General features: G+C 70.1%; 354 protein-coding genes and 18 pseudogenes (2 of these 372 cut by a window edge). 168 read left to right on the forward strand and 204 right to left on the reverse strand.

What is annotated here, in order from left to right; all coding sequences use genetic code 11:
* Positions 1–1182: the 3' portion of a transposase gene (locus OG972_RS07950; protein ID WP_266979556.1), read on the forward strand. It extends 477 nt beyond the left edge of the window; the window shows 1182 of its 1659 coding nt (coding positions 478–1659); the start codon falls outside the window, past its left edge; its stop codon occupies positions 1180–1182.
* Here the strand turns inward: OG972_RS07950 and OG972_RS07955 are convergent.
* The 3 genes from OG972_RS07955 to OG972_RS07965 form a co-directional block, all read right to left on the reverse strand.
* Positions 1169–1294 carry an SDR family oxidoreductase gene (locus OG972_RS07955; RefSeq protein WP_266979558.1) on the reverse strand — a complete coding sequence of 42 codons (126 nt, stop codon included), beginning with the start codon at positions 1292–1294 and terminating at the stop codon, positions 1169–1171. The two genes, OG972_RS07950 and OG972_RS07955, sit on opposite strands and share 14 nt — an antisense overlap.
* A 572-nt stretch (positions 1295–1866) precedes the next feature.
* Entirely contained in the window at positions 1867–2058 is a 192-nt protein-coding gene (locus OG972_RS07960; RefSeq protein ID WP_266979560.1) for a hypothetical protein, read from the reverse strand.
* 423 nt (positions 2059–2481) lie between these two features.
* Entirely contained in the window at positions 2482–3474 is a 993-nt protein-coding gene (locus tag OG972_RS07965; RefSeq protein WP_266979562.1) for an aldo/keto reductase, read from the reverse strand.
* Between the two features lie 124 nt (positions 3475–3598).
* Between OG972_RS07965 and OG972_RS07970 the strand changes: the two genes are divergently transcribed.
* Positions 3599–4504, forward strand: coding sequence for a LysR family transcriptional regulator (locus OG972_RS07970; RefSeq protein WP_266979563.1), 906 nt, complete (start codon positions 3599–3601; stop codon positions 4502–4504).
* Between the two features lie 6 nt (positions 4505–4510).
* Here the strand turns inward: OG972_RS07970 and OG972_RS07975 are convergent, their stop codons facing one another.
* Positions 4511–5554 (reverse strand): chitinase, encoded by a 1044-nt coding sequence (locus OG972_RS07975; RefSeq protein ID WP_266979564.1) that lies wholly within the window; start codon positions 5552–5554, stop codon positions 4511–4513.
* A 311-nt stretch (positions 5555–5865) separates the two neighbouring features.
* Between OG972_RS07975 and OG972_RS07980 the strand changes: the two genes are divergently transcribed.
* The 3 genes from OG972_RS07980 to OG972_RS07990 all read left to right on the forward strand — a co-directional run bounded on the left by OG972_RS07980 (position 5866) and on the right by OG972_RS07990 (position 9814).
* The gene (locus tag OG972_RS07980; protein ID WP_266979566.1) at positions 5866–6306 is read left to right on the forward strand and encodes a hypothetical protein; all 441 of its coding nucleotides are present in this window, start codon (positions 5866–5868) and stop codon (positions 6304–6306) included.
* Between the two features lie 209 nt (positions 6307–6515).
* Positions 6516–8654, forward strand: a complete 2139-nt coding sequence (locus OG972_RS07985; RefSeq protein ID WP_266990336.1) for a bifunctional polysaccharide deacetylase/glycosyltransferase family 2 protein — start codon at positions 6516–6518, stop codon at positions 8652–8654.
* Positions 8654–9814 carry an acyltransferase gene (locus OG972_RS07990; RefSeq protein ID WP_266979567.1) on the forward strand — a complete coding sequence of 387 codons (1161 nt, stop codon included), beginning with the start codon at positions 8654–8656 and terminating at the stop codon, positions 9812–9814. Before OG972_RS07985 ends, OG972_RS07990 begins: the two co-directional genes overlap by 1 nt.
* Before the next feature lie 38 nt (positions 9815–9852).
* On the opposite strand, the gene OG972_RS07995 is transcribed toward OG972_RS07990, so the two are convergent.
* The 5 genes from OG972_RS07995 to OG972_RS08015 form a co-directional block, all read right to left on the reverse strand.
* Positions 9853–10575 carry a class I SAM-dependent methyltransferase gene (locus OG972_RS07995; protein ID WP_266979569.1) on the reverse strand — a complete coding sequence of 241 codons (723 nt, stop codon included), beginning with the start codon at positions 10573–10575 and terminating at the stop codon, positions 9853–9855.
* 112 nt (positions 10576–10687) lie between these two features.
* Entirely contained in the window at positions 10688–13138 is a 2451-nt protein-coding gene (locus OG972_RS08000) for a SpoIIE family protein phosphatase (protein WP_266979571.1), read from the reverse strand.
* A 162-nt stretch (positions 13139–13300) separates the two neighbouring features.
* On the reverse strand, positions 13301–15769 hold the full coding sequence (locus OG972_RS08005; protein WP_266979573.1) for an MFS transporter: 2469 nt from the start codon (positions 15767–15769) through the stop codon (positions 13301–13303).
* Between the two features lie 187 nt (positions 15770–15956).
* On the reverse strand, positions 15957–16400 hold the full coding sequence (locus OG972_RS08010) for an SRPBCC family protein (protein ID WP_266979575.1): 444 nt from the start codon (positions 16398–16400) through the stop codon (positions 15957–15959).
* A gap of 336 nt (positions 16401–16736) precedes the next feature.
* On the reverse strand, positions 16737–16868 hold the full coding sequence (locus OG972_RS08015; RefSeq protein WP_266979577.1) for a hypothetical protein: 132 nt from the start codon (positions 16866–16868) through the stop codon (positions 16737–16739).
* Positions 16869–18224: 1356 nt separating this feature from the next.
* Between OG972_RS08015 and OG972_RS08020 the strand changes: the two are divergent.
* Positions 18225–18786: pseudogene (locus OG972_RS08020) on the forward strand (radical SAM protein); the annotation flags it as partial.
* Here the strand turns inward: OG972_RS08020 and OG972_RS08025 are convergent.
* Positions 18770–20437 carry a transposase gene (locus OG972_RS08025; RefSeq protein WP_266979579.1) on the reverse strand — a complete coding sequence of 556 codons (1668 nt, stop codon included), beginning with the start codon at positions 20435–20437 and terminating at the stop codon, positions 18770–18772. The pseudogene OG972_RS08020 and the gene OG972_RS08025 sit on opposite strands and share 17 nt — an antisense overlap.
* A 316-nt stretch (positions 20438–20753) precedes the next feature.
* Between OG972_RS08025 and OG972_RS08030 the strand changes: the two genes are divergently transcribed.
* Both OG972_RS08030 and OG972_RS08035 read left to right on the forward strand, forming a co-directional pair.
* The gene (locus tag OG972_RS08030; RefSeq protein ID WP_266979581.1) at positions 20754–22352 is read left to right on the forward strand and encodes an alpha/beta hydrolase; all 1599 of its coding nucleotides are present in this window, start codon (positions 20754–20756) and stop codon (positions 22350–22352) included.
* Between the two features lie 67 nt (positions 22353–22419).
* Positions 22420–22983 (forward strand): annotated as a pseudogene (locus tag OG972_RS08035) (N-acetyltransferase family protein).
* Here the strand turns inward: OG972_RS08035 and OG972_RS08040 are convergent.
* Entirely contained in the window at positions 22961–23533 is a 573-nt protein-coding gene (locus OG972_RS08040) for an adenylosuccinate lyase (RefSeq protein WP_266979583.1), read from the reverse strand. The pseudogene OG972_RS08035 and the gene OG972_RS08040 overlap by 23 nt on opposite strands.
* A gap of 358 nt (positions 23534–23891) precedes the next feature.
* Here OG972_RS08040 and OG972_RS08045 point away from each other — a divergent pair, with 358 nt between their 5' ends.
* The 10 genes from OG972_RS08045 (at position 23892) to pssA (ending at position 35784) form a co-directional block, all read left to right on the forward strand.
* Positions 23892–25673: a 3-hydroxyacyl-CoA dehydrogenase family protein gene (locus OG972_RS08045; protein WP_266979585.1), complete on the forward strand. Its 1782-nt coding sequence runs from the start codon at positions 23892–23894 to the stop codon at positions 25671–25673.
* Between the two features lie 202 nt (positions 25674–25875).
* Complete coding sequence (locus tag OG972_RS08050) at positions 25876–26691, forward strand: TetR family transcriptional regulator (RefSeq protein ID WP_266979587.1); 816 nt, start codon at positions 25876–25878, stop codon at positions 26689–26691.
* 127 nt (positions 26692–26818) lie between these two features.
* Complete coding sequence (locus OG972_RS08055; RefSeq protein WP_266979589.1) at positions 26819–27616, forward strand: GNAT family N-acetyltransferase; 798 nt, start codon at positions 26819–26821, stop codon at positions 27614–27616.
* Between the two features lie 392 nt (positions 27617–28008).
* Positions 28009–29346 (forward strand): crotonyl-CoA carboxylase/reductase, encoded by a 1338-nt coding sequence (ccrA, locus tag OG972_RS08060; RefSeq protein WP_266979592.1) that lies wholly within the window; start codon positions 28009–28011, stop codon positions 29344–29346.
* A 1-nt stretch (position 29347) separates the two neighbouring features.
* Positions 29348–31360, forward strand: a complete 2013-nt coding sequence (locus tag OG972_RS08065) for a protein meaA (RefSeq protein WP_266979594.1) — start codon at positions 29348–29350, stop codon at positions 31358–31360.
* Entirely contained in the window at positions 31357–32376 is a 1020-nt protein-coding gene (locus OG972_RS08070; RefSeq protein ID WP_229846017.1) for a CoA ester lyase, read from the forward strand. Before OG972_RS08065 ends, OG972_RS08070 begins: the two co-directional genes overlap by 4 nt.
* A 2-nt stretch (positions 32377–32378) precedes the next feature.
* Entirely contained in the window at positions 32379–32906 is a 528-nt protein-coding gene (locus tag OG972_RS08075; protein ID WP_030916550.1) for a MaoC family dehydratase, read from the forward strand.
* Between the two features lie 2 nt (positions 32907–32908).
* The gene (locus tag OG972_RS08080) at positions 32909–34114 is read left to right on the forward strand and encodes an acyl-CoA dehydrogenase family protein (RefSeq protein ID WP_266979601.1); all 1206 of its coding nucleotides are present in this window, start codon (positions 32909–32911) and stop codon (positions 34112–34114) included.
* 181 nt (positions 34115–34295) lie between these two features.
* Positions 34296–34943 (forward strand): phosphatidylserine decarboxylase, encoded by a 648-nt coding sequence (locus OG972_RS08085; protein WP_266979603.1) that lies wholly within the window; start codon positions 34296–34298, stop codon positions 34941–34943.
* A 22-nt stretch (positions 34944–34965) separates the two neighbouring features.
* Positions 34966–35784, forward strand: coding sequence for a CDP-diacylglycerol--serine O-phosphatidyltransferase (pssA, locus tag OG972_RS08090; protein ID WP_266990338.1), 819 nt, complete (start codon positions 34966–34968; stop codon positions 35782–35784).
* Between the two features lie 91 nt (positions 35785–35875).
* Here the strand turns inward: pssA and OG972_RS08095 are convergent, their stop codons facing one another.
* The 3 genes and pseudogenes from OG972_RS08095 to OG972_RS08105 form a co-directional block, all read right to left on the reverse strand.
* The gene (locus tag OG972_RS08095) at positions 35876–38341 is read right to left on the reverse strand and encodes a SpoIIE family protein phosphatase (RefSeq protein ID WP_266990340.1); all 2466 of its coding nucleotides are present in this window, start codon (positions 38339–38341) and stop codon (positions 35876–35878) included.
* Between the two features lie 156 nt (positions 38342–38497).
* Positions 38498–38899: pseudogene (locus tag OG972_RS08100) on the reverse strand (ABC transporter substrate-binding protein); the annotation flags it as partial.
* A gap of 222 nt (positions 38900–39121) precedes the next feature.
* On the reverse strand, positions 39122–40237 hold the full coding sequence (locus OG972_RS08105; protein ID WP_266990342.1) for a glycerate kinase: 1116 nt from the start codon (positions 40235–40237) through the stop codon (positions 39122–39124).
* Positions 40238–40388: 151 nt separating this feature from the next.
* On the opposite strand from OG972_RS08105, the gene OG972_RS08110 reads away from it, so the two are divergent.
* From OG972_RS08110 to OG972_RS08125, 4 genes are all read left to right on the forward strand, one after another.
* Positions 40389–40883 (forward strand): NUDIX hydrolase, encoded by a 495-nt coding sequence (locus OG972_RS08110; RefSeq protein ID WP_266979605.1) that lies wholly within the window; start codon positions 40389–40391, stop codon positions 40881–40883.
* 430 nt (positions 40884–41313) lie between these two features.
* Positions 41314–42558: a serine hydrolase gene (locus OG972_RS08115; RefSeq protein ID WP_266979607.1), complete on the forward strand. Its 1245-nt coding sequence runs from the start codon at positions 41314–41316 to the stop codon at positions 42556–42558.
* A 300-nt stretch (positions 42559–42858) separates the two neighbouring features.
* Positions 42859–43602, forward strand: coding sequence for a Sir2 family NAD-dependent protein deacetylase (locus OG972_RS08120; protein WP_266979609.1), 744 nt, complete (start codon positions 42859–42861; stop codon positions 43600–43602).
* A gap of 662 nt (positions 43603–44264) precedes the next feature.
* The gene (locus tag OG972_RS08125) at positions 44265–45368 is read left to right on the forward strand and encodes a serine hydrolase (RefSeq protein WP_266979611.1); all 1104 of its coding nucleotides are present in this window, start codon (positions 44265–44267) and stop codon (positions 45366–45368) included.
* A gap of 103 nt (positions 45369–45471) precedes the next feature.
* Here OG972_RS08125 and OG972_RS08130 read toward each other — a convergent pair.
* Positions 45472–45706: pseudogene (locus OG972_RS08130) on the reverse strand (transposase); the annotation flags it as partial.
* Between the two features lie 58 nt (positions 45707–45764).
* Positions 45765–46175: a (2Fe-2S) ferredoxin domain-containing protein gene (locus OG972_RS08135; RefSeq protein WP_266979613.1), complete on the reverse strand. Its 411-nt coding sequence runs from the start codon at positions 46173–46175 to the stop codon at positions 45765–45767.
* 482 nt (positions 46176–46657) lie between these two features.
* Here OG972_RS08135 and OG972_RS08140 point away from each other — a divergent pair, with 482 nt between their 5' ends.
* Complete coding sequence (locus OG972_RS08140) at positions 46658–47242, forward strand: TMEM165/GDT1 family protein (RefSeq protein ID WP_266979615.1); 585 nt, start codon at positions 46658–46660, stop codon at positions 47240–47242.
* 173 nt (positions 47243–47415) lie between these two features.
* On the opposite strand, the gene sigJ (OG972_RS08145) is transcribed toward OG972_RS08140, so the two are convergent.
* Positions 47416–48354, reverse strand: a complete 939-nt coding sequence (gene sigJ / locus OG972_RS08145) for an RNA polymerase sigma factor SigJ (protein WP_266979617.1) — start codon at positions 48352–48354, stop codon at positions 47416–47418.
* Between the two features lie 151 nt (positions 48355–48505).
* On the opposite strand from sigJ (OG972_RS08145), the gene OG972_RS08150 reads away from it, so the two are divergent.
* Positions 48506–49606 carry an LUD domain-containing protein gene (locus tag OG972_RS08150; protein ID WP_266979618.1) on the forward strand — a complete coding sequence of 367 codons (1101 nt, stop codon included), beginning with the start codon at positions 48506–48508 and terminating at the stop codon, positions 49604–49606.
* 12 nt (positions 49607–49618) lie between these two features.
* Here the strand turns inward: OG972_RS08150 and OG972_RS08155 are convergent, their stop codons facing one another.
* Genes OG972_RS08155 through OG972_RS08165 form a run of 3 tightly spaced genes read right to left on the reverse strand, consistent with a single transcriptional unit; the run spans position 49619 to position 52209 of the window.
* Complete coding sequence (locus OG972_RS08155) at positions 49619–50137, reverse strand: methylated-DNA--[protein]-cysteine S-methyltransferase (protein WP_266979620.1); 519 nt, start codon at positions 50135–50137, stop codon at positions 49619–49621.
* A gap of 12 nt (positions 50138–50149) precedes the next feature.
* The gene (locus tag OG972_RS08160; protein WP_266979622.1) at positions 50150–51622 is read right to left on the reverse strand and encodes an AlkA N-terminal domain-containing protein; all 1473 of its coding nucleotides are present in this window, start codon (positions 51620–51622) and stop codon (positions 50150–50152) included.
* Positions 51623–51672: 50 nt separating this feature from the next.
* Complete coding sequence (locus OG972_RS08165) at positions 51673–52209, reverse strand: O-acetyl-ADP-ribose deacetylase (RefSeq protein WP_266979624.1); 537 nt, start codon at positions 52207–52209, stop codon at positions 51673–51675.
* A 337-nt stretch (positions 52210–52546) separates the two neighbouring features.
* Here OG972_RS08165 and OG972_RS08170 point away from each other — a divergent pair, with 337 nt between their 5' ends.
* On the forward strand, positions 52547–53518 hold the full coding sequence (locus OG972_RS08170; protein WP_266979626.1) for a helix-turn-helix domain-containing protein: 972 nt from the start codon (positions 52547–52549) through the stop codon (positions 53516–53518).
* 171 nt (positions 53519–53689) lie between these two features.
* On the forward strand, positions 53690–57541 hold the full coding sequence (locus tag OG972_RS08175) for a S8 family serine peptidase (RefSeq protein WP_266979627.1): 3852 nt from the start codon (positions 53690–53692) through the stop codon (positions 57539–57541).
* Between the two features lie 347 nt (positions 57542–57888).
* Here OG972_RS08175 and OG972_RS08180 read toward each other — a convergent pair whose 3' ends face one another.
* Positions 57889–59304 carry an NAD(P)/FAD-dependent oxidoreductase gene (locus tag OG972_RS08180; protein ID WP_266979628.1) on the reverse strand — a complete coding sequence of 472 codons (1416 nt, stop codon included), beginning with the start codon at positions 59302–59304 and terminating at the stop codon, positions 57889–57891.
* 86 nt (positions 59305–59390) lie between these two features.
* Between OG972_RS08180 and OG972_RS08185 the strand changes: the two genes are divergently transcribed.
* From OG972_RS08185 to OG972_RS08195, 3 genes are all read left to right on the forward strand, one after another.
* Entirely contained in the window at positions 59391–60215 is an 825-nt protein-coding gene (locus OG972_RS08185; RefSeq protein WP_266979630.1) for a nucleotidyltransferase family protein, read from the forward strand.
* A gap of 43 nt (positions 60216–60258) precedes the next feature.
* Positions 60259–60678: a VOC family protein gene (locus tag OG972_RS08190; RefSeq protein WP_266979632.1), complete on the forward strand. Its 420-nt coding sequence runs from the start codon at positions 60259–60261 to the stop codon at positions 60676–60678.
* Positions 60679–60795: 117 nt separating this feature from the next.
* Entirely contained in the window at positions 60796–61326 is a 531-nt protein-coding gene (locus tag OG972_RS08195; RefSeq protein WP_266979633.1) for an SDR family NAD(P)-dependent oxidoreductase, read from the forward strand.
* A gap of 18 nt (positions 61327–61344) precedes the next feature.
* Here the strand turns inward: OG972_RS08195 and OG972_RS08200 are convergent, their stop codons facing one another.
* The 13 genes from OG972_RS08200 to OG972_RS08260 form a co-directional block, all read right to left on the reverse strand.
* Positions 61345–62172: an inositol monophosphatase family protein gene (locus OG972_RS08200; RefSeq protein WP_266979635.1), complete on the reverse strand. Its 828-nt coding sequence runs from the start codon at positions 62170–62172 to the stop codon at positions 61345–61347.
* Between the two features lie 63 nt (positions 62173–62235).
* Positions 62236–64077 (reverse strand): gamma-glutamyltransferase family protein, encoded by a 1842-nt coding sequence (locus tag OG972_RS08205; protein ID WP_266979637.1) that lies wholly within the window; start codon positions 64075–64077, stop codon positions 62236–62238.
* Positions 64078–64290: 213 nt separating this feature from the next.
* A complete protein-coding gene (locus tag OG972_RS08210) occupies positions 64291–66117 on the reverse strand; it encodes a protein kinase (RefSeq protein WP_266979639.1) in 1827 nt (608 codons plus the stop codon).
* Positions 66118–66429: 312 nt separating this feature from the next.
* Entirely contained in the window at positions 66430–66756 is a 327-nt protein-coding gene (locus OG972_RS08215; RefSeq protein ID WP_266979641.1) for a hypothetical protein, read from the reverse strand.
* A gap of 56 nt (positions 66757–66812) precedes the next feature.
* Positions 66813–67013 (reverse strand): MbtH family NRPS accessory protein, encoded by a 201-nt coding sequence (locus OG972_RS08220; RefSeq protein WP_266979643.1) that lies wholly within the window; start codon positions 67011–67013, stop codon positions 66813–66815.
* 50 nt (positions 67014–67063) lie between these two features.
* A complete protein-coding gene (gene leuD / locus OG972_RS08225; protein ID WP_323135856.1) occupies positions 67064–67678 on the reverse strand; it encodes a 3-isopropylmalate dehydratase small subunit in 615 nt (204 codons plus the stop codon).
* Between the two features lie 25 nt (positions 67679–67703).
* A complete protein-coding gene (leuC, locus tag OG972_RS08230; protein WP_266979647.1) occupies positions 67704–69107 on the reverse strand; it encodes a 3-isopropylmalate dehydratase large subunit in 1404 nt (467 codons plus the stop codon).
* A gap of 50 nt (positions 69108–69157) precedes the next feature.
* Positions 69158–70537 carry a hypothetical protein gene (locus tag OG972_RS08235; protein WP_266979649.1) on the reverse strand — a complete coding sequence of 460 codons (1380 nt, stop codon included), beginning with the start codon at positions 70535–70537 and terminating at the stop codon, positions 69158–69160.
* 52 nt (positions 70538–70589) lie between these two features.
* A complete protein-coding gene (locus tag OG972_RS08240; protein ID WP_266979651.1) occupies positions 70590–72035 on the reverse strand; it encodes a pyridoxal phosphate-dependent aminotransferase in 1446 nt (481 codons plus the stop codon).
* Between the two features lie 59 nt (positions 72036–72094).
* Entirely contained in the window at positions 72095–73216 is a 1122-nt protein-coding gene (gene leuB, locus OG972_RS08245) for a 3-isopropylmalate dehydrogenase (RefSeq protein WP_266979653.1), read from the reverse strand.
* Positions 73217–73274: 58 nt separating this feature from the next.
* Positions 73275–74546: an enterochelin esterase gene (fes, locus tag OG972_RS08250; RefSeq protein ID WP_266979655.1), complete on the reverse strand. Its 1272-nt coding sequence runs from the start codon at positions 74544–74546 to the stop codon at positions 73275–73277.
* Positions 74547–74609: 63 nt separating this feature from the next.
* The gene (locus tag OG972_RS08255) at positions 74610–84293 is read right to left on the reverse strand and encodes a non-ribosomal peptide synthetase (RefSeq protein ID WP_266979657.1); all 9684 of its coding nucleotides are present in this window, start codon (positions 84291–84293) and stop codon (positions 74610–74612) included.
* Entirely contained in the window at positions 84286–95043 is a 10758-nt protein-coding gene (locus tag OG972_RS08260) for a non-ribosomal peptide synthetase (RefSeq protein WP_266979659.1), read from the reverse strand. The genes OG972_RS08255 and OG972_RS08260 overlap by 8 nt, the downstream gene beginning before the upstream one ends.
* A gap of 748 nt (positions 95044–95791) precedes the next feature.
* Between OG972_RS08260 and OG972_RS08265 the strand changes: the two genes are divergently transcribed.
* Positions 95792–96976, forward strand: coding sequence for a M23 family metallopeptidase (locus OG972_RS08265; RefSeq protein ID WP_266979661.1), 1185 nt, complete (start codon positions 95792–95794; stop codon positions 96974–96976).
* Between the two features lie 357 nt (positions 96977–97333).
* On the opposite strand, the gene OG972_RS08270 is transcribed toward OG972_RS08265, so the two are convergent.
* From OG972_RS08270 to OG972_RS08300, 7 genes are all read right to left on the reverse strand, one after another.
* A complete protein-coding gene (locus OG972_RS08270; RefSeq protein ID WP_266979663.1) occupies positions 97334–98071 on the reverse strand; it encodes an ABC transporter permease in 738 nt (245 codons plus the stop codon).
* Positions 98052–99029, reverse strand: coding sequence for an ABC transporter ATP-binding protein (locus OG972_RS08275; RefSeq protein WP_266990344.1), 978 nt, complete (start codon positions 99027–99029; stop codon positions 98052–98054). Before OG972_RS08275 ends, OG972_RS08270 begins: the two co-directional genes overlap by 20 nt.
* A 105-nt stretch (positions 99030–99134) precedes the next feature.
* On the reverse strand, positions 99135–100250 hold the full coding sequence (locus OG972_RS08280) for a S8 family peptidase (protein WP_266979665.1): 1116 nt from the start codon (positions 100248–100250) through the stop codon (positions 99135–99137).
* A 576-nt stretch (positions 100251–100826) separates the two neighbouring features.
* The gene (locus tag OG972_RS08285) at positions 100827–101858 is read right to left on the reverse strand and encodes a HAMP domain-containing sensor histidine kinase (protein WP_266979667.1); all 1032 of its coding nucleotides are present in this window, start codon (positions 101856–101858) and stop codon (positions 100827–100829) included.
* 3 nt (positions 101859–101861) lie between these two features.
* Positions 101862–102554 carry a response regulator transcription factor gene (locus OG972_RS08290; protein WP_266979669.1) on the reverse strand — a complete coding sequence of 231 codons (693 nt, stop codon included), beginning with the start codon at positions 102552–102554 and terminating at the stop codon, positions 101862–101864.
* Between the two features lie 132 nt (positions 102555–102686).
* A complete protein-coding gene (locus OG972_RS08295; protein ID WP_266979671.1) occupies positions 102687–103514 on the reverse strand; it encodes a PAS domain-containing protein in 828 nt (275 codons plus the stop codon).
* 516 nt (positions 103515–104030) lie between these two features.
* The gene (locus OG972_RS08300) at positions 104031–106718 is read right to left on the reverse strand and encodes a LuxR C-terminal-related transcriptional regulator (protein WP_266979673.1); all 2688 of its coding nucleotides are present in this window, start codon (positions 106716–106718) and stop codon (positions 104031–104033) included.
* Positions 106719–107066: 348 nt separating this feature from the next.
* On the opposite strand from OG972_RS08300, the gene OG972_RS08305 reads away from it, so the two are divergent.
* Positions 107067–109391 (forward strand): LuxR C-terminal-related transcriptional regulator, encoded by a 2325-nt coding sequence (locus OG972_RS08305; RefSeq protein ID WP_266979675.1) that lies wholly within the window; start codon positions 107067–107069, stop codon positions 109389–109391.
* An 83-nt stretch (positions 109392–109474) separates the two neighbouring features.
* A complete protein-coding gene (locus tag OG972_RS08310) occupies positions 109475–112003 on the forward strand; it encodes a LuxR C-terminal-related transcriptional regulator (RefSeq protein ID WP_266979677.1) in 2529 nt (842 codons plus the stop codon).
* A 51-nt stretch (positions 112004–112054) separates the two neighbouring features.
* Here OG972_RS08310 and OG972_RS08315 read toward each other — a convergent pair whose 3' ends face one another.
* The 6 genes from OG972_RS08315 to OG972_RS08340 form a co-directional block, all read right to left on the reverse strand.
* A complete protein-coding gene (locus OG972_RS08315) occupies positions 112055–112765 on the reverse strand; it encodes a response regulator transcription factor (protein WP_266979679.1) in 711 nt (236 codons plus the stop codon).
* 832 nt (positions 112766–113597) lie between these two features.
* Positions 113598–116627 carry a glycoside hydrolase family 38 C-terminal domain-containing protein gene (locus OG972_RS08320; protein WP_266979681.1) on the reverse strand — a complete coding sequence of 1010 codons (3030 nt, stop codon included), beginning with the start codon at positions 116625–116627 and terminating at the stop codon, positions 113598–113600.
* Between the two features lie 70 nt (positions 116628–116697).
* Positions 116698–117951 carry a glycosyl hydrolase gene (locus OG972_RS08325; RefSeq protein WP_266979683.1) on the reverse strand — a complete coding sequence of 418 codons (1254 nt, stop codon included), beginning with the start codon at positions 117949–117951 and terminating at the stop codon, positions 116698–116700.
* Between the two features lie 46 nt (positions 117952–117997).
* Positions 117998–118858, reverse strand: a complete 861-nt coding sequence (locus OG972_RS08330; RefSeq protein WP_266979685.1) for a carbohydrate ABC transporter permease — start codon at positions 118856–118858, stop codon at positions 117998–118000.
* Positions 118855–119724 carry a carbohydrate ABC transporter permease gene (locus OG972_RS08335; protein ID WP_266990346.1) on the reverse strand — a complete coding sequence of 290 codons (870 nt, stop codon included), beginning with the start codon at positions 119722–119724 and terminating at the stop codon, positions 118855–118857. The genes OG972_RS08330 and OG972_RS08335 overlap by 4 nt, the downstream gene beginning before the upstream one ends.
* A gap of 121 nt (positions 119725–119845) precedes the next feature.
* Complete coding sequence (locus OG972_RS08340; RefSeq protein ID WP_266979687.1) at positions 119846–121141, reverse strand: sugar ABC transporter substrate-binding protein; 1296 nt, start codon at positions 121139–121141, stop codon at positions 119846–119848.
* Positions 121142–121554: 413 nt separating this feature from the next.
* Between OG972_RS08340 and OG972_RS08345 the strand changes: the two genes are divergently transcribed.
* Both OG972_RS08345 and OG972_RS08350 read left to right on the forward strand, forming a co-directional pair.
* Complete coding sequence (locus OG972_RS08345; protein ID WP_266979689.1) at positions 121555–122574, forward strand: LacI family DNA-binding transcriptional regulator; 1020 nt, start codon at positions 121555–121557, stop codon at positions 122572–122574.
* A gap of 74 nt (positions 122575–122648) precedes the next feature.
* The gene (locus OG972_RS08350; RefSeq protein ID WP_266979691.1) at positions 122649–122861 is read left to right on the forward strand and encodes a DUF4287 domain-containing protein; all 213 of its coding nucleotides are present in this window, start codon (positions 122649–122651) and stop codon (positions 122859–122861) included.
* Between the two features lie 120 nt (positions 122862–122981).
* Here OG972_RS08350 and OG972_RS08355 read toward each other — a convergent pair whose 3' ends face one another.
* Entirely contained in the window at positions 122982–124214 is a 1233-nt protein-coding gene (locus OG972_RS08355; RefSeq protein WP_266979693.1) for a DUF2254 family protein, read from the reverse strand.
* Positions 124215–124556: 342 nt separating this feature from the next.
* Here OG972_RS08355 and OG972_RS08360 point away from each other — a divergent pair, with 342 nt between their 5' ends.
* The 3 genes and pseudogenes from OG972_RS08360 to OG972_RS08370 form a co-directional block, all read left to right on the forward strand.
* On the forward strand, positions 124557–125516 hold the full coding sequence (locus tag OG972_RS08360) for a polyphosphate kinase 2 family protein (protein WP_266979695.1): 960 nt from the start codon (positions 124557–124559) through the stop codon (positions 125514–125516).
* A 215-nt stretch (positions 125517–125731) separates the two neighbouring features.
* Positions 125732–128458, forward strand: a complete 2727-nt coding sequence (locus OG972_RS08365) for an HAD-IC family P-type ATPase (protein ID WP_266990348.1) — start codon at positions 125732–125734, stop codon at positions 128456–128458.
* 21 nt (positions 128459–128479) lie between these two features.
* Positions 128480–128566 (forward strand): annotated as a pseudogene (locus OG972_RS08370) (FABP family protein); the annotation flags it as partial.
* Positions 128567–128852: 286 nt separating this feature from the next.
* On the opposite strand, the gene OG972_RS08375 reads toward OG972_RS08370, so the two are convergent.
* Complete coding sequence (locus OG972_RS08375) at positions 128853–129338, reverse strand: hypothetical protein (RefSeq protein WP_266979697.1); 486 nt, start codon at positions 129336–129338, stop codon at positions 128853–128855.
* A gap of 1276 nt (positions 129339–130614) precedes the next feature.
* Between OG972_RS08375 and OG972_RS08380 the strand changes: the two are divergent.
* Both OG972_RS08380 and OG972_RS08385 read left to right on the forward strand, forming a co-directional pair.
* Positions 130615–137474: pseudogene (locus OG972_RS08380) on the forward strand (DNRLRE domain-containing protein); the annotation flags it as partial.
* Positions 137475–138331: 857 nt separating this feature from the next.
* Positions 138332–138826, forward strand: coding sequence for a hypothetical protein (locus OG972_RS08385; RefSeq protein WP_266979699.1), 495 nt, complete (start codon positions 138332–138334; stop codon positions 138824–138826).
* A 220-nt stretch (positions 138827–139046) separates the two neighbouring features.
* On the opposite strand, the pseudogene OG972_RS08390 reads toward OG972_RS08385, so the two are convergent.
* Positions 139047–139775, reverse strand: a pseudogene (locus tag OG972_RS08390) (transposase); the annotation flags it as partial.
* A gap of 235 nt (positions 139776–140010) precedes the next feature.
* On the opposite strand from OG972_RS08390, the gene OG972_RS08395 reads away from it, so the two are divergent.
* The 12 genes and pseudogenes from OG972_RS08395 (at position 140011) to OG972_RS08450 (ending at position 152552) form a co-directional block, all read left to right on the forward strand.
* Positions 140011–142830 carry a sialidase family protein gene (locus OG972_RS08395; RefSeq protein WP_266979701.1) on the forward strand — a complete coding sequence of 940 codons (2820 nt, stop codon included), beginning with the start codon at positions 140011–140013 and terminating at the stop codon, positions 142828–142830.
* Between the two features lie 119 nt (positions 142831–142949).
* Positions 142950–144221, forward strand: coding sequence for a sugar ABC transporter substrate-binding protein (locus OG972_RS08400; protein ID WP_266979703.1), 1272 nt, complete (start codon positions 142950–142952; stop codon positions 144219–144221).
* A 14-nt stretch (positions 144222–144235) separates the two neighbouring features.
* Positions 144236–144661, forward strand: a complete 426-nt coding sequence (locus OG972_RS08405; RefSeq protein ID WP_266979705.1) for a hypothetical protein — start codon at positions 144236–144238, stop codon at positions 144659–144661.
* 89 nt (positions 144662–144750) lie between these two features.
* Positions 144751–145512, forward strand: a complete 762-nt coding sequence (locus tag OG972_RS08410) for a carbohydrate ABC transporter permease (RefSeq protein ID WP_266979707.1) — start codon at positions 144751–144753, stop codon at positions 145510–145512.
* Positions 145513–145514: 2 nt separating this feature from the next.
* The gene (locus tag OG972_RS08415; RefSeq protein ID WP_266979709.1) at positions 145515–146537 is read left to right on the forward strand and encodes an ABC transporter ATP-binding protein; all 1023 of its coding nucleotides are present in this window, start codon (positions 145515–145517) and stop codon (positions 146535–146537) included.
* A 125-nt stretch (positions 146538–146662) separates the two neighbouring features.
* Positions 146663–147469 (forward strand): carbohydrate ABC transporter permease, encoded by an 807-nt coding sequence (locus OG972_RS08420; protein ID WP_266979711.1) that lies wholly within the window; start codon positions 146663–146665, stop codon positions 147467–147469.
* Between the two features lie 359 nt (positions 147470–147828).
* On the forward strand, positions 147829–148017 hold the full coding sequence (locus OG972_RS08425) for a hypothetical protein (RefSeq protein WP_323135857.1): 189 nt from the start codon (positions 147829–147831) through the stop codon (positions 148015–148017).
* A 73-nt stretch (positions 148018–148090) separates the two neighbouring features.
* Positions 148091–148564 (forward strand): helix-turn-helix transcriptional regulator, encoded by a 474-nt coding sequence (locus OG972_RS08430; RefSeq protein ID WP_266979713.1) that lies wholly within the window; start codon positions 148091–148093, stop codon positions 148562–148564.
* Between the two features lie 9 nt (positions 148565–148573).
* Positions 148574–148819 (forward strand): annotated as a pseudogene (locus OG972_RS08435) (TrmO family methyltransferase); the annotation flags it as partial.
* A gap of 456 nt (positions 148820–149275) precedes the next feature.
* The gene (locus OG972_RS08440) at positions 149276–150340 is read left to right on the forward strand and encodes a biotin/lipoate A/B protein ligase family protein (protein WP_266979715.1); all 1065 of its coding nucleotides are present in this window, start codon (positions 149276–149278) and stop codon (positions 150338–150340) included.
* A 95-nt stretch (positions 150341–150435) separates the two neighbouring features.
* Positions 150436–150957 (forward strand): annotated as a pseudogene (locus OG972_RS08445) (biotin/lipoate A/B protein ligase family protein); the annotation flags it as partial.
* Positions 150958–151100: 143 nt separating this feature from the next.
* Positions 151101–152552 carry an aldehyde dehydrogenase gene (locus OG972_RS08450; protein WP_266979717.1) on the forward strand — a complete coding sequence of 484 codons (1452 nt, stop codon included), beginning with the start codon at positions 151101–151103 and terminating at the stop codon, positions 152550–152552.
* Between the two features lie 33 nt (positions 152553–152585).
* On the opposite strand, the gene OG972_RS08455 is transcribed toward OG972_RS08450, so the two are convergent.
* The 4 genes from OG972_RS08455 to phnA all read right to left on the reverse strand — a co-directional run bounded on the left by OG972_RS08455 (position 152586) and on the right by phnA (position 159109).
* Positions 152586–154709, reverse strand: coding sequence for a transposase (locus OG972_RS08455; RefSeq protein WP_266979719.1), 2124 nt, complete (start codon positions 154707–154709; stop codon positions 152586–152588).
* Positions 154710–155111: 402 nt separating this feature from the next.
* On the reverse strand, positions 155112–156245 hold the full coding sequence (locus tag OG972_RS08460; protein WP_266979721.1) for a TIGR03364 family FAD-dependent oxidoreductase: 1134 nt from the start codon (positions 156243–156245) through the stop codon (positions 155112–155114).
* Positions 156246–156348: 103 nt separating this feature from the next.
* Complete coding sequence (locus tag OG972_RS08465) at positions 156349–157704, reverse strand: MFS transporter (protein WP_266979723.1); 1356 nt, start codon at positions 157702–157704, stop codon at positions 156349–156351.
* A 148-nt stretch (positions 157705–157852) separates the two neighbouring features.
* Complete coding sequence (gene phnA / locus OG972_RS08470) at positions 157853–159109, reverse strand: phosphonoacetate hydrolase (protein WP_266979725.1); 1257 nt, start codon at positions 159107–159109, stop codon at positions 157853–157855.
* Between the two features lie 197 nt (positions 159110–159306).
* Here phnA and OG972_RS08475 point away from each other — a divergent pair, with 197 nt between their 5' ends.
* Entirely contained in the window at positions 159307–160221 is a 915-nt protein-coding gene (locus OG972_RS08475; protein ID WP_266979727.1) for a LysR family transcriptional regulator, read from the forward strand.
* Between the two features lie 24 nt (positions 160222–160245).
* On the opposite strand, the gene OG972_RS08480 is transcribed toward OG972_RS08475, so the two are convergent.
* Both OG972_RS08480 and OG972_RS08485 read right to left on the reverse strand, forming a co-directional pair.
* Positions 160246–160929 (reverse strand): response regulator transcription factor, encoded by a 684-nt coding sequence (locus OG972_RS08480; protein WP_266979729.1) that lies wholly within the window; start codon positions 160927–160929, stop codon positions 160246–160248.
* Positions 160926–162065: a sensor histidine kinase gene (locus OG972_RS08485; RefSeq protein WP_266979731.1), complete on the reverse strand. Its 1140-nt coding sequence runs from the start codon at positions 162063–162065 to the stop codon at positions 160926–160928. Before OG972_RS08485 ends, OG972_RS08480 begins: the two co-directional genes overlap by 4 nt.
* Positions 162066–162233: 168 nt before the next feature.
* Between OG972_RS08485 and OG972_RS08490 the strand changes: the two genes are divergently transcribed.
* Both OG972_RS08490 and OG972_RS08495 read left to right on the forward strand, forming a co-directional pair.
* Positions 162234–163217: a carboxymuconolactone decarboxylase family protein gene (locus OG972_RS08490; RefSeq protein ID WP_266979733.1), complete on the forward strand. Its 984-nt coding sequence runs from the start codon at positions 162234–162236 to the stop codon at positions 163215–163217.
* The gene (locus tag OG972_RS08495) at positions 163214–164023 is read left to right on the forward strand and encodes a class I SAM-dependent methyltransferase (RefSeq protein WP_266979735.1); all 810 of its coding nucleotides are present in this window, start codon (positions 163214–163216) and stop codon (positions 164021–164023) included. Before OG972_RS08490 ends, OG972_RS08495 begins: the two co-directional genes overlap by 4 nt.
* An 11-nt stretch (positions 164024–164034) precedes the next feature.
* Here the strand turns inward: OG972_RS08495 and OG972_RS08500 are convergent, their stop codons facing one another.
* Positions 164035–165471 carry an amidase gene (locus tag OG972_RS08500; RefSeq protein ID WP_266979737.1) on the reverse strand — a complete coding sequence of 479 codons (1437 nt, stop codon included), beginning with the start codon at positions 165469–165471 and terminating at the stop codon, positions 164035–164037.
* A 182-nt stretch (positions 165472–165653) separates the two neighbouring features.
* Between OG972_RS08500 and OG972_RS08505 the strand changes: the two genes are divergently transcribed.
* Complete coding sequence (locus tag OG972_RS08505; RefSeq protein WP_266979739.1) at positions 165654–166205, forward strand: hypothetical protein; 552 nt, start codon at positions 165654–165656, stop codon at positions 166203–166205.
* Positions 166206–166289: 84 nt separating this feature from the next.
* Entirely contained in the window at positions 166290–166460 is a 171-nt protein-coding gene (locus OG972_RS08510) for a hypothetical protein (protein ID WP_266979741.1), read from the forward strand.
* A 325-nt stretch (positions 166461–166785) separates the two neighbouring features.
* Here OG972_RS08510 and OG972_RS08515 read toward each other — a convergent pair whose 3' ends face one another.
* From OG972_RS08515 to OG972_RS08535, 5 genes are all read right to left on the reverse strand, one after another.
* Positions 166786–168384 (reverse strand): NCS1 family nucleobase:cation symporter-1, encoded by a 1599-nt coding sequence (locus tag OG972_RS08515; RefSeq protein ID WP_266979743.1) that lies wholly within the window; start codon positions 168382–168384, stop codon positions 166786–166788.
* A gap of 147 nt (positions 168385–168531) precedes the next feature.
* Positions 168532–169812: an ISL3 family transposase gene (locus OG972_RS08520; RefSeq protein WP_266990350.1), complete on the reverse strand. Its 1281-nt coding sequence runs from the start codon at positions 169810–169812 to the stop codon at positions 168532–168534.
* 75 nt (positions 169813–169887) lie between these two features.
* Positions 169888–170484, reverse strand: a complete 597-nt coding sequence (locus OG972_RS08525; protein ID WP_266979745.1) for a transposase — start codon at positions 170482–170484, stop codon at positions 169888–169890.
* A 339-nt stretch (positions 170485–170823) separates the two neighbouring features.
* On the reverse strand, positions 170824–171309 hold the full coding sequence (locus tag OG972_RS08530) for a hypothetical protein (protein ID WP_266979747.1): 486 nt from the start codon (positions 171307–171309) through the stop codon (positions 170824–170826).
* A gap of 128 nt (positions 171310–171437) precedes the next feature.
* Positions 171438–179150: a DNRLRE domain-containing protein gene (locus OG972_RS08535; RefSeq protein WP_266990352.1), complete on the reverse strand. Its 7713-nt coding sequence runs from the start codon at positions 179148–179150 to the stop codon at positions 171438–171440.
* 1386 nt (positions 179151–180536) lie between these two features.
* Between OG972_RS08535 and OG972_RS08540 the strand changes: the two genes are divergently transcribed.
* The 3 genes from OG972_RS08540 to OG972_RS08550 all read left to right on the forward strand — a co-directional run bounded on the left by OG972_RS08540 (position 180537) and on the right by OG972_RS08550 (position 185380).
* Positions 180537–182021: an FG-GAP-like repeat-containing protein gene (locus tag OG972_RS08540; protein WP_266979749.1), complete on the forward strand. Its 1485-nt coding sequence runs from the start codon at positions 180537–180539 to the stop codon at positions 182019–182021.
* 24 nt (positions 182022–182045) lie between these two features.
* Positions 182046–182261 carry a hypothetical protein gene (locus OG972_RS08545; protein ID WP_266979751.1) on the forward strand — a complete coding sequence of 72 codons (216 nt, stop codon included), beginning with the start codon at positions 182046–182048 and terminating at the stop codon, positions 182259–182261.
* A gap of 590 nt (positions 182262–182851) precedes the next feature.
* Positions 182852–185380, forward strand: coding sequence for an FG-GAP-like repeat-containing protein (locus tag OG972_RS08550; protein ID WP_266979753.1), 2529 nt, complete (start codon positions 182852–182854; stop codon positions 185378–185380).
* Positions 185381–185684: 304 nt separating this feature from the next.
* Here OG972_RS08550 and OG972_RS08555 read toward each other — a convergent pair whose 3' ends face one another.
* The 4 genes and pseudogenes from OG972_RS08555 to hydA form a co-directional block, all read right to left on the reverse strand.
* A complete protein-coding gene (locus OG972_RS08555; RefSeq protein WP_266979755.1) occupies positions 185685–187232 on the reverse strand; it encodes an NCS1 family nucleobase:cation symporter-1 in 1548 nt (515 codons plus the stop codon).
* Positions 187233–187521: 289 nt separating this feature from the next.
* Positions 187522–187707: pseudogene (locus OG972_RS08560) on the reverse strand (nitrate reductase); the annotation flags it as partial.
* An 80-nt stretch (positions 187708–187787) separates the two neighbouring features.
* Complete coding sequence (locus OG972_RS08565; RefSeq protein ID WP_266979757.1) at positions 187788–188789, reverse strand: TIGR03842 family LLM class F420-dependent oxidoreductase; 1002 nt, start codon at positions 188787–188789, stop codon at positions 187788–187790.
* An 11-nt stretch (positions 188790–188800) separates the two neighbouring features.
* Entirely contained in the window at positions 188801–190201 is a 1401-nt protein-coding gene (gene hydA, locus OG972_RS08570; RefSeq protein ID WP_266979759.1) for a dihydropyrimidinase, read from the reverse strand.
* Positions 190202–190881: 680 nt separating this feature from the next.
* On the opposite strand from hydA, the gene OG972_RS08575 reads away from it, so the two are divergent.
* From OG972_RS08575 to OG972_RS08600, 6 genes are all read left to right on the forward strand, one after another.
* Positions 190882–191961 (forward strand): mechanosensitive ion channel family protein, encoded by a 1080-nt coding sequence (locus OG972_RS08575; protein WP_266979761.1) that lies wholly within the window; start codon positions 190882–190884, stop codon positions 191959–191961.
* 631 nt (positions 191962–192592) lie between these two features.
* Complete coding sequence (locus OG972_RS08580) at positions 192593–194479, forward strand: alkaline phosphatase family protein (RefSeq protein WP_266979763.1); 1887 nt, start codon at positions 192593–192595, stop codon at positions 194477–194479.
* 271 nt (positions 194480–194750) lie between these two features.
* Positions 194751–196121 (forward strand): MFS transporter, encoded by a 1371-nt coding sequence (locus OG972_RS08585; RefSeq protein ID WP_266979765.1) that lies wholly within the window; start codon positions 194751–194753, stop codon positions 196119–196121.
* A 112-nt stretch (positions 196122–196233) separates the two neighbouring features.
* The gene (locus OG972_RS08590) at positions 196234–197541 is read left to right on the forward strand and encodes a hydantoinase/oxoprolinase family protein (protein ID WP_266979767.1); all 1308 of its coding nucleotides are present in this window, start codon (positions 196234–196236) and stop codon (positions 197539–197541) included.
* Positions 197538–198656 carry a DUF917 domain-containing protein gene (locus OG972_RS08595; RefSeq protein ID WP_266979769.1) on the forward strand — a complete coding sequence of 373 codons (1119 nt, stop codon included), beginning with the start codon at positions 197538–197540 and terminating at the stop codon, positions 198654–198656. Before OG972_RS08590 ends, OG972_RS08595 begins: the two co-directional genes overlap by 4 nt.
* Positions 198653–200206 carry a helix-turn-helix domain-containing protein gene (locus OG972_RS08600; RefSeq protein ID WP_266979771.1) on the forward strand — a complete coding sequence of 518 codons (1554 nt, stop codon included), beginning with the start codon at positions 198653–198655 and terminating at the stop codon, positions 200204–200206. The genes OG972_RS08595 and OG972_RS08600 overlap by 4 nt, the downstream gene beginning before the upstream one ends.
* Before the next feature lie 225 nt (positions 200207–200431).
* Here the strand turns inward: OG972_RS08600 and OG972_RS08605 are convergent, their stop codons facing one another.
* From OG972_RS08605 to OG972_RS08625, 5 genes are all read right to left on the reverse strand, one after another.
* Positions 200432–202132, reverse strand: coding sequence for a hydantoinase B/oxoprolinase family protein (locus tag OG972_RS08605; protein ID WP_266979773.1), 1701 nt, complete (start codon positions 202130–202132; stop codon positions 200432–200434).
* A complete protein-coding gene (locus OG972_RS08610; protein WP_266979775.1) occupies positions 202129–204171 on the reverse strand; it encodes a hydantoinase/oxoprolinase family protein in 2043 nt (680 codons plus the stop codon). Before OG972_RS08610 ends, OG972_RS08605 begins: the two co-directional genes overlap by 4 nt.
* Before the next feature lie 119 nt (positions 204172–204290).
* Positions 204291–204755 (reverse strand): nuclear transport factor 2 family protein, encoded by a 465-nt coding sequence (locus tag OG972_RS08615; protein ID WP_266979777.1) that lies wholly within the window; start codon positions 204753–204755, stop codon positions 204291–204293.
* Between the two features lie 181 nt (positions 204756–204936).
* A complete protein-coding gene (locus tag OG972_RS08620) occupies positions 204937–206220 on the reverse strand; it encodes an aspartate aminotransferase family protein (protein ID WP_266979779.1) in 1284 nt (427 codons plus the stop codon).
* Positions 206217–207059, reverse strand: coding sequence for a nitrilase-related carbon-nitrogen hydrolase (locus tag OG972_RS08625; protein ID WP_266979781.1), 843 nt, complete (start codon positions 207057–207059; stop codon positions 206217–206219). Before OG972_RS08625 ends, OG972_RS08620 begins: the two co-directional genes overlap by 4 nt.
* A gap of 231 nt (positions 207060–207290) precedes the next feature.
* On the opposite strand from OG972_RS08625, the gene OG972_RS08630 reads away from it, so the two are divergent.
* A complete protein-coding gene (locus OG972_RS08630; protein WP_266979783.1) occupies positions 207291–207437 on the forward strand; it encodes a hypothetical protein in 147 nt (48 codons plus the stop codon).
* Between the two features lie 20 nt (positions 207438–207457).
* Here the strand turns inward: OG972_RS08630 and OG972_RS08635 are convergent, their stop codons facing one another.
* From OG972_RS08635 to OG972_RS08645, 3 genes are all read right to left on the reverse strand, one after another.
* Positions 207458–208840, reverse strand: coding sequence for a hypothetical protein (locus OG972_RS08635; RefSeq protein ID WP_266979785.1), 1383 nt, complete (start codon positions 208838–208840; stop codon positions 207458–207460).
* A 142-nt stretch (positions 208841–208982) separates the two neighbouring features.
* Complete coding sequence (locus tag OG972_RS08640; protein WP_266979787.1) at positions 208983–209372, reverse strand: PPOX class F420-dependent oxidoreductase; 390 nt, start codon at positions 209370–209372, stop codon at positions 208983–208985.
* A gap of 246 nt (positions 209373–209618) precedes the next feature.
* On the reverse strand, positions 209619–209891 hold the full coding sequence (locus OG972_RS08645) for a helix-turn-helix domain-containing protein (protein WP_266979789.1): 273 nt from the start codon (positions 209889–209891) through the stop codon (positions 209619–209621).
* Positions 209892–209966: 75 nt separating this feature from the next.
* On the opposite strand from OG972_RS08645, the gene map reads away from it, so the two are divergent.
* On the forward strand, positions 209967–210734 hold the full coding sequence (gene map, locus OG972_RS08650) for a type I methionyl aminopeptidase (protein ID WP_266979791.1): 768 nt from the start codon (positions 209967–209969) through the stop codon (positions 210732–210734).
* A gap of 103 nt (positions 210735–210837) precedes the next feature.
* On the opposite strand, the gene ggt is transcribed toward map, so the two are convergent.
* On the reverse strand, positions 210838–212640 hold the full coding sequence (gene ggt / locus OG972_RS08655; protein WP_266979792.1) for a gamma-glutamyltransferase: 1803 nt from the start codon (positions 212638–212640) through the stop codon (positions 210838–210840).
* 104 nt (positions 212641–212744) lie between these two features.
* Here ggt and OG972_RS08660 point away from each other — a divergent pair, with 104 nt between their 5' ends.
* Positions 212745–213488 (forward strand): hypothetical protein, encoded by a 744-nt coding sequence (locus OG972_RS08660; protein WP_266979793.1) that lies wholly within the window; start codon positions 212745–212747, stop codon positions 213486–213488.
* A 227-nt stretch (positions 213489–213715) separates the two neighbouring features.
* Here OG972_RS08660 and OG972_RS08665 read toward each other — a convergent pair whose 3' ends face one another.
* The 5 genes from OG972_RS08665 to OG972_RS08685 all read right to left on the reverse strand — a co-directional run bounded on the left by OG972_RS08665 (position 213716) and on the right by OG972_RS08685 (position 219313).
* The gene (locus tag OG972_RS08665; RefSeq protein WP_266979794.1) at positions 213716–214243 is read right to left on the reverse strand and encodes a hypothetical protein; all 528 of its coding nucleotides are present in this window, start codon (positions 214241–214243) and stop codon (positions 213716–213718) included.
* A complete protein-coding gene (locus OG972_RS08670; protein WP_266979796.1) occupies positions 214240–215676 on the reverse strand; it encodes an ATP-binding protein in 1437 nt (478 codons plus the stop codon). Before OG972_RS08670 ends, OG972_RS08665 begins: the two co-directional genes overlap by 4 nt.
* Entirely contained in the window at positions 215673–216356 is a 684-nt protein-coding gene (locus OG972_RS08675; protein WP_266979798.1) for a response regulator transcription factor, read from the reverse strand. Before OG972_RS08675 ends, OG972_RS08670 begins: the two co-directional genes overlap by 4 nt.
* A 99-nt stretch (positions 216357–216455) precedes the next feature.
* A complete protein-coding gene (gene murJ, locus OG972_RS08680) occupies positions 216456–218144 on the reverse strand; it encodes a murein biosynthesis integral membrane protein MurJ (RefSeq protein WP_266979800.1) in 1689 nt (562 codons plus the stop codon).
* Positions 218141–219313, reverse strand: a complete 1173-nt coding sequence (locus tag OG972_RS08685) for a peptidoglycan bridge formation glycyltransferase FemA/FemB family protein (protein ID WP_266979802.1) — start codon at positions 219311–219313, stop codon at positions 218141–218143. Before OG972_RS08685 ends, murJ begins: the two co-directional genes overlap by 4 nt.
* A gap of 227 nt (positions 219314–219540) precedes the next feature.
* Between OG972_RS08685 and OG972_RS08690 the strand changes: the two genes are divergently transcribed.
* Both OG972_RS08690 and OG972_RS08695 read left to right on the forward strand, forming a co-directional pair.
* Positions 219541–220767, forward strand: a complete 1227-nt coding sequence (locus tag OG972_RS08690) for an Ig-like domain-containing protein (RefSeq protein ID WP_266979804.1) — start codon at positions 219541–219543, stop codon at positions 220765–220767.
* 140 nt (positions 220768–220907) lie between these two features.
* Positions 220908–222503: a CocE/NonD family hydrolase gene (locus OG972_RS08695; protein ID WP_266979806.1), complete on the forward strand. Its 1596-nt coding sequence runs from the start codon at positions 220908–220910 to the stop codon at positions 222501–222503.
* Positions 222504–222562: 59 nt separating this feature from the next.
* Here the strand turns inward: OG972_RS08695 and OG972_RS08700 are convergent, their stop codons facing one another.
* The 6 genes from OG972_RS08700 to OG972_RS08725 all read right to left on the reverse strand — a co-directional run bounded on the left by OG972_RS08700 (position 222563) and on the right by OG972_RS08725 (position 226746).
* The gene (locus OG972_RS08700) at positions 222563–223429 is read right to left on the reverse strand and encodes an amino acid ABC transporter permease (RefSeq protein ID WP_266979808.1); all 867 of its coding nucleotides are present in this window, start codon (positions 223427–223429) and stop codon (positions 222563–222565) included.
* A complete protein-coding gene (locus tag OG972_RS08705; protein ID WP_266979810.1) occupies positions 223426–224070 on the reverse strand; it encodes an amino acid ABC transporter permease in 645 nt (214 codons plus the stop codon). Before OG972_RS08705 ends, OG972_RS08700 begins: the two co-directional genes overlap by 4 nt.
* Before the next feature lie 17 nt (positions 224071–224087).
* Positions 224088–224999, reverse strand: a complete 912-nt coding sequence (locus OG972_RS08710; protein WP_266979812.1) for a glutamate ABC transporter substrate-binding protein — start codon at positions 224997–224999, stop codon at positions 224088–224090.
* Positions 225000–225013: 14 nt separating this feature from the next.
* Positions 225014–225757: an amino acid ABC transporter ATP-binding protein gene (locus tag OG972_RS08715; protein ID WP_266979813.1), complete on the reverse strand. Its 744-nt coding sequence runs from the start codon at positions 225755–225757 to the stop codon at positions 225014–225016.
* Positions 225758–225880: 123 nt separating this feature from the next.
* A complete protein-coding gene (locus tag OG972_RS08720) occupies positions 225881–226321 on the reverse strand; it encodes a DUF6278 family protein (RefSeq protein ID WP_266979814.1) in 441 nt (146 codons plus the stop codon).
* A gap of 131 nt (positions 226322–226452) precedes the next feature.
* Positions 226453–226746: a hypothetical protein gene (locus OG972_RS08725; protein WP_266979815.1), complete on the reverse strand. Its 294-nt coding sequence runs from the start codon at positions 226744–226746 to the stop codon at positions 226453–226455.
* Between the two features lie 370 nt (positions 226747–227116).
* On the opposite strand from OG972_RS08725, the gene OG972_RS08730 reads away from it, so the two are divergent.
* Positions 227117–228349 carry a Cmx/CmrA family chloramphenicol efflux MFS transporter gene (locus OG972_RS08730; protein ID WP_266979816.1) on the forward strand — a complete coding sequence of 411 codons (1233 nt, stop codon included), beginning with the start codon at positions 227117–227119 and terminating at the stop codon, positions 228347–228349.
* 62 nt (positions 228350–228411) lie between these two features.
* Positions 228412–228684 carry a mycoredoxin gene (locus OG972_RS08735; RefSeq protein ID WP_266979818.1) on the forward strand — a complete coding sequence of 91 codons (273 nt, stop codon included), beginning with the start codon at positions 228412–228414 and terminating at the stop codon, positions 228682–228684.
* Positions 228685–228745: 61 nt separating this feature from the next.
* Here OG972_RS08735 and OG972_RS08740 read toward each other — a convergent pair whose 3' ends face one another.
* The 10 genes from OG972_RS08740 to OG972_RS08785 form a co-directional block, all read right to left on the reverse strand.
* A complete protein-coding gene (locus OG972_RS08740; RefSeq protein WP_266979820.1) occupies positions 228746–229525 on the reverse strand; it encodes an exodeoxyribonuclease III in 780 nt (259 codons plus the stop codon).
* 48 nt (positions 229526–229573) lie between these two features.
* Positions 229574–230230: an MBL fold metallo-hydrolase gene (locus OG972_RS08745; RefSeq protein WP_266979822.1), complete on the reverse strand. Its 657-nt coding sequence runs from the start codon at positions 230228–230230 to the stop codon at positions 229574–229576.
* Positions 230231–230243: 13 nt separating this feature from the next.
* Positions 230244–231506, reverse strand: a complete 1263-nt coding sequence (locus OG972_RS08750; protein WP_266990354.1) for an alpha/beta fold hydrolase — start codon at positions 231504–231506, stop codon at positions 230244–230246.
* Between the two features lie 396 nt (positions 231507–231902).
* A complete protein-coding gene (locus OG972_RS08755) occupies positions 231903–232499 on the reverse strand; it encodes a hypothetical protein (RefSeq protein ID WP_266979824.1) in 597 nt (198 codons plus the stop codon).
* A 13-nt stretch (positions 232500–232512) separates the two neighbouring features.
* The gene (locus tag OG972_RS08760; RefSeq protein ID WP_266979826.1) at positions 232513–233676 is read right to left on the reverse strand and encodes an ROK family glucokinase; all 1164 of its coding nucleotides are present in this window, start codon (positions 233674–233676) and stop codon (positions 232513–232515) included.
* Between the two features lie 137 nt (positions 233677–233813).
* Positions 233814–234638 (reverse strand): ATP-binding cassette domain-containing protein, encoded by an 825-nt coding sequence (locus OG972_RS08765; protein WP_266979828.1) that lies wholly within the window; start codon positions 234636–234638, stop codon positions 233814–233816.
* Positions 234635–235687, reverse strand: coding sequence for an ABC transporter permease (locus OG972_RS08770; protein ID WP_266979830.1), 1053 nt, complete (start codon positions 235685–235687; stop codon positions 234635–234637). The genes OG972_RS08765 and OG972_RS08770 overlap by 4 nt, the downstream gene beginning before the upstream one ends.
* On the reverse strand, positions 235684–236667 hold the full coding sequence (locus OG972_RS08775) for a sugar ABC transporter substrate-binding protein (RefSeq protein WP_266979832.1): 984 nt from the start codon (positions 236665–236667) through the stop codon (positions 235684–235686). The genes OG972_RS08770 and OG972_RS08775 overlap by 4 nt, the downstream gene beginning before the upstream one ends.
* Positions 236668–236861: 194 nt before the next feature.
* Positions 236862–237875: a sugar ABC transporter substrate-binding protein gene (locus OG972_RS08780; protein ID WP_266979834.1), complete on the reverse strand. Its 1014-nt coding sequence runs from the start codon at positions 237873–237875 to the stop codon at positions 236862–236864.
* A 92-nt stretch (positions 237876–237967) separates the two neighbouring features.
* Positions 237968–238726 (reverse strand): GntR family transcriptional regulator, encoded by a 759-nt coding sequence (locus tag OG972_RS08785; RefSeq protein WP_266979836.1) that lies wholly within the window; start codon positions 238724–238726, stop codon positions 237968–237970.
* 152 nt (positions 238727–238878) lie between these two features.
* On the opposite strand from OG972_RS08785, the gene OG972_RS08790 reads away from it, so the two are divergent.
* Positions 238879–239886, forward strand: a complete 1008-nt coding sequence (locus OG972_RS08790) for a Gfo/Idh/MocA family oxidoreductase (protein ID WP_266979837.1) — start codon at positions 238879–238881, stop codon at positions 239884–239886.
* Positions 239887–239896: 10 nt separating this feature from the next.
* On the opposite strand, the gene OG972_RS08795 is transcribed toward OG972_RS08790, so the two are convergent.
* From OG972_RS08795 to OG972_RS08815, 5 genes are read right to left on the reverse strand one after another with little or no spacing between them, the layout of a single operon-like run.
* Entirely contained in the window at positions 239897–241117 is a 1221-nt protein-coding gene (locus OG972_RS08795; RefSeq protein ID WP_266979839.1) for a cytochrome P450, read from the reverse strand.
* 11 nt (positions 241118–241128) lie between these two features.
* Complete coding sequence (locus OG972_RS08800) at positions 241129–241548, reverse strand: PaaI family thioesterase (RefSeq protein ID WP_266979841.1); 420 nt, start codon at positions 241546–241548, stop codon at positions 241129–241131.
* Between the two features lie 16 nt (positions 241549–241564).
* On the reverse strand, positions 241565–242743 hold the full coding sequence (locus OG972_RS08805) for a cytochrome P450 (protein ID WP_266979843.1): 1179 nt from the start codon (positions 242741–242743) through the stop codon (positions 241565–241567).
* Between the two features lie 51 nt (positions 242744–242794).
* Entirely contained in the window at positions 242795–243529 is a 735-nt protein-coding gene (locus tag OG972_RS08810) for a response regulator transcription factor (RefSeq protein WP_266979844.1), read from the reverse strand.
* Positions 243526–244746 (reverse strand): sensor histidine kinase, encoded by a 1221-nt coding sequence (locus OG972_RS08815; RefSeq protein ID WP_266979846.1) that lies wholly within the window; start codon positions 244744–244746, stop codon positions 243526–243528. Before OG972_RS08815 ends, OG972_RS08810 begins: the two co-directional genes overlap by 4 nt.
* A 146-nt stretch (positions 244747–244892) precedes the next feature.
* On the opposite strand from OG972_RS08815, the gene OG972_RS08820 reads away from it, so the two are divergent.
* Positions 244893–245096 carry a hypothetical protein gene (locus OG972_RS08820; protein WP_266979848.1) on the forward strand — a complete coding sequence of 68 codons (204 nt, stop codon included), beginning with the start codon at positions 244893–244895 and terminating at the stop codon, positions 245094–245096.
* Positions 245097–245260: 164 nt separating this feature from the next.
* Here the strand turns inward: OG972_RS08820 and OG972_RS08825 are convergent, their stop codons facing one another.
* On the reverse strand, positions 245261–246178 hold the full coding sequence (locus OG972_RS08825; protein WP_266979850.1) for a DMT family transporter: 918 nt from the start codon (positions 246176–246178) through the stop codon (positions 245261–245263).
* Positions 246179–246524: 346 nt separating this feature from the next.
* Positions 246525–247142: a dihydrofolate reductase family protein gene (locus OG972_RS08830; RefSeq protein WP_266979852.1), complete on the reverse strand. Its 618-nt coding sequence runs from the start codon at positions 247140–247142 to the stop codon at positions 246525–246527.
* Between the two features lie 240 nt (positions 247143–247382).
* Between OG972_RS08830 and OG972_RS08835 the strand changes: the two genes are divergently transcribed.
* Both OG972_RS08835 and OG972_RS08840 read left to right on the forward strand, forming a co-directional pair.
* Positions 247383–248123 carry a 3-oxoacyl-ACP reductase family protein gene (locus OG972_RS08835; protein ID WP_266979853.1) on the forward strand — a complete coding sequence of 247 codons (741 nt, stop codon included), beginning with the start codon at positions 247383–247385 and terminating at the stop codon, positions 248121–248123.
* 88 nt (positions 248124–248211) lie between these two features.
* Positions 248212–249042, forward strand: a complete 831-nt coding sequence (locus tag OG972_RS08840; protein ID WP_266979855.1) for an aldo/keto reductase — start codon at positions 248212–248214, stop codon at positions 249040–249042.
* Between the two features lie 18 nt (positions 249043–249060).
* On the opposite strand, the gene OG972_RS08845 is transcribed toward OG972_RS08840, so the two are convergent.
* From OG972_RS08845 to allB, 3 genes are all read right to left on the reverse strand, one after another.
* A complete protein-coding gene (locus OG972_RS08845; RefSeq protein WP_266979857.1) occupies positions 249061–249390 on the reverse strand; it encodes a putative quinol monooxygenase in 330 nt (109 codons plus the stop codon).
* A 152-nt stretch (positions 249391–249542) separates the two neighbouring features.
* A complete protein-coding gene (gene alc / locus OG972_RS08850; protein WP_266979858.1) occupies positions 249543–250658 on the reverse strand; it encodes an allantoicase in 1116 nt (371 codons plus the stop codon).
* 2 nt (positions 250659–250660) lie between these two features.
* Positions 250661–252004, reverse strand: coding sequence for an allantoinase AllB (gene allB / locus OG972_RS08855; protein ID WP_266979860.1), 1344 nt, complete (start codon positions 252002–252004; stop codon positions 250661–250663).
* A gap of 362 nt (positions 252005–252366) precedes the next feature.
* On the opposite strand from allB, the gene OG972_RS08860 reads away from it, so the two are divergent.
* A complete protein-coding gene (locus tag OG972_RS08860) occupies positions 252367–253167 on the forward strand; it encodes an IclR family transcriptional regulator (protein WP_266979862.1) in 801 nt (266 codons plus the stop codon).
* Between the two features lie 61 nt (positions 253168–253228).
* Here OG972_RS08860 and OG972_RS08865 read toward each other — a convergent pair whose 3' ends face one another.
* Positions 253229–253909, reverse strand: a complete 681-nt coding sequence (locus OG972_RS08865; protein WP_266979864.1) for an ABC transporter ATP-binding protein — start codon at positions 253907–253909, stop codon at positions 253229–253231.
* Positions 253906–255003, reverse strand: coding sequence for an ABC transporter permease (locus OG972_RS08870; RefSeq protein WP_266979866.1), 1098 nt, complete (start codon positions 255001–255003; stop codon positions 253906–253908). The genes OG972_RS08865 and OG972_RS08870 overlap by 4 nt, the downstream gene beginning before the upstream one ends.
* Positions 255004–255114: 111 nt before the next feature.
* On the opposite strand from OG972_RS08870, the gene OG972_RS08875 reads away from it, so the two are divergent.
* Both OG972_RS08875 and OG972_RS08880 read left to right on the forward strand, forming a co-directional pair.
* The gene (locus OG972_RS08875; protein ID WP_266979868.1) at positions 255115–256323 is read left to right on the forward strand and encodes a sensor histidine kinase; all 1209 of its coding nucleotides are present in this window, start codon (positions 255115–255117) and stop codon (positions 256321–256323) included.
* Complete coding sequence (locus OG972_RS08880; RefSeq protein ID WP_266979870.1) at positions 256320–256955, forward strand: response regulator transcription factor; 636 nt, start codon at positions 256320–256322, stop codon at positions 256953–256955. Before OG972_RS08875 ends, OG972_RS08880 begins: the two co-directional genes overlap by 4 nt.
* Before the next feature lie 24 nt (positions 256956–256979).
* On the opposite strand, the gene OG972_RS08885 is transcribed toward OG972_RS08880, so the two are convergent.
* The gene (locus OG972_RS08885) at positions 256980–257282 is read right to left on the reverse strand and encodes a DUF5955 family protein (protein WP_266979872.1); all 303 of its coding nucleotides are present in this window, start codon (positions 257280–257282) and stop codon (positions 256980–256982) included.
* A gap of 215 nt (positions 257283–257497) precedes the next feature.
* Between OG972_RS08885 and OG972_RS08890 the strand changes: the two genes are divergently transcribed.
* From OG972_RS08890 to OG972_RS08920, 7 genes and pseudogenes are all read left to right on the forward strand, one after another.
* Positions 257498–258100 carry an NTP transferase domain-containing protein gene (locus OG972_RS08890; protein ID WP_266979874.1) on the forward strand — a complete coding sequence of 201 codons (603 nt, stop codon included), beginning with the start codon at positions 257498–257500 and terminating at the stop codon, positions 258098–258100.
* Positions 258101–258345: 245 nt separating this feature from the next.
* Positions 258346–259965, forward strand: a complete 1620-nt coding sequence (aceB, locus tag OG972_RS08895) for a malate synthase A (RefSeq protein ID WP_266979876.1) — start codon at positions 258346–258348, stop codon at positions 259963–259965.
* Positions 259966–260281: 316 nt separating this feature from the next.
* Positions 260282–260521, forward strand: a pseudogene (locus OG972_RS08900) (TetR family transcriptional regulator); the annotation flags it as partial.
* A 173-nt stretch (positions 260522–260694) separates the two neighbouring features.
* Positions 260695–261933 (forward strand): FAD-dependent monooxygenase, encoded by a 1239-nt coding sequence (locus OG972_RS08905; RefSeq protein WP_266979878.1) that lies wholly within the window; start codon positions 260695–260697, stop codon positions 261931–261933.
* 222 nt (positions 261934–262155) lie between these two features.
* A pseudogene (locus tag OG972_RS08910) lies at positions 262156–262347 on the forward strand (IS200/IS605 family accessory protein TnpB-related protein); the annotation flags it as partial.
* Between the two features lie 473 nt (positions 262348–262820).
* Positions 262821–265937: a DNRLRE domain-containing protein gene (locus tag OG972_RS08915; protein WP_266979880.1), complete on the forward strand. Its 3117-nt coding sequence runs from the start codon at positions 262821–262823 to the stop codon at positions 265935–265937.
* Entirely contained in the window at positions 265934–266380 is a 447-nt protein-coding gene (locus OG972_RS08920) for a hypothetical protein (protein WP_266979882.1), read from the forward strand. The genes OG972_RS08915 and OG972_RS08920 overlap by 4 nt, the downstream gene beginning before the upstream one ends.
* A 541-nt stretch (positions 266381–266921) precedes the next feature.
* On the opposite strand, the gene OG972_RS08925 is transcribed toward OG972_RS08920, so the two are convergent.
* On the reverse strand, positions 266922–267908 hold the full coding sequence (locus OG972_RS08925; protein ID WP_266979884.1) for a fibronectin type III domain-containing protein: 987 nt from the start codon (positions 267906–267908) through the stop codon (positions 266922–266924).
* Positions 267909–268076: 168 nt separating this feature from the next.
* Here OG972_RS08925 and OG972_RS08930 point away from each other — a divergent pair.
* A pseudogene (locus OG972_RS08930) lies at positions 268077–268659 on the forward strand (TIGR03086 family metal-binding protein).
* A gap of 142 nt (positions 268660–268801) precedes the next feature.
* Here the strand turns inward: OG972_RS08930 and OG972_RS08935 are convergent.
* Complete coding sequence (locus tag OG972_RS08935; RefSeq protein WP_266979886.1) at positions 268802–270937, reverse strand: hypothetical protein; 2136 nt, start codon at positions 270935–270937, stop codon at positions 268802–268804.
* A 37-nt stretch (positions 270938–270974) separates the two neighbouring features.
* On the reverse strand, positions 270975–271658 hold the full coding sequence (locus OG972_RS08940; protein ID WP_266979888.1) for an alpha/beta fold hydrolase: 684 nt from the start codon (positions 271656–271658) through the stop codon (positions 270975–270977).
* A 135-nt stretch (positions 271659–271793) separates the two neighbouring features.
* Here OG972_RS08940 and OG972_RS08945 point away from each other — a divergent pair, with 135 nt between their 5' ends.
* Together OG972_RS08945 and OG972_RS08950 are read left to right on the forward strand one after the other, a co-directional pair.
* Positions 271794–272570 carry a chitosanase gene (locus OG972_RS08945; RefSeq protein ID WP_266990356.1) on the forward strand — a complete coding sequence of 259 codons (777 nt, stop codon included), beginning with the start codon at positions 271794–271796 and terminating at the stop codon, positions 272568–272570.
* A 362-nt stretch (positions 272571–272932) separates the two neighbouring features.
* Complete coding sequence (locus OG972_RS08950; RefSeq protein WP_266979889.1) at positions 272933–273832, forward strand: chitosanase; 900 nt, start codon at positions 272933–272935, stop codon at positions 273830–273832.
* A gap of 81 nt (positions 273833–273913) precedes the next feature.
* On the opposite strand, the gene OG972_RS08955 is transcribed toward OG972_RS08950, so the two are convergent.
* The 9 genes from OG972_RS08955 to OG972_RS08995 all read right to left on the reverse strand — a co-directional run bounded on the left by OG972_RS08955 (position 273914) and on the right by OG972_RS08995 (position 282386).
* Positions 273914–275356: a nucleobase:cation symporter-2 family protein gene (locus tag OG972_RS08955; protein ID WP_266979890.1), complete on the reverse strand. Its 1443-nt coding sequence runs from the start codon at positions 275354–275356 to the stop codon at positions 273914–273916.
* Positions 275357–275588: 232 nt separating this feature from the next.
* Positions 275589–276977, reverse strand: a complete 1389-nt coding sequence (locus OG972_RS08960; protein WP_266979892.1) for an 8-oxoguanine deaminase — start codon at positions 276975–276977, stop codon at positions 275589–275591.
* 45 nt (positions 276978–277022) lie between these two features.
* The gene (locus OG972_RS08965; RefSeq protein ID WP_266979894.1) at positions 277023–278417 is read right to left on the reverse strand and encodes a nucleobase:cation symporter-2 family protein; all 1395 of its coding nucleotides are present in this window, start codon (positions 278415–278417) and stop codon (positions 277023–277025) included.
* 64 nt (positions 278418–278481) lie between these two features.
* Positions 278482–279414 (reverse strand): factor-independent urate hydroxylase, encoded by a 933-nt coding sequence (gene pucL / locus OG972_RS08970; RefSeq protein WP_266979895.1) that lies wholly within the window; start codon positions 279412–279414, stop codon positions 278482–278484.
* 5 nt (positions 279415–279419) lie between these two features.
* Positions 279420–279809, reverse strand: a complete 390-nt coding sequence (uraH, locus tag OG972_RS08975) for a hydroxyisourate hydrolase (protein ID WP_266979896.1) — start codon at positions 279807–279809, stop codon at positions 279420–279422.
* Between the two features lie 5 nt (positions 279810–279814).
* Positions 279815–280324: a 2-oxo-4-hydroxy-4-carboxy-5-ureidoimidazoline decarboxylase gene (uraD, locus tag OG972_RS08980; RefSeq protein WP_266979897.1), complete on the reverse strand. Its 510-nt coding sequence runs from the start codon at positions 280322–280324 to the stop codon at positions 279815–279817.
* Positions 280325–280488: 164 nt separating this feature from the next.
* Positions 280489–280866 carry a helix-turn-helix domain-containing protein gene (locus tag OG972_RS08985; protein WP_266979898.1) on the reverse strand — a complete coding sequence of 126 codons (378 nt, stop codon included), beginning with the start codon at positions 280864–280866 and terminating at the stop codon, positions 280489–280491.
* Positions 280863–281114 carry a hypothetical protein gene (locus OG972_RS08990; RefSeq protein ID WP_037692010.1) on the reverse strand — a complete coding sequence of 84 codons (252 nt, stop codon included), beginning with the start codon at positions 281112–281114 and terminating at the stop codon, positions 280863–280865. Before OG972_RS08990 ends, OG972_RS08985 begins: the two co-directional genes overlap by 4 nt.
* Before the next feature lie 84 nt (positions 281115–281198).
* Positions 281199–282386, reverse strand: coding sequence for a lactonase family protein (locus OG972_RS08995; RefSeq protein WP_266979899.1), 1188 nt, complete (start codon positions 282384–282386; stop codon positions 281199–281201).
* Between the two features lie 255 nt (positions 282387–282641).
* On the opposite strand from OG972_RS08995, the gene OG972_RS09000 reads away from it, so the two are divergent.
* The 3 genes from OG972_RS09000 (at position 282642) to OG972_RS09010 (ending at position 286105) form a co-directional block, all read left to right on the forward strand.
* On the forward strand, positions 282642–283502 hold the full coding sequence (locus OG972_RS09000; protein ID WP_266979900.1) for a TIM barrel protein: 861 nt from the start codon (positions 282642–282644) through the stop codon (positions 283500–283502).
* A 49-nt stretch (positions 283503–283551) separates the two neighbouring features.
* Entirely contained in the window at positions 283552–284451 is a 900-nt protein-coding gene (locus tag OG972_RS09005; protein ID WP_266979901.1) for a 2-hydroxy-3-oxopropionate reductase, read from the forward strand.
* A 196-nt stretch (positions 284452–284647) separates the two neighbouring features.
* Positions 284648–286105 (forward strand): catalase, encoded by a 1458-nt coding sequence (locus OG972_RS09010; protein ID WP_266979902.1) that lies wholly within the window; start codon positions 284648–284650, stop codon positions 286103–286105.
* Between the two features lie 439 nt (positions 286106–286544).
* Here the strand turns inward: OG972_RS09010 and OG972_RS09015 are convergent, their stop codons facing one another.
* The 5 genes from OG972_RS09015 to gcl all read right to left on the reverse strand — a co-directional run bounded on the left by OG972_RS09015 (position 286545) and on the right by gcl (position 292882).
* A complete protein-coding gene (locus tag OG972_RS09015) occupies positions 286545–287216 on the reverse strand; it encodes a response regulator transcription factor (RefSeq protein WP_266979903.1) in 672 nt (223 codons plus the stop codon).
* A complete protein-coding gene (locus tag OG972_RS09020; protein WP_266979905.1) occupies positions 287213–288532 on the reverse strand; it encodes a sensor histidine kinase in 1320 nt (439 codons plus the stop codon). The genes OG972_RS09015 and OG972_RS09020 overlap by 4 nt, the downstream gene beginning before the upstream one ends.
* Positions 288533–288707: 175 nt before the next feature.
* Positions 288708–289874: an acyltransferase gene (locus OG972_RS09025; protein WP_266979907.1), complete on the reverse strand. Its 1167-nt coding sequence runs from the start codon at positions 289872–289874 to the stop codon at positions 288708–288710.
* Entirely contained in the window at positions 289867–290868 is a 1002-nt protein-coding gene (locus OG972_RS09030) for an alpha/beta hydrolase (protein ID WP_266979909.1), read from the reverse strand. The genes OG972_RS09025 and OG972_RS09030 overlap by 8 nt, the downstream gene beginning before the upstream one ends.
* 229 nt (positions 290869–291097) lie before the next feature.
* Positions 291098–292882, reverse strand: a complete 1785-nt coding sequence (gcl, locus tag OG972_RS09035; protein WP_266979911.1) for a glyoxylate carboligase — start codon at positions 292880–292882, stop codon at positions 291098–291100.
* A gap of 315 nt (positions 292883–293197) precedes the next feature.
* Here gcl and OG972_RS09040 point away from each other — a divergent pair, with 315 nt between their 5' ends.
* Positions 293198–293911: a hypothetical protein gene (locus tag OG972_RS09040; protein ID WP_266990358.1), complete on the forward strand. Its 714-nt coding sequence runs from the start codon at positions 293198–293200 to the stop codon at positions 293909–293911.
* Positions 293912–294070: 159 nt separating this feature from the next.
* On the opposite strand, the gene OG972_RS09045 is transcribed toward OG972_RS09040, so the two are convergent.
* Both OG972_RS09045 and OG972_RS09050 read right to left on the reverse strand, forming a co-directional pair.
* Positions 294071–295186 carry a PP2C family protein-serine/threonine phosphatase gene (locus tag OG972_RS09045; RefSeq protein ID WP_266979913.1) on the reverse strand — a complete coding sequence of 372 codons (1116 nt, stop codon included), beginning with the start codon at positions 295184–295186 and terminating at the stop codon, positions 294071–294073.
* A 359-nt stretch (positions 295187–295545) separates the two neighbouring features.
* Positions 295546–296049: an RICIN domain-containing protein gene (locus OG972_RS09050; RefSeq protein ID WP_266979915.1), complete on the reverse strand. Its 504-nt coding sequence runs from the start codon at positions 296047–296049 to the stop codon at positions 295546–295548.
* A gap of 403 nt (positions 296050–296452) precedes the next feature.
* Here OG972_RS09050 and OG972_RS09055 point away from each other — a divergent pair, with 403 nt between their 5' ends.
* Both OG972_RS09055 and OG972_RS09060 read left to right on the forward strand, forming a co-directional pair.
* On the forward strand, positions 296453–296959 hold the full coding sequence (locus tag OG972_RS09055) for a GNAT family N-acetyltransferase (protein ID WP_266979917.1): 507 nt from the start codon (positions 296453–296455) through the stop codon (positions 296957–296959).
* A 125-nt stretch (positions 296960–297084) separates the two neighbouring features.
* Positions 297085–297306: a hypothetical protein gene (locus tag OG972_RS09060; protein WP_266979919.1), complete on the forward strand. Its 222-nt coding sequence runs from the start codon at positions 297085–297087 to the stop codon at positions 297304–297306.
* A gap of 33 nt (positions 297307–297339) precedes the next feature.
* Here the strand turns inward: OG972_RS09060 and OG972_RS09065 are convergent, their stop codons facing one another.
* Positions 297340–298953, reverse strand: a complete 1614-nt coding sequence (locus OG972_RS09065) for an AMP-binding protein (RefSeq protein ID WP_266979921.1) — start codon at positions 298951–298953, stop codon at positions 297340–297342.
* Positions 298950–300626, reverse strand: coding sequence for an AMP-binding protein (locus tag OG972_RS09070; RefSeq protein ID WP_266979922.1), 1677 nt, complete (start codon positions 300624–300626; stop codon positions 298950–298952). Before OG972_RS09070 ends, OG972_RS09065 begins: the two co-directional genes overlap by 4 nt.
* 110 nt (positions 300627–300736) lie before the next feature.
* Here OG972_RS09070 and OG972_RS09075 point away from each other — a divergent pair, with 110 nt between their 5' ends.
* A complete protein-coding gene (locus OG972_RS09075) occupies positions 300737–301579 on the forward strand; it encodes a helix-turn-helix transcriptional regulator (protein WP_266979924.1) in 843 nt (280 codons plus the stop codon).
* Between the two features lie 84 nt (positions 301580–301663).
* Entirely contained in the window at positions 301664–302317 is a 654-nt protein-coding gene (locus OG972_RS09080; RefSeq protein ID WP_266979926.1) for a LysE family translocator, read from the forward strand.
* A 23-nt stretch (positions 302318–302340) separates the two neighbouring features.
* Here the strand turns inward: OG972_RS09080 and OG972_RS09085 are convergent, their stop codons facing one another.
* Positions 302341–303507 (reverse strand): winged helix DNA-binding domain-containing protein, encoded by a 1167-nt coding sequence (locus OG972_RS09085; RefSeq protein ID WP_266979928.1) that lies wholly within the window; start codon positions 303505–303507, stop codon positions 302341–302343.
* Between the two features lie 129 nt (positions 303508–303636).
* Between OG972_RS09085 and OG972_RS09090 the strand changes: the two genes are divergently transcribed.
* Positions 303637–304515 (forward strand): DMT family transporter, encoded by an 879-nt coding sequence (locus OG972_RS09090; protein WP_266979930.1) that lies wholly within the window; start codon positions 303637–303639, stop codon positions 304513–304515.
* Positions 304516–304882: 367 nt separating this feature from the next.
* Here the strand turns inward: OG972_RS09090 and OG972_RS09095 are convergent, their stop codons facing one another.
* Positions 304883–305776, reverse strand: coding sequence for a DUF2510 domain-containing protein (locus tag OG972_RS09095; RefSeq protein ID WP_266979932.1), 894 nt, complete (start codon positions 305774–305776; stop codon positions 304883–304885).
* A 233-nt stretch (positions 305777–306009) separates the two neighbouring features.
* On the opposite strand from OG972_RS09095, the gene OG972_RS09100 reads away from it, so the two are divergent.
* Positions 306010–306852 carry an alpha/beta fold hydrolase gene (locus OG972_RS09100; protein ID WP_266979934.1) on the forward strand — a complete coding sequence of 281 codons (843 nt, stop codon included), beginning with the start codon at positions 306010–306012 and terminating at the stop codon, positions 306850–306852.
* 137 nt (positions 306853–306989) lie between these two features.
* The gene (locus OG972_RS09105; protein WP_266979936.1) at positions 306990–307358 is read left to right on the forward strand and encodes a nuclear transport factor 2 family protein; all 369 of its coding nucleotides are present in this window, start codon (positions 306990–306992) and stop codon (positions 307356–307358) included.
* A gap of 6 nt (positions 307359–307364) precedes the next feature.
* Here OG972_RS09105 and OG972_RS09110 read toward each other — a convergent pair whose 3' ends face one another.
* Positions 307365–307538 (reverse strand): hypothetical protein, encoded by a 174-nt coding sequence (locus tag OG972_RS09110; protein ID WP_266979938.1) that lies wholly within the window; start codon positions 307536–307538, stop codon positions 307365–307367.
* Between the two features lie 29 nt (positions 307539–307567).
* On the opposite strand from OG972_RS09110, the gene OG972_RS09115 reads away from it, so the two are divergent.
* Positions 307568–308215 (forward strand): TetR/AcrR family transcriptional regulator, encoded by a 648-nt coding sequence (locus OG972_RS09115; protein ID WP_266979940.1) that lies wholly within the window; start codon positions 307568–307570, stop codon positions 308213–308215.
* 27 nt (positions 308216–308242) lie between these two features.
* Here OG972_RS09115 and OG972_RS09120 read toward each other — a convergent pair whose 3' ends face one another.
* Both OG972_RS09120 and OG972_RS09125 read right to left on the reverse strand, forming a co-directional pair.
* A complete protein-coding gene (locus OG972_RS09120) occupies positions 308243–309259 on the reverse strand; it encodes a hypothetical protein (RefSeq protein WP_266979942.1) in 1017 nt (338 codons plus the stop codon).
* Between the two features lie 68 nt (positions 309260–309327).
* Complete coding sequence (locus OG972_RS09125) at positions 309328–310143, reverse strand: metalloregulator ArsR/SmtB family transcription factor (RefSeq protein ID WP_266979944.1); 816 nt, start codon at positions 310141–310143, stop codon at positions 309328–309330.
* 64 nt (positions 310144–310207) lie between these two features.
* Here OG972_RS09125 and OG972_RS09130 point away from each other — a divergent pair, with 64 nt between their 5' ends.
* The 7 genes and pseudogenes from OG972_RS09130 to OG972_RS09160 all read left to right on the forward strand — a co-directional run bounded on the left by OG972_RS09130 (position 310208) and on the right by OG972_RS09160 (position 318174).
* Positions 310208–310444: a hypothetical protein gene (locus OG972_RS09130; RefSeq protein WP_266979946.1), complete on the forward strand. Its 237-nt coding sequence runs from the start codon at positions 310208–310210 to the stop codon at positions 310442–310444.
* A 69-nt stretch (positions 310445–310513) separates the two neighbouring features.
* On the forward strand, positions 310514–312919 hold the full coding sequence (locus OG972_RS09135; RefSeq protein WP_266979948.1) for an endonuclease/exonuclease/phosphatase family protein: 2406 nt from the start codon (positions 310514–310516) through the stop codon (positions 312917–312919).
* Positions 312920–313001: 82 nt separating this feature from the next.
* A pseudogene (locus tag OG972_RS09140) lies at positions 313002–314141 on the forward strand (beta-L-arabinofuranosidase domain-containing protein).
* Positions 314142–314439: 298 nt separating this feature from the next.
* Positions 314440–315171, forward strand: coding sequence for a nitroreductase family protein (locus OG972_RS09145; protein ID WP_266979950.1), 732 nt, complete (start codon positions 314440–314442; stop codon positions 315169–315171).
* Between the two features lie 107 nt (positions 315172–315278).
* A complete protein-coding gene (locus OG972_RS09150; RefSeq protein ID WP_266979952.1) occupies positions 315279–315980 on the forward strand; it encodes an IclR family transcriptional regulator in 702 nt (233 codons plus the stop codon).
* A gap of 66 nt (positions 315981–316046) precedes the next feature.
* Positions 316047–316397 carry a hypothetical protein gene (locus OG972_RS09155; RefSeq protein WP_266979954.1) on the forward strand — a complete coding sequence of 117 codons (351 nt, stop codon included), beginning with the start codon at positions 316047–316049 and terminating at the stop codon, positions 316395–316397.
* Positions 316398–316611: 214 nt separating this feature from the next.
* Positions 316612–318174 (forward strand): peptidoglycan-binding protein, encoded by a 1563-nt coding sequence (locus tag OG972_RS09160; RefSeq protein WP_266979956.1) that lies wholly within the window; start codon positions 316612–316614, stop codon positions 318172–318174.
* 285 nt (positions 318175–318459) lie between these two features.
* Here the strand turns inward: OG972_RS09160 and OG972_RS09165 are convergent, their stop codons facing one another.
* On the reverse strand, positions 318460–319029 hold the full coding sequence (locus OG972_RS09165; protein WP_266979958.1) for an SMI1/KNR4 family protein: 570 nt from the start codon (positions 319027–319029) through the stop codon (positions 318460–318462).
* Between the two features lie 88 nt (positions 319030–319117).
* Here OG972_RS09165 and OG972_RS09170 point away from each other — a divergent pair, with 88 nt between their 5' ends.
* A complete protein-coding gene (locus tag OG972_RS09170) occupies positions 319118–320146 on the forward strand; it encodes a hypothetical protein (protein ID WP_266990360.1) in 1029 nt (342 codons plus the stop codon).
* Here the strand turns inward: OG972_RS09170 and OG972_RS09175 are convergent.
* Positions 320138–320626, reverse strand: a complete 489-nt coding sequence (locus OG972_RS09175) for a MarR family winged helix-turn-helix transcriptional regulator (protein WP_266990362.1) — start codon at positions 320624–320626, stop codon at positions 320138–320140. The genes OG972_RS09170 and OG972_RS09175 overlap by 9 nt on opposite strands.
* A 144-nt stretch (positions 320627–320770) precedes the next feature.
* On the opposite strand from OG972_RS09175, the gene OG972_RS09180 reads away from it, so the two are divergent.
* From OG972_RS09180 to OG972_RS09195, 4 genes are all read left to right on the forward strand, one after another.
* Positions 320771–321649: a haloalkane dehalogenase gene (locus OG972_RS09180; RefSeq protein ID WP_266979960.1), complete on the forward strand. Its 879-nt coding sequence runs from the start codon at positions 320771–320773 to the stop codon at positions 321647–321649.
* 162 nt (positions 321650–321811) lie between these two features.
* Entirely contained in the window at positions 321812–323077 is a 1266-nt protein-coding gene (locus OG972_RS09185) for an IS701 family transposase (RefSeq protein WP_266979962.1), read from the forward strand.
* Between the two features lie 217 nt (positions 323078–323294).
* Positions 323295–324629: an MFS transporter gene (locus OG972_RS09190; protein ID WP_266979964.1), complete on the forward strand. Its 1335-nt coding sequence runs from the start codon at positions 323295–323297 to the stop codon at positions 324627–324629.
* Between the two features lie 49 nt (positions 324630–324678).
* Positions 324679–324936 carry an acetyl-CoA synthetase gene (locus tag OG972_RS09195; RefSeq protein WP_266979966.1) on the forward strand — a complete coding sequence of 86 codons (258 nt, stop codon included), beginning with the start codon at positions 324679–324681 and terminating at the stop codon, positions 324934–324936.
* A gap of 51 nt (positions 324937–324987) precedes the next feature.
* Here the strand turns inward: OG972_RS09195 and OG972_RS09200 are convergent, their stop codons facing one another.
* Both OG972_RS09200 and OG972_RS09205 read right to left on the reverse strand, forming a co-directional pair.
* Positions 324988–327639, reverse strand: coding sequence for a glycosyl hydrolase (locus tag OG972_RS09200; protein WP_266979968.1), 2652 nt, complete (start codon positions 327637–327639; stop codon positions 324988–324990).
* A gap of 584 nt (positions 327640–328223) precedes the next feature.
* A pseudogene (locus OG972_RS09205) lies at positions 328224–328706 on the reverse strand (S8 family serine peptidase); the annotation flags it as partial.
* Here OG972_RS09205 and OG972_RS09210 point away from each other — a divergent pair.
* Positions 328614–329087 (forward strand): hypothetical protein, encoded by a 474-nt coding sequence (locus OG972_RS09210; RefSeq protein ID WP_266991043.1) that lies wholly within the window; start codon positions 328614–328616, stop codon positions 329085–329087. The pseudogene OG972_RS09205 and the gene OG972_RS09210 sit on opposite strands and share 93 nt — an antisense overlap.
* Before the next feature lie 199 nt (positions 329088–329286).
* Here the strand turns inward: OG972_RS09210 and OG972_RS09215 are convergent, their stop codons facing one another.
* From OG972_RS09215 to OG972_RS09245, 7 genes are all read right to left on the reverse strand, one after another.
* Positions 329287–329901: a hypothetical protein gene (locus OG972_RS09215; RefSeq protein ID WP_266979970.1), complete on the reverse strand. Its 615-nt coding sequence runs from the start codon at positions 329899–329901 to the stop codon at positions 329287–329289.
* A gap of 1 nt (position 329902) precedes the next feature.
* Positions 329903–330436, reverse strand: a complete 534-nt coding sequence (locus OG972_RS09220; RefSeq protein WP_266979972.1) for an RNA polymerase sigma factor — start codon at positions 330434–330436, stop codon at positions 329903–329905.
* A gap of 79 nt (positions 330437–330515) precedes the next feature.
* The gene (locus tag OG972_RS09225) at positions 330516–331667 is read right to left on the reverse strand and encodes an XdhC/CoxI family protein (protein ID WP_266979974.1); all 1152 of its coding nucleotides are present in this window, start codon (positions 331665–331667) and stop codon (positions 330516–330518) included.
* A gap of 37 nt (positions 331668–331704) precedes the next feature.
* The gene (locus OG972_RS09230; RefSeq protein ID WP_266979976.1) at positions 331705–333171 is read right to left on the reverse strand and encodes an NCS2 family permease; all 1467 of its coding nucleotides are present in this window, start codon (positions 333169–333171) and stop codon (positions 331705–331707) included.
* A gap of 297 nt (positions 333172–333468) precedes the next feature.
* Complete coding sequence (pucD, locus tag OG972_RS09235; RefSeq protein WP_266979977.1) at positions 333469–335853, reverse strand: xanthine dehydrogenase subunit D; 2385 nt, start codon at positions 335851–335853, stop codon at positions 333469–333471.
* A gap of 2 nt (positions 335854–335855) precedes the next feature.
* Entirely contained in the window at positions 335856–336449 is a 594-nt protein-coding gene (locus tag OG972_RS09240) for a (2Fe-2S)-binding protein (protein WP_266979978.1), read from the reverse strand.
* A 2-nt stretch (positions 336450–336451) separates the two neighbouring features.
* A complete protein-coding gene (locus OG972_RS09245) occupies positions 336452–337342 on the reverse strand; it encodes a xanthine dehydrogenase family protein subunit M (protein WP_266979980.1) in 891 nt (296 codons plus the stop codon).
* A 260-nt stretch (positions 337343–337602) separates the two neighbouring features.
* Here OG972_RS09245 and OG972_RS09250 point away from each other — a divergent pair, with 260 nt between their 5' ends.
* Complete coding sequence (locus OG972_RS09250) at positions 337603–339357, forward strand: PucR family transcriptional regulator (RefSeq protein ID WP_266979982.1); 1755 nt, start codon at positions 337603–337605, stop codon at positions 339355–339357.
* Between the two features lie 202 nt (positions 339358–339559).
* On the forward strand, positions 339560–340345 hold the full coding sequence (locus OG972_RS09255; RefSeq protein ID WP_266979984.1) for a hypothetical protein: 786 nt from the start codon (positions 339560–339562) through the stop codon (positions 340343–340345).
* 65 nt (positions 340346–340410) lie between these two features.
* Here the strand turns inward: OG972_RS09255 and OG972_RS09260 are convergent, their stop codons facing one another.
* On the reverse strand, positions 340411–340824 hold the full coding sequence (locus OG972_RS09260; protein ID WP_266979986.1) for a hypothetical protein: 414 nt from the start codon (positions 340822–340824) through the stop codon (positions 340411–340413).
* Positions 340825–340930: 106 nt separating this feature from the next.
* Positions 340931–341737 carry a GntR family transcriptional regulator gene (locus OG972_RS09265; protein WP_266979988.1) on the reverse strand — a complete coding sequence of 269 codons (807 nt, stop codon included), beginning with the start codon at positions 341735–341737 and terminating at the stop codon, positions 340931–340933.
* 145 nt (positions 341738–341882) lie between these two features.
* On the opposite strand from OG972_RS09265, the gene OG972_RS09270 reads away from it, so the two are divergent.
* Both OG972_RS09270 and OG972_RS09275 read left to right on the forward strand, forming a co-directional pair.
* Positions 341883–342731, forward strand: a complete 849-nt coding sequence (locus tag OG972_RS09270; RefSeq protein WP_266979990.1) for a (2Fe-2S)-binding protein — start codon at positions 341883–341885, stop codon at positions 342729–342731.
* Between the two features lie 191 nt (positions 342732–342922).
* Positions 342923–344002 carry a DUF2637 domain-containing protein gene (locus OG972_RS09275; RefSeq protein ID WP_266979992.1) on the forward strand — a complete coding sequence of 360 codons (1080 nt, stop codon included), beginning with the start codon at positions 342923–342925 and terminating at the stop codon, positions 344000–344002.
* Between the two features lie 70 nt (positions 344003–344072).
* Here the strand turns inward: OG972_RS09275 and OG972_RS09280 are convergent, their stop codons facing one another.
* Complete coding sequence (locus OG972_RS09280; protein ID WP_266979994.1) at positions 344073–344474, reverse strand: ATP-binding protein; 402 nt, start codon at positions 344472–344474, stop codon at positions 344073–344075.
* Between the two features lie 236 nt (positions 344475–344710).
* Between OG972_RS09280 and OG972_RS09285 the strand changes: the two genes are divergently transcribed.
* The 4 genes from OG972_RS09285 (at position 344711) to OG972_RS09300 (ending at position 349148) form a co-directional block, all read left to right on the forward strand.
* Positions 344711–345103 carry a ribonuclease gene (locus tag OG972_RS09285; RefSeq protein WP_266979996.1) on the forward strand — a complete coding sequence of 131 codons (393 nt, stop codon included), beginning with the start codon at positions 344711–344713 and terminating at the stop codon, positions 345101–345103.
* Between the two features lie 111 nt (positions 345104–345214).
* Positions 345215–345604: a barstar family protein gene (locus OG972_RS09290; protein WP_266979998.1), complete on the forward strand. Its 390-nt coding sequence runs from the start codon at positions 345215–345217 to the stop codon at positions 345602–345604.
* Positions 345605–345739: 135 nt separating this feature from the next.
* A complete protein-coding gene (locus OG972_RS09295; RefSeq protein WP_266980000.1) occupies positions 345740–345895 on the forward strand; it encodes a hypothetical protein in 156 nt (51 codons plus the stop codon).
* 139 nt (positions 345896–346034) lie between these two features.
* Positions 346035–349148, forward strand: coding sequence for a glycoside hydrolase family 38 C-terminal domain-containing protein (locus OG972_RS09300; RefSeq protein ID WP_266980002.1), 3114 nt, complete (start codon positions 346035–346037; stop codon positions 349146–349148).
* A gap of 104 nt (positions 349149–349252) precedes the next feature.
* Here OG972_RS09300 and OG972_RS09305 read toward each other — a convergent pair whose 3' ends face one another.
* The 3 genes from OG972_RS09305 to OG972_RS09315 form a co-directional block, all read right to left on the reverse strand.
* On the reverse strand, positions 349253–350995 hold the full coding sequence (locus tag OG972_RS09305; RefSeq protein ID WP_266980004.1) for a pyruvate dehydrogenase: 1743 nt from the start codon (positions 350993–350995) through the stop codon (positions 349253–349255).
* A 51-nt stretch (positions 350996–351046) separates the two neighbouring features.
* A complete protein-coding gene (locus tag OG972_RS09310; RefSeq protein ID WP_266980006.1) occupies positions 351047–352588 on the reverse strand; it encodes a protein phosphatase 2C domain-containing protein in 1542 nt (513 codons plus the stop codon).
* 120 nt (positions 352589–352708) lie between these two features.
* Positions 352709–356485 carry a S8 family serine peptidase gene (locus OG972_RS09315; RefSeq protein WP_266980008.1) on the reverse strand — a complete coding sequence of 1259 codons (3777 nt, stop codon included), beginning with the start codon at positions 356483–356485 and terminating at the stop codon, positions 352709–352711.
* A gap of 212 nt (positions 356486–356697) precedes the next feature.
* On the opposite strand from OG972_RS09315, the gene OG972_RS09320 reads away from it, so the two are divergent.
* The 3 genes from OG972_RS09320 (at position 356698) to OG972_RS09330 (ending at position 360850) form a co-directional block, all read left to right on the forward strand.
* Complete coding sequence (locus tag OG972_RS09320) at positions 356698–357687, forward strand: LuxR family transcriptional regulator (RefSeq protein ID WP_266980010.1); 990 nt, start codon at positions 356698–356700, stop codon at positions 357685–357687.
* Positions 357688–357806: 119 nt separating this feature from the next.
* Positions 357807–358289, forward strand: coding sequence for a DUF456 domain-containing protein (locus tag OG972_RS09325; RefSeq protein WP_266980012.1), 483 nt, complete (start codon positions 357807–357809; stop codon positions 358287–358289).
* A gap of 194 nt (positions 358290–358483) precedes the next feature.
* Complete coding sequence (locus tag OG972_RS09330) at positions 358484–360850, forward strand: glycoside hydrolase family 95-like protein (protein WP_266980014.1); 2367 nt, start codon at positions 358484–358486, stop codon at positions 360848–360850.
* Positions 360851–360924: 74 nt separating this feature from the next.
* Here the strand turns inward: OG972_RS09330 and OG972_RS09335 are convergent, their stop codons facing one another.
* The 5 genes from OG972_RS09335 to rsgA all read right to left on the reverse strand — a co-directional run bounded on the left by OG972_RS09335 (position 360925) and on the right by rsgA (position 367265).
* A complete protein-coding gene (locus OG972_RS09335; protein ID WP_266980016.1) occupies positions 360925–363222 on the reverse strand; it encodes an FtsX-like permease family protein in 2298 nt (765 codons plus the stop codon).
* Positions 363219–363917, reverse strand: a complete 699-nt coding sequence (locus OG972_RS09340; RefSeq protein ID WP_266980018.1) for an ABC transporter ATP-binding protein — start codon at positions 363915–363917, stop codon at positions 363219–363221. The genes OG972_RS09335 and OG972_RS09340 overlap by 4 nt, the downstream gene beginning before the upstream one ends.
* The gene (locus OG972_RS09345) at positions 363914–364438 is read right to left on the reverse strand and encodes a PadR family transcriptional regulator (protein WP_266980020.1); all 525 of its coding nucleotides are present in this window, start codon (positions 364436–364438) and stop codon (positions 363914–363916) included. The genes OG972_RS09340 and OG972_RS09345 overlap by 4 nt, the downstream gene beginning before the upstream one ends.
* A 201-nt stretch (positions 364439–364639) precedes the next feature.
* Positions 364640–366022 carry a DNA-3-methyladenine glycosylase 2 family protein gene (locus OG972_RS09350; protein WP_266980022.1) on the reverse strand — a complete coding sequence of 461 codons (1383 nt, stop codon included), beginning with the start codon at positions 366020–366022 and terminating at the stop codon, positions 364640–364642.
* Positions 366023–366092: 70 nt separating this feature from the next.
* Positions 366093–367265, reverse strand: a complete 1173-nt coding sequence (gene rsgA, locus OG972_RS09355; protein ID WP_266980024.1) for a ribosome small subunit-dependent GTPase A — start codon at positions 367263–367265, stop codon at positions 366093–366095.
* A gap of 388 nt (positions 367266–367653) precedes the next feature.
* Between rsgA and OG972_RS09360 the strand changes: the two genes are divergently transcribed.
* On the forward strand, positions 367654–368154 hold the full coding sequence (locus OG972_RS09360) for a DUF5949 family protein (protein WP_266980026.1): 501 nt from the start codon (positions 367654–367656) through the stop codon (positions 368152–368154).
* Positions 368155–368287: 133 nt separating this feature from the next.
* Here the strand turns inward: OG972_RS09360 and OG972_RS09365 are convergent, their stop codons facing one another.
* From OG972_RS09365 to OG972_RS09390, 6 genes are all read right to left on the reverse strand, one after another.
* Positions 368288–368698 carry a rodlin gene (locus OG972_RS09365; protein ID WP_323135858.1) on the reverse strand — a complete coding sequence of 137 codons (411 nt, stop codon included), beginning with the start codon at positions 368696–368698 and terminating at the stop codon, positions 368288–368290.
* A 119-nt stretch (positions 368699–368817) separates the two neighbouring features.
* Positions 368818–369018 carry a hypothetical protein gene (locus OG972_RS09370; RefSeq protein WP_266980030.1) on the reverse strand — a complete coding sequence of 67 codons (201 nt, stop codon included), beginning with the start codon at positions 369016–369018 and terminating at the stop codon, positions 368818–368820.
* Positions 369019–369294: 276 nt separating this feature from the next.
* Positions 369295–369705 (reverse strand): rodlin, encoded by a 411-nt coding sequence (locus OG972_RS09375; protein ID WP_266980032.1) that lies wholly within the window; start codon positions 369703–369705, stop codon positions 369295–369297.
* A gap of 191 nt (positions 369706–369896) precedes the next feature.
* A complete protein-coding gene (locus OG972_RS09380; RefSeq protein WP_266980034.1) occupies positions 369897–370187 on the reverse strand; it encodes a hypothetical protein in 291 nt (96 codons plus the stop codon).
* 438 nt (positions 370188–370625) lie between these two features.
* Positions 370626–370859: a chaplin gene (locus OG972_RS09385; protein ID WP_323135859.1), complete on the reverse strand. Its 234-nt coding sequence runs from the start codon at positions 370857–370859 to the stop codon at positions 370626–370628.
* Positions 370860–371156: 297 nt separating this feature from the next.
* Positions 371157–371567, reverse strand: a complete 411-nt coding sequence (locus OG972_RS09390) for a rodlin (protein ID WP_266980035.1) — start codon at positions 371565–371567, stop codon at positions 371157–371159.
* Positions 371568–372023: 456 nt separating this feature from the next.
* Here OG972_RS09390 and OG972_RS49225 point away from each other — a divergent pair, with 456 nt between their 5' ends.
* On the forward strand, positions 372024–372854 hold the full coding sequence (locus OG972_RS49225) for a chaplin (RefSeq protein WP_323135860.1): 831 nt from the start codon (positions 372024–372026) through the stop codon (positions 372852–372854).
* Positions 372855–372933: 79 nt separating this feature from the next.
* On the opposite strand, the gene OG972_RS09405 is transcribed toward OG972_RS49225, so the two are convergent.
* The 5 genes from OG972_RS09405 to OG972_RS09425 all read right to left on the reverse strand — a co-directional run bounded on the left by OG972_RS09405 (position 372934) and on the right by OG972_RS09425 (position 379582).
* Positions 372934–373869 carry a dihydrodipicolinate synthase family protein gene (locus OG972_RS09405; protein ID WP_266980036.1) on the reverse strand — a complete coding sequence of 312 codons (936 nt, stop codon included), beginning with the start codon at positions 373867–373869 and terminating at the stop codon, positions 372934–372936.
* Positions 373866–374873: an ABC transporter ATP-binding protein gene (locus tag OG972_RS09410; RefSeq protein WP_266980038.1), complete on the reverse strand. Its 1008-nt coding sequence runs from the start codon at positions 374871–374873 to the stop codon at positions 373866–373868. Before OG972_RS09410 ends, OG972_RS09405 begins: the two co-directional genes overlap by 4 nt.
* Positions 374870–376837: a dipeptide/oligopeptide/nickel ABC transporter permease/ATP-binding protein gene (locus OG972_RS09415; protein ID WP_266980040.1), complete on the reverse strand. Its 1968-nt coding sequence runs from the start codon at positions 376835–376837 to the stop codon at positions 374870–374872. Before OG972_RS09415 ends, OG972_RS09410 begins: the two co-directional genes overlap by 4 nt.
* Before the next feature lies 1 nt (position 376838).
* A complete protein-coding gene (locus OG972_RS09420; RefSeq protein ID WP_266980042.1) occupies positions 376839–377789 on the reverse strand; it encodes an ABC transporter permease in 951 nt (316 codons plus the stop codon).
* A 197-nt stretch (positions 377790–377986) separates the two neighbouring features.
* Positions 377987–379582: an ABC transporter substrate-binding protein gene (locus OG972_RS09425; protein WP_266980044.1), complete on the reverse strand. Its 1596-nt coding sequence runs from the start codon at positions 379580–379582 to the stop codon at positions 377987–377989.
* A 163-nt stretch (positions 379583–379745) separates the two neighbouring features.
* Here OG972_RS09425 and OG972_RS09430 point away from each other — a divergent pair, with 163 nt between their 5' ends.
* Both OG972_RS09430 and OG972_RS09435 read left to right on the forward strand, forming a co-directional pair.
* Positions 379746–380480: a FadR/GntR family transcriptional regulator gene (locus tag OG972_RS09430; protein ID WP_266980045.1), complete on the forward strand. Its 735-nt coding sequence runs from the start codon at positions 379746–379748 to the stop codon at positions 380478–380480.
* A 298-nt stretch (positions 380481–380778) separates the two neighbouring features.
* A complete protein-coding gene (locus tag OG972_RS09435; RefSeq protein WP_266980046.1) occupies positions 380779–382227 on the forward strand; it encodes an exo-alpha-sialidase in 1449 nt (482 codons plus the stop codon).
* A gap of 58 nt (positions 382228–382285) precedes the next feature.
* Here the strand turns inward: OG972_RS09435 and OG972_RS09440 are convergent, their stop codons facing one another.
* Both OG972_RS09440 and OG972_RS09445 read right to left on the reverse strand, forming a co-directional pair.
* Positions 382286–382978, reverse strand: a complete 693-nt coding sequence (locus tag OG972_RS09440; RefSeq protein ID WP_266980047.1) for an ABC transporter ATP-binding protein — start codon at positions 382976–382978, stop codon at positions 382286–382288.
* On the reverse strand, positions 382975–384096 hold the full coding sequence (locus OG972_RS09445) for an ABC transporter permease (RefSeq protein ID WP_266980048.1): 1122 nt from the start codon (positions 384094–384096) through the stop codon (positions 382975–382977). The genes OG972_RS09440 and OG972_RS09445 overlap by 4 nt, the downstream gene beginning before the upstream one ends.
* Before the next feature lie 115 nt (positions 384097–384211).
* Here OG972_RS09445 and OG972_RS09450 point away from each other — a divergent pair, with 115 nt between their 5' ends.
* Positions 384212–384802, forward strand: a complete 591-nt coding sequence (locus tag OG972_RS09450) for a TetR/AcrR family transcriptional regulator (RefSeq protein ID WP_266980050.1) — start codon at positions 384212–384214, stop codon at positions 384800–384802.
* 185 nt (positions 384803–384987) lie between these two features.
* Here OG972_RS09450 and OG972_RS09455 read toward each other — a convergent pair whose 3' ends face one another.
* Positions 384988–385671 (reverse strand): FadR/GntR family transcriptional regulator, encoded by a 684-nt coding sequence (locus tag OG972_RS09455; RefSeq protein ID WP_266980051.1) that lies wholly within the window; start codon positions 385669–385671, stop codon positions 384988–384990.
* 150 nt (positions 385672–385821) lie between these two features.
* Here OG972_RS09455 and OG972_RS09460 point away from each other — a divergent pair, with 150 nt between their 5' ends.
* The 4 genes from OG972_RS09460 to OG972_RS09475 all read left to right on the forward strand — a co-directional run bounded on the left by OG972_RS09460 (position 385822) and on the right by OG972_RS09475 (position 389929).
* On the forward strand, positions 385822–386781 hold the full coding sequence (locus OG972_RS09460; protein ID WP_266980053.1) for a dihydrodipicolinate synthase family protein: 960 nt from the start codon (positions 385822–385824) through the stop codon (positions 386779–386781).
* Positions 386778–387743: an ROK family protein gene (locus OG972_RS09465; protein WP_266980055.1), complete on the forward strand. Its 966-nt coding sequence runs from the start codon at positions 386778–386780 to the stop codon at positions 387741–387743. Before OG972_RS09460 ends, OG972_RS09465 begins: the two co-directional genes overlap by 4 nt.
* Positions 387740–388420: an N-acetylmannosamine-6-phosphate 2-epimerase gene (locus OG972_RS09470; protein WP_266980057.1), complete on the forward strand. Its 681-nt coding sequence runs from the start codon at positions 387740–387742 to the stop codon at positions 388418–388420. Before OG972_RS09465 ends, OG972_RS09470 begins: the two co-directional genes overlap by 4 nt.
* Positions 388421–388483: 63 nt before the next feature.
* Entirely contained in the window at positions 388484–389929 is a 1446-nt protein-coding gene (locus tag OG972_RS09475; protein ID WP_266980059.1) for a sialate:H+ symport family MFS transporter, read from the forward strand.
* Between the two features lie 83 nt (positions 389930–390012).
* Here OG972_RS09475 and OG972_RS09480 read toward each other — a convergent pair whose 3' ends face one another.
* The 4 genes from OG972_RS09480 to OG972_RS09495 form a co-directional block, all read right to left on the reverse strand.
* Entirely contained in the window at positions 390013–390471 is a 459-nt protein-coding gene (locus OG972_RS09480; RefSeq protein WP_266980061.1) for a MaoC family dehydratase, read from the reverse strand.
* 38 nt (positions 390472–390509) lie between these two features.
* Positions 390510–391853 carry an MFS transporter gene (locus OG972_RS09485; RefSeq protein WP_266980062.1) on the reverse strand — a complete coding sequence of 448 codons (1344 nt, stop codon included), beginning with the start codon at positions 391851–391853 and terminating at the stop codon, positions 390510–390512.
* A 214-nt stretch (positions 391854–392067) separates the two neighbouring features.
* Positions 392068–393297, reverse strand: coding sequence for an acetyl-CoA C-acetyltransferase (locus tag OG972_RS09490; RefSeq protein ID WP_266980064.1), 1230 nt, complete (start codon positions 393295–393297; stop codon positions 392068–392070).
* Positions 393298–393399: 102 nt separating this feature from the next.
* Entirely contained in the window at positions 393400–394311 is a 912-nt protein-coding gene (locus OG972_RS09495) for a LysR family transcriptional regulator (RefSeq protein WP_266980066.1), read from the reverse strand.
* A 167-nt stretch (positions 394312–394478) separates the two neighbouring features.
* Between OG972_RS09495 and OG972_RS09500 the strand changes: the two genes are divergently transcribed.
* The 4 genes and pseudogenes from OG972_RS09500 to OG972_RS09515 form a co-directional block, all read left to right on the forward strand.
* Positions 394479–395396 (forward strand): CoA transferase subunit A, encoded by a 918-nt coding sequence (locus OG972_RS09500; RefSeq protein WP_266990366.1) that lies wholly within the window; start codon positions 394479–394481, stop codon positions 395394–395396.
* Positions 395397–395428: 32 nt separating this feature from the next.
* The gene (locus OG972_RS09505; RefSeq protein ID WP_266980068.1) at positions 395429–396205 is read left to right on the forward strand and encodes a CoA-transferase subunit beta; all 777 of its coding nucleotides are present in this window, start codon (positions 395429–395431) and stop codon (positions 396203–396205) included.
* A gap of 62 nt (positions 396206–396267) precedes the next feature.
* Positions 396268–397815, forward strand: a complete 1548-nt coding sequence (locus tag OG972_RS09510; protein WP_266980069.1) for a 3-hydroxyacyl-CoA dehydrogenase — start codon at positions 396268–396270, stop codon at positions 397813–397815.
* Positions 397816–397852: 37 nt separating this feature from the next.
* Positions 397853–398041 (forward strand): annotated as a pseudogene (locus OG972_RS09515) (transposase); the annotation flags it as partial.
* 97 nt (positions 398042–398138) lie between these two features.
* Here the strand turns inward: OG972_RS09515 and OG972_RS09520 are convergent.
* Both OG972_RS09520 and OG972_RS09525 read right to left on the reverse strand, forming a co-directional pair.
* A complete protein-coding gene (locus tag OG972_RS09520) occupies positions 398139–398675 on the reverse strand; it encodes a hypothetical protein (RefSeq protein ID WP_266980071.1) in 537 nt (178 codons plus the stop codon).
* Positions 398676–398737: 62 nt separating this feature from the next.
* Positions 398738–399391, reverse strand: a complete 654-nt coding sequence (locus tag OG972_RS09525; RefSeq protein ID WP_266980073.1) for a YdeI family protein — start codon at positions 399389–399391, stop codon at positions 398738–398740.
* A 357-nt stretch (positions 399392–399748) separates the two neighbouring features.
* Between OG972_RS09525 and sigJ (OG972_RS09530) the strand changes: the two genes are divergently transcribed.
* Both sigJ (OG972_RS09530) and OG972_RS09535 read left to right on the forward strand, forming a co-directional pair.
* Positions 399749–400687 (forward strand): RNA polymerase sigma factor SigJ, encoded by a 939-nt coding sequence (gene sigJ, locus OG972_RS09530; protein WP_266990368.1) that lies wholly within the window; start codon positions 399749–399751, stop codon positions 400685–400687.
* Between the two features lie 16 nt (positions 400688–400703).
* On the forward strand, positions 400704–402815 hold the full coding sequence (locus OG972_RS09535; RefSeq protein WP_266990370.1) for an MMPL family transporter: 2112 nt from the start codon (positions 400704–400706) through the stop codon (positions 402813–402815).
* Between the two features lie 142 nt (positions 402816–402957).
* Here OG972_RS09535 and OG972_RS09540 read toward each other — a convergent pair.
* The 3 genes and pseudogenes from OG972_RS09540 to OG972_RS09550 all read right to left on the reverse strand — a co-directional run.
* A pseudogene (locus OG972_RS09540) lies at positions 402958–403361 on the reverse strand (phosphotransferase); the annotation flags it as partial.
* A 69-nt stretch (positions 403362–403430) separates the two neighbouring features.
* Entirely contained in the window at positions 403431–404024 is a 594-nt protein-coding gene (locus tag OG972_RS09545; protein ID WP_266980075.1) for a hypothetical protein, read from the reverse strand.
* Positions 404021–404203: a hypothetical protein gene (locus OG972_RS09550; RefSeq protein WP_266991045.1), complete on the reverse strand. Its 183-nt coding sequence runs from the start codon at positions 404201–404203 to the stop codon at positions 404021–404023. Before OG972_RS09550 ends, OG972_RS09545 begins: the two co-directional genes overlap by 4 nt.
* A 117-nt stretch (positions 404204–404320) precedes the next feature.
* On the opposite strand from OG972_RS09550, the gene OG972_RS09555 reads away from it, so the two are divergent.
* Positions 404321–404767 (forward strand): VOC family protein, encoded by a 447-nt coding sequence (locus OG972_RS09555; RefSeq protein WP_266990372.1) that lies wholly within the window; start codon positions 404321–404323, stop codon positions 404765–404767.
* On the opposite strand, the gene OG972_RS09560 is transcribed toward OG972_RS09555, so the two are convergent.
* Together OG972_RS09560 and OG972_RS09565 are read right to left on the reverse strand one after the other, a co-directional pair.
* On the reverse strand, positions 404704–405447 hold the full coding sequence (locus tag OG972_RS09560) for a helix-turn-helix domain-containing protein (protein ID WP_266980077.1): 744 nt from the start codon (positions 405445–405447) through the stop codon (positions 404704–404706). The genes OG972_RS09555 and OG972_RS09560 overlap by 64 nt on opposite strands.
* A 26-nt stretch (positions 405448–405473) precedes the next feature.
* A complete protein-coding gene (locus OG972_RS09565) occupies positions 405474–406649 on the reverse strand; it encodes a YihY/virulence factor BrkB family protein (protein WP_266980079.1) in 1176 nt (391 codons plus the stop codon).
* A 17-nt stretch (positions 406650–406666) separates the two neighbouring features.
* Here OG972_RS09565 and OG972_RS09570 point away from each other — a divergent pair, with 17 nt between their 5' ends.
* From OG972_RS09570 to OG972_RS09630, 14 genes and pseudogenes are all read left to right on the forward strand, one after another.
* Entirely contained in the window at positions 406667–408304 is a 1638-nt protein-coding gene (locus OG972_RS09570) for an acyl-CoA dehydrogenase family protein (protein ID WP_266980081.1), read from the forward strand.
* 291 nt (positions 408305–408595) lie between these two features.
* Positions 408596–409836, forward strand: a pseudogene (locus tag OG972_RS09575) (GAF domain-containing protein).
* A gap of 78 nt (positions 409837–409914) precedes the next feature.
* Complete coding sequence (locus OG972_RS09580) at positions 409915–410505, forward strand: GNAT family N-acetyltransferase (RefSeq protein ID WP_266980083.1); 591 nt, start codon at positions 409915–409917, stop codon at positions 410503–410505.
* Between the two features lie 320 nt (positions 410506–410825).
* Positions 410826–410909, forward strand: a complete 84-nt coding sequence (locus OG972_RS49230) for a putative leader peptide (RefSeq protein ID WP_309486338.1) — start codon at positions 410826–410828, stop codon at positions 410907–410909.
* A 115-nt stretch (positions 410910–411024) separates the two neighbouring features.
* Positions 411025–412722, forward strand: coding sequence for a nitrite/sulfite reductase (locus OG972_RS09585; protein WP_266980085.1), 1698 nt, complete (start codon positions 411025–411027; stop codon positions 412720–412722).
* Entirely contained in the window at positions 412719–412898 is a 180-nt protein-coding gene (locus tag OG972_RS09590; RefSeq protein WP_266980087.1) for a hypothetical protein, read from the forward strand. Before OG972_RS09585 ends, OG972_RS09590 begins: the two co-directional genes overlap by 4 nt.
* Entirely contained in the window at positions 412895–413611 is a 717-nt protein-coding gene (locus OG972_RS09595) for a phosphoadenylyl-sulfate reductase (protein WP_266980089.1), read from the forward strand. Before OG972_RS09590 ends, OG972_RS09595 begins: the two co-directional genes overlap by 4 nt.
* Positions 413611–414180, forward strand: a complete 570-nt coding sequence (gene cysC, locus OG972_RS09600; protein ID WP_078878713.1) for an adenylyl-sulfate kinase — start codon at positions 413611–413613, stop codon at positions 414178–414180. Before OG972_RS09595 ends, cysC begins: the two co-directional genes overlap by 1 nt.
* The gene (gene cysD, locus OG972_RS09605) at positions 414177–415112 is read left to right on the forward strand and encodes a sulfate adenylyltransferase subunit CysD (protein WP_266980093.1); all 936 of its coding nucleotides are present in this window, start codon (positions 414177–414179) and stop codon (positions 415110–415112) included. The genes cysC and cysD overlap by 4 nt, the downstream gene beginning before the upstream one ends.
* A 1-nt stretch (position 415113) precedes the next feature.
* Complete coding sequence (locus OG972_RS09610; protein ID WP_266980095.1) at positions 415114–416454, forward strand: sulfate adenylyltransferase subunit 1; 1341 nt, start codon at positions 415114–415116, stop codon at positions 416452–416454.
* 245 nt (positions 416455–416699) lie between these two features.
* Positions 416700–417815 carry an ABC transporter substrate-binding protein gene (locus OG972_RS09615; RefSeq protein ID WP_266980097.1) on the forward strand — a complete coding sequence of 372 codons (1116 nt, stop codon included), beginning with the start codon at positions 416700–416702 and terminating at the stop codon, positions 417813–417815.
* A gap of 40 nt (positions 417816–417855) precedes the next feature.
* Complete coding sequence (locus tag OG972_RS09620) at positions 417856–418647, forward strand: ABC transporter ATP-binding protein (protein WP_266980099.1); 792 nt, start codon at positions 417856–417858, stop codon at positions 418645–418647.
* Entirely contained in the window at positions 418634–419542 is a 909-nt protein-coding gene (locus OG972_RS09625; protein ID WP_266980101.1) for an ABC transporter permease, read from the forward strand. Before OG972_RS09620 ends, OG972_RS09625 begins: the two co-directional genes overlap by 14 nt.
* Positions 419543–419550: 8 nt before the next feature.
* Positions 419551–420315 (forward strand): sirohydrochlorin chelatase, encoded by a 765-nt coding sequence (locus OG972_RS09630; RefSeq protein WP_266980102.1) that lies wholly within the window; start codon positions 419551–419553, stop codon positions 420313–420315.
* Positions 420316–420435: 120 nt separating this feature from the next.
* Here the strand turns inward: OG972_RS09630 and OG972_RS09635 are convergent, their stop codons facing one another.
* From OG972_RS09635 to OG972_RS09645, 3 genes are all read right to left on the reverse strand, one after another.
* A complete protein-coding gene (locus OG972_RS09635; RefSeq protein ID WP_266980104.1) occupies positions 420436–421068 on the reverse strand; it encodes a DsbA family protein in 633 nt (210 codons plus the stop codon).
* Between the two features lie 68 nt (positions 421069–421136).
* Positions 421137–421721 carry a TIGR03086 family metal-binding protein gene (locus OG972_RS09640; RefSeq protein ID WP_266980106.1) on the reverse strand — a complete coding sequence of 195 codons (585 nt, stop codon included), beginning with the start codon at positions 421719–421721 and terminating at the stop codon, positions 421137–421139.
* Between the two features lie 78 nt (positions 421722–421799).
* Complete coding sequence (locus OG972_RS09645) at positions 421800–422801, reverse strand: ketopantoate reductase family protein (RefSeq protein ID WP_266980108.1); 1002 nt, start codon at positions 422799–422801, stop codon at positions 421800–421802.
* A gap of 255 nt (positions 422802–423056) precedes the next feature.
* Here OG972_RS09645 and OG972_RS09650 point away from each other — a divergent pair, with 255 nt between their 5' ends.
* Positions 423057–423926 carry an aldo/keto reductase gene (locus OG972_RS09650; protein ID WP_266980110.1) on the forward strand — a complete coding sequence of 290 codons (870 nt, stop codon included), beginning with the start codon at positions 423057–423059 and terminating at the stop codon, positions 423924–423926.
* Between the two features lie 14 nt (positions 423927–423940).
* Positions 423941–424768: an ABC transporter ATP-binding protein gene (locus tag OG972_RS09655; RefSeq protein ID WP_266980112.1), complete on the forward strand. Its 828-nt coding sequence runs from the start codon at positions 423941–423943 to the stop codon at positions 424766–424768.
* A gap of 26 nt (positions 424769–424794) precedes the next feature.
* Here OG972_RS09655 and OG972_RS09660 read toward each other — a convergent pair whose 3' ends face one another.
* Together OG972_RS09660 and OG972_RS09665 are read right to left on the reverse strand one after the other, a co-directional pair.
* The gene (locus OG972_RS09660; protein WP_266980114.1) at positions 424795–425178 is read right to left on the reverse strand and encodes a nuclear transport factor 2 family protein; all 384 of its coding nucleotides are present in this window, start codon (positions 425176–425178) and stop codon (positions 424795–424797) included.
* Positions 425179–425305: 127 nt separating this feature from the next.
* Positions 425306–426508 (reverse strand): S8 family peptidase, encoded by a 1203-nt coding sequence (locus OG972_RS09665; protein WP_266980116.1) that lies wholly within the window; start codon positions 426506–426508, stop codon positions 425306–425308.
* A gap of 670 nt (positions 426509–427178) precedes the next feature.
* Here OG972_RS09665 and OG972_RS09670 point away from each other — a divergent pair.
* A complete protein-coding gene (locus OG972_RS09670; RefSeq protein WP_266980118.1) occupies positions 427179–429566 on the forward strand; it encodes an MMPL family transporter in 2388 nt (795 codons plus the stop codon).
* A gap of 7 nt (positions 429567–429573) precedes the next feature.
* Here the strand turns inward: OG972_RS09670 and mgt are convergent, their stop codons facing one another.
* Genes mgt through OG972_RS09690 form a run of 4 tightly spaced genes read right to left on the reverse strand, consistent with a single transcriptional unit; the run spans position 429574 to position 433921 of the window.
* Entirely contained in the window at positions 429574–430764 is a 1191-nt protein-coding gene (gene mgt / locus OG972_RS09675) for a macrolide-inactivating glycosyltransferase (RefSeq protein ID WP_266980120.1), read from the reverse strand.
* Between the two features lie 54 nt (positions 430765–430818).
* Positions 430819–432126: an ABC transporter substrate-binding protein gene (locus tag OG972_RS09680; protein WP_266980122.1), complete on the reverse strand. Its 1308-nt coding sequence runs from the start codon at positions 432124–432126 to the stop codon at positions 430819–430821.
* Positions 432126–432965: a carbohydrate ABC transporter permease gene (locus OG972_RS09685; RefSeq protein WP_266980124.1), complete on the reverse strand. Its 840-nt coding sequence runs from the start codon at positions 432963–432965 to the stop codon at positions 432126–432128. The genes OG972_RS09680 and OG972_RS09685 overlap by 1 nt, the downstream gene beginning before the upstream one ends.
* The gene (locus OG972_RS09690) at positions 432962–433921 is read right to left on the reverse strand and encodes a carbohydrate ABC transporter permease (protein ID WP_266980125.1); all 960 of its coding nucleotides are present in this window, start codon (positions 433919–433921) and stop codon (positions 432962–432964) included. The genes OG972_RS09685 and OG972_RS09690 overlap by 4 nt, the downstream gene beginning before the upstream one ends.
* A gap of 126 nt (positions 433922–434047) precedes the next feature.
* Here OG972_RS09690 and OG972_RS09695 point away from each other — a divergent pair, with 126 nt between their 5' ends.
* Positions 434048–434914 (forward strand): phosphotransferase enzyme family protein, encoded by an 867-nt coding sequence (locus tag OG972_RS09695; RefSeq protein ID WP_266980126.1) that lies wholly within the window; start codon positions 434048–434050, stop codon positions 434912–434914.
* Positions 434915–435119: 205 nt separating this feature from the next.
* Here OG972_RS09695 and OG972_RS09700 read toward each other — a convergent pair whose 3' ends face one another.
* Both OG972_RS09700 and OG972_RS09705 read right to left on the reverse strand, forming a co-directional pair.
* Positions 435120–435848: a 3'-5' exonuclease gene (locus tag OG972_RS09700; protein ID WP_266980127.1), complete on the reverse strand. Its 729-nt coding sequence runs from the start codon at positions 435846–435848 to the stop codon at positions 435120–435122.
* Positions 435849–435953: 105 nt separating this feature from the next.
* A complete protein-coding gene (locus OG972_RS09705) occupies positions 435954–437186 on the reverse strand; it encodes an SAV2148 family HEPN domain-containing protein (RefSeq protein ID WP_266980128.1) in 1233 nt (410 codons plus the stop codon).
* A 380-nt stretch (positions 437187–437566) separates the two neighbouring features.
* On the opposite strand from OG972_RS09705, the gene glgX reads away from it, so the two are divergent.
* Both glgX and treY read left to right on the forward strand, forming a co-directional pair.
* Positions 437567–439720, forward strand: a complete 2154-nt coding sequence (gene glgX, locus OG972_RS09710) for a glycogen debranching protein GlgX (protein WP_266980129.1) — start codon at positions 437567–437569, stop codon at positions 439718–439720.
* A 97-nt stretch (positions 439721–439817) separates the two neighbouring features.
* Positions 439818–442193 (forward strand): malto-oligosyltrehalose synthase, encoded by a 2376-nt coding sequence (treY, locus tag OG972_RS09715; RefSeq protein ID WP_266980130.1) that lies wholly within the window; start codon positions 439818–439820, stop codon positions 442191–442193.
* Between the two features lie 43 nt (positions 442194–442236).
* Here treY and OG972_RS09720 read toward each other — a convergent pair whose 3' ends face one another.
* Positions 442237–443286, reverse strand: a complete 1050-nt coding sequence (locus tag OG972_RS09720; RefSeq protein WP_266980131.1) for a cytochrome P450 — start codon at positions 443284–443286, stop codon at positions 442237–442239.
* Positions 443287–443441: 155 nt separating this feature from the next.
* On the reverse strand, positions 443442–444035 hold the full coding sequence (locus OG972_RS09725; RefSeq protein WP_266980132.1) for a DUF1707 and FHA domain-containing protein: 594 nt from the start codon (positions 444033–444035) through the stop codon (positions 443442–443444).
* Between the two features lie 203 nt (positions 444036–444238).
* On the opposite strand from OG972_RS09725, the gene OG972_RS09730 reads away from it, so the two are divergent.
* Positions 444239–445171: a GNAT family N-acetyltransferase gene (locus tag OG972_RS09730; RefSeq protein ID WP_266990374.1), complete on the forward strand. Its 933-nt coding sequence runs from the start codon at positions 444239–444241 to the stop codon at positions 445169–445171.
* 214 nt (positions 445172–445385) lie between these two features.
* Positions 445386–446297: a GNAT family N-acetyltransferase gene (locus OG972_RS09735; protein ID WP_266980134.1), complete on the forward strand. Its 912-nt coding sequence runs from the start codon at positions 445386–445388 to the stop codon at positions 446295–446297.
* Here the strand turns inward: OG972_RS09735 and OG972_RS09740 are convergent.
* Positions 446269–447399: an alpha-L-fucosidase gene (locus tag OG972_RS09740; protein ID WP_266980135.1), complete on the reverse strand. Its 1131-nt coding sequence runs from the start codon at positions 447397–447399 to the stop codon at positions 446269–446271. The two genes, OG972_RS09735 and OG972_RS09740, sit on opposite strands and share 29 nt — an antisense overlap.
* A 53-nt stretch (positions 447400–447452) precedes the next feature.
* Complete coding sequence (locus OG972_RS09745) at positions 447453–449081, reverse strand: transposase (protein ID WP_266980137.1); 1629 nt, start codon at positions 449079–449081, stop codon at positions 447453–447455.
* Positions 449082–449452: 371 nt separating this feature from the next.
* On the opposite strand from OG972_RS09745, the gene treZ reads away from it, so the two are divergent.
* On the forward strand, positions 449453–451213 hold the full coding sequence (gene treZ, locus OG972_RS09750) for a malto-oligosyltrehalose trehalohydrolase (RefSeq protein WP_266980138.1): 1761 nt from the start codon (positions 449453–449455) through the stop codon (positions 451211–451213).
* Positions 451214–451304: 91 nt separating this feature from the next.
* On the opposite strand, the gene OG972_RS09755 is transcribed toward treZ, so the two are convergent.
* Complete coding sequence (locus OG972_RS09755; protein ID WP_266980140.1) at positions 451305–452432, reverse strand: aminopeptidase P family protein; 1128 nt, start codon at positions 452430–452432, stop codon at positions 451305–451307.
* Between the two features lie 72 nt (positions 452433–452504).
* Positions 452505–453140, reverse strand: coding sequence for a nucleoside/nucleotide kinase family protein (locus OG972_RS09760; RefSeq protein WP_266980142.1), 636 nt, complete (start codon positions 453138–453140; stop codon positions 452505–452507).
* 90 nt (positions 453141–453230) lie between these two features.
* Here OG972_RS09760 and OG972_RS09765 point away from each other — a divergent pair, with 90 nt between their 5' ends.
* On the forward strand, positions 453231–453620 hold the full coding sequence (locus OG972_RS09765) for a VOC family protein (RefSeq protein WP_266980144.1): 390 nt from the start codon (positions 453231–453233) through the stop codon (positions 453618–453620).
* A 276-nt stretch (positions 453621–453896) separates the two neighbouring features.
* On the opposite strand, the gene OG972_RS09770 is transcribed toward OG972_RS09765, so the two are convergent.
* The 3 genes from OG972_RS09770 to OG972_RS09780 form a co-directional block, all read right to left on the reverse strand.
* Positions 453897–454472, reverse strand: a complete 576-nt coding sequence (locus OG972_RS09770) for a hypothetical protein (RefSeq protein ID WP_266980146.1) — start codon at positions 454470–454472, stop codon at positions 453897–453899.
* Complete coding sequence (locus OG972_RS09775; RefSeq protein ID WP_266980148.1) at positions 454469–455554, reverse strand: hypothetical protein; 1086 nt, start codon at positions 455552–455554, stop codon at positions 454469–454471. The genes OG972_RS09770 and OG972_RS09775 overlap by 4 nt, the downstream gene beginning before the upstream one ends.
* Positions 455555–455718: 164 nt before the next feature.
* Positions 455719–456465: an ABC transporter ATP-binding protein gene (locus OG972_RS09780; protein WP_266980150.1), complete on the reverse strand. Its 747-nt coding sequence runs from the start codon at positions 456463–456465 to the stop codon at positions 455719–455721.
* Positions 456466–457215: 750 nt separating this feature from the next.
* Between OG972_RS09780 and OG972_RS09785 the strand changes: the two genes are divergently transcribed.
* On the forward strand, positions 457216–457554 hold the full coding sequence (locus OG972_RS09785; RefSeq protein ID WP_266980152.1) for a hypothetical protein: 339 nt from the start codon (positions 457216–457218) through the stop codon (positions 457552–457554).
* Between the two features lie 39 nt (positions 457555–457593).
* Here the strand turns inward: OG972_RS09785 and OG972_RS09790 are convergent, their stop codons facing one another.
* Positions 457594–458253: a response regulator transcription factor gene (locus tag OG972_RS09790; protein WP_266980154.1), complete on the reverse strand. Its 660-nt coding sequence runs from the start codon at positions 458251–458253 to the stop codon at positions 457594–457596.
* Complete coding sequence (locus OG972_RS09795; protein ID WP_266980156.1) at positions 458241–459470, reverse strand: sensor histidine kinase; 1230 nt, start codon at positions 459468–459470, stop codon at positions 458241–458243. The genes OG972_RS09790 and OG972_RS09795 overlap by 13 nt, the downstream gene beginning before the upstream one ends.
* Positions 459471–459661: 191 nt before the next feature.
* Here OG972_RS09795 and OG972_RS09800 point away from each other — a divergent pair, with 191 nt between their 5' ends.
* Positions 459662–460354 (forward strand): ABC transporter ATP-binding protein, encoded by a 693-nt coding sequence (locus OG972_RS09800; protein WP_266990376.1) that lies wholly within the window; start codon positions 459662–459664, stop codon positions 460352–460354.
* Positions 460351–461373 carry the 5' end (the start) of an ABC transporter permease gene (locus tag OG972_RS09805; RefSeq protein WP_266980158.1) on the forward strand. The gene runs 1566 nt beyond the window's last position, so 1023 of the gene's 2589 nt are visible here — the first part of the coding sequence; its start codon is at positions 460351–460353; its stop codon lies off the right edge, out of view. The genes OG972_RS09800 and OG972_RS09805 overlap by 4 nt, the downstream gene beginning before the upstream one ends.

Consider the following 461373-nt stretch of genomic DNA (forward strand, 5'->3'; position numbering starts at 1 on the left):
GACCGGGAGGCCGGGCGGGTCCGGGTCGTGCGGGGCGGTAGGCGTCTCCTCAACACCCGCCACCACCTCACCGAGGCCCAGCTCACCGAAGACCAATGGCGGCACCGGTGGGAGGCGGGACGCTGGTTCATCGCTGCTGATGGTGAGTCGGGGAAGCGGTTCGGGAACGAGACGATCCGTGTCACCGACACTGGTGAGGTCAGCATCAGGCTGCCTGCCCCGCTCGCGCACCTGGCCAACGCCCGGCACGGCCGGTACACCCTCAGTGCCCGTATCGCGTTCGCGCACCGGGGCGCGGAGTGGGCCGACCGCATCGAAGCGAACCGGTCCGTCGCCTACCGCATCCACCTCGACGTGGACCGTGGCCGCTGGTACCTCACCGCATCCTGGCAACGCCCCGCCGTGAAGACCATCCCGTTGGAGACTGCCCGCGCCCGGGGCATGGTCGGCGTCGACACCAACGCCGACCACTTCGCCGCCTACCGGCTCGACCGGCACGGCAACCCCGTCGGCGACCCGCGGCGTTTCCCCTATGACCTGTCCGGTTCGGCCGGTCACCGCGACGCCCAGATCCGCCACGCCCTGACCCGGTTGATCAACTGGGCGGTGCGTATCGGTGTCGCCGCGATCGGCATCGAAGACCTCGACTTCACCACCGAGAAGACCCGGGAAAAACACGGCCGCCGCAAAAGGTTCCGGCAGCTCATCTCCGGCATCCCGACCGGCAGGCTCAAGGCCCGGCTCGTGTCCATGGCCGCCGAACACGGCCTGAGCATCGTCGCGGTCGACCCCGCCTACACCAGCCTGTGGGGTGGTCAGCACTGGCAGAAACCGCTGGCCACCCCCCACCGAAAGATGTCCCGTCACGATGCCGCGGGCATCGCGATCGGTCGACGCGCCCTTGGACATCCGATCCGGCGTCGGACGGCACCGCCCCCACACGACCGGAGTGATCGTGCGGGGCATCGGACCGTTCAGGCCGGACCAGGTCACCGGGGGCGTGAGGGAACCCGCCCACCCACAACGGACTGGCCCCCTGGAGGGCCAGCGCCGAGTGGGAAGCGAAAGCGGGAACCCAGTGCATCCAACACCGTTCGGGATGCGCCCAGTACGCAACAGTGGGTCCGAGACTCACTTTACGCACACTGGTTAGGAACGGTCCCTCGGGTCACACCGTGGTGATGAGCCCGCCGTCGATGACGAAGTCGGATCCGGTGACGTTGCCCGTACTCTCGCTCGCCAACAGCACGACCAGGTCCGCGACTTCGTCCGGGCGGGTGAACCGGCCCGTCACCGGCTGGGCCGCGGCCCTGGGCGACGTCCTCCGGTGCGGCGCCCGACGAGGCTGCGACCGTGGCCGCCACGCCGACCCTGCCCAGCCAGAGATCGGTTTTCGACCGGCCCGGGGCTGACCGTGTTGACCCGTACCATTCCTGGGCAGTGGGCAGGAGCGAGTCCTGTCGTGCCAGGACGCCCCGAACATTCTTGGGCGCACTGGTCCTCCGCTTTCGCGTCCTGAGCGGCGACGCATATCCCGTATGCGGTCCGTCCCAGGCGGGCGGAATCCCTACGACCTGGCCATGTGGGTGTGGCCGGAGGCGACGGGGGAAGCCCCGAACCATCTCTCCGGTGACACGGGGGCCCCGACCGCTGACACCACACCCGGCGTCCCAGATCGCACCGAGAACGTTACCCACACCTCACCGTACATACCCACAGATCGTCACACCGATCACCCCCTCGTGATCATGTTCGCCAAAACGATGTGCCTGCCCAGCAGTTGTGAACCCCTTGGGGACCGACCTCCTTGGAAAGGGCCTTGCAGAAGTTGGTCAGGGCCGCCTTGTCCGCGCCGTATTCGATGATCTACGGATCTGGCAGCGAGGCGTTGACCGAACCGACGGTCACAGTCGGCTTGGCGCCGTCGGCGGTGTCGGCGACCGCGGGCCCGGCGGCTGCGGCGACGGCGCGCGCCGTCGCGGTGAGCGCCGCGATCGCGGGACCGCGGCGCGGACGTATCCGCCGTGAATGCGGGGCAGGAACCCGGGAGACACTCACGCGGGTTCTCTCCTCGGGGGAGGGGAAACGACGCACTCAGCGTTTCCGGGCCCGGCCGGTAGCGCGCGGCCCAGGGTGCAGTGGTGTGACATCGGTCGGCCGTCCGGGTGAAGACGGCTCACGACCGCATGCCGACCGGCGGATCGGGTCACCTGTCACGGCCTCGTCCCACGGCTCCGTTCCACGGGGAAGGGGCCGGCCGCTCGACAAAGTCCCCGTCGTCCCCCACCGTGTGCTCCTGCACCGCCGCACCGCGCGGCACCGCCCGCACGGACAGGGGAGGCACGGCCGAGTGGTTCCCACGCTGCTCCCCCGCGGTTCCGTCGATGCGCTCGCGAGGGAAGGCCGCCGGCAGTCGGTCTCCGCCGCCGGTGCCCGTCGCACGGGGCACCGACGGCGGAGGCCGGGTCCGGACGAGGGACCTCAGGAGGTCTTCAACAGCTCCTCGATCCTGGCGAGTTCCTCGTCGCCGAACTCCAGGTTGCGTACCGCCTCGACGCTGTTCTCCAGCTGAGCGACGCTGCTCGCCCCGACCACGGCGGAGGTCACACGCCCGCCCCGCAGCACCCAGGCCAGCGCCATCTGCGCCAGGGTCTGCCCGCGCTCGGAGGCGACCAGGTCGAGCGCGCGCAGTCGGGCCACCAACTCGGGGGTCACCGACTCGGGCGTCAGGAAGGGACTGCTGCCCGCCGCACGGGAGCCCGCCGGGATCCCCTTCAGATAGCGGTCGGAGAGAATGCCCTGCTCCAGCGGCGAATACGCGATGGAACCGACGCCCAGGTCGTCCAGCGTCGTGAGCAGTCCGTCCTCGACCCAGCGGTCCAGCATCGAGTAGCGCGGCTGGTGGATCAGCAGGGGGGTGCCGAGCTCCTTGAGGATGCGGGCCGCCTCCCGGGTCTGCTCCGGCGAGTAGTTGGAGAGACCGACGTAGAGCGCCTTGCCCTGGCGTACCGCCGAGTCCAGCGCCCCCATCGTCTCTTCGAGCGGGGTGTCCGGGTCGGGCCGGTGGGAGTAGAAGATGTCGACGTAGTCGAGTCCGAGCCGGGTGAGGCTCTGGTCGAGCGACCCGAGCAGGTACTTGCGTGAGCCCCACTCCCCGTACGGCCCGTCCCACATCAGGTAGCCCGCCTTGGTGGAGACGACGATCTCGTCCCGGAGCCGGGCGAAGTCCGTCCTCAGGGCGCGTCCCATGGCGGTCTCGGCGGCGCCGGGAGGCGGGCCGTAGTTGTTGGCCAGGTCGAAGTGTGTGATGCCGAGGTCGAACGCCCTGCGCAGGATCTGTCCCTGGGTCTCCGCGGTCCGGTCGCTCCCGAAGTTGTGCCAGAGGCCGAGCGAGAGAGCGGGGAGCCGCAGACCGCTGCGTCCGGTGCGCCGGTACGGCATGGCCTGGTAGCGGTCGGGCGACGGCATGTACATGCAGGGCTCCACGGGGAGGGGAAGGCGGGTACGCGGGGAAACGCGCGGTCCTCAGGCTCCCCGACAATGATCCAGCAGTCCAACAGGAGATTCAGGTTGGATTCATCGCCTAGATTTCTCAATCATGGAATTGCGCCAGCTCGAACATTTCATCGCCGTCGCCGAGGAACAGCACTTCACTCGTGCCGCCGAGCGCGTCGCCGTGTCGCAGTCCGGGCTGTCCGCCTCCATCCGCTCCCTGGAACAGGAGTTGAAGACGCCGCTGTTCAGCCGGACCACACGCACCGTGCGGCTGACCGAGGCGGGTCGCGCCCTGCTGGTCGAGGCGGAGCGCACGCTGGCGGGCGCACGGGCGGCGCGGGACGCCGTCGATGCGGTACGCGGACTGCTGCGCGGCACCCTGACGGTCGGGGTCGAACAGTGCGTGGCCGGTGTCCGGGTGCCGCAGCTGCTCGCGGCCTTCCACCGGACCCACCCGCAGATGGAGATCCGGCTCCGGCAGGAGGGCACGACGAGTCTGGTGAACGGGGTGGCGGGCGGCCGGCTCGATGTCGCGTTCGCGGCGGCCGTCAGTGCCGCGGAGTGGCGGGGCGAGCTGATCCCGCTGGCCCGGGAGCGCATGGTCGTCCTGTGCGCTCCCGGTCACCGGTTCGCGCAGGCGGCGGACGGCGTCGCGTGGGACGAGCTGACGGGTGAGTCCTTCATCGACTTCCATCCGGACTGGGGCCCCCGCCGCGCCGCGGACGAGGCGTTCACCACGGCGCGGGTGCGCCGCACGGTGGGGCTGGAGGTGACCGACGTACACACCCTGCTGGAGCTGGTGCACGAAGGGCTGGGGATCGCGGTGGTACCGCACCACTTCTCGCGTAAGCCGGAAGCCCTGGGGCTGGTCGCGGTGGAGCTGGACGGTCCTGAGCAGCCGTACTACGAGAGTGTCGTGGTGCTTCCGGCCGCCGGGGCGATGAGCCCGGGCGCCCAGGCGCTGATGACCTTGGTGCGCGGTGACGTACCGGGTGACGCCGGGCGCTGACGGCGGTCATCCCCCCAGCGCGCTCGCGAACGCTCCCGGCTTCTGCTGGACTCCGCTGCAGGTGTCGCTCGCCGTCGACGTGTCCTTGTCGGTGCACTCCTGGTCGCGGAAGGTGGCCCACATGGAGAGCGCGCCGACGCCGGTCCGCCGGGCGAAAGCGCGCAGGGATGCAGCGTCGGCGAGGGTGAACGTCTCCCCTGCCACGTCGTTGACACCGAGCATCACCGTGATGTGCAGCGACTGCCAGGCCTCGGCGTCCGACAGCCCGAGTACATCGGTGAGCTGGTCATGGGTTGCTTCGGCGGCCTGTCGCGCGTAGTCGCTCATGTCACCGTCGTGGGACGTGCTGTAGTTCATGGCCATGATGTTCACCGCGGAGATGTCGACCTTCTGCTCGGCGGCGTCGCTCAGGAGGCCCGTACCGGTGGACTCCAGGCCGTCCGGCATCACAGGCAGGGTGTACGTGACATCGAGGTGCCGCCGCTTCTGCAGGAGGCGGAGCGCCTTGTCGCGGAGGGTGATCGACGCCCGATCGGTGAGTGCGTCGCCCTCGATGTCGAAGTCGGCCTTGGTGGCACCGACGGCGTCGAGCACCTTGGCGTAGGCGTCGGCCAGCTCCTCCGCGCTGTCACACGCGAGCGCCAACTCGGTCCCCGCGGCCCCGCCGAACGAGACCCGGACGTCCGCGCCGGTCGACGTCAGCCGGGCGACGCGTGAGGTCACCGACGCACTGGTGGCCTCGGCGGTGCCGCCCCAGAGCGGGGTGCAGGTGTCGTCGCCGGCGACGACGAAGGCGAGGTTGTACGTGTCGGGGGAGCCGACGGAGTCGGTATCGGCCGCGGTCGTGGCGCTGACGTACGGGGTGTAGGCGGTGGTGACAGCGGAGGCCGCGGGGCCGCCGGGGCGGGGGGACGAGGTACCGCCCTGGTTCGCCGCCGCCCCCGTCGTACAGGCCGAGCAGGCGAGCCCGAGCGCGACGAGTCCGGCGACGGCGGCGGTCGCCCGCTTCGCACGGCGCGCCGCGCCGCCCGGAAAGCGCTTCGGTGACATGCGCATAAAGGTTGCACCTGGTCTCGTGAGAATTGTCCCGCCACAGCAACAATGAAAAGCGGGAACACCGTAAACCTCTCACACGTCGCCAGGCGCCCGAACGCGGCGCATATCACCCCGCACGCACAGCAGCATGTCCGGAAACGGCTCATCCACCCAGCGCCGCACGGGTCATGACGTCGCGTCGGCGCGACGGAAGGTGCCGGGCGAGCGGCGGTGTTCTCAGTTCGCTCACAGACTTCCCGCGTTGTCACAGCATTCGGCAAGGAACGCCTCAGACTTCGCACATCGCAGTTCGTCAACATGCGCTCATGCATGTCGATACCGCCATCGAGAAAGATCCGCCCCGCAGCGGCCGCCGTAAACACGCCGGTACACCGACGTCCCGGGACGCGGCCGGGACCGGGACCGAAGCCCACGGAGGCCCCGTCTTCGTGGACAGCTCCGGGCGCCGCGCCCGCCTGTTCCGGCGCGCCGGTATCGCACTGGGCGTCGCCTGTGTCGGTTACGTGGCCGTGCTGGGCCTCGCCTTCATGGGCGGCATCTCCATGTCGCCCTCGGAGCTGATCCCGTTCGGCGGCGCACCCTCCGCCCAGGGCGGTCCCGGCGGAAACACGCCTCCGGGAGGTGCGGGCGCACCACCGAGCGGTCCGCCGGCCGGCGGACGCCCCACGGCTTCACCGTCCGTGTCGGCTTCCGTCACCGTCCCGGCCTCCGCCGCGTCCGTGTCGGTCACCACCGGAACCGGCTGATGGAGACGGACCGGGCACACGGCCCGACCTCCGACCGGCGGCCTGACCAGCAGCCGGACCGCGGAAGTCTCCCCACCGCGGCGCCTTCCCCCGTACCGCCGAAGCGACGGCATGCCACGCCGAACCGGATCGAACGTGTCCGCCGCCAGGCCGTCCCCAAGCCGCGCGTGGTCATCGCTCTTCTGCTCCTGCTCGGCCTCGTCTCCGTGATGCTGCTCGACGGCTATCTGCGGGCGGAGGTCGGAAGCGACCAGCGTGTCCGCTCCGACGCGAGCGCGAGCAAGGTGCCGGACAGCGTCCTCGACGGCGGGCCCTTCCTCAGCTTCGAGGGCGGCACGGCGCGGACCCGGTCCGTGCCGGACAAGACGATCGTGCTCACCTTCGACGACGGCCCGGACCCCGAGTGGACCCAGAAGGTGCTCGACATCCTGGACGACAACGAGGTGCCCGGCACGTTCTTCCTGGTCGGCTCGATGATCTCGCGGTATCCGGACGTGGTGCGCCGGATGGTCGACGACGGCAACGAGGTGGGCGTCCACACCTTCACCCATGTCGATCTGTCGTACCAGAGCGCGGCCCGCGTCAAGCGGGAGATCGCGCAGACACAGCTCGCTCTGGCGGGCGCCGCGGGCATCACGACGACCCTCTTCCGCGCCCCGTACTCGTCGACGAACGACGCGATCGACAACTACAGCTGGCCCGTCTACAAGAAACTCGGCGCTATGGGCTACACCAGCGTCTTCATCGACACGGACAGCGAGGACTGGCAGCAGCCGGGCGTATCCAAGATCATCAAGTGGGCCACCCCGAAGAGCGGGAGGGGCGCTTCGGTGCTCTTTCACGACGCGGGCGGCAATCGCGAGCAGACCCTCGAAGCGCTGCCGCAGTACATCAAGAAGATGAAGGCGAAGGGCTACACCTTCACCACGGTCAGCGGCGCCCAGCAACAGGTACAGGGGCAACAGGCACAAGGGCAGCAGGGCGCACAGGCCGGCGCGCCGGCCCCGGGGATCAGTACGGCCGGCTCACCGCAGAGCAACCCCGAGCAGGCCGCGCACCGCACAGCCGACACGTCCACCCTCTGGGAGGGCCGCGCCCTGCTCGGCGCGGTCGCCGTCGCGGAGTGGACCGTGCCCGGTCTTGCCGTGGTGCTGGCGGTCGTGGGCGTCGCCGTGCTGGGCAGGTTCGCGATGATGCTCCTCCTCGCCCGGCGCCACTACCGGCAGCGCAACAGACGCCGGTTCGTCTGGGGCCCCGGAATCACCGAACCGGTCAGTGTGATCGTGCCCGCGTACAACGAGAAGGAGTGCATCGCCAACACCCTGGGCTCCCTTGCCGCCAGCACCCATCCCATCGAGATCGTGGTCGTCGACGACGGCTCGACCGACGGCACGGCGGAGATCGCCGAGTCCCTGGGGCTGCCGAACGTGCGGGTGATCCGCCAGGCGAACGCGGGCAAGTCCGCGGCGCTCAACAACGGTGTGCGGCATGCGCGTCACGACATCGTGGTCATGATGGACGGCGACACCGTCTTCGAACCCGACACCGTTCAGCGGCTCGTGCAACCCTTCGGTGACCCGGAGGTCGGTGCGGTCGCGGGCAATGCCAAGGTCGGCAACCGCAACACCGTGATCGGCGCCTGGCAGCACATCGAGTACGTGATGGGCTTCAACCTCGACCGCCGGATGTACGACCTGCTGCGCTGCATGCCGACCATCCCGGGCGCGATCGGGGCGTTCCGCCGCGAAGCCGTGTTGGGGGTCGGCGGGATGAGCGAGGACACGCTCGCCGAGGACACCGACATCACCATCGCCCTGCACCGCGCGGGATGGCGGGTCGTCTACGCGGAACACGCGCGCGCCTGGACCGAGGCGCCCGCATCGCTGGGGCAGCTGTGGCGGCAGCGCTACCGCTGGAGTTACGGCACGATGCAGGCGCTCTGGAAGCACCGGAAGTCGATGACGGACCGGGGGCCGTCGGGCCGGTTCGGCCGGGTCGGCATGCCGCTGGTCGTCCTGTTCCAGATCGTCACCCCCGTCTTCGCGCCGCTCATCGACGTGTTCACGGTCTACGCGATGATCTTTGTGGACTTCAAGGGGTCCCTGCTCGCCTGGCTGGCGGTGCTCCTCGTCCAACTGGCCTGTGCGGCCTACGCCTTCCGTCTCGACCGCGAGCGGTTCCGGTATCTCCTCATGCTGCCTCTGCAACAGGTTGCCTACCGGCAGCTGATGTATCTGGTGCTGATCCACTCGTGTGTGACCGCGGCGACGGGCGGCCGGCTGCGCTGGCAGAAGCTGAAGCGCACCGGTGAGGTGGGCACACCGGCCTCCGGCACGGGGGCGCGCTGATGGCGGGCGCACACCGCAAGGGCGCACTGCGGACCGGGATCCCGATGCAACGGCCGGCCGAGCACTCGGGGGAGGATACGGAACCCGGGCCCCCGGCCGGGGAAACCGCCCCGTCCTCTCCCGCACCGCTCCCCGGCCCCAGCGCGGGCCGCGACCGATGGTTCGACGCACTGCGGGCCTTCGCACTGGTCCGTGTCATCACGTACCACACCTTCGAGTGGCCCTGGCTGGGGCTTGTCTTCCCTTCCATGGGCGTGATGTTCGCACTCGCCGGCTCGCTCATGGCGCGTTCGCTGGAGCGGCCCGCGGCGCACGTCCTCCGCGGGCGGCTGCGCAGACTGCTGATCCCGCTCTGGGCGTTCGCGCTGGTTCTCGGTACGGCGATGCTGCTGCACGGCTGGCTGCCCGGCCCGGATGTCCTGTACTGGGTGCTGCCGGTCGGCGATCCGCCGGGCAACGCGTGGGGCGAGCAGGCCTGGGCGGTGCTCTGGTACCTGCGGACGTATCTGTGGTTCGTGCTGATGTCGCCGGTGCTGCTGCGCATCTTCCGGTCCGCCCCGCTGCCCGTGCTCGCGCTGTCGCTCGTGCCCGTCGTGGTCCTGGAGACCGTGGGCGGCGTGCCGGACGGGCGGCTGGGCAGTGCGCTCAGCGATCTGTCGGTCTTCCTGTTCTGCTGGCTGCTCGGCTTCGCCCACCGAGACGGCGTCCTCGACCGGATGCGCCCCGCCGCCGTCGTCCCCGTGGCCTCGGCCCTGCTGGCGGCAGGCGCCTGGTGGGCCTTCCACCACCGGGTCGACGGTTCCTACGATCTCGACGACATCCCGCTCGCCCAGGCGCTGTGGTCCGCCGGGTTCGTCCTGCTGCTGCTCCGCTTCCGTCCCGACTTCGCCGGGCTCGCCCGCCATCGGGTGGCCGACAGGGTCGTGAAGGTCTTCAACGCCCGTGCCGTGACGATCTATCTGTGGCACGAGGTCGCCCTGATGACGAGCGTGCCGCTGATCGATCTGATGTGGAACGTGCCTGCTTTCGAACGGGATCTGCCGTTGGACAGCATGTGGTTCCAGTTCGGGGTCGCCTGGGTGCTGATCGCGGCGGCCGTGGCCCTCTTCGGCTGGGTCGAGGACATCGCGGCCAAACGGGGGCCGCGCCTGCTGCCTTGACGCGGCCCCCGCCGCACCGTGCGTGACCGCCGCCGGCCCTACCGGTCGGCGGCGAGGACGAACCAGCGGGCGGGCAGGTCGATGCGGGTGCCGTCCGGCAGGTGCTCGGTCTGGGCGAGCGCCGTGTCGCCGGTCGCGAGCGTCGTCAGCCCCGCCGCCCGCAACAGCTCCGGCACCTCCTCCTCCGTGGCTCCGGCCGGCCGGAGCCCGTGCTCGAAGACCCGTCGCAGTTTCTCGGGCGGACCGCCCGGCCCCTGGGCCGCCTGCTGCAGCACCGTCTTGGACGCCGGGGTCAGCTCGGCGACGAAGGCCCGCCCCCGCGCCCCCAGGAGCGTCGCGACGGCTGCCGCGACGGCGGGACGCGCCTCCGGCTCGCTCTGGTGGATCACCGCCCGCATATAGACATTGGTGTCGCCGATCCGTTCCCGCAGGGCCTGTACCGCTTTCCCGTCGACCAGGTTGAGCTGCTCGAACTCGGCGATGCCCACGGAGTCCGCGCGGCGTGCGTGCCCGATCGCCGCCTGCGCGAGGTCCACGCCGATGGCGCGGGTGAACCGGGTGGCGAGGTAGCGGGTCTGGGTGCCGTTGCCGCACCCGAGGTCGACGACGGGCAGCGAGGTGTCGGCGTAAGGGAGCAGCAGCTCACTGTGGGGTACCGAGTTGAGGGACGGGTCGGAGTCCCAGATCGCCTCGCCGGGTGCGTCGGAGGTCGACGACCAGTAGCCTTCCCACGCTTCGCGGTAGCCCTGTGACACGTCCATACGTACTCCCAAGTCCGGTGCACCCACAGCCATTCGCTGGGCAACGGCCTACCGTCCCGGCAGCGTCCGGGGCAAGAGAGCGGGCATCATCCGCCGTTCGGCGCACCTACTTTCACCTGGTGTTCGACCGGGGGCGGGGAAATCGGACAAGCGGCTGCTCGAACCACACGGTCTTGCCATGTGCCGTGGTGCTCGTGCCCCACTCCCGGGCGAGGTTACTCACCACCAGCAGGCCGCGTCCCGACTCGTCGTGGGCGGAGGCGCTGAGGAGGGTGGCGGGAGCCGGTTCGTCGTCGCTGACCTCACAGAGCAGGGCGCCGGTCCGGACCAGACGCAGCCCGATGTGGCGGATGCGCCCGTGGTTCACGGCGTTGGTGACCAGCTCGCTGACCATCAGCACCGCCGACTCCACCGCGTCCGGCAGATCCCAGTCGAGGAGCTTGCCGCGCACCAGGCTCCGGGCTCGTGCCACTTCCCGAGTGTCCAGGGCGAGTTGCCATTCGGCGACGTCGTCGTCCGGGATGCCGTTCAGCCGGGCCATCAGCAGCGCCACGTCGTCCTTGCGGCCGTCCTTCGGGTTCAGGGCGCGGATGATCGTGTCGCAGGCGTCGTCCATCGAGGCGGCGGGGTGTGCGGCGGAGGCGCAGAGCGTGGCGAGTCCGGCGCCGATGTCCTGGCCGCGCACCTCGACCAGCCCGTCGGTGCAGAGCACCAGGCGGTCGCCGGGCCGTACCGGTATGGTCGCGGTCTCGAAGGCGACACCGCCGACACCGATCGGCGCCCCCGTCGGCAGGTCGAGGAGCTCGGCCCGGCCGTCCTCGGCGCGCACCAGCACGGGCGGGATGTGCCCGGCATTGGCGATCTGGAGCTCGGAGCGGATCGGGTCGTAGACGGCGTAGAGGCAGGTTGCGAGATATTGCTCGCCGAGGCGCTGCGCCAGGTCGTCGAGATTGCGCAGCAGCTGGGCGGGTGGCATCTCCATGGTCGCCATCGTCAGCACGGCGGTGCGCAACTGGCCCATCATCGCAGCCGAGTTGAGACCGTGTCCCATGACGTCCCCGACGACCAGCGCGGTCCGGGAGCCGGGCAGCTTCACCGAGTCGAACCAGTCGCCGCCGATCCTGCCGAGCCGGGTGCCGGGCAGGTAGCGGGTGGCGATGTCGCAGCCGGCCATGCGGGGCTCGACCTGGGGCAGCATGCTGTCCTGGAGGGTGTCGGCCACATTCTCCTGGTACGTGTACATGCGGGCGTTGTCGAGGACGAGCCCGGCACGGGCGGCGAGTTCGGCGCCGGTGGTGCGGTCCATGTCGTCGAAGGGCTCACGGCCGGGGCGGCGCATCAGGACCATGAAGCCGAGCACCACGTCGCGCGCCTTGAGCGGGACGATCAGCAGGGATCGGTGGGTGATCAGCGGCCGCAGGTCGCGCTTCTCGAACTCGCCCGAGATCCGGTTGCTCAACTCCTCGCTGACGTACGGGATGAGGACGGGTTCGCCGGTGACCATGCACTGGAAGAACGGCGTGTGCTGCGGGAAGGCGATGGACTCACCGACCGGGACGGTGTCGTCCCAGCGGCCGGGTTCGTCGTTGTGCTCGACCCATACCCGGTGCCAGACGGTCGCGACGTCGGGCGGCCCGTCCGGGAAGCCCTCACCGGCGAGGACCGCGGCGCGCAGATGTGTACCCGCGAAGTCGGTGAAGCGGGGGACGGCGGCGCTGGTGACCTCGCGGATGGTGCGTTCCAGATCGAGGGAGGTGCCGATGCGCCCGCTCACCTCGTTGAGGAACTCCAGCCGTTCGCGGACGGCGGCGTACTCCAGGTCGAGTTCGGGGCGGGGCACGGCGCGCGGTGCCGGAGCCCCGTCGGCTGCGGTCTCCGGGTCATCGGGCCGGCTGCGCGAACTGCGGCGCGGTACGCCCCAGTCGGGGGTGACCGGGACCCGCGCATGGTGGCTGAACTCCAGGATCGGGTAGCCGAGTTCGAGTACCTGGGAGACGATCCGGGTCGCTTCGTGGACGCCCATGTTCGGCAGGATCTCGGGGAGGCGGCCGGCCAGGTCCCGGTAGCCGGGGAAGTCGGTGTGGCGCGCGAAGCCGGGGGCGATCGTCTCGCTGTCCGGGTCGCCGCCCTCGTCACCGCTGTGCAGGGGCACGGCGTCCGCGGCGAGGACGAGGAGCCGCTCCGCACCGGGGCCGACCAGCGGGTAGGCCCACCACAGGATGTCGATCCGGCCGCGCTCCGGTTGGTCGACCCTGGCCCGCCCCGCTGCCGGGTAGGCGACGGTGCCGCTCAGCGAACCGTCGAGCTCCGGGCCGAAGTCACCGTACGTATCGCCGGACCGCCCGGGCTCCGACTCCTGCGGTAACGCCCCGGAGACCGGGAGGAGTTCACCGGCCGGGCAGCCGATGGCGTCCTCCCTGGCCACGCCGAAGAGCCGTCGGGCCCCGGTCGACCAGTGCGACACGAGGCCGTCCATGTCGACGACCACCACGGCGAGCGGAACCCGCCCCGCGACTGCTTCACGCGGTTGTGGTGCCCTGTGCGGCGGCACATCCAGGTCCATGGGTGGAAGGCTCCTTCCCCACCGCAAGGTTCTGCAGTATGTGACTCCACGGTACGTCCCCGCGTCCGGCGTCCGCCGGTCATCGGCGGAATCGCCCCCGGAGGCGGTGCGCCCGCGCACAACCACGCACCACCACGCACCACGCTGCGCCGGGACGCGGCGTCAGTCCTCGTGACCGAGTTGCAGGTCACGCTCGGTGCGCCCGCCGCCCGCGACCTGGAGGACAGTGGCCACCGGCGGGTACCCCGCCGCGATGACGGTGTACTCGCCGGTCGACAGGTCCACGAAACGGAACGCCCCGTCGGGCCCGGTCGTCAGGGTGTCGACGACATTGCCCGCCGCGTCGAGGAGCGTGACCCGGGCGTCCTCGACGGGCCGTCCGCCGCTCGCCCGTACGACGCCGCGCAGCACCGCACCCCCGGCCAGCTCGATGTCCTGCCGGGTCTCCCTGGCCGCTTGCACGCTGACCGGCAGCGCGGCGGGCCGGAAAGCGGGGGCGCTGGCGGCAAGGGTGTACTCTCCGGCCACCAACTCCGAGATCACATAGCCGCCTTCACGGCCGCTACGGGTGGACGCGACCACCTCGCCACGCACATCGGTGAGCGTGACGGCGGCATCCCGCACCGGGATCCCGTCGGCCGTGACGACAGTCCCGGCCAGCCGGCCCGCACCGCCGAGCACCACGTCGAGCTCGACGGGCCGCTCCCCGACGGTGACGCTGACGGCCTGCGGCTGGTGTCCTCCGGCCGCCGCGATGAGGACGTACGAACCGGAGCCGGGCACGCTCAGCGCGTACCGCCCGTCGTCGCCGCTCGCGCCGCGGCCGACCTGCTTCCCCTGGATGTCGATCAGGGTGAGGGCGGCGCGTGGGACCTTCGTACCGTCGGGGTGCTGGACGCAGCCGCACACCGGGACGCCCGACAGGTAGACGGGCGGTGGAGGGGCGTGGGTGGCGCGGGCGGCGGGGATGGGGGCGGCGGACTCGGCGGCTGCGGATTCGGGGCTGTGGTGGGACACCAGCGGTTTCTCCTTGAGGAAGAAGGCGATGACGAGGCCGAGTGCGAGCACCGGCACGAGGTAGAGGAAGATCCGCGGCATCGCGTCTGCGTACGCCTGGATGTAGCTGTCGCGAAGGGCCGGCTCCATGGCGTGGACCAGCTGCGGGGTGATCGACTCGGGGTCGGGGAGGTCGGCGCCGGACGGGAGGCGGACCGCGAGGGCGTCGGCGAGACGGCCCGCGAAGAGCGTCCCGAAGACGGCGGCGCCGACGCTGCCGCCGATCTGCCGGAAGTAGTTGTTCGCACTGGTGGCGGCGCCGAGGTCGGCGGGTGGTACGGAGTTCTGCACGGCAAGGACGAGCACCGGCATGATCAGGCCGATCCCGATGCCGAGGACGGCCTGCGCGATGCTGTATTCGACGCGTGGGGTGCCGGTTTCGAGACGGGAGAGAAGCCACATGCCGACGACCGAGATCGCACCGCCGAGGATCGGGTAGACGCGGTAGCGGCCGGTACGGGAGATCAGCTGGCCAGAGACGACGGACGCGCCGACGATGCCGCCCATCATCGGGAGCATCAGCAGCCCGGATTCGGTGGCGGTGGCGCCGTCGACCATCTGCAGGAACGTCGGCAGATAGCTGGCGGCGCCGAACAGGGCGACGCCGACGACCGCGCCGACGAGCGCGGTCACGTTGAAGATCGAGTCGCGGAACAGCCTCAGCGGGATCACGGGTTCGGGCGCGCGGCGCTCGACGACCAGGAAGAGGAGAGCCGTTCCGACGGCCCCGACGGCCAGCCCGAGGATGGTGCGCGAGCCCCAGGCGTACTCCGTACCGCCCCAACTGGTCAGCAGCACCACGCAGGTGGAGGCGGCGGCCAGCAGCAGCGCGCCGAGTACATCGAGCCGGGGCCGGACGGCGGGTTTGGGGAGTTTCAGTACGACGGTGATGACGGCCAGCGTGACCAGTCCGAACGGGACGTTGATGTAGAAGCACCAGCGCCAGGACGCGTGGTCGGTGAAGAAGCCGCCGAGCAGCGGTCCGGCAACGGACGCGAGACCGAAGGCGGCGCCGATCAGCCCCATGAAACGGCCGCGCTCGCGGGGCGGTACGACGTCCGCGATGATCGCCTGGACCCCGATCATGAGCCCGCCGCCGCCGATGCCCTGGACGGCGCGGAAGGCGATCAGCTCGTCCATGGTCCGGGACCAGCCGGCCAGCGCGGAGCCGACGACGAAGACGACGATGGCGAACTGGAAGACGCTCTTGCGGCCGAAGAGATCGCCGAGCTTGCCGTAGATCGGCAGCCCGATGGTGGAGGCGAGGAGATAGGCGGTGACGGCCCAGGACATCTTCTCCAGGCCGTGCAGCTCACCGACGATCTTCGGCAGGGCGGTGGCGACGATCATCTGGTCGAGCGCCGCGAGCAGCAGGGTGAGCATCAGTCCGAGGAAGACCAGCCGGATCCGGCGGGGGCTGATCTCCGCGGCGTCGGGACCCGGTGGGGACGAGGCTGGAGTCACCGCACCGGGCAGGGCGGCGGTCTGCACACCGTGCGGATCCGCGGTCGCCGCCTCGGCCTCGCCCTCCGCACCGTCCGGCTCGTCCTTCACCAGAGTGATTCCACCCGCCACGTGCCGCTCCCCTCGTCGCATCTGCGCCGCCCATTTCTCGCATTGCGCGACAAGGGAGGGCAAACGCGACGGGGGGCGCCGACGGCGCACTCGGGGGGCTTATCCCCCGGTGGGAGCCACTACGGCGCACAACCGACCGGCCGGGAAAACCACCCGAACCGGTGAGGCCGGTCAGCGCTGCACGAGGCTACTTCTCGACCTCGGTCGCAAGGTTCTGCAGCAGCTCGTCGTAGATGCGTCCAAGCCCCTTGGGCGCAAAGGTCTTCTCGAAGAATCCACCGATGCCGCCCGCGCCGTTCCAGACGGTCGAGACGACGGCCTTGGACCGGCCCTCGCCGGCCGGGGTGACGGTCCACGTGGTGACCATCGACGAGTTGCGGTCCTTCTCGATGAGCTGCCCGTCGGTCGGCTCGGTCACGTCGAGCAGGCAGTCGCGGACCCGCTTGCTGGTGGCCTGGAGCTTCCAGTGGACGAGGGTGCCCTCACCGTCACCGCCCTCGCGGACCTCGTACTCACTGAAGTGGCCGGGCAGGACCTTGCCCCGGACCTCCTGGTAGTCAGCCAGCGCGTCGAACACCGTCTCCGCGTCCGCCGCGATGATCCGCTCTGTCGTGGCCTCGACCTGCGCCATGGCTGTTCCTCCAGCACTCGGTTGTTCGGGGGTGTGCTGAGCCAATCACCTCCGGCACGCCGCTCAAAATCCGGGCCGGGACGAACGGGAGAAAACGATCAAGGGAACAAGTGTTCTATTCTCTCTCCAGTGCTACCGAGGAGGCGTCCATGCGCTGGGACAATCTGGTCGAAAACACCCGAGAGGCCGGAACGGGCACGCTCTTCGCCGCGGACGCGGTGACCACGCGCACCTTCGACACAGCCCCGACCCCGGGTATGACAGAGGTCGCGGCGCATGGCGGGGCGACGGCGACTGACCGGCGAGTATCGACAGGTGCCCGCGCACCGTCCGGGGTCAGTAGCGGTACGTGAAGGGGCACCTGCTACAGCGCATCAGGCCGTCTCGCACCACGATCGCGATTCCCGCCGCACCGCTGTGTGCCTGCGCCTTCATGACGTCCTTCTCCATCACGAGAATCCTCTTCACTACGAAATCCTCAAGGCCGCCACCGGAGCACTACTGGGCGCCCAGCACTACACCGTTTTTCCCATTTCTTCCATTATGTCCCCACCTCCCATTGCGCCCGCCTTCCCCATCGATCCCATCTCTCCCGTTCCACCCGTCCGTCCCGTTTTTGCCCGGCGGGCCGACGGGGCCGGGCGGACCGGGGGGACCGGAGCGACCTGGCGGACCGGACGGGCCGACCTCGACGCGGTGCGCCTGAAGGTCGACGTTCCGTGCCCGCATGTCGTCGATCTGCATTTGATGGGCGACAAGCGCGCCCGACTGCGCGACCAGCGCGGTGATCAGCGCGGCGCCAAGCACGAGGGGACGCCACTTACGCAGTATTTCGTTTACGCTTCTCACGTTACCCCTCACGCTACGTGACGGTAAGCGTAAATGGCGAGGAGCCAGACAAGGCGGACCTCCTCGTCGCGCGTCTATCCCAGAGCGAACCCGAAGGCCGCGAGCTTGTCGATCACCGCACGGAAGCGCTGAAGTCCGTCATCGAGGCAGGGACTAAGAGGAGCTCGCGGACTCGTTCCCGACGCGCGGCACACACGCCCGTCCGCGGGGTACCGGTGCTGGTTCCGCGGTTCGTCGTGTATTGCCGGCCGCAACCGCGAGGGCCCCGTCCTTGACGTCCCCATTGTGGCCCTGGGGCTCAACTGTGGCCCTGGGGGGCGGTTGGCGCTGGGTTGGCAACAGCATTTTGCCCGTCCTTGCCGTCCTTGCCGTCCTTGCCGTCCCTCCCAGGCCTCCCGTCCGCTCCAGGCCTTCCGTCCGTGCCGTTCTTCCCATCCGTCCCGTTCTTTCCTGCCGGGCCGGCGGGGCCGGGCGGACCAGATGGGCCTGGCGGGCCGGAGGGGCCGACCACGACGCGTTGCGCCTGGAGGTCGACGTGCCGTGCCCGCAGATTGTCGATCTGCATGTCCTGGGCGACAAGCGCAGCCGACTGCGCGACCAGCGTAGTGATCAGCACCGCACGGAGCACAAGGGGGCGCCGAGGTCTACGCAGCATTTCGTTTACGCTTCTCACATCATCCCTCACGCTGTGTGGCGGTGAAAGTGTAAATGCCCAGGCGTCGGAGAAGGTGGACCTCTTCGCGTGCCTGTTCCGGGACGACCCCGAAGGCCCCGAGTTGGTGGATCACCGCACGGAGGCGCTGGAGCTTCGGCTTGGAAGAAGAGGACGAGACCCTTGTGGGCCGTCCGTCTCGCCTTCCGTCTCATTCAGCCCCGTTCACGGCCGTTCAGGCGAGACCTCTAGCCGCCCCTCCAACAGTGGCCGCACGACACCGCCTCATCAACCGTGCCCCAGGTCCTTCAACTGGTCACAGCACCGTCGGGCTGCTGACGCTGATTCGCCCTTTGGCTCGTCAAACTCATGTAGGCGTGTCCCCCGCGCGCCCGCTGGTGGCGCACGGTGGAGCCCGGCACCCCGTCCCCCGAGCGCCGGCTGGACGTCGTGCGCACCCTGAGCGGGAACGGCATCGACTGCGGCGTGCTGATGGCACCCGTCATCCCGTTCCTCGGTGACCGGCCGGACCAGCTGCGGGCCACGGTCCGCGCGATCGCCGACGCCGGGGCGAGCTCGGTGACCCCGCTCGTCCTCCATCTGCGGCCCGGCGCCCGGGAGTGGTTCATGCAGTGGGTCGCGCAGCACCATCCCCAGCTGGTGCGGCGGTACCAGCAAATGTACGCGGACGGGGCGTACGCGCCCACCTGGTACCAGCGCACGATCACACGCCGGGTCCACGAGCTGGCGGCCGAGTTCGGCATCGGACCGGCGCGCCGCGGCGAGGCACGCCGGATCTCCGTCCAGCAGGAACGGCTCGACCGGCAGTCACCTCCGGGCGGTCCCGGGTCCACCCAGCTGACCGTTCCTAACCAGTGCGCATGAGTGAGTCCTGGACCCACTGTTGCGTACTGGGCGCATCCCGAACGGTGTTGGATGCGCTGGGTTCCCGCGTTCGCGTCCCGCTCGGCGACGGTCCTCCAGGGGGCCGGTCCGTGGTGGGTGGGCGGGTTCCCTCACACCCCCGGTGACCTGGTTCGGCCTGGGCGGTCCGATGCCCCGCACGATCACTCCGGTCGTGTGGGGGCGGTGCCGTCCTTCCCCAAGCTCTCAACTGCGTTCGAGCAGGGGATACCCCATCCCGGATCGGGTGTCCGAGGGCGCGTCGTCCGATCGCGATACCGGCGGCATCGTGACGGGACATCTTTCGGTGGGGGGTGGTCAGCGGTTTCTGCCAGTGCTGGGCACCCCACTGGGAGGTGTAGGCCGGGTCGACCGCGACGATCGCGAGGCCCCGTTCGGCCGCCATCGACACCAGCCGGGCCTTGAGCTTGCCGGTCGGGATGCCGGAGATGAGCCGCCGGAACCTTTTGCGGCGGCCGTGTTTCTCCCGGGTCTTCTCAGGCGCGAAGTCGAGGTCTTCGATGCCGATCGCGGCGACACCGACACGCACCGCCCAGTTGATCAGCCGGGTCAGCGCGTGGCGGAGCTGCGCGTCACGGTGACCGGCCGAACCGGACAGGTCGTAGGGGAAACGGTGCGGCTCATCGACCGGGTTGCCGTGCCGGTCGAGCCGGTAGGCGGCGAAGTGGTCGGCGTTGGTATCGACACCGATCATGCCCCGGGCGCGGGCAGTCTCCAACGGGATGGTCTTCACGGCGGGGCGTTGCCAGGATGCGGTCAGGTACCAGCGACCACGGCCCACGTCGAGGTGGATGCGGTAGGCGACGGCCCGATTCGCTTCGATGCGGTCGGCCCACTCCGCGCCCCGGTGCGCGAACGCCACGGTGGCGGTGAGGACGTACCGGCCGTGCCGGGCGTTGGCCAGGTGCGCGAGCGGGGCAGGCAGTTTGATGCTGACCTCGCCGTCCGGGGTGACGCGGATCGTTTCGTTCCCGAACCGTTTGCCCGACTCGCCGTCGGCGGCGATGAACCAGCGTTCCGCCTTCCAGCGTTGCCGCCACTGGTCCTCGGTGAGTTGGGCCTGGGTGAGGTGGTAGCGGGTGTTCAGGAGACGTTTACCGCCCCGTACCACCCGCACCCGTCCGGCCTGCCAGTCGGCGACGGCAGCAACGTGCCGCGCCTCCAGTGCCGCGAGGCGGCGGGACTTGCGGAACCACTCGCCCTTCGACCGGTAACCGCCCGCCGCCCGCTTCGTTCCGGGCGTCCCGATCGGGAGGGACAGGCGGTGCCGCAGCGTCTTGATCCCGGCCGCCAGGTTCTGGATGTGCGCTGCCTGGCAACGGCGTGCGAGCGCCCACTGATCGTGCGTGGCCTTGGTGATCGCACCCGCGATCCGCGACGACGACCGTGCCGTCAGCTCCCGCTTACGCGCCGCCCATGTCTGAGCGCTGTGATCGTGGCCGTCCGCACAGCGTTCCTTGAGATCACGCGAGCTCAGACGGCCTTGGTGCTCACCGACCGCACGCAGCACCATCTCGTCCTGGGAGGTGAGGCGCTTGAGCCGGTCCCGGATCGCCACCCCGCAGGGCCCGGGCACCACGAAGGGCACGGCCAACTTCCGCAGACCACCCACCACATCACCCCCTCCCTCAAGGCCGAACACCTGCCACCCAGCCCAACGAGCAACAGCCACCAAGGTCACCCATTCGGCCCCAGAACCCCCGTTCCCACCCACCGCGAATACACCGCCACGACTCACTCCCGCACGCCACCACTCCCTTCGGCTCAGTAAACCGACAGCAGCTCGCAACCCTTCTCTGAGCATCCGTCACCACCCCGGCAAACGGGTCAACTCTCACCCGATCATGTCCTTCCGTGTCCGAATGTGGGGAGCATGCGGCGGGGGCTGTGCCACACGCAGCCGCATTCCCTCCACCACGGGAGGCCATATGACGAATCGTTCAGGAATTCTGATCGCCGTCGGCGCGACGGTCGCCGGTCTGGTGACCGCCGTGCCGTCCCCGGCGGCCGCCACCGGCGTCGCACCGCATGCCGCGCCACTCCGCTGGACCGGCTGCGGCACCAAGGTGTATCCGAATCTGCAGTGCTCAAAGGTCAGTACGCCGCTCAATCATGACGACCCGTCGGGCCGACGGATCACTCTCGCCCTGTCCCGGATCCCGCACACCGCGAAGACTTCGCAGGGCCCGCTGATCGTCAACCCCGGGGGTCCCGGCGGCAGCGGACTGGCCATGGCCGGGTTCGTGGCCTCCTCGCTCCCGAAGGACGTCGCCGCGCAGTACGACGTGATCGGGTTCGACCCGCGCGGGGTCGGGCAGAGCTCCCCGGCGCTGGACTGCGTACCCAAGTACTTCAAGCCGCTGCGGCCCGACTCGGTGCCGCAGACCCTCGCCGACGAGCGCACCCGCCGCGACCGGGCGCGCAACTTCGCGGAGGAGTGCGGCAGGAAGTACCCCGATCTGCTGCCGTACATGGACACGGTCAGCGCCGCCAAGGACCTCGATGTGATCCGGCAGGCCACCGGCGCCCCGAAGATCAACTACTTCGGGTACTCGTACGGGACGTACCTGGGCGCGGTGTACGCGAAGCTGTTCCCGCAGCGGGTGCGGCGGCTGGTGCTCGACTCGAACGTCGACCCGGACGGGGTCTGGTACGAGGACAACATCGGTCAGAACTACGCGTTCGACGCCCGCCAGAAGGCGTTCGCCGCGTGGGTGGCGAAGCACGACGAGACGTACCGGCTCGGCAACGACCCGGCGCGGGTCGAGGCGGCCTGGTACCGGATGCGCGACGCGTTGCGGAAACAGCCCGCGGGCAAGAAGGTCGGTCCGAGCGAGCTGGAGGACACCTTCCTGCCGGGCGGCTACTACAACGGGTACTGGCCCTTCCTGGCCGACGCGTTCGCCGCGTACGTGAACCACAAGGACCAGGACGCGCTCGTCGCCGCGTACGACCGGCTCGGTGCCGTCGACGCGAAGGGCGACAACGGCTACTCCGTCTACCTGGCCGTGCAGTGCCGCGACTCCCGGTGGCCGCTGAGCTGGAACACCTGGCGCAACGACAGCTGGAAGGTGCACGCCAAAGCACCCTTCTACGCCTGGAGCAACACCTGGTACAACGCACCGTGCGCCTCCTGGCCGGTGGAGCCGCTGAATCCGGTGGGGGTCTCGAACCACGCGCTCCCGCCGGTGCTGCTCTTCCAGGCCACGGAGGACGCGGCCACACCGTACGCGGGCGGGGTCACCCTGCACCGGCGGCTCCGCGGCTCCAGCCTGGTCGTCGAGCAGGGCGGCGGCAACCACGGTGTCACGCTGAGCGGCAACGCATGCCTGGACAAGTACCTGACGGACTATCTCGCCAAGGGCACCGTCCCGCGCGGCCACGGCAGCCTCGCGGACGCGGATGCGGTCTGCCCGACGTCGCCCGACCCGAAGCCGCTGACCGCCGAGGCGGCGAAGGTGAAGTCGGCGAAGCGCGCGGACAGCAGCGGCAGCACCTTGCACGGGCTGCTCGGCTTCCACGGCTGACAGGAGGTCACTGCGCGCCCCGTGACCCGATCGCACGCCCTCGGGGGCGTACGCCACCATGGTCCGCATGACGACACGGCCGACCTCCGCGTACGCCCCCGACCCGTCCGTCCGGTCCATGACCGTCGACGACTGCGAGGCCGTCGCCACGGTCCGGGTGCGCGGCTGGCAGGCCGCGTACGCCGGGTTGATCCCGCAGGCATATCTGAACGCGATGAACATCGCCGAGGACGCGCAGCGACGGCGCGGTTTCTTCGCCGAGCGCAACACGGTCGTCAATGTGGTGGCCGAGCGGCCGGGCCGGGGTGTGATCGGCTGGGCCTGTTACGGCCCGTACCGCGCGGACGGCAGCCGGCTCGCCCGCGCCGAGCTGTAGGCCATCTACGTGCTGCCCGAGCACCTCGGGACCGGGGTGGGCCGCGCCCTGATGACGGAGATCCTGGCTCGCTCCACCGCGGACGGGTTCCCCGATCTGGCGCTCTGGGTCCTCAAGGAGAACGCGCCGGCCCGCCGCTTCTACGAGCGTGCGGGCTTCGCGCCGGACGGCGTCGAGGAACCTTTCCGGGTCGGCGGCGTTCTCGTGCCCGAGATGCGTTACGTACGCCCCCTCAGCCCGTCGGCAGCCGGCTGATCGCCTCCTCGGCGGCGCCGCCGAGCCTCGGGTGCGGCAGCGCCGCCTCCAGGACCGGGCGGGCCTGCGCGTCGCCGAGCTGCCCCAGACCCTCCACACAGGCCAGCGCGACCCGCCAGTGCGGCTCGTCCGGCGCCAGCAGCCGCTCCAGGGTGCTGATCAGCGCCGGGACGGACTCGGGGGCCCGCAGGGCGGTGAGCAGGCGGACCGGGTGCAGGGCGTACGCGGTGCGCAGGGTGTTCGTCGCGAGCGCGGCGGCGGCACGCGGGGTGCGGGGGTCGCCCAGGCGCACCAGGGCGTGGGCCGCGGAGACGCAGCGCTCCGGGTCGCGGTGGTTGAGCAGCAGAACCAGTGCTTCGAAGGCCCGTCGGTCCCCGCCGCAGCCGAGCCGGAACGCGGCGATCTCACGCGCCCAGAGCGGGCGCTCCCGTTCGACGAGGACCCGGGCCAGTTCCTCGTCGTCGTCGGTGGCGAGCAGCCTGCGGTAGGCCGCCGACTCCCCCGCCTCGTCCGCCAGCCGGTCGGTCAGCGACCGGAACTCCTCGTCCATGACCCTGAGGGTATCGGCGGCCACGGTGAGTGTGAGCCGGCGCACAGCGACTCGGGGCTGGCGCGCTCGTTACTCGCCGGTTAATCTCATGTGAGCGGGACACACTCCCCGCCGACTCCAGTGGCCTGGTGACGCAGCCACTCGGAGTGCTTGTCGGTTCGGCAGCTTTGTGAGACGCGACTCCGGGACAGAGTCGGTCACCCCCTTTCCCGTCCGGGCGTGCCTCCCGCACCTCCGGCCAGGAACACCTCGACACGCAATTCCCGCACGCCATGCGCTGGTTGGACCCTTTCGGTCCCAGCTGATCCGTGCGCGCCGTGCGCCCACTCAGTCGTCACTCATTCTCTGGAGTCCCGTGATGGACACCCCTCTCTCCACCATCGCCGTCGTCGGTCTCGGCACCATGGGCATCGGCATCGCCGAGGTCCTGGCCCGGGCCGGCCGCGAGGTCATCGGTATCGACGTCAGCGACGCGGCCGCCCGTCAGGCCGTCGCCGCCCTGGAGGCCTCCACCGCCCGCGCCGTGAAGAAGGAGCGGATCACCGAGGGGGAGCGCCTGGACGTGCTCGCCCGGTTCCGTACCTTCTCCGACCTGCAGGCCGTGGCGGACGCGCAGCTCGTCATCGAGGTCGTTCCCGAGTCGTACGAGATCAAGCAGCAGCTCTTCCGTGAGCTCGACGCGATCGTCTCCCCCACCACGATCCTGGCGACCGGCACGAACGCCCTGTCGGTGACCCGGCTCGCGGCCGAGTCGCAGCACCCCGAGCGCGTGCTGGGCCTGCACTTCTTCAACCCGGCGCCCGCGATGAAGCTGGTCGAGGTGGTCTCCTCGGTGCTGACCGCGCCGCCGGCCGTCGAGGCGGTCACGGAGCTCGCCCGCGAGCTCGGCAAGGAACCGGTTGCGGTGGGCGACCGGCCGGGCTTCGTCGCCGACGGGCTCCTCTTCGGCTACCTCAACCAGGCCGCCGCGATGTACGAGGCGAACTACGCCTCCCGTGAGGACATCGACGCTGCCATGAAGCTGGGCTGCGGCCTGCCGATGGGCCCCCTCGCGCTGCTCGACCTGATCGGCGTCGACACCGCCCGTACCGTCCTGGAGGCGATGTACTCCGCGTCGCACGACCGGCTGCACGCCCCCGCTCCGATCCTCAAGCAGCTCAGCGAGGCCGGTCTGACCGGTCGCAAGGCGGGCCGTGGCTTCTACACGTACGTGGCGCCGGGCAGCCAGACCGTGGTGCCGGACGCGCAGACGCCGCTGGAGAGCGCCGGAGCGGAGGCCGGGCGCACGGTCCGGTCGGTGGGCGTCGCGGGCTCCGGGGCGATGGCCTCGGGCATGGCGGAGGTCTTTGCAAAGGGCGGTTACGACGTGGTGCTCGCCGCGCGCAGCCAGGAGAAGGCGGACACCGCGAAGGGGAGGATCGCCAAGTCGCTGGAGCGTTCGGTCACCAAGGGGCGGCTGACGGCGCAGGCGCGGGACGAGACCCTGGGCCGGATCACCGCTGCCGGTTCGCTGGACTCGTTCGCCGATGTCGACCTCGCGGTCGAGGCGGTCGCCGAGGACCTCACGGTCAAGCAGCAGCTGTTCGGCACGCTGGACAAGATCTGCAAGCCGGGCGCGGTGCTCGCCACCACCACGTCGTCGCTGCCGGTCGTGGCGTGCGCGCGGGCGACCTCGCGTCCGCAGGACGTCATCGGGATGCACTTCTTCAACCCGGCGCCCGCGATGAAGCTCGTCGAGGTCGTCCGTACGGTGCTGACGGCGGACGACGTCCACGCAACCGTCCGTGAGGTGTGCGGGAAGATCCGCAAGCACCCGGTGGACTGCGGGGACCGTGCCGGGTTCATCGTGAACGCGCTGCTGTTCCCGTACCTCAACAACGCGATCAAGATGGTCGAGGAGCACTACGCGACCCTCGACGACATCGACGCCGCGATGAAGCTGGGCGGCGGCTACCCGATGGGCCCGTTCGAGCTCCTGGACGTCGTGGGGCTCGATGTCTCGCTCGCCATCGAGAAGGTGCTGCACGGCGAGTTCCGCGACCCGGGCCTGGCCCCGGCGCCGCTGCTGGAACACCTGGTGGCCGCCGGCTGCCTCGGCCGCAAGACGGGGCGCGGCTTCCGCGAATATGCCCGGCGCTGAGGACCGGCAGGTGTCCGAACGGCGGACCGGTGCTCCGGCCGGGCGTGAGCGCCCGGCCGGGGCACCACCGGCGGCTCCCGGGCCGGGAGCCGGATGGGGAGGGCTGCTCGATCCGCCCGCGCAGCCTGCGACGCGGGACGTACGGCCGGGCGGTCCGCCCCCGCAGGCGCGCTCTCCTGCGCTGATGCAGTACGTTCACACCATGTCCCAGTCCGCCAGGTCCCCCCGTGTCTCCGCCGCGCCCGACGCCCCGGAGAGTGCCGCAGGAACGCGCGCCGCCGCCCAGCGCCTCAAAATGCGACGCGAACTGGCCGCTGCGGCGATGGAGCTCTTCGCCACGAAGGGGTACGAGGCCACCACGGTCGACGAGATCGCGGGCGCCGCGGGAGTCGCCCGGCGGACCTTTTTCCGGCACTTCCGCTCCAAGGAAGAGGCGATCTTCCCCGACCACGACGACACCCTCGTCCGGGCCGAGGCCGTCCTCAATGCCGCCCCTGCGCACGAGCACCCGCTCGACACCGTCTGCCGCGGCATCAAAGAAGTCATGAAGATGTACGCGGCCAAGCCCGCCGTCTCGGTGGCCCGCTACAAGCTGACCCGTGAGGTCCCCACGCTGCGGGAGGCCGAGATCGCCTCGGTGGCCCGTTACGAGCGGCTGTTCACGCGCTATCTGCTGGGCCACTTCGACGAGCGCGACCACCATGTCGGCAACGACGACCCGCTGCTGGCGGAGGTCGCGGCGTCGGCCGTCGTCACCGCGCACAACCATGTGCTGCGTCGCTGGCTGAGGGCGGGCGGCCAGGGCGATGTGGAGGCCCAGCTCGACCACGCCTTCGCGATCGTCCGGGACACGTTCGGGACGGGCATCGGGGCCGGGCGCATCGCCGGGACCGAACCGACGCCGGCGCCCGCCGCTTCGGTGAGCACCGAGGGCGAGGTGCTCGTCGCGGTGGCGCGGACGGACGCACCGCTCGACGAAGTGATGCGCACGATCCAGCAGGCGCTCAAGGACCGCTGAGCGGGGGCCTGTTGGCCGGCCGCTCCACCGTCGCCGGACGAGCTCGCAGCCGAGCCCGTCCGGCGTTCGCGCGTCCGGGCGGAGAAACCCGGTTGCCGCGCCCGTACCGCCGTGTTCCGGTGGGCGGATGACTCACGACCGCGACATCCTGCTGACTCTCTTCGACCGCGAGTTGCGCGAGCACGCCCGCCCCGACGGACCCGGCGTCCGCGTCGAGCGCACCGCCGATGTCGTACGGCAGGCCGGGGCGGCCGACGACTGGAACGGTGTCGTCTGGTCGTCCCCCGGTCTGGACGCCGTACGGGCGGATGCGGCGATCGCCGAGCAGGTGGAGCACTTCACCGCGCTCGGCCACGAAGCGTTCGAATGGAAGCTGTACGCGCACGACCGGCCGGCCGACCTGGGGCAGCGGCTGGTGCGCGCCGGCTTCGTCGCACAGCCGCCGGAAACCCTCCTGGTCGCCCCCGTCGCGGACCTCCCGACGGCCGTGGAGCTCCCCGAGGGGGTCACGCTGCGCACGGTGACGGATGCGGCCGGTGTGGAGCTGATGGCCGCGGCCCACGAGCGGGCGTTCGGCTCCGACGGGTCGCGGCTGCGGCACCAGGTGCTGGCGCGGCTGGCCGCGGCCCCCGACAGCTTCGTCGGGGTGCTGGCCATCGTGGGCGACGAGCCGGTGAGCTCGGCCCGGATGGAGCTGTACCCGGGCACCGGCTTTGCGGGGCTCTGGGGCGGCGGGACCGTGGAGCCGTGGCGCGGGAGGGGCATCTACCGGGCGCTGGTCGCGTACCGTGCCCGCATCGCCGCCGAGCGTGGCTTCCGGTATCTGCAGGTCGACGCGACCGACCTGAGCAGACCGATCCTCCAGCGGCTCGGTTTCCGTGTCCTGACCACCACCACGCCGTATGTGTACCGGCGCCCGGCCTGACCGGACTCAGCGGGACAGAGCGGCGCGAAACAGCCCCGTCGTTGCTCATGCGTGCCCAGCGGATGACAACTGAGAGAAATTGTTGGCACCGAGTGCCTTGCCAGGTGTCACGGAGTGCCATACGTTGAAGTTGTCCGGGCGGCCGGCGTGCAGAGATCTCACGCACGCCGGCTGTCCCCGCAAGCCATGTGCCTGCGCGCCCGGGCGCCTGCGTCACAGGCAAACCCTTCTGCTCCACCAGAGCAAGCCGAAGCTTTACCAGCCGAACCGACGGCAGCACCTCCACACCGCACCGCACCCCCCGTTGGCAGGGACCCTCAAGCGTCCCTCGACGCATTCCCCAAGCTCTCGGCTCCGCTCGAGCAGGGGAGACCCCATCCCGGAGGCACACCGTGAAGGAAATCCTGGACGCGATCCAATCGCAGGACAGCACCGCCGCAGATTTCGCGGCCCTGTCCATCCCTGAGTCGTACCGCGCGGTGACCGTGCACAAGGACGAGACGGAGATGTTCGCCGGGCTCGCCACGCGCGACAAGGACCCCCGCAAGTCGCTGCACCTCGACGAGGTGCCGGTTCCGGAGCTCGGGCCCGGGGAGGCGCTGGTCGCCGTCATGGCCAGCTCGGTGAACTACAACTCCGTCTGGACCTCGATCTTCGAGCCGCTCTCCACCTTCGGGTTCCTGGAGCGCTACGGAAAGCTCAGCGAACTCACCAAGCGCCACGACCTGCCGTACCACGTCATCGGCTCCGACCTGGCGGGCGTCGTCCTGCGCACCGGCCCCGGCGTCAACGCCTGGCACCCGGGCGACGAGGTCGTCGCGCACTGCCTCTCGGTCGAACTGGAGTCCTCGGACGGCCACAACGACACGATGCTCGACCCCGAGCAGCGGATCTGGGGCTTCGAGACCAACTTCGGCGGCCTCGCCGAGATCGCGCTCGTCAAGTCCAACCAGCTGATGCCGAAGCCGCAGCACCTCAGCTGGGAGGAGGCCGCGGCTCCGGGCCTGGTCAACTCCACCGCCTACCGCCAGCTCGTCTCGCGCAACGGCGCCGGCATGAAGCAGGGCGACAACGTGCTGATCTGGGGCGCCAGCGGCGGACTCGGTTCATACGCCACGCAGTTCGCGCTGGCCGGTGGCGCCAACCCGATCTGTGTCGTCTCCAGCGAGCAGAAGGCCGACATCTGCCGGAAGATGGGCGCAGAGGCGATCATCGACCGCAACGCCGAGGGCTACAGGTTCTGGAAGGACGAGCACAACCAGGACCCTCGCGAGTGGAAGCGGTTCGGCAAGCGCATCCGTGAGCTGACCGGCGGCGAGGACGTCGACATCGTCTTCGAGCACCCGGGCCGCGAGACGTTCGGCGCCTCGGTGTACGTGACCCGCAAGGGCGGCACGATCGTCACCTGCGCCTCGACCTCGGGCTACAACCACGAGTACGACAACCGCTACCTGTGGATGTCGCTGAAGAAGATCGTGGGCTCGCACTTCGCCAACTACCGCGAGGCGTGGGAGGCCAACCGGCTGGTCGCCAAGGGCAAGATCCACCCGACGCTGTCGAAGGTCTACTCCCTGGAGGAGACCGGCCAGGCCGCGTACGACGTGCACCGCAACCTGCACCAGGGCAAGGTCGGCGTCCTCGCGCTGGCCCCGCGCGAGGGTCTGGGTGTGCGCAACGAGGAGCTGCGCGAGCAGCACATCGACGCCATCAACCGCTTCAGGAATGTCTGACATGACGGGCCGCCGGAAGGACCGCCCGTGGCTCATGCGGACGTACGCCGGTCACTCGACCGCCGAGGCGTCCAACGCGCTCTACCGGCGCAACCTCGCCAAGGGCCAGACGGGTCTGTCGGTCGCCTTCGACCTGCCGACCCAGACGGGTTACGACCCCGACCACATCCTCGCCCGCGGCGAGGTCGGCCGGGTCGGCGTGCCCGTCTCGCACCTCGGTGACATGCGGCGGCTGTTCCAGGACATCCCACTGGAACAGATGAACACCTCGATGACGATCAACGCCACCGCGATGTGGCTGCTGGCGCTCTATCAGGTGGTCGCCGAGGAGCAGGGCGCCGACGCCACGAAGCTCCAGGGCACCACGCAGAACGACATCGTCAAGGAGTACCTCTCGCGCGGGACGCATGTCTTCCCGCCCGGTCCCTCGCTGCGGCTGACCACCGACATGATCACGTACACGGTCAACCGCATCCCGAAGTGGAACCCGATCAACATCTGCAGCTACCACTTGCAGGAGGCGGGGGCCACTCCGGTCCAGGAGATCGCGTACGCCATGTCGACGGCGATCGCCGTGCTCGACGCGGTCCGTGACTCCGGGCAGGTGCCCGAGGAGAAGTTCGGCGATGTCGTCGCCCGCATCTCCTTCTTCGTGAACGCCGGCGTCCGCTTCATCGAGGAGATGTGCAAGATGCGCGCCTTCGGCCGCATCTGGGACCAGGTCACCCGCGAGCGGTACGGCATCACCGACGCCAAGCAGCGCCGCTTCCGCTACGGCGTCCAGGTCAACTCCCTCGGACTGACCGAGGCGCAGCCGGAGAACAACGTCCAGCGCATCGTCCTGGAGATGCTGGCCGTGACCCTCTCCAAGGACGCCCGCGCCCGGGCCGTGCAGTTGCCCGCGTGGAACGAGGCGCTGGGTCTCCCCCGGCCCTGGGACCAGCAGTGGTCGCTGCGCATCCAGCAGGTACTCGCGCACGAGAGCGATCTGCTGGAGTACGAGGACATCTTCGCCGGATCGCATGTGATCGAGGCCAAGGTCGACTCCCTGGTCACCGAGTCCCTCGCGGAGATCGACCGGATCCAGCAGATGGGCGGCGCGATGGCGGCCGTCGAGTCCGGCTATCTGAAGTCGGAGCTGGTCTCCTCGCACGCGCAGCGGCGGGCCCGGATCGAGGGCGGCGAGGAGAAGATCGTCGGCGTCAACATCTACGAGACGACCGAGCCGAACCCGCTCACGGCGGACCTCGACGGCGCGATCATGACGGTCGACCCCGCCAATGAGGCAAGGGTGGTCTCGGCGCTTCACGAGTGGCGCGACAACCGTGACGAGGCGCGCGCCTCCGAGGCTCTCGCGGCGCTGAAGAAGGCCGCGGCCGGCACCGAGAACATGATGGAAGCGACCGTGGAGTGCGCCCGCGCGGGTGTCACCACCGGCGAGTGGTCCTGGGCGCTGCGCGACGTGTTCGGCGAGTTCCGTGCCCCGACGGGCGTCTCGTCCGCCCCGGTCGCCGTCACCGCGGAGGCCGGCACGCCGCTCGCTCTCGTACGGGAGAAGGTCGCGCGCACCGCCGAGGACCTCGGCGCCGGACGGCTGCGGCTGCTGGTCGGCAAGCCGGGCCTGGACGGGCACTCCAACGGCGCCGAGCAGATCGCCGTACGGGCCCGTGACGCCGGGTTCGAGGTCGTCTACCAGGGGATCAGGCTGACCCCCGAACAGATCGTCTCGGCGGCGCTCGCCGAGGACGTGCACTGCGTCGGTCTGTCGATCCTGTCCGGCTCGCACGCCGCGCTCGTGCCGGACGTACTGAACCGGCTGCGCGAGGCCGGCGCGAACGACATCCCGGTGATCGCGGGCGGGATCATTCCGCCCGCCGACGCCGCCGTGCTGATCGAGGCGGGCGTCGCCGCCGTTTTCACCCCGAAGGACTTCGGCATCACGGAGATCATCGGCCGTATCGTCGACGAGATCCGGAAAGCGAACAAGCTCGACCCTCTGGAGGTCCCCGCATGACCCAGCCTGCCCACCCGTCTCCCGCCACCACACTTCCGGGGAGCGGCTCCGCCGCGCACCTCCCGAACCGTCTGCGCCCGCGTCGCTCCTGCCTGGCTGTGCCGGGCTCGAACCCGCGCTTCCTGGAGAAGGCCCAGGGTCTCCCGGCCGACCAGGTCTTCCTGGACCTCGAGGACGCCTGCGCCCCGCTTGCCAAGGAGGGCGCCCGGCACCACATCGTCGACGCGCTGAACAACGGCGACTGGACGGGCAAGACCCGGGTCGTCCGCGTGAATGACTGGACGACGCACTGGACGTACCGCGACGTGATCACGGTCGTCGAGGGCGCCGGCCAGAACCTCGACTGCATCATGCTGCCGAAGGTGCAGGACGCCCAGCAGGTCGTCGCGCTCGACCTCCTGCTGACCCAGATCGAGAAGACGATGGGCTTCGAGGTCGGGAAGATCGGCATCGAGGCGCAGATCGAGAACGCCAAGGGCCTGGTGAACATCGACGACATCGCCGCCGCCTCGCCGCGCCTGGAGACGCTGATCTTCGGCCCGGCCGACTTCATGGCGTCGATCAACATGAAGACCCTGGTCGTCGGTCAGCAGCCGCCCGGCTACGGCGCGGACGCGTACCACTACATCCTGATGCGCATTCTGATGGCGGCCCGTACGCACGACCTCCAGGCGATCGACGGCCCCTTCCTGCAGATCCGTGACGTGGACGCGTACCGCGAGGTCGCAGGCCGTGCGGCGGCGCTGGGCTTCGACGGCAAGTGGGTGCTGCACCCCGGTCAGGTCGACGCGGCCAACGAGGTGTTCTCGCCCTCGCAGGAGGACTACGACCACGCCGAGCTGATCCTCGACGCATACGAGTGGTGCACCTCGGAAGAGGGCGGCAAGAAGGGTTCGGCGATGCTCGGCGACGAGATGATCGACGAGGCCAGCCGGAAGATGGCGCTCGTCATCGCGGGCAAGGGCCGCGCGGCCGGTATGCAGCGCACCTCCAAGTTCGAAGCGCCGGAGGCCTGATCATGCAGTTCGGACGTACCTATGAGGAGTTCGAGGTCGGTGCGGTGTACAAGCACTGGCCCGGAAAGACGGTCACCGAGTATGACGACCACCTTTTCTGCCTGCTGACCATGAATCATCACCCGCTGCACATGGACAGCAACTACGCGGAGAAGACGACCGATTTCGGCAAGAACGTTGTAGTGGGCAACTACATCTACTCGTTGCTGCTCGGCATGTCCGTGCCGGACGTCTCCGGAAAGGCGATCGCCAACCTGGAGGTCGAGTCGCTGAAGCATGTCGCGCCGACCTTCCACGGCGACACGATCTACGGCGAGACGACTGTCCTCGACAAGACTCCGTCAAAGTCCAAGAGTGACCGCGGAATCGTCTATGTGGAGACCAAGGGGTACAAGCAGGACGGGACGCTCGTCTGCGTGTTCCGGCGCAAGGTGATGGTCCCCACCGAGACGTACATCAAGGAGCGCGGCGGCGAGCAGCCCGGCCGCCCGGAGCTGAACCAGCCTTCGCAGAAGAACGTGGAGAAGTAGCCATGACGCGACTCGCCCAGACCGCCGGTCTGAACGACATCCAGCAGGAAATCCTCTCCACGGTCCGGGATTTCGTCGACAAGGAGATCATTCCTGTCGCGACCCAGCTGGAGCACCGCGACGAGTACCCGACGGAGATCGTCGAGGGGCTCAAGGAACTGGGCCTGTTCGGGCTGATGATTCCCGAGGAGTACGGGGGTCTGGGTGAGTCGCTTCTCACATACGCGCTCTGCGTGGAGGAAATCGCCCGCGGCTGGATGAGCGTGTCGGGAATCATCAACACGCACTTCATCGTGGCGTACATGCTCAAGCAGCACGGCACCCAGGAGCAGAAGGACACGTTCCTGCCCCGCATGGCGCTGGGCGAGGTCCGGGGCGCGTTCTCGATGTCCGAGCCGGCACTGGGCTCCGACGTCTCCGCGATCACCTCCAAGGGCGTCAGGGACGGCGACGAGTACGTCCTGAACGGCCAGAAGATGTGGCTGACGAACGGCGGCACGTCCTCGCTCGTCGCCGTACTGTGCCGGAGTGACGAAGGCCACCCCGAGGGCACGGCCCCGCACAAGTCGATGACGACCTTCCTGGTGGAGAAGGAGCCGGGCTTCGGCGAGGTCCAGCCGGGGCTCACCATCCCCGGAAAGATCGACAAGATGGGTTACAAGGGCGTCGACACGACCGAACTCATCATGGACGGACTGCGCATTCCGGCCAATCGTGTACTCGGTGGCACCACCGGCCGCGGGTTTTACCAAATGATGGACGGCGTCGAAGTCGGCCGGGTAAATGTGGCTGCGCGTGGTTGCGGTGTCGCGCAGCGTGCATTCGAACTGGGTGTCTCCTACGCTCAGCAGCGCCACACCTTCGGAAAGCCGATCGCCCAGCACCAGGCCATCCAGTTCAAGCTGGCCGAAATGGCCACCAAGGTCGAAGCCGCCCATGCAATGATGGTCAATGCGGCACGCAAAAAGGACTCCGGGGAGCGAAATGACCTGGAGGCAGGGATGGCGAAGTACCTCGCCTCCGAGTACTGCAAGGAAGTCGTCGAGGACGCCTTCCGCATCCACGGCGGCTACGGCTTCTCCAAGGAGTACGAGATCGAGCGCCTCTACCGGGAGGCCCCGATGCTGCTGATCGGTGAAGGTACCGCCGAAATCCAGAAAATGATCATTGGGCGCCGACTCCTCGAGGAGTACCGGTTCCAGGGCTGATTGTCCCCTTCAAGGTGATTTGGCCGCGAAGAAGATCACACCCTGTCATCCTCAGCCGGTGCCTTCCAGCCGTCCGACTCGGCTGCTGGCTTGCCCAGTTGCGGCTCGCAACCGATAGCATCGCCGGAAAAGCCGCCGTCCCCCGTTGCCAGCGCGGCCTCATCCGCTACGAAGGTCATCCATGCCCGACAGCCAAACCTCTGCATCACGCGGCGGAGTCCGCCTTGCGCGCGGAGCTTCGCCGTGGCTCCTCCCGACCGTCGCCACCGCGGCGCTCAGCCTCACCCGGGCCCGCAAGTCCGGACGCTGGGCCGCCGTGGCCGTGCCCACCACCGCCCTCGCGGCGGGCATGCTGTGGTTCTTCCGCGACCCCGAGCGCGAGATCACCCAGGGCCGAGTCATCTCTCCTGCCGACGGCGTGGTGCAGAGCATCATGCCGTGGAAGGACGGACGCACCCGCGTCGCGATCTTCATGAGCCCGCTGAATGTCCACGTCAACCGCGCGCCCCTGGCCGGCACGGTGACATCGGTCGAGCACATCCCCGGTGGGTTCGTCCCGGCATTCAACAAGGAGAGCGAGAACAACGAGCGCGTTGTCTGGCACTTCGACACCGAGCTCGGCGACATCGAGATGGTGCAGATCGCGGGCGCGGTTGCCCGTCGCATCGTCCCGTACCTCCCGCAGGGCACAAAGGTGGAGCAGGGCGAGCGCATCGGCCTGATCCGCTTCGGCTCCCGGGTCGACATCTACCTTCCGGAAGGTATCGATGTCGCGGTCGAGGTCGGCCAGGCCACCACCGCGGGGGTGACTCGAATTGACCGTGATTGATCCCGACACACAGGCCGGCTGGGTGCCGGAGAGCGAGTGTGAGGACGACACCGAGGACATGCCGCTCTCTCTGCGGCTGTCGATAGCGGACACCCTTACTCTCGGTAACGCCACGTGCGGTTTCATGGCGGTGTACTTCACCACCACGGGAATCCTCATCCCGCACCTCACGGGCAGCGATGAGAGCGGCATGGCCCGGCACTCCGCGGCCACCGCCGTGATCCTGATGCTCCTCGCCGCGGTCTTCGACCTCTTCGACGGGCTGGTGGCGCGCAAGCTCCGCTCCTCGCCGATGGGCGCGGAGCTGGACAACCTCTCGGACCTGATCAGCTTCGGCCTGGCCCCGGCGTACTTCGTGCTGGTGTACGGCATGGTCGCGGACGACGCATACCAGCGGGTGTCGGCGCTCGCGGCGATCGTCGTCCTGCTGGCCGTGGTGCTGAGACTGGCCAGATTCTCGTGCGTGACCATGAAGGACGGCATGTTCCAGGGCATGCCGAGCCCCTTCGGAGCGCTCACGGTCGTCTCGATCGTGCTCCTGGAGCTGCCCTTCGTACCGACGCTGCTCGCGATCATCGGGGTGGCGTGGCTGATGGTCAGCCGGGTCGAGTACCCGAAGCCGCGGGGAGTCCTCGCGGTGGCGATGCTCAGCTGGATCGTGGCCGCGATGGGTCTGCTCGCCGCATGGGCGTTCGACGCCCCCGGCGGTCACCTGCTCCTGCAGACCGGCTGCGCGCTGCAGGTGGTCCTGGGAGCGGTCATCCCGCTCTTCGCGACGGCGCGGCGGGTGAACACCTTCCGCGACAACCGGCGCGAGGCCCGGGCGGCTCAGCTGCCCTAGGGCCGCGCGGCGAAGCCGCACAGAACGTACGACGAGGGCCCGGGTGCTTCCCCAGCACCCGGGCCCTCTCGCATGTCCGGCCGGGCAGCCGCTACGCGCGCTGCGCGCGGACCCAGCGGGCGGCGAGCAGGACGGCGATGTCGTCGGGGCGGTCGGGCTCCCGTCTCGCCTCCCTGATCACCAGGTCCGCCATGCCGGCGAGGGACGGCGCATCGGCTGCCTCGATGATGCCGCGCAGCCGCTCGACTCCGTCGTCGATGTCGGCCCCCGCCTGCTCGACCAGTCCGTCGGTGTAGAGCGCCAGGATCGCGCCCGGGAGCAGCCGCAGGCTGCTGACGGGATAGGTGGCGTCGGGGGTGACGCCGAGCACCACCCCGCCAGGGAGTTCCAGGACCTCGGTCGTGCCGTCGGGGTGGCGGAGCAGGGGCTGCGGGTGCCCGGCCCGGACGAACTGCGTCCGACCGGTGGCGGGGTCGAGGACGATGTAGCAGCAGCTGGCGATCTGGCCCGGGTCGAGGTCGATGAGCAGCCGGTTGGTGCCGCTCATCACTTCCTGCGGGTCGTGCCCGCTGAGCGCGAAGGCGCGTACGGCGCTGCGGAGTTGGCCCATCGTCGCCGCAGCGGCGACGCCGTGCCCCTGGACGTCCCCGATGACCAGGGCCAGCCCCCGGTCGGTCTCGATGACGTCGTACCAGTCGCCGCCGATGTCCATGCCCTGGGTGCCGGGGAGGTACCGCCCCGCGGTGTCGACCTGGTCGAGTACGGGCAGGCGGTGCGGCAGCAGGGCGTTCTGCAGGCCGCGGGCCACGGCGGACTCGGTGTCGTACCGCTGGGCTCGTTTGAGGGCCTGGGCGATGAGTCCGGCGAGCGCGGTGAGAACCGTGCGTTCCTCGGGGCTGAAGCCGCGCGGCTGGTCGAAGCCGAGGATGCAGGAGCCGACGGGCCGCCCGGAGGCGATGAGCGGCAGGAAGGCGCGGGCGCCGACGTTCGCGTCCAGGGGTATGCCGGGGTAGGCGGAGGCCAGGCGCTGCATGGATTCGAAGAAGATGGGGCGGCCGGAGGTGAGCGTCTCGACGCCGGGCAGATGGGCGTCGAGCGCGACGCCGTCGAAGCGGTTCAGGAAGCCGTGCGGGAAGCCGGTCTCCCAGGCCAGGTAGAGGTGGCGCTCGTGCAGCAGGTAGATCGCCAGCTGCCTGCCGCCGAACGCGGGGAGCAGCTCCTGGGTGACCACTGCGGACACCTGGCGGGCGGTGACGGCCTCCGTCAGCGCGATCGCGAGGGCGACGGGACGGTACACCTCGGCCGAGCCCTCCAGCGGGGAACCCAGGACCTCGCCCGGTCCGGCGGCGTCCGGCGGGAAGGAGGGCTCTTCCGTGGCGGTGAGTGCGGCGGTCACGCCGTCGTGGCCCGGGTACAGGGACACCGCCAGCCAGTCCCGCTCGGTGCGGCGCGCGAGGAAGTGCACGGGTTCGTGGGACAGCAGTGTGGCCCGGAAGTGGTCCTCGTAGGCGGGATGCCCGAACCACGGCAGTGCCTCCCACAGGAGGCTTCCGACCAGCTCGACCCGCTGCCGGCCGAGCAGCTCCTCCGCCAGCTGGTTGACGTAGGTGATCCGTCCGAGCCGGTCGAGCGAGAAGATGCCGCGCGGGAGCCGGTCGGCGGCCTCGGCGATGACCGGTCCGACCCCGAGGTCCACCAGGAATCCGGTCAGCGTCCCGGCCGTGCTGCTGCGCGGTGGCTGGGCCCAGCGGCTGGAGAGTTCCAGGAGGTTGGTCCGGCCGTCGGGGCCGCGCAGCCGCATCCTGCGTACGAGCGGTCCGCCCGCGATCGCCGCCTGGCGGGCGAGGGTCCACAGTCCGTACACGTCCTCCGGTGCCAGCAGTGCCATCAGGGCGTCGATGGTGCCCGGGAACCGCGTGGGCTCGGTGCCGAGGATCCCGCACAGCTCCGCGTCGGCGTCGACGGCACCGGTTTCGAGGTTCCAGTGGAAGTGCCCGATCCGTACCGGTGGCATGGTGACGGAGGGTAGCTGCACGGAGACCGGCTCGCCGTCCCATACGACCTTGGTGCCCCCGGCCGCCAGTCCGGCGAGCTCCGCGCCGAGCCGCTGGGCGACGTCGCGGAGCGCGCGCCGGTCGGCGTGCGAGACGGGTTTGCCGGGGGTGGCCGGGCGCAGCACCACGAGGACGCCGAACTTCTCCCGGCCGCCGAAGACGGGCACGTACAGCGAACCGAACGGGAACGGCATGCCCGCCATCAGCTGCGGGAACCGGCGCATGCCCTCCTCGACGTCGGCGAGGTGGACGGGCTTCCCCGAGCGGTACACCTCGGCCACGGGGAAGGGCCGGTTCACATGCATGCGCCACCAGGGGCGGAACAGCTGGGTCGGAAGCCCCGCGAGCACGGAGAGGCGCAGCAGCTCGGGGTAACGGGAGCACAGATATATGCCGCCGGCATACCCACCGGCGGACTCAATCGCGCTCACTGCGGCCTGCGCGAGCACCAGGGACAATTCGTCCGGCACCCCGCCGCCGCTCGCCCTCCCCGGCGCCGCCACCTTCTCGGGCGGAGGGTACGGGGGCAGGCCGTACGAGGTCACACAGCCAGGATGCGCCCCGGCCGGCCTGCGGCGCACCTCGGTGCCCCGGGCGGGAAGGATGCGCAAGGCGGGGGCCGCCGGACGGGTGGGGCACCGGTCCGGCGGCCGCCGCAGCTACTTCTTCGGCGTGTACGAGTTGGCTGCCGCTGCCGCCTCGGCGGGGCGGACCACCTTCGGGCCGCCGGGCGTCCCGGCGTCCGGCTTCATGATCACGCTCTCCCGGGTGGACGGCGCCGTCGGGTCCGAGAAGTTGTGCGACATCCCGAAGTCCTTCCCGAACGCCGTGATGGTCAGCAGGGTCTTGTCGACGCCCTCACGGGTGAGGTCCTTCGCCGCGCAGGCCTTCGTCAGCGCCTCGCCGTAGAGGGACGCGGCGGTGTATCCGGCGATGACGCCGTTGTCGAGGCCGTCCTTCGGGTATTGCGCCGCGTACTCCTTCGGGTATTGCGCCGCGTACTCCTTGGCGAGCTTCGCCGGGCCCGCACCCGGGTCGCCGATCGGGCGGGGTGAGGCCGCCGCGAGCGGGGTCTCCCCGAGACTCGGATCATGGCAGACCGCGCCTACTGACGCCGCCCGGTCCCGAACGGTGCAGCCCTCCGAGGCATCGGAGAGGGGCGGGGAGAGCGGTGAGGGCGGGGACGGATCCGGAACGGGCCCGCCTCGGGCGCCCCACCCCGCCCGCGGCGGCCTCACCCCGCCCGATCTGCTCGACTCACCTCAGCTGGGCACGGGCTCTGCTCACGACAGGAAGTCGCGCGCGATCCCCTCCGCCACCCGTTCCAGCAGTGGTCCCGCCTGCGCCATGCACACGGCAGGGTCCGGCTCCAGGTCCGTGAGCGCGTACGCGCGCCGGATACCCGCATGTCCCAGAGCCTCCGGGGGCAGCGCAAGGCGGCCGCAGACCGCCACCACCTCCAGGCCCACCGCGCGGGCCGCCGCCGCGACGCCCACCGGAGCCTTGCCGTGCAGGGTCTGCTCGTCGAGGGAGCCCTCCCCCGTGATCACCAGCGTGGCGCGGGCCAGCGCCGGGGCGAAGCCGAGGACGTCGAGCATGACCTCGATGCCGGGGCGGAACCGGGCTCCGAGAGCGACGAGCGCCCCGTACCCGATGCCGCCTGCCGCACCCGCCCCGGGCAGTTTCGCGTGGTCCGGGCCCAGGACGGACGCGTAGTGGGTGAGTGCCGCGTCGAGGGTCGCGATGTCGTCCTCGGTCGCGCCCTTCTGCCGCCCATAAACCTCTGGGGCGCCCTTGGGGCCGGTCAGCGGGTTGTCCACGTCGCTGGCGAGGATCAGGTCCACGTCGGCCAGCCGCGGGTCGAGGCCGGTCAGATCCGCCTCGGCCAGCGCCGCAAGGCCACCGCCCCCGGGGCCGACGGGCTTGCCGTCCGCATCGAGGAAGCGGGCGCCGAGTGCGGCGAGCATGCCCGCGCCGCCGTCCGTCGTGGCACTGCCGCCGACCCCGAACACAATGGTCCGGGCCCCCGCGTCCAGCGCCGCGGCCAGCAGCTCGCCGGAGCCGTACGTCGTGGCCGTCAGGGGGGCGAACACCCCCGCCGGAAGGTGCTGGAGGCCGGAGGCCTCGGCCATCTCCACCACCGCGGTGGTGCCCCGCAGGGCGTACGCCGCGGTCACGGTCTCCCCGCGCGGCCCGGTCACCCGCGCCTCGCGTCGCTCGAATCCGGCGGCCACCGCCGCCGCCACCGTGCCGTCGCCGCCGTCCGCCACAGGCAGGGTCTCGACCTGCACCTGGGGTACGACGCGCCGCAGCCCGGCCGTCACCCGCTCCGCGACCTGTACCGCCGTGAGCGAGCCCTTGAACTTGTCCGCCGCGACGAGCACGCGGGCGGTCTCCATCACTGCTCCGTCCGTCACCTTGCATCCCTTGCTTTCGAACAGGCAGTCGCGCCGCCCCGACCCTATCCGGAGCACCGGCCCTCTGCCCATGGGTGTCCGGGCCCTGGACCTGCGGAACGGCGGACGCGCCGGCCCCTATTACGCTGCGCACGTGACCACCACTGACTACGCCACGTACATCGCAGGGCTGCCCAAGGTGCTGGCCGCCGCGGCAACTGTCTTCCGGGACGGTGCAGGACGAGTGCTGCTCGTCGAGCCGAACTACCGGGACGGCTGGGCCCTGCCGGGTGGCACGATCGAGTCCGACGAGGGCGAAACCCCGCGGCAGGCCGCGCGCCGTGAGACGGTCGAGGAGATCGGGCTCGATCTGGAGCCGGGACGGCTGCTCGCGATCGACTGGGCGCGCAGCCCCGAGCGGCCGCCGATCGCCGCCTACCTGTACGACGGCGGGGTCCTGGACGAGGCGCACTTGACGGCGATCCGGCTGCAGGAGGAGGAGCTCCTCTCCTGGAAGCTGGTGGAACGCGGCGCACTCGACCGGTATCTGCCCGCTTCCCTCGGACACCGGGTCCGGGCGGCGCTGGAGGTGCTCGACTCCGGGGCGGGCGCCGTGGAGCTGGAGGACGGCAGGCCCGTCGCCGCCTGATGGGAGCTACGGAACCGGGGAATGCTCGGTTCCGTAGCCGCCAGCAGGTGAGCACTGACGCCGCTTGACACCAAACGACATGGGGTGTCCGACCTCCTGACTCACGGTCAGTCATCCCTAGCAGCAGCATGTGCCTCTGCATCCCGTCACGCGAGTTCCGCGTCGAGACCGACGGTGACCTCGGTCATGGGCGAACCCTGGACGAAACTGCTAAAATTGGGTGATTCCGCCCACATGATGGGGTTGTTGGGGCCTGCCGCAACACGCCTTGCAGCGGTACTGGGCCGCAGAACACAACGGCTGGGATGAGTACATGAGAACCTCCCGAGCGGTTGACGACACTCCGAAGGGCACGCGCCTGAGAGGAGTTCGCCCCAGAACCTCGCGCCCCGCACGCCGCACGGCTTTGCTGGCACCCTGCGTAGCCGTCTTGATCGCGGGGGGCACCCTTCCCCCCGGCTCGACCGCCACGACGCCCGCGGACCCGTCGACCACTCCCGCCGCGACGGCGACCGCCCCTTCCCCCGTTCCGTCAGCCCTGAAGCCGATCGATCCGGCCGCTTTCCAGGCTGCCGTGGGCCGCGCGGCGAAAACGCTCATGGTGCCCGGCGCGGTGGTTCTGCTCCGCACCCCGCAGGGGACCTTCCAGGCGGTCGTCGGCACGACGGAGCTGGGCACGGCCAAACCTCCGGATACGGGCGACCACTTCCGGATCGCCTCCAACACCAAGACCATGACGGCAGCGCTGATCACGCTCCTCGCCCAGGACGGCAAGCTCCGGTTGAGCGATCCGGTGTCCGCCTACGTCGCGGGGGTGCCCAACGGCGGGAACATCACCATCGCCGAGCTGCTGAAGATGCGCAGCGGGCTCTACAACTACACCAGTGCAGCCGAATTCGCGGCAGCTCTGGACGCCGACCCGGGGAAGGCCTGGACCCCGCAGGAAGTCCTGGCCATCGCATTCCGCCACCCGCCGAACTTCGCGCCCGGCGCGTCCTACGAGTACAGCAACACCAACTACGCCCTGCTGGGCCTGGTCGCCGAAAAGGCCGGCGGCCGCCCCCTGGCCCAGCAGTTGCGGGACCGGCTGTTCGTCCCGCTCGGAATGAAGGGGACGTCACTGCCGGACGCCCACGACCGGTCCCTCCCCGAGCCCTACACACACGGCTACATGTACGGCGGATCGGCCTACGCGCTGACCGACAAGCCCTACCCCGCCGAGATGCGCAAGGCGGCACGAACGGGAAAGCTCCAGCCGATCGACTACACCCACCAGAACCCCTCCTACGCCACCGCCGCCGGAGGAGTCATCTCCACCGCGGAGGACCTGTCCACATGGATCCGGTCACTGGTGACGGGCAAGGTCCTGAACGTCGCATCCCAACAGCGGTGGCTCCACAGCCCGCAGGCCGAGGACCCGGCCGCGCCCGACGGCCAGAAGTACGGCTACGGCATCTCCTACCAGCGCTTCGGCCCGAACGCCGCGATGTACTACCACGGCGGTGAACTCCCGGGCTTCAACTCCTTCTTGGGCCACGACCCGGACAACGACGTCACGCTCGTGATCTGGACGAACCTGGCCCTGTCGCCCGACGGCCGGACCACGGCCAACGCCCTGCTGCCCACCGTCCTCAACCAGGTCTACACCGGGCTCGCCCTCCCCACCGCCCACTAGGGCTTTGTTACGTCTCCGGGCAGGCCGTGGGCCCGGTGGTTTCCTGCCGGCATGAAGGCGGAGGAACTTGTCGCGCGTCGTGGGCGGTTGGAGGGATGACGTCGTCGGCCTGGCCGGTGGACACGGTCCGTCCCGGCCCGCCGGGCGGTGACCTTCGTGCGTCCTCGGGTGTGGGTGGTGGACGACACCAGGTTTCCCGGGGACGGATCCTCCTCGCCCGGGGCGGCGAGGAAGTACTTCAACCTGACACCGGCCGATATCACCTCGCGGACGGCGGACGCCGCTGCGTACGCTCGCCGTATGACTCTCGTCGCGATCCTCAGCGGCGCCGGGATCTCCACGGATTCCGGCATCCCCGACTACCGCGGGCCGAACGGGCTCTGGCGGAAGGACCCGGAGGCCGAGAAGCTCGTCACGTACGACTTCTACATGGCCGATCCGGAGGTCCGCCGCCGCTCCTGGCAGATGCGCCGCACCAGCGCGACCTGGCGCGCCGAGCCGAACGCCGCCCACCGTGCCGTGGCGGACCTGGAGCGGTCCGGGGTCCCCGTGCGGGTGATCACTCAGAACGTCGACGGGCTGCACCAGCTGGCCGGCCTCTCCGCCCGCAAGGTCCTCGAACTGCACGGCACCGCACGTCAGGTGGTCTGCACCCGCTGCCACATCCGCTCACCGATGGCGGCGGCGCTGACCCGCGTGGAGGCGGGTGAGGCGGACCCGGCGTGCACGGTCTGCGGCGGCATCCTGAAGTCGGCGACCGTCATGTTCGGTGAGCGGCTCGATCCGGTGGTGCTGGGCGAGGCGGTATCGATCGCAAAGGCGTGCGAGGTGTTCATCGCGGTCGGAACGACGCTGCAGGTGCAGCCCGCCGCGTCGCTGGCCGGGATCGCGGCGGAGCACGGGGCGCGGCTGATCGTGGTGAACGCCGAGCCGACGCCGTACGACGAACTGGCGCAGGAAACGATCCGCGAGCCCATCGGGACCGCGCTGCCGTCGCTGCTCGCGCGGCTGTCCGCCGAGGCGGGCACGGGGACCGACAGCTGAGCTGCCACCGACGGCCCGATCCGGCGCGAGCGCGACCCGGAGGACCGCCGCCGTCTGCGCGTCGCGCTCACCGAAGCTGTGCGCACAGGGTCTCGCCCTGAGACCGCTCGTTCACGTCGCACACGACGCTCGGGGCATGGTGTGCGGGACGCGTGCGCGGCTGGTCGATGGCGCCCTGTTCCGCGCCGCCACCCTGCGGCGCGCCTCGGCCGACCCCGTGGAGCGGGACGAACCGCCGGGCGCGCAGCGTCCGTTCGGCCTGCGCCGCCTCACCCTCGTCACGGTCTTGCGATGGGCCAAACGCCGCCGCGGCAGCGCCGGCTGTTGGCCCTCCGGCTTTGACACGTCGGTCCGGTGTCAGTCAGCGCCGCAGGCTCCGCCGGGTGGGTCGCCTTGGCGGTGATCTGCTCTCCTGAAGCCGCCACCTCAGCCTGGGCATTCATCCTCGCCCCCCGTTCCCCATCGGCCGGGCGTACCGGGGGGTTAGCCCCACCTGGAGCCGGGCGGGTAGCAGGATCGCCCCGGGTGGTCGCGGCCGGAAATGCTGGGCCCGGAACATACCGCTGGTTTCCCAACGATTCCATAGGAGTTGGCTCGTGCGTGAGCAGGCATGGCAGAAGTTTCGTCCTTCCAGGCGGCAGCGGGGCAGTAGGAGCAGAGCCGTGCCGGCCGCAACCGCGGTGGCCGTCGGCGTCATGACGATGGGTGTCCTGGCGCCGCCCGCCGCGTCCGCCACCGCCAGGCCGGACACCGTCCAGCAGGGCCTGAACGCGCTGGTGCACACCGACGGCTTGCCCGCCGCGCTGGCGGGCGTCAAGGACCGTGAGGGGCGCACCCGTACGTACACCGCAGGGGTCGGCGACCTGGCCACCGGCGCGAAGGTGCCCAAGGACGGTCAGGTGCGGATCGGCAGCACCACCAAGACGTTCACCGCGGTGGTCGTGCTGCAACTGGTCGGTGAAGGGAAGATCGGCCTCGACGACACGGTCGACACCTATCTGCCGGGCCTCGTCCGCGGGGAGGGGATCGATGGACGCCACATCACCGTCCGTCAGCTCCTCCAGCACACCAGCGGACTTCCCGACTACGAGAGCCTCATCGGCGACGACATCCTTCAGCACCGGTACTTCGACCCCCACGACCTTCTGGATATCGCTTTCCAGCACAAGGCCGACTTCGCCCCCGGGACGAATTGGGGGTACAGCAACACGAACTACGTGGTGGCCGGCCTGATCATCCAGAAGGTCACCGGCCGGCCCCTCGCCGAGGAGGTGGACCAGCGCGTCGTCAAACGCATCGGGCTGCGCCACACCTACTTCCCCACCCCCGGGGACATGACCATCCGAGAAACCCACCCCCAGGGCTATCACAGGGATTCAGCAGGCGCGCCTCTGCGCGACGTCACGGAGATAGACCCCTCCGCGGGCTGGGCGGCAGGCCAGATGATCTCCACCAACTCCGACCTCAACCGGTTCTTCACCGCGCTCCTGGCCGGCCGCCTCCTCCCGGCGGCCCAGCTCGCCCAGATGCGCACCACCGTACCCATCGGCGACACCGGCGCCGGCTACGGACTGGGGCTCATGAGCAGGCCGCTGTCGTGCGGCGGTGTCTACTGGGGCCACGGCGGCGACATCCTGGGATACGAGACCCGGGGCGGAGTCACCGACGACGGCCGCGCCGCCAACGTCGCAGTGACCAGCATCCCGACCGACGGGGCAGCCACGAAGCATCTCGAGAGTGTCGTGGACACGGCCCTGTGCCGCTGAGCCGCCCCTCCTGAGGCGTGTCCGATGGTTCATGTGGCTGGGCTGGGCATGGCGTCGTTCCGGCCGTTGCCCAGGAGTTCTTCTGCCCATGATCTGGGAGACGCCTGCGGGCGCCGGCCGCGTTCTGATGTGCCCGGCACACCGTCTGCGCACGCCATGCTCCAGTCCAGGCGGACTTCCGCGTCGACATCAGCTTGCACCGCCCGCAGCAACCGCTCCCAGGTGCCGTCTGCCGACCACCGGCGGTGCCGGGAGTGGGCCGTCTGCCACTTCCCGAACCTTCGCGGCAGATCCCTCCGCGGGATGCCGGCCCGCAGGCGAAAGAGAGTCCCGTTGAGCCCCACCACCAACGGAACGACGCGCATGGAGAGTGTTCACGGACCCATCGGACAGCCCCTACGGCTGATCCAGTTCCTGCGCGATGCGGCGCGAGGGCCGGAACGTGTAGAGGTCGAGAATGTCGGGGGCGTCCGCGAGGCCGGGGCCGCCCTCCCCGACCCAGGTGACGATGTCGGCGACGGCGTCCGGGTCGTTGACCAGGCCGAGCCAGACCGGGCGGCCGCCCGCCCTCCTGCCCTCGGCCGACGGCTGCACGACGATCACATTGGCCTGCTCGCACGCGTCCAGACATTCGACGGCGCGTACTGCGGCGATCTCACCGAGTGACCGGCGCAGCGTGGCGAGCTGTTCGGCATGGTCCACGTCCGGGATCTTCGGCGTACCGCAGCAGCAGCCGCGGCAGACGCTCACGGTGGGGCGGGGCGCGCCCCGGGCGGGCGTGGCGGCCTTGCGCGTGCGGCGGCTCATGCGGGAACGCTCCAGGTGATGGCGCGGATGATCACCGTGGGACTCTATCCAGTGCCCCTCCCGGCACGCTTTGCCCCGTCGCACCGCCCAGCACGCCCGCTCGCCGCGTTGACCGACGCCGCCTTGGGATCGCACGCACCGGACGACGCTCCTTATGGGGAAAGCATTGCCGGTAACGACCCTGAGAGGGTCCATAATCGAACACCTGTGCCCCTCTTGCGTCGGCCGAGTGAACCGGTGAGGTAAGGTGGGTGACTGCGAAGGGGAGTAGCCCCGCAAACCGGTCGTCGACACACTGGAGCCCCCGGGTTCCCGGTGGCCGGGCCCGTAGAGCATTACGGGCGGGCGAGACCTTCGGTCAGGTATGACGCGCCCGCACCCTGTGGGCGCTGCAGTCATGCCGGGCCGAGTGGTCCTCCGAAAAGCCCGAGTGGCGCTTCGTGGAAAGGCCCGGGCCCGGCTCTCACAGAAAGCCACCCGGAATGCATCTCGACCCCCTGGCGATCGTCACCGCCTTCGGGCTGATCTTCCTCGCGGAGCTCCCCGACAAGACCATGTTCGCCTCGCTGGCCATGGGCACGCGCATGCGGCCGCTCTACGTCTGGTTCGGCACCTCATCCGCATTCCTCGTGCATGTCGCGATCGCCGTCGGCGCCGGCGGTCTGATCGGGCTGCTGCCCGACTGGATCGTCAAGCTCGTCTCGGCGGCCCTCTTCGCGTTCGGCGCGTTCATGCTGCTGCGCGCCGGGGGTGACGACGGCGACGAGGAGAGCGAAACCAGGACCGTGACCGGCTTCTGGCCGGTCTACTCGACCGCGTTCATGGCGGTGTTCATCAGCGAATGGGGTGACCTCACCCAGATCACCACGGCCAACCTGGCCGCCAGCAACGGCACCTGGTCCACGGCCATCGGATCCGCGGCCGCTCTGATGTCCGTCTCGGCGCTGGCGCTGATCGCCGGGCGCTTCATCGCCAAGCGGGTGCCGCTCAAGACGGTGCAGCGCATCGGTGGGCTGTGCATGCTGGGGCTGGCGATCTGGTCGGTCGTCGAGATCTTCACGGCCTGAGCCGGTTCCGTAACGCAGCCACCACGAAGCCCGACGGCCGCCTCGTGCGTCCGCCGGGCTTCGCCGTGTCCGGTCACGGCACCAGGTGTATTGCCCTGGCGTGTTCGAGATGTGGGCTCGGTGCGGGTTGGTGCTGGTCACGATCCGATCGCTGCTGTGTGTCGGATCGCTCCTCAGCTGCTCCGCCAGGGACGGAGCTTCTCGGGGTTTCGCACCGCCCAGATATGCCTGATCCGGTCGCCCGCGATCTCGAACGCGAACACGGTCGCGATGTTGCCGTCCTGCTGCGCTACCAAGCCGGGCAGGCCGTTGACCGTGCACTCCAGGAATGTCGTGCGGTCGCCCGACACACGGGCGATCTCGGCGTAGGCACGTGCGATCTGCTCACCGCCCACGATCGGGTGCAGGTGGGTGACGGCCAGCCCTCCGCCGTCAGCGGTCGCGGTGGCGTCGGGGTCGAGCAGGCTGATCAGGGCGTCGATGTCCTTGGCCTCCCACGCCGTTCTGAACTGCCTGACGATGCCGGCCTGCCCGGCACTCGGGCCCGCCGGGGCCTGCGCAGTGCGGATGCGACGGCGGGCGGACGAGGCCAGTTGGCGGCACGCCGCCGGAGTGCGGCCGACGATCTCGGCGACCTCGCCGAAGGGGTAGCGGAAGACGTCGTGCAGGACGAACGCGACGCGCTCGGCCGGGGTCATCGAATCGAGGACGACCAGGAAGGCCATCGTCACTGACTCGTCGAGGGTGACCCGATCGGCCGGGTCGATCCCGCCGACGCCGGAGCGCCCGGTGATCCACTCCGTGGGCTCGGGCAGCGGTTCCGGGATCCAGTCACCCACGTACGTCTCCCGCCTGGCCCGCGCCGAGCCGAGCAGGTTCAGGCAGATGCGGCTGGCGACCGTCACCAGCCAGGCGCCGGGCGACTCGATGGCCTGCTGCTCCCGTGCGGACATGGCGTACCAGCGGGCGTAGGTCTCCTGCACGACGTCCTCGGCGTCGGCAAGGGATCCGAGGAGTCGATAGCCGAGGTTGATCAGCCGGCGCCGCTCGCTCGTGATCGCGCTGAGGCCCGGATCGCTCTGATCGTCGCCGGGCTCGGCTCTGGTGGTCATGGTCTGGCCGTCTCCCCCGCTCGCTTCTGTGCCTCTACCCGGTACGACAAGACAGCACACCGGACTGTGAGGCCGAGGCGCCGCCTCACATTCCGAAGGGCTGCGTTGTCGTACCGGTGAGGACGACAACAAGACGGAGAGGTGACTGACGGTGAACGACTTCCAGGCCATCGCGGACCGCGTCGAGATCGAGGCACTGCGCGGCGAGTTCACCGACGCGGCGATGATGCGCGACCGACCCCGCCTGGCGTCGCTGTTCACACCGAACGGTGCCCTGCGCATGCCCAACATCCCCGCCGAGCAGGTCGGCCAAGAGGAGATCCGTGCCGGGGGCGAGCGGCTGCAGAGCCAGTGGGACTTCTTCGTACAGACCACACACCCCGGCACGATCCTGCTCGACGGCGACACCGCGACCGGCCGCGCCTACATCCAAGAACTCGCGCGCGCCCTCGACGGACGCCAGGGTCTGAACTACGCCGTCTACCACGACCGCTACCAGCGCACCGCGGATGGCTGGAAGTTCGCCGAGCGGGTGTACGAGGTCAGGTACCTCGACACCTCCCCGCTGGCGGGCACGGCGCCCCACGCGGCGCAGGGCTCAGGGACCAACCCGGCAGACGCCACGGCCACCCCGGCTCCGGCCGCATCCTTCGCCGACCCGGCATCGGTCGAACGACTGGAGCGGGTAGCCGCCGCGCTGCGTACCAACGGCTTCGCCGCCGAGATCCTCGACGACGCCGCTGCCGCGCGCGCCCGCATCAAGGACCTGGTCCCCGAGGGCGCCAGCGTGCTCACCGGAGCCAGCGAGACCCTCCGACTGTCCGGCATCGACGAGGACATCAACACCGGCGGCCGGTACGACGCCATCAGGCCGCGCGTCCTGGCCATCGACCGTGCCACCGGCGCCGACGAGATCCGAAGGCTGGTCGCCAGCCCCGAATTCGTCGTCAACAGTGTCGCCGCGGTCACCGAGACCGGCTCGCTCGTTCTTGCCTCGGGCAGCGGCAGCCAACTCCCTGCCAACGCGGGCGGCGCCGCCCACGCGCTCTGGATCGTCGGCGCGCAGAAGGTGGTGCCTGACCTGCGCACAGCGCTGCGTCGCGTCGAGGAGCACGCCCTCCCGCTGGAGAACGCCCGCGCCCAGGCGGTGTACGGGATGCCCAGCGCCGTCAACCGCCTGCTCATCCTCAACGCGGAACCCCGCCCAGGGCGCGGCACCGTGCTGCTTCTCCGAGAGGCCATCGGATACTGACCCAAACACGCCCTAGAAGAGCGCCGGCGTGTCGCCCTCCGCGCCGTTCTCGAAGGCCAGCAGCCGCTGCTTGCGGTCGAGTCCGCCGCCGTAGCCGGTGAGGCCGCCCGACGCTCCGATGACCCGGTGGCAGGGGACGATGATCCCGACCGGGTTCTTGCCATTGGCGAGGCCCACAGCTCGTGAGGCACCCGGCTTGCCCAGGTTTTCGGCGAGTTCCCCGTACGAGCGCGTCTCGCCGTACGGGATCGCCTGGAGCTGTTCCCAGACGCTGCGCTGGAACGGGGTGCCGTCCAGGTGCAGGGGCAGGTCGAACTCCCGCAGCTCGCCCGCGAAGTAGGCGTCCAGCTGGCGGATCGTCTCCGTGAAGGGGCGCGGGTCAAGGTCGCCGAAGGTTTCCTCCGGCGGGCGGTGCCGCTGCCCGGTCATGTAGAGGCCCGAGAGGACTCCGTCGGTGGCGACGAGGGTCAATGGCCCGTACGGGCTGTCGACGACCGTGTGCTGCCGGGTCGGGGTGCGTGTCGCATTCATGAGTGAACTACCTTATGCGGGAAGGTGGTTGATGGGGTGGTCGTCGACGGTCCACAGGTACTGGACCGCGTACGCCCGCCAGGGACGCCAGGCCGCCGCGCGTGCGGTGAGCGCCGCGGGGGTCGACGGGAGGCCGAGTTGCTCCGCCGCCCGCCGGATGCCGAGGTCGGTGGGGAGGAAGGCGTCCGGGTCGCCGAGCGCCCGCATCGCGATGACCTCGACGGTCCAGGGGCCGAAGCCGGGCAGTGTGATCAGTTCGGCCCTGGTCCTCTCCCAGTCGGTGTCGGTGCCGAGTTGCAGCGAGCCGTCGGTGAGCGCGCCGACGAGGGTCGTGAGGGTGGTGCGACGGCTGCGCGGCAGCGCGAGCTGCTCGGGGTCGAGCCCGGCGAGCGCTTCCGGGGTCGGGAAGAGGTGGGTGAGACCGCCCTCGGGGTCGTCGACGGGGACGCCGTGGGCGGTGACCAGGCGGGCCGCGTGGGTGCGGGCGGCGGCGGTCGAGACCTGCTGGCCGAGCACCGCCCGTACGGCGAACTCCGCCCCGTCGACGGTACGCGGCACCCGCCGCCCCGGCGCCTTGTCGACCAGCGGGGCGAGCAGCGGATCGGCCCGCAGCTGGTCGTCGACGGCCACCGGGTCGGCGTCCAGGTCGAGCAGCCAGCGGCAGCGGCTGATGGCGAGGGTGAGATCGCGAGGGTCGGTGAGCGAGAGCCGGCACGCGATGTGGTCGGGGCGCGGGGTGAGGGCGACGATGCCGTGCCCGTACGGGAGGGTGAGCGTCCGGCGGTAGGCGCCGTCGCGCCACTCCTCGACGCCGGGGACCGCGGTCGCGGCGAGATGACCGAAGAGGTTGGAGGGATTGAGCGGGGCCCGGTAGGGCAGCCGAAGCGTTATCACTCCCGGCGTCGCCGGCGGTTTCGCGGACCGCGCGGCCCGGGTGCGCAGCTCGCTCGGCGCGAGCGCGAAGACCTCACGGACGGTGTCGTTGAAGGTACGGATGGACGAGAACCCGGCCGCGAACGCCACGTCGGCCATGGGGAGTTCGGTCGTCTCGATGAGCAGCCGGGCGGTCTGGGCGCGCTGGGCGCGGGCCAGGGCGAGCGGACCGGCACCCAGCTCGGCGAGCAGCTGCCGCTCGATCTGCCGGGCGGAGTAGCCGAGCCGCGCGGCCAGCCCCGGCACACCCTCGCGGTCGACGACCCCGTCCCCGATGAGCCGCATCGCACGGGCGACGGAGTCGGCGCGGGCGTTCCACTCCGGGGAGCCGGGGCTGGTGTCCGGCCGGCACCGCTTGCACGCCCGGAAACCGGCCTGCTGGCAGGCGGCGGCACTGGGGTAGAAGGTCATGTTCTCGACCTTGGGCGGCACGACGGGGCAGCTCGGACGGCAGTAGATCCGGGTGGTCAGGACCGCCGTGAAGAACCAGCCGTCGAAGCGGGCGTCCTTGGACTGGACGGCCCGTACGCAGCGCTCGGTGTCGGTGTACATGGCTCAAGCATGAGCCACCCGGCGCACGCCCGGCTGGCGGAAATCCGACATCAGCCTTGCGCTGCCAGGGCCTCTTCGAACTCCGCGTACGCATGTGCGTCGAACAGCACGAAACGCACCTCCTCCACCGGAGCCCCAGCCTCGGCCAGGACCGTTCGAACGGCGATCCGCGCGCCGTCGTCCAGGGGCCAGCCGTAGATACCGGTCGAGATGGCGGGGAAGGCGACGGTCCGCGCACCCAGCTCGGCGGCCACCCGCAGTGATTCCCGGTAGCAGGAGGCCAGCAGCGCGGAGCGGTCCTCGGTGCTGCTCCACACCGGCCCGACCGTATGGATCACCCACTGGGCGTCGAGCTTCCCGGCTGTGGTCGCTACCGCCTGACCGGTCCGCAGCCCTTTTCCGTACTGCGAGGCGCGCAGTTCGCGGCAGGCGGCGAGGATCTCCGGGCCGCCGCGCCGATGGATCGCGCCGTCGACTCCGCCGCCGCCGAGCAGTGAGGAGTTCGCGGCATTGACGATGGCGTCGACGGACTGCTGGGTGATGTCACCGCGGACCAGGGTGACGGTGACGGCCGAGGGTGTGCGCATGTCGGCCATCATGCCGCGACCGGGCGGCCCGGTGGTCTCAAACCGCCCGGAGCCGTCGCGAGACGTGAACGCGCCGCACGCGATGTCGCCGAACGGGGAGCGGATGAGGGCGCCCGGTGAAGCGTCTCCCCGCGGCAACTGCCGGCCGGACCGCGCATATCCGCGTGGCGGATATTTGCCGTGGCCAGTCTCCGCCACGACATGACGGCATCTGTTGGATCTTCGGCGGATAGTCTCTCGGCCGCACACCACTCTTCCGCGCGGGGCAACCGGGACTGCCGACTGCACGCTGGAGAGAGTTGCTTGTCCGTGCAATGCCTATGGGTTGTGGGGTGGGATGCTCGAAGCGATCGGGATCGGAGCTGCCGAGGAGAGTCTGTACGTGGCACTCCTCACCGGGCCCGCCGTCGGTGCGGCCGAGCTGGCGGACCGCACCGGATTGCCCTTGCCGGAGGTGACCGCGGGTCTTGCCGCACTGGAGTCCAGAGGCCTGATGACACTCCACCCCGGCCGACGCCGCGCCCTGCGCGCCGCGCCGCCGGACATCACGCTGAACCTGCTGGTCCTTCAGCACATCGACCACCTGCGCAAAGTACAGCTCGCCGTCGCCCAGCTCGCCCGCGGCCACCAGGGCGACGACCTCTCTGGCGGCGCCACCGAGACGATCGAGGTCATCGAGGGCACAGCCGCCATCGCCGAGCGGTTCGCCCAGATCCAGCGAACAGCGTGCGAAACGATCCGCGCCTTGACCTCCGGTCCCGCCGTTGCCGTCCCGGCCGCCGCGAATCGCGGTCAACGCGACGCCATGCGCGCTGGTGTGCGGTACCAGGTCATCTACGAACGAGCCTCCCTGGACCTGGATAGCCGGGAGGCACCGCTGCTGCTCGACGAATGGGCCGCACTGGGCGAGGAGATGCGGGTGGCGGTCGATGTGCCGCTCAAGATAGTCATCGCCGACGACCGGCTGGCTCTCGTCGTACCGCGAGAACACCCGCGCGGCGAACCGATTGCCCTGGTCACGCGCATCCCTGCCCTGCTCGAGGCCCTCGGCTGGATCTTCCGCAGGATCTGGGAGTCCGCCGTACCGGTGCGTGCCGTGCCGACGACAGCATCCGACGGCCCTCTGTCGGCCGACGACCGGCGCCTGCTCTCGCTGCTGCTTGCCGGATACACCGATCAGACGATCGCCTCTCAGCTGGGCGTGAGCAAACGCACCGTCCACCGACGGGTTCAGCGGCTGCTTGCCCTCGCGGGAGTGCAGACCCGGCTTCAACTCGGCTGGCAAGCAGCTCGCCGCGACTGGCTCTGACGCCGCCGACCAAGCCAAAAGCCTCCCCCGACCATGCGAGGGGCGACCAGCCCGTCGTACGGCTGTCAAATTAGTGACAAGTCATCAAACCGCCAGTTCTCCACACTGATCAGCGCTCTTCACCGATGACATGGTGTCGATGTTCGAATGCCCCCGAGCAGAAGGACGCTGATGTTCCGTCATCATGTCGACAACACCTCGCGCAGATCCCGGCTGATCACCGCGGCGACAGCCGCCGCCCTGTTCACCAGCGGCTGCCTGTCCCTGACGTCCATACCGGCCAAGGCCGATACTGCCCCCGCCCGCCCCGGCGCCGCGCCACTGTTCTCCACCGGAGCCGCCTCCGGTCCGGGCTCCTCCACCGTCACTCTCGTGACCGGCGACCGAGTCGCCTTCATCGGACGCGGGACGAAGGTCCAGGTGACCGGCGTCACCCCGGCACCGGACCGGGAGCGCATCGGATTCACCCGCTACCACATGAACGGGCACGAGTATGTGATGCCCACCGACGCCGAGGAACTGGTGAACCGCGGCACGGTGGACGAGGCCCTGTTCGATGTCACCGGACTGGTGGCGCTCGGCGGTGACGACAAGCACAGCAGCACCGTCCCGGTCCTCGCCGCCGGGCCCGGCGGCGGCCGCGACGGCATGGGCGGCACCGCCTTGCGTTCCGCGCCCGCCGGCACCAAGGTCACCCGCTCGCTCCCGCGGCTCGGAATCACCGCGCTGAGCGTCGACAAGGACAGGGCCGCGACCGCCTGGAACCGGCTCACGGGCAGCGGCACCGGGAAGGCCCGTACCGCACGCGCCGCCGCCCGGCGGCTGTGGCTCAACGGCAAGGTGAAGACGACCCTCGACGTCAGCGTCCCGCAGATCGGCGCACCCGAGGCGTGGAAGTCCGGCCTCACCGGAAAGGGCGTCAAGGTCGCGGTGCTCGACACCGGCTACGACACCGGGCACCCCGACCTGGCCGGCCGGGTCACCGGCTCGAAGAACTTCACCTCCGCGACGAGCATCCAGGACCGCAACGGCCACGGCACTCACGTGTCCTCGACCATCGCCGGCTCCGGCGCGGCCTCCGGCGGGCGGTTGAAGGGCGTCGCCCCGGACGTCTCCTTGATCGAGGGCAAGGTCCTGGACGACAACGGCAGCGGCTACACCGACTGGATCCTGGCCGGCATGGACTGGGCCGTGGCCCAGGGCGCCGACGTCGTCAGCATGAGCCTCGGCAGCAACGCGAAGACCGACGGCACCGATGTTCTGTCGGCCGCCGTGAACAGGCTCTCGGCGGAATCCGACAGCCTGTTCGTGGTCGCCGCCGGTAACTCCGGCGCCGCCTACACGGTCGGCGCCCCCGGCGCCGCCGACTCGGCCCTGACCGTCGGCTCGGTCACCAAGCAGGACGCCGTGTCCTCGTTCTCCTCTCGCGGTCCCCGCTTCGGCGACGACGCGATCAAACCCGAGATAGCCGCCCCCGGCACCGGCATCGTCGCCGCCCGGGCTGCCGGCACGCTCGCCGCGGAGTCCGTGAACAGCTCGTACGCCAAGCTGTCCGGCACCTCGATGGCTACACCGCACGTCGCGGGTGCCGCTGCCATCGTCAAGCAGGCACACCCCGAGTGGACCGGTGAACAGCTCAAGGCGGCTCTCGTAGCAGCGTCCGACGGGGTCGAGCAGGCGGGCGTCTTCGACGTCGGCGCCGGCCGCGTCGACATCCCTGCCACGCTGAACGGCCGAGTCTCGGCGGAGCCCGCCGTGCTGCAGACCGTCAAGGCCGCCCAGCCGGTCGCGAGCAGCAGTCCGACGGTGCGCCGGGTCACTTATACCAACCGCTCGGACCACGCCATTCAGCTGAACGTCCGGGAAGAGGCCACGGGCCCCGACGGCAGCACCGCACCTGCCGCGCTCGCTGTCCTCGACAAGAACCACCTGGACATCCCGGCACACGGCAGCGGCACCGTGAACCTGACCCTGGCCCCGGCCGCCGCGGTGAAGAGCGGCGCCTACAGCGGCATCGTCTCCGCCTCCGGCAGTGGGCAGAGCATACGAACCCCGTTCGCGCTCACGGTCGCGCACACCACCCATAACCTCACCCTGACAGGCGCCGACAACCGCCCGGGCGTGGACAAGAGCACGACCAGCGCACTGGTCCAGAACACGTCGACCGGTGATTCCGTACGAATCTCCCTCGCCCCCGGGAAGACGAAGCAGCTCGCCCTGCCGGCGGGTGACTACCGCGTCTTCGGCCTCGTCTGGGAGCAGCGTCTCAGCGGCACCACCGAGGTCGCCACCGCGGCCGTGCACTACGCCTACCAGGTGTCCTTGGACAGCGACCGCACGGTGGCCGTCGACATCGCGGACGCGAAGCCGGTGGCACTCGGCGTCGACCGCGACGACGCCGTCTCCACCACCTATGCCGGCACCGGACTGGTCTCCACGGTCGGCGGTTCATCGGGCAGCGCCACCACCGGCCTGATCGCCCCGCTGAACGCCAATGCCCACTCGGTCTACGCGGTCGCCAGCACCGGTCCCGAGATGCCCGGCTTCAGCTTCTTCGGCGCCGGCAGCTTCCAGCAGCCCTGGGTCACCGCCCGGGACACCTCCACCAGCAAACCGATCGATGTACAGATCAACCCCTACTACTTCGCCGGCTGGTTCGGCGACGTCTCCGGCGCCGTGGTCGACGTCGCCAACGGGGCCGACATCAGCGGCCAGGACCTGAAGGGCAAGGTCGTACTCTTCGAGCCCGGCTTCATCGACCCCACCGCCGTGCGCACCGCCCGCTACAACGCCATCAAGGCCGCCGGCGCCGCGGTGATCGTCGTCAGCGGGTACATCAGCGGCTCCCAGCCCACCGACCCGATCCTGTCCATCGACGTGGCCAACACCAAGCGGCTGCGCGCGCTGCTCGCAGCCGGGCCGCTGGCGCTACGGTTGACGGGCACCACGGGCAGCGCGTACCACTACCTGACCTTCCACCAGGTCGACGGCCGGGTCCCGGCCGGTGCCCGGTGGACGGACCGGACCAGCGACCTCGCCAAGGTCCGCACCACTGCCTGGGCGCCGGGGTACCCGAACGACATCAAGGGACTGTACGGCTGGATCGAGCACAACGGCCTGGTCTGGCTGCAGCAGCACACCGCGACGCGCTCGCCGATCGCCACCGATCTCTATCTGACCCCGGACGTGCCATGGTCCACGGCGACGTTCCACATCCTGGACGCCGAGGGCGCCACGGTGGGCGCGCAGTACACCGAGCCCACCGAGTACCAGGTCGGAAAGAGCTACTCCAACGAGTGGTTGAAGGCACCGTTCAACCCCTCACTGTCGGTGCGCGACTCGAAGGGCGAGCCGCAGGTGGCACGTACCGGTGACGACCTGTCGATCGAACTGCCGATGTTCTCCGACGCCGCCGGCCACCGCTCCGACAACATGTCGGGCATGGACAGCGGCAGCACAGTGCTGACCCGGGACGACGGCACCCCTGTCGCGGACAACAACGTGCCCGGCAAGGGCGAGTTCAGGCTCTCACCGGACGACAAATGGTACCGCTTGAAGATTGCCGCGCACCGGGACGGCGGCCCGGAGCTGGGAAGTCACTGGCCGATGTCCGACTCGGTGACCGACGAGTGGCGCTTCCGCTCCGGGCACACGGACACCGACCGGCCGAAGGCCGCCTCGCTGCTGGACCTCCGCTACGATCTGCCGCTCGACGGACTGGAGGAAATCGAGATCGGTAAGCCGGCCACATTCCATGTGTCCGTCGCCAGGCAGACCGGTTCGACCGGCGCACCGGTGACGAAGGTCGGCATGGACTACTCGGTGGATGGCGGTACGACCTGGACCGCGGCATCGGTCCGGGCCGACGGCGACCGCTGGGCGGTGGAGATCCCGGCCCTCGCCCAGGGCCGCGTCGCGCTCCGTACCCATGCGGTGGCCGCCGACGGCAGCGAGGTGACGGAGACCGTCCGCAAGGCGTTCGAGGTCGGCTGCGTCGAGTACTGGTGCGGACACGTCGGCTGACGATCCCGCTCCTGACCGCGGCCCGCCGCCCGAACCCGGGCGGCGGGCCGCCCAGCTCTCCCGCCCTCCGTCCCGGGCCCGCTCTTGCGGTGGGGCACGGCCCCGGCCCCGGCTCCGGGGAGACCGTCATGGCCATTGCCTCGGCCGGTGCTCCGCCGGTTCACCGAAGCCGACGGGGACGGGGTGGGCCCCAACCCCCAGCCTCCGCCGGCACTCGGGGCGCTGCACGGAGGCCCAACGACGACCAAGGGGCGCGAAGCCTCACGCACACCGGTTTCGGGTGCCCGCAGCCCAGAACCCGTACCCGTCGGCACGTTGATTGCCCGGGGCTGCCCCGTCCCGCCGTCTCACTCGGCGCGCAGCCTCCGCCAGACCGCCTTCGCCGCGTGGTGACCGGACATGCCGTGCACCCCGGGCCCGGGAGGCGTGGCCGACGAGCACAGGAACACCGCCGGGTGCGCCGTCGCGTACGGCACGCGGGCGAGCTTGGGCCGGATCACCGTCTGCAGACCGGCGAACGCGCCGCACGCGATGTCACCGCCGACGTAATTGGCGTTGCGCGCGGCGAGTTGCGGCGGGCCCGCGACGGCGCGGGCGAGCACCAGATCTCGGAAGCCGGGGGCGAACCGCTCCAGCTGCCTCTCGATGACCTCCGTGGCATCGCCCTCCCAGCCCGCCGGGACATGTCCGTACACCCAGAAGACATGGCGGCCCTCGGGTGCGCGGGACGGGTCGACCAGGCTGGGCTGTGCGGTGATCAGAAACGGCACGCTCGGGTCGCGGCCCGCCACGGCTGCCCGCATCGCGCTGTCGATCTCGCCCGCCGTGGGCCCGATATGGACCGTACCGGCCCGCTGGGCCTCCTTCGCGGTCCAGGGGACGGGGCCCGACAGCGCATAGTCGATCTTGAAGCAGGATGCGCCGTACCGGTAGCCGCGGTAGGCCTGGCCCAGCCCGGCGATCCGCGCGAGGGCGGTCGGCGAGGTGTCGAAGACATAGGCACGGGCGGGCGGGAGCTCGTCGAGGCGTTTGACCTCCATACCGGTACGGATCGTGCCGCCCAGTTCACGCACGTACGAGGCGAGGGCGTCGGAGATGGCCTGTGAGCCGCCGCGCGGCACCGGCCAGCCGTTCTCGTGGGCCGCGACGGCGAAGAGCAGCGCGATACCGCCGGTCGCAAGGCCGCTGGTGGGGGCTATGGCGTGGGCGGCGAGTCCGGCGAACAGGCCGCGCGCCTTCGCGCCCCGGAACCTGCGGGCGAGAAGCGTGGCGGGCTGGATCGCGTCCAGCCCGAACCGGACCCAGCGGTACGGGTCGCGCGGCAGGCCGATCCACGGGGTACGCAGGAAGTCCTCCGCGAGCGTGTCCCAGTGGCCGAGGTACGGGGCGAGCAGCCTGCGGTATGCCCCCGCGTCCTGCGGTCCGAGCGACATGGCGCTCTCCCCCACGGAACCGGTGAGCACGGCGGCCGAGCCGTCCGGGAAGGGGTGAGCGAGCGACAGCTCGGGCTGGAGCCACTCCAGGCCGTGCCGGGCGAGCGGCATCCCGGCGAACGCGGGCGAGCCGATGCCGAGCGGGTGAACGGCGGAACACGGGTCGTGACGGAAGCCGGGGAGTGTGAGCTCCTCGGTACGGGCACCGCCCCCGACCGCCTCCTGCGCCTCGAACACCTCAACGGAGAAGCCCCGGCGGGCCAGTTCGGCTGCGGCGGTCAGTCCGTTGGGGCCCGCCCCCACGACGACGGCATCGAGCATCGATGGCACCTTCGGACTCCTTCGTCAGCCGATGGCAAGAAACTCCAGGATATTCCGCTGCGCCGACAGCCGGACCGCGGGTACCGTCCGGGCCGATGAATACGGAATCGGCAGCAGAACGAGTGCGCGCATCGATGGTCGCCGACATGGCGGCCCGGCTGGCCGCGGTGCCCGGCGTCCGGGCCGTCGCCCTCGGCGGCAGCCGTGCCCGCTCCACGCATCGCCCGGACTCCGACTGGGATCTCGGCGTCTACTACCGCGGGACACTCGACCTGGTCGCCCTCACCTCACTCGCCTCTCAGGCGCAGGGCTCCCGGGTGGAGGTGGCCGGCCCGGGCGGCTGGGGTCCCTGGGTCAACGGCGGCGCCTGGCTACGGGTGGACGGCACGGCGGTGGACTGGATCCTGCGCGATCTGGACCGGGTCGAGAGCGTCTGGTCCGACTGCCGCGAGGGCCGCTTCGAGGTGGGCGTCCAGCCCGGCCATCCGCTGGGATTCTGGTCGCCCTGCTATCCCGGCGAGGTCGCCCTGGGGCGCGTACTGGCCGATCCCTACGACGAATTGACGGAACTTCAGCAGCAGACGCGCGACTATCCGGAGCCCCTGCGCAGGGCGCTCTGCGACGCCGCGTGGGAGGCGGACTTCACCGTCGCGGCGGCACGCAAGTCGGCGTCCTCCGGGGACACGCTCCATGTCGCGCTCTGCCTGTCGCGGGCGTTCGGCATTCTGGCGCAGACTCTCCACGCCCACCACCGCACCTGGTGCCTGAACGAGAAGGGGGCACTGGCTGCGGCCGCGCTGCTGCCGGAGACTCCGGCGGACTTCAGCGAGCGGGTCGATGGGGCGCTGCGCGGCCTGGACACGGCCGCGGTGGAGACGGCGGCGTCCGTGGTGCGCGACGTGCGGGCGGTGGTCGGGTGAAAAGGGTCTCCGCAGAGCACCGGGCCCGGTCTAGGATCCCGGCATGATCGCCGAACTTCAGTGCGTGGTACTCGACTGTCCCGATCCCGTACGCCTGGCCGAGTTCTACCGGTCGGTCCTCGGCGGCCGGGTCAACGAGCCGGACCGGCGGTGGGGGCTCGACGAGAACTGGGCGACGCTGCACACCGACGCCGGTCTCGTCCTGGCGTTCCAGCGGGTGGCGGACCACCGGCCGCCGCAGTGGCCGGACCCGGCGCGGCCCCAGCAGTTCCATCTGGACTTCGGTGTGCCGGATCTGGACACGGCGCAGACGGAGGTCGTCGCGGCGGGCGCGACCGTGCTCGACGACGGGAGCACGAGCGGGACCGGGGCGGCGGACGCGGAGCGGGCGGAGCGGCCGTGGCGGATCTATGCCGATCCGGCCGGGCACCCGTTCTGCCTGGTGCTGCACCGGGTGGCGTAGCCGCTGCCTCTCAGAGCCTGTCGGGTGACCTCTGATCGGGCGGCCACGCCCTGGCACGCACGCTTCCCGCGTTGCCGAAATATCCTAGTAGCTCCGCTACGAGGACATCCCGCCGCCTTGGAATCGCACGCACCAGACCGCGTCCGCTATCCGATCGAAGGTCACCCGACAGGCTCTCAGGCGCTCGGTCACCATCTCGTCCTCGATCTCGCCGTCCGGGGAGCCGCCGCCACCCTGTTGCTGCATGGGCGGGACGGCGGGCGGCTGGACGACGTCGCCGCCGAAGTACGGTCGGCGGCGCCGGGCACGGAGGTACGGACCCAGCTCGCCGATCTTGCCGACCTCGACCAGGTCCGGGCCATGGCCGCCCGGATCCTCGACACCGAGCCCCGGCTCGACGTCCTGGTCAACAACGCGGCAGTCGGCGGCGGGGCCACCCCGGACCGGCGTGAGGTGAGCCGGCAGGGGTACGAGCTGCGGTTCGCGGTGAACCATGTGGCGCCGTATCTGCTGATCACCGATCCTGCTCTGGCCACCGTCACCGGGCGGTACTTCGACCGGTTCACGGACACCAGGGCCCATGAGCAGGCGTACGACCTGGCGGCCCGGGCCCGGCTCGCCGCGGTGACCCGGACGCTCATCGCCTGACCTGGGCCGTCGGGAAGGTCAGCCCCCGGCGCGCAGCGCCGCCAGGATCCGTTCGGCCGTCGCCTTGTCGCGGGCGGCGGTGAACGGCAGGTCGTTGCCCCCGGCGATACGGAACGGGGCACCCGAGAGCGTGGCCTGGGCGCCGCCCGCCTCGGTGACCAGGAGCAGGCCCGCCGCGTGGTCCCAGGCGTACTCCCAGTTGAAGGCGACCGCGTCCTGGTCGCCGCGGGCGACGGCCAGGTATTCGAGGCCCGCGGAGCCGCACGGACGGACGTGGATGCCTTCGACGAACAGGCCGAGCAGCGCCCGCTTCTGGGCGTCGGTGGTGTAGTCGGGGTGCGACATCGCGACTTCGAGTGCGGCACCGGGCACGGGCGATCCGGAGCGTATCGGCACACCGTTGAGCACGGCTCCCCGGCCGCGTATCGCGATCGCCATCTCGTTCAGTGCCGCGGCGTACGTCCAGGAGGCGAGGAGCTCGCCGCGGTGGGCGAGGGCGACGAGGGTGCAGAAGCCGGGCTCGCCGCGGACGAACTGGCGGGTCCCGTCGACCGGATCGACGATCCAGACCGGTGCGTCGCCGTCCAGGGCGTCGTACACCTTCGGATCGGCATGGACCGCCTCCTCGCCGACGACCACCGAACCGGGAAGCAGCCGCGTCAGGGACGCGGTGAGGTGTTCCTCGGCAAGGCGGTCGGCGGTGGTGACGAGGTCGTGCGGGCCGCTCTTCTCGACGATCTCGTGTGCGGCGAGCTGCCGGTAGCGCGGCATGATCTCGGCGGCGGCCGCTGCGCGGACCGCCTCCTCGACCTCGGTCAGGTCCCCGGCAAGGAAGTCATCGATCATGGCTCCAGCTAAGCACGGCCCATCGGGAACCCGACGACCTGGTCATGAAGCGGAGGTGGCCGGTCAGCGACCCACGGCGTACCCCTGCATGCCGCGGGGGTTCGCGGCGGCGGAGAGCACCCCGGTCTCCGGATCGCGGGCGACGGCGCACATCCGCCCTTCCGACCACGGGTCGCCCACGGTGACGTCATGGCCGCGGCGGCGGAGCTCCTCGACGACATCCGGGTCCATGCGCTCCTCGACGGTGACGCTGCCGGGCCGCATGCCGCGCGGGAAGAACGAGCCGGGGAAGCTGTCGTTGTGCCAGTTAGGGGCGTCGATGGCGCCCTGCAGGTCGAGTCCGCCGCGTACCTCGGCGCGCAGGGCGACGGCGAGGAAGAAGTGCACCTGCCACTGGTCCTGCTGGTCGCCGCCGGGCGTGCCGAACGCCATCACCGGGACGCCGTTGCGCAGGGCGAGGGACGGGGTGAGCGTGGTGCGGGGGCGGCGGCCGGGGGTGAGGGAGTTCGGCAGGCCCTCGTCGAGCCACGCCATCTGGAGACGGGTGCCGAGCGGGAAGCCGAGCTCCGGCACGACCGGGTTGGACTGCAGCCAGCCGCCGCTGGGGGTGGCGGAGACCATGTTGCCCCAGCGGTCGACGACGTCGATGTGGCAGGTGTCGCCCCGGGTCGCGCCGTCCGCTGCGACGCTTGGCTCACCGGCAGCGGCGCCGCCCTTGGCGACGGTCGGCTCGCCGACGCCCGCAGCCGGGATGCCCAAGGCGTCGAAGCCCGCCTCGCCCGCGGCGACGGCGTGCGCGTGGCCGCTGAGGACAGGGGTGCGGCCCCCGGGGCTGCCGGGGCGCAGCTCGTGCGATGCCTCGTCGGTGATGAGCGCGCGCCGCTCGGCGTTGTACGGCTCCGAGAGCAGGATGTCGAGGGGCACCTCGGCGGCGTCGCCGTACCAGGCCTCGCGGTCGGCCATGGCGAGCTTGCAGCCCTCGATGAGCAGGTGCACATACTCCGCGGAGCCGTACTGCGGAAGCTCGGCGGGAAGCAGGGCGAGCTGCTGCAGCAAGGCGGGACCCTGGCTCCAGCCGCCGGCCTTGGCGAGCGTCCAGCCGTTCCAGTCGTACGTGGCGGGCGTCTCGTACGACGCGGACCAGCCGGCCAGGTCGGCGGCGGCGAGGGTGCCGGTGTGGCGGGCGCCGCTCGTGTCCATGGTGGGCCGGGCGGCCTGGCGGACCAAGGCCTCGGCTATGAAGCCCTCGCTCCAGATCTTCCGGGCGGTGTCGATCTGGGCGGCGCGGTCGTCGCCGCCGGTCTCCTCGGCCTCGGCGATCAGTCGGCGCCAGGTCGCGGCGAGTGCGGGGATGCGGAACAGCTCCCCCGGCTTCGGGGACTTGCCGCCGGGGAGGTAGACGTCGGCGGACGACTGCCACTCGGTCTCGAAGAGCTCGCGGACGGTCTCGACGGTCTGGCCGATCCGCTCGACGGGTGCGTGGCCGTCCTCCGCATATCCGATCGCGTACCGCAGCACCTCGGCGACCGACTTGGTGCCGTGGTCGCGCAGCAGCAGCATCCAGGCGTCGAACGCGCCGGGGACCGTCGCGGCAAGCGGTCCGGTGCCGGGGACGAGGTCGAGACCGAGGGAGCGGTAGTGGGCGACGGTGGCGCCCGCCGGGGCCGGGCCCTGACCGCAGAGAACCTGCACCTCGCCGTCCTTGGGCGCCAGGATCATCGGCACTTCACCGGCCGGGCCGTTGAGGTGCGGTTCGACGACGTGCAGGACGAATCCGGCGGCGACGGCGGCGTCATAGGCGTTGCCGCCGTCCTCCAGGACGGCCATCGCGGACTGCGAGGCGAGCCAGTGGGTGGAGGACACCATGCCGAAGGTGCCCTGGAGGGTAGGACGGGTCGTGAACATACGGCCTCTCACCTCGCTGTTTCCGGACCTCGGCCAGTCCAGTTGGCGCTCAGGATCGGTCCTGGGGAGAATCTGGGGAGTCCGGGCCGGAACCCTCCTTCGTGCACTCCCCCGGCAGGCTATCAATCGCCCTGCGCCCCTTCTTCCCCGCTTCTGGCATGAAAATGATCACTGGAGAGCCGGGTGATCGGACTCCCATTTTGCGAGCTCCACTTAGTAGGGCACCGTGTCACACAAGGTCTCCGCCCAGGCAGAGGCGCCGTACTTGTTGGCCGCGCGCACCGTGACGCAGATCTCGTCACCGGAGTACGGACCCTTGATCGTGTAGCTGGTGCTGCCGGTTGAGTAGGTGGCGTCGACGTTCTTCTTGGTGAAGTTGCTGCCCGTGTTGGTGTAGTGGATGTCGTACCTGGTCGCTCGGGAGATCGCCGACCAGCTCACCTTGATCGGCATGTCGCACGCGCCGACACAGGAGTTGGTGTACACGGCCTTGTAGCTCGTCATGGCGGGCGGTCGGGAGCCGGAGGACGAGCCGCCGGAGCCGGACGAGCCGCCGCCGTCCGAGCCCGAAGTGCCAGACGACCCCGTAGAGCCGGACCCGCCGCTGGTTGCGGTGCCGCCGCTGCCAGAGCCGCTGGTGCCATCGGATGAACTGACGCCGCTCTCCTGGGTGTTCGGCTCACCCGGCTTCTTCTCGCCGCCCTGCCCCTTCTCGCCGTCCTCACCCTTGCCGTCACCCCCGTCCTTCCTGTTTCCTCCCTTGGAAGGTGAACTGCTGGGCGCGCTCGGCGAGTTGCTACCACCGGGAGTGGCACTCGCGCTGCTGCCCGGTGGCTGGGCGTGTGCTCCGTCCCCGCCGCCGCCCTCGAAGGGCTGGAGCAGGACGACCGTGCCGCCGCCGACCGTGATGACGGCAACGACGGGCAGAACGATGAGCCTGTGGCGCCGGCGGGGCCGCCGTTCGTGCTCCCGCCGTCCCGTCGTGGTGTCGTTGTCCGCCGGGACGACTTCGGGAGGCCCGTTCTTCGGCCGCAGCCCGACGGTCGCCAGGTCCACGGGCTCCTCCCGCAGCGGCGCCGCCTCGGCGTCGAGCAGCCGCGCGGACTGCTGCGCGAGGTGCGCGACGACGCCGGCAGGCAGCCAGGCACCACGCGCGGCGCGGGGACGCGGCCGCTCGGGATCCTCCAACAGCTCGTCGACGTCCGGCCGTTGGTCGATGCCCTTCGTCAGGCACCGGGCGATGAGCGCCCGCAGCGCGGCGTCCTCGACACGCGTCAGGTCGGGCTCGCCCTCCACGATCTGGAACATCACCGCGTGCTGATTGCTTGCCCCCTGCCCGAACGGCAGCTGCCCCGTCGCCGCATACGTCAGCACGCACCCGAGGGTGAACACGTCGCTCTTGACCCCCGCGCGCTGCCCGCGCACCTGCTCCGGCGACATGAACCCGGGTGAGCCGATGGCCATCCCCGTACTGGTCAACAAGGACTCGACGGACGTCTCGAGCGCCCGCGCGATCCCGAAGTCGATGACCTTCGTGCCGTCCACGGTGAGCATCACGTTGGACGGCTTCAGGTCGCGGTGCACGATCCCGGCGCCGTGAATATCCTTGAGCGCCTTCAGTAACCCGTCGGCGAGGAAGTGCAGGGACGAGGCCGACAACGGCCCGTACAGCCGGACGACTTGCTCGAGCGAGAGCCCGGGAACGTACCCCGTGGCGACCCACGGCGGTTCGTCGCCCGGACCCGCGTCGAGCACCGGCGCCGTGTACCGCTCACCGACCCTCCGCGCCGCCTCGATCTCCCGCCGGAACCGCGCCCTGAACTGCTCGTCGGACACGTGCTCTTCGTGCACGACCTTCACGGCTACGGTCCGCCCGCTGTCCGACCGCGCGAGGAATACCCGCCCCATGCCACCGGCACCAAGCCGCCCGAGCAGCAGATACGGCCCGATGCGCGCGGGATCGCTCACCGCGAGCGGCTTAATGCCCCCGTCGACGCTGTCGTCCCGCGCGTCGCGTCCGTCCCCGTTCGTACCGCTCATGATGGTGTGACTCTCCCGCTCTTCCCGCCTGGTCAACGGCGTAACTCGGTGAGAATAGACGCTGTTGATCTACCTGGTGAAGTTGAGGGACGCGTTGTACGAGCGGGGCGGTTCCTACGAGTTGGTGCGTGATAACGGGTGAGGTGTTGACGCTGGTGGGTGGCATGATCCGTATGTAGCGGTCATGGTCAATCGGGCGGTTCTCGCGCATTGTCTGTTCAGGCGGCGGGCCCTCGGTGCGGCGGGCGAGCATGTCGTGCGCTCGACCGCCGTGCGAGGACCCGCTTCACCCAGGCCACGGGCCGCCGGGAATCACGGCACGAGCGCCACCAGGTGTCCGCTGCCGCTGAGCGACGTCAGGTCGATGTCGGCCAGGCAGCGGACCTGTACGTAGTTGAGCGTCAGTGTCCCTTCCACGTGCACACTGCCGGTGCCCTTCGCGAAGTCGGCGCCGCCGAGGTCGGTGGCCGCCTCGTCGACGCGCACCCCGAGGTCCGTGGTCCCGCCGGAATCGGGGAACTTGACGAAGACGTACCCCATCTCGGTGAGGCGCCGCTGAAACTCCTCCAGGGAGGCCGACGGGCCGCCGACGACGACTTTCTGCCCCTCCTTGGAGAGACGCTCGACGAGTTCGTCCATGAATGACTCCTCCATGACTGCTACGGGCTTTTTGACGAGCGCGGTGATCCAGCCGGCTAGCCGGCCGTCTCCTCCATCTGCCGACGCAGACTCCTGGGGCGCATGTCGACCCAGACTTCCTTCACGTAGGCAAGGCACTCCTCCTTCGAGCCGACCTTTTCCGTCTCCCTCCATCCGGAGGGAACGTCGAGGTACGTCGGCCACAGGGAGTACTGGTCCTCGTCGTTGATGAGCACCTTCATGCGGGTTTCTTCCATTGCTCTTCCGTCTCTGCTGTCGGGAACGGTTCGCCGCACGGCGGCGCGGTCTAGGCGAAGAGCCAGGGCGCCTCCTGCCGGCGGCGCAACTCGTAGGCGAGAATCTCGTCCTTGTGGGAGAGGGACCATCCGATGTTGTCGAGGCCCTCCATCATCGAGTTCTTCTTGAAGGGGTCGATCTCGAAGCGGAAGACCTGGCCGTCGGCGGTCGTCACGGTCTGGGCCGGGAGGTCGACGTGCAGGGTCGGCGATGTGGCGCTCGCCAGGGCAGTGCAGATCGCATCGACCTCCGACGGTTCCAGGGCGACCGGGAGGATGCTGCTGTTGAAGCAGTTGTTGTGGAAGATGTCCGCGAAGCTCGGGGCGATGATGCAGCGGAATCCGTACTCCCGCAGCGACCAGGGCGCGTGCTCGCGGGAGGAGCCGCAGCCGAAGTTCTCGCCCGCGATCAGGATGCCGGCGTCCTCGTGACCGGGCTGGTTGAGGGCGAACTCCGGGTCGGGCGTGCGGCCGTCCTCGAGGTAACGCCAGTTTGCGAACAGGTGGTCGGCGAAGCCGGTACGACGGATCGACTTGAGGAAGCGGGCGGGGACGATGTCGTCCGTGTTGACGTTGGACCGCATGAGCGGCACCGCGGTGCCCTCATACGTGATGAATTTCTCCACGGAGATCCTTTCTCTGCGTGTCTGTCTAGAGGTCACGGACATCGGCGAAGCGGCCGGTGATTGCGGCGGCAGCCGCCGTCACCGGGCTGACCAGGTGGGTGCGGCCGCCGCGGCCCTGGCGTCCCTCGAAGTTGCGGTTGCTGGTCGAGGCGCAGCGCTCTCCGGCGGAGAGACGGTCCCCGTTCATGGCGATGCACATGCTGCATCCGGCCTCCCGCCACTCGAAGCCCGCCTCGCGGAAGACCTCCGCCAGCCCCTCGTCCTCGGCTTGGCGGCGCACGCTCATCGAGCCGGGGACGACGATGGCGCGCGTGCCGGCCGCGACCCGCCGGCCGACGACGTACTGGGCCGCCAGGCGGAGGTCCTCCAGCCGCGAGTTGGTGCACGAGCCGATGAAGACGGTGTCGACCGCGATGTCCTGGACGCGCTGACCGGGTTCCAGGCCCATGTACTCCAGGGCGCGTTCCATTCCCGCCCGGGTCACGGGGTCGCTCTCGGCGGCCGGGTCGGGCACGGTTCCGGTGACATCGACGACCATGCCGGGGTCCGTCCCCCATGTGACCTGCGGGACCAGGTCGCCGACGTCCAGGTGGTGTTCCGCATCGAAGCGGGCGCCCGGGTCGCCGGCGAGCTGCTTCCACTGCTCCGCAGCACGCTCGAAAAGTTCCCCGGAGGGTGCGAAGCGGCGCCCGCGGACGTACTCGACGGTGACGTCGTCGGGTGCGACCATGCCGGCCCGCGCGCCCGCTTCGATCGCCATGTTGCAGAGCGTCATACGGCCCTCGACCGTCAGGGACCGGACCGCGGATCCGCTGAACTCGATGACGTGGTTGGTGCCGGCGTCCGTGCCGAGTCGGCGGATCACGAACAGGGCGATGTCCTTGGCTGTCACGCCGGGCGCCGGCGTCCCGTCGATGCTGATGTTCATCGTGCGGGGCTTCTGCTGCAGCAGGCACTGGGTGGCCAGGACGTGCTCCACCTCGCTGGTGCCGATGCCCACCGCGAAGATACCGAGGGCGCCGTGCGTGGAGGTGTGGGAGTCCCCGCACACCACCGTCATGCCGGGCAGCGAGAGGCCCAGCTCCGGGCCGACGACGTGCACGATCCCCTGGTCGGCGTCGTTCATGCCGAGGAGCCGGACGCCGAACTCGCGGGCGTTGTCCTCCATCGTCTCGATGCACATGACGCTCTGGCTGTCGACCACGTCGATCAGGCGGCGGCCCGGCATGGTGGGGACGTTGTGGTCGATCACCGCGACCACGCTGTCCGGGCGGTGCACCGGAAGGTCGCGCTCCCGCAGCCCGGCGAATGCCTGCGGTGAAGTCGCCTCGTGCGTGAGATGCCGGTCGATGTACACCATCGGTATCTCTCCGGGCTCGTCACGCACCACGTGCGCGTCCCAGATCTTCTCGAACATCGTCTGTGGCATCGTGCGGTTCTCTCCTCAGGGGTGCATGTCGTCTCGGGAAGAAGGGACGCTCAGGCTCCGTGCGGCGCGTGCATGTCCGCGAAGCCCTCTTCGAGCTCCTCGGGGGTCAGTTCGCGGCCCAGCTCGTTGGCGCGGGCCAACAGGCCCTCGACCATCTCCGGGGAGAGCTCCCCGGGATCGCGCCCGCTCAGCATGCAGGCGAGCTTCACCGAGCTGGCGCCGCTCCACGGGCTGACGGCCACGGAGGGGACCCCGCCGACGGCGGCCGGGTCGACCGCGGAGTACACGGTGCGGGACATCTCCCGCAGCGCGCCCTCCAGCTCCGCGTTCCCCGCCTCCCTGGCTCGGTCGGCCAGGTGGTGGGCCTTGAGGATCGCGGCCGTGTGGATGCCGGAGGAGGTGTGGCTGTAGCGCTTCCCGAGCACTCCGTGCTCCGGCGGGGCGACGCCGACCATCTCCTGGTAGAACGTGATCAGCCGGAGCAACTGCGACATGTCCCACGAGACGGGCAGGCCGGCCTCCTCCTCGATGGCGGCGAAATTCAGCACGACCTCCTCGAGCGAGGCGTTGCCGGAGCGCTCGCCGACACCGCGCGACACCACATGGATGCGACTGGCGCCTGCCGCGACCGCCGCCATCGCGTTGCCCAGGGCGTTCCCGGTGTCGCGGTGGCCGTGCCAGTCCACCTGCATCTCGGGTACGCCCAGGGCGTCGAGCTGTTCGCGGACGAAGCGCACCAGCCGGTAGGTGCCGAGCGGGCGGATCACGCCGATGGTGTCGGCCATGGCGACGATGTACGCGCCGCTCTCGACCTGGACGCGGGTGATGGCGCGCAGGTCCTCGGGGGAGGTCTGCGTGGTGTGCTCGGTGCCCGCGACGACGGGGATGCCCATCTCCACGGTCTTCTTGATGAAGGTCTCCAGCCCGTTCAGGATGAACCCCAGGTCCCAGCCCTGGACGAGACGGCGGGAGGGGGCGCTGCCCATGAAGACGACGGACTCGAGGCGCGGGTGGATCTCCCTGCACTCGACGGTCCACCGCAGGGACTCTTCCGTGCACATGGAGAGCACGGAGGGCACGATGGAGGGCAGTTCGTCCCGCATGCGCGCGAGCAGTTGCTTCATCGTCGCGCTGAGCCTGTTGGACTCTCCCGGGTAGATGCCGACCGTGGCGTACGTGATGCCGAAGTCGCCGAGCAGATGCAGGTACCGCATCATGTCGTCAACCGTCGGGTAGCCGGGTATGCCCTGAAGGCCGTCGCGCAGACACTCCGAGAAGATCTGCGTTCTGGCGACCTGAGCGGCGAGCGGCTCGCCGGGGATGCGCGTGGGGAGGGTCGAGAGCGGGCTCTCGTCGCTGTTCCAGTTGAAGTTGACCGGGACGTCGAGGCTGTTGATGTGAGTCTTCGCGGATCTCGTTTCCTTGTGCATGGTCTCTCGCTTTCCTTCTCGGGGATTCGACTGCCTCGCCGGCGCGTTGCCGTCAATCCGGCACGACCGGAAGAATGCCGACGGAGAAACGGATGTAGTCGTCTGAATAACCGAAGGTGGAGCCGGGGATTCCGGCGATCCCGGTCTTCTCCAGGACGGAGAAGGAATCCTCACCGGCCCTGAGCCGGCTCCAGTTGTAGATGGTGGCGTCGTCGTCGACAAAGACACGTTCGAAAACACGGTGTTCTTCGTCGAACCGCTGCAACTGGGCGCGCAGCCGGGTGCGTCGCAGCCGGTAGAGGCCGCGGATCATTTCGATGATCTGTGGATTCTGGCGGAAGAGCGCGTGATAGGCCATGAAGCGGAGCTGCCATTCTCCTGGCAGACAGCTCACGCTGTTCATCCAGCTCGACCGCATCGCGACGGAGAATTTCGGATCGCCGAAAACGGCCCAGCCGAACCTGTCCCCGGTGAGGGTGTACGTCTTGGAGAAGCTGTTCACGTAGATCATCTGGTCGGCCACGTCGGCCGCCGAGGCGAGGCTGAGCATGCGGGCCTCGTCGTCTACGGGCCGGCCGGTGCCGATGTAAGCCAGGTCGGCGAGAACGTGGACGCGGCGCCCTCGCTGCGCGAAGCTCCGTACAACCGCCATGACGGCCGAGAGCTCATCGGGCGTGTACGCGAAGGTCGTCGGGTTGTTCGTCACCGTCAGGTAGACGACCTCGACGTCCGGGTTGTCGTCGAGGTGCCGTGCGAGGAGCTCTTCGGTCAGCTTGAACCCGTCCTCGGCCCGGGTGTGCACCCGGTGCAGCCGGAACCCGTAGGCCACGGCCTGCAGTTCGGGCATGTTGAACCCGGGAGCCGCGAAGAGGACCGCTCCGGGCGTCCGGGAGCGGAGACGGGCGAAGTGGGCGAGGCCGCGGAGGATCTTGTCGATGCAGTCCGTCGCGCCCAAGCCGAGAGCCACGTTCTCCGCGGAGACCGTCACCCCCCATGGACGCATGTCCTCCGCCAGCAGGCCGCGCAGCACCGGGTTGCCCACGCCCTGGATGTCGTAGATCCGGGGGTCGTAGCCGGAGGCGAGGAGTTGCCGCTCCGCGTCCATCATCTGTTCCCTCAGCCACGCGTAGCCCTTGCCCGAGGCGGTGTAGCCGTTGATGTCCTCCCCGGGCAGCGCGATGCCGAGTTCGTCCCCCAGCATCCGGTAGTCACCGGGGCCCCCCTCCTCCCCCTCGCACTCGGTGATGCGGCGGACGTTGACATCACCGATCGTCCGGTTGACGATCTCCAGCCGGGTGGCGACCGGGTCGAACCTCCGCTCCGCGCACTCCCGTTCCAGGTCGTCGACGAGGCGGGCCATGACCCGGATGGGCGGTTCCGCGGTGTTCGCCTGGCGGGCCCGGTGGCGCCGCACCATCTCGGCGCGGGCCCGGCGGACGAGCAGGCGCTGCTCCGCGAGGCCTTCGGAGACCTCCGGGGAGGAACTCTGTGACGTCATGCGCGGACGACCTCCAGTTGTCGTTGCGTCCCACAAGGGCATGAGGAATGGGCGGGAGTTCAGGACTGCCGGAGCCGGTCCACGATGCGCCGCCCCATCTCCCGGGTCCCGACGACCGCGCGCACCCCTTCGCCGATGTCCTCCGTCCGGCACCCCTCGCGGATCACGTACTCGACCGCCTCCTCGACAGCCGCGGCCTCCCGTTCCAGGCCGAGGGAGTGACGCAGGAGGAGGGCGGCGGAGAGGATCGCGCCGACGGGATTGGCCCGATCCTGGCCGGCAAGGTCCGGGGCCGAGCCATGGACGGGTTCGTAGAGGCCGAACATGCCGGACTCGGTGCGCCGGGCGCCGAGGCTGGCCGATGGCAGCATCCCGATGGAGCCCGTCAGCATGGACGCCTCGTCGGTGAGAATGTCGCCGAACAGGTTCTCGGTGACGATGACATCGAAGTCCGCGGGCGTCCTGATCAGCCGCATGGCGCAGGCGTCGACCAGCATGTGCTCGAAGGTCACCGTGGGATGGTCGGCCGCCACCCGCTCGACGACCTCCCGCCACAGGACCGAGGAACTGAGCACATTCGCCTTGTCGACCGAGGTGACCTTCCGCTCGCGGCCGGCGGCGATCCCGAACGCGGCTCGCACCACGCGTTCGATCTCTTCCTCGGTGTACAGAAGGGTGTCGACGGCCTCGGTTCCCCGGGCCGTACGGCGGATCTCGCTGGGCTTGCCGGGCACCGACTCCAGGCGCCCGTAGTAGAGGCCGGCCGACAGTTCCCGTACGAAGAGCATGTCCGTGCCCTTCAGGTGTTCGGGTTTCAGCGAGGACGCGGCGTAGAGGGACTCGAAGGGGCGCACCGGCCGAAGGTTGGCGAAGAACCCGAACTCCTTGCGGAGGCGGAAAAGCGCCTGCTCGGGCCGGGGGCCGCCGCTACGGGCCTGCCCGGCCGGGAGGCTGCCGACCGCTCCGAACAGAAGGGCGTCACTGTGGGCGCAGGTCTCGAAGGTGTCGTCCGAGATGGCCGTCCCCTCGGCCTCGATGGCGTCGAGGCCGACGCGGCGCTCGTGGACCGTGAAGGTGTGGCGGTACTTCTCCTCCACGGCGCCCAGCACCGCCAGGGCCTGGGCGGTGACCTCCGGCCCGACGCCGTCCCCCGGAAGCACCGTGATCGTGGCATTGCTCATCGGACTCACCTTTCTCGAGCGGTTGCGTTTCTCGTGCGCTGGGCGGAATTCCGCGGTCTCACCGTCCTGGGGCGGGTGAGTCCTTCGGCCGGGGGTGGAACGACAGCAGGCGTTCGACGATGGTGCCGCGCCAGCAGATCATGTCGTGACCGCCCATGTATTCGCTGTAGTCCACCGTGTAGCCCTTCTCCACGAGGACGTCGTACATGTTCTGATGGGTAGTCATCGGGTCGTAGTCGACAATGGCCCGCTCCAGGCTCCCGATGTCCATGGAGAATCGAATGGGAAGTCGGGGGCTATTCTCGAACTGCCGTGTGAGCCACTCCTCCTCCCGGCCGGGCACGTCTTTCCCCGGCCACCAGAACGACCCCGACTGGGAGATCACGTTGCCGAATCTCCCGGGCGTCCTGAATGCCGCGTACGTCGCCGCCAGGCCGCCGAAGCAGGAGCCGCCGACAACGGTGCGCGCCGGGTCGGAGGTGATGTGGTAATTCCGGTGGACCCACGGCATGAGCTCCCGGTTCAGGAATTCGCTGAACGGCTCGTGGCAGGGCAGTTCGCGGGCGCGGACGTCCTGGTCCTCGTTGGTGTGCATGACCAGGACGTACGGGGGGATGCCGCCGGCGTACAGCAGGTTGTCCAGCACGGTCGTGATGGCGGCGAAGTTGTAGTACGACCATCCGTCGAAGAGGACGAAGACGTTGTAGGCGTCACCGTCGGTGGTGTAACCGGGCGGCACGTGGACGGTGACGTGCTGCCGGGTCTCCAGGATCTCGCTGTCCATGGTGTGCATGCGGCTGGTGCCCTTGGGCACCCCGCGGCGCGGGATGTTCCACGGCTGTTTCGGGGCCCCGGGAAGTTCGAGCACCGACACCTTGAACTCGTTCGGATTGCCCATGAGCGTGTAGTCACGGGGGTTCAGGGGATCGGGCCGGTACTCCGGGAGACGCTGCAGCACCTTCGCGTAGGAGGTGAACGGCACCATCGCGTCGTTGACCGAGAACAGGTAGGTGGTCCGCAGCCGGGAGGGCAGGAAGTAGGAGCGGTACCAGAGGTCGGTGCCCGGCAGATGGTCCATCCGGAACTCACTGAAGTCACCGCTCGGCGCGCTGCAGAAGAGCACCACGACGTTCTCGGTGTCTCCGGGGTCGCGCCACAGAAAGGTGACCAGGGTCCGGGAGTCGTCGGGCCCGACCTGTTCCATCAGCGGGGTGCCGGACTCCTCGACCTCCTTCCAGAACACGTCGAGGGCCTGCCGGTCGCCCGCGTCGAGGGCCGCCGCCACTCGGGCGATCCGGGGACTGATCAGGGTGGTCTCCGCAGCGAACACTGTCTTTTCTCCTTCGCGGGCGTGCGGGACGGGGGGACAGCGACGAGGGTTGCGCCGGAGCTGTCAGAGCAGGTCGAACAGCTCCGCCGCGTCCAGTTCGCCGTCGTCGCCCTCCTCGACGCTCTGGTCGATGACCTGTGCGAGTGCCGCGACGGTCCGGTTCTTGAAGACCGTGGTGAGCATGAGCGGAATGCCCCACTTCTCCTGGACCTCGGTCGCCATGGAGGCCACGAGGAGCGAGTGGCCGCCGAGGGCGAAGAAGTCGTCGTGGATTCCCACGCGGTCCAGTTCCAGGAGGCGGGCCCAGAGCTGCGCCAGGGCCTCTTCGGTCCCGGTCCGGGGATCGACGTGGCTCTCGCCCGCCCGCGCCTGCTGCACGACGTCCGACAGCGCCGGCAGCGCCTTCCGGTCGACCTTGCCGTTGGCGGTGAGCGGGAACTCGTCCAGCTGCACGAAGTAGGCGGGCACCATGTACTCGGGGAGCCGTTCGAGGAGATGCGCCCTCAGCTCGTCCTGAGGCGCCTCCCGGCCGTCCTTCACCGTGAGGAAGGCGGTCAGCCGCTTGTCGGCGGACGTCACCTCGTGCACCACGACCAGGCAGGACCGGACGGCCGGGTGGTCTGCCAGGACGGCCTCGATCTCCTCGATCTCGATGCGGTAGCCGCGGATTTTGATCTGGTGGTCCTTGCGCCCCGCGTACTCGATGACGCCGTCCGGCCGGTACCGGGCCAGGTCGCCGGTCGCGTAGAGGCGTCCGGGACCGAAGGGATCGGCGACGAACCGTTCGGCGGTCAGGTCGGGACGCCCCAGATAGCCGCGCGCCAGCTGGACGCCACCGATGTGAAGCTCCCCGATGACACCGTCCGGCGCCGGCTCCATCGCGTCGTTCAGGATGTACAGCCGTGTGTTGGCCACCGGACGGCCGATCGGGACGGTGGTCGCCCCCGCGGTGTTCCGGCACTCCCAGAAGCTGACGTCGACCGACGCCTCGGTGGGCCCGTAGAGGTTGTGCAGCCGGGTGTCCGGCAGGGCCCGGTGGAACTGCTCCTGAACCTCGGGGGGCAGGGCCTCCCCGCTGCACATCACGTGGCGTACGCCCCGGCACTGCCAGGGCACGGTCTGCTGCTGCAGGAATGCCTGCAGCATCGAGGGCACGAAGTGGAGGACGCCGATCCCCTGCTGCTCGACCAGCTCGCTCAGGTAGGCGGGGTCGCGGTGCCCCTCGGGGCGGGCGAGGTGCAGGTGCGCGCCGGTGATCAGAGGCCAGAAGAACTCCCAGACCGACACGTCGAAGCTGTACGGGGTCTTCTGCAGGACGCGGTCGTGCTCCCGCAGGCCGTAGGCGTCCTGCATCCAGAGCAGACGGTTGCAGATGCCACGGTGCGACAGCATCGCGCCCTTGGGCCGGCCCGTTGAGCCGGAGGTGTAGATCACGTAGGCCAGGTTGTCCGGGCTCACGGCGACGTCCAGGGGATCGGGGCTCGCCTCCAGCCAGGACGTGTCGCTCCCGCCGAGTTCGACCGGCCGGACTCCTCGCTCGGCCAGGAAGCCCACGCGGTCCGCGGTCCCGGGCTCCACCAGCGCCAGTTGCACCCCGGCGTCCTCGGCCATGTAGGCCAGCCGTTCGGCCGGGTGGTCCGGGTCCAGCGGCACATAGGCGCCGCCGGCCTTCAGGACGGCGAGCAGACCGGTCACCAGGTCGAGGGAGCGGTGCATGCAGACGCCGACGCGCGACTCCGGACCCACGCCGAGGTCGCGCAGCGTCCGCGCCAGCCGGTTGGCACGCCGGTCAAGCGCGGCATAACTCACCTGCTGGTCCTCGTAGGACAGCGCGATGCGGTCGGGCGACTGGCGGACCTGCTCCGCGAAGAGCTCGTGGAGGCACACGGGCCGCAGGGCGTCATCGTCCCGCGTGGCGTTCCGTGCCTCCACGATGCGCGCCCGCGCCGTCTCCGGAAGCAGCGGGAGGCGCCGGACGGGCGTCCGCGGTCGGGTCAGAGCCGCTTCGAGGAGGATCCGCAGGTGCTCGCCCATGCCGGCCACGGTGTCGCGTTCGAAGAGGCTGGTGCTGTACTCGAAGGTGTACTGCAGCTCGCCGTCGCGCTGCTGGATGCTGAGGCCCAGGTCGAACTTGGCGACGCCGATGCCGTCCTCCGTCACGTCGTGGATCCAGGCGGGCTGCTCCTGCGTCCCGGGCAGCTCCTCGAAGAGCTTGTCCAGGCCGGTGAACATCACCTGGAACACGGGGCTGTAGCTGAGGCTGCGCTCGGGCTTCAGCTCCTCGACGATGCGGTCGAACGGCACCTCCTGACGGCTCTGCGCCTCCAGGAGCTTCCAGCGGACCTGCGCCAGCACGTCCGAGAAGTCCGGGTCGCCCTCGAGGTCGACGCAGAGCGCCACCGTGTTGACGAGGAACCCGATGAGCGGCTCGGTCTCGACGCGGCCGCGGTTGGCGACCGGGATGCCGATCACCACATTGTCCTGTCCGCTGTAGCGCGAGAGCAGGACGGCGAAGGCGCTCAGCAGCACCACGAAATGCGTCGTCCGGTTCGTGCCGCTCACGCTCGCGAGCTGCTCGACGAGCTCCGGCGGCAGGGAGCGGGTGAGGTTGGCGCCCCGGAAGTCCTGCACCGCCGGCCGGGGGTGGTCGGTCGGCAGCGACATCAGCGCGGGCGCGTCGGCCAGCTGCTCCTTCCAGTACCGCAGGTGCGGCCGCAGCCGTTCCTCCTCGAGCCACTGCTGCTGCCACACCGCGTAGTCGGCGTACTGGAGGGCCGGCGGGGCCGGCATCGGCGGGCCGTCCGGCCCCAGAGCGTCGTAGATCCGCAGCAGCTCCTCGTTGAGGATGCCGACCGAGTAGCCGTCGAAGATCGCGTGGTGGGCGCTGAAGGCCAGGAGCGCCTCGTCGTCGGACAGGCGGACGAGCAGGGTGCGGAACAGGGGTCCATCGGCCAGGTCGAAGGTCTGCGTCCACAGGTCGCGGGTGACGGCCTTCACCGACTCGGGGCGCCGCTCAGGCGGCTGTGCGGACACATCGGCCTCGGTGAGGACCACGGTCCCGGTCTCCGCGATGTCCTGCCACACGCGCCCCTGCCCCTCCCGGAACGTGGTCCGCAGGATCTCGTGGCGGGTGATCAGCTCCTCGAGTGCGCGCCGGAGTCTGGCCGGGTCCACCGCGACGGGGCGGTGGAGCAGCCAGCCCACGGTGTACAGGGAGCTGTCCGGGTGCAGGCGATCCATGTACCAGAGCCGCTGCTGGTCGAAGGTCGCGGAGATGGGCTCGTCGCGCGGCACCGGCACCAGGGGGACGGCGGCGTACGGTTCCCGCGCCTCCAGCAGGGTGTCCAGTTCGGCCGCGACCCGGAAGAGGGCCGGCTGCTCGAACAGGACCCGGACCGGGAGGTCGACGCCGAAGGTCCGGCGGACGCGGGCGGCCACCTTCACGGCGAGCAGTGAGTGTCCGCCCAGATCGAAGAAGTCGTCGAAGGCGCCCACGGGGCGGTGTCCCAGCACCTCCTCCCAGATCTCGGCCAACTTCGCCTCGGTACGGGTCCGCGGGAGCGCGCTCGCCGGGAGCGTGGCCGCCGGGCCGTCCTCGGGCAGCGGGAGGGCCCGGCGGTTCAGCTTGCCGTTGCTGTTGAGAGGGAGCTCGTCGAGGAACACGAAGGCGGACGGCACCATGTAGGCGGGCAACTGCTCCCTCAGGTGGGCCCGCAGCGTCTCCTGCGCCTCGGCGGCGTGCCGGAAGTCCTCGTCGAGCACCGCGTAGCCGACCAGGCGCCTGCCCGGACCGTCCGGCTGGGCGAGCACGGCGCAGTGGTGCACCAGCGGGTGCTGCTCGAGCACCGTCTCGATCTCTCCCAGCTCGATCCGGAAGCCCCGGATCTTCACCTGGTTGTCGATGCGCTCGACGAACTCGATGCTGCCGTCGGGCAGGTATCTGACGAGGTCCCCGCTCCTGTAGAGGCGGCCGCCCGGTTCCGCGCCGAACGGGTCCGCGACGAAGTACTCGGCGGTGAGATCGGGGCGGTTCATGTAGCCGCGGGTCACGCCGACGCCGCCGATGCAGAGTTCGCCGGGCACCCCGGCCGGGACGGGCTGCATGTACGGGTCGAGCACGTAGAGCCGCACGTTGGTGATCGGCCGGCCCATGTGGACGACGTCCAGGTGCTCGTCGGTCCGGCCCCCGGTGGCAAAGACGGTGGTCTCGGTCGGCCCGTAGACGTTGAAGAAGGTACGTCCGGGCGCCCACGTCCGGATGAGGTCCGCCGAGTACGCTTCGCCACCGACGACCAGGGTGCGCAGGTGGGGCAGCGCGTCGTCGGTCGGCAGGGTGGCGAGCGCGCCCGGTGTGAAGTTCAGGCTCTCGATGGCCCGCTCGGCCAGGACCTTCTGGAGGTCGGTGCCGATCATCCGTACACCCGCGGCGGGGATGTGGAGCGTGCCGCCGGTCACCAACGGCAGGAGGATCTCCCAGACGGAGAAGTCGAAGCTGGTGGAGGCGACCTGCAGGACGTTCTGGCGCCTGTCGAAGCACGGGTGGCGGCGGATCCACGGCACGATGTGCTGGACGCACCGGTGGGCGACCATCACGCCCTTCGGCCGTCCGGTCGACCCCGAGGTGTAGATGATGTATGCGAGGTTCTCCGGAGTCACCGTGGTCGCGGGCGCCGTCGCCGGCCCGGAGGCGACAGCGGACCAGCCGGTGTCCAGGCAGAGGGTCTCCAGTCCTTCACCCGGCAGCCTGGACAGCAGGGACGACTGGGTGAGCATCAGGCGCAGGCGCGCGTCCTCGACGACGTACTCCATGCGGTCGAGCGGGTACCTGGGGTCGATGGGGACGTAGGCCCCGCCTGCCTTGAGGATGCCCAGCAGGCCGATGATGCCTTCCAGGGAGCGCTCGAGACACAGTCCGACCAGGACGTCGGGCCCCACCCCGCGGTCCCGCAGCCAGTGGGCCAGCTGGTTGGCGCGGCGGTCGAGCTCGGCGTAGGTGAGCTGCCCGTCCTCGTGGACCACGGCGACCGAGTCCGGGGTGACCCGCACCTGCGCCTCGACCAGTTCGTGCAGGAGCACGGGCTCGACGGCCGTGGTGGTCGCGGTGCTCCACTCGCCGAGCGCCCGGGCGCGCTCCGCGTCGGTGAGCAGTGTCACCTGGGCGAGGCTCTGCTGCGGCTCTGTCACCAGCGCGTGGCAGATCTGCCGCAGGTGCCCGATCATCGCCTCGACGGTCCGCCCGTCGAACCGGCGCGTGTCGTGGAGGATGCTGACGCCTATCCGCTCGCCCACGGTGATCGCGGTGTTGATCGGGTAGTGGGTCTGCTCCTGCGAGCCGAGTGCCTCGAAGCGCAGGGCGTCGTCACGGCTCTCGCCCTCCGGGTAGTTCTCGAAGACGAAGAGGCTCTCGAAGAGGGGGACGCCGACGGGGAGCCCGCTCCACCGCTGGACCTCGCTCAGCGGGCTGTACTCGTACTGCCGCATCCGCAGGTTCTGTTCCTGCAGGTCCTGGAGCCAGCCGAGCACGGTGCTCTGCTCGGGCAGCCTCACGCGCAGGGGGAGCGTGTTGATGAAGAGTCCGGACATGCGCTCGACGCCCTCCACGTCGGCCGGACGCCCGGAGACCACCGTTCCGAAGACGACGTCGTCCGTGCGGGCGTAGCGGCCGAGCAGGAGCGCCCAGCAACCCTGCAGAACGGTGTTGAGGGTGAGACGGCACCGCTGTGCGAAGTCCTGCAACGCCGTGGTCTCCTCCTCGTCGAGGAAGCCGTCGGCCCAGGCGTACGGAGCCGGCTCCCCCGGTCCGCTGTCCGGCGCGTCCAGCGGCTTCCCCGTCTTCGGGGAGGTGGCCTCCTCGACGCCGTGCAGGGTTTCGCGCCAGTACTCCTCGGCCTCGCGCAGGTCCTGCCGCTGGAGCCAGGACACGTAGTCCCGGTAGGGGCGCGCGGGGGTCGGGTCCAGTCGGCCGCCCCGGCTGAGGGCGCCGTACCACTCGGCGGCCTCCTTGAGGATCAGACTCATGCTCCAGCCGTCGAGGATGGCGTGGTGGGCGCTCCAGACCAGCTCGTACCGCTGGTCGGCCGTGCGGACGAGGAACATCCGCCACTGCGGGGCGTCCTGCGGGTCGAAGCCCTGGACGCGGTCCTCCCGCAGATGGCTCTCCAGGCGGTCCTGCTGACCTGTGGGGCTCTCGGACCGCCAGTCCCGGATTTCGAGGGGGACCGGGAGGTCGGCCCAGACCAACTGGAGGGCTTCGTTCTCCGCCGTGGTCCGGAAGCCGGTCCGCAGGATCGGATGCCGCCGCATGACCTCGGCCCAGCTCTGCCGGAAGACCTCCACATCCAGTTCCTGATCGATGCGCAGCACGTTCTGCACGTGGTAGAAGCCCTCGCCGCTCGCGTACTGGCTCTGGAACCACATGCCCTGCTGGGTGGGTGTCTGCGGGTAGCAGTCGTCGAGCGGACGCGCGGACCGGCTGTTCTGCCAGGCGGGCAGCGCGGGCAGTTCGCCGGCGAGGTCGTCGATCTGCTGCTGCGTCAGGCCGCTCAGCGGAAAGTCGGAGGGGCTGTAGCCCACCGTGCCGGGCCGGGCCGCCTCGCCGACGAGCTCCCTCAGGGCATCCAGCGTGCTCTCGGCGACCCGCCGGATCGTCTCCTCCTCGTGAGCCGCCCCACTGTAGGTCCACTCCATACGGAGCTCGCCGTCCTGCACACTGCTCACGATGTCGATGAGATGAACGCGGTCGTTGGCGGGATCCACGTCGGGGCCGGCCAGGCCCGTGAAGGCGGCGAAGTTCCCGGCGAAACTCCCGTCGAACTGGCCGAGGTAGTTGAAGCTGATCTGCGCGGGTGCGGTCCCGGTCAGAGCGGTCGCGACCGGCCCATGAGCAAGGAGACCGTAACCGATCCCCTGCCGAGGACGGACACGCAAAAGCTCCTTGATCCGCTTGAGCCCCTCTCCCAGACCCCCGGCCGAAGGAACCGGCAACCGCAACGGAGAAATCGTGGTGAACCAACCCGTCGTCCGGGACACATCAAGATCATCGAAGAGATCCTCACGACCATGCCCCTCGACATCCACCCGCACATGACCATCACCGGTCCACGCACCGACCGCAGCAGCCACACCCGTCAACAACACATCATTGACCCGCGAGTTGAACACCGCAGGCACATCACGCAACAGCGCCCGCGTCTCCCCCGCACCCAACACCGCCCGCAAAACCCGACTGCCACCGACCGTGTTCCCCCCGGCCCCCCGACCGTCCAACGGCAACTCACCGACCGCCCCCGCCTGCTCACTCCAGTACGAAACCTCCCCCACGGTCGACGCACTCAGCGCCTCCTGACGCAGACGGCCCGCCCACTGCTGCCACGAACTCGACTTCGCCGGCAAAACCGGCTCCCGCCCCTGCCGCACCAGCTCGACCAGAACCTGCAGATCCTCCAGAAGAATCCGCCACGACACCACATCGACCACCAGATGGTGCGCCACCAACAGCAACCGGTCCGCCCGCCCCGGCAACCCCGTGAACAACACAGCACGGAACAACGGCCCATCCGACAGACTCAAACCCGCCTGCACCCGCCCCGCAATCCCCCGCAGCCGCTCCTCCCACTCACCCGACGGACACGACGACAGATCGTGCACCTGCCACGGCACCGTCTCCGGCACCCCGGCAACCTCAGCCCGCCACCCGCCCCCCTCCCGCCAAAAACGAGTCCGCAGACCGTCATGCTGCTCCAGCAGACACCCCACCACCCGCTCCCACTGCCCCGACGAAAGACCCGGATCCACCTCCGTCAACACCGACTGATTCACATACTGCGGAGCCACGAAATCCTGCTCGAAAAACCACCGCTGAACAGGCGTCAGCTCCACAGCCCCCGACACCAGACCCTGCTCCGCCCGCACCAGCGCAGCATCCTGCCGCTCCACAACCAAAGCCAGCTCAGCAATCGTCTGAAACTCGAAAAGCTGCTTCACCGTGAAGAACAACCCGCACTGCTTCGCCCGGAAAATCACCTGCAGACTCAGAATCGAGTCCCCACCCAGCGAAAAGAAATCATCGTGCACCCCCACCGGCCGGCCCGTGCCCAGCACCGACTCCCAGATCCCCGCCAGCCGCTCCTCCACCTCCGACCGCGGCGCCACGAACTCCCGCCCGTCCACCGCATGATCCATCCACGGCAACGCAGCCAACGCCCCACGGTCCACCTTGCCGTTCGGACTCAACGGCAGAACCTCCAACGGAACGAACACCCCAGGCACCATGTGACCCGGCAACCGCTCACCCAGAAACGCCCGCAACTCCCCCGAAACCACCGGCCCATCCGAGACGACATACGCCACCAACCGCCTCGACCCCGCCTGACCCTGCACCAACACCGCCGCACCACGCACCAACGGATGCCCCACCAGCGCGACCTCGATCTCACCCAACTCAATACGAAAACCACGAACCTTCACCTGATCATCGACCCGCCCCAGGAACTCGACGTTCCCGTCGGGCAGGAAGCGCGCGCGGTCGCCGGTCCTGTAGAGCCGGCTGCCCGCCTCCTCGTCGAATGGGTTCGCGATGAACGCCTCGGCGGTCAGCTCGGGACGCCCCAGATAGCCGCGCGCCAGACCCGCCCCACCGATGTACAGCTCACCGGCGGCACCCACCGGCTGGAGCTGGAGACGGGAGTCGAGAACGTACAGCCGCGCCCCGTCGATGGGACGGCCGATGTGGACGCGTTCCAGTTCGGGCCCGAAGCGGGCCACGCTCACCGCGATGGTGGCCTCCGAAGGACCGTAACCGTTGAAGAACGACCGGCCGGGAGACCAGGTGCGGACGAGGTCGAGAGGACACGCCTCACCGCCGACGGAGACACAGCGCAGGAAGGGCAGTGATTCCTCCGGAAGCGTGGCGAGCGCCGCCGGTGTCAGGTTGATGTTCTCGACGGCCTGCTCGAGGAGAAGATCGGTGAGATCGGAACCGACCATCTTCAGCCCGGCGGGCGGCAGCACCAGGGTGCCGCCCGACAGCAATGCCGCCGTAAATTCCCACACTGAGATGTCGAAGCTCAGCGATGTTCCCTGCAGTACTCGCTGCGGTGTGTCCAGGCCATAGTTCTCGCGCTGCCACCGGGCGATGCCGCGGATGCCGCGATGGGTGACCTGCACACCCTTCGGCCGGCCCGTGGAACCGGAGGTGTAGATCACGTACGCCAGGTCGTCGCAGGTTCCGTCCGTCTCCAGGGGTGTGTCGGGCCACCGGTCGAGCTCCGGCCAGACGTCCTCGACACTCAGAACCAGGGCATCGGACTCGGGCAGCACCCCGGCCGTCGACCGCTCGGCCAGCACCACCCGCAGCCCCGCGTCCTCGACCATGTACGCCAGACGCTCCCGCGGATACGCCGGATCCAGCGGCACATACGCCCCGCCCGCCTTCAGCACCGCCAGCAGACCGACCACCATCTCCACCGAACGCGGCACACACAGACCGACCAGGCTCTCCCGCCCGACACCACGATCCCGCAGCAGACGCGCAAGCCGGTTCGACCACCGGTCCAGACACGCATAACTGAGCTGGTAGTCACCGAAGGCCACAGCGATCCGGTCGGGACACCGGCGGACCTGAGCCGAGAACAGCTCGTGGAAGGGCGCCGGACGCGCTGACTGCTGCTTGATCTGCTGAAGCCTCAGACGCAGCATCGCCTGCTGCTCCGCAGTCAGGTTCTCCAGCCGAGGAAGAAGTTCACTCATGATCGTCACTCGTCTCGGTAGCCGGTGAAGCACTCGGAGTCCGGGCCTGGAAATCGCTCGGCGACATACCCTGAACCTCGGCGACGAGTTCCTCAAGGAGTTCGCGCTCTTCCGCGTTCCTGATCCCCGCCGCGTAGGCCGACAGGTCGAAGTCGGCGTCGGCCGCCGTCTGCTCGGTCGTGGAGTTGCCCTGGCGGAGGATCTGCTGCCGCTCCTCCTTCGTGAGGACGGTGATCCCGCTCAGCCTCACCTCCGGCTCCCGGGCGATCTGGGAGCAGACGCTGCGGAGATGGCCGAGCATCCGCTCGATCGCGTCCCGCTCGAAGCGCCCGGTGTCGTACTGCACGGTGATCCGGAGCCGGTCCTCCGGAACGGTCGCCACCAGGCCGATGGCGTAGTCGATCCGTTCCTCGGAGCGGGTGAGGTCGATGCGCAGGGCTGCGGAGTCTCCCTTCGCCACCGGGTAGTTCTCGAAGACGAAGAGGCTCTCGAAGAGGGGGGCGCCGGCGGGGAGCCCACTCCACCGCTGGACCTTCCCCAGCGGGCTGTGCTCGTACTGCCGCATCCGCAGGTTCTGGTCCTGCAGGTCCTGGAGCCAGGCGAGCGCGGTGCTGTGCCCGGGCAGCCCCACCCGGACGGGGAGCGTGTTGATGAAGAGGCCGACGGTGCGTTCGACACCCTCCACGTCGGCCGGGCGCCCGGAGACCACCGTTCCGAAGACGACGTCGTCGGCGCCGGTGTAACGGCCGAGCAGGAGCGCCCAGCAACCCTGGAGGACGGTGTTGAGGGTCAGCCGGTTGGTCTTGGCCAGCGCGTGCAGCCGGCGGGTGTCCTCGGCGTCGAAGAGCACGTCGAGTTCCTCCTGGCCGCTCGCGCCGGACGGCGTCGCCCCCGTGGCCGCATACCGCTCGATGCTCAGTGGGGTGGCCTCCTCGACGCCGTGCAGGGTTTCGCGCCAGTACTCCTCGGCCTCGCGCAGGTCCTGCCGCTGGAGCCAGGACACGTAGTCCCGGTAGGGGCGCGCGGGGGTCGGGTCCAGTCGGCCGCCCCGGCTGAGGGCGCCGTACCACTGGGCCACGTCGTTCAGGATCAGGCCGAGGCTCCAGCCGTCGAGGATGGCGTGGTGGGCGCTCCAGACCAGCTCGTACCGCTGGTCGGCCGTGCGGACGAGGAACATCCGCCACTGCGGGGCGTCCTGCGGGTCGAAGCCCTGGGCGCGGTCCTCCCGCAGGTGCCTCTCCAGGCGGTCCTGCTGACCTGTGGGGCTCTCGGACCGCCAGTCCCGGATTTCGAGGGGGACCGGGAGGTCGGCCCAGACCAACTGGAGGGCTTCGTTCTCCGTCGTCGTCCGGAAGCCCGTCCGCAGGATCGGATGCCGTCGCATGACCTCGGCCCAGCTCTGCCGGAAGACCTCCACATCCAGTTCCTGATCGATCCGATGGATCATCTGGACGTGGTAGACGCCTTCGCCCCGGGCGTACTGGCTCTGGAACCACAGTCCCTGCTGGACGGGTGTCTGCGGGTAGCAGTCCTCGAGTGGACGGGACAGGCCACTCCCCCGCCACTCGGGCAGCGCGTGCAGTTCGCCGACGAGGTCGTCGATCTGCTGCTGCGTCAGGCCGCTCAGCGGAAAATCGGAGGGACTGTAGCCCACCGTGCCCGGCCGGGCCGCCTCGCCGGCGAGCGACCGCAGGGCGTCCAGCGTGTGCTCGGCAACCCGCCGGATCGTCTCCTCCTCATGAGCCGCCCCGCTGTAGGTCCACTCCATACGGAGCTCGCCGTCCTGGACACTGCTCACGATGTCGATCAGGTACGGGCGCCGGTTGGCGGGGTCCCAGTCGGGACCGACCAGGCCGGAGGACGTGGCGAAGCCGCTTGCGAAACTCCCGTCGAACTGGCCGAGGTAGTTGAAGCTGATCTGCGCGGGCGCGGTCCCGGTCAGACCGGTCGCAACCGGCCCATGAGCAAGGAGACCGTAACCGATCCCCTGCCGAGGACGGACACGCAAAAGCTCCTTGATCCGCTTGAGCCCCTCTCCCAGACCCCCGGCCGAAGGAACCGGCAACCGCAACGGAGAAATCGTGGTGAACCAACCCGTCGTCCGGGACACATCAAGATCATCGAAGAGATCCTCACGACCATGCCCCTCGACATCCACCCGCACATGACCATCACCGGTCCACGCACCGACCGCAGCAGCCACACCCGTCAACAACACATCATTGACCCGCGAGTTGAACACCGCAGGCACATCACGCAACAGCGCCCGCGTCTCCCCCGCACCCAACACCGCCCGCAAAACCCGACTGCCACCGACCGTGTTCCCCCCGGCCCCCCGACCGTCCAACGGCAACTCACCGACCGCCCCCGCCTGCTCACTCCAGTACGAAACCTCCCCCACGGTCGACGCACTCAGCGCCTCCTGACGCAGACGGCCCGCCCACTGCTGCCACGAACTCGACTTCGCCGGCAAAACCGGCTCCCGCCCCTGCCGCACCAGCTCGACCAGAACCTGCAGATCCTCCAGAAGAATCCGCCACGACACCACATCGACCACCAGATGGTGCGCCACCAACAGCAACCGGTCCGCCCGCCCCGGCAACCCCGTGAACAACACAGCACGGAACAACGGCCCATCCGACAGACTCAAACCCGCCTGCACCCGCCCCGCAATCCCCCGCAGCCGCTCCTCCCACTCACCCGACGGACACGACGACAGATCGTGCACCTGCCACGGCACCGTCTCCGGCACCCCGGCAACCTCAGCCCGCCACCCGCCCCCCTCCCGCCAAAAACGAGTCCGCAGACCGTCATGCTGCTCCAGCAGACACCCCACCACCCGCTCCCACTGCCCCGACGAAAGACCCGGATCCACCTCCGTCAACACCGACTGATTCACATACTGCGGAGCCACGAAATCCTGCTCGAAAAACCACCGCTGAACAGGCGTCAGCTCCACAGCCCCCGACACCAGACCCTGCTCCGCCCGCACCAGCGCAGCATCCTGCCGCTCCACAACCAAAGCCAGCTCAGCAATCGTCTGAAACTCGAAAAGCTGCTTCACCGTGAAGAACAACCCGCACTGCTTCGCCCGGAAAATCACCTGCAGACTCAGAATCGAGTCCCCACCCAGCGAAAAGAAATCATCGTGCACCCCCACCGGCCGGCCCGTGCCCAGCACCGACTCCCAAATACCCGCCAGCCGCTCCTCCACCTCCGACCGCGGCGCCACAAAATCCCGCCCGTCCACCGCATGATCCATCCACGGCAACGCAGCCAACGCCCCACGGTCCACCTTGCCGTTCGGACTCAACGGCAGAACCTCCAACGGAACGAACACCCCAGGCACCATGTGCCCCGGCAACCGCTCACCCAGAAACGCCCGCAACTCCCCCGAAACCACCGGCCCATCCGAGACGACATACGCCACCAACCGCCTCGACCCCGCCTGACCCTGCACCAACACCGCCGCACCACGCACCAACGGATGCCCCACCAGCGCGACCTCGATCTCACCCAACTCAATACGAAAACCACGAACCTTCACCTGATCATCGACCCGGCCGAGTACCTGGATGTCGCCATCGCGGAGACGGCGCACCAGGTCACCGGTCCGGTAGAGCCGGCTGCCCGAGCCGAACGGATCGGCGACGAACGCCTCGGCGGTCAGCTCCGGCCGCCCCAGATAGCCACGCGCCAAACCCACTCCACCGATGCACAGCTCACCGGCGACGCCCACCGGGACCGGCTGCAGGGAGTTGTCCAGCACGAACACCCGAGTGTTGTCGAACGGCCGGCCGATCGGCAGCTCGGCAGGCACCTGGTCGTGCGGCTCCATCCGGAAGCAGGTGGCGAAGGTCGTCGTCTCCGTGGGCCCGTAGACGTCCACCACCACCAGCTCGGGACAGGCTGCGCGCACCCGCCGCACCGCATCCGCCGCGACCGGTTCGCCGCCGGTCCACACCTCGCGCAGACCGGCCAGGCAGCCGGGGTCGTCCTGAGCGAACAGATGGAACAGCGCCGTCGTCATGAACACCGCGGTGATCTGGTGGGCCGCCACCAGCTCACGCAGCGACTCCGAGGTCACGGCCGCCCCCTGCGGCGCGGCAACCGCCCGGCCGCCGGAGAGCAGCGGGGTCCACAGCTCGTAGGTCGACGCGTCGAACGCCTGCGGTGAGTGCATGAGCACGCACTCGTGCCCCCGTACGAACCGGCTGTCCAGCGCCAGCGCCGTCACATCGGCATGGGTCACGGCCACGCCCTTCGGGCGGCCGGTCGAACCGGAGGTGTACATCACGTACGCCAGGTCGTCGCCGGTCACGCCCGATTCCAGGGGTGTGTCGGGCCACCGGTCGAGCTCCGGCCAGACGTCCTCGACACTCAGAACCAGGGCGTCGGACTCGGGCAGCACCCCGGCCGTCGACCGCTCGGCCAGCACCACCCGCAGCCCCGCGTCCTCAGCCATGTACGCCAGACGCTCCTGCGGATACGCCGGATCCAGCGGCACATACGCCCCGCCCGCCTTCAGCACCGCCAGCAGACCGACCACCATCTCCACCGAACGCGGCACACACAGACCGACCAGGCTCTCCCGCCCGACACCACGATCCCGCAGCAGACGCGCAAGCCGGTTCGACCACCGGTCCAGGTCGGCGTAGTACAGCTCCGTGTCACCGAACGTGACGGCAATCCGGTCGGGATACCGGCGCGCCTGCTCCTCGAACAGCGTCTGCAGCGAAGTCGGCCGGAGAGCACGCTCGTTGAGGGGCCCGGTCCCCTGCTCGACGATCTGCCCGAGCTCCACCTCATCGACCATCGGGAGGCGCCGCACCCGCTGCCCGGGGTCGGCCAGCGCGGCCCGCAAGAGCACCTCGAAGTGGTCGGCCATGCGCGCGACCGTCCGTTCCCGGAACAGGTCGGTGCTGTACTCGAATCCGACGTGCATACCCTCGGGATCGGCCTGGATCATCAGGGTGAGGTCGAAGCGGGCGACGCCGACGCTCATTCCCTCGGCCATCAGGTCGTGCATCCACGGTTTCGGCTGCACCGAGGCCGAGTCGTGGTCCAGGAACGGCAGGCTCTCGTCGGCGAACATCACCTGGAAGACCGGGTTGTACGCGAGGCTGCGCGCAGGCCGGAGTGCCTCGACGAGCCGCTCGAACGGCACCTCCTGATGGGCCTGGGCGTCGAAGAGCTGCCTGCGGACCTGGAGCAGGACGTTCTCGAAGCTCGGGTCGTCGCGCAGGTCCACCCGGACGGCGGCCGTGTTGACCAGGAACCCGATCATGGACTCCAGCTCGACGCGGTTCCGGTCCGCGATCGGCACGCCGATGACGACGTCGTCCTGACCGCTGTACCGGGCCAGCAGGAGCGCGTAGGCGCTGAGCATGGTGATGTAGTTCGTCACCTGGTGCTCACGGCTCACCTCGACGACCTGCTGCGTCAGCTCGGGTGACAGCTGCCGGCGCAGGAAGTCGCCCGTGAAGCTCTGCGCGTCAGGACGCGGGAAGTCGGTCGGCAGGGTGAGCAGTTCCGGAGCGCCGGAGAGCTGCTCCTTCCAGTAGTCGAGCTGGAAGGAGAGCCTGTCCTCCTCCTCCAGCCGGCTCTGCTGCCACACGGCGTAGTCGGCGTACTGCACCTGAGGAGCGGGCAGCGGGGAGGGCTCGCCCTCGGCGAGGGCCCGGCAGATCTGGAGGAACTCCTGGCCGAAGAGACCGATCGAATAGCCGTCGAACACGGTGTGATGGGCGCTGAACGCGAGGACCTGCTCCGCCTCCGGCAGCCTGACGAGCCGGGCCCGCAGCAAGGGGCCTTCGACGAGGTCGAAGGGCTGGTCCCACCACCGGTGGATCTCGTCCCGCGCCCGCTGCTCGGCCTGCTCGCCGGGAAGCCCTGAGAGATCGGCCTCCTCCAGCTCGACCTGCCCCTTGTCCGCGACGATCTGCCAGACCTGGCCGTCCTTCTCCGTGAGGGTGGTGCGCAGGGTCTCGTGACGGCGGATCATCTCGTCCAGGGCGTCCCGGAGCACCGGTGTCCCGAGGGAAGCCGGAAGGGGGACGAGCCAGTTGACGGTGTAGGAGGTGGTTCCGGGGCTCAGCCGGTCGATGAACCAGAGCCGCTGCTGGTCGGATCCGGCCGGCAGCGGGCCGCCTCGGGGGGCGGGGACGAGGGGACGCGGCGGCGAGGGCTGCCGCTCCTCCTGCCGGCGCCGCAACTCGCGCGCGACCTCGGCGATCGTCGGCAGGTCGAAGAAGAGGCGGACCGGCACCTCCAGCGAGAACACCTGCCGGATCCGGGCCACCAGTTGCACGGCGAGCAGTGAGTGCCCGCCCAGCTCGAAGAAGTCGTCGAGGACGCCGATCGGCGAGCGGGACAGGGTCTGCTCCCAGATCGGGACGAGCAGGGCCTCGGTGGTGTTCCGGGCGGGCACGGAGCTCGGCCCGGCGGCAGGAGCCGGCGGGAGCAGCAGCGCATGACGGTCGAGCTTGCCGCTGGGGGTGACGGGCAGGGCGTCGAGGGCGACGAGGCCGGACGGCACCATGTAGCCGGGGAGTCGCTCGGCCAGGTGGGCGTGGAGCCGGGGCATCACCAGGTGCTCGATCTCCGCCTTGAGCGGCTGGTTGGCGTAGTCCGACCAGCCGCTCGTTCCCCGCCCGGGCTCGGACGGGACGACGAACTCCTCCTCGTCCGGGGCCTGTTCCACTCCGACGCGGGTCAACAGCACGGAGTAGTCGCCGTCCGCGCCGTGCCGGCTCCAGTCGACGGCGGCCCGGTAGCCGGCCTGCTCGGCGAGTTCCCTGACGTCCTCCGGGTCGATGCCTCGCAGCGGCCGGTCCTGTCCGCGCCACGCCTCGGCGGTCTCGGGTCCGGTTCCGCTCTTCAGCCAGCGGAGCGTCCGTGCCGCTTCCTCGACGCGGGCGTTCGGGACGTCGCGCAGCCGGAGCCGGTCGGGCCGGTCGCCCGCCAGCATCTCGCGCAGCTTCGCGGGGGTGAGACGTTCAGCCGTCCAGTCCAGTTCGGGGACGGCGGCCGGCGCCGTCCGGCCGGCCCGGTCGCGGGCGGAGCCCACATGGAGCACTGCCTGGTAGCGGAACATCGACATCTCGTTGAGGCTGCGGCCACCCTTGGGCCGGATCTCGACGCGGGAGACGCGGCCGGTGGCGGCGGCCCAGTCGCGGAAGAACGCCGGGTCGAGGGTCAGTTCCTCCTCCAGCTGCACACGGCGCTGGACGCGCTGCCAGAGCTGCTGACGGGTCAGGGACTCGGGTGCGTGGTGCAGCTCGACGTCGGCGTGGAATGCCTCGAGCAGCGGCAGGCTCCGGACGTCTCCGACGATGATCCGGCCACCGTCGACAACCCGGGACAGCGCTTGGTCAAGGACGCGGAGCAGGTAGTGGACGTCGGGGAAGTACTGGACGACCGAGTTGACGACGACCGTGTCGACCGGTTCGAGCTCCAGGTCGTCGAGGGCGTCGGCCTCCCGCCGGTGCAGGACAACGGTCTCCCGGAGCTCCGGCCGGGAGCCGAGACGCCCGCGCACGGCGTCCAGGGCGGACGAGGAGAAGTCGGTTCCGTAGTAGCGGCGGCATCCTGCGGCGAGCGGGAAGAGCAGCAGTCCGGTCCCGCAGCCGATCTCCAGGATCGTGCAGGGACCGTAGCCGTGGATCAGCGCGACCGTGTCGTCCTGCCAGGCCAGCATCTCCTCCCGGGGGATGGGGCCGCCGGTGTAGCTGCTGTTCCAGCCCGAGAAGTCGTGTCCGTCCTCCGACTCCCTCGCCGCGTCCGGGTCGAACGCGTCGTACACCTCGCGCCAGCGGTCGATGCGCCGGCCCACCAGCGAGTCCTCGTCGTCCTGGACGGCGGAACGGGCGCGCTGCGGATGGAGGACGACGTACGACACCAGGGAACGGTCGCCGGACGCGTCCTCCCGGACGACGGTCGCCGCGTCCTGGACGACGGGGTGCTCGCCCAGCGTGCTGTCGATCTCTCCGAGTTCGATGCGGTAGCCCCGGATCTTGACCTGGGAGTCGGTGCGTCCGAGGAACTCCAGGTTCCCATCCTCCCGCCACCGTGCCATGTCACCGGTCTGGTAGATGCGTTCTCCGGGCGTGGCGCCGAAAGGCGACGGAATGTATTTGCCGGCCGTCAGCTGCGGCTCGTCCGCATAACCGGAGCTGAGGCAGATGCCGCCGATGTAGAGGTCGCCCGGCACGTCCACCGGACAGGGACGCAGGCTCTCGTCCAGGACGTAATAGCGTGCGTTCTGGATGGGCTTTCCGTACGGAATGCTCGACCAGGCGGGGTCCACCACGTCGACAGGGAAGAAGTTCGACCAGACGGTCGCCTCGGTCGCCCCGCCGAGGCCGACGACCCTGACCTCCGGGAAGGCCGCCTTCATCAGGTCCGGCGAGTGGACAGGTATCCAGTCCCCGCTCATGAAGATCAGGCGCAGGGACCGGGAGACGATCTCGTTCGCGCCCTCGCCGTCGGTGGGCAGGAAGGGCGCGAGCTGCATCAGGGCGGCGGGCGCCGAGTCCCAGAAGGTGATGGGCTCGTCGGCGAGGTGGCCCAGCAGGTTCGCCGGCTCCTGGATGTCCTCACCCGTGGCCACCCGGATCGACCCGCCGGCGGCGAGCACACCGAAGACGTCGTAGACGGACAGGTCGAAGGTGAGTGAGGTGATGAAGAGGATGCGGTCGTCCGGGCCCACGGAGAAGGTGGTGTTGACCCACTCGATCAGGTTCACCGCCGGGAAGTGCGCGACCGCGACGCCCTTGGGCGTTCCGGTGGAGCCGGAGGTGAAGATGACGTAGGCGATGTCCCGCGCAGTGCCCTGCGGCGGAAGGTTCTCGCGGGGCAGGTCCGTGAGTCCGGCCGAGGGGTGAACGGTGTACGGGCAGTGGGCGGGCACGGGCAGTTCGTCGTCCGCCGGGTCCATGCACACGATGTGCGCGAGGTCCGGCAACGGGTCGGCGGACATGACGCGCGGCACCAGGGCGCGCTGGGTCAGGACGCAGGTGACCTTCAGCGAGTCGATGATCCAGTGCCACCGCTTGACGGGAGCGTTGACGTCGAGGGGGACGTACGTGGCGCCGGCCTTGAGGATCCCCAGCAGGGCGGGAATCATCTCCGCGGAGCGCTCCATCAGGATCACGACCTGGTCGCCGCGTCCGATCCCGAGTCCTCTCAGCCGGTGCGCCACCTGGTTGGCCCGCTCGTTGACCTCGCGATAGGTCCAGCGCTCGTCCCGGAAGAACAGGGCCAGGGCCTCGGGGGCCTCCTCGGTCCGCCTCTCGAACAGCTGGTGAATGCATACGTCCTGCGCGTACGGCGTGTCCGTGTCGTTCCACTCATGGACGAGCCGGGAGTGCTCGGCCGGGGTGAGGAGGGCCAGCTCCCCGAGGCGGGCGTGCGGCTTGCGCACCAGCTCAGCGAGGATCTGCCGGAGGTGTCCCGACGTGCGCTCGACGGTCCGCGGCGCGAAGCGCCCGGTGTCGTAGTGGACGGTGAGCGTGAGGCGCTCCCCGAGGGTCGCCACGACGCTCAGCGGGTAGGCCGCGTGGCTCTCCTCCCGGACCACCCGGAAGGAGCCGGTCCCGGTTCCTGTCTCCTGGTCCTCGACCATCAGGACGCTGTCGAAGAGCGATTCGCCCGGGCCGACCCCGCTCCACTGCTGGACCAGCCGCAGGGGGCTGTACTCGTGCTCCAGGATGTCCGCGTACTTCCGCTGCAGGCCCTGCATCCATTCCGCCCAGCCTGCCGGGGCCGGAACCTCGACCCGCAGGGGAAGCGTGTTGATGAGCAGCCCGACCATGTCCTCGACACCCGGCAGGTCGGCGGACCGGCCGGGGGTGGTGACGCCCATGACCACCTCGTCGGCGCCCCGGTAACGGCTCAGGAGGAAGGCCCAGGCGCCCCGTACGATCGTGGGGAGCGTCAGGTCCCACTGCGTTCCGGCGGCGCGCAGGGCGGCCGTCTCCCGTTCGTCCAGGACCAGCGACACCTGTTCGTACACGGCGGGCGGCGCCTCCGCAGCGGCGTCCTCGCCTGCGGGGGGCCTGAGTTGGAAGGGAAGCGGGCTGACGGGCGACACCGACCGCAGCTCGTCACGCCAGAAAGCCTCGGACCGACCGGCGTCCTGACGTCCCCACCACTCCACGTACTCCTGGAACGGCACCACCGGCGGTTCGTCCAGGGGCTGCCGGGAGGTCAGCGCCTCGTGCACCTGCTCCACTTCGCGGAGAATCCTCGTCTGGCTCCGCGAGTCCATCAGGAGGTAGTGGAGGCTCCACAGGACCCGGTACCGCGCGTCCGCCAGGTGGGCGACGTGGAGCCGCCACAACGGGGCCTCGTCCAGTGAGAAGCCCTGCTCGCGGTCCTGCCGAAGCCGCGCCGTCAACCGGTCGGACTGCTGCTCCTCGTCCAGGGAACGCCAGTCCTCGTGGACAAGGGGAACGTCCACGCTCTCACGGACCGTCTGCACCGGTTCGCCACCCGGACGATCACGGAAGCCGGTTCTCAGCGCCGCGTGCCGCTCCGTGACCCGCGCCCAGCTCAGGCGGAACGCGTCGACGTCGAGATCCTGAGCGACCTCGAACTCGACCTGCGTGTGGTACAGGCCGGTCCCTTCCCCGTGGCGGGCCTGGAAGAGAATGCCCTGCTGCGTGGGTGACAACGGGTAGGAAATCTCGGCCCGCCGGTCTCCGGAGAGGGCAGAGAAATGTTCGGCTGGGTCGCGAAAAGTACTCAAGGCCGCAATCCTCTGAAGTCATGAGCGATGATGCGCACTTTCGCTCCGGCCGAGCGGGAATACGGTCGCCATGGACCGCCCCGAAGCCGTGCGGGCGCGCTGGATCGGTCGATCTTTACGGGCCCGAAAGAGGGCCCGTGAATATCTCGTCAGTGACGTGCAGAAGAACCAGGGAATTCCGGTGCCGATCGGTGGGTGAAAGGCGCCCCGGCGGCGGCGCCGACCACGGGGCCGACCGTGCGAGTGCCTGGGATCCTCGGTCCCCCCGGGGCAGCTTCGGCGACAAAACGCAGGTCACACGTGCCGGACGAGGTCAGGACGCCGGGACGGCCCACAGGGCGTGTGTGCACGGTTCCGAGTCTGGCCCGTCTTCCCATTTTCAAGTCCCCCGAACGCGAACAGTGCGTGTACGACTCACAACGAATGGGATCTCGCATGTGCGGCCCCTAGGTGGGGCTGCGCTCATTCGAACCTTCAACATCGATCGGTATGCTCATGCAGCCCACAGCGCCTGTCAACCGACCGGATGCGCGCCGCCGCCTCGTGATCGATACCGCATTCTTGGTCCGGCCGGCGATTCACGGAGCTGCTTGTCGCAGGTCAGTGGGGATACCGGCCCCGAAATACTCCCGGGGCCGTCACCCTTTGATCCGGCGGACGGTCGGGGACGGCGGACGCAGGACTAGGAAATCGACCATTCTTTGGCACAGTAGGAAGCAGACACGCGCCCGGCGGCTAGGTTCGACACATGTCACGGACCGGCACTGCTCTTCTCCTCCTGAACGCCGCCTTGATCCTCTTGGCTCTGACGGCCGTCCACCGGTACCTGTTCCGGCGCCTCGTCAAAGACGTCTCCCACGAGGGCTCCCCGTGGCGGCGTGCCGGCACGGGGCTGGTGTGGCTGCTCTCGGCGACCACAGCGGTCCTGCTGTTCGCCGGGCCCGCCGAGCCGCCGTTCGAGATCGCACGGGTCCTCACCCCCGCGGGTGAGGTCTGGCTACCGCTGCTGATGTACCTCACCCTCGCGCTGCTCCTGGGCGAACTCGTCCGCCTCCTGCTCCGCCGGGGCTTTGCCCGGCGGGCCGGCACACCGTCACCGGACGGACCCGACGCCCCTGGCGGGAAGGACCCCTCCCGGCGGCTCTTTTTCGCGCGCAGCGTCGCGATCGGCGCCGCCGCCTTCGCCACGGCAGGCGTCGCCGCCGGGGCGGGCGGAGACTCGGGCGCACAACGTCCGGGGGCGCGGGGTGTCGAGCTCTCACTGCCCTTCACCGGGCTGTGGCGTGCCAGGAACAGCCCGGCACGGCGGATTCCGAGTCATGGGACCGAGCTGTTCGGCAGCAGTCACGCCATTGACTTCATCGGCGTGGACGACCGCCACCGCACGGCCGGCCACCGCAGCTGGCGGACCTTCTTCGCCACCGAACCGCCCGAGCTCTTCCACAGTTTCGGCCGGCCGGTCCTGGCTCCCGCCGCCGGCACCGTGATCGCGGCCCACGACGGCGAACCCGACCACGAGGCACGCCGGTCGCAGCTCGCCCTGGTGCCGTACATGCTGGGCCAGGCCGCACGGGTACGCCGAGGGGCGAACGCCATCGCAGGGAACCATCTGATCATTTCGCTGTCGGAGCACGGCCCCTACGTCGCCCTGGTGCACCTCAAGTCCGGCTCCGTCCAGGTGTCCGCCGGACAGCGGGTGGTGGTCGGCCAGCACCTCGCGAACTGCGGCAACTCCGGCAACTCGACCCAGCCCCATGTGCACATGCAGGTCATGGACAGCTCCGACCTCTCGGTCGCCCGAGGCATGCCGATGCTGTTCCGGCGCTTCCGTGAATGGCCCGGCGGCCCAGGTGGGGATTCCCGGGTCAGGGAGTTGGCTGTGCCGGACGAAGAGGCGGTCGTGGAAGCGCTTCCCGCCCCGGCCCGGGACTGATCGGTCCCGCTCGTCCGTCGGTCGGCCGGCCCCGGTTGCCAGGCGCGGCGCGCGGCGCGCCGGGAGGGAAACGCCGGTCGCAGTGGATCTTCTGCGGCTGCCGGACCGGGCCGACAGCCGGGTGCCCTCCCTGTTCGCCGGTGGTGTCGAAGGCCACCATGAAGATCCTGTGGGTCATGACGTGACCGGGGTGCGGGTGGCCGCCGTTCTGGCGGTCATCCCGCGCGGGCTGAACGCGCGCGGATGTCCGCCCGAGGGGAGTGTCGCCCTGGAGCCCGGGGCTGAGGACGGATCCGCCGGGCGACGCTCCTGGCTCACGTGGGCCCGGCCAGGTGCGTCGCTGTCCGCGGTCGCGGCTCAGGGCCGCCGGGCGGTCATCCGGTAGGTGATGAGGAACCCGATGAGGGACCACACCGCCAGGACGGCGAAGGGGAGCGCTGCGACGCCCTCCGGTGGCCTGTTGAGTGTGTCCCGGACCGCCTCGGCCATGTACTGGAACGGGAGCACCCTGTGCACGGACTCGAACCAGTCGGGCAGCCGGGACGCCGGGAAGGTGATCGGCGAGAACATCAGCGCCACGAACACGACCAGCTGGGACATCATGCGGGCGGCCGCGGGCGCCAGTCCGTATCCGATCCCGTAGCCCAGACCGATGGCGGTGAACGCGGTCAGGAGGACGGCGGGAAGGACCAGCGGGCTGATGTGGAGGGTGAGGTCGAACCGCAGACCGGCGACCACAAGGGCGGCGACCATGCCGGGCAGCGCGGTGAGCAGGGCAACCGTGGCGTCCGACGCGATGAGGGCACTTCGGGGAACGGGCAGCGACCGGTTGAAGTCGAAGATGCCCTCCTGCTTCGAGGAGGCGACTTCCTGCGGGCCGATCACCATGCCGACGGTGATGAGTCCCAGCACCGGGGCCCCCGTCGCAAGGTAGAGGGCCGTGGCGTCGTCCATCTCGGGCACGAGATAGGCGAATCCGACGATGATGCCGACCGCCAGGAAGGTCTGGATGATGAGATTGAGGGGGAGCGTCGCCCGGCTGCGCAGCGCGGTCCATCCCAGCAGCAGTCCGTAACTACGCAGCCAGTGACTCACCGTGCTCTCCCTTCTCCGCGTCAGGTGCGGTCTCGCCGCCGGCAAGTTGCAGATACACGTCCTCCAGGCCGACCGGCACCAGGGCGAACTCGTCGACGACCCCCGCTGCGCGGAGTTGCTGGCCCCAGGCAAGCGCCGCCGACGCCGCTTGGGAGTCGAGGGGAATCGCCAGCCGCCGGACGGCGCGCAGCGGCGGGCCGGCGGCGGGGATGTGGCCGGGGAGAGGCGGGATGCCGTCGGCGCTCGGCGCCGTCAGTTCCAGTCTGAACTCACCGACCGTCCGGGAGCGGAGCTGTGCGGCCGTGCCCTCCGCCAGCACCTTGCCGGAACCCATCACGACGATCCGGTCCACGCTCCGCTCCGCCTCGGCCACGTTGTGGGTGACGAGGAGAACGGCGCAGCCCCGGTCGGCCAGTTCACGGATCTGCTCCCACAGCAGCCTTCGGCGGACCGGGTCCACGTCGTTGGTGGGTTCGTCGAGCATCACGACACGTCCGGGCGACGACGCGGCCATGCCGAACGCCGTCAGCCTCCGGACGCCTCCGGAGAGCCGTTCCCCTGTCGTGTCAGCCCATGCTCCAAGGTCCAGCGCACCGATCAGCTCGTCGGTCCGCGCACGGCTGTCGTGCTTGTTCATCCCGCGGATGCGAGCCATGGTCCTGATGGCCTGCCGAGGCGTCACGCCGGCCAGCGGCGCGTGGGCCTGAGGCATCACCGCAACCATCCGGCGGACTCTGGCGGGCTCCGCGACCGGGTCGCACCCGTCGACCCGAATGGTGCCGGACGTCGGTACCGCGAGCCCGGCCACCTGGTTGATCAGGGTGGTCTTGCCGGCTCCGTTGTGCCCGAGGAGGCCGACGACCTCCCCTGCCTCGACCTGCAGGCTGACGCCGTCGTTGGCGCGTGTACCGCCCCGGTAGCACTTCACGAGGTCTTCGATGATCAACAAATCTTCCACCATTTGAATCGAGACGAGATGCGGGCTTCCCGGATCGCCGGCGGCGTCCTCCCCGGTCGACACGCGCCGGATCGGCAGAGGAGGAGGCCACCCGTGACACCGGTGTCAATACGCCAGCTGCAGGAGCTTGTTGGGCGTGGAGCCGGTCGGCACTCCGGTGAGCGCCCCCACCACTGCCGCACGGTCCAGGGCCCTACCCACCGCGGCCGGGGTGGCCTTGGGGTGTCCGCCGAGATACAGCGCGGCCGCACCGGACGCATGCGCCGCGGAGACCGAGGTACCGGAGTCAGTGGACGTCCCCCCGCCGGGCCAGGTGGAGGTGATGTCCACGCCCGGGGCATAAAGGTCCAGCCCCTCACCGTAGTTGCTGAACGAGGCGACCCGGTCGGCGCAGTCCGAGGATCCCACGGTGATGGCCTGGGCCACCCGTGCCGGGGAGGAGTTGGCGACGTCGTCGAAGCTGGCGCCCGCCGACATCGCGTACGTGACACCGGCGGCTATCGAGTTGCGCACCGCTTCGTCGAGCACCTCGCTGGCGGGAGCGCCGATGACGAAATTGGCCACCGAGGGTCCCTTGGCGTGCTCGGTGACCCAGTCGATGCCGGCCACCACCCCGGCGAGGGTGCCGCCACCCTGGGCGTCGAGCACCTTCACCGAGATCAGCGTGGCCTTCTTGGCCACTCCGTGTTCGGTGCCACCGATGATTCCGGCCATATGGGTGCCGTTGCCGTGCTCGTCGCTGCCGTCTCCGCCGAAGGCGTCGAAACCGGGCCGGGCGCGCGGGCGGAGATCGGGATGGCTGTAGTCGATGCCGGTGTCGATCACGTAGACATCCACGCCGTTCGCCGCACGCGGCGGGTAGGCGTAGGAACCGTCGAGCGGAAGCGAGCGCTGGTCGATCCGGTCGAGCCCGCAGGACGACGGGGCCGACTGCGTCAACCTCGGCCGGGCAAGCCGCCCCACCAGGGTGTTCTGCTCCACCCGTTTCACCGCCGGGTCGGCCGCCAGTCGCCCGGCCTGCGCTGCGCTCCCCTCGACCAGCACCCCGTGCAGCGCGCTGTCGTATCTCTCCCGCACCCGCAGGCCGTATTCCGCGACGACGTCCTGGTGCGCCCCCTCTTCGAACAGCACCAGATAACTGCCGTTCACGGCATTTTCACTTCCGGCATTCACGACGGTGCCCGCGTCCTTGGCGTATCCCGGGGCGACCACGGTTCCCATGCACAGAAAAACACCCGCAGCGACAACGGTGACGCACTTTGCGCGGCGACCGGGCGACCAGGCTGATGTCACTTCTTCTCCTCGCACTGAACGTCTCTTTCCGTTTGCACGACAGCGCCCACGCTGCCCCGGTGAAGGCAGGCGGAACAAGCCCCCGTGACCCGACGCCGGTGAGCGGCTGCCCTCACGGTCCCAGTGATGTCGGCCATTCGGCTGCTCATCGCTCAAGCGCTATAAGAATTCCCAGTTTTTCGGGAGCGGCGTGACGACGGGACAGCCCTGAGGGCTGTCCCGTAATCCCTGGTGGATCAGCGCGCGGCGTCAGATGCGGTGCATCGCAAGGCGGAGGAGCGTCCTCATACTGGGTGTATTCGGGTGTTCCGACAACGCAGCGAGGTGCCGTAGCTGTCGTCGTGCGCCCGCCAGGGATGACGGGACAGCCCTAGGTGAATCCCTGGTTGTCGCGCGGCGCGTGCGGCGGCTAGCCTGGCAAGCACCTCGTCGGCCCCGCAAACTCAGGCAAAACCTCGACACCCGACCGGTGTTCCGGGTGCGTGAAGCAACGGACGGTCGGTTTCAGTCCGGTCGGCGCCGACCGGGCGTGCCGGACGAGGAGCGCACGGTGGGCCCAGTGCCGGCCCGGGGCAGACGGAGCCCCACGCTCAATCCGTGGGGTTCGGCCGGGGCGAACGTCAACTGTCCTCCGATGACCGCCGCCATCTCGCAGGCGATGCTCAAACCCAGTCCGGTGCCCGGCACTTCCCGAGTCGCGGCGCCCCGCCAGAACCGTTCGCCGATGCGGTCGAAGTCGTCCGGATCGACGCCGGGACCCTCGTCGACGACTTCGACGGTCGTCATGGGCCCGTCGTCCCGGAGACGTACCGTGATCCGCCCTCCCTCCGGACTGAACTTGATGGCGTTGTCCAGCAAGGTGTCCAGGATCGAGCCCGCGAGGGTCACGTCGACGCAGAGGACCGCCGACGACGCGGCCGCGACCACGAGCCGGAGCGAACGGGTTTCGGCCTGCGGCCGCCATGCCACGACCCGGTCGGTGACCAGGTCCATTGCGGCCATCGGGCCCGTCCGTACCGGGAGCGTGGTCCGGGAGGAGGCCAGCTCCAGAAGCCGGCCCAGTATGACGTCCAGCCGGTTCATCTCCTCGCGGATCAGGTCCGCCTCCTCGCGCCCCTTTCCCTCCACGCTCAGGGAGAGCATCTCCATGCGAAGGCTCAACACGGTCAGCGGGTTGCGCAGTTGGTGGGAGACGTCCACCACGATCGCGGCCTGTTTCTCCATACAGGTGCGCACTGAGTCGGCCATGTCGTTGAACGCGTCGGCCAGCCGCCGCACTTCCACCGGGGCCCGGGGGTGCACCGACACCCTGCCGGACAGGTCGCCGTCGCCGATCCTGCGGGCCGCCCGCACCAGCTCGCGCAGCTGACGCCGCTGCCGGGTCCACCGGAGCCCCACCAGGAGGGCCACGAGCAGGGAGCCCAGGACGACCGGTCCCGAACCGCAATCGGCCTCGGGGGACGTCTCGACGGCGGACGACCGGGCCGAGTACAACAGGACACAGCAGACGAACGCTTTCATCTGACGGATCGCCATCGCTTACGCGGCTCCGGGAATCGACAGCCGATGCCCCCCTCCTTCGACGACCTCCAGCAGATACGGCACGCCGAGCCGTTCACGCAGCGACGAGATGTGATGCTGCAGCGAGGCCTCCAGCCTCGCCCGCTGGGTCCGCTGGATCTCGTCGACGAGCCGGTCGGCGGACAGCGTCTCGCCGGGCTGCCGGGCCAGCGCGACGAGAATCCCGAACTCCTCCTCCGGCATGTCGGTCGGGGCGCCGTCGACCAGCACGACCCCCTCCCGCACATCGATACGCACGGGCCCGGCCAGGAGCAGATCCCCGGGCGGATCGTCGGCGGCCGTACCCACGGACGGACGGTGACGGCGCATCACAGCACGTAAACGGGCCAGTACTTCCGCCAGGTTGTAGGGCTTGACGAGGTAGTCGTCCGCGCCGAGGTCGAGTCCTCGCACGCACGAGGCGTGGTCCCCACGGGCGGTCGTCACCAGGATCGGAATGGAGCTCGCCGCCCGCATCCTGCTGCACAGAGTGAAGCCGTCGCAGTCCGGAAGACCCAGGTCGAGCAGGACTGCATCGGGACGTGCCCGCTCCAGCAGTTCCATCGCCGCCTTGCCGGTGGTCGCGCACACCGCACCCACGCCTTGTTGGGCCAACGCCGCCCGGAGGGCTGCCGACACCCGCTCGTTGTCCTCGACCACCAGTAGTTCCACTTTGCCCCCGTAGCGCTCAGAGCCCTCACGCCGGCGGGGCGGTTCGCTCGGGCATCCACCCACCCCGTCGGCGTCACAGTGGTGACTCTCCACACATCGAGCTTCAGCCTAACGAGCGTTGTGGATCAACGTCTACGGCCGCCGGGCCTCCATGCGGGTCTCGCCACCCGCCCGGTCCGCTCCCTGGGGGTCGGAGCGGATGGAGTCGGGGCGAAGCCTGGGCGGCCAGCAGCCCATGCTGAACATGCCCATCGAGTACGCCTTGGCCGCCAGCGCCGTACGATTGGGCACGTCGAACTGTCGCAGGAGGGCGCCGACGTGGTACTCGATGCCCTGCCGGCTGAGGAACAGTTTGGCCGCGAGGCGCACGGTCGGATCCCCCGCCGCCACGCCTTCCAGGACCTTCGCGCTGAGGGGAGTCAGCTTCCCCTGCGGCCCCACGCGCGCATGGTGATCGCCGGCCGTCTCCCTCGGCGTGAACTGCACCATGATCGCCTTCACCCGTCCCGAGTCGTCCTCCACCGGGAAGGCGGTGAGTTCGCCGGAGACCGCGGTGTGGTCGAAGCAGGTGTCGATGGCGAGATCACCGAGGCACGCATTGCGTCCCTGGACCAGTCGGCCGAACTGGCGCAGCACGTACTGCCGCACGCTCGGGTGCAGGAATTCAGCGAATTCACGCCCGCGCATCTCCTCGGGGCGCATTCCGCACCGGGCGCTGAAGGCGCTGTTGACCGACCGCACCCGGAGGGTCGAATCCAGGACCGCGAGACCGATGCCGGAGCGCTCGAACAGCGAAAGGAACACATCGCGGTATTGCTCGCCCGGAATCTCGGCGTTCAACAAGGAGGGATCGATGTCGCGCAATTCTTCGACGGGGCCCAGCAAGTCATTCTGCATAAGAGATGTCCCCTCGATCCCTTGCCGAAGCTCGCTCTTCGTATCACTCTCCGCCTCGGCCATGTACGACAAACCGTCCTCGCATTCCTGATTCCCTGTATTCCGGCCGACGCCGAGCAGACTAATGAGGCCGAACCACGGCGTGCAATGGGGACACTGGCACGCCGCCCAACACTGTGGTCGTCGCCGCACAGTTCGGAGCGACCGCGGCTTCTCACACCGGCCGGTACGGACGGGACAGCCGTACACCACGCGTCGGAGTGCGGGTTCACCGCAGTTCACCGGGACGGCCGGGACGAGTCCGGAACGTGCTGTCTTCGCACCTGAGGGCCCCGGGGGGCGACTCCGGATACCAGGGGGTAGCCCGCTTGGTGCACCGATCGGCCACCGAAGCGGGGGCGTCCCGTCCGGACCCGGCGGAGTGGTGGCCGGGCGGGATGCGCGGTGCGGCACGGATGCGGCGAGCGGCTCCAGAACCGGCGAGCGGGGGCCGCCCGTCCTGCCCTGCACGGCCGGCCCCGGGGCGCGGGCCCCCGCCCGCCCAGCCCGTGGGGGAACGCCGGGTGATTCGATGGACGGTCAGAGTCGCTCGGAAAGCATCCCCGAGGACAAGGCGGCTCTTCCCGCCATCCGCCGCACCACCGGAAGCAGCCTGGTCCGCCCCTCCACGCCCAGTCGCTGGTAGAGCCTGGTCAGGGTTTTCTCCACGGCACGCCGAGTGACGCCGAGCGCCGCCGCGACCTCCTGATTGGTGTGTCCGAGAGCTACGAGGGCGGCGACCCGGCGCTCGGTGTCGCTGAGTGCGCCGCCGCCGGGCGGCAGAGCACGGTTCGGATCACCGCGGAGGGTCCCGGCCCAGCACCGCAGGGCCGACTCGCCCGCCGCGTCGACGAACCGGTCGGCCTCGGCGAGGAGCTCGGCGGAGCCGGGCCGCCCGGCGGCGCGCAACCGGTTCCCGTACGCCGTCAACGCCCTGCCCAGCTCCAGCGTGTTGGAGCCTTCCCTGAGCACGGAGACCGACTCGGCAAGCAGGGACAGGGCATACCGGCCGCCCACGACGGTGCCCCACATGCGCAGGATCCGGCCGAGGTCGTACGGGGAGCCGGAGGCCCGAGCCGCCTCACAGGCGCGGGCGAGGAGCCGGAGCGCGTCCTGCGGCCGGTCGACGCGGAGCAACGGGGACACGCACCACAGGTCCACCGGGAACAGCGTCCGGTTGCACCAGCCCGCCGCCTCTGCTTGGTGCGCCGCCTCAAGCAGGTCGGAGAGCAGGGCGGGCAGTTCGGGTTCCGGGGCCGACTGGGCGCGCATCGCCCGACGGGCCAGGCCGGTCAGCGGTATGACGGCCTCCTGGCGTTCGCGCAGCAGGGACCGCAGCCGGTCGGCCAGCCGCGGGTCGCGCGTCTCGAGCGCCACGGACGTCAGGCCGACGACGGCCGACCAGTCGTCGTCCTCCAGCGGGCCCGGGGCCGCCGCGCAGGCGTCCGACGCGTCCGCCCAGGCGTCCGCGAGCCGGCCGGCGTGCAGGGCGGCCAGTGCCCGCCAGCCCAGCAGCCGGGTCTGCAGCCGCCCGTCGCCGCGGCCTCGTGCCGCCTCGAGTGCCATGTCCAGCCAGCCGCGTACGGGTTCGTCCGCCCCGGACGCCGTGCCGGAGGCGATCATCAGGGCCGGCGCGGCATGGACGGAGGCGGCGGAGGCCGGCTCGTGGTCGAGCATCCAGCGCACCAGGGCAGCCGCCTCGGCTGCGGGCAGCCGTCCGCCGAGGATTCCCGCGTAGACCAGGACCGACACGAGTTCGCGCTGCGCGGCGGTACCGGGCCCGGGCCCCGGGGTCAGGGTGCGCAGCCGCTCGACCGCGGCAGCCGGGGCGCCCGGGGCGCCGAGCCGGTGCAGTCGCGTACGGGCCTCCAGCCGCAGCCCGAGGTCCGCCGCTTCCGGGCCCGCCACGGCCGGCTCTCCGGCGGATTCCAGTACCTGGGCCGTCTGCGGGGCGGTGAGGAACAGTGTGAGCGGCACGTTCGCCACGACCGCGGCGCGCTCTCGGTCCGAGGACAGCAACTGGTTCGCCTGGACGGCGTGGCGGAGCATGGCAGGGACGCCGGTGTCCTGCTCCGCCTCGGACAGGGCCGCCAGGAACGCGCCGCGCTCCGGGCTGTCGGGCGGGAACTCCCGCAGGGCACGGCGAAGGCAGTGGATCGCGAGGGCCGCGTCCCCGCGACGCAGCAGGTCGTCAGCGGCCTCGCGCAGCACTCGGGCCGTCCCGGTCCACTCGCCGGGACCGACCTCCAGGAGGTGGGGGACGATCCGATCGGGCGGAGAACCCGCCTCGTAGAGCAACTCGGCAGCGCGGCTGTGCATCTCGCCGCGGTCGGCGAGGGTCAGGCGGTCCTCGGCGATCTCTCGTACGCAGTCCCATAGAACGGGCGGCGTCCAGCGCTCCACGTTCCAGCCGAGGCGGAGCAGGGCGCGCGCGGCCGCGGCTTCCTCGGCCGGGCCCAGGTCCGAGAGTCGGGCGAGGACACGCGGCTCGGCAGGGCCGCCCAGGATCGCGGCGCAGCAGGCCAGCCGCTGGACGGGCTCCGGCTGGCTGCTCAGGACTGCGGCCACGCGCAGCCTCAGATCCCAGGGCGCCGGCCGGGTGCGGGCGATGTCGAGGAGCTGCTCGAAGGCGACTTCGTGCACAGCCTCCACACGGTCGAGCAGCGAGACGACGAGTGCCGGGTTCCCACCCGTCGCGCGCGTCCAGGCCGCGAGTTGCGCGCCGGTGAGCACGCCGAGTTCTGCGAGCAGGGCGTGTACTTCCTCCGGACCGAGCGGGGCCGTCCTGATCACTGGATCCGCGGCCGCCAGCAAGCCCTGCACTCGCGGCAGTTCGGCGCACGGCTCGCCCTCGCGCACCGTCACCACGGTGAGCAGCGGGACGGGACACGGGTCGGCGAACCATCGTGTGAGCCGGGCCAGCGATGTCTTGTCGAGCCACTGCAGGTCGTCGACGAGATACGCCGGGAAGTCGGCGCCGGATGCGGGTCCGGCCTGAGGGAAAGGCCCTACCGGGACGCAAGGGGACTCCTGTCCCGGACGGCCGCCGCAAGCCCGCCGGACGGTGAATCCCTCCTCCGTCGCGAGGTCCGCGACGGCGTCCAGGAAGGCCGAACGGCCCGTGCCGGGCGGGCCGGTGACCGCCACGAGCACGGCGGCCCCGCCCCGCACTCGGCTCATCGCCGCCCGGATCGAGGCGAACCCGTGCGTCCGGCCGACGAGTGGCACAGGTATCTCCGTTCACCGAGGCGACTGAACGACGCCGTCATTGCCGAGATCCTTCACCGAGGCATCTTCAGCGGGCGGTTGGGCCCGGCAAACCCTCGGCGCGGTCTTCACGATCTCGACACAAGGCCATCTTCACACGACACAGAATTGTCATATGGTAAGCACGTGAGGAGCCGATTGGATCACCCGCGTCCCCCCGCCCCACCTCCGGCTTTTCCACCCACGTCCTTACCTGCCGGCACCGCCTTCGACCGGTCCCCGCCCACGCACCGCCCGTCCTGCCGGATCCCCGTCGGCCGCTCCGGCGCCCGCTGCGTGGTGATGTTCGGGTCCGTCGACAGCCGGCCCGTGGACGCGATCGTGCGTCACATCGGCGACGTATGCGGGCGGGAGCCGAGCGTGCGACGCGTCGACTGCCGCCTCGACGAGGCCGGCGCCGAGCACGCCGTACTGCGGCGGCTGCTCGGCCTGCGCGGCAGTGAGCCGTTACCCCCGCACAGGACACGGCACTCGGCCCTGAAGCTGGTCGAGAAGTCGACGGCCCAGGCTCCGCTGGTGCTCGCCGTCGGCGACGCCCAGTGGTGCGACGAGGGCACGCTCCGTTGGATCGACCGGCTGATGCGCGGCCCGGCCCAGGAGCCGCTGACCGTTCTGCTGAGTCTGGCGCCCGGCGTCCCGGCGCCCGCAGCGCCGGCGTTCCACGAACTGATGACGCGCGACGGCTGCTCGGTCACCGATGGATCAGACCTCTGGCCGGCCGGTGTCGCCCCGCCGTCCAGGGACGCGGAGGGCCTCGGCCGGCGCGAGTCCCGGCTGCTCCGGGTCGCCCGGGCGGCTGTGCTGCTGCGCAGCACCGACCCCCACCTCGTCGGCCCCCTCGCCGGACTTCCCCTCCAGGTGACCGGACGGCTCCTGGAAGCGGCCCGGGATCTCGGGCTGCTCCCGAGGCGGATGCCCGCGCGGTGCGTGCCACCACAGTTCGACGCACTGATGGCCGCACTGCCCGACGCAGAGGGCGAGCAACTGCGCGCTCAGGCCGCCGAGATACTCAACGACGCCGCACGGCCGGCCGGACAGGTGGCCGAGCTGCTGCTGGGGCTCCGCGCGCTGGACCGCCCCTGGATGAGAGCCCTGCTCAAGGAGGCGGCCGCCACTGCGCGCCGCGACCGCCCGGCGACCGCCGCGACCTATCTGCACAAACTCCACGAGTCCGCCCCCGACGACCTCGCCGTCCGCGCGGAGCTGGCCGCCGTGCTGACCGATGTCGACCCTGCGGCCGCCCTGGAGCATCTCGACGGCGTGCTGTCCCGCACCGACGACCCGCCGACCCGGGCGCTCGCCGCCGGGCAGCACCGGCTCACCGCGCTCATGACGCATCGCACGCCCGACACGCCCGAAGGGCTCGGCGAGCTGCTGCGCGAGCTGCGGGAGTGCGCGTCGCCCCTCTCCTGCGGCGGTCCGACGGACGACCTGGCGCTCGCCACCCGCGCTCTGCGCACCGCGCTGACCGGCGCCGACCCGGCCGCCGCGGTCGCCGACGCCCATGAGGTCCTGCGAACCGACCGGCCGCGCGCCGCGTGGGCGAGAGTCGCCGCCGCCCAGGTCCTCGCGCTGGCCGGCGACACCACGACCGCGCTCGGCCACCTGGACCGGACCGTCGCGGACAGCCGGCGCCGCGAGGAGGCATGGGCCCAGTGCCACGCCGGGTCGGTCCGGGCGCTGCTGCTGCTGGAGTCGGGCCGGGCGGACGACGCGGTCGAAGCCGCGCTGGCCGCCAGCAGCCTCGCCGAAGAGCAGCAGCGGACAGGGCGCACCAGCCTGGCGCCCATCAGCCTCGCCCTGACGCTGGTGGCCCGCGGCGATCTCGACCGGTCCGAGTCGGTCCTGCGTCGGCTCGACGGCCACGACTTCGACGGCTCCGTCCGGGAACACCACCTCCACCTGACGGCCAGGGCCCTCGTCGAACGCGGCCGGGGCCGGACCGAGCAGGCCCTGCGGCTGATGGAGCAGTGCGGGGCGGGTCTCACCGCCGCCGGCATCAAGAACCCCCTGTTCACGACCTGGTGGCTGCACAGCACGGAACTGCTCATGGCCCTGGGACGGACGGGCGACGCGGCGGAACGGGCCGAACTCGGTCGGCACCTCGCCGAACGGTGGCCGACGCCCCGCAGCACAGGGCTGAGTCTGCTGGCCCGGGGCATGGTGGCCACGGGCGCCGACCGGGTGGAACTGCTCGCCGAGAGCGTACGGGTGCTGCAGGACAGCTCCGACCACCATTCCCGCGCGCTCGCGGAGATGCGTCTCGGCACGACGCTGTTGCGGCTCGGTGACGAAAAGGCCGCGCGCGGGCGGCTGCACGCGGCCAGGGCGACGGCCGTGCGGTGCGGCCTGACCGCCGTGGCCGGTCAGGCACGGGTCGCGCTCGCGGCGGCGGGTGGCCGGCCCGCGTCGGTGGCACTCAGCAAGGCCGAGCGGCCCGTCGCGGAGATGGCCGCGGCCGGTGCGACCAACCGGGCCATCGCCGACACCCTCTGCCTGACCGTGCGCACCATCGAGTACCACCTGACCAGCGTGTACCGAAAGCTCGGCGTCACCGGTCGCGCCGGCCTCGCGCACGGGCTCGCGTCGCCGGGTGCGCACGGATCGGCACGTCTGCCGGGCGAAGAACGTTGAGCCCGCCGCCCCCTCCCTGCCCGGCCGACGCGTCCGGGAGGCTCCTTGAGCGGTCGGCCCACCTGGCGCTGCTCGAGCGAGCCGTGCGCCATGTCGCGGAGGGCGGCGCGGCGACCGTCGTCGTGCACGGACGGCCGGGCACCGGGCGCACCGCCGTGCTCGCCGAGGCGGCTTCGCTCGCCCGGGGGGCCGGACTGCACGTCGTCACCCCACACGCCCGGCGTGCCGGCCCGCGACGGCTCCGCGACATCGCGTCGCACCTGTCGGCGCAGACGGCGTACGGCCCGGCCGGCACACCGCTGGCGGTCCTCGTCGACGACGCCGAGGACGTGATCCGTCAGGAGCACGACGTCGGCTGCGCGGGACGACGGCCCCTGCTGCGGGTGACGGCCGGCACGGACTCGGCGGTCCTCGGTGCGGACGGCCCGCCCGCATACGAGCTGGTCCTGCGCCCGCTGAGCGCCGACGCCGTGCGGGTGCTGCTCGTCGAAGCGTACGGCGAAGAGGCCGCCGGTCCGCTCGTGCCGGCCGCGACGGCCGCGACGGGCGGCAGTCCGGCGGTCCTGTGCGCCGCTCTCCGGTGGTGGCCGGCGCCGGCGCCCGGTCCGGACGAATTCGCCGCGCTCGCCGACCAGATGGGCAGGCGTCACGTGCGCCACACTCTGGCCCGTGTGTCTGGGCGGACGGTCGCGCTGGTCGAGGCGAGCGCGGTGGCGGACGGCGACCTCCCCTTCGACCGGGTCTGCGAACTGGCAGGGATCCTTCCGCCGTGGCGCGAGCGGGCCCGTGCGGAGCTGGCCGGCACCGGGCTGCTCGACCAGGTCGGTCACCCGCGGCTGTACGAACCGCTGGTGGCCGACCGGGTGCTGGGCCTCATGGACGACGGCCGGCGCCGCGATCTGTATGAGCGCGCCGTGCGGCTCGGGCGCGGGGACGGGATACCCGAGCCGGTCCTCGGCCGGCTCGTGGCGCATTCCCGCACGGCCGAGCCGTGGGTGCCGGCTGCCCTGTACGCGGCGGGCGTGCACGCCCGGCGGTCCGGGCACGAAGCCGACGCGGTCGCCTTCCTCGAACAAGCGCTGGACCGCGGGGCGTCGGGTGAGCTGCGCGCGAAGGTGCTGCTGGCGCTGTCGACGGCGCGACTGTCCCTGCGGCCCGAGGCGGCCGACCGCGGCTTCCGGCGTGTGCTGACGGAGACGTCCGGCCCGGACGGCGCCGCAGTCCGGCTGCTCGCCGCCGACCTGCTGCTCCTGCGCGGCGGCGGAAGCAGCGTGGCAGCGGCCCTCGACTCGGCCGCGGCACGGAGAACGACATCCGCATCGGAGCGGCGAACCCTGCTCGGCCTGCGGGAACTTGCTCTGGAGAGGGGCCCGGCCGAAGCGTCGGCTGTCCCTGACCACGGGGACGGGGCATCGCGGCCCGCGCTCGACGCGGCCGAGGCCGCGGCCGCCGCCTGGCGGCACTGTCTCGCGGGACGGGAGATCGGCAGGGCCCGGCGGCTCGCCATCACCGCGCTGGAGCGGGCAGAGGCCGGGCTGTTCGCTCCCAGGCTGGTCGCGGCGAGGGTGCTCGCCGTCACCGAGGACGTGGCGCTCGCCCAGGTCGAGCTGCGGCGGATCGAGGCCGAGGCCCGGCGGCACGCGGTGGGCCCCGCGATCGGGCAGGCTCTGCTGGGCCTGGCCGAACTCGCCCTGCGGACCGACGATCCGGACGAGGCCGGGGCCCGGCTGGCCGAGGCGCTGGCAGAAGTGCCCCACACACACTGGCATCCCCGGAGTCTGCCGCGGCTGGCAGCGACGGAGGCACTCGTGGCCCTGGGCGACGGACGGCCGGACCTCGCCGAGTCCGCGCTGGTGGGAGCCCTGCCGGACCGGCACGAACACGGCGTCGGCGAGAGCCAGTTGCTGTTCGCCGGGGGCCTCCTCGGTCTGCACACCGGTCGCGCCGCCGAGGCGGCGTCACACCTGCGCGAGTGCGGCCGCATCCTGCTGGCCATCGGCTGCCCGAACCCGGCCGTCGTGCCGTGGCGTTCACATCTCGCCATGGCGCTGGCGTCCGTGGACCCGTCGGCCGCGGCGCGCCTGGCGGCCCAGAGCCTGGCGGAGGCCCGGGCCTGGAGCGCGCCGGGCACGGTCGGTTCGGTCCACCTCTGGACCGGTCTCACCCTCACCGGCCTGCCGGCACTCGCCCATCTGCAATCCGCGGTGCGGGTGCTCGCCGGTTCGCCGGCCCGGAGACGGTATGTGCGCGCGACGGCGGAGACGTCCGCCGCCCTGCTCGACGACGGTCGACCTGCGGAGGGACGGCGTCTGCTGGACGAGGCCGTCGCGGCGGGGCGTGCCGACGGGGAGCGGCCGGTCCCCCGTGTCCAGGAGGTCGTCGCCATGTTCGCCTCGCTGCCCAGGCTGAGCCGGGCTCAGCTGAGCCCGGCTCAGCTGCGGGTCGCGCTGCTCGCCGCCGAAGGGTGGTCGAACAAGGCGATCGCCGAGAAGCTGTCGGTCAGCCTGCGCACGGTCGAGCTCCATCTGACGAGCAGCTACCGGACGCTGGGCATCGCCGGCCGGACCGATCTGACCGAGATGCTGGGACACGCGGGGTCCGGACGGCGCTGACTCGACCTTCAACCTGCGCGGCGGGGCCCCGCATGCGTGGCGTCCCGCCCATCACGTGCGCAGTGACTCACCCGTCCCCACCAGCCCCTCGCGCAGGGCGACCGCGACGGCCTGGGTGCGGTTGGGACAGTTCAGCTTGGACAGTACGACCGCCACGCTGCGCTTGGCGACGTGCTCGGACACCCCCAGCGCCTGTCCGATCTGCTTGTTGCTCAACCCGTCGACGAGCAGTTCCAGCACCTGTCTCTCGCGCTCGGTGAGCAGCCCGATCGACGGCTCCGTGCGCGGCCGCGCCTCTTGGCCGCTGAACCGCGACGACGGCACCCACGTGGCCGGCTCAAGCAGCAGCCGCTCGCCGTCGGCGAGCCTGCGCAGGGCGTCGTCCAGCCCCTCGGTGGTGAGGGCGTCCTGGTCCAGCACGCCGTCGCAGGGCAGGGCCTGGCCGGACGCGACTCGCTGTACTTCGGCGCCGGGCAGGATCAGCACCACACGGATCCCGTTCCTGCGGACCACCGCGGCCAGTTCGGCCGCCCAGGCGTCCTCACCGGTCCCGAAGGCGTTCACGCACCACACCACGAGCACGTCGCAGGAGAGGACCAGCGTCTGGATGGCGTCCACCGGGGCCGCCGCTGTGAACTCCTCGGGTTCGTAGACGGAGTACTGGCCCACGTGGGCGGCCTCCGCCAGCATGGCGGCGAGCCCTCCACGAGCCACCTCTCCCCGTGCCACGACCGCGACCTTGACCGACCCCGACGTGTTCATGTGCCGCTCCCGTCCACCCAACCGACTGCCCGGTGTCTTTCGGCCAACCGGAATCCGTTCTTCGCACACAGTGGCGATTATTGCTCGGCGGAGCACGCTGCCCATCAGGCTGTTCTGTTGCAATAGTCCGACAGTCGCCTCACCTTCGCAATGCGCGTAGAGCTTCCTGATCAATACGGTCACGAGCACGTGACAAGACGTCAGCGACCAAACACACCTTCGGTGTACACGTGGGGCGTATTAAATCCCGTGGCGCGCACCGGAGTTGCTTCCGCCCGCCCTGCCGTGGACCGATGTAGGTCCTGGATGCTGATGGGGTTCGTTCCGGCCGAAACCGATGCCTCAGTGATGCCGGTGCTCTCGCAGGCCGACGTGGTGCTGGGGACCGTCCACAGGAACCATGGAGTGTTGCTGTGAGCACGTGCGTCAGCATTCCTGATTCACCCTGGTCCTCCCGCAACGGCATACCGACGGGGAGGGAGCGGGAGCGTGAACGTACTGCACGACCGTCCCTCGTTCGCGCCCGAACACCCGCTGCGGGACCTGACTCGCGCCCGCACGACCGCCGCCCGGGAACGCTCCCGGATCGTCCGGCGCCTGGAGAACCTGCTGGAGCACACCGGGATCAGACGTCTCCGCGGTCGCCTCCGACAGCTGTCCCGGCCACCACGAGTCCCCCGACCGCACCAAGAACACCCGGAGAGCCCGACCGCACCGGGAAGGGCGGACGGGGCCGGCCGGCCTGCGGCGCACTCACGCGAAAGCTCATGGCTTTCCGCCGCAGTCCGGCCATTCCCTCAGCGGTTGTGCGACGACGCGTCAGCCGCACGCGTCAGCTGCGCCCGAACCGCAGCGTGATCAGCTCGAACGGGCGCAGCGTCAGCTGTACACCGTCGCCCGCCCGCTCCGGTACCGTCGCCCCGGCCAGCGGGCGCTCCAGCAGGTCGGTCACTGCGAGGTCACCGAGCTCGAATCCCGCACCGAGCCGGACCCTGGCGCGGCCACCCGTCGACTCGTAGAGCCGGACGACCACATCGCCGCTCGCGTCGTCGGCCAGCTTCACCGCGCTGACGACGACCGCGTCGTTGTCGACGGTCACCAGGGGCGCCACCGCGCGGTCGCCGGCCACCCGGCGCTCCGGCAGGTTGATCCGGAAGCCCTCGCGGACCGCGTCGCCGATCGTCGCGCCGGGCACGAGCGCGTGGCGGAAGCGGTGCACGCCCTGGTCGGTCTCGGGGTCGGGGAAACGCGGGGCACGCAGCAGGGACACCCGGACGGTGGTGGTCGTCCCGGCGGTCGAGGCGCGGACGGTACGGGTCACGTCGTGGCCGTACGTCGAGTCGTTGACGAGCGCGACGCCCCAGCCCGGCTCCTCCAGGTGGACGAAGCGGTGGTTGCATGCCTCGAACTTGGCTGCCTCCCAGCTGGTGTTGGTGTGGGTGGCCCGGTAGAAGTGGCCGAACTGCGTCTCGGAGGCGTACCGCTCGGCATGGATGTCCAGCGGGAACGCGGCCTTGAGGAACTTCTCCGTCTCGTGCCAGTCGACCTCGGTGTCGATGTCGAGCCGCTTGACGCCCGGGGCCAGTGTCAAAAGCTGGGTGACCTTCGAGTCGCCGAAGCTGCGGACGATGCGTACGCCGACCGATCCGTCCTCCTCGACCGGGGTGAGGTCGTCCAGGTCCGTCAGGTCGGTGACGGTGTTGCGGTAGAACGCGTCGACGTCCCACGCGTCCCACATGTTCGGGAAGTCGGGGTGGATCTGCAGCAGGTTGGCCGCCCGGCCGGGCGCCACGGTCTCGCGCTCGGCGCCGATGTCGTACGCGGACACCACCAGGCCGCGACCGTCGATCTCGACCTGCAGCAGGCCGTTGTCGAGTACGTAACCGCCGGCTTCGCGCGGTGCGAGCCGTCCGCCGCTGCCTGCGGTGACGGTTGCGGCGCCACCGGCCGGGATGCCGCCGCGCAGGTGCGGTGCGGAGTTGAAGAGGAGCGTCCCTCCCGCCGCGGTGTCGCCGGCCAGGGCCCGCTGCGCCGCGTCCACGATGGCGTTCAGTTCCTCGGCGACGGCCGCGTAGGTCTTCTCGGCCTCGCGGTGGACCCAGGCGATCGAGGAGCCGGGCAGGATGTCGTGGAACTGGTGCAGCAGCACTGTCTTCCAGATCCGGTCCAACTCCTCGTACGGATAAGGGAAACCGGTCCTCACGGCGGCGGTGGCGGCCCACATCTCGGCCTCGCGCAGCAGGTGCTCGCTGCGCCGGTTGCCCTGCTTGGTCTTCGCCTGACTGGTGAGGGTGGCGCGGTGCAGCTCCAGGTAGAGTTCACCGACCCACACGGGCGCGTTCGGGTACTCCGCCTCCGCCTTGGTGAAGAAGTCGGTGGGGGTCTCCCACGTCACGGTCGCCGAACCTTCGAGGCTGCGCATCCTGGCCGCCTTGGCGATCATCTCGCGGGTGGTGCCGCCGCCGCCGTCCCCCCAGCCGGACGGCGCGAGGGAGTGCTGGGCGACGCCCTTGTCCTTGAAGTTCTTCGCCGCGTGGGCGATCTCGCTGCCCTTCATCGAGCAGTTGTAGGTGTCGACGGGCGGGAAGTGGGTGAAGATCCGGGTGCCGTCGATGCCCTCCCATTGGAAGGTGTGGTGGGGGAACTTGTTGGTCTGGCTCCACGAGATCTTCTGCGTGAGGAGCCACTTGGAGCCCGCCGCTTTGATGATCTGCGGCAGGCCCGCCGCGAATCCGAACGTGTCGGGCAGCCACGCCTCGTCGTTCTCGATGCCGAACTCGTCGAGGAAGAACCGCTTACCGTGCACGAACTGACGGGCCATCGCCTCGGAGCCCGGCATGTTCGTGTCGGATTCGACCCACATGCCGCCGGACGGCACGAATCGCCCGTCCGCCACAGCCTTCTTGACCTTGGCGTAGACCTCGGGGCGGTGTTCCTTGATCCAGGCGAACTGCTGGGCCTGCGACATCGCGAAGACGAAGTCGGGCTCGTCCTCCAGGAGAGCGGTCATGTTGGACGTCGTACGGGCGACCTTGCGGACCGTCTCGCGCAGCGGCCACAGCCAGGCGGAGTCGATGTGAGCGTGGCCGACGGCGCTGATGCGGTGCGCGGACGGCTCGGCGGGGGTCGCGAGGACGTCGACGAGCTCGGCGCGGGCGGCGGCCGCGGTGCCGTTCACGTCCTGCAGATCGACCGCGTCGAGGGCGCGGCCGATCGCCCGCAGAAGGTCCCAGCGGCGGGCGCCGTCGACGGGAAGTTCCTGCATCAGCTCGCCCAGCACCTCCAGGTCCTGGACGAGGTTCCACACGTTCTCGTCGAAGACGGCGAGATCCATCCGGGCGAGGGTGTACTGCGGTTCGCTGCCCGCGGTCTCCTTGTCGCCGAGCCGCGTCGGCAGGAAGGGGTGGTAGTCGAGGATGACCGGGTTGGAGGCGGCCTCGATGTGCAGCAGCACCTCCTCGCCACCTGCGACAGGGGCTCCGACGCGTACCCACTGATTGCGCGGGTTGAGGCCCTTCACCGGGGTGCCGTCGGGGCGGTAGACAAGGCCCTCGCACTGGAAGCCGGGCATGTTCTCGTCGAAGCCGAGGTCGAGGAGCGCCTCGACCGTGCGGCCCGCCCACGCCTGTGGAACGGTCCCGGAGACCCGGAACCAGCTGGTGCCCCAGGGTGCGCCCCACCGGTCGCCGACCGCGATCGGCACGGTCGGGCCGGCGAGGCCCTCGGCAACCGGTACGGGCTCGCCCGGCACGGTCAGGACCGCGACGTCCAGTGGTACGGACTCCGGGTATACGGCCGGCCGGATGCGCTCGTCGAGGACGCGCTTGAGGCGGGCTTCGACCAGGCTGCGGTCGTCATGCATGAGGGTGGCTCCGTCGTGAGGTGGGGGCGGGTGGGGCGGATGCCGGGTGCGCGGGGTGCACCGGGCGGGGTCAGCGGACCTGGTCCGGGGTGAGGACGTCGGTGATGCCGCGCGCGGCCAGGTGCTCCGTGTTCCCGGCCTGGCTCGCGAGGACGGCCGTGGGCCGGACCCCGTCCGCGGTCAGCCGGGCGAACGCCTCGAAGAACGCGCCACCGGGGGCGCACGTCGAACGACGGGGTGCGGTCTCGTCGTCGCCGGTGTCGACCACGAGGGCCGTGGTGCGGGGAGTCGGCCGGGCGGCTACCCCCCGCTGCTCCTCGACCATCCGGGCGATGGCTTCCCCCGCCGGTTTCACCTGCCGGTCGTTGGTCAACAGGCCCAACCCGTATTCGAGTTCGGGGAAGTCGGCCAGAGAGCGGGACACGTCGTGGGAGCACCACCAGGTGACACCCCACACGTCCTCGCAGTCCAGCGCGTTCGCAACGGTCGCCTCGGTGAACGCGGCTGCGTGCTCCGCGGGGATGAGCGGGGAGGGGGCGCCGACCTCCTGCAGCCAGACCGGCCGGTGCGGGTCGACGGCCCACGCCTTGGACAGTTCGATCAGGTAAGCGGCGTGGTGCTCGGTGGCGGTACCGGTGCGGCCGTGCCGTTGGGCGGTGCCGTTGAAGACCCAGGAGTGCACGGCGGTGACGGCGCCGATCCGGGCGGCGTGGGCGGGGGTGAACGCGTGGTCGTCCTGGTACCAGGCGGCGTCGTACTCGGCATGCAGATGCAGCTTGCCGGGCGCCCCCTCCTCGCAGGCGTCGAGCAGGGTGCGCAGCCAGCTTCCCGCCTGAGCCGGGGTGATGGGGTCGGGGTCGGGGTGCGGAGGGCCTGAGAACTGGTTGATCTCGTTGCCCAGCGTCATCCCGATGAAATTGGGGCGGTCGGCGAGGGCGGCGGCGAGCGTGCGCAGGTACGCGGCCTGGCCCGCCACCACGTCCGGATCGGTGAAGATGTTCCGTCGGTGCCAGGTCTGCGTCCACGCGGGCAGGAAGTCGAAGCTCGACAGGTGGCCCTGCAGTCCGTCCACGTTGACGTCGAGGCCGCGCTCGGCTGCGGCGTCGACGAGCTGGACGAGCTGTTCGACGGCGCGTGGCCGGATCAGGGTGCGGTTGGGCTGGAAGAGCGGCCAGAGCGGGAAGACTCGGACGTGGTCGAGGCCGAGTACGGCGATCGAGTCCAGGTCGGCGCGGACCGCGTCGAGGTCGAAGTCCAGCCAGTGGTGGAACCAGCCCTGGCTGGGCGTGTAGTTGACGCCGAAGCGCAGCGGGGAGTGAGGCATACGGTACGGGTGTCCTGGTTCTTTGGTGCGGGGTGGCGGCTCGGGGTCAGCCCTTGACGGCGCCTTCGCCGACGCCTCGGAAGAAGAAGCGCTGCAGGCAGGCGAAGAGCACGATGAGCGGGAGCACGGCAATGATCGTGCCCGCGGCGACGAGCCGTTCGTCGTTGGCGAAGGTTCCGTGCAGATAGTTCAGTCCGATGGTCAGGGTGAAGTTCCCCGGGTCGCTGAGCACGATCAACGGCCACAGGAAGTCGTCCCACGCCCCCATGAAGGCGAAGATCGCGACGACCGCGAGGGTGCCTCTGACCGAGGGCAGGGCGATCCAGAGGAACCTCTGCCAGACATTGGCGCCGTCGACGAACGCCGCCTCCTCCACTTCGTGCGGGAGGTTGAGGAAGGCGTTGCGCATCAGCAGGACGTTCATCGCGGCGACGGAGCCCGGCAGCAGCACACCGATCAGGGTGTTGTTCAGACCGAGCTCACGCATGGTGGTGAACTGGGCGATGATGATGCCCTCGACGGGCACGAGCATGGCGAGGACAAACGCCAGCGTCGCGGCCCTCCGCCCCCGGTACCGCATCCTGGCCAGCGCGTAGCCGGCCAGGGCGGAACCGACACAGTTGGTCACCACATTGGCGGTGGCCACCTTGAGGGAGTTCAGCGCGTAGTCCCAGACCGGGATGGTGTCGGCGACCCGTGCATAGTTGTCCAGCGTCGGATGGCCGGGCAGGAAGCTCGGCGGCGAGCTGAAGATGTCCTCGCCGGGCCCCTTGAGCGAGGTCGAGAGCTGCCAGAGGAACGGTCCGACGGTCAGTGCGAGTACGGCGAGCAGCAGGACGTAGCGGAGCAGGAGCCGCCAGGCCGGGATGCGGCGTCCCTCGGCGTCGGTGATGGTCAGGATGCTCACGCGTCCTCCTTGCGGTCGGCGCGGAGCACCAGGAGCATCAGGGCGACCGTCACGACGAAGATGACGACGGAGATGGCCGAGGCATAGCCGACCCGCCCGGTCAGTCCGGTGCCCACGCGCTGGACGAGCATCACCAGGGTGGTGTCCTCGCCGGCCGGGCCGCCGGAGGGTCCGGCCATCAGATAGACCTCGGAGAACACCTTGAAGGCGGCGACCGAGGCCAGTGCCCCGACGAGGACCATGGTGGAGCGGACGGCGGGGACGGTCACGGTGAAGAAGCGGCGTACGGCTCCGGCACCGTCCACGGACGCCGCTTCGTGGAGTTCCCGGGGGACATTGGCCAGCGCGGCCAGATAGATGATCATGTAGTAGCCGAGGCCTTTCCAGACCGTGACCGTCATCGCGCTGAACAGCAACAACCACTGGTCGCTGAGGAAGCCGACCTTGCCGATCCCCACGGCCTCCAGCACCGCGTTGATCAGCCCCCGGTCGTCCAGCATCCACACCCAGATCAGACCGACGACGACGATGGAGGCGACGACGGGGGTGTAGAACGCGGAGCGGAAGAAGGCTATGCCGGGGATGTGCCGCTGGACGAGCATCGCCAGCAGCAGCGGCAGGATGACGAGGGCCGGGACGACGCCGAGGACGTACAGCGTGCTGTTCCGCAGCCCGGTCCAGAACATGTCGTCATGGATCAGCTCCCGGAAGTTCGCCAGGCCGACGAACTTCCCGGGCATCAGCGTCCGGCGGTCGGTGAATGCGTTGACCAGCGTGCTGAAGAACGGGAACAGACTGAAGGTACCGACGACGAGCAGTCCGGGAGCCGCGAACAGCCAGGGACTGAAGGGCAGATGACGACTGATCCGGTGGCCGGACCTGCCGGGGCCGGAGCGTGTGCGCCGGGCCGCCGGAACCGCTGCGACGGTGTCCCTGCGCGGCGGGGAATCGGTGGGCGATGGCACGACGGGGGTCTTCACGAGGGACTCAGCTCTGCTGCAGGAGCCGGTCACAGGCCTTGACAGCGTTGTCAAGAGCTTCCTTGGGGCTCTGCTTCCCCTGCAGGGCCTTCGCGATCTGATTCCGCAGCTCGGTCTTCATCTGGTCACTGAAGAGGACGGGCGTGTAATTGACCGCCGTCTTCAGGGACTTGGCGGCGGCTACCCGGACGCGCGTCACGTCGGTGCCGTCCTCCTCGGTGAAGTACGGGTCGTCGAGGGATCCTGCGGTGCTCGGGAAGATGGCGACCTGCTTCGCGAACTCCATCTGGCGGGTCGCGTCGGTCACATAGTGCGCGAAGGCCACGGCCGCGGGCTTCTGCTTCGTCTGCGCGTTCACCATCACGCCCATGACGTACATGTTGGCCTTGCCGGTGCTGCTGATCTGGTCGGTGATCCCGATGTTCTTGTAGAGACTCGGCGCCTGCTTCTTGAAGTTCTCCAGATCCAGCGCGCTACCGGGATTCATCGCCACGGAGCCGGTGAGGAACTTGTGGCCGGACGACTCAGGGGTCGCGGTCAGGGCCTGCGGGTCGAGCGCCTTGGCGTCGTACAACTCCTTGTAGCGCGTGAGCAGTTCGATGCCCTTGGCGTCATTGAAGGCGAAGCCCGTACCGTCCTCGTTCGTCAGCTGTCCGCCGTACCGGCCGAAGTCCTCGATGGTGGGTACGTTCGCCAGCGTGGCGACCTTGCCCTTGCTCTGCCCGGCCAGTTTCAGACCGGAGTCGAAGAGTTCGTCGTATGTGGTCGGCGGCTTCTCCGGGTCGAGTCCGGCCTCCTTGAAGAGGGTCTTGTTGTAGAACAGCGGGCCGGTGTTGAGGTACCAGGGGAAGGCGTACGTCCCTTCCATGCCCGGTATCCGGTGGCTCTGCCAGGCGCCGGGGAGGTACTCCTTGCGGTACTTCGACGCCGCCTTGTCGAGGTCCAGCGCGATCCCCGCCTTGGCCAGCGGTGCGACCAGGTCGGGCGAGACATTGACGACGTCCGGCAGGGTGCCGCCGGCCGCGTCGGCGCTGATCTTGTCCGCGTAGCCCTCGGCGGGCCGGTCGACCCACTTGACCTCGGCGCCCGGGTACTTCTTCTCGAAGTCCGCGATCAGCCCGGTGAAGTACGGCTTGAAGTTGGCCTGAAGGTTCCAGGTCTGGAAGGTGATCCTGCCCTGTACCTTGCCCTCGACTTTGCCGGACCCGCCGGACGAGTCCCCGGTTCCACCTCCACAGGCGCTCAGCGGGAGGACGGCGGCGACAACGGCGGCAGCGGCGACTGCTCTGCGGGAAATGCGCACGGTGAACGGCTCCTTTGCTCGGACCAGGCGTGCGGACGGGACGCGCCGGGTCCGTGGTGGACTCACCGGCTGCGTACGCCCAGCAGACCTTCCAATGCACGCGGCGCAAAGTCAATACATTCGATTGAAGTTACGCCAACTTTCGCCATCCATGCAGGTCAGAGCGGTGTTTACAGGTATTGACGATGTTTGACTAATGCGCTTTAGGGCCATGGAACTCAAGCGCTTTAGTCGCTGGTGGACTTCGTTCGACCAGTGCCGTCGGAAGGCTTAGGATGCCCCGGGGAGGAGCGAGCACCGCGCCCCTCGAGGAGCATGCGGAACGCAGGGAGAGGGCAGACCGGGTGACACCGAAGGGGCCGCCGGGCGGGGAGACTCCACCGACCCGGCGCACACCTGCGCGACGGCCGACCATGAAGGACATCGCCCAGCGCGCCGGAGTGTCCGAGAGCGCCGTGTCCTTCGCCCTCAACGACCGCCCCGGCGTCTCGGAAATCACCCGGGACCGCATCCGGCGCGTCGCCGAACAGCTGGGCTGGCGGCCGAGCACTGCCGCCCGCGCACTGTCGGGCGAGGGATCGGCCACCGTGGGCCTCGTCGTGGCTCGCCCCGCGGCGAGTCTGGGTGTGGACTCGTTCTTCCTGCAGCTGATCTCGGGCATTCAGGAGGTGCTGGCCGAGCGCCAACTCGGCCTGCTCTTCCAGGTGGTGGAGGACGTAACCGCCGAGTGCGCCGTTTACCGGCGGTGGTGGGCGGAGCACCGGGTCGACGGGGTGCTGGTCGTCGATCCGCGGACGGACGACCCGCGTGCCGAACTGCTGGACGAGCTCGGGCTGCCCGGAGTCGTCATCGGGGCGCTCCCCGGCAGCGACACCGGTCCGCACCCGGGCCTCTCCCAGGTGCGCGCGGACGATGCGGCTGCCATGGCGGCGATCGTGGGCCGGCTGCACGAGCTGGGGCACCGGCGCATCGTGCACATCGCGGGCCTGCCCACGCTCGCCCACACCGACCGGCGCATCCGCTCCCTGCGCATCGAGGCGGACCGGCGTGGGCTGGCCGAGGCCCATTCGGTGACCACGGACTACTCCGATACGGAGGGGGCGGCTGTCACCCGCCGGGTGCTGGAACAGTCCGTCCCGCCGACCGCGATCATCTACGACAACGATGTGATGGCCGCGGCAGGGATCGCCGTCATCGCGGGGCTCGGCATCTCGGTCCCCCGCGACGTGTCGGTCGTGTCGTGGGAGGACTCCGCGCTGTGCAGGCTGACGGCCCCGTGGCTGACCGCGCTGTCCCGGGACACGGTCGCGTTCGGGCGCATCGCCGCACGGGAGCTGACCGCGCTGCTGGACGGCGGCGCGGCCCGCACCGTACAGGTACCGCTGCCCGGGCTGATCGAACGCGGAAGTACGGCCCCGGCGCACGGCGGTTGACGGAACCACACCCCGTCCGGCAGCACTCTTCCCGGCATCCGGCAACGGCCGGTGCGCCGTGGCAGACTGCGGTCATGACTGAAGCCGTGAAGGGCCCCGCCAGCTACTTCCCGTCGATCGAGAAGACGTACGGCCGGCCGATCCCGGAGTGGAAGGACCTCATTCGGTCCTCGCCCCTGACCAAGCACATGGAGCTGGTCTCCTGGCTCAAGGCCGAGCACGGCCTCGGCCACGGCCACGCCAACGCCCTCGTCGCGCACACCCTCGCGGAGGACAAGGGCAAGTAGCGGCGCCGTGATCGCCGGGTCGCCTCCGTGATCACGGCTGGCGGCCACGAGCCGCCGCGCCACAGGTGCGGTGATTTCGTTCTCGCGTGCACACTCGGCTGCGGGCGCGCCCACAGCACCTCAACTGAAGGGCGGGTGCTTGTCGGTGAACTCCCGCTCGATCCACGCCAGCCGCTCCTCGATGGACCGACGGCACGGCTCCGGTGCTGTGTTCCGCAGCCTGCTCAGCAGCGCCCGAATGCGGGACAGCACCATCGGCGAGTTGGAGGCCGCGCAGAGCATGTCGTCGATCCCGACACGGATGAACTCGTCCCAGGACGGCAGGCACAGCACCACACGCACAGAGCCATCGCCCCCGGCGATCGACCGGGCGCCAAGGTCCGCCGAGGTGAGGTAGCGCAGCAGGTCTTCCGTGGCATCGAGAACCTGCACAGCGGTCGCCGGGTCGTTGATCGCCGAGGAGAGCGCACGCAACCCGATGTCGGACAGCAGCCGGAAGGCAAGCATCGGATCCTGGTGGAACGTGCGCTCGACCCCCGCGACCACCGACCGCAGCACCTGGTCGCCGGGGACCCGCCGGCCGCGCACCTCCGCCACGACGTCGCCTGCGTAAAGCGTGGCCCCGACCGGCACCCTCAGCACGATGACCGCATCGGCCGACGCAGCCACCCGCACCAGCCTCCGCAGGTCCACCTGCCCGACAACGACGGCACCGCGCGGCCACACGACACTCGACGTCACCTCGGGCAGGCGTCGGGGCCCGTCCCCCTCCTCTGCCGCCCGGGGTCCAGTGCCCGCAGGCGGATAGAAGGTGCGCAGCACCTTGCGTCCCCGGTCGCGTACATCGGTGAGGACGTGGGCGAGCTGGATGGACCGAAGGGCACCGAGCTGCAGCCGCCGAACCAGCACCAGAGCCGCGGCCGACAGGACCAGGGTCGCGGTGGGAACGGTCACCGACACAGTCGGCTCGGAACCGATGGCCAGAATCGCGGTGACCGCGAAGACCAGCAGCCCGACCACGAAGGCGAAGACGCGCCACACCGCCGGGTCGGACCGGAACAGGGCCAGCCGATGACTGAAGTTCCCGGCCGCCCACTGCACCACCAGGAACAGCAGCGAGAAGATCAGCGTGGCGACGCTCAGCACCCCCAGACCGACGACCTTCAGCACGTCCACCGCCCGGTCGGAGGCCACCTGGTAGCCGCCGTCGATCCTCGGCAGGGCCATCCCCAGCACGAGCCCCGCCGCCGCGGCCACCGCTTGGGCGCTCCCGGCACGCAACGCGCGCCGTGGACGTACGACACGCTCGGCCGACTGATCCGAACCGAACGATGCCGGAGGGGGGACGTCCACGGTGATCTCCGATCGAGGGCATGGTCGCAAGGAAATGACACGCTCGGACCACGGACGGCGCCTGGCAAGACACCATGCCGCCATGCGGCCGAACGGACCTGCCACGCCCGTCTTCGGCACTGCCACCGGCTCAGGGATCGGGACGCTCCTCCGGTGGAACGTGCGCCGGTTCAGGCGAACGGCTGCGGTGCGGTTGCTCCGACCTCCCGGACGGCGGAGCCTGGTCGATACCGCCCTCGCAGAGCCGGCTCGGCTGCTGCTGGGGAAGGAGCCGATGGTCGCGGGCCGCGATCGCGGCGGCCGGCAGCGCCGGCCGTGACCGGAGAGAGGGGCTGGCCGGCGATGGCGGACACGTGGGCCGAGCGCATCGCGACGTTCATCGAGCCGCTGCGCGTGAAGCCGGGGTCGACGGTGGATCTGGCCAAGGACTTCGATCCCCGCTACAAAGGGCACCTGAAGAAGCGGCAGGGCGTCGAACTGCTCCGTACCGGCGTGTCGCTGCTGGCCGAGTACCAGATGCGGCTGGCCGCCCAGGACACGTACGGGGTGCTGCTCTGCCTCCAGGCGCTCGACGCCGGAGGCAAGGACGGGACGATCCGCCACGTCATGAGCGGGGTGAACCCGCAGGGCGTGAAGGTCAGCAGCTTCAAGGTTCCCTCGGCCCAGGAACTCGACCATGACTACCTGTGGCGCTACGCCCGCCGGCTGCCCGCGCGCGGAGACATCGCGATCTTCAACCGCTCGCACTACGAGGAGGTCCTCGTCGTACGGGTGCACCCCGAGGTTCTCGACCGGCAGAGGCTGCCGCAGTGTGTCCGGGGGACGGAGATCTGGGACCGCCGCTACCGGGAGATCAACGACTGGGAGCGCTACCTCACCGACAACGGGTTCAAGGTGGTGAAAATCTTCCTGAACCTCTCCAAGGAGGAGCAGCGCACCCGCTTCCTCAAGCGGATCGACCTGCCCGAGAAGAACTGGAAGTTCTCCGCGGCCGACGTCCGGGAGCGCCGCCGGTGGGACGACTACCAGCTCGCGTTCTCCGAGATGCTGTCGGCCACGAGTACGAAGTGGGCGCCCTGGTACGTCGTACCGGCGGACCGGAAGTGGTTCGCGCGCATCTGCGCGGCCTCGGTGCTCGCCCACACACTGATGGACATCGATCCCCAGTACCCCACGATCGGGGACGAGGCCCGAAAGGACCTGCTCAGCGCCCGGCGGGAGTTGGAGAAGGAGGCCCCCCGGGGAGCCCAGGCCGACCCGTACGCAAGCCGGCGCCGGGCGAAGAGAGCGAAGGGCACCTAGGGCACTGTCCTGTCGGCCCTCGTGGATCGGCCCGGGGCGTCCGGTGCGGTGCATCGCACGGCGGAGGATCGTCCTCGTACGGGACGTACGTGGGCGGCTCCGACAGCACGGCGAGGTGCCGTGCCAGGCGTTCCGGGCCACGAAGACCGCCGGGACAGGGCCTGGGACGGACCGGCGGGCCGGGAGCAGACCGGTCAAGGATCGGAGGCATGACGATGACGGTGCAGCAACACCCTGCGGGGCAGCGTCCGCCGCCCCCGGCAGACTGGTACGCACGTTCTCCGCAGGACGTCGCATCGGCGCTCGGTGTGGACCCGGCCGTCGGGCTCTCCGCGGTGCGGGTGGCGGAGCTGCTGGCCGCGAACGGCCCGAACGCGCTGCCCGAGGAGCAACCGCGCCCGGCCTGGCGGCGATTCCTGGACGAGTACCGCAGCTACATGCAGATCATTCTCGTGGCCGCCGCGCTGGTCTCGTTCCTGATCAAGCAGTGGAGCACCGCGATCCTGCTCGTCCTGCTCACGCTGCTGAACGCGGTTGTCGGCCTGCGCCAGCAGGGCAAGGCCGAGAGCGCGATGAACGCGCTGAAGTCGATGATGAAGGCGACGGCCAGAGTGCGCCGCGACGGCACCGAGTCCGAGATCCCGGCCGAACAGCTCGTCGCGGGCGACATCGTGCTCATCGCCGCCGGTGACCAGGTGCCCGCCGACGGACGCATCATCGAGGCCAACGCCCTGCAGATCGACGAGTCGGCGCTCACCGGCGAGAGCGTCCCCGCCGCCAAGGACGCCGGCACCCTGCCGCACGGGGGGAGCCGGCCGGGGCCCGGCGACCAGACCAACATGGCCTTCATGAACACCCCGGTCACGCACGGCAGCGCTGTTCTGGTCATCACCGGAACGGGCGAGGACACCGAGCTCGGCAAGATCTCCGGAATGCTGTCGGCCACTGCCAAAGAGGAGTCGCCGCTCACCAAGGAACTCAACGCCCTGACGCTGTGGATCGCGACGGCGGCCGGTCTGACCATGGTCGTGATGTTCGCCCTGGGCCGCGCTCGCGGCCAGGCATGGGACACGCTGTTCGTCAGCGCCGTCTCCCTGGCCATCGCGGCCATCCCCGAGGCGCTGCCCACGGTGACCCAGGTGATCCTCTCCGTCGGCAGCCTCAACCTGGCGAAGCGCAACGCCATCGTGAAGGAGCTGCCCTCGGTCGAGACCCTCGGCTTCACCTCGGCGATCAACTCCGACAAGACCGGCACCCTGACGATGAACCAGATGACTGCCGTCGAGGTGGTGAGCCCCACCGACCGGTACACCGTCTCGGGCATCGGCTACGGACTCGAGGGGAAGATCCACCACGCCGCGGGCTCCTCGGCGGGCATCGAGGACGCGATCCTCCCGTACGTCGTCGCCAGCGACGCGAACCTGGTGGACGGCACGGTCGTGGGCGACCCCACCGAGGGAGCACTGCTCGTCCTCGGCCACAAGGCCGGGCTGGACATCGAAGCGACCCGGGAGCGGCTGCCCCGGCTCGCGACTCTCCCGTTCGACCCGGACTACAAGCTGATGGCCACCTTTCACAGGGCCGTCGATGCCTCGGGGCGGTCCGTCGTGCGGTGCTTCGTCAAAGGTGCGGCGCCGGCCGTCATGTCCCGGGCCGGCACCGCGCTGGCGGCGGGCGCTGCCGTCCCGTGGGACGCGGAGCTGAGCCGGCGCGCCCGCGAGCAGACCGAGCGGATGGGCAGCGAGGGACGACGTGTCATGGCCGCGGCCACCCGTGACCTGGACCCGGCGGACTTCGATCCGGACGGCGATCTCCTCGCCCTCGTCACCGATCTCCGGATGACCAGCCTCGTCGGCATGATCGATCCGCCCCGCGACGAGTCCCGTGCCGCCGTGGCCAGCGCCCAGGCCGCCCACATCCGGGTCCGCATGGTCACCGGGGACGACGTCACCACCGGCGCCGCCATCGCCGGACAGCTCGGGATCCCCGGAGAGGCCATCCTGGGCGCGGACTTCGCCGCCCTGCCGGAACACGAGCAACTCGCCCGCATCGACGACATCGGCGTCGTCGGCCGTGTCGCGCCGGAGCACAAGGTCCTGCTCGCAGACACCCTCAAGAAGAAGGGCGACGTCGTGGCGATGACCGGTGACGGTGTCAACGACGCGCCCGCCATCAAGGCCGCCGACATCGGCATCGCCATGGGCACGGGCACGGACGTGGCCAAGAACGCCGGCCGGATGATCCTCTCCGACGACAACTTCGCCACGATCGTCTACGCCGTGGAGGAGGGCAGAAAGCTCTACGACAACCTCACCAAGTACATCCGCTTCGTCCTCCTGCTGCTGGTCACCTTCGTACTGACCTTCCTCGGCGCCGCCCTCTTCAACATCGCCGCCGGTGAACCGTTCACCCCGCCCCAGGTCCTCTGGGTCCACTTCATCGTCAACGCCCCCTTCGGCTTCGCCCTCGGCTTCGACCAGGTGAGCCCCGGGCTCATGCGGCGCACGCCGCGCCCGCGCGGGGAATCGGTGCTGACCAAGGCCGTGCTGGTCACCATCGGCCTTGGCGGGCTGGCCATCACCGTCCTCCTGCTCGCCCTCATCAAAGTGGGCGAGAGCCACTTCGACAGCGCCCGGATCGGCAACTCGATGGCGTTCACCGCCTTCGCCCTCTGCCTGATCGTCGCCGCGTTCGAATGCCGCAGCGAAACCGGCTCGGTGTTCACGACCGCGACCTTCGACAGCAAGCAGATGAACTGGGCCGCATTCTCCGAGTTCGTCCTCGCGGTGCTGGTCACCCAGATGGACGGCTTCCGCCGCATCCTCGGCACCACCGAGATCGACCTCCGGCAGTTCGGCTGGGCACTGCTGGCCGCCCTCGTGCTCCTGCTCCTGTGGGAACTGGGCAAGCTCCTGGCGCGCAGAGCACGGGCCGCCGCCTAGGGCCGTGAGGGGCACTACGCCGGCCGTGCGACCGACAACACGGTCGACGTCTCCACCCACGAAGTGGCCCTCACCCCCACCGCCAAGGAGGTCAGTGCCACCCGCCGTTACGCCCTGATGACCCAGCGGCGGCTGCCCAAGCGTTCGCCGGACTCGATGCTCGACCGGATCCAGGACTCGACGCCGCAATTCCGGCGGAGCTCGGGGCACGACGGCCTCCGGTTACTGCCGGACGGTCCGTTTTCTCCAGCAATCCGGCTCCACAGGAACCGGTGAACACCACCACGTTCGACGTCAGCGATCACACACGGGCCTCCATCCGGAGGCTGGGCCGGGCAGAGGGAAGGCTTCGCCGAGTGAGGCACGGTCGCGCGACCTCTGCGCCGCATGGATCTCAGCCGACGCTGTTCTCGGTGACGGTGGGGGCGGGGAGTTCGCCGGTGCAGGTGGCGCGACCGTAGGTACCTGAGGCGGTAGCACTCTGGACGTGCCTGCCGCGGACGGCGAGGGCGCAGAGGGCCTGGCCTCCCTTGCCGTCGAGGGTGATGTTGACGCTGGGGGCCTTGCCGAGCGGAACCCGGACAGACTTCTTCCAGGGGAGCTTGGCGGTCTTCTCGACGGTTGCGTCGCCGGACTCGCTGCGGGCGAGGTAGGAGATCTCGACGGTGCCGGTGCCGGTGACCTCGTAGGTGACTTCGGCGGTGGGGACGGCGCGCGGCTTCGGCTCGTCCTCGGTGTTGAAGACGCCGTACAGGACGAGCCCGATGCAGGCGGCGACGACCGCGGCGGCGGCGACGAAGCCGCGGCGGTCCGTGCCCTTCGGGGTCGCCTGGTGCGACTCCGGGGGTACCGGGCTTTCGGTCGGTTGCGGCGTATCCATCGTTTCGGGCGTAGCCATGGAGCTCCGGCTTTCGTTCGGCATGCGTTCCCGTCAGCGAACGCACTCGGTGCAGAACTGTGGGTTATACACGAGATGATGCGGCCCGGTCGAGCGAGGAGAAATATCGGGCAAATAGCCAACGAGTCGCGTCAATTACCCGAAATATGAGCCGACTTGACGGGCCATGTAAATCCTGGATAAATATCGCGCCGCCAAGATCGAACTCTCGGTTCGTTTGCGGCATTCCTGCGCGCACATCGCGTCACAGAGAGCGAAAGGCGCACCTGTGAAAGTCCCCCGCAGGAGACATCTCTCCTATCTCATCGTCTCGGCAGTAGCGGGAACCCTGCTACCGCAGGTGGCGTATGCAGCCCCCGCCTCATCGTCCGACGACGACGGCAAGGGTGTCGTCGACACCGTCAAGGGCTGGTTCGACGACAGCGAAGACGACAGTAAGCCGCCCACTGGCGGGAAGCTGGCGATACCGAGTCGGCAGAAGCTTCCGAAGGGCAAGAATCTGCCGAAGGCGACCCGGGTCAAGGAGTTGACGGGCAAGCGCACTTCGCAGGCCCGCTTCTGGCAGATGTCGGACGGCCGGGTGGAGGCCGAGCTGTCGGCCGTGCCGGTCGACTACAAGTCCGGCACGTCCTGGAAGCCGATCGACACCGGACTGAAGCCCACGAAGGTCAAGGGCTTCGAATTCGCCAACACCAGCAACACGGGCCGGAGTTGGTTCGGCTCCGACGCCGGGAAGCTGCTGCGCTTCAAGTCCCCCGACGGCCGTTCGGTCACGATGGGCCTCGAGGGCGCGAAGGGCGACCTGAAGCCGCAGGCCAAGGGCGAGACCGTCACCTACAAGGACGCGGTTTCCGGGGCCGACCTGGAGTACAAGGTCGGCCGTGGTCAGGTGAAGGAGAACATCGTCCTGGACCGGGCCCCGGCGGGCCCGGTCTCGTACACCTTCACGCTCGATACCGACGGGCTGACCCCGAAGGCCCGCAAGGACGGCTCGGTCGCCCTGTACGGTGAGCTGCCGAACACTCCGGTCATGGTGATCCCGGCGCCGTACATGACGGATGCCAAGAAGGATCCGCTCTCGCCTACCGGCGGCACGTACTCCACTCGCGTCACCCAGAAGCTGACCCGGGTCGGTAAGCAGTGGAAGCTGACGGTCACCCCGGACGCCAAGTGGCTTGCTGCCAAGGACCGTCAGTACCCGGTGGTGATCGATCCGACGATCACCATCGCGCCGGACGCGGCGGCCTCGCAGGACGCCATGGTCCTGTCCGACCAGCCCGCTGTGAACTTCAACAACACCTGGAAGCTGGCCGCGGGCAAGACCGACACGGGCATCGCCCGGTCGCTGGTCAAGTTCCCGCTGACCGAGATCCCCTCAGGCACGAAGATCGACTATGCGCGCCTGAAACATGTACTTCGACCAGTCGCACACCACCAATGCCAACGATGTCACCATCGAGGCGCACCGGGCGACCGGTGCCTGGGACGAGACGACGGCGACGTGGAACAACACCAGCGCGCTGGTCGGCGAGCTGTCCGGCACCACTGTGCAGATCGACGACGGTGACACCGGCACGGCCGCGGTGGGCGAGTGGCCCAAGGGCACCACGACCGGTGGCGCCGCGACCAACGACGACTTCGTGTTCAACAAGAACACCGCGACCGGTGAGACGTACACCTGGCAGCCCCAGGTGGCGGAGACAGCCTCGTACCGCGTGGAGGCGCACTACCCGGCGGCTTCGGACGCGGCCACGGCGGCCCCGTACACCGTCACCCACCGGGACGGTACCAACAACTACACGCTCAACCAGACCGGCACGGGCGGCACCTGGAAGGCGCTGGACACCGCCCAGCTGTACTTCGCCAAGGGCAACACCGGCAAGATCGTCCTCGGTGACACCGGTTCCTCGACGACGCGGACGCTCGCCGACTCGATCCGTCTGGTCAACCCCAGCCAGATCGTGAAGAACACCGGTGAGTACAACCAGTGGCACGACTTCCCGGTCACCGACACGGTCCAGAAGTGGGTGTCGGGCACCGCTACCAACTTCGGCTTCGTGCTGCAGGCCAAGGACGACACGCTGGCCGCGACGCCGACCGGCGGTCCGCGCTACGAGGCCGGTGACGGCGCGTACGGCGGTGAGACCTCGACCATCCCGAAGCTCACGGTGACGTACGGCAAGGTGGGCACCTCGCTCAACTCGCCGACCGTGGTGCACTCCACCGGTCCCGAGCTGTCCTGGTCGAAGTACACCAACACCACCGGTGACCCGAACCTGGACCCGGTCGAGTACCAGCTGCACCGCTCCACGCAGCAGGTCTTCACCCCGTCGGCGGCGACCCTGATCGCACCGATCGACAAGGCCGCGACCACGTACACGGACACCACCGCGGTGCCGACCCCCGACTCCAGCTCGGCGGAGATCGGCAAGTCGTACTACTACCAGCTCGCAGTGAAGACGAAGGACGGCCAGCTCCTCGGCTCGCCGACCCGCGTGGTCGGCATCCCCAAGGCCGGCCGCACCATGAAGATCATCCAGGGCAGCCAGGGCGGCGTCACCGACACCACCCTCTCCTCGCAGCAGCCGACCACGAACCAGGACACCATCCAGTCCTTCGCCGTCGGCCAGAAGTGGCTGAGTGTCGGCAACAACTCGACGACCTACGGCAAGACCCGCGCCGTCCTCAAGTTCCCCGCCACATCCATCCCCTCCACCGCCACGGTGTTGGAGAACAAGATGTACATGTGGGGCGCCGAAACGACCACCGGTACCGACGGTGCGATCTACGAACTCCACGGTCTGACCAAGGACTTCGACGAGACCACCGCCACCTGGAACAACCTCAACGCCACCACCGCGTGGACGACCGCGGGCGGCGACATGTCCGCCACCGTCTCGGACACCGTCGGCACGGTCAGCGAGGTCGGCCGGCACTGGTGGGACGCGACCAGCCTGATGCAGTCGTGGGTGAAGACCCCGACGGCGAACAAGGGCGTCGCGGTCAAGCTGAAGGACGAGACGACCACCGGCCCCCAGGAGCGCACCCTGTTCCTGAACGCCGAGACGGCCGACCCGCAGCTGCGCCCGTACATGCAGGTCATCTACGTCGACTCGACGACCGAGGACACCTACTACGCGCCGCAGACCCCGGCACGGATGACACCGAACTCCACGTACACGGTGGACTTCACGGTCACCAACACCACGGCCGCGGCGTGGGCGGCGGGTGAGCGTGAGCTCTCCTACACCTGGAAGCTGCCCGACGGCACGGACACGACGACCGGCGGCAACCAGCTCAAGACCGCGATTCCGGCGCTGCTTCCGGGCAAGTCGGCCACGATTCAGGCGAAGGTCCGGACGCCGATCAACTCGGACAACGGGTCCAAGCGCACGGACTACGTGCTCGGCTGGGACGTCAGGAAGATTGCGGACGGCTCCTGGCTGTCAGCGGGTAGCGGCGGCATCCCGGCACTGAAGCAGAACGTGGCGGTCGAGGACCCGACCTCCAACGACCTGGGCCTGGAGAAGTTCTACTCCTACAACGGCAAGAACACCGGCGCCGGCTCGACACTGATGAACAACCTGTCCTCGGGCAACATCGTCTGGTCCTATGACGCGTTCTCCAACCCGGGCCGGGGCCTGAGCACCTTCGCGCGCTTCGCGTACAACTCGCTCGACACCTCGGACACAGTGCTGGGTGCGGGCTGGTCGGGTCAGGCCGCGGGCCCGATCCGGATGGGTGCGCCGCTGGACTTCCACCCCAACCCCAACCCGACCGAGATCAAGCTCCCGGACGGCGACGGCACCACGCACATCTTCACCAAGCAGGGCGACGGCAGCTGGAAGGCCCCGGCAGGCGTGCACTTCAAGCTGGCCCCGAAGGCCGGTCTTGACTGCACCCCGCTCAAGGACCCGATCCCGGATGCCTGGACCATGACCCGTCCGGAGGGCACTCGCTTCCTGTTCGGTTGCGACGGCTATCTGACCTCGACGATCGACAAGAACGGCAACACGCAGTCGTTCACGTACGAAGAGCGCAAGTCCAACAACAAGCCGACCAAGTTCCTCAAGTACGTTACCGACCCGGCAGGCCGGGAGACGCTGACCGTCGACTACTTCGACAAGAGTGAGAACAACAACCCGAAGATCATCGACCATGTGCAGTCGATGACCGACATCTCGGGTCGCACGCTCACGTTCGAGTACTCGGACAAGGGTCTGCTGACCAAGCTGACCGACGGCGCGGGCTCCTCCCAGCCGAAGGTCTTCGTCTTCGAGTACGACGCCACACAGGGCAACAAGAACGTCAAGCTGGTCAAGGTCACCGACCCGCGCGGCAACGCCACGACCATGGCGTACAACGAGCCCAAGGCCGGCGACGACCCGAAGTACCACTGGTGGACCAAGACGATCAACGACCGTCTGAACGGCGCGACCGGCTTCACCTACGCCGCCGACGCCACCAACAGCAAGTTCACCGACGCCAAGGTCACCGACGCGGAGGCGCACACCACCACCTATGTGGCGGACGACTTCGGCCGGCCGGTCCAGACGACCAACGCCAAGTCCCAGACCACCAAGATGAGCTGGGACGCGGACAACAACGTCACCTATCTCGCAGAGGCCAACGGCGCCAAGACCGCGTACTGCTACGACCAGAAGACCGGCTACCCGCTGTGGCAGCGCGACGCGGAGCGCAACAAGGCCGGGGTTCCGCCCCAGTCGGACTGCGCGCCGGGCACCTACCCGGCCGACAGCCAGAAGTTCGAGTACCAGACCCGGCTCGACGGCTACTCGGCCGACCTGTTCACCAAGACCTCCCCGGAGGGCCGCAAGTGGCAGTTCGGCTATGACAGCCACGGCAACCTGAAGTCGGTCACCGACCCCAAGGGTGTCGCCACCACCGGCACGGCGGGTGACTACACCACCTCGTACGAGTACGACGCCTACGGTCAGCAGACCAAGGCGACCGACGCCAACGGCAACCCGACGACCAACAGCAGCTTCGGTCCGACCGGCTACCCGGCGACGATCACGGATGCGCTGGGCAAGTCCTCAGCCTTCGTCTACGACGAGCGCGGCCAGGTCACCCAGGTGACCGACGCTCTGGGGAAGAAGACCACGCAGACGTACGACACCTTCGGCCGTCCGCTGGTCAGCACCGTGCCGAAGGACCAGGCCGCGGGTGTTCTGATCACCACGCCGGCTCCGGTCTATGACGCCAACGACAACGTCACCATGTCGACGGCGCCCAACGGCGCGACCTCCACGGCGGTGTACGACCCCGCCGACCAGGTCAAGGAGGCCACGGCCCCGAAGGACAGCTCCACGTCGAGTGAGCGGAAGACGACCTACGGGTACGACAAGACCGGTCATCTCCTCACCACGACGGAGCCCAACGGCTCGCTGACCACGTCGGTCGCGACCGACTATGTGACCACCAACAACTACGACGAGATCTACCAGCTCGCGTCGGTGGTCAACGCCGACGGCGACAAGATCTCGTACACGTACGACAACGTCGGCAACCTGATCAAGGTGGTGGACCCGAAGAAGACCGCCACCGCGGACCCCGACGACTACACCACCAAGACCGACTTCGACCTGAACCACCGGGCCACCGTGTCCACGGACGCGGCGGGTAAGACGAGCAAGCGTTCCTATGACAAGGACTCACTGGTTCTCTCCTCGACGGACGCGGAGAACAACACCACGCTCATCACCTATGACGAGCGGGGCAAGCAGACCGAGGTCAAGGTCCCTTACTCGGGCACCACGACGCGGTCGACGAAATTCGAGTACGACCAGGTCGGCAACACCACCAAGGTGATCAGCCCGCGCGGTGCCGGCACGGCAGCCACGGACGACTTCGTCTCGGAGACCACGTATGACGTGCTGAACCGTCCGAAACGCCAGATCCAGCCGTACGACCCGGCGGACTCCCGCTACAACAAGAAGGTCTGGACGGAGACGTACTACGACGAGGTGGGACGGGTCTCCAAGTCCTCCCTGCCGCCGTCGGAGGGCCAGACGGTCCGCAACGACACCGACTACACCTACTTCGACAACGGCTGGGCCAAGTCGGCCACGGACCCGTGGGACATCAGGACCACGTACGACTACAACGACCTGGGCAGGCAGACCGCCCGCACGCTGACGTCGGCCGGGGGGGGCGTCGGACCGCACCATGAGCTGGTCGTACTACCCGGACGGCAAGCTGAAGTCGAAGTCGGACGACGGCGTTCCGGTCGGTAGGTCGGTGGTCCTGGTGGACAACTCCGACACCCAGAACACATCCTCGACCGGCACCTGGTCGGCGGGCGACGTTACCGGGCAGCAGGGCTACGACCACCGCACGCATGCGGCCGGTACGGGCACCGACGCCTTCGCGTGGACGCTGAACGTCCCCAAGGACGGCACGTACACCGCGTATGTGAAGTACCCGAAGGTGATCGGCGCCGCCACGACGGCCAAGTACACCCTCACGCACGGGACGACGACCGAGCCTTCGGTGACGAAGGACCAGAACGCCGCCACCGGCACCTGGGTGTCGCTCGGCTCCTACAGCCTCAAGCAGGGCGAGGACGCCAAGCTGAAGCTGGACCAGAACAGCGGCGGTGTGGCGGTCGCGGACGGCGTCAAGCTGGTCCGGGACACCACCGGCGAGACGGACAACGAGAAGAAGTCCTTCGCCTACGCCTACGACGCCAACGGCAACCTGACCTCGATCGACGACACCTCATCCGGCGCGAAGATCGACGCGTACACGATCGCCTACACGGGCCTCAACCAGGTCCAGAAGGTCACCGAGGCACTGGCCGGCCAGGAGAAGAAGGCCACGTCGTACGCGTACGACGCCAATGGCCAGGCGGACACCGTCACGCACCCCGACCAATATTCCAAGTACACCTACGACCTGCGTGAACTGGTCGAGACGGTGTCGGTCGGCAAGTCGGCCACGGACACCTCGCCGAAGGTCACCTCCTACACGTACACCGACCGCGGTCAGAAGCTGAAGGAGACCAAGGCCAACAGCAACACCGTCGACTACGCCTACTACCTCAACGGCCTGCCGAAGACCGAGACCGAGAAGAAGTCGAACGGGACTCTGGTCAGCGACCACACCTACGCCTTCGACGCCAACGGCAACAAGGCGCAGGACGTCGCGAAGAAGATGAACGCCGACGACCACTCGGCGTACCTCACCACGACCACCGACTACAGCTACGACCCGGCCGACCGGCTGGCGAAGTCGGTGAAGACGGGTACCGGAGCAGGCACCGAGACGTACGTCCACGACGACAACGCGAACGTCGTCTCGCAGACGGTCAACGGCACGACGAGCTCATACACCTACGACCGCAACCGGCTGCTCTCCTCGGTCACATCGGGCACGACGTTCTCGTACAACTACGACCCGTTCGGCCGTCAGGAGTCCGTCTCCGGCGGCGGCAAGGTCATCGAGCGGAGTGTGTACGACGGCTTCGACCATGTCGTCGACGCTCAGAAGATGGACGACACGGGCGCGTTGAAGTCCACGAAGTACACGTTCGACCCGCTGGACCGCACCGCATCGAAGACCGCGGACGGCAAGACCACCGACTTCACCTACCTCGGCCTGTCGGGCGAGGTCCTGAACGAAGAGGTCGCGGGCAAGCTCACCACGTCCTACCAGTACAGCCCGTGGGGCGAGCGCCTGTCGCAGGTCAAGCACAACACGGACGGTACGACGGAGGACGGCTACTACGGCTACAACGGCCATTCCGACGTCGAGACCCTGACCACGAAGGACGGAGACACCAAGGCTACGTACGGCTACACCGCCTACGGATCCGACGACAAGGACCAGTTCACCGGCATCGACAAGCCGGATGCGGCCGACCCCACGAAGGAGGCGTACAACGCCTATCGCTTCAACGCGAAGCGCTGGGACGCAGCCTCGGGCACGTACGACATGGGATTCCGCGACTACAACCCGGGTCTCAACCGCTTCACCACCCGGGACATGTACAACGGCGCTCTGTCGGACATGGAGCTCGGTTCCGATCCGTACACCAGCAACAGGTATGCGTTCAGCGGTGGCAACCCCACCAGCTTCATCGAGCTGGACGGGCACGCGCCGTGCGTCGACGGAATCAAGGACGTCTGTGGCATGCCGGCAGGTAGCTCCTGCTTCCTATGCCTCACCAACCCGAACCCGGGCAAGACGGCGCCGCGTGCGCGAAAGCCCGTCGTGGCGAACAAGGATCTCGACGGAGCGCTGAATCAGCTCTACGCGAGGGACTTCGTCAAGGACGGCGACCTCATGGGTGATGGAAAGACCACCACGGCGCTGCTGGACGAATACAACTCGGGCAAGCCGGTGGGTGAATTCCACATCAAGAAGGCATCCAATGCCATGGCCAGCCTGGCGAAGATCCTGGAGAACGACCGGAGGGGTCGGGCCGGGGACAAGAAGCTGAAGAATGCGATTCTGTCCGAAGCGGACCTGGAAATCGCTCAGCGTGAGTCAAAGGAACTCTGGAGTGCTCTCAATTCCAACGATGTGACCGGGGCAGTTACCCGACACGTCCAAGGAAATGCAGAGATCCTCAAGGAGATCAACACCAACAGGGAGTCGATTCTCGGCACGAAGGCCCTGGAAGATCTCACCGGTCAGAAGTTCGCCGATCTTCATCCGCTGGCAAAGCAGGCGCCGGTGGGAGACGCCCCGAGGTTGCGCGGTGGCTTCAAGGCGTTCGGTGTGGTCGGGAGTGCTGAGTGTGGCGCAGGCACCCAGCTACATCGAGCAATACGGTGTGGTCGACGGCCTGACCGAGATGTTCGTGGATTCCATCGATCCATTCGGTTTCCACCACGCGTTCGATCCGCCGCCGCCTGTCACGGCCTAGTCGCATAGCGAAAATTGGGCGGGAGCCTGTCCGGTGCAGCCGGGCGGACTCCCGCCCTTCGACACGTTAATGACCGACTGTGGTGAATGCTATTATCTGCCACGACTTCCCCTTCTCGACAGGTGGTTACATGCAGGCCATCCGGCTGGACTCCGTCGTTTCTGCTTATGTGCAGCAGGTTCCGCGATCCCGTGATGTGCTCGACGAAATCAGAACGAGCGACCCCGAACTCGTTGACGAATGGGAAGCGGGACGAATTCCCGACTTGCTGGAGTTTCTACTGACGGCCTTCAGCAGGCCGATCCTCCTGCCTCTGTTGCGGAGCGGAGAGCCCTCTTTTGGTGATATCGATGCCTGCTTCGGCTACATTGAGGGGCTGTCATCGAACGAAAGCAATCATTTTCGGGAGTCGATGCTCTTCGGTGTCTTCGAACAATTCCTGGAGGGGCGGGATATTGTATTGCGCGCCTATCGATACAGTCTTCCGGTGACTCGATCCAGGATCGTAGGAATGCTCAGCGCGTACCCTGAAACGTACAATGAAATTCGCCCCGACCTGGAGGCGCTCGACGGATGAGGCATGTCGGCTTCACGGTCGGGAGTTCCAGGCCCCCTGGAGCGTCATGCCGCTTTCCGGCACCGACCATTGTCGTCACATCGGACCCGCTCGTCTGGCTTCAGGCATCTCGTGCCGGGCAGCGTTCAAGCGTGGATCCGGAAGAGTGGCACACTCCACGCACGAGGGATTCCAAGTCCCCCAGTAGCGGTGGGGCAGTGCCTCGCTTCACTGCCCATTAGGCGGCGTTGACGTTGAAGTCGCGGGAGGGGAAGCGGCCGAAGCCGGTGTTCTTCCCGCAGCGGATGTGGTCTTCGACGGTGGCGTGTTCGCGGTGGCGGACCTCCAGGAACTGCGCGGAGCCGCTGCCGGGGTAAGGGAGTTGCCCGGCCGCAGCCGGCCGGACACGGCCTCGCCGGTGTTCGCGAGGAAACACAGCAGCGGGTGGAAGCCGAAGCCGCCCTTATAGGTGGGCGCGGCCTGTTCCTTCTCCGAGGACCAGGCCGGGAAGTTCGCGTCCGCCGGCCCGAACAGCGGGTATGCCCTCGCCGGTCTCGGCGGCCTGCAGCCAGGCGACTTCCCGGGCCGTGGCGCGGGCCGCTCGCAGCGAAGCGAGTACAGCCTGGTCGGTGTCGGCGAGCAACCGCCAGGCCGTGGGCGTGGAGGCGACCGGGCCGAACACCTCGCCCTGGTCCCGCAATACGGCCAGATCCGTAATGGCCGCGTCGCCGTCGGCAAGCATTACCGCCAGGTCGGTGGCGATCCAGCCCGGATCGTCTCCGGTCCCGCGCGGCCGAAGCGGCCTGAGAGCGGCGGAGTACGTGGCGGTCAGCCCGGTGGCATCAGCGAGACCGGCCAGCAACCGTGCCCCGGGATGCCCGACCACCCCCGAACCATCGGCACTGACATGGACCTTGGGACGCAAACCGATAGCCTGTACGTAGAAAGTGCCCTCCGCCTGGACCGACAGAATCCCTCAGCAAGGTTCATCGTCCCAGGTCAGGAAGGGCACTTTCGCGTTTCCGCCACACCAGCCGCCGTACCCAACCGAAACGGCGTTGCGCGTACGCGCCACGCGCTCGGTCGGGCGAAAACTGGGTCAGGTAACCCATTGTCTGATCAACACGTCTCTGCAATCCTCGCCCGGTCGGCGATGGCTGACCTGCCGGGACGCCGGTCGACAGCGAACGCAGAGGGGAATTCACGTGACGCGCAGACGTCGCCAGTTGCTCGCCGCACTCGTGGCCGGGATGCTCGCTATCTTGGCCTGTGTAGTGGCAACTTATCCGTCAGGAACCGCAGCACAGGTCGCGCTGGGCCAGGATCTGGACAAGCTGCACCGAGCCGACCCTGGTGACCCGCTCGAGGAAGGCTCGGAATCCGGCGAGGAAGGCGAGGAAGGCGAGGAAGACCCGGGATCCGCCGCGCAAGCCGCATTCCGCCAGCGCGCCTACCCCGGTGACACCATCACCGTGGCGCAGTTGAACGGCGCGCGCGCCGCCTACCGCTCGGCCAAGGGCCGCCCGTTCCCGACGGGCAAGGGACAGAAGGGCACCTGGGTCACGGTGGGGCCCAAGGAGGCGGTCTACCCGTACGCCCCGTACCGCGACTCATCCAGCTATCTGCCCAACGAGTACGTCGCGGGTGGCCGTACCACCGCAGTAGCGATCAGCCCCACCTGCGTACCGGGTCGCTGCAAGATGTGGATCACGGCCGCCGGTGGTGGCGTCTGGCGGACCGACAACGCGCTCGCCGACGAGCTGCACTGGCGGTACCTCGGCGGGCCGCTGGGCATCAACGCCGCCGGTACGGTGACCATCGACCGCAACGACGCCACCGGCAACACGGTCTACGTCGGCACTGGCGAGGCCAACGGCTGCTCCTCCGGTTGCGTGGCCGGCGTGGGCATCTACAAGTCCACCGACGGTGGCGAAACCTGGACCGGGCCACTGGGCCAGGCGGAACTCGGTGGCAAGGGCATCGGCCAGATTGCGGTCAAGCGGGGTGACCCCCGGACGATTTACGTCGGCACCACCACCGCGATCCGCGGTATGTCGAGCACCTGCTGCTCCGGGATCAGCCGTCCGGTGCCCGACGCGGCCAAGTGGGGCCTCTACAAGTCCACCGATGGTGGAGCCACCTGGACCTTCGTCCACAACGGGTCGGCCGACGCCGCGGACTGCACCGGCAGCCAAGCCGAGTACGCCAACCAGACCGCCTGCTCGCCGGGGGGTGTCCAGGGCGTCGAACTGGACCCCAGCGACCCGGAGATCGTGTACGCGGCCTCGTGGGCGCGGGGCATCTGGCGGTCGCCGGACGGCGGCACCACCTGGAAGCAGATCAAGCCGTCGCTCAATGCGGCGAACGCCTATACCCGGCCCGCCTTCGACGTGACCCGGCTGCCGAACGGCAAGACCCGGATGTACGTCTACGAGGGCAACATGAGCCAGCCGGCCTCCCGGCTGTTCCGCACTGATGACGCGGCCACCGACACCCCGGCCTTCACCGATCTGACCAGCTCCGACGTCACCAACCCCGGGTTCGCCTGGCTCGGCCTCTGCGGTCAGCTGTGCTGGTACGACATCTTCGTCCACACCCCGGAGGGGCACCCGGACATGGTCTACGTCGGCGGTTCCTACGCCTACGGCGACAGGATCGCCAACAAGCGGGGATTGGTGCTCTCCACCGACGCCGGGGTGAGCGGCACCGACATGACGTTCGACGGCACCGACCAGCTGCATCCGAACGGCCTGCACCCGGACCAGCAGGCCCTGGCGACGAACCCCAACAACCCGTTCCAGTTCTTCGAGGCCAGCGACGGCGGCATGATGCGGTCCAGCGGCACGTTCGTCGACCGCTCGGCGTGGTGCGACGACCCTCGCCGGAACCTGGACGAGAAATCGAAATCCCGCTGCAGGCAGATGCTCTCCCGCATCCCGGCCGAGCTGCGCAGCATCAACAAGGGTCTGTCCACATTGCAGTTCATCAGCCTGTCGGTCAGCCCGCACAACAGCAACGTGCTACAGGGCGGGACGCAGGACAACGGCACCTGGCAGACCGACGGCAGCCCGAACCTGTGGCGGAACACCGCGATCGGCGACGGCGGCCAGTCGGGCTTCGACGTCGGCCGGCCGGAGTTCCGCTTCCACACCTTCAACAGCGCGTCTGTGGAGGTGAACTTCAACAACGGGAACAACTCCGACTGGATCTGGACCGGCGACCCGATCAACGGGAAGGGCTGGAGCGAGTTCTACCCGCCGGTCATCAGCGACCCGAAGGTCAGCGGCACGATGTTCGCCGGCGCGGGACGTTCGGTCTACCGGACCAAGACGTTCGGGCTCGGTGACCGGACGCTCGAGGAGGCCAATCGGCTCTGCAACTCCAGGACCCGCGACCGCACCGTGGTATGCGGCGACTGGGTCGAACTCGGGTCCGAACCGCTCAACTCCACTTCCTGGGGCGACCGGTCCGGGCGCGGGGTGGTGGCCGTCGAGCGCACCACCGTCGACACCGCCACCGCCTGGGCGGCGACGGCCACCGGCCGTCTGTTCATCTCCCACAACGTCGACGCGGAGTCGGCGACCTCGGTCTCCTGGACCCGGATCGACGACGACGCGGTGACCCCGAACCGGTTCATCAGCAGCATCCACGTCGACCCCGCTGACGGAAACCACGCCTGGATCTCCTACAGCGGCTTCGACTCGGTCACGCCGACCACCCCTGGGCACGTGTTCGAGGTCCGGTTCGACCCGGCGACCGGCAAGGCCAGCTGGACGGACCGCTCGTACGACTTCGGTGACCTGCCGGCCAATGACCTGGTGCGCGACGACGCCAACGGTGACCTCTACGCGGCAACCGACTTCGGCGTGCTGCGGCTCGCGGCCGGGACCACGACGTGGACCAAGAGTGCCCCCGGGATACCCAACGTCGAGGTGGCGGGCCTGACCGTCGTGCCGGGCAAGCGGATCCTCTACGCCGCGACCCACGGGCTCGGAGCCTGGAGGCTCAATCTCGGCTCCGAATGACACCGAGGAAATACCACGCGAGGGGCCGCACCCGCGGCCCCTCGCCCTGCCCCATCACCTCCTAGAGGTGGCAAGGCTTAGCTGATGTGCAGCTGCGTACAGAGAAAAAAGTGAGAAAGATGATCAAGCGTCGAATGGCCCTCGCGGCAGGTGTCGCTGCCCTTCTGGTCGGCTGCGGAACCACTTCCACGCCCGCCACCGGCGGCGACACGACCATCCGTGTCCAGGTCTCGGGCGAGCCGGAGGAGACTGCCGGATACAGCGCGATAGCGAAATCCTACGAGCTGAGCCATCCCGGGACGAAGGTGCAACTCGTGCCCGTCGCGAATAAGTCCGATCACCTCACCCGCCTGTCGACGGCGTTCGCCGGCGGCGAGCCGCCGGATGTCTTCCTGATCAACTACCGGGAGTACGCCCAGTTCGCGGCCCGCGGCGCCATCGAACCGATCGGCCCCCGCCTGGCCGGCGTCGGCGTGGACACAGCGGACTACTACCAGCAGCCGATCAGCGCGTTCACGTACGACGGGCAGGTGCAGTGCATGCCCCAGAACCTCTCATCCCTGGTCGTCTACTACAACCGCACGCTGTTCGCCGAGGCGGGTGTGCAAGCCCCGAAGCCGGGGTGGACCTTCGAGCAGTTCAAGGAAGCGGCCACCCGCCTCACCGGCGACGGCGTCCACGGCCTGGGAATGGATCCCTCCATCGTTCGCCTTGCTCCGTTCGTCTGGAGCAACGGCGGCGACATCGTCGACGACCCCCAGCACCCGACGCGACTCACGCTCAACACGCCTGCTGCTCGGCAGGCCCTGGAGTCGCTGGTGCAGCTTGTGCGGAACGATGGTGCAGGACCGGACAGAACCGAGCTCGCGGGTCAGGACCTGCAGGCCCGGTTCGCCTCCGGCAAGCTCGCGATGTTCCTCGATTCCCGTAAGGAAACCCCGGCCCTGCGCGAAGTACAGGGTCTCGACTGGGACGTTGCCGCCCTGCCGGTGACCCGCAAGCCGGCCGGCGTCCTGCACTCGGACGCCTACTGCATCGCCCGCAAGTCGAAGCACCACAGTGAAGCCGCCCGCTTCATCGCCTTCGCCACCGGGAAGGACGGCCAGCGGATCACCTCGCTGAGCGGACGTGTGGTGCCGTCCCTGCGCGAGGTCGCCAACTCGTCGGCCTTCCTCGCCCCTGTCAAGAAGCCGGCCAACTCCCAGGCGTTCCTCGACGTCCTTCCGTATCTCAAGAGCCTCCCGGTCCTGGCGACCTGGCCGGAGATCGAGGACATAGCCGACGAGGAACTGGCCCGCGCCTTCCACGACGGCGCACCCCTGGATGACGTGATCAAGCGGATCGACGAGCGCACCCGGCCGTTGTTCACCTCCGGTGACGGCACCCGGTGAGAAGGCTTCGGGCAGTGCTGATCACCGCAGGGGCCTGCGTAGCCCTGCTGACGGCCTGCACCGCTACCACGGCAAACACCGAATCCGGGCCCGGCTCGGCAGAAGACGCTGCCATCTGCCCGGTTCCCAGCCCGGCAGCCAATATCTCGGACCTACCGTCCGGGTTCAAGGTCGGCGACCTCGGCGTGGTCACCACCGTCCGCAAGCAGCACGACTTCACCTCTATGGTGATCTCCACCCGGGAATCGATCCGGGAGGCCTTCGGACACGTGCACAAGCTGGCGGACCAGGCCGGCTTCACCGTCCTCAGCTCGCAGAATGACGGTATCGACGCGGAGATCTTCGTCAAAACGCCCCACGGCCAAGGGTTCGTCGGCATGAGCGAGGGGTCGTGCGGCCAGGTCATCGCGATCGTGGAACTACCGGAGCCCCCGAAATGACAGTGCATCAGGAGGCGCGTGTACGACGACGAGCCCGACTTCGTGGCAGCACGGCAGGACGGGCCCTGGCAGCCTGCATGGTCGGGGTCGTGTTCTCCTTCCCGCTGGCCATCATGGCCGTCGGCTCGCTGCGCAAGCCCGGACTGCCGCCTCCTGGCGGGCTCGAACTCCTGCCGGACGTGCTCTGGTCGGGGAACTACGAGACCGCTGCCGGGCTGATCCCGCTCGGCCAACAGCTGCTGAACTCGGTCCTTGTCGTGTCAACCGCGGTACCGGTCACCGTACTTGTCGCCTCCTGGGCCGGGTTCGCGATCGCCATGGCGCGCCCCGCCGTACGACGCCTGCTGATCGGCATCGCGCTGGTGGTGCTCAGCATGCCCGCGTCCGCCATGTGGGTGCCGCGCAAGGTGATGCTGGAGCAGCTGGGGCTGACCGACCACGCCCTCGTCGTCGCGCTGCCCGCGGTCATGGGAACCACACCGTTCTACGTGCTGCTCTTCGCATTCGCCTACCACCGCATCCCACGGTCCCTGTATGAGGTCGCGGCAGTCGAACAGGCATCGGTGTTCCGTATCTGGAGGTCGGTCGCATTCCCACTCGCCCGGCCGACCATGTTCGCCGTGGCGGCGCTCGCCTTCGCCGCCTACTGGGGGAACTTCATCGACCCGCTCATCCTGCTCACCACGGAGGACGACTGGCCGCTCGCACTCGGCCTGCGCGCCCTCTCCGCACTCGAGCCGACACTGCATCCGCTCTACATGGCAGCAGCCGTCATGGCCACCGCCCCCGCCGCGCTCGCCTTCCTCGCCGCACAACGAGCGCTCGCCCCCCGCCGCGACTTGGAGACATGACCATGGGCATCGCAATCCACGGTGCGCACAAGGCCTACCGTTCACGCCGTAAGCAGCCCATCGCCGCCCTGACCGAGGTCGATCTGCACGTGGCCAGGGGCGAGCTCATGGTGGTCGTAGGACCGTCAGGTTCCGGAAAGAGCACTCTGCTCAGAGCAACCGCCGGACTCGAGGCACTCGACGCCGGCCGAATCGAGATCGGCGGACGCGACGTCACGACGGCCGCACCGGGCGATCGAGACATTTCACTGGTCTTCCAGGACTACGCACTCTTCCCCCACCTCACCGTCGCCGAGAACATCGCCTTCGGCCAGCGCGCCCGAGGCGTGCCCAAGACCCAGATCACCACCGACGTCGCCCAGGCCGCAACCATGCTCGGCCTCACCGCAGCTCTGGCCCGGTACCCCCGCGAACTGTCAGGCGGAGAACGCCAACGCGTAGCACTCGCCCGGGCCATGATCCGCCGACCCAAGGCCTTCCTCCTCGACGAACCTCTCGCCAGCCTCGACCCCGACCTGCGACTGCGCACGCGCGCCGAAATCCGCGAACTCCAGCGCCGCCTGGGAGTGTCGATGCTTTACGTCACCCATGACCAGACCGAGGCACTTGCTCTGGGCGACCGTATCGCCGTCGTCCGAGCAGGCCGCATCGAGCAGGTGGGCACACCTGACGAGCTCTACTCGCGCCCAAGCACGGCATTCATCGCACGCTTCATCGGAACTCTGCCGATGAACCTGCTGCCACCCGAAGCGCTGGGCCGCGAGAACGGTCCGGTGACCGGCATCCGACCTGAGCGCACACACCTGGCACATGCGGGACACGGGCATCTGACGGGACGCATCGCCGCCGTGGAGCCAAGCGGCGAAGAGACGGTCCTTCACGTCGTGTGCCCCGACACCACGCGCATTCTGGTCAGGGTGCCGTCCTCGGACGGTGTGCCCCGGCCCGGAAGCGAGACCGGCATCACCTGGAGCAACGCCGACGAACACCACTTCGCTTCGGCCGAAGGACCGCGCACCGCATGAACGAACAACACTGCCAACCCACTCGGCCCACCCCTCACCGCAGATGGGACAGGGCGCGCACACCCTCACTCAGACATCGGCCGACAGCACTGGCCCTACCATGGCTCGCCGCCACAGCCCTTCTGGTGGGCATCCCACTCATCGGCTCGGCATGGCTCGCCTTCACCGACTACTACGGCTTCGGCGCCCCCTCATTCACCGGCCTCGACAACTGGCACCGACTCGCCACCGACGAAACCTTCTGGCACTCTCTCGCCAACTCGGCCAAGATCGCAGCCATAGCCATACCCCTGCGAACCGCACTCGCCATCGGCTGCGCGCTCCTACTCCACCGCCGCAGCAGCATGAACAGCGCCGCCCGCACCGCAGTATTCCTGCCGTCCATCATTCCTGACGCCGCATGGGCTCTCCTGTGGCTCTGGCTGCTCAACCCTCTCTACGGGCCGCTACCTCTCACCCTCGAAGCATTCGGCCTCCCCTCACCCGGCTGGTTCACCGACCCCGCTGCCGCACAAGGCGGACTCGCGCTCGTCGCCTCCCTCCAGATGGGCGAGGGTTTCCTCGTCGCCCTCGCAGCCCGCCGCCTCCTGCCAGGCTCCCTGCACGAAGCCGCCGCCATGGAAGGCGCGGGACGCATCTTCACCTTCAGACGCATCACGCTGCCGCTGATGGCACCGATCCTTACATTGCTCGCACTGCGGGACGTCGTCCTCCTCCTGCACACCACGTTCATCCCGGCCCTGCTGATCACAGCCGGCGAACCGCACTCCGCGACACTGGTGGCACCGCTCTACGTCTACCGCCGCGCATTCCTGTACGGCGAGCTCGGGTATGCCAGCACCCTCTCGATCACGCTGCTGATCACCGCTGCCGCCGTCGCGGCCGCTCAGCTGATCGTTCTTCACCGTACGCGCCTTCTCGAGCTGCTCTGACAGTGAGGATGTGACGTGGGTCTGTACGGTCAACGGCTCTGTCCCGTAATCGGCTCTGTCGCACATCCGGTGGTAACGGAGTGTGAGTATCCGCCGCCGCCAGTTGCAGGGCATGCGATCGACGCCCTGACCTCGATGTTTCACGAGCAGACGGCGCTGCCGTGGGGACTGCCGTCTCGGCACGCCTGCTCACATCGGCGGGCACCGTGCCCGTCGGCCGACTCCACACAGCGATCGCTGCAACGTGCGGACCTGCGACTCCTTGATCGGTGGGTCCATCCACCGCCATCATCACCGTCCGTCACCACCGGATGTGCGACAGAGCCGTTAACTTTACAGACCCTGCCTTCGGCCACGGCGTGCACCTCTGCATCGGCGCGCCCCTTGCCCACCTCGAAGCCCGCATCGCGCTTCCCGCTCTGTTCGAGCGATTCCCCGACCTCGCACTTGCCGACCCCGCCGGTGCCCTCCAGCCCGTCGAGTCCTTCATCGCCAACGGTCTGCGGCATCTGCCCGTCCATCTTCAGAAGGACCCGTCAGGCGCCTGATCCGCCCCGTACCGACCTGCCTCGCACGTGAACAACGAAGGGATGGCTGATTCCGGTGCCCGCACAACCCCGCATGACACCGTTGCCCCTCACCCGAGCTCAAGGCCGAGTCCTCTCCAAGATCGCCGAAGGGAGCAACACGGACGAGACCGCCGACGAACTGGCGATCGCGCCCGGCACGGTCAGCGTGCAGCTGATCAGCATCAGTCGGAAACTCGGAGTGAGCGGACGCGCCGCCCTCGTACACGCCGCCTACCTCACCGAGCAGCTTTCCCGGCCGGAGCGTGAAGCCTTCGACGGCGAGTTCACCGACACGGAAATCCAAACGTGGCGGCTCGTCGCATCCGGAGCGTCAGCACAGCTCGTAGCTGACGTCTGCCGGATCTCCCGGGATACCGCCCGCGACCGGATCAGAATCTTGCGGCGCCGCGTAGACGCGGCCAACGACCCCCACTTGGTCACTCTGGGATGGCGCTACGGGGTAGTTGACGATTCGCTCGTCGACATGGCCTCTGGAGTGCTCATCGCCGTGCCTGTGCGTGGATGAGAATTCCCCCGCAATCACCGCAGGCCAAACCGGCTCGCGATCAGTTACCCGCGTCTGCTCGACGTGGACGGCAGGGACCTCCTGGTCACCGACCTCGATGCCGTAGACGGCACTCCCGTGATCGACCTGGCGCCCTACTTCGAGCAGATGGGGCCGCGCGGTCCTGTTCGTCAGCCAGCCTGGCCCGGCGAAATGCTCGATCCGTGCTACTGGGCGGACACGAGCGAGCGTCCAGCGGGCGGCGAAGAACTCTAACGTCGGGCCAGAGTTCTGGTCTTCAGCTGAGCTCTAACAATGCCGCACCGCCAGCACAAGCACCTTGAGGCCAGGGCTGCTCCTGGCCTCTCCGCCCAGGGACTTTTCAGGGACTTTCAGCACTGTCCGAGGGATTCCTGAGGGACTTTTCGCCGCCTAACGCGGCAAGCCCCTGAAAGCTCAGAAAGGGCCTCCGACGCAGGTCAGAGGCCCTTTCGAAGGAAAAGCCGCAGGTGGCGGCAGACGAGTCGGGCTGTACGCCGGGTTCTGTTCCCCCACAAGGAGACAGCCGGGACAACAGGTCGGCATCCCTTCCACCCCTCCAGTGCCCTTGGGGCTGCGTATCCGCTCGCTACGGGCGAGCATTAAAGTGCAATCCGAAACATGTGCGCATCTGTCCGAATGTCAAAGCAACAGGCTCAGGACACACGCCGCGCACTGGAAGGGAACGAAGCCGTGCATGGCTCGTACAAGGTGCCCGGCGGCAAGCTGGTCGTCGTAGATCTGGATGTCGAGGAAGGTGTCCTGCGCAACGTGCGAGTCGCCGGGGACTTCTTCCTGGAGCCGGACGAAGCGATCTTCTCGATCAACACAGCCCTTGAGGGTGCACTCTCATCGACGGACGCTGCAGGGCTGGCCGCCCGGATCACGGCGGCGCTGCCGGAGTCGACCGTGATGCTCGGGCTGACCGCGGAGGGCGTCGGCATCGCCGTCCGGCGTGCTCTGGCCCACGCGACCGAGTGGAGCGACTACGACTGGCAGCTGGTGCACGTGGAGCCGCAGGCACCGGCCCTGCACATGGCGTTGGACGAGGTGATCACCGCCGAGGTGGCCGCTGGGCGACGAGCCCCGACTCTACGGGTATGGGAGTGGGCCTCGCCTTCTGTGGTGATCGGCAGCTTCCAGTCCCTGCGGAACGAGGTGGACCCCGAAGGGGCCGCGAAGCACGGGATGACCGTGGTTCGCCGTGTTTCTGGTGGTGGGGCCATGTTCGTAGAGCCGATGAGTACGATCACGTACTCCCTGTCCGTGCCGGAGTCCCTGGTCTCGGGCCTCTCCTTCGCAGACAGCTACGCCTACCTCGACGACTGGGTGCTGGGCGCACTCGGCGACATGGGGATCAAGGCCTGGTACCAGCCCCTGAACGACATCGCCACCGAGGCCGGCAAGATTGCCGGTGCCGCCCAGAAGCGCATGGTCGGCCCTGATGGCGGCCCTGGAGCCGTCCTCCATCACGTGACGATGTCCTACGACATCGACGCCGACAAGATGCTCGAGGTGCTCCGCATCGACAAGGAGAAGATGTCCGATAAGGGGACCAAGAGCGCCAAGAAGCGCGTCGACCCGCTCCGCCGGCAGACGGGCCTCGCGCGGGAGCAGGTCATCGAGAACATGATCGCCTCCTTCCGCAACCGCTACGGGCTGACCACCGGCGAAGTCACGGCGGAAGAGATGGCCCGCGCGGAGGAACTGGTGCGGACGAAGTTCGCCACCGAAGAGTGGACCGCGCGCGTGCCGTAAACGCCGCGCCCTGCCGGGTGCCGCGTGGCACCCAGCAGGGCGAGTAGGCCCTTGCCCATGATCACGCCGGCTCGTAGTGTCTTCCCCGTCCGACCTTCGTGGAACCGGGCAACACCATCACGTACTCGCTCTCCGTCCCCGAGTCTCTGGTCTCCGGCCTCTCCTTCGCCGACAGTTACGCCTATCTGGACGACTGGGTGCTCGAGGCGCTCGGCGACATGGGCATCAAGGCCTGGTACCAGCCGCTCAACGACATCGCCACGGACGCCGGGAAGATCGCGGGCGCGGCGCAGAAGCGAGTGGTCGGCGGAGAGGGCGCCGTGCTGCACCACGTGACCATGTCGTACGACATCGACGCCGACAAGATGCTCGACGTGCTCCGGATCGGCAAGGAGAAACTCTCCGACAAGGGCACCAGGAGCGCCAAGAAGCGCGTCGACCCGCTGCGGCGGCAGACCGGTCTGACGCGCGAAGCCGTCATCGAGCGGATGATCGACTCCTTCCGGACCCGGCACGGTCTCACCCGGGGGAACGTGACGGACGAGGAGATGGCGAGGGCCGAGGAGCTCGTGGCGACGAAGTTCGGGACCGAGGAGTGGACCGCACGCGTGCCGTAGGGCTCCGCCCCGCCGCTCCGGACCCCCCGATAGGTCGCGGCTATCGGGGGCATTCGCCAATCGTGCATTGTGACAGCCCTTCTCCTGCGCCAGCCTGACCTGGTCCGGCACTGCTGCCGGTGGGTCCAAATGAAGGGGAGGGCATGTCACAGCACCTTCGGCTCAACTTCATCGACGGACAGTGGGTCCCCGCGGAGTCGGGGCAGGTCCGGGAGAACGTCAATCCTGCCGATTTCGCCGATGTGATCGGTGAGTTCACCGAATCCGGCGGTGTCGACGTCGACCAGGCGGTCGACGCGGCCGCCGCCGCACTTCCGTCCTGGCGCGGCCGTGGCCCGATCGAACGGGCCGCGTATCTGACCGCGGCCGGCCGCATCCTCGGCGAGCGGGCCGCGGAGGTCGCCGCCGTGATCACCCGCGAACAGGGCAAGCTGCTGAGCGAGGCGCGCGGCGAAGTGAACCGGGCGCGGGCCGTGCTGGAATTCACCGCCGGTCAGGCGCGACTGCTCGGTGGGGTGACTGCCCCCGCGGAGGAGGAGCGCACCTTTGCGTACACCTTCAGGAAGCCCATCGGGGTCGTGGGGCTGGTGTCGCCGTGGAACTTCCCCCTCGCGATCCCGATGTGGAAGGTGGCACCCGCGCTGCTGTCCGGCTGCACGGCGGTGCTCAAGCCGTCCCCGCTCACCCCGCTGACCTCGGCGCTCCTGGTGGATATATTCCAGCAGGCGGGGCTCCCCGGCGGGGTGCTGAATCTGGTCCAGGGCGATGTGGCGGCGGGCGAGGCACTGGTCGCCAACCCTGCTGTCGCGGGCATCAGTTTCACCGGATCGCTGCCGGTCGGCACCGCCATCCACGCCGGTGGTGCGCATCGGCTGCTCCGCACCCAGCTCGAACTCGGCGGCAAGAACGCGCTGATCGTGTGCGACGACGCCGATCTCGCCAAGGCCGTGGACGCCGTGGTGCACGGAGCCTTCGGTCAGGCGGGGCAGCGCTGCTCGGCGACGAGCCGGGTGGTGGTCGACGTACAGGTACGGGAGGAGTTCCTCGACCGGCTCGTCGGGCAGGTCGCGGGGCTGCGGGTGGGGCCCGGGGACGATCCCGCTTCCCGGATCTGCCCGGTGGTCAACACCGCACGCACGGAAGCGGCGTTGGCAGCCGTCGCCGGCGCGCAGCGCGACGGTGGCAAGGTGCTGTGCGGAGGCGGGCGGGAGCGGCGTGACGACCTGCCCGAGGGCTGCTACGTACAGCCGACCGTCATCCGTGATGTGCCGTGGGACAGCGAGCTGGCCCAGGAGGAGGTGTTCGGACCAGTGCTGGCCGTCGTCGACGCTGACGGGTTCGACGAGGCCATGACGATAGCCAACTCAGTGAAGTACGGGATGTCGGGGACCATCTTCACCGCGTCCCAGTCGCGGGCGTTCGAGGCGATCGACCGGTTCGAGGCGGGGATGCTCCATGTGAACCGTCCCGGTGTCGGGGCCTACGCCCATCTGCCGCATGTCGGTTCGAAGGCCTCCCAGTACGGGCCGCCGGAGTGCTCCCCCGAAGTGTGGGACTTCTACACCGAGTGGCACTCGGCCTGCATCGCCTACTGAGCGTCTCTAGAACTCTGTGTGTGCCTGTGGTTTTCAGGCTTTTCGGGCGCGGCGTGGCCGTGTGCGGTCACCGTTGTGGGGTCCGAACCTCGGGGTGAGGGGGTGGACTTGGGTGGCGTGCAGGTGGTGGAAGCCGGTCCGCTCGGCGGCGCGGGTGCGTCGTCGACAGGTTCTGCGTGAGAGCCGCGTGCGTCCGGGTGGAGGAAGGTCTTCCTCCGGCCGTACATGGGCGGGTACTCCATGACCTGGCACCGGCCCGGTGGGGGTGGGTGTCGTGGTGTCATGCCCCGCCGGACGCTGGACCATCCCGGTGGGGGTGGTGGCGGGGACCGTACGCGCGTCGGGCATACGGCGGGAAGTCTTCGGGCCCGGGGCCTGCTCTGCGGCGGCGCGCGGGGCGCCTCGGTGCCGGGGACCGGTGGGCCTGCTGGGGGTGGGGCGCCCCTTGCCCGGGGTGATGTTGGTTCCGTCCGGCCGGGGCGGGGCCTGCTCCGCTTGGCGTTGGCGGCGCATGCGGCGGGTGGTCTTCTTCGGGCGCCGCACCAGGGTCACGGTGCCGTCCACGGTGGTGCGGATGGTCCGGGTGTGGGTGGCACGCTCGGTGGTGGTGTGGGTTTGGGCGAGCAGGCCGCGGGAGACGATCCGGCGGGCGGCGGCATGGTCGCGGTCCATGGACAGCCCGCACCCGGCGCAGTGTGCCCATTTCCAGGCTCGCTCACCGAGCCGGTCGGGGGCCGGGCGGTGGGTGAGGTTACCGAGGCAGCCGGGGCACAGTTTGGAGGTGCCCCGGGCCGGGACGATGACCACTACGATGCCCGCCTTCGCGGCCAGGTGCCGCATCGCCTGGGCCACCGTGCCGCGCACCTGCCCCGACAGGCGGGCATTGCCACGTCGGTGGCCTCGGGCTTCGAGGGTGGCGAGGTCTTCGAGGTAGATGACGCTCGCGCCGAGCGCTGCCGCCTGGTCGACGGCCCAGCGGGCCGCCGACCGGGCCAGTGCGTCGTTCAGGTGCCGGATCCGGGCACACACCCGCCCGTGCTCGACCTCCAGCACCCGGGCCCGATCGAGGTGTTCGCCCCAGCGAAGGTGCGGGGAGCCGAGGCCGTCCGCGAGGGCCCGGTGGTGATCGCGCTTGGCGGCGAGGTGCTCGCGGACGCCGCGCAGCCGGTGCAGGGTGGCGCTGATGGTGGTGGCGTCGAAGATCAGGGGCCGCCCGTCGGTGAGAACCCGCCGGGTCTGTCCTTTGCCGGTCAGGCGGCCGAGCGTGCCGGTGAGCAGGGTGCCCACACCCCAGTCGAAGCCGAGTGCCACGGTATGCCCGCTCGCTTTGGTGGCCGGGGCGGGCCGGGAGTGCGGCAGGCCCACCGCGATCCTTCCGGCCCGGGTGGGGCGCAGGGTGGGGGTGTGCAGCACCGAGTCCACCCCGACGGTGCCGGGCAGGCGGATGTCGATCACGTGCCAGGCCCCGTCACGGCCCGAGGCGGGAGCCGCACACAGCGGAAGCTTGAGACGCAAACGGGCGGTGGTCTCGTCCACCCTGGCCAGGGTGACCTGCTGGCGGTCCATCGCGGCAAGGAGCACCAACTCGCCGACCTGCGGCGGTCCCTCCAGCACGCACAATCCGGCGGGCCGGTACCCGTGCTCGGCCACGTACGCACGGATCTGGCGGGTGCGGTTGCGGATTTCGGCACCGCTCACGCCGGCGGGCAGCAGCTTCCGCAGCGCCGCCCACTCCGCCTCGGTGCGCCGCCTCGGATCGGTGGGCCAGGTGGCCAGGATCGCGGTCACGATGGTGCGACGGTGCAGGGCCAGGCGCAGAGTCCGGGCCGCGTACTCCTCGGCACCCCGCCGCACCCGGTCCGACACATACACCCCGGCCGGGGGCCGCATCTCCTGCGGCCAGTTCAGGCGGCGTATCGCCATCCATCCCTTGGACGGCAGGTCTTCGCCCCGCTCGTCGACCCCGGCGGCCAGCACGTCCAGGGAGTCCTCGTCCCACCGGGAAGCCACCAGAGCACCGGTCAGCTCCTGGCTCAACCGGGCCCAAAACCCCACCCGTTCGAACAGCAAGCCCTGCCCGACCCGCTCACCGCTGCTCTCCAGGACACCACGGAAGGCGGTACAGGTGGCCGTCGCCATCAACTTGGCCACACCCATCCCCCCTTCCTTTTCCGCACGATCCCGGTCAGTCCCCCGAAGCGGCCACCCCCGGCGCTTTGATCGGACTAACGAACGACCCTCACACAAGGACACGGCCTTACCGTGTCCCGTCGATCCGCCCGAGCCCTCCGCACCCCGGGGCACCGCAATGCACGGGGAAACCAAGATCGTCGACGTCCCACGACGCAGAGAAGGAGGAACCCCCCTCGCAACAACAGCGGAAACCGTTACCAGGAAGGAGGAAACGGGTGGGAGAGTCCGAGGAACCGTCCCAATAACGCGAAGCAGCATCAACCAGCCTGCTTAAGCCAAACCCCCAACAGTTGAAGACCCTCCGCACGGCCCGGAACATGCCGATGCCCCTCATCTGCCCGGCAGATGAGGGGCATCGACGTGACGTCACGTGCTGATGATGTCCTCCGCCAGTCCGAACGAGAGCGTCATCCCCGCCCCGCCGACCCCGTTGACCACGGTGACGCCCGGTTCCGGCTCGACGACCAGTTCGGTCCGGCCGTCCCGCAGCGACGGGTAGTAGCCCACCCAGCGCTCGGTGATCCGCGGGTCGGGCAGCGCGGCGAACGTATCGAGGTAGTCGAGGACCGCCTGGTTGATCGCCTCGTCCTCGAACGGGTCGAGCGTCTTGGCGTACGCGTGGCTGTCACCGATCGTCAGACGGCCGTCGGCCGTCTGGGAGAGCAGCACATGAATGCCGTTCTCCCGGTGGAAGGGAAGTTCGAGTCCCATCCGCTCGGCGAGCCGGGCCTTGGACGTACAGTCGTCGAACGCCGCGTAGTGCAGCAGGGTCAGCCCGCCGCAGAGCATCGGGCCGAGGTCCCAGCCGTCCGGCTGGGGGCCCGTCCGCATCATCTGGAGCTTGCAGCGCACCAGGCCGCTCTCGGCGAAGACGTCGGGGTACAGGGTCTCGAAGTCGTTGCCGCTGCAGACGTAGGCCCGGTCGACCGACCAGTCGCCGTCGGTCGTCTCCACGGTCGGCAGATTGATGCCCCGGACCGTCGCCCCGAATCTGATGTCGACGCCGTACTCGGCGACCAGATACGAGGCGAGTGCCGGGATGGCCCGGCGCGGGTCGACGTTGAGCTCGGTCGGGCTCCACATCGCGGCGAGGAGCCCGTCGGCGCGGGTCGTGCCGGAGCGCTCCAGCGTCTCCCGCGGCGTGATCATCCTGACGCCCCGTTCCCGGGCGGGCGGCGTGGTCGCGAGAAACTCTTCGAGCACGTCCACCTCGTCGGGGTGGTGGGCCAGGTGCAGTGATCCGGTCTCGGCGGCCCACAGGCCGGTCTTCGCGGCGGTCTCCAGCCAGATCTCACGGCTGCGCAGTGCCCGCTCGTACGTCGCGCCGCGCTGCTGGCCGATGGACCAGATCATGCCGAAGTTCCGGATGGAGGCGCCCACGGCGTAGTCGTCGCGCTCGAACAGGACGACTCGGTCGCCGCGGCGGGCGGCGGCCAGCGCGTGGGCGAGGCCGACGATTCCGCCGCCGACGACAGCGGTGTCGGCTCGGTTCACAGTCATGGTGATCCCCTTCTCAAGGCGTACGGAATGAGGGTGCGCGGTCCGGTGGCGTACGGGGTTCGGCGGCGGCATGCCGGCCGACGGCGTACGGCCCGTGGCGTGCTCACGCGGTGCGCGGAAGCCGGTTCCAGTGGGGCAGCATCAGCAGCCCGGCGAGCAGCGCGGCCCCGGCGAAGCCGGTGAACAGGACGCCGCCGGAGAGGAATCCCGGCAGCAGCCCGCCGAGGATCGCACCGATCGAACCGCAGCCGTTGACCAGTCCGGCGGCCGTCCCCGCGCCCTTGGCACTGCCGAAGTCGACCGCTGCGACGCACGAGATCATGGCGTCGGCCGCATAAACGGAGAGACCGATCACCGCAAGCACCGCGATCATCACCTCGGCGCTGCCGGCGGCGGTGAGCGGCATGAACAGAGCGAGCGCGGCGGTCAGTACACCGAGCGCGATGACGCAGGCGGGTGCCCGTCGGGACTGGAAGAGCCGGTCGGAGACCCAGCCGACGAGAATCGGGGCGAGGATGCCCGCGGCCCCGAAGGCGACGGGGATGAGGGTGGCGCCGACCTTGTCGATCTCGGGCAGCCGACGGCTGACGATCACCGGTCCCCAGAGCAGGATGGCGTACCGCGCGGGCTTGAGCAGGAAGTACGAGAGTCCCAGTGTGAGCACCATGCGGTCGCGCAGCGTCTCCCGGTAGAGGGCGAGACCGGTGAGGGAGGGCTCGATCGGGATGGATTCGGGCGTGGTGCCGGATTCGGGGTCCGTCTCCTCGGTGGGCTCGACCAGACCGACGTCCTGCGGCGCGTTGCGCTGGAAGAGCACGAAGAGCAGCAGCACCGCGGCGAGTGTGGCCGCGCCGGCCAGGAACGCCGCGTGCCAGCTGTCGAAGACCGAGTACGCGACCCAGCCGAGGAACGGCGGTGCGGCCAGGCCCCCGAACGCGTAGTTGGTGGACCACAGCCCCAGGATCCGGCCGCGTTCGGCCACGGTGAAGAAGTTGCCCATGTTCTTGCAGAGCGGCGCCCACCCGGCCGACTGCGACAGTCCCTGCAGGACCATCGCACCGCCGAACACCAGGAGTGCGCTGCTCACGCCCATGATGCAGGCGGCGGCGACGGCCCCGATCATGCCGCCGATGACGACGACGCGGGGGCCGAACCGGTCGGCCCACATGCCCCACAGGAACTGCCCGGCCGCGTAGGCCGCGAGGTAGACGGCGTCGATGACGCCCAGCGCACGCTCGGTGAGCACGGTGTTGACGGCGGGATCGTCGAGGATGCCCAGTTTCGCGACGGAGAATGCCTGCCGTACGAAGTAGAAGCCTGCGTAGGCGATCCAGGTGATCGCGAAGATCTGCCTACGCCAGCGGGCGGCGCGTGCGCTCTGCAGGAGCGGTGACATCCGGTCCAGTGCGTCGCGGGTGGTGACGGGTGCTCCTTGGTTCTGTGGTACGAGGTCGGCCATGGCGGGGTCCTGTCCTCGATGTGCGTGGTTGGGGAGATGAGCGGTTCGGTGGGGGCGGTCCGCAGGCATGACAAAGGCAGGGCGCGGCCCCGGCGCGTGCCTCGGCAGCGCGCCGGGGCCGGGTCCTTGGGGTGGTGCGGCGGCACGGTCAGGAGGTGAGCGGCCGTCCGGCGGCCAGGGCGTTGCCGACCCAGTAGGCGTCGAAGTTGCGCAGCCGGTGTCCGTCGGGGAGCGGGCCGGTCGGCGCGTTCACGAGGAACGGCACGCGTTGTTCGGTGAGACCGCCGTGCGAGCGCAGCGGCTCCTTGAAGCCGGAGATGTCGTGTCGGGCGGGCGTGGTGCCGAGCGCCGTGTTGCGGGTGGCGATGACGACGAGGTCGCCGATGCGGTCGCCGGGGAGTTCGAAGCGCTCGCAGGCCTCCTCGCGGGTGAGGACGGTGTCCACGCCCTCCAGGGCGGCGAGTTCGGCGAGCAGACCGGCCCGGTCCGTGCCGTCCGGCAGGTGCACGGTGGCGTACGAACCGAGCGCCCCGTGGTGGACGGTGTACGGGTCGGTGATGGGCAGGATGACGCGGGCGGCTCCGGCGCCGAGCCGGCTGTCGAGCAGGTCCTGGAGGAAGACGACCTGGGCCGTGCCGTCGGCGTCGCTCTTGGCGTTCATGCCGTGATCGGCGGTGATGACGAGGACCGCTCCGAGTGCGTCGATCTGCTCGAAGTAGCTGTCGAGCATGGCGTAGAAGTCGTTGGCGACGGGTGATCCCGGCGCATGCTTGTGCTGGATGTAGTCCGTCAGGGAGAGATACATCAGGTCGGGGCGGTCCTTGGCCAGGATGTCGGTGCCCGCGGCCATGACGAGCTCGCTGAGTTCGGCGCTGTAGACCGAGGGCAGTTCCATGCCGACGCGTTCGAGGACCTTGCTGATCCCGTGGGACTCGTCGGTCACCTGGTCGGCCTTCTCGGCGGAGAAGCAGATGCCGTCGGTGAGGTCGCGGCCGAGCAGCCGGCGCAGCTTGTCCTTGGCGGTGATGACCGCGACCTTGGCACCTGCCTGCGAGAACGCGGCGAACAGGGTCGGCACCCGGAGCAGCTCCGGGGCATTCATCATGATCTCGGTGCCGGACGTGGTGTCGTAGAAGTAGTTGCCGCAGATGCCGTGCACAGCGGGCGGCGCACCCGTGGCGATGGAGATGTTGTTGGGATTGGTGAAGGACGGCATGGTGCAGTCGGCCCGCAGATCGCTGCCCCGTTCCAGCATCCGTTCGAGGAAGGGCATCCTGCCGTCCGCGATCGCCCGCTCGTGGTAGGCGTCCTCACTGCCGTCGATGCAGACCACGACGACGGGCCGCCGGGGCCAGGCGTAGCCGCGCCCGTTGACCTCGAACTGCTCGGCAACAGATTCCTTCATGTACGGATCCACCCCTGAGGTCGAAGTACCGAGGCGGTGGTTGCCGCCTCACAGCTCATGGGTAGCACCCGGCGCGGGGCGGGCAGAACCACCGGGATTGCTATAGCCGTCATAGCCGCATCCGCCCTGCCGCACCCTCTCCCCACCAGGCCGGATCGGGGCTAGGCTCCGCGCCGACGATCAACTTAGGGAGGCGTGTGGAACTCAACCTCCACCGGTTGTGGATCTTTATGCAGGTGGTCGAGCACCAGGGATTCTCGGCGGCCGCGCACAAGCTGTACATGAGCCAGCCGTCGGTCTCCAATCAGGTGCGCCGGTTCGAACAGTCCTTGCGCGTCACGCTGATCGACCGGTCGGGGGCCAGGATCAGGCCGACGGCCGAGGGCGAGGTGCTCGCCGAGTACGGCCGGCGGGTCTTCCTCCTCGCCGACGAGGCGGTCGCCGCCGTGCAGCAGGTGAGCGGGCTGACGTCCGGGCGGCTGCTGGTGGGCGGCACGACGACGGTCGGCACGTACCTGCTGCCGCCGCTGCTCGCCCGGTACCAGGAGCGGCATCCGGGCATCGAGTGCGACATTTTCGTCGGCAACAACGAGGCTGTGCTGGAGCGGTTGTTGTCGGGTGCCATCGGGATCGCGGTGGTGGCGGGCGCGCCGACGGCCGCGCAGCTGGTGCCGGAGACCGTTCTCGACGAGCGGCTGGTGCTGATCGCCGCGCCCGGCCATCCGCTGGCGGACGCGGGCGAGGTCCGGCCGCAGGACCTCTCGGAGTCGCGGTTCCTGCTGCGGGAGCCCGGATCCCAGACCCGGGAGCTGCAGGAACAGGTCCTGGCGGAGTGGGAGTTGACGGAGGTTCCGCACGGAGACATCTGGGGTCCCGAGGCCGTCAAGCAGTGCGTGGCAGCGGGGCTCGGGGTGTCCCTGATCTCGGAACACGCCGTGGTGGACGATGTGAGCGCCGGATCGCTCGCCGTCCTTCCGGTGACTCCGCAGCCCCGGTCCCGCCCCATCAGTCTGGTGCGACGGCGCGACCGGGTGCTGTCCCCGGCGGAGCGTGCGTTCATGGGACTGTTCCGTGAGATCGGCCGCTGGCCGCAGGAGCTTCCGGGCCGATGATTCCGTCGTGGCCCCGACAGGCTCTCAGGGAAGCGGGTCCCGCGGCACGACGAGACCCGACTCGTAGGCGAAGACGACGAGTTGGGCCCGGTCCCGGGCGCCCAGCTTCGTCATCGCCCGGCTGACATGGGTCTTTGCGGTGAACGGGCTGATCACCATGTGCGCGGCGATCTCCTCGTTGGTCAGCCCACGTGCGGCCAGCGCGCTCACCTCGCGCTCGCGGCGGGTCAGTGTCTCGAAGCCGGGGGCCGTGGCCCGGTCGGGCGGCCGGGAGACGAACTCGCCGATCAGGCGGCGGGTGATGGCGGGCGACAGCAGCGCGTCGCCGCGGGCCGCGACGCGGATGGCCTGGAGGAGTTCGGCGGGCTCGGTGTCCTTGAGAAGGAACCCGGCGGCCCCGGCGCGCAGCGCGTCGAAGACGTACTCGTCGAGCCCGTAGTTGGTGAGGATGACGACGTGGACACCGGCCAGCAGCGGGTCGGCGGCGATCTCGCGGGTGGCCTCGATGCCGCCCATCACGGGCATCTGTACATCGACGAGGGCGACGTCCGGGGTGTGGTGGCGGGCGAGTTCGACTCCCTGACGGCCGTCGGCTGCCTCGCCGATCACTTCGATGCCGTCCTCGGCGTCCAGCAGGGCGCGGAATCCGGCGCGCATCAGGGCCTGGTCGTCGACGATCAGCACCCGGATCGTGTCCTGGTGGTTCATACAGCGGTTCCCGTTGTCCGCAGGGGCAGTTCGGCGCGTACGGAGAAGCCGCCGGCCGGGCGTGGTGCGGCGGCGAGGGTGCCACCGAGGGCCCTGACACGCTCGCCCATGCCGGTGAGGCCGGTGCCCGCGGTGACGGAATCGCCGGGGGCGCAGGGACCCTGATCGTCGACGCTCACGGTCAACACGTGCTCTCCGTAGACGATTTCGACGGTCGTCCGGGCGCGGTCGGCGTGCCGGGCCACATTGGTGAGTGATTCCTGCACGATGCGGTAGGCGGCCCGGTCGACGTCCGACGGCAGGGTGCGTTCGACGCCGGTGACGGTGACGGACAGTGCGATGCCCGCGGTACGGGCCCGCTCGGCCAGCTCGTCGATACGGTCCAGCCCCGTGCCCGGCTCCACCACATCGGTGCGCAGTACCTCCAGGGTCGCGCGCAGCTCCCGCATCGCTTCGCCGCTCGCCTCCTGGATCGCGAGCAGCGCGGGCTCCACCTCACTGCCGCGTTTGCGGGCCAGGTGAACGGCAACTCCCGCCTGAAGCTTGACGATCGAGATGGAGTGGGTCAGCGAGTCGTGCAACTCCCGGGCGATCCGCAGCCGCTCCTCCCCGGCGCGGCGCAGCGCCGTCTCGTCGCGGCTGCGTTCGGCGTCGAGCGCCCGCTGCTCGGTCTGGCGGAGATACGCCTGCCAGTTCTTGTCGATGAGTCCGGTGACGCCGGCGCAGAGGAACCAGCCGAGCAGCAGCACGGTCCGCTCGACGGTGTCCTGCGCGCTGGGTGCGGCGACGATCAGAACCATGAAGTACCCGGCGAGGAAGAGGGCGCCCGCGGCGATGCCCCACACGCGGTGTCCGCTGCGCGCCGCCGCATGCACGGCGGCCAGCACGGGGAACGCCGCCCAGGTTCCGGGGTGCTCGTGCACGACGTACCCCAGCATGGAGACGGTGGTGACGGCGAGCACGGCGCGCGGCGCCTGCCGGTGCCCGGCGAGAGCCAGGCTACCGACTGCGACAAGCAGCAGGTCGAGGGTGTCCGGCCCCGAGGCGGCGTAGGCCGCGGCGAGAACCGCCGCGCCGATCGCGACGGCGAGTGCGGTGTCCAGCAGGTGAGTCCGCCGGTCGATGTCCGCCTGCATGAGCCGCACCCTAACTCCCGTACAACGGCGTGGTCATCATCCCGCGGGACGGACTCCGCACTACTCCCGGGGCAGTAGTCACGGCCACCATCGGTCGGCCGGGACCATCCTCAACTGCCTTCGGCCGTACGACGACCGGGCACCGTCCGACGGGTGAGCATCGTCGCCATGACCGGACCCTTTCGCTACACCTCACCCGAACCGCCTGAAGCGGCGACCGGAGTGGTCGCCGATGTCTACGCACAGCTGGCCACCGACTTCGGTATCGACCGCGCCACGACCTTTGTCGTCCTGTCCGCCGCGCCGCCGCTGCTGGCCAGCACCTGGGCCGTCATGCGGGAGTCCCTGCTGGCCGGGCAGGCGTCGCGCACCGGAAAGGAGGTGGTGGCGGCCGGGGTGTCGCTCGCCAACCGGTGCCCGTTCTGCGTCACCGCGCACACCGTGCTCCTGCATGCCACCGGCGACCACGCCCTGGCCGAGAGGATCGCCCGCGGCGAACAGCCCGAGGACTCCCGAAACCGTCAACTGCTGGCGTGGGACAAGGACATGAGCACGCCGCAGCCGTTCCCGTCCGGGGAGGCACCGGAGTACATCGGGACGGCGCTCGCCTTCCACTTCATCAACCGGATCGTGTCGTCCCTGCTGACCGAGGAGATGCTGCCCGGGGGCGCCGAGAAGTATCGCCTGGTACGGAGCGTGGCGGGCCGCTCGCTGGCCCGTACGGTCCGCCGCGAACTGGTTCCCGGCGAGAGTCTGGCCCTGCTGGAGACCGAGGGGGCGGCGCCCGTGTGGGCGGCGGACACGCCGATCGGCACCGCGTTCGGCGCGCTGCGCGCGGCGGCGCACCTGGGTGCGGGGCTGCTCAGCGACGAGGACGCGGCGTTGGTCCGGGCGTCGGTGGCGGCCTGGGACGGCGTCGCACCGCTTCCCCTGCACGGCGAGGAACTGCCGGCCCGGGCGGAGCGGCCGGGCGCACGGCTCGCGCTGCTCGCGGCGCGTGCCCCGTACCGGATCACGGACGAGGACGTGGCGGCCTGGCTGGCGCCGCCGTTCACCGATCACTGCCTGGTTCATCTGATCGCGTTCGGCGCGATCTGCGCCGTCGAGCGCATCGAGGCCACCCTGACCGCAAGGACCGAGGAGCACGCATGACTGTCACCGACGCGTGGAACGGACCGATCGGCCTGCACTGGGCCGACCATCCCGATCGCTACAACACCATGCTGGCCCGCTTCGACGAGCCGCTGTTCGACGCCGCGGCGATCGGCGCGGAGGACCGGGTCGTCGACATCGGCTGCGGCAGCGGGCCCTCGACCCGGATCGCCGCCCGGCGCGCCCCGCGGGGCCGGGTCACCGGCGTCGACGTCTCCGTGCCGCTCATCGAACGCGCCAGGGCTCTCACCGACCCCCAGGAATTCCCCTCCGTCTCCTACGAGTTGGGGGACGCACAGGTCCACCCGTTCGAGCCGGGAGGCTATGACGTGGCGATCAGCCGGGGCGGCGTGATGTTCTTCGCCGACCACATCGCGGCGTTCACCAATATCGCGCGCGCCCTGCGCCCCGGCGGCCGGCTGGCGTTCATCTGCCCGCAGCCCCCGCTGCCGGACAGCGAGGAGCGCGAGGCGCTCGGGCTGCTGGCTTCCCTGCTGGGACAGGAGCAGCCGGTGGAGAACGCGGTGGCGGTGGCCATGGCCTCGCTCTCGGACCCGGAGCGCGTCCGGAAGGTGCTGGGCGCGGCGGGCTTCGAGGAGATCGGCATCGCCCCCGTGACGACCACGACCTGCTGGGGGCGCGACGCTGCGGACGCGGTGGACTTCTTCGTCTCGCGTACGCCGGGTCTCACCGTCTCCGACGCCACCCGGGCCTCGATGACGGACAGCCTGCTGCCGTACGAGACGGCGGAGGGCGTACTGCTTCGGGCGGGGGTGTGGGTGGTCGGCGCCCGCCGCCCGCTCTGACCGGCGGTGCGTCAGGAGCCCGCGGGGGCAGGCGGCCGGTGCTCGTACCAGCGCTGATCGGCCTCCAGCTGGGCGGCGAGGGAGATCAGCAGCTCCTCGCTGCGGGAGGGTCCGAGCAGCTGGGCGCCGACGGGGAGCCCGTCGCGGGTGAACCCGGCCGGGACATTGATGCCGGGCCAGCCCAGCACGTTCCACGGCCAGGCGTACGGACACGCCTCGGTGATCGCCACATCGGTGCGCCAGGCGCTCAGGCCGTCGAATGTGCCGATCCGGGGTGGGGGCGCGGCGGTCGTCGGGGTGAGCAGTACGTCGAACCGGGCTCCCACCCGGGGCGTGTGGAAGAGCGCACCGATCCTGTGCTGCTGGCGCACCTCCCGGGCCCGGGCCGCCCGCACCACCCTGCCCCCGAGCCGGGTGCCGGTGCGCAGGGCGCTGCGGGTGCGCGGGTCGAGGAGGGCGGGTTCGGGGTGGAGCGCGGCAAGTTCGGCGATTCCGGCCGTGGCACGGGGGACGAAGCCCAGACCGATCAGCCCGTAACGGGGCCTGGCCTCCTCGACCTGATGGCCGAGCCGGGCGAGCGCCTCGGCGAGTGCGGTGACGGCCCGTCGTACGTCGGGGTGGGGGGCGGTACCGGTGAGGGTGAGCGGGGGCCGCCAGGCGAGGGCGATCCGCAGCCGGCCGGGGTCGCGGCCCGCGGCGGCGGAGGCCGCGACGGGCGGGGGCCGGTGCAGGTCGTCGGGGTGTGGCCCGGCGACCGCGTCGAGCAGCAGGGCGGCATCGGCGACGGTGCGGGCCAGCGGTCCGTTGACGGTGAGGCCCTGGAAGGCGTCGTGGTGCGGGTGGACGGAGATCCGGCCGCGCTGCGGTTTGATGCCGACGAGATGGGTCCAGGCAGCGGGGATACGGATGGACCCGGCGCCGTCCGAGCCGAGCGCGGCGGGTACCAGCCCGGCGGCCACGGCCGCGGCCGAACCGCCGGACGAGCCGCCGGGAGTGTGGCCGGTGTTCCAGGGGTTGCGGGTGGCACCGAAGGCGGGTCCTTCGGTGAAGGGCCACTGCCCGAGCTCGCAGGAGTTGGTCTTCCCGACGATCACGGCCCCCGCGGCGCGCAGTCGGCGGACGACCTCGCTGTCGGCGGTGGCCGCGGGCAGGTCGCCACGGCAGCCGAAGTAGGTGGGCATCCCGGCGACATCGGTGTCGTCCTTGACGGCGACCGGCACCCCGAGCAGGGGCAGCCGCTCCCCCGCGGCGAGGCGCCGGTCGGCTTCGGCGGCCTCGGCGAGCGCTTCGGTGGCACGAAGGTGCCGGAAGGCGTTGAGAGCGCTCTGGCTCGCTTCGATGCGTTCGAGGGCGGCGGACACCTGCTGGGTCGAGGTGGTCCGGCCGTCGGCCAGCTCGCGTGCGCTGTCCGCCAGTCCGGTCGACTCCGTGAACTCTGCTGAGGACATGGGCTGTACGCCTCCCGGATTTCGGCGCGTGCCCGCGCCTTCCGAATCTGTCCGCCCAAGCGAACTTACTGGAGGGTAACGAGTAGCGGCCGGTCCACTCAACCGTTCGGCGTGGAGTGTCAGTACCCCTTGCTGGTTTCTCCGGCAGGAGTGGACAGAACCGAACGGCTGGGGTGGGGCCTGTGGAAGCGGAGTTCGCGGGAGAGTTCGAGACGCACCTGACGGTGCGCCTCGGCACCGCGGCAGGCGCCATGGACGCGAGTGCACGCCTGGAACACCGGGCGGCACGGATGGGGCTGAAGCTCACCCGCATCGTCCTGGACCGCGGCGCCATGCCCGACCAGCCCATGCTGACCGAGACAGGGCGCGGCACCCTCACCGAGCGGCAGGCCGCCGCCCTGCTCCGTTCGGCCGAACTGCGGGCGGCGGGCTTCCCCGTCATACGGGTGAAAATCGAGGCCTCCCCCTGGAACGCGGACATACCGCAGACGGCGAACGAGGCTGCCGCGCCGTCCCCCGCCTGTCACGTCGAACACCACGTCAAGCTGCTGCTGCCCGGGAGCCGGAGGTGGCCACGGCGCGGGCCGTGGCCGAGCGGCACAGCGCGCACCTCGCGCGCAATGCCCGCCGTGCGGCGCGGCGTGGGCGCCACGAGCAGTTCGTCACCCAGCGCTGCCGCACGGTCGGCCGGCCGGAGGCCCGCGCCCGGCTGGACGCGCTCCTCGGTGCGCTGACCGCCGCCGGGCTGGAGGTGGCCGAGGTCGAGGAGGAGTTCGTGGTGCACGACGACCCGGCTGTCGCCCCGGCTGCTGCGCACGGTGCTCGGGCCGCACGCGTCCGGCTTCGGCCCTGACACAGTGCGGGACTGGCGGGTGGACTGGTCGGCGTTCCACGCCGCCCACCGGTGGGTGGACGGCGACGCGGGCGGGCTGCGGGAGCGGCTGGCGAAGGCGCTCGCAGCCCTGTTGGAACGGACAACCGCGCGGTGACGGACCTGGTCGGCCGAGGACGGTCGACACCACCACCGTGCTGACTCACGTCTGCTCCGGCGGGCTGCCCGAAGGGCTGTCCCGTAATCCCTGGTGGATCAGCGCGCGGCGTCAGATGAGGTGCATCGCAAGGCGGAGGGGCGTCACCCTGTGTACGGGGGTGGGCGGCCGTTCCGACCCGGGCGTACGCCCACATGGTCGGGCGCCGGCACCGGACCGGGCCCGGCAGCTCCTTCCGTGGGAGGCGACGTGACCGGTCATCGCTCCGGCACGCGGACGTCGGCCCGGGCGACGGTGATCGTGCTCGGTCTCACGAGCGGCGACGTCATCGGCGGCGGGGCGGGCGGACGACACCGGCGACACGCTGCCCGCCGAGCAGACCGCCGCCCCCTCGCGCGACGCGCTGCTGAGCGTGCACACGCGACCGTGGGCTACTTGGCATCCGACCAGCCGGTGCCCACGGCCACGCCACCGCCGGCCGAGACGCTCGGCAGCAGCGCGCTGCTGAGCCGTTCCCAGCAGTCGCTGTGACCCCGGACCGGCCACTGAGCAGCACGTACAGCAGCAGCGAGGAGGCCAGGCCGACCGCCCAGCCGTAGTCCGCGAGCGGTTTCAGGAACGGGATCAGGCCGTCGGCCGGGAACGGGCCCTTGTCGGGGGCTGAATGGGAACCACCGATGGCCAGGACGCCGCCGACCGTGAAGGCACCGACGGCACGCCAGTTCCAGCCGTCCGTGTACCAGTAGCGGCCGCCGGGGCGATAGAGGTCGGCGAGGTCGAGCACGGTGCGTCGGACGATCCAGTAGTCGGCGATCAGGATGCCGGCCACCGTACCGAGCAGACCGCCGACCAGACCGAGCCAGGTGAAGATGTACAGCTCCGGGGTCTCGGTGAGCTTCCACGGCATGATCAGCACACCGACGACACCCGTGACCATCGCGCCCGTACGGAAGTTGATGAGCTTGGGTGCGAGATTGGCCAGGTCGTACGCGGGTGACACCACATTCGCCGCGATGTTCACGGAGATCGTCGCGATCAGCACGGTCACCAGGGCGTAGAGCAGTCCGAAGACGTTGTCGGTCCTGGCGACGAGCTCGACCGGATCCCAGATCGCCTCTCCATAGACGGCCTGCGAGCCGGAGGTGACCAGGACCGAGAGGAGCGCGAAGAGCGTCATCGTGGTCGGCAGGCCCAGCGTCTGGCCCCAGATCTGGGCGCGCTGGCCGGCGCCGAAGCGGGTGAAGTCGGGGATGTTCAGGGAGAGCGTGGCCCAGAAAGCGATCATGCCCATCAGGGACGGGAAGAAGACCGGCCAGAAGTCCGCGCCCCAGCCGAGCTTCGAGGGCTGGTCGAGCAGCGGGCCGAAGCCGCCGGCCTTGACGGCGACCCAGACCAGCAGCACCAGGGCGCCGACGATGACGAACGGCGCCGCCCAGTTCTCGAACCGCCGCAGAGTGTCCATCCCCCGGTAGAGGATGGCGAGTTCGACCGCCCAGAAGAGGGCGAAGCAGAGCCAGAGCGTCCAGGGTTGCCCGCCGATCTCGGAGGCGTTCGCCCAGCCACCGAAGATCTTCCCGAGCAGGGTGAAGATGCCGACGCCGCCGATCCAGGTCTGGATGCCGAACCAGGCGCAGGCGACCGCGGCCCGGATCAGCGCGGGCAGGTTGGCGCCGCGCAGACCGAAGGAGGCGCGGGCCAGCACGGGAAACGGGATGCCGTACTTGGGTCCGGCGTGGCCGGTCAGCAGCATCGGGCCGAGCACGATCAGGTTGGCCAGTGCGATGGTGAAGACGGCCTGCTTCCAGTCCATGCCGAGGGCGACGAGACCGGAGGCGAGCAGCCACGACGGGAGGTTGTGGGCCATCCCGACCCACGGCGCACAGAACACATTCACCCGGTCCCACGGCGGGAAGTCGGCTGGCATAGCCCGCCACTTGATGCCGTTGTCCCAATACCGTTGCTTGAGCTACTGAAGTATCGCGGGCGTAAGGGTGATGACCTTCTCCGGAACCCGTCGTGTCCCTCGCCTGACCTGGTCTTTCTGGCTCTCCTGTCGCTTCCGTGGGTAGGTTCATGCAGCTTGACGCCCTGGTAGGTGGGGTCGGTGGCCGCCGAGGCTGAGCATGGCCAGTGCGATGAGCGCTGCGGGGTCCTTGAAGCCGAAGGCCATGCGGGTGATCAGGCGGATCTTGGTGTTGATGCTCTCCACGATCCCGTTGCTCATGGAGTGCTCGGCTGCCGCCGTGATGGCGTCCCAGTGCTTGACGATGGCCCGTTGCAGCTTGACGAAGGGCTCCAGTCGGGAGCGGCGGGCCCAAGACACCCAGTCGAGGAGGGCCTCGGGGGTGTCGGGGCCGGACTTCAACGCCAGGCGAAGGCCCTCCTTGAACAGGTATGCGCGGTGCAGGACGGGGTGGGCTTTCGCGATGAACTCCAGTTGCGCGCGCTGGTGTTCGGTAAGGTCCTCAGGGCGTTTCCACAGGGCCCAGCGGGCCTTCTTCAGTGACTTCGAGCCCGGGGTGGCGCGGCCCTTGCCGCCGCGCTCGGCGTTCCAGACCTCGCGGCGCACGGTGTCCAGGGCGTCGGTGGCCCACTGCACGACGTGGAACGGGTCCATCACCCGCACCGCCTGCGGGCAGCGCTCGGCGACTACCTTCGCGATCCAGTCGGCGGCATCCGCGGACACGTGGGTGATCTTCGCGGAGCGTTCAGGTCCGAGCAGGTCGAAGAATGACCGCAGTGTCTCCTTGTCCCGGCCGGCCGCCGCCCACACGAGCCGGCCGCTGTCGTGGTCGACCACCACGGTCAGGTACTTGTGGTGCCGCTTGTAGGAGATCTCGTCGATACCGACCCGGGTAAGGCCCGCGAGCAGGTCCACGCGCTGTTCGACGTCCGACCACACGCGGGCGCAGATGCCGCCGACCGTGCGCCAGCCGATCCTCAGCAGTTGGACCACCGTGGTCTTCGAGCAGTGCGTGGCCAGCCAGGCCACGGTGTCGTCGAAGGCCAGGGTGTGCCCGGCACCGTGGCGGGCCCAGGGCACGTGGGCGACGACCACACCGTGCTCGGGACAGGACACCCGCGGCGCGTCGGCCTCGATGAACGCCCGGACCACCCCCAGGTCCAGGGCACGCCAGCGCCGGCGGCCCTCGCCGTTGTCGAACCGGGCGCACCGGCGACCGCAGACCCCGCACCGCTGCCGCCGCCTCTTCGCCGGGCGGGCATGGGCCACGATCACCACATCCCAGGGGCCCGCCTCCGCGCCGTTGCCCTCCTCGGCCTCGACCGACGCGACCACCGTGTGTTCGACTCCGAGCAGCCGAGTCCATATGCTTGCGATCGCACGCCGTATCCAGGTTCTTCCGTTTCGTACTGTCGCAAGTCGAAACGTAGCCGGGCTACGGCGTGTTCTGCGTATCAGCCCTGGTCAGCGACCCACGGAAGCGACAGGAGAGCCGTCTTTCTTGCGCACGATGTACCGCGAGACCGGATGGCGGGTGTAGCGGTCCGCCTCGCGTAGCCGTCGCAGACCGTTGTCGAGCTTGCGTACGACTTTCGTGGCCATCCGTTTCATGAACTGCCGCAGACGGCGGGTCGACCGGCCTACCTGGAGAACAACACTGCGTCGTGTGTGTTTAAGGACCTTGACGAACGAGATCCGGTCGGGGTCCAGACCTTCGCCGTCTACCAGCCGCATGATGATCCGGTTCAGACAGTGATGGAGGGTCAGGTGAGCCCAGATCTCCTGCCGCACCAGTTCCGGCGACACCGACCGCAGCACCTCGGTCCTTCCCCGCTGAAAGGTCTTCAGCTGTCGGTAGGCGGATTCGATCTCCCAGCGCTCGTGATACAGGGCTGCCAGCTCCTCGGAGGGCCAGGCCTCGGGGTCGAGCAGGTCGGTCAGCAGCCTGGCTGTCTCGCCGCCGTCGACCTGGTAGTCGATCACCCTCACTGTCACTCCGCCCGGATGGGAGCGTCGCTGCCCGGCGAGATTCATCCGGGTCAGATAGGTCCCGTCGGGCAAGACCTCCGTGGGCTTCGCGGCGACGAAGGTGCGGGCCCTGAACCACGCGGTCGACGATTCGCAGGCTGACCGCGGAGAAGTCGAGGGGGAGCAGTGCCTTCACGGTCGTGCGGGATGCAAACGCGGAGGCATACCTGCTCATGTCGGCGGCCCGCAGCGTGCGGCTGACTCGGTCCATCGGTCCCACCCCTCGCGTATGGACCGATGCGGTTCCCCCGGCCCCCTGGCTCCTCGGGAGGACCGTGGGTCCTCCACGTCCTCCCAAGAACCCAGCGGAACCGGGCACCGGATCATCACGGGTCCGCGCTGTGATCAGCGCCATATCTCCGGGCAGGCCTGCTATCGACCGAAGTCGGGGTCGACAGAAGTGCGCTTGTAGCGACATGAAAAGGAATAGGGATCCCCCCCGTCCGCCTCGACACTCCCATTCATCTGCAGCTTCCCCTGCTCCAAGGTGAACGGCAGAAGCTGATGGTCGTTCTGATGGTCGAAACGAAGCACCAGGTAGGGCGGCAGGCCAGGATCTTTGTTGACCGCATGCCATTTTCCGTCGGCCGAACGGCGCGTCACCTTCGCGTCCGGCACGGGGCCGTCCCACGCGACCGGGACACCCTTGGCAGAAAAGGTGTAGTCGTCACGCAGTCGAATGACGGGCGAGCCGCATTCCGACGCCCCGCCCCCGTCCCACCGACCGACCAATTGGGAATGCTGTACGGCCTTCGGAAAGACAGGGGCGGGCCGGCCTGGCCCGCAAGCGGTCGAGGCGATTACCGTCAAAGCGGCAGTCGCAAGGCCCGCACCGATGCGAAATACGTCGAGCTTCACGCCATCTACTTCCAGTCGTTCCGGGCGGCGGGGCTGCCCCTCAGGGATCCCTGGGGAGCAGCCCCGCCGTTTTTCAAGGCGCGTCCCGACCGGTCAACCGGCGGGAACGAGCGCGCGTCGGCCTGCCGTCAGAAGAGGCTGCCCAGGAAACTCGTCACGGTGTCCAGGAAGCTACTCGATTCCTCCGACGACGAGGACGAGGACTGCGACGGAGCCTTGGGATCGTTGAGGTCGACCGTCTCCGTCCACGTGATGTCCTGCGACTTCGTACTGAAACGCCCCGACTCGTAATACGAATTGAGGGGCTTGGCGATGTTCTCTTTCCACCAGTCGCTGTACCCGCCGAGCTCCGGGGCAATATGCGTTCCAGAGTTCATGGTGCTGTCGTTGTCCACATGGAACTGAATGGTCGCCGTCCCTGCCTCCTTGTCGACGGACTTGACCGTGTAGTCCATGTTGTAGGAACCGAGGAAGGCCGCGGACATGTTCGACGTGAAGTCCATGAAGACGGTCTTGGAGTTCAGCGAGTGCTTCAGACCGTTATTCTCCATCACCTTCGTTTCCTTGTTGTACGTCTGGGCCACGTTCGCACCCAGATTGTAGTTGCCGTTGCTGATGTTGTCGGCCGCGATCTCCCGCACGCGCTGGACGTGGTAGTGGTCCATGAGCGTCTGCGTGAAGGCGTCGTTTCCGCCGAAGTCTCGCTTCTTGGGGCCGGAGCCTGAGACCCATTCGAATCCCAGATCCACTCCGTTGGGATTACCGGGAGTTCCGAAGCATCCGGGGCACTTGTCCCGCAGGATCGGCTCCGCGGCCATCACGGGGCTCGCAAGCGCGTCCGCGGCAGTCGTGACGGTGCCGACCCAAGCAGAGGCGAAGTTGTCGTCCCAGGGGCAGAAGGAGCCACCTGTGCACCAGTTGTGACCGTCGATCTCGACGCCGCTGATCGGGTTGCCACCGGTGAAAGCGTAGCGGTTCCCGGTGAAGGGATCCGATCCCAGCCCCATGTCGGCCAGGGCGCCGTTGTACATGTCCCGGCTGGTGAAGCGGTTCAGGCCGGGGCTGTAGTCACGGAAGCCCATGTCGTAGGTGCCGCTGGAGGCGTCCCAGCGCTTGGCGTTGAAGCGGTAGGGGTTGTAGGCCTCCTTGTCGGGCTGGGCGGTGTCGGGCTTGTCGATGCCGGTGAACTCGGCTTCGTTGTTGGTGCCGTAGGCGGTGTAGCCGTAGGTGGACTTGGTGTCACCGCTGGTGTCAGTGAGGGTTTCGACGTCGGTGTGGCCGTTGTAGCCGTAGACGCCGAGCTCCTCGGAGCCGTCGGTGTTGCGCTTCAGCTGCGTCAGGCGTTCGCCCCACGGGCTGTACTGGTAGGACTTGGTGACCTCGCCGGCAACGGCCTCGTTGAGAACCTCGCTGGAGGTACCGAGGTAGTTGAAGTCGGTGGTCTTGCCGGCCTCCGTCTTGGACGCCGTGCGGTCCAGGGGGTCGAAGACGTAGGTGCTGGTCTTCGTCGTGACCCCGTCGGTCTGCAGCTTGGCGTTCTTGACCACGTGGTCGAAGCCGTCGTAGTCCCGGTCCTCGACCACCTTGCCGCCCGCGACGACCGTGTCCAGTCGGCCGAACGGATCGTAGTTGTAGCTGTTGCTCGCGGCGCCGATGCTCGAGCTGAGGAGCCGGTTGCGGTCGTAGGTGTAGTTGGTCGTGACGTTCTTGATCGTCTGGGTGACGACGTTGGCGTTGTTGTCGTGGACGTAGGTCTCGGTGCCCGCGCCGGTTCCTGTCTTCACGGACTGGGCGAGCCGGTTGACCGGGTCGTAGGTGTAGTCCGTGGTGGAGTTCAGGTACGCGCCGTGGTTGTCGGCGTTCATCTTGGACGCGACGTCCTGCGCCTGGTTGCCGTTGGCGTCATAGGCGTAGGTGTGCGAGGAGACCAGGGTGCCGTTGGGCTTGTTCTCGGTCTGGGTCTTCAGCGCTGCGTTCAGGTAGTAGGTGTAGTCGACCGTGTTGCCGTTGGCCTTGGTCTCCTTCAGCCGCAGGCCGCGGTCGGTGTAGGTGTAGTCGGTGGTCTTCGGCGAGGCGTCCGAGGCGGACTTGCCGACCTTCACCGTCTTGACCAGCTCACGCAGGTCGTAGATGTACTGCGCGTACTGGTCGGGGTGGCTCGTTGTCTCCTTCTGGCCGTTGGCGTCGTAGGTGAACGATGTGGCCTTCTTCTCGGTGCCGGACAGGGACTCGCTGACCTTCTGGACCTGGTTGAGGCCGGTGTAGGTCATCGAGTACGTGTCGATCTTGGCACCCGAGGAGGTGTCCCCGATCGTGGTGGTGTTGCCGTTGAGGTCGTACGAGTAGGTGAAGTTCTTCTTCTCGTTGTCCGTCTCGGTGGCAGTGCGGACGATCTTCACCGCGTCGGCGACGACCTTGCCGGAGGCGTCGGTCGCCAGGGTGATCTTGGACGTGTTCCCTTGCTTGAAGGTGAACGAGCCCAGGGAGACCCAGGTGCCGCCGCCGGTGGTCTGGTTAACCGTCTTGGCAGTGGTGCCGGCGTCGTGGGTGACGGTGTACTTCGCCGCCGTGGAGGCACCCGAGGTCGTCGGGTACTTCGCGTAGGCGGTGTAGCTGCCGTCCTGCGGGACGTTCAGGGTCCAGGTGAACGTGTCCGTCGACGTCCCCGTCGCGTGGGTACGGTGGTCGTAGCCCTGCTGGCCGGTGGCCGAAGCCGTGGCCCAGGTGCCGGTCGCCGAGGTGGCCTGGGTGTCGGAGTTGTCGGCCACCACCACGTGGGCGCCGACCGGCACGCCGTCATCGGAGCGGGCCTGGAGGCTGCCGTCGGGGTAGTACGCCCAGCCCTGGGTCCGCGAGCTCGAGCCGCCGGCGGAGGTGAGGGTGCGCGAGACCTGCTGGCCGGTCTGGTTGTAGCCGTAGGAGGTGACGATGTCCCACGGGTCGGTGGACGTCTTGGTCCAACCGTTGTCGAAGTAGGTGTAGTCGGTGTCGTTGCGGACCGTCTGACCTGCCGACGGCGGCGCGGAGACCCGCGAGGGGCGGCCGACCGCGTCGTAGGTCGTCTGGGTGTAGACGTTGGGGTCGTTGTAGCGCGCGTCCGCCGGGTCGTAGGGCTGGAACCGCTTGACCGGGCGGTTGAGCTTGTCGTACTCGGTGCGGTTGGTGAAGTCGTCCACGGCCGCGGTGGCGGTGCCGCGCGGGCTGATCACCTTGGTGGTGTTACCCATCTGGTCGTACTCGTACTTCGTGATGCGAAGGGTGCTGCCCGAGTAGGGGACCCGCTGCTCGATCGTCTTGCCGCGCTGGTCGTAGACGACCTCGCTGGTGTTGCCCTCCTTGTCGGTGCTCCTGACCAGCAGCGAGTCCTTGTCGTACTCGCTCGTGGTGAACTTGCCCGCCGCGTCGGTGACCTTGGTCACGCGGTGGTTGAGGTCGAAGGAGCTCTTGCTGGTGTAGTCGGTGGTGTCGGCGGTGGCGCTCTTCTTCGGGTCGATGACCGTGACCGCGTTGCCGACGTTGTCGTACTCGTAGGAGACCTTGTCGCCCTGGGCGTTCACCACCGCCATGAGCTGGTAGATCTCGTTGTAGGTGTTGCTGGTGACGTAGTCGTCCGGGACGGAGGTCGTCGCCACACCCTTGGGCTCGGTCGTGGTCTTGACGTTGCCGACCTTGTCGTAGGTGTAGCGCGTCGTGCGACCGCTCAGGTTGTTGTCCGGGCCGGTCGACGAGGTCACCTGGTCCGCCGGGTCATAGACCGCGGTGGACACCACGCCGTCCGCGGCGGTGCTGCTGGTGACGTTGTCGTTGGCGTCGTACACCGGGGCCGGAGTGGTGATGAACACCCCCTGCGCCTGGTCCTTGGGCAGCTTGTTGACCAGCGGACGCTTGAAGGCGTCGTAGGTCTGGGTGGTGGTGGTGCCCAGCACGTCGGTCACCGAGGTGACCTGACCGCGCTCGTCGTAGACGAACGAGGTGGCGTGGCTCTCCGCGTCGGTGATCGTCTTGGGGTAGCCCATGACGTCGAAGTCGGAGTTGACGGTGGCGTTGCCATTGGCGTCGGTGGCCTTGGTCAACTGCCCGTAGGCGTCGTAGTCGTACGTGGTGGTGTAGTCGTCGGGCACCGAGGTGGTGGCGACGCCCAGGGGATCGGTCACCGTCTTGAGGTTGCCGAAGGCGTCATTGCCGAACTGCCACTTGCGGCCCTCGGGGGAGGTCTTGGTGGCCAGATCGGCCGAGAAGCCGTCCAGACGGGTCTGGTACGTGTAGACCGTCCCCGCGGTGCCGTTCTTGTTGGCCTCCGCGTCCTTCATCGTCAGCGGGTAGCCGGTCTTCTGGTCGTACGTCCAGGTGGTCTGGGCGCCGTTCGCCTCCTTCTGGAGGATGACGTTGTTGTCCGCGTCCCAGGACATGTCCATGGTCTCGGACTTGGCGTTGGTGGACTTCACCTGGCGGGAGAAGTCGTCCAGGACGTAGTCCGTGGCGTGCGACTCCGCGTCGGTGACCTTGGTGTCGGTGAAGTTCGTGTTCGTCGTGTTCGCCTTGTAGGCGAACGTTGTGGTGTTGTTCAGCCGGTCCGTGATGGTCTTGGTCCACCAGTGGTACTTCGGGTCGTCGCCGGTCTGCGGGGCGTAGTAGTCCAGCTTGGTGGCGTTGCCCCGGGGGTCGGTGGCCGTCACCATCTTGACGTTCTTGTTGCCCTGCGTGGCGTCGTAGACGAACTTGAACACCTTCGGCTGCGAAGAGCCCACGCCGTCGGTGAACTGGCCGAGCAGACCCTTGTCGGTGTACCAGAAGTTGATCTTACGGCCGGAGGCGTCGGTGCCGGAGACGTCGGTGACCGACTTGATGTGGTCGTAGATCTTGGAGTTGGTCAGGTTCGAGCCCGTGGCGATGGTGCCGGTGTCCGAGACGTACTCGTAGGAGGCGTCGCCCTTCTTGAAGTAGTCCACCGTCAGCGTCTGCCGCGACGCGGGGTCGGTGATGTACGTCAGGAACTTGGTCGGCTTGTTGTTGGACTTGCGCTCCTCGTAGGTGAACAGCATGGTGTTGCCGTTCTTGTCCACCGTGGAGGTCAGGTAGCCGTCACAGCCGAACAGGAAGCGGGTGCCGTCCGGCCGGGTCATCGTCCAGGCGTCCGGGATCGGGTCCTTGGTCGGCTTGCAGTCCAGACCTGCCTTGGCGGCCAGCTTGTAGTGCACACCCGCCGGCGCCTTCCACGAGCTCGTGGCCGAGTCCCAGCGGAACACGTGGGTGGTGCCGTCGCCATCGGGCAGGCGCACCTCGGTGGGGTTGGGGTTGGGGTGGAAGTCCAGCGGTGCCCCGAGCCGGATCGGCCCTGCCGCCTGCATGGACCAGCCCGCACCGGAGACCGTGTCGGAGGTGTCCAGGCTGTTGTAGGCCAGCCGGAAGAACGTGTTCAGACCCCGACCCGGGTTGTTGAACGCGTTGTACGACCACACCACGTTGCCGGAGGCGAGGTTGTTCATCAAGCTCGCACCGGCGCCGGTGTTCTTGCCGGTGTAGCCGTAGAACTTCTCCAGGCCCAGGGTGTTGGAGGTGGGATCCTCCACCGCTACGTTCTGAGCGAGGCCCGCGATGGCGGGGGTGCCGGCGGACTGCCACTGGCCGGTGGACCTGTTGCGAATGTCCCAAGTCAGGACGTAGTCGGAGCGCTTGTTCCCGTCAGCGGAGTTGATCGGGGTCTTGACCTGCGCCTGCAGGGTGCGCGACTGGCCGGGCAGCAGTGTGGCTGACAACGCGGTGGCGACCTGGTTGCCGCCGGTGGTGGCGTCCGTGCCGTCGGGCAGCGACCAGCGGTAGGACAGCTCGTGGCTGGTCGGGGTCCAGGTCGTGGCCGTGGTGTTGGTGACCGTCACTTCCACCGTGTAGGTGGAGTTGGGGGTCATACGGGCCGGGGTCTGCTGGGCGGAGTACGTCGACGGCGTGGTCGAGTCGACATAGGTGACCTGGAGCTGCGGGCGCAGCTGGGTCTCGAGTGCCTCGGAGGACAGGAAGGTGGTGCGTTCCTGTGGGCCGGTCGCACTCTCGTCGGCCAGTCGGATCGCCACACCCTTGTTGCCGGTCGGCGTCTTGATCCAGTTCTGGGTCAGCGAGGTCGCGTCCCACCGGTACCGCTTGGGGTCGTTGGTCGCGTTGGAGACCGTCGAGGCCTCGGCCGCTCCCATGTCACCGCCGGCGGTGGTCCAGTTCCCGGCGGCGCTCGCCTTGGTCCAGGTGGCCGTTTCGTCGAAGTCCCGGGTCAGCGGGTGCATCCGGTAGGTGGCACCGTTGCCGTTGGGGTTGGTGGTGGTGCCCCACAGGTCCAGGTTGGAGGAGATGACGGTGGCGCTGGCAGGGATGTTGGTGCTGACCGGGAACTTCAGCAGTGCCCGGGTCTTGCCGAGGGTGGGGTGGTTGTTTCCGACGCTCATCCACTTCTGCGCGACCGCTGTGTCGGTGATGGTGTCGTGCGCTGTCGTGGACTCGGTCGAGGACAGCGTGGTGTCCGCGATCCCGGACTGGGTCTGGATGATCTCCGTTGTGCGGCCGGCCAGCGGCAGACGGACCAGCTGGACCGGCGAGCCGAGCAGCGAGCCGTCCTTGGTTTTCACCGCGATCTGGTAGTAGTACGCGCGCCCCAGGCCGCCGCCGTTGGCGTCCGGCTGAGTGACGGGGGCGGAGGTGTCGGTGTAGCTCGTGCTGCCCGACGCGATGGGAGCGACCAGGGTGGAGGCGTCCGGGGTGAAGCCCTGGAAGACGCTGCGGTGGATCTGGTACTCGACGATGTCGTCACCAGTGTCGACGGGGTCGCCGTTGTTGTAGGCGCTCCACGACAGTTCGGCACCGGTGTCGTGCAGAACGGTCGGGGCCTTGAGGCTGGTCCCGACCTTGCCGAAGGTGACCGTCAGCTTCGGGTACGTGGCGGTCTCGCCGCCGAAGCTGTACTCGCTGGCCTCGTACAAAGGGCCGCCCTGACCCAAGGTGGCCTCGTCGGAGGCCTGCAGCACGAAGCCGTAGTTCGTGGCGGTGCCGGAAACCCACTTCTGCACGGTGTCGGTCACCGGGAAGTTGTGCCACTGGTTGTACTCGCCGGCGTCCTTGACGATGGAGCCGGGATTGACCAGGCGGACCGCGTCGGCGACCGTGCGATGGTTGGCATCTCCGGTGTCCTTGAGGACGACCTTGCCGGCGGTGCCCTTGGCGAAGTTCAGCTGGGAGGAGCCCAGCTGCTTCCATACCGGGCTCGAGCCCGCGCTCTGGTCGACGGTGTAGTTCGCCGTCGCCGGGGTGCCGTTGTTGTCGTAGGTCACTGTGTACGGGGCCGCCGTCGTGGCATCCGACAGCGGGGCGAAGTGCGCCTCGACCTTGTACGTCCCGGCCTCGCTGACCTTCGGCTGCCAGGTGTAGGACTCGCCGGTCAGGCTGTTTTTGTTGTAGGCGTAGTCGTTGCCGACGTTGACACTGCCGATGGTGCCCACGCGGGGCCATTCACCGACCGCCGCGGTGCCCGCATCGCCGTCGTCGACCTGGACCGTGGTGCCGGACAGCTCGCCGGACAGGGAACTGGTTTTGTTCCAGGTCGCGGTGGTCTGCTCCCACGGACCGGTTGCCCTATGGGCCTCGACCGTCACGTCCTTGTCACCGGTGGTGTGGGTCTGGTCGAAGTACAGGCCGAGCCGCGCACTGTCGATCTTCGCGCCGGCGGGAATGCCGTCCAGAGGGAACTGCACCAGCGAACGGCGTTTGCCCGTACTGGTGGTGCCCACCCCGAGCTGCCAGTTGCCGGTCTTGGAGGTGCCCACGCCGTTGTAGTTCTTGTCCGGCACGGAGGAGTCGACCATGACACCCTGCGAAAGGCAGCCGACGTAGTTCGAGTCATCGCACGGCGGCGGCGCGTAGGTGATGGTCGGGTCGATCATCACCGGATACGAACGCGCCTTGGAGGCCAGCCATGTGGCGTCCGGGGTGACGGTGAGCTTGTAGTCCTTGCCGTCCCGGGTGAGCTTCTGCGTCACCTTGGTGGAGGCGGCGTGCCCGTAGGGGGAGGACTTGTCCTTCTTGGCGTCCGTCATGAAGGCGGCCGGGATGACCATCACCGGCTGCTTCACGCCGTCCTTGTACAGGGCGATGGTGCCGTTCTTGAGCGCCTTCGGGGTGAGCCCGTCGGTCTTGAGCGTGAAGACGAACTTCACTGCCTTGTCCGGCTTTTCGGCCAGGACGATGTTCTCCTTGACCGCACCGTTCTTGACCTCGTAGACGAGATCGGCGCCGGATACGACGTCCCTGTAGGTGACGGTGTTGCCCTTGACGCTGGGCTTGAGCGAGTCCTTGGATCCGCTCAGCCCCAGAGACACGGCGTGGGCGGAGTCGGCCTCGAACCGCAGCAGCTTGTCCGGACTGTGCCCGAAGTAGGAGCGGCCCAGGTTGTCGGTGTTGGCGAAGTCGAAGCCCTGGCGCGAAGTGGCCTTGAGCTGGGTGTCGATCGGCTTCCACTGCTTGCCGTCCCTGAACGACTCCGGAACGCCCGACAGCTCGGCCTCGACACGGCCGTCGGAGAGCTGCCAATAACGGGCAGACGCCGTCCGCTTGGACTTGAGTTCCTTGACCCGCTTGGCCTTGGGCCGGACCTTCCCCTTCGGCAGCTTCTGCCGGCTTGGTATCTCCAGCTTGCCGCCGGTCGGCGGCTTTGCCTCATCGTCGGAATCGTCGTCGCTGAACCAGCCCTTTATGGTGTCGACGACACCCCTGTCATCGTCACCGCCCGAGGCCGGTGCGGCATAGGCGAGTTGCGGCAGCGCAGTACTGGCCACTGCCGAAACGATCAGACAGGAGATTAGTCTCCTGTAGCGGACTTTCACGTCCCAGGTCCCTTCCGTTGCGGCGCCCGCGCGAAATGTGTGCGGACAGCACAAATGGGCCGACGGCATGCCAGACCGTCGACCGGACCGCCCGATCGGCTGTGAATTCACTGTGTGGCGGAGGAGTTGTAATCCCCTGGATACACCCACGTCAACTGTTCGAATAATTGGGGCAGATTATGTGAATGCAGTAGTCATGGGACGAGGCGGTCGGCTGAATTGGCAGGGTCTGTCCAGGCGTTCGCCCGGGTGACTATGCATGGGATATAACCGCCGGGCTCGTGTGCGGGCCGTCCCGCAGCATCCCGGCCGCCCCCCACCGCCACGGCATCCTTCGCTGCGACTGTGCGTCTCTTCAAGGAGATTGTTATGGCGCTTGTCCCCGCCCGTCTGCGTTCGCGTATCGCCATCGCAGTGGCCGCCGCCGCTGGTGCGGCCCTGCTCGCCGTGCCCCAGGCCGCCTACGCCGTAGTCGCGCCGGTGACGGCCGACTTCAACAAGGACGGCAAGGCCGACCTCGCCGTCGGCATCCCGCAGGCCGCCGACACCACCATCACCGGCGCCGGCGCCGTGTCGATCGCCCCCGGCTCCGCCACCGGGTCCAACGGCGCCACCAAGATCACCCTCACGCAGAACAGCCTCGCCGGCGGGATCGACCTGCCCGGCAGCTCCGAGACCGACGACCAGTTCGGCGCGACCACCGCCTGGGGCGACATCAACGGTGACGGTTACGCCGACCTCGCCGTCGCCGCCCCCGGCGAGGACGACACCTCCGGACACACCGACGCCGGCGGCATCACCCTGCTGTACGGATCGGCCACCGGCCTCACCGCAGACACCACCATGTACTTCGCCCCCGCCTCCGCCCGCGTCGGCGGCGACCGCTGCGGCGAAGCCATGACCATCGGCGACTTCAACGCCGATGGCAAGGCCGACGTGCTGGCCTTCTGCCCCGGCAGCTACGCCATGTGGGTCATCGACGGTGCCACCCGCACCGTCAAGGACACCGCGCCGCAACAGGTAACCGAGGGCGCGTCCGCCCTGTCGCTGACCTCGGCCGCCGACGCCGACGCAGCCTCGGGGGACATCGACAAGGACGGCTACCCGGACGCCGTGGTGACCTTCACCCAGTGGGACGGCACCAGCCCCCTGTACATCCTGCCCGGCTCTGCCACCGGACTGCATACCGACACCGCCACCAGCCTGGAGGGCGCGGGAGGCGCCGACGTCGCCGTCGGCGACCTCAACAAGGACACCTTCCCCGACGTCGTCGTCGGCCAGCCGGCGGCCGTCACCGGAGGCCGCGTCACCGCCTACTACGGATCCGCCACCGGCCTGTCCGACACCTCGAAGACGACCCTGGACCAGGACTCCTCCGGCGTGCCAGGCGCCAGCGAGTCCGGCGACGACATGGGCGCATCCGTCGCCGTGGGCGACGTCAACAAGGACGGCTATGCGGACGTGCTCACCGGCGCCCCTGGCGAAGACCTCACCTTCAACGCCGCCAACCAGGCCGACGCGGGCACCACTCTGCTCCTGAAGGGATCCGCCACCGGCCTCACCGGAACCGGCTCCGTCTCCCTCAACTCCGGCACCATCGACGCCACCGGCGACATGGCCGGCGCCCCCGAGCCCGGCGACCGCCTCGGCACCGCCGTCGCCCTGCTGGACGCCACGAATGACGGCTACGCCGACATGGCAGCGGGAGCCAGCGGCGAGAACAGCGGCGACGGCATGGTCCTGATGGCCAACTCCAGCGCCACCGGCATCCTCGCCTCCTCCAGTGCGGGCCCCGGCATCGGCACCTTCAACGTTCCCGCCGGCGCCCACATCGGTGACGTCCTGGCCCCCTGACCACACCTGCAGGAGTCCACTTCCATGACCATGTTCAAAACCACTGCCGATACGGCGCCACCAGCCTCCGGCGCCGAACCGTCAAAGCCGACGGAAGTCTCGCCCGAGGACAGCAGCGAGCCCGCCACGACAGGCGCCCCCGCCCCGCGCGATATCTCCCGTCTGATGCGAGTCGGCGTCCCTACGGTGCTCGGCATCGCCGGCGTCGCACTCCTTGCCGTTGGGATCGCCATCACCTAGGGCGGGAACGGCAAGACACGGCCGTCCTACTCCGTACCCATCGCCCACCACGCCACCGGGACCGGCACCGCCGACATCACCTACCACGCCGGCCTCACGACAGGGTCCAGCAAGACGGCCGCCTTCGGTCATGAAGCCACGGCCCGACTGCCTTGGCGCGCAGCCGCACGCGTCACGCCCGCCAACGGCCCTGCCACAGTGACCGTGCAGCTCGGTGCCAAGGGTGGCCACGCCTCCTGCCGCGTCGACCTGCGTGGCAAAAAGGTCCAGTTGGCCACGGCCTCGGGCCCGTACGGACGCGCCACCTGTACCGCTGAAATCCCGCCCAAGTAACGCTGAGACCTTCGTGCCGGGAGGCAATCGTCACCTTCATGGCGACGGTTGCCTCCCGGCATGTGGCGTTAAAGTCCCGCATTCAGTCACGGATTCCTCTGATGCCCACCGTGAGCGGCGCCAGCAGGGTGTGACGCATGTGGTGCCAGGTGCGCTGGAGTGGAGGGCAGACCATGTACATCGAGATACCAGGGCAGGAATCTGTGACGAACAACAGGAATACAGGGTTGGGCAGACGCAGGCTGCCGCAGCGAAGAATGCGCAGGATCGTCCTCCCCTCCCTCGCCACGGCGCTGATCGGTTCCGGGGCGCTTGCCGCCCTGGCCATCGGCACCACTTCCTCGCCCGAGGACTCGCAGCGCAAGGTTCGTCCCGCCGCCGTCCGCACCCTGGCCCTGGAGGGTTCGTCCGCGACGGCGCGCGAGCGGCAGCAGACCACCACCGAGGATTTCTCGATGGTGGCCGTGAGCTGGCCCTCGGCCAAGGCGCGGCTCAGCGGCGAGGTGGAGATCCGCACGCGTGCCGCCGGCAGCAGCACCTGGAGTGGCTGGCGTGGGCTCGAGATCGCCGACACGCCGCCCGACTTGGGGCGTGACGGCTCGGGCAAGGGCATGCGCGGCAGTACCGAGCCGCTGTGGGTGGGCCCGTCGGACGGCATCGAGGCCCGGGTGAGCGGCAAACGGTCCCTGCCCGCGTCGATGCGTCTGGACCTGGTCGACCCCGGGACGGGCGGGTCCCCCACCGCGGGCAGCGAGCTCGCCGCGTTCACCGCCGAGAGCGCGAGCCCGTCGCCGTCGCCGACCTCGGTGGCCGGGCCGCGTTGCCTGGACGGCCTGTCGACTGCGCCCGCGACCCCGGCCACCGGGCCTGTCCCCAAGCCTGCGATCATCTCCCGCGCCGCCTGGGGCGCGGATGAGTCGATCGTGCAGTGCCCGACCGTCTACAGCCCGACGGTCAAGGCCGTCGTGGTCCATCACGAGGCGGGCAGTAACAGCTACAGCTGTGCGCAGTCCGCAGCCATGGTCCGGTCCATCCAGGCCTTCCACGTCAAGACCCAGGGCTGGGGCGACATCGGGTACAACTTCGTCGTCGACAAGTGCGGGCAGATCTTCGAGGGCAGCAAGGGCGGTGTCGACAAGCCGGTCAAGGCCCGGCACACCCTCGGCTTCAACCCGGACACGGTCGGCGTCTCTCTGCTGGGCAACATGGAGACCGCGAAGCCCACTCCGGCCGCGCTCGCCGCGATCTCCCGTATCGCCGGGTGGAAGCTCGGCCTGTACGGCGCGGACCCGCTGTCGAAGACGACGCTGACCGCCGAATTCGACAACGGCCGCTACACCGCGGGCCAGCAGCTCGAGACCGACCGCGTCACCAGCCACCAGGACCTCATGGCGACCGCCTGCCCCGGTGCCAACCTGCACGACCGGCTCGCCGACCTGCGAGCACTGACCACCTCACCCACCGCCTCCGCCGCCCGCCCCACCGCGGACCTGGGCCGCGACGGCGTCAGCGACCTCGTCGCCGGCATGCCGAAGAACGCGAGCGGCAGCCTCACCGTCGTCCCCGGCTCACTGACGGGACCCTCTGCAGCCGCCAGGAAGACGCTGACCCAGGCCAGTTCGGGCGTCCCGGGCACGGCGGAGAGCGGCGACTCGTTCGGCGCCGCCACGGCAGTAGGCGACATCAACGGGGACGGCTACGCGGACCTCGCCATCGGATCACCCGGCGAGGACGACACCTCCGGCAACGCCGACCGCGGCGCCGTCACCGTCCTCTACGGCCCCGGCCTCACCTCAGGCCTCTCATACACCACGGTCGGCACCGCCGCGGCGGGCGCCAGGCTCGGTTCCGCCGTCACCGTCGGCGACTTCAACGCCGACGGCAAGGCCGACGTCTTCTCCGCGGGCACCGGCAGCGGCGGCAGCTGGAACACCCACCTGACCGGCACCACCACGCAGTACGGCACCCTGACCACGGCCACCACCCAACTCGCCTACGAGGACGCCGCACCCGGCGACTTCAACCGAGACGGCTACGCGGACGTCGCCCTCACCTACCGTGACGCCACCGGCATCGGCCGCCTCGTCTGGTTCAAGGGCGGCAGAGGCGGCCTCACCAAGGCCGGGCTCCTGTCCGTCAAGGGCGGCCGCTCCCTCGCCGCCGGCGACATCAACGGCGACGGCGTCGACGACATCGCCGTCGGCCAGCCCTACACCTCCGAGTCCGGCGCGCACGCGGGCGGCCAGGTCACCGCCCTCTACGGCACCGCCGGCACGGGCCTGACCTCCACCGGCGTGTCGGTCGTCCACCAGGACACCTCCGGCGTGCCGGGCGCGGCCGAGTCCGGCGACGCCATGGGCACCGCCGTCTCGGTCGGCGACTACAACGCCGACGGTTACGCGGACGTCCTGACCGGCGCCCCGAACGAGGACATCACCCGCAACTCGGTGAACCAGTCCGACGCCGGCACATCGATCCTCCTCAAGGGCAGCCCCACCGGACTCACCGGAACCGGCGCCCAGGCCATCTCGCAGGACACCAGTGGCGTCCCCGGCTCAACCGAGAAAGGCGACAACCTGGGCTCGTCCGTCTCCCTCACGGATCTTTCCGGCTACGGCCGCGCCGACCTGACGATCGGCGCAGCGGGCGAAGACCTGGGCAACGGCACGCTCCTGGCCGTCCCGAGCAACAGCACGGGCCTGGGCCTGTCCACGTCCACCTCCTACGGATCGACCCAGCTCGGCACACCGGCCGGGGCGCACCTGGGGACCACCCTGACCCCATGAGCCCCACCCGTGGTGCTTCCGCGTGGCACGGCAACAACCGCGCCTCCGCGTAGACATCGTGGGCACGGCGGTGGGCGGTCCGGTCTCCAACCGGACCCCCCACCCCAGCACCGCGAGCAGTGATCGCTACGTTGAGGTGGGTCTCAGCCAGCATTTCTGTTTCCCGGAGTCGTAAGTTCGCTGGCCCGCCGATTGTCAGCGCAGGCCGGGCCCCGTCGGGCCAAACTGCCCGCTCTAGCCGTGCGGCAGCAGCGCCGACGGCTGCGCCAGGCCCGTGGCGAGCTGGTTGGGGTCGGCTGGGCTCTCAGCGCCTGGTGCGTTCCCCAAGGTTGAGGAGGGTGTAGAGGAGGAGGGAGGAGGCGAGGCCGACGGCCCAGCCGTAGTCGGCGAGGGGTTTGAGGAAGGGGATGAGGCCGTCGGTGGGGAAGGGGCCCTGTGCGGTGCCGTTGGCGTCGACAGTGGAGTAGGAGCCGCCGATGGCGAGGACACCGCCGACGAGGAGGGCAAGGACGGCGCGCAGGTTCCAGCCACCCGTGTACCAGTAGCGGCCGACAGGGCTGTACAGCTCATCGAGGGCGAGTTCGGTGCGGCGGACGATCCAGTAGTCGGCGATCAGGATGCCCGCGACGGTGCCGAGCAGGCCGCCGACGACGCCCAGCCAGGTGAAGATGTAGACGTGCGGGTTGGCGATCAGTTTCCACGGCATGATGGCGATCCCGACCACGCCCGTGATCAGCGCGCCGGTACGGAAGTTGATGAAGCGCGGGACCAGGTTGGCAAGGTCGTAGGCCGGGCTGACGACGTTGGCCGCGATGTTCACCGACAGGGTGGCGACCAAAACCACGAGCAGGGCGAAGAGGGTGCCCGCGACGCTGTCCATCTTCGCAGCGAGCGCGATCGGGTCCCAGATCGGGGCGCCGTAGACTGCCTGCGAGCCCGAGGTGACCAGCACCGACAGCAGCGCGAACAGCGTCATGGTGGTGGGCAGACCCAGGGCCTGACCACGCATCTGGGCGCGCTGGCTGCCGCCGAAACGGGTGAAGTCCGAAATGTTGAGCGACAGCGTGGACCAGAACCCGATCATGCCCATCAGAGCCGGGAAGAACACCTTCCAGAAACCGCTCCCCCACCCCAGCGCCGACGGCTGCGACAGCAGCGGACCGAACCCACCCGCCTTCACCGCGATCCACACCAGCAACGCCAGCGCACCCACGATCACGAACGGCGCGGCCCAGTTCTCGAACCGCCGCAGGGTCTCCATGCCCCGCGCGATCAACGCGATCTCCAGCGCCCAGAACAGACCGAACGACAGCCACAGTGTCCACGGCTGACCGGCGACCTGACCAGCGCTCTGCCAACCGCTGCCGAAGAGCTTCCCGGCCAGCAGGAAGATCCCCTCGCCGCCGATCCAGGTCTGGATACCGAACCAGGCACACGCCACCGCCGCCCGAATCAGCGCCGGCAGATTCGCACCCCGCATCCCGAACGACGCCCGCGCGAACACCGGGAACGGAATCCCGTACTTCGTCCCCACATGCCCCGTGAGCAGCATCGGCACCAGCACGATGAGGTTGGCCAGCGCGATGGTGAGGACCGCCTGCTTCCAGTCCATGCCGAGCGCGACCAGACCCGAGGCCAGGGTCCAGGACGGGATGTTATGAGCCATTCCCACCCAAAGACTCAAATAGTTGTAAACACCCCAGGTGCGTCTCTCGACGGGCACCGGCGCCAGGTCGTCGTTGGCGAACCGGGCGTCGTCCAGGACGACCCCCTCGGCGAGGGCGACGCGACCATCGGGATAGGTCTGCTGGATCGTGGACGTGTCGGGTATTGACGGTGCTCTGGAGGACATGAAGCCACCTCGGTTCGCGGAGTCTCGTGCGGGGGGAACGTGACCTCCCCGAGAGCTCGGCACTGGGCCCTCGGGGTCATACGACGGCGCGGGACGACAGTCAGCCCCTGGTGCTGCTCGCGGAAAAGGGGCCGAGGCCGCAGGCACCGGTTCAGCCAGATGCAACAGCAGCAGCCCACGGCGACAGGCCGAACCCGGACGAACCGGACCCTGCACCTCCCGCCTGACGAGCACTCCCACGAACCCGCAGGTCAGCGCTACGCGCCGATGTTCGTGTTTTCTCTTGCGCGATACAGAGGGCGGCGAAGTTGTACGTGGTCCAGTTGCGCCGCTCCAGGGGAACAGGCAGCAGGTCCTCATTGATGAAGCGGTTGTCGGCGGGGACAGCTCCGGGGGCGAGTTCCACCCGGTCCGGCGGCGCGGATATGCGGTCCTGCGGTGGGATCGGTGGAGTGGGTGGGACGGTCGATGTCATGGCGGCTGGACCCTTCGCTCGGGAGCGGTGCCGTGCGGGCTGGGGAGAGGGGCGCGTACAGCCGGGGGGGGAGGCGCGGGTCAGGCGGACAGGGCGGGGATGATCTCGGAGCCGTACGCGTCGATCGTCGCTTCGCGCGCATCGTGCATGTTGTAGACGGCGAACTGGTCGACGCCCAGGTCGCGCAGCGCCCGGAGTTTCTCGATGTGTGCCTCGGCGGGGCCGAGGAGACAGAACCGGTCGACGATCTCGTCGGGGACGAAGGCGGTGTCCGGATTTCCGGCGCGCCCGTGGTGGCTGTAGTCGTATCCGGCACGCCCGGCGATGTACTCGGTCAGTGCCTCGGGTACGAGGCCGGAGTGTTCGCCGTACCGGGACACCAGGTCGGCGACGTGGTTGCCGACCATGCCGCCGAACCAGCGGCACTGCTCGCGGGCGTGGTCGAGGTCGTCGCCCACGTAGGCGGGGGCGGCGACGCAGATGGTCACGGAGTCCGGGTCGCGGCCCGCCTCCGCCGCCGCGTCCCGTACGGCCTTGATCATCCACTCGGTGAGGAACGGGTCGGCGAGCTGCAGGATGAATCCGTCGGCCTTCTGTCCGGCGAGGGCGAGCGCCTTCGGACCGTACGCGGCCATCCAGACAGGCAGTCTGCCGTCCTTGACCCACGGGATCTGGACCGGCTGCCCGTCGACGGTCGCCTCCCGGCCCTCGGCGAGATCGCGGATGACGCCGATGGCCTCGCCGAGGCGGGCCAGGGTGTTGGGCTTGCGTCCGGCGACGCGCATCGCGGAGTCGCCGCGGCCGATGCCGCAGACGGTGCGGTTGCCGTACATGTCGTTGAGGGTGGCGAAGGTGGAGGCGGTGACCTCCCAGGTGCGGGTGCCCGGGTTGGTGACCATGGGGCCGACGATAAGGCGTTCGGTGTGTTCGAGGATCCGGCTGTAGATGACGAACGGTTCCTGCCAGAGCACCGCCGAGTCGAAGGTCCAGCCGTAGCGGAAACCGTTGCGTTCGGCGCGCCGCATCAGGCCCACGACGGCCGAGGCGGGCGGGTCGGTCTGGAGGACGAGTCCGAAGTCCATGGCAGGTGCTCCTAGTCCAGGTACTGACTGGTGGCGCGCGGGGTGTACATGCCGTGGCCGGCGCGCCCGGTGAACTTCCGCCGGTCGATGACGACTTCGCCGCGCGAGAGGACGGTCTCGACCTGTCCGGTGATCCGCTTTCCCTCGTACGCCGAGTAGTCGACGTTCATGTGGTGCGTCTCGGCGGAGAGGATCTGCTCGGCGTGCGGGTCGTAGATGACGACATCGGCGTCGGCGCCCGGGGCGATGGTGCCCTTCTTCGGGTAGAGGCCGAACATCCGGGCCGGGGAGGCGCAGGCGATCTCGATCCAGCGGCGGCGGGAGATGTGGCCGTCCACGACCGCCTGATGGAGGAGGTCCATCCGGTGCTCCACGCCGGGCATGCCGTTCGGGATCTTCGAGAAGTCGCCGCGGCCCATCTCCTTCTGGCCGGAGAAGCAGAACGGGCAGTGGTCGGTGGAGACGACCTGGAGCTCGTTGTTCCGCAGGCCGCGCCAGAGCGCCTCCTGGTGTTCCTTGGGCCGCAGCGGGGTGGAGCAGACGTACTTCGCGCCCTCGAAGTCCGGCTCGGCGAGGTTGTCGGTGGAGAGGAAGAGGTACTGCGGACAGGTCTCGCCGAAGACCGGAAGTCCCTTGTGACGGGCGGCTGCCAGCTCGGCGACGGCCTCGTCGGCGGAGACATGCACGACGTACAGCGGGGATCCGGCGACACGGGCGAGCTGGATGGCACGGTGGGTGGCTTCGGCCTCCAGCGCCACCTTGCGGACGTCGCCGTGGTAGCGCGGGTCGGTGCGGCCCGCGGCCAGCGCCTGTTCGACGAGGACGTCGATCGCGATGCCGTTCTCGGCGTGCATCATGATCAGCCCGCCGTTCCCTGCGGCCCGTTGCATGGCGCGCAGGATCTGGCCGTCGTCGCTGTAGAAGACACCGGGGTACGCCATGAACAGCTTGAAGGAGGTGACGCCCTCCGAGACGAGGAGGTCCATCTCCTTTAGCGAGGACTCGTTCACATCGGAGAGGATCATGTGGAAGGCGTAGTCGATGGCGCAGTTGCCGTCGGCCTTCGCGTACCAGGCGTCGAGTCCTTCGCGGACCGCGCGCCCCACGGTCTGGATGGCGAAGTCGACGATCGTGGTGGTGCCGCCCCAGGCGGCCGCCCGGGTGCCGGTCTCGAAGGTGTCGGCGGCGTAGGTGCCTCCGAACGGCATCTCCATGTGCGTGTGCGCGTCGACACCGCCCGGGATGACGTACTTGCCGGAGGCGTCGATGGTCCGGTCGGCGGTCCAGCTCGTGGCCGCGTCGGTGCCGTGCGCGGCGAGCGCGGCGATGCGGCCGCCCTCGATGAGTACGTCGGCGTGGATTTCGTCGGACGCGGTGACGACGAGGCCGCCGTGGATGACGGTGCGGCTCATGTACCCCTCCTCACTGTGGCGGAATGGGTCTACGCACGTAGATAGGGTGCGTGGTGAAGAACGTAGAAGTGGGTTACCCACTGTGGCAATACCGCTGCGGCTAACCGCTGAAGACGTTTCGGTTTCCGGGCATGGCGTACACCGTCGGCCCAAAGCCGACGCCACGTCTCGTCGTATACCGCCGGGCGGACTTGCCACAGCTCTCCAGGTGGCCGTTCGGCCGCTCTGTGGACGGTCGGGCGACGCCGGAAGACCGGTCTCGACAGCTCCGGCCGGAACCGACCGGCACCAGAACACGGGCGCCCCCTCGGGAACCGCACCCTCCGCAGCCCTTGACCTGTCCATCGACGAGGTGACGCCAGGAAACGAAGCCCAGGGAGAGCCATGAAACCCTTGAACGTCACGAACCGCGGGAAGGTCCCCGCACTCTCGCATTCCGAGCTGACATCAGTACTTCCGCCCTGCGTGAGCCGACGCAGGGTCAGCCGCGGCGCCTTCGAACGCGTACGGCAGGATGGGCGATCGCGTCGGACCCCAGTCCGCACGTCCGTGTCTCCCGACGCGAACCGCACACCCGAGAAACAAACAGGTAAAACCGTGACGAAGCATCCCGTCCGGCGCCCGGAAGCGGCGGCGGTTCCCCCCATCAGTCGTGTTCCCCGGACAGCGGGGGCGCAGCGGTGAACCGGGCTCTCACTCTGCACGACTTGATCGTCGCCGGTATAGCGGTGGCTGCCGGCGTCGCGGCGGGCCTCCTGCTGCGCGTGACTCTGCGATGGCTGGGAGAACGAGCCAGCAGGACGCGTTGGAGCGGTGACGACGTCATCGTCGACGCCTTGCGGACGCTGGTCCCCTGGGCGGCGATAGCCGCCGGCGCGGCGGCGGCAGCCACGGCGCTTCCGCTGACCGCCAGGGTCGGGCACCACGTCACCATGACGCTGACCGCTTTGCTCATCCTGGCCGCGACGCTCACGGCGGCCAGAGTGATCACCGGTCTGGTGCGGTCCGTGGCGCAGTCCAGGTCGGGGGTGGCCGGATCGGCCACGATCTTCGTCAACATCACGCGCGTCGTGGTGCTGGCGATGGGCTTCCTCGTCATGCTCGAGACGCTGGGCGTCTCCATCGCACCTCTGCTCACCGCGCTGGGTGTGGGCGGTCTGGCGGTCGCTCTGGCGTTGCAGGACACGCTGGCCAATCTGTTCGCGGGCGTGCACATCCTCGCTTCGAAGACGGTGCAGCCGGGCGACTACATCCGGCTCAGCAGCGGCGAGGAGGGCTATGTCGTCGACATCAACTGGCGGAACACCGTGGTGCGTCAGTTGTCGAACAACCTCGTGATCATCCCGAACGCACGGCTCGCCGGCACCAACATGACCAACTTCAGCCGGCCGGAACAGCAACTTTCGATCACGGTCCAAGTGGGTGTCGGCTATGACAGCGACCTCGAACACGTCGAGCGCGTCACGACCGAAATCGTCGAGAACGTGATGACCGACATCACCGGCGCCGTCCCCGACCATGAACCGGCCGTCCGGTTCCACACGTTCGGGGACTCCAGGATCAACTTCACGGTCATTCTGGGGGTCGGCGAGTTCAGCGACCAGTACCGGATCAAGCACGAGTTCATCAAGCGCCTGCACGAGCGATTCCGGGCCGAGGGCATCACGGTCCCCGCTCCGACGCGCACCGTGACAGTGCAGCCGGGAGCGACGCCGGTCGCGATCCCCCACCAGCGCGAGGCCACGGAGTCGTTGTCGTAGCCGTGGTCGCATCGCAGTCATGCGGCTGATCACGACTGCCTGGTCACACCGCTCCCACCGTCGGCCTGCGGGTCGTGGATGACGACATCGGCGTCGGCACCTGGCCGATGTCGTCATCGTGGCGCGTGCCCCCAAGCGGGCGACGAACGGCCCGGCGACTGTCCGGGACCGGTCCGGTCGCGCCGACGGGCCGTCACGCCGACGACTTTCGGGCGAGCTTCGCGCAGTACGGTCACGCCGCCGGACAGTCCTTCGCGGTGTGCGGCCACGCGTGGCAGATTCGCCCGGAAGTCCGCCGGGCGGGCGGCGGTACGGACCGTTCGGCTCCGCGTTGCACAACTCCGGCCGTTCGTGAACACCGCGCCGCACCCCTGCCTGCGCAACCTCCGGCCAACACCGCCTGAAACCTGATGAGTTCGCGTCGGATCACTCGGCGCGACACCGTCGCCCCGCGGACGATAACAACCGAGTCAAAAATAACGTAACGGTTACGGGTCTGGTCCAAATGTTGGGTACGGTTCACGCGCTCGTCCCGTTTCGGGCGTGAGGCGATCACCGCGGACGACGAGTCTGTGGCGCGTCACCGAACACCCGTTGTCCGGTTTCCCCGCTTTCGATCCCGGAGGATCACGTGCCCATATCGCGCTCCGCGCGTACCGTGCTGGCCGCCGCCACCACCGTCGCCGCAGCCCTTCCGCTGTCCGTCGCCCCGGTCGCCCACGCCGACGAGTCCCGGGCCGCCGCAGCCCAATACGCCGGTCTGCCGTCCGGCAGCAAGCAGGCGAAGACCCTCGTCATCGGCATCGACGGCGCCACGTTCGACGCCTTCGCCCGCGCCGACGTACCGCACCTCAAGCAGCTGATGTCCGAGGGGCTGACCGCGCGCAGCAACCTGTACGCGAACCCGATGGCCCCGACCGTCTCCGGCGCCGGCTGGTCGTCCATCGCCACCGGTGTCTGGCCCGACAAGCACAACGTGAAGGACAACAACTTCATCGACCCGAACTACGGCCAGTACCCGGACTACGCGACCCGGTTGGAGGCCGCCGACCCGACCACGTCCACCCTGGTCGTCGGCACCTGGAGCCCGGTCCCCCAGATCATCTTCGGCTCGACAACGGATCTGCGGATCGCCGGCGGCAACGACGAGGGCACCACCTCGAAGGCCGCGGACTATCTCGCCCATGGCAATCCCGACTCCACCTTCGTCCACCTCGACGAGGTCGACGGCGCCGGGCACGCCTCCGGCAGCGCGAGCGACGCCTACCTCAAGGCGCTCAACACCGTGGACGGACAGGTCGGACGGCTGCTCGACGCCGTCGCCTCCCGGCCGACGTATGCCAAGGAGAACTGGCTCGTCGTCATCACCGCCGACCACGGCCACACCCCGACCGGTGGCCACGGCGGCAACACCCCGCTGGAGCGCGGCACCTTCGTGATCGCCCGCGGCCGGGGCATCGAGCCCGGTTCGGTACGCGACGACGTCAAGATCACCGACATCGCGCCGACCGTTCTGCACCACGAGGGCGTCGCCATCGACCCCTCCTGGAACCTCGACGGCACCGCGCTCTCCGCCCTGAAGCCGGACGCCTTCGACACGCTGCGCGACACGCTCCGCACCCCCGTCGACGAGACGAAGCTCCCCGCCGGCACCAAGGGGTGGACGAACACGGCCCCCGACGGCTGGACCATCGACAACTCGAAGATGCCGGCCGGTGGCGTCACCGAGTGGCGCGGCTGGTCCTTCGCCACCGACGAGTTCTGGACCAACGCCGAGCGCGGCCAGGGCCGCGAGACGAACGTCCGCGCCCGCAATGTGTTCGCGGTCGCCGACTCCGACGAGTGGGACGACAAGGCGCACGACGCCGGACAGTTCGACTCCACGCTCGTCAGCCCCGCCTTCCCGTTGAACGGTGCGGCCACGGCGAACGTCTCGTACGCCACGAACTACCTCGTCGACGGCCCGCAGACCGGTGACGTGTACGTCTCGTACGACGGTGGCGCACCGCAGCTCGTGAAGTCGTACCGGGCGAACACCAATACGGTCGAGCGCCTGCAGCTGAACGTTCCGGCGGGCGCACAATCGGCGAAGCTGAGCTTCCGCTACACCGGTACGAACAGTGCCTTCTGGACCGTCGACCAGGTTGCGTTCGGCCAGCCCAACCCGCCGTCGCAGCTCGCCGTCGCCTCCCTGAAGGCCGACACCGAGCTGCTCGGCCGGCCGGGCTCCGACGCCGCGTGGAAGGTCACCGCGGACGGCGCGGTCAAGACCGCGCAGGGCGCTCCGGTGCGGGGCGCGAAGGTCGTCGCCGAACTGCGGTACGGCAACCAGGTGCAGAAGCTGACCGGCACGACGAAGATGGACGGCTCCGTCCGCTTCGGGGCGACCGTGCGGCAGGGCAACGCCGAGGCCACCCTCACCGTCACCGACGTGCGCTACCAGCACCTCGCGTACTACGGCGAACTCGACGCGGTCCGCAGCCTGGCCCTCACCCGCCCCACCGGCCACCGGGGCTGACCGATCGGCCGGGCCCCGGAGACACCCACCGGGGCCCGGCCCCATCGCGCACACGCCGGACAACGGCCCCGGCCGCGCCGCTCCCGCGCCGGGTTACCGTGGCAGTTCCCGCCGGTGCGGCCCTCCACAGGCCGCCGGGGCACACAGCACAGCGGCCCCCCACGCCACTGTGCGCTGCGCACAGGTTCCCGCCCCCGGGCCTGTCTACTGTGCCGCCATCCCCACCCGCTGAGGGGTGAGTCGGTCAGTACGAAAGCCTGGAGGACAGCCGGTGAGCGCGACAACTGCACGTTCCGGTGCAACCGGAGAACCCCTGGAGACGGGTCCGGACAAGGCCGGGGCCGCCGGGCTCCGCCCCATCGGCGCCTACTTCGAGGCCATGCCGTTCGGCCGCGCCCATCTCCTGGCGGCGCTGGCCCTCTTCATGGCCTTCGTCATCGAGTCGTGGGAGCAGCTCGCCCTCGTCTACGTCTCCGGTGATCTCGGGGACGCGTTCTCCATCGACGCGGGCCGGATCGGCTGGGTGCTCTCCGCCGTCGCTCTCGGCATGATCCCGGGTGCGCTGGTCTGGGGCCCGGTGTCGGACCGGATCGGCCGGCGCGCGGTATGTCTGTGGAGCCTGTCCGCGTACGGAGCCATCGCCCTGGCCGGCGCCTTCTCGCCGAACTTCACGGTGCTGCTGGTCACCCGGGTGCTGTCGGGGCTGGCGCTCGCCGGCATCTACACGGTCACCTTCCCGTACTTCCTGGAGCTGCTGCCGTCCAGGACGCGTGGCCGGGCCGCGGTCTATCTGTCGATCGGCTGGCCGATCGGTGTGCTGGCCGCGGTCGGGGTGACGCAGCTGCTGGCCGGCCTGGGCTGGCATGTGGTGGCCATCGCCTCGGCCCTTGCCGGGCTCTGGGTGTTCGCGATCCGCGCCTGGGTGCCGGAGTCCCCGTACTGGCTGGCCGGGCAGAACCGGCACGACGACGCGGCTGCCGTGCTGCGCAGGCTGGGTGCCGATGTCCCCGCCGGCACCCGCTTCGAGGTCGTCGCCCCCGAGCGGGCCGGGCGTCCGGTGGAGCTGCTGCGCGGCAGGCTGCTGCGGATCACGCTGCAGATGCTCGTCGTGAACTTCACCTTCAACTGGGGATACTGGGGTCTGCAGACCTGGCTGCCGACGCTGCTCCAGGACAAGGGCCTGAGCATGTCGGCGAGCCTGGGCTTCGTCGCCCTCAGCGCCCTGTTCATGATCCCCGGCTATGTGTCCGCGTCCCTGCTGACGGGGCGCTTCGGCCGCAAGAAGGTCTTTCTGCCGTACGTCGCACTCGCCGCAGTCAGTGGAATCTTCTTCGCCTACTCCGGCTCGATGACCGAGCTGTACATCGCGAACTTCGCGCTCTCCTTCTTCAGCCTCGGCGCCTGGGGCGTATGGAACACCTGGAACGGTGAGTTCTTCCCGACCGCTCTGCGCGGTACCGGGTACTCCTGGGCCACCGCGGCCCAGCTGGTCGCGACTTCCCTCGCCCCCTCGGTGGTCGGCTTCCTCCTGGCGCAGGCGACCGGCTTCTCGACGACGATCCTGTTCATCACCTCCTTCCTGGTGGTGGCGCTGCTCTTCGCCGCTCCGCTGCCGGAGACCGAGGGCCAGGACCTGGAGTAGCGGCCCGGTCGTGACGGCCGCGACGAATTCCGCCCGCTCGGCCGTCTCCCCCACCGGCCGGCGGCCTGTTCCCACGGCGCGCGCCCCAGGGCCTGATGGCAGGATGATGCAGGTGAGACTCGGTGTGGACGTGGGGCGTACGACGACGGTGGCCGTTCTCGTCGGCCCCGACGCCACGACATCGGCACACGCCGTGGTCGACTCGTCGGCCTCCCTCGACCGTTCGCTGCGCGATGTCCTGGACGCGCTGGGCCCCCTCATGAACGTCCCGTACGAGCGCGTCGAGGTCGTCTGTCTCACGACCGACCTCGACCGCACGCCCTACGACCCGTCGCCCGTCGCCGTGCTGCGCATCTCACCTCCCAGCCATCCCGCGCTCGGCCCGTCCCCGCATCCGGGCGGGCTGACCCGCGTCGTCACGGGCGGGTCCTCGCTCACCGGCCGGACACTGGCGCCGCTGGACCGGGCCGGGGTCGCGGCGTTCGCCCGGGACGCGGCGGCTGCCTCGATCACCTCGTTCGCACTCTGCGCGGCGGGTTCGCCCGCCCGCCCGGAACCGGAGCTGGCCGCGGCCTCCGTGATCGCCCGCCACCTGCCCGGTGCGCACATCACCCTCTCGCACGAGATCGGCTCCCCCGGTCTGCGCGAGCGCGAGAACGCCGCCGCCGCCAACGCCGCGCTCGGCCGCTGGGCCGAGCACCTCACCACCACCGCCGAACGAGCACTGCGCGCCCGTGGCATCACCGCCCCGCTGTTCTTCGCCCGGGACGACGCCGGTCTTGTCTCCGCCGAGTACGTACGCCGCTACCCGGTGATCGCCACGGTCTCCGCCACGGCCTGCGCGCTGCGCGGCGCCGCACTGCGGGCGGGCGCCGAGCGGGCGGTCGTGGTGGACGCCGCCGGTTCCGCGGTCCGCTGCTCAGCCGTCACGGACGGCGAACTGGAGGCCGGGGACGCCGGCCCGGGGCCCGGCGGGCTCTGGATGGATGTGGGCAGGCCGCGCCTGAACACCCTGCCGTTCGGCGGCGAGGATCTGCCCACCGACGCACGGCCCCGGGTCGACGCGCTGGTGGCCGGAGTGCTGGAGCGCGCGCCGGGCAGCAGGGTGCTGTACGCCGGCGGCGCGGCCCCGCACTTCGGTGGTGACCGTGAGGCGATCTCGGCGGCGGCGTACGGCGCGGCGCGCGCGGACACCCGAGTGGAGCTGGAGCAGGTGGTGGTCGCGCCGGGCCGGGCGGAACTGGACCGGCTCATCGGACTGGCCCGCGACCAGGCGCTGGCCCGGGTCGTGTCGGCGGGTGCGGCGCCGGGCGGGGCCCGGGTGGCACGGGCGGTCCACACGCCCGTCTCGTATCTGCCGGGCGGGGTCCACCGCATCAGGGTCCGGGCCGTGGGCCCACCCGCAGGAGCCACGTCATGAGCGGGGCCCCGCTCCGGGTGGACGCAGCCGTGCTGGAACAGCTGGCGACCGGGTCGCTGGTGCTGGCGGCAGGCGCGGCGGAGTCGGCATTCCGGGTGGCGCTGGACTGGGCACGGGCATCGGTGGCCGCGCACGGGCCGGTGCGGCTGCTGGCCCCCGACGAGCTGCACGGCCTGCGTCTGTGTGTGACGGTCACGCTGGTCGGCTCATCGGCGGCGCTCGCCGAGCAGTTGCCGACGGGTGCGGAGACGGTACGGGCGGTGCGTGCCCTGGAACGGCTGCTGGGCGCCCGGGCGGACGCGGTCGTCGCGCTGAACACGGCTGGGGAGAACGCCCTGCTGTCGGTGGCCGCCGCGGCCGACTGCGGGCTTCCGCTGGTCGACGGCGACGGCTGCGGACGAGTGCTTCCGCTGCTGGAGCAGTCGACGTTCACTCTGGCCGGGGTGGCCGCGGCGCCGCTCGCGCTGGCGACCCCGTCGGGCGATGTGGTCGTGGTGGAGTCCGCCGGCGGGCGGGTGGAGGATCTGGTGCGGCCGCTGGTTCCGGCGGCGGGCGGCTGGGCGGTGGCCGTCTGCTATGCCATGCCGGGCGCAGTCCTGGCGGGTTCCGTGGTGCCGGGCACGGTCAGCAGGGCGATCCGCGCGGGCACGGCGACGCCCCGCGATCTGTTCGCGCCCTGGTCGCTGCGGCGGCTGTGCCGGGGCCGGATCACGGCGGTGGAGCACCCGGCGGACGAGCACGGCTACGGGGCGCCGGAACCGTACGAGCGGGTCGGCGGCCCGGACACCCACCCGTGGCCCGCACTGCCGTCGCGCCCGACGAGTGTGCTGGTCGCCGAGACGGAGGGCCTCGGCCGTCACTTCCGTCTGGAGGCGCACAACGAGGTGCTGCTGGCGCTGGCGGACGGGGCGCCCGTCGCCGCCGCGCCCGACCAGATCCTGATCCTGTCGGCCTCCGCCGACCGGCGCGTGCTGGATGTGGAACGGGCGGTGCCGGGCGTGGAGGTCGAAGTGGTGGTCATCCCCGCCGCGCCGGCCTGGCACACGCCCGAGGGTCGACGGCTGGCCCGGGCCGGCGCGGTCGGTCCGCAGGACACACAGGAGGACTCGTGGTGACCAGGCCGACCGGCCGCCCGGTCCGCGAGGGCGCGCTCACCGTCGCCGAACTCGTCCAGCAGGGGCGGCTCGCCGGGGTCCGGATGTCCGGGGCCAGCGGCCGGGGCACCGAGGTGCGGTCGGTGCGCATCGTGGACCGTACGGCGGCCCTCGACACCCTCGAACCGCACACGGCGGTCGTGCTGACCGGCAGGGTGGCTGCCGCGGGCTGGACCGTGGAGATGGCGCTGCGCAAGGCGTGGGAGCATGCCGCGGCCTGTGTCGTGGTCACCGAGTCGGCGGGGCGGCCGGGTTCGGTGGGGGCGCTCGCCGACCGGCTCGGGGTACCCCTGCTGGTGATCGACGAGGACCCGCTGGACGCTGCGGTCCGTATCGCATCGGCGGTCGCCCGCCCGGACGCCGGACGGACCGCCCTGGTGGCCCAGGCGGCCCGGGCGCTCGCCGACGCCGGACTGCACGCCGGACGAGTGCTCTCCGCGTTGCACGCGGTACTGCCGTCCACGGCGGTGGCGCTGACCGGGACGGCCGATGAGGTGCTGGCGGGCCGACGGGCCGCGCTCTCGGTGGAGGGCGGGGCGCTCACGGTCCGGGTGGAGGTCCCGGACGGCGACGGCGGCTCGCTGGGCACCCTGGTCGCCCGGTCGGGCTCGCGGGTCGCGGGGTGGGAGGAGACGGTGCGGGACGTGCTCGGGCTCGCGGTCGCGCCGCTCACCGCGTGGTGCGCGCTGCGCCGTCTGGACGACGAACGGACCGGCCACCGCGCGGAGTTGTTGCTTCGCCGACTGCTGAAGGCTGATGCCCGAGCCTTGGGCGACGACGGGCCCGGGGCGGGCCCGGGTGAGGAGGAGCGTGCCGAGGCGGCGGCGCTGGGCTGGCCCGCCCGTGGCCCGCTCGTCGCGTACGCGCTGCGCCCGGTCGCGGGCCGGGAGGGCCCCGACCCCGGCCCTGCGCTGCGCGCGGTGTGGGCGACGGTCGGGCCGGGAGGGCCGCTGGTCGCATACGAGGGTTGCTGGGTGGCCTGGCAGTCGGTGCCCCCGGCGGAAGGAGCGGACCCGCTCGACGACGCGACCCGGCACCTGACCGACGCCCTCGCGGCCCTGGCCGCCTATGTGCCGGTCGCGGGCGGGGTGGCGGGAACGGCGGACTCGCTGCTGTCCCTCGGTCCGGTCCTCGCCGATGCGTGCGCGGCGGCCGGTGTCGCAGCCGCGGGTGATCCGGGGAGCGTGGTGCGCGGAGACCGGATGGGCGCGGCCCAACTCCTGTCTGCCGTACCGACGGAGTTGCTGCGCGGACCGGCGGAAGTGGTGCTCGCCCCGCTCCTCGCGGCGGACCGGGACGGAACCTTGCTGCGTACGCTGGCGGTCGTCCTCGACGCGGGCGCCGCGCCGACGGCGGCGGCCGAGGTGCTCGGGGTGCACCGCAACACGGTGGCGGCCCGGCTGGAGCGTATTCGCTCACTGGGTTTCGATCCTGACGATGCGTCACAACGGCTGGCGCTTCATCTGGCCTGCCGGGTGCTGCTGTCCGGGGACGGTGACGGTGAACGCTGAGCGGCTCACCGTCGCTGTGTCCGCGGGAGATACCGGCTGCGGCGCGGAATGTCCCGCGGCGGCCGCTCCCGGTCCTCGGCCCGCTCGCCGTCGATCGCACGCCGAGTCTCCGCGTCCGCGAGCACTGCCGCGGATACCGGAGGCCGGGTGAGCAGGGCGGCGCGGCGCAGATGGGCCGGCGGGGGCCCCGGTGCGACCGGCCCCGGCGCGGGGCCGGTCCGCTGGTCAGGCTCCGTAGACGGCCGCCACATGCGCCGCGGTCAGCAGGCCCTGCCGCACGTCCTCGGCCACCGCCTCGGCGGCCCGTTCCCCCGCCGGGCCGAACCCGCCACCGCCCCCGCTCTCGCAGCGCAGCACATCGCCCTCGCGCACGGTCAGCGCATTGATCTTCAGCAGTGAACGCTCGCTGTCACGCCCCGGGTTGAGTGTCACCCGCGGGGCCGCACCCGCCGTGCCGCCGAAGACGCCCCAGGCCGGGGTGACCGAGCGTTCCCACCACAGGGAGAGTTGCTGGTCGGCGGCGAACCGGTACTGGCGCACCACGCCGTTGCCTCCGCGCGTGCGGCCCGCACCGGCGGAGTCGGGGCGTATCGCGTACTCCTCGACGCGCACCGGGAAGAGGGTCTCCAGCACCTCGACCGGCATGTCGCGCAGCGACCCGTTGACGTTGTTGATCAGGCAGGACTCGCCGTCGGACGTCTCCCAGGCGCCCCAGCCGCCGACCGTCGCCTCCTGGGAGACGAAGAGCTTTCCGCTGCGCGGGTCGGTGCCGGTGAACTGGACGATCATCGAGTCGCCGTAGCTTGCCGCGGCGGCGCGGTCCGGGACGGCCGGGGCGAGTGCCTCGACGACCAGGTCGATGACGAGACCGAGGTGCGAGTAGTAGTACTGGCAGGCGGCCGGTTCGACGGCGGCGAGCATGGTGCCGGGCCGGGTGAGAACGTCGAGCGGCTTGAACGAGCCGCCGTTCAGCGGGACTTCACCGCTCACGAGCAGCTTGTAGCCGACCCGGCAGGCTGCGACGGTCTGCGCGGCACCGCAGTTGACGGGTCCGGTGGCCTGGTCGGCGCAGTCGGTGACGTCCATCGTCATGCGGTCGCCGTCGATGGTGACACGGACGGTGACATGCAGGGGTGTGCCGAGGTCGATGCCGTCGTTGTCGAGATGCCCCGTGGCCTCGTACACACCGTCGGGGATCGCGGAGATCTCCTGGCGCTCCAGTCGCTCGGTCTGGGCGAAGATCGCGTCACGGGCGGCGAGCACGGTCTCCAGGCCCCACCGTCCCACGATCTCCGCGAGCCGTCGTGCACCGGTGCGCGCGCAGGCCACCTGGGCACGCATGTCGCCGAGGGTGGGGTACGGGAAGCGGACCTGACGCGAGATCAGATCATGGACCAGTTCGCAGGGTTCGCCGTTCTCGTAGATCTTCAACGGGCCCATGCGCAGGCCCTCCTGATGGATCGTCGTGGAGTCCATGGAGCCGCCGGGGTCCTTGGATCCCATGTCGATCCAGTGCGCGCGGGAGGCGGCGAAGCCGACGAGTTCGGCGTCGACGAAGATCGGGGCGTACACGGTGACGTCGTTGAGGTGCGTGCCGCCGATGTACGAGTCGTTGAGCACCCAGACGTCGCCGGGCCGCCAGATTCCGGCGCCGTACATCTGCTCCGTGGCCCGGGTGCACTCCTCCAGGTTGCCCAGGAAAATCGGCAGGCCGGAGGACTGGCCGAGGACATGGTGGTCGCGGTCCAGGAGCGCGACGGCGCAGTCCTTGGCCTCGTAGATCGTCGGGGTGTAGGAGGAGCGGATCAGCGTGGTGTTCATGTCCTCCGCGGCCTGGAGCAGCGCGCAGCGGATGATCTCCGTGGTGACGGGATCGACCGCGACCGGGGTGATCGGGTCGACGGCGACCTGGGCCGTACTGGTCATGCGACGCCTCCGAGCTTGATGACGAGGAATCCGTTGTCGTCCACGGTGACCGTGGCGTCCGGCGGGACGACGGTGGTGGAGGTGGCCTCGACGATGACGGCGGGGCCGGGGATGTGCTGCCCGGGGGCGAGGTGCTCGCGGCGCAGCACCGGGGTGTCGTGCGCGGCGCCGCCGAAGACGACCGGCTTGACGATGGCCTCGGGGGCTTCGCCGGCTGCTGCCGCGTACGGGACGGCGGCGAGTTCGGGGAGTCCGCCGAGCGCGGTGGTACGCAAAGCGACGAACTCGACGGGCGCCTCGGGAGTCGCATGGCCGTAACGGCGTTCGTGAAGCCGGGCGAAGCGTTCGGCGACCGAGGTGAGGAAGCCTCCGGCGGCCGGCTCGGCGGGGCCGGAGAGCGGCACGGTCAGGGTGTAGTCCTGGCCTTCGTACCGCATGTCGACGGCATGCTCGATACGGTGCCGGGCCGCCGGTACGCCCTGCTCGGCGAGGGCTTCGAAGCCTTCGGCCTGCAGTCCGGCAAGGGCGTCCGCCATGGCCGCGCCGTCGAGGTCGGCGCCCGGGGTGAAGAACTGGAGCGTGAGGTCACGGCGGACCTCGGTTCCGAGCATGCCCCATGCGGAGAACGCGCCGGGAAAACGCGGGACGACGACCTCCTCGATGCCGAGTTCGCGGGCGATCTCCACCGCGTGCATGGGTCCGGCGCCGCCGAAGGCGAGAAGCACGAACTCGCGGGGTTCCAGGCCGTGCTCGACGGTGAGGGTACGGATCGCCTGGGCCATCTTGGCGTTGGCGACGTCGCAGATGCCGCCGGCCAGCTCGATGGGATCGAGACCGAGCGTGTCGGCGAGTTCCGCGACGGCGCGGTGGGCCGCTGCGGTGTCCAGGGTCATGTGCCCGCCGGCGAACCAGTCGGGGTCGACGCGGCCGAGGACGGTGTTGGCATCGGTGACGGTGGCCTGGGTGCCGCCGCGCCCGTAACAGGCGGGGCCGGGTACCGCGCCCGCCGATTCGGGGCCGACGCGCAGTCCGCCCGCCTCGGCGTAGGCGAGGGAGCCACCGCCTGCACCGATGGTGTGCAGGTCGACGAGCGGCATGAGGACGGGGAAGCCGTCGGCTGCGCCCTCGTTGGAGACATTGGGCCGCCCGCCGAGGACGAGCGACACATCGAACGAGGTGCCGCCCATGTCGACGCAGATCGCGTTCGGCCGCGCCAGCAGGGCGGACGCCGCGACCCCGCCCATGGTGCCGCCGACCGGTCCGGACAGCAGGGTCTGGAGGGGGTGGCGGCGGGCGAACGAGGCGTTGACGACGCCGCCGGAGGACAGCATGACCTGGACGGGAACGGTCAGCCCGTGTGCGGCGAAGCGGTCCTCGATCCGGCCGAGGTAGCGGCGCACGACCGGACCCGTGTACGCCTCCAGTACGGCGGACGAGGTGCGTTCGTACTCCCGCCATTCGCGCGCCACCTGGTGGGAGAGCACGATCATCACGTCGTCGCCGAGCTCTTCGGCGAGGATCTCGCCGGCCCGCACCTCATGAGCGGGGTTGACGTAGGAGAAGAGCAGCGCGACGGCGACGGCATCGACGCCCTCGTCGCGGGCGCGGCGGGCCGCGGCCCGCACGGCGTCCTCGTCGAGCGGCACCAGCTCGGTGCCGCGCGAGTCGAACCGGCCGCCCGCCTCGGCGGTGGCGTACCGGTCCACGAGCGGCACGGGCTTGCGGTAGTGCAGGTCGAACATCCGGTCCCGGTTGCCGCGAGCGATCTGGTAGACGTCGCGCAGCCCCGCCGAGGCGAGCAGCAGGACGCGGGCGCCTTTCCGCTCCAGCAGGGCGTTGAGGCCCTGGGTGGTGCCGTGGACGAAGAAGGAGATGTCGGCGGGGTCGTCGACCGCCCGGCCCAGCGAGGAGAAGACGCCCTCGGCGAGGTCTCCCGGCGTGGTGGGGGTCTTCGCCGCGTCGAAGGTGCCGCGCGTCTCGTCGTACGCGACGACATCGGTGAATGTGCCGCCGATGTCCATGGCCACCCGGTAAGTCATGCCGCCTCCCGGCTTTCTCAAGGGAATGGCGTGACGTTATCGACGGGGTGCGGCGGGCGGCTGTGCGCTGCGCACGGCACACGAAGCCCGCCTGTGCGCAGCGCCGGGTTCCTGCCGAATCAGCCGGCCGGTCCCGGCTGTCGCACGTCCTCGTGAAGGTGGACGATCCGCCAGCTTTCCCCGGCCCTGTGCAGGATCACGGTGTTCCGGATGAGTTCGGGGCGGTTCGGGCCACCGTCCGCGGCGGGTTCGAAGTCGACGCGCAGCCAGAAGCGCAGGACGGCGATGTCTCCGAAGACGTCGACGGTGCGGTCGTACGCGGTGAGGCCGGTCTCCACCGGTCCCGCACCGGCTGCCGGGCGGGCGTCACGGATCCGGTCGAGGTCGGGCTTGCCGAGCAGGAGCGGGTCGGCGGCGGAGTCCCAGACGGTCGCCTCGGGGTCGAGTGCCCGGTCGATCCTCGTCCGGTCGCCGGCCTCGTACGCCTCGTACATTCCGGTGAGGACGGCCCAGACGGCGTCGGCGTCGGTCGCCGATGCGCCGGGCCTGGCGGTGGACGGGAGAGGGCGGGTGTTCTCGGGCATGGCGGTGCTCCTGAGCGGACACGGGGGCGGTGGCGGCACGTGGGCGTGATGGCGACACGAGGGTGTCATGGCGACGCCGCGGTGCGGGTGGCGGCCACGCTACACAGCCGCGCACCGGCCGCCACCCACACCCCGTCGTTCATTCGCCGCTTCTCATCGGCCGCTTCTCATGCGCCACCGCTCACTCCACCGATCGAAGAGCCTCCGCCAGGATCTCCGCGCCCTCCTCCGCCTCGGCGATGGACAGCGACAGCGGCGGGGCGATCCGGAGCACGCTGGTGTTGTGCCCGCCCCCCTTGCCGATGAGCAGCCCGCCCTCGCGTGCCGCTTCGAGCACAGCGGTTGCCGCCTCCGGGTTGGCCTCGTCGGTGCCGGGCTTCACCAGCTCGATGCCGATCATCAGACCCCGGCCGCGCACCTCCCGCACGCACTCCGAGCCCGCGACGATCGCCCGCAGCCGCTCGATGAGCAGTCCGCCGACGCGTCGCGCATTGCGCTGGAGGTCGTGCTCCAGGAGGTACGAGAGGTTGGCGAGGCCTGCCGCCATGGTGACCGGCGAGCCGCCGAACGTCGAAATGGAGTTGGCGTCCAGGCAGTTCATGACGTCGGCGCGGGCCACGACGCCGCCGATCGACATGCCGTTGCCGATGCCCTTGGCGAAGGTGAGGATGTCCGGCGGGCCGTTCCGGTCGTGCGCCTGCCAGCCCCAGAAGTGTTCGCCGGTACGGCCCCAGCCGGTCTGCACCTCGTCGGAGATCCACAGGATGCCGTGCCGGCTCAGCACTTCGCGGAACGCCGCGAACAGACCGTCGGGCGGGGAGGTGAACCCGCCGACACCCTGGATGGGTTCGGCGATCAGCGCGGCGGCGTCACGGGTGTGCCCGAGGAGGTCCTCCAGGTCGGCCACGCACGCCTTGATGAACTGTGCGTCGCTGAGTTCCGCGTACGGGCCCCGGGTCCGGACCCCGCCGTGGATGTACAGCGTCTGCAGCGGGGACAGACTCGTCGGCGACCAGGCCTTGTTGCCGGTGATGGCGACGGCCGAGAACGACCTGCCGTGGTAGCTGTTGCGCATCGCGAGGATCTGGTTGGACCTGCGGTACGTGGTGGCGAGCAGCAGCGCCGTGTCGTTGGCCTCGGTGCCCGAGGTGGTGAAGAAGACCCGGGCGTCGGGGATGCCGGAGAGCGTGGCGATGCGCTCGGCGAGTTCGACCATCGGCCGGTTGAGGTACAGCGTCGAGGTGTGGATGATCCGCCCGGCCTGCTCGGTGACCGCCTTCGTCACTTCGGGCAGCGCGTGAGCGGTCATCGTGGTGAGGATGCCGCCGAAGAAGTCGAGGTAGCGCTTGCCGTCCGCGTCCCAGACATAGCGGCCCTCACCGTGAGTGATCTCCAGCGGGTGCCGGTAGTAGAGCGCGAGCCATTCGGGGCTGACGGCGAGGTGGCGGTGGTGGAGACTGCTCACGGCTCCACCAGTCCCTCGTACGCGTCGGGGCGGCGGTCCCGGTAGAACGCCCACTGCTGGCGCACTTCCTCGATGAGGCCGAAGTCGAGGTCGCGGACGAGGAGTTCCTCCTCCTTGTCGCTGGCCACCTCTCCGACGAACTGGCCGCGCGGGTCGACGAAGTAACTGGTGCCGTAGAAGTCGTTGTCGCCGTACTCCTCCTGGCCGACGCGGTTGATCGCGGCGACGAAGTACTCGTTGGCCACGGCGGAAGCGGGCTGTTCCAGCTGCCAGAGGTAGCTGGAGAGGCCGCGCGAGGTCGCGGACGGGTTGTACACCAACTGGGCTCCGTTGAGTCCGAGTTGGCGCCAGCCCTCGGGGAAGTGACGGTCGTAGCAGATATAGACGCCGACCTTGCCGACGGCGGTGTCGAAGACGGGCCAGCCGGCGTTCCCGGGCTTGAAGTAGTACTTCTCCCAGAACCCCTTGACCTGAGGGATGTGGTGCTTGCGGTACTTGCCGAGGTACGAGCCGTCGGCGTCGATCACCGCGGCGGTGTTGAAGTAGAAGCCGGACTGCTCGATCTCGAAGACCGGCACGACGATCACCATGCCGGTCTCGCGGGCGAGCTCCTGCATCCGCCGGACGGTCGGCCCGTCCGGGACGGCCTCGGCCCAGCGATAGTGCTCGGGCTCCTGCACCTGGCAGAAGTAGGGGGCGTTGAACACCTCCTGGAAGCCGATGATCTTCGCCCCCTGCCGGGCGGCCTCGCGAGCATGTTCCTCATGCTTGGCGATCATGGATTCGGTGTCGCCGGTCCAGGTCGCCTGGACGAGTGCGGCGCGTACGACGTGGGACATGAGCTGCTCCTTCGACGCGGCGTCAGAGAGCCTCTACGCGTTTTCTACGCACGTAGATTCGGTGCACAGGAGGAGAACGTAAGCCCCGCCACACGGTGGGGCAAGACCATCGCCGTGAACCGGCCGAGTCGATCATGTTTCGCACCCGTGCGGTTCACACTCTCTCTTCCTTCCCCAGGGGAGAGCAGATGCCACGCCGACAGACCCCGTCCGGCACGGAAGCAGGTACGGGTGATCGGCTCGTGGACCCTGCTCCACACCGTGCCCCCGGCGCCCGCCGCAGCGGCGTTCAAGGCCGGCGCCCTGCCGGCCGTCGCCGCCGCCTCGGTCTCCGCCGGCACCTCCTCGACGCGCCGCGGGCCATCACCGGGCTGGTGAAAGTCGAGGGTTTCCGCGGGTCAGCCGGGCGCGCCCGCGATGCCCGCGACCCGCAGGGCGTGCACCAGGTCCCACTCCCGGTCCGGGGACACCGCACGTGCGGCGGCGAGCAGTTGCGGTACGAGCTGACGGGGATCGCCCTCCGCGATCCGAGCCGCGTCCTCCGGGGTGTGTACGCGGACGAAGGCGCCCATCAGCGCCTGTGCCTCCGGTTCGAGACCCGCCCGGTCCAGGGCCAGCACCGCGTCGGCGATCTCCGCCGCGGGCCGAGCCACCCCTTGGCGCAGCAGCTGCCCGCAGTCGTCGGTGCGCCCCGCCGCGGCCAGCGCGCCCGCCGCGGCGGCCAGTTCGACGGGAGGAAGCGAGGCGACCTCCCAGAGCAGAGTTGCCCAGTCGGCCGCCAGCCCCGACCGGTGCAGCTCGTCGGCGAGCAACGGCAGCCGGTCCGCGGGCCAGCCCGCCGCCTCGCAGAGGACGACGTGGGCCTCGCCGCCGCGGCCCTCGGTACGCAGCCGGACAAGCGTCTCGACGGCCTCGGCGGCGGCGCGGCGCACGGCCGGGTCGGGGGCGGTCCGGGGCGACTTACGGGCATGGGCATCGACGTCCTCCCCGGTCGGTGCGCCGCCGAAGCGCGCGCCGCGCGGCCCGGCGGCGGTAACCGGCGGGACAGGCAGGACAGGTGCGGTCATGGGGGCGTCGAGGCCGTTGTCGTCGTCCACGTCGAGTCCGGCGAAGCGGGCGCCTCGCGGCTTCTTACGTTTGCGGGCGGGCGGCGGAGCGGGGGCAGGCGACGGAAGCTGCCGCTCCTGGGAAGCGGGGGCGGGGGCGGGATCGGGGGCGCTGCGGGGGCCGGGCACACGGGGCGACTCGGGCCGCTCCGCCGCCCCTCGCGACTCCTCCGCCCGGAACCAGCCCTGCGGCACCGTCACGGCCGCCAGCCGCTTTCGCAGCTCCGTGCAGCGGGCAGAGGCGCGCGCGTGGTCGTCCTGGGCCCATGCCAGCGCCTGCTCGTCCGGCGCCGGTGTGCCGTGCGGCCCGGCCGCGCGCAACCGCTGGGCCGCGTAAGCCTGCTCCCTGAGCATCAGCTCCAGCCGGTCCACGAGTGCCTGTCGTCCGCCCGGCCGCCTGTCGTGGGCGGCGGCCGATGCGGAGTACAGGGCGGCGGCGCGTACCGACTCACGTTCCGCGAACCCCGTGCCGCGTTCTGTGGCCAGATCCTGGAGCAGCGACTCCACCACGTCCCACGGCGGGATCTCCGTCCCGTCGAGGCAGGCCCGCATGCCCTCGGGGTCGCGTCGGCAGAACACCCCGTACCAACCGCGTCCGGGGTCGAGCAGAGCCGTGAGACTCCGCAGATACGTCGCGAACTCGGTTACTTCCGCAGCACGTTGATGTTCCGTCATCGTTGCCCTCACCCACCGTCGACTGGAGCGTTCCAGTCCGCAGGCATTCGACCGCAGGCGTGTTACGGGACGGCTACGTCCGCTTTTCCACTGGGGTGCGGTCGGCGCACGGCCGGAAGCGCGCACGCCCCCGCAGCGCCGTTCAGAAGGTGACGGCGATCCCGGTGTGCGGCCGCTTCCCGAGGCGTACGACCATGGCCGGCCAGTCGACCAGCCAGAACTTCCAGGTGTACTTGCGGGCCAGCACGCCGCGTACGACACGCGTCCCCGCCTCGTCGAGCAGCCGCGCCGTGCCCTCGGCGCTCGGCGCACCGTCGGCGATCCGGCCGCGCACGTCGCAGACGGTCACCGTGACCCGGCTGTTGTTCCGGATCCTTTTGACCTTCCACGAGTCGCTCCGGGTCCAGATGAACAGCTCCTCACCGTCGGCCGCCGCCCACACGGGCGTGGCGACGGGCGCGCCGTCCTTCCGGTACGTGGTCAGGCTCACGTACTCACTGCGGTCGAAGTCCTGGAGTGTCTGAGGAGTCACGGGCGTGACCCTACGCGTCCTGTCAACGGGGCGCGTATGCCTCGTGCGCGCTCACCGGCTCCGGAAGATGCTCCCGGGTCCATACGCAGGCCGGGCCGAGCAGGGGGAGCGGGCCGGCGCCGGACCTGGCGATCGCGCCGCTCGACGAGATCGACGCACCGGGCCACCACCGCATGCAGCCGGCGGTCACCCGACAGGCTCTGAGCAGCGCCCACGCGGATCCGCGCCGCCCGGGGCCGTCAGGCGCTACCCGGCCAGTGGGACGGCCGTGTCAGGTTCCTCGGCGCAGCGGATCAGCAGATCGTCCATGGAGAGGCCGAGTGCGCCGGCCAGTGCCGCCACGGTGAAGAACGCGGGGGTCGGGGCGCGACCGGTCTCGATCTTGCGCAGTGTCTCGGCGGAGATTCCGGCGCTCGCCGCGATCTCGACCATGCTGCGCGCGCCTCGCGCCTCGCGGAGCAGGCGGCCGAGCCGTTCGCCGCGAAGGCGCTCTTCCGGGGTGAGGGGCGTTCGTACCATGCCGCCATTCTAATGCCGGCGGTATTCTCATACCGCCGTTATTCTCATACCGCTTCGACCGGTATAGTAATTGGCATGGTGCAGCTCAAGACGGATACATCCATAGAGGCGATGCGCGAGACCGGGCGGGTCGTGGCCCAGCTCCTGACAGCCGTACGGAAAGCGGCGGCGGTCGGTGTGTCGCTGCGCGAACTCGACGAGGTGGCACGCGGCGTACTACGCGACGCGGGCGCCGGGTCGCCGTTCCTGAACTACCGGCCGCACTTCGCACCCACCCCCTTCCCCGCGGTCATCTGCACGTCCGTCAACGACGCGATCGTGCACGGCATCCCGACCGACCAGCGGCTGCGCGACGGCGATCTGGTGAGCATCGACGCGGGCGCGACGCTCGACGGCTGGGTCGGCGACTCGGCCGTCAGCTTCACCGTCGGCCGCGCCCGGCCCGCGGACACCCGACTGGTCGACACGGCGTTCGCCGCACTGGACGCGGGGATCGCGGCGGCGGTCGTCGGCAACCGGATCGGGGACATCGCACACGCGATCGGAACGGTCTGCCGGACCGCCGGATACGGCATTCCGGACGGGTTCGGCGGCCACGGCGTGGGCCGCTCCATGCACGAGGACCCGGCCGTCCCCAACGAGGGACGACCGGGCCGCGGCATGCCGTTGCGGCACGGAATGGTGCTGGCGATCGAGCCGATGCTGATCGGCAGCGGGCATGACGCGTTCCATCCGGACCGGGACGGCTGGACGCTACGCACCTCCGACGGCAGCCGGGCGGCGCACGTCGAGCACACGGTGGCGATCACGGACGCGGGGCCCCGCGTCCTCACCGCCCTCTGAACAACCCGGACCCACGCCCCCGTCACGGCCACGGGGCCGGCCCATGGCCGCCTGCCGGCCCCGAACCAGCCCCGTGGCACTCTTAATTGACGCATGATCACATTCAGTCGCTCGGCGTCACGACCATCGCGGATCCGCCGCCGCGCCGCACCTTCTCCGCCGCCGCGAGCCACCGCCCGTCCGGCAGCCGCTGCACACCGGTGGCCGCCCCGATCTCCGGGTTCAGCTTGAAGGCATGGCCGAGCGACTCCAGTTCCGCCCGCAGCGGACTGTTCCACAGCGCGGGTTCGAGCTCGGTCGTCGGCGAGTTGCGCTGACTGGCGCGTGGCGCCGCGATCGCATCGACGAGCGGAAGACCGCGGTCGACCGTGCCGATGAGCGACTGCAGCACCGTGGTGATGATCGTCGCGCCGCCCGGCGAGCCCAGGGCCAGTACCGGCTGCCCGTGCTTCAGCACGATCGTCGGCGAGATCGACGACCGCGGCCGCTTGCCCGGGCCCGGCAGGTTCGGGTCGTGCACCGCCGGGTTGGCGGGCGCGAACGAGAAGTCCGTCAGCTCGTTGTTGAGCAGATAACCGCGCCCCGGAACCGTGATGGCACTGCCACCGGTCTGCTCGATGGTCAGGGTGTACGCGACGACGTTGCCCCACTTGTCGGCGGCCGTCAGATGCGTGGTGTTCTCCCCCTCGTAGGTCGTCGGGGCGGCCGTTCCACGGTTCGCACAGTCGGCCGGACGGCGCGGGTCGCCGGGGGCGAGGGGGCTGGTCAGCACCGCGTCGTCCTTGATCAGGCACTCCCTCGAGTCGGCGAACCGCTGACTCAGCAGTCCGCGCGTCGGCACGTCCTCGAACGCCGGGTCGCCGACCCACCGCCCGCGGTCCGCGAACGCGATCCGGCTCGCCTCGATGTAGCGGTGCAGATACTGGGCCTCGCTCGCCCGCGAAAGGTCGGTTTTCTCAAGGATGTTGAGCGCCTCGCCCACGCTCGTACCCCCGGACGAGGACGGCGCCATGCCGTACACGTCGAGCCCCCGGTAGCCGACCTTCGTCGGGGCCTGCCGCAGGGCACGGTAGGAGCGCAGGTCCTTCGCCGTGAGATCACCGGGGCGCACGACCCGGCTCGCCTTCGGGTCGACGGGCGGCTTGCGGACGGTCCGGACGACGTCGTCGGCCAGATCGCCGCGGTACAGCTCGTCGATGCCGTCGCGGCCCACCTTCTCGTACGTACGCGCAAGGTCGGGGTTCTTGAAGACGGAGCCGACCACGGGCAGTTGCCCGCCCGGCAGGAAGAGCTTCGCGGTGTCCGGGAAGTCGGCGAACCGGGCCTGGTTGCCCTCGGTCTGCGAACGGAATGTGGAGTCGACGACGAAGCCGTCCCTGGCGAGCCGCTCGGCCGGCTTCAGCAGCCCACTCAATGGCTTGCTGCCCCAGGCGTCGAGCGCGGTGGCCCAGGTGGCCGGGGTGCCGGGCGTGCCGACGCCCAGACCACTGGTGACCGCGTCCGCGAAAGCGAGGGGCTTGCTGTCCTCCAGGAAGAGCGAGGAGTCCGCGCTTCGCGGCGCGGTCTCGCGGCCGTCGATGGTCTCCACAGTGTGCTTTTTGGCGTTGTAGTAGACGAAGTAGCCGCCCCCGCCCAGGCCCGCCGAGTAGGGCTCCGTCACGCCGAGCGCGGCCGCCGTCGCCACGGCGGCGTCCACAGCGTTGCCGCCGTTGCGGAGCACCTCGATCCCGGCGGCCGTGGCGTCCGCGTCGACGCTGGCTACGGCGCCGCCGTAGCCCACGGCGACGGGCGACTTGGGGGGCGGCGATATCGACGATGCGGACGAGGGCGGTGCGGCCGCCCCGACCGAGACGACAGCGGCGAGAACACCCAAGAACGACACATTCCGCGCGACTGAACGTCGCATGCGCACCTCCAGTGAAGGATCGTCCGCGCAGGGTAACTCCGCCTCCTACGTCTCGTCAGGACCGCGGTGAACATGGATCCGAATCACCGATAACATGCCCGCCCATGACTGACGACGTACGCAACCTCGTGCTCGGCGTGATAGCCGCCGGCATCAGCGCCGCCCTCGGCTGGTTCGTCCGAACTTACCTCTGGCGCCGCAAACTCCGCCGCAAGCAGGCGTTCTTCGGACTGCCCGGGAACTCCGAGTGCCTGCTCGTCGTCAACCGCGACGCGGGCGGCGACGGCGCCGTCCACCGCCACGACGTCTTCGCCCTGCTCGAACTCTCCGCGCTGATCAAGGACTGCTCGGCGCACGCGCAGATCCTCTCGCACGACGTCACCCAGCAGGGCTTCGGCGAGCGCACCGAGTTCTGCGTCGGCGGTCCGGTCTCCAACCGCCGGATGGCCGCCCATCTGCATTCGCTGCTGCCGGGCGTGAAGGTGAACACGGATCCGGAGCCGGGTCCGGACCGCGGCGCCTTCCAGATCGGCTCGGAGCGCTACCGGGTGGAGAAGGGCGTCGCCGAGTACGTGGTGCTCGCTCGACTGACGGCCGGTCAGGATGTCCGTCCGGTCTTCCTGTTCTGCGGACAACAGGCGATCACCCATCAGGCCGCGTCACGCTACCTGGCCCGCAATTACGAGAAGCTGTCGCGCAAGCACGGCACCAACACGTTCTGCCTGCTTCTGAAAGTGGTCAACTCGCAGGCGTACGGGCCCGATGTGGTGGAACTGGTCGCGGACGTGACACGGGCGGCGCAGACACCCGTACCCGCGCCGCGGACCTCGCACCGCGCGGCGAGCTGATCGGCCGCGACGTCGGCCCGACCGGGCCGGTCCACACCGATGCGGCCCGCACCGGGGCGGATGCGAGCACCGACACCTGGTGGAACCCGCCGTCGAAGGTCACCGGCCCACCTCGCCGGGACAACGCCTTGATCAGCGTGATCGGCTTCGAGCGCCCGGACGGCACTCCGGCCCCGGCCGGGTCGCACCCGGCCGGACGATGTCGTCCCGAGTCCACCCGGGGGCGGTCAGACGGTGCAGTGGGCGGGCCCGACGGAGCCATCGGTGCCGGACAGCGTCACCGCCGCACCCGGATCGGGCACGCCGGAGTGGACTGCCGTGCAGATCAGCTGCTGCTGGGCGAGTCCGGAAAGTCCGGTAACAGGGCCGTCCAGCCGGACCAGCACCCCGCTCCGGGTCACGGCCATGCTCAACCCGACATGGCTCTGGGGGAGTTCCGTGGCCATTCCGGCATCCCGCTCCGTTCTGGAGGGGCCCGCGAAGAGCAGGCCGAGCGCCTTGCCCGACGAGCTCTTCAGATCTCCTGTACCCGAGGACGCGGTCTCCACGGGCATGTCGATCTGCCGTACGACGGGCAGCAGCGTCCCCGGGGATGACGAGGAGACGAAGTACAACAGCATGCCCTCCCGGCTCCCCGCCGCCACGTCCACGGTCGCCGGATCGCCGACCTCGACCACGTCCGAGGCCCGGATGCCGCACCCGGTCACCGGCAGCGCGAACGCCATCAGCGCGACCAGGACGCGCAGCCGCCTCACACCCCCTCCCGTGGCAGCTCGACGGTGAACACCGCACCGCCGGACGGGACGTTGGCGGCGTGGACCGTGCCACCGTGCAGCCGTACGTTCTCCTGCGTGATCGCCAGACCGAGTCCGCTGCCCGCCGACCGGGTTCGTGCCGCGTCGGCCTTGTAGAACCGGTCGAAGATGTGCGGCAGCACGGCGGCGTCGATCCCGGGACCGCTGTCCGCGACCTCCGTCACCAGACGGTCCCTCCCGTCCCGCCGCTCGGTCCACAGCCGTACGGAGACGGGCTCGGCGCCGTGCCGCAGCGCGTTGCCGACCAGGTTGGCGACGATCACATCGAAACGGCGCGGGTCGAGCACCGCCCGTACGCCTTCCGGGAGTTCGGTGGCAACCCGGTCCTCCCACCGTCTGCTCTGCAAGGTCTTGCGGATCGTCTCGGCGACATCGACCTCGTCGGGATGAAGGTCCGCGGCCTTCGCGTCGAAGCGGGAGATCTCCATCAGGTCCTCGACCAGTGTGGCCAGCTTCCCGGTCTCCGCGCTGATCAGCCGCACGGCTGCCGCGGTGTCGGCGTTCAGGTGCGCGGCGTCCTCGTCCAGGACCTCGGTGACGGCGAGCATCCCGGCGAGCGGGGTGCGCATCTCGTGCGAGACGTCGGAGGCGAAGCGTCTGGCCCGTTCCTCCGCCTGCCGGAGCTCCTCCACGGACTGCTGGAGCTTGCTGGACGACTCATTGAACGTCCAGGCCAGATCGGCGAGTTCGTCCGAGCCCTTCACCTCGATGCGGGTGTCGAGCTCGCCTCGACCGATACCGGCGGCGGCCCGCCGCAGATCACGCACCGGGCGCAGCACACTGCGGGCGGCGAGCAGTGCGGGCACCAGCGCGATGAGGAGGGCGGGCAGGGCGCCGTCGCGGGCCGCGGTGACCATGGCGCTGACATTGGCCTCCTCCGGGAGGAGCGGCATCACGGCGTAGAGGACGAGCCCGGTGGGCTGACGCCCCTCGCCCTGGTCGAACATCACGGGCATCCCGATCGTCAGCCAGGGTTTTCCGTCCTTGACGACCCGCTGGAACGAGGCGTGCGCGGTATTCCGGGCCGCATCGCGCAGTTCCGGTGTGATCACGTTGGAGACGGACCGGTCCGAGGACGAGACCCTCAGGTCCGCGTATTCGGCGAAGACGATCCAGGTGTGCGGCTTGCCCTCGCGGGCGAGCGTCTGACACATCGTCCGGAGCCGGGGCGCGTCGACGGGCAGGGACACCGCCTGCGCGGTGATCCGGTCCCGGAACTGGGCCACCGCCGTGTCCTGCGCCTGCTGAAGGATCGCGGACCGGGCCTCGCGGTAGGTCAGGGTCGCGGTGGTGACCGCGCTGATCGCCGCGACCAGCAGAAAGGCGGATATGAGACGGATGCGCAGGCCGAACCGGGCGGCGAGAAGCCTCATTCGAGCGGCCCGAATCGGTAGCCGAAGCCACGGACGGTCTGGATGTAGCGGGGGCTGCCTGCCACGTCCTCGATCTTCTGCCGCAGCCGCCGCACACAGGCGTCGACGAGCCTCGCGTCGCCGTGGTAGCTGTGCTCCCACACGTATTCGAGGAGTTGCTGCCTGCTGAAGACCTGCTCGGGCGAGGCCGACAGGTACAGCAGCAGCTTCAGTTCGGAGGGGGCGAGCAGGAGGCGTGCCCCCGCCTTGGCGACGGACAGCCCGGCGCGGTCGACGGCGAGTTCGCCGTGGAACTCGATGCCGCTGCGCCCGACCGGCTCGGCGAGCCGTCGCAGCACGGCCCGGATCCTGGCCTCGATCACCTCGGTACGGGCGGGTTTGACGATGTAGTCGTCGGCCCCGGCCTCCAGTCCGACGACCACGTCGAAGTCGTCGCCGCGTGCCGTGAGCATGATGATCGGCAGCTGGCTGGACTCCCTTATGCGACGGCAGACCTGGACGCCGTTCATGCCGGGCAGCATCAGATCCAGCAGGACGAGATCGGGCCGGAACTCCGCCAGCGCACCGAGTCCCGCCTCCCCGCTCTCCACGGCCCGGAGTTCATGCCCGCGCCGACGCAGCCCGAGCTCGACCCCTTCCCGTACGGAGGGGTCGTCCTCGATCAGAAGCACACGCGGCATGGCACCAGTATCCCCACGATCACGATCAAACCTGTCCGGCACATCAAACCCCTCCGGCCATGGGGAACCGGGCGGCAGCCGGACGCGAACGCCACGCTCTCACCGGCCCCCGACCCCCCGGATCCGCGCACGCCCCGCACCCAACATCGCGCTGACCTCGCTCAACCGCAGCGGCCGGGCCAACATCCCCACCACCCCCAGCAGCACTGCCGTACCCGCCCCCGCGGCCGCGAAGTCCCCGAACCCGTCGCACGCCCGGGCCACCCCGTACGCCAGCGCCCCCGCCGGCACACACGCCACCACCAGCCGTGCATGCGCCCACAGTCCGGCCGAGCGCCACAGCACCGACCGCGCTCCCCCGGCGCCTTGAGACACCCTGCGATGCAGCACATACCCCGTGACCGCGAACCCCGCGAAGAGTGCCACCGAGTACGCCCCCGCCATCCCCGTCACCGCCCACCGCGCAGGCAGCATCAGATAGGCGAGCGCCGACAGCCCGGCATTGAGCGCGGCGATCACCAGGTTCAGGAAGAACGGCGTACGGGTGTCGCTCATCGCGTAGAACCCACGGGACAGCACGTACTGTCCGGAGTACGCGATGAGCCCCGGCGCGAACGCCATCATCATCCCCACCATCACCGCGATGTCGGCGTCGCCGGTACGGCCGTATCCGAACACGGCCCCCATCACCCACGGCGCCAGCGCGAAGAACGCACCCGCCGCGGGCACCACCACCGCGGCCGTGGTCCGCAGCGCGTACGAGACATCGCGGCGCACCCCCGCGAGGTCGCCGTCGGCCGCCGCCCGGCTCATCCGCGGCATCAGCGCCGTGACGAGCGAGACGGTCACGATGCCCTGCGGCACCACCCACAGCTGAAAGGCGTAGCTGTACGCGGTGTAGCCCGCGCCGCCCACCACCCCTTGCTCGACGGCGTGCTGTCCGGTGATGGTGGAGAGCCGGGTCACCACCCAGTAGGCGCCCTGGTTCGCCAGGACCAGCATGACGAGCCATCCGGCCGACCTCAGCGGGCGGGTCAGACCGCTCCCCCGCCAGTCGAACCGGGGTCGCCAGCGGAACTGCGCGGCCCGCAGCGCGGGCACCAGGGCCAGCGTCTGCACGACAATTCCGGCGGTCGTCCCCCAGCCCAGCAGCCGGGCATGGGTGGCGGTCAACTCCCCGCCGGAACCTGCCACGACCGCCAGATAGAGCCCGAACACCGCGATGATGACCACGTTGTTGAGGACTGGGGTCCACATCATCGCGCCGAACCGGTTCCGGGCGTTGAGTACTTGGCCGAGGAGGGTGAAGAGCCCGTAGAAGAGGATCTGCGGCAGGCAGTAGCGGGCCAGCGCGATCGTGAGCTCCGCCTGCTCCCCGGAGTAGTCCGTGTACGTGCCGACGATCAGCGGGGCGCCGACGACCGCGAGCGCGGTGAGGGCGACGAGGCCGACGGTGCAGACGGTGAGCAGCCGGTCGGTGTACGCGGCGCCGCCGTCGCTGTGTTCCCTGGCGGCCCGCACCAGCTCCGGGACGAACACGGCATTGAGGGCCCCGCCGATCAGGAGCATGTAGAGGATGTTGGGGACGGTGTTGGCGACCGTGTAGCCGTCGGCCGTGAGTCCGGTACCGAGGGCGGCGACGACGACCGCCGAGCGTATGAACCCGGTCGCCCGCGAGACGACCGAGCCCGCGGCCATGACGGCGCCACTGCGCAGCACCGATCCCGGCTTCTGCTGTCCCCCCGGCCCCTCCTGCGCGACCGCCCCGGTCGTCTGTGCGGCGGTCATCGGCGGGCCAGGTACGCCTGGAACGCCCTGTACAGCGTGTTGTTGGCGGCTCCGCCCACCGATGTCTCCCACTCCCCGAGGGTCTCGACGACCTGCCCGCCGGTGCCGAGCTTCCAGCGCAGCAGTCCGAAGGAGCGGACGCCGGGGTCAAGGGTGGAGGGTACCCCGCGCATGTCGTACAGCTCGGCGCCGAGGGCGTGCGCATCGAGCATCATCCGCCACTGGAGGGCGTTGCTGGGGCGGACCTCGCGCCGGTGGTCGGCGGACGCGCCCGTCTGGTACCAGACCTGCCGCCCGGCGCTGATCATGGTGTGCGCGGCGAGGATCTCGCCCTCGTGGACGGCGAGATAGAGCTGCATCCGGCCGGGCTGTTCGGCGTTGAGCACGGCGTACTGCCGCTGGTAGTACGCGAGGGAGCGGCCGAGCCGGAAGCCGTCACGCTCCTCGGTGATCCGCAGCAGCCGGTGGAACTCGGGCAGTTCCGCCGCGCCGCCGACGACGATCCGGACACCGGACTTCTCGGCCTTGCGGACATTGCGGCGCCACTCCTGGTTGAGTCCCGCCCACAGCTCGTCAGGGGTGCGTCCGGCGAGCGGCACCTGGAAGACGTAGCGCGGCTGCGCGTCGGCGTCGTTGCCCGCGTCGCCGTCCCCGCCGCACCGACGCCAGCCGCGCGCCCGGAGCCGGTCGGCGACCGCGGTGCCGAGCGGGTCCGCCTCCGTCGCCAGTACGTCGCGGATCTTCCGGCCGGGCCCGGTGGCCGCCTTGAGCCGGGCGGCGTCCCAGCGGCGGTACGCCGGTGAGGGCCCCATCCGTACGGCGAAGGCGCCCGCCTTCCGTAGATACGCCGTCAACGGCCGCAGCCAGCGGTCGATCTCCGGATCGGCCCAGTCGGCCACCGGCCCTTCCGGCAGATAGGCAAAGTATTTGCGGGTGCCCGGGAATTGCCGGTAGAGGACCAGGGAACTGCCGGCCAATTCGCCGTCGGCGCCGTGCCATCCGACCATTTCCGACGTCCATTGGTCCTTCACTCCGGCCCAGGACGGATACTGCAGAAAGCTCGCCCCGGGCCGCGCGGTCACACCCGCCCGGTGCTCGGCGGCGGTGAGGCTGCGTATCCGCATCCCCTGTTCACCTCTGCGGTCACCGGTCGCGAGCAGCGCTGACATGTCCGTGGCCCTCCCCTGGTCCCGCCCCTCCACTCGGCTCTGCGGGGCTGCACAGGATGCTCACAGCGGTCCATGACGGGTCCGAGCGGCGCATGTGACCGGACCATGACCGTTGCGCTCCATTCCTTGTCACACAACGGAATCCATGGCTTTTCGGGGATTTGAGGATCCTAAAGTCGGGTGAATGCCTCTCCACCGGTGAGAAGCACAGCCCTGGAGGTTTTTCGTTGTTCTCTGCACGCCGGCACATACGCCGTACCGCGCCCTTGGCCCGCCCGGCCCGGCTCACCCTGATAACCGGAACGGCGGTGCTCGGCGCCGCCCTGACCGCCTGCTCCGGCGGCGCTGCCGCATCGGACGCCGGTTCCGGATCCGGTCACGCAGCCGGGACTTCTCAGGCTCCGGACACCAGGATCTCGGTGAACCTCCAGGGCTCCGGGGCCACCGCGGGCAGGCCGGTGAAGGTGACGCTGGCCGACGGAAAGCTCAAGACGGTGAAGGTGACCGCCACCGAGGGCGACGCGCTCACCGGCCGGATATCCGGCGACGGCCGCAGCTGGACCTCGGACCGGGTCGCCGCACCCGGCACCGAGTACAGCGTCGAGGCGACGGACACCCGGGGTGGCACGGACCGCGCCGGCTTCTCGACAGCCGAGGCCGACAAGGTCAACAAGCTGACGCTCGCCCCCGGCAAGAACACCACGGTCGGTATCGCCCAGCCGCTGTCGATCGTCTTCGACAACCCGGTGAAGGACAAGGCCGCAGTCGAGAAGGCACTCAAGGTGTCCACGTCGAACAACACCGAGGGTTCCTGGGGCTGGCTGCAGGACTACTCCGGCAAGGACCGCGTCGACTGGCGGCCCAAGGACTACTGGAAGTCCGGTACCCGCGTCACGCTCGACGCCGAACTGGACGGCATCAACTCCGGAACGGCCGGCGGCTGGTTCGTGCGCGACTACCGGACGACCTTCACCATCGGCCGCAACCAGGTGGTCAAGGTCGACCTCGACCGTCACCGGCTGGCGCTGCACCGGGACGGGAAGACAGTCATGGACGTGCCGATGTCGGCGGGCACCCCGGGCGGCGAGAAGGCGTCCTGGCGGGGCACCGCCGTACTCATGGCGAAGGAGGGCACGATCAACATGCGCTCCGAGACGGTCGGTCTGGGCGATGCGTACGACAAGATGGTCGACTCGTCGATGCGGCTGACCTGGTCGGGGATGTACGCCCATGCAGCGCCGTGGAACGCCGCGTACTTCGGGGTCGCCAACCACAGTTCCGGCTGTGTGGGAATGAGCAATGCGAACGCCGCCGAGCTGTTCGAGAAGGCGCAGGTCGGCGACCCGTTCGAGATCAGCGGCGCGGACGCCAAGGGGACGGTCGCGGTGGGCAACGGCTACGGGGCGTGGAATGTGACCTGGGCCGACTGGCAGGCGAAGAGCGCACTCAGCTGACCCGTCGCCCTGCTCTCGGCCGCTACTGACATTGCGTCCAACAATCGTTACCCTCACGCAACTCACCGGGGAGTTACCAACGGTAAGTGACTGGGGTTACCGTCGGGTCACTTTGCACTGACACGCGTGAGGAGTGACCCGTGGGACGTCCGTACCCGGCTCTGCGCACCACCGCTGCCCTCGGAACCGCCGCCGTCCTGATCGCCGGAGCCGCCCTCGGCGCGGCCCCGGCGGCCGTCGCCGACACCCCCGCCGCGCCCGTGGCGGATTCCGCCCCGAGCCTGACGTTCCACGACATCCCCGGCTCCGGCGGAATCACGCTCAAGGGCAATGTCTTCACGCCCGCCGGTGCGAAGGCCGGCGAGAAGCACCCGCTCATCGTGCTGCCCACCAGCTGGTCGATGCCGCAGATCGAGTACCTGGCGCAGGCACAGCAGCTCGCCGACTCCGGCTACGTGGTGGTCAGTTACACCTCGCGCGGCTTCTGGCTCTCCGGCGGGAAGATCGAGGTCGCCGGTCCGCCGGACATCGCCGATGTCTCCGCCGTGATCGACTGGGCGCTCGACCGGACGCCGGCCGACCCGCAGCGGATCGGCATGGGCGGAGTCTCGTACGGCGCGGGCATCAGCCTGCTGGCAGCCGGACACGACAAGCGGATCAAGGCCGTCGTCGCGCTGAGCGGCTGGGCCGATCTCATCGACTCCATCTACAGCGGCCGCACCCAGCACCTCCAGGCAGCCGCGCTGCTCGGCGGCGCCGGCCTGCTCACCGGCCGCCCGAGCGACGAGCTCAACGAGACACTCACCGACTTCCTCGGCTCCAACCTGGCCAAGGAACAGGACATGATCGCCTGGGGGAAGAAGCGCTCCCCCGCCACATATCTGGACGAGATCAACGCCAACGGCGCCGCCGTCATGATGGGCAACGCCTGGGGCGACACGATCTTCCCGCCCAACCAGTACGCCGCGTTCTTCGAGAAACTCAGCGGCCCCAAGCGCCTGGAGTTCCGCCCCGGCGACCACGCCACCGCCGAGGCCACCGGGCTGCTCGGTCTGCCCAACGACACCTGGACCGACGCCCACCGATGGTTCGACCGCTACCTCAAGGGCGAGCGCAACGGCATCGACCAGGAGCAGCCGGTGCAGTTCAAGTCCCGTACGGACAGCGGTTACGAGGGCTACCCGGACTGGAAGTCGGTCGGCGCCGCCAAGGAGCGGCTCGCGCTCGGCGGTACGGAGAAGATCTACGCGAACATCGACTCGGGCGCCAATGGCGGCATCACCCTGCTGTCGAACGCCCTCGACCAGTTCGTGAAGCTGCCGCCGGTCGCCTCGATCCCGCTGCTGCCGCGCACCTTCGCAAGCGTCTGGCAGTCCGAGAGGTACGGCTCCGCGCGGCACATCCGGGGCACCGCGAGGCTTCACACCGCGGTCACCAGCAACAAGGAGAGCGGCACCCTCGTCGCGTATCTCTACGATGTGGGGCCGCTCGGCCTCGGCAAGCTGGTGAGCAACGCCCCCCATACCTTCCACGGACAGCCTCCGGGCCGCCCGTTCGCCGTCGACCTGGAGCTGTTCTCCACCGCGTACGACGTCCCGGCCGGTCATCGGCTCGCCCTGGTGATCGACACCGTCGACCCCCTGTACATCGAGCACAACCCTGCCGGCGCACAGCTGACCTTCTCCTCGCCGGGCGCGGACCCCTCGTACCTGTCCGTCCCGTTGCGCGAGAAGTGATCACCGGCTGCTGCCGGGCGGGTACCGCTCCTCCGGACCGCCGTACGGCCGGTCCCGGGCTACTTCACTCCCGGCAGCAGCGTTCCTGGTTCGGCCGGTGCGACTTCCACGGCTTCCGTCTTCGGACTGCGCCGCTCCCGCTTGGCCACCCAGGTGGCGAACCAGGAGAGCAGCATGCACATCCCGATGTAGATCGGCGAGATCACCATCACCACGGGGATGAAGGGAAGATCGTAGTCGAGGTTGGACGCGATGAGTTTGCCCGCGTGGAGGAACTCCTCGTAGGTGATCAGATAGCCGAGCGAGGTGTCCTTCAGGGCCACCACCAACTGGCTGATGATGGTGGGCAGCATGGCGCGGACCGCCTGAGGGGCCAGCACGAAGGTCATGACCTGCGTCTTGCGCATCCCCAGTGCGTACGCGGCCTCGCGCTGGCCGCGATCCACCGAGTTGATGCCGGTACGGAACACCTCGGCGAGCACCGAGCCGTTGTAGAGGGTCAGTCCGGCGACCAGCGCGGGCAGCGGCTGCACCTTCAGCGCCACGAAGATGAAGAAGATCATCACCAGGACGGGCATGGCCCGGAAGAACTCCACGACGAGCGTGGCCAGCCAGCGCACCGCCCGGTGTTCGGAGAGCCGGCCGACGGCGAGGACCGCCCCGAGAGCCAGTGAGAGCACCGCCGCGTAGGCGAAAGCCTTGAGTGTGTTGCCGAGTCCGCGCAGCAGGAGTTCCTGGATGCCCTTGTACTCGAAGGGGGTCCACTTGGCGCTGGTGAACTGCTCGGTCTCGACGAGCAGATAGATGATCCAGCCGACCAAGGCAATGATCACGGCCGTCGAGACGATTCCGTACACGAAGTGGCGTTTACGGGTCCGCGGGCCCGGGATGTCGTAGAGCGCGGAGGCGGCCGCCGTCTGGGTCATCGGGCCACTCCGTAGCGCTTCTCCAGCACGTTGAAGAGCGCGCTGATGGACAACGTGATGATGAGGTAGCCGACGGCGATCCAGACGAAGGTCCAGATGATGCTGTAGCCCAGCTCGTTGAGGGTCTTGTAGGTGCCGAGCAGTTCGGTGACGCTGAACGCCCCCGCGATCGCCGAGTTCTTGGCGAGGGCGATGAGCGTCGAACCGACCGGTGGGATCACCGAGCGGAACGCCTGCGGCAGCACCACGTTGCCCAGCGTCTGCCCGAAGGTCATTCCGAGACTGCGGGCCGCCTCGCCCTGCCCCTGCGGCACGGTGTTGATGCCGGAGCGGAGCACCTCGCAGATGAACGCGGAGGTGTAGCAGCCGAGTGCGAGGATCGCGAAGACCTTGAACGGCAGGACCAGACCGAAGCGCGGCAGACCGAGCAGGACGGCGAAGAAGAGCAGGGTCAGCGGGGTGTTGCGCAGCACCATCACCCAGACCGTGCCGAACACCCGCAGCGAGCCGACCGGCGCCACTCGGAACGAGGCCATGACGAGGCCGAGGACCAGCGCCAGGATCGAGGCGTAGACGGTGAGTTCGAGGGTGCCGAGGAAGCCTTTGCCGTAGAGCGAGAAGTTCTCTGTGAGTACGTCCATGGACGTGGCCCGTCCTCTCAGGTCGCCGGGTAGCGGTCGATGGGCGGCGGAGTCGGCGCGGGCACCCCGGACAGGCCGAGCGTGGCCTCGAACGCCTTCTTCCAGTTGCCGTTCTTCTCGTTGGCCTCAAGGGCGTCGTTGAGTGCGAACCGGAGCGCGTTGTCGCTGCGCTGGACGCCGATGCCGTAAGGCTCCTCGGAGAACGGCTTGCCGACCACCTTCAGCTCCTTGGGCGCCTTGGCCGCGAAGCCCAGCAGGATGGCGTCGTCGGTGGTGACGGCGTCGACCTGGTACGTCAGCAGGTTGTCGACGCAGATCGAGTACGTGTCGTACGCGACCAGGATCGCCTTCGGGTAGTCGGCCGCGATGCGCTGGTACGGGGTCGAGCCCGCGGCCGAACAGACGGTCCTGCCGGCCAGGTCCTGCGGGCCGTTGATGTCGTGCTCGTCCGTGCGCACGAGCAGGGACTGACCTGCCATGAAATACGGCCCGGCGAACCCGACGAGCTTCTTGCGCATGTCGTTGATGGTGTAGGTGCCGACGTAGTAGTCGATCTGCCCGTTCTGCAGCGCGGTCTCGCGGTTGGCGGAGGCGATCGTCTTGAAGTGGATCGTCTTCGGGTCGAAGCCGAGCGAGGCCGACATCATCCGGGCGATCTCGATGTCGAATCCGGAGTAGATGCCCGTGGCCGGGTCCTTCTCGCCCAGATAGGGCTGGTCCTCCTTGGCCCCGACCCGGAGGTATCCGCGCTTCTTGGCCTTCGTCCAGGTCTTCGATTCGGGCAGCCGGAACGCTGTGTCGACCTTGTAGACCGGCAGCTGGCCGGGCTTGGGCCCCTTCACCGGAGGGCTGCCCTCCTTCCCGCAGCCGGCGGCGAGGACGGCCAGCAGAAGGCCCGCGCAGGCGGCCAGAAGTCTTCTCGTACGCAACAGGGGGCCTCCCGTCAGTGCTTGAGGATCTTGGACAGGAAGTCCTTGGCCCGGTCGGTCTCAGGGGCGGTGAAGAACGCCTCCGGGGTGCGGTCCTCGACGATGCGGCCGTCGGCCATGAAGACCACGCGGTTGGCGGCGGACCGGGCGAACCCCATCTCGTGGGTGACGACGACCATGGTCATGCCGTCCCGGGCCAGCTGCTGCATGACCTCCAGCACCTCGTTGATCATTTCCGGGTCGAGCGCCGAGGTCGGCTCGTCGAAGAGGAGGGCCTTGGGGTCCATGGCGAGGGCGCGGGCGATGGCCACCCGCTGCTGCTGACCGCCGGAGAGCTGGGCGGGGTACTTGTCCGCCTGGGAGGCGAGCCCGACCCGCTCCAGCAGCTCCCGGGACCGCAGGTCGCACTGGTCCTTCTTGCGCTTGCGGACCTTGAGCTGGGCGAGCGAGACATTGGCCAGCACGGTCTTGTGCGCGAAGAGATTGAAGGACTGGAAGACCATCCCGACTTCGGCCCGCAGCTCCGCGAGTCCCTTGCCCTCCTCCGGGAGGGGCCTGCCGTCGATGGCGATGTAGCCCGACTCGATCGTCTCGAGCCTGTTGATGGTCCGGCAGAGCGTCGATTTGCCGGAGCCGGAGGGGCCGATGACCACCACCACCTCCCCGCGGCCGACGGTGAGATTGATGTCCTGCAGTACGTGCAACTTTCCGTAGTACTTATTGACGTCCCGCAGCTCGATCAACGGATCGACGGCCATACGCTGCCCTACCCACTTATCGCTGTGTCGAGGTCAGCGCAAACTATCCATCCCGGCAAGGGACTTCGTACCCGACACGCACAAATGGGGTATAAGGCGTTTTATTAGGTTTTGGCGTTTCGCCTACCCTTCGGCTGACTCCGCGTACACCTGCGAGAGCTCAGGGCTGCCGGCCATCGCCCAGTCGAGCCCTGCCTCGACGACATCGATCTCCCGCCCGGAGGCGAGCCGCACCACCGGCTGCCCACTGGGCCAGATGCGCCAGACGGCACCGGGGACGTTCCGCACCAGGACCGTGCCGAGGTACAGACCGGCGTCGTTACCCAGCCAGGGCAACTCCTCGGGGTCGTCCCGCCAGCGGGGCGGCAGTTGGTCGAGCGCCGTCAACGAGGCCGGAGTGTCGTCGAGTTCGAGCCCTCGCTGCCCCGCTCGGACACGCAGCAGCTCACACTCCGCGAGCAGCTCGGCCACGCCGTCCGGGTCGGCCTCGACGGCGGCCGCGAGGCCCGCCCCGCGCCTACCGTCGTGACGCTTACGCCAGTTGTCCAAGAAGGGGATGTTCATGCCACTCAGGGTCGCATCCCAGCCCGGTTACGCACCACAGGGCGCGCGGCCTGTCGTTCGAGTGCTGAACCAGGTGCGCCCGCCCACCCGTGCGCCGCCGCGCGCGCCGCCCGCAACCGCCGGGCAGGCCGTCACACCCGCCCAACCCGGCCGCCGGACGGCGGGCCGCGGCCCGGGTCCGGCGCAAGGACGGCCAGCAGCTCGTCGGCGAGTTCGCTGTCGACCGGCCGGCGGGTGGCCAGGACGCGGTACCAGAGAGTGCCGAACACGATGTCCAGCACCGTGGACGGAGCCGGACTGGCCGGCAGGTCGAGGCGAGTCGACTCCCGCAGCGTCAGGCCCGTCGGACGAGTCATCAGCACCTGCGCACCGACGAGCTCGTCCGCCATGACCGCGCAGCCCACCCAGGTACGTGTGCAGGCCATTCTCTTTGAAAGGGGTGGAGGCGGAGTGATCCCGACTGGTACGTTCGCGATCATGTCCAGCCCCGAGGCGAACAGAGACTAGCCACCGGTCCCGCCGGTGGCTGACCCGCTGTCGAGTCGATCCCGCACGGCCGATCAGGCCGGAGGATCGCTTCTGCCCGGCTGCCACCGCAGGACCACCGCAGTGTGGGCTGCGCTTCCCCGTATGCGTTCGCGCGCTGATTCCCGGCCACGACGCTGCCCGCCGCGTTGTCGCGTCACGTCCATGAACAGGCCTGACGCTCTTCCGCGTTGCCGCTCGACCCGTCGGGCGGGCGCGGCCCACACCCCCTGCCTGGTCCGTCCATCAGTCTGCCCATGGGGTTTCTTCATGCCATTTGCTGTCTACGCGCTCGGGCTCGCCGTCTTCGCCCAGGGCACCTCCGAGTTCATGTTGTCCGGTCTGGTCTCGGACATCGCCGACGACCTGCACGTATCCATCCCGGCCGCCGGCCTGCTGACGTCGGCGTTCGCGGTCGGGATGGTCGTCGGCGCACCCGCGATGGCGCTCCTCAGCCGGAACTGGCCCCCGCGTCGCGCGCTGCTGTTCTTCCTCTCCGTCTTCACCGCCGTCCATGTCATGGGCGCGGTCACACCCGGCTACGGCCTGCTGCTGGCGACACGGATCGTCGGAGCGCTGGCCAACGCGGGTTTCTGGGCCGTGGCGCTGGTGACCGCGGTCTCCGTGGCCGGACCCGGCGCCCGGGCACGCGCCACGTCGGTGGTAATCGGCGGTGTCACCGTCGCCTGTGTCGCGGGGGTGCCCGCCGGTGCGGTTCTGGGCGGGCACTGGGGGTGGCGCGCTGCGTTCTGGGCCGTGGCCCTCGTCTCCGTACCGGCTCTTGCGGTGATCGCCAGGACGATCCCCGGCGAACGGGCCGCGTCCCACGCGGTGGGCGGGCGTGCCGAACTGCGGTCCCTGACCGAGCCGCGGCTCGTCCTCACCCTGCTGACGAGCGCGCTCGTGCAGGGCGCGACCTTCTGCGCGTTCTCCTATCTGGAGCCGCTGGTCACCCGGGTCACGGGGGTCGGCGCCGGGTGGGTGCCTGCCGTGCTCGCGCTGTTCGGGGTCGGCTCGTTCCTGGGTGTCACCGTCGCGGGCCGGATCGTCGATGCGCGGCCGGTCGCCGTCACCACCGCCGGGCTGGTGGCGCTCACCGCCGGTTGGGCCGGGCTGGCACTGACCGCGGGGAACCCGGTCGCGGTCGTCGCGCTCGTCCTGGTCCAGGGCATGCTCGCGTTCGGCACCGGAACAGCGCTGATCTCGCGGGTGCTCCAGTCGGCGTCCGGCGCGCCGACGCTGGCCGGCTCGTTCTCCACGGCCGCCTTCAACGTGGGCGGCGCGCTGGGGCCTTGGCTCGGCGGCATCACGATCGATGCGGGGCTCGGCTTCCGGTCGCCGCTGTGGGTGAGTGCGCTGCTGATGCTCCTGGCGATCGGCGCCACCGCAGCGTCGTCCGTATATGACGCCCCGCCCGGCGCTGAACGGGCGGGGCGGTCCGAGTCTTCGCAAGCAGCCAGCAAGCGGGACAATGACAGGAATCACCGTATCGGCGGCCACTGACAATCGGTCCGGGCCGCATCTGAGATGCTCGCCCTCGCACGTGGGCGAACAGGGGGAAGCGCATGACCGAAGACCGCGACGGCATGGTCGTCTACTGGCGGCCCGGCTGCCCGTACTGCATGAAGCTCCGCCTGCGGCTCCGCTTCAGCCGCCTCACCTACACCGAGGTGAACATCTGGCGGGATCCCGAGGCGGCGGCGTTCGTCCGCTCGGTCGCCGACGGGAACGAAACCGTTCCGACGGTGTCCGTGGCCGGGCACGCGATGGTCAACCCGTCCAAGCGGCAGGTGCTCGACGCGGTCCGGGCCCACGCGCCGCAGCTGGAGGCGTCGTAGGTCCGGACCTGATCAAGGCGCCATTGTGCGCCAGGAGCAGCGGGACGTCACCGGCCGGCGGTCACAGATCCAGATCGACGACCACCGGCGCATGGTCGGACGCGCCCTTGCCCTTGCGCTCCTCACGGTCCACATAGCTGTCCTTGACCGCCGCCGTGAAGGGGGCGTTGCCGTAGACCAGGTCGATCCGCATGCCCTTGTTCTTCGGGAAGCGCAGCTCGCGGTAGTCCCAGAAGGTGTACGGGCGGTCGTACTTGAGCGGGCGCGGCATCACGTCCGAGAGGCCCTCCTCGCGGAGGGTGGCGAGGGCGGCACGCTCGGCGGGGGTGACATGCGTGGCGCCCTCGAACAGGGCGGGGTCCCAGACGTCCTCGTCGGTCGGCGCCACGTTGAAGTCGCCGAGGACCGCGAACGGCTGGGAACCCGCGGCGTCGGGGCCGACCGCCTTCTGCAGGGCCTCGAACCAGCGCAGCTTGTACGCGTAGTGCTCGTGGGCGATCTCACGGCCGTTCGGCACGTACACCGACCAGAGACGGACCGGGCCACAGGTCGCCGAGATCGCCCGGGGTTCCTGCACGCCCTCGTAATCGGGGCCGCCGGGCAGCCCCGTGACGACATCGGCCAGGCCCGCCCGGGAGACCAGCGCGACCCCGTTCCACCGGCCCGTGGCGTTGACCGCAGACTCGTAGCCGAGCTCGCGCAGCTCGTCCGCCGGGAACTGCTCGGCCGCGCACTTGGTCTCCTGGATGCACAGCACATCCGTGCCGGTGCTCTCCAGCCAGGCCAGCAGCCGGGGGAGGCGGGCGGTGATCGAATTGACGTTCCACGTGGCGATGCGCATGTACGTAAACCTAGCGGCTCCCGCTGACAGTCGCCGGACCGGCGCCGGTCACAGGCCGGTCGAATCACCCGGGGTCAGCCGGCCGTGCTCGGCGCCGCCGAGGCTGCCGATCTGCCGGTCGTAGACCGGGCGGGCCAGATCGGCGAGCAGCGCGTCGTGGATGTCGATGGCGCGCCGCGGCTTGACCTCGCGTACGTAGTCGATGACCTCGGAGATCTTGTTCCAGGGAGCCATCACCGGGAGCATCAGGGTGTCGACGGGGTGGTCGGGGACGGTGAGCGCGTCGCCCGGGTGGAAGAGCGAACCGTCCACCAGGAAGCCGATGTTGGTGATCCGCGGGATGTCGGGGTGGATCACCGCGTGCAGCTCGCCGTGCACCTGTACGTCGAACCCGGCCGCGGAGAAGGTGTCCCCGTGTCCGACGGTGTGGACACGGCCGGGGAAGGCCGCGGAAAGCTGGTCGGCGACGCTGCGCAGGGTCCAGATCTCGGCGGCCGGGTTGGCCTCCATACCGGCGCGCAGCCGTCCCTCGTCGAAGTGGTCGAAGTGCTCGTGCGTCACCAGCACCGCGTCGGCGCCGACGGCTGCGTCCTCCTCCGAGAGGCCGCCGGGGTCGATGACGAGCGTCCGCCCGTCCTTCTCCAGACGGATGCAGGAGTGCGTCTTCTTGGTCAGGGTCAGGTGCACGGGGTTCACAGCGTTCATGGGCCCCATCCTGCTACGGGCGGGGCGTCGTTTCTTCCTGAATCACGGACTGGGCGATCGTGAACGCGGCACCCGCGGCCGGTATGCCGCAGTAGACGGCGGTCTGCAGCAGCACCTCCTTGATCTCCGTGGGCGTCAGCCCGTTGCGCAGGGCGGCCCTGATATGCGCGGCCAGGCTCTCCAGATGACCGGAGGTGACCAGCGCGGTGAGCGTGATGCAGCTGCGGGTGCGGCGGTCCAGGCCCTCGCGGGTCCAGGTCTCCCCCCAGGCGTAGCGCGTGACGAGCTCCTGGAACTCGCCGGTGAACTCGTCGGAGGCGGCCATGACCCGATCGACATGGGCGTCGCCGAGCACTTCGCGGCGTACCTTCATGCCCGGTTCGTACGGGTCGGCGCGGCCGCTGGTCGCGGCCTCCGGCTGATCCGTCGCGGGGGCGATCTCCGCGATGGGCAGCACGGGGGCGGAGAGCGCGGGACCGGTGCCCGGGACGGGGATGGCGGCGAGGGTGTCCTGCCAGCTCGTCGAGAAGTGGGTGACGAGCAGGTCGGTGACGGCGGCGGGCTGCTCGACCGGGGCGAGGTGCGAGGCCCCGGGTACGAGGGCGAGCCGGGCGTCCGGGATGCCCGCGACCAGGGTTCGGGCCTCGGCGGGCCCGGTGACCCGGTCCTCGGCGCCGACCAGCACGAGGGTCGGGACGCCGATGCGGCTGAGCTCGGTACGGATGTCGAAGGCGGCGAGCGCTTCGCAGGCGGCGATGTAGCAGCCGGGGTCGGTGGTGCGGACCATCTGGACGGCCCACTCGACGATCGCGGCCTGGGCGGCGGCGAAGCCGGGGGTGAACCAGCGTTCCGGCGCGCTGCGCGCCATGGGCTCCAGGCCGTTGGTGCGGACGACCACCCCGCGCTGCCGGAACTCGTCGGCGCTGCCGAACCGGGGTGAGGCGGCCACCAGGGCCAGCGAGGCGACCCGGTGCGGATGGCGCAGCGCGAGGTCGGCGCCGATCGCGCCGCCGATGGAGCAGCCGGCGTACGCGAAGCGCTGGACGCCGAGACCGTCGAGGGTGGCCAGCAGCCGGTCGGAGAGTTCAACGACGGAGGTGGCCGGGTGGGCGGGGGCGCCACCGTGGCCCGGCAGGTCGAAGCGGAAGATCCGCCAGTGCTGGGAGAGCTCCGGTATCTGCCGGTCCCACATGTGCCAGGTGGTGCCGAGCGAGGGGCCGATGACGAGGACGGGGGCGTCCTGCGGCCCGTCGAACCGGTACTGCAGGGTGTGCACCGGCTGCGTGTGGGAGGCCTGCCGGGGCGGGGCGGGCTGCGTCGGTGGCGCGGGCTGCACGGGTGGCGCCTGCCGGCCCGGCGGCACCGGCTCCAGGTGTGCGGCCTGGAACGGGGCGTGCTCGGGCTGCGCGTGCGACGGCGGCGCCGATGTGGTCTGCGGTCCGTGGAACGGATCCACCGGCTGGAGGTGCAGCCCGGGCTGCGTGCCTTGCGCGGCGGCGTACGGATCCACGGGCTGCAGGCCCGGGAACGGCTCCACCGTCTGCGGCCCCTGGAACGGCTGCGCCGGTGGTGCGGACTGCGGCCCCGGGAAGGACTGCGCGGACTGCGGGGTCTTCGTCTCACTTACATCGCTCACTCGCTCCAGGTTAGTGAGCGCCCTGTCAGCCTCCGGTCAGGGGGTGGCCGCAGATACGACATATACGACAGGGGCTGCCGGATCGGTCATGTCGACACTGATGTTCTGGGTGGGACGCGGGTCCTTGTTGGTGTGCGTGGTGCCCGCCCAGTCGGCGCCGGGGCCGAAGTACCAGCCGGCGATCTTGGTGTCGCGGGCCCCGATGGTGACCTCGCCCTCCTGCAGGGCGGCGCGACCGCTGCCGAGACGGCTCAGGAACCGGTCGAGCCCGGCGGACGACGTGCGGAACTGCACGTACATCCGGCTGGCCTTCCAGTTGTTGGTCTCGTAGTACTGGACGTCCAGGGCGTTGCCGGGGATCGGCAGTTCGAAGATCCTGCGCTGCATCCGGGACGGCCAGCCCTCGCGCATCCCCTGCGCGGCGGCCTCGGCCTCCTTGTCCTGACCGGAGCGGCGGCTCTGCCCTGCGGAGATCAGCAGATAGCCGGCCGGGACGCCGATCAGCAGCACGATGATGGTCGCCGTGATCAGGCGCCGGCGGATCGTCCGGCGCCGGTCCTGCGGGGGCCTGCCGCCGTCCTCGCCGGGCGGCGAGGACTGGCGCGGCACAACGGGGTGCTCGGCTGTGGTCATGTTCTGGGAATCCCTAGGAGGTGCGGGTGTTGCGCGTGGAGCGGATGGTGTTCGCGGCCTGGTCGTAGATCTGCGCATACCGCTCGTACCGCTCGACGCGACGGCGGTTGGTGCGGCGGAACCTCCGCGCGACCAGCCGGGCCAGGTCGGCGGCGCCGACCATACCTGCCTCCGGGCCGAGCTGCGCCTTGGCGATCCGGGCCTCGGGCCGGTAGCCGCGGCCGGTGAGGTGGCGTTTGAAGGCGTCCCTGGCGGGGCCGATCAGCAGATCGTCCGCGGCGCTCACACCGCCGCCGATGACGAAGCAGGAGGGGTCGAGCGCGGCGGCCAGATTGGCGATGCCGACGCCGAGCCACTGGCCGATGTCCTGGAGGAGCTCGATGCACATCGCATCGCCCTCCCGGGCCAGTTCGGTGATGAGCGGCCCGGTGATCTCAGGGATGTTCCCCTTGACGCGCTCGATGATGCCGTGGGCGACCGGGGAGTCCGCGGCGGCCAGCTCCCGGGCCTCGCGGACCAGGGCGTTGCCGGAGCTGTACTGCTCCCAGCAGCCACGGTTCCCACAGGGACAGCGGTGCCCGCCGGGCACCACCTGCATGTGGCCGAACTCACCGGCGACGCCGTACTTGCCGCGCTTGACCTGACCGTCCTCCAGGATCGCGCCGCCGATGCCGGTGCCGAGCGTGATCATGACCAGATGGTCCTCGCCGCGCCCGGCGCCGAAACGCCACTCCGCCCAGGCGGCGGTGTTCGCGTCGTTGTCGACCATGACGGGGACGACGAGGCGCGAGGCCAGGGCGTCCCTGAGGGGTTCGTCGCGCCAGGCGAGGTGCGGGGCGAAGAGCACCTTGGAGCGGTCCGCGTCGACCCAGCCCGCCGCGCCGATGCCGACGGCGTGCACGTCGTGCCGGTCGGAGAGATCGAGGACCAGCTCGACGATGGTGTCCTCGACGACCTTGGGGCTCTTGGACTTGTCGGGCGTCTCGGTGCGCAGCTGCTCCAGGATGTTGCCGTCGGCGTCGACGACGCCCGCCATCACCTTCGTACCCCCGATGTCGATGCCGACGGTGGGCACCCGGGGCGCGGTGAGGTGCGAGCGCCGCTCACGGGTGCCGACGGTCCGCAGGACGGTGGCGCGGGCGGAGCCGCGGTGTGTGAAGTCGCGGTACGTGCTCATCGTCCCTGCGGGGTCTGGGGGGGGCCGGGTGGTGATGCTCCCGGCGACGGACGGCGCCCGTCGGGCTCGATTCTGCCACTGCCGGGGCGCCGGGGCGGGCGGACGGGACCCGCGGCGCCCCGTTGGCGCCCCAGGCTCTAAGGCGTGTCGTCGGTGTCCGGGCGCCCCGGTGACGTGGCCCGCTGGAGCTCGTGGCTGAGCTCCTCGAGCTCGCTGCCGCCCGCCATCTGGCGGGTCAGCTCGTCCAGCGTGATGCCGTCCTTGGCGTGGCTGCCGGACATGGCACCCCTCTTGAGCAGCACGAACCGGTCTCCGACCAGATACGCGTGGTGCGGGTTGTGCGTGATGAGAACCACGCCGAGTCCGGCGTCCCGGGCGGCCGCGACGTACTTGAGCACGACCCCGGACTGCTTGACGCCGAGTGCCGCGGTGGGCTCGTCCAGGACGAGCACCTTGGCACCGAAGTAGACGGCGCGCGCGATGGCGACGCACTGGCGCTCGCCGCCGGACAGGGTGCCGATCGGCTGGTCGACGTCGCGCAGGTCGATGCCCATGCGCAGCAGTTCGGAGCGGGTGGTCTCGCGCATCTTCCGGACGTCGAGCGTCTTGAACGGGCCGACACCCGTCGTCGGCTCGGAGCCGAGGAAGAAGTTCCGCCAGACGGGCATCAGCGGGACGACGGCCAGGTCCTGGTAGACGGTGGCGATGCCCCGGTCGAGGGCGTCGCGCGGATTGGCGAGCGTGGTCTCCTCACCGTCGATGAGGAACGTGCCTGCGTCGTGCCGGTGCAGGCCCGCGATGATCTTGATGAGGGTGGACTTGCCCGCGCCGTTGTCGCCCAGTACGCAGGAGATCTCGCCCGCGTGGACCACCAGCGAGACGTCCTGGAGCGCCTTGATGTTGCCGTAGAACTTGCTGACGTGGTCCAGCTCGATCAGCGCCCGGGGGGCCGGGGTCGTCATTTCGTCGCCTCCGCGCGCTTGCGTACCCATGCGTTGAGCAGGGTGGCCAGGAGCAGCATGGCTCCGAGGAAGAACTTGAACCAGTCCGGGTTCCACTCCGCGTACACGATGCCCTTGCTGGTCATGCCGAAGATGAACGCGCCGACCGCCGAGCCGATGGCGGAGCCGTAACCTCCGGTGATCAGACAGCCGCCGATGACGGCCGCGATGATGTACGTCAGCTCGTTGCCGACGCCCTCACCGGACTGCACCACGTCGTACGAGAACAGCAGATGCTGCCCGGAGACCCAGGCGGCGAAGGCGACCCCGAGGTACAGCCCGACCTTGGTACGGATCACCGGGACGCCGACCGCGCGGGCCGCGTCGGCCTCGCCGCCGACCGCGAAGATCCAGTTCCCGAAGCGGGTACGGAGCAGGATCCCGGTGGCGATCGCCACGAGCACCGCCCACCACAGGATGGTCACCTTGAACTCGACCCCGCCGACGGTCCACTCCGAGGCGAAGACCTTGCGGGCCGAGTCGAAGCCCTCCATGTCGCCGATGGACTTCGTCGACACGGTGCCGCTGATCAGCTTGGTGAAGCCGAGGTTGAGACCGGTCAGCATCAGGAACGTGCCGAGCGTGATGATGAAGCTCGGAAGTTTGGTACGGGTCAGCATGAGCCCGTTGAACGCGCCGATGGCCAGGGTCACCAGCAGCGACACGAAGACGCCGACCCAGACGTTGGCCGTCATCTGGTAGCTGAACATCGACGAGACCAGCGCGGAGCTGGTGACCAGCACACCGGCGGAGAGGTCGAACTCGCCGCCGATCATCAACAGGGCAACCGGCGCCGCCATGATCCCGATGGTGGACGCCGCGTACAGCACCGTGCCGAAGCTGGACGCGCGCAGGAAGCTGTCGGCGACGATCGAGAAGAAGAGAAAGACGGCCGCGGCGCCGACGACCGATCCGAGTTCGGGGCGGCCCAGGAGCCTGCGCAGCGGTGAGGTGCGCAGCAGCCGCTCGTCGGCCCCGGACGGGGCGGGTGGTTGCTCCGTCGTGGTCATCGGGTCCCCCGCTTCGTGTACTCCGCCAGTTGGGCGGCGTCCTTCGAGGTGATGATCTGCGGGCCGGTGAGGACGGGGCGGCCGCCGCCGAGCACATTGCGGTTGTAGCGGTAGAGCCAGAGCAGGTCGACGGCCTCGTACCCCTGGAGGTACGGCTGCTGGTCCACGGCGAAGCCCAGGGTTTTGTCCTGGAGTGCGGTGGCGACCTTGGCGTTCAGGTCGAAGGTGTCGATCTCGGCCTTGGAGCCCGCGGTCCGCTTCGCCTTCACAGCGGCGTCGGCGAACGGCGCGCCGAGGGTGACGACCGCGTCGATGCTCTTGTCCGCCTGGAGCTTCGCCTCGATGGACGCCTGGACGTCGGGCATGTTGGTGCCCTCGACGTACAGGTTCTGCATCTGCCCGTCGAAGGTCTTCTTCGCCCCGGCGCAGCGCTGCTCGTGCCCGATGTTGCCCTGCTCGTGCAGAATGCACAGGGCCTTCTTGCGGCCGCGCGCGTTGAGCTCGTCGCCGACGGCTTCGCCCGCGACGGACTCGTCCTGGCCGATGTGAGTGAGCGCGCCGAACGCCTTGGACTCCGCGGAGCCCGAGTTCACAGTGATCACCGGGATCCCGGCCCGGGTCGCCTTGGCGACGACGTCCTTCAACGCGTCGGGCTTGGCGAGCGTGACGATCAGCCCGTCGACCTTCTGGTCGATGGCGGCCTGGACGAGCTGGGCCTGCTGCTGCGCCTCGTCGTTGTGCGAGTACAGGAACTTGATGTTGTCCTTGACGGCCGCCTGCTTCGCACCGTTCTGGACGATGTCCCAGAAGGTGTCGCCGTCGCCCGAGTGCGTGACCATGGCGAAGGTCCAGCGGGGTGTGTTCACCGCGGACCGGCCCTCGGCGGCGGCCCGGGCCGCGCGCTCCTCCGCCCGCTTGCCACCGGTGCTGCTGCATCCCACGAGGGAGGCCCCGAGCACCGCCGCAAGCACGGCGCCCATCGCACGTACCCCTGTCCGAACCCTTGCCACGACGTGGTGCCCTTCTTGTGCTGCTCGCTGTGCTGCTTGGTGCCGACCTGCGGTGTTCCCACCCGGTCCGGCTGGCCAAGTATCCCCGAGTCCGACTCGGCGCCGCCCGGCAGGGGCGGGCCGTGGGCGTCGGCACGGAGTGGGCACGGCGGTCCGCACGCGGGTCACCGGGTACCGCGCGCGGTGTATTTCTCCAGCTGCGGCACGTCGGCGGCGGTGACGATCGCCGGGCCGGTGAGCACGGGCTTTCCGCCGCCGATGACGTTGCCGTTGGTCCTGTCGAGCCACAGTTCGTCGACGGCGAGATAGCCCTGGAGGTAGGGCTGCTGGTCGACCGCGAAGCCGACCTCGGAGGCCTTCAGCCGTTTGACGACCTCGGCATTGAGATCGAACGTGTCGACCTCGGCCTTGGAGCCGGAGCCCTCCTTGGCCTTGACGGAGGCGGCGGCAAACGGCGCGCCGAGGGTGACGACCGCGTCGATGCCGTGGTCGGCCTGGAGCTTCGCCTCGATGGAGGACGTGGAGGCGGGCATGTTGGTGCCTTCGATGCTGAGGTTCTCGACGCTTCCCTTGAAGGTCTTCTTCACCCCGGCGCAACGCTCCTCCAGCGACACATTGCCCTGCTCGTGGATGACGCAGACGGCCTTCTTGCGGCCCCGCTTGTTGAGCTCCTCACCGACGGCCTCGCCGGCGACCTTCTCGTCCTGCCCGATATGGCCGATCGCACCGACACCCTTCGAGAACTGCGCGCCCGAGTTGATGGTGACGACGGGGATGCCCGCCTTCACGGCCTTGGCGACGGCGTCCGCCACGGCTTCCGGTTTGGCGAGGGTGACGACGATCCCGTCGACCTTCTGGTCGATGGCGGCCTGGACGAGCTGGGCCTGCTCCTTGCCCTCCTTGTTCGCGGAGTAGAGGAACTCGACGTTGTCCTTGGCCGCCGCCTGCTTCGCACCGCTCTGGACGATGTCCCAGAAGGTGTCGCCCTCCCCCGAGTGCGTGATCATCGCGATCTTCATCCGGGGTGTGGAGACGCCCTTGGCTCCCTGCCCACTGCCGCTGCCGGACCTGTCCTCGGAGCTCTTGCCGCCGGAGCTGCTGCATCCGGCGACGACGGTGACGGCGAGGCTGATGGTGCAGATGGCGATCAGGGGTGCTGCCTTGCGAGGAGTACGCATGGTGGGTCCGCCTTGTCTCCCGGCCGCCCGAGTGCGGCTTGGGGAGTTGTAGCGAGGAGCGGGGACCCCGTCAACGGGCCGATATGCGGGCGTCAGCGGACAAGCAGCTGGAAATCGAAGGCGTAGCGCGACGCCCGGTAGATGTGCGAGCCGAATTCGACCGCCCGCCCGGTGTCGTCGTACGTGGTGCGTTCCATGGTCAGCAGCGGCGCGCCCTCGGGCTCGGCGAGCTGTGCCGCCTCCTCGGCCGTGGCGAGGCGGGCGCCGACGGTCTGGCGGGCGCTGTGCAGGGTGACTCCGGCGGCCCGCAGCATCCGGTAGAGGCCGGTGGCCTCCAGTCGGTCGGTGGACAGGTCGACGAGGCCGGCCGGCAGGTGGTTGCGGAGCAGGGTCATCGGTTCGCCGTGCGCGGACCGCAGCCGTTCGACGAGGTGGACCTCGGTGCCTTCCGGGACGCCGAGGGCGGCGGCGGTCGCGGCGGGGGCGGGCTCGACCGTGTTGCGCAGGACGCGGGTGGTGGGGCGCTGCCCGGCCGCCTCCAGGTCGTCGTACAGGCTGCTCAGTTCGAGCGGACGCCGGACCTGGCTGTGGACGACCTGGGTGCCCACCCCGCGGCGACGGACCATCAGCCCCTTGTCGACGAGCGACTGAATGGCCTGGCGGACGGTGGGGCGGGACAGGCCTAGCCGGGCCGCGAGCTCGATCTCGTTGCCGAGGAGGCTGCCGGGGGTGAGCCGGCCCTTCTCGATGGCCGCCTCCAGCTGCTGGGACAGCTGGTAGTAGAGCGGGACCGGGCTGCTGCGGTCCACGCCGAGTTCGAGGGCGGCGGGGTCGGCGGTGGGTTTGGACACGGCAGGAGCGTAGCTGTCACGTCCGGACTGCCGGTAGTCAGGTCGTCCTGTTGTCCGGACAATCCGGGTCCTGCGGCTCGGGGCATCGAACACACCCTCGTTTGTCAGGACATAAAGTTGACAGCGCAGCTGGTGGGCGGCACGTTGGGTCCATGCGTATCGGACTCATCGGCACCGGCCGGATCGGTTCCTTCCATGCGGGCGCGCTGGCCCGCCACCCCGAGGTGGACACCCTGGTGGTGACGGACACCGACGGAGCGCGGGCGGCCGGGGTCGCGGACCGCATCGGCCGCGCGACAGCCGTCGGGTCCGCGGCCGAGGTGCTGGGCGCGGGGGTGGATGCCGTCGTGATCGCCGCGGCCACCTCGGCACATGCGGAGCTGATCGCACTGGCCGCACGGGCGGGCCTGCCGGCGTTCTGCGAGAAGCCCATCGCACTGGATCTGGCGGGGACGCTGGGCGCCCTGCATGAGGTCGAGCGGGCCGGGAGCGTACTCCAACTGGGCTTCATGCGCCGCTTCGACGCCGGGTACGGTGCGGCGCGCACCGCCGTGCGGAGCGGGGCGCTGGGCAGGCTCCACACCGTACGGGCCATGACGTCCGATCCTGCGCCGCCACCCGCCGCGTATCTGCCGCACTCCGGCGGCCTGTTCCGGGATTGTCTGGTCCATGACTTCGACATCCTGCGGTGGGTGACGGGCCGTGAGGTGGTGGAGGTGTACGCCACCGGTTCGGATGCCGGTCCCGCGATGTTCCGGGCGGCGGGCGATGTCGACACGGCGGCGGCGCTGCTGACCCTGGACGACTCCACACTGGCGACGGCGACAGCGACCCGGTGCAACGGCGCCGGATACGACGTACGGATGGAGCTGGCGGGCGAGCTCGACCAGGTCGCGGTCGGTCTGGACGACCGTACGCCGCTGACGTCGGTGGAACCCCAGGGCCCCACCGCCCCGGCCAAGCCGTGGCCGGGGTTCCTGGAGCGGTTCGCCGCGGCGTACGAGGCGGAACTCGACGCGTTCGTACAGGTGGTGCGGGGCGAGGCGGCCAACCCGTGCGACGGCCGGGAGGCTCTGCACGCACTGCGGATCGCGGAGGCGTGCGAGCTGTCCCGGCGCGAGCACCGACCGGTGGCAGTGGCGGAGATCCGCACCGGCTGAGCGGGCCCCGCTACCAGGCGACCGGCAGTCGCTCGGGACCCCGGATCAGCATGCCCGTACGCCAGGTCAGGGCGGCGGGATGCGCGTCCAGAGCCAGGTCGGGGCAGCGCTCCAGCAGGGATCTGATCGCGATCCGGGCCTCGATGCGGGCCAGGGGCGCACCCAGGCAGTAGTGGATGCCGTGGCCGAAGGCGACATGGCCGCGGGCGTCCCGGGTGATGTCGAAACGGTCGGCGTCCTCGAAGCGGTCCGGGTCGCGGTTGGCGTCGGCCATCGCGATCAGGACCAGTTCGCCGCCGCCGGGAACGACGGTGCCGCCGATGTCGAGCGGCTCGGTGGTGAACCGGTACGTGGGGGTCTCGACCGGCCCGTCGTAGCGCAGCGTCTCCTCCACCGCGTTGTCGATGAGTCCGAAGTCGGCGCGAAGTGCCGCCAGTTGGCCCGGGTGACCGAAGAGAGCCAGAACGCCGTTGGAGATGAGGTTGACCGTGGTCTCGTGTCCGGCGACGAGCAGCAGCCAGGCCATGCCCATCAGCTCGTCCTCGGAGAGCCGGTCGCCGTCGTCGTCCGCCGTGTGGATCAGCGCGCTCATCAGGTCGTCGCCGGGCTGTGCGCGCTTGTCGGCCAGCAGCCCCGCCATGTAGCGGGTCATGTCCCCGGTGGCGGCCACCCGCGCCGCAGCGTCGACCGACGACACAGCGATGTTGGACCATTCACGGAACGAAGCACGGTCCAGGAACGGGACCCCGAGCAGTTCGCAGATGACGGACATCGGCAGCGGGAAGGACAGCGCTTCGACGAGGTCGGTCCTGCGGTCCGGTTCCGCCAGCATCCGGTCGAGCAGTTCGTCGGTCATCTCCTGGATCCGTGGGACGAGTTGCTCCATGCGGCGCGGGGTGAACTCGCGGGTCACCAGCTTGCGCAGCCGAGTGTGCACGGGGGCGTCCGAGCTGAGCATGGACGCCCCGGCGGAGACCTTGCTGACGCCCAGGGCGGGTGAGGCGTTGTCCCACTGCTTGGACAGCCGCGGGTCCGCGAGCGCGGTGCGGCCTTCTTCGTATCCGACGACGAGCCAGGCGTCGGTGCCTTCCGGCATCCGGATCCGGTGGACGGGTCCACGCTCCCGGAGCGCGGCGTAGACGGGGTGGGGGTCGCGGGTGAACGTCTCGCCGAGCGCGGCGAGATCGACGACAACCGCGGATTCGGTCGCTTCGGTCGCTCGACTGGTCAAGGAGGGTCCCTTCACTGTGTCCGGGCGGAGAGCACGGTTCCCTGGGCGACCGCGCACAGGGCTTCCGCGCCGTCGTCCGCCGCGGCGAACAGATCGCAGCGGACCACCGCCTGGCGACGGCCGGTGTGGACGACGGTGGCGCGGGCGATCAGGGTGCGACCGGTGGCCGGACGGATGTACTGGATCGAGAAGCCACCGGTCAGTACGGCCGGCCCGAGGGTCGTTCCGGCGGCGAAGGTGATCGAGTTGTCGGCGGCGTACGACAGCACGCCGCCGTGCACGAAGCCGTTCTGCTGCTGGAGTTCCTGCCGGATGTCCACTTCGAGGGTGGCGGCGCCGTCCCCGAAGGCGGTGATCCGTGCCCCGACGAGCCCGCTGAACGGCTGGCTGTCGAGGACCTTCTGCGCCATCTGCATGTCAAGTCCGCTCATGACAGGCCTTCTTATCTCACCAGCGCACCGGCAGGTGCCGGACCCCTCGGATCAGCATCCCGGGCAGCCAGTCCAGCTCCGCACCGGCCGGGTCGAGTGCGAGATCCGGGCACCGCCCCAGCAGCGTACGGATCGCGATCCGGCCCTCCATCCGGGCCAGCGGCGCCCCCATGCAGAAGTGCATGCCGTGGCCGAAGGCCAGGTGGCCCTGGGCGTCGCGGCGGATGTCGAAGCGGTCCGGGTCCGGGTAGCGAGCGGGGTCGCGGTCGCCACCGGCCAGGGCGACCAGGACCGCCTCGCCCGCCGGAATGGTCCGGTTGCCGATCTCGACCGGCTCCCGGGCGAAGCGGAAGGTGGCGGTCTCCACGGGTCCGTCGTACCGGAGCATCTCCTCGACCGCGCCGTCGATCAGACCGGGGTCGGCGCGGAGTGCGGCGAGCTGTCCGGGGTGGGCGAGCAGGGCCCGTACCCCGTTGGAGATCAGATTGACGGTGGTCTCGTGTCCGGCGACGAGCAGCAGGAAGGCCATGCCGACGAGTTCGTCGGGCGACAGCCCGTCACCCTCCTCGTCCCGCACCCTGATCAGCGCGCTCATCAGGTCGTCGCCGGGCGCGCACCGCTTGTCCTCGATGAGCTCCACGAGATAGGCCCCCATCGCGCGGACCGCTTCGCCTCCCGTGTCCGAGGACGTCGGGGCGACGATGCCGTTCGACAGCAGGCGGAACCGGTCGCGGTCCAGGTCCGGCACGCCGATCAGCTCGCAGATGACGGTCATCGGCAGCGGGAAGGCGAGCGCGTCGACGAGGTCGCCGCGCCCCGCGGGCACCATCGCGTCGAGCAGTTCGTCGGTGATCTGCTGGACCCGCGGCCGCAGCGAGTCGATCCTGCGGGCGGTGAACTCGCGGGCGACGAGCTTGCGCAGCCGGGTGTGGTGCGGCGCGTCCATCTCCAGCATGTTGGCGTTGATCGGATCGCCGTCACCGATCCAGAGGTCCGAGGTCCGCCAGTCCTTGCTGAGCCGTTGGTCCGCGAGGGCGGCGCGGCCCTCCTCGTACCCGACGATCAGCCAGATCCGCTCGGCGTCATCGGTGCGGATGGTGTGCACCGGGCCCTCGGAGCGCAGCTTCGCGTACGTCGGATAGGGATTCGCGGTGAAGTCATGGACCCCGCGAAGATCGATGTCGACTGCGGACACGGTTCAACCCCTCCCGGCCGGTTCGGTTCGATCGCCTCGGATCGAACCGTCTCAGCGTACGTCGCCCGCGCCGTCCTCCTCCTCGTCGAGCAGCCCCGCATCGTGCACCAACAGCGCGATCTGGACACGGTTGTTGAAGTCGAACTTCGCAAGAATGCGTGACACGTGTGTTTTCACGGTGGCCACGCTGAGATAGAGGCTCGCGGCGATTTCCGCGTTGGAACGGCCGCGTCCGACGGCGACCGCGACCTCGCGCTCCCGCTCGGCGAGACCGTCGATCCTCCGGCGTGCCCGCTGGGCCCGGCCCGCGCGGTCGTCGGCGCCGGCCCCCGATCCGATGCCCGCGGCCCGGTCCATCAGCTGCCGGGTGACGGCGGGCGACAGCACGGGGTCACCGGCCGCGACCCGGCGCACCGAGTCGACGATCTGCGCGGGCGGCGTATCTTTCAGGACAAATCCTGCGGCCCCGGCGCGGATGGCTCGCAGCACCTGCTCATCGGCGTGGAAGGTGGTCAGGACGACGACTTCCGGGGCGTCGGGGCGGCTGCGCAGCGCCTCGGTCGCGGCCAGTCCGTCCACGGTCGGCATTCTGATGTCCATCAGCACCACGTCGGGGCGGAGCCGGTCGACGAGGTCCGCGACCTCGGAGCCGTCCGCTCCCTCCCCCACGATGGTGATGTCGTCCGCGCCGCCGAGCATGAATGTCAGCCCGGCCCGCACGAGCGGATCGTCGTCGACGATGAGCAGCCGCACGGGCTGTGCCGGAGGATCCAGGGGGGTGGTCATGAGGTCCACGGTAGCCAGGCCCGGATCCCGAATCCGCCGTCGGGTTCCGGCCCGTGGTCGAGGCGGCCCCCGGCGAGGGTGGCGCGCTCGGTCAGACCGATGAGGCCCTGGCCGGAGCCGGGGACCCGCTCGAACGGTTCGACGGGCGCCGGGTTGCGCACCTCGATGGTGAGACCGTCGCCCGGACCCCCGGTGACGGTGACGGTGACCTCGGCTCCGGGGGCGTGCTTACGGGCGTTGGTCAGGCCTTCCTGCGCGATGCGGTAGACGGTGCGGCCGGTGGCGGCGGGGGCGGCGGCCGGGTCGGCGATGCGGTTGTCGAGGGTGACCTTCATGCCGGCGCGACGGGACTCGGCGATCAGCGCGTCGAGGGTGGCGAGGGTGGGCTGCGGCCGGTTGCCCTCCCCGTTGTCGCCGGGGCTGCGGAGGACACCGATGATCTCGCGGAGGTCCTGGAGCGCCTCGTGCGCGCTGTCCCGGATCACCCCGGCGGCCCGGCCGACCTCGGCGGGGGGCGCGTCGGGGCGGAATTCGAGGGCGCCCGCGTGAACGCTCAGGAGGGTGAGGCGGTGGGCGAGGACGTCATGCATCTCGCGGGCGATGGCCTCGCGGGCCAGCCGCTGCGCCTGCTCGGCGCGGAGCCCGGCCTCGGTCTCGGCCCGGTGGGCGCGCTCGCGCAGGGTGATGACGAGCTGGCGCCGGGACCGCACGACCATGCCCCAGCTCAGCACCAGCAGGACCAGCAGCACACCGATGATCGTGGAGGCGGCGAACGAGGTGTCCGGGTCGGGGCGCAGATACGGTTGTACGGGGGCGACGGCCAGGGCCAGCGCACCGACGGCGGCCACCGGTTTGAAGGGCCGGTGCACCGCCACGCTGAACAGCGCGACGAGCAGCGCCCCGCCGGCCACCGGTTCGACGGTGGCGAGCAGCGTCAGGACCACGGCCAGCCCGACCGGCCACCGGCGCCGCGTCCACAGCGCGCAGCAGGCCGCGGCGCCGATCAGTGAGTCGACGAGGACGACACCGTCGGGGGTGGTGCGGTCGGCGTCGATCGCGGCGGCCGCGAGCAGGCCGATGCCGGCCGCACAGAGGAAGGCCGTGATGTCGACGGCCCAGTCCCGTACCGTGCGGCGCGCCCGGCGGCCGTGGTCGCCGGGCAGCTCGGGATCGGCCATGGCCGAGGGCAGCAGCCAGCGGTACTCCGTACGCGTCATATCGACAAAACTACTCAAGTGACGCGCTCGTACCGGCCGTGCGGGAGCGGGAAGCCACCAAAGTTGCCGGATCGGATACTTTCGGCGCCGTGCCGCAGACCGGCGGCCGACGCCGCGGCCGGAACGGGCCCGCGAGGCTCTCCCCCATGAAGAAACTCTGCGAGTCGGTCGGCTTCATCGTGTTCATCCAGGGCGTCGCCGGACTGCTGCACGAATGGACGGGCTGGTTCCGGCTCTGGGCGGTGGTGCGGCGGATGGAGTTCCTCAGCGGCTACCCGGTCTTCGTCAACATCGTGCTGGTGGTGGCGGGCGCCTCGGTGATGGTTGCGGCGGACCGACTCCAGGAGTGACGGCCTCCCCGCCACAGGGAATGGATCAGCGAACGGCGTCATGCGGCTTCGATGGAAAGGCGGAGGCCGCAGTCGGCGCGGAGCGTCGGTGACTGACGACAACGCCGCAGGTGGAGTCGCGGGAGCCCCACTCCCTGTCGTGGGGGAGGCCGTAACCGGCCGGCTCACGGAGCAGCGGCGGCGCGACGCCCCCAGCCCGTCCCGGCGAGGACGAGCACCGCGCCCACCACGCCCAGGACGCCGAGCCGTTCTCCTCCGATGGCGATGCCCGCGGCGGCGGCCCACAGCGGTTCCGTACCGAGCAGCAGGCTGACCCGGGACGGCGAGGTGCGGCGTACCGACCACATCTGCACGAAGAACGCGAAGAGCGTGCAGAAGACGGAGAGGAAGAGCAGCCCGCCCCACTCCCGGACACCGAACTCCGAGGCCACCGCCCACGGCGACGCCCCGGTACCGGGCACGCCGGCGAGCACGGCGAAGACGGCGACGGCGCTGCCGAGTTGCACGGTGGTGAGCGACAGCGAGTCGGCGTCCTGGACGGACTTGATGCGGGCCATCAGCAGCACGTGGAGGGTACGGGCGAGTGCGGCCACCAGCATCAGCAGATCGCCAACCGAGGGGCTGGTGAAACCTCCGCCCTGGGTCAGCAGCACCACACCGGCGACGGACAGCGCGGCGGCGGCGAGGAAGGCTCTGGGCGGCCGGACCCGGGTCACTGCGGCCTCGGCGAGCGGTGTGAAGATCATGGTGAGGCTGATGATGAGGCCGGCGTTGGTCGCCGAGGTGTGCACGACGCCGTACGTCTCCACAAGAAAGATCCCGCTGAGGACCAGCCCCAGCAGCCCCGCGCCGCGCCACTGCGCCGCGCTGAGCGCCCGCAGCCTGCGCCACCCCGTGGCGGCCAGCACGGGCAGCACGATGACGAATCGCAGGACGAGGACCGCGATGACGGTCTGCGTGGTCGTGATGCCCTTGGCGGCGAGATAGCTGGCGCCCCAGACGACCGCGACGAGCAGCACGGGCAGATCGGTGAGCCAGGCCCGGCGCGGTGGTGCGAGGGCGGGCAGGGCGATCGAGGACACCTGGTTTCTCCTGGCACTCGTGGTTCTCGTGATGCTCCACAGCGGGAACCATGGGGAGACCGCACCGGCTCACCCGCGGAACGATCACGGTACCGGGAGGTCCGCGGCACCGGGAACACCTGTCTCACCGCTCGGGCTTGACCGGCGCTCATTCACCAACGGGCCCGGGAACCCGGGTGCAGGGGCGACGCGCGCAGTGGCCACATGACGGACGGGCGGGTCATCCCGACGAGGCGCAAAAGGCCGCCCACCGGGCGGGCGCGGTTCGGAGGAGTTCACAAAATGGGCGCCGGGCTCGCGGCGCCTGGCATGCACGCTGATCGGACTCCCATTTTGCGAGCTCCCCTCAGTCGTCGACCGAGCCGAACCGAGCCCGGCCGACGGGCCGGTAGGTGTGGATCGCGATGCCTTTGGGGGTGATGCGGGCGCCGGTCAGCCTGAACGCGGTGGGCAGCCCGCCCTCCGGGAAGAGCCGACGGCCGCGGCCGAGCACAACCGGGTAGGTCAGCAGGTTGTACTCGTCGATCAGGTCGTGCGCCATCAGGGACTGGGCGAGCGCGCCGCTGCCGTGGATCTGCAGCTCGCCGCCCACGGTGCGCTCCTTGATCCGGGCGACCTCCTCGGCGACATCGGCGGAGACGACGGTGGTGTTCTCCCAGTCGGCCTTCTCCAGCGTGGTCGACACGACGTACTTGGGATACGGGTTCAGCCGGCAGGCGATCGGGTCGTCCGGGTCGGTGACCTTGGGCCAGTACGCGGCGAAGATGTCGTACGTACGACGGCCCAGCAGGAACGCCGCCGACCGGTCGAACACCTCGGTCATGAACTGCCCCATGCCCTGGTCCATGAACGGCGCGAGCCAGCCGCCGTACTCGAATCCGCCGCTCCGGTCCTCGTCGGGGCGGCCGGGCGCCTGCATGACGCCGTCGAGGGACAGAAATGTGGTGAGAGTCAGCTTCGCCATGGTCCTTCTCCTTCCGGGCCGTCCGGCTCCTTCGGGGCCGTCCGGGCGGTCATGCGCCGTTATCCCTTCCGACCCCACTTTCGCCCGGAACTCATCGGTCCACACTTTCGCCCGGAACTCATCGGTCCACCCGGCGGAGCTTCCGCCGTGTAGGCGTCCGTTTCCCGCCGGTCACCGTGCGGCGAACGGACTTTCCTTGTCCCTGTCGAAACAGCAGCCCCGACCGGCAAGGAGCCCACCATGACCAGCACCGACACCAGGACCGCACTCGTCACCGGCGGCAGCCGCGGCATCGGCGCCGCAACCGCGCTGCGGCTCGCCCAGGACGGCGCCGATGTGGCGCTGACGTATGTACAGGACGAGGACGGCGCCCGTGAGATCGTCCAAAAGATCGAGGCGTACGGCCGCCGCGCGCTCGCCCTGCGCGCCGACTCGGCCGACCCCGAGGCGGTCCCGGCGGCCGTGCACGAGGCCGCGGACACGTTCGGCCGACTCGACATTCTCGTCAACAACGCGGGCATCGGCGTCCTCGGCCCCATCGGCTCACTCACCCCGGCCGATGTGGACCGGGTGCTGGCCGTCAATGTCCGGGCGGTGTTCCTCGCCTGCCGGGCGGCGGCCGCCCGGATGGAGCGCGGCGGTCGCATCATCTCCGTCGGAACGGCCCTGAGCAGGCGCGCGGGCGGTCCGGGCGGCACGCTCTACGCCATGAGCAAGTCGGCGCTCGCCGGCCTCACCAAGCCGCTCGCCCATGAGCTCGGCCCGCGCTCCATCACGGTGAACCTGGTCCAGCCCGGCCCGATCGACACGGACCTGAACCCGGCCGACGGCCCGTACGCCGCCGGACAGCGCGCCGGCACCGCCCTGGACCGCTTCGGCACGACGGCTGAAGTGGCCTCCCTGATCTCCTACCTGGCCGGTGACGAAGCGGCGTACATCACCGGTACGGAGGTGGTGGTGGACGGCGGCCACGCGGCCTGACCCGTACTCCGCCCGGCCGCGCCCTCCCAGTCCCGTGCCCCTGCCCGTCCTACCCTGGTCAGGATGGTTTCGAACGACAAGGGAGATCATGACCGAGACCCCGGTTCACCCCCTCATCGACGGCCGCACCCTCCCCGCCGTCGGGCTCGGCACCTGGCCGATGAAGGACGACGCGGCGGAGGAGGCCGTGGCCGGAGCGCTGGACCTCGGATACCGGCTCATCGACACCGCACTCAATTACCGCAACGAAACCGGCACCGGACGCGGGATCGCCCGCAGCGGTGTGGCGCGCGCGGACATCGTCGTCACCACCAAGGTTCCGGGCAGGCATCAGGGTTACGAGCAGACCCTGGCGTCGTTCGAGGAGTCCCGCCGCAATCTCGGGCTCGACTACGTGGACCTGTATCTCATCCACTGGCCACTGCCCCGGGTGGACCTGTACGTCGACACCTGGAAGGCGATGATCCAGCTCCGCAAGGACGGGCTGGTGCGCTCGATCGGCGTCTCCAACTTCACCGCGTCCCAGCTCGACCGGCTGGAACGGGAGACCGGAGTCCTGCCCGCCGTGAACCAGATCGAGATGCATCCGCGCTTCCCGCAGGAGGAGCTGCGGGCCGTGCACGCAGCCAAGGGCATCGTGACCGAGAGTTGGAGTCCGCTGGGCCGCGGCCGCGATCTCCTGGCGGACCCCGCGCTCGTCGCCGTCGCCGCGGCACACGGGGTGACCCCCGGTCAGGCCGCGCTGCGTTGGCACACTCAGCTGGGGGCGGTCCCGATCCCGAAGTCCGCCGATCCGGGGCGGCAGCGCCAGAATCTGGAGATCTTCGGCTTCGAACTGACGGCGGACGAACTGGCCAGGATCTCCGCCGGACCGCGGCGGCGGTACGGCGGAGACCCGGATGTCCACGAGGAGTTCTGAACCGTCAGGACTCACGGATCACTGACGGCTGGGTGTGAGCTCCGCCATCCGGGACCAACCGTCGCCCTGGACCTCGACATTGATGATCTCCGGGGACACGGCGACGAGGTCCGCCATCAGGTCCATCGCCGCCGCGAAGTGCTCGGACTTCACATGCGCCTCTCCGGCCTCGGGGGAAGCGAAGGCCTCCAGGAGCACGAACTGGTCCGGGTTCTCGACGCTGTACGACCACTCGAAGAACACGTTGCCCGGCTCCTGACGGGTGGCAAGAGTGAAGGGCTCGACGGCGGGCAGCCAGTTGTCGCGCTCTTCGCTGTGGACGGTGAACTTGACGGCGATGAAGATCATGACGACTCCTGCTCGGGATGTGCGACGCACCCAGGGTCCCATAAGCCCTGGATGCGGACGCATCGGGCGCACCCGGGGGGTGGCGGGAGCTGCCGCGCACGAAGGAGTGACAGGTGCCGCCACCCGCGAGGCGGCAGGGCCGCCCGCCCTCGTCAGCCGCCCAGTTCCTGGTGGCGGGCGGCCAGTCGTGCGGCCCCCTCCTCCGTCAGCGAGCCGAACAGCCGCAGCCGTGAGATACCGCCGTCCGGGAAGATGTCGATCCGGACGTGCGTGGCGCGTACGGCCTCCGGGAGGACGAAGCGGTGGTTCGTGTCGGGCTGCAGCCGGGTCCGCGGCAGGACTTCCGCCCAGTCGCCGCGCGTCCCGTCCCGCACCGAAAGGCTCGCCCAGCCCGCCGAGTTGCCCTTGAGGCAGGCGGTGTCGATCTCGACGGCCCGGATCTCCGCCTGCTCGGCGAGCCGGTAGCGGATCCAGTCGTTGCCCTTGTCGCGGCGGCGTCGGGTCTCCCAGCCGTCGTCCATCTGGCGGGAGCGACCGGGCTGGATGGTGTTGGTGGCCGGGGAGTAGAAGCGGTCGGAGGCGTCCTCGACCTGGCCGCCGTTCTCCAGCGCGGCAAGGTCGAAGGTGGCGAGGGCGGCCAGCCAGGCGGGGTCGGGGGCGACCTCTCCGTAGACCCGGAGGCGGGCGATCCCGCCGTCGGGGTGCTGGTTGACCCGCAGATGGGTGACGCGCCGGTCGGCGTCGACCGCGAAGCCGTTGGCCGCGTGGCCGCCGACGGCCGTACGGGGTATGAGGGTTGTCCACTCCACGTCCGGTGCGAGGAGTTCCTCGGGGGACGGGGAGCCGGGCACAAAGGCCGCTTCGACGGAGACGGCCTGCGGGTGGTTGCCGCGGAAGTGGGCGGTGTCGACGACGATGCCGCGTACGACGCCGGGCGCGCCGAGCCGTACCAGCGCCCAGTCGTGGTCCTCGTCCGAGGGGTGCGGCTGCGCGGCACTGACGCCGCGGCGGCGACGCGTCTCCCAGCCGTCCATGATCTTGCCCTTGTGCCCGAAGTGCTCCGGGTCGAACTCCGCGGGCCCCGGCTTCAGCAGGTTCTCACGCTCGGCGAAGAACTCGTCGTTGGCTGCGATCACACCCGCGCCGAGCCGCCGGTCGGCGAGATCGACGAGGTCGGTGAAGGGGAAGTCGGCGGTGCGGTAGTCGGCGTACGGGTCGCCGCCTGAGTACGGGTCGGCGGCACCGGTGAAGTGCGCTGTCGCCGTCATGGTCAGTGGTTCCTTTCGAGGAGGCGGCCGGTGGGCTCGGCGAGGACGCCGTCGGCTGCGATCCGCCGCCCGCGCAGCCAGGTCGACTTCACGACACCGTGCAGGGTCTTACCGGCGTAGGCGGTGACCTGGTTGCGGTGGAAGAGCTCGGCGGGGTCGACGGTGAAGGTCTCGTCGGGGGCGAGGACCGCGAAGTCGGCGTCGCGCCCGGCCTCGATGGCGCCCTTGCGGGTCAGTCCGGCCAGCTCGGCGGGGGCGGCGGACATCCAGCGGACCACGTCGTCGAGCGAGTGGCCGCGCCGGCGCGCCTCGGTCCAGATGGCGGGCAGTCCGAGCTGGAGGGAGGAGATGCCGCCCCAGGCGGAGGCGAAGTCCGGCGTCTTGAGGTCCGCGGTGCAGGGCGAGTGGTCCGAGACGATGCAGTCGATCGTGCCGTCGGCGAGCCCGGCCCAGAGCGCATCCTGGTTGGCGGCTTCCCGGATCGGCGGGCAGCACTTGAACTCCGTCGCCCCGTCAGGGACTTCCTCCGCGGTGAGGGTGAGGAAGTGCGGGCAGGACTCGACGGTGACGCGTATGCCCTCCCGCTTGGCGGCGGCGATCAGCGGCAGCGCGTCGCTGGACGACAGGTGCAGGACGTGGATGCGGGCGTTCAGCCGCCTGGCGTGCGCGATGAGGCTCTCGATGGCGGTGTTCTCGGCGTCACGCGGCCGGGAGGCGAGGAAGTCGGCGTAGGCGGGTCCGCTGCGCTGCGGCGCGGCCGCCAGGTGGTGCGGGTCCTCGGCATGCACGATCAGCAGTCCGTCGAAGCCGGCGATCTCGGCCAGGGAGCGGGCCAGCTGCTCCTGGTCCAGCTCCGGGAACTCCTCGACCCCGGAGGGCGACAGGAAGCACTTGAAGCCGAAGACCCCGGCCTCGTACAGCGGCCGCAGGTCCTTCACGTTGGACGGGGTCGCACCGCCCCAGAAGCCGGTATCGATGTGCGCCTTGGTGGCTGCCACCTGCTGCTTGGTACGCAGATGGCCGACGGTGGTGGTCGGCGGGAGCGAGTTGAGGGGCATGTCGAGCAGGGTGGTGATCCCACCCGCTGCGGCGGCGCGGGTGGCGGTCCAGAATCCTTCCCACTCGGTGCGGCCGGGGTCGTTCACGTGGACATGGGTGTCGACGAGGCCGGGCAGCAGGACGTCATCGCCGAAGTCCTGGAGCCGGGCACCGGCCGGCACCTCGGTGTCGTACGGCAGGACGGCGTCGATCTCGCCGCCGGCGACGGCCACCGCCGCGGGGCGCGTCCCCTCGGGGGTGACGACGCGCGTCGAGCGCAGTACCAGGTTCACGTCCGCACCGGACACCCGTGCTCCTCACTTCCGCATGGTCGGCGGCTCAGAGCCTGTCGGGCCACCGAAGAAATTCAACGAACTGTTGAAGAAGTCTTCACTCGGGATTCGAGCCCGTCAAGACCCCACCTTCCTCGCCGGACAGCAAGCGGACCACTCGCACACCCGATTGGAGATTTCCACAAAGTAAAAGACTCTTTTCGGAGAGCGGAATGTAGCATGGGCCAGGTGCGGCATCGCGGAACGGTCCGGCTGATCCCGGACACCCGGACAAACAGGCCCTGACCGGCCAGGACGCCGCACCGGGAGCAGTGGGCCGATGGGGAACCTCCCGGTAGGCTGCTGCCTTGCCCTTACGCCTCGAAAGGACCGTTGACGTGCCGCCGTCCCACGCCAGCACATCCGACTCCAAACCCGCCGGTTCCAGCGGCGGTGTGCAGTCACTTGAGCGCGCCTTCGATCTGCTGGAACGGATGGCCGACGCCGGGGGCGAGGTCGGGCTCAGCGAACTCTCCGCGAGCAGCGGTCTTCCGTTGCCCACCATTCACCGGCTGATGCGCACCCTGGTCGTCTGCGGCTACGTACGCCAGCAGTCCAACCGGCGCTATGCCCTCGGCCCGCGCCTGATCCGGCTCGGCGAGTCCGCGTCGCGGCTGCTCGGAACCTGGGCCCGCCCGTATCTCGCGCGGCTCGTCGAGGAGACCGGCGAGACCGCGAACATGGCGCTGCTCGACGGCGACGAGATCGTCTACGTCGCCCAGGTGCCGTCGAAGCACTCGATGCGGATGTTCACCGAGGTCGGCCGCCGGGTGCTCCCCCACTCCACCGGGGTGGGCAAGGCGCTGCTCGCGCACACTCCGCCGGAGGAGGTACGGGCGCTGCTGGCCCGCACCGGAATGCCGGCCGCCACCGAGAAGACGATCACCTCCCCGGACGGTTTCCTGGACGCGCTCGACCAGGTCCGCCGGGCGGGCTATGCGGTCGACGACAACGAGCAGGAGATAGGGGTCCGCTGCCTGGCGGTCTCCGTACCCAACTCCCCCACCTCGGCCGCGATCTCGATCTCGGGCCCGGCGGGACGGGTGACGGAGGCGGCGACGGAACGGATCGTGCCGATCCTGCAGCAGGTCGCGAAGGAACTGTCCGACGCGCTGGCCAGCAGCGGTCCGACCGGCTGAGACCACACGGACGCAGCGGTGCCCGCCGGGCAGGGACCCGACGGGCACCGACATGTTCGGGTCAGCTGAGCACCGCTTCCGTCAGCCGCCCGTCCCGCATCACCACCGTCCGGTCCGCCCGTTCCAGATGCGTGCGGTCGTGGGTGACCAGCACGGTCGCCGTCGACCGTTCCCGGGTCAGCGCGATCAGCAGGTCCAGCACCGCCGCGCCGCGCTCATGGTCGAGAGCGCTCGTCGGCTCGTCGACCAGGAGTACCGCCGGATCGTTCATCAGCGCCCGCGCGATATTGATCCGCTGGCGCTGGCCGCCCGACAGCTGGTGCGGCCTGCGGTCCGCCTTGTCGGCCAGACCGACCGCGTCGAGGAGCTCCAGCGCCCGCCCGCGGGCGCCGCGCGTGGTGCCGCCCGACAGATGGGTCATCACCTGAAGCTGTTCGACGGCGGTCAGCGACGGCAGCAGGTTCGGCTGCTGGAAGACGATGCCGATGCGTTCGCGGCGCAGCGCCGCCTTCTCCGCGCGTCCGAGTCCCGCCGTCTCCTGGCCTGCGACCACGACCCGCCCCTCGTCCGGCGTGACCAGCGTCGCGGCCACCGCGAGCAGGCTGGACTTGCCGGAACCGGACGGTCCGACGACCGCGGTGAGCGAGCCCTCGGGAACGTCGAGCGAGACCCGGTCGAGTGCGGTGAGCCGGCCGTCGCCGTCGGGGTAGGTGAGGGTGACATCGGCGAGGGTGAGGGTCATCGGGCACTCCCGAGTGCGGTGAGCGGGTCGACGGCGGTGATCCGCCGGATGGACAGCGCGGCCCCCAGGGCACCGAGGGCGATCATGACGGCCGCTGGAACGAGGACGGTCGCCGCGTCGAGGACGAACGGCACGGCCCCGCCGCTGACCACCGCGCCGATGCCCGAGGCGAGCGCGGTCCCCAGCCCCGTACCGATCGCGAGCATCACGACGGCCTGCCCGAGCGCGTCGCGCAGAAGGTACGGGGTGGAGGCGCCGAGCGCCTTGAGGACGGCGACGTCGCCGCTGCGCTGGATCGTCCAGACGGTGAAGAAGGCGCCGATCACCAGGGCCGAGATAGCGAAGAGGAAGCCGCGCATCAGCTGGAGCGAGCCGTTCTCGGCCTGGTAGGAGCCGATGGCGGTGAGTGAATCGCCGAGGGAGAGCGTGCTGGTGCCGGCCGCCTTGTCACCGGCGGCGAGGTCGGCGCCACCGGTGGTGGTCAGGGCGATCACCGTGGCGTGCGGCGCGCCGCCCGCCCCGCTGTCCGCGAAGCGCTGCCAGTCGTCGAGCGAGGTCCACACGACCGGCGTATGGCTGTACGAGGCATCTCCCGCGACTGCCGCCACACGCACCTCGACGCGGCCGAGTCGCACCCGGTCACCGACGGCCGCGCCGAGCTCGTCGGCCGCCTGCTCCGAGAGCACGACCCTCCCCGGGGCGACGCGCGCTGCGCCGGCCGTCGGGGCAAGGCCCGAGTCCTGCTCGACACCGAACGCCGACACGGCAGCCGTCCCCTTCCCCCGGGCGGCGGCGGCGTTGAGCGTGCGGATGCCGAGGGGCTGCGCGGCACCGACACCGGGCTGCTCAGCCCAGCTCCGCCACGCACTCTCCCCGACGGTCGAGTTGGTGAAGGACACCGACTGGCCGTCGGGCGGGGCGGCGAACGCGAGGTGATCGGCGTTCAGCCCCGTGACGGCCGAGGTGTTCTCCCTGGCCAGACCGGCCGTAAGACCGGACAACAAGCCCACGAGCAGCGTGATCAGCACCACGACCGTGCCCATGAGCGCGAACCGGCCCCTGGCGAACCGGAGATCTCTCCATGCGACGAACATGGCTCCAGCCTCGGTCGGCCGGTCCGCGAAAACATCGCACGCCGGTGGGGCCTGACATCAACCTTTCGATTGACCGGCCGCGGACGCCGCGCGTCTACGCTGGAACGCATCATGGATTCGCGTTCGCACACCCCGGTCACCACCGCACTGCGGCTGTGTCTGCACGCACTGCTGCTGGGACTGCTGGCGCTCGTCGCGGTGCCGGCCGTGAGCGGCGGCGCATCGAACGCGACCGCCGTGGTCGCGCTCGCCTGCGTCATGGCCGCTGTCTACGCGGCGGGCGCGCTCGCCCCCGCCGTGCAGCCGCAGAACAGGGCGGCCGCCCTGTGGCTGTCGCTCCTCGGGACACTCTGGCTCGCGCTTCTCGTCCTCTCGCCGGACGCCCTGTGGCTGGCCTTCCCGCTGTACTTCCTGCAGCTGCATCTGCTGCCGATGCGCTGGGGTCTGCCCGCCGTCGTCGTCACCGCGGCGGCTGCCATCACCGGCTTTGTGCTGCACGGCGGGCAGATCACGCCCGGCGCGTTCATCGGGCCGTTGCTCGGTGCGGCGGTCGCGATCGCCACGGTCCTCGGGTACGACGCGTTGTTCCGGGAGAGCGAGCGGCGCCGCAAGCTGATCGAGGAGCTGGTCTCGACCCGGGCGGAGCTGGCCGTCGCCGAGCGCACGGCGGGAACGCTCGCCGAACGCGAGCGGCTGGCCCGCGAGATCCACGACACACTCGCGCAGGGCCTGTCCAGCATTCAGCTGCTGCTGCGCGCCGCCGAACGCACCCTTCCGCCGGACGCCCCCGCCACCGCGCATGTGCGCCGGGCCCGCGAAGCCGCGCAGGACAATCTCGCCGAGGCCCGCCGCTTCGTACGCGCCCTCTCCCCGCCCGATCTGGAGAACGGTTCGCTCGCGGGCGCCCTCGAACGCCTCTGCGCGCGCACCACCGGACCGGATCTGGCGGTGCAGTTCGCGGTCAGCGGGACGCCGGTGGAGCTGCCGACGCCGTACGAGGTGGCGCTGCTCCGCACCGCCCAGTCGGCTCTGGCCAACACGGTGCAGCACGCCGCAGCCCGGCGCGCGGAGATCACGCTCAGCTTCATGGACACCTCGGTGTCGCTGGACGTCGTGGACGACGGCCGGGGCTTCTCGCCGGGCGCACCCACGGTCTCGAGGGACACGGAGACCGGCGGTTTCGGTCTCCCCGCCATGCGGGCCCGGGCCGGTTCGCTCGGCGGCACGCTGAGCGTCGAATCGGCCCCCGGCCAAGGCACCGCCCTGGCGCTCACCCTCCCCCTCCCGCTGCCCGGCCACGAAGAGAGGTCCGCCGCATGAGCGCCGCCCCCATCCGCCTGCTGCTCGCCGACGACCATCCGGTGGTGCGTGCGGGGCTGCGGGCCGTCCTCGACACCGAACCGGACTTCCGTGTGGTCGCCGAGGCCGACACCGCCGAGCGGGCTGTGGCGCTCGCGGCGACGGGCGAGTTCGATGTCGTGCTGATGGATCTCCAGTTCGGGACGGGCCTGCATGGCTCGGAGGCCACCGCGGCGATCACCGCGGCGCCCGACGCGCCCCGGGTCCTGATCCTCACCACCTACGACACGGACGCCGACATCCTGGCGGCCGTGGAGGCGGGAGCGAGCGGCTACCTCCTCAAGGACGCCCCGCCCGAGGAGCTTGCGGCAGCGGTGCGCACGGCGGCGGCCGGCCGCTCGGCGCTCGCCCCGGCCGTCGCGCACCGGCTGATGAACCGCATGCGGACGCCCGCGGAGGCCCTGACCAAGCGCGAGCTCGAGGTGCTGCAACTGGTCGGTGAGGGACTGTCGAACCTGCAGATCAGCAAGGCGCTGTTCCTCAGCCAGGCGACGGTGAAATCGCACCTGGTACACATCTACGCCAAATTGGGCGTCGACTCCCGCACGTCGGCAGTGGCTGCGGCAACGGCACGGCGCCTCATCCGCCGCTGACCCCCGCCGCACCCCCTCCCGTACTCAGTGGCGCGGCGGCTCGCCGAAGAGATCCACGGCGACCCGCACGTCCCTGAGCGCGGATGCCAATGCGCTGACCGAGCCGATCGCCCCCGCGATCAGCAGCAGTGAGCGGCGCAGCCGCGGAATCTCGGGCACACCGGTGGCCGCCATCGCGTCCAGGGCCGCCAGTTCGTCCTCGGCGATCCCGCGGTCGGGGAACTCGGCGGGATGCCCCGCCAGCTCACGGCGGAGCCGCGAGACGGCCGTACGCAACTCCGTCACCCTCGGGTCCTCGTCACTGCTGGTCACCCGCGTCTGCCCCACGCTTCGCAACAAAGCACTCCCCCTCGCACATCTTTGTGCCGGTGTTTCGACCCTGCCCCGGACCGTGGTCAAGTGTCCGGGGATGCGCGCAAGTTAACGCCATGGAAGGTGCCGTGCGCCACTCCGGTGACTGAAATCGGGGTGACCGCGAGGGGACGCGGGCCACGGCCGGGTCGGGTAGGAGTTCATGGGCGTGGTGAGGTATTGAGGGCCTCATGGCTCATTCATCTCACCCCCTCGTCGCAGGTCTGCTGCTCGCCGCAGGCGGTGGCCGACGGCTCGGCGGCCGGCCGAAGGCGTTGCTGCAACACCGCGGTCGGCCGCTCGTCGAGCACGCCATACGCATTCTGCGGGAGGGCGGCTGCGACCCCGTCCATGTGGTGCTCGGCGCCGCGGCGGACGAGGTGCGGGCGCTGGCGGACCTCTCGGGATGCGCGGTGACCGTCAACCCGCATTGGCCGGAAGGCATGGGTTCCTCACTGCGGGCAGGGCTCGGCGCGCTCTCCGGTACGGAGGCGGACGCGGCGCTCGTCCTCCTGGTCGACCAGCCGGGCATCGGTGCGCAGGCGGTGGCGCGGGTCCGGTCGGCGTACCGCTCCCGGGTGACGCTGGCGGCAGCCTCGTACGACGGGGAGCGCGGCCATCCGGTGCTGTTCGGTGCCGACCGGTGGACGGACATCGCGGCGGGTGCCGTGGGCGACCAGGGGGCGCGTGCGTACCTGCGGGCGCACCGCGATGCGATCACCCTCGTCGAGTGTTCCGATGTGGCGGAGGCCTACGACATCGACACCGCGGAGGACCTGAGGCACCTCGACTGAACGTGCTGTGAGCGCGTTGGCACGCTGCGCCGACCTCACCCCACTTGTGTCGACCCGGAGAATCTCGACATCAACAAACCATTGAACTTCCACCATGAGGAAACTATTATCCACTGGTCAGAAGCGCTCTGTACCCCAGACGGCGCCCACGGCCGTATCCCGGAGCCCTGGCACGCCGTGCCATTGAGGCGACCCGGCGGCCACGAAGGCGCCGCCCGCACCGCCCGCTGAAGGAGTGACAGCTCATGTCCGCACCAGCGCCGTCCCCGCTGGCCATCGTCGATGCCGAGCCCCTGCCCCGGCAGGATGAGGTCCTGACCGACGCGGCCCTCGCGTTCGTGGCCGAGCTGCACCGGCAGTTCACGCCCCGCCGTGACGAGCTGCTCGCCCGCCGCGCCGAGCGCCGCGCCGAGATCGCCCGCACTTCCACGCTGGACTTCCTGCCCGAAACGGCAGCGATCCGCGCGGACGACTCCTGGAAGGTCGCCCCGGCCCCGGCCGCGCTGAACGACCGCCGGGTGGAGATCACCGGTCCGACCGACCGCAAGATGACCATCAACGCCCTGAACTCGGGCGCCAAGGTCTGGCTCGCCGACTTCGAGGACGCGTCCGCCCCCACGTGGGAGAACGTCATCCTCGGCCAGCTCAATCTGATCGACGCCTACGAGCGCCGCATCGACTTCACGGACCCCAGGTCCGGCAAGTCGTACGCACTGAGGCCCGCCGACGAGCTCGCCACGGTCGTCACCCGCCCCCGCGGCTGGCACCTGAACGAGCGTCACCTCCAGCTCGACGGCACCCCGGTGCCGGGCGCGCTGGTCGACTTCGGCCTCTACTTCTTCCACAACGCCCAGCGCCTCATCGACCTCGGCAAGGGCCCCTACTTCTACCTCCCGAAGACGGAGTCGCACCTGGAGGCCCGCCTCTGGAACGACATCTTCGTCTTCGCCCAGGACTACGTCGGCATCCCGCAGGGCACGGTCCGCGCGACCGTCCTGATCGAGACGATCACCGCCGCGTACGAGATGGAGGAGATCCTCTACGAACTCCGCGACCACGCCTCCGGGCTGAACGCGGGCCGCTGGGACTACCTCTTCTCCATCGTCAAGAACTTCCGTGACGGCGGCTCGAAGTTCGTCCTGCCGGACCGCAACGCGGTGACGATGACCGCCCCGTTCATGCGCGCGTACACCGAACTCCTCGTCCGCACCTGTCACAAGCGTGGTGCGCACGCGATCGGCGGCATGGCGGCATTCATCCCGTCCCGCCGCGACGCCGAGGTCAACAAGGTCGCCTTCGAGAAGGTCAAGGCCGACAAGGACCGCGAGGCGAACGACGGCTTCGACGGCTCCTGGGTCGCCCACCCGGACCTCGTCCCGATCGCGATGGCCTCCTTCGATGCGGTTCTCGGCGAGAAGCCGAACCAGAAGGACCGCCTGCGCGAGGACGTCTCCGTGGCGCCGGGTGACCTGATCGCCATCGACACCCTGGACGCCAAGCCCACGTACGACGGCCTGCGCAACGCCGTCGCCGTCGGCATCCGCTACATCGAGGCGTGGCTGCGCGGGATGGGCGCCGTCGCCATCTTCAACCTGATGGAGGACGCCGCCACCGCGGAGATCTCCCGCTCGCAGATCTGGCAGTGGATCAACGCGGACGTGGTCTTCGAGAACGGCGAGCACGCCACGGCGGACCTGGCCCGCAAGGTCGCCGCCGAGGAACTCGCCGCGATCCGCGAGGAGATCGGCCAGGAGGCATTCACCTCCGGCAAGTGGCAGCAGGCCCACGACCTGCTTCTCCAGGTGTCGCTGGACCAGGACTACGCGGACTTCCTGACACTGCCGGCGTACGAGCAGCTGGTCTGAGCCGCTCCGACTCCGTAGAGCTCTCCGCCCCCGGTACCGCACAGCACCGGGGGCGGAGCGCTGCTGCTCGGTCAGCCCTCACATCGTGCTCGGCCGATCGGCCCGCGGGGCGCGAAGACCCCGCGAGGGCCGTTCCTCCGGAAGCCATCAGCCCGTCGCTCAGCACCAGGGGCACCGGGTCGCCGCCGTCCTTCCGCGGGAACGCGGGCCCTTGCTCGCCCCGCACATGTCACTCATGTCCGTGCTGACAGGTTCTGCCACACAGGCATTTCCCGCCGATCAACTGCGCTGTCCCCGAAGGCATCACCTGACCCGCATGCACGGTGGCTCGTTGACGGAGCGGCGCAAGGCCGCGACCCGCTTGGACATCGCCCGTACGGCGGCGGCGCTCTTCGTGGAACACGGCCTGCGGACCACACGCGCCGAGGACATCGCCCGCGGCGCGGGCGTCGCCCCGCGCACCTTCTACCGCTACTTCGCGACCAAGGAAGAGGCCGTCGCGCCACTGCTCGCCGCCGACGCCCGGCAGTGGGCGGAGGCGGTACGGGACGCCCCGGGCGCGGCGAGCGATGCCCCGGCGAACGGGCCGCTGGGGCCCGCGGCATTGGCGGCACGCTGCCTGACCTCCGCGGAGGGCGCGCTCCGCAGGGTTTGACCGTCCACTGCGGGTGGGAGTCAGGGGTGTGGTCCGTGGGGCATTTTCCCACCGTGCAGCCGAGGAGACATCAGATGCGTGGAGGCCGGGTCGTCGTCGTGGGCGGCAGCGTCGCCGGATGCGCCGCCGCACTGGCCGCGCACCGGGGCGGCGCCGACGAGATCGTGGTCCTGGAGCGCGCGCCGGGGCAGTTGGCGGAGCGGGGCGTCGGGCTGGCCGTGCACGACGACCGTTACGAGGAGCTTCGGTCGGCCGGGTATCTGGACGCGGGGATGCCCTGGATCCAGCTGAACCGCCGTCGCTGGTACGTACGCGGCGAGGGCGGCGCACCCCTCGGACAGCTGATCGGCGAGATGCCCTTCCCGTTCCGTACCTACAACTGGGGTCCGCTCTGGCGGGAACTGCGGACCCGGCTTCCGGGCGAGGTCGACTTCCGGACCGGCACCACCGTCGGCGCGGTGCGGCACACCCCGGACGGGGTTGCGTTACGCATCACGGGCGTCGACGGCAGCGACCGTACCGAGGTGTTCGACTTCGCCATCGGTGCGGACGGATACCGCTCCCTCGTCCGCACCGAGGTCTGCGCCGGGCTCGCCGCCGCGGCTCGCCCCGAGTACGCCGGCTATCTCGCCTGGCGCGGCGCCTTCCCCGTCTCCAGGATGTCCGCCGCCGACCGGCGGCTGTGGGACGTCGAGGAGTGTGCGTACGTCGTCTTCCCGGGCGGCCACGTGATCGTCTACCTCATCCCGGACGCCACCGGCGGCCAGCGGGTGAACTGGGTGCTCTACACCGCTCCTCCCCCGGATCTCGAGCTGTCGCTGGAGACTCCGACGAGCCTGCCGCCCGGCACGCTCACCGACGCCTTGCACTCCCACCTCGCGTATATCGCCGCCGAGTTGCTGCCACCGTACTGGGGCCGCCTGGTCGGTCTGACCGCGCCGGACGAGCTGTTCGTCCAGCCGCTGTACGACTTCACGGCGCCGCGCTACGCCACCGGCCGGCTCCTGCTGACCGGCGACGCGGCGACCGTGGCCCGCCCGCACACCGGTGCCGGTGCGGTCAAGGCGCTCCAGGACGCGACGGCACTGGAGTCGGCGCTCAGGTCCGCACCCCACTGGGCCGAGGCACTCCGCACGTACGACTCCGAGCGCACGGCGGCCGGCCGGGCCATGGTGGAGCTGGGGCGGCGACTGGGGCATGCCCTGGTGGAGGCCCCACCGGAGTGGGGCTCGATGGACCCGCCGGCGCTGGAAGCCTGGTGGCAACGGGCCGCTGCGGCCGGAGGGTTCGGTGGCCGCGCCCTGAAGGCATGACGCCGGACCCGGACCCGTCCCGCTCAGGTCCGGCCCCCCACAGCCACAAACCCGTCGATCGGCACCGACAGGGGTTGCGAACTGCTGTCGGTTTGCTGCGCTGAAGTGAATTGGAGCGAGCGGGAGTGAGTCCCTGTCGGGGTGGTTCACAGGGGTGGGAACGGGGGTTCCGGGGTCGAATGTGTGACCTTTGGTGCCTGCGTTTGTTGGGCTGGGTGGCGGATGTCCAGCCTTGCGGGAGGGGGTGGTGTGGTGGGTGGTGTGCGGGAGCCGGCCGCGCCCTTCGTGGTGCCTGGGCCTTGCGGGGTGGCGGTCCGGGACCGTCTGGGGCACCTCACGGCCCGGGACGAGACAGTGCTGCGTGCGGTCGGTGAGCACCAGGGCCGTCTGGCTTCCCGTGATCTCAAGGCCCGCCGGCTTCTCGGCCGTGGGCCCGCCAGCCGCCACCGTCCGATCTTCTCGGTGCCCCCGCGCGCGACCGGGTCCGTGGAGTCCGCCATCGTGGTCGCCAGATCAGTGCCCCCTCAAGCGACCCCTCCGCAGCAAGCGTGCTCTCGGTGGTGATCCACTCGTCGCTCACGGGCGCGATCCACCTTGTCGGCGGGCCGCGCAAGCCCCCCGGCCTGCGCTGCAGGGATCGCGTTGCACACCGGCTGACGACTGGCACCCACCACGAGGCACGGCGTGTTACCGCACATTCCGGAGTCGGACACAAGCGCCTCAAGGCATGATCAACATCACCACACTCAGCCCAAGGTTGGCCATGGTTCCCCCAGTTGATCCTTTTTCCCAAGTAAAACTTTGGAATGGATTCCCTATATGATCATCTCGGCATTGCCGCAGAAATATGCATTTGGCATGCATTTGACATGTAAGAGGGGGTAAGGATGAACAGACGGTTCATAGCGGCGGCCACGTCGCTGGCGCTGTCCTTCACGCTCGCGCTGCAGACGGCGGGCGCTGTTCAGGCCGACGAGGCCTCAGGGGAGACGCAGTCGGCAACGGGTAAGAAAATCAACGGTCTTGAGCGAGTCACTGAAGCAGCTGACATCGACTCGGCCAGGCTGGCCGCAGTTCTGACGGGTCATCGGGTCGAGGCGCTGTCCGAGCGCACCGGCGACTCCATTACCTGGGTGAATCCGGACGGATCGCTCACCACCGACGTCGCGTCGGGCACTGTGCGGGTCAAGGAAAATGGCCGATGGACGCGGATCGACACCACTCTGGTCGACACCGGTAGCAGGCTGGAACCGAAGACCACGGTCGCGGACGTGGAGCTGTCCGACGGCGGGGCGGAGGACTTCGCCAGTGTCACCCGCGGTGAACGCACCTTCGGCCTGGACTGGGGCACGGCGCTGGCGGCTCCGCGGATCGAGGGGGACACCGCCGTGTACCCGTCGGCCGTGCCCGGCGGCGACCTTCATGTCACAGCGCTGCCGCACGGCTTCACCGAGTCGCTCGTCCTCAACAAGCGACCCAATGAGCCTGTTGAGCTGCGCCTGCCGGTGACACTGAAAGGCGTGAAACTGAAGAAGACCGCTGAGCGGCATCTGCGGCTGGAGGACAGCACAGGCGCACTCGTCGCCAGCGCCCCGGCACCGCGGATGTGGGGCACCGGCCTCGACCCTGTCTCGGGCGAGCCCCTGAAGGATGCGGAGATCGCCACGACCGTCGAGCAGACGGCCGAGGGCACCACACTGGTGCTGCGTCCGAGCCAGGAGTTCCTCAACGACCCGGACCTGACCTACCCCGTCACCATCGACCCGACCACCACGCTGGCCGCGTCCACTGATACGTGGGTCGCCACCAACTACCCTGACTCCCAGCGGGGTTCCACGGAGCTGAAGGCCGGAACGTACGACGCGGGTACGACGAAGGCGCGTTCCTTCCTCAAGTTCGACGTCGCCAAGTACACCGGCACCAACGTCCTCAGCGCAGAGCTGCGGCTGCACTCCTACTGGTCCGCCAGCTGCTCGACCGCGAGCTCGGGGGTGGAAGCCCGACGCATCACGCAGGGCTGGGACCCCAGCGCCGTGACGTGGGGCGCACAGCCCACCACGACCGCGACCGGTGCCGCGGTCTCCAAGGCCGCCTATGGGTACAGCTCCGCGTGCCCGGCCAACTTCATGCGCTGGAACGTCACAGGCATTGCCCAGGCATGGGCCGACGGCGAAGCCAACCACGGCCTGCAGATCAAAGCCGTGGACGAGGGCGACTCCCTGAGCTGGCGCCGGTTCCGATCCGCCAACTACGTGGACGGCTCCCAGGGGCCCACAGAGCCCGCATTGTCCATCACGTACAACACGAAGCCCGGCGTGGGTGCCCCCGTCAGCCCGGCCTCTGGTGCCGTGACCGCTGACACCACGCCGACGTTGCAGGCGAAAGCCAGCGACGCGGACGGCAACACGGTCCGCGTCACCTTCGAAGTGTGGAACGCCGCCGGCACCACCCGGGTCTCCACGGGGAACTCCGCCTACGTCGCCTCCGGAGGGGCAGGCAGCTGGACGGCACCGGCGCTGCCTGCTGGCACCTACAAGTGGCGCGTGACCACCTATGATGGAACCGACTGGAACGGCACCTGGTCTGTGTGGCGCACACTGACCATCGACACCTCGATACCCGCCGCCCCCTCCATTGCCTCCACGGCCTACCCGGACGACGGGCTGTGGCACGGTGACGCGGGCACCGCGGGCGCGTTCACTCTCACCGATCCGGCCGGCAAGGCCGTGTCCGTCGAGTACGCCCTCGACCAGGAGACCGTGCGCGCCGCGACGCTCACCGGCGGCAAGGCCGTTGTCACGATCACGCCCGCCACCCGCGGCGTGCACTCCCTGACCGCCCGGGTCAAGAACGCAGCCGGCACCTGGTCGGAGTGGGGTGAGTACACCTTCCGGGCGGGCTCACTCAGCGGAAATCTCTCCACCTCCTTCATCAACGAGATAGCCGAAACCCACTTCTCAGCCATCCTCCACCCCGCCGAGGACGAGGACGAGATCACGGAACCGACCGAGGACATAGCGGAGGAGGATGACACGCCACCCGGCTACGTCGAGGAGGAAGACCCCGAGAAGACCGAGGACGAGGAAAGTGTGACCGCGGGCCCGGTCACCGAACTGCCGGCAACCGCCGACAGCACCGTGGTGGGAACCAGCGCCGACGGCAACACCCAGACCCTCATCGACCTGCCCGTCGCGTCCATCTCACCAGCTGAGCTGAGCAGCACCGGCCTTGTGATCTACCCGAACACCCAGCGCGACGCCGACATCGTCGCGATCCGGTCCGAAGCCAGCCAGGTGGAGCTCTTCCACCTGCTGCGGACCGCGAACGCACCTCATTCCTTCACCTACACGGTGGATCTGCAGCCCGGCCAGGAGATGACAGCCGTCTCCGAGAACACGGTGATGATCGCGGACGGGCAGGAAGGCTTTGCCACCTTCGTCTCTGCGCCGGTCGCCATTGATGCCAAGGGCAATACCGTCCCGGTGTCCATGACGACCTCCGGATCCGCGATCGTCATCTCGCTCGCACCGGCAGCCGGCCAGACCGTGCACTACCCGGTCCTGCTCGATCCAAGCGCCGCCGGCTACGGGATGACGCCGTCCGAGAAGCGCTACTGCCTGCTGAACCCATACGACTGCTCCAAGGCCCGCGACCAAGCGGAAGTGGCGGTCCACTATGCCAAGGAGTACTACGCGGACAAAACTCTGTTCCAGGGCACCGGTGACGCCTTCCGCCACTGCTACTGGAACGCCACGATGGAGATCTTCATCGACCACGAGACGGCCTACGAGGTGGCCACACGCCATGAGTCGGAGTCCCGGGGCAACGACAAGGAGATGGATCTCCGGAACAACAAGATCGGTCGCGCCATCGGCAGAAACTACAAGAGCAACAACTCCAAGGCGACGGCGGCGAGCAAGTCCCGCGGCGCCTGCAAGAGCTACGTGTCGAAGGGCAAGCTCTGGATCATCAAGAGCGGCAAACTCGTAAGGAGCAACGCATGAAACAACTTCTCAGTCGCCGTGTTGCGCCGGTCTTGCTAATCGGGCAGATTGCCTACGTCGCCCTCGTCGGGCTGCTCTTCGCCCTGCCGGTCCCTGACACCAGCGAAATCGACCACACGGCACCGTCCGTCACCAGCCACGTCCTGTTCACAGCGTTGCTCGTCGTGACGCTGCTGGTGATGGGAGGCGGGGCAGCACTGCTGGGCTGGGAGAAGGTCCGGACGCGCGCTCCGCTCGCCGCCCAAACAGCGTGGCTGGGGGTACTTGGACTCGGCGAGATCGCCATCGCAGCGGCCTTCCTGAACGCCGCCTCCCAGGAATCCTTCGGCCCGGACACTCTGATCGCGGCACTGGCCATTGCCGTCAGCATCGGCGTTGCGCTGACCTGCGTCAGCGAGGTCCATGGGCACCTCCGCCGTCCCAAGCCCAAGCCGCTCGGCTGAGTATCAAGGCAACCGCCACGGGCAAAGGAATCATTGTCCTCGCGCGGCAGCTGAAACGGGTCCTGCCTGCTCCCCTCGAAGGAGCAGGCAGGACCTCAGCGTGTGCGCCCTACGATCTCAAATCGGCGGACCCGGCAGTGATCGTCAGCTTGCTTGCAACTGCGGTTGTCTTCTGAATGCCAGGTGGGATCCCACACTGGGGCAGTCGTGTCGTGGCTGCCGGTGGCGGCACGGGTTCCCTCCGGGTTGATCGCCATCGCCCCGACCGGGCCGCTGATGCTTGGCCGACGGGCACCGCCTGTCACTGAACCCGACGCTCATGACCTCACACCCACCCCGTCCGACGCGACGCCCTCACATCCGCTTCTCTCTCAGGATCTTCTTGCCCAGTCCGCCCTCGACGACATCGCGGCCGCCCTGCACAAGGCACATATCGAAGGACGGAACCGACTGAAACTCCCATACGGCTCGAAAAGTGACTGCCGAGACGGCGGTTATATGCGCACTGGTCAGGAACGGTTTCCGGGATCAACAGCCCCTGTCAGCTGCCGAGGACGACGGTGCGCCGGGCGGAGAAGTCGCCCCACTTCCCGTCCGGGAGCTTGGCGCGGATCTTCATCGAGTACCGCGTGCCGCGCGGGTCGCCGACGGTCAGCCGGTAGCTCGCCCGCCCCTTGGGCGGCTTGCCGCCCCACACGATCGTGGTGGTCAGCCGGCCGTCGATGAAGAGCTGGTACGCGGGGATCTCGCCGCCGGTGTCCGGCTGCTTCCAGTCGAGGTCGATCACGTACTCCTTGCCCTGCACACGACTGTCGGTCCGCAGTTCGGTGGGAGCGGTATTCGCCGGGGCGGACGGGGTGGTGAGGTCGAGGTCGTTGCTGTCCGGCGAGGACGTGTCGGCGGCGTCGCGGGCCCGGACGGTGAAGGTGTAGACGGTCCCGGGGCGCAGCCCCGTGAGGTGGGCCGTGGTCTGCGTGCCGGGCACGCTGTGGATACGGGAGTCCTCCTGGTAGATGTCGTACGAGGTGACGCCCACGTCATCCGTCGAACCTCCCCAGGACAGGGTCGCCGAGCGTCCGCCGTCGGCCTTGCCGCGCAGCTCGGCCGGGCGGGTCGGCGGCCCGTGGTCGGCAGGCGTGGGGGCGGGGGTGGTGACGGCGACGGCCCTGCTCGCAGCGGAGAGGTTTCCGGCGGCGTCGCGGGCCCGGACGGTGAAGGTGTAGGCGGTCGAGGGAGTCAGTCCGTCGACGTCGATCATCTGCCGGGTCGCCGCGACAGACCTGACCTGCTTGCCCTTGCGGTAGACCTCGTAGCCGGTGATCGCCTTGTTGTCGGAGGACCGGTTCCACATGACGTGGACGGAGGTGGCGCTGCTCGCCTGCGCCGTCACCCCGCCGGGCGCGGTCGGTCTCTGCGTGTCGGCGGCGTCGGCGGTCCCGCCGCACGCGGTGAGCGTGGCGAGGAGCAGGGCGGCGGAGGTGGCCAACGCGGCGTGTGCGTGGGGGCGTTGCACGGTCTTGCCTTCCATCCGGCAGCAATGGTCTGGACCTATATGACACTGCTGGCGGGTCCACGACAAGAGGATGGGGCGGTACGTTCCGCATATGCCGGTGCGGGGCGTGGACTCCCCGCGCGAGGACCGATGACTTCCGGGCGCCGGAGCGGTCTGAAGAGTATGGATACCGAAAACAAGACGATGCCCACGGCCGATCTGGGACCTGCCGCACGCCAGATCGCCGCACTGCTCGACGGCATCGAGGAGAAACAGCTGACCGACCCCACCCCCTGCCCCGACTATGCGGTACGGGAGCTGCTCGCCCATCTGGTCGGGCTGAGCATGGCCTTCCGCGACGCGGCGCGGAAGGATCTCGGGCCGACGACCGACAGCTCACCCGGCCGCCGCACTGCCGGTCCTCGGCGACGACTGGCGCGAGGCACTGCCGCCCCTGCTGGACGAGCTGGTGACAGCCTGGCGCGACCCTGCCGCCCGGCAGGGGATGACCAGGGCGGGCGGTGTGGATCTGCCGGGCGAGGTGGCCGCGATGGTCGCACTGAACGAGCTGGTCGTCCACGGCTGGGACCTGGCCCGGTCCACCGGGCAGGCGTACGAGGCGGACGAGGCGAGCTTGCGGGTGTCGCTGGCCATGCTGACGCCCCGCGACGACATCCCGCGACCCGACATCTTCGGACCGCCGGTCCCCGTACCGTCCGACGCGCCCCTCGTCGACCGGGCAATCGCCATGAGCGGCCGGCGCCCGGACTGGCAGCCCGGGGGCTGACGTCTGCGCGGTGCGGCCGCCGCCGGAGGGGCGTGGCGGCACCCGCCCCACGACCGGCCGATACGGCGGGCCGTACCGGAGGCCCGCCGGTCCGTCCCGTCTCGGCGTTGCCCGCGGCGCGCAGGCGATCCCGCACGCGTGGTCAGTGCGGTCGCAGCGTACGCACCGCCTCGCGCGCCCGGTCGCGCAGTCGTTCGTCGGCCGGGGCGATGCCTGACTCCAGTCCTGACGCCGTCACCCGCAGGTCCCGTTCGGCGAGGGCGGTCAGCCGGTTCAGGTGGTCGTCGGTGAGGGCGGTCGGACCGAGGGCAACCAGGGCTTCGATGGCGGTGACGGGTTCGGCGTCCGCCTCTGCGGCGTCCAGGAGCAGGCCGGCCAGCCGAGGGGCGTCGAGGGACTCGGGTGCGATCGCGTGCAGGGCAAGTACCGCGGCCGGGGTCTGTTGCCGGTCCGTCAGCAGGCCCTCCAGCGCGGGGACCAGCGGGCGGGCCACCTCTCCGATGAGGGCCGCCGCTCGCGCGGCGCGGATGAACGTCCAGCGCATCCAGGCCGGTTCGACCTCCGCGAGCACCCCGGCGAGCACCGGCACCGCCTCCTCGGCGTCCCCCGTGATCCGCCACAGCGCGGCGGCGATCTCGACATCGCCGTCCAGCTGCGGGATGGTGCGGTTCGGCTCGGGGACACTGAGCGCGGACCGCAGGGCCGGCACCAGATCGGCTGCCTCCGGGCCCAGTTCGCCGGCAGTGCTCGCAGCCTCCCGCACGTCGTAGCCCCCCTCGGCGAGCCGTGCAGCCGTCGCTGCCAGCAGGGTGCCGGTGTCGCCGGTCAGCTCGCGCACCGCCCCGGCCGCCGCGAGCCTGCCCGCCTTCGGTCCGGAGCGGGCCGCGGTCGTCAGGAGCTTCGCCGCCTCCGCGCGGTGTTCCGGCGGGCAGACCGCCACCAGCGCCCTGGGGACGACCTTCGGGAACCGCGCCAGCGCGGACCGCAGTTCGGGCAGGGCCGAGGATGCCCGGCTCCCCCAGGCGGTGAGCAGGGCCGTGAGCCAGAACGGCTCATTGCCCTCGAGATCGTCCGCGACGAGGCGGACACGGATCGCGTCCAGCAGGTCGGGGTCGTACGGGAAGGAGAGGGCGGCTGCCCCTCGGACCGGGAAGCCGCATACGGCACCGAGCGCGCGCGGGCGCTGCCCCAGGTCGCGCGCAAGGAGCGGCGCGGCCTGCGCGGGGGCCACGGCGACAAGCGCTTCGAGGGCCCGGTCCGCCGGATCACCCTGCCCTGCTGCGAGTTGGGCCAGGACCGGGGCGGCCGCCGCTCCATGGACGCCCAGCTTCCGGAGGAGCGAGTACGCCGCGGGCACGGCAGCCGGGTCGGCCGTCAGCGCACACAGGGGTGCGGCCAGCCGGTCGGGCGCGCTGCGCGAGAGCTGACAGGCGGTCTCGGCCGCCCACAGCGCCTCGGCGCGGGCGTCGGGGTCGGAACGGCGCAGTGCCACGTCGAGCAGGCCGTAGGCCGCTTCGCGGTCCTCGGGCGTGTCACGGAGCAGCAGGGAATCGACGACATACTGCAGCGGTTCGTTGCGCTCCTGGTCGAGGCGGCTCCGGACCAGCCCGTCGGCCGGGAGGAGCATCAGCATCGCCTCGTGGTGGGCGGAGCCCCAGGGCCGGCCCGCGTCGACGCCGGCCAGCAGGGCCGCGATCCTCACCTCGCCCGGCTCGCCCGCACCCATGGCTTCGGTCGCCTCGGCAACGCTGCCTGCCGGGTCCAGATGGGCGATGGCGCCGAGAAGTTCGGCCCGGACAAGGGGGTCCGTCTCTTCCGCCCAGCGCCTCCGGAGCACCGGCAGCACCTGACCGGATGCCCCTGTCATGGCCCCGGTCCACGCGGCGGCCTGCCGCAACCCAGGATTCTCGTGGGCGATCCAGCCCAGGATCAACGGCAGTTGGGCGACGACGGCTGCCCGGCAGGCGGCTTCATCCGTCTCCCCCTGGTCCTCGCCGCCCTCCGCGATCCCGCCGAGCAGCACCAGCAGATCCTCCGTGCGGTGCCCGGCCTCCGCGAGCCGCGCCAGATACGGCACCGCGTGGGCCGTCGCCTCGTACACCGACCCCTGGTGCAGGATGCTGCCGTACAGCTCGGAGAGCGCCTCGGACGCCGCGCCCTCGTCGTCCCCGGCGAGCGCCCGCAGGCAGTCGGGCACATCGGCGGCGCTTCCGTACGCATGCTGCAGCTCGGCCCACGGCTGGGCGTCGACCTCGGCGAAGAACAGTGCAAGCTCCATGCGAACGATCTTGGCACCCGGCACTGACAATGGGGTTTCAGCTGGTGAAGAACTCTGTGATCTGGTGGGCGACCTGGTCGGCGTGGATCTCGTGGACCCGGTGGCCGCCGCCGAGCGTGATCAGCCGGCAGTCCGGGATCAGGGAGGCCATGTCGGCCAGCCGGCCCTGCGGCATGGTGCTCTCCGGGCCGCCGGCGATCATCAGCGTCGGCGCGACGATCTCGCCGAGACCCTCCGCCCACTGCGGGTCGGGGTCGGCGACCTGGGCCCGGATGGGCGCGACGACATTCCAGTCGTAGTCGACCGGCCCTTCGGGCTGCGCGGCGGGCCGCGGCTCGCTGGGGAACGGCGGCGGGGTCTCCACCAGCACCATGCGCTCCACCCGGTCCGCGTGCTCCTGGGCGAGCAGATGGGCGACGACGCCGCCCATGGAGTGGCCGACCAGACCGACGCGGTCGAGCTCGCACTCGTCGAGGAAGCCGAGGACATCGTCCCTCATCAGCTCGAAGGAGTACTCGTCGGGCCAGTCGCTCTCCCCGTGCCCGCGCAGGTCGAGGGCGTACACCCGCCATTCCTCGCCGAGCAGGCTCCCGACCGCTTCCCAGCTCGCGGCGGAACCGCCGAGGCCGTGCAGCAGGACGACGGGCGAGCCGAACGGGTCGCCCCAGGTCCGGTACGCCAGCCGGACGTCGCCGACATCCACAACAGACTGATCTTCCATACCCCTGACGCTACAGGCGAACGGACCAAGATCCCTCCCCGTGCCTGGCAGGCTGGAGAAGTGAAGGTCATTCCGCGTTCCCGGCTCGCCCCCGCCACGGCTCCGTTCATCGCTCTGGTCACGGTGGCCGCCCTGCTGGCGGGGTGTTCCGGGCGCTCGCCCGGGCGCTTTTCCGGCAATGGCTCCCCGGCGGCCGGGCTGGACGATCCGGCGAAGAAGGAGATCGCCATGCAGCTGGTCTCCAGCGCGGAGAACTCCACACTCGACTGGAAGGCGCAGTACAAGTACATCGAGGACATCGGCGACGGCCGCGGCTACACCGCGGGCATCATCGGCTTCTGCTCCGGCACCGGCGACATGCTGAGGGTCGTCGAGCGGTACGCGTCGGCGCGCCCCGGCAATCCGCTGGAACGGTTCCTGCCCGCTCTGCGCGCGGTGAAGGGCAGCGACTCGCACGACGGCCTCCGGCGCCCGTTCACCGACGCATGGGTGGAGGCGGCCGCCGACCCCGCGTTCCGATCGGCGCAGGACGCCGAACGGGACAGCTCGTACTTCGATCCGGCGGTCGAACAGGGAAAGGACGACGGTCTCGGCGCCCTGGGCCAGTTCATCTACTACGACGCCTATGTGATGCACGGGGCCGCCGACTCGGACGGCACGGTCGGCTTCCGTACGATGCGCCGCGAGGCTCTCGACGCCGCCGAACCGCCGTCCCGGGGCGGCGACGAGGTGACGTATCTGAACGCCTTCCTCGATGCCCGGGTCACCGCGATCCGCAAGGAACCCTCGCACTCCGACACCAGTCGCGTCGAGACGGCGCAGCGGGTCTTCGTACGCGAGGGCAGACTCCAGCTGGAAACACCGTTGGAGTGGAAGGTGTACGGCGACAGCTACCGTATCGACGGACCCTGAACCCGCGATCGGCGGTCTGCACGGTCGACGAAAACGGGGTCGAAGTCTCAACTGCCGTGTCCAGTAGGGGCATCGGGCCATGGGCGACCTGCAGGGTGGCCCCACGGGCGTATGGATCCACGTGGCCTACCCCGACTGCTGACAGCCATCGGCCAGAGGGTGTCCGCCCCTGATCCGCAGGCCGCCCCGTACCGCCCCGCACCGCGCGTCCGGCACGTGGTGCGGGGCCTTTCCGTAGCCGGAGCCGGACTCAACTCGCTTGCGCCGAACGAGTGCACGACTCTCACTCCACCACGACTCTCACTCCGCTCTGGTAGGAAAGCTTCCTAGCGGATCCGGAACGACGAACTCCCTTTGGAGGAATGGTGCCCGCTTCCCATAAGCACGCCGCACGTCATAAGCACGCCGCACGTCGCAACACTCGCCCCGTACGGCTCACGCTGGTCGCATTCGGGGTGACCCTCACGGCGACACCCGCCACCGCCCACGCCGGCGCCTCCACGCATCCAGCCGTGCGCCACGAGGTCTCCGCCACCCGGAAGGCGGCTGCCGCCACCGGGCTGGACAATCCGGCGAAGAAGGAGATCGCCATGCAGCTGGTCTCCAGCGCGGAGAACTCCACACTCGACTGGCAGGCGCAGTACAAGTACATCGAGGACATCGGCGACGGCCGCGGCTACACCGCGGGCATCATCGGCTTCTGCTCCGGCACGGGCGACATGCTCGACCTCGTCGAGCTGTACACCCGGCGCAAGCCGGGCAACGTCCTCGCGAAGTATCTGCCCGCTCTGCGGGAGGTGAACGGCACCGACTCGCACGACGGCCTCGACCCGGACTTCGCCGAGGACTGGGCGACCGCCGCGTCGGACCCGGCCTTCAAGCAGGCGCAGAACGACGAACGGGACCGGGCGTACTTCAACCCGGCGGTCGATCGGGGGAAGGCCGACGGCATCGGCACACTCGGCCAGTTCGAGTACTACGACGCCATCGTCACGCACGGCGACGGCAGCGACAGCACGAGCTTCAGCTCCATCCGCAAGCGCGCGCTCGCCAGGGCGAAGCCGCCGTCGCAGGGCGGCAACGAGGTGACCTACCTCAACGCCTTCCTGGACGCGCGGGTCTGGGCGCTGCAGCAGGAGGGGGCCCACTCGGACACCAGCCGGGTGGACACCGCCCAGCGGGTCTTCCTGAGGAAGGGAAATCTGAACCTGGATCCGCCGCCGGAGTGGAAGGTGTACGGCGACAGCTACCACATCGGCTGAGTCCCGCCCGGACCTGCCCGGAATACGTCTGTGGCGCGTACGGCTGGAGCCGTGCGCGCCACAGCGCCGTACCGGACACACTCAGTGCGCGCCCACCGGAGCCGTTGCCGGGACGGAGGGCTCCTCCTCGTTCCCCTCCTCCGGCTTCCTGCCCAGGTGGTTGAAGGCCAGGTTGAGGACGATCGCCACGACGCACCCGGTGGAGATCCCCGAGTCCAGCACGACGAGGAGGTCCTTCGGGAACGCGTGGTAGAACTCCGGCGCGGCGATCGGGATCAGGCCGATGCCGACGGCGGCCGCGACGATCAGCGCGTTCTCCCCCTTCTCCAGGGCGGCGGTGGCCAGCGTCTGGATGCCGCTCGCGGCGACCGAGCCGAAGAGCACGATGCCCGCACCGCCGAGCACCGGCAGTGGGACGAGCGCGATGACGGACGCGGCCACGGGGACCAGACCGAGCACGATCAGGATGACGCCACCCGCGGCGACGACGAACCGGCTGCGCACCTTGGTCATCGCGACCAGGCCGATGTTCTGCGCGAAGGCGCTGCACATGAAGCCGTTGAAGAGCGGGCTGACGGCGCTGCCGAGGGTGTCGGCGCGCAGACCGCCCTCGATGGTCCGCTCGTCCGCCGGCCGGCCGACGATCTTGCCGAGGGCCAGCATGTCGGCGGTGGACTCGGTCATGCAGACGAGCATCACGATGCACATCGAGACGATGGCGGCCATCTCGAACTGCGGTGCCCCGAAGTGGAACGGGGTCGGGAAGCCGATCAGGTCGGCATCCCTGATCGCGCCGAAGTCGGTGATGCCGACCGGGATCGCGATCAGGGTGCCGGCGACCAGACCGAGCAGGATCGCGATCTGCTGCAGGAAGCCGCGCAGCAGTTTGCGCAGGGCGAGGACGATGACCAGGGTGACGGCGGCCATGGAGATATTGGTCGTCGACCCGTAGCCGTCGGCCGTCGCGTTGCCGCCCTGGGACCAGTTGAAGGCGACCGGCAGCAACGAGACACCGATCAGGGTGATGACGGTCCCGGTGACGACGGGCGGGAAGAAGCGCACCAGCTTGCAGAAGTAGGGGGCGAGTACGAAGCCGAGGAGACTGGCGACGAGGATCGCACCGAAGATGACAGCGATGCCGTCGTGCCCGCGATCCTTGCCGATCGCGATCATCGGCGTCACCCCGGCGAACGAGACGCCGTTGACGAACGGCAGCCGGGCGCCGATGCGCCAGAAGCCGAGGGTCTGGAGCAGGGTGGCGATGCCCGCGGTGAAGAGGCTCGCCCCCATCAGGAAGGCGGTCTCCTTGGCGGTGAGTCCCACGGCGGGTCCCACGATCATGGGCGGTGCCACGACGCCCGCGTACATCGCGGCCACATGCTGCAGTCCGCTGGTGAACATCTTCAGTGGGGGGAGGGTCTCGTCGACCGGATGCTTGCCGTCGGCGACCTGCGGGTCGTCCGGTACGGGCTGCTGGTCGGGAACTGCGACTGCGTCGTTGTGAAACCTGGGCTGTGCTGCCACGGCGGTTCCTCCGGTCGGATACACGTCAAGGCGACGTGGGTGTCAGGGAGGTGGTGCAGGTGGTGCAGGTCGTGCAGCTGGTGCGGCAGCTTGGGTCACCGGTCCGGCGAACGCGCACTTCTGCGTGCGTGTTCGCCGGACCGGCTGCCGTGGACCCCGCTCGGGTCCACGGCGGCCGGCCGAGGGCCGTCCCCCTCCGGTCGGCCGTTCTGGGGGAGGTGCCCCGGAGCCGTCAGGCCCCGGCGGCGATCTGCGCGAGGCGGCGAGCCTCGTCGCGGGTGGCGCGGGCGATGGCGTCCTCGTCCACCGTGGTCAGGTGGTTGCCCTCGACGACCGTCTTCCCGTTGACGAGGGAGAGGGTGACGGGGGCGGCGGCGCCGAAGACGAGCGCGGTGACCGGGTCGGCGATGGAGGCGTGCGCGAGCGTGTCCAGCTTCCAGAGCACCAGGTCGGCGAGCTTGCCGACCTCCAGGGAGCCGATCTGGTCCGCGCGGCCGAGGACCTGGGCGCCGCCGTACGTTCCCAGGCGCAGGGCCTGACGGGCATTCAGTGCCTTTTCGCGGTGGGCGCCGAGGCGGTTGATGAGGAGGGCGTTGCGCAGCTCGGTGTGGAGTTCACCGGACTCGTTGGAGGCGGTGCCGTCGACACCGAGCCCGACGGGGACACCCGCGGCCAGCATGTCGGGGACCCGGGCGATGCCTGCCGCGAGGCGGGCGTTGGAGGACGGGCAGTGCGCGACGCCGGTGCCGGTGCGGGCGAACGCGGCGATGTCGGAGTCGTTCATATGGACGCAGTGGGCCATCCATACGTCGTCGCCGAGCCAGCCCGTCGACTCGAAGTAGTCGGTCGGGCCCATCCCGAACAGCTCGTGGCAGAACTTCTCCTCCTCCACGGTCTCCGAGCCGTGGGTGTGCATCCGGACCCCGCGGCGGCGGGCCAGCTCGGCTCCCTGGCGGAGCAGTTCGGTGGAGATGGAGAAGGGCGAGCAGGGTGCGACGGCGATCTGCGTCATGGAGTCGAAGGAGCCGTCGTGGTGCGCGTCGATGGTCGCCTCGGTGCCGGCGAGCGCACCGTCGAGCGTCTCGACGGCGAAGTCCGGCGGCAGCCCGCCTTCCTTCTGGCTGCGGTCCATGGAGCCGCGGGCGAGGGTGAACCGTACGCCCATGTCGCGGGCGGCTCCGATGATGGCGCCGGACAGGTCGCCGGAGCCCTGCGGATAGACGTAGTGGTGGTCCATGGCGGTGGTGACACCGCCGCGGACCATCATCGCGAGCGAGCCCTGCGCCGCGGCGCGGACCATCGGCTCGTCGATGCGCGCCCAGGTCGGGTAGAGGGCGACCAGCCAGTCGAAGAGGTTGTCGTCGGTGGCCAGGCCCCGGGTGATCCACTGGTAGAAGTGATGGTGGGTGTTGATCAGGCCGGGGGTGACGAGGTGCCCGGCGCCGTCGATGCGTCGCACGACGTTCTCCAGCCCCTCGGGGGCCCGGCCGGCGCCTACGTACTCGATGCGGTTGCCCGCGACGACGACATGGCCCGAGGCGTACTCGGTGTCGTCGGCGTCGACGGTCGCGATCGAACAGTTCTCGATGACGATGCGTTCCACACGATCAGGGGCTGCCATGGCGCTTCCTTCTTCTCTCTGTGATGAGGTGGGCACGGCAGGACCCTAGGAGGATTTGAGTGCCACAGCCGTGAGGCTGTGGGTGCCGAGATGGTGGAAGAACAGGTTGAGCAGGACCGCGACGAGCGCTCCCGCACTGATCCCGGAGCCCAGCACGGTCTGCGCCCAGGACGGAAATCCGGCGTAGAAGGCGGGCGCGGCGAGCGGGATGATGCCCGCGCCGAGCGCCACGGCGACCAGAATGATGTTGGAGCTGTCGTCGAGTCCGGCCTCGGAGAGCGTACGGATGCCGCTGACGGCGATCGAGCCGAACAGGACGATTCCGGCGCCACCGAGCACGGGCATCGGGACGAGGGAGACGACCGCGCCGAGGACGGGGAAGGCGCCCAGGACGATCAGTGCTCCGCCCGCCGCGGCGACGACGTAGCGGCTGCGTACCTTCGTCAGCGACACCACGCCGACGTTCTGCGCGAACGCGCTCGTCGGGAAGCCGCCGAAGACCGGGCCGAGCAGGGTGGCGATGCCGTCGGTGCGCAGGCCGCGGGTGATGGTCCGCCCGTCGGCGCGCCGGTCGCAGATCTCGCCGAGCGCCAGCATGCCGGCCGAGGACTCCGTCATCAGGACCAGCATGACGATGCAGAGGGACAGGATGGCGGCAGGCTTGAACTCGGGGGCACCGAAGGCGAAGGGTGTGGGCAGGGCCGCGAGCGGTGCGGACCTCAGCGCGGAGAAGTCGGCCAGCCCGAACAGGATCGCGGCGAGCGTTCCGATCAACAGGCCGAAGAGCAGGGCGACTTGTTTGACGAAGCCGCGCCCGAATCGCTGGATCAGCAGGATGACGGCAAGGGTGAAGGCGGCCAGCGCCAAGTATTTCATGGCGCCGAAGTCGGCGGCTTCCTTGTCACCGCCCTGCGCCCAGGAGGCCGGGACCGGCATCAGGGTGACGCCGATGAGGGTGATGACGACGCCGGTGACGAGCGGCGGGAAGAAGCGGAGCAGCCGCCCGAAGAACGGTCCGACGGCCAGACAGAAGGCTCCGGCGACGAGCACCGCCCCGTAGACCGCCGGGAGTTGGTGGCCGGGGGCGCTGGTCTCGGCGATGGCGAGCATCGGGGCGATGCCGGCGGAGGACGCGGCGTTGACGAACGGCAGCCGGTTTCCCGCGACGCCGCCGATGCCGAGCGTCTGCAGGAGGGTGGCGAGTCCGGCGATCAGCAGACTGGCCGCGATCAGCCGGGTCATTCCGGCCGGGTCCAGGCCGGCGGCCTGGCCGATGATGAACGGAGGGGTGACGACGCCCGCATACATGGCGGCGATGTGCTGGAGCGCGGCGGGGACGAGCCGCGAGGGGGAAAGCTTTTCGTCCACCGGATGGACTGAGTTCTCCGGTGGTGCGGTACAGGGGCCGTCTGCTGCCGGGCCCGTTGCAGGCTGTGCCATGGGGTTTCCCTCCGGGTCGGCCGGTCCCCGCCCGTCGGCGGGCAGGGACCGGCTCAGGGCCGCGTCAGAGGTTGGTCATGTCGACCGGGATCTGCGGCTCGATACCGTCCCGCAGCACGGTGGCCTCGATGAGTCCGTACGGGCGGTCGGCCGCAAAGTAGACAGCGCCGTCGGCGGTCTCGTTCTTGAGACCGAAGGGCTCCAGGTCCACCAGGAAGTGGTGGTTGTTCGGCAGGGAGAAGCGGATCTCGTCGATCTCGCTGCGGCTGTTGATCACCCTCGACCCCATCTGGTACAGGGTCTGCTGCAGCGAGAGGGAGTACGTCTCGGCGAAGGCCTGCAGGATGTGCTTCTTGGCCTGCTCGTACGACTTCTCCCAGTTGGGCATCCGGTCGTCGTCGCTGGTCCAGTTGTAGCGCCAGGCGGCAGCGACATCGGTGCACAGGATGCGGTCGTACGCCTCCTTGAGCGTCGTGTACTTGTCCTTGACGTAACCCCAGAACTCCGAGTTGGTGGTGTTCATGACCGTGAGGTCCTTGAGTCCCGAGATGATCTGCCAGTTCTCACCGTCGTAGGTGATCTGGGTGGTGCGAAGCTCCTGGCCCTTGCGGGCGAAGGAGTGGTTGACCTCGTCCGAGCCAATGAACTTGGAGTTGTTGTCCGAGGTGGCGATGCGCTCCCAGGAATACTCCTGGATACGGATGCGCGCCCGATGGATCGGCTCCTGCGACGTCACGAAGTGGCGGGCGAGGTGGATGCCGAACTGCTCGGCGGACTCGATGCCGTGCTCCTTGGCGAACGCGTACACCGTGTTCTTGGTGGTGTCGGTCGGCAGGACGTTGGCGTTGGAGCCGGAGTAGTGGACGTCGTCCATGTCGCCGGAGAGGGCGACCGAGACGTTCAGGTCCTTGATGTGGTGGGTGTCGCCATCCCGCGTGATCTTGACGACGCGGTTCTCTGCTTTGCCGTACTGGTTCTGGCCGAGAATCGTGGGCATGTCTGCTAGCTCCCTCGGTATACGGAGTAGCCGAACGGGTTGAGCAGCAGCGGTACGTGAAAGTGCTCGCCCGGTACGACGGCGAAGGTGATCGCCACTTCCGGGAAGAACGCACCGCTGTCCCTTACGCGGGGGGCGTCCTGCTGCGCCTCGGCTTGCTTGTTGAAGAAGTACGCCTCGGTCTCGAAGTCGAGACGTACATGGGTGGTGCCCTCCGGCAGCGCCGGCAGGTCCTTGCATCGCCCGTCCGCGTCGGTCGCGGAGCCGCCGAGCGTCACCCACGGCGCGTCGCTGCCACTGCGGGCGGCGAGCGTGACGGCGACGGCTGCGGCGGGGCGGCCGATGCTGGTGTCCAGGATGTGCGTGGACACCGATGCGGTGGTGTCGGTGCTCAAGACCGTCACTCTCCTTCGGTTACGAGGCGGGTCAGCCGGATGCGGTTGATCTTGCCCAGCTCGGTGCGCACGATCTCGCGCTCCTGCTCGGGCGAGTTCCCGATCCGGGACTTCACCGCGTCGCGCATCTGCTCTCCGGTGGCACCGGTGGCGCAGATCAGGAAGACATGTCCGAACCGCTCCTGGTAGGCCAGGTTCAGTTCGAGCATCTCGGCCTTGAGCTCCTCGGTGGCGTCGGCCATCCCCCGCTGTTCGCGGGAGGAGGTCGGGTCTCCCGGTGCCGGGCGGCCGATCGGGGGGTGACCGGCCATCGCGTCGGCCAGATCTTCGCGGGTCAGCTCGGCCATGACGGCATCACTGGTGGCGAGAAGGGCTTCTGTGGTGGTGTAGGGGCGCCGGGAGAGGATCGCTCTTCCCCATGCCGCACTGGCACACACCTCGTGCAACGCGGTGGTGGCCTCGTCGTCCGCCAGAGTATTGAACCGGGTGAGGCCCGGTGTGGAGCTCAGAGTCACGGGAGCCTCCGTGGCTTTTTTCGCTGTGCGTTGGTCGGGCTGCGGATAGCTAACGCCCTCCACAACACCACGTCAACACTTTGTTGAAATTCCGCGAACGTCAAAGGCCGTCGCCCGACGATCCGGGCGACGGCCTTCCGCATACTTCCGCGGTCTTCGCTCAACTACTCACCTTTGGCGGCATTTTCCCGATTCAGATAGTTGTAGACGGTGAAGCGGCTGACCCCCAGCGCCCCCGCCACCGTCTCCACACCGTGCCGCACCGAAAAGGCACCCCGTGCCTCCAGGGTCCGTACGACCGACTGTTTGGTCCTACGGTCCAGCTCGGCCAGTGGCATGCCGTGCCGCCGCTCCATGGCGGCCAGGATGTGGTCGAGCGAGTCCGAGAGCTGCGGCAGCCGTACGGCTATGACGTCCTCGCCCTCCCAGGCCAGCACCACGTCGTCGGTCCGGGCATCCCCGGGCCCGACCAGCTCGGCGCCCATGGCGTCGACGAGCGGCTTGACCGCGGTGACGAGGGGGTGGTCCGCGGGTTCGGTCACTTCGAGTCCTCCCCGATGACGTTGACCTGGAGCGATACCCGGGTGGCACCGGACTCCAGGGCCTTGCGCAGCAGGGAGTCCACCGCGGTGAGCACCGCGTCGGCGCCGCCCTCCGCCGTATTGCCGAAGGGGCCGACATCCACGGCGTCCAGCTCGGCCGTCTGGATCACCTCACGGGCCACCACCGCATGGGCGGGCGCCTCGTCGAGATCGAAGGGCTCGGTGGTGAACTCCACTCTCAAGCGCACTGTGCCTCCATCATGTGCTCGCCGCACCCGGGGGCCCGCGGCTCGGCCCCGACCCTAACGGACCACTGGGGTTTCGCGTCGGGATCAGCCGCGCCGGGACCCGAGCGGCAGCACGCAGACGGCCGCCGGAGCGGCGAACGGGGTGGTACCGGTGCGGCGCAGCCCGCCGTCGGCCCGGTCGACCGCGAAGACCGTCACCGTCCCGGACCTCTGATTGGCGGCGAAGAGCAGGCCCCCGTCCGGCGAGAAGGCGATGTGCCGGGGGAAGTCGCCGCCCACCGGCACCGCGTCGATCAGCCGCAGCGCTGCCCCGCCGCCCTCGACGGCGTAGCGGGTCAGGCTGTTGTGCCCGCGGTTGGCGAGGTAGGCGAAACGGCCGTCGCCGGTGACCAGGAGCTGGGCGGGATAGCTGGTGCCCGGGCCCGTTCCGGTGGCCTGCGGGGCCCCCGGGGTGAGGGTGCCGGTCGAGGGGTCGTAACCGCAGACGACGACGGTGTTGTCGACCTCGCAGGCGAGATAGGCGAAACGGCCGCCGGGGTGGAAGGCCAGGTGGCGCGGTCCTGCACCCGGGCGCAGGAGCGCGTACGAGACCTGGTGGAGCGCGCCCCGGCGCAGATCGAGCCGGTAGGTGTACACGGTGTCGTTGCCCAGGTCGACGGCGAGGACATGGCCGCCGTCGGGGGCGGTGACGATCTGATGGGCGTGAGGTCCGTCCTGGCCGGGACCGGGCGACGGGGTCGTGTGGGCGACCAGAGCGGTGCGCTCCCCCAGGGAGCCGTCGGCGGCGATCGGGTGGACGGCGACACTGCCCGAGGCGTAGTTGGCACTCAGCAGCCACCGCCCGGACGGGTGGACGGAGAGATGGCAGGGGCCGGCGCCACCGGTGGAGCGGGTGCCCAGCACCCGGAAGGTATCGTCCGCGGCGAGAGCCACGGCGGTCACGCCGCCCTGCTCCTGCTCATCGACGGCGTAGACCGTGGCGCCGGAGGGGTGCGGGGCGAGGTACGAGGGGTCGTCGACGCCGGTGACGGTGGTGCGCCCGGTGATTCTCCCGGTCGCCTGGTCGTACCCGGCCACACCGATCCCCGTGCCCCCTCCGGCGGTCGAGGTGTACGCCCCCAGGAGGAGCGTCCCGGACCGTCGGTCCGGGACGGCAGAAGTCTCCCGTCGGCTCGCGGGCCGGGCCGTCGTGGGCGGGGCCGGCGCGGTGGTGAGAGCGGCACCCGCCAGGAGCGCTCCGAGAAGGGTGCGGCGACTGGCGGGGGCGGTCATGTGGGGCACCTCGGGAGATCGGCGGCGGCTGTGCCAGCCACAGTGTCCTGCCCCGATCACCGCCGCAAGGGGCGCATATCCGCTGGAGCGGACGTTGTTGTCGGTCGACGTCAACCAGTGGCTGATCGACCGTGTCCGGACGAGCCCTGACCGGCCCGAATTCCGGTCACCCCCTTGACAGCCTCTCCACTCCCCGGGCAATCTTCCGTTAAGCAGAAACTAACTTCCGCAATACGGAAGGAGCGCCTGACCCTCATGGCCTCTCTCGATTCGCAGAAGACTGGGCCGGACCAGCGCTTCGATGTGAACCTTTCGATCCTCTTCACGGAACTCCCGCTCCTGGAGCGTCCCGCGGCCGCCGCCGCGGCGGGCTTCACGGCGGTCGAGCTGTGGTGGCCCTGGATCGAGACCCCCACCCCGCCGCAGAGCGAACTCGACGCCCTCAAGAAGGCGCTCGACGACGCGGGCACGCAGCTGGTGGGGCTGAACTTCTACGCCGGACAGCTACCCGGACCCGACCGCGGCGCGCTCTCCGTGCCCGGCCCGGAGTCGGACCGCTTCCGCGCCAATATCGAGGTGGTGGCCGACTTCGCCGCCTCGGTCGGCTGCAAGGCGCTCAACGCGCTCTACGGCAACCGCGTCGACGGCGTGGACCCGGCCGTGCAGGACGAGCTCGCCCTGGAGAACCTGGTCCTGGCCGCCCGCGCGGCCGACCGGATCGGGGCGGTCCTGCTGATCGAGACCCTGAACGAGCCGGAGTCGCCGCGCTACCCGCTGGTGAGCGCACCGGCCGGAATCGAGGTCGTCGACAAGGTCAACGCCGCGACGGGGCTCGGCAATGCGAAGTTCCTGCTGGACCTGTACCACCTGTCGATGAACGGCGAGAACCTGAGCCAGGTCATCTCCGCGTACGCCGACCGGACCGGTCACGTCCAGATCGCCGACAACCCGGGGCGCGGCGCGCCCGGCACCGGCTCCCTGCCGCTGGAGCAGCTCCTCGACGAGCTGACGAAGGCCGGTTACGACGGCTGGGTCGGCCTGGAGTACAAGTCCGGCGACCAGCCGAGCGCCGAGTCCTTCGCATGGCTCCCGGCCGAGGCCCGAGCGGCCCGCTGAGGGCGTCGGACTCCCCCTCGTACACACGTTTTCAGGAAGGCACCCCCTCATGAGCAACAACCTCCCCAAGGTTGCGTGGATCGGACTCGGCATCATGGGCTCCCCCATGTCCGAGAACCTGATCAAGGCCGGTTACGACGTCACCGGATACACCCTGGAGCAGGACAAGATCGACCGGTTGGCCGCGGCCGGCGGGCACGGCGCGGGTTCGATCGCCGAGGCGGTCCGGGACGCCGATGTCGTCATCACGATGGTGCCCGCGTCCCCGCACGTCGAGGCCATCGCGTACGGCCCCGAAGGCATCCTGGCGAACGCCAAGTCGGGCGCCCTGCTGATCGACATGTCCTCGATCACCCCGCAGACCTCCGTGGACCTCGCGAAGAACGCGAAGGAGAAGGGCATCCGGGTCCTGGACGCCCCGGTCTCCGGTGGCGAGGCCGGTGCGATCGAAGCCGTGCTGTCGATCATGGTCGGCGGCGAGCAGGCCGACTTCGACGCCGCGCAGCCGATCCTGCGGGCGCTCGGCAAGACGATCGTGCTCTGCGGCCCGCACGGCTCCGGCCAGACGGTGAAGGCCGCCAACCAGCTGATCGTCGCGGTCAACATCCAGGCCTGCGCCGAAGCCGTCGTCTTCCTGGAGAAGTCCGGGGTCGACCTCGCGGCCGCGCTCGACGTGCTGAACGGCGGACTGGCCGGCTCCACCGTACTGACCCGCAAGAAGGACAACTTCCTGAGGCGCGACTTCGCGCCGGGCTTCCGGATCGATCTGCACCACAAGGACATGGGCATCGTCACCGACGCCGCCCGTAATGTCGGTGCCGCGCTCCCCGTCGGCGCCGTCGTCGCCCAGCTCGTCGCCTCGCTCCGCGCGCAGGGCGACGGCGGCCTGGACCACTCGGCCCTGCTGCGCGCGGTTGAGCGCCTCTCGGGTCAGCCGGTCCAGGCCTGACCGGCCGCCCCACAGACTTCCGGATGGTGTCGGCGCTGACACCTGTCCTGTCGCGCCCAGGCGTCGACACCATCCGGAACACCTCAGCCCCAATTTCAACAAACTGTTGACGTCTGGTTCGGAGCGTACCTACGCTCCTGGAGCCCCCAGGGCGTCGCAGTTCAGCAGCTCCCGTACGGAAGGTCGCCCCGACACCATGACGCAGCGTGTGCTTACGACCGAGTCAGGCGCCCCGGTCGCCGACAACCAGAACTCCGCCACCGCCGGCGTCGGTGGCCCGATCCTCCTCCAGGACCAGCACCTGCTGGAGAAGCTCGCGCGCTTCAACCGGGAGCGCATCCCGGAGCGCGTGGTCCACGCCCGCGGTTCCGGCGCGTACGGCTACTTCGAGGTGACCGACGACGTCACCGGCTTCACCCGGGCCGACTTCCTCTCCGCCGTCGGCAAGCGCACCGAGACGTTCATCCGGTTCTCGACGGTCGCCGACTCGCTCGGCGGCGCCGACGCCGTACGCGACCCGCGCGGCTTCGCCCTCAAGTTCTACACGGACGAGGGCAATTACGACCTGGTCGGCAACAACACCCCGGTCTTCTTCATCAAGGACCCGATCAAGTTCCCCGACTTCATCCACTCGCAGAAGCGTGACCCGTTCACCGGCCGTCAGGAGCCGGACAACGTCTGGGACTTCTGGGCCCACGCCCCCGAGGCTACGCACCAGGTGACCTGGCTGATGGGCGACCGGGGCATTCCTGCCTCGTACCGCCACATGAACGGCTACGGCTCGCACACCTACCAGTGGACGAACGCCGAGGGCGAGGCCTTCTTCGTCAAGTACCACTTCAAGACGAACCAGGGCGTGCGCTCCCTCTCCAGCGAGCAGGCCGCCGAGCTCGCGGGCAAGGACAGCACCTCGCACCAGACGGACCTGCTGCAGGCCATCGAACGGGGCGTGAACCCGTCCTGGACCCTGTACGTGCAGGTCATGCCGGCCGCCGAGGCCGCCGACTACCGCTTCAACCCGTTCGACCTCACCAAGGTGTGGCCGCACAGCGACTACCCGCTGCAGCGCGTGGGCCGGCTGGTCCTGGACCGCAACCCGGACAATGTATTCGCCGAGGTCGAGCAGGCCGCGTTCTCCCCGAACAACTTCGTGCCCGGCATCGGCCCCTCCCCGGACAAGATGCTCCAGGGCCGCCTGTTCGCCTACGCCGACGCGCACCGCTACCGGCTGGGCGTCAACCACACCCACCTCCCGGTGAATGCGCCGCGGACGGCTGTCGTCGACAACTACGGCCGTGACGGTCTGCACGCCACCCGCAACGGTGCGCGCCACGACAAGAACTACGAGCCCAACTCGTATGCGGGCCCCGCCCAGACCGACGCGGCGCTTTCCGCCCCGCTGGCGATCCACGGCTGGACCGGCACCCACGCGGCGCCCGCCCACACCAAGGACGACGACTTCTTCCAGGCGGGCGAGCTCTACCGGCTGATGTCCGAGGACGAGAAGGGCCGCCTGGTCGCCAACATCGCCGGAGGCCTCTCCCAGGTCACCCGCGACGACGTGATCGAGAAGAACCTCGCCCACTTCCACGCCGCCGACGCCGACTACGGCAAGCGCGTCGAGGAAGCGGTCCGCGCCCTGCGCGAGGACTAGTGCCCCTCCCGGGACGGGCACTGGGGTCCTTCGTCCGGATCAGGCCGGATCGCCCCGTGAGAGCCCAGCCGTGATCCGAACGAGCGCCCCTGGAACACCAAGACCGCGCAAGAGACATGACGGGAGGTCATCTCTCCTGCGCTGTCCGTCCGGCCGGCCCTGAGGGGTGTCCGGCGGGACGGACGTGACCGAGGACCGCGGCGGCGTGCGAGCCAGTGCGGTGGTGAAGGCAGCCGGCGGCCGCTCTCGACCTGAGAGAGAGCGGACCCGGCCGCCCATCGCCCGCCGCCGCGGTCCCGGCGCAACAACCGGCCTCTCAGCCTGCAGAACTCCGCCCGGCGGCGCGAACGAAACGGTCGCGCCGGCCTCTCGCCGTCGGGCGGTCACCACCCCGGGCGGGGGTACGGCGGTCCCGTGCCCCCGCCCATTCGCCTGCACGTCAGTAGCCGGCCGGTCGCACCAGGCCCGTCTCGTAGGCGAAGACCGCCGCCTGCGTCCGGTCGCGCAGCCCCAGCTTGGCCAGTATCCGGCTCACATGGGTCTTCGCGGTCTGCTCCGCCACCACCAGCAACTGGGCTATCTCCGCGTTCGACAGACCCTGTGCGATCAGGGACAGCACCTCGGTCTCGCGTTCCGTCAGATCACCGATACGGTCCTTCAGCGGGGCCCGGGGGGCGGCGGTCATCCGGGAGAACTCCACGATCAGCCGCTTGGTGATATTCGGGGCGAGCAGCGCGTCACCGGCCGCCACCACCCTGACCGCACGGGCCAGTTCCTCGACCGACGCATCCTTCAGGAGAAAGCCGGACGCGCCGGCGCGCAACGCCTCGTACACGTACTCGTCGAGATCGAAGGTGGTCAGGATGAGCACCTTGACCCGGGCGTCGGGCGCCGAGGTGATGCGGCGGGTCGCCTCGATACCGCCGAGCACCGGCATCCTGACGTCCATGAGGACGACGTCCGGGGCGAGCTCGGCGACCTTGGCGACGGCGTCGAGGCCGTCCACCGCCTGACCGACGACCTCGATGCCGGGTTCGGCGTTGAGCAGCACTGTGAAACCCTGACGAACCATCACCTGGTCGTCGGCGATGAGTACGCGAATGGTCGTCACGGGGTTTCCTCGGCAGATTCGGCGGCCAGGGCAGGGGCGCTCACCGGCAGGATAGCCGTGACCTCGTAGCCGCCGTCCGGGGTCGCCCCGGCCGCGAGTTCGCCGCCCAGCATGGCAGCGCGTTCGCGCATCCCCAGCAGTCCGTGTCCCATGGACTGCGAGCGCGCGGGCGCCCCGTCGGGCGCGGTGTTGGTGATGCGGACGGTCAGCCCGGTCGTCCCGTAGGCCGTCTCCACCCGCACCTGCGCGCCGGGGGCGTGCCTCATCGCGTTGCTGAGCGCCTCCTGGATGATCCGGAAGGCCGACAGCTCGACACCGGGCGGCAGCGGGCGCGGCGCACCGGTGGTGGCGGTGGCGACCGTGAGCCCGGCAGCGCGCACATTGGCGACCAGTTCGTCGAGCCGGTCGAGGGTGGGCTGCGGGGTGTGCCTCACCCCTTGCGACAAGGCGTCCTCGGAGCGGAGCACGCCGAGCACATGGCGCAGTTCGGTGAGCGCCTCGACGGCATTCTGCCGGATGCCCGCGAGGTTCTCCCGGAGCTCGTCGGACGGGTTCTCGACCAGGTGCGGGGCGACCTGCGCCTGGATGGAGATCACCGACATGTGGTGGGCGACCACGTCGTGCAGCTCGCGGGCGATCCGGTTGCGCTCCTCCAGGAGGGTGCGCCGGGCCCGCTCACCGGCGGTGAGCTCTTCCTGGACGACGAGCTGGGTGCGGGCCACCCGCAGACCGCGCAGCGAGGCGCCGAGCACCACAGCGGCGATCAGGACCGGAGTGGAGCGGTAGATGACGTAGTTGTGCGGCGTGGTGGTGAAGAGGGTGCAGGACAGTCCGGCGACGAGAGTGATCACCAGCGCCCCGGCCGCGCGGCGGGGCGGGACCCGCAGCGCCAGCAGGAAGAGCGCCCCGCACTGGAGCGCGAGCCCGGGAACGCTCCATGGGAACAACTGGTCACGGCTCATATCGGGCTCGGAGAGCCGCGCGGTGACGACCATGAGGACGGTCGACGCCCACCAGGCCGACACCGGGCGGAACATCACGGCGACGAGCGCCGCCCCCTGGGCGAAGCCCAGCACCCCGTACTTGGGGATGCCGCCGCCGTCCCCCGGACTCATCTCGTTCACATAAAACACGGTGAGGAAGGTCGCGCAGATGACCAGCAGCATCCCGAACACCGGCCGCCAGACCGGCCATCCGGGCTGGCCCATGTCTGGCAGCGGGTCGGCGGGCGCCGTCAGATCCTCGAACAGGACGCGAGGCGCCCTCCGCAGGGTGGCCTTCACCCGCTCCTTGTCCCCCACCGGTTTCCACCTCATCCGGACCACCCTATGGGCTGCCCCGTAGTCCCTGACGGCCGCACGACAACAGCTACGGCACCTCGCCGCGTTGCCAGAACGTACGAATACATCCCGTATGTGCACACCCCTCCGCCTTGCGATGCACCGCATCTGACGCAGCGCGCCCTTCCGCCAGGGACTACGGGACAACCCCTTAGGCACGGCGCATCACCGAGGTCCTGGTGGGACGGTTCTCACGGACGATCCGGCCCTTCTCGCGTCGGGGCCGCCCCTCCTCGTACTTACGGAACGCCGCCCAGCAGACCAGCAGCGCCACGGCGAACACCGGCAGCCACGCCAGACGGGCGAACACCCATCCCGAATCCCTGGGCACCGTGTGCAGTCCGGGCAGCGCCTCTCCCGCGAGCAGGCCGATGGCGGTGACCGCCATCATCGCGGTCTGGTGCCAGAGGAATATCGTCATCGCGGAGAGGTTGACCAGCGCCACCGCCGCCCAGGCCGCAGGGCGGCGCAGGACCCGCCGCAGCGGGCCGAGCAGCAGCCGGGCCGCGCCGCACTGGGCGAGACCGAAGGCGACGGCCGCGAGGGTGGGTGGGTCGAGGTTGGAGATCCTGCTGCCCGGCACCCCGACCATGGACGCGGGGTAGCCGGCCCACAGGACGAGTCCGGCGGTGGCGATGGCCCCGACGAGCAGCAGCGCCCATCCGGTCGCCCGGCTCTGCAGGCCGCCGCGGGCCCAGGTCGTGCCCAGGCAGTAGGGGACCAGCCAGCCGGCCGCCACATTGATCCAGCCGAGCCAGGTGGGTCCGCCCAGTCCGAACCGGATCAGGTCGACATGGAGCACCACGGCGAGCGGCCAGAGCGGATGGAGCCTGGAGACCAGTGGGGTGACCGCGGTCAGCGCCGCGAAGACGAGCAGGAACCAGAGCGGCGACAGCACCAGCTTGAGCAATGCGTGCACGGTCTCCGTGCCCACCCCGGAGGCGAGCAGCGTGCCCGCGATCACGGTCCACACCACCAGCACGGCGGCGACCGGCCGGAACAGCCGGAGCATCCGGGCGCCGAGCCACTGCCCGTACCTGGTGCCGCGGGCGCGGGCGGAGGCGTAGCTCTTCGCCGCCACCTGTCCGCCGACGAGGAAGAAGACCGCGAGGGTCTGGAACAGCCAGGAGACCGGGATCAGTTCGGGCATGTGCTGGAGGGGGCTGGCGGCGCGCACCGTGCCGGTGTCGGCGATCAGGGCGGTGACCAGCCAGTGGCCGAGCACCACGCCCAGGATGGCGAGGGCGCGCAGGGCGTCGACTGCCCGGTCGCGGCCGGGCGGGGTGGCTGCGTCGATCCGCCGGACGAGTTCACGCATGACGGCCCTCCTCGGCAGGGGTCCGGCCGGAGACGATCCGGGCGAGGTTCTTCAGGGATAAGGAGCCGGGCTTCAGGTAGTCGCTGTGGCCGCCGTCGCCCGCCGCGAAGTGCCGGGCACCGAACTCGGGCGAGACCGGGTCCGTCCCGAACCCGAAGGTGACGAAGGGAAGTCGGAGCCGTGCGTGCGGTACGTGGCCGATCCAGTCGCTGCCGCCCCGGCCCGCCCAGACGGTGGCCGGGGTGTGCAGCGCTGCGACGCTGTGCGCGCCGGTGCCGGGACTGCCGTACAGGACGATGTCCGAGACCTTCAGATCGGACGCGGCCTCGGCGCAGACGACGGAGCCGTAGGAGTGACAGAGCAGCGTGATCCGGGCGGACGGCTTGGACCTCTTCAACTCGTTCAGGAATGCGCGCAGTTCGGGGGCGGCATGCTCGGCCAGGCCGGGGGTCACCGCTTCCGGGCTCACCGTGGCCGGCGTTGCGTACCCGAGCCAGCCGATGACTGCCGATCCGTCGCCGAGCTCCCGCTGGAGCGCGACACCGCCGGCCCGCAACCGCCAGTACTTGTCGAGACCGATGCCCGCACCCGGGACCAGCACCGCGATCCGGCGTGCCGTGGACAGATCACCGAAGACCTCGACGCTGCGTCCACCGTCGCGGCCGTCGAAGAAGAGGAAGTGGCGTTCCGGGTCGGCCAGTTCGCGCAGCGCGGCGGCCCGCTTCCGGTCGCCGTGGCCGGTGGCCATCCGTTCGGCCGCCTGGATGGAGCCTCGGTTGACGGCATATCGCACGGCCAGGGCGGCGGGGGTCGCACGCAGCGGGGCGAGGGCGGCGGGGGCGGGCGCCGGGACCGCGGAGGGGCGTGCCGCACCCGAGACGGGCACGGCGACCGCGGCGATGACGAGGGCGGCGAGGAGGGTACGGGCGCCGCGCGGGCGGCTCGTGAAGAGACGGCGCGTGCGCGGGCGGCTCCTGGGCTGGCGGGGCACCATAGGTGGATGGTCCTTCCGTACCGGATGTCCGTCGTGCTTCCGGTACAGAAGCTAGGGAGCAGACCGCGTGGTCGGCGTCCACCCGTGGAGGGCACCTTCCGCGTAGCTCTCAAGTACTACGGGTAGGGGCGTCGGCCGGGTTCGCCCCGGCCAGGACGGGCAGGTGGGGGCGGATCACCGGGTTCCGGTGATCCGCCCCCACCTGGGAGACATACCGAGGAGTGGTGCGTCAGCTCGCCACGAACGGGCGGATCGCCGTCGGGGCATGGCCCGGCTCGGTGGCGATGTCCTCCCACTCGTTCACGGCGTCGATCCCGGCGCCGCTCATCGAGATGTTGGTGATGCGCTCCAGGATCGCCTCGACGACCACCGGGACGCGGAACTCGGCGGCCAACTTCTTGGCCTCCTCGAACGCGGGCAGAAGCTTGTCCGGCTCGGTGACCCGGATCGCCTTGCAGCCCAGCCCCTCCACGACCTTGACATGGTCGACGCCGTAGACACCCAGCTCCGGGGAGTTGATGTTCTCGAACTCCAGGTTGACCTGGAAGTTGATGTCCAGGTTGCGCTGTGCCTGGCGGATCAGCCCCAGGTAGGAATTGTTCACCAGGACATGGACGTACGGGATGTTGTGCTGCGCGCCGACCGCCAGTTCCTCCAGCATGAACTGGAAGTCGTAGTCCCCGGAGAGCGCGACGACCTGGCCCTCGGGGTCGGCGGTGGCGACACCCAGCGCGGCGGGGATGGTCCAGCCGAGCGGGCCGGCCTGGCCGCAGTTGATCCAGTGGCGCGGCCGGTAGACGTGCAGCATCTGCGCGCCGGCGATCTGGGAGAGGCCGATCGTGGTGACGTAGCGGGTCTCCGGTCCGAAGGCCCGGTTCATCTCCTCGTACACCCGCTGCGGCTTCAGCGGCACTTGGTCGAAGTGGGTGCGGCGCTGCAGCTTCGCCCTGCGCTCCTGGGTGGAGGCGGCCCAGGCGCTGCGGTCCGGCAGCCTGCCCGCGGCCTTGAGCTCCTTGGCCACCTCGACAAAGAGTTCCAGCGCGGCCCTGGCGTCCGAGGCGATACCGAGGTCCGGCGGGAAGATCTTGCCGAGCTGGGTGGGCTCGATGTCGACGTGGACGAACTTCCGGCCCTTGGTGTAGACGGCCAGGTCGCCGGTGTGGCGGTTGGCCCAGCGGTTGCCTATGCCGAGGACGAAGTCCGACTCCAGGAAGTTCGCGTTGCCGTAGCGGTGCGAGGTCTGGAGGCCGACCATCCCGGCGTTGAGCTCGTGGTCGTCGGCGAGGATGCCCCAGCCCATCAGCGTCGGGATGACCGGGGTACCGGTCAGCTCGGCGAACTCGACGAGGAGTTCGCAGGCGTCGGCGTTGATGATGCCGCCACCGGCGACGATCACCGGGCGCTCGGCGGCGAGCAGGAAATCGATCGCCTTCTCGATCTGGGCGCGGGACGCGGCCGGCTTGTAGACGGGCAGCGGCTGGTACGTCTCCGGGTCGAACTCGATCTCGGTCAGCTGGACGTCGATGGGCAGGTCGATGAGGACCGGACCCGGGCGGCCCGAGCGCATCAGGTGGAAGGCCTGCTGGAAGACGCCGGGCACCTGCGCGGCCTCCAGGACGGTCGTCGCGGCCTTGGTCACCGGCTTGGCGATCGACGCGATGTCGACGGCCTGGAAGTCCTCCTTGTGGAGCTTGGCCACCGGCGCCTGGCCGGTGATGCAGAGAATCGGGATGGAGTCGGCGATCGCCGAGTAGAGCCCGGTGATCATGTCCGTGCCGGCGGGTCCCGACGTACCGATGCAGACGCCGATGTTGCCGGCCCTGCTCCGGGTGTAGCCCTCGGCCATGTGGGACGCGCCCTCGACATGGCGGGCCAGGGTGTGGTCGATGCCACCACCGGCCTTGAGCGCCGCATAGAAGGGGTTGATCGCCGCTCCCGGCACGCCGAACGCGTGGCTGACGCCTTCCAGCTTGAGGATCTCAACTGCCGCTCGGGCAGCGGTCATTCGAGGCATTTGAGTACTCCTGCTCGGACCTGGTGGAGTCGGGCTCTGTCGCGCCACCTGAGAGCGCCAATTCCGTATTACGGAAGTTCATTTCTGCTATACGGAAGCAATCTAAGCGGCCGTCGGTCGGCCGTCAAGAGAGGGCGCCGGGCCCGCTGCCACGCGGTGCCGGAACAGCCGCGAATCCTCCAAGTCACTCCCCCACGCCCCACTCGTGGTGGAGCATGAGGGCACGGGGCGCGGTCGGACGGTGACGGCCACGGAGCGCCGACGCGCCCGAAGACAGGCACCGGGGCGCGGCAGCGGTGCCGGAGGGAGGCCATGGTGGAGCCCGTGCCGGTACGCTGCCCGGCCTGCCGCCGCGAGCACGCGTACCTCACACCGGTCTACCCGTGCCCGTGCGGGTCCCCCACCGCCGCCCCGATGCTGCGCGGCGCCGCGCCCGAGCCGATCACGCACCGCACCTGGAACGACGACTGGGTGACCGTGCGCTGCCGCGCCTGCGGACGCCATGACCAGTGGCCGCAGCCGGAGCTGTGCTGCCCGTGCGGGACGGTGCTGCGGATCCCGGTCGGACCGGTCACGGCGGCCGGCGCCGACCCTGCGGACGGAGTCCGGCCGTCTCACATCCCGCTGCCGCGCACGGCGCCCGCCCCCCGCCCGTCGTTCCGACCGATGACGATCCGCACCGGCCGCGACGCGGTCACGGCCGCCGCGATGTATCTGCGGTGGCTGGGCTACCGCGACGTCGTCATTCCGGCGGAGCGGCCCTCGTCGCGGATCGATCTGCGCGCCGCCGGACTGATCGCCCAGGTCGACTCGACCACCCGGCCGAGCACCCTGCGCGACGTCGAATGTCTCTGGCTGAACGCCCTCAACACATCGGTGACCAGCGTCTTCTTCTCGCTGGCGGGGTATGGGCAGGACGCCGGGGCGCGCGCCGACGGGCTCGGTATCCCGCTCTTCGTGATGGACCTCACCGGGACCCCGCAGCCGGTGAACGGTCCGGCGGACGAGCTGCTCTCCACAGGGGCCTGAGGGTGTCCGCACAAGAGCGCCGTCCGCCCGCAGGAAGGGGCCGCGGCGACCGGCGCGGCACATCGCAGGGCGCCGGAGCATCCTGACAGCGGAGGGGTTCGGGCGTTGCGGCAGTGATCAAGGCATCTGGAGCACGGTGCTGCGGACACGGCGGCCGGGTCAAAGCTGCACGATGACCAGGGCGGTGTCGTCGGTGACGCCGCCGAGCGGGAGCAGGTCGGCCAGCAGGGCGTCCGCGAGGGTTTCGGGGTCGGCTGTCCGGTGGCTCGCCAGGGAGCGGGCGAGCCGTGCGAGACCGGTGTCGATGTCTTCGCGGCGGCGCTCGATCAGGCCGTCGGTGTACAGCGCGAGGACGGACCCCTCCGTGAAGGGCACGGTGGCCTGTGGCCGGGGGGCGGGTTCGGGGCGGGCGCCGAGCGGGGGGTCGGTGGCCTGGTCCAGGAACTCGACGGTTCCGTCCTCGTGCAGGAGGACCGGCGGAGGGTGGCCCGCGCTGCTGTAGGTGATGGTGTGGGTGTTCCAGTCGATGAACGTGTTCGCCACAGTGGTGTTCTCGGCGCCGTCGACCGAGCGGGCGTACAGCCCGAGGACTTCCAGCGCACGGGCGGGGCCTTCGGTGACACGGGAGGCGGCGCTGAGCGCGCTGCGCAGTTGCCCCATGACCTGAGCCGCAGACAGGCCGTGGCCGACGACGTCGCCGACGGCGACCGCGATGCGGTCGCCGGGCAGTTCGACCAGGTCGTACCAGTCACCGCACACGTCCAGCGCGTCGACGGCGGGCCGGTAGCGTGCGGCCGCCGAGTGGCGCCCGACCGGGCGGAGAGCGGGCAGCATCGCCTCCTGCAGGCTCAGCGCGACCACGCGGGCGCGGATGAGCTCGGTGACGTCCTCCACACGGTGCATCAGCAGCGACACCCGCCCGTCCGAACCGAAGACGGGAATGTTGATCATGGTCAAGTAGCGCTCGCCCGACACCCAGGGCCGGTCGGGATCCTCCATGTCGTAGCGCTGCACCTCCATGGTGTCGCGCTCACCGGTTTCCGTCACCCGACGTAGTGACGCCTCGATGTTGCGCACCACGGCCGCGCCGGGGTCGTTCGGGCTGTGGGCAAAATCGTCGCGCATGTCGCAACCGATGACTTGGCTGCGAGTGCGGCCCAGCACGCGCAAAAACTCTTCGTTGACGTCCGCGTAGACCAGCTGCGGGGTCAGCAGCGCCACCGCACCGGGCAGGGCCTGGAACACCGCTGCGTAATCGATCTCCGGTTCCGTCACGTCTGCCCCGCCTCGACGCCGCCGCTGGTGTGTCTTTTCACGATAGGCACGGCAAGCCGAAGCAGCGATACTTCTCTTCCCGTGGGGCTGAGCAGGTCACACGGTTGGCCCCGGCGGCTGCCGGCGAGGGCCGGGAGAGCCGGATCGGCAGCCTGGCAGGCACGTCACGGAGGAGCAGCCGGTACGCGGTCGACGCGGCGCCCCGTCAACCGGTCGCACGGATCGGTCCGTGCGACCGGCGGCGTGCCGGATCTTCGCGCTGTGCGTCGTCCGCTGTCCCCGACCGAACGTGGCCGGGTCCCCGAAGGAGAACCCGGCCACACGGTGTCAACGTCTGCCCCACGGGTCCCCGCGAGGACTCAGAGGTTGTCGGGTTCCCAGACGGGCAGCCAGACGTCGTTGGTCGTCCCCTGGGCGGTGCAGTCGTACTGGACGAGGGGGCGTCCGGCGCCTACTCCCCCCGCGACGTTGAGACACATGTCGCTGGACTTGACGACGATCTGGTAGCCGATGCCCTCGGGTACGAGCCTCCACAGTGCGTTGTCGGAGTTGCTGCAGGTGTACTGGATGACCGGGGTGCCGTTGGCGGTACCGCCTCCGCTGACGTTGAGGCACTTGCCGCTGCTGACGGACTTGAACCGGTAGTAGCCGCCCGCGACCGCATTCGCTTCCCAGCGCTCGTTGGCCGCAAGGGACCACGGGTACTGGATGATCGGGACGCCGTTGCCCTGGGCCGCTCCCCGCACGTTGGCGACCTGGCCCGGAGCGGCGGCCAGTCTCAGAGTCAGCTGCTTGGCGACGACGGACCGTGGGGCTGCCCCCGCGGGGTCGCTGGCGACGGCCGGGCTGAATGAGCCAGACACCAGCGCGGCACTGGTTGCGACGGCCCCCAGGCCCACAGCCCACCGCTTGCAAGATTTCACGTTCATTTCTCCGATCCCGCTGCCGCACACGTCGACCCCAATGTCGCCATGCGCAACCAGCTCGCTACAGAAGGTAGCGAGTCGGTTGCATGCGCCACAGATGACATTGGGGTCGCGCGGAAATCGACAAACGCCTCCGCACGCCCCCTCGGTACCAGCAGCATCACCCTTGGCGGCCGTTTGTCGTGCTTGACCGTCCGTCAGGGAGCCCTACGCGGTCCGGCCCGTCCACGCTGACGCACCACACCCGCGCCCCGGGACCACGCCCGGCCGGCCCCGGAACCGCGGGCCGGCAATCCGGGGCCCCTGCCTCCGCACCGGCCGCCGACGCCATACTGGCGGCATGCGCATCCGTCCCGCACGCCGCTCCGATCTCCCGCTGCTCCAGGACATCGAACGCGCCGCCGGCGAACCGTTCCGCACCCTCGGCATGTCCGCCGTCTCGGACGACGACCCGCCACCCCTCGACCTGCTTGACGACTACCGCAGGGCCGGCCGCGCCTGGGTGGCCATCGCATCCGACGACCTCCCCGTCGGCTACCTGATCGCCGACGAGGTCGACGGCGCGGCCCATGTCGAGCAGGTCTCGGTCCATCCGTCCGCCGCCCGGCGCGGCGTGGGCCGGGCGCTCATCGACCACCTGGCCGGCTGGGCGGGCGACCGGCGGCTCGTGGCCCTCACCCTGACGACGTTCTCCCATGTCCCGTGGAACGCGCCGTACTACACGCGCCTCGGCTTCCGTACGCTCGCGGAGTCCGAACTCACCGACGGGCTGCGGAAGATCAGGGCGGAGGAGGCGGAACACGGCCTGGACCGCTGGCCCAGGGTCTGCATGCGACGCGAACTCTGACCCGGCGTCAAACCCCCTGACCCCGGAGCGGAACCGGTCGGCGACAGCGAGTGCAATCGGTCACGTTCGCGCCTGGGGCCACAATTGTTCGGGCTGTGTCAGTGGGCCGCCGTAAGATAGCGCGCATGGTCTTAATTCCACGACACTCCTCCTCTTCCGACCCGCTGCACGCCGCACAGCCGACACACCCGTCCGCCGTCGAGGCGAACGAGGCGATCCGTGCGCTGGTGGACGCGCGAGCCGGGCAGGACTGGTCGTCCGTGGAGTCCGCGGCGTACGAGGTACTGCTCATCGAGTGGGCGGCGGCGACCCGCGGCGCTGCCGGCGACATCATCGAAGCCGCCTGACCGCGCCCCGGGCACCGCCTCCCGCCTCACCGACTATCCGTAGTTCTCCCGCAGTTCGATCTTCCGGACCTTCCCGCTGACCGTCATCGGGAAGGTCTCCAGGATCTGCAGCCTCCGCGGGATCTTGTAGTGCGCAAGCTGCTCGCGGCAGTACTCCGTGACCTCGTCCAGGCTCGGCGGGTCCGCCGGGTCCCTGGGGATGACACAGGCCAGGATCTCCTCGCCGTACGTGGCGTCCGGTACGCCCACCACCTGCACGTCCGCGACCTTCGGGTGGCCGTAGAGAAATTCCTCGATCTCCCGCGGATACACGTTCTCGCCGCCGCGGATGATCATGTCCTTGATCCGGCCGACTATCTGTACGTAGCCGTCCTCGCGCATCACCGCGAGGTCGCCGGTGTGCATCCAGCGCCCCGCGTCGATCACCTCGGCGGTCCGCTCGGGCTGCTCCCAGTAGCCGAGCATCACGCTGTAGCCACGGGTGCAGAGTTCGCCCGCCTCCCCGCGTTCCACGGTCACCCCGGTGGCCGGGTCGACGACCTTCACCTCGATGTGCGGCATGACGCGGCCGACCGTGCCGGTGCGGCGCTCCAGGTCGTCGTCGCGGCGGGTCTGGGTGGAGACCGGAGAGGTCTCCGTCATGCCGTAACAGATGGACACCTCGTCCATGTGCATCTCGGCGACGACCCGCTTCATCACCTCGACCGGGCAGGGCGATCCGGCCATGATCCCGGTGCGCAGCGAGGAGAGATCGTACGAGGCGAAGTCGGGGAGGTTGAGCTCGGCGATGAACATGGTGGGAACGCCGTAGAGGGAGGTGCAGCGCTCCTGCTGGACGGCGGCGAGGACCGCGGCGGGCTCGAAGGCGGGAGCCGGAATCACGATGCAGGCGCCGTGCGAAGTGATGCCGAGGTTGCCCATCACCATGCCGAAGCAGTGGTAGAAGGGGACGGGCAGACAGACCCGGTCCTGCTCGGTGTAGGCGACCAACTCCCCGACGAAGTAGCCGTTGTTGAGGATGTTGTGGTGGGAGAGAGTGGCTCCCTTGGGGAAGCCGGTCGTGCCCGAGGTGTACTGGATGTTGATCGGGTCGTCGCAGGACAACTCGGCTTCCCTTACGGCCAGTTGCTCGGCGGTGACCGATCCGGCCGCTGCCGTCAGCTCGTCCCAGGACGGATCGCCGATGTAGTGCACGGACCGCAGGGCGGGGCACTCCCCCCGGACCTGGCCGACGAGGGCGCGGTAGTCGCTGGTGCGGTGGGCGAGCGACGAGATCAGGATCGAGATCCCCGCCTGGCCGAGCACGTACTGCAGCTCGTGCGCCCGGTAGGCCGGGTTGATGTTGACCATGATCGCGCCGATGCGGGCGGTGGCGTACTGGACGAGCACCCACTCGGGGCAGTTGATCGCCCAGATTCCGACGCGGTCGCCCCTGGCCACCCCGGAGCCCATCAGCCCGCGCGCCAGCTCGTCGACCGCCGCGCCGAATTCGGTGTACGTCCAGCGCCGCCCCGAGACGACGTCGACCAGCGCCTCACGCTCCGGGTACGCCTCGATCGCACGGTCGAGATTGCGCCCGATCGTGTCCCCGAGCAGAGCGGTGGTGCCGGTGCCGTGGGCGTAGGACAGCCCGGTCCGTCCGGTCATCGCAGATCCCCCTCGTCGTATTCGGTGCCGATGCCCTGGGCCGTGCGCTCGCGCAGCTCGATCCGGCGGATCTTCCCGGAGACGGTCTTCGGCAGCTCGGCGAACTCCAGTCGGCGGATCCGCTTGTACGGGGCGAGGACCGCCCGCGAGTGCGCGAACAGCACCTTCGCCGTGTCCGGGCCGGGCTCCCAGCCCTCCGCCAGGACGACGTACGCCTTCGGGACGGCGAGCCGGACCGGGTCCGGCGCGGGCACCACCGCGGCCTCGGCGACCGCCTCGTGCTCCAGCAGCGCGCTCTCCAGCTCGAACGGCGAGATCTTGTAGTCGGACGCCTTGAACACATCGTCGGCGCGGCCGACATAGGTGATGTAGCCGTCCTCGTCGCGGGAGCCGATGTCGCCGGTGCGGTAGTAGCCGCCGGCCATCGCCTCGGCGGTACGGTCCGGGTCACCGTGGTAGCCGGTCATCAGGCCGACCGGGCGGTACGACAGGTCGAGGGAGATCTCGCCCTCGGTCGCACCGGGCTCACCGGTGACCGGGTCGAGGAGCTCGACCTTGAAGCCGGGACTGGGCCGTCCCATCGAACCGGCCTTCAGTACCTGGCCGGGAGTGTTGGCGACCTGGACGGCGGTCTCGGTCTGGCCGAAGCCGTCCCGGATCGTGACGCCCCACTCGCGCCGGACCGTCTCGATGACCTCGGGGTTCAGTGGCTCTCCGGCGGCGACGACCTCGCGCGGCGGGGTGTTCAGCTGGGAGAGGTCGGCCTGGATCAGCATCCGCCAGACGGTGGGCGGGGCACAGAAGCTGGTGACGCCCGAGCGGTCCATTTCGGCCATCAGGCGGCCCGCGTCGAACCGGGTGTAGTTGAAGATGAAGACGGTGGCCTCGGCGCTCCACGGCGCGAAGAGGTTCGACCAGGCGTGCTTGGCCCAGCCCGGTGAAGAGATGTTGAGGTGGACGTCCCCGGGCTTGAGACCGATCCAGTACATCGTCGACAAGTGACCCACGGGGTACGAGACATGGGTGTGCTCGACCAGCTTGGGGCTGGCGGTCGTGCCGGAGGTGAAGTACAGCATCAGCGGCTCGTCGGCGTCGGTCTCCCGGTCCGTCTCGAAGCTCTCCGGCTGCTCGTCGGCGCCGGTGTACGGGAGCCAGCCCGGTACGTCCTCGCCGACGGCGATCCGGGTGTAGTCGCCGGGCACCTCGTCGAACTTGACGGCGTCCGCGTCCCGCACGATCACATGCCGGACCCGGCCGCGCTCCACCCGGTCGCGCAGGTCGACGGGGCCGAGGAGCGGGGTGGCGGGAATGACGACGGCGCGCAGCTTCATCGCGGCGAGGGCCGTCTCCCACAGTTCGACCTGGTTGCCGAGCATGACGAGGATCCGGTCTCCGGCGCGTACCCCTTGGGCGCGGAGCCAGTTCGCGGCCCGGTTGGAGCGGGCGGACATCGCGGCGAAGGACACCTCGGTGCGGCGGCCGTCCTCCTCCACGATGTGCAGGGCGGTGCGGTCGTTGTTCTCCGCGATGACGTCGAACCAGTCCAGCGCCCAGTTGAAACGATCGGCCCGGGGCCAGCGGAAGCCCTCGTACGCCGTCGCATAGTCCTCGCGATGCTGCAGCAGAAAGTCCCGGGCGGCCCGGAACGTTTCCGTCGCGCTGGTTGCCGACATGTGCCCTCCTTATTGCGGACCGGACCGGTCCCTTAACATCATGTAAACAGTGACCCAGGTCTCACCACCCCCGAACGGGGGTGACGCGGGCGGGGCAGAGAGGCGACAGCGTGCCGGAGCCGGTCGATGCGGTCGAGATGCAAGCGGCCCTACTGCGGTTGCGCCGGGCGAGCGGGCTGCCCGTGGCGTTCGGCGGACTGCTGTCGGATGCGCGTCACGCCCGGATAGCGGAGCTCAACGGGGCGCAGACCACGGCGCTGCGCGGCCTCGTCATCACTGCGGGCAGCGGACTCGGCGGCAAGTCGATCGCCCTGTCCCGGCCGTGCGCGGTGACCGACTACCCGTCGTCGCGGCACATCAGCCACGAGTACGACACCGCGGTCGCCGCGGAGGGGCTGCGCTCGGTGGTCGCGGTGCCCGTCGTCGTACGCCGCAAGGTGCGGGGCGTGCTGTACGGGGCGCTGCGTGAGCCCCTCACCCTCGGGGACCGTACGTTCGACGCGGCCGTCGCGGCGGCCCGCGACGTGGAACAGGCGCTCGCCGTGCGCGACGAGGTGCAGCAGCTCCTGGCCGTCACCCGGGACCAGGTGACGGACCCGCGGACGGCGCCGGGTGCGTGGGAGGACGTCCGCGAGGCGCACCGCGAGCTGCGCGCGCTGGTCCCGAAGGTGGCCGACCCGGCGCTTCGCGAGGAACTCCTCTCGGTGTGCGGGCTGCTGGCCTCGGCGTCCGGGACATCGGTGCCGGGCGCCCGCGGGGTGCAGCTGGCGCCGCGCGAGATCGATGTCCTCGCCTGTGTGGCCGCGGGCGCGACAAACGCGGTGGCGGCCGACCGGCTCGGGCTGCGGCCCGAGACGGTGAAGGGGTATCTGCGCGCGGCGATGCGGAAGCTGGGGGCGCACACCCGGCTGGAAGCGGTCGTGGCGGCGCGCCGGGCGGGGCTCCTGCCGTAGGCGCGCGCCGGGCGTCCGCCTCGGTCGCGCGCCTGACGTCCGCCGGGGTCTCTGCCGTACGGTCGGGGCCAGGGGGTGACGGACATGGTGTCCACGCATCAATATCTTGTCTTCGCGGCGATGTCCCTGCTGGTGATCGTGATCCCGGGGCCGAGCGTCCTCTTCGTGATCGGCCGGGCCCTGGCCCACGGCCGCCGCACCGCGCTGGCCACGGTGCTGGGCAATGTCGCCGGTTCGTACGTCCTGGTCGTGGCGGTCGCGCTGGGCATCGGTTCGCTGGTCGAACGCTCGGTGGTGGTCTTCATGACCGTGAAGCTGGCGGGTGCGGCGTATCTGGTCCTCCTGGGGGTGCAGGCGTTCCGGCACCGCAAGGAGCTGAGGCCGGGGGCTGTCGAGGCGTTGCCGGAGCGGCCCGCGCGCGGTGATCTGCGGACGGTGATGGACGGTGTGGTCGTCGGCGTCACCAACCCCAAGGGCATCGTCTTCTTCGCCGCGGTACTCCCCCAGTTCGTGGACCCGTCGACCGGTCATCTCCCGGCGCAGATGCTGCTGTTGGGGCTGGTGCCGATCGCGATCGGGCTGGTGACGGACACCCTCTGGGGGCTCGGCGCGTCGGCGGCCCGGAGCTGGTTCGCCCGGTCGGACAAGCGGCTGTCGGTGATCGGCGGGGCGGGTGGCTTCGCGATGATCGGTCTGGGCGTGACGGTGGCGGCGACGGGCCGCGCCGACAGGCTCTGAGAGGAGCTGAGCCCCGCTCCCGGTCAGTCCCCGAAGTCGACGAAGGGGGCGAACCGGATGTCGTGCGCGGCCGGGTCCGCGGGTCCCATCGTGGCGAGCATCCGCAGCCCCTCTTCCGTGACGGCTTCGCGCTCCGCCGGGCTCAGCCTGCCCAGCGCCTGCACGGTGACGGTCCCCTGGCCTCCGGGCTTCTGCCCGGGCGCGCCGAACCGCCAGATCGCCGCGAGGAGGCCGTCGACGAGCACGGCTCCGTATGCCTGATTGCCGTTCCCGTTGCGTCCTTTGAACTGCGGCGGGATGACGCGCGTACGGTCCGCATGGCCGAGGAGGACGTTGTCGAACTCGGGCAGGAAGCGCGGTGGGGCGGGGGTGTCCGGGTCGGGACGCGGGGCGTCCGGCAGGTCGAAGAGTTCCACGCCGTGCTCGTCGCGGAAGGTGATCAGCCGCGGCCGAAGCCGTTCGAAGACCTCCTGCAGCCGGGTCAGTCCGGCCCACATCTGCATGTCCTTCACGGAGGCGGGTCCGAAGGCGCCGAGGTAACGCAGCACGGTCGCGTCGGGTGCGGGTGTCGGCTCCGACGGCCGGCCGAGCCAGTGCTCGGCGGTGGTCAGCGCGACCTGTCCGCTCCGGCCCCAGAGCCCGCGCGGGGTGACCTGGACCAGGGGCAGAGTGCAGCGGGCGGCCACGGTCAGGGCCTGTGGGTCGGCGTCCGGCCACTGCGCGAGGAGTACCTCGCGCAGTTCCTTCGGGGTGCGCGGGCGCTCCTCGACGAGCTCTCTGCCGATCGCCGCGAGCCGGTCCAGGTCCACCCCGCCGAGTCCCTGCCGGAACATCTTCAGCTCCCGGCTGCGGGCCGGCTGGACCAGCGGACGCAGGGTCAGCGCGTCGTCGGCGGTGTGGGTATGGATGGTGGATCGGAGGGTGACGATGCGGACCACCTCTCGGGACCCCATCAGCGTGGAGAGCTCGGCCGGGTCAAAGCCTTCGAGCCGGGCGAAGAGCTGGTAGTACGGCGGCTTGGTGTTCTGCGCCTGGAGCCCGACGAGATGCCCGACGGCTTCCTTCGCGGACATCGGGCTCCGGCGCAGGAGCAGTTGGCGCTCCAGAGTGGCCCGGCCCAGTGCGCGGGGCGTGAGCAGCGGGGACTGGGCGGATGCGGCTCGTGCGGCGGGGTTCGTCTTCGCGGCCATGAACGGCACGGTACGCGGACACGCGGACACCTTCCGTCCGCAATGCATTCTCCCCGTCCTTCCCCCGGCCGCCGCACCGCAGGGCGGCAGGACCCCGGAATACGCGCGGGCCGCCCGCATCATGGACGGGTGATCAGCGTCCTGTTCGCCATCCTGACCGCACTCAGCAACGGCGCCGCGTCCGTGCTGCAACGCCGTGCCGCCCTCGCCGTACCCGACACGCACGCGATGCACCTGTCGCTGATCGGCCATCTGCTGCACCAGAAGGTGTGGCTGGCCGGGATCGGGCTGGTGATCGTCGCCGCCGTCTGCCAGGCCGTCGCGCTGGCCACCGGCCCGATCTCGGTGGTCCAGCCGATCTTCGTCATCGAACTCCCGGCGACACTGCTGCTGGCCGGGTTCGTGATGCGGGTCCGGGTACCGCGCGGAGTCTGGTACGGCGTGGCTGCCGTGACCGTGGGGCTGGCCCTCGGCATGGCTTCCGCCGCTCCGGGTGGCGGCAGCACGTCGGTGCACGGCGCGGTCTGGGTCCCGGCGCTGATCGTGACGGGGATCTTCGAGGCCGCTCTGATCACCGGCGCGATGAGTACCCGCGGAAACCCCCGGGCGGCGCTGCTCGGGCTCGCCGCCGCATGCGGGTACTCGCTCACCGCCGCACTGATGAAGGACGCCATGGGGCGGCTCGATGACGGCGGGGTGACCGCGCTCATGACGTCCTGGCAGCTGTACGCCACCGCCGCCGCCGGAGTGGGTGCGCTGTTCCTGCTGCAGAACGCACTCCAGGCGGGCACCCTGGTCGCCGTCCAGCCGATGCTGACACTGGGCGACGCGCTGATCAGCATCCTGTACGGGGTGACGCTGTTCGGCGAGGAACTGCGTACGGGCTGGTGGCTGCTGCCGGAGCTGGTCGCCATGGTTCTCATCGCGCTGGGCTGCATCGAACTGGCGCGTTCGCCGCTGGCGACCGGGCACGCCGCACCGCCGCGGCGCAGCACCCGCGTGACGTGACGGCCCGTACCGGGCCCCGGGGGCGGGCGTCCGGGTCCCGGTGCGGGCCGACGACGTCGAGGTCGGGGTGGCGGCGAACAGCGCGACGGCGATCGGCCGCAGAGATGGCGGACGGCGCACGGCGGTGGCGGCGTGGCCCTGCTCCGACTCACCTGTTCGGCCCAGAGCCCACCGAGTCCGGCACGACGGAGAGAGTGCGAGTTCCGGACGGCCCCGGATGACGCCCATCCGGCCTCGCCCGCCCTTACGGCGTGCATCAGGTCGTCAGAGGAGCTCGCATACGGCCGCCTGCCCCTGCGACGCTCGCCCGACACGCGGAACCGGCCCCCGGGAGGAATTCCCGGGGGCCGGTTCCCGCCGAGTCGCTTCAGGCGGTCTGCCCGGATCCCGAACCCGTCACGGCCGCCGCCTTGATCCCCTCGGTGATCTCGTCCATCACCGCGAGCGCGGGCGCCTTGGGGCTGACGTCGAAGCCGGACCTTACGACAACCAGCATGTCCGTGGAGCGAGGGGAGGGAAAGGCCAGCGACTGGACGTAACCGTCGTCGCCCTTCTTCGTGACCACCTTCCAGCGCACCAGATAGCCCTTCCGGCCCGCGACGGTGACCGCCTCGGACTTGAGCTGCTCGTGCGAGGTGATGGCGCCGTAGGCCTTGCCGCCGTACGACGACGTGGCGTTGACGGAGATGTCCGCCTTCGCCGCCGCCTCCGCCGTCTTCGCCGTGATCTTGAGCGCCTGGGCCGGGGCGACGAACGCCCCTCCGCGCTCGCACTTCTGCGAGGCGTCCGCCGGGCACGTGTACGACCCCGTGCTCACCGAGGCACCGATCAGGGCCGACTGACCGGTCCAGCCGTCGGGCACCGGCAGGCTGATGCCACTGCTGGCGTCCGTGGCATACCCCTCCTCGGACGGCGGTTGCTGCTGGTCGGGCGCCGGACTCCGGCCACCGGGGCCACCGGAACCGCCCTGGCCGTTCTGTCCCCCGGGGGAACTGGGCGCCGGCGACACGGCACCACGGGAGGTGTTCTCGGAGCTGTGGGATCCATCAGTCAGCAGGATGGCGCCACCCGCGATCGCGGCCAGCACCACCACGCCCGCGGTGACGCCGACGCCGATCCAGATCCGACGGCGCCGGACGGCCGCGGGCGGCGTCCGGAGCTGATCCGTCCACTGACTTCCGTCCCACCAGCGTTCCTGGACAGGGCCTGTTCCTGTATACCCGGGGTCCGTATGCCAGCCGGGAGGGCTCATCTCGGTCACGACGCCCACCGTAGAGGCGCTCCGTGAAAATCCCATGAAACGGTGCGAGGAACCCTCTCAGGGCCGCCGACAGTGCGCGGACCACCGAATCGGGGCGTAATGGGCTAGGACGTCTCTTTCGGATCAGGCGCGCCATCGGGAGTGCGGGCAGGTCCCGGCGAGCCGGGCACGCTCCGAAAAGAGGTCCCAGGAGCCCGGACCACGACCGGACCGGGCCGTGCGATGGGAGAGCCATGCCGTACATCACCGTTGGCGAGGAGAACTCCGCCGGCATCCATGTGTACTACGAGGACCACGGGATGGGGCAGCCCGTCGTCCTGATCCACGGGTTCCCGCTGAGCGGCGCATCCTGGGAGAAGCAGCTCCCGGTCCTGCTGCGCGCCGGGTACCGGGTGATCACGTACGACCGGCGCGGCTTCGGCCGCTCCTCGCAGCCCACCACGGGGTACGACTACGACACTCTCGCCACGGATCTCAACGCCGTCATGGAGAAGCTCGACCTGCAGAACACCATCCTGGTCGGGTTCTCCATGGGCACCGGCGAGGTCGTCCGCTACCTGGGCAATTACGGATCCGCGCGGGTCGACCGGGCGGCACTGATCGCCCCGATCCCGCCGTTCCTCCTGAAGACCGGGGACAACCCCGAGGGGGTCGACCGGAGCGTCTTCGACGACATCATGAGTGCCATCGCCTCGGACCGTCCCGCGTATCTGACGACCTTCCTCCACGACTTCAACAACGTCGACAAGCTCGGTGGTACCCGGATCAGTGACCAGGCGCTGCAGCTCCAGTGGATGGTGGCCGCCGGTGCGTCGGCCCACTCCACGCTGGCCTGTGTGCCGGCCTGGCTGACGGACTTCCGCGACGACCTGCCCAAGATCGACGTGGAGACGCTGATCGTCCAGGGCAACGAGGACCGCATCCTGCCCATCGACTCCTGCGGGCGGCGACTGCCCGACCTGATCAAGAACAGCCGTCTCGTCGAGATCCCGGGCGGCCCGCACAACATCGGGTGGACGCACGCCGAGGAACTCAACGCAATTCTCATGGGGTTCCTGGGCCGGACGGCCTCCTGAGCGCCGCACGCCGCCGGGGCGTCCGGTCATGACCCAGGAGGTAATCGACGCTTCTTCGCGCGTCGGACATCGTGTTCCTCACAAGCCGTACAGGAGCCCGGCCGCAGGGCCGGGACCGTGACCGGGAGGACAGCACGATGACCGCATACGAGGACGCCGTTCAGCGCTACTTCACCGCCTGGAACGCGGCCACCCCCGAGGAACTGGCGAAGGCCGTCGCCGCCGCCTTCACCGACGGCGCCACGTACACCGACCCGCTGGCCTCCGTGCGGGGCCACGACGAGCTGGTGGCCGTGATCAGCGGTGCCCATCAGCAGTTCCCCGGCTTCGAGTTCAAGCTGACCGGCGCCCCCGAAGGACACCACGACATCGTCCGGTTCAGCTGGGACCTGGTCTCCACCGCCGACGGCTCCGCGCCCGTCGCCGGGTCCGACGTCGTCACCCTCGACGACGACGGGCGCATCACCTCGGTCAGCGGCTTCCTGGACCGGGTCCCCGGAGCGTGACCGGCGCTACGCGGGCGCGGCCGAACGGCGACGCAGCGAGGGGTCGGTGAGCGCAGCCGGGTGGTAACCGGCGTCCCGCGCGGAGAGGTTGCGGCCACGCTCCCCCATCGGCTGGAGATGACCCGGTCGGAGCCCGGCGACCATCTCGTGGGCGCCGACCGCGCGGACCGCCGCCTCCACCTCGGTGCCGGTGGCGTCCGGGTGTCCGTATGCGATCGCCTCGTGGACGGTTCCGCTGCACCGGCACCGAGATCGCGGACGCGGAAGGCCTCGGAGCCGTGTCCATGCAGCGGGTCGCGGAGCAGCTCGGCAAGACGAAGATGTCGCTCTACCGATACCTGCCCGGCAAGGCGGAACTGATCGCCGTCATGGTGGAAACGGCGCTGGATGACGCACCGGAGGGCGGGGAGGATGACTGGCGGGCGCGCCTGACGGCCTGGTCGTACGGCCTGGTCGAGATGCTCCGCCGTCACCCCTGGCTACTGGAGGCGACGGTCGGCCCGCGCCTGATGGGCCCGAAGGAACTCGGCTGGATGGAGCGGGCCCTCTCCGCGCTGGACGGCACCGGGCTCACGGGCGCGGAGCGCATGGACGCGGTGGTGCTGCTCACCAGCCATGTTCGGGGCATCGCGCTCCAGAGCCGGGCGGCCGCCCCCTCCAGCGCACCGGAGGCCCAGCTCCTCGCCGCGCTCGGCACGGTGCTGCGGGACCACGGCGCGGACTACCCGCACCTGGCCGCGGCGACGGCCTCCTCGGTCGGTTCCGGAACCCAGGGACAGGACCAGGCTCTGGAGTTCGGTCTTGACCGCATCCTGGACGGCCTGGAGGTCCTGATCGCCGAGCGCGCCCGGAGGTGATCCACCCGAGGGCCCGCAGCAACAGGACTACTGCAGGGTCGTGACGGGCGGATGCCCGTACGAGTCGGTGCACCGGTAGACCTGGAGTGTGTACCCCCGGCCGACGGTCACCATCGTGGGGCAGTCCCAGTCGGGATACGGCGGCCGGCCCGCGTCGTCCCTGTCCTCGACAGGACGCCAGCCACTGCTCTCGCCGTCCCATTCGCTGCTGTCGACGGTGAGGAGGGGGGCGACCGGGGCACCGCAGTCGCAGCGGACCTCCATCGGGTCGCAGAAGGTCCAGGGGGCGGACCAGCCGCCGACCTTCCAGCCCGGGGCGACCGACAGATCGCCCCGGTAGCCCAGCCCCTGCCTCTCACTCTGTTGCTGCTCCTTCTCCCATGCGTATATGCGATCGGTCAGCGCATGGTCCAGCTCATGGGCCGCCGGATACTCGACGACCCGCTCGGGGTGCAGGACGCACGGGGCAGGTACGTAGTCGTCGAGGCCGACGAAGTCCGGCGCGGGCGGGTGGGCGAGGACGTCCCGCACACTGCCGGACTGCCGCCACCGCAGGTGCACGGCCGACGGCGAGTCCTCGATCTCCGTGAACGGGCACCACAGCACCTGCAGCATGTCCGTGCCGTCGGGACAGGGGAGGTCGGGAACATCCCGGGCGTAGAGCTGCGCCAGCGCGATCAGCGGCAGGGGCTCCGTCGGGAGCAGCGACGGGTCGTGTCCGGCGTGGATCCGGTCCACCACCGCCTGCTCGTCAGGGGTGAGCAGATTCGTCCGCGGCGGCCTGGGCCGCTGCCAGGCCTGCGTGAGGATGCGGCGGAGTGTGCGCACGTCCTCCAATGTCGTGAGCCGGTGCGGGTGATGGTCGTCGGCGCAGACCGGCCAGGCCTCGTCGGCCGGCCACAGCAACGGTCCGCCCACCGAGCTCTCGTGCACCGTGGGATCGCCCGGGGACGGATGAAGCCGGGTTGCCGTCCGTGCCATGCCCGCCAGCGCCGGAAAGACCGAGGCCACATCCCAAGGGCGCGGCGGTGTCGTACGTGTCATGCTTCCCCTCCTCCTCGACAGCCCGCATCCAAGCACGCCGCACCGACAGCCGGTCCGGAGGACCTGACCTACTGATCCGGGTCGCAGACGAACCTGCCGCCCTCCAGCAGCGTCTTGAGCGTCGAGAGGATCATGACCCAGCCGTCGCTGACGCCTTCCAGCATCCTGCTGTCCGGGCTGTCGAAACCGTCGTGGGTGATGGTGAGCTTGATGCCCATCTCAGGCTCCTCGGCGGGCTCGATGTCAAAGGTGACCTTCGACCGCTCCTGGACCGCCTTCTCCCATTCCTCGTCCGAGGCGAAGCCGAACATCGCGCGGTGCATGGGCTGCAGGGTGTGCCAGGTGTACGAGAGCCGCTTGCCGGGCTCCGCCTCCAGGACCCGCTGGCCGACCTCCTCGAACTCGCCGTCCGGGTCCATCTTCCAGCGGACCGGCGCGCCGACCTCCCAGGTCGACTCGGGGCCGTAACCCCCCATGTAGATCTTGATGAACTCGGGGTCGATCAGCGCCTGGTAGAGCTTCTCGGCGGTGGTCTGGATGTAGGTGACGTAAACGAACTCGGGCTTGTCCATGACCGGTTGTCCTTCCAGCGTTTCCTTGAGACGGGAGAGCGCGGTCATCCGGCCGCGTTCGTACCGGCCGATCCAGCGGTCGGCCACTTCCTGGATGGGCACCGGGTTGAGGTAATGGAGCTTCTCCCGGCCCCTGCGGGCGGTGGAGACCAACACGGCGGACTCCAGGACCGCCAGATGCTTGCTCACGGCCTGCCGGCTCATGGCCAGCCCTTCGCTCAGCTCGCGCAGTGTCTGCCCACCGCGCGCGTTGAGCCGGTCGAGTAGCTGTCGACGGCTGGGGTCGGCGAGCGCCTTGAATATCGCGTCCATCGCCGCCACCCCTCCCACCGCCTCTCTGCCGTCCCGTCCCACCTCACCATAGGCAACCTTTTGGTTGCCTGTCGAGCAGCGACCCGACCGGGTCTCCGACCTGCACAACCTCTGGAACGCCGGCGACGTGCGCTTCGCCTACCGCAACCCCGGACCGCACACCGGCGGGCACTTCGCGTTCCGCACCGTCCTCGGCCACTTCAGGGTCGGTGACTTCAAGGTCAGCGAACTCGCGGCCAGGTGGAGGAGCCCGAGTACGGGCCCGGGGGTCGTCGGAGCGTTTTCCGGAATTAACCTCTGATGCCTTGTCACAGCCAGGTCTACGCGCATAGCTTGTGGCCCCTCATCACACTTTGAGGGGCAGCTCACCGTGCACATATCCAGACCTCGTTCCATCCTGCTGGCCGGCGCGGTCGCCGTGACCCTCTCGGCGACCGCGCTGCCTGCCGCTTTCGCGGCCCCGTCCTCGACCGCCGTGATCTCCGAGGTGTACGGGGGCGGGGGCAACTCGGGTGCGACGCTCACCCGCGACTTCGTCGAACTGGCCAATGCCGGCTCGGCCGCGTACGACCTCTCGGGCTTCAGCGTCCAGTACCTGCCCGGCACGCCGTCCGCAGGTTCGCTCTGGCAGGTCTCCGCGCTGACCGGGTCCGTCGCGCCCGGCGGCCGCTACCTGGTCGCCCAGGCCGCGGGCACCGGCGGCACCGCCGCACTGCCCACGCCGGACGCGACCGGCACCGTGGCGATGTCCGCGACCAGCGGCACCGTCGCCCTCGTCTCCGGAACCACCCCGCTGACCTGCAAGACCGCGGCCGACTGCGCCGCCGACACCCGCATCGTGGACCTCGTCGGCTACGGCTCCGCGGTCGTGCGGGAAGGCAGTGGCCCGGCTGCGGGTGCCTCCGCCACCGCCTCCGTGGCGCGCGGTACGTCGCTCGCCGACACCGACAACAACGCCGCCGACCTGGCCGCGGGCGCCCCGACTCCGGTCAACGCGGCCGGTGAGACGTCCGGCGGAGCGGGCCCCGGCGACCCCGGGAACCCGACCGAGCCCGGCACCGTGCGGGTGCACGACATCCAGGGCACCACCCGTGTCTCGCCGCTGAACGGCCAGTCGGTGACCGGCGTCCCCGGCATCGTCACCGGCGTGCGGACCACCGGTTCGCGCGGCTTCTGGATCCAGGACGCCACGCCGGACGCGGACGCCCGTACCAGCGAAGGTGTCTTCGTCTACACCGGCTCCACCGCACCGTCGGTCGCCGTGGGCGACTCCGTGCTGGTCAGCGGCAAGGTGGACGAGTACTACCCGTCGACCACCACCCAGTCGATCACCGAGATCACCGCCCCCAGGGTCACGGTCCTGTCGTCGGGCAACGCGCTGCCCGCGCCGGTCGTGCTCGACGCGACGTCCGTGCCCGACGCGTACGTCCCCTCGGCAGGCGGCGGTTCGGTCGACGCGCTGGCCCTCGACCCGGCGACGTACGCCCTCGACCTGTACGAGTCGCTCGAAGGCGCCCGCGTACAGATCGCCGACACCCGGGTCACGGGTGCGACGACCGCGTACGACGAGGTCTGGGTGACGGTCAAGCCGAACGAGAACCCGACGCGGCGCGGCGGCACGCTCTACTCCTCGTACACCGACCAGAACACCGGTCGCATCAAGGTGATGTCGCTGGACACCACCCGCCCCTTCCCCGTCGCGAACGTGGGCGATGAGCTGTCCGGCACCACCACCGGTGTCATGGACTACGCCTCCTTCGGCGGCTACAACCTCCAGGCGACCGAGCTGGGCACGCTCACCGACCACCACCTGCGGCGCGAGGTCACCCGGAAGCAGCGGGACAAGGAGCTCGCGGTCGCCACGTACAACGTGGAGAACCTGGACGCGCTCGACGAGCAGGCCAAGTTCGACACGCTCGCCGCGGGCGTCGCGGTCAACCTCTCCTCCCCCGACATCGTGTCGCTGGAGGAGATCCAGGACGACAACGGTGCGGTGAACGACGGCACGGTCGGCTCCGAGGCGACGCTCAAGCGGTTCACCGACGCGATCGTCGCGGCGGGCGGTCCGCAGTACGCATGGCGCTACATCGCCCCCGTGGACGGCAAGGACGGCGGCGAGCCCGGCGGCAATATCCGTAACGTCTTCCTCTTCAACCCCGAGCGCGTCGACTTCGTGGACCGCGCGGGCGGCGATGCGACCACCCCCGTGACCGCCGTCAAGACAAAGAAGGGCGTCACTCTCTCGGCGTCGCCCGGCCGCATCGCCCCGACCAACGACGCGTGGGCGGACAGCCGCAAGCCCCTGGTCGGCGAGTTCCGCTTCCACGGGAAGCCGGTGTTCGTCATCGGCAACCACTTCACCTCCAAGGGCGGCGACCAGCCCCTGCACGGCCGCTACCAGGAGCCGAAGCGAAGCTCGGAGACGAAGCGCGTCAAGCAGGCGACGGAGGTCAACACCTTCGTCACGTCGCTGCTGGCGGCGGACAAGTCGGCGCGGGTCATCACCCTCGGGGACCTCAACGACTTCGCGTTCTCGCCGACGATGGACGCGCTGACCGACGGCCAGGTGCTCAAGCCGCTGATCACCACGCTGCCGGAGGACGAGCAGTACAGCTATGTGTACGAGGGCAACTCGCAGACGCTGGACCACATCCTGACCAGCCCCGGCGTGTACCGCTTCGACTACGACGTGGTGCACATCAACGCGGAGTTCGCCGACCAGGCGAGCGACCACGACCCGCAGATCGTGCGCGTGGACGTGAACGCACGGGACTGATCCCGTACAGCCCGAGGGGGGCCGCCCGGTCAACGGGCGGCCCCCCTCTGTTCGACCGGTCGTATCGCTGTCATCCCCGCCCATGAGCGCCGGACCGATACGCCCGAGCAGCACCGCGCACACCGTGCTGCACCCCGTCACCCCTGCCCGGATCAGCGGCGACTTCACCGGGGACTTCCCGTTCCAGGACTCCGACGTCCACAAGTGGCTGGAGGCGGCGTCCTGGCAACTGGCCGACCCCGACGCGACGGGAGACGGCCGGCTCGCCTCCGATGTGGACCGGCTGACCGCGCTGCTCGGCGCGGCCCAGGACCCGGACGGCTATCTGCAGACGTACTACCAGGTCGCCCGCCCCGGGCTGCGGTGGCAGGAGCTGGACTGGGGCCATGAGCTCTACTGCGCCGGGCACCTCATCCAGGCGGCCGTGGCCCACCACCGTTCCACGGGCGGACGCGAACTCCTCGCCATTGCAGAGAGGTTCGCCGCCCACATCGACTCCGTCCTCGGTACGGACCGGCGCGTCGACGGCGTCTGCGGGCACGCTCTTCAACGGATTCCTCGCCGGGGCGGGGCTCGACGGGAACAGCTGGCTGTATGTCAACCCGCTCCAGGTCCGGGAGGGGTACGAGGGCCACCGCGACGACCAGTCCGCTCGCCGCACCCCTTGGTTCCGGTGCGCCTGCTGCTCGCCGAACGTGATGCGACTGCCGGCCTCGCTCCCGCACTACGTCGCGAGCACCGGCGCCGACCGGGAGGGCGTACAGCTGCACCAGTACGCGACGGGGACGTACGGGCCCGTGTCGGTACGGACCGGCTACCCGTGGGACGGGCGCATCGCCGTGACCGCCGTCCGACCCGGCACCTGGACGCTCTCCCTGCGCATCCCCGCCTGGTGTTCCGGCGCCACACTGGACGGTGCGCCCGTCGCTGCCGAGGCGGCTGGCTGCGGGTGCGCCGCCACTGGCAGCGGGGCGAGACCGTCGTGCTCCATCTGCCGATGGAACCGCGGCTGACCCGCCCCGACCCGCGCGTCGACGCGGTGCGCGGCTGCGTCGCGATCGAGCGCGGGCCCGTCGTGTACTGCCTGGAGTCCGCCGACCAGACCCGGCGCCTGGACGCGGTGGCCCTCGACCGGGAGGCCCCGCTCAGGGCCGACCACCGACGTGAACTGCTGGGCGATGTCACAGTGGTGACGGCTGGTGAGCTGACCGCGGTGCCGTAAGCGGTATGGGCGAACCGGGGGGCCGGAGCCATGCGCGTATGGATCCCGACGGCGTAGCCGGCCTGCTCCCGGCTCGCCGCGGGAATCGGTGCGTCCACGGTGTGGGCATGTACTCACCGTGTCGTGCTCGCCCGCGAAGACCGGCCCGGCTCGGGCCGTGTGCGCCGAGGTCGGTGGCGACGCCGCCGGCGGCGCCGTTGACGACGGTGAGACCCCTCGGTTCCGCACGGACGGGAGCCGGACGGCGCCGGCCAACGGGCCTCCCCCTGCCGGAGCTTCGCCCGTACACTCCGCGATCATGACCATCGAAACGGTTCAGACCGCCGAGTCCGCGACCGACGGACCCGCCCTCTTCGCAACGATGTCCACCATGCGCGCCATGCGCCGCCTCAAGCCGGAGCCCGTGCCGGAGGAGACGCTGGAGCAGCTCGTACAGGCGGCCGTCTGGGCTCCCAGCGGCGGCAACATGCAGTGTTACGAGTACGTGGTGGTGACGGATCGTGAGGTGATGATCCGTCTGGCGCCGCTGTGGAAGAGGTGTGTGGACGCCTATCTGGCGACCACCGGGAAACACGCGCCGAAGGGCATGGACGACGCCGCCTACGGGCGGATGGTCGCCGCGATCGAGTACCAGCGTGACCACTTCGCCGATACGCCCGCGCTGATCGTCCCCTGTTACCGGTTCCCGGAGCCGCGGATCGAGGAGGAGGGACTGGTGGCCTACGCGCAGGCGCTCGGTCCGGCGGGGACCGAGCACATGATGAACACGCAGACGCGGTTCCAGGCGCTCGCCGAGGGTTCCTGCGTCTACCCGGGTGTGCAGAACATCCTGTTGGCCGCGCGAGGGCTGGGGCTCGCGGCGAACATCACCATCTGGCATCTGATGCTGGAGCAGGAGTGGAAGGAAGCCCTCGGCATCCCGGAGGACATGCAGACCTTCGCCGCGATTCCGGTGGGGTGGCCGCAGGGCAACTTCGGGCCGGTGCGACGGCGCCCGGTGGCCGACGTCATCCACCGCGACCGCTGGTAGGAACCGGGAACGGCCGACCCCGCGCCCGCCGGGACGGGACCGGCCGACAGCGGCGGCGGCCTCCCGGCGGACGACGGCGCGGTGCGGACACGCCCTAGGATTGCCGGGTGAGCGACAAGCCGGTTCCCGACAAGACCTCCTCCCGCACCACCGGGTCCCAGACCCTGGCCCGGGGCCTGACCACGCTCGGGCTGGTGGCCGGGACGCCGCACGGGCTCACGGTGCAGGACGTGGCGGACCGCCTGGGCGTGCATCGCACCATCGCGTACCGCATCCTGACCACCCTGGCGGAGTTCCGGCTGGTGTTCCGGGGCGCGGACGGCCGCTACCGGGCGGGGTCCGGCACCGCCGCGCTGGCGCGTGGCTATGCGGCCGGGATCCGGGAGGCGTCGCTGCCGGTGCTGCGGCGGACCGCCGACGAGCTGAGGGCCACGGTCGCGCTGATCGCCGCGGAGGGTGACGACGCGGTGGCGGTGGCGGTGGCGGAGCCGCAGTCGGTGGACTACCACCTCTCCTACCGGGTCGGCAGCCGCAACCCGATCGGGGTCGGCGCGGCCGGTCTGGCGCTGGCCTCGTTCCGGGCACCGTCGCCGGACGATTCGGCCGAGCTCGCCGAGGTGCGCGAGCGCGGGTACGCCATGACGTTCGGCCGGGTGGAGCCGGGTGCCTTCGGGGTGGCCGTGCCGCTGCGTTCGGCCGATCCGGCGATGCAGCTGTGCGTCAACCTGATCACTACCCGGGAAGAGGTGGCGCGCGCCTCGGTCACCGGCATGCTGGCCGCCGCCGAGGAGCTCTCCCGTAGCGTCTGACCCAAAGGCTGTCCCGTCATCTCATCCCTGGCGGGCGCACGAAGGCAGCTACGGCACCTCGCTGCGTTGCCGGAACGCCCGAATACACCCCGTATCCCGACGCTGCGCGACGGCAGTCACGCGATGCGCCACCGGCTCACCGAGGTGCAGGTGCGGTCGGTGGTCCGGGCGCTGGACGACGCCGGTGTCGAGGTACTGGAGGTCAGTCAGGGCGACGGCCTGGGCGGCTCCTCGTTCAACTACGGCTTCTCCGGCACCGACGAGATGAAGCCGATCGCCGCGGCGTACGGCGTCCCGGCGCACGAGATCCTGCGAAAGCTGGGCGAGGCAAGGTATGTCGGCGGTCAGGAAGACATGATCATCGATGTCGCGCTGCAGCTCGTCGCGGAGCGGGAGCGAGGCGCGACGCATATCTGACGCCAAGTCAAGCCGCCCGGAGACCGGTTGCACGGTCGCCGGGCGCCTTGCTGTCTCACCGGTCAACCGTGTTGGAGTGAAAGGGAGTTCGACACGCAGGCAAATGATTGTCATGCCCTGGACGCATGGATAGCCTGAGCCCGCTTCGCGGCCCTCGACCCACCCCACTCGGGTCCGGGGGCCGTTCTTTCTCCCCCACACAGCAGGAGCAGGTATGCCCAGACGCGCCGCAGCCCACACGAGGGGCCGCGCATCCGTGCTGGCGGCCCTCACCGCCACCGCGCTCGCCGCGACCGGCACGCCGGTCTTCGCCGCACCCCCTCCGGTCTCCGCCCGCCACTCCATGAACCAGGCATTCGCGCAGGCGGCACGGGAGTTCGACGTACCGCGCGATCTGCTCGCCGCCGTCGGCTACAGCGAGACGCACCTCGACGGCCACGCCGGGCGCCCCAGCCAGGCGAACGGGTACGGCGTGATGCACCTGGTCAGCAACCCCGGGAACCACACGCTGGAAAAGGCGGCCGCACTCACCGGCACGCCGCTGTCGAAGCTCCGTCGGGACACCGCGGCCAACATCCTCGGCGGCGCGGCCGTGCTGCGCGCGTACGCGGACCGCATCGGCCTCGACGGCGCCGAGCGCGATGACATCGACGCCTGGTACCCGGCCGTGGCGCGGTACAGCGGCACGACGGGCCGCGCCGCCGCCCTCTATGCCGACGCCGTCTACACGTTCCTCAAGAACGGGATCGTCACCACCGTCCCCGGCGGCGAGCGGGTCTCGGTGACCGCCCGCCCGGTCGCCCCGGAGAAGGGCACCTTCTCCGACAGCGGGGTACGCACCCAGAGCCCCGACTACCCGTCGGCGCTGTGGGTCCCGGCTGACCCGAACAACTTCACCAAGGGCCGGTCGGCGCCGATCAGCAAGGTGATCATCCATGTCACGCAGGGCTCGTACTCGGGCTCGATCAACTGGTTCCAGGACCCCACGGCCGAGGTGAGCGCCCATTACGTGATCCGATCCTCCGACGGGCAGATCACCCAGATGGTCCGCAACAGCGACACCGCGTACCACGCCAGGGGCGAGAACGCCTCGGCGCTCGGCATCGAGCACGAGGGGTTCATCGACGACCCGTCCTGGTTCACGGACACGATGTACCGCTCCTCGGCCGCCCTGACCGGCGTCCTGTGCGACAGGTACGGCATCCCGAAGGACCGGGCGCACATCATCGGCCACAGCGAGGCGGCGGGCAACGACCACACCGACCCGGGCCCGTACTGGGACTGGGCCCGCTACATGCGCTACGTCGGGGGCGACGACAGCGGCGGCAGCAGCAGTGACGGGCTGAGCTTCGCCTCGTACGCCACCCAGCAGAGCGGATCGACGGGCGCCCAGGTCACAGCGGTGCAGAAGCTGCTGACCGCGCAGGGCTTCGACGCAGGCGCAGTGGACGGAAGCTTCGGCCCGGCCACACTGGCCGCGGTCAAGAAGTTCCAGACGGCCCGCGGACTGCGCGCCGACGGCATCGTCGGCGCGAGGACCTGGACGGCGCTGTTGTCGGCCGGGACCATGCCGACGCTCAAGCAGGGGGTCTCGGGTGCGGACGTGAAGCGGCTCCAGCGCTCGCTGACCGCGGCGCTCGGCACGACCGTGGACACCGACGGGAGCTTCGGCCCGGAATCGGTGACGGCAGTACGCACCTATCAGAGCGGCCACGGGCTGACGGTCGACGGGATCGTCGGCAGCGGCACCTGGGCGGCGCTGCAGGCAAGACGCTGACCGGGCAGAACGGCAGCAGACGCCGGTACGGGCGGTGCGGCGCGGAATCGGCGCCGCACCGCCCGTCCGCATGTCACGCCCGGCCGACCAAGCGCCGTGGTCATCTCGGCGCACCCGGGGGCCGCGGACCCCACCGCGCGTCTCGCCCCTCCCCCGGTCCGGCGCCGCACGCGACGCCTGTCTCGCCTCGATGCAGCATTGGGTGGTAGTACTGCCGGCCAGCTGGGCCGAGGCCAAGCGGCGCATCGCGGAACAGGAACAGCCCGACGCGACCTGACACCTGCTCTACGCAGCGCCGGACTCGTCCTCCGGAGCGTCGAACCACGGCTTGTTCGCGGCCCAGTGCGCCACCCATCCCGCGAATCCCGGTTCAGCGGTGGTGAAGCCGAACTCGGCACCGAACGGCAGGGCCCCCTCACCGGTGATGTGCCAGATGTGACCGCGATGGGGTCCGGTGACGACGAGGTGCCAGTCCATGCCGCAGCCATCGGTGCCCAGGACGATCGAGCCATGACCGAAGACCTGGTCGAGGAGCGGTTCGAGCTCCTCCTCCGGGCGGTCGTCCTCCTCCCACACCCATGCCTCCGTCAACGGGAACGGCTCGGCCAGGCACCGCTCGCCGTCGGCTTCCCTGCCGTCGTCCGGCAGCTCGGCCAGTGGCACCAGGCCGTAGTCCGGCGGCCCCGCGTACGAGCCGTCGGAGATCTCCGCGACGAAGGTGCGGTACGGCTCCGGCAGGACGATGCCGTGCTCCGCCTCGAAGGCATGCACCCGGTCCCAGCCGAGAGGGGCGTCGGCCTCGAAGGCTGTGCGGAGTGCAGCCAGTTCAGCGGGGTGGACGTGATCGGTATTCATGTACCCATAGGTACCAGCGGACACTGACAACGCCCTGCCGACCGTGTTGACTGCTCCCGGCAACCGGACGCCGTCGAGGAGGACCGTGGTGAAAGTCGGAGCGGCACGATCCGCCGCGACCCGATGGGTCGCCGAGCACGCCCGCCCCGAACCCGGCTTCCGCGGTGCGTACTTCAGCGGATCCACCGTCGGACTGCCGGACGACGCCGAACTGTCACCGTCCACCGATGTCGACATCGTCGTCGTCCTCGCCGGGGACGAACCGCCGGTCAAACCCGGCAAGCTCCGCTTCCGGGGCGCCCTGCTGGAGGTCACCTATGTGGCGTGGGCGGATCTCTCCTCGGCGGACGAGGTCCTCGCCTCGTACCACCTGGCGGGCAGCTTCCGCCATGACACGGTCATCGCCGACCCCACCGGCCGGCTGCGTGCCCTGCACGCAGCCGTCTCACCGCGGTTCGCCGAACGGTCGTGGGTCCGCCGCCGGTGCGAGGACGCCCTCCACCGCATCGAGTCCCGGCTCGCCGCGTTCGACACCTCCGCGCCGTTCCACGAGCAGGTGACCGGCTGGCTGTTCCCCACCGGGGTGACCACCCACGTCCTGCTGGTCGCCGCACTGCGCAATCCCACCGTCCGGCTGCGCTACCTCGCCGCCCGCGAGGTACTGACCGAGTACGGGCACCCGTCGCTCTACCCGGAACTCCTGGAGCTCCTGGGCTGCGCACAGCTCTCCGCCCCCACCGTCCGGCAGCACCTGTCCGAACTGACCCGCACCTTCGATGCCACGGCCGCGGTCGCGAGGACGCCGTTCTTCTTCAGCAGCGACCTCACCGCGCAGGCGCGGCCGATCGCCGTCGACGGAAGCCGGCTGCTCGTCGACCGGGGCGACCACCGTGAAGCGGTCTTCTGGATCATCGCGACCTTCGCCCGCTGCCACACCGTCCTGGCCGCGGACGCGCCCGGGCTGCACACCGCGCGCATGCCGGCCTTCCGCGCCGCCGTCGCCGATCTCGGCATCACGTCCACCGACGACCTCCTGCGCCGCGGCGCGGAGGTCGGCCGGTTCCTGCCCCGGCTGCGACGGACCGCCGAGGAGATCCTGGAGAGCGCGTCAGGCTGACGGTCCGCCTGACGCCCGCCGTGCCGCCTGAGCATGGTGGTCCAGGATCCGCGCCAACAGGCTTGTCAGTTGCGTGCGTTCGGCCGGGGAGAGTGGCGCGAGCAGCTGGTCCTGCACGCCCGCCAGCAGCTTGTCGAGCCGCTGCGCGTGGCGGCGGCCCTGCGTGGTGATCGTGATGACGTTGCGCCGCCGGTCGGCGGGGTCCGGTGCGCGTTCGACATGACCGCGTTCGGCGAGTTCATTGATGACGGCGACCAGGTCGCTGCGGTAGATGCCGGTGCGCCGGCTCAGCGTGGCCTGGCTGGCCGGACCTGATTCCTGCAGGGCGACGAGTACGGCGTAGTGCCATTTCCGCGCGTCCGCACCGGCCAGCCCCTCGCCGACCAGACGGTCGGCCTGCGCCGCGGTCAGCCCCAGCAGCCGGCTCGGCAGGCCTCGCAGTCCGGCCGCTGCCGCCCGGTCGCCGCTGCCGTCCGTCATGTCGCCGGCGCCTGTGTCCGCCTTCTTGCTCATGGCCCGATCGTACCCGTTGCGTTAGTGACCCTAACGATGTAGCTTCACGAGCGTCGAAACGTTAGTGCCATAAACGTTTGTCTCACCAACGAAATGTGAAGGTGGCCGACCATGCCGACCCTGAATGTCCTCGACTCGACGGTGCACTACGAAGAGGCAGGCAATCCGACCGGAATCCCCTTCGTCTTCCTCCACGGCAACCCGGCCTCCTCCCATCTCTGGCGCAATGTCCTGCCCCGGATCGGCGCGCCGGCCCGGCTGCTCGCCCCCGACCTCATCGGCATGGGCCGCTCGGGCAAGCCCGACATCCCTTACGGATTCGCCGATCACGCCCGCTATCTCGACGCCTGGTTCGACGCCCTCGGGCTCGACCGGGCCGTACTGGTCGGCATCGACTGGGGAGGCGCGCTCGCCTTCGACCGGGCGGCCCGTCACCCGGGCCAGACCCGCGGACTCGCGTTCATGGAGACGATCGTGCGGCCGATGTCCTGGGCCGAGTTCCCGGCCGCAGCGCGGTCCCGCTTCGAGGCGTTCCGTACGCCCGGGGTCGGCGAGTCACTGGTGCTCGAACAGAACGTCTTCATCGAGCAGGCCTTCGGCCGAACCGTGCTGACCGGGCTGAGCGACGAGGACCTGGCGGTGTACCGCGCGCCGTATCCGACCCTCGGGAGCCGGCGCCCGCTGCTGGAGTGGTCGCGGGCGATGCCGCTCGACGGCGAGCCGTCCGATGTGGTCGCCCGCATCAAGGAGTACGACGACTGGCTGGCGCGCAGCACCGACGTACCGAAGCTGCTGCTGACCTTCGACACCTCACCGACCCTGATGATCAGGGAGGAGATGGCGACGTGGTGCGCGGCGAACATCGCGAGCCTGGAGACCGTGCACTGCGGTCCGGCCGGTCACCTGGCGCCGGAGGACCAACCGGAGGCGATCGCCATCGCACTCACCTCGTGGGCGGAACGGCACGGGTTCGGTTCGGGCGCCGGGTGAGCCGGCGCGACGGCCGTGCAGCCGGGTGTCGGTCGGGCCATGTCCCGCTCGCCGGCCTGCTGCTAAATTTGCGCGCATGTTCCTCCTCTGTGCCTAGTAGGGCCTGGTCAGGTCGGCTGTGGTGGTGCGTGTCCTCTTGGCCCGGTGTGGCGTTGGGAGTGTGTGACTCCGGACGAGATTGCTGTGGTGCGTGGTGAGTTGGAGGCGTTCGCGGCGGAAGTGTTCGAGCCGTTCGCGCGCAATGACCAGCGCCGCTGGGGGCAGGTCTACCTGCGAGGGCTGCTTACCGACGGGCAGCGTAAGTCGGTCGAGCCGATGGCCGCGCGGCTCGGTGAAGACGGGAACCGGCAGGCACTGGCCCATTTCATCACCACCAGCCCGTGGGATCCGGCTCACATCCGGGCGAAACTGGCCTGGCGGATGGAGGAGGTGATCGGGCCGGAGGCTCTGGTCTTCGACGACACCGGGTTCCTGAAGGACGGGACCGCCTCGGCGTGTGTGTCGCGGCAGTACACCGGCACCGCTGGCAAGGTCACCAATTGCCAGGTCGGCGTCTCGCTCCACCTCGCCTCCGACCACGCTTCCGCGGCCATCAACTGGCGACTGTTCCTGCCCCAGACATGGGATCCCGCCTCTGCGAAGGCCGATGCGGGCAAGGTCGCCCGACGTGCCGCCTGCCAGATCCCGGACGACGTCGGGCATGTGGAGAAGTGGCAGCTGGCCCTGGACATGCTCGATGAGACCCGCTCGTGGGGCATCGAGGTGCCGCTGGCCATCGCGGACGCCGGATACGGCGACGCCGCCGCGTTCCGGCACGGGGTGCAGGCCCGCGGCCTGAACTACGTGGTGGGAATCTCCAGCACGCTGTCGGCCCAGCCCGGCGACGCGGTGCCGGTGACCGAGCCGTACTCCGGGACCGGACGCCCACCGGTGGCCAAGTATCCCGACAAGCCGCGGTCGGTCAAGGAGCTGGTCATCGCGGCGGGGCGGAAGGCCGCACGAGGGGTGCAGTGGCGGGAAGGCTCCCGGCCCGGCACCGGCCGCACCGGCCGCAAGCGGATGTACTCCCGCTTCGTGGCCTTGCGGGTCCGGCCTGCCGGACGCGAGGTCCGGCAGGCCACCGACGGCCCGGAGCTGCCCGCGTGCTGGCTGCTGGCCGAATGGCCTGCCGGCGAGCCCGAGCCAGTGCAGTTCTGGCTGTCCGACCTGCCCTCCGGCATGCCTGTGACCACGCTGGTCCGGCTCGCCAAGCTCCGCTGGCGCATCGAGCACGACTACCGGGAGATGAAGCAGGCCCTGGGCCTGGCCCACTTCGAGGGCCGAACCTGGGGCGGCTGGCACCACCACGTCACCCTTGTCTCTGTCGCGCATGCCTTCTGCACCCTGCAACGACTGGCCCAAGCCCCAAAAGACGCGGCGTCGGCCTGAGCCTCTACCAGGTCATCCGCGAGCTACAGACCCTACTCGCGGTCTGGACCGGCGCCTGCCCGACCTGCCACCGCGACATACCCATCCCAATACGAACCTGACCAGGCCCTACTAGGACCCCGCACTGACCGCGCCCGCCACACCGGGTGCGGGGCTCCGGTGTCCCTGCACGCACGCAGCGCGCCAGGTCCGCGCTGCCTTCCGAGGAACGAACCTCATGCTTTCGCCTTCGCCCACGCCCTCCCACGCTCCCTCGTACGCAACGGTTCTGCGCACCCGTCATGCCTCCCGCACCTTCGGTGCCGCACTGCTGGGACGGCTGTCGTACGGGATGATCTCCCTCTCCCTGATGCTGGCGGTCAAGGACGCCACCGGCTCGTACTCCGTGGCGGGCGCCGTCATGGCCCTGTTCGGGGCGACCAGTGTCTTCCTCTCCCCCACCCGTGCCGCGCTGATCGACCGGTACGGGCCACGACGCGCACTGCCGCCGATGGCCATCGCGTACGCGCTGCTCCTCTCGGTCCTGGCCCACGGCACCTGGCAGCCCGGTGCGTCGGGGGTCCGGCTGGGAGCGTTGGCCGTGACCGCCGGCGCCTGCACACCACCGCTGGGACCCGTGATGCGGACCCTGTGGAAAGGCCTCGTGCCCGACCGGGAACATCTCCAGCGCGCCTACAGCCTGGACGGCGTGGCCGAGGAACTCCTCTTCGTCACCGGGCCGTTGCTGGTGGGTCTGCTGGTGAAGTTCGCCGAACCCGCGGCCGGTGTGGCGGTCAGTGCCGCGCTGGTGCTGGTCGGGACATCGGCCCTGGTGACATCTCCGGCAGTACGCGGTACGGGCGTCCGCCCGCCGAGGACGAAGCCACTTTCTGCGGCACCGTCCGGGAAGCGACTGCTGGGCGTGGCCGCGTTGCGGCACGCGGTGGCGGTGGCGGCCGGGGTGGGGCTGTGCCTGGGGGCGCTGGATCTGCTGGTGGTGGCCTTCACCGACCGGCAGGACCAGGATGCGGCCGCGGCCTGGGTGCTGGCGGCGCTCTCCGCGGGGAGCGCGGTCGGCGGTCTAACCTACGGCGCCGTCGCGTGGCGCGCCTCGAGCCGGCTGCGGCTGACGGCACTTGCCGCGGCGCTGGGGCTGTCCCTGCTCGCGGCCGGATTGTCGCCGAACCTCTACGTGCTGGTCGGCATGGTTGCCGTCGCCGGGCTGTTCGTCGCCCCGGCCATGACCACGGCGTACCTGATCGCGGACGAGTCCGTCGGCGCGGGCAGCCGTACGCAGGCCGGCGCATGGGTCAACACCGCCGTGAATGCCGGGTCCTCGGGCGGAACAGCCGTGGTCGGTCCGCTGCTGGGGCACATGCCGCTCGCGGCGTGTTTTGCCCTGGCCGCGGCCCCGGTGCTGCTCTGCGCGGCGTTCACGGTCGATTGGACGGGTGAATTGGTCCGGAGGTGGCGGGACGCGTTGCTGGGCCGGGTGGTTGGCGGTCGCCGGTGTGATCGTGCTGACGGCGTGCAGTGGGTCGGCGGGCGGCGGCGCGGCAGGTACCTCCGGTAGCCCCGTCGGACCCGTCGACAGGTGGGCCGGCGAGCAGGGGCCCAGGACGGTGGTGGCCCTGGTGCTGCGGCCGCGTACGGACGACTGGCGGCGGACGATGGTGCACAGCTCCGCGCCCGTTCTCGTGCTGGCGTCGGGGTGGCGGGTCGACGCGGACGGTACCGGCCAAGCGTCGCTGTGGTGCGCCGGGGTGCGGGCGGGTGCGGCCACAGTCACCGTGCTGGCGAAGGCGCCGGACGTGGCGGGCGCGGCATGGGCGGCCTTCACGTCGAGGATCAGCGTGGTGCCGTACCCGAAGGAGGGGTGACCCCGGAGTCCGAAGCCGGATCCGGGTTCACCCCTCCTGATGGTGTGTGGCTCAGCTGAGGTTGCGTATGCCGATGGTGTAGATGCCACGGCCGTGGGTGGCCGCGTAGAGGGTCTTGCCGTTCGGGCTGAGCCTCAGCTGAAGCACGGCGACCGCCGGGAGGGAGCCGACGCGCTGCCACGTCGTACGGCCCGGCGCCCGGTAGACGACACCGAGGTCCGTGCCGAGGGCAAGGCCACCGCCCGGTGTGACGACCGCGGAGTCGGCCGGCACATCGGGGAGGTTCGCCGAGATGTCCCTCCAGGTGGTGCCGCCGTCGGTGGACTCGAAGACATGGCCGACGCCGGCGCCGGGCCCTTCGGTCCACTGCCGGGAGAAGCCGTTGACGGTGAGGTAGACGTGGTCAGCGTTCTTGGGGTCGATGGCGAAACTGCTGAGGTAGCGGTTGGGCACCGTGCCGGCCGCGCCCTTGGCCGGGAGGACGATGTCCTGCCAGCCGGTGCCGTCCGCGTTGCCGACGGCGATGCCGCGGGTGAAGCCCTGGTTATTGCAGGGGCCGCACCAGGCCGCGTACACCTTGCCACCCGAGGCGGCAACGGCGGTGGCGGTGTGGCCGGCCCCGAGATCGTGGACACTGGTCCACTCGTCGCCGCTGCGGATGGCGTAGCCGTGGGTCTGCACCCACACGTGCCGGCCACCCGCGATCCAGGTCGAGCTGTTCTTCGCGTCCGCGGCGAGCGGGGCGATGAAGCGGGCCTCCCCGGTGGCGTTGTCGGCCGGGGCGACGGAGTACGAGGTGATCTTGCTGGAATCGTTGACCCAGGAGCCGTCGTTGACCGCGCAGTTCTGCGTCACCTGGACCGCGAGGTAGACGTACTCCTCAGCGATGTTGCAGCCGTTGGCCGGATCGGTGAGGGTGTCGCCGCCGTCACCGCCGAAGTTGGATCCCATCACCGTGTCGTTGCTGCGCAGGATCGACTGGCCGTTGTCCTGCAGGCCGCCAGTCACGGAGACGCCGCCATGGGCCAGGTCCTTGCCGATGCCGACCGAGAAGTACTGGAGGGTGTCGATGGTCCCGTCGTTGAGCGAGATCCAGTCGGTGGCGTGGCCCTCGGCGTCCTGTTTGCCGTTGACGGGCCGCTTGTAGGCGCCGCCGTCGTTGCCCACGTACACAAAGCTCTTGCCGTGGTAGCTGCCGATCGCGACGCCGTGCTGGTCGGAGTGGGTGGTCTGGTTGCAGTCACCCGTCTGCTTGGTGGGGTCGATGCTCCAGCAGGAGAAGCCGAAGTTCCAGTACGGGCCGACGGTCGACCAGTTACTGCCGCCGTCCTTCGTCTCGTAGACCTCCTCCAGGCCCGTGTACACATGCTCGGCGTCGGCCGGATCGACGGTCAGGAACTGGTTGTACCAAGCCTGGACCCCGGGCATGTAGCCGCTCGAAGTCAGCGCCGAGCCGTCGGCGGCGAGACCCCTGTAGTCGGCGATCTTCGTCCAGGGACCGGTAGGAGAACCGGACTTGGATACGTAGATACCCTCCAGGCCGCTGTCCGGGTTGGTGTTCAGCTGCTCCGGCGACTGGTCGATCGCGTAGTAGCGCGAGCCGTCGGCGGAGCGGGCGAAGGTGACGTTGCCGACGTTGTCCGCGTCGGACGGCAGATCGCCCAGACCGCTGGTGATCCGCGTCCAGGTGCCGTTCACCTTGGTGTAGAAGCCGTTGTAGTCGTCACCGCTGCGCCAGCCGACCGCCAGGACCACCTTCGAGGGGTCCTTGGGGTCGATCGCGATGTCGTTGGCGATGTTCTTGTACGCGGCGGCGGGGTCACTCGTCAGCGAACCACCCGGCAGATAGTCGGGGTTGGGTGCGAACTCCAGCTTCCAGGCGCCGACGAGCTTCTTCGTGGAGTGGCTCCACACACCCCTGCTGGTAGCCGCCCACACCTTGCCGCCGCCGAAGCGCAGCTCGTGGACGGTGGTGCTCTCCAACTCGTCGCCGCCGACCCGGCTGCGGGAGGAGAAGGTGCCGTGGTGCGGGTTCGACAGGACGTAGACGCCGCTGCCGAGATAGGCGTCCGCGTTGGTGCTCGCCTCGCCGGTGCCCAGCCACAGCCGGCCCCCGCCGTCCAGCGCGAGCGCCCCGGTGGACTGCGCCGGCAGCTTGTCGCTGATCGGCTTCCAGTGCCCGCCGCCGCTCCGGGACCGCCATACCCCGCCGCCCGCGCTGCCCGCGTAGACGTAACCGTGGTCGTCGGCGGCCATCGCCGCCAGGCGGCCGGTCACATAGCCCGAACCACCACTGGAGTTGGAGTCGTAGTCGCGGTAGCGCGAGTCGTCGGAGTTGTACGGCAGATCGGTGACGTTGCGCCAACTGCCACCGGTACTCGACAGGTTGTTCAGACTGCTCCATGCGGCGCCGTACGCGCCCGGCGCGACGACGCCGGGTGAGGTCCGGGCCTCGGCGTACTGGTCGGCGCCCTCGGCGATCTCGTCGGCCTCATTGCCGCCATCGGCGTCCTCCGCCTTCACCTTGGGGGTGATTCCACCCACCGACTGCGCGCGCCCGGCGGCGAGTTGCGCGAGTGCACGGGCCCCGAAGGGGCTGCTGTCCCCGCCGGACGCGGCGCCTGCGGGTATCGCGACGAGTGCGGCGGATGCGGTGATGGCGCAGATCGTGAGCCATCGTCTTTTACGTGTTGGTGCTGACACCAGGGCCTCCCAAACGGGCGTTGATACAGCCGTCGCAGGAGACCCGATCACGAGCGGGACGAGACGTCCGGCGCTTGGACAAGGCTTTGACCAGAACCTGCCACTACGCGTGTCAGAGGCCGACTGGCTCATCGCACCGTCACCGTCTGAGCCGGCACCGGGGTGAGCGCCCGGGGGGACACGCACGCATGGACACGGCGCCGACCGTAGCGGTGACCGCCTATCGCGGCCGCGCGGCCCGGGTGCCGGAGCCTTCCTGAATCCGCCGCGTCATTCCAACCGCGGTCGCGGCCCGCTACCGTTGCTCACGTGCTACGGCGCAGGGGCTCGCCGCAACCGCGACGACATCCGTCGCCAACGGTCCCTACCTCGACATGACGCCTGCTCGACCGGGCTCTGAACAGGTAGGAGGAGCATGCCCTCGAACGCCGGGCATCACGTGCTCGCGCCAACCTCACATACCGGCAGCCCACGCCGCCTGCGGGCGCCGATGCGCGTTCCGCCACATCCGCTTCTTCTTCCTCGGAAGAGAGACGGTTGATGGCCCTGCTGCTGTTGTTCCTGGGCGGAGTGGGTGGTGCCTCCGCGCCCGGGGCGACCCCCTTGTTGACGCCGTTCGACGCGGCGCCGGAGCCCGCGATGGTGGAGGCGACGTGGGTGCCGTGGCCGTTCCTGTCGAGAACGTCCTGACCGGGCACGAAGCTCTTGGACTCGAGGATGCGGTCCTTGACGTCCGGGTGGGTCGGGTCGATACCGGTGTCGAGCACGGCGACCTTGGTGCCCTTGCCGTCATACCCCTCGGCCCATGCCTGCGGGGCGTTGATCTGCGGCACCGAGTCCTTGAGCGCGGCCTCCATGCGCCCGTCGAGCCAGAGCCTGGCGATGCCGTTGTCCAGCGGACGGGCTTGCGACGGGCGCGCGATGTCGTTCCAGAAGGAGCGGGCGGTGTCCTTGTCCGCCTTCAGCGCGGCGCCGTGGATGCTGTCGAGCACGCGGACCGTCCTGGCGCCGCGAGGAGCGGCGGGCAGCGAACGGGAGTTGCTCGTGGGGTAGGTGGCGATCAGAGGATCGAGACGGGCAACACCTACATCGTTCCGCTGACCAAATACCGCACCGGTGAGGGCTGGGGTCTTACCAGCGCCAGCGGCGTACTTCCCTACAACGGCGGTGTCATCGGCAAGGGTGAGCACCAGGGCGTTGCCGGCGTCACCCTCCAGGCCACAGATGTGGAATTCAGCCCACTCGCCGTCTCGACCCTGGGGAAGAGCGCAACGGCCATGACCACGGCGCTCTCCAGCGCGCAGCCGCATACCGGTGTGTCACCGGTCGACACACCGGACGCCCGGCTCGCGGCCTACAACGCCGCCACCTATCCCTCGGATCCCGCCGAGGAGGAGCCGGAGCCGCCCGCGGACTTCCCGCCGGTCAGCGACCCGGGGGTGGACTGACGGCACGGGCGCATGACAACGGCGCCAGTCGGGCCGTGAGGTGAGGAGAGCCGTGCGGGACGGGGGCTGTGAGGTCTCCCCCACCCGTACGGCTCGCCCTGTCTCAGCCGCAGCACCGGAACCGCGCCACCTCGACGCACGCCCTCGTCACGAGCCGCCGGGCACGGACTCGGGTCGCCGGAAAGCAGGCCGGAACCGCTCACATTCCCGCGTCACGCCATGTGCCGGTGAGCCCGCATTTCTTTCCCTCGGATTCCTTGAGGTAGGGCTCGATCGCCGCGCGCGTCGCCGCGATCTGATTCCCCCGGAAGTAACTCGCGGGCTGATCGCGGAAATCGTAAACGGCGAGCAGCAGATGCTCGCCCGGTTTCCAGCGTGCGGAGCCGGGCTCCGCAGCGGGATCCAGCACATCGACGTCGATCCGCTTTCGTCCCTGCGCCGGCCTCAGCCAGTCGTCGACGGCGAAGGTCAGAATGACCCTGCCGGATTCGGGAGCATCACGGACCGACAGCACATCACCCTCGGCGATCACCTGCGTACAAGGGACCACGGCCTCCCATGTCATACCGGCTTCCGCCTCGCGGCCCGCCGGCCTGCGCGAGGGTGTGCCGGACCCATCGGTCCACGCCCCGTAGGAAACTGCGACGCCGGCGACCACTGCGGCAAGGATCAGCACCGGCAGGTACTTTCGGCGTGCCGGACGCCGTGGGCCGACCGGTACCGGTTCGCGATCCGCGTCGGCGCAGTCCCTGGCCGCCTCGGCCCCGATCATGCCGAGTGCCAGGCGGATGCGGTCTTCGTCCGCTGTCTGCATCTCAGAGCACCTCCATTTCCCGAAGCCGTGCCCGCACGGCAGTGACGGCGGCATGCAACCGGCTCTTCACCGTTCCCTCCGGAATGTCCAGCAGCTCCGCCATGTCCCGGACAGTGAGGTCGGCGTAGAAGCGCAGGGTGAGTACCTGCCGCTGCGCCGGGGGCAGGGAGTCCAGGCCCTGTGCGACGGTCAGTGCGAGCAGCCGGTTTTCTTCCGAATGTTCGGTGGGCGGGTGCTGCTCCCATCGGCCGGCCAGCCGCTCCCGCAGTCCCGCGTCACGGTTGCGCGCACGATGCCAGTCGATCGCCACCCGCGACGCGACGACGCTGATCCAGGCCGCGGGCTCCCTGATCTGCTGACGCCCCCGCTTCGCTTCCTCCTCTATCAGTTTCAGCCGTACCTGCTGGACTCCGTCGTCGAGCTCGTCCCAGGGCACGCCGCCGAGGGCGAGTACTGCCCGTACTCTCCCGCTGTCCAGCGCTTCCGCAAGGGTCGGTCCACGGTCCGGGGACTCGGCTCTGCGCCATCGGGCCATTCCCAGCTCCTTTTCTCACACCTATGACGGAGCAGGGACCGGAAACGTTCGATCTCTCTTGTCGCAGTCCGACAGCCGGTCAGGCCACCGATGAGATGCGCCCGGCCACCTGCCGCCCGCCCTCGTGGTGGATCGGGGTGTGTGCGCCGGTGAGCGGGACGCCGCTGCCGCCACGCCGGTCGGCGACGATCTCCGCGGCGATGGAGAGCGCGGTCTCCTCGGGGGTACGTGCTCCGAGGTCGAGGCCGATCGGCGAGTGCAGCCGGGCCAGTTCGAGTTCGGTGACGCCGACCGCGCGCAGCCGGTCGTTGCGTTCCAGGTGGGTGCGGCGCGAACCCATCGCGCCGATGTACGCGACCGGGAGCTTCAACGCCGTTTCCAGCAGCGGAACATCGAACTTGGCGTCATGGGTGAGCACGCAGAGCACGGTGCGCGCGTCGACGGCCGTCGCCGCGAGGTAGCGGTGCGGCCAGTCGACGACGATCTCGTCGGCGTCGGGAAAGCGGGCCGCCGTGGCGAAGACGGGTCGGGCGTCGCACACGGTGACGTGGTAGCCGAGGAATGTGCCGGCTCTGACCAGGGCGGCGGCGAAGTCGATGGCCCCGAAGACGATCATCCTGGGCGGCGGGACGCTCGATTCGACGAGCAGGGCGAGGGGGCGGCCGCAGCGTGAGCCCTCGGCGCCGATGGTGACGGAGCCGGTGCGGCCCGCGTCCAGCATGGCGCGGGCCTCGGCCGCGGCGGTGCGGTCCAGCTCGGGGTGTCCGCCGAGCCCACCCTCGTACGAGCCGTCGGGGTGGACGAGTTGGGGGCGGCCGAGGAGTTCGGCGGGGCCGTCGGTGATCCGTACCACCGCCGCCGCCCGCCCTGCCGCCGCGGCGGCGAGCGCGGCGGCGAACACCGGGCGTGCGGGGTCGTCCGCGCGGACCGGTGTCACCAGGATGTCGATGATGCCGCCGCAGGTCAGACCGACCGCGAAGGCATCCTCGTCGCTGTAGCCGAACTGCTCCCGTACGGTGATGCCGTCATCGAGAGCCTGTTGGCACAGCTCGTACACCGCACCCTCCACACACCCGCCGGAGACCGAACCGATCGCGTTGCCGTCGCGATCGACGGCGAGGGCGGCTCCCGGCTGCCGGGGTGCGCTCCCGCCGACCGCCACGACCGTGGCGACGGCGAACTCGCGTCCCTGCCCGACCCACCGGTGAAGCTCTTCGGCGATGTCCAGCATGGCGTGTCTCCTTAAGCGAGGTGTGGAGGGGCGGGGGTCAGTTGACGCCCAGCCAGTTCTCGATCGGGTGCAGGGCGAAGTAGATGACGAAGATCACCGTGAGCCCCCACATGAAGCCGCCTATTTCCCGGGCCCTGCCCTGGGCCGCCTTGATGGCCACGTAGGAGATGACACCGGCTGCGACTCCGGTGGTGATGGTGTAGGTGAAGGGCATCAGGACCACGGTCAGGAAGACCGGGATCGCGACGGCGCGATCGCTCCAGTCCACATGACGGGCGTTCTGCATCATCATCGCTCCGATGACGACCAGGGCGGCGGAAGCCACCTCGGCCGGCACGATCGCGGTGAGCGGGGTGAAGAAAAGACAGGCCGCGAAGAAGAGTCCGGTGACGACGGAGGCGAGGCCAGTGCGGGCACCTTCGCCGACGCCGGTCGCCGACTCGACGAACACGGTCTGACCGGAGCCTCCGGCGACGCCGCCGATCGCACCGCCTGCGCCGTCGATGAACAGCGCCTTGGACAGGCCGGGCATCCGGCCCTTGTCGTCGGCGAGCCCGGCCTCCGTGCCGACGCCGATGATGGTGGCCATCGCGTCGAAGAAGCCGGCCAGCACGAGGGTGAAGACGATGAAGCCGACAGTCATCGCGCCGACGTCGCCCCAGCCGCCGAAATCGACGTTCCCGAAGAGCGAGAAGTCCGGCGAGGAGACCGCGCTGCCCTTGAGCTCCGGCGCACCGCTGTACCAGGCCTTGGGGTCGATGTCGCCGACCGTGTTGATGACCATGGCGATCAGGGTGCCGACGCCGATGCCGATGAGGATCGCACCGGGGATGTTGCGCGCCTGCAGCATGAAGATCAGCAGCAGGGTCACGCAGAAGATCAGCACCGGCCAGCCGGCCAGTTCACCGGTCAGGCCGAGAGAGACGGGGCCGCCGCCGGGAGCCGGGTTCTCGTGCACGAATCCGGCCTTGACGAGGCCGATCAGGGCGATGAACAGGCCGATGCCCATCGTGATGCCGTGCTTCAGCGCGAGCGGGATCGCATTCATGATCAGCTCACGCAGACCGGTGACCACCAGGAGACAGATCACCAGGCCGTACATCACACACATGCCCATGGCCTGCGGCCAGGTCATTTCGGGGGCGACCTGCGACGAGAGGACGCCGGAGACACTGAGCCCGGCCGCGAGCGCCAGGGGCACCTTGCCGACGAAGCCCATCAGCAGGGTGGTCGCGGCCGCGGCGAGCGCGGTGGCGGTGATCAGTCCCGGCTGGCTGAGCAGATGTCCTTCGACGTCCTTGCCGCCGAGGATGAGCGGGTTGAGCAGGAGGATGTACGCCATGGCCATGAAGGTCGTGACGCCGCCGCGCACTTCGCGCGCAACCGTGGATCCACGCTCGGATATGTGAAAGTACCGGTCGAGCCAGGATCTGCCGGCGGGGATGCGCGAGCCGGGGCCCGCCTCCTCCGCGGTGGTCCTGGGCTCCACTGACTGCTGGGTCATGATGCCTGACTCCCAAGGTTCACAGGGGCACCCGCGATGGAGACTCGTGATGCGGGATTTGGGATGACTGCTTGGCTGCACGACCCGGGGGACGGCCCGAGACGAACTGTTCATGCAGAGTGGATGTGCGGGTACTGCGGGTGTTTCCGGCCGAGCGGTACCGCCGATGCGATACCGCTCGGTGGCGCCGAGGACCGCGAGCGGTGCGGTACCGAGGTCTCCGGGTGGTGCGGGCGGCGGACGTGTGACGTTCCTGGGAGGCACGCACCGCCCGGAGAGTCCGGCGGGAGCTGTCGGTCAGGTACCGGTGAGGTGCTCGGGGCGCACCGGCGTCCTGTTCAGCTCCAGACCCGTCGCGTTCCGGATCGCCGCGAGGACGGCCGGGGTCGACGACAGGGTCGGGGCCTCGCCGATGCCACGGAGCCCGTACGGGGCATGGTCGTCGGCGAGTTCGAGCACATCGACGGGGATGGTCGGCGTGTCGAGGATGGTGGGGATCAGGTAGTCCGTGAAGGACGGGTTGCGCACCTTCGCGGTCTTCGGGTCGACGATGATCTCCTCCATGACGGCGACACCCAGCCCCTGGGTGGTGCCGCCCTGGATCTGTCCTTCGACGGACAGCGGATTGAGGGCCTTGCCGACGTCCTGGGCGCAGGCCAGTTCGATGACCTTGACCAGGCCGAGTTCGGTGTCGACCTCGACGACCGCGCGGTGCGCGGCGAAGGAGTACTGGACGTGGCCGTTGCCCTGGCCGGTGCGCAGGTCGAACGCCTCGGTGGGCCGGTGGCGCCACTCCAGCTCGATGTCGACCGCCTCGTCCTCCAGTACGTCGGCCAGATCGGCCAGCACCTCGCCGCCGTCGGTGACGACCTTGCCGTCCTCGAGGAGCAGCTCGGCGGTGGCCCAGGCGGGGTGGTACGTACCGAACTTGCGGCGGCCGATCTCCAGGACCTTCTCGCGGACGGCCTCGCAGGAGTGCTTCACGGCGCCACCGGTGACGTATGTCTGCCGGGAGGCCGAGGTGGATCCGGCCGAGCCGACCTGGGTGTCGGCCGGGTGGATGGTGACCTGGGCGACGCCGAGCTCGGTGCGGGCGATCTGGGCGTGGACGGTGACGCCGCCCTGCCCGACCTCCGCCATCGCGGTGTGCACGGTGACGACCGGTTCGCCGCCGACGATCTCCATGCGGACCCGGGCGGTCGAGTAGTCGTCGAAGCCCTCGGAGAAGCCGACGTTCTTGAGGCCGACCGCGTAGCCGATGCCGCGTACGACGCCTTCGCCGTGGGTGGTGTTGGACAGACCTCCGGGCAGCGCCCGTACGTCGGCCTGCTCGCCGGCGACCTCCCACTGGCGCTCGGGCGGCAGCGGCCGGGCCTTGACCCGGCGCAGCAGCTCGGCGACCGGGGCCGGTGAGTCGACGACCTGTCCGGTCGGCAGGAGGGTGCCCTGCTCCATGGCATTGAGCTGCCTGAACTCGACTGGATCCATGCCCAGTTCGGCGGCCAGCTTGTCCATCTGCGCCTCGTACGCGAAGCACGCCTGGACCGCGCCGAAGCCGCGCATGGCGCCGCACGGCGGGTTGTTGGTGTAGAGCGCGATCGCTTCGATGTCGACGTCGTCGATCACGTACGGGCCGACGGAGAGCGAGGAGGCGTTGCCGACGACGGCCGGGGAGGCGGAGGCGTAGGCGCCGCCGTCCAGCACGATGCGGCACTTCATGTGGGTGAGTTTGCCGTCGCGGGTCGCGCCGTGCTCGTACCAGAGCTTCGCGGGGTGGCGGTGGACGTGTCCGAAGAAGGACTCGAACCGGTTGTAGACGATCTTGACCGGCTTGCCGGTACGGAGCGCCAGCAGGCAGGCGTGGATCTGCATCGACAGGTCCTCGCGGCCGCCGAAGGCGCCGCCGACGCCGGAGAGCGTCATGCGGACCTTGTCCTCGGGCAGGCCGAGGACGGGGGCGATCTGGCGGAGGTCGGAGTGCAGCCACTGCGTGGCGACGTACAGATCGACACCGCCGTCCTCTGCGGGGACCGCCAGGCCGGACTCGGGACCGAGGAAGGCCTGGTCCTGCATGCCGAAGACGTACTCGCCGCTGACGATCACATCGGCGCGGGCCGCGGCGGCGTCCGCGTCACCGCGGACGATGGGCTGGCGGTGGACGATGTTCGGGTGCGGGACGTGCCCGGCGTGGTGGTCGCTCCGGCCCTCGTGGACGAGGATCGCGTCGGGTGCGGTGGCGGAGGCCTCGTCGGTGATGACGGGCAGCTCGCGGTAGTCGATCCTGATCTTCGCGGCGGCGCGGCGGGCCGTCTCCGGATGGTCGGCGGCGACGAGCGCCACCGGTTCGCCGTGGTGACGGGCCTTGCCGTGGGCGAGAACGGGGGTGTCCTGGATCTCCAGGCCGTAGTTCTTCACCGAGGTCGGCAGGTCGTCGTAGGTGAGCACGGCATGGACGCCGGGGGTGGCGAGCGCCTCGGAGGTGTCGATCGAGACGATCTCGGCGTGCGCGACCGTGGAGCGCAGCGTGTGGCCCCAGAGCATGTCCTCGTGCCACATGTCCGAGGAGTACGCGAACTCGCCGGTGACCTTCAGGATGCCGTCGGGGCGGAGCGTGGACTCGCCGATGCCGCCCCTGGTGCGGGTGCCCTGGTGAATGTTGGTGGGGGAGCCGGTAACGCCCATCGTCAGACCGTTTCTTCCGCGCGGGCGGCCGCGAGGCGGACCGCGTCGAGGATCTTCTCGTAGCCGGTGCAGCGGCAGAGGTTGCCGGAAAGCGCCTCGCGGATGTCCGCGTCGGACGGCTCCGGGTTGCGCTCCAGCAGCTCATCGGCGGCGACCAGCAGACCGGGGGTGCAGAAGCCGCACTGGACGGCGCCCGCGTCGATGAACGCCTGCTGGATCGGGGAGAGTTCACCGGTGTCCCGGGGCTGCTCACCGCTCGGTCCGGCCTCCCACCGGCGGGCCTGGTCGAGCGTGGTCCCGCACGCGCCGGAGGCGCAGCCACTGCCGGGGTGCGCCTCGGAGCGGTGGGCGGCGAAGTCGGCGAGGCCCTCCACGGTGACGACCTCGCGGCCCTCCACCTGACCTGCGGCGACCAGACAGGAACAGACCGGGACGCCGTCCAGGCGGACCGTGCAGGAGCCGCATTCGCCCTGCTCGCAGGCGTTCTTGGAGCCGGGCAGGCCCATCCGCTCGCGCAGCACGTAGAGAAGGGACTCGCCCTCCCAGACGTCGTCGGCCTCCTGCTGACGGCCGTTGACCGTGAAATTGACGCGCATGATCAGGCAGCTCCTTCGGTGCTGCGGCCGTTGCCGCGGTACGACTCCCAGGTCCAGCCGAGGGTGCGGCGGGCCATGATCCCCACCGCGTGCCGGCGGTAGCTCGCGGTGCCGCGCACATCGTCGATCGGGTTGCAGGCACCGGCGGCGAGCGTGGCGAACTGCGCGGCGATGGACGGTGTGATGATCGTGCGGCTGTCCCAGAACCCGCCCTCTTCGAGCGCGGCGTTCAGAAATTCCTCGGCCGCCTTCGCCCGGACGGGTGTCGGGGCGGCGGAGCCGATGCCGGTACGGACCGTGCGGGTCTCCGGGTGCAGGGCCAGGCCGAAGGCGCACACGGCGATGACCATCGCGTTGCGGGTGCCGACCTTGGAGTACTGCTGCGGCCCGTCGGCCTTCTTGATGTGCACGGCCCGGATCAGCTCATCCGGTTCGAGGGCGTTGCGCTTGACCCCGGTGTAGAAGGCGTCGATCGGGATCATCCGGGTTCCGCGTACGGACTCGGCCTCGACCTCGGCGCCCGCGGCGAGCAGGGCCGGGTGGGCGTCACCGGCGGGCGACGCGGTACCCAGGTTGCCGCCGACGCCGCCGCGGTTGCGGATCTGCGGGGATGCGACGGTGTGCGAGGCGAGCGCCAGACCGGGCAGCTCGGCCCGCAGGTGCTCCATGATGTGGCTGTACGGCACGGAGGCGCCGAGCCGCACGTTCTCCTGGCCCACCTCCCACTCGGACAGCTCACCGATGCGGTTCAGGTCCAGGAGGTACTCGGGCCGCCGGTGGTCGAAGTTGATCTCGACCATCACATCGGTGCCGCCCGCAATGGGCACGGCCGTCGGGTGCTCGGCCTTGGCGGCGAGCGCCTCCTCCCAGCTGGCGGGGCGAAGGAAGTCCATGAGTGGCTCTCTTCTTCTCATTCGGGTCGTTCGCTGGGGCTGGGGACGGCCGGCCCTCGATTGGCTTGTTCATGTGCTGTTAACGCGGTGTGTGGCCCAGTACACAACCGGGACTCCACGCGGTGCAGTCACCGAAACCATGAAGGAGTTGGCTGGTCGCCGTCCTCGTCTTGTAGATTCGAACGAATGGCGGGGATCAGTAACCTCACCGCAATACCCAGTTTTCACCCGCACCAACGAAAGAGATCGGCGGCAACGAGATGCGGCTGCGCGCACTGCTGGAAACCGATGCGCTGGGCCTGCGGCTGCTCGGTGGCGAGGACGAGCTCGACCGGTCCGTCCGCGGCGTCATGACCACCGACCTGCGGGACCCGAGCCGCTACCTGGCCGGCGGGGAGCTCGTCCTGACGGGCCTGGCGTGGCGCCGGGACGCGGCGGACTCGGAGCCGTTCGTGCGGATCCTGACGGGCGCCGGGGTCGCCGGACTCGCGGCCGGCGAGGCGGAGCTCGGCAACATCCCCGACGATCTGATCGAGGCGTGCGCGCGGCACCGGCTGCCCCTCTTCGCCGTCCATGAGACCGTCGCGTTCGCAACGATCACCGAGCATGTGGTGCGCCAGGTGTCCGGCGAGCGGGCGGGTGACCTGGCGGCGGTCGTGGACCGGCACCGCAGGCTGATGACCTCGGGTCCGGCCGGCGGCGGCCCGGAGGTGGTCCTCGATCTGCTCGGCTCGGACCTGGACCTGCACGCCTGGGTGCTCTCCCCCACCGGCCGGCAGATCGCGGGCGCCGGTGCGCCGCTGCCCGGCCCGGTCGGCGCGGTGCTGGCCGGCCGGCATCTGGCCGCCACCCGCACCGGCCGCCGGGGCCCGCACCGGGCCACGGTCGACGGCACCACTTATTCGCTGTTCCCGATCCGGAACACCGGCAGGGGCGCCGCCCCCGCGTCCCGCGATGTCCGCGAGTCGGTCCTCTCCGACTGGCTGCTCGCGGTGGAGGCCGACGCGAGCGACTGGCCGGCCGCCCGGCTGGATCTGCTCCAGGGAGTCACCCAGCTGATCGCGGTCGAACGGGACCGTCGCGACGCGGCCCGCACGGTACGCCGCAGGCTCGCCCAGGAGGTCCTGGAGCTGGTCCAGACGGGTGCCGCGCCCACCGAGATCGCGGCCAGGCTGCGGGTCGCCGCCCCGGTCCTGCTGCCCGGTCTCGGCACCGCCCCGCACTGGCAGGTCGTCGTGGCCCGGGTCGACTGGGACGTGGAGGGCACGCCGGGCTCCACGGGCGGCGCGGGCACAGCCGGCATCGCGGGCGGCCCCGCCGCCCAGGCGCTGCTGGAGGAGATCCTGGTCGACCCGGCGGTCACCGGCCCCGACTCCGCCGACCGGATCGCGGTCGCGCACACGGGCGACGAGGCGATCGCCCTCGTACCGCTGCCTGCCGTCACCGCACCGGTGCCGGAGCTCGCGGACGCCGATACCCCGGACGCCGGGGACGCCGCGGCCGGCGCCAAGGACGACCCGGCACTGCACGCCGACGCGCTGCTCGCCGCAGTCCGTGAACCGCTCTCCGCAGGCCTCGCCGACGACGGCCGTCTGACACTGGGTGTCAGCGCCGCCGTGCACTCCCCCGAGGGGCTGCGCGGCGCCCTGGAGGAGGCCCGGCACGCCCGCCGGGTGGCGGCGGCCCGTCCGGGCCGGGTCTGCGCGGCCGGCCACCACGAGCTGGCCTCGCACGTCCTGCTGCTGCCGTTCGTCCCGGACGATGTGCGCCGCGCGTTCACCGCACGGCTGCTCGATCCGCTGCGCGACTACGACCGGCGCCACCGGGCCGAACTGATCCCGACCCTGGAAGCGTTCCTGGACTGCGACGGTTCCTGGACCCGCTGCGCGGCCCGGCTGCATCTGCACGTCAACACCTTGCGCTACCGGGTCGGGCGAATCGAGCAGTTGACGGGGCGTGACCTTTCGCGCCTCGAGGACAAGCTCGATTTCTTCCTCGCCCTGCGTATGAGCTGACTCCACGCGTCTACCACAGCCCTCCCCACGACCGGCCGATTGTGAATTCATTCACCTGACCCCTTGGCCCGGCGTGCCATTCCGTGCTGAGATGCCGCCAGACTCAGTGCCTGTCTTCGAACCCGGGTCGGGCCCCGGTTCGAGGACAGGTCCTCAACAGCTCAATGGCGCGCTCGGGGAGGGCAATGTGGCGCATACCGCCATGTCTGGTTCCGGAACGACAGCAGATGACGATCCGCCGCTCCAGACAGCGGTATGGCGGCTGCGGTCACGCGCCTGCTGGGCGGACGCCGCCGCTCTGCTCGAACGCGACGCCACGACCGATCCGGCCGCGGCACTTCAGCGGACGGCTCTGCTGACCGAACGCTGTCTGTACACCGGCGACGGCTGGACCGACGCCGAGGACGCCCTGCGCACCGCCGAGGCCCTCGCCCACGACGACGCCGAGCGCGGCGCCGCTGCCTGCGAACGCGGCCATCTGGCATACGCGTCGACCCTTCTCGGGGTACGGGACCGGGCCGACGAGGCCCGGGTCGCGCTGAGCCGGTCCGCCGCTCTCCTCTCCCCCGCGGCCCCCGGCCGCCCGCTGCTCGACTTCCGCCGCGGCCTGATCGCGCAGAACATCGCCGACTCGCCGCAGGCCGCCCGTGCCGCGTACCGCAGGGCGCACGCCGGCGCGACGGCCCAGGGCGACGAGCTGCTGCTCTCCTCGACCTGGCGTCACCTGGCGCTGCTGTCGCTGCGCGAGGGCGAACTGGCCGAGGCCCGGCACGGGTTCGCCGAGTCGCTGCGGATAAGGGAGGAGCTGGGCTATCTGGTCGGCACGGCCCCGGCGCTCATCGCTCTGGCGGACACCGAACCGGAACCGGAAGCGGCGGCGCGGCTGCGCGCCGAGGCGGGGCGCCTCTTCCGCCTCCTGGGCGGCGTACCGACCTGGCTGGCCCCTCACCTGGAGCCACCGGCCCCCGGAACGGCCGAGGCGAGCTGACGGCCGGGGGAGGCCGTGAGCATGGGGCCGCCGTGGAGGACCGTCAGGTACGGTCCTCGACCGGATCACCGGGCTGCCATCCCGCGTCGCTCCACTCGGGGGTTGGCGTCGGACGTGGCGGCGCGGGCGGCGGGTTCGTGCCACGGTTCGGGTTCTGCGGCACCGCGGCGGCGGGCTTTCCGTCCTGCCCGCTGCTGTCGCGCCGGGGCGGCGTCACCGGCGACTTCGGCGGTGCGGGCCTCCTCGTCGGCGGCACGGAGACCGCGACCGGAGCGGAAGCCGAAGGTGCGGTGCGCGTCGGCGAAGGCCCGGCGGGCGCAGAAGGTGTGCGGCCGGGCCTCGTGCTCGCCGACGGCGTCGTGGCCGTCGAAGTCCCGGAAGGCTTCCTGGTGGACGTCCCGGACTCGGAGTCGTGCGAACAGCCCGCCGCTGCCGGCGCCAGTCCCAGCACCGCCACCACCAGCCCGGACACCGCCCACGGCCGCCGGTTCCGTACCATCCCGCCCCCTCAAGAACGATCATGTGATGAGAGGCACAGGGTAGCCACAGCGGTCCCTGGAGGTGACGGCAGCCCCAACCGCGGTGTCAGCGGTCCGCGCCCGCGAAGTGTTCGCGTACGAGCGACTGCACGACGGCGAGATCCTGGGCGATCAGCGCGTCGAGCAACGCGGTGTGCTCCGCGGCGTCGGCGAGCAGATCGGCGCGGCGCGTGGCCGGGTTGTTCTCCAGTGGCCACTGGGAGCGCCGGTGCAGATCGTCGGCAACCATCACGAGCTGCTGGTTGCCGGAGAGTGTGAGGACCGCACGGTGGAAGGCGCGGTCGGACTCGGCGTAGCTCGCCCGGTCGCCGACCGCGGCGGCCGCGACGGTGGCCTCGGCCAGCGGGCGCAGGGCGGCCCAGCGGACCTGCTCCACGGTGCGGGCCAGCCGCAGCATGACGGGCACCTCGATCAGGGCGCGCACCTCGGCCAGCTCGGCGAGCTCCTGCGGGCCGCGCTCGGCGACCCGGAAGCCGCGGTTCGGCACGACCTCGACGGCGCCCTCGATGGCCAGCTGCTGCATCGCCTCACGGACCGGCGTCGCCGACACGCCGAAGCGGGCGCCGAGCACCGGGGCGGAGTAGACCTGCCCGGGCAGCAGCTCGCCGTCGACGAGAGCGGCGCGCAGGGCGTCCAGGATCTGGCCGCGCACGGAGTGCCGCTGCACCACGACGCGGGGCGCGGGCGGCTCGCTGTGGGTGTGCTCGCCACGCACCGGCTCGGCACATGGCTGATTGCCGCGCGCCTGTTCCGGCATCCGGACGGGCGGTACCGACGGCGACGTGGTCGCGGACGAGGACGCGGCGGACGTGTACGGCGCCCGCGCCTGCTCACGCGCTCCGCCCTGCTCCATTCGGACCTCCTCGGCCGGCCGTGGGCCGGCTCGCGTGCGCCATGCCCGTTGTGCACCATAAACGGACGAGGCCGCAGTTCAAACACCGATCAGTTCGGGTAAGGTAAGGCTTACCTGCAAACGATCGCGATTCGGTGGTCCCTGCATGACCCTCCCCACCCTGCTCCCCGGCACCCCGCTGTCCGCCGTGGCGGACGCGTACGCCCGCCTGACCGAGGTCTTCCCCGGACTGCGTGCCGAGGTCCTCGGGGACGGCGAGGCGACCCCTTCCGGCGCCGGCTGGGTGGGTGCGGACGAACTCGCGGCCGGCGGCGCGGCCCTGGACACGTTTCTCGCCTGGGACAACGCGCAGGTGCTGCGGGACTACGGACAGCAGGCCCGCCCCGACGTGGTCGCCAGCTTCGGACTGCACCGCTACGCCTGGCCCGCCTGCCTGTTGGTGACCGTGCCGTGGTTCCTGCACCGCAGGGTGCCGCGGATCCCCGTCGAGGACGTCGCGTTCCAGCGGGCCCTGGGCCATCTGACCGTACGGGTGAGGGAGTTCGCGTGCCTGTCGGACGACCCGGCGGCCGCACTTCCGGGTGCCCGGGTGGTGGCGGACGAGGCCGCCCTGCGGGCCGAGGTGCTTGCGGCGGTGGCCGAACACCTCGGCCCGGTGCTCGACGGCTTCGGGCCCCGGATGCGCCGCGGCAGGAGGGCGCTGTGGGGCATGGCGACGGACGAGATCGTCGAAGGCCTCTGGTACATCGCCCATCTGCTCGGTGAGGAGCGGCGGGCAATGGCCGAGCTGGAGGCGCTCCTGCCCGGCGCCACGAAGCCGTACGTCGGCACGGCGGGCTTCCGTGAACTGACCGGACCGAAGGGCGAGTCGCTGCCGACGCGCGACCGCGCCAGCTGCTGCCTCTTCTACACGCTGCGGCCCGAGGACACCTGCGTCACCTGTCCGCGTACGTGCGACACCGACCGGGTGCGGAAACTGACGCCCACCCCCTGACGCGCACCGTTCGCACGAGTGGCGCAATTCGAACGCAACTCGCCTGCTGCGTAGGGTAGTTCGACAAGAATGCGCCTATCCGTATGCCCCGCCGCCCCAATGGCGTTCTCTTGCCCCGAAACCCCCTGGGCCCGTTGGGAATTCCGCCACTATGGCGCCCGAAACCCCTAACGCGATGCAAGGGACCGCGCATGAGACTGACCGACATATCGCTGAACTGGTTCCTGCCGAGCGCCGTGCTGCTCGTGGGGGTCACGGCGGCGGTGGCGATGGTCGCGCGCGGGAAGCGCGCCACCGACTCGTCCGCGGCCGACGACAGCTGGGAACGCAGCGAGGAACGCCGCAGACGCAAGGAGGCGCTCTACGCCACCGCCTCGTACGTACTGCTGTTCTGCTGCGCGGCGGTCGCCGCCGCGCTCTCCTTTCATGGGCTGGTCGGCTTCGGCCGGCAGAACCTCGGTCTCGTCGGCGGCTGGGAGTACCTCGTCCCGTTCGGCCTCGACGGGGCCGCGATGTTCTGTTCCGTGCTCGCGGTGCGCGAGGCCAGTCACGGTGACGCGGCGCTCGGCTCGCGTCTGCTGGTGTGGACCTTCGCCGGCGCGGCGGCCTGGTTCAACTGGGTGCACGCGCCGCGCGGCATCGACCACGCGGGCGCCCCTCAGTTCTTCGCGGGGATGTCACTTTCGGCGGCGGTGCTCTTCGACCGGGCGCTGAAGCAGACCCGTCGTGCGGCACTGCGCGAACAGGGCCTGGTGCCCCGCCCGTTGCCGCAGATCCGGATCGTACGGTGGCTGCGCGCACCCCGGGAGACCTTCGGCGCCTGGTCGTTGATGCTCCTCGAAGGCGTACGCACGCTGGACGAGGCGGTCGACGAGGTGCGCGAGGACCGGCGGGAGAAGGAGCAGAACCGTCTCCGCAGGAAGGACCAGGAGAAGCTGGACCGGGCCCACATCAAGGCGCTGAACCGGCAGAACCGCGCCTGGAGCCGGGTGGCCCGGGGCGGCACCCAGGTCGACGTCCAGTCCATCGCCCCGGCCACGGGCTCCTCGCAGTCCGTCGTGGAGCCCGCCATAGCGGAGCCCGGACAGCTTCCTCTGCGCCCCCGGCCATCCCTGCAAGCCGTGAACGGCACGAGCTCGAAGGTCGCCTCGGACCGGAGCACGAGTGACCCGCGGACCGTCGATCTCACCGCCGAGGACGACACCCAGACCCTGCCCCGGCTCGACTCGCTGGAGCAGAAACTCAAGGATCTGGAGCAGCAGTTCGGCTGAGTGTCACGGGTGGTTGTACGGATGGACGTCCGCGCAACCACCCGTTCGGGCGAGGTCACGACGGGGTCGCTCAGGTGCGCCCTTCACCTTCCAGCTCGAACCAGACCACCTTGCCCAGCGCGTGCGCCGTCACCCCCCATGCGTCCGCGAGAGCATGCACCAGGACCAATCCCCTGCCGTGCGTACCGTCGTCGGCGTTCGGTACGTACGACATGGGCAGTCCGGTGACGAAGTCCCGGACTTCGACGCGTAACGTCGCCGGCGTCACGTTCACAGTGACGACCGCGCCGTGATCCGTGTGGACCAGCGCGTTGGTCACCAGTTCACTGAGGAGGAGCTCCGCCACTTCGGCCGAGTCCTCCCGCCATCGATATCGCAGGAACTCCCGTAACGCACACCGCACTTCGGCCACGGCCGACAGGTCGGTGCGAGCCAGTCTGCGGCGCAGCTGAACATCGTGCTGACGCTCCATCGTCTCCCCCGCGTGCACAGTCGATCGCCCCCTTCTCGTCGAACTTCCTCCCGGGATGCATGCCCCGCACAGGCGCTGTCACGCTTGTCGACTCATCAATATGTGCACAGGGGGCGGGCGCACCCCGGATTCGCGGACACTCGACTGTTACATTCGCGCCGGTCCGGTTAACTTCCAAAAAATTCACACGCGTTGACGTTGACGTGACCATGTCTACGCGCGTCATCATGGTGGACATGCGAATCCCCCCACGGATCACCATGCTCGGTGGCGTCGCCGCCCTCCTGTCCGTCCTCTTCGTCGGCGGCCCGGTCACGTCGTCCGCCGCCGCCGCGGCCACGTCGGTCGGCAGCATCTGCTACTCGGACCTGCCGTCCCAGGCGCACGACACCCTCGATCTGATCGAGGCGGGCGGCCCCTTCCCGTACTCGCAGGACGGGGTCGTCTTCCAGAACCGTGAAGGCGTGCTGCCCAGCCGGAGCACCGGCTATTACCACGAGTACACGGTCATCACCCCGGGCTCCCCGACCCGCGGCGCGCGGCGGATCGTGACGGGCGAGGCGTCCCAGGAGGACTACTACACCGCCGACCACTACGCGACGTTCGATCTCGTCGACTACGGCTGCTGAGTCGCGGCGGCCCGCACACGTAAGTCCGCTCCACCCCTCCGGTCCGATCCGCGCCGTAGCCCCCCACCTGCGGCGCGGATCCCCGGACCACCGAGGAGTTACCCTGCGCCCATGACCGTGACCTATGTGATCGAGGGCTCCGAAGTCACCGGCCTGGATCGGTTCTGGCAGGTGATCGGCGAGGCGGTGAACGGGCCCGGCGGCTACTTCGGCCGCAACCTCGACGCCTTCGCGGACTGTCTGAGCGGCGGCATGGGAACGCCGGACGACGGTGACTTCGTCATCGACTGGCGCAATCACGCGCTCTCCGCCCGGGCCCTGGGCCACGAGGAGACCGCACGCCGGCTGCGACAGCAGATCGGCCGCGCGCACCCCACCAACAGGCCTGCCCTTCAACGGGCCCTCGACGAGGCGCTGGCCGGCCGCGGTCCCACCCTCTTCGACCAGCTGGTGCAGATCGTCGAGGAACGGACCACGCCGGGCACGCTGCGGCTCAACTGACCGTCAGGGTCTCCCTGGTGACGATCACGCAGCCGTGCTCGCGTGCGCCCCCCTTCCCGGCACGGCTGCCCGCGCCACCGGGTCCGGACCGGCCCTTGTCCGCCCCACCGCCCGTGGCGGATGGGCAGGCGCGGGGTGAACCCGTACCGCCCTCGGGTCAATACGCCGCTCGCCCCGCCGCTCGACACGTACAAGGGTTCCGGCAGCCGGGACAGCCCGTATCCGGACCGGGACCTGAACAGCACCGACCGGCTGTGGCGCTTCCACGCGCCGGGTGTCACCCAGTGGTAGACCTGCCTGCGGTGGGCACCGGAGCTCGGTCCCTCCGGTGCCCACCGCGGTATGCCGATCGCCCGTCAGGGGTGCCCCCCGCGTCACCGGGGAAGTGGTGCCAGGAACGCCCCGCGACCGCCGACCCCGAGGAGCCGTGATGCACGACGACCGCACCCTGGTGGAGGGCCGCCTGGAGCGCGCCCTCCAGCAATTCATCCGCCCCGCCCAGTACGCGGACCGGTCCCCGCTCACCCTCACCGTGTGGCACGCCCCAGGCGAACCGGTGCCGGTGACGGAGGCGCTGAAGGGGACGTACGAGCCGTTCGGGACCGGCACGGAGTGGGGCAGGCCCTGGTCGACCAGCTGGTTCCGGCTGGAGGGCACAGTGCCCGAGGCGTGGGCGGGGCGCCATGTCGAGGTGGTCGTCGACCCCGGTTTCTCCGGTCAGGGGCCGGGCTTCCAGGCGGAGGGGATGCTCTACGACACGGAGGGCGTACCGCTCAAGGGCATCCACCCCCGCAATCGCCATCTGACGGTCGCGACCGCGGCGTCGGGCGGTGAGCCGGTCTCCTTGCTGCTGGAGGCGGCGGCCAACCCGGCCGTGCTGGAGCACGGCTTCGCGCCGACCCCGCTCGGGGACGTCCTCACGGCGGGCGACCAGCCCCTGTACCGGTTCGCCTCCGCGGATCTCGCCGTACTGGACGAGGAGGTCTGGCATCTCGTCCTGGACATCGAGGTGTTGTCGGAACTGATGCATGAACTGCCCGCCGACCGGTCACGTCGGCACGAGATCCTGCGGGCGCTGGAGCGGATGCTCGACGCACTGGATCTGCATGATGTGGCGGGCACGGCGTCCGGAGCCCGGGCCGAGCTCGCCGAGGCACTCGCCCGCCCGGCGTCGGCGAGCGCGCACCGGATCTCGGCCGCCGGCCATGCACACATCGACTCGGCGTGGCTGTGGCCGCTGCGCGAGACGGTACGGAAGGCCTCGCGCACGTTCGCCAATGTCACCGCGCTCGCCCAGGACTATCCGGAGCTGGTCTTCGCCTGTTCGCAGGCCCAGCAGTACGCCTGGGCGCGTGACCATCAGCCGTTCATCTGGGAACGGATCAAGCGGGCGGTGGCGGACGGGCAGTGGGCGCCGGTCGGTTCGATGTGGGTGGAGTCCGATGCCAATATGCCGGGCGGTGAGGCGCTGGCGCGGCAGATCGTGCACGGAAAGCGCTTCTTCGAGCAGGAGCTGGGGGTGGAGACGGAGGAGATCTGGCTGCCGGACTCCTTCGGCTACACGGCGGCATTCCCCCAACTCGCGAAACTGGCAGGGGTGAAGTGGTTCCTGACGCAGAAGCTGTCCTGGAACCAGACCAACAAGATGCCGCACCACACCTTCTGGTGGGAGGGCATCGACGGGACCAGGGTCTTCACCCATTTCCCGCCCGTCGACACGTACAACGCGCACTTCCATGCCCGTGAACTCGCCCATGCGGAGAAGAACTTCGCCGACAAGGGGCGGGCGACCCGCTCGTTGGTGCCGTTCGGCTGGGGCGACGGCGGCGGCGGTCCGACCCGCGAGATGCTGGAGAAGGCGCGCCGGCTCCGTGACCTGGAGGGTTCTCCGCGGGTCACGATCGAGAAGCCGTCGGCGTTCTTCGCGGCGGCGGAGGAGGAGTACGCCGAGCAGGCCCCGGTCTGGTCCGGGGAGCTGTATCTGGAGCTGCACCGGGCGACGTACACCACCCAGGCCAAGACCAAGCAGGGCAACCGCCGCAGTGAACACCTGCTGCGGGAAGCCGAGTTGTGGGCGACGACGGCAGCGCTTCGGGCGCCCGGGTACGCCTATCCGTACGAGACGCTGGACCGGGTGTGGAAGACGGTCCTGCTGCATCAGTTCCATGACATTCTGCCCGGCTCGTCGATCGCCTGGGTGCACCGCGAGGCCCGCGACACCTACGAACAGGTGCGGGCGGAGCTGGCCGACCTGGTCGCCGATGCGGTGACCGCGCTCGGCGCCGCGGAGGGGCTGGTGGTGCTCAACTCCTCCCCGTACGACCGACGTCAGGTGCTGGAGCTGGACGCGGAGGCGAGCGCGGTGCTGCCGTCCGGCGCCCATGTCCAGCAGCTGGCCGACCGGCGCACGGCGGTGCTCGCCGAGGCGCCGGGACTGGGCGCAGGACTGCTCGACGGGTCGGCGGTGCCCGAACGCGAGGTCACGGCGGGCCGCACGTCGGACGACGGATTCGTCCTCGACAACGGGCTGCTGCGCTTCACCGTCGACCGCGACGGGCTGATCGCCTCCGTCCGTGACCTCGGTGCACGGCGTGAGGTCCTCGCCCCCGGTCACCGGGCCAACCTCCTTCAGCTGCACCCGGACCACCCCAACCACTGGGACGCCTGGGACATCGACCGGCACTACCGCCGGTCCCGCACCGATCTGACCGATGCCGACTCGGTCGAGCTGGTCGAGGAGGGACCGCTGCGGGCAGCCGTGCGCGTGGTGCGCTCGTTCGGAACGTCGCGAATCGTGCAGGAGATCCGGCTGGCGGCGGACAGCAGGCAGATCGACATCGACACCGAGGTGGACTGGCAGGAGTCGGAGAAAGTCCTCAAGGCCGCGTTCCCGCTCGATGTGCACGCCGAACGGTCCACGTCCGAGATCCAGTTCGGGCACGTCCACCGCGCAACGCACGACAACACCGGCTGGGACGCGGCGCGTTTCGAGATCTGTGCGCACCGCTGGCTGCGGGTCGCCGAGCCGGGATACGGGATCGCGGTGCTCAACGACTCCACGTACGGGCACGACGTGACCCGGACCCCGCACGGGTCGGGGCTCGCCACGACCGTACGGCTGACGCTGCTGCGCGCCCCGCACAGCCCGGATCCGGAGACCGACCTCGGCACGCATCGGTTCCGGTACGCGCTGGCGCCCGGGGCGGAGGTCTCGGACGCGGTGCGCGAGGGGCTCGCGCTCAATCTGCCGCTGCGCGCGGCGGTGGCCCCGGCCGTGCCGTCGCTGGTCACCACCGGGCATCCGGCGGTGACCGTGGAGTCGGTGAAGCTCGCGGAGGACCGCAGCGGCGATGTGGTCGTCCGGCTGTACGAGTCGGCGGGCGGCCGGGCGCAGACCACACTCCGGGTCGGATTCCCCGTCGTGCGGGCCCAGATCACCGACCTGCTGGAACGGCCCCTGCATGAGGCGACAACCGATGAGCACGGTCTCGTACTGGCGCTGCGGCCGTTCCAGATCCTGACGGTGCGTCTGACCCCGGCCTGAGCGTCCACCCCGCCACTGAGAGCCTGACAGGACCTGGCCTTTCCCGGATCAGGCCGGTTCCGACACCAGGGCGCGCGCCCCCGGCACGATCCGAACGAGAGGCCCTAGGGGCGGGGCACGTTCCGCAGGTTGGAGCGGGCCATCTGAAGCATCCGGCCCACGCCGCCGTCCAGCACGATCTTGCTCGCGGAGAGCGCGAAGCCGGTCACCATCTCCGCGCTGATCTTCGGTGGGATGGAGAGCGCGTTGGGGTCGGTGACAACATCGACCAGGGCCGGTCCCTTGTGCTTGAAGGCGTCTTTGAGGGCGCCTGCAAGCTGCTTGGGATTCTCCACCCGTACGCCGTATGCCCCGGCCGCCCGGGCGATCGCCGCGAAGTCCGGGTTCTTGTTGGTCGTACCGAACGACGGCAGCCCCGCCACCAGCATCTCCAACTCGACCATGGAGAGCGCGGAGTTGTTGAACAGGACCACCTTCACCGGAAGGTTGTACTGGACCAGGGTGAGGAAGTCGCCCATCAGCATGGTGAATCCGCCGTCGCCGGACATCGACACGACCTGCCGGCTCCGGTCGACGAACTGGGCGCCGATCGCCTGCGGCAGTGCGTTGGCCATCGAGCCGTGGCTGAACGAACCGATCACCCGGCGCTTGCCGTTGGGGGTGAGATAGCGGGCCGCCCACACATTGCACATGCCGGTGTCGACGGTGAACACCGCGTCGTCGTCCGCGAGGTCGTCGAGCACCGAGGCGACGTACTCCGGGTGGATCGGGATGTGCTTCTCGACCTTGCGGGTGTACGCCTTGACAACACCCTCCAGCGCGTCGGCGTGCTTCTTGAGCATCCGGTCGAGGAACTTGCGGTCGGTCTTGACCTTCACCTGGGGCGTGAGACAGCGCAGCGTCTCACGGACATCACCCCAGATCGCCAGATCCAGCTTGGAGCGGCGGCCCAGGTTCTCGGGGCGCACATCGACCTGGACGATCTTCACATCGGTGGGCAGGAAGGCGTTGTACGGGAAGTCGGTGCCGAGCAGGATCAGCAGATCGCACTCGTTGGTCGCCTCGTACGCGGCACCGTAGCCGAGCAGTCCGCTCATGCCGACGTCGTACGGGTTGTCGTACTGGATCCACTCCTTGCCGCGCAGCGCGTGACCGACGGGGGCCTTCACCCGCTCGGCGAACTCCATGACCTCGGCGTGGGCGCCCGCCGTGCCGCTGCCGCAGAACAGCGTCACCCGTTTCGCCGCGTCGACCATCCGGCGGAACTTCTCGATCTCCTCGTCGCCGGGCCGTACCGTCGGCCGCGAGGTGACCAGGGCATGCTCGATCGACTTCTCCGGCGCCGGCTGGGAGGCGATGTCACCCGGCATCGAGACGACGCTGACCCCGCCGCGTCCGATCGCGTGCTGGACAGCGCTCTGGAGCAGCCTGGGCATCTGCTGCGGGTTGGAGATCATCTCGTTGTAGTGGCTGCACTCCTGGAAGAGCAGCTCCGGATGGGTCTCCTGGAAGTAGCCAAGACCGATCTCGCTCGAAGGGATGTGCGAGGCGAGGGCGAGGACCGGGGCCATCGAGCGGTGGGCGTCGTAGAGGCCGTTGATGAGGTGCAGATTGCCGGGGCCGCAGGAACCCGCGCAGGCTGCCAGGGTCCCGGTGATCTGGGCCTCGGCGCCGGCGGCGAATGCGGCGGTCTCCTCGTGTCTGACCTGGATCCACTCGATGGCCGCGTTGCGGCGAATGGCGTCGACGACCGGGTTGAGGCTGTCGCCGACGACGCCGTACAGGCGCTTGACGCCCGCCCGGACGAGAATGTCGACGAACTGCTCCGACACGTTCTGCTTGGCCATAGGTGCGTATCCTCTCCGAGCTAGGAGTCCATCAACCCATGGCACGCGCGGTTACGCCTCCCAGACGCCGACACCCGTACGGTCGTCGGCGTACCCCTTCACCCTGAGCTGTGTGTCCGCGAGGAACGCCGCCAGGCCGGGCGGCTCCTGGGGCGTCCAGCGTTCGGCGAGTTCCTCGGCGAGGGCGGGTTCGCCGCGCAGCGGCTCGGCGAGACCGGTACTGCACAGGAGCAGCGTGTCCCCCGGGCGGGCCACCGAGGCCCGGAACCGGAACGGCTGCGCGGGTGGCGGTGGCGGGCTCTCGACGTACGGGGACGGGGGCGTCGCGATCCCCAGGTCCATGGTCAGCCGGTCGCCGTCGGGCTCGCTCCCGGGGAACGCGGACCCGAAGCCGACGACGGCCTGCCCGGTCATGGCCCCGGTCTCCGGGACGTCCGGTTCGAGGTCCTGCCAGACGCCGTCCCGCAGCCGGAAGAGTCCCCCGCCGCCCACCCCGAAGAAGACCCGGGTCCGGCAGGTGGGATCGGCCGACAGCAGCAGACACCGCAGCCCCGCGGTGTACTCCTCCGGTTCGAGCCCCAGCTCTACGGCGCGGGCGCGGAGCTTGCCGTAGCTGCGGTCGGTGAGGCGGTGCAGGCCTGACTTGAGGTCGCCGCGGCGACCCGCTCTTATGTCCTCGGAGAGCCGGGTGTGGCTGCGGCCGACGGCTCCGCCGATCCAGCGGCAGGCGTCTGCGGCCGCGAGATGCGCACTCTCGGTGGCACGGGCGCCGCTGGCGACCGCGACGAGCACGAGGGCGTTCTCGGCGGCGCCGAACCGCACGGTGAGCAGGGCGTCGCGTCGGGGCTCTCCCCTGAACCGGGCGGAGTCGCCGCGCACAGAGGCGGCGCGCAGGGTGTATGTCCCGTAGCGGGCGCCGTCGAGCACGGTGTCGGCGACGAGGCCGTCCAGTTCCTGGGGGACGGTGGCGGGGAGGGCGGTCGGTTCGGCGTCGTAGGTGGGCGGGCGGTCGCCCACGTACGAGGGGCCCGGGCGCGCCGCGGGGGCGGGAGGGGGTTCGGGAGCGGTCCCGGGGGGCGGTGCGGCCGGGAGGACGGTGGTCGGTCCCGCCTCGGGCGCCGCCGGCTTCGAGGCGACCGGCCGTCTCGGGAGCGGCGGAACGGAGGCTGTGGCCGGCGCTTCGGCAGGGGGCGGCGTGGCCGGCGGCGCTTCGACAACGGGCGGCGGCGTGGCCGGCGGCGGTGTGGTGAATGTCCTCGGGCGCGAAGGGCCGGCCGGCGGTTCCCACGGCGCACGTGCCTGCACGGATTGCACGGGCGACGGAGGTGGAGGTTCCGGTGCCGACGGAAGCGGAGGTGCCGGTGGCGGCGGAGACGGCACCGGCGGACCGTCGGCGGGCGCCGCACGGGGTGGTTCCGGGAAGGCGACGTCCGCCCCGGGCCTCGCCGGACCCACCGCCCCCGAAGCCGAGTCGAAGCGGTCGTCGAGACTGTCGGCCGCGTTGCTCGCCCCGGCGTCCGCGGCGGTTTCGTCGTACAGCCTGCGCCACCAGTCGTCCTCGTGGGCGGCGGGCCTCTCCCCCTGCTGACTCATGCCCTTATTGTCCACCGCACGGGCCGTACGAAAACGGGTCATCAGGAAAAAGAGGTCCGCCGGGCGACCCCACCCCCCACGGGAAGGACGCCCGGCGGACCGGTCATGGTGTGGCCGAGGTCAGCGCACCGCGTATGCGTCGACGACGGTCTGGACGACGGAGTTTCCGTTGGCGTCCGTCAGTTCCGTCTTCAGCGTGACCGGCTTGCCGGCCGCACCCGCGTGGTTCACGGTCGCGGTCCAACGCCCGTCCTGCTGTGCGGTGGTGGCCTGGGTCCAGGTCGTGCCACCGTCGTACGAGTACGAGACCTTGGCCGCGGTCACCTTGCCGGGCGTGTAGCCGGCGTGGCCCGTGACACTCAGGCCGATCTTCTGGCCGTCCTGCGCCGCCAGGGTCTTCATGCCGTCCGTGGCCAGGTCGTATCCGGGGAACAGCAGCGGAATACCCTGAGAGTACGCGTTCTCGTCCCGCTTCGAACGGAACTTCCAGGTGGTCTCGGTCTGGGTGGACCGCTTCCACACGGCAGCGGGCGAACCGAACTTGGCGGTCTGCATGGTGAGTTCGTACGCCGCGTCCTCGGCCGGGACGGTGAACACCCCGGACGGCCACCCCGACTCGCCGAGCACCTTGCCACCGCTGGTGAGCCTCATGTTGCCCACATCCCCGAAGGAGCCCTGGATACCGGCGTGTTCGCTGTCGGCCCAGAAGCCCGGGGCGACGCCGATCAGGTTGTCCTGACGCTCGGCGGCGAGCACCTCCTTGCCCTCGGCGTTGCGCGGAGTCGACGGGCCGAGGATGCCCCGGTACCAGTTCTCCGTGCGCTTCGAGCCGGCCGTGTAGGTGTGCGCCGGGTCGACCATAAACTCGCCCCAGGGGAAGCTGGAGGAGACGTAGCGCTCCCAGGCGGTGTCGCCCGCCGAGTAGTACTCGGTGCGCTTGCCCGGGACGGCGACGGTGTCGAACGATGCGGAGTAACGCCCGCCGTACGGCCGGCCGAAGACCATTGAATCGACGTATTCCGCCGCGACACCCATCGCCTCGTACGTGGCGGTGGACCTGCCGAGTTCGCTGTCACGGACCTTGTACGTGCGGTCCGAGGTGACCGGACCGGTCTCGGGGAAGCTCAGGTTGTAGACGAACGGGCTGGCGGCAGTGCCCTTCCAGCTCAGCTTCACGGGGCCGGCGGCCAGGGCGGCGTTCAGGTCGGCGGCCTCACTCGCTTCGACGGCGAGGGAGGGCAGCGGCGCCGAACCATAGCCCACGGACGGCTGCCAGAGGCCCGCGGACGGCCGGTGCACGATGATCGCCTTTGCCCCGGCGGCCTTGGCGTTCCGCGCCGGGGTGACCACGGATCCGCCGTCGGCGACCTTCACCAGGGCGATCTTGCCCGTGACATCGGCGGCCTTCAGCTCGTCGGGGGTGCCGGTGCCCGCATCGACGAGCGCGGCCTCGCCGGAACCGTCGAGGTTGACGGAGCCGGTGCTCGCGAGCACCGGGTGCAGTTCGGCGCCGCCGACGACCGAGAGCTTCTCGATCTGCGGTGCATACGCACGCCAGGCGCTGTCGAACTCGAAGTCACCGTCGCTCGCCCGGCCCTCAATGTCGACCAGGTAGTTCTTGACGATGCGGCTGCCGGTGATGGAGCCCGAGTGCAGCCAGACGTCGTCCCAGCTGCGGCCGAAGGCGAGGGTCGTGGAACGGTTCTCGGACGCGCGGTCCTCGGTCCTCACCTGGATCCGATGCGCCTTGCGGGCGTCGAGCACCACGGTGGTGTCCTTGGTGACGTTCAGCTGCGGGCGCGCCAGGTAGCCGACGGACTCGACGAGCCTGCCGGTGGCGTCCTTCGGGTCCGGCGACATGATGAAGCTGGAGACGAAGTAGGCGCCGGGGCGCACCTGGTACACCTGGTCGGCCGAGCCGTCGTTGAAGCGGCGCTCACCAGTGGCGGTGTCGGTGCCGATGACGTCCAGCGAGGAGGAGCCCGCGGCGGGCTTGCCGGTGCGGTCGACGAGCTTGACCCGCAGGGTGACGGTCTCCGCGCCGACGTACAGCGAGAACGGGGTGGAGACCTTGACGCCGTCGGCGCCGGTGGCCAGCACACGCCCGGTGACATCACCGTACTGAGCGGCCTTCAGCTGCGCGGTCGGGTCGATCTGCAGCGGGACCTTGACGGTGGCTCCGGCCGGGACGGTGACACTGCTCTCGTCGAGCTTCGCGACGGAGGAGCGGACGGCCGAGCCGTCGTTGCCGGTGACGCCCTCGACCTTCAGCGACAGCTTCACCGGCTCGGTGCCGGAGTTGGTGTAGGGGACGTCGACCGTGGTGCGGTCGGCCTTTTCCTGCGGCCAGTTGAACGTGCCGCCCTGGACGGCGGGGGCGCCGACGACGGTGGTGTCGATGGCGGCCTTCACGTCGAGGCGGCCGCCGCCGGTCTCCCGCACGTCACCCGGGATGTCGCTCTTCGCGGAGGAGACGAGGGCCGCCTTGATCTGCTGTGCGGTCCAGTCCGGGTGACGCTGCTTCACGATCGCTGCGGCGCCCGCGACATGCGGGGTGGCCATCGATGTGCCGGACATCGTCCGGTACGCGTAGGCACCCCGGCCACCGGCCGCCGCCGCCGAGATGGCGACGCCGGGAGCGGCGATCTCGGGCTTGAGGGTGTGCGAGCCGATCACGGGTCCACGGCTGGAGAACTGGGCCGTGGAGTCGTCGCGGTCGACGGCGCCGACGGTCAGCACGCTCGGAGCGCAGCCCGGGGAGGAGACGGTGTTCAGCGTCGGGCCGGAGTTGCCCGCCGCGATGACGAACAAGGTGTTCTTGCTCTGGGCGAGTTCTTCGGCGGCGACGCTCATCGGGTCGGTGCAGTCGGTCGGCGTCGGGCTCCCGAGGCTCATGGAGACGACATCGGCCTTCTGGTCGACGGCCCACTGCATACCGGCGATGATCCAGGACTCGGCACCGAAGCCGCTGTCGTTGAGGACCTTGCCGGCGAGCAGGTCGGCGCCGGGTGCGACGCCCTTCTTCTTGCCGTCGCTGGCCGCGCCGGTGCCGCCCACGGTGGAGATGGTGTGGGTGCCGTGGCCCTGCCGGTCGTCGGTGGTGTCGGAGTCGGTGAAGTTCTCCGAGGCGGCGATCCGGCCCTTGAGGTCGGGGTGTTCGGCGTCGACACCGGTGTCGAGGACGGCGACCTTGGTGCCCTTGCCGTCGTATCCGGCGGCCCAGGCGAGGTCGGCGCCGATCTGCTTGGTCGACTTGTCGAGGGTGGCCTGAACCTTGCGGTCGAGCCAGAGCTTCTTCAGACCGGAGGCCGAGCGCGAGCGGTTGTTGGTGACGTCCGACCAGAAGTCGGCGGCCTTCGCCTTGTCCGCCTTGAGCGCGACGCCGTCGATGGCGTCGAGGGAGAGCCCGCGCTTCGCGCCGCGCGGGGTGGCGGGCGCGGAACGGGCCAGGTTTTGGCCGTAGACCGCGATCAGCGGCAGCGACGTGGTGCTCGCGTCGTCGTAGCCCTGGCGGATCAGTCCGGTGACGTTGAAGAGTTCCTCGTCGACCGTGCCCGCGGCGAGCGCCTCGGTCGCGGTGTCCGGGTAGACGTACAGGTCCTTGCCGGACTGCCGGGTCTGTACGAGGGGTACGGTGCCGTCCTCGCGGGGCAGCGCGGTGGCCGACGGGGCCCCCGAACGGTCCGTGCTCACCAGGACCTTGTCGCCGGTGACAAGGGTGACGGTGACCGGTTTGCCGCCCTTCGCGGCAGCGTCGGCACCGGCTGCCGCGCTGCCGGTCAGCGGTCTCTTCGATGTGGAATCCGTCGGTGGCGCTGCCACGGACGGCGCGACCACGGTGACGGCCAGGACCGCGGCGGTCGCCGCCCCCAGTGCCGTACGCGATATCGGGCGCATCGCTCTCCCCAGATGAATCCGGATCAGGACAGCACAATCTGTCTGATTCCGGAGGCTATTGGTGCTGCGGTGGGCGCCACATTGGCATGGCGACGGGCGATGCAGGGATGATGTACACGGCGGGTTTACGCCGTGGCCGCTTTCCGCCACGACCGGCCGGCCGAAGAGGGCGGAACGATGTGGAATTGACGCGTCCGGGGAGGGGTCCAAGGGTGCTGGGAGCCATAGGTCTCGACGGGAGACAGGAGTCCGCCTATCGCGCGCTCGTCGCGGTGGGCGCAGCGGAGGTCTCCGACCTCGCACACCGGCTGGGACTTCCCGAGTCGGAGACCGAGCGGGCACTTCGTCGGCTGGAGCAACAGGGCCTCGCCGCCCAGTCGTCCGCCCGCACCGGGCGGTGGGTTGCCGCGCCGCCGGGGGTCGCTCTGGGCGCGCTGCTGACCCAGCAGCGCCACGAACTGGAACAGGCGGAACTGGCGGCGGCGCTGCTCGCCGAGGAGTACCGGGCGGATGCGGCCGAGCCCGCCGTGCACGATCTGGTCGAGGTGGTCACGGGCGCGAGCGCGGTGGCGCACCGCTTCCACCAGTTGCAGCTGGGTGCGACCAGCGAGGTGTGCGCCCTCGTCACCGGGAAGCCGATCGCCGTCAGCGGCATGGAGAACGAGTCCGAGGAGCAGGCGGCGACCCGTGGGGTGTCCTTCCGGGTGGTGCTCGAGCGGGAGGTGCTCGCACTGCCGTCCGGAATCCTGGAGCTGTCCGCGGCCCTGAGCCGGGACGAACAGTGCCGGGTCGTCGACCGGGTGCCGACCAAGCTGGTCGTCGCCGACGCCTCGCTGGCGATGGTGCCGCTGACCGGCCGGGGTGCCGAGCCCGCGGCGCTGGTCGTCCATGCCTCCGGGCTGCTGGAGTCGCTGATGGGCCTCTTCGAGGCGGTGTGGCGCGAGGCCATGCCGTTGCGGCTGGGCGAGAGCGGCTGGGCTCACGAGGACCCCGTCGGCCCCGATCCGACCGATCTGGAGATTCTGTCGCTGCTGCTGGCCGGCCTGACGGACGCGAGCGTGGCGAAACAGCTGGAGCTGGGACTGCGGACCGTACAGCGGCGGGTGAAGGGCCTGATGGAGCTGACCGGGGTGTCGACACGGCTGCAGCTGGGCTGGCATGCGTACGAACGGGGCTGGGTGGCCCGCACGCCGCGGGCCTGAGCGAGATGGGTCCGCCACCGCTTCGGGACTGCCCCATCACCCCTCTGAGCTGCGTCGACGGCGTCCGCCCCGACCCTTGCTGACGGGCGGGACCGGCCGGACTCGGGCAGGCTGGTGAGATGGGTGTGTGGCAGCTCGTCGCCGTCGGCCTGGTCATGCTGATCGGTCTGGTGGGCGTGCTGGTGCCCGGGGTGCCCGGCCAGGCGATCGTCTGGGCCGCCGTGCTGTGGTGGGCGCTCACCGACATGACCCCGACCGCCTGGGCCGTACTGATCGGCGCCACCGTACTCCTGCTGCTCAACCAGGCACTGAAACCGCTGCTGCGCCCACGCCGCCCGCGCGAGGCCGGGGCGCCGCACAGGACGCTGATGCTGGGCGGGATCGCCGGGATCGTGGGCTTCTTCCTGGTGCCGGTGGTGGGCGGGATCCTGGGATACGTCGGGGCGATCTACGGCGCGGAACGCCTGCGGCTCGGCAGCAGCGGCGCGGCGCGGACCTCGCTCCGTTCGGTGATGCGGGCCACCGGCTACTCCGTACTCGTCGAGCTGTTCGCGTGTCTGCTGGTGACGGGGACGTGGCTGGGAGCAGTGCTCTGGGGCTGACCGCCCGACCCCTTTCCCCTGACCACCAGCGTGGATTCCATCCAGGTAGACGGAAACACATCGGATCTCTCCCGGACTATTGACGCCCAGGCGCCCCTTGCTTACCTTCCGTGAAGGAATAGCTCGGATGAATTGATGCGCCTGTGTACGAGTCGCCAGGAGACGCCTTGCCCACTGCACCGGATCCTTCCCGCATGCCCGGGACCGCCCCCTCGTCGCCGTCCCCCTCCCGAAGAACTGTTCTCGCCACCGGTACCGCGCTCGGCGGCGCGCTGATGGTGGGCGGCGCAGCCGTCCCCGCCCAGGCGTCCGCGCCGGCCACCACCCCGTCCGCGGCCCCCGTCGTCCCCGTCGTGCACTCCCCCGACGACAGCTGGCGCACCGTCCTCGACGACGCCGACCTCCTCTGGCAGAAACTGCCCAAGACCTGGTACGAGGGTCCGTACCTGGGCAACGGCCGCCTCGGCTCCGGCATCTACGCCGAACCCGGCGCCACCACCACGGCCGTCCGCTTCAACGTCCAGCACTCCGAGGTCCAGGACCACCGCCCCGAGTTCGGCTCCCTCTTCGGCCTCGCCCGCCTGCCGATCGGCCACTTCACCCTGGAACCGACGGGCACCATCACCGGCATCGAGTGGTGGATGCGGCTGCGCACCGCCGAACTCGAAGGCACGATCACCACATCCGCGGGCACCCTGAATCTGCGCGCCTTCGTCCACTCCTCCAGCGATCTGCTGGCCGTCGAAATCACCCCGAGCGAGGGCGAGCAGGGCTTCCGCTGGGTCTTCCACCCGGCCGATGCCATCAGCCCGCGAGCCGGCTTCCAGAAGCCTCCCGCCGGCTACACCGGCAATCCGCCCGCCACCGTCGAGGAGCACGAGGGATCATCGGCCGCCGTCCAGCCGCTGCTGGCGGGCGGCGAGCATGTCACCGCCTGGCGTGAGGTCACCCGCGACGGGGCACGCACCCTGTACGTCACGGTCACGCACTCGCACCCGAGGGCGACGGCCCGCGACCGTGCGCTGCGTACCGTCACCACCGCTTCCGTGCTCCCGTACGGTCTGCTCGCCACGCCTCACCGCGCCTGGTGGGACCGGTACTACCGAAAGAGCTTCCTGTCGCTCCCGGACGCCCGGATGCAGCGCTTCTACTGGATCCAGCTGTACAAGACGGCATCGGCGGCGCGTAAGGACGCACCCGTGATGGCCACTTCCGGTCCCTGGCTCGAACCCACGCCCTGGCCCAACACCTGGTGGAACCTCAACGCCCAGCTGGAGTACTGGTTGATCCATGGCTCCAACCACCTGGAGCTCGACGCGATCACCCGGTCCCTGAGCGAATTCCGCGACAACCTCTCCAAGGAAGTGGCCACCCCCTACCGAGCCGATTCGGCCGGACTGCCACGCACCACGGACCCGCACCTGATCAACGGCGGTGCCACCGCCCCCGTCCTCGGCTACGGCGTCGGCATCCCCGGCCAGGACCCGCCCACGCCCGAGGTCGGCAACCTGACCTGGGCGCTGCACAACGTGTGGCTCTCCTACCGCCACACGATGGACGAGTCGATCCTGCGCGACACGCTGTTTCCGCTGCTGCGCAAGGCCGTCAACTACTACCTGCACTTCCTGACGCCCGGCGCGGACGGCAGGCTGCACCTCCCGGCGACGTTCTCGCCCGAGTACGGCGTCAACGCACCGGACTGCAACTACGACCTGATGCTGCTGCGCTGGGGCTGCCGCACTCTGCTGGACTCGGCGAAGCAGCTCGGCGTCGACGACCCGCTCACGGCCCGCTGGCAGGAGGTACTGGCCAAGCTCGCTCCGTACCCGGTCGACGCCAACGGGTTCATGATCGGCGCCGGTGTCCCGTTCGCGAAGTCGCACCGCCACTACTCGCACATGCTCGCGGTGTATCCGCTGTACGAGGTGACGGGTGCGACGGCCGACGAGCGCGCTCTGATCGAGAAGTCCCTGGCCCACTGGGTCGGCTTCGAGGGCGCCCTGCAGGGCTACACCTTCACGGGCGCCGCCTCGATGTCGGCCCTCCTCGAAAAGGGCGAGGACGCGTTGAAGTACCTCGGCCAGCTCATGAGCCGCTTCATCCAGGCGAACACCATGTACAAGGAGTCGGGCCCGGTCATCGAGACCCCGCTCTCCGCGGCCCAGTCGCTGCACGACATGGTGTGCCAGTCCTGGGGCGGCACGATCAGGGTCTTCCCCGCGCTGCCCGCCGCCTGGCGGGAGCTGACCGTCCATGATTTCCGCACCCAGGGCGCGTTCCTGCTCAGCGCGGTACGGGAGGAGGGCCGCACCCGCTGGGTCCGGCTGACCAGCGAGGCCGGCGCCCCCTGCATCGTACGCCACAGCATCGAGGGCCCGATCGAGATCCGGGACCAGCGCGGACGGCCGCTGCGGTACGAGGAGGTGGCGGACGGCACGGTCCGGATCGAGCTCCGCAAGGGCGACTCGGCGCTCATCACGGCCGAGGGTGACCGCCCGGACCTGACGATCCGCCCGGTCACCGCGAACGCCACCGCGCCGCGCTGGGGCCTGCCGGTCTGAGTCCGGCCCCGGACCTGAACGAGGGACGGCTCGGACCGGCTGCAGTCAGCCGGTCCGAGCCGTCGTCGTTCCTGCTACTCGTTGCGTGCCGTTTCGGGTCCCGTGATGCGCCTGAGCAGCGGCATCGTGGATGCGATGACCCCCAGCGAGGCGACGAGCCCGGCGAGCACGATCGCGTAGTACTGGATCCCCGGTGCCCGGATCGAGTACCTGAACTGAGCCTGCACGAACAGCTGGGCAGCCAGGAAGCCCATCCCGATCGCCACCACGGCGACCACCAGGAGCGGGACCGCGCTCTCCAGAAGCACCACCCGCCGCAGCACCCCGAGCTGTGTGCCGGTCAGCCGCAGCAGGCTGAAGGGGCGCTTGCGGTCGCGCAGGCCCCCGGCCACGCTCACCGCCAGGCTGCAGCCGGCGATGGGGAAACTGACCAGGATGACCACGCTGGCCAGTTGCTGGTATCCGGCGAGCTGTGCGCCCCTTTCGGCATGGTCCTCGCGGCCGGTCGATGGGACGTCCTGGTCGGGGTACGTGTTCGCGAGGATGGTGCGCGCGCGTTCGATCGCCGACGTCGACCCGTTGGTGGCCACGACGATCTCCTGGACCGGGAGGCGGGCGAGGCGCTGGGCGGAGATGCCGGCGGCGGGCCATGCCGTGGGCCAGTGCTGCCAGTAGTACGTGCCGAAGCTGCCGTAGTTCTGGGTCACCGACGCCGCTTCGGCTCCGGAGGCGCATGCGCTGTGGGCCGGCATCTTCGCGAGCTCCGTGCACGAGGCCAGGCCGGCCATCGGCGGTGTCACGGAGCCTTGAGGGCCGCGAAAGGCCGGGTCCGTGGTGCCGAGCGGGTTCGTATGGATCATCAGCACGCCTTTGACGCCCGGTACGGAGTTCAGGTCGCCGAGCGCGGCCTTCGAGAGCGGGGGCACGCTACCGATCTGACGTCCGGTAGTGCGGTTGAAGCCTTGGACGTAGTGGGCGTCCAAGGCGCCGGCGACCGTCCGGCCGGCCCGCGGGATGCTGCGCTCGGCGTTGAGCGAGCCGATGATCCCGACGGCCGCGCTGGTGACGCACAGGGCGAGGACCAGCCCGCTGACCGCGCGGAAGCCGGCCTTCGGGTCGTCCGCGAGCCGCCGGCCCGCGAGGAGCAGCGCGGGCCGGCTGGTGAGCCGGGCCAGGACGCGAGCTCCGGCCATGGTCAGCCAGGGGCCGGCGATGACGAGTCCGGTCAGGACCAGCAGGATTCCCGGGACGAAGACCCAGATCTGACCGTTGGTGCTCCTGGGCACCCGGCCGATGGTGTACGAGAGTTCGGCGATACCGGCGACCAGTGGGATCACCCGGTAGACCCGCGGCGGGCGCGGCGTGACGCGCCGGGTGACCCCGAGCGGGGAGACCTGCACGCGGCGCAGGGCGATCCGGGCCGCGATCACGGCCCCCACCGGGACGGCGACGGAGACGAGAAGGATGTCGCTGGTCCGGAGCGTGAGATCGCCGGCGAAGTACGGCGTGCGCGTGAGGTTGACCGCCGCCAGCTGCGTACGGAACAGGTAGAAGAGGCCGAAGCCGACGGCCGTGCCGATGACCGCGGCGGCCGTCGATTCGACGGCCGAGATCATCGAGATCTGCCGCGGCGTGGCGCCCACCAGGCGCATCGCGGCGAAGCGCTGCTCACGGCGGGCGGCTGCCAGCCGGGTGGCCGTGCCGATGAGGATGAGCACAGGGAAGATCAGGGCGGTGCCCGCGACGGAGAGGATGAGCTTGATCCCCCGGCTGTCGATGCCCGTCCTGACCGTACAGTTCGTTCCGTTGCAGCTGCTTGGGGTCACGGTGGTGATCGAGGTGACCCGGGTGGCGTCGTGCTGCTTCGCGAGCTGGTCGGGGGTGTGGCCGATGACGACGACCAGGGAATCCGGGCCCGGGAGCGCCGCCTTGCCGACCGTGCCGACCTGGCGGCCGGGGTAGCGGTCGGCGAGTTCGGCGGCCGGGGTGGAGTGGAGGATCTTGCTGAGGGCCGGTGAGGCGTAGAACTCGCCCGGTCCGGGAAGGCGTGAGAGCCCCGGTGGGACCGGGGAGTTCGGGCCGCTGGCGGCGACGTCGACGCGGCCGATGGTTCTGCCGTCGAAGTGGTCCGCCCTGAGCAGCCACCACAGCGGGTCGGTGTCCGCCTTCGCCGCCGACTGGCTCGACGCGCTCTTGCCGGTGCCGGTGTTGAGCCAGGCGTTCCGGCTGTTCTGCGTGGCGGTGGCATTGATGGCCGCAAGGATGCTCAGCAGCAGGCCGACGCCGAGGGCGACGGCGGCCGCGATGACGGCGAGGCGGGCGGCGGCCTCCCTGCCGCCGCTCAGGGTGAGGCGCAGGCCGAGGCGGATCACGAGGTGAGCCGTTCGACGAAGAGCGGCGTGACCTTGCCGTCGCGGACGATGACTTCGCGGTTCGCGTAGGCGGCCACCCGCGGCTCGTGGGTGACGAGGACGACGGTGGTGCCCTCCTCGCGCACGGAGGCGACCAGCAGGTCCATCACGTGCTCGCCGGTCAGCGAGTCGAGCGACCCGGTCGGCTCGTCGGCGAACAGCACCTTGGGCCGGGAGACCAGGGCGCGGGCCAGTGCGACACGCTGTGCCTGCCCGCCGGAGAGTTCGCCGGATCGGCGCCCCTCGAGACCGTCCAGGCCGAGCCGCCCGAACCACGGCCGTGCCTCGGCCAGCGCGCTCGCCCTGCGGGACTTGGCGAGCAGCAGCGGCAGGGCGACATTCTCCTCGGCGGTCAGCTCGGGGACGAGCTGACCGAACTGGAAGACGAAGCCGAAGTGATCCCGGCGTAACGCGCTGCGCTCGGGCTCGCGCTGGGTGTCGACGCGGCGGCCGTCGAACCAGATCTCGCCGGAGTCCGGTACGAGGATCCCGGCCAGGCAGTGCAGCAGCGTGGACTTGCCGGAGCCGCTCGGGCCGGTGACGGCGAGGATCTCGCCGGCCCGGGCGGAGAGGTTCGCACCCTGCAGCGCGGGCGTCTGCCCGAATGACAGGACGGCGTTCCGCGCTTCTACGAGGAAGCCTTCGTCCGAACTCATGAGCGCACCTCTGCTGTCAGGGCGGCGAGCCGCGCCACGGTCTGGTCGATCCACCGCAGATCGGCCTCCAGGTGGTACACGCCGTGGTCGGCGAGCAGCGAGTCGATCGTGCTGCCGGTCCGGCGCAGTTCGGTCAGCTCCCGCATCCGCTCCATGTGGGCTGCGCGCTGGATGTCGAGGTACGCGCGGGGGTCGCGCTCCAGCAGCAGCGCCAGTACGACCTTGGTGAACAGCACCGTCTGCAGGTGCGGTTCACCCGCGACCGGTTCGGTCAGCCAGGTCTCGACCTGCGTGACCCCCAGCTCGGTGATCACGTAGCGCTTGCGGTCCGGCCCCGACCCGGGCTCGGCCTCGCCGACTTCGACCTTCCCGTCGCGGGCGAGGCGGCCCAAGGTCGAGTAGACCTGCCCGGCGGGCAGTGGCTTACCTCGGCCGAAGTAGGTGTCGTAGTCGCGCTTGAGGTCGTAGCCGTGGCTCGACTCCCGTTCGAGGAGTCCGAGGAGTGCCAGGGGGACAGTCATACCTCAGTGTCTACACTCAGTATCTAGTCGACGTCAACAGGCAGGCCGGCCGGGTCGATTGGCCGCGATTACGTGAAGACAGCGCCGTTCGGCCGATGGGTGGGTGCGGGCCATCGTTGGGAGCGCATGACCGCCAGGGTGGGCAGGCCGGTGCGATCGCGAGAAGAGGCCTGAGAGCCTGTCGGGTGACCTTCGATCCGATCAGGCCGTTCCGGCATGATCCGAAGACAGTCCCCGCAGCTCCAGGTGGCGCGTGGCGTACGAACGCCAGGGCCGCCACCGCTCCGCCTCGGGACGCCCGTCCGGATCCACATCGGGGTCACCGAGCGCCCGCATCCTGATCAGCGCCGCGGCCGCCGGGCCGATCCCCGGCAGTCGCAGCAGCGCACGCTCGGCCTCCTCGCGGTCCGCCCCGGCGTCGAGCCGTACGTCCCCGTCCGCCAGCGCGGCCGCCAGCGCCCGCAGCGCCGGAGCCTCCGCCTCTCCCGCCAGCGCTCCCGGCTCGGGGAACACATGCGTGAGCCCTCCGCAGGGCACGTCCAGCACCTTCCCGTACATCTCCACCAGCCGCTCCGCCGCGTCCCGGCCCACCAGCGTCCGTACGGCGAACTCCTCCGGGTCCGCCGCCCCCGGCGACCGCACCCCCGGGCGGGCGGCGACGCGCGGTGCGAGCAGCGGGTCGGCGCCGAGCCGCTCGTCGACAGCGTACGGATCGGCGTCCAGGTCGAAGAGGCGCCGCAGCCGCTGCACCGCCGTCGTCAGGTCGCGCAGATCGGTCAGGTGGATCCGGGCGTCCAGCCACGCCCCCGCGGACCGCTCGTCGACGGCGACGATGCCCGTCCCGTACGGCAGCCGCAGGGTGCGCCGGTAGGTACGGGCGCCGGGCTCGCCGCTGATCTCCTCGATCCGGGCGACCGTCTCACCGGCCAGCAGATCGAAGACCTCCCGGGCGGCGTACGGCCCGCGGTGCGCGAGCCGGAGCGGGATCCCGGTCGTGCGCGCCTCCCGTACCGCCGCGCCCAGCCCGGTCCCGGCCTCGGCCCGCAGTGCGCTCGGCGTACGGGCGTAGATCTGCCGGATCGTGTCGTTGAACTGGCGCACGCTGGCGAAGCCCGACGCGAACGCGATCTCGGTGACGGGCAGCCCGGTCGTCTGGAGCAGCACCCGTGCGGTGTGTGCGCGCTGGGCACGGGCCAGGGCGACGGGTCCGGCGCCCAGCTCGGCGTTGAGCTGCCGCTGCACCTGGCGCGAGCTGTAGCCGAGCCGGTGGGCGAGACCGGGAACGCCCTCCCGGTCGACCACGCCGTCGCCGATCATCCGCATGGCGCGGCCGACGACGTCGGCGCGTACGTCCCATTCCGCGGACCCCGGGACGGCGTCCGGGCGGCATCGCCTGCAGGCCCGGAAGCCGTGGCCCTGGGCGGCGGCCGCGGTCGGGTAGAAGCGGACGTTCTTCCGCTTGGGGGTGACGGCGGGGCAGCTCGGCCGGCAGTAGATGCCGGTGGTCTCGACGGCGAAGAAGAACTCCCCGTCGAAACGCGCGTCGCGGCTGCTCACCGCCTCGTACCTGGTCTGTTCGTCCATGACACCGTCCAGTGTGCGCCACCCCCCAGTGGCGCACTCGCGGTTTTCGGACGTGGACCCGCCCCGTGCGCTACCGCAGCCGGCCCCGCTTGGCGTCCATGGCCGCCCGGCCCTCGGCCCCCTTGCGCTTCCAGTCGCGGCGGATCTCGGACCGTACCCGGGCATCGGTCTTGGCGACGATGCGCTGGTTCTCGCGGAGCAGCTTGCGGTAGCTGTCCAGGCGCCGCTCGGGCAGCGCGCCGTCCTCGATGCCGGCGAGTACTGCGCAGCCGGGCTCGGACTCATGGTTGCAGTCGTGGAAGCGGCACTCCCGGGCCAGTTCCTCCACGTCCGAGAACACCTGCCCGACACCCGCCTCCGCGTCCCAGAGGCCGACCCCGCGCAGACCGGGGGTGTCGATCAGGACACCCCCGGAAGGCAGGACCAGCAGGTTGCGGGTCGTGGTGGTGTGCCGCCCCTTGCCGTCGACGTCACGGGCTGCCTGCACAGCCATCACGTCGTCGCCGAGCAGGGCGTTGGCAAGTGTGGACTTACCCGCGCCGGACACCCCGAGCAGCACACTCGTACCGCCGGAGACGATGGCGCCGAGCACGTCGAGCCCCTCCCCGGTGGCGGAGCTGACGGGCAGCACCTGCACACCGGGGGCGACGGTCTCGATGTCCTGGACGAGGTACGCCAGCGTGGCGGCGTCCGGCACCAGGTCCGCCTTGGTCAGCACCACCAGCGGCTGAGCGGCGCCGTCCTGAGCGGACGCCCCGTCCCGCAGCAGTGCGTCACCGCTGGAGCTGGACATGGCGAGCGCCAGAAAGCGTTCCACCCGCCCCAGGTCGAGCTCCACGGCGAGCGAGACGCAGATGGCGATGTGGTCGACGTTGGTGGCGAGGACCTGTCCCTCGGACCGCTTCGACGACGTCGAGCGCACGAAGGCGGTACGCCGCGGCAACAGCGTCCGTACGAACTGCGGATCACCTTCGGGGTCGACGGCGACCCAGTCACCCGTGCAGACGATCCGCATCGGGTCGCGCGGCACCACGAACGCGGTGTCGGCGCGCACGGTGCCGTCGGGGGTGACGACATCGCACTGACCGCGGTCCACCCGCACCACCCGTCCGGGCAGCAGCCCCTGTTCGGCGTGGGGAGCGAACTCGGCGGCCCAGTCGTCGTCCCAGCCGTACGGTGCCAGCGGATGCGAAGCGGAGGGGCCGACGAGGGAGGAAAGCGGGGAAAGCGAGGAGAAAGACAAGGGAAACCCTTCAAAGGGTGGCCCCGGCGACGCGCACACGGGCGCGCAGAAGTTACGGAGAAGGTCAGCCGGCGACCACGGGAGTGAGAACGATGCTCTTCGGGTTGTGGGCAGCGCCCACCGCGGCGACAGTCATCAATGTCCTCACCTCCTGGTCCAAGCACGGGTCCAACACCGGCGGTTCATGCCCGCCGTCCGGAACGCTGCACACCATAGCCCGGGACCGCCCGACGGCGTCAACACATTTTGATCCGGCCGTCCGGGGGATGTGCGCGGAGGGCGCGCGGCCGGCCCGGTCCGGCACTCACGTGGGAGACATCCGTAGATCTCCCTCGATCAGGTGATACGCATGCACAACGACCGTTCCGCGGGCGTTAGGGTGCCGAGCATGACCTCGCCCCGGACCGCCATCGGCACGTTCACACCAGCCCAGTTGGGCACTCTCTCCCTGATCGGGTGGAGTGGCGAACACCCCGAGGGCGGACACGATGTCGCCTTCCTGCTCGTCTACTCGCTGGGCGACGGGTCGGACGGCCCGGCCGCCGGTGAGGCCGCCCTGCGTGTGGCCCTGCAGCGCAGCGGACTGCCGGTTGGCGCCGGTCTCGTACGCGCCGCCGAGACACCGGGCCTCCCGGTCAAGCTCCTTGTCCAGGCCGGCCAGGCGGTGCTGACGCTTCCTCACTTCACCGCGCAGTACCCCGTACCGCCGCAGTGGCTGGCCGCGGCCCACGAGCAGGGCGAGGCGTACGCGATGTTCGCCACCCGGCCGTGGCCGGAAGCGGTGCCCGGCCGCCCCGTGAGCGAGGAGCTGCTGCGTTCCTTCGCCGGCGACGAGGAGGTCATCATGACCTCCGCCCACTGCGTCCTGCCGGTGCGTTCTTTGGGCTGACCCGTACGCCCGGGTACGCCCGATGCCCACCACCCCCCGTGGAATGGTGGGCATCGGCGCGTGCGGCCCCGTACGGACACGTGAGTGCGGGCGGTCCGGGGCTCGGCCCCGGCCGCCCGTACATCACGAGGTGTCAGCTGTTGAGGGAGCCGTTGCCCGACAGCACCGGGATGTCGTCCGCGATGTGCGACAGCGCCTCGTCACCCTTGGCCTGCGTGGAGTTCTCGGCGCACTGCTGATTCTGCGGCGAGTCCAGGACGTTGACGTCCTGGACCGCGACGGGCACCAGCACGCCGACGAGCGAACCGGCATTGGCCTTGGCCGGCAGGCCGACGCACGCCTTGTTCAGCGAGCCCTGGACGAGCTGCGCCTGCGGACTGTGGTCGCCCTGGGTGACGCTGTTGCCGAACGCCTGCTGACCATTGTTGCCGTTGACCGACGTGGTGCCCTGGTCGTTGCCGATCGCCATCGCCGCGGGGGCCGCGGCGGCCGACAGACCGACCAGGGACACGGCCACTGCTGCTCCGGCCATCATCTTCTTCATCAAGCTTCACCTTTCAGAGCGTCCCGTTGTGGAACGTACTGATCAACCGGTTGCGGAAGCGTCGGTTCCGCAGTACCACTCAAATGGGTTCCATCCGGCTTGAGTTCGACGCTTCGAGGTCATTCACCGAGGTCCTCGCAGGAGGTGCGAGCAGCGGGCACGAGTCCGTCCGCGCTGGGCGGACCGAGCGCGGGACGCGATGCCCGGTCCCGGTCCCGCCGGGCCGCCTGCCATTCGGCGAGCAGGCGGTCGTAGATCGGGGTGTCGTCCTCCGTGTGCCGGTGCCGGCCCCACGGGCGTTGGCTGTCGTACTGGTCCATGGGACGCCTGTACCCGGTTCGACGGGTGACGGCCGCCGCAACTGCGGCAACCGGCCCAGTACACCCCTCCAACGAGGGGTTCGGGCGGCCGCCCGGCGACAGGACGAAGGGCCAGCGCGTCCGGGCCGCCGGGAATCGGCTGCCGCGTGGACGGACTGGCCCCACGGGTGTTGCGGGTTCTGTGTCACGCGCTGCGGAAAGGCGGACTCGGCGCGCCCTGCGAAGCATCCGGGGAATCGTCGAGGCCCCGGCGAGGAGCGTCCGGAACGGTACGGCTCAGCCGTTGGTGGTGCCGTTGCCGGACAGGACCGGGACGTCGTCCAGGATGTGCGACAGGGCCTCGTCGCCCTTGGCCTGGGTGGAGTTCTCCGTGCACTGCTGGTTCTGCGGCGAGGACAGGACGTTGACGTCCTGGACCGCGACCGGGACGCCGCCGACGAGCGAACCGACGTTGGCCTTGGCCGGCAGGGCGACGCAGGGCTTGTTGAGCGAGCCCTGGAGAAGCGCGAACTGCGGGCTCCAGTCACCAGCGGTGGCGGAATTGCCGAACGACTGCGCGGTACCGTTGCCGTTGTAGGACGTGGTGCCGATGTCGTTCCCGATGGCCATCGCCTGCGGGGCGATCGCGGCGGAGACGCCGACGACCGAAGCAGCAACGGCTGCCGAAGCCATAATCTTCTTGATCACGAAATAGCCCTTCTGGAATCTCTGTTGCCCGCCTGTCCGGAGCGCCCTGATCAACTCGCAGCGGCGGGTTCAGTTGTGGCAATTCACCCGAACGGTGCTACAGCCATGCAAATTCACGGATATACGCCGCATCGACGGCGGAGAAATGCGAATGCTGCCCATGGGCGGGGGAACTTCCGCCTTGCGACGGATCAGCCGCCGAGGGGCACGCCACCGAGGAGCGGCGCAGCGCCCTGGGCCGCACCGGCCGCCTGACCGGCGACCTTGGTGACGGTGCCCTTCCTCTGCACCGAGTCGGTGGCGCCGCTGACGGTGTCGACGATCGGGTCGACACCCTGCGGCGCCGCCTCCAGCACCTGGTTGACGCCGCCGTCGAGGCTGAAAACGGGGGCCGTGACGGTGGTAACGGCGAAGGCGGGAGCAGCCGTTCCGAGAGCAACCACGGAACCGGCAACGAACGCAGCTGTCTTCGCGTACTTCACTTTTCGGGTTCCCTTCTGCGGCGGCATCTGCTTCGGTCGCGTCCCCGCGCCGCACAAGCCTTCTTTGCCTGTGACCTCTGCCGCTTTCGCCCTGGGTAACGATCCGGTTCCGGCCGGGAAACTGCGCGGTCTCCTTTTTCTGTCTGGCCACTCGATCGATTGCATGACTAATCACCGGAACGAGTGTTTTCGGGGTTCCGGGGCCGGAATCAGTGGTGCACTGTCAGGTGCTCCGTTCTGCGCAGCTGTCCGGGTGTCAGCCTCCAGCCGCCGGCGCTCCGCGCCCCGGGCCGGTGGAATGTCTCCGGCCGTTCCGCCGCACCCGGGCAGTGCCGCGTACCTCCGGAACGGAGAACGCAGAAAAGAGGAACGCCCCGGATCGCAGGAGATGCGATCCGGGGCGAACCGGCAATGAGCACGGGGCTCGGCCGACAGCGGTCAGCTGTTGGCGCAAGCGTTGCCGAAGGCCGGGTTGAGCAGGCCGATCACGCTCAGGGCGTTGCCGCAGGCATTGACCGGAATGTGAATCGGAGCCTGGATGACGTTGCCGGAAAGCAGGCCCGGGGAGTTGAGAGCGGAACCATCGGCACCGGAGTCGGCGAAGGCGGGCGTAGCGGCACCGATCGCCATCAGCGTTCCGGCGGCGATAGCGGCAACCTTGGTGTACTTCACTTTCATCCCTTTCTTTGACGGAGTCCGGAGCGGCCACGACTTTCGTGCCGCACGAGCGCAGTCCTGATCGCTCGTAACTCCGCCACTGTAATTCGTAACGATGTAAGACCGTGCGCGAAACTCTTCAAGGAGAGAATTCGCGGAAATCCGCCCGAATGACGCAATACCCCGATCGCCCGGCGCCACCGCCGGAATCATCCGGCATCTCCGATGCACCGAGGGAGCGACGGGCAGCAGCAGGCCCGGGCCGCGCAGGGGAGGAACGCCGGCGGCCCGGGCCAGTTCGGTGCGGCTGGATCAGCTGTTCGAAGCGCCGTTGCCGGAGAGCACCGGGATGTTGTCCAGGATGTGCGACAGGGGCTCGTCACCCTTGGCCTGGGTGGAGTTCTCCGTGCACTGCTGGTTCTGCGGCGAGGACAGGACGTTGACGTCCTGGACCGCGATCGGGACGACACCGAGGAGCGAACCGGCGTTGACCTTGGCCGGGAGGCCGACGCAGGGCTTGTTCAGGCTGCCCTGGACCAGACCGAACTGCGGGCTCCAGTCACCACGGGTCTCGGAGTTGCCGAAGGACTGCGAGGTGCCGTTGCCGTTGACCGACGTGGTGCCGGTGTCGTTGCCGATGGCCATCGCCTGCGGAGCGAGCGTTGCCGAGATACCGACAATGGAGGCGGCGACGGCACCCGTAGCCAGAACCTTCTTGATCACGATTAACCCTTCTCGTACTTGACGCCCCGTGTCGGGGCGCCCTGCCCAACTCGGCGCAGGACGTTTGGTTCTCTCCATTCACTCGAATGACAGGACGCCACGGACACCCGTACGAGGGTGCGTCAGGAAACCCGCAATTCCGCCTGAACAACGGATTGACGAACATGCATGCGTCATCCGTCCGGGTGGTCACACAATTCCCGTGGACTTTCGAGTTTCCTTCACCAATTCCCCATCGTTACGACTTCGACAAGCGCACTTTCGGAGCGTGTCCGGCACGGATTCGCCGATTCCGCCTCGACGTGACCACTGCTTGTCGACCACGGACATGGAGAACCGTCGGGGCGGCAGCCCCTGCCGGTTACTGCCACCGCCTAGTGAGAGAAATGCGGGCATTTCGCCCGCGCACGATGTCCTAAGAAAGGGCAACCAATGCGTAAAGCCTTGAGTAAAAGCATGATCGTCATGGCGGCGGCGTCAGGAATCCTGACCGCGGCCGGCGGCTACGCGTTCGCGGATGCCTCGGCCGACGGGGCGTCCGCCAATTCGCCGGGGGTCGGCTCCGGCAATGCCGTGCAGGTGCCGGTGCACGTTCCCGTCAACCTCTGCGGCAACACGGTCAATGTGGTCGGGCTGCTGAACCCGGCCTTCGGCAATGAGTGCGAGAACACCGACAGCGGTCGGGGCGACGACGGGACCCGGGGCGCGAGCGCCGAGGGTTCAGCCAGCGACTCCCCCGGTGTGCTGTCGGGGAACCTGATCCAGGCTCCCGTCGATATCCCGGTCAATGCCTGCGGCAACTCCGTCGATGTCGTCGGTGCGCTGAACCCCGCGTCCGGCAACGGGTGCGCCAACGGGGACCGGTCGTCAACGACCGAGCCGCCCACCACGGTGCCTCCCGTCACAGTGCCTCCCGTCACCGTTCCCCCCATCACAGTGCCTCCCGTCACCGTTCCCCCCATCACAGTGCCTCCCGTCACCGTTCCCCCCATCACAGTGCCTCCCGTCACCGTTCCCCCCATCACAGTGCCTCCCGTCACGGTGCCGCCCGTCACCGTTCCCCCCGTCACGGTGCCCCCCACCACCACCGTGCCGCCCCCCACCACCGTTCCCCCGACCACCACGGTGCCCGTCACCGATACGACCGTGCCGCGCTCCCCGAACTTCCCCGACTCGCAGCTGGCCCACACCGGGGCCGCCGACCTCGGCCTGGCGGCCGGAGCGAGTGTCGCCCTGCTGCTCGGCGGCACGGTGCTGATGCGTCGCGCCCGCGCCGGGCAGAGGTGACGTAACGGCTGGATCGCAGACAGGTCCGGCAGGACGGCTTCCGCTGTCCTGCCGGACCTGTTTCCGTAGGGACGGCCCGTCAGAGGTGGGCCAGCCCGGCGCGGTCCAGGCACGCGGCGATCCTCGCGGTCTCCGCGGCGTCCAGGCGGCGCATCGGCGGGCTCATCACATTGGTGGTGATGACGCCGCGCAGCATCAGCGCCGTCTTGAACGCACCGAGGCCGGCGGCGGTGGCGGAGGCCGTGCCGGGGCGGGCCGCGCGAATGATGTCGAACAGGTCGACAAGGCGGTCCTGTTCGGCTTTGGCGGTGGCCCAGTCACCCCGTACCGCGGCCTCGTGAAGACGTACGTACCCGTGCGGGTCGACATTGCCGAGCCCGGGAACGGAGCCGTCGGCGCCGGCGAGCATCATCGCGTCGACGACCAGCTCATGGCCGGTGAGCACGGAGAACCCGGGCAGGTCGCGAGCGCCGAGGGCGAGCCGGCGGAACGAGCCGTCGTCACCGCTGGAGTCCTTCACTCCGGCCAGCACACCGTCCGCGGCGAGCTCCAGCAGGAGTTCCGGACCGAGCTTGCTGTGGACACAGACCGGCACGTCGTACGCGAGGACCGGCAGGTCGAGGGCGGCGGCGACGTCACGGAAGTGCCGGTCGATCTCGGTGTCATGCGTGCGGGTGTAGAACGGCGCGGTGACGACGACCGCCTCGGCTCCGAGCGCCGCGGCGACGCGGGCCCGTTCGATGGCGCGGTTGGTGGTGGTCTCGATCGCACCGACGAGGACCGGGACCTGTCCGGCGGCCGCGGCCGTGATGACCTTGATGACCTCGTCCTGCTGCCCGGGCGTCAGATAGGCCGTCTCGCCCGAGCTGCCGAGGGCGAACAGTCCGCTGACCCCGCCGTCCAGCAGATGGCCGACGACCCGCTCCAGGGAGGGCCGGTCGATCTCGCCGTCCGCGGTGAGCGGGGTGACGACGGGCGGGATCACTCCGGTGCGGCGGAAGGTTCGGGCGGTCATGTGGTGCTCCTTGCGGACGGTACGGGAGCCGGTGCCCCGGTGGGGGACGCGGGGGTCTGGGGATGGACGCAGTGCCAGCGGTGCTCGCCGCTGCCGGGGGTCAGGGCGGGAAAGACCGTGGCGCACGCGTCGTCCGCCTTCCAGCAGCGGGTGCGGAACGGGCAGCCGGACGGCGGGTTGGTGGCCGAGGGCACGGGGCCGGTCAGCACGATCCGTTCGGTGGTCTCCAGCAGGCTGGGGGTCGCGGAGAGCAGTGCCTCGGTGTACGGGTGCGCGGGGGCGCCCGCTACATCCGCCGCGCGCCCCTCCTCGACGATGCGGCCGAGATAGAGGACAGCGATGCGGTCGGCGAGGTAGCGCACGGTCTGGATGTCGTGCGAGATGAACACCATGCCGAGGCCCAGGCGTTCACGCAGGTCGACGAGGAGGTTGAGGACCTGGGCGCGGACGGAGACGTCGAGGGCGGAGGTCGGCTCGTCCGCGACGATCAGCTCCGGTTCGAGCGCGAGCGCGCGGGCGATGGCGACACGTTGACGCTGGCCGCCGGAGAGCTGTCCGGGCAGGGCGGCAAGGGTGTGGCCGGGCAGCCCGACCAGGTCGAGCAGCTCCTCGACGCGTGCCTCGCGCTCCTCACGCGTACCGCGCCGGTGCACGTCGAGGGGGTCGCGCAGAATCTGGCGGATCGTGAGCCGCGGGTTGAGGGCGGTGGACGGGTCCTGGAAGACGACGCCGACGGCGGAGCCGAATTCATCGCGGCGCCGGGCGGCGGACATCTCCCACAGGTCACTGCCGTGGAAGTGGACCTGGCCCTCGGTGGGCTTCTGCAGTCCGGTCAGCACCCGGGCGAGGGTGGACTTGCCGCAGCCGGACTCGCCGACCAGGCCGACGATCTCACCGCGCCCCACCTCCAGGGTGGCGTCGGTGAGGGCATACACCGCGTCGCGGCGGAACACCCCGCCGCTGCGGGCCTTGTGGCGTACGTGGACGCCGTCGAGCCTGATCACAGGGCGCTCCCTTCCAGCAGTACGGCCTGCGCCGGGTGGTGGCAGGCGAAGCCGTGGTCGTTCGTGGTGCCACGCCGCGTGAGACCGGGGGTGGTGGTGCGGCACAGCTCGGTGGCTGCGGCGCAGCGCGAGGCGAAGCGGCAGCCCTCGCCGAAGCCCTGCGGGCCGGGGACGATGCCACGGATCTGGTGCAGCCGGCCGGCGCCCGCTTCCAGGGAGACGACCGAGCCCAGGAGGCCACGGCTGTAGTGGTGGGTGGGATCGGTGAGCACGGAGCGGGTGGCGCCGATCTCGGCGAGGCGGCCCGCGTACATCACGGCGACACGGTGCGAGAGGTCGCCGACGAGCGCGAGGTCGTGCGAGACGAGGACCATGGCGAAGCCGAGCTCGTCGCGGAGCCGGACGAGGAGTTCGACGACCTGGGCCTGGACGGTGACGTCGAGGGCGGTGGTCGGCTCGTCCGCGATGAGCAGACGCGGACTGCGGGACAGGGCCATGGCGATCAGGACACGCTGGCGCTGGCCGCCGGAGAGCTCGTGCGGGTAGCTGCGCAGGGTGCGTTCAGGGGCGAGGCCGACCAGTTCGAGGAGTTCGGCGGGGGTTTTCGTGCCGCCGCGCGAGGTGAGCTGCTTCAGCTGGGTGCCGACGAGTACGGACGGGTTGAGGGAGGAGAGCGCGTCCTGGTAGACCATCGCGATCTCGGGGCCCATCAGGGCGCGGCGTTCCTTCGGCGGGAGTTTCAGCAGGTCCCGGCCGCGGTACAGGATCTCGCCGCTGACCTCGGCGTTGCGGGCGAGGAGCCCCATCACGGCGAGGCTGGTGATGGACTTGCCGCAGCCGGACTCACCGACCAGGCCGAGGGTCTCCCCCTCGTGGACGGTGAGGTCGAGTCGGTCGACGACGGGGATGGCGCCGTAGCGGTCGGGGAAGCGGATCGCGAGGTCGCGTACGACGAGGAGTTCGGCGGCGTCCTCACGTACCGCAGTGATGGTGGGCTCGGTGGCGTTGACGCGGTTCGCGAGCTTGGTGAGGGCGGCGTCGATGTCCACGGTGGATGCGGCCTCGACGGGGTCGGGGGCCGTGGCCGTGGTGGGGTCGGTGGCGGCGCGGGCGCTCTTCGGCGCGGCGGAGGCGTCGGTGAGCCCCTCGGAGAGGATGTTGAGCGCGAGGACGGTGATCAGCAGCGCGAGGCCGGGGAAGAAGGTGGCCCACCAGCCGCCGGCCAGGAGAATCTGCCGGCCGTAGGCGAGGACGCTGCCCCAGCTGGGGTCGGGGTCCTGCACTCCGGCGCCGATGAAGGAGAGGCTCGCCTCGAAGATGATCGCCTCGGCGACCATGACGGTGGCGAACACCATGACGGGGGCCATGCAGTTGACGGCGACATGACGGAGCACGATGTAGCCGCGGCGGGCGCCGATGACCTTCTCGGCGGCGACGTAGTCCTCGCCGTACTGGGACAGCACATTGGCGCGGACCACGCGGGCCAGCGACGGGGTGTAGACGAACGCGATGGTGAAGATGATCACCGGAATGCTGGTGCCGAAGACCGCCACGAGGACGGCGGCCAGTGCGATCGGCGGGAACGACATCACGACGTCGAGGGTGCGCATGACGGACTCGTCGCCGAGCCTGCGGGAGGTCGCGGCGAGCGAACCGAGGACGGCGCCGGCGGCCAGGGCGACGGCGGTCGCACCGAGTCCGATGATCAGTGAATAGCGGGAGCCGTGCACGACCCGGGCGAAGACGTCGCGGCCGGCCCGGTCGGTTCCGAACCAGTGGGCGCCGCTGGGCGCTTGCACCGGGGTCCCGGTGGTCAGCGGGTCCTGGGTGACCAGCGGGGCGAGGACGGCGCCGAGGATGACGACGAGCAGCACGCCGAGCGCGATGCGGGAGGTGACCGGAAGGGCGCGGAACGCGATGCCCGGTCGGGACAGTCTGTTGGCCAGTCGGCCCGTGGCGAACATGTCACACCGTCCTGATGCGCGGATTGACCAGCAGATAGAGCAGGTCGACGATGACGTTGACCACCAGGAACGCGATGGCGATGGTCAGTACGGTGCCCTGGACCAGGGCGACATCGCCGCCGGTGACACCTTCGAGGATGAGCTTGCCCATGCCCGGCAGGTCGAAGATCGCTTCGATGACGACGGCGCCGCTGAGCAGGTAGCCGACCTTGATGCCGAGCACGGTCAGCGGGGTGACGAGCGCGTTGCGCAGCACCGAACGGATGACCAGGAGCGGCGGAAGTCCGTTGCCGCGGGCGGTACGGACGTAGTCACGGTCGAGTTCGGCGACCATCGCCGTCCGTACGAGACGGGCGAGCGAGGCGGACACCGGGAGTGCGAGCGAGATCGCGGGCAGCGCCATGGTGGTGAGCCAGCCGCTGAAGGAGTCGGCGGGGTTGGTGTATCCGCCGGTCGGGAAGACCGGCGTGTTCAGTGCGAACTGCTGGATGAGCAGCACCCCGAGCCAGAAGGACGGGATGGCGACCCCGGCCATGGACAGCACCCGGAACAGCTGGTCGGGCCAGCGGTCCCGGTACATCGCGCCGGTCACACCGAACAGGACGGCGAGGACGACGGCGAGGATCAGCCCGAGGAACGTCAGCTGCACGGTAAGCGGGAAGGCGGCGGTGATCCGGTCGAAGACGGGCTGGCTCGGCGGGACGGTCATCCCGAGGTCGAAGTGGAGCAGCTGTCCGAGGAAGTGGAAGTACCGCACGGGCAGCGGGTCGTCCAGCCCGTTGGCCGCGGCGAAGGCCGCACGGGCCTCGGGGGTGGCGCTCTCCCCGAGCGCGTTGAAGGCCGGGTCGACCGGCGAGAACTGCAGCACCACGAAGACGAGCAGCGCGATGCCGAGGATCATCACCGGCATCATCGCGACGCGGCGCAGCGCGAGCCGGAGAAAAGCAACCATCGTCGGGTTCCTTGTGGTTGGTCGGCCGCGTCCGGTCCACCTGGCTGGGGTGGACCGGACCGGGTGATCGGGTGCGGTGGTTCTGCACCGGGTGATCAGGCGTGGGGGTTCCGTCGCCGGATGTCCGTCGGACGGATGCACGGCGGCGGAAGACGGGCGCGGCGTATCCCCCGCCGGCCCGGTCGGGCGTCGCGCGGTCAGGCGCGGCTGACGTCCAGGAACGACAGGCCCGTGGTGGGCAGCGGCTTGAAGCCGGGCAGGGCCTTCTCGTTCCAGGCGGTGGGCAGCTTCCGGTGCAGGATCGGGTAGAGCGCGGCCTCGTCGGCGACGAGGTCGGTGACCTGGCCCCACAGCTCCTTGCGCTTCGTCTCGTCAACTGCCTGGGCGGCCTTGTCGAGGAGCTGCTTGACCTGCTTGTACGCGGCGGACTTGCCCCAGCCGTACCGGCTCTCCGGCCAGAAGCCGTAGTAGAACCAGCGCAGCAGCAGGTCGGCGTCGTTGCCGAAGACGGACGGGTCGCCGGGGGCGACGAGGACGTCGAAGCCGCCCTTGTCGATCTTGGCGTACTGGGCGGGCGACTGCGCGATGTCGAGCGTGACCTCGACGCCCGCCGCCTCCCAGCTCTCCTTCAGCAGGGGAGCGATGTCCTTGACCCAGCCGGTGTCGGTCGTGAGCACCGTGAAGGACAGGTCCTTGACGCCCGCGTCGGCGAGCAGCTTCTTCGCCCTGGCCACGTCGTGCGTGTAGACGGTGGCGGCCTTGTGGTAGTCGGGGTGGGTGGCCGGGACATAGCCCGTGGCCGCAGCGGCGTTGCCGACCATCGCGGTGGAGATGATCTTCTCGGTGTCCAGGGCGTAGTGCAGCGCCTGGCGCACCCGCTTGTCGGCGAACCGCTTGTCGGCAGTGTTGAACATCAGGAAGAGCAGCCCGAAGGACTGCACCGACTCGGTCTTCGTGGAGCCGGAGAGCCGCTTCACGTCGATGTACGGGACGTCCTCGATGGCCTGGATCCGGCCGGACTCCATGGCGCTGACGCGCGCCGACTGGTCCGACATCAGGCGCCAGATCATCTTCTTGGCCTTGGCCGGGTGCGGGCCGTTGTACTTGTCGTAGGCCTCGAAGACGATCTTGTCCTCGCGGGTGGCCGAGACGAACGCGTACGGCCCGGAGCCGACCGGCTTGGCGTCGAACGCCTTGGGGTCGGGCTCGACGATCTTCCTCGGGACGATCCGGGCCACGGCGATACGGGACGGGAAGAGCGCGAAGGCGTACTTGAGCTTGAACTCGACCGTGCCCGCGTCGACGGCCTCGACCGTGTCGATGAACGGCACGAACTGCGCCATGAGTGAGGCGTTCTTCGGGTCCAGGATGCGTTCGAAGCTGAACACCACGTCGTCGGCGGTGACCGGCGATCCGTCGTGGAAGGTGGCGCCCTTGCGGAGCGTGGCCCGGTAGGTCGTGGCGTTGATCTTCTTCGGCATCTCGGTGGCGAGCGCGGGGCGGGCCACGAGCGTTGCCGGGTCGAGATCCACAAGGCCTTCGAAGATGTGCATGTTGGCGGCGTACGGAGTCGCGCCCGAGGTGATCATCGGGTCGAAGCCGGTCGACAGGGGGTAGGAGAGACCGGCTTCGATGAGGCCGCTGCCGCCGCCCTTGCCCGACGAACCGTCGGTGGTCGAAGTCGGTCCGCCGCATGCGGAAAGGCTCGCCGTGATGGCTGCTGCCGCACCGACAGCAGTGGTGTAACGCAGGAAGGTGCGGCGCTCGACACCGGCTGATCTCAGCTCGGGCACGGGTCCTCCAGGGACGTCGGGGGTGGGACGGAAGGGCGGGAAAGAACGAGGGCGGAAGCAGGATCGCGAAGCCCGAAGCATAAGACGTCAGATGTCTGATGCCTTGATAGCGTGGGAACGTAGCTTGACAATGGAGAGGGGTCAAGAGGTGGGGAGTTCACATATGTCCGGTACGAGGCCCGGCCGGCAGCTGCTCCGGCAGGAAGTCGTCGAGGGCATCAAGCGCTACATCCTCGAAGAGCGACTCCGCCCCGGGGACCCGCTGCCCACCGAGCCGGCCCTGTGCGAGGCGCTCGGCGCCAGCCGTTCCAGCGTCCGCGAGGCCGTCAAGATCCTCAATGCGCTGGACATCGTCGAGGTCCGCCACGGGCACGGCACATACGTCGGCCGGCTGAGCCTGTCCGCCCTGGTGGAGAGCCTGACCTTCCGCGGGCTGCTCTCCCCCGACGACGACTTCCAGGTGATGGCCGACCTCGTCGACGTACGCGAGCTCTTCGAACGCGGGATGGCCGACCGGATCGTCTCGCTGCTGACCCCGGAGCAGCTCGACTCGCTGGAAGGCCTGGTGGCCACCATGCGCGCGACCGGGGCGCAGGAGGGGAACGGCTTCGTGGAAGCCGACCGGGCGTTCCACGCACTGCTGGTGGCACCGCTCGGCAATCAGCTGATCGGCCAGCTGTCGATGGCCTTCTGGGACGTGTACGCGATCGTCGCGCCGCATCTCGACGGATTCACGCATGCCGACGAGACGGCGACGATCGCCGCCCACCAGAACATCGTGGACGCCGCGCGGGCCGGTGACATCGACGGGTTCACGAAGGCGCTGGGCGAGCACTACGCGCCGGTCAGGCGGCGGATCTCGGAGGCCCGCGCCCGCGACGCGGCAGCCGTGGACTGACCGGGGCGCCGACGCCCACCGGGGAACGGAGCCAGGCCCTGCCGCTCGCAGGACCTGGCCCGGCGGACCCTTGACGAGTGCCGCGGCGATGCCTAGGGTCCGTGTGCCAACAGGACATCAGACGTCTTCTGTCTGGCTCTGATCCTGGCGCGCAGTACGCCACACCCCACACCACCCCGCGACGGCTCCTCCATGCCATGGACGGGTCACTCGCCCGCGGACTGCGCGGTGCCCTCCCTGTTCGCGGGGCGAACGGCCGAATGGACCGCCCGCCCCCCACCGAGAAGAGGAATCGTTCATGCAGCGCAGAGTCTCCGTCGCCCTGCTGTCCGCCGCCCTGATGGTGCTGACCACCACCGGCACCGCGCACGGCGCGGCGGCCCCCGCCGCAGGCGAACTGACCTCCCAGGACCTGACCGTCGCGGGGGTGGGCTCGCCCCACTACCGCATCCCCGCCCTCACCACCTCGGTCAGGGGCACCCTGCTCGCCGCCTACGACGCCCGCCCCACCCTCGGCGACCTGCCGAGCCATATCGGCATCGTGCTGCGCCGCAGCACCGACGGCGGCGTCACCTGGCAGGCACAGCAGGTGGTCCGCAAGGAGGCGGCGCCCAACGGCTACGGCGACCCGAGCCTGCTCACCGACCGGACGACCGGCCGGATCTTCCTCTTCTACGCGGGTTCGGTGAACCAGGGCTTCTTCGGCTCCGGCACGGGCAATGACGAGACCGACCCGAACATCCTGCAGGCCGACTACAGCTACTCGGACGACGACGGTGTGACGTGGACCCACCGCCGCATCACCAAGCAGATCAAGAACCCTGCCTGGGCAGGCATGTTCGCGGCTTCCGGCGAGGGCATCCAGCTGCGGCACGGCACGTACAGGGGCCGGCTGATCCAGCAGTACGCGATCCGCAACAACGGCGCCAACTACGCGGTCAGTGCGTACAGCGACGACCACGGCGAGACCTGGAACATGGGCAACCCCGTCGGTCCGGGCGGCGACGAGAACAAGACCGTCGAACTGTCCGACGGCACGGTCATGCTCAACAACCGGTCCAGGCCCTACCGCACGATCGCCTACTCCACCGACGGCGGCGTCAACTACACCCCGTTCACCCAGGACACCAACCTGGTCGACCCGGCGAACAACGCGTCCGTCATCCGCTACAACCCCGGAGCCCCGGCGTCGAACCCGCAGTCGTCCTGGCTGCTGTTCAGCAACACCGAGGACACTTCGGCGCGGCGCAACCTCACGGTGAAGATGTCCTGCGACAACGGGAAGACCTGGCCGATCAGGAAGGTCGTCGATCCGGGCGCCGCCGCCTACTCGACGCTGACGCGACTGCCGGACGGCCGGGTGGGGCTGCTGTACGAGCGCGCCGACTACCAGCACATCACGTACGCGTCGTTCGATCTGAAGTGGCTGGCCGGGACCTGCGCGGACATCACGCTCACTCCGCCCGCGGCCCTGACGGCAGGCACCGGCGCGGAGGTGACGGTCCGGGTCGTCAACAGGATGAACGGACGGCGCAGCCAGGGCACGCTCGACCTGACCGTGCCCGGCGGCTGGACGACGCGGCAGGTGACGGTGCCCGCCCTCAGGCCGGGCCAGGGAGCCGACGTCAAGGTGCCGGTCACGGTCGCGGCGGGCGCCTCAGGGAGCGCCACTCTGACAGCCACCTACCAGACGGACGGGAAGCGGGCTTCGGGAAGCCGGACGGTGACGGTCACGCCCGTCGGATAGGTGGCGGCACCCGCGTACGCACGGCCCCGTCCCGGGCAGCACGTACGCGGGTGCTCCTTCAGCGGCCTCCGGACACCGGCGCCCGCGCCGCACCGGTCAGCTCCGCCATGTCGACGATCCGGTCGGCCGCCTCCGCCACCACCGGATCATGGGTCGCGACGACGGTGACGCACCGGTCCCGGCGGGTGCGGTCGGCGAGGAGAGCGGCCAGTTCGCCCGCCTGTGAGCGGTCGACGGCCGCGGTCGGTTCGTCGACCAGCAGCAGCTTCGGCGCGAGGAACAGCGCGCGGGCCAGGGCGACGCGCTGGCGTTCGCCGCCGGAGAGCTCTTCCGGGCGGTGGCGCAGGCGGTGGCCGAGGCCGACCTCGGTCAGCGCTTCCTCGGCGCGGGCACGGTACGCGCGAGGGCGCCTGCCGCTGATGTACACGGCGGCCAGGAGCTGTTCGACGGCGGGCAGCCCGGAAAGCAGATTGCCGCTCTGGAACATGTAGCCGATCCGTTCGCGGCGGACCGCCGCACGCTGTGCGTCGGTGCGGGTCGCCAGGTCCTCGCCGTCCAGCAGGACCTGGCCGGCGGTGGGCCGCAGCAGGGCGCCCGCGACGGCAAGCAGGGTGGACTTGCCTGATCCGGACGGGCCGACGAGCGCGGTCGTACAGCCGGGCTCGAAGGTGACGTCGAGGCCGTCGAGGACGGTGGTCCGGGCGTCGGCGCGACCGAATTCGACGGTGACGCCGGTCAGTTCGAGGCTCATCGGTTGGCTCCCAGCATGGTCAGTGGGTCGGCGGTGGTGACCCGGCGCAGGGTCAGGGCGGTGCCCGCGAGGCCGACGGCGGCCACGGTGCACATGGTGACGGCGAGCGTGGCGGTGGGCAGACTGAACGGCACCTGCTCACCGACCAGCAGCCCGACGGCTGCGGCGAGGACGGCGCCCGCCGCGGTACCGAGGACGACGACCAGCGCGGCCTGGAGCACGGTGTGGGCGAGCAGCCTCCTGCGGGAGGCACCGAGAGCGCGGAGCAGGGCCAGTTCGGGTCGGCGCTGCACGGTCCACACCGCGAAGAACGCGCCGACGACAAGCGGGGCGATCAGGTAGAGGAAGACCTGGATCGAGTTCATCGTGACGCGCTCGCCGGTGTAGCCGGGGGCCGCCTCGTACGCCTTCTCCTTGGTGAGCGTCGTGGTGGAGAGCCGCTGGTCGAGGGCGGCGAACGAGCCGCCGCCGGAGTCGCGTACGGCCAGGGCGCTGAACTGGTCGGGGATCGTGGCGGTGGCGGAGGCCGGGGCGCCCGGGGTGCTGAAGCGGATGCGCTGCCAGGTGGTCAACGGGACGTAGGCAGCCGGAACATGCCCGTAACTGGAACGGTCGGTGAGGCCGGTGACGTGCAGTCGGATGCCGAGCCGGTCGATGACGAGGGTATCCCCGACCCGTACCCCCTCGTCGGCGAGCTTGGCGGAGATCACGATGCTGTCGGCGGCGGCGCGGTCGAGACCCCGGCCCGCGGTGACGGACGGGGCGAGGAAGGAGCCGGGTTCGACGCCGAAGGCGGCGAGGTCGACCTCGGCGCCGCGGTCCGTCGTGCCGCGGGTGATGGAGACGCCCAGGGGGGTCGTGTCGGCGTCGGCTTCCTGGTGCCAGGCGGCCGCCGCCCGGTCGTCGAGGAGGCTACGGGCGAATTGGTCGGACCGGGCGTCGGAGGAGAACACCAGGTGCGAGGCCGGGAGGCGGCGCAGGGCCGAAACGGTGTCGTCGCCGAGGCCGGTGGTGAAGCCGGAGACGATGCCGACGAGTGCGGCGACGAGCACCACGACGGACCCCATGAGCAGAAAGCGGCCACGGGCTGCGCGCAGCTCCAGCAGTGCGAGGAACACGGCGGTTCCCTTCGAGGATCGATGTTAGGGACGGTGCGTCGCCAAGATAGATGATGGCGACGCACCGTCGCCAAGTGGGTCCCCTGACGGCCGGTCGGCCTTCTAGACTGGGCCGGTGCCCAAGATCAGCGCCGCCACGGTCGCCGAGCACCACGCCCAGCAGCGGCTGGCCCTGGTGCGGGCGGCACGTGCACTGCTGGAGGGCGGCGACGCGGAAGCGGTGACCTTCACCGCGGTCGCCAAGGCCACGGGCCTCGCCCGCAACAGCGTCTACAAGTACTTCCCCGGCCGCCCCGAACTGCTCGCCGCGGTCGTCGAGGACGCGATGCCGCGCTGGACGTCCGCCATCAGGGCGGGCATGTCGGCGGCCGCCACGCCGGAGCAGAAGATCGCCGCGTATGTGACGTCGCAACTGGAGCTGGTGCGCAGCGGCGAGCACCGGATCGCCCAGGCGCTGGCCGGGGTCCGGGATGCGGCCGTGGTGAGGGAGAGCGCGGCGCAGGCGCACCGGGAGCTGCTCACTCCGCTGACAGGTGCGCTGGCGGAGCTGGGGGATGACGATCCGCGGCGTACGGCGGTACTGCTCCAGGGGATCGTCAATGCCGCCACGACGGCGATCGAGTCGGGGGACGACGCGGTGGCGGTGACGGGGCGGGCCGTGCGGATGGCGGTTGCCGCCGTGATGGGGAGCGCCGCCTCGGCGTGAGGTGTGCCCGGTGACGGGGTTGCGCGGCCTTCGGCTCGGCTCCGCCTCCATTGCCGGACCGGCCCGATCGCACCCTGCCGGGCGCGATGTGCCCGGCGTGCTTCATTTCGCCCCACCGGGCGTACGCGCCCGGAGTGCTTGACTCTGCCCGCCGGACGCGATGTGCCCGGCGGGCTCGACTCCGGTCAGCGTTCGAGGCGGGTGCGGATGCCGTCGAAATGTGTGCGCATCGCCCGCACCGCCCGTTCCCCGTCGGCCGCCGCGACAGCCGCGACGATCTCGCGGTGCTGGGCGCAGGTGACCCCGGGGTCCTGGTGGCCGTCGTCGAGATCCTCGCGCACCCGGTCCATGGCCGCCCAGAACGCGTCCAGCACCTCGCTCAGCAGGTGGTTGTCGAGCGAGGAGTACAGCGCGAGGTGGAACGCGCGGTCGGTGGAGCGCGCGACACGTCCGGTGCGCGCCTCGGCCTCCATCTTCGCCACGAGCCCGTGCAGCACGGCCAGATCCTCTTCCGGCATGCCGGCCGTGACGGCTCCGACCAGCCCCGCCTCCAGCGCCTCCCGCACCTTCATCAGCTCGGCGAGCCCGGGCTCCCCCCGGCGGTGCCGGACGGCCGCGCGGAAGGCGAGCGCCTCGACGAACGGCGAGAGGGAGAGCGAGCCGACGAACATGCCGAAGCCGCGGCGGATCTCCACGACATTGACGGCCTGGAGTGCCTTCAGGGCCTCGCGCACGGAGACACGCCCGACCCCGAACATCTCCATCAGCTCGGCCTCGGTGGGCAGCGCGTCGCCGGGGCCGAGTCTGCGTTCCAGGATCAGCTCCTTGACCTGGCGTTCTATGTCCTGAGCCATGGTGGGCCGCGCCACAACGTCCTCCTGAGGTGCTGTTGCCCCTTGACCGGTCGCAGGAGCATCTGTTTAAGGTGAGGTCAGACATAGGACATCTTACGTCTCATGTCTCGATCTGCGCAGCCGCCACAGGCCGCGATCGGTGTACCGACAAGCTGGAGCCTCACCATGTCTCTGACCGCACCGCTGCACGGCGTCGTCCCGCCGGTGTGCACCCCGCTCGACTCCCACGGGGAGGTCGACACCGCCTCTCTGACCGACCTGGTCGAGCACCTCATCGGCGGGGGCGTGCACGGACTCTTCGCGCTCGGTTCCACCAGTGAGGTCGCCTACCTCACCGACGAACAGCGCGCCACGACGCTGGAGACCGTCGTCCGTGTGACCGACGGCCGCGTCCCGGTACTGGCGGGTGTCATCGACACCACCACCGCACGCGTCGCCGAGCACGCCAGGACCGCCGCCGGCCTCGGTGCGGACGCACTGGTTGCGACTGCGCCGTTCTACACCCGCACCCACGGCAAGGAGATCGCCCAGCACTTCCGCCGGCTGCGGGCGGCCGTCGATCTGCCACTGTTCGCCTACGACATCCCGGTCGCCGTCCACAGCAAGCTTTCCTCCGCGCTCGTGCGCGAGCTCGCCGAGGACGGCACGCTGGCCGGCCTCAAGGACAGCAGCGGCGACGAGGGCGGGCTGCGCCGGCTGATCGTGGAGCTCGGCGGGCGCGAGGGCCGCAGGGAGGGACCGGCTCCGGAGTTCAGCATCCTCACCGGTTCCGAACTCACCGTGGACGCGGCGCTGCTGGCCGGCGCCGACGGTGTCGTGCCGGGCATCGGCAATGTCGACCCGGCCGGGTACGTCCGGCTGTACGACGCCGCGCGGGCCGGCGACTGGGCGCTCGCCGCGAGGGAGCAGGAGCGGCTCGTCGCGCTGTTCGCCATGGTCGATGTCGGCCCGGAGGCGGACATGGGCCGCAGCTCGTCGGCGCTCGGGGCGTTCAAGGCCGCGCTGCAGCTGCTCGGGATCATCGCGTGCGGCGACACCGCGTTCCCGCAGATCCAGCTGAGCGACGAGTCGGTCGCCCTGGTGGCACAGCGGCTGCGTGCCGCAGGCCTGCCCGCGGTCCGATGAGCCTGAGCCCGCCGTCCTCGGCCACCGGCGCCCCGGTGATCGGACTCGATCTCGGTGGTACGAAGATCGCCGCCGCGCTCTTCGGCGCGGACGGTACCGTCCTGGCACGGCACACCCGGCCCACCCCGGCCCGGGAGGGCGCCCCGGCCGTGCTCGACGCGCTCGCGGCGGCGGCCGCCGAGGTCGACCCGGCGCGGCTCGCCACCGCGCTCGGCATCGCCGCAGCCGGAGTCGTCGATCCCCGCACCGGCAGGGTCACCAGCGCCACCGACTCGCTCCGCGGCTGGGCGGGCACCGAGCTCGGTGCCGGGCTCGCGGACCGTACCGGACTGCCGGTGGCCTGCGACAACGACGTACGCGCCACGGCCGGGCCGGAGCTCACCGCGCTGGTCGCGGAGGTTTCGGCCCATGCGTCACTGCTGTTCGCGGCAATCGGTACCGGTGTGGGCGGCGCGGTCGCCGTCGACGGGCGGATGCTGCACGGGGCCTCGGGCATCGCCGGACATCTCGGCCATCTGCCGAGCCCTGAGGCCGCGGGGCTGCCCTGCACCTGCGGTGCCACCGGCCACCTGGAGGTCATCGCCTCCGGCCCCGGCATCACCGCTCATTACGAACGGCTCACCGGCACCTCGGTGGACCGGCTCGAAACCGTGGCCGAGCGGGCCGCGCGGGGCAATGCGGACGCCGTCCACGCCATCACCTCCGGCGCGGCCGCCACCGGCCAGGTGCTCGGCGGGCTCGCCAATGCCCTCGGCCCCGACCGGGTCGTCATCGGCGGCGGCGTCCCCCGGATCGGCTCGCTGTACGGCGATGCGCTCGCCGCGGCGTTCGCCGCCGAGCTGATGCCGCCGCTGCGGGGACTCGCACCCGTCGCGCCGCTGTTCGGCCACGACGCCGCGGTGCTCGGGGCCGCCGCCCTGACCACCACTCTCCCTCTCCACCACCCAGGAGTTCTCCGATGACCGCGCAGGAACTGGCCGCCTCCCTCCAGGGCAAGCTGATCGTGTCCTGTCAAGCACCTCCCGGTGACCCGATGCGGGAGACCGGCACCCTCGTCCGGCTTGCGCAGTCCGCCGCCGCCGGTGGCGCCGCCGCGATCCGGGCCAATGAGCCGGAGGTCGTAGCCGCGATCGCCGCGGCCGTCGACCTGCCGGTCATCGGGCTCTGGAAGGACGGCGACATCGGCGTCTACATCACCCCGACCGTCCGGCACGCCCTGGCGATCGCCGCGGCGGGCGCCGCCGTCGTCGCCGCCGACGCCACCGACCGGCCGCGCCCCGACGGGTCGGCCTTCGCCGACCTGGTCACCGCGGTCCACGAGGCCGGTGCGCTGGTCATGGCCGATGTGTCGACGCTCGCCGAGGGCCTCGCCGCGGCCGCCCAGGGCGCGGACTTCGTCTCGACGACGCTGTCGGGCTATGTGCCCGGGACGCCGAAGCAGACCGGTCCCGATCTCGACCTGGTGGCGGCGCTGTCTGCCGCGATCGACGTCCCGGTGGTCGCCGAAGGCCGTATCAACACCCCCGAAGAGGCGGCCGAGGCCCTGGACCGCGGTGCCCACAGCATCGTCGTCGGCACCGCCATCACCGCTCCCACCGCCCTGACCACGCGTTTCGTGGCGGGCATAGCCCGGCCCTGAACCAGCCCCCACCACGCGGGCGGTCACTCGAGGGCGAGTGCCGTGCCGCATCCTGGAGACACCGTGCAGACCACCACACCCCCCACGCTCCCCTGGTACCGCGAGGTGAGCCCCACCCAGTGGAAGTCGTTCCTCGCCGCCTGGATCGGTTACGTCCTCGACGGCTTCGACTTCGTGCTGATCACTCTCGTCCTCACCGAGATCAGTGACGACTTCGGTCTGAGCACGGTGCAGGCGGCCAGTCTGATCTCCGGTGCGTTCATCACCCGCTGGCTGGGCGGTGCGGTACTCGGCGCCATCGGAGACCGGTTCGGGCGCAAGCTCTCCATGATCCTGTCGATCCTGCTGTACTCGCTCGGCACCTTCGCCTGCGGGTTCGCCTGGAACTACCACAGCCTGTTCGCCGCCCGGCTCGCCATCGGCGTGGGCATGGCCGGTGAGTACAGCGCCAGTTCCACGTACGTCATGGAGAGCTGGCCGGCGAAGCTGCGCAGCCGGGCCAGCGGCTTCCTGATCTCCGGCTTCTCGGTCGGCTCGGTGCTCGCCGCACAGGTCTACAACTGGGTCGTGCCGTCGCTCGGCTGGCGCTGGATGTTCTACCTGGGCCTGATCCCGATCGCGATAGCGCTGTGGATGCGCCGGGCGCTCCCGGAGGCCGAGGAGTGGACGGAGTCCGTCGCGGACAAGGGCGCCAAACCCAATCCGTTCCGGCCGCTGTTCGTCACCCGCGCCCGGGCCACCGTCAACACGATGCTCGTCGTCCTCGCCACCGTCTCCCTCTTCATGATCTTCACCCCGGCCGGTACGGGGATGGTGCCGGTGCTGTCGGTGGTCGCCGGCCTGACGCTCGCCGCGTTCGCCGTGCAGCTGGGCGGGAAGCGCAGCTGGCTGCTGTATCTGTCGATGATCGTGACGCTGTTCTTCGCGTTCCTGTACTCGTGGCCGATCCAGGCGCTGCTGCCCACGTATCTGAAGACGGAGCTGGGCTACACCCCCGACCAGGTCACCGATGTCCTCTACTTCGCGGGCTTCGGCACGATGGTCGGCTGCTGGACGGCGGGCTTCCTGGGCGACCGGATCGGCGCGAAGAAGGCGTACGCCCTGACGCTGCTGGCATCGCTCGCCTTCGTCTATCCGGTCTTCGCCGTGCACAACAATCTGCTGCTGCTCGGCGTCCTGCTCTTCCTGCTGCAGGCGACGAGTTTCGGCATCTCGGGGCTGCTGCCGCGCTACATCGGCGGCCACTTCCCGACCCGGAGCCGGGGCGCGGCGCTCGGCTTCACGTACAACGTGGGAGCGCTGGGCGGCGCCGTCGCACCGGTGCTCGGGGCGCATCTCGCGTCCGGCATGGACCTGGGCCGGGCACTGGCCGTGCTGACGTTCGCGGGCACGGTGATCGTGGTGCTGCTGGTCGGGTTCGACGTACCGGCACGGCTGAACCGGCTCACGGACCCGGATGCGGAATGGGACCACCTGGCGGTGCCGCTGGAGACGGAGCGGGTGGCCTGAGACCGTGGCCGCGACCCCTGTCGACCGGGCTCGGACGGAGCCCGGCCGGCGGGGGTCACGGCCGCGGAAAGGCGGGGGCGCGGCTACGGATAGAAGTGCGTCAGCGACTCCGCCACGCACGCCGGCTTCTTCGACCCTTCGAGCTCGAAGGTGAAGGCCCGGGTCATCTGTACGCCGCCCCGCGCGACCTCCTTCACCTCGGCGACCGCGGCATGCAGCCGGACCCGGCTGCCGACCGGCACGGGAGCCGGGTAACGGACCCGGTTGACGCCGTAGTTGAGGGCGCGGCCCACACCCTCGACCCGGAGCAGTTCGCCGAACATCGGGATGCCCCAGCTCAGCACCATGTATCCGTGGGCGATGGTGCGTCCGTACGGGCCGGACGCGGCGCGTTCGACGTCGGTGTGGATCCACTGGTGATCCCCGGAGACGTGCGCGTACGCGTCGATCAGCTCCTGGGTGATCTCCTTCCAGCCGGAGTGCCCGAGGTCGCGCCCGCTCAGCGCGAGGACGTCCGGGATGCCGTTCACGGTCAGCGGCATGGCGGCCGGCCTCCGTATCTCTTCTCGCAGGGGTGGGGTCAGGCGGTGGCGGTGGCGGCACGCGGTACGGAGACCGGCTCCGTTGCCTGCTCGTCGTGGTTGGGGCGCTTGAGCAGGAGCAGCATGCAGCCCAGGGTCAGCGCCACCTGGAAGATCGCGTAGACGATGACGGCGGTGATCGAGCCGGTGCGGTTCAGCAGGTACTGGCCGATGATCGGGGTCGTACCGCCGAGCAGCGTTCCGCAGAGCTGGTAGCAGAGGGAGATGCCGGTGTAGCGGAGGTGGGCCGGGAACCGGCTGGCCAGCATGCCGGCCAGGGCCGCGTAGTAGAGGCAGTGCGGGATGGTGGCGACGGCCACGCCGACCATCGCGAGACCGTAGTTCTCGGTGCGGATCAGCAGGAACATCACCGGCATCAGGATGAGTTCGGGCAGCAGCATCACCGTCACCGCGCGGGACCAGCTCTTCATCCGGGTGGCGATGAGCGCACCGAAGGGCTGCACGATGATCTGGGTGATGTTGGCGACGAGGATGATCGTCAGGAACGAGCTGCGGTCGAAGCCGAGCGACGAGGTGGCCCAGGACAGGGCGAACGTCGACTTGAAGTACGTCGCCGACAGACCGATGGTGCAGGCGCCGATGCCGAGGACGATCAGCATGGGGTGGGAGCGCAGGACCTCGGTCAGCGGAACCTTGACGACCTCCTTCTTCTCGATGAGCTTCGCCATCGCCGGGGACTCGGCGACCTTCAGCCGGACGAGGAGTCCGACGATGACGAGGGCGGCGGAGAAGAGGAACGGCACACGCCAACCCCAGGAGACGAACGCCGAGTCGGGCAGCTGGCTGATGGCGAGGAAGCTCAGGGTGGAGAGCGTGTTGCCGACGGGCGAGCCCTGCTGGGCGAACGCCCCGTACAGCACGGACTTGCCCTTGGGGGCATGCTCGGAGGCGATCAGGACGGAGCCGCCCCACTCGCCGCCGAGGCCGATGCCCTGCACCATGCGGATACAGATCAGCAGGATCGGGGCGGCGACGCCGATGGAGGCGTAGCTCGGCAGCAGACCGATCGCGGTGGTCGAGATGCCCATCATCAGCAGGGTGATGACCAGGGTCTTCTTACGGCCGAGGCGGTCGCCGTAGTGGCCGAAAATGATGCCGCCGAGGGGGCGGGCGAGGAAGCCGACCCAGAAGGTCGCGAAGGCGACCAACGTTCCGATCGGCCCGTCCAGTTCGGGGAAGAACACCTTGTCGAAGACGAGCGCTGCCGCGGTCCCGTAGATGTAGAAGTCGAACCATTCGATGGTCGAACCGATGAAGGCACCGAATCCGGCCCGGTTGGCGGCTCTGGTTCGCTCTCGCGCGGTGGCGGTGGACGCACTCATGGTGGCTCCCGTGAACGTCATTGATCAAGCGGATGGCAGGGGGAAGGGAAGGGGCGTCGCCCGAGACGCCCGTTGCCGCGTGGGGAAGTGGGGGACGGCGGCGTGGGTGATGGCGGTTACGGTGCCAGCCGGGACCCAGAGCGGTCCAATACCGAATTGCCGGTTCAGTGAGACGCTGTGCGTCTCACTGACGATCGGCTGCCGTGCGTGCGCGTCAGGCCGCGATGCGTTCGAAGACGGCGGCGAGGCCCTGTCCGCCTCCGATGCACATGGTCTCCAGGCCGTACCGGGCCTCGCGCCGGTGCAGCTCGCGGGTCAGTGTGGCGAGGATGCGGGCGCCGGTGGCACCGACGGGGTGTCCCAGGGAGACTCCGGAGCCGTTGACGTTGATCCGCTGCTCGTGGTCGATGTCGCCGAGTCCCAGTTCACGCGTGCAGGCGAGCACTTGGGCGGCGAAGGCCTCGTTCAGCTCGATCAGGTCGAGGTCGGCCAGGGTGAGTCCGGCGCGGGCCAGGGCCGCACGGGTCGCCGGGACGGGCCCGATGCCCATCGTCGCGGCCGGGACTCCGGCTCGCGCGAAGGAGACCAGCCGCACCAGCGGGTTCAGCCCGAGGCGTTCGGCGGTCGCCGCGCTCGTCACCAGACAGGCGGCGGCCGCGTCGTTCTGACCGCTGGCGTTCCCCGCGGTGACGGTGGCGTCCGGGTCGGACTTCAGCATGATCGGCCGCAGCGCTGCGAGCTGTTCGGCGGTGGTGTCGGGGCGCGGGTGCTCGTCCGCGGTGACGGTCGTCTCACCCTTGCGGGTGCGCACGGTGACGGCGACGGTCTCCGCGTCGTACCGCCCCTCCGCCACGGCGCGGGCGGCGCGCTGCTGCGAGCGCAGGGCGAGGGCGTCCTGGTCGGCGCGGCTGATGCCGTACTCCCGCCGCAGGTTCTCCGCGGTCTCGATCATCCCGCCGGGGACCGGGTGGTTGACGCCTCCCGCGGTGACCCGGCCGCGGGCCAGCGAGTCGTGGAGCTGCAGCCCGGGGCCCTTGATGCCCCAGCGGCCGTCGTGCGTGTAGTACGGGGCGGCGCTCATCACGTCGACGCCGCCCGCGATCACGACCTCGCTGAAGCCGGCCCGGATCTGCATCGCCGCGTCGAGCACGGCCTGCAGTCCGGAGCCGCAGCGGCGGTCGATCTGCGCACCGGTCACGGATTCCGGGAGCCCGGCGTCGAGGGCGGCGACCCGGCCGATGGCGGGGGCTTCGGAGGACGGGTAGGCGTGGCCCAGGATGACCTCGTCGACGGCGGCCGGGTCGACGCCGGTGCGGGCGACGATCTCGGCGATGACGCGTGCGGCGAGTGCGGCCGGGGTCTGCTGGGCGAATGCCCCGCCGAAGCGGCCGATGGGTGTGCGCAGCGGTTCACAGATGACGATGTCGAGCTGCTGGTCGGGCACGGCGGGACCTTCCGGTGGCGAGGGGCGTGTGCGCCGACCCTCGCACCTCGCGACTGAGTCGGTCCAATATCCACTTCGCCCTGGTTCAAGACGTTGCGCGTCTCAATCGGCTGCGGCCGGGTGCACGGGTGTGGGCAGGGCGTCCTCCGCCACGGCGAGCACCGCCCGCAGAGCGGCGGACGGGTTGTCGGCCCGCCAGGCCAGCGCCGCCTGGAGCCGGATGGGCGGCCCGGCGAGGGGCCGGTAGACGAGCCCGTTCTGCTGGATGTGCTGGACGGAGGTGACCGTGAGCGTCACACCGACGCCTGCGGCGACGAGCGCCAGGATGGTGTACGAGTCGGGGGCCTCCTGCACCACACGCGGGTTGAACCCGGCCGCCTCGCAGGCCCCGACCATCGCGTCCCGCACGGTGGAGCCGGTGTTGGCGGGGAAGGAGACGAAGGGCTCCTCGGCGAGGACCTCGATGGGGACGCTGTCCAGCTGGGCGAGCCGGTGGTCGGAGGGCAGCGCGCACACCAGCTCCTCCTCGTCGATCACCCGGTACGCGACGCCGGGCTGGGTCACCGGCAGCCGGATGAACCCCAGGTCGAGCGATCCGTCGGCGACCCTGTCCAGGGCGACGTTGGCGTACGTCTGCCCTTTCATGACCAGTTCGAGTGCGGGGTGGGCGGCGCGCACGGCCCTCGTGAGGAGCGGCAGCGTCTCGTGACTGGAGGCGCCCGCGAAGCCGATGCTGACCCGTCCGTACTCGCCGCGCCCGGCGGCCTTCGCGGCCCGTACCGCGGTGTCGAGGTCGTCGAGGACGGTCCGCACCGGCTGCAGGAAGGACTCCCCCGCGCTGGTGAGCCGTACCGACCGGGTGTTGCGCTCGAAGAGCTGGACACCCAGCTCCTTCTCCAGCTGGCGGATCTGCTGGCTCAGCGGCGGCTGGGCCATCTGCAGCCGCTTGGCGGCCCTGCCGAAGTGCAGCTCCTCGGCCACGGCGACAAAGGCGGACAGATGACGCAGCTCCATACCCGGCCCTCCGCTCACCGGCCTCCGGACCGGATTCATTAATCGATCGTCTCGATGCGACCTTAATTTGGTATTGGACAGCAATCAATAGCCGCTGACACGGTGGAACGACGCGCACGCACCGGCAGAGGAGCACCGTGGCCACGACGGACCGCAGGGACAAAACGATGTCGATGAAGGCGGCGATCGCCGCCTTCGTCCACGACGGCGGCACCGTCTGCCTCGAAGGCTTCACCCACCTGATCCCGACCGCCGCGGGCCACGAGATCATCCGCCAGGGCCGCCGGGACCTCACCGTCGTCCGGATGACCGCGGACATCGTGGTGGACCAGATGATCGCCGCGGGCTGCGTCTCACGACTGGTCTCGTCCTTCGTGGGCAACTCCTCCGCCGGTTCGCTCGGCGAACTGCGGCGGCGCATCGAGACCGGCGACCCGGCACCGCTCGCCTTCGAGGAGTACAGCCACTACGGGATGATCTGCCGATATCTCGCCGGTTCCCAGCGGCTGCCGTTCTATCCGCTGCGCAGCTACGGCGGCAGCGATCTGCCGTCCGTCAACAGCGATCTCCGGAAGGTCACTTCGCCCTACCCGGGGCCGGACGGCGAGGCCGAGCAGATCTATGTCGTCCCGCCCGTCAACCCGGATGTGACGATCATCCACGCGCAGCGCGCCGACCGGAGCGGCAACACCCAGATGTGGGGCCTGACCGGCATCCAGGCCGAAGCGGTGTACGCGGCGGACAAGGCGATCGTCGTCGTGGAGGAGATCGTCGACGACGAAGTGATCCGCTCGGACCCGAACCGTACGCTCGTCCCCGCCCATGCGGTCGACGCGGTCGTCGCCTGCCCGCGCGGCGCCCACCCGTCCTTCGCGCAGGGTTACTACGACCGGGACAACGCCTTCTACCGGGCCTGGTCGCACATCAGCAAGGATCCGGGACGGCTCCAGGAGTGGCTGGACGAGTGGGTGCACGGCACCGCCGACCATGCCGAGTACGTCGACAAGCTCGGCGAGGAGTTCTGGGCGGGGCTGGCGGTCGGCGAGGCGCTCAGCCGGCCGGTGAACTACGGACGCCGGCTGTGAGTACGGAAACGGGACACGAGAAGGAACGGGTCATGACCACCACCGCACCGGACACCATCACCTCGTCGGAACTGCTCTCCGTCGTCGCCTCCCGCGAACTGGCCGCGCGCCGCACCGTGTTCGCCGGGATCGGCCTGCCGACGCTCGCCACCGAACTCGCGCATCTGACGGTGGCCCCGGAGATCGAGGTCGTCTACGAGTCGGGAGTCTGCGGCGCCCACCCCTCGCACCTGCCGGAGACCATCGCCGACGCGGTCCTGATCACGGGCGCCGAAGCCGTTCTGTCGATGCCCGCCCTGTTCGGCTGTGTGCTGCAGGGTGGCCACATCGACGTGGGGTTCCTCGGGGCCGCGCAGATCGACCGGTGGGGCAGTCTCAACACGTCCGTGATCGGCGACTGGGACAGTCCGTCGGTCCGGCTGCCCGGCTCGGGCGGCGGTGTCGAGGTGATGGCCAACTCCCGTGAGGTCTTCGTGGTGATGCGCCGCCACGATCCGCGTTCCTTCACCGAAACGCTCGATTTCTGCACCACCCCGGGCCCCGACCGCGCGCTGGCCGAAGGCATCAGGCCGCTGGGCGCCGGTGTCACCCGGGTCATCACCGAACTGGGCATCCTGGCCCGCGCGGGCGTCGGCGAGGAGCTGCGGCTGGTCGCCGTCCACCCGGGCGTCACCGTCGAGCAGGTACGGGCGGCCACCGGCTGGGATCTCGAGGTCGCCGACACGGTGGCGACCGTGCCGCCGCCGACCGCGGCCGAACTTCGACTGCTGCGCGAGGACGTCGACCCCGAGCGCGTCTATCTTCGTTGAGTTCCGGGCAGGCCCCAGCCGTCCCGCCCACCGACAGCACCGCCGAGAGGACCCCAACCGCCATGCGTATCAGGATCGTCGGCGCCGGAGCCATGGGCCGCGGCATCGCCCAGTGGGCTGCGAGCGCCGGACACACCGTCGAGCTGTGCGATGTACGCCCGGAGGCGGTGACGGCCGCCGTCGACTTCGTGCGGTCCATGCTCGACCGCGCCGTGCAGAAGGGCAGGCTCTCCGCCGAGGAGTCCGCCGCCACTGTGGAGCGGCTGGTGCCGCTGGACGACCCGTGGGCGGACGGACCGGACTGCGAGCTGGTCATCGAGGCGGTACGGGAGGACCTCGCCACCAAGGCGGAGGTCTTCGGCCTGCTCGAACGGGCGCTGCCCGCCTCGACGGTCTTCGCCACCAACACCTCCTCGCTGTCGGTCACCCGGATCGCGGCGGAGCTGAAGGACCCGACGCGCCTGGCCGGGCTGCACTTCTTCAACCCGGTGCCGCTGATGAAGATCGTCGAGATCGTGCCGGGCGCGGCCACCCGCCCGGAGATCCCGCCGCTGCTCACCGCGCTCGTCGAGGGCTGCGGCCACCGTGCGGTGACGGTCGCCGACACGCCCGGCTTCCTGGTGAACCACGCGGGTCGCGGCCTGGTGACCGAGGCGCTCGCACTGCTGGAGGAGTCGGTCGCCGACCCGGCGGGCATCGACCGGATCGCGCGGGACGTGCTCGGCCTGCGGATGGGTCCGTTCGAGCTGATGGACCTCACCGGTCTGGATGTGACGGCCGCCGTCATCGACTCGATCTGGCAGGGCTTCCGGTACGCGGACCGGCTCCGTCCCTCCTACCTCACCCCGAACCGGGTGGTTGCGGGGCTGCACGGCCGCAAGACCGGGCGCGGCTGGTTCGCGTACGGCCCCGACGCACCGGCCCCGGTTCCGGAGCCGCCGGTCATGGGGGATGCGGACCGCCCGGTGTACGTGGTCGGGGGCGCGGCGGAGCCGGACGCGACCGCACTGCGGCGGACGCTGACCGCGACGGGCGCCGTCGTCGAGAGCGGTGCGGAGCCGTCCGCCGATGCGCTGGTGCTGGTCCCGGTCTGGGGTACGACGGTGGCCGCCGCGGTCGCGGCGCACGGACTGCCCGCCGGACGCACGTTCGGAGTGGACCCGCTGGCGGCGGTCGGGAAGCGCCGGGTACTGGCCGTGACCCCGGCGGCGGATCCGGCTGCCGCACGGGATGCCCGCGCGGTGCTGGCGCGGCCGGCGGAGGACGGCGGCGAGCCGTACGCGGTGTCGGTGGTACGGGACACGGCGGGTTCGGTCGCGCAGCGGCTGCTGGCCTCGATCGTCTCCGTCGCCGCGTCGATCGCCGAGCGTTCGCTCGCCACCCCGGCGGACATCGATCTCGCCGTCACCACCGGTCTCGGCTATCCGGTCGGGCCGCTGGCCTGGGGGGACCGGATCGGCGCGGACCGGATGCTGCGGCTGCACCGGTCGCTGCACACGACGACCGGCGACCCGCGTCACCGCCCGACCCGCTGGGTCACCGAACGCGCCCAGCTCGGCCTGGCGCTGGCGGACCCGGGCACGGTGCCCGCCGACTGCCTGGACCACTAGAGCGTGTCTCTTTGACGGGTTGGTCGGTTGACCGTAGGTGTCTGTCCGATTAGTGATCACTGATTCGATGTGGGCCCGGATCGCGCCGTTGATGCCGACCGATCCGGTCCGGGGCCGGCGGTGGGCCGACCACCGCCGGACTCTTGAGGCCATCGCACGGAAGTGCCGCACCTGCTCGCCGTGGCAGGATCTGCCCGCCGAGCTCGGGTCGTTCCAAACGGCCCACAGTGGCGCGGCCTGGCCATGCGATGCGACAAGCTCGCCATTGCCTACCAGGCGGCGCTCCACCTCTCCGCGATTCTCATCTGGGCCCGACGCTGACCCTAGGGCTGATCAACGGCGTGTTCCCTCAGGAAGGCCCCTGCGTAGGCTGCCGCCTCTTCCTTCGTCGCGTACGAGGTGTCGCCGTCGGGCGTGCCGTGTGTTCCGTCGGCGCCCTCGCCTGTCCACCTCCAGCCGCCGGACGAAGGCTCTTGCGTCAGTTCGGCCGTTCCACCGAACAGTTCGATTACGGCGCTCGTGTGTGCTGCGGTGGTTGCCGGGCGGCTGATGGCATCAGGCCATTTCTTGCGGGCGCCTTGCCGGGTGATGCCCCAAACGGTGCCCAGCTGCTCGTAGCTCGCACCGTAAGACCCGGCCGTTCCCGCTGCGATCGCCGTCAACCGTTTGACCTCCTTGTCCACCACCTTCCATGCGGCAACGACGGACAGCGCCACTTCGACCGGGTCCGCCTCCCACATGCGGTCCCCTGGTAGCCCTGATGTGCGGGAGCGGATGGCCGATACGAGCGGGTTCAGGGCGTCGTAGAGGGCCTTGTCGAGCTCTACCTGTTCTTCGGGGGTGATCTCAAGCGAAGTCATGCGACAACTTTAGTTACCCAAGATGAGGATTGTAAACAATAGTTTACGGCCGCGGGTGCAAGTCAGGCACCGTCAGCCTTGAACCGAGGGCCAAGCTGGACCGCGCAGCAACTTGCCAGTCCTACGGCTCCGAGAAGACAGGCTCCAGCCGTCCTGGCCAGACACGGTGCGCAGGGCCTTGTCGAGCCGGGCCCGGCGGGTCTCGGGGTGCGGGCCTGGAGCAGGGGCAGGACCAGCAGGTAGCGGCCGGTCCTGGCGAGGGCCTCAACGGCGGCCTTGACCTCGGGACAGCCGTCGAGGGCCGCCCCGAGGTCGGGCGGCACGGTCGCCGTCTTCTGCGACGCGTAGGCCGCGTCCCACCGCCCGTCCTGCCGCGCCCTGCGGACCGCGGCCAGCCCAGGCTCGCGCATCCGGCCGGCGGCCGTCAGTCGCTCGACCTTCTCCACGTTCACTTGCGACCACAGGCTCCGGGGCCTGCGAGGCACGTACTTCTGCAGGTAGTGACGGTCGTCGAGGGCGCGGCGCTGCCCCGAAATCCAGCCGTAGCGGAGACCGATATCCACCAGCTCGTCCGAGCTGACCGAGGGGATGCCCGAGCCCTTCCTCGCCATCTTGATCCACACGCCTTCCTGGCGCGTGTGGTGCCCGGCCAGCCATGCCTCGAAGGCCGTGCCGTCCGCGAAGGCGATGATCTCCACACCGTCGAGCTGCTCCATGCGGCTCAACCTATGGGGTGTCCGCAAAGTGGGCCTTGACCCCAGATCTTGGGCACTTGAGACGTGGATCTTCAGGATCTGAGAACGGACATCTTGTGGCTCATGCGAACCGATCCTGACGCATGGGCCGTACCCCCACAAGATCGCAACCAGACTCCTCTTCACCTACCGAAGCCAGACGTCCGGCCACCAATCGAGACGACGTCTCAGCATGACACCGCGGGCCATTGGTGAGAGGTGGATCACATTTTGGGAGCGGATGTCACACTCCCGGTGCCTGGATCGCTCTCAGTTCGGAATGCACCCGCGACGGAAGGCCCTACGATGTACTATCCCCCGCCGGACTCACAGGCAGCCTTGCCCGAAGGCAGCCCGCGGGAGACGGCGTCAGATCCGGTAGCGAACACCGCGACACAGGTGTTCAACGACCACCGCGAGCTGCTGTTCTCCATCGTCTACAACATGCTCGGCAGCGTCGCCGACACCGAGGACGTGTTGCAGGAGACATGGCTGTCGTGGACGACCAGAAACCAGGCACCGAGCGCGGAGCGGATCGACAACCCGCGCGCCTACCTGGTGCGGATCGCGGTGAACCGGGCCCTCGCCCACCAGGCCACCATCAGCCGCCGCCGTGAAACATACATCGGGCCATGGCTGCCTGAACCGCTCGTCAGCCCCCTCACCGACACTCTCCTCCCCGACGATGCCGCTGATGCGACAGTGCGCGCCGAGTCGGTGTCGATGGCGCTGCTGGTGATCCTGGAAACCCTCACTCCACTGGAACGCGGGGTGTTCGTCCTGCACGAGGTGTTCGGCTACGCCCACACCGAGATCGCAGAAATCCTCGGCCGCAGTCCCTCGGCGATTCGCCAGCTCGCCCATCGCGCCCGCGAGCACGTCCACGCCCGACGCCCCCGCTACGAGCCCGACCCGCACGTCCGGCAGCAGGTGACCGAACAATTCCTGGCCGCCGCGCTCGGCGGTGACCTGGACGCCCTCCTGCAGATCCTGGCGCCGGAGGTGACCCTCTGGGGTGACGGCGGAGGCAAGGCAGCGGGGGGCCTGCGGCCGCTCCGCGGCCGGGAAAAGGTCGCCCGCCTGCTCGCCGCTGTCGCCCCCCACTCCGGCAAGGGCCTCAACATCGCCTACCGCAGCGTCAACGGCGCCCCGTCAGCGCTGCTGTTCGTCGGCGACACCCCCTACGCCGTCCTCGTCCTCGACCTCACTCCGGACGGCAACCAGGTGTGCGGGATCTACGCCGTCGCCAATCCCGACAAGCTCTCTCACGTCGACTGAACACTGAGGAATCCACATCGTGCGAAAATTGGCATCATTGCCCAGTGGCAGAGTGGCGAAATGGGTCGTCCTCGCCCTCTGGATGGCCCTGCTGGTCCCGGCCCTCATGCTGGCCGGCAAGCTCGGCGACGTTGAGAAAAACGACAATTCGGCCTGGCTGCCCAGTAACGCGGAGTCGACCAAGGTCGTCGACCGAGCCGAGAAGTTCCAGTCTGCCGATACCCTGCCCGCGATTGTGATCTACGACCGGCCCGAGGGCATCACCCCTGTCGACATGGCCAAGGCCCGAGCCGACGCCGAAGCCTTCAAGGGCATCAAGAACGTCGTGGGGCAGGCGCAGGGCCCAGTGAGGGCCCAAGACGGCAAGGCCATCCAGACCGTGGTCCAGGTTCACAAGGACAAAACGGGCTGGGAAGGGATCGGCAAGGTCGTCGACGCGATGAACAACGTCGGCGAAGAGAACGCTGGCGGTCTCGGGTTCCACGTCACCGGACCGGCCGGTTACGCATCCGACTCGATCAAGGCCTTCAGCGGAGGAGGCGGCCTGACAACGATCACCGCGTTGGTGGTGGTCGTGATCCTGCTGTTCACCTACCGCAGCCCGTTGCTGCCACTGCTGCCACTGCTGACCGTGGGCGGCGCCCTGGTCACGTCGGAAGCGGTGATCTACCTGCTGGCGAAGAACGCCGGACTCACCGTCAACAAGCAGACCAGCTTCATCCTGACCGTGCTCGTGTTCGGCGCCGCCACCGACTACGCACTACTGCTCACCTCGCGGTACCGAGAGGAGTTGGGGCGGCACGAGGACCGGCACGAGGCGATGGCGGAGGCCCTGCACCGCTCCAGTCCCGCGATCATCGCCAGCGCCGCGACCGTCGCGGTCAGCCTGATGCTGCTGATGCTGGCCACCCTCAACTCCACCCAAGGGCTCGGGCCGGCCTGTGCCGTCGGCATCCTCGTCGGGCTGCTCGCCATGGTCACCCTGATGCCGGCCCTGCTCGTCATCTGCGGCCGCTGGATCTTCTGGCCGGTGAAGCCATCGTACGGATCGGCGGGGGCGACCAAGGAGGGCCTCTGGACCCGGGTCGGCACCGCCGTCTCCGGCCGACCGCGGATCGTGTGGATCGGCACCGCGCTCGTCCTGGGTGTCATGGCGATCGGGGTGTTCGGGCTCAAGGCCGAGGGGCTCTCCAACAAGGACCAGTTCACCAACAAGCCGCAGATGGCCGTCGGCGAGGAGATCCAGTCCAGGCACTTCCCGGCCGGGTCGGGCGACCCCATCTACGTCGTGGCCAAGGCCGCCTCGGCGGGGCAGGTGAAGACCGCGCTGTCCGGCGTCCCAGGAGTCGCTGACGTCTCGACGCCGATGATCAAGGATGGTGAGGCCATCATGCTCGGGGAGCTCAAGGACGATCCCAGCAGCACGGCCGCGATGCACACCGTCGAGCAGGTCAGAACCGCGGTCCACAGGATCGAGGGTGCGGATGCCCGAGTCGGCGGCAACACGGCGATCACTCTCGACACGCAAGAAGCGGCCGCCCGTGACTCCAAGGTGATCATCCCCATCGTGCTGGTCGTGGTGTTCCTCATCCTCACGCTGCTGCTGCGGGCGATCGTCGCACCACTGCTGCTCATGGCGACGGTGGTGCTGTCGTTCGGAGCGGCCCTTGGCGTGAGCAGTCTGATGTTCAACCACGTGTTCCACTTCGCCGGGGCGGAAGCCTCCTTCCCGCTTCTGACGTTCGTGTTCCTGGTCGCCCTGGGCATCGACTACAACATCTTCCTGGTCACCCGGGTGCGCGAAGTGACACTGCTGCACGGCACCCGGCGCGGCGCGCTGATGGGTCTGTCCACCACCGGGGGTGTGATCACCTCAGCGGGTCTGGTGCTGGCCGGTACCTTCGCGGCGATGGCCTCGCTACCGCTGGTATTCGCGGCCGAGCTCGGGTTCGCGGTGGCGTTCGGCGTGCTGCTGGACACCATGATCGTCCGCTCGGTGCTGGTCACCGCGCTGACCCTGGACGTGGGTCGGTGGATGTGGTGGCCCAGCAAACTGTTCAGGCATCACGACGCCCCCCAGCCGCCGGCGGGCAAGCCCGACCTCGAACCCGCCCTCAGTGGCATGTGACAACCTTCCGCCACGGGCCTTCTGGCGCAGGCCGGGAGGCCCGGTAAGGATGACATGCGGACACGACCCCGTTCTTGATCAAAGGTTTCGAGAACCTTGATCATCAGGAGGTCGCGTTCGCCGGTACGCGACCTCATGGTGTCTACGAGTTCAACCTGAGTATCCGTCCAGTGCCGGGGTCTGGTGCAGGATCTCGCGAGACGGCGGCGCGGCGAGGCCGCGACACAGATACGGCCACGAGTTCGTCGAGGTGGTGCAGGGCGGCGTTCAGCCGGTCCGGGCGGGTCGACGAAGAAGGGGTCGTCGGGCACGGGCAGGGAACTCGCCGGCGCCCAGCCATGCCCCGCGCCCAGGTCGCGTCGTCGACGTCGAGCGCCGCCGGAACACGTCCCGCGCCCCGGCGGACAGGAACAGCCACGCGGGCAGCAGGTCGACCGCGTGGTCGCCGACGGCCAGTGTCCCGAAGCCGATGACGGCGCTCAGCCTGCCGTCCACGGTGAGGAGGTTGCCCTCCGCGAGGTCCCCATGGATCCGCACCGGGGGCCCTCCCAGGCGGGCGTCCCGAGTGCCGCCTGCACTGTCCGCAGCAAGGCCGGTTCAACCGGTTTTCCAGCCTCAGCCCGCGAGCTGTATCAGCCCCAGCAGTGCCGCCGCGATCAGCGAGCCGAGCCCGAGATCCACTGAGCCCGGCCGGCGCGGGACGATCTCGTCCGCCTCCGGCTCGGAAGGGTTCAGGCTGCGCGCCCGGTCCGCCCACTCCTGCGGCGCACGCACCGGGACGACGACCTGCCACGGCTGCGTCGGGTCGTACTCGACAACCATCGACCGGCGGGTACGGGCGTCCTGGAGGTCCAGCGGGTGCCGGACCTTCACCCGGAACGCCGCGCGCTCCTCGGGGACGACGGTGATGTCGAACTCGAACGCCGTCTCCGGCGACGTCGGATCGAGTGCCGACCGTCCCGACTTCCTGTGGACCGCCCGCACCCCGTGCACCACCGCGGGCGCGAAGGCTCGCGGTCCGCCCGAGCGCAGGTCGGCCGCGACGCCCGGCACCTGCACCCGGTTGATCAGGTCGACGACGACCAGGATCAGAATCGTCAGGTTCAGTCCGAGGATCAGCATCCAGCGGGGCCCGTCCACCGCTCCGTGAACGAGGGCCGTCAGCGTGCCTCCGGTGATGACAGCCGCGAGCGCCGCGCGCGGATTCACAGCCGCCCCTTTCGCGGGGTCGAGACACGGGTGGTGGACGGGTCGCCTGGGCGCTCGTGGTCGTACAGGGCGACGGCTTTGCGTCCGAGTGCGTACTGGCCGACGACCGCGGGGACCTCATGGCGTACGCCGTCCGCATCCTCGAACGGCACCAGGACCCTGCCCCGCTTGCGCCCCACCCTGCCCCAGCCCTTCAGCTCGGCCTCGGCGGTGCCGAGTCGGCCGCGCAGCCGCAGCCGGTGCAGGCCGTGGGTCCGGCGCAGGCTGAGGCAGGCGCCCCGCAGCCGGGCGAGGGCATGACCGATTCGTACAAGACCCGTGGTGCGTGTCCGTTCTACGTTCGGACCATGACTCCACGACTCGACGCGATCGGCATCACGACCGCGGATCTGACCGCATCGCTCGCCTTCTACCGCCGGCTCGGGCTCGACATCCCGGCCGAGGCGGATTCCGCACCCCATGTCGAAGTGACCCTGCCGGGCGGGCAGCGCCTCATGTGGGACACCGAGGACGTCATCCGCTCCTACGACCCCGAGTGGTCCGGTGCGCAGGGCGGCGACCGGGTCGGGCTCGCGTTCCGCTGCGACGGTCCCGCGGAGGTGGACGCGGTGTACGACGATCTGACCGGCGCCGGGTACCGGGGCCACCTGAAGCCGTGGGACGCCGTGTGGGGGCAGCGTTACGCGGTGGTCCTCGACCCGGACGGCTGCGCGGTGTCGTTGTTCGCCAACGCCTCGCAGTAGGCGGTCAGGGTCGTACCGGCCAGTTCGCGCATCTCCCGCGCAAGATGCGCCTGGTCGGTGCAGCCCGTCGCGAGCGCCGCCTCGGCGTACGGCGTTCCGGACCGTACGAGAGCGAGCGCGCGCTGCAGCCGCAGGACCCGGGCCAGGGTCTTGGGCCCGTAGCCGAAGGCCGCCAGGGAACGGCGGTGCAGTTGGCGGGCGCCGAGACCGGCCGTGTGCGCGGTGTCGGCGACGGACCGGCCCCGTGCCAGCTGCACGGCGACGGACCGCATCAGCGGGTCCGCCGGCCCGGCCTCGGCCGCCCGCCGCAGCGCCACGGACTCCAGGGCCGCGGCGGGGTCGGCGGCATCGGCGATGCGTTCGGCGAGTACCCGCACCTGGGCGGCGGGCCACAGATCGGCGAGCTCGACCCGCTGGTCACGCAGTTCGTCCGCCGGTACACCGAGGAGCGCCGGGGCGGTGCCGGGGGCGAACCGGATGCCGGTGAACCGCCCGCCGGTCGCCCCGGCGGGCTCGTACGCGTGGGTGTCGGGCCCGGCGACAAGCAGTCGACCGTCGATCCAGAGCAGGTCCATGCAGCCGTCGGGCAGTACCGGTCGGACAGGCCCCTCGGGCACCTGCCGGGTCCAGACGATCGCCCCGCCGAACCGGGACTCCCGCTCCTCGTACGTTTCGCCCATGCCTCCACGCTAAGGGCTGTCCGGCACTAGGAACGGGACTCCCGGGACCCCTTCGTCCCCTGCTCCGCCTCCTTGGCCGGGTCCTTGGCGATGTCCTTCTCGCCCCTCGGCTGCAGCAGCCGGGACTTCACATCGTCCGGCGGCAGGAACCGCGACCACCGCTCCGGGAACTCGGACGGCATATAGGGACTGTCACCGTCCTCGTCGCAATCCGCCTGCGTCCGCGCCACCAACTCCGCGGCCTGGGCGGCCCGCACCCGGTCGTTGGCCGCACGTGCCGCCGCCGTCGCCACCGACGGCCACACCCGGTCGATGGCGGCGTTGACCGCCGCCCCCACCAGTACCGCGAACGCGGAGATGCCGATCCACAGCAGCACGGCGATGGGGGCGGCCAGCGACCCGTAGATCGTCGGCCCCTCGACCGTACTGGTCAGATAGATCCGCAGCACGAAGCTGCCGACCACCCACATGGCGAGCGCCACCAGCGCGCCCGGCACGTCCTCCATCCAGGGCGACCGGACCGGCACGGACACGTGGTAGAGCGTCGTCAGGAACGCGATCGACAGCACGATCACCAGCGGCCAGTACAGGACGCTGATGACTTCCGTGCCCCACGGGATGAACTCCACGACCCGGTCGGGGCCCACCACGAGCAGCGGCAGTACGACCGCGCCGAGCAGCAGCGCGACGATGTACAGCAGGAAGGAGAGCAGCCGCGTCTTGACGATGCCGCGCTGGCCGTCGAGGCCGTACATCACGGTGATCGTGTCGATGAAGACGTTCACGGCGCGGGACCCGGACCAGAGCGCGATCGCGAAACCGATCGAGATGACATCGGGCCGGGCACCGGTCGTGACGTCCGCCAGGAGCGGTTTCGCGAAGTCGTTGACGCCCCGCTGGGACAGGACCGTCTGCGCGGCATTGAGGATGTTGCTCTCGATGGACGCGACCGTGGTGGTGTTCGTCCACTCATCGACGTAACCGAGCAGTCCGATAAGTCCGAGCAGCAGCGGCGGCAGGGACAGCAGGGTGAAGAACGCCGCCTCGGCCGCGAGTCCCAGAATGCGGTACTCCATGCACGAGTTGACGGTGTCCTTGAGCAACTGCCAGACCATCTGCCGCTTGGATACGTTGCGGTAGAGAACTCGGGCCCGGTGGAGCCGACCCGGTGGCCGCTCGGGTGTTTCATTTGCTGCCTGCACATCCTTACCGTAGCGGCATGGCAGCCACCACCCACACCGTGTCCAATCAGGTCCCGCCGCTGGTCGGCTACGACGTCTTCACGGCCGACCGCGCACTCACCGAGGCCGTGGAGCGGCATCTCGCGCCCGAGCTGCTCGACGGCGCACGGAACGAGCTCACCGAGCTGGGCCGGTCCGCGGGGTCGGCACAGGCCCAGGAGTGGGGTGCGCTGGCAAACGAGTATCCGCCGAAACTGCGCACCCATGACCGTTACGGGCATCGCATCGACGAAGTGGAGTTCCATCCCGCCTATCACCGGCTGCTGGGGCACGCGGTCGGCGCGCGGCTGACCGATGCCTGGGGCCGGCCGGGCGGCCATGTGCGTCGCGCGGCCGGGTTCCTCGTGTGGACGCAGGCCGAGGCCGGGCACGGCTGCCCGCTGTCGATGACGCACGCGGCGGTGCCCGCGCTGCGGACCGATCCGGTGCTGGCCGCCGAGTGGGAGCCGCGGCTGACGTCGTCGGTGTACGAGCGGGAGCTCCGCCCCGCCGCGCAGAAGACCGGTGTGCTCTTCGGGATGGGCATGACGGAGAAGCAGGGCGGCACCGATGTGCGGTCCAACACGACACGGGCCGAGCCGCTGTCCGCCGACGGCGAGTATCTGCTCACCGGGCACAAGTGGTTCTGTTCGGCGCCGATGTCCGACGGCTTCCTGGTACTGGCGCAGGCACCCGGCGGACTGACGTGCTTCCTGCTGCCCCGGGTGCTGCCCGACGGCACCCGCAACGTGTTCGCGATCCAGCGCCTCAAGGACAAGCTGGGCAACCGGTCCAACGCGTCGAGTGAGGTCGAGTTCGACGGGACGTGGGCGCGCCGGGTCGGCGAGGAGGGACGCGGGGTCCGCACCATCATCGAGATGGTGGCGGCGACCCGGCTGGACTGTGTGACCGGTTCGGCGGCGCTGATGCGACAGGCGGTGGCACAGGCGGTCCACCACTGCACGTACCGCAGCGCGTTCGGTGGGGTGCTGATCGAGAAGCCGCTGATGCGGAACGTACTGGCCGATCTGGCGCTGGAGTCCGAGGCGGCGACGGTGCTGGCACTGCGGCTGGCCGCCGCGTACGACGCCGGTACGGAGGCGGAGGCCGCATTCCTGCGGATCGCGGTGCCCACGGCGAAGTACTGGGTGACGAAGCGGTGCACACCCATGGTGGGCGAGGCGCTGGAATGCCTGGGCGGCAACGGTTACGTCGAGGAGTCCGGGATGCCGCGGTTGCTGCGCGAGGCGCCGCTCAACTCGATCTGGGAGGGCTCCGGGAACGCACAGGCCCTGGACGTCCTGCGGGCGCTGCAGCGTGAACCGCAGGCGCTGAACGCGTTCCTCCAGGAGGTCGGCAGGGCGCGCGGTGCCGATCACCGGCTGGACGGGGCGATCAAGGGCATGCTGACCGAGCTCGCCGATCTGAACGGGATCGAGGCGCGGGCCCGTCGGCTCGTCGAACGGATGGCGCTGGTACTGCAGGGTTCGCTGCTGGTCCGCTGGGCGCCGCCGGAGGTCGCCGACGCGTTCTGTGCGTCGCGGCTGGGCGGGGACTGGGGCGCGGCGTTCGGGACGCTGCCGCACAGTCTGGACCTGGCGTCGATCGTGGAGCGAGCGCGGCCCGTCGCGCACTGATCCACCCGGAACAGCGACGGAGGGTGATGCTGCGCCGACACGGCACCACCCTCCATGCTGTGCACACCGAGCAACAGGGCACAGGCTCCGCCGTGCGGTGTTACGCCACTCTCGTACGCACCTGTGGGTCCCCGCCAGAGTTGCAAAGGGTTGCAACCAATGTGTGGAGTGCGCAGTATCGGGAACCCCACAACGGCAGGATGGGACCCGTGGGCCGCCGACACGGTCCTCGTATCTGGGGGGATTTCGACAGTGGAGACACATGCTGCCGAGCTGACACGGCTGGCGGCCATGGACTCGGACCGAGCCACGCGCCTTCTCCACAGGGCCCGGGAGGCGAGGCTGGCGGGCGACCGGATGCCGGTCGCGCCGAGGGCCGAGATCGGTGCCTCGTGGGAGCGGGTGCTGCGCAGTGGCATCGATCCGGAGCAGTCCACGGAGAGCGTGCTGCTGGATCTGGACGAGATCGAGCACCGACGCCGGAGTTCGGCGCTGGGTGAGGTGATGCCGCTGCTCAGCGAAGGGCTGGTCTCCATCGCCGACGCCGCACAGCAGATCATGGTCGTCACCGATGTCGAGGGCCGGGTGCTGTGGCGGGAGGGCAATCCGGGGGTGCTGCGCCGGGCCGACGGCATCTGTCTGGAGGAGGGTGCCGCCTGGTCCGAGGCCGTCACGGGCACGAATGCGATCGGCACGGCGCTCGCCGGGCGCGTCCCCGTGCAGGTCCACTCGTCCGAACACTTCGTCCGCAGCCTGCACACCTGGACGTGCGCGGCGGCCCCGGTCCGTGACCCGCGGGACGGCCGGATGATGGGCATCGTCGACATCAGCGGGCCCGCGTCCACCTTCCATCCGACGACGCTCGCCCTGGTCGGTTCGGTGGCACGGCTCGCCGGGAGCGAGATCCGGACCCGGCACCTGATCGCGATCGACCGGCTGCGGTCGGTGGCCGCGCCGCTGCTCGCCCGGCTGGGCGGCCGGGCGATGGCGGTGGACGCGCAGGGCTGGCTGGCCGCGGTCACCGGGATGCCGCCGGTGGACCGGCTGCCGCTGCCGAAGTCGCTGCAGCCGGGCCGGGTGTGGCTGCCGTCGCTCGGCATGTGCCGGGTGGAGCCACTGCTCAACGGCTGGCTCGTGCAGGTGGCGGACGGCCCGTCGGACGGTCCGCCGCGCCGGGTGGTCCTCGACCTGAGCCGGCCGCGCGGTCTCGTGGTCAATGTGGTGAGCCCGGTCGGCACCTGGACCCAGCGGCTCTCACCGCGCCATGCCGAGCTGCTGTACGCGCTGGCGCTGCACCGCGAGGGCGGACGGCGTCCGAGCTGGCGGAGGACATCTTCGGTGATGCGACCCGGACCGTCACGGTCCGGGCCGAGATCTCGCGGATGCGGCGCCATCTGGCCGAGGTGCTGGCGCACCGCCCGTACCGTTTCGGCGAGGGCGTCGAGGTGGAGGTGATCCACCCGGAGCATCCGGGCGATCTGCTGCCGCGCTCGACGGCTCCGGTGGTGGTCAGGGCCCGTACGACGGAGTGACCCGAGAACCGGAATGCTCCAGCCCGTACCGGGGGACAGGCTTTGGCCAAAGTTGCACGGCATGATTCCCTGGCAGCCATGAGCAACACGGAACCCACAGCTGCCGCCACCGAGGTGACCGTCTGGTCCCTGGAACAGACCTCCCCCGACGACCTGCGGCCCGCCGCAGCCCCCGAGGGCGACATCCGGATCGTACGGTCGGCGGTGCCGCTGCCCGAGTTCAGCCGGTTCCTGTACACGGCGGTCGGGGGCGACATCCAGTGGACCGACCGGCTCTCGATGACGTACGCGCAGTGGCAGGAGGCGCTGGACCGGCCCGGTGCGGAGACCTGGGTGGCGTACGAGAACGGGACCCCGGCCGGGTACATCGAACTGGACCCGCAGGACGAGGGCGTCGTCGAGATCATGTACTTCGGACTGATCCCGGCGTTCCGTGGCCGCCGCATCGGGGGCCATCTGCTCGCCTACGGGGCCGCGCGCGCCTGGGACCTGGCGGAGCGCTGGCCGGAGCGGACGCCGACGAAGCGGGTGTGGCTGCACACCTGCTCCAAGGACGGCCCGCACGCGATGGACAACTACCTCCGGCGCGGGTTCCGGCTCTTCGACACGAAGGTGGAGCTGGAGCCGGACGTGGCCACGCCGGGGCCGTGGCCGGGGGCGCAGCGGTAGGAGTCGGGCCGGCGCCGTGCGCGCCGCGGGGCCGTCCCGGGACCGTGACCAGGCCGTCCCGGGACCGTGGCCACCTGTTGCGCCCCGCCGCGCGAGCCGCTGCGCCGGATCGCCGCGCGTTTGCCGGGTGTGTGCGGTTGCCCGGAGGCGGCGATCCGACCGGACCCCCTACGGACACATCGGGAGCTAGCGGCTCATTCGGATCGGAACGCCTCCGCCCTGGCGTGACCGGCAATACATCGTCTCATATATCGAGACAGTCTCGTCCACATCATGGATAGTGGTGGACTGCTCCGAGATGCGCGTGACACGCTTCCGTCATGTCTGGAACTGGGATTGCCTTGGTGAGTCGACGCCACGTCGACCTCGGCCGCATGTCCAGCGCCATCTGTCCGGCGAGCTGAGAGTCCCAGCACCCGCCGCGTTCCCCCTTTCTCTGCAACTCCTGCGCACCGCCGCGCCTCAGCGCGAGTGTGCAGTTCAGAGCCGCCCTCCCGCAGTCCCGAAGGACGTACTGTCATGGCCGCCAACCCGGAACAGCCTGCGACCACCACGCCCCGCCGCAAGGCCGGACGCCACCGTGGCGAGGGCCAGTGGGCCGTGGGACACCACACTCCGCTCAACGGCAATGAGCAGTTCAAGAAGGACGACGACGGTCTCAATGTGCGGACACGCATTGAGACGATCTACTCCAAGCGCGGATTCGACTCGATCGACCCCAACGATCTTCGTGGGCGCATGCGCTGGTGGGGTCTCTACACCCAGCGCAAGCCCGGGATCGACGGCGGCAAGACCGCGATCCTGGAGCCCGAGGAGCTGGACGACAAGCACTTCATGCTGCGGGTCCGGATCGACGGCGGCCGGCTGACCACCGCGCAACTGCGCGTCATCGGCGAGATCTCGCAGGAGCACGCACGCGGCACCGCGGACATCACCGATCGGCAGAACATCCAGCTGCACTGGATCCGCATCGAGGACGTCCCGGCGATCTGGGAGAAGCTGGAGGCCGTCGGGCTCTCCACCACCGAGGCGTGCGGCGACTGCCCGCGTGTGATCATCGGTTCGCCGGTGGCGGGGATCGCCGCCGACGAGATCATCGACGGCACACCCGCGGTCGACGAGATCCACGACCGCTACATCGGCAACAAGGAATTCTCCAACCTGCCGCGCAAGTTCAAGACCGCGATCTCCGGCTCACCGGTGCAGGACGTGGTCCACGAGATCAACGACATCGCGTTCGTCGGCGTGGTCCACCCCGAGCACGGTCCGGGTTTCGACGTCTGGGTCGGTGGCGGGCTCTCCACCAACCCGCGGCTCGCCGAACGGCTGGGCGCCTGGGTGCCGTTGGACGAGGTCCCGGACGTCTGGGCCGGTGTGGTGGGGATCTTCCGTGACTACGGCTACCGGCGCCTGCGCACCCGCGCCCGTCTGAAGTTCCTGATGGCCGACTGGGGCCCGGCGAAGTTCCGCCAGGTACTGGAGGACGAGTACCTGAAGCGCCCGCTGATCGACGGGCCCGCCCCCGAGCAGCCGAGCAGCCGCTGGCGGGACCACGTGGGTGTCCACCAGCAGCAGGACGGACGTTTCTACGTCGGGTTCGCACCCCGGGTCGGCCGGGTGGACGGCTCCACGCTGGCCAAGATCGCCGACCTGGCGGCCGCGCACGGCTCGGACCGGCTGCGCACCACCGTCGAGCAGAAGATGCTCATCCTCGACGTCGAGCAGGACCAGGTGGACTCCCTGGTCACGGGACTCGAGGCGCTTGACTTCCAGGTGAAGCCCTCGCCGTTCCGGCGCGGCACGATGGCCTGCACCGGCATCGAGTTCTGCAAGCTGGCGATCGTCGAGACGAAGGCACGCGGTGCCTCGCTGATCGACGAACTGGAGCGCCGCATGCCGGAGTTCGACGAGCCGCTCACCATCAACATCAACGGCTGCCCCAATGCCTGCGCCCGCATCCAGACCGCGGACATCGGTCTCAAGGGCCAACTCGTCCTGGACGCCGACGGCAACCAGGTCGAGGGTTACCAGGTGCACCTCGGTGGCGCACTGGGCCTGGAGGCCGGCTTCGGCCGCAAGGTCCGTGGCCTGAAGGTCACTTCCGCCGAGCTGCCCGACTACGTCGAGCGGGTGCTGGGCCGGTTCCAGGCGGAGCGCGAGGACGGCGAGCGGTTCGCGACCTGGGCGGCGCGGGCCAGTGCGGAGTCGCTGTCATGAGCGAGCGCGCCGCACCGTTCTACTGCCCGTACTGCGGCGACGAGGACCTGCGCCCGCACGAGACCGGGCACGGTGCCTGGGAATGTGCTTCCTGCAACCGCGCGTTCCAGCTGGGGTTCCTGGGCCTGCTGACCCGGGGACTGCAGCGCAACGACGTTGAAGGGGACGGGACATGACGGAGACTCTGCAGACCGGACACCTCGGGGCCGAGGAGCTCAGGGAGCTGGCCGGGCGAGCGGGCCGGGAACTCGAGGACGCCTCCGCGCCGGAGATCCTGCAGTGGGCCGCCGACACCTTCGGCAAGCGGTTCTGCGTCACCTCCTCGATGGAGGACGCGGTCGTGGCGCACCTCGCGTCCCGCGCCTTCCCGGGCGTCGACGTGGTCTTCCTCGACACCGGTTACCACTTCGAGGAGACGATCGGCACGCGTGACGCCGTCGAGGCCGTGATGGACGTCAACGTCATCACGCTGACCCCGCGGCAGACGGTGGCCGAGCAGGACGCCGAGTACGGGCCGAAGCTCCACGACCGGGACCCCGACCTGTGCTGCAAGCTGCGCAAGGTCAAGCCCCTCGAGGAGGGCCTGACGTCGTACACGGCCTGGGCGACCGGGCTGCGTCGCGACGAGTCCCCGACCCGGGCGAACACCCCGGTCGTCGGCTGGGACGAGAAGCGGCAGAAGGTCAAGATCTCGCCGATCGCCCGCTGGACGCAGGACGACGTCGACGCGTACGTCGCGGAGCACGGGGTCCTCACCAACCCGCTGCTGATGGACGGTTACGCCTCCGTGGGCTGCGCGCCCTGCACCCGCCGGGTCCTGGAGGGCGAGGACGCGCGCGCCGGCCGGTGGGCCGGGCGGGGCAAGACCGAGTGCGGGCTGCACAACTGATGACGACTGATCAGGAGACTTCGATGAGCGTGACGGAGACGGGAGCCACCATCTGGCTGACCGGTCTGCCGAGCGCGGGCAAGACCACCATCGCGTACGAACTGGCCGGACGGCTGCGCGGCGAGGGCCACCGGGTGGAGGTGCTCGACGGTGACGAGATCCGGGAGTTCCTCTCCGCGGGTCTGGGCTTCTCCCGCGAGGACCGGCACACCAACGTCCAGCGGATCGGCTTCGTCGCCGAACTGCTGGCGGCCAACGGCGTGAAGGTGCTGGTCCCGGTCATCGCCCCGTACGCGGACAGCCGGGACGCGGTACGCAAGCGTCACCAGGCCGAGGGCACCGCGTACCTGGAGGTGCATGTCGCGACTCCGGTCGAGGTGTGCTCCGTACGCGATGTGAAGGGCCTCTACGCCAAGCAGGCGGCGGGCGAGATCAGCGGACTCACCGGGGTCGACGACCCGTACGAGGCGCCCGAGTCGCCGGACCTGCGGATCGAGTCGCACCAGCAGACCGTGCAGGAGTCCGCGGCGGAGCTGTACGCGCTGCTGAGCGAGAGGGGTGCAGCGTGACGACCGTCGCGACTGTGTCGGAAGGCACCGACAATCCGTACGCACTCAGCCACCTGGACTCCCTGGAGTCCGAGGCGGTGCACATCTTCCGCGAGGTGGCGGGAGAGTTCGAGCGGCCGGTGATCCTGTTCTCCGGCGGCAAGGACTCGATCCTGATGCTGCACCTGGCGCTCAAGGCGTTCGCGCCGGCACCGGTGCCGTTCACGCTGCTGCACGTCGACACCGGGCACAACTTCCCCGAGGTCCTCGACTACCGCGACCGCACGGTCGCCGAGCACGGGCTGCGGCTGCATGTCGCCTCCGTGCAGGAGTACATCGACGCCGGGAAGCTCCGCGAGCGCCCCGACGGCACCCGCAACCCGCTGCAGACCGTGCCGCTGACCGAGGCGATCCAGGAGCACCGCTTCGACGCCGTGTTCGGCGGCGGCCGCCGCGACGAGGAGAAGGCACGCGCCAAGGAGCGGGTCTTCTCGCTGCGCGACGAGTTCTCCCAGTGGGACCCGCGCCGCCAGCGCCCCGAGCTGTGGCAGCTGTACAACGGCCGCCACGCCCCCGGCGAGCACGTCCGGGTCTTCCCGATCTCCAACTGGACCGAGCTCGACGTCTGGCAGTACATCGAGCGTGAGGGCATCGAGCTTCCGGAGATCTACTTCGCCCACGAGCGGGAGGTCTTCAACCGCTCCGGGATGTGGCTGACCGCCGGTGACTGGGGCGGCCCCAAGGAGGGCGAGCGGGTCGAGACCCGGCAGGTGCGCTACCGCACCGTCGGCGACATGTCCTGCACCGGCGCGGTCGACTCGGACGCCACGACGCTCGCCGCCGTGATCACCGAGATCGCCGCCTCCCGGCTCACCGAGCGGGGCGCGACGCGCGCCGACGACAAGATGTCCGAGGCCGCGATGGAAGACCGTAAGCGCGAGGGGTACTTCTAAGATGACCAACCTCACCCAGCACGCAGAGCAGTTGTCGACCACGACCCTGCTGCGGTTCGCCACCGCGGGGTCCGTCGACGACGGCAAGTCCACCCTCGTCGGACGCCTTCTGCACGACTCCAAGTCGGTCCTCACCGACCAGCTGGAGGCCGTCGAGCACGCCTCGCGCAGCCGGGGCCAGGAGGCGCCGGACCTCGCGCTGCTGACCGACGGACTGCGGGCCGAGCGCGAGCAGGGCATCACCATCGATGTCGCCTACCGCTACTTCGCCACGCCGCGCCGCCGGTTCATCCTGGCCGACACCCCGGGGCATGTGCAGTACACCCGGAACATGGTGACGGGGGCCTCGACGGCCGAGCTGGCCGTCGTCCTGGTGGACGCCCGCAACGGTGTCGTCGAGCAGACCCGCCGGCACGCCGCCGTCGCCGCGCTGCTGCGGGTGCCGCACGTGGTCCTGGCCGTCAACAAGATGGACCTGGTCGACTACGCGGAGCCTGTATTCGCCGCCATCGCGGAGGAGTTCACCGCGTACGCCGCCTCGCTCGGCGTCCCGGAGATCACCGCGATCCCGATCTCCGCGCTCGCCGGAGACAACGTCGTGGAGCCGTCCGCACACATGGACTGGTACGGCGGCCCGACGGTCCTCGAACATCTGGAGACGGTGCCGGTCAGCCACGACCTCACCGGCTGCCACGCACGCTTCCCCGTCCAGTACGTGATCCGGCCGCAGACCGCCGAGCACCCCGACTACCGGGGCTACGCGGGCCAGATCGCCGCCGGCGCGTTCCGCGTGGGCGAGACCGTCACGGTCCTGCCCTCGGGCCGCACGTCGACGATCGCCGGGATCGACGCGCTCGGCGAGAGCGTGGACATCGCCTGGGCGCCCCAGTCGGTGACCGTCCGGCTCGCCGACGACATCGACGTCTCGCGCGGTGACCTCATCGCACCGGCCGACGACGCGCCGACGGTCACCCAGGACGTCGAGGCGACCGTCTGCCACGTCGCGGACCAGCCGCTCGTGGTCGGCCAGCGGGTGCTGCTCAAGCACACCACCCGCACGGTCAAGGCGATCGTCAAGGACATCCCGTCGCGGCTGACGCTGGACGACCTCTCGCAGCACCCGGCGCCCGGCCGGCTCGTCGCCAACGACATCGGCCGGGTCGTCGTCCGTACCGCGGAGCCGCTCGCGCTGGACGCCTACGCGGACTCCCGGCGCACCGGCTCGTTCCTGCTGATCGACCCGGCGGACGGCACCACGCTGACGGCCGGCATGGCAGGCGCCTCGTTCGCCGCCGAGGCCGAGGCCGACGTCGCCGACGACGACGCCGAATGGGACTTCTGATGGTTGTCGACATCTACGCGACGTTCGCGAAGGAGGGCGGCCGCATCGGCAGCGGCGCCCTCGGCAGCGGCCAGGGCGGGGTTGCGCGATGTGCGCGATGACGTACGCGCACTGCCTGCGCGCCCGCATGCACCAACCGCACCGCCTGTACCGCCAGTTCAGACGAAGACATGCCGACTTCCCGGCCGCGTCCCCGTAACCGATCGAGGGACGTGAGCACCGGGCCAACGAGAGGAAAGCCTCCCGTGCCTGCCACCCGTACCACCCTGCGCCGCAGCCTCGCCGCTGCCGCCGCTCTGCCGCTGCTCGCCGTGGCGCTCACCGCCTGCGGCTACGGCTCCGAGGCGAAGGACGACGACGCCAAGAAGGCGAACGTCTCCGCCGACGGCAAGAAGCTCTCCGCGGACACCGTGAAGATCGGCTACTTCCCGAACCTCACGCACGCCACCGCCCTGGTCGGCATCCAGGAAGGCATCATCGCCAAGGAGCTCGGGGGCACGACGGTCAAGCCGTCGACGTTCAACGCGGGCCCGTCCGAGATCGAGGCGCTCAACGCCGGTTCGATCGACATCGGCTTCATCGGCCCCTCCCCTTCCATCAACGGCTTCACCAAGTCCAAGGGCAAGAGCCTGCGGATCATCGGCGGTGCGGCGTCCGGCGGTGTGAAGCTGGTCGTCAACCCGAAGAAGATCAAGAGCCTGGACGACCTCAAGGGCAAGAAGATCGCCACCCCGCAGCTCGGCAACACCCAGGACGTGGCGTTCCTCAACTGGATCTCCGAGAAGGGCTGGAAGGTCGACGCCCAGAGCGGCAAGGGCGACGTCTCCGTGGTCCGCACGGACAACAAGGTGACCCCGGACGCCTACAAGTCCGGTTCCATCGACGGCGCCTGGGTTCCCGAGCCGACCGCATCCAAGCTGGTCGCGCAGGGCGCGAAGGTGCTCCTCGACGAGTCGACGCTCTGGCCGGACAAGAAGTTCGTGATCACGAACATCATCGTGTCGCAGAAGTTCCTCACGGAGCACCCGGACGTCGTCGAGGCGGTACTGCGCGGTTCGGTCAACACCAACGCGTGGATCAACGCCAACCCGGACGAGGCGAAGGCGTCCGCCAACACGGCGCTCAAGGAGTTGTCCGGCAAGGAGCTGCCGGCCGAGGTCCTCGACCCGGCGTGGAAGTCGATCCAGTTCACCGATGACCCGCTGGCCGCCACGCTCGACACGGAGGCCAAGCACGCGGTGAAGGCGGGCCTGCTGGAGCAGACGGACCTGACGGGCATCTACGACCTGAAGCCGCTGAACAAGATCCTCAAGGCCGCGGGCAAGCCCGAGGTCGCCGACGCCGGTCTCGGCGTCAAGTAAGCCACCCGACCGTTCCAGGATCTCCCAGGAGGTGACGACCATGGCGACGACCACGCTCACCAAGGCCGAGGACCGTACGGCGGTCGGGCACGCCGCCCGTATCGACCACGTCTCGAAGTCCTTCGGCGGACCGGAGGGACAGCAACTCGTCCTGGACGACATCACGCTCGATGTCGCCCCCGGCGAGTTCGTCACCCTCCTGGGAGCTTCCGGCTGCGGTAAATCAACACTGCTCAACCTGGTGGCCGGACTCGACCGCCCGACCGCGGGGTCCATCGAGACCCCCGGCGGGCGGCCGGCCCTGATGTTCCAGGAGCACGCCCTCTTCCCGTGGCTGACCGCGGGCAAGAACATCGAACTCGCGCTGCGGCTGCGCGGCGTACCCAAGTCCGACCGACGCCAGGAGGCGGAGCGGCTGCTCGAACTCGTGCGGCTCGGCGGGGCGTACGGGAAGCGGGTGCACGAACTCTCGGGCGGCATGCGGCAGCGGGTGGCGATGGCCCGCGCGCTCGCCCAGGACAGTCAACTGCTGCTGATGGACGAGCCGTTCGCCGCTCTCGACGCCATCACCCGGGATGTACTGCACGACGAGCTGACCCGGATCTGGCGCGAGACGAACGTCTCGGTCCTCTTCGTCACGCACAACGTGCGGGAGGCGGTCCGACTCGCCCAGCGGGTCGTCCTGCTGTCGTCGCGGCCGGGCCGGATCGCCCGGGAGTGGACGGTCGACATCGACCAGCCGCGCCGCATCGAGGACACCGCGGTGGCGGAGCTGTCCGTCGAGATCACCGAACAACTGCGTGGGGAGATCCGCCGACATGGCCAGCACTGACACCACCACTGCCGAGGACGCCGCCGTCAAGGCCACCGCCGAGGACCTGGCCGGCCTCGAAGCGGGTCTCGACGCACTCGACGCGGTGCGGGTGAGCCGCACCCCGGTGCGCCAGGTGCTGGTGCAGAAGGTCCTGCCGCCGGTCGTGGCCGTCGCACTCGTCCTGATCGTCTGGCAGGTCCTGATCTGGGCGAAGGTCACCGACGACTACAAGCTGCCGTCGCCGTCGCAGGTCTGGGACGAGGTGACCAACGCCTGGGCGCAGGGCACCCTGCTCGGCTACATCTGGACGAGCGTCTCGCGCGGTCTGCTCGGCTTCCTGCTGGCGCTCGTCATCGGTACCCCCCTCGGGCTGCTGGTGGCGCGTGTCAAGGTGGTGCGCGCGGCGATCGGACCGGTGCTCTCCGGTCTCCAGTCGCTGCCGTCGGTGGCGTGGGTGCCGCCCGCGGTGATCTGGCTGGGGCTCGACGACAAGATGATGTACGCGGTGATCCTGCTGGGCGCCGTCCCGTCGATCGCCAACGGTCTCGTCGCCGGTGTCGACCAGATCCCGCCGCTGCACCTGCGGGCCGGGCAGACGCTGGGCGCCACCGGGCTGCGTGGCACCTGGCACATCGTGCTGCCCGCCTCGCTGCCCGGCTATCTGGCGGGTCTGAAGCAGGGCTGGGCGTTCTCCTGGCGCTCGCTGATGGCTGCCGAGATCATCGCCTCGTCGCCCGATCTGGGCGTGGGTCTGGGGCAGTTGCTGGAGCAGGGCCGCGAGACCAGCAGCATGTCGATGGTGTTCCTCGCCATCTTCCTGATCCTGATCGTCGGCATCGCCATCGACCTGCTGATCTTCAGCCCGCTGGAGCGGTGGGTGCTGCGCAGCCGCGGCCTCCTCGTCAAGAACTGAGTGCTCCCATGGCTTCCCCCGTTCTCCTCGTCATCGCCCACGGCAGCCGCGATCCGCGGCACGCGGCGACCGTGCACGCGCTCACCGCGCGGGTCCGGGCACTGCGTCCCGGACTGCGCGTGGAGACCGGCTTCCTGGACTTCAACGCCCCGTCCGTGCCGCGGGTGCTGGAGCGGCTGGCCGAGGAGGGTGCCGGCGAGGTGGTGGCCCTTCCGCTGCTGCTGACCCGGGCCTTCCACGCCAAGACCGACATCCCCGCTGTACTGCACGAGGCACAGACCCGGCTGCCGCGGCTGCGGATCGGGCAGGCGGAGGTGCTCGGTCCTTCGCCGCTGCTGAACTCCGCCCTGGAACGGCGGCTGTACGAAGCCGGGGTCTCCCCCGGCGACCGAAGCTCGACCGGGCTCGTCCTGGCCTCGGCGGGCTCCACGGACCCGGAGGCGATCGCAGTGATCGCTGAAATCGCGCGGGAGCTGCGGCACACCGGTTGGTGCGCCGTGCGGCCTGCGTTCGCCTCCGCTGCATCTCCCGCAGGGTTCCCCCGCACCGAGGACGCGGTACGGGCCCTGCGGGCCTCCGGCGTCGATCGTGTCGCCGTAGCCCCGTACGTCATCGCGCCCGGCCGCCTCCCCGACCGTATCGCCACGGGCGCCCGGGAGGCGGGGGCCGATGTACTGGCCGACGTGCTCGGTCCTTCGCGGGAGTTGGCGCGGCTGCTGCTGCGCCGCTACGACGACGCGTGTGTGCCGCGCGTGGCGGCGCTCACGGCCTGACAGCGGTGCGGGACCCCTCTCGTCTGCCGACTGCCGACCGTGATCAGGCACGGGGAGGCGGGCTCCCCGTCCGAAGCACCATGGGAAGCGCCCGCCACGGCCCCGAAGGGGTGCGGGCGCTCAGCCGACGTCGAGGCTGCCGGTGCGGGTGCGCTTGAGCTCGAAGAAGTCCGGGTATCCGGCCAGCACCCGGAAGCTGTCGAAGAGCCTGCCCGCCTCCTCGCCGCGCGGTGCTGCGCGCAGCACCGGGCCGAACCACACCGTGCCGTCGACATGGATCGTCGGCGTGCCGACATAGCCGTCCGCCTCCGGGTCCTTGCCCGCGTCATGGCTGCGCCGCAGTGCTTCGTCGTAGGTCTCCGCGTGCGCGGCAGCGGCGAGCGCGGCGGGCAGGCCGAGCTCGGCGAGGGATTCGACGATCACCTCGTCGAAGTCCTCGTTCTTCTGCTGGTGGATGCGGGTGCCGAAGGCGGTGTAGAGGTCCCGGAGCACGCCGTCTCCGTGCTCGGCCGCCGCGGCGACCGCGACCCGTACCGGACCGATCGACTTGTCGACCAGTTCCCGGTACCAGTCGGGCAGTTCATTGCCGGTGTTGTGCAGATGGAGGCTCATGACGTGGAAGCGGAGCTCGATGTCGCGCTGCTGCTCCACCTCCAGCATCCAGCGGGAGGTGATCCAGGCGAACGGGCAGGCGGGGTCGAAGTAGAAGTCGACGACGGCCCGGTCGGTACCGCGATTCCGATGAGTGGTCATGGCCCGAGCGTAGCCAGCCATTGGCATACAGCCACGGGCCAATCATCACTCCTTCCAGTGGGCCACTTTCAGGCCGCGGTCCACTGCGGATCGCGTCCGCTGCGGGCCAGTGCGCGCGCGAGGACGGGTGCCGATCCGGGCACGTCGACCTCGTCGGCGAAGCCGCCGTACTGCCGGTAGAGCTCGGCGGACCCGTCGATGACGCCGAGGACGTACGCGGCCGCCCCGTCGGAGAGTTCGAGTTCCTGACCGGTCGCGCGGGCCACGTCCCAACTGTGCAGAGCCGTCTCCTCGATGAGCATCGCGGCGATCTCGGCCGCGGGGGAGGACGCATGGCCCAGGTCGATCTCGCCCTCCCAGACGGCCGGGTCCGACCAGGCGGCGACGGCCCGGTCCAGCTGCGCCGCGTACTGCTCGGCCCAGTCGGCGTCGGCGGTGAAGTCACGGGTCTTGAGCTCATCAGGGAGGGGCGTGCGTCGGGCGCGGTGCTCCAAGCCGTGCGAGGTGTAGAGCACCCAGTGGTTGATCAGTTCCCGCAGATCCCAGTCACCACAGGGAGTGGTGGGCGCGGTCAGCTGTCCGGCGCTGATGCCACGGGCGATACGGGCCGCCTCGGCGGTGCATTCGGTCATATGGGCGTGCTCGGTCTTCATGCACCGGACAGTACGGCCGGCCGCTGTCGCCCGTATTGAAGAAATGCGACAGCGGCCCGCGCCGGCCGTCCGGCTCGCTCAGGACGTGGCGTCGACCAGTGCGGTGAGTTCGGCCACGGACATCGATCCGGGCTCCCGCCGCTCACGCGCGAACGTGTTCGCCGTGCGCTGCAGTACGTCGTTGACCGGTGTGGGCACCCCGTGCAAGCGCCCGAGCAGCGCGATCTCGCCATTGAGGTAGTCCGCCTCGATCGTGCCCGTACCGCGGCTGAGGCTCTGCCAGGACGAACCGCCGTCGCGCGGAGAGCCGTCGAACGGTTCGAAGCGGATCCGGCCGCCCCGCGCCTTCGCCTGTTCCTCCTGGCCGACCGCGTCGATGCCGGCGGCCGCCAGGACCGCCCTCCCCTCGGCGAGCGCGCGCTTGAACAGGGCGACGGCGTCGTCCTCGGTGAGCAGTCCGGTGACCGCCTCGATCGCGTTGGCGAGATTGGACAGGAGCTTGCCGTACTTCCAGCGCATCACGTCCGGCACGACCGGGGCGAGCAGCATCGACTTCTCCAGGTCGGCGGCGATCCGCTCGGCCGTCCCGTCCGTGCCGGCGGGGTAGCGCCCGAGGTGCAGGATGCCGGTCAGCGGGGTTCCGGCCGCGGACACCTCACCGGGCCGGACGAAGGTGGCCGGCAGCCAGACGCACATCCCGTAGACGTGCTGGAAGCGTCGCAGCGCGAGGCGTTCGCTCTCCACGCCGTTCTGTGCGCAGACCAGGGGCAGTTGCTCACCGGCGGTACAGCCGCCCGCCACCGGCCGGGCGCTCCAGGCGTCGAGCGCGGCGGTGCTGTCCTGCGTCTTCACGGCGAGTACGAGGACGTCGTCGGGGGTCAGGTCGACAGCTTCGGGCCGGTCGACGACGGGGAGGCGGTGGGTGCGGGGGCCGTCCGGCGTGGTGAGCCGGAGGCCGCCCTCGCGCAATGCCTCGTACTGCACGCCGCGCGCCACGAGGACGACGTCGTGGCCGGCCTCGGCCAGACGTCCCCCGATGGCTCCTCCGACGGCACCCGCTCCCACGATGATGTAGCGCATTCCTGCTCCCGTCCGGTGCGGCCGTACGTCACTTGGTGGCGGTCAGATCCTATGCGGGGCCCGGGAGTTCGTTCAGGGCGCCCGGTACCGGGAACGGCTCACGCCCTGTGCCCACACACACGGCGCTACAGATGCACGGAACCGACGAGTGCCGGTGTGACGATTGCGTGCTTGCGACTGCCCTTGGCATGGCGAAGGCCTCCCGCTCGGTACCGCGGGACGGGCATCGCGCGGCAGCGTACTAATCTTCCCGTTGTGTCCGATGCTTCGCGTGCTTTTGATGATTCGTTCCTGCTCGGGGGCGAGCTGCCTGTGCGGCGGCTCGGTTTCGGCACGGCCCAGCTGACAGGCCCGGGTTACTGGGGGCCTCGCGGCACCCGGCAGGATGCCGTCGCGCTGCTGCGGCAGGCGGTGGAGCGCGGCGTGACCCTGATCGACACCGCCGACAACTATGGCCCGGAGCTGGCCGAGGAACTCGTCGCCGAAGCACTCCACCCGTACCGCGACGGTCCGGTGATCGCCACCAAGGGCGGCGTGGTGCGGACCAGCGACAGCGCCTGGCACATCGCGGGGCGCCCCGAACAGCTGCGGGCGATGTGCGAGGCCAGTCTGCGGCGGCTCCGGACCGAACGGATCGACCTCTATCAGCTGCACCGGCTGGATCCGGAGGTGCCCCTCGCCGAGCAGCTCGGGGCCCTGGACGCGCTGAGGCAGGAGGGTAAGATCCGTTTCATCGGCCTGGACACCCTCACCGCCGGCCAACTGCAGGAGGCCCTCTCCCTGACCGGGATCGCCTCGGTGCAGAACCGCTTCAATCTTCTCGACCGTTCGTCGGACGCGGTGCTGAGACTCTGCGAGACCCATGGCCTCGCCTTTCTGCCCTGGTTCCCGCTGGCGAACGGCGCCCTGACCGGTGAGTCCGCCGCGGCGCTCTCCGGTATCGCCGAACGGCATGGTGCCACCCGCGGGCAGATCGCCCTCGCCTGGCTGCTGCACCGCTCGCCCGTACTGTGCCCGACCCCGGGCACGGGTTCGCCCGTCCATCTGGCGGAGAACCTCGGGGCTGCGGCGATCCGGCTGTCCACCGAGGACATGAGCCGCCTGGAGGCGCTCGCCCCCGCATGAAGGAGTACCCGCCGGTGACCATCACCTCCGCTTCCGTCCCTGCCTCTCCCGCCGCGCCGGTGCCGGTGATCCGGGCCCATGGCGTGCGGCTCGTCCGGGACGGCGACGTCCTGCTCGACTCGGTCTCGCTGACCGTGCACAGCGGTGAGCACTGGGCCCTGCTCGGCGCCAACGGCGCCGGGAAAAGCACGCTGCTCGGGCTGCTCGGCGCGGTCACCCATCCCACCGACGGGTCGGTGGAGATCCTGGGACGGACGATCGGACGGGTCGACCTGCGGGAACTGCGGACCCTGCTGGGGCACGTCAACCCCCGCCATCCGCTGCGCTCACCGCTGTCGGTGCGCGAGGTGGTGCTGACCGGTCTGACGAACTCGGTCGAGCCGGTGCCACGTTGGTCCGCGAGCGACGAACAGGAGGCACAGGCCGACCGGTTGCTGAAAATGCTGGGCGTGGAGGCGAAGACCGGTTCACGCTGGCCGTCGCTCTCGCAGGGCGAGCGGGGCCGTACGCTCATCGCCCGCGCGCTGATGCCGCAGCCCCGGCTGCTGCTCCTCGACGAGCCGGCCACCGGGTTGGATCTCGCCGCCCGCGAACAGCTGCTGGACGCCTTGCGCGAGGAACATCCGGAGCTGGCAACGGTCCTGGTCACGCACCATCTGGAGGAACTGCCCGCCTCCACCACGCATGCGATGCTGCTGCGGGCGGGACGCTCTGTGGCCTCCGGTCCGGCCGACGAAGTGCTCACCACGGGCCGGGTCAGCGACTGCTTCGGACATCCGGTGCGGATCGCCCGCACGGACGGCAGGTGGACGGCACGTGCGCAGCGTGTCACCGGCGGCTGAGGACGGTCACGCGCCTTCGTACGCCCTCACTCGTCGTCGGAGGATCCGGCGACGAAGGGGGTCGCCTGGTGGAAGTAGAGCAGCCACCTCCGGCCGGTCAGCCGCCACAGTGAACTGCGGTGCGCCCGGAGCCCCTTGGACTCGGTCTCGAAGGTCAGATGGACGAGTCCGTCGGCCAGCTGGACCCCGTGTATCCGGGACGCGGTGAGCGGTCCGGGCCGTGGTGCGTCGTCGGCGATCAGCAGGGCGGTGATCGTGTCACGGTTCCAGCAGCGGCCGGTGGCGTCGATCTCGCGGTACTCCGGGTGCAGCACCTGGGCGAGGAGTTCGGTGGAGGCGCGGACCAGCGGGTCGAGGAGGCTGAGCTCGCCCTCGATGGCCGCGGCGACACCCGGTGACGGCTCAGGCATGTGTCACGTCCACGAGCTTGGCGACGGGGTTGTGGTCATGGGCACACGATAGGGCGGTCTGCCCGAGCAGCGCGGCCGCCGCGCCCCGTGGGGGAGAGCGCGGCGGCCGCCGATTCGGTGGTGCCTGCTACTCAACGACCTTCAGCAGCTTGTTCGGCGTGCCCTCCGTCGCGTTGGAGATCGCGTCGGGGGTGGCGCCGCTGGTGAGCGCCGTGGCGACCTCCGCCGGGGTGGCGTCCGGGTGTCCGGCGAGGTAGACGGCGGCGGCACCGACGACGTGCGGGGTCGCCATGGACGTACCGGAGATGGTGTTCGTCCCGTCGTCGCTGTCGTTCCAGGACGAGGTGATGTCCGAGCCCGGGGCGTAGATGTCCACGACCGAGCCGTAGTTGGAGAACGACGACTGCTCGTCGTCCACCGTGGACGAGGCGACCGTGATGGCCTCCGGGACGCGGGCCGGGGAGCCCTCGCCCGCGTCGGCGGACTCGTTTCCGGCGGCCACCGCGAAGGTGACCCCGGAGGCGATGGCCTTCTGGACCGCTGCGTCGAGAGCCGGGTCGGCGCTGCCGCCGAGGCTCATGTTGGCGACGGACGGGCCCTCGTGGTGCGCGGTGACCCAGTCGATGCCGGCGACGACCTGCTCGGTGGTGCCCGAGCCGGAGTCGTCGAGGACGCGGACGGCAACGATCTTCGCCTTCTTCGCGACGCCGTACGTCGCACCGGCGATGGTGCCGGCCACGTGGGTGCCGTGGCCGTTGCCGTCGTCGGCGCTGTCGTCGTTGTCCACGGCGTCGAAGCCCGAGGTGGCTCGGCCCTCGAACTCCTCGTGCGTGATACGGACACCGGTGTCGATGACGTACGCCGTGACACCCTCACCCGCACTGTCCGGGTAGGTGTACGCGTTGTCGCCCGCGGTCTCGGTCTGATCGATCCGGTCGAGACCCCAGGACGGCGGGTTGTCCTGGGTGGCGTCGATGTGGAACTTCTTGTTCTGGACGACCTTGGACACGGCCGGGTCGGCCGCGAGCCGCTTGGCCTCCGTCTGCGAAAGGCCGCTGGCGGAGAAGCCGTTGATGGCGGAGCTGTAGGTGCGCTTCAGCTTGCCGCCGTACTCCGTGGCGAGCTTCGCCTTGTCGGCCTTCTGGTCCAGCATCACGATGTAGCTGCCCTGGACGGCGGTTGCCGCGTCGGCGCCGTAGACCGTCCCCATCGTCGGGGCGGGCGTGGCTCCGGCGAAGGACGTGCCGAACAGGGTGACTCCGGCGGCTGCAGCCACGGCGGTGATCGCCGCGGTGAGCTTGGTCCGGCGTGCGCGCTTGTGTATGGCCATGAAGAGGGGTCTCCTCGTCATTCTTTGTGGGGGGATTGGCCCTCGGCCGGAAGATCTCCGGGGGCTGGCTCGACCCTCACCCATTGACGCGCGCAGATCAACCCCTTCACGCAGCTGTGACTTACTCAACAACCTTTCGTAATAAGGAACCGGCCAGCCATGTTCAAGTCGGGCACCCAACCTGCCAACGACCTTTACAAACAGGGTCCTTGCGCCATCCCCGGACGGGAATGAAGCGGCAGAGCACGGTGGCGAAACGCCACGGCGAGCAGGCACGCCCGCATGGTGGTGGTGCGGGACGTGAGAACCGGGGCCACTCACCGGGCCGTTCCACCATCGGTCTCCACCGGAGCGCGGGCGTCCCCTGCCACCGCGGTCCAGGTCACGGCCGGCTCCTCAGATGCCCCCACGCGAACCGGCCCTACAGACCGTGCCCCTGCTCCCCGGCGAAGCCCTGAGCGAGATGCCCAAGCACGGGGAGACGCCCGACAGCCTTTTACGTGTAGGGGCCTTGGACCGCCCCTCTCAGGGATCCACCTGGCCCGCAAGGTGGAGAACGGGCCCCGCAGGTTCACCGGGGAGCATGAGGAGACGACTCGATTCCGCCCATAACTTCGGAGCAGCGACGCCGGCAGGGAGCCGACGTCGGCCACGAGGGGGCAGGTCCGTCATGGGAACAGTGGATTCGGCGCGCACGGGGGCGCCACGGGTACGCGGCATCGCCGCCCGGGCCGGCGGCTGGAGCGCACGGCACCGATGGGCGGCGGTGACCGTATGGGTGCTGTTCGTCGTTCTCGCGATGGGACTCGGCTCGGCGGCCGGCCGGGTCGACGTGAAGGAGAGCGATCAGCTGTCCGGCGAAGTGGGCCGGGCCGTGCAGATCACCGAGGACGCCGGGCTGAAGGATCCGGCGGGCGAGACCGTGCTCATCCAGGCCGACAGCCCCTCGGTGAAGGCCACTTCACCGGAGTTCCGCTCGGCCGTCGACGCCGTGATGCAGGCGGTCCAGTCCACCGGTGAAGTGACCGCCGTGACCTCCCCGTACGTGACGAAGACCATCTCGGCCGACGGTCGCAGCGCGCTCGTACAGTTCGAGATGCGCGGGGATCCCGAAACGGCGAGCGCGCGCGTCGAACCGGTGCTGAAGGCCGTCGACAAGGTCCAGGGCGAGCACGACGGTCTCGTGATCGAGGAGATCGGCAGCGCCAGCATGGGCAAGACCTTCGATGACGCCTTCGGCGACGACTTCCAGCGGGCCGAACTCTCCGCCGTACCGGTCGCCCTGGGCATTCTGCTGATCGCGTTCGGGGCCCTCGTCGCCGCACTGCTGCCGGTGGCTCTGGCCATCACGGCGATCATCGCGACGATGGGGCTGATGGGCGTCGTCAGCCATCTCCAGCCGATGAGCGAGACGGCGAACTCGGTGATGCTGCTGGTCGGTCTGGCCGTCGGTGTCGACTACTGCCTCTTCTATCTGCGGCGCGAGCGCGAGGAACGGGCCAAGGGGCGCGACGCCCGGACCGCCCTGATGATCGCTGCGGCAACCAGCGGGCGCGCGATCATCGTCTCCGGTGTGACGGTCTGTGTCGCGATGGCGGGCATGCTCTTCACCGGTCTCGCCGAGTTCGAGGCGATGGGGCTCGCCTCGCTCATGGTCGTCGCGGTCGCGATGGTCGGCTCGGTGACGGTCCTTCCCGCCCTGCTCTCGCTGCTCGGCGAGCGGGTCGAGAAGGGGCGGGTGCCGTTCCTCAACCGCCTCAAGCGGTCCGCCGGCACCCAGCCGAAGTCGACCGCTCACAACAACCGCCCACAGCCGTCGGCCGTGCAACCGGGCCATGCGAGCGGCGAGAGCCGGGTGTGGCGTGCGGTACTCGACTCGGTGCTGCGCCGCCCCTGGACGGCGCTGGTGATCGCGGCGGGCGCACTCACCGCGATTGCGCTGCCCGCCGTCGGCATGCACACCCAGAACCTCACCCTGGACCAGGAGTTCGGCAACTCGCTCCCGATCGTGCGGACGTACGAGCGGCTCAACGCGGCATTCCCCGGCGGCGCCGACCCGGCCCGGGTCGTGGTGAAGGCCGACGACATCAACGCCGCTCCGGTACGTCAGGCGCTCGCCGACTTCCGCGAGCAGGCCGTCGCGTCGGGCGCCTCCAAGGGCCCGGTCGACATGGTGACACACGACGCGGAGAACATCGCGGTCATCGACGTACCACTGGTCGGTGGATCCGATCAGAGCAGAGCCGTCAAGAGCCTGGATCTGCTCCGTGACCAGGTGCGCCCGGACACGCTCGGCAAGGTCGACGGCGTCGAGGCGCCGATCACCGGTCAGGTCGCGGGGTCGAAGGACTTCAACGACCAGATCGTCGGCGCGGTGGTGCCGGTATTCGCCTTCGTCGTCGTCTTCGCCTTCCTTTTGATGCTGCTCTGCTTCCGTTCACTGACGATCGCGGTGACGTCCATCGTGCTCAACCTGCTGTCGGTGGGCGCCGCGTACGGCATCCTGACCGCCGTCTTTCAGCACGGCTGGGGCGCCTCTCTGGTCGGTGCGGAAGGGGTGGGGGCCATCATCTCCTGGCTGCCGCTCTTCCTGTTCGTGATCCTCTTCGGGCTCTCGATGGACTACCACGTGTTCGTGGTGTCCCGGATCCGCGAAGCCCGGCTGCAGGGCCGTTCGACCAGGGACGCGATCGCCCACGGCGTGGTGACAACGGCAGGCGTGGTGACCAGCGCGGCGGTCATCATGGTCGCGGTGTTCGCGATCTTCGGCACGCTGTCGATGCAGTCCATGAAGCAGATGGGCGTGGGCCTGGCCGCTGCGGTGCTGATCGACGCGACGATCATTCGCGGGGTGTTGCTGCCGGCCGTCATGGCGCTGCTCGACGAACGCAACTGGTACCTGCCGCGGTGGCTGAGGTGGCTGCCGGACCTGACACACGACGAGTCGGCCGTCGCGGACGGGGTTCGCGACGGCCTGGCCCCTGGTGCGATTCCCTCCCATGCCGTTGGGGCCACGGGGGAGACCCAGGACAGTACGCTCACCGGACAGTCCCGATAATCCCTGCTCAGGCGGGCAGTTCGGCTTCGATGAGGCCGGCTGCCCGCCGCGTGCCGCCCTCCCCCGCCATCCGTTCCCGTACCGCCGCCGCCTTCGCCGCCACCGCCGGGTCCCCGGCCAGAGCGAGCACAGCGGCGCGCAGCGCCTCCGGCGTCACCTCATCCCTCGGCAGGTGACGGGCGACGCCCAGCGCCTGCAGCATGTCGGCGTTGCCGAACTGATCGACCGCCTGCGGGACGGCGACCATCGGGGTGCCGGTGGCGAGCCCCTCCTGACTGCCGCCCGCACCGGCGTGGGTGATGAAGACGTCCGCCTGCTTGAGCACGGAGAGCTGCGGCACCCAGGAACGCACCTCCACATTCGCGGGTACGTCCCCGAGTTCGGCGACGTCGACGAACGCACCGATCTGAAGCACGACATGCCAGCCGGGCAGGTCACCGAACGCCTCGATGCAGTCGCGGTAGAAGCTGGGCTGCTGGGTGAAGGCCGAGCCGAGCGACACCAGCAGCACCTTCTCGGCATCCGCGGGCCGCTGCCACTCCCCCTGGTCGGCGCGGTCGCCCAGGCAGGCACCGACGAAGGTGTGGACCTCGCGGTCCACCCTGTCCGCGTTCGGCTGGAGCACCTCGGGGATCAGGACGACCGAGCGGCGCGGTCGGCCGACGAACGGGTCGGGATGCTGGTCGATGCCGTTCTCCGCAAGCCAGTCCGCGAACCGCTTGCGGTACGCCCGCCCGCGTTCACTGCGCATCAACTCGGCGGTCATCGGCTCGCCGACCTCCTCCTCGTATCCGTCCCAGGCGACCAGGTTGGGCGAGAGGGAGACCGCGGGCACGCCCCAACGGTGGGCGAGGACGCGGGCCGGGTAGGAGGTGATGTCGTGCAGGACGAGGTCCGGCTCGTCCCCGTCGAAGGCCTTGATGAGCTGAGGCAGCGCCTGGACGGCGTCGTCGAGGAACGGCTCCAGGTGGTCGATCGGCTCGGTGCCCCAGTCCTCCGGTGCGGTGGGCAGGACCGAGGTGTAGAGCACCGGTTCGGCTCCGGTGGCGGCGACCTTCTCGGCGAAGGACGGCGGGATGGCATAACTGACGCGGTGCCCACGGCCAACGAGTTCCCGGATGACTTCGAGGCTCGGGTTCACGTGTCCGTGGGCGGCGATGGAGAACATGGCGATGTGGGCACGCCGGATATCCGTCATACCCACACCATAGACGAGACGAGACGTCTCGTGCAGCCAGGATTCCTCTTCCTGTCAGCGCTGATAGCGCGCCAGGACCCGGTTCCCGTCGTCGACCAGGCGTTTCTTCAGTTCGTCCCGTCCGATCGCCCCGCTGTAGTACTCCTGGAGTGCGGGCGTGGCGACCTTGTCCTTCCACTCGGGGTAGCCACGCACCGACTGGGCGGGCGCCGGGCGCAGCCCCCTCGCGAGTGCGGCGCCGGTCGCCCAGCCGTTCTCGGCCGTGTGCAGAGCCGGGTCCGCGAGCGCCGCCGTGCCGGTCGGGAGCATCCAGTCCCCCTGCGCCAGGCGCACCATGTTCTCCGGGCGCAGCAGGAAGTCGATGAACTCCACGGCCGCCTTCTTGTGCGGGCTGGCCTCGGCGACCGAAAGGGTCTGCGGGCTCACACCCTGGGCGAGCCCGTCGCTGCCCGCGGGTGCCGGCAGCACGGTCCACTCGAAGCCCTTCGGGGCCTGCTCGACGACCTGCTGACGGTACGAGAAGCCCAGCGGAACCATCGCGTACCTGCCGCCGAACAGCCCCGGGAGAGTGTCGGAGCCTCCCATGCCGAGCGTGGTGCGGGCAGCGCTGTGGTCGGTGTTGACCTGGTCGCGGATGGTGCCGGGCATGACCTCGTCGCCCTCGTCGAGACGGATGGTCACCTTGCCGTCGGCGCCGCGGTGGAAGAGCCGGCCGCCGCTGGAGACTCCGAGGTTGAGGGTGACGGAGACCGGTTCCCGCAGCGGCCAGGCGACTCCGTACGCCGCCTTCCCTTCCCCCTTGCCTGTCAGTTCCTTGGTGACCTGCCGGAATTCGTCCCAGCTCCAGGGCTTCTCGGGGCTCGGGATCCGGACCCCGGAGGCCTTGAGGATCTTGGTGTTGGCAATCAGGACCCGGGGTTCCTGGAGGAACGGCACCCCGTAGACACCGTCGCCGAACGTTGCAGTCTGCCAGCTCTGCTGCGGGATGTCGGCGGCCAGCCGGCTGGGGAGCAGTGTGCGCAGGTCGGCGAGATAGCCGGCGTACGCGAAGTCGGCGAGGTCGTCGGAGGCGTCATGGATGACATCCGGTGCCTCGTCGCCCTCGAAGGAGGTGAGCAGCTGGTCGTGCACGCTGTCCCAGCTGCCCTGGACGTACTCGACCTGGATGTCGGGATGGGCCCGGTTCCACTCCTCGACCAGCTGCTTGTTGGCGTCGACGGACTCCTTCTGCCAGGCCAGCGACTGGAAGCGGAGCTTGATCTTCCCGCTGTTGTCCGTTCCGCCGCCGGCACCGCTGCAGCCGGTGAGGAGCAGAGCGAGTGCGGTGGCCGCGGCGGCTGCGGTACGCACGAGTGCCCGCATCAGCTCTTCACCGCCCCGGCGAGCATGCCCCCGGTGATCCGGCGCTGGATGATCGCGAAGAGAACCAGGGAGGGCAGGGTGGCGAGAAACGCGGCGGCTGCGAGCGGCCCGAGCTCGGCCGCGCCCTCCGCGCCGAGGAAGTGGGTGAGTACGACCGGCAAGGTCTGCTTCTCCGGAGTCTTGAGCAGGACGAGCGCGAAGAAGAACTCGTTCCATGCGGTGATGAACGCGAAGAGTGCGGTGGCGACGATGCCGGGGGCCAGCAGCGGAACGGTGACCGAGACGAGTGTCCGCAGTCTTCCGGCGCCGTCGACCGAGGCGGCCTCCTCGAGTTCGGGGGGTACGGCGCGGACGTACCCGACCAGCATCCACAGCGCGAACGGCAGCGCCCAGACGACGTACACCGTGATCAGCCCCCAGAGGGTGTTGATCAGATGCAGATTCTTCAGGATCAGGAAGAGCGGAATGATCAGCAGGACGAAGGGGAACGCCTGGCTGACGACGACCCAGCCGGTGGCGGCCGCCGTGAGCCCGGTGCGCCGCCGGGCCATTACATAGGCCATGGGTGTGGCGACGACGACGGCGATCAGAGCGGCGGAGACCGCGGCGACCAGCGAGTTGGCGGCGGCCTGCAGCAGGGGCTGCTCGTCGAAGGCCTGCCGGAAGTTGTCCAGGGTCGGATGCTCCGGGATCCAGGTGGGGTGCAGGGAACCCAGTTCGCGCGCCGGCTTGAAGGCGGTGGAGATCAGCCAGAGAAACGGGAACGCCAGGAAGACGAGGTAGCCCAGGAGCGCGACGTACTGTCCCGCGCGGGCGGATCTGCTGGTCCGGAGACTCACTGGTCCTCGCCTCCCCTGAGCCGGCCCGCGAGGTGGACGGCGAGGACCACGGAGATCACCGCGACCATCACACAGCCCATCGCCGCGGCGTAGCCGAACTGGCCGTAGCGGAAGGCTTCCTCGTACGCGAAGAGCATCGGCAGCCGGGTCCGGCCACCGGGACCGCCGTTGGTCAGGACATAGACCAGGGCGAAGGAATTGAAGTTCCAGATGAAACTGAGCGCGGTGATGGAGAGCGCGACCGGTCTGAGGGCCGGCCAGGTGACGGTACGGAACCGGCGCCAGGCACCCGCGCCGTCCAGGGCGGCCGCCTCGTGGAGTTCGTGCGGGGTGTTCTGGAGCCCGGCCAGAAGCGCGACGGTGGTCTGCGGCATGCCCGCCCAGACGCCGACGACGATCACGGCGGGCAGCGCGGTGGCGAGTCCGGTCAGCCAGTCCCGGCCGTCACCGAGCCCGAGATCGCGGATGGTCTCGTTGAGGACGCCCGCGTCCGGGTTGTAGACCAGCCGCCACATGATGCCGACGACCACTTCGGGCATGGCCCACGGGATGATCGCGAGGGCCCGCGCCAGCCAGCGCATCCGCAGGTTCTGGTTGAGCAGGAGGGCGAGGCCGAGGGCCAGGACGAACTGCGGGACGGTGACGCCGACCGCCCAGACGAGGCCGATCCGGAACGAGTCCCAGAAGAGGGCGTCGTGGAGCAGGTCCTGGAAGTTGAGCCCGCCGACCCACTGGGTGGAACGAGTGCGGCCGGACTGGGCATCGGTGAACGCCAGCGCGATGCCATAGAGCAGCGGGCCGACGCTGAGGATCAGGATCGGGATCAGGGCAGGCAGCACAAGGAACCATGTACCGGAGTGCCGGTTGATCCGCGGGGCTGTTCCACCGTGCCTGGACTCCGGACTCCCGGGCGGGCCAAGCCGCCCGGACTGTACCGTTGCATTCGCTAACGTCATGAATTCGACCCCCTTGCGTCATTGGATCGGTTTCACCCGGATCTGGCCGCTCAGGTGGCCCCCGCCATGGTGCTGACGGGTCGTCGGTTCGTCAAGGTCGCCTGCACAGATGCGAAAATTGGATCCATGAACGAAATGCGTGCGCGCGAGGTGCTGACCGCTGCCGGACTGTCCGACGGCGCGGAGCTGCTCGCGCTGGGTGAGAACGCGGTGTTCGCCGTCGGAGGCCTGGTGGTCAAGGTCGGCCGGAACGCCGTGCAGAACCCGGAACTGCTGGCCCGGGCCGAGCGCGAGGTGGCCGTCGCGGAGTGGCTGGCCGGATCGTCGGTCCCCGCGGTGCGGGCGGCCGAGCCGAAGGCGCGGCTGGTCGAGGGGCACCCGGTGACGGTCTGGCACCGGCTCCCCGACGCGGTACGTGCTGCCCAGCCGCGGGATCTGGCGCAGCTGCTCACCCTGGTCCACGCACTGCCCGCCCCGGAGGGCTTCACGCTGCCGCGGCGTGAGCTGCTCGGCGGGGTGGAGCGGTGGCTGCGGCTCGCGGGCGACGCGATCGATCCGGCCGACGCACAGTATCTGCGGGAACGGCGGGACGGATTCGCGACGGCGGCTGCGGCACTGGTACCGCATCTGGTGCCGGGGCCGATCCACGGAGACGCGCTGCCACGCAATGTCCATGTCGGCCCGGACGGACCGGTGCTGGTGGACCTGGAGACGTTCTCCACGGATCTGCGCGAGCACGATCTGGTGGTGCTGGCGCTGTCCCGGGACCGGTACGGGCTGACGGCGGAGGCGTACGACGGATTCACGGACGCCTACGGGTGGGACGTCCGCGAGTGGGACGGGTGTGCGGTGCTGCGGGGGGCCCGCGAAACGGCGAGTTGCGCGTGGGTCGCACAGCATGCGCCGGGGAATCCGGCGGCGCTGGCGGAGTTCCGACGCAGGGTCGCGTCCTTGCGCGACGAAGCCCCCGAGGTGCGGTGGTATCCGTTCTAGTGCCCCTCCCGGCAGGCATTGCCCCGTCGCACCGCCCAGCACGCCCGCTCGCGCCTGGCGGTGAGGAGTCTGCTGTCGGTAATGGCCGAAATGGTCGGTCAGCAGAATCTCGTTGGGGTCCTCAAGGCCGACAGTGATGTGTTCCTGAACGGGGGCTTGATCGGTGCGGGCGCGCTCGCCCTGCCCCGGGCACCGGGGCATGCGTTCAGGTGGTGACCTGGGCCGGTTCGCGTACGGGCCAGTGGGGGTCGATCACCGCGTCCGCGGTGCCCTTGCGGCGCAGGAAGGACTGGAAGTCGGCTGCCCAGTCCGCGTACCACGTGATCTGACGCTCGTGGAGTTCGCCCGCCGTCAGCGCGGCGACCGAGCCGTGGCGTGCGGCTATCGCGTACGCCACCCGTACCGCCGCCAGCGCGTCCGCGCCCGCGTCATGCGCACCGCCGTGCACCACCCCGTATTCGACGCAGACCGCCTCCAGCGTCCGCTTGCCCTTGCGGTAGCGGTCGACCGCCCGGTCGATCGTGTACGGGTCGACGACCGGACCGATCCCGGCACCGCCGAGCCGGTCGCTCAGGGACGGCAGCCCGTGCCGGCGCAACTCCGCCGTCAGCAGCGTCAGATCGAAGGCGGCGTTGTATGCGACGACCGGCACCCCCTGGCGCCAGTAGCCCGTGAGCGTCTCGGCGATCTCGTCCGCCACCTCGCGCGCCGGCCGGCCCTCCGCCGCTGCCCGCTCGCTGCTGATGCCATGGATCGCCGAGGCCTGTGCGGGAATCCGGATCCCCGGATCCGCCAGCCAGGTGCGCTGCCGCACCGGCTCCCCGTCCCTGCCTCCGACGCCGACGACCGCGGCCGTCACGATCCGGGCCTCCAGCGGCTCCGTGCCCGTCGTCTCCAGGTCGAAGCCGACCAGCGCCTCCCGGTGCCAGCTCATCCCGTACCTCCTTCGTGGTGCTCTCCCCCAGGTGATGACCACCCTGCCATGCACCACTGACAACGCGTACGACAGGTGACGCGTACGGCAGGTGGAGCGAGGGGCTCAGGAGACGGGCCGGGAGTCCGTCCACACGGACTCGAACTCCTCGCGGTACGTCTCGAAGAGCCCGTGCTCGTTGTCCTGACCCGCCCGGACCACCGCCCGGCCCCCGCCTCGCAGCACCAGCACAGGCGCCTCCATGCCGCGTGCGCGCCGCAGATAGGGCTGAACGACGCCCACCGCGTCCGCCCCGTCGCCGTCCACCAGATAGGCCGTGAAGCGCGGTGTCTCGTCGAAGACGTGGATCTCGAACGCGCCCGGATCACGGAGTTTGGAACGGACCCGGCGCATGTGGAGGATGTTCATCTCCACCGACCGGCTCAGCTCGCCCTTCTTGAGCCCGAGTTCCCGCTCACGCCGCTTGACCGCGCTGCTCGCCGGGTTGATGAACAGCAGCCGGATCCGGCAGCCCGATTCGGCGAGCCGGACCAGCCGGCGGCCGGAGAAGTTCTGCACCAGCAGATTGAGGCCTATGCCGATCGCGTCGAGGCGGCGCGAACCGCCGAAAAGGTCCTCGGCGGGCAGCTGGCGCTGCAGCCGGACCCGGTCGGAGTGGACGGAGACCACATCCGCGTACCGGTCGCCGACCAGTTCCTCGACGGCGTCGACCGGCAGCCGGTCCGCGGACGGCACCGCGGCGCCGCTGCCCAGGATCTCCAGGAGACGCGCCGAGGCGCGCTCGGCCTGGGCGAGGACCGCCTCGTTCAGCGCACGGTTGCGGGAGACGACATTGCGGGCGACCTCCAGTTCGTCGAGTGCCAGCTCGACATCGCGCCGGTCGTCGAAGTACGGCTCGAAACAGGGCCAGTGCTGGACCATCAGCTCCCGCAGCTGAGGGAGCGTGAGGAAACTGAGCACGTTGTCGTCGGCCGGGTCGAGCAGATAGCCCTTGCGGCGGGAGACCTCGCGCACGGCGACGGCGCGCTGCACCCATTCCTGTCCGGCGGGCCCCGCGGCGGCCACCACCCAGTCCTCGCCGTGCACCGGCTCGTAGATCGGCCGCAGTACCGCGGCGACCACGGACCGCAGCCGCTGTTCCACCAGATTCAGCCAAATATAGGCGCGTCCGGCCCGCTGGGCCCGGGTCCGGACCTCGCTCCAGGCGTCCGCGCCCCAGCCCAGTTCGGCGCCGATCTCCATGGGCTGCGCAAGCGATACCGCCCCGGGCGGGGCGTCGACGGATTCCCCCTCGTGACCTGGGTCACCTGGGGGCAGCTCGAACCCTCCCGAGCTCACCCGCGCACCGCCTTCCGCTCCCCCACCAACGATCAAGGAAGGGTACTCCGGGAGCGGGAGCCGGTGCAGCAGGATGGACAGGCTCCTTTCTCAACTCCCCCAGGTGTCAAGCACGTTCCCTGCGGCAAGATCTGCCGTAGTGAGCTGATTCATAGCGATTGAGGACCCCGTCAGGGGCCGCATTCCGGACGTGTGACCCGGACAGGTTCGCGGATTCCGGTTCCGGGCGACACGGAGAGGCCCGATGTTGACCGGTCAGGCGGACGTGGCCGACCGGACCGTGCGACGTCCTAGGTGCGGGGCACTCTTTCGGGGAAGATCTGGCCGGGTCGGTCCCAAGTGCCCCCAGCACCCGGATCAGAAGTGGAAGAGTCATATCTATGCAGGTCTGGCCGGGACAGGCGTATCCCCTCGGCGCCACGTACGACGGCGTCGGCACCAACTTCGCGGTCTTCTCCGAGGCCGCCAACCGAATCGAGTTGTGCCTGCTGCACGACGACGGTTCCGAGACGGCGGTGGAGCTGAGGGAGACCGATGCCTTCGTCCGCCATGCCTATCTGCCCGGGGTGATGCCCGGTCAGCGGTACGGATTCCGGGTGCACGGGCCGTACGAGCCGCAGCGCGGAGCCCGCTGCAACTCGGCGAAATTGCTCCTCGACCCGTACGCGCGGGCGGTCTCCGGGCAGATCCGGTGGGGCGAGGCGGTGTACGGCTATCCGTTCGGCCGGCCCGACGCGCGCAATGATCTGGACTCGGCGCCGCACACCATGAGCTCGGTGGTGGTCAACCCGTACTTCGACTGGGGCGACGACCGGCGCCCCCGTACGGACTACCACCGCACGGTGATCTACGAGGCCCATGTGAAGGGGCTGACGATGCTCCATCCGGGGCTGCCGAAGGAACTGCGTGGTACGTACGCGGCGCTGGCGCATCCGGAGGTCATCGCGCATCTGACGGAGCTCGGGGTCACGGCGATCGAGCTGATGCCGGTGCACCAGTTCGTCCAGGACCACCGGCTGGTGGACGCGGGGCTCGCCAACTACTGGGGCTACAACACCATCGGTTTCTTCGCCCCGCACAACGCGTACGCCTCCCGCGGCGACCGCGGGGAGCAGGTGAGCGAGTTCAAGCAGGCCGTACGGGCCCTGCACCAGGCGGGCGTCGAGGTCATCCTCGACGTGGTCTACAACCACACCGCGGAAGGCAACCACCTGGGACCGACACTCTCGTTCCGCGGGCTCGACAACGCCTCGTACTACCGCCTCGCGGATGATCAGCAGTACTACATGGACACCACGGGGACCGGGAACTCGCTGCTGATGAGGTCCCCGCACGTGCTGCAGCTGATCATGGACTCACTGCGGTACTGGGTGACCGAGATGCATGTGGACGGCTTCCGCTTCGATCTCGCGGCCACCCTGGCCCGGCAGTTCCACGAGGTGGACCGGCTGTCGTCCTTCTTCGACCTGGTGCAGCAGGACCCGGTGGTCAGCCAGGTGAAACTGATCGCCGAGCCGTGGGACGTGGGCGAGGGCGGCTATCAGGTGGGCAACTTCCCGCCCCTGTGGACCGAGTGGAACGGCAAGTACCGGGACACGGTCCGGGACCTGTGGCGGGGCGAACCGCGGACCCTCGCCGAGTTCGCGGGGCGCCTGACAGGATCCTCGGACCTGTACCAGGACGACGGCCGGCGTCCGCTCGCCTCGATCAACTTCGCCACCTGCCACGACGGCTTCACGCTGCACGACCTGGTCTCGTACAACGACAAGCACAACGACGCGAACGGCGAGGACAACCAGGACGGCGAGAGCCACAACCGGTCGTGGAACTGCGGCGCGGAGGGCGAGACGGACCAGCCGGAGGTGCTGGAGCTGCGCGAGCGGCAGATGCGGAACTTCGTCGCCACGCTGATGCTGTCCCAGGGGGTGCCGATGCTGAGTCACGGCGACGAGTTCGCGCGGACGCAGCGGGGCAACAACAACGCGTACTGCCAGGACAGCGAGCTGTCGTGGGTGCACTGGCCGGAGCCTCGCAAAGCCGGTACGGAGGACGACGAGGGGGACGACCGGGAGTCCCGCAGCAGCCTGCTGGAATTCACCCGGGCGATGGTCTGGCTCCGCCGCGACCACCCGGTCTTCCGGCGCCGCCGGTTCTTCCACGGACGGCCGGTGGAGGGCACGCACGACGAGCTGACGGACATCGCCTGGTTCACGCCCGAGGGCAGCGAGATGACACAGCGGGACTGGCAGGCGGCGCACGCCAAGGCACTGACGGTCTTCCTGAACGGGCACGCCATCTCGGAGCCGGGCCCGCGGGGCGAGCGGATCTCCGACGACTCGTTCCTGCTGATGTTCAATGCGAGCGCCGACACGCTGGAATTCGCCGTTCCGGTGAACCATGGCCGGCAGTGGTCGGTGGTGGTCGACACGGCCCGCCCGGAGGGGGTGCAACCGGGAGCGGGTCCGAAGGTGTCCGCCGGCGACCGTGTGAAGCTGGTGGGGCGGAGCATGGCGGTGCTGCAGCGGCCGGCGTAGTCGTCGGGGCAGCACGCCCAGGGAGGCGACCCCTCGTCCGGATGGATCGGCCGGATGCCGTGTCACAGTCGGCTCCAGGCGGGGTACGTACGTTCGCATGACGCCCACCGCCACGTACCGGCTGCAGCTCCAACCGGACTTCCCGTTCTCGGCCGCCGGACACGCGGTGCCGTATCTCGCCGCGCTCGGCGTCTCCCATCTGCACCTGTCGCCGGTCCTCGAAGCCGTGCCCGGCTCCAAACACGGCTACGACGTGGTCGACCACAGCCGTGTCCGGGCGGAGCTCGGCGGTGAGGAGGGGCTGCGGCATCTGGCCGCCACGGCGCGGGAGCACGGACTCGGGCTGGTGCTGGACATCGTGCCGAACCACATGGCTGCCGTCCCGCGCCACAACCGGGCTCTGTGGGAGGTCCTCCGCGAGGGCCCGGAATCGCCGTACGCCCGCTGGTTCGACATCGACTGGGCGGCGGGCGACGGGCGGGTGCTGCTGCCGGTGCTCGCCCGGCGGATCGGCGACGAGATGGAACGGTTCCGGGTGGACGGGGAGGTGCTGCGCCACGGCGAGCAGGAGTTCCCGCTCCGGGCCGGCACCGCCGGTCTTCCGCTGCCGAAGCTGCTGGACGCCCAGCACTACCGGCTCGGCTGGTGGCGCCTGGCCCGTACCGAGCAGAACTACCGGCGGTTCTTCACCATCTCGGACCTCATCGGAGTCCGGGTGGAGGACCCCGAGGTGTTCGCGGCCACCCACGGCAAGATCCTCGAACTGGTCCGGGACGGTGTCGTCGACGGACTGCGCATCGACCATCCCGACGGGCTCGCCGACCCCGCCGGCTATCTGGAGCGGCTCGATGAGGCGACCGGCGGGCGGTGGACGGTCGTGGAGAAGATCCTCACCGGTACCGAGCCGCTCCCCGCGGGCTGGGCCGTCGCGGGGACGACGGGGTACGACGCGCTGCACCGGATCGACGGGCTGTTCACCGATCCGACGGGCGCCACCGAGTTGCTCGGCCGGTACCGGGAGTTCGCCGGCCCGGCCGGGGACCGCGGCGGCTACTGGTCGACGACGGTCCGCCGGGCCGCGTACCGGGTGGTGACGCATGAACTGGCCGCGGAGACCGCGCTGCTGACCCGTCTCGCCGTACGCATCTGCGCCGAGGACCACGCACTGCGCGACCACGCCCCGTGGGCGCTGCGCACCGCCATCGACGAACTGCTCGTCCGCGTCCCGGTCTACCGCCCGTACGTCACGGCGGGTGGGCCCTGCAGCGAGGCGGCGGAGGCGGCACTGCCGGACACGGCCGTACGGGACGCCAGGGCGTTGTTCTCCGTGCCCGAGGAGGCAACGGCCGTCGATGTGGTGCGGGACCTGGCGCTTGGGCGGCTCGGTGACGGGCCGGACCGGGCGGCATTCTGCGCCCGGTTCGCGCAGACCGCGTCGGCGCTGCGGGCCAAGTCGGTCGAGGACACGGCCTTCTACCGGTACGTGCCGCTGATCTCGGCGACCGAGGTCGGCGGTGATCCCGGGTGCCCGGCGGTGGCTCCGGAGGAGTTCCACGCCTTCTGCACCCGGCTGGCGCGCGACTGGCCCGCCACCGGCACCGCGCTGACCACGCACGACACCAAGCGCAGCGCGGACGTGCGGGCCCGGATCGCGGTCCTGTCGGAGTGTCCGCAGCAGTGGTCGGAGCTGCTGACGGAGCTGGCGCGGACAGCCCCGACGGCGGTCGCGCCCGATCCGCAGCTGGCCTGGCAGGCCTGGCAGACGGCGTTCGGCTGCGCGGGGCTGCCCGCCGATGAGCTGGCGGGCCGTCTGGAGCCTGCGCTGTTGAAAGCCGTACGGGAAGCGGGTCTGTTCACCAGCTGGACGGAGCCCGATCCGGTGTACGAGCGGGCGGTGTCGGACTTCGTCGCGGCCGGTCCCGCCGCCGGCACCGGGCCGGCACGGGAGGCGTTGCAGCGGTTTGCGGCCTCACTGGAACCCTTCACCCGGGCCAACGCGCTCGGCGCGGCCCTGGTGCAGCTGACCATGCCAGGGGTACCGGACCTGTACCAGGGGACGGAGCAGGAGTACGTGGCACTGGTCGACCCGGACAACCGGCAGCCGTTCCGCCGCCCGCCCGAGAAGGATCCCGTCAGCGAGAAGGCAGCGCTCACGGTGGCGGCACTGCGGATGCGGCGGAATCGGCCGGAGCTCTTCGGCGAGGCGGGGACGTACACCCCGCTGACCGCGCAGGGCCCGGCGGCCGCGCACTGTCTGGCCTTCTGCCGCTCCGGCGAGGTCGTCACGGCGGTGACCCGGCTGTCGCTGCGGCTGGCCGGAGCGGGCGGCTGGCGCGGGACGACGCTGGCGCTGCCGGGCGACGGTCCGTGGACGGATCTGCTCACGCCGGGACGGGAGTTCCCGGGCGGTCCCGTCGCGGTGGCCGAGTTGTTCGCCGAACGACCGGTGGCACTGCTCCGCGCCTGTCGTTGAACCCGGGGGCGGAGCAGTCCCGGGGCCGAGGCCCGACAGGCTCTCAGCCGGGTCGTACGAGGAGGGTCCGCGGGCCGCGGGTGAGCAGTCCGGTACTGGACGGACGGAATCCGTCCGCCCAGCGGAGCCGGGGCATGGCGTCGAGCAGGGCACGCACCCCCTCTTCGGCCTCCAGCCGCCCGAGCAGGACGGCCGGACAGGACTCCGGTCCCCCGGTGGACCGGTCCTGGTCGGTCCGGAAGGGGTCGAAGAGATCGGGGGCGGCGTACCGCTCGGGGTCGCGGCCCGCCGCGCCGATCAGACAGGCGACGGGCGCCCCGGCGGGGAGCGTGCCGCCGCTGACCCGCACCTCGGCGACGGTGCGGCGCAGCACGACCTGCACGGGCGGGTCGCGGCGCAGCGACTCGCTCCAGGCGCGGCGGGCGAGGGCGGGTTCGATGCGCAGGGCTGCCAGGAGGTCGGGGTCGTCCAGCAGATTGGCGAGGAAGGAGGCGAGCGCCGTCTCACGGAGGCCGGTCCGGCTGGTGCAGGGGGTGATGGGGTGACCGGGCGGCTGCGCCGGGTCCGGTGAGGCGCCGGGTGCGGCGGCGCCCACGGGCAGCCAGCGGCAGAACTCCTCGACCAGATCGGCCTGTTGCCGCCCCGCGATGCGGCGGGCGAGGACGTAGGCGGTCCGTTCGACGCGCTCGGAGAGGTGGCGGGGCGCGGCCGCCGCCGGCCGCGCGATGTCCTGCGGCCGGGGCACGCAGAGCCTGCTGCCGTGGCAGAGCCCGCGCGGCGCGGGGCCACCGCGGGGCGCGCCGTCGTGCGGGAAGCCGGTGAACCGTGGGTCCGTGAGGGCGGTCGACACGTCGGCGTGCCTGCTGAGGAGCCAGGCGCCGAGGGGTGCGTCGTAGCTGAGCGGGTACTCCTCGCGCAGCACGCGGTAGAGCGGGTACGGATCGTGCGCGGCGCCGGGCGCGAGCAGGCTGGGGCCGGTGCCGGGCCGGGCGGTCCTGTCGGTCCGGCCGGGACGCGCGGTCCGGGCGACGCGGCGGCCGCGGTCCGGCGCGGAGATGGGCGGGGGTATGCCGTCGGGCGCGTCGGCCTGCATCCTTGCCCCCCGGGTTCGGTGCGCCGCTGTGTGGCGCGGATGAACCAAGGGGACCACCGCGCAGAGCTCAGCGCAGCGGAGACACGGCCGTTCGGGTGAGGGTGCCCGTCGCACGCAGCAGCTCCGCGAACGCCGCCGCGGCCCCTGACAGGCTCTCAGGCCGGACGCCCGGGAAGCCCCGGCGCCCCGGGCGGCTTGAGTGCGGGCGCGGACAGCCGGAAGGTGATCCGGCCGAAGCTCACCTGGTCCCCGTCGCGCACCGACACCGCACCGGTCACCCGCTGCCCGTTCACACACGTGCCGTTGGTCGAGCCGAGGTCGCGCAGGATCCAGCGGCCGCCCTGCACGGTGAGTTCGGCATGCTTGCGCGAGACGGTCTCATGGGTGAGCCGCAGCCCGTTCGCCGGATCGCGTCCGATGAACACGGGGTACGGGCTCGGGGCGGGCAGCAGCAGTTTCGGCAGCCGCTCGGCCTGCCAGGCCCTGCGTAGCCGGGCCGGGAACCCGGACACCTCGCCGACCACCCGGAACAGCCCCTGCGTCCAGCGCCCTTCGCTCCGCAGGTCGGCGGTGAGTGCCGCCAGCTCCTCCGGGCGGCGGGCGGCCAGGGCCAGTTCCATGCGCCGTACGAACGTGTCGTGGGAGAGCCTGCCCTGCGCGGCGCCTTCTCTGAGCACACCGAGAACACGGTCGCGCTGAGCATCGGACACCCGCGCGGGATACGTGTGGAACTCGAAGGACGACGTCACACGGTCAATTGTCGGGGCGACCGCCCCGGAGTGTCCAGAACAACGCCGCTTGCCGCCCGCCTGACCAGCGCGGAACGGACCGGCCGAATATTCGCGGTGGTGTCCGGGGAACGTTGCTACTGTCTGCCGCCGCGTGCCGTGCGGTGCCCACCGCACGGCGGGACGCGCCCCAAGGAGACTCTGTGACCGCTGTACCCCCGGCCCTGACTGTCCGTCCGCTCACCGGGCCGGACGAACTGGGCCTCTTCTGCCGTCTGTCGTACGTCCTCGACCACGAACTGGCCGACGACCTCGCAACGGGCCGCCGCCGCCCCGAGTGGATGTGGGTGGCGCTGCGGGGAGACCGCGTGGTCGCCCGCGTCGCCTGGTGGAGCCAGGGCGGCGACATACCCCTCGCGCTCGACTTCTTCGACCTCGACGACACACTGCCCGAGCCCGAGCGCACCGAGACGGGTCTGCGGCTGCTGCGGGCGGCAGCGGCGGCCGTGCTTCCCGCCGGTGTCCCGCGTCCCGAGTACGGCCGTTTCGTACCGCCGGACTGGCGCGAGGACCCGGTGGCGCGCGATCTCGTCGAGGCACGGATCCGGGTGATGGAGCGCACCGGTGCGCGCATGCTCGTCGAGCGGCTGCGCCTGGAGTGGCGGGCCGGTACGCCGGTGCCCGCCGACAGCGGCCGGCTGAGGTTCCGCCCGGTGACCGGGCGCGAGGATCTCCTCGCGCTGATGGCTCCGGTGATGGAGGGCACGCTCGACGCGCACGGCCAGGAGGACCTGGCGTCAGGGCTGTCCGCCCGCGAGGCGGCGGAGAAGCATTACGACGAGGAACTCGGCGCGTACAGCACCCCACGCGAGTGGTGGCGCATCGCCGAACTCCCGGGCGGCGAGCCGGTCGGGTTCGTGATCCCGGCCCGCAACAGCTACAACCCGATCATCGCGTACATCGGCGTGCTGCCCGCGCAGCGCGGTCACGGCTACATCGACGACCTGCTCACCGAGGGCACCCGGGTGCTCGCCGCGCAGGACGGGGTGGAGCGGATCCGGGCGGCGACGGACCTCGGCAATGTGCCGATGGCGAAGTCGTTCGCGCGCCTGGGGTACGTCAATTTCGAGCGCGCGTTCAACATGGTCTGGGACTGACGACCTGATCCACTCTCTGTCGTGCACCAGGTCGTAATCCGGTGGACGGGCCACCGCAGGGCCGGTTACGGTGGCCACCCGCCCGAAGACCGAGGAAGGAGGCGAGAACAGTGCGTACGTGTACCACTTCATTCCCGCGCTCCCGTCCCGTTCGCCGGGCGGTTTCGGTTTCGGTCTGACCGGGAGCGCATCACTTCTTCCGGAGGACTCTTCCATGACCGATCTGGTCATCCGCGCGCTCACCGAGAGCGACGCACAGCTTTTCCGCACCCTGCCCGACCGCGGTCTCGTCGGCCGCGCCGCCTTCGGGCACAGCTATGCCACCGTGCGCGAGGGTGGTGAGTACCGCCCCGAGTGGACCTGGATCGCCGAGCGCGACGGTGTCGTGGTGGCCAGGGCCGCCTGGTGGTCGGGGCCCGCGGACACCGCACCCGTGACGCTCAACTGGTTCGACTTCGCCGACGGCGAGGACGAGGCGGGCACCGAACTTCTGCGGCAGTCACCGCTGTACGCCGAGTACGAGCTGATCCTGCCCGCCGGCTGGCGGGACCGGCCCGACGTCGCGGCCGCCGCCGAGGCCAGGATCGCCGCCGCCCGCGCGGCCGGGATGAAGCCGCTGGTCGAGCGGTACCGGTACCAGTGGACGCCGGAGTGCGGGCTGCCCGAGCGGCCCGGCCGGCTCACCTTCCGGCCGGAGCCGGACGACGCGGTGATCCTCGACGTGCTGCGCCGGGTCCACTCCGTCACGCTGGACGCACACGCCCGCCGGGCCATCGAGGGACCCGGCGGACTGGAGCAGGCGGCGCAGGAGGAGCTCGACTTCTTCCACTGGTGCCCCTCGCCGCGCTCCTGGTGGCAGCTCGCGTACACGCCCGAGGGCGAGGTGGCCGGACTCCATGTGCCCGCCCGTAATCCGGGCGGTCCGTGCATCGGCTTCATCGGGGTCGTACCCGAGCAGCGGGGCCACGGCTACGGGTACGACCTGCTCGTCGAGTGCACGCACTTCCTGGCCGCCGAGGGCGCCGAGTTCATCGCGGGCGCCACCGATCAGGGCAATGCGCCGATGGCGGCCGCGTTCGCCCGGGCCGGCCATCCGGTCACCCAGGAACGCATCCATCTGGTGTGAGGTTCGGGGTGAGCTCCGCCAGCCAGTCCAGGCGGAGCTGCTGCTCGGCGGGGATGGTCGCATCCTCGCCGCGCGGCCCCACATTGAGCAGCAGGTTGCCGCCCGCGGCCGCGGTCTCCGTGACCAGTGAGGTCAGCGCGGGGCGGCTGAGGAAGGCGTCGGGTGAGGAGTTCCGGTTGTAGCCGAAGCTGTGGTCGATGCCCCGGGTGATCTCGTACGGGTCCGGGCCGGTGTAGCGGGCGAACTCGGGGGTGCGGAAGTCGTAGTACGGGGGCTTGCGCGGCACGAACCCCTCGCCCTGCGCGATCGTGCGGCGCTCCCACCGGTCGTACAGGGCCTTGGCGCCCGGCAGGGCGAGGGCGCGCCACATCGGCGCGTAGGGGAACAGCCGGTCGTTGACGACGCCGTGCGGGACGGTGAAGCGGAAGTACTCGATGAGCCGCTGGACGTCGGTGCGCGAGCCGGGCCAGGCGATGTCGTTCCACAGGATGTCGGGCCGGTAGCGGCGTATCAGTTCGCGCATCTGCGCGTCGGCGTACGCCGGGTAGTCGCCGCGCGGCACGGCGGAGACGGTGTCCGCGCCGGTTCCGACGGGCCGGTCGTCGAAGGTCCAGTCGAGCCCGCCGGAGTAGTAGACGCCGAACCGCAGCCCTTCGGCCCGGACCGCTTCGGCGAACTCGCCGACCACGTCGCGGGTGGTGTGCCAGCCGGTGCGGTGCGGGTTGCGGACCTCGGAGGGCCAGAGGCAGAACCCGTCGTGGTGCTTGGTGACGAGGACGGCGTAGCGGGCGCCGGCAGCACGGAAACTGCGGGCCCAGGCCGCCGGGTCCCAGCCGTCCAGGCCGTCGTTGAAGTCGTTGCCGAAGTCGGTGTACGGCCGGGTGCCGTAGGTCGCCCGGTGGTGGGCGGAGACGGGGCTGCCGGGGAAGCGGAGCGCGTTCTCGTACCACTCGGCGTACGAGGTCCAGCCGAGCGGCGTCCGGCGGCCGGCGAGGGGCAGCTCGTCGGCGGGAACGTACGGCGGGGCCCAGCCCGGTACGGACGCGGGTGTCCAGTGCACAAAGATCCCCAGCTGGGCCTGGGACCACCATGAAGCAACCATGGCGCGAAGTATTGATCATTGAGGGGGTCGTTCGTAAGATCCGGACACCGTTCCTAACCAGTGTGCGTAAGTGAGTCTTGGACCCACTGTTGCGTTCTGGGCGCATCCCGAACGGTTGTGGATGCACTGGTTTCCCGCTTTCGCTTCCCGTTCGGCGACGGTCCTCCAGGGGGCCGGTCCGTTGTGGGTGGGCGGGTTCCCTCACGCCCCGGGTCACCTGGTCCGGCCTGGACGGTCCGATGCCCCGCACGATCACTCCGGTCGTGTGGGGGCGGTGCCGTCCGACGCCGGACCGGGTGTCCAAGGGCGCGTCGTCCGATCGCGATACCGGCGGCATCGTGACGGGACATCTTTCGGCGTGGGGTGACCAGCGGTTTCTGCCAGTGCTGGGCACCCCACATGGAGGTGTAGGCCGGGTCGACCGCGACGACCGCGAGCCCCTGTTCGGCGGCCATCGACACCAGCCGGGCCTTGAGTTTCCCGGTCGGGATGCCGGAGATGAGCTGCCGGAACCGCTTCTGGCGGCCGTGTTTCTCCCGGGTCTTCTCGGCGGTGAAGTCGAGGTCCTCGATGCCGATCGCGGCGACACCGGCACGCACCGCCCAGTTGATCAGCCGGGTCAGCGCGTGGCGGAGCTGCGCGTCGCGGTGACCGGCCGAACCGGACAGGTCGTAGGGGAAACGGTGCGGGTCACCGACCGGGTTGCCGTGCCGGTCGAGCCGGTAGGCGGCGAAGTGGTCGGCGTTGGTGTCGACACCGATCATGCCCTGGGCGCGGGCGGTGGCGAGCGGGACCGTCTTGACGACGGGGCGTTGCCAGGATGCGGTGAGGTACCAGCGGCCGCGGCCCGTGTCGAGGTGGATGCGGTAGGCGACGGCCCGGTTCGCGGTGATGCGGTCGGCCCACTCCGCGCCCCGGTGCGCGAACGCCACGGTGGCGGTGAGTGTGTACCGGCCGTGCCTGGCGTTGGCCAGGTACGCGAGCGGGGCAGGCAGCTTGATCGACACTTCGCCGTCCGGGGTGACGCGGATCGTCTCGTTCCCGAACCGCTTCCCCGACTCACCGTCGGCGGCAAGAAACCATCGTCCCGCCTCCCAGCGTTCCCGCCACTGCTCCTCGGTGAGCTCGGCTTGGGTGAGATGGTGGCGGGTGTTCAGGAGCCTTTTACCGCCCCGCACCACCCGGACCCGTCCGGCCTGCCGGTCGGAGACAGCAGCGGCGTGCCGGTCTTCCAGCATCGCGAGGCGACGGGACTTGCGGAACCACTCGTTCTTCGACCGGTAGCCGCCCGCAGCCCGCTTCGTACCGCGTTCCCCGACCGGGAGGGACAGGCGGTGCCGCAGCGTCTTGATCCCGGCTTCCAGGTTCTGGATATGCGCCGCCTGGCAACGGCGCGCGAGCGCCCACTGATCGTGGGTGGCCTTGGTGATCGCCCCGGCGATCCGCGACGACGACACCCCGGTCAGGTCCCGCTTACGCGCCGCCCACGTCTGAGCGCTGTGATCGTGGCCGTCCGCACAGCGAGCCTTGAGATCACGGGAGGCCAGCGCACCCTGATGCTCACCGACCGCACGCAGCACCTTCTCGTCCTGGGGCGTGAGGTGCCCCAGACGGTCCCGGATCGCCACCCCAGCAGGCCCCGGCACCACGAAGGACGCCGCCAGCTCCCGCACACCACCCACCCCATCACCCCCTCCCCCTCAGGGTTGGATACCTGTCACCCAGCCCAACGAGCAGCAGCCGCCAAGGTCACCCATTCGGCCACAGAACCCCCGTTCCCATCCCCGCGAACCCACTGACAGGACTCACTCCCGCTCACCACCACTCACTTCAGGTCTGGAAGGCGGAGGCGGAGGCTCCCCAGAGGAATCCCGGCGGGAACGTCGGCACGGTCATCTCGGCCTCCAGCAGCCGTACGAATGAGCAGAACCTGGCAGGGCAATGATCAGAACCAGACCTTAATCGCCAGTAACGGGCTCGATCCAGTGTCGTGGGCCGGTGATCCCTACTTCTGCCGACCATGGGGCCGGAACGAGGAGACGAGGAGCGACGCATGCTGTTCGAGGTATGGGCACCGGAGGCGGATTCGGTCGGTCTGCGGCTGGCGGGTGAGCTGCGGGCGATGGAGCGCGACCCGGCACGAACGGGCTGGTGGACGACCGAGGCGGAGGCCGCGGACGGGGACCGGTACGGCTTCGTCCTCGACGACGGCCCCGTGCTGCCCGATCCGCGCTCACGCCGCCAGCCGGACGGCCCGGACGGCGAGAGCGCCGTCGTCGACCAGGAGGCGTACGCCTGGCGCACCGAGTGGGCGGGCAGGGGGCTCCCGGGCGCCGTCCTGTACGAGCTGCACGTCGGCACATACACCGGGGAGGGCACCTTCGACGCCGCCGCGGCGCGGCTGCCGCACCTCGCCGAACTGGGCGTCACCCATGTGTCGCTGATGCCCGTCTGCCCGTTCCCCGGCACGCACGGATGGGGTTACGAAGGGGTGTCGCTGTGGGCCGTGCACGAACCGTACGGCGGTCCCGAGGGGCTTAAGCGCTTTGTCGACACGGCGCACGGGCTCGGTCTTGCGGTGGTCCTCGACGTGGTCCACAACCACCTGGGACCGTCCGGCAACTACCTGCCCGCCTTCGGCCCGTACTTCACCGAGACCCACCACACGCCGTGGGGCGCCGCGGTCAACCTCGACGCCGCGGGATCGGACGAGGTCCGCGCGTATCTGCTGGGCAGCGCGCTCGGCTGGCTGCGCGACTACCGGCTCGACGGACTGCGGCTCGACGCGGTCCACGCCCTCGCCGACAACCGGGCGCTGACCTTCCTGGAGGAGCTGTCCGCGGCGGTCGACGCGCTCGCCGCGGAGCTCGGCCGTCCGCTGCCGCTGATCGCCGAGTCGGACCGCTGCGACCCGCGTACGACAACGCCGCGCGCGGCGGGCGGCATCGGGCTGCACGCCCAGTGGAACGACGACTTCCACCACGCCCTGCACACGGCGCTGACCGGCGAGTCCCAGGGCTACTACGCCGATTTCGCCGCCGCTCCGCTGACCGCCCTCGCCAAGACCGTGACGAGCGCCTTCTTCCACAACGGCACATATTCCAGCTTCCGCGGCCGCGCCCACGGCCGCCCCGTCGACATCGCCCGCACCGCGGCCACCCGCTTCGTCGGCTATGCGCAGACCCATGACCAGATCGGCAACCGGGCACTCGGCGACCGGCTCTCCGCCTCCCTCTCCCCCGGGCTGCTGGCCTGCGCGGCGGCGCTCGTGCTGACCGGCCCGTTCACCCCGATGCTGTTCATGGGCGAGGAGTGGGGCGCCCGAACCCCCTGGCAGTTCTTCACCGACCACACCGACCCGGCGCTCGCGGAAGCGGTACGCAGCGGCAGGCGTCGGGAGTTCGCGGCGCACGGCTGGGCGGCGGACGACATCCCGGACCCGCAGGACCCGGCCACCCGTGACCGCTCCTGTCTGGACTGGACCGAACCGGAACGTGAGCCGCACGCCCGCATCCAGGCCTGGTACCGCGAACTGATCGCACTGCGCCGCGCCATGCCCGACCTGTCCGACCCGGATCTGGCATCGGTGAAGACGGCCTTCGACGAGCAGGCGCGCTGGCTGGCCTATCGCAGGGGCGATCTGCGGATCGCGGTCAACCTCGACGAGAAGCCGGCCACGATCCCGCTCGGCGTCGGCCGGAACCGGAACAGCGGGGGCAGGGTGCTGGCCGCCTGGGAGCCGGTGGAGACGCCGGGCGCGGACGGGCTGCTGCATCTGCCGCCCGAGTCGTGCGTGGTGCTCGCCGACGACTGAGGATCCGCGGAAGTGGTGCCGTACGACGTACCGCACCACTTCCGCGACCGGGAGGCGGGAGCCGGGGGGCTGAACGCTCCTCCCGGTCCGGCTATTCGACGATCGCCAGCTCGCGTGCGGTGGTGTTGAGCCTACGCCCGCCGTCCTCCGTGACGGTCACGATGTCCTCGATGCGGACGCCGAACCGGCCCGGCAGATAGATGCCGGGCTCCACGGAGAAGCACATCCCGGGCACCAGCGGCTGCTCCTCGCCCTCGATCATGTACGGGGGCTCATGGGTGGTGACGCCGATGCCGTGGCCGGTCCGGTGGATGAAGCGCTCGCCGTAGCCGAACTCGGTGATGACGGCGCGGGCCGCCCGGTCGATCTCCTGGCAGGCGACCCCGGGCCGGACCGCGCGGCAGCCGGCCTCCTGCGCCTCCCGCACGATGTCGTGCACCCGCTGCTCCTCGGCGCCGGGTTCGCCGACATGGACCGTGCGCGAGGTGTCGGAGCCGTAGCCGTGCTTGAGGCCGCCGAAGTCCAGCACCACCATGTCGCCGCGCTCGATGGTGCGGTCGCCCGCCTCGTGGTGCGGGTTGGCGCCGTTGGGCCCGGAGCCGACGACGGTGAAGTCGACCTGCGAGTGCCCGAACTGCTTGAGCAGCGCGGCGAGATCGGCGGCGACGTCGGTCTCCTTGCGGCCGGAGAAGCGGACCTTCAGGATCTCCTCGTACGTGGCGTCGGCTGCGGCCCCCGCTGCCGCGAGACGCTCCAGCTCGGCGGCGTCCTTGACCGCCCGCAGCATCGGCAGGGCCTCGGTGAGGGAGACGTACGAGGTGCCGGGGAGGAAATTCTGCAGCCCGAGCAGGTGCATCGCCCAGGCGTTGTCGCTGATCCCGAAGCGGCCGGCCGCGTCGAGCAGCGGGGCGGTCACGGCGTACGGGTCCTTGCCGTCCGTCCAGTCGCGCAGGGTCAACGCAGGGGAGCCGACGGCCCGCTCGGCGTCCGGTGCCTCCAGGGTGGGGACGACGAGGACCGGGTCCTGGCCCGCCCTGAGGACGAGGAGGGTGAGGCGTTCGGTGTTCACGGGGTGGTAGCCGGTCAGGTGGACGAGGTCCGGGCCCGGTGCGACGAGGACACCCGCGAGCCCCGCCTCGGCGGCGGACTCGGCGGCCCGCTCCATCCTCGCCCGGTAGTCATCGGCGGTGAACGGCACGGGCTGGTCGGGGCTGGACATGCGGAACCTCCTGGCGATGCGACACGGCACACAGCATCCTGCCCGGCGGCGGGAGTCGGCGCGAGTGGGGGGTCAGGACGTCGGGCGAAGCCGTACGACGAGGTCGGCGCGGTCCCGGCCACGGTCGACGAGCCGGGCATTGGTCTCGTCGGACCCGGCCACCCAGCGCTCCGCGTACGGCTGGGGCTTGCCGAACCGCACATGGCGATCGACGAGCCGGCGCACCCGCACGTCCGGGTCGAGGTCCAGGAACCAGACCTCGTCGAGCAGCCCGCGCACCGGCGCCCAGGGGCCGTCGTCATGGAGCAGGTAATTGCCTTCGGTGACGACGAGCGGGATGTGCGGTGGTACGGGAACGGCCCCGGCGATCGGCTCCTCCAGGGTGCGGTCGAAGGCGGGAGCGTAGACGGGCCCCTCCTCCCCGGGCGTGCGCAGGCGTCGGAGCAGGGCTGCGTACCCGGCGGCGTCGAACGTGTCGGGGGCGCCCTTGCGGCCGGCCCGGCCCAACCGGTCCAGCTCGGCCCGGGCCAGGTGGAAGCCGTCCATCGGGACGAGGACGGCGAGCCCGGCCAGCGTCTCGACGAGCTGGGCGGCGAGGGTGGACTTCCCGGCTCCGGGCGGCCCCGCGATGCCGAGTATGCGGCGATGGCCGGGGGTGGCGAGCCGGCGGGCGCGGGCCGACAGTTCGCCGACGTCACTCAGGTGCATGCGGGCATTGTCCCGGCAGGGGAGGCGCGCTCGGTAGTGTTACGTATAACTCTGCCGTATGACCCAGCTCCGCACCCCCGAGGAACCGCCATGTCCCACATCGCCCTGGTCACTCTGGTCGTCCGCGACTACGACGAGGCCCTCTCCTTCTACACGGACGCCCTCGGCTTCGAACTCGTCGAGGACACCGACCGCGGGGACGGATCCCGCTGGGTCGTCGTCCGCCCGCGCGGCGCCGCGGCGGGTACGGGGCTGCTGTTGGCCCGCGCCAAGGGCGAGGGCCAGCAGGCCTCCGTAGGCGCGCAGACCGGCGGCCGGGTCGGCTTCTTCCTGCACACGGAGGACTTCGCGGCCGACCACGCACGGATGCTGGCGGCCGGAGTGCGCTTCCTGGAGGAGCCGCGCCACGAACCGTACGGCTCGGTCGCGGTCTTCGAGGACCTGTACGGCAACCGCTGGGACCTGCTCCAGCCCGCGTGAACCTCGGGTTTCCCGCCTCGCGGGAGCGTTGTCAGTGGCCGCTGTTACGTTCGGTGACATGACTGAGGGCGGCGAACCCGCCCACCAGCAGACGTCTTGCCTGCTTCCAGTACTCGGTCTCCTGGATCTTCCAGAAGGTGTCGGACTTCAGTCATCGGTGTGCAGCCCGGCCCGTGTCCACGGCGTCGGCGCGGAGCGTGTCTTGGTGGCGACGCCGATGCCGCCGCAGGAGAGCCGGCGCAGGCCGCCTTCCGCGCATTCCACGTGGTTGAGACATCAACGAGAAGCTGAAGTCCGTGAGAATGCCGGCAGGAGTGCGAGTGCGAACAGGGCCACCGTAACCAGCCACGCAGTCATGCTGTCGGAGGGGTAGAGGGCAATGGCCCACCAGGTGTGGGTGGTGTAGCCATCGGGGTTGTAGGCGCGGCCGAGGATGAGGTTGATGATGAGGAACATCAGCCCTGCTCCCGCTGCCGTGGCTTCGTTGGCGAGGCGGCGTGTGAGGAGTGCGAGGGCGAGGAGGAGAGTGACGTTGCGGGCGATGTCCATCCCCACCACCGGTCCGGCCGCGTGCGCGAGGGCCGCAGTGAGAATGATGGCGCCCTGATCGAACCGGCGGACGGGCAGGACCGCTGTGGTCTCAGCGTCATGTAGCTGCCGTTCCAGGCAGTACATGACGGCGATGACGATCAGGACAGGGGTGAAGTAGGCGAGTTGGGCACTGCCCATGCCGCTGACCAGGCTCGGGACAGGGACCTCGCTCGCCCCCACCGTCCAGCACACCACGACGAGCAGGGCGAGCGCCGCAGGAGCGGCCCACCAGTGGCGCACAGTGATCGCATAGCGGTTCATGAGAGGGCCTTGTTGCAGTGCTTCTGGCTCGCGGCTGTCTTGGTGAACCAGTCGGCCTGCTCTTCGGCGGGAAGCCGACGGATCTTTTGGAGTGCCGCCCATTCCGTAGGGGGCAACGCTGCCTGTACACCCTTTTCGTCCAATCCGACCACCAGGGCAGCCCAGGCGGCTGCGGGAGATCCCGGCTGTCGGCAGTCGTCCACACCGGCGAGCGCGGCTGTCCCGGTTACTGCCGATTCCGCCAGGTCTGCGGCATATTGGGCGGGATCCTGGCCATTGCCGCGCGGAGGCAGCGACCAGGTCAACGGCCACGTGCCCGGCTTGAGCGGAACCTTCGCGGAGGTGACGCGCAGCTCTTCCGGGACAGTTATTTCAGCATCCTTCAGCCGTTTGACCGGAGCCAGGGCGTCTCGCCGCAACTGTCGGGCGTAAGGCTCGTACTCCGGCGGTACACATACCCTCGGCGCTTGACCAGTACAGGCCATGGCGACGCTCCGGGGGCTTGTGGGGTTCTGATAACCCCAGTCGATCACCAAAGCGCGGCCGACGGTGAAGGTGACTGTCGCCACGGCGAAGGCGACAGCCACCGCCCAGGCGCGTCGGCGCATCCGGGCCAGCACCCAGAACGCGAGGGCCAGGCCAGTAACAACACCCCACGGCACTAGATAAACAGCCGGGGTGAGCACATCGGTGACGGTCGACTGCCCGTCGATGAAGCCGCCCAGGTGACGCACCCAGGGGTTGGACATCGCATGCGGCATGGACAGCCACGCCCAGCAGCCGATTCCGGCAGCGGGTGCCGCGATACTCCTGGGCATGATGAGTCCGAGGGACCAGCCGATGACCAGCCAACCGAGCGAAAGCACGATCAGGTGCGCTACAGCGAGCCACCCGGCCCCGCCGGGCAACACGCCCACCGCCTGGTAGGCCATCACGAGCGCCCCGGCGGCGAGGACGAGCAGCAGAAACAGGACCGGGGTAACAGCCCGCAAGAGCTGCCTTACCGCGCTGCGTTGGCCGGTGGTGCTCAAAGCGCCCAGCAGGCGGTGGCGGCCCGCCTCCCACGCGGCAGCTGCGGCCACTGCCGGGGCGATGACCGCGATGGCGTGGGCGGCTAGTTCACCGGACTCGACCCCGTACCTCGATGGTGCGGTGAAGGTGGCGTCGTCGATGTACAGACCTGCGTACAGCAAGATGGGAAGCACCAGCCACGGTGCGGCCGAGGCACGGAGATTTGCCCAGGTAATCATTCGGCCGCCTCCAGGAGCGACGCGTAGGCGCTCTCCAGGCGTCGACCTGGCGCACAGTCCGGGGCAGCGTGGCCAGCGAAATCCTTAACCGTACCCCTGAACCTCGGTTTCCCCGATTCAAGGACCACAACCTCGTCGAACGCCTCGTCGAGGTCGCCGATGTCGTGAGTGGAGACGATCACATGGACCGTGCCACGCAGCGAAATCAGCAAGTCGAGGAACCGACGCCGCTGATGCGGGTCGAGCCCGACGGTTGGCTCGTCAAGAAGAAGCAGTTCGGCATCATGGACGAGCGCCTGTGCAAGGGCGATCCGCTGCCGCTGGCCACCGGACAGTGTCTTGATTTTGCTGTTGATCTTTTCGGTGAGACCGACGCGTTCGATCGCCTCCGTCGCGGCGTGCCAGGCGTCACGCTCCCGCATGCCCTTGAGCCAGCCCACATAGGCCACGTGCTCTCTGCACGTCATCCCGGGGAGGAACCCGGGATGTTGCGGCAGCCAGGAAACCTTGCTTCGGTAGGCCCGCATGTGTGCGCGGTTGGCCGGATCAAGTTCCCCGTACCGGATGCGTCCCGAATGCGAAATCGAGGCGCTGGCGCCGAGGGAGAGCAGGGTGCTCTTGCCCGCACCGTTGGGGCCGAGAAGGACGGTGTGACCGGGTGAGAACGCCAGGTCCAGCCGGTCGAGGACCGGACGTGACCTCCGGCCGTAACGGAAGGTGCAGGACTGGTAGTGCAGGGGCATGAGGGTCCCTCGGAGCAGAAAAAGGGCCCTCCCTCGGGGGTGCGCACGCGCTGCGCGTGCGCACCCCCGAGGGAGAGGGAAGGCGCTTAGTACGTCACGGTCAGCGACTTGACCCAGACGTGCACGCCCACAAGGGCATCGTTAACAGCAAAGTAGTAGTCGCCGGAGCCGTGGTCAGCCCACGTACCGGAAGAGGTTGACGTGCTGCCGGCGAAGCAGTTGGTGAACGAAGCTCTCGTGTAGTACGGGTCCGGCCCGAGAGTGTCCTTACGGAGGAGGACACTGACGCTCTTGTTGCTGTAGTCATCCGTGCAGCCGGTGAACTTGATGTTGGTGGTCCCGCCGCTGTCGGCCCAGCGGCGCGACTCGAAGCCCGGACCAGCACCCGTCAGAGAGCTGGACCAGCTCGACGGCTGGGCTCACGCAGGGCAGTCAGATGTGCAGATCTCATGTGCACTCCTTGGAGTTGACGTAACGAGATGATCGAGACGGTATGGATTCAGTCAACCTTTGATCAACAGTCGCGCTATTTTCGGTCAATCATTGACCATTTCGGCGCCATGCTCGTTAGCGGTCTTGGCCGCGCGGTCAACCCGGAGCGAACCTCTTGACGGCGGCCTCCAGCAGGGACGGCGCACCGGTGCGACGGTCGGCGCCTCTGTCGGTCATCGGGTCAGCTACTCTTCGTGCGCCTCGCGGGAACGGCTGGCGTTGGGTGAGTAGTTGTGGGCGTGCTGCCGGGACCTGGGCGTGGGCAACGGCACGGCGTACGCGGACCGGCTCGCCGCCCTGCGCGGCGAGCTCGAACTGCTCGGTGACTTCCCGCAGGCGGTGCAGCGGGCGGCGGCCGACCTCGACGGGAGCGACGGGGACTGGCGGCGTCGCGGAGTCGGCCACATCCTTGTCGAGGAGCAGCTGCGCATCACCCTCGCGGCTGCCGAGGAAGGGCTGACGGACCTCGCCCGGACCTCCCTGACCGAGGCGAAGGCCTTGATGAGGCGTGCGAAATGGCAGTCCGACACCGGGATCGGCGAGCTGGTCCGGGAGGCGAAGTGGGCGGTCGCCCGGCTGCGCGGCGCGTCGGACTGAGCGGCCGGGCACGTCCGACCGAGCGGCCGGGCAGGGTGTTCAGCGGTTCGCCCGGCCCTCCAGGTACGCGAGTACGGCGAGCACCCGCCGGTGCACCGTGCCGTCGTCCGGTTCCAGACCGAGCTTGGCGAAGATCGAGCCGATGTGCTTGCTCACCGCCCTCTCCGTGACGACCAGTTCGGCGGCGATGGTGCCGTTCGCCTTGCCCTGGGCCATCAGTTCCAGCACCTCGCGTTCGCGCGGGGTGAGGCTCTGCAGGGGTTCGGCGGACGACCTGCGGGTCAGCAGCTGGGTCACAACCTCCGGGTCGAGGGCCGTGCCGCCTGCCGCCACCCGGTCGAGGGCCTCCAGGAACTGGTCGACCCGGCCCACCCGGTCCTTGAGGAGGTAGCCGATGCCCTGGGCGCCCTGGGCGAGCAGCTCGGCGGCGTAGGTCTCCTCGACGTACTGGGACAGGACGAGGATCGGCAGCTCCGGCAGCTCTGCGCGGGCCGCGACGGCGGCGCGCAGGCCCTCGTCCCGGAACGTCGGCGGCAGCCGTACGTCGAGGACTGCGGCGTCCGGCCGGTGCTTCAGCAGGGCGGGAAGGATCTCGGGCCCGGTGGCAGCGTCGGCCACCACCTCGTGGCCCGAACCGGTGAGCAGCAGGATCAGGCCCTCCCGCAGCAAAGCGTTGTCCTCGGCGATCACGATCCGCACGGCAGCTCCACTTCGATGTCCGTCGGCCCTCCGGTGGGGCTGCTGATGCGGGTCGTGCCGTCCAGTGCGGCGACCCGCCGCCTGATCCCCAGCAGGCCGCTGCCGACGCGTTCGTCCGCGCCGCCGTGTCCATCGTCCCCGACGACCACGCGCAAGGTGTCGGGGCCCCTGCCGATCCGGATGGTGGCGGCCGTCGCGCCACTGTGCTTGCTGATGTTGGTGAGCGCCTCGGCGACCACGAAGTACGCCGCCGCCTCGATGGCGGCCGGGAGCCGCCGCCCGTCCTCGACACCGTCGAGGTCCGCCGTGACGGGGACGGCGGCATCGGCGGCCAGAGCCCGTACCGCACCCGCCAGCCCACGGTCCGTCAGCACGGGCGGATGGATGCCGCGGACCACCTGCCGCAGCTCCGCGAGGGCTGCCTCCGCGCCGTCATGCGCCTCGTCGAGGCGGAGCCGGGCGGCGGCGGGGTCACGGTCGAGGAGCTGCTTGGCGAGCCCGATGCGCATCGACAGGGCGACGATCCTGGCCTGGGCGCCGTCGTGCAGATCCCTTTCGATGCGGCGCAGTTCGGCGCCGTGCGCCTCGACGGCACCGGCCCGGCTCTCCGTCAGCTGCGCGATCCGGTCGGCGAGTTCGGCGGAGTGCGACGAGGTCAGCAGCGAACGGGACCAGCTCGCCGCGAGGTCCGCGAGCACGGGGTGCCAGCGCAGTACCCAGCCCTGCCGCTCGGGAAGCGGTGTGCCGTACTCGTCGGCGGTGCGCCGGTCCAGGGCGTGGACGACGGTCAGTGCGGCTCCGTCCACGAAGAGACCGACCGGCCACAGGATCAGGGTGAGATAGCCGAGTCCGTTGCCGATGAGGGCCTGGACCGGCAGCCAGAGCGCGTCACGCCAGGTCGCGGGGTCGGTGAGGACCCGGCGGACCCGCTCGGACAGTTCCCCGCCGTCCAGTGGCAGATACTGCGCCGGGCGGAACGGGACCCCGAGCCGCGCAGCGGACCGGCGGCGCTCGAAGTCCGTGAAGCGCCGCAGCAGTTTGGCGGCCTCCGGCAGGGCGGGCAGCCCGATGATCACGGCGGCGAACATCAGGACGGCGACCACCAGGAACGCGCACACGTAGGCGAGCAGTGCCACCGGAATGCCGATGAACAGATAGCGCGAGGCATCCCACGAACGCCGGATGGCGACCGTCAGCGGGGCGGGATCGGTGCTCATGTCAGGTCACGTTACGGGGGTCCGTCCGACTGCGGAGTGGCACCCGCCCCCGGCTCATGGTGGAGCTGGCTGCACCCCCGTTCCGGGAGCCCGCACTCTCCCCCGCAACCCTGTTCGCTCCTAGCGTTTATGCAGGTCAGGCAGTATGCAAGCGGCAGCGGAGGTAACCAACGGTGGACACGGTCACGGCAATGCGGGCGACCGCGCTGAGCCTGGAGTCGGTGAGCCGGCGCTACGGGCGGCGCGGCGGCGCTCGGGAGACGGTGGCGCTCGACGCGGTCAGCTGCGCGGTCCCGGCCGGAAGCTTCACCGCGGTGGTCGGCCCTTCCGGGTCCGGCAAGAGCACGTTCCTGCAGTGCGCGGCGGGGCTGGACCGTCCGACCTCGGGAACCGTACGGATCGGTGGCACCGATCTGGGGTCGCTGAGCGAGGCGGCACTGACCCGGCTCCGCCGGGACCGGGTGGGCTTCGTCTTCCAGTCGCACGCACTGAACCTGGTGCGGTCGCTGTCCATCGTGGAGAACGTCGTGTTGCCGCTGGTGCTCGCGGGAGCGGATCCGGCCGATGCCGGGGTGCTGGCCCGTGGGCAGGACCTGCTGGCCCGCGTGGGTCTTGCGGGGCGCGGGGCGGAAAGTCCGACCACGCTCTCGGGCGGCCAGCAGCAGCGGGTCGCGGTGGCCCGCGCGCTGGTGACCGAACCTGCGGTGATCTTCGCTGACGAGCCGACGGCGTCCCTGGACCCGGAGTCGGCGGCGCTGGTCCTCGGTCTGCTGCGGGACGCGGTCCGGATCGACGGCCGTACGGTCGTCATGGTCACGCATGATCCGGTGGCGGCGAGCTGGGCGGACACCGTACTGACGATGGACGGCGGGCGGCTGCGATGAGCACGAGGATCCGGAAGGCGGAGACCGTGCGGGCGCGGTCCGGGGGGCGGCGCGCGTCGGCGTTCCTGGCCAGGCGCTCGCTGACGGCGCACCGGCGGGCGTGGGCCGCGGTGTTCGTGGCGACGGCGGCCACGGCGGCGCTGATCGGCGCGTTCGCGCTGGTGCTCGGCTCGCTGCTGCTGGCGCAGCCGCCGGTGGAGCGGTACGCGGGCGCGGACGCGGTGGTGGCGGCCGACCAGAAGGTGTCGTACACGGCGAAGCCGTGGGGCAGCGAGCCGAGGACGACGACGGCATATGTGTCGGAGCGGGCCCGGCTGGACCGGGCCGTGGTGGCGAGGGTCGCGGCGGCCGACGGGGTCACGAAGGCGGTCGCGGACGACTCGGTGCCGCTGACGCTGGGCGGTGGCGCCGGCGCGGTCGGCCGTTCCTGGCCGTCGGCGGTGCTCACTCCGTACGAGCTGACCTCCGGCCGGGCGCCGCGGAGTGCGGACGAGGTGGTCGTCGACCGGGCGCTGGCACCCGCCGGGGCCGAGGTCGGCTCGACCGTGAAACTCCAGGTGGAAGGCGCCGCGCGCCCGTACACCGTCAGCGGTGTCGCGGAGGCGGGCAACCGGGGCGAGGGCGCCCCCGCCGTCTTCTTCACCGAAGCGCGGCTGACCGCGCTGGCCGGGCACCCCGGCACGGTCGACGCGGTCGGGATCGTCGCGCGGGACGGCGTCTCCTCGGACGCGCTGCGGGACTCGTTGGGCGACGCGTTGCCCGACCGTACGGACACCGGGCGCGGCATCCGGGTCCTCACCGGCTCCGCACGCGGGGAGGCCGAGCGCCTGGACGCGCTGGGCGGCCGCGGTGATCTGCTGGCGCTGCTCGGCTCGATCGCGGGCACGGTCCTCATGGTGGCGCTTCTCGTTCTTTCCACGACCGTCTCCCAGGCGGTCCACCAGCGCTCCGGTGAGCTGGCGCTGCTGCGGGCGGTCGGCGCGACGCCTCGGCAACTGAGGTCGGCGGTCGGCCGGGAG

The sequence above is a fragment of the Streptomyces sp. NBC_01669 genome (assembly GCF_026339735.1).
GTDB classification, from domain to species: domain Bacteria; phylum Actinomycetota; class Actinomycetes; order Streptomycetales; family Streptomycetaceae; genus Streptomyces; species Streptomyces yanii.

Bases quoted from the DNA above. Each gene is read 5' to 3' on its own strand.
- OG972_RS09010 (WP_266979902.1), top strand. From the start codon at position 284,648: ATGACGCAGCGTGTGCTTACGACCGAGTCAGGCGCCCCGGTCGCCGAC.
- OG972_RS09005 (WP_266979901.1), top strand. From the start codon at position 283,552: ATGAGCAACAACCTCCCCAAGGTTGCGTGGATCGGACTCGGCATCATG.
- OG972_RS08940 (WP_266979888.1), bottom strand. From the start codon at position 271,658: ATGGAAGATCAGTCTGTTGTGGATGTCGGCGACGTCCGGCTGGCGTAC.
- OG972_RS09780 (WP_266980150.1), bottom strand. From the start codon at position 456,465: ATGCCCCTGCACTACCAGTCCTGCACCTTCCGTTACGGCCGGAGGTCA.
- OG972_RS08085 (WP_266979603.1), top strand. From the start codon at position 34,296: ATGCCCGACAGCCAAACCTCTGCATCACGCGGCGGAGTCCGCCTTGCG.
- OG972_RS08185 (WP_266979630.1), top strand. From the start codon at position 59,391: ATGAATACGGAATCGGCAGCAGAACGAGTGCGCGCATCGATGGTCGCC.
- OG972_RS09520 (WP_266980071.1), bottom strand. From the start codon at position 398,675: ATGACTTCGCTTGAGATCACCCCCGAAGAACAGGTAGAGCTCGACAAG.
- OG972_RS08675 (WP_266979798.1), bottom strand. From the start codon at position 216,356: ATGCCGCGTGTGCTTCTGATCGAGGACGACCCCTCCGTACGGGAAGGG.
- OG972_RS09120 (WP_266979942.1), bottom strand. From the start codon at position 309,259: ATGACACGTACGACACCGCCGCGCCCTTGGGATGTGGCCTCGGTCTTT.
- OG972_RS09000 (WP_266979900.1), top strand. From the start codon at position 282,642: ATGGCCTCTCTCGATTCGCAGAAGACTGGGCCGGACCAGCGCTTCGAT.
- OG972_RS08550 (WP_266979753.1), top strand. From the start codon at position 182,852: ATGCGCAGGATCGTCCTCCCCTCCCTCGCCACGGCGCTGATCGGTTCC.
- OG972_RS08045 (WP_266979585.1), top strand. From the start codon at position 23,892: ATGGACACCCCTCTCTCCACCATCGCCGTCGTCGGTCTCGGCACCATG.
- glgX (WP_266980129.1), top strand. From the start codon at position 437,567: ATGCAGGTCTGGCCGGGACAGGCGTATCCCCTCGGCGCCACGTACGAC.
- OG972_RS08745 (WP_266979822.1), bottom strand. From the start codon at position 230,230: ATGAACGCTGTGAACCCCGTGCACCTGACCCTGACCAAGAAGACGCAC.
- OG972_RS09405 (WP_266980036.1), bottom strand. From the start codon at position 373,869: ATGACCGCCCGAACCTTCCGCCGCACCGGAGTGATCCCGCCCGTCGTC.
- pucL (WP_266979895.1), bottom strand. From the start codon at position 279,414: ATGCCCACGATTCTCGGCCAGAACCAGTACGGCAAAGCAGAGAACCGC.
- OG972_RS08740 (WP_266979820.1), bottom strand. From the start codon at position 229,525: ATGCGCATCGCCACGTGGAACGTCAATTCGATCACCGCCCGCCTCCCC.
- sigJ (WP_266979617.1), bottom strand. From the start codon at position 48,354: ATGACCACCAGAGCCGAGCCCGGCGACGATCAGAGCGATCCGGGCCTC.
- OG972_RS09765 (WP_266980144.1), top strand. From the start codon at position 453,231: ATGTCCCACATCGCCCTGGTCACTCTGGTCGTCCGCGACTACGACGAG.
- OG972_RS08735 (WP_266979818.1), top strand. From the start codon at position 228,412: ATGACCGAAGACCGCGACGGCATGGTCGTCTACTGGCGGCCCGGCTGC.
- OG972_RS08170 (WP_266979626.1), top strand. From the start codon at position 52,547: ATGCTCGAAGCGATCGGGATCGGAGCTGCCGAGGAGAGTCTGTACGTG.
- OG972_RS08460 (WP_266979721.1), bottom strand. From the start codon at position 156,245: ATGACTGTGAACCGAGCCGACACCGCTGTCGTCGGCGGCGGAATCGTC.
- OG972_RS08760 (WP_266979826.1), bottom strand. From the start codon at position 233,676: ATGAGCACGTACCGCGACTTCACACACCGCGGCTCCGCCCGCGCCACC.
- OG972_RS09585 (WP_266980085.1), top strand. From the start codon at position 411,025: ATGGCCGCCAACCCGGAACAGCCTGCGACCACCACGCCCCGCCGCAAG.
- OG972_RS09500 (WP_266990366.1), top strand. From the start codon at position 394,479: ATGTCGATGAAGGCGGCGATCGCCGCCTTCGTCCACGACGGCGGCACC.
- OG972_RS08555 (WP_266979755.1), bottom strand. From the start codon at position 187,232: ATGTCCTCCAGAGCACCGTCAATACCCGACACGTCCACGATCCAGCAG.
- hydA (WP_266979759.1), bottom strand. From the start codon at position 190,201: ATGAGCCGCACCGTCATCCACGGCGGCCTCGTCGTCACCGCGTCCGAC.
- OG972_RS08160 (WP_266979622.1), bottom strand. From the start codon at position 51,622: ATGTACACCGACACCGAGCGCTGCGTACGGGCCGTCCAGTCCAAGGAC.
- OG972_RS08965 (WP_266979894.1), bottom strand. From the start codon at position 278,417: ATGGCACAGCCTGCAACGGGCCCGGCAGCAGACGGCCCCTGTACCGCA.
- OG972_RS08240 (WP_266979651.1), bottom strand. From the start codon at position 72,035: ATGACGTCACAGAGTTCCTCCCCGGAGGTCTCCGAAGGCCTCGCGGAG.
- OG972_RS08120 (WP_266979609.1), top strand. From the start codon at position 42,859: ATGACTCTCGTCGCGATCCTCAGCGGCGCCGGGATCTCCACGGATTCC.
- OG972_RS49225 (WP_323135860.1), top strand. From the start codon at position 372,024: ATGATCGTCATGGCGGCGGCGTCAGGAATCCTGACCGCGGCCGGCGGC.
- OG972_RS09300 (WP_266980002.1), top strand. From the start codon at position 346,035: ATGCACGACGACCGCACCCTGGTGGAGGGCCGCCTGGAGCGCGCCCTC.
- OG972_RS08545 (WP_266979751.1), top strand. From the start codon at position 182,046: ATGACCATGTTCAAAACCACTGCCGATACGGCGCCACCAGCCTCCGGC.
- OG972_RS09065 (WP_266979921.1), bottom strand. From the start codon at position 298,953: ATGACCGGACGGACCGGGCTGTCCTACGCCCACGGCACCGGCACCACC.
- OG972_RS08500 (WP_266979737.1), bottom strand. From the start codon at position 165,471: ATGTCCTCAGCAGAGTTCACGGAGTCGACCGGACTGGCGGACAGCGCA.
- OG972_RS08480 (WP_266979729.1), bottom strand. From the start codon at position 160,929: ATGAACCACCAGGACACGATCCGGGTGCTGATCGTCGACGACCAGGCC.
- OG972_RS08450 (WP_266979717.1), top strand. From the start codon at position 151,101: ATGTCACAGCACCTTCGGCTCAACTTCATCGACGGACAGTGGGTCCCC.
- OG972_RS08205 (WP_266979637.1), bottom strand. From the start codon at position 64,077: ATGTTCACGACCCGTCCTACCCTCCAGGGCACCTTCGGCATGGTGTCC.
- OG972_RS09665 (WP_266980116.1), bottom strand. From the start codon at position 426,508: ATGGCCATACACAAGCGCGCACGCCGGACCAAGCTCACCGCGGCGATC.
- OG972_RS08080 (WP_266979601.1), top strand. From the start codon at position 32,909: ATGACGCGACTCGCCCAGACCGCCGGTCTGAACGACATCCAGCAGGAA.
- OG972_RS08880 (WP_266979870.1), top strand. From the start codon at position 256,320: ATGAGCGCCGCCCCCATCCGCCTGCTGCTCGCCGACGACCATCCGGTG.
- OG972_RS08515 (WP_266979743.1), bottom strand. From the start codon at position 168,384: ATGCCAGCCGACTTCCCGCCGTGGGACCGGGTGAATGTGTTCTGTGCG.
- OG972_RS09240 (WP_266979978.1), bottom strand. From the start codon at position 336,449: ATGCGCGTCAATTTCACGGTCAACGGCCGTCAGCAGGAGGCCGACGAC.
- OG972_RS08950 (WP_266979889.1), top strand. From the start codon at position 272,933: ATGGTGCCCGCTTCCCATAAGCACGCCGCACGTCATAAGCACGCCGCA.
- OG972_RS09265 (WP_266979988.1), bottom strand. From the start codon at position 341,737: ATGGAGCAGGGCGGAGCGCGTGAGCAGGCGCGGGCGCCGTACACGTCC.
- OG972_RS09720 (WP_266980131.1), bottom strand. From the start codon at position 443,286: ATGCAGGCCGACGCGCCCGACGGCATACCCCCGCCCATCTCCGCGCCG.
- OG972_RS08415 (WP_266979709.1), top strand. From the start codon at position 145,515: ATGGGCATCGCAATCCACGGTGCGCACAAGGCCTACCGTTCACGCCGT.
- OG972_RS08925 (WP_266979884.1), bottom strand. From the start codon at position 267,908: ATGGAAGGCAAGACCGTGCAACGCCCCCACGCACACGCCGCGTTGGCC.
- OG972_RS09190 (WP_266979964.1), top strand. From the start codon at position 323,295: ATGCTTTCGCCTTCGCCCACGCCCTCCCACGCTCCCTCGTACGCAACG.
- OG972_RS08215 (WP_266979641.1), bottom strand. From the start codon at position 66,756: ATGGACGAACTCGTCGAGCGTCTCTCCAAGGAGGGGCAGAAAGTCGTC.
- OG972_RS08540 (WP_266979749.1), top strand. From the start codon at position 180,537: ATGGCGCTTGTCCCCGCCCGTCTGCGTTCGCGTATCGCCATCGCAGTG.
- OG972_RS08265 (WP_266979661.1), top strand. From the start codon at position 95,792: ATGTCACGGACCGGCACTGCTCTTCTCCTCCTGAACGCCGCCTTGATC.
- OG972_RS09220 (WP_266979972.1), bottom strand. From the start codon at position 330,436: ATGGCCCGATGGCGCAGAGCCGAGTCCCCGGACCGTGGACCGACCCTT.
- OG972_RS09340 (WP_266980018.1), bottom strand. From the start codon at position 363,917: ATGAGTTCGGACGAAGGCTTCCTCGTAGAAGCGCGGAACGCCGTCCTG.
- OG972_RS09275 (WP_266979992.1), top strand. From the start codon at position 342,923: ATGAGACTGACCGACATATCGCTGAACTGGTTCCTGCCGAGCGCCGTG.
- OG972_RS09085 (WP_266979928.1), bottom strand. From the start codon at position 303,507: ATGGCCGCGAAGACGAACCCCGCCGCACGAGCCGCATCCGCCCAGTCC.
- OG972_RS08360 (WP_266979695.1), top strand. From the start codon at position 124,557: ATGGCGGACACGTGGGCCGAGCGCATCGCGACGTTCATCGAGCCGCTG.
- alc (WP_266979858.1), bottom strand. From the start codon at position 250,658: ATGACGGCGACAGCGCACTTCACCGGTGCCGCCGACCCGTACTCAGGC.
- OG972_RS09180 (WP_266979960.1), top strand. From the start codon at position 320,771: ATGCCGACCCTGAATGTCCTCGACTCGACGGTGCACTACGAAGAGGCA.
- OG972_RS08595 (WP_266979769.1), top strand. From the start codon at position 197,538: ATGAGCGGGGCCCCGCTCCGGGTGGACGCAGCCGTGCTGGAACAGCTG.
- pucD (WP_266979977.1), bottom strand. From the start codon at position 335,853: ATGGGCGTTACCGGCTCCCCCACCAACATTCACCAGGGCACCCGCACC.
- OG972_RS08685 (WP_266979802.1), bottom strand. From the start codon at position 219,313: ATGTCAGCGCTGCTCGCGACCGGTGACCGCAGAGGTGAACAGGGGATG.
- OG972_RS09670 (WP_266980118.1), top strand. From the start codon at position 427,179: ATGGGAACAGTGGATTCGGCGCGCACGGGGGCGCCACGGGTACGCGGC.
- OG972_RS08770 (WP_266979830.1), bottom strand. From the start codon at position 235,687: ATGACCACGACGGAGCAACCACCCGCCCCGTCCGGGGCCGACGAGCGG.
- OG972_RS08400 (WP_266979703.1), top strand. From the start codon at position 142,950: ATGATCAAGCGTCGAATGGCCCTCGCGGCAGGTGTCGCTGCCCTTCTG.
- OG972_RS08775 (WP_266979832.1), bottom strand. From the start codon at position 236,667: ATGGGCGCCGTGCTTGCGGCGGTGCTCGGGGCCTCCCTCGTGGGATGC.
- OG972_RS49230 (WP_309486338.1), top strand. From the start codon at position 410,826: ATGTCTGGAACTGGGATTGCCTTGGTGAGTCGACGCCACGTCGACCTC.
- OG972_RS08755 (WP_266979824.1), bottom strand. From the start codon at position 232,499: ATGACCACAGCCGAGCACCCCGTTGTGCCGCGCCAGTCCTCGCCGCCC.
- OG972_RS08010 (WP_266979575.1), bottom strand. From the start codon at position 16,400: ATGGCGCAGGTCGAGGCCACGACAGAGCGGATCATCGCGGCGGACGCG.
- OG972_RS08155 (WP_266979620.1), bottom strand. From the start codon at position 50,137: ATGAATGCGACACGCACCCCGACCCGGCAGCACACGGTCGTCGACAGC.
- mgt (WP_266980120.1), bottom strand. From the start codon at position 430,764: ATGACGGATATCCGGCGTGCCCACATCGCCATGTTCTCCATCGCCGCC.
- OG972_RS09080 (WP_266979926.1), top strand. From the start codon at position 301,664: ATGGTGTCCACGCATCAATATCTTGTCTTCGCGGCGATGTCCCTGCTG.
- OG972_RS09525 (WP_266980073.1), bottom strand. From the start codon at position 399,391: ATGGAGCAGCTCGACGGTGTGGAGATCATCGCCTTCGCGGACGGCACG.
- OG972_RS08670 (WP_266979796.1), bottom strand. From the start codon at position 215,676: ATGAGGCTTCTCGCCGCCCGGTTCGGCCTGCGCATCCGTCTCATATCC.
- OG972_RS08865 (WP_266979864.1), bottom strand. From the start codon at position 253,909: ATGACCCTCACCCTCGCCGATGTCACCCTCACCTACCCCGACGGCGAC.
- OG972_RS09215 (WP_266979970.1), bottom strand. From the start codon at position 329,901: ATGCAGACAGCGGACGAAGACCGCATCCGCCTGGCACTCGGCATGATC.
- OG972_RS08660 (WP_266979793.1), top strand. From the start codon at position 212,745: ATGACTGACGACGTACGCAACCTCGTGCTCGGCGTGATAGCCGCCGGC.
- OG972_RS08235 (WP_266979649.1), bottom strand. From the start codon at position 70,537: ATGCACAAGGAAACGAGATCCGCGAAGACTCACATCAACAGCCTCGAC.
- OG972_RS09165 (WP_266979958.1), bottom strand. From the start codon at position 319,029: ATGAATACCGATCACGTCCACCCCGCTGAACTGGCTGCACTCCGCACA.
- OG972_RS08055 (WP_266979589.1), top strand. From the start codon at position 26,819: ATGACTCACGACCGCGACATCCTGCTGACTCTCTTCGACCGCGAGTTG.
- OG972_RS08820 (WP_266979848.1), top strand. From the start codon at position 244,893: ATGAAGAAACTCTGCGAGTCGGTCGGCTTCATCGTGTTCATCCAGGGC.
- OG972_RS08840 (WP_266979855.1), top strand. From the start codon at position 248,212: ATGACCGAGACCCCGGTTCACCCCCTCATCGACGGCCGCACCCTCCCC.
- OG972_RS09250 (WP_266979982.1), top strand. From the start codon at position 337,603: ATGCGGCTGCGCGCACTGCTGGAAACCGATGCGCTGGGCCTGCGGCTG.
- OG972_RS09270 (WP_266979990.1), top strand. From the start codon at position 341,883: ATGACCCTCCCCACCCTGCTCCCCGGCACCCCGCTGTCCGCCGTGGCG.
- OG972_RS09360 (WP_266980026.1), top strand. From the start codon at position 367,654: ATGACCTCGCCCCGGACCGCCATCGGCACGTTCACACCAGCCCAGTTG.
- treY (WP_266980130.1), top strand. From the start codon at position 439,818: ATGACGCCCACCGCCACGTACCGGCTGCAGCTCCAACCGGACTTCCCG.
- OG972_RS09055 (WP_266979917.1), top strand. From the start codon at position 296,453: ATGCGCATCCGTCCCGCACGCCGCTCCGATCTCCCGCTGCTCCAGGAC.
- OG972_RS09480 (WP_266980061.1), bottom strand. From the start codon at position 390,471: ATGCCGCTGACCGTGAACGGCATCCCGGACGTCCTCGCGCTGAGCGGG.
- OG972_RS09330 (WP_266980014.1), top strand. From the start codon at position 358,484: ATGCCCGGGACCGCCCCCTCGTCGCCGTCCCCCTCCCGAAGAACTGTT.
- OG972_RS09620 (WP_266980099.1), top strand. From the start codon at position 417,856: ATGGCGACGACCACGCTCACCAAGGCCGAGGACCGTACGGCGGTCGGG.
- OG972_RS09630 (WP_266980102.1), top strand. From the start codon at position 419,551: ATGGCTTCCCCCGTTCTCCTCGTCATCGCCCACGGCAGCCGCGATCCG.
- OG972_RS08165 (WP_266979624.1), bottom strand. From the start codon at position 52,209: ATGCGCACACCCTCGGCCGTCACCGTCACCCTGGTCCGCGGTGACATC.
- OG972_RS08995 (WP_266979899.1), bottom strand. From the start codon at position 282,386: ATGACCGCCCCCGCCAGTCGCCGCACCCTTCTCGGAGCGCTCCTGGCG.
- OG972_RS08835 (WP_266979853.1), top strand. From the start codon at position 247,383: ATGACCAGCACCGACACCAGGACCGCACTCGTCACCGGCGGCAGCCGC.
- OG972_RS09125 (WP_266979944.1), bottom strand. From the start codon at position 310,143: ATGGACGCGATATTCAAGGCGCTCGCCGACCCCAGCCGTCGACAGCTA.
- OG972_RS07975 (WP_266979564.1), bottom strand. From the start codon at position 5,554: ATGTCACCGAAGCGCTTTCCGGGCGGCGCGGCGCGCCGTGCGAAGCGG.
- OG972_RS08700 (WP_266979808.1), bottom strand. From the start codon at position 223,429: ATGACCCAGACGGCGGCCGCCTCCGCGCTCTACGACATCCCGGGCCCG.
- OG972_RS08070 (WP_229846017.1), top strand. From the start codon at position 31,357: ATGACCCAGCCTGCCCACCCGTCTCCCGCCACCACACTTCCGGGGAGC.
- OG972_RS08050 (WP_266979587.1), top strand. From the start codon at position 25,876: ATGTCCCAGTCCGCCAGGTCCCCCCGTGTCTCCGCCGCGCCCGACGCC.
- OG972_RS08000 (WP_266979571.1), bottom strand. From the start codon at position 13,138: ATGGACCTGGATGTGCCGCCGCACAGGGCACCACAACCGCGTGAAGCA.
- OG972_RS09795 (WP_266980156.1), bottom strand. From the start codon at position 459,470: ATGAGCACCGATCCCGCCCCGCTGACGGTCGCCATCCGGCGTTCGTGG.
- OG972_RS08915 (WP_266979880.1), top strand. From the start codon at position 262,821: ATGAACAGACGGTTCATAGCGGCGGCCACGTCGCTGGCGCTGTCCTTC.
- OG972_RS09610 (WP_266980095.1), top strand. From the start codon at position 415,114: ATGACCAACCTCACCCAGCACGCAGAGCAGTTGTCGACCACGACCCTG.
- OG972_RS08365 (WP_266990348.1), top strand. From the start codon at position 125,732: ATGACGGTGCAGCAACACCCTGCGGGGCAGCGTCCGCCGCCCCCGGCA.
- OG972_RS09635 (WP_266980104.1), bottom strand. From the start codon at position 421,068: ATGACCACTCATCGGAATCGCGGTACCGACCGGGCCGTCGTCGACTTC.
- OG972_RS09485 (WP_266980062.1), bottom strand. From the start codon at position 391,853: ATGAGTGCGTCCACCGCCACCGCGCGAGAGCGAACCAGAGCCGCCAAC.
- OG972_RS08905 (WP_266979878.1), top strand. From the start codon at position 260,695: ATGCGTGGAGGCCGGGTCGTCGTCGTGGGCGGCAGCGTCGCCGGATGC.
- OG972_RS09030 (WP_266979909.1), bottom strand. From the start codon at position 290,868: ATGGTGCCCCGCCAGCCCAGGAGCCGCCCGCGCACGCGCCGTCTCTTC.
- OG972_RS09800 (WP_266990376.1), top strand. From the start codon at position 459,662: ATGCGGGCGACCGCGCTGAGCCTGGAGTCGGTGAGCCGGCGCTACGGG.
- OG972_RS08810 (WP_266979844.1), bottom strand. From the start codon at position 243,529: ATGACCACCCCCCTGGATCCTCCGGCACAGCCCGTGCGGCTGCTCATC.
- OG972_RS08295 (WP_266979671.1), bottom strand. From the start codon at position 103,514: ATGGCCGAGGCGGAGAGTGATACGAAGAGCGAGCTTCGGCAAGGGATC.
- OG972_RS09350 (WP_266980022.1), bottom strand. From the start codon at position 366,022: ATGGACGAACAGACCAGGTACGAGGCGGTGAGCAGCCGCGACGCGCGT.
- murJ (WP_266979800.1), bottom strand. From the start codon at position 218,144: ATGACCGCCGCACAGACGACCGGGGCGGTCGCGCAGGAGGGGCCGGGG.
- OG972_RS08890 (WP_266979874.1), top strand. From the start codon at position 257,498: ATGGCTCATTCATCTCACCCCCTCGTCGCAGGTCTGCTGCTCGCCGCA.
- OG972_RS08280 (WP_266979665.1), bottom strand. From the start codon at position 100,250: ATGGGAACCGTGGTCGCCCCGGGATACGCCAAGGACGCGGGCACCGTC.
- OG972_RS09580 (WP_266980083.1), top strand. From the start codon at position 409,915: ATGAGCAACACGGAACCCACAGCTGCCGCCACCGAGGTGACCGTCTGG.
- OG972_RS08765 (WP_266979828.1), bottom strand. From the start codon at position 234,638: ATGACGACCCCGGCCCCCCGGGCGCTGATCGAGCTGGACCACGTCAGC.
- OG972_RS07995 (WP_266979569.1), bottom strand. From the start codon at position 10,575: ATGGACGTGTCACAGGGCTACCGCGAAGCGTGGGAAGGCTACTGGTCG.
- map (WP_266979791.1), top strand. From the start codon at position 209,967: ATGGTGCAGCTCAAGACGGATACATCCATAGAGGCGATGCGCGAGACC.
- OG972_RS08875 (WP_266979868.1), top strand. From the start codon at position 255,115: ATGGATTCGCGTTCGCACACCCCGGTCACCACCGCACTGCGGCTGTGT.
- OG972_RS09305 (WP_266980004.1), bottom strand. From the start codon at position 350,995: ATGGCCAAGCAGAACGTGTCGGAGCAGTTCGTCGACATTCTCGTCCGG.
- OG972_RS08135 (WP_266979613.1), bottom strand. From the start codon at position 46,175: ATGAGCCGCCGCACGCGCAAGGCCGCCACGCCCGCCCGGGGCGCGCCC.
- OG972_RS08715 (WP_266979813.1), bottom strand. From the start codon at position 225,757: ATGGCCGTCGATCCGTTGATCGAGCTGCGGGACGTCAATAAGTACTAC.
- OG972_RS09290 (WP_266979998.1), top strand. From the start codon at position 345,215: ATGACCGTGACCTATGTGATCGAGGGCTCCGAAGTCACCGGCCTGGAT.
- OG972_RS09505 (WP_266980068.1), top strand. From the start codon at position 395,429: ATGACCACCACCGCACCGGACACCATCACCTCGTCGGAACTGCTCTCC.
- OG972_RS09255 (WP_266979984.1), top strand. From the start codon at position 339,560: ATGTCTGGTTCCGGAACGACAGCAGATGACGATCCGCCGCTCCAGACA.
- OG972_RS08535 (WP_266990352.1), bottom strand. From the start codon at position 179,150: ATGGTCGACTCCTCCGTGCCGGACAAGAACTACAACGGCGTGGGCACC.
- OG972_RS09495 (WP_266980066.1), bottom strand. From the start codon at position 394,311: ATGGAGCTGCGTCATCTGTCCGCCTTTGTCGCCGTGGCCGAGGAGCTG.
- OG972_RS08255 (WP_266979657.1), bottom strand. From the start codon at position 84,293: ATGAGTGAACTTCTTCCTCGGCTGGAGAACCTGACTGCGGAGCAGCAG.
- OG972_RS09025 (WP_266979907.1), bottom strand. From the start codon at position 289,874: ATGCGTGAACTCGTCCGGCGGATCGACGCAGCCACCCCGCCCGGCCGC.
- OG972_RS09070 (WP_266979922.1), bottom strand. From the start codon at position 300,626: ATGTCGGCAACCAGCGCGACGGAAACGTTCCGGGCCGCCCGGGACTTT.
- OG972_RS08325 (WP_266979683.1), bottom strand. From the start codon at position 117,951: ATGCCTCACTCCCCGCTGCGCTTCGGCGTCAACTACACGCCCAGCCAG.
- OG972_RS09640 (WP_266980106.1), bottom strand. From the start codon at position 421,721: ATGAAGACCGAGCACGCCCATATGACCGAATGCACCGCCGAGGCGGCC.
- OG972_RS09225 (WP_266979974.1), bottom strand. From the start codon at position 331,667: ATGCTGGACATCGCCGAAGAGCTTCACCGGTGGGTCGGGCAGGGACGC.
- OG972_RS09770 (WP_266980146.1), bottom strand. From the start codon at position 454,472: ATGAACCGCTATGCGATCACTGTGCGCCACTGGTGGGCCGCTCCTGCG.
- OG972_RS08285 (WP_266979667.1), bottom strand. From the start codon at position 101,858: ATGGCGATCCGTCAGATGAAAGCGTTCGTCTGCTGTGTCCTGTTGTAC.
- OG972_RS09430 (WP_266980045.1), top strand. From the start codon at position 379,746: ATGTCCGGTACGAGGCCCGGCCGGCAGCTGCTCCGGCAGGAAGTCGTC.
- OG972_RS08645 (WP_266979789.1), bottom strand. From the start codon at position 209,891: ATGGTACGAACGCCCCTCACCCCGGAAGAGCGCCTTCGCGGCGAACGG.
- OG972_RS09145 (WP_266979950.1), top strand. From the start codon at position 314,440: ATGACCATCGAAACGGTTCAGACCGCCGAGTCCGCGACCGACGGACCC.
- OG972_RS08320 (WP_266979681.1), bottom strand. From the start codon at position 116,627: ATGCATGACGACCGCAGCCTGGTCGAAGCCCGCCTCAAGCGCGTCCTC.
- OG972_RS08220 (WP_266979643.1), bottom strand. From the start codon at position 67,013: ATGGAAGAAACCCGCATGAAGGTGCTCATCAACGACGAGGACCAGTAC.
- OG972_RS09285 (WP_266979996.1), top strand. From the start codon at position 344,711: ATGCGAATCCCCCCACGGATCACCATGCTCGGTGGCGTCGCCGCCCTC.
- OG972_RS09695 (WP_266980126.1), top strand. From the start codon at position 434,048: ATGAACGAAATGCGTGCGCGCGAGGTGCTGACCGCTGCCGGACTGTCC.
- OG972_RS08610 (WP_266979775.1), bottom strand. From the start codon at position 204,171: ATGACTTACCGGGTGGCCATGGACATCGGCGGCACATTCACCGATGTC.
- OG972_RS09760 (WP_266980142.1), bottom strand. From the start codon at position 453,140: ATGCACCTGAGTGACGTCGGCGAACTGTCGGCCCGCGCCCGCCGGCTC.
- OG972_RS09310 (WP_266980006.1), bottom strand. From the start codon at position 352,588: ATGAGTCAGCAGGGGGAGAGGCCCGCCGCCCACGAGGACGACTGGTGG.
- OG972_RS09590 (WP_266980087.1), top strand. From the start codon at position 412,719: ATGAGCGAGCGCGCCGCACCGTTCTACTGCCCGTACTGCGGCGACGAG.
- OG972_RS09160 (WP_266979956.1), top strand. From the start codon at position 316,612: ATGCCCAGACGCGCCGCAGCCCACACGAGGGGCCGCGCATCCGTGCTG.
- OG972_RS08455 (WP_266979719.1), bottom strand. From the start codon at position 154,709: ATGGGTGTGGCCAAGTTGATGGCGACGGCCACCTGTACCGCCTTCCGT.
- OG972_RS08140 (WP_266979615.1), top strand. From the start codon at position 46,658: ATGCATCTCGACCCCCTGGCGATCGTCACCGCCTTCGGGCTGATCTTC.
- OG972_RS09365 (WP_323135858.1), bottom strand. From the start codon at position 368,698: ATGAAGAAGATGATGGCCGGAGCAGCAGTGGCCGTGTCCCTGGTCGGT.
- OG972_RS08485 (WP_266979731.1), bottom strand. From the start codon at position 162,065: ATGCAGGCGGACATCGACCGGCGGACTCACCTGCTGGACACCGCACTC.
- OG972_RS09105 (WP_266979936.1), top strand. From the start codon at position 306,990: ATGACCGCATACGAGGACGCCGTTCAGCGCTACTTCACCGCCTGGAAC.
- OG972_RS09470 (WP_266980057.1), top strand. From the start codon at position 387,740: ATGACCGCGCAGGAACTGGCCGCCTCCCTCCAGGGCAAGCTGATCGTG.
- OG972_RS08375 (WP_266979697.1), bottom strand. From the start codon at position 129,338: ATGGATACGCCGCAACCGACCGAAAGCCCGGTACCCCCGGAGTCGCAC.
- OG972_RS08040 (WP_266979583.1), bottom strand. From the start codon at position 23,533: ATGGACGAGGAGTTCCGGTCGCTGACCGACCGGCTGGCGGACGAGGCG.
- leuB (WP_266979653.1), bottom strand. From the start codon at position 73,216: ATGAGCAATGCCACGATCACGGTGCTTCCGGGGGACGGCGTCGGGCCG.
- ggt (WP_266979792.1), bottom strand. From the start codon at position 212,640: ATGCGACGTTCAGTCGCGCGGAATGTGTCGTTCTTGGGTGTTCTCGCC.
- OG972_RS09555 (WP_266990372.1), top strand. From the start codon at position 404,321: ATGACCGATTCGTACAAGACCCGTGGTGCGTGTCCGTTCTACGTTCGG.
- OG972_RS09060 (WP_266979919.1), top strand. From the start codon at position 297,085: ATGGTCTTAATTCCACGACACTCCTCCTCTTCCGACCCGCTGCACGCC.
- OG972_RS08345 (WP_266979689.1), top strand. From the start codon at position 121,555: ATGAAGGACATCGCCCAGCGCGCCGGAGTGTCCGAGAGCGCCGTGTCC.
- OG972_RS08490 (WP_266979733.1), top strand. From the start codon at position 162,234: ATGACCGGACCCTTTCGCTACACCTCACCCGAACCGCCTGAAGCGGCG.
- OG972_RS08705 (WP_266979810.1), bottom strand. From the start codon at position 224,070: ATGGACGTACTCACAGAGAACTTCTCGCTCTACGGCAAAGGCTTCCTC.
- OG972_RS09415 (WP_266980040.1), bottom strand. From the start codon at position 376,837: ATGTTCGCCACGGGCCGACTGGCCAACAGACTGTCCCGACCGGGCATC.
- phnA (WP_266979725.1), bottom strand. From the start codon at position 159,109: ATGAAGGAATCTGTTGCCGAGCAGTTCGAGGTCAACGGGCGCGGCTAC.
- OG972_RS09560 (WP_266980077.1), bottom strand. From the start codon at position 405,447: ATGGGCGAAACGTACGAGGAGCGGGAGTCCCGGTTCGGCGGGGCGATC.
- OG972_RS09020 (WP_266979905.1), bottom strand. From the start codon at position 288,532: ATGAGGTGGAAACCGGTGGGGGACAAGGAGCGGGTGAAGGCCACCCTG.
- OG972_RS09345 (WP_266980020.1), bottom strand. From the start codon at position 364,438: ATGACTGTCCCCCTGGCACTCCTCGGACTCCTCGAACGGGAGTCGAGC.
- OG972_RS09510 (WP_266980069.1), top strand. From the start codon at position 396,268: ATGCGTATCAGGATCGTCGGCGCCGGAGCCATGGGCCGCGGCATCGCC.
- OG972_RS09680 (WP_266980122.1), bottom strand. From the start codon at position 432,126: ATGCGGGCACTCGTGCGTACCGCAGCCGCCGCGGCCACCGCACTCGCT.
- OG972_RS07985 (WP_266990336.1), top strand. From the start codon at position 6,516: ATGCTGCTCGACGGCTATCTGCGGGCGGAGGTCGGAAGCGACCAGCGT.
- OG972_RS09755 (WP_266980140.1), bottom strand. From the start codon at position 452,432: ATGTCCAGCCCCGACCAGCCCGTGCCGTTCACCGCCGATGACTACCGG.
- OG972_RS09465 (WP_266980055.1), top strand. From the start codon at position 386,778: ATGAGCCTGAGCCCGCCGTCCTCGGCCACCGGCGCCCCGGTGATCGGA.
- OG972_RS09660 (WP_266980114.1), bottom strand. From the start codon at position 425,178: ATGCCTGAGCCGTCACCGGGTGTCGCCGCGGCCATCGAGGGCGAGCTC.
- OG972_RS08935 (WP_266979886.1), bottom strand. From the start codon at position 270,937: ATGGAGCTTGCACTGTTCTTCGCCGAGGTCGACGCCCAGCCGTGGGCC.
- OG972_RS08815 (WP_266979846.1), bottom strand. From the start codon at position 244,746: ATGACGCGTACGGAGTACCGCTGGCTGCTGCCCTCGGCCATGGCCGAT.
- OG972_RS09440 (WP_266980047.1), bottom strand. From the start codon at position 382,978: ATGAGCCTCGAACTGACCGGCGTCACCGTCGAATTCGGTCGCGCCGAC.
- OG972_RS08465 (WP_266979723.1), bottom strand. From the start codon at position 157,704: ATGGCCGACCTCGTACCACAGAACCAAGGAGCACCCGTCACCACCCGC.
- OG972_RS09175 (WP_266990362.1), bottom strand. From the start codon at position 320,626: ATGACGGACGGCAGCGGCGACCGGGCGGCAGCGGCCGGACTGCGAGGC.
- OG972_RS08315 (WP_266979679.1), bottom strand. From the start codon at position 112,765: ATGAACACGTCGGGGTCGGTCAAGGTCGCGGTCGTGGCACGGGGAGAG.
- OG972_RS09625 (WP_266980101.1), top strand. From the start codon at position 418,634: ATGGCCAGCACTGACACCACCACTGCCGAGGACGCCGCCGTCAAGGCC.
- OG972_RS08920 (WP_266979882.1), top strand. From the start codon at position 265,934: ATGAAACAACTTCTCAGTCGCCGTGTTGCGCCGGTCTTGCTAATCGGG.
- OG972_RS07970 (WP_266979563.1), top strand. From the start codon at position 3,599: ATGGAATTGCGCCAGCTCGAACATTTCATCGCCGTCGCCGAGGAACAG.
- OG972_RS09325 (WP_266980012.1), top strand. From the start codon at position 357,807: ATGGGTGTGTGGCAGCTCGTCGCCGTCGGCCTGGTCATGCTGATCGGT.
- OG972_RS08200 (WP_266979635.1), bottom strand. From the start codon at position 62,172: ATGATCGATGACTTCCTTGCCGGGGACCTGACCGAGGTCGAGGAGGCG.
- OG972_RS08605 (WP_266979773.1), bottom strand. From the start codon at position 202,132: ATGACCAGTACGGCCCAGGTCGCCGTCGACCCGATCACCCCGGTCGCG.
- OG972_RS08790 (WP_266979837.1), top strand. From the start codon at position 238,879: ATGCGTATCGGACTCATCGGCACCGGCCGGATCGGTTCCTTCCATGCG.
- OG972_RS08780 (WP_266979834.1), bottom strand. From the start codon at position 237,875: ATGCGTACTCCTCGCAAGGCAGCACCCCTGATCGCCATCTGCACCATC.
- OG972_RS08210 (WP_266979639.1), bottom strand. From the start codon at position 66,117: ATGAGCGGTACGAACGGGGACGGACGCGACGCGCGGGACGACAGCGTC.
- OG972_RS08065 (WP_266979594.1), top strand. From the start codon at position 29,348: ATGACGGGCCGCCGGAAGGACCGCCCGTGGCTCATGCGGACGTACGCC.
- OG972_RS09315 (WP_266980008.1), bottom strand. From the start codon at position 356,485: ATGCGCCCGATATCGCGTACGGCACTGGGGGCGGCGACCGCCGCGGTC.
- OG972_RS09570 (WP_266980081.1), top strand. From the start codon at position 406,667: ATGGCAGCCACCACCCACACCGTGTCCAATCAGGTCCCGCCGCTGGTC.
- OG972_RS09420 (WP_266980042.1), bottom strand. From the start codon at position 377,789: ATGGTTGCTTTTCTCCGGCTCGCGCTGCGCCGCGTCGCGATGATGCCG.
- OG972_RS09245 (WP_266979980.1), bottom strand. From the start codon at position 337,342: ATGGACTTCCTTCGCCCCGCCAGCTGGGAGGAGGCGCTCGCCGCCAAG.
- OG972_RS08725 (WP_266979815.1), bottom strand. From the start codon at position 226,746: ATGGCCTGCACACGTACCTGGGTGGGCTGCGCGGTCATGGCGGACGAG.
- OG972_RS08960 (WP_266979892.1), bottom strand. From the start codon at position 276,977: ATGGCAGCCCCTGATCGTGTGGAACGCATCGTCATCGAGAACTGTTCG.
- OG972_RS09100 (WP_266979934.1), top strand. From the start codon at position 306,010: ATGCCGTACATCACCGTTGGCGAGGAGAACTCCGCCGGCATCCATGTG.
- aceB (WP_266979876.1), top strand. From the start codon at position 258,346: ATGTCCGCACCAGCGCCGTCCCCGCTGGCCATCGTCGATGCCGAGCCC.
- gcl (WP_266979911.1), bottom strand. From the start codon at position 292,882: ATGCCTCGAATGACCGCTGCCCGAGCGGCAGTTGAGATCCTCAAGCTG.
- OG972_RS08730 (WP_266979816.1), top strand. From the start codon at position 227,117: ATGCCATTTGCTGTCTACGCGCTCGGGCTCGCCGTCTTCGCCCAGGGC.
- OG972_RS08430 (WP_266979713.1), top strand. From the start codon at position 148,091: ATGACACCGTTGCCCCTCACCCGAGCTCAAGGCCGAGTCCTCTCCAAG.
- OG972_RS08800 (WP_266979841.1), bottom strand. From the start codon at position 241,548: ATGAGCGGACTTGACATGCAGATGGCGCAGAAGGTCCTCGACAGCCAG.
- OG972_RS09700 (WP_266980127.1), bottom strand. From the start codon at position 435,848: ATGAGCTGGCACCGGGAGGCGCTGGTCGGCTTCGACCTGGAGACGACG.
- OG972_RS08495 (WP_266979735.1), top strand. From the start codon at position 163,214: ATGACTGTCACCGACGCGTGGAACGGACCGATCGGCCTGCACTGGGCC.
- OG972_RS08175 (WP_266979627.1), top strand. From the start codon at position 53,690: ATGTTCCGTCATCATGTCGACAACACCTCGCGCAGATCCCGGCTGATC.
- OG972_RS09690 (WP_266980125.1), bottom strand. From the start codon at position 433,921: ATGACGTTAGCGAATGCAACGGTACAGTCCGGGCGGCTTGGCCCGCCC.
- OG972_RS08625 (WP_266979781.1), bottom strand. From the start codon at position 207,059: ATGTCCCACGTCGTACGCGCCGCACTCGTCCAGGCGACCTGGACCGGC.
- OG972_RS07980 (WP_266979566.1), top strand. From the start codon at position 5,866: ATGCATGTCGATACCGCCATCGAGAAAGATCCGCCCCGCAGCGGCCGC.
- OG972_RS09595 (WP_266980089.1), top strand. From the start codon at position 412,895: ATGACGGAGACTCTGCAGACCGGACACCTCGGGGCCGAGGAGCTCAGG.
- OG972_RS09230 (WP_266979976.1), bottom strand. From the start codon at position 333,171: ATGACCCAGCAGTCAGTGGAGCCCAGGACCACCGCGGAGGAGGCGGGC.
- OG972_RS08870 (WP_266979866.1), bottom strand. From the start codon at position 255,003: ATGTTCGTCGCATGGAGAGATCTCCGGTTCGCCAGGGGCCGGTTCGCG.
- OG972_RS08845 (WP_266979857.1), bottom strand. From the start codon at position 249,390: ATGATCTTCATCGCCGTCAAGTTCACCGTCCACAGCGAAGAGCGCGAC.
- OG972_RS09735 (WP_266980134.1), top strand. From the start codon at position 445,386: ATGACCGATCTGGTCATCCGCGCGCTCACCGAGAGCGACGCACAGCTT.
- OG972_RS08565 (WP_266979757.1), bottom strand. From the start codon at position 188,789: ATGGACTTCGGACTCGTCCTCCAGACCGACCCGCCCGCCTCGGCCGTC.
- OG972_RS08105 (WP_266990342.1), bottom strand. From the start codon at position 40,237: ATGGAGACCGCCCGCGTGCTCGTCGCGGCGGACAAGTTCAAGGGCTCG.
- leuC (WP_266979647.1), bottom strand. From the start codon at position 69,107: ATGCCACAGACGATGTTCGAGAAGATCTGGGACGCGCACGTGGTGCGT.
- OG972_RS08635 (WP_266979785.1), bottom strand. From the start codon at position 208,840: ATGACGGAACATCAACGTGCTGCGGAAGTAACCGAGTTCGCGACGTAT.
- OG972_RS07990 (WP_266979567.1), top strand. From the start codon at position 8,654: ATGGCGGGCGCACACCGCAAGGGCGCACTGCGGACCGGGATCCCGATG.
- OG972_RS09460 (WP_266980053.1), top strand. From the start codon at position 385,822: ATGTCTCTGACCGCACCGCTGCACGGCGTCGTCCCGCCGGTGTGCACC.
- OG972_RS08030 (WP_266979581.1), top strand. From the start codon at position 20,754: ATGACGAATCGTTCAGGAATTCTGATCGCCGTCGGCGCGACGGTCGCC.
- OG972_RS08720 (WP_266979814.1), bottom strand. From the start codon at position 226,321: ATGAACATCCCCTTCTTGGACAACTGGCGTAAGCGTCACGACGGTAGG.
- OG972_RS09435 (WP_266980046.1), top strand. From the start codon at position 380,779: ATGCAGCGCAGAGTCTCCGTCGCCCTGCTGTCCGCCGCCCTGATGGTG.
- OG972_RS08075 (WP_030916550.1), top strand. From the start codon at position 32,379: ATGCAGTTCGGACGTACCTATGAGGAGTTCGAGGTCGGTGCGGTGTAC.
- OG972_RS08615 (WP_266979777.1), bottom strand. From the start codon at position 204,755: ATGCCCGAGAACACCCGCCCTCTCCCGTCCACCGCCAGGCCCGGCGCA.
- cysC (WP_078878713.1), top strand. From the start codon at position 413,611: ATGACGACTGATCAGGAGACTTCGATGAGCGTGACGGAGACGGGAGCC.
- OG972_RS07965 (WP_266979562.1), bottom strand. From the start codon at position 3,474: ATGTACATGCCGTCGCCCGACCGCTACCAGGCCATGCCGTACCGGCGC.
- OG972_RS09645 (WP_266980108.1), bottom strand. From the start codon at position 422,801: ATGCGCTACATCATCGTGGGAGCGGGTGCCGTCGGAGGAGCCATCGGG.
- treZ (WP_266980138.1), top strand. From the start codon at position 449,453: ATGCTGTTCGAGGTATGGGCACCGGAGGCGGATTCGGTCGGTCTGCGG.
- OG972_RS09280 (WP_266979994.1), bottom strand. From the start codon at position 344,474: ATGGAGCGTCAGCACGATGTTCAGCTGCGCCGCAGACTGGCTCGCACC.
- OG972_RS08190 (WP_266979632.1), top strand. From the start codon at position 60,259: ATGATCGCCGAACTTCAGTGCGTGGTACTCGACTGTCCCGATCCCGTA.
- OG972_RS08830 (WP_266979852.1), bottom strand. From the start codon at position 247,142: ATGGCGAAGCTGACTCTCACCACATTTCTGTCCCTCGACGGCGTCATG.
- OG972_RS09115 (WP_266979940.1), top strand. From the start codon at position 307,568: ATGCGATCGCCTCGTGGACGGTTCCGCTGCACCGGCACCGAGATCGCG.
- OG972_RS08350 (WP_266979691.1), top strand. From the start codon at position 122,649: ATGACTGAAGCCGTGAAGGGCCCCGCCAGCTACTTCCCGTCGATCGAG.
- OG972_RS09370 (WP_266980030.1), bottom strand. From the start codon at position 369,018: ATGGACCAGTACGACAGCCAACGCCCGTGGGGCCGGCACCGGCACACG.
- OG972_RS09740 (WP_266980135.1), bottom strand. From the start codon at position 447,399: ATGGTTGCTTCATGGTGGTCCCAGGCCCAGCTGGGGATCTTTGTGCAC.